This is a genomic window from Paenibacillus sp. FSL R5-0473, from assembly GCF_038004565.1.
In the GTDB taxonomy this organism is placed as follows: domain Bacteria; phylum Bacillota; class Bacilli; order Paenibacillales; family Paenibacillaceae; genus Paenibacillus; species Paenibacillus amylolyticus.
Map to the genome: position 1 here is coordinate 4325354 of NZ_JBBORL010000001.1, position 461373 is coordinate 4786726.

Sequence of the window (461373 nt, forward strand, 5' to 3'; positions counted from 1 at the left end):
TCATTGGATGCTGTCATGACTCACTCACCTTCCTCTACGTCCAAACACAATATGTACCCATACGATGTATTCATATGGATGTGTTAGACGAATTCATTATGTAATCGTTAGAAACAGACGTTCCCCGTGACAGGCACGCCAAAACATCACGTCAAGCCGGCCCTGGATAACCAAGACCGGCGTTATATGCATATTTCAGGCATTCATGAGACGTAAGGCCTTATCTTTCATTACCACGTTATGAATAGCAATGAAACGGATGTTCTACCCTAAAATAAGGATACATGTTACAAGACAGAGTGAAAACAAACCTGAGACCCGATTTCAGGCAGACTTCAGGGTAAATGTGCATCCTCCATTCGGGACTATTGAAGGAGGAAAATATCTTTTTTGTCGTCCATTTGAACGATATCAGCCTACCACACGTATAATCTCCAAACTCAGATCGGACGGTGAATATACATGATCGAAGTACGTAACATATCCAAGCAATTCAAGGTGCATCAAGCACTGCATGATGTCAGTATCACAGTTAAACAAGGCAGTGTCACCGGGTTGATTGGACCCAACGGTTCGGGCAAAACTACACTGATCCGTATCATGAATGGGGTTTTGGGCGCTTCCAGTGGACAGGTAACCATTAACGGATTGGACGCCGCTTGTGAGGCAGAGAAAGTACTGGCCATGTGTGGCACTCTTACCGAGCAAAGTGGATTATATGAAAATATGAGCGGGCGTGACAATCTGACTTTCTTCGCAGATGTTTTTGGCCTGAATCATGCCAAGAAACGAATCGACGAGCTTGTAAATCTGTTCGAGTTGCAGGATTATCAGCATCGAAAAGTCGGCACCTATAGCACAGGCATGAAGAAACGCTTGGGCCTTGCACGAGTACTCTTGCACCGTCCTTCCATCCTGTTTCTGGATGAGCCCACCAATGGCCTGGATCCGGATGGAATTCAGATGGTGCTACGCATTATCCGTCAGTTAAATAAGGAAGAAAAGATGACAATCCTGGTCTCATCCCATGTGCTGTCCCAACTGTCAGCCGTCTGTGATCATTATATTTTCATGGAAAAGGGGCGCATCGTGGAGGAAGGCACGGAACAGGAGATTGTTAACCGGTACCTGTCCACTCCGAAGCTCGAAGTAGAAGCCGACATGCCAGAAGGATGGCACACGGCAACCGACTTTACACCTGAAATAATCTCCGCACATCAAGCAGTATTTCAGCTTACATCGCGTGAAGATATTCCATTACTGCTAAGACAATTAACGCAGCATGGTCAAGTCTATCAGGCCCGCATCACGGGCAGTGATCTGGAAAGTATCTATTTTGCCATAAGGGAGGCACACCACTATGAATAACCGCCAAGCCATACGTGCACTGGTACGTAAAGATATCCGGTCCGTCACAGCCAGCATTCAGCTCTGGTTGCCCATGTTGATCGTTCCACTGATTATTGGAATCATCATGCCCTCCGCCCTTCTGTGGGCGGCCTCCAGAATGGAACTTCGTTCTCTGGGCAACATCAGCTTTCTACTCGAATCATTGGATGCGTTAACCCATGGTGGACAGATTCCTCAGCTTGCTTCCATGCCTACAGATAATCATCGTATTGTCTATTACTTGGCCATGTATATGTTCGCTCCCTTGTTTCTCATCATTCCGGTAATGGCCTCCAGTATTCTGACGGCCAATAGTTTCGCTGGTGAGAAGGAACGTAAGACGCTGGAAGGATTGTTGTTCACACCGATAAGTATGGACACTCTTTTTAAAGGCAAAGTGCTAGCTGCCCTGATCCCTTCCATTCTATTATCCTGGGTTACTTTCCTGATCTATGGAATCATTGCCAATATTCTGATGTACCCCATGTTTGGAACGTTGATGTTTCCCAATCTGAACTGGATCATACTTGTCGTGTGGGTTGTTCCCGCTTGCAGTCTTATGGTCATTTTATTAAACGTCCTGATCTCGGCCAAGGTCCGTGGGTTCCAGGAAGCCTATCAACTCGGCGGATTAATTGTCCTTCCCCTCATCGCCTTAGTCGCTGGTCAAGCCAGTGGCATGCTGCTGATTGGTCCTTGGATGTTAGTCATGATTGGAGCAGTGCTCCTGCTCATAAGTGTGGTTCTTCTTCGTCTGGTCACGTCGTGGAATAGTCGTCAGCAACTGGCGGAAAGTCAGATCTGAGTTGTGCGATTGAGAAATAAATATACGCAGGTTATGATGTGGAGATATATGCTATGGGATGATTTTAGAGAGGAATGGAACAACTGTATGGAATCCAAACTACTTCAAAAATTAAAATATGCTTCACAATTAACGGCACAGGAGAAACATATTGTGGACTATATCCTGAATAATCCCGAAGTTGTATTTGATTCTACAGCCCATGAACTAGCTCAGCAGACCTATACAAGCTCATCCACCATTGTTCGTCTATGCAAAAAGCTGGGTACCAAGGGGTACCCAGACTTTCAGCTCAAGCTTGCTCTTGAATACCAACAGATACCTTCCACGTTGCAGACGCAGGATCATGCAATTGCAGAACAAGGCAACGTGCTGGCTGCCATTGACTCGGTTCCTTACTTGTACCAGCAGGCGCTGGATGATACCCGCCGGATGTTAAACGCTCCTGTTTTGCTACGAATCGCGAACTGGGTCAAAGAATCCGTACGCATTGATGTCTATGGCAGTGATATGAATTATTATCTGGCTCAACAGGCTTGTGCCAAGTGGAATGAACTCGGCATATCTGCGATTGCTCATAATAGTCCGAACATGCATTATTTGAACACGATGAATCCCAACAGCCTGACGCTGTCTTTTGTTATCTCACACACAGGCGAGAACCAATCCATGATTGAAGCTGCCAAAGTGCTGAGCAACAAACAGATGAAAGTCATCGCGGTCACGGGCAACAACCATTCAACCCTGTCCAGACATTGTGATGAAACGCTGCTGGCTTACGGATACAATGAACAATTAAGGCTATCCAAAATGTCTTCGATGGTCTCGGTACTCTACATTTTCGACATGTTATACATGGGGAGCATTAGCGATACGTATTAACGATTACCGTTGATCTGCTGCGAATTGAATTCCGGCATCCTTACGTGCACTCATGAGTACGCTCATCACAGACTGGCTGTGTTCGAGTAGTTCGTAACACCGTTTGTAATCCCCATTTGCATGCATGTCCCTGAACGCTTCCCACTCATAGTACAGCCAATTGGATTTGGTCTGCGCATTATATGCCTCAGCAGGCTCATTCCCGATCTGAAGCTTGATCTCCCGGCAACCGTTAGCTCCTCCTACAACCTGAAGATAACCTTTCTCTCCCTGAATAAGCACAAAGTTCATGCTGTTTGTGTCTTTGGCACCTACACATTCCGCAATAAACCCCGGATACTTAAGAACCACTACACCTGACGTATCAATGCCGTTTGCATGCTGGTTCGCGGTATACGATACGGTATTCGGATTGCCGAACAGATTTATGACCAGATGCAGATTATAAATATTGATATCCATCAGCGCTCCACCAGAGAAATGTGGATTGAATACGTTTGGCGTTCCCCCTGCAAGCAGATCATTGTATTTGCGCGAGTATTGACTGTAGTTACACTGGATGAGTTTGATCGGACCAAGCTTTGGTAGTTGCTCCTGTATGACTTTAATATTGGGCAGATGAATGTTGGAGATGGCTTCAAACAACAACAGATTCTTTTCTTTTGCAAGTGCAATCAGCGTTTCTGCTTCCTGAAGCGTGGACGTGAACGGTTTTTCGCAGACAACATGTTTGCCATGTTGAAGTGCCTGATAGGCCTGTTCGTAATGCATGCTGTTTGGTGAAGCAATATATACGAGATCTACATTTGTATCTGAAAATAGGGATTCCAGGTCCGTATAGATGGTACCGACCCCATACTTACCCGCAAGCTCCTGTGCTGTCTCTCTCTTCCGGGAGTACATCGCTGTACACGTAACATCTTCCAGTTCATTTATAGCAGATAAAATGGCATCCACAATGGACCCTGTACCAATCGTTGCTATATTCATCATATCGTTTCGCTCCTGTCGTTGGTTGTTTGTCAGTTGGCTCTCTTCGCTGCTTCGATTCCGTCATGTAAAATATCCAATACATATAAAACCTCTTCATCCTTGACCGGTTTATCACCGTTATGTCGAATGGCTTGAAGCAGTTGATCATATAAAATGCCATAGTCTGTTGCTTCCGAAGGAACTTTCTCCGTATGTGATGTTCCCTCATCGTCCACATAACTAATCGTACCCCAGTTATCCTCCGGTTCAGCTTCAATGGATACCCTGGTTCGCCCATCTCCATTTTTCGTTTGATGCCCACTGCTATATTTAACAAAGCTCCCTCGTTCCCCGTGGACAATGAATTTTGGATGCTCGATCTTCACAAGCAGGCTGCACTTAATCGTGGCCTTCATTCTTCCATATCGAAAATCAATATCGATGTAATCATCAGATTCACCCGGCGCGATCAAACTCCGAACATCATAATCAATACGGTCAGCTACGCCATAGATGGAGATTAACTGATCGATCGTATGCACGGCCAAGCCATGCAGCAATCCAAATCCACTTCTGGTGTACTGTGGGTGAAAATAATCATAGTGGGACTGGATTTCAACAATATTCCCCAGTTTGCCGCTCTCAATCACTTTCTTCAATGTCAGGAAATCACCATCAAATCTGCGATTTTGATTCGCCATAGCGATGAGATTTTTACGATTGGCTAGTTCAAAGATATCTTTGGCTTCCGCAGAAGTGGAGGCAAAAGGTTTCTCCACGAGCACATGTTTCCCGTGTTCCAATGCCAGCTTGGCGTACTCTACATGGCTATCCACATGGGTGGCAACAACAATCAATTCAATCTCATTATCCTGCAATATGTCTTCGATATTCGTCGTAAAAGTAATCTCGGGATAAAGTGATTCACGCTCTGTGTCGCCAACCCGATCTTCCTCGCGACGGTATATCGTCTTCACCTTGATGTTTTCTTTTTTGTCCAGATAAGGCAAATGATAATTCACCACTGCATTCCCAAATCCGATGATCGCCACATTCATTACCATGATCGCTCACTCCTCTGCTCTGGTTGAGTGTAATGTTATCACGATCAAGTCAGGCGGAGAATGCTTTGGGACGGGATTGGCAGCATCATGCGCAATTCGATTTCAGGTTTGAATGACTATGAAATTCAATTTCATTCTCTTCTTTTTTTCATGTTTGAGATCTAACATATCTTCCATAGTTTACCGATATAACATAAGGAATTAACGACATACATATAGAAGAACGAAGGGGACGATGAACGAATGAAAACAGGGTATACATACTTACAACGCACCATCTGTACATTGCTGTTATTTACACTCATTGCAGCAGTGACATTGGGAGGTGGAACCGCAGCCCAGGCAGCTTCACTTAGCCAATCCACAGTGTATTATGAGTCCGACGGAGTTTTGTACAAAGTATCCGCGGATGGCAGCAATACAACAGAAGTATTAATTGATTTCCAAGGTGTAGACTTGCTCGCGGCAGGCTCTCACCTCTACTACACGCAGACTGCTTCTTCCACAACCTTGCTTCGGGTTCCAAATGACGGGTCCAGCGATGCGGCAGAGACATTTGCTACAGATGTACTCAGCTATTATACGGATAACGGATTCATCTATTATCTGGATACTACAGGTACCATTTATCGCGCGAATGGCAATAGTGACGCTTCAGCTGTCACCAAGATTGCTGACAAGGCTGATACCGACTTCCCATTCCTCCTGGTAACCAAAGGGCGTGCCTACTATAATGCGTTGGTTAATGGAAACACGTGGATCGTGTCCAAAACGTCCAACGGTGCTGGAGCTGTGCAGCGGATTGCCGCAGGCGCAGTGGAAGGACGTTATTTTACAAATCAAGCCAAAAACGAACTGCAACTGATGGTAAATACAGACCCCTACGAGGAGTTTTACTCCACCAATGCTGTTGTCCTGTATAAGGTGAAATACAACACTGGCAAAGCAACTGCGGTTAATCCCAAAGCCAAACTGGATGTGAATGCTGTATATTCCGGTGGTTGGGGAAACAATCTTTACGTGTATAACAAAGGAATCGTTCTCGACAGCAATAAGGATTACAATTATGCCAAAGGCAAAGCGTTTGCGTTAACCACTTCAGCCAAAACACTTCAGCTTCATAACAAAAGCGTTCGTGAAATAAGTGCCTTAGGAACAGACAAGGTTGTCATTATTGATGCAGACAAAAAGGCTTATGCCAAAACGGTCTCGGGCAACAAAGTGACCAAGTCTGCCAACCTGAACCTGAACAATGTAACGTATGTGGCGAATCAATTGACCAATGGTACATCTACGGCTGCATACATCTCGGGCAACAATGGACTCTATTCGATTAATACAGCTCTCAAGGTAACGAAACTTACCGGGGACGAATGGGATGCATTCCATATCAGAGATGATGTTGAAGGCCTCTTCTACATCAATGCCAAAGATCAATATCGCTTGTATCACGTGCAAACGGGTGGAACAGGGAAAAAAGTTATGAGTGACGTTTTCCTCGACAATATTCTATTGGTGACACCGTACTAACATATCATGTTGATTCAGGCGTATAGCCCATTCAACGGACATGTCCAAAACAAAAAGGATTACCATGCAGCCATAACGGCTCTTGGTAGTCCTTTTTTGGTTGTCGAAAACTATTTTTCAAAAACATCTTCCATATGAGAATGATAATTGTTATCATTAAGAAAATAAGACAAAAGGATGGTCCGTATGACTGAACAGTTTCCCTTCATTGCTGAAACCTCATCTCTACCGCTCCTCTCCTCCATGTGCCGTGTGCGTCGTGGGGAGAATTTCCGTGTGCAAGGCAAGACGGTGTCACGGCCCATGCTCTGTCTTATTTTGCAAGGAGACGGTGTTCTGGTCCTGAATGATACAGTCTACACGGCTCAAGCGGGCAGCTTGTTTGTACTGAAGCCAGGAACAACCATCGAGGCCGCTGCACGCTCGAATATGACCGAATGTATATTACTAAGCATGGATACGGTTTGTTTGCAGCAAGTGCGCGGTGAATGGAAAATGACCTCATCACCTGCCTTCCCGCTGGATTGGGAGACAGGCAGGTTGCTGGTTCGTCACGAGCAGCAGGCTAAATTACATTTCGAACAACTCTATGAAACCTATCGCGGTCTTCAACCGGATCACTTTATCAGCATACATAGCCAGCTGCATGAGCTGTTGCAATTTCTCTCAGAGAACAGGCTGGAAGCCAATCATGAGAAAGTGGACCCTGCCTTGGAACGCAGCATTATGTATATGCGACGTTACATGAGTGAAGGAATCAGCATGGATCAGCTTGCCAAGATTGCTGGACTCACCCCCAGCTCTTATTCACGCAGTTTCAAGAAGGCCAAAGGCATGTCACCGACCGATTACCTGAATCGTTTACGTATAAACGAAGCAAAAAAACAGCTGACAGAGGAACCCTGTATCCTCAAAGACGTCGCGGTATCTGTCGGGTATGGTAATGAGTATTATTTTAGCCGCAAATTCAAACAAACCTTGGGGATTGCTCCCAGCGTATATATGAAAAGAGATCAACTTCGCGTAGCTACGGCATCCATTATGGGATTCCATGAGAACTTGGCCTCGCTTGGACTGCGCCCGGTAGCTGTGCTGGAAGGTGAAGGAGTGTTCGACCGAGAATCGGATGAATATGAACAAGAACGCCGATTAACCAGACAATTCGATCAACTTCGGCAGGCGAAGCCAGACTTGATCATCGGTGACTTTTACCACAAGCCCTATTATGATCGCCTGAAAAGTATTGCACCCACCATCATCTTGGAGTCCACTGATGACTGGAAAGAGAACCATATTCGCATAGCCGAACTGGTCGGACGTGAGAAACAAGCGTTGCTGAATTTCAAAGAACTTGAGTTTCGCAAGCTTGAAGCAAGCCTGAACCTGCAACCCTATTTCGGACAAAAACGGTTGGCTCTGATGGAGGTTACGAATCAATCCATTCGCTTACAAGGGACTGGCGAGCATCCATTAAATCACTTGTTGTATGCTGAATTGGGACTTCAGCCTGCTCAGCTTGTATCTCCCGAAAGTTCCAGAAATGAGTATGCAGCGGATAGTATCCCTGTGCTGGACACGGATTACCTGTTGATCCATCGTGCTTCGCTTCAGCCTGTCAGTGAAAAGGTGTTCCGACGCATGAAACAAACGGCATCATGGAATCGATCTCCTGCTGTATTGTATGGTAACGTTCACGATATTTCGAACTGGCAACGGTTATGCTGGACCCCGGGTGGCCGGTTGCAGATTCTGAACGAACTGGAACAGATTACTCAGCAGTCTGTAGTCTTTCCTCAGGCAGGTCTGATCGGACATTAGATGTGAACATAGGTCGATACGATGGGCAAGATTATCTTTTACATCGTGTTCCTTCATTAATAATTCAGTAAGATATTGCACAGGCCAAAGGGCCCTCTCCAATAACGGAAAGGGCCCTTTGCATGTAATTATGAATGTTCCTTGATCTCTTCCTTCGGAACCAGCTTGTATATCTCTTCATTTTCCATGGTATCAATCAACCGATCCAACCATTTGTAATATGCTTCCGCTTGCAAAACTTTGTGTTTGTCTTCCATCAGAATGTGGATAAGTTCAGCGTCTGCCTGCTCATCCAGACCTTCGACTAACCGATTCAGTTCTTCAATTGATTTGCGTAGAATCTGAAGGTTACTCTCCACGGCTTTTCTCCATTTAATCGCAAAATAATCCGTAAACGTCTGATGCCAGTCGTATTCTACTTCATATAGGTCTTTTCTGGAGCCCTTGCTCCACACTTTATTTACCATTTTCAAATCCAGCAGTGTTCGTACACCTGTACTCATACTCGTTTTGCTCATTTCCATTTCCCGTCCCATATCGTCAAGGGTCATTGGTTTGTCTGCAAAAAATAGCAATCCATATAAGTGTCCCGTCGACAGCGTAACGCCGTAAAGATCCATATTACGTCCAATGGCTTCAATGACGCGCTTACGAATCTTCAGCACGGTTGCCTGCTGTTCCTCTTGTAAATGGTCCAAGCCCATGCTTGCAACCTCCATTCTGAACATTCCACAGTCTTTGGCGAAATAATTGCAACACTTTAAAAGTCCTGCTTACATGGGAAAGCACTCGGCCGGACATCATATATGCCAGAGGGCTTTCATTCACCCAATGTATGAAAATGGGAACTTTACCAGGCTACAATTGCCTATGACTATCTTTTAACCAAAAAATTCAGCTTCAATTCAGCTCATTTTCTATTGTAGGAAAAGCAATGTCAAATGTAAAGCTGCCTTATTAGCCAGAATAAGGAGAATGACGGAGTATTTGGACGAAAAACTTTGTACAGTTTTTACTGTACAAACATTATGTACTGTTTATTCGGTTGATATACTGGTTAAGTATTGTTAGACTTAAAAACGTTACCCAGAAAGACGGGAAGCGAAGCAACAATTACCGGATTTCGTGGCTGGGCGCATAAGTGTATGGGCTTATGGATGCTGAAAGCCGTTCGAAGTGCACAACACATCAGAAGGGGTGAAAACATGACCATACTTGAAGTGAAAAACGTAAGTAAATTGTTTGGACCCCAAACCGAGCAAGGTCTGCAATTACTGGAGCAAGGTTGGGGTAAAGAAAAGTTGGCCAAAGAAAAACAGATAACGGTTGGTGTCAACCGGGTCAACATGGACATTAAGGAAGGCGAGATTTTCGTTATTATGGGACTGTCCGGGAGTGGTAAATCCACACTGGTTCGGATGTTCAATCGTCTGATTGAACCAACATCCGGAGAAATTCTGGTCCATGGTAAGGATCTACGCAAGATGAACAAAGAACAATTGCGCGAAGTGCGCCGGAAAACGATTAGCATGGTCTTCCAGAAGTTTGCGTTGTTCCCGCACCGTACCGTTCTTGATAATGTGGAGTATGGATTGGAAATACAAAAAGTAGATAAGGAAGTACGCCGGGAGAAGGCAAAAACCTCACTTGAGCTGGTTGGCCTTAAGGGCTGGGAAGACAAAATGCCAGATGAACTCAGTGGCGGGATGCAGCAACGTGTCGGCTTGGCGCGTGCACTTGCCAATGACCCGGAAGTACTACTGATGGATGAAGCCTTCAGTGCACTTGATCCATTGATTCGCCGTGATATGCAAGACGAGTTGATCGAGCTTCAGGATAAAATGAAAAAGACCATCATTTTCATTACCCATGACTTGGACGAAGCGCTGCGCATCGGCGATCGTATTGCCCTCATGAAAGACGGCGCAGTTGTGCAGATCGGTACACCGGAAGAAATCATGATTCAACCGGCCAACTCATATGTGGCCCGCTTCGTCGAAGACGTGGATCTGTCCAAGGTCCTCACTGCCGCTCACGTCATGCGTCGCCCTGAGACAATCACACTTGACCGCGGTCCTCGGGTAGCCCTCGAACTCATGCGCGAAAATGGTGTCTCTAATCTGTTTGTCATTGACCGTTCGAAGAAGCTACTTGGTGTCATTACTGCAGAAGATGCAACCCGTGCAATGCGCGAAAATAAAGTATTAAATGACATTCTGATCACGGACGGGCCGACAGTGTCGCCTGAGACCCTGATTCATGAATTGTTTGAAATTGTAAGTTCTGCCCATGTGCCGCTCGCTGTTGTTGGTGAGAATGGCCGTCTGCAAGGTGTTATCGTCCGCGGTGCCCTGCTGGGTGCACTTAGCGGTGAAGTTGCAGTAAAGGAGGAACTTGAGAATGATTCCCAAAATACCACTAGCATCGTGGATTGAATCCATCGTTGACTGGATGAGCTCCTCGCTCTCCGGATTGTTTAATGTAATCTCTATTGTTATTCAGGCAGTAGTTGGATTCTTCTCCGGGCTGTTCATGCTGCCCCATCCACTCCTGTTCATTGCCATATTGGGTGTTCTTGCGTTCCTCGTAGGACGACTCCCACTGACACTATTTACGGTTATCGGATTCTTGCTCGTAGATAACTTGGGATACTGGTCCCAATCGATGGACACACTCGGTCTGGTTATCACTTCAGGATTGGTTTCGATCCTGCTTGGTGTACCTGTCGGAATCTGGCTCGCATACAGCAAAACTGCGGCGCGGATCATTACACCGCTCCTTGACTTCATGCAGACGATGCCTGCATTTGTCTACTTGCTGCCTGCGGTCACATTCTTTAGTCTAGGTGTCGTTCCAGGTGTTATCGCTTCTGTTATATTTGCGATCCCGCCAACGATTCGTCTGACTCACCTGGGTATCAGACAGGTATCTGGCGAATTGGTTGAAGCAGCTGATGCATTCGGCTCAACTTCCATGCAAAAATTGTTCAAAGTACAGCTTCCACTCGCTTTGCCTACCGTGATGTCCGGTATTAACCAGACCATCATGCTGTCACTGTCCATGGTTGTTATTGCATCCATGATCGGTGCACAAGGTATTGGTGCGGAAGTCTATCGTGCTGTAACACAGCTGCAAATCGGTAAAGGTTTCGAAGCCGGTCTGGCCGTTGTTGTACTCGCGATTGTTCTGGACCGTTTTACACAAAATGTGTTTATGCCAGGTCGTAAAAAGACTTCACGCATTACAGCCAAGCAAAAAGCATGGATCACTGCTGCGGCAACATTCCTTGTGCTTGTAGCTGGTTTCTCACAATACTTCGTTGGTGGCACAACTTCGGCTGGTGGCAACAATTCAGCAGCCAATGCTGTAGGTCAAGAAGTGAATTATCAGATTATTGGTATCGATCCAGGGGCTGGTATCATGAAGTCTGCTGCAAAAGCGATCGAAGACTATAAACTGACTGACTGGACTCTGATTGAAGGCTCTGGTGCAGCCATGACGGCCACGCTGGACAAAGCCATCAAAAATGAAGATCCAATCATCATTACAGGTTGGACTCCGCACTGGATGTTCAACAAATATGATCTGAAATATCTGGAAGATCCAGAGAAATCTTTCGGTGATGCTGAAGAAATTCACACCATCGCCCGTAAAGGTTTGAAAGAAGATCACCCTGTTGCGTTTGAATTCCTGTCCCGTTTCCAATGGACATCGGATGACATGGGTGAAATGATGACTGCTATCCAGGATGGCACATCCGCAGAAGAAGCAGCTAAAGCTTATGCTGAGAAACATGCCGATCAGATTGCTGAGTGGACCAAAGGTCTGACTCCAGTGAACGGTGATGCATTCAAACTCAGCTATGTGGCTTGGGATTCCGAAATCGCAAGTACAAACTTGCTGAAATATGTGATGGAAAACGAATTGGGTTATAAAGTTAACGCTCTGCAAGTGGAAGCCGGACCAATGTGGACGGGTGTTGCCTCAGGCGACGTAGATGCCTCTCCAGCAGCTTGGCTGCCATTGACACACGCAGACTACTGGGAACGTTACAAAGACCAGGTAGACGATCTGGGGGCTAATATGACAGGTGTACGTACAGGCCTCGTGGTTCCTAAGTACATGACTGAAGTAAACTCGATTGCAGATCTGGAGACAGGTGCCGCTTCTTCCACTCCATCGGCAAGTGCTAATGTGGGCGAAGAGGTTAATCACCAGATCGTTGGTATTGATCCAGGTGCAGGTCTGATGAAGGCCACAGCAAACGCCATTAAACATTATGAATTGTCTAACTGGAATCTGATTGAAGGTTCTGGAGCAGCAATGACTGCATCATTGGACAAAGCTTATAAAAATGAAGAACCCATCATCGTTACGGGTTGGACTCCGCACTGGATGTTCAATCAGTATGATCTGAAGTATTTGGATGATCCCGACTTAATTTTCGGCGATGCAGAGGAAGTTCACACGGTTGGACGTAAGGGAATCAAAGAAGATCATCCCGTTGCCTATGAGTTCTTCTCTCGTTTTAATTGGACTGCAGATCAAATGAGTGAAATCATGGTAGACATTCAAAAGGGCGTTTCGCCTGAAGAAGCTGCCAAGACTTATGCGGAAAAACATCCGGACCAAATTGAAGAATGGACCAAGGGGTTAACCCCGGTTAAAGGTGACAATTTACGTCTCGGTTATGTTGCATGGGACTCTGAAATTGCGAGTACCAACCTGATGAAGTATGTGCTTGAGACGGATCTGGGTTACACAGTCAAAGCACTGCAAGTCGAAGCTGGTCCCATGTGGGCAGGCTTGGCAGCAGGTGATATCGATGCTTCTCCAGCCGTTTGGCTCCCGCTTACACATGGGGACTACTGGAAGACATATGGAGACAAGATTGAAGATATCGCTGTCAGCATGACAGGAGTTAAACAAGGTCTGGTTGTTCCAACGTACATGGATATCAACTCTGTTGAAGACTTAAAAGATAATTAAACCAGATTGAGATGGATAAACCTGAATTTGGTAAAAAGACCACCGAAATTTTTCGGTGGTCTTTTTGAGTGTAACTGTTACTTGGGAATGGGAATGTCTTCAAACCTAATGAAAGCCCGAATTTACCTGAAGTGCCGTTTCCTTTTAATGAAAAGCTTCGCTCTGGATAGGATAGGATCAGGAGTCAGATACTCACTCACGGTTAGAGCAGAGCAAATACAAGCGCTAACGAATCGGAGACGCCTTATTCAAGGATATGAAGTGATTCCAGAAATCTAAAGAATCTGAGACACGCTATATCAGAATAAAACAGTCGTTTGCTGTGTTTTTGCAAGGAATTCCAGTAAATAACGTGCCTGATGTTCCTTACTTTGTAAAAAGAAGAGCTAAAGGCGAAATAAGGCGTCCTGAGTTCCTTAGAAAATGGTACCCCTTTCCCAGGGTATGAAGGCTTGGGCTTCAAGACATTTTAAAATGCTAATCTCCACACCCTAACTAACTTCGAAAATCTCAAGCATAAAGCTAAACGTACTAATCGTTACCTTCTACATTAAAGGCTGTGAAACTGAATTATGTACTCAGGTTCTGTAAATTTTCCCCTTTTATATTCCTACACTTTACCAATCAGCAACAATAGTACACCAATGGCAATCATGACAACACCGAGAATACCATATACCACTCTTGCACCCTGACGTCCAATGGTCTTCACAAAAATCCCTGCTCTAAAACTCTTCATAAACCAGTCCCAATTGTTGATACCACCGAGCAAACTAAAAATTCCTGCCGCTATGGCAAATAGTGCGATTAAAACGGGTTGTTCTTGCATTACGTCAACACTCCTTCAATATAATCCTGTCTACTATACCTCCACTTGGTGAAAATTAACAGGCATTAATTAGAAAAAAAACAGCTTGCAGATGGGAGTCTGCAAGCTGTTTTAAACCGTCTATATCATGCGTTTTATTGTTTTTGCAACTCGCTTGCTGACAATAACAAGGTTACCACTTCAGCACGTGTTGCTTCAGCGAGGGGGTTAAACATATTTTTCCCTGTTCCCTTCACCAGTCCTGCATCATATACAGCAGCGATATATGGAACAGCCCACGCCGGTACTTTATCTGCGTCTGCGAAAGTCAGTGCCGGATTCGACTGTACCGGGAGGCCGAGTGCTCTGACAAGCATAACTGTCATCTCTACCCGTGATACTTTGCCCGATGAACGGAACGTATCATCCGTATACCCACTAATGATGCCTAGATCCACTGCCTGAGCAATAAAGGATTGTGCCCATGCAGGTATCCCGGCAGCATCCTTAAACGTCAATGCCTTGTTGCTGGCTGGAAGTTCAAATGCTCTGCCCAACATCACAATGAATTCTGCGCGTGTGGCTGGTGCATTCGGACGGAAATTACCATCCTGATACCCCTTCACAATTCCCCGGGAAATGGCCTGTTCAATGGCAACTGCTGCCCAGTGATTCCCGACGTCCTTCAGGTCTACAACCGGAGTGGTTGGATTAGTACCTTCCCCACTACCCGGAACAGTTGGCGTAGTTGGGTTTGTAGGATTGGTTGGTGTGGTTGGAGTTACAGGCGGAGTAGGTGTTGTAGACCCTCCACCACTGTTACCACTGCCCGGATTACTTCCATTATTGCCGCCACCATTACCAGGATTGCTTCCATTTCCGTCCCCCGGAAGTTGCGTACCTTTCAGATCCGTGCTGCGTCCTTCCGTCACTTGATTCACATTACCTACACGGTCTAGATGTTCATGGAAGATTTCATAATCGACCAGATTTAATTCGTAGAATCGATTATCATCTTTCGCTGTTCTCATAGCACGATAGAAGTCTCCGCCGTTAGCCATGAATGAATTGGTAGCGACGATATAGTACCCGTTCGGATCGATATCCGAGTACGTACCATCTGTATTCTTAATCTGAACTTTGACCACACGTTGACCCACTTGGGTCACGGTATTGGTCGTTGCATCAATTTTCTCGCCTGGTTTCGTGGAATCGTAGTAGAAACGCATGCCTGCCACTTGTGGGAAGCGCCCTTCTCCCGTTTCCACACCACTAACGCCATTTTCCAGCGCGGCTGTGATTTCCTTGCCTGTCATTTTCAACGCAGACAGATTATTAGCGAATGGCATCACAGTAAGGAGATTACCCAGCGTAATATCACCTGTCTGGAATGAAGCACGAATGCCACCGCCGTTCTGGATCGCGACGTATCCTTTGACGTCGTTTTCCTGCACAATGGATTTCACTTTCTCCAGCATGCCATCTGTCATCAGATTTCCTAGATTGGTTTCCTGTTTCCGCACAGTGCCCCGTTCTCCATCCAGGAAGACATTTGTTTTACCGATAACCGTTTTCTTGAACTGTTCCAGCTGAGGCGCATATTCTTTCAGCTTGTTTGCGGCTTCCACATCATCGGCATAGACGAATTGGCCGTTAGCATCTTTGGCATCCAGACTCAATAATTTGCCGTTCCACTTCTTCAATACGCCTGCTTCATCAAACGTAACATCCAATTGACCAAGAGAAACGTCATATTCCCCAGTCTGCACAACCAAAGTTTGGTCCGCATGGGCATCCACCAAAACTGGTGCGTTCAGAATGGTGTGTGAATGACCACCTACCACAATGTCGATTCCTTCTACGGCTTCAGCTAATTTCAGATCCTCAGAGTAGCCAAGGTGAGTCAAAGCAATGATTTTATTAATACCTTCATTTTGCAGCATTTGTACAGTTGCTTGTGCATTTGCCTTGTAATCCGCAAACTTCAAGTCATCTCCTGGTGAAGAAAGAGATACCGTATCAGGTGTTGTCAGTCCGAAAATACCGACTCGCTTACCATTCACTTCCGTAATAATCGCCGGATAGATTTCAGCTTTCTCACCCGGATCACCGATGCTATTGTTGTACAAACCACTCAAGCTCGCATCCTTTGAATAATCAATATTAGCACTTACAAACGGGAACTCTGCTTTTTCAATAAATGCTTTCAGTACGCTTGGACCTTTATCAAACTCATGGTTACCAAAGGTCATGGCATCATATCCGATCATGTTCATGAACTCCAGATCAGCCAGACCATTAAACAGATTGAAGTACAATGTACCAGAGAATACGTCCCCTGCATCCAGCACCAGGGTATTATCATTGCGCGCTTCCTTAATTGCCGTTACTCGGCGTGGGATGTTATCCAGATGCGCATGCGTGTCGTTTGTGTGCAGTACGCGCAGGTTGAAGTCCCCTTCTTCCACTGGATCTCCAATACTCAATTGTGCAAGCAATGGATCATGGTCGCTCACTCGTCCATCTGCTGTCTCAAAATCGGCATTCACATGTACCACTTCGATGGCTGCCGTCTCAGTCAGATTTTTACTCACCAAAATGTGATCCAGTGTCTGGGAGTTTCCATCATAGATGTAGGAATACCGCTGATTTTCTGGCAGTTCGTTTACCAGATTGTCCAGTTCATTACCTTCAACAATGTTCAAAGTATTCGAGAATTGGAAATCATTAAAATCACCAAGAACAGCGACATTTACCTCATGGTCTTTGTTCAGTAACTCTTTCACAAACCCATTCACCAATGCAGCTTGCTTCGCACGTTGAACTTCACTGCTTCGAGTGGCAGGTTGTATACTTCCAAAAGGTTTCAGGTCTCCACCTTTCGAATTGAAGTGATTGGCAATCACCACTACACGTTCACCATTGAATTCGAATTCAGCAGCGAGCGGTTTGCGGGAGCTGGCGAACGCCTCGTCCCCTGGTGCAATACGACCCGGATTATTGGAGAGACTGCCGTCAGCTTTGACTGTGATCGCTGTCGTAGCATTTCCTTTTCCGATACCGTTAGCCAACGATACACGGTTCGGCTGATAAAGGAACCCTACACGAATATTGGCACCAGGTGCCCCGCCATCCTTGTTATTTTCCGGAGAAATCTCACTATATCGATATGTTGGTCCGTTGTTCGTTTTGATTGCATCAATTAGCGTCTGAAAACTCTCATTGGACGCTGTTGTGCCCGTGTCGGCATCGCCATCGTTATCCTGAACTTCCATGATGCCAATGATGTCTGGCGTGTTCAGATTATCCACGATGATTTTACCGATTTTATTGGCTCGTGTTGAATCTTTTTTGCTGAAGTTCTCCACATTAAACGTAGCAATGGTCAGTTTATCTGCCGCTTGTTCAATGGAAGTAGTCGCTTGTTTCGTTTCTCCAGGGATAACTGCTGGTAAATTCCCTTCAGGACTCACCTTGAAATTTCCACTAGAGTAGGTCATTACTCCGACTACATTCCCATCCAACTTATCGCCTGTTTTTACTGCTTTGGAAGGTTTCTTGCCGATAAATAGACGCTGCGGATTGAGATCACTCTCATTCATATCTTTCTTGTTATCGGTCAGAATAACACCACCGTTAGGTGTGCGAAGTGGATTATTCTCACCATTATCCACAACAACGGCCAGACCCGGTTGACTGGAGTAAGGACCTATAATTTCAGGCTTTTCCAGTTCAACACGCATGCCTTCCAAACTTTCAAAAAAGTCTATAGCATCCATCTCGGGATTAAATTCTGCAAAAGAGTCTGAGTCAATGACGGTTGGAATTACACGTCCATTGACACCCAACTTCACAGGTGCAGGTAGATCTACCTTATTTATTACTTTTACAATGGCACTCGCCGTAATCTGCGTGGTGGTTAATTCGTTAACCGCCCCATATTCCGTAACTTTCCCAGATACCTTCACCTGATTGCCAACGATAACTCCATGACTTGGTTTATAAACCTGAATGGCTTCGGATGTCCGGTTATCATCGTCCATCTCGCCCGGAAGCTCTTGCATGTAAAAACTGCTTGTACTGACAGAGGTAACAATACCTTCAATATCCTTAACATCGTATCCGTTAAAAACAGAAGTATGTCCTGCGCCCTGAATATCATGGATACGCACGTTTTCTTTATCAGGAAGTATTTGATACGTAAAGGTGTACACTGCACTGGATTGTCCATTAAGAATGGCAACAGCCTTGATTACCATGTCTTGATCAATCACTATTGGACTACTATACACGGCGGAAGAAGAAGTAGGCTCTGTATTATCCGTCGTGTAATGTACAACTGCACTCTTGGCTGGAGAGGTTAATGTGACTTCATTGTTCCGGGGAATCCCGCCAGATGGAACACTTGCCATCACAGACAGGCTATTTTCTACAACATCTGCGGCTGTTCTAGGCAAAATCTCTAATCCGTAATTACTGTTGAATGTCAGAACACCCTGCACATATTCGTAGGTTTTGCCAACAGTTAGCGCGGTAGGAGAGTTTTTGGCATAAATCGTCATCTCAGCACCATGACTATCCGTAGCGTAAAACGTCGAACTACTGCCCCGTGTTACCTGAATATCTCTTACTTCGACAAACATTCCCTCATACTTTTCGCCCGGACCTTTGTTACTTTGGTCTGCTGGTCTGACAAAGTCTGTGGACACCATATTTTTGGGTCCGGGGAGTGTTACATTTTGCTCAGTTACCTTCATGTATCCTTCGGTAAAACCTGACTTATCCTTCTCGATCTGGACGAGTCCGCTGTAGTGGGTAATTGGACCATACACTTCAATGCGATCCCCCACGTCAACTTGATTTTTCGCTCGGACTACAATGCCAGCTTCTTCGTCTTGAATATAATAATTCGTGAATTCTCCGGAGAGTTCACTGTACGTTACGACACCTGAAACGGCTACATTTGTATTTGGTGCAAGGACTCTCGCATCAGCAATGGATATGATTCCAGTCTCGTCTGCTTCCTGTACTTCTGAGTTATCCGTCTCAGCTGGTTCTTCACTTTCAGTTCCATCAAAATCACCATCTTCGTTAGTTGGTGACTCTGTCCCCTCCAGGTCTGACGATTCTTCAGTTGGGACAGTATTCGGTATGGAAGTCTCCTGATCACTTGTGTGCGGCTCTTCCGTTACTACACTTTCCTCATCAGCATATGCGGTGCTACTTAATCCACCTATTGGTGCCGCACCTGTAACGACAAGAACGAAAACCAGAAACCCTTGTGCCCAACGTTTCACTTGCTTGTTGTTCATTCGTCCTACCCCCATGTTTTCAACTTGGCAATCATTTGTTCAGCCAGCTTGTACATTAGTTCAAATATAAGATAACTGAATAACAGACTTGTGTAAACAATATTTCTTCGTTATGAAAGAAAACAGAACACTCATATCACATTTTCTAAACTAACCTCATAATAATGAATAAATAGTACTAACTTTTAACTAAAAACACGTTATTAAGCCTATTAAAGTTATATAAATGTTAGATATACGGTTACTTAACGTCAATTAAATTGACATTTATACTGAATATATATACGAATTCGACATTTAGTAACAGTACTCATTTCTTTAAACCCACTAAAACCTGAGTCTTGAGACATGCATTTTCACATGATAAAACGATATGTACGGATCACTTTAGATCACAACATTAACTGAGTATAAAAGAGAACTATTAAGCGCAAAATCAGTATGAGTTAATAGAATGTTAAAAAAAAACCACAAGAACATCTCCAATTACTCTCAGAGACTTTCTTGTGGGATAATACAAAATATGAAAAATGATACTAATTTCACTTTTTCGAAATGTTACAGACGGTTTTCAATACACTTCTGTGTCTGGTGTCAAAGTAATATTACTTCCATAGGGTTCAATTAATCCTTGTTGCTCCAAGTATTGGTCAACGTATCGATCTGCATTCAGTGAAGTTGACCCGATCCAGTCTGAATATGTTTTTCCAAACATTTTATATAGTATGTCACTAGTATATTCATTACTTAATTCCCCAAAAACAGTATACAACTGTTTTACCGTATTTGTGTGTTTTTTCCCCTCTAAATCGGTCCATGTTACTTTTTTATTCAGATCTACCTTCCTTATATCCTTAGTATATATTTGTACATTTGACCCATTGATTTTGAAGTACACACGGATGCTTTTTTCGTAAGGATGACCCTTGAGAATGCTCCACCCTTTCATATCTCCAGTAGCTGGCACAGCATAAAGTTTCCCTTTTGTTGGAGTTGTTCCTGTTACACTGTTTTGTTTTTGAGGTTGTTCAATATTAATAGTCATTTTACCTTTACCAATGGATACTTGCATCTGCTTAGCTTTAGAGTTATAAGTCACAGTTCCATCCAGAGCATCTGAGAGAACAGAAGCAGGAAACAAAGTTACGCCATTTTGAACAAGCAACGGGGACTTGAGAGTTAATCGCTCTCCATTTAACGTTGCTTTTGTTCCCGTTTTCGGGAGAGTTAGTTTGGTAGAACCAACTTTAATCTCGAAGGCGTCCTGTTGAGCAATGTAACTAACACTCCCTCCCAGTGCCTTAAATACCTCTTTCATCGGAACAAGAGTCACACCATTTTTTATGTATCCTCCATCAATTGCTTCATCCAAACTACCTGAAATAGTAACTGATCTTTCAACATTTTCGACTTTAACAGTAATTGTTGAAGAACCTACACCTATTACCTTTACCATCCCAGTGCTCAGCACTTGAAGTATATGAGGTTCACTTATCGTATAATCTGTTTTTGTAAGACCTGTATTTCTTCTGTAGTATGGATCGTTATCGCTATGTATTGAATTTTCGTCATCATACACAACAACTATATTAAGATTAATCTTACCACCGACCGAAACTGAAGTATTAGGGATGAGTTCAATATCTTTAACTTTAAGTTCCTCCGCATAAACACTTGAAACAAACAACAACATAAATGCCATCATTAGAACCGTTACTCTTTTCATTCACTTGTACTCCTTCTTATTTTTAATATTGTCCATTGCTTTTCATGAATCCATGTATTGGGATACCCCTTTCAGCTTCCTATTCTATTTTCGGAATCATTAACAAAAAATGTTAGTCTTTCTCTTTAGTAAAACAAAAAAATTGAATGCAGCTTAATCACTGCATTCAACATGGATATGAATTAAATTATTTCTTCACCGTGCTGTTATATTGTGCAATCTTGTCTGTAATTTGTTTAGCTGCTGCATCCAGTGCTTCCTGTGGTGTACCTTGTCCATTCAGGACCGTTTCAATCGCTCCTTCGACAAGTTGTCTGGCTTCCGGGAATACACCCATTAATGCCCCTGATGTTGCTGTCGAATCGGCGGAAGCGTGCAATTGATCGACTGCTGTCTGGAATTGCGGGTACTTCGCCATATTATCCTTTAATACTTGCTCATTGTAGGCTGCTGTCGTAATAGGGAAGTATCCTGTCGCAACACTCCAGTTCGCTTGTACCTCTGGTGTAGCCAAGTACTTGATGAATTCCCACGCCGCTTGCTGTTGCGCTTCCGATTTGTTATTCATGATGTACAAGCTCGCTCCACCCACTACAACGCCGCCTTCTTTGGCATCCGCTGGACGAGGCAGGAAGCCTGTTCCCAGTTCAAACTTGCCACCTGAACCTTCTACGATTTTACGCAGGCCAGCTGTGGAATCAAGAGTCATACCGATTTGCTGAGCGGTAAATGCTGCTGTTGTATCGTCTGTGCTACGTCCCAGATTGGAGAGGGTCTTCTCATCAATCATCTTTTTCCACCACGTTAAAGTCTTCACTCCAGCTTCGGAGTTCAGCAGAGACTCTGTAGCTGCTTCATTTCTTCCGTTTCCATTGTTTACATAATCTGCATTCTGGTTTGCAAAGAACTGTTCCATGAACCAGCCGTAGATCGCCATGGATGCACCTGGCTTACCGTCTTTCGCCAGTGCTTTTGCTGCTTGCTCAAACTCTTCATACGTCTTCGGCGGGTTCTCCGGGTCCAGACCTGCTGCTTTGAACATATCCTTGTTGTAATACAAGATCGGGTTGGATGTGTTAAACGGCATGGCGTTCAATTTGCCATCGATGGTGTAGTATCGGATGATGTTTGGCTCCAGTTGGGACAGGTCGAACTGATCCTTGTCGATGAACTGTTGTACTGGCGTAATCATGCCCGAATCGATCATGAACTTGCTACCAATCTCATAGACTTGGATAATGTCTGGACCGCTGTCTGAGCCCATGGATGCTTTGAGTTTGTTCAGACTTTCATCGTACTTCCCTTGATAGATGGGTTTCACCTGAATGTCGGGATGGCTAGCGTTAAAATCGGAAGCGAGTTGGTTAATGGCTTTCTCCCCAGCGCCAGACATGGAATGCCACCACGTCAATTGTGTCGTTTCAGCTGCGGCCGCTTCTGCTTGTGCTCCACTTGCCGGGCTACTTGTTTCAGCTTTTGTTCCGCAAGCGGAAATGACCAACATGAGTGCAGCCAGCATTAATGCGAATGTTCCTCTTTTTTTCAAACGAAATCGCTCTCCTTTTATATGGCTCGCGTACAATAAAATCTTGGGGATGACGCGGTGTGGCCGTTACGGTTACGAATCGTTCTTTTGATCGCTGTTATCCCCGGATTTCTTTTCATTCCCTTTCAAAGGGGGAAATCCGGGGATAAAGGCGAACGCTTTGCTTCTTCAGAATCGATTTCGTCCCCTCCACTACTACCGTCGTTCATTTCAACATCTTATTTGAAGCACGAGCCTCATTTTATTCGCTCTTGGTATCCAGACCTTAAGACCTGATACATGGTTTAATTCAAAACCTCTAAATTAAAATCTTTAGATCAAAACCTTCAGAGTTTCCACTTCAATTCAACTAAATAGTTGTAAAACTTTCATTGCCTACCCTTTCAGCGCGCCTGCGGCCATTCCGCGGACAAGCTGTTTCAACCCGAAGATCAATAACAGTAAGGATGGTAGAATGACCATGGCTGTTCCGGCAAATACAAGATTCCACGCTGTGGATTCCTGGAACTCCAGCATCGAGATTCCGATCTGTGCGGTTCTCATTTCCGGTGTGTTTGTCACCAGCAGCGGCCAGAGATACGAATTGTACATGCTAAGGAATGAATAGATTGCCAGTGTTCCAAGTGCCGGACGGGACAAAGGCAAGACATGCGATATGAAATAGCGAATATGACCACAACCGTCGATCCTCGCCGCCTCGAACAATTCCTTGGGTAGCTGCATGAAGAACTGTCTTAGCAGGAATGTACCAAACGCCGTTGCCAGAAACGGCACGGTAAGCCCCTGGTAACTATCTAGCCAGCCCCAACTGCGAACCGTCAGGTAGTTGGGGATCATCGTCACTTCCCATGGAATCATCATCGTTGCGACAAACATGCTGAAGATGACGTTTTTGCCTTTGAACTGCATTTTTGCAAAAGCATAGGCTGCCATACTCGCTGTAATCAATTGACCAAGCGTTGTCAGTCCTGCGACAAGAAAGGTATTGCCGATAAATCGACCGATCGGAACAATATCAAATACTTCGCTAAAGTTGGACAGATCGATTGAATTTGGAATGATATGCGGCGGATAAGCACTCGCATCTTCCGGCGTCATGACGGCCATGAAAAAGGTGTACATCACCGGATACAACACAAGTGCTGCACAGATCGTCAGTAATACATACAACAGCGTTTTGGTCCATGTCGCACTCATTGGTAATGCACTTTCCTTTCTACCCATTTGAACTGGATCAGGGTCAGCAGCATAATCACCACGAACAGAATCAGTGCCTGCGCACTACCTGTTCCAAAGCGGAAATTAACAAAGGCTTCCTGATAGATGGAATATACAAAAACATTTGTACTGTCCATCGGGCCACCCCGGGTTAGAATGTTGATCTGACCGAACGATTGAAAAGCACCAATGATCGATACGACCGTGACAAAGAATAACGTTGGTGACAGTAGCGGCATCGAAATTTTGCGAAACGTCAGCAATGGTCCTGCACCGTCAATCTTGGCGCTCTCGTAGATCTCATCCGGGATGCCCGCCAAACCACTGGATAGAATAATGTAGTTGAATCCAAGGTTCATCCAGATTGTCATGATGGAAATTGAGATCAATGCCCAATCCGGGCTGGTAAGCCAGGGAATTGGATCCATACCTACTTTGCCAAGCAGATAATTCAGCATGCCCAGGGTCGGATGGAATAGAAACTTCCAGATCACCGCTGACGAACCAACGGATAACACCACGGGCAGAGAGAATACAAATTGGAACACACGCATTCCCTTGAACCGGTTGTGGGTCAGTGCAGCCAGAATCAGAGCAGCCAACATACCTGTGGGGACTGTAAACAGCACAAATAGTAACGTCACTTTCATACCTTGCATAAACAGTCCTGATTGAAACACGGCCTTGAAGTTATCCAGTCCTACATAAGCCGCAATCTGCCCCGTCGGATCTGTGGAATGCAGACTCAGGTACACGGACTTAAACATCGGGTAAAACAGAAACACTGCAAACAAAAGCAGCGATGGTGCCAGGAAACCATAGGCCAGCAGATTCTCCCGCATTCGCTGCACACGCAGCGAGGCTGTCCGGCGCGCACTCGTACCGGATACGCGCCGTTTGGCGGCGGGCAAGCTGATCCGGTTATCAAGCTCACTCATCGGATTTTCTTCCCCCTTGTTTCACGCATTCAGTGTGTGTGAAATGTTAGATCAACTTCAGCACCACGTTATCTAGTGTAAGAGTCGAATGTCACAGCAAAATTCATTCTGAATCAACGTAACGTTAATCATGGACAAGGGACTTTACGGAAATGTGCATCCATTCGAAAGCGGTATCCAAACCGGATTTCATGACAAAAAACCGCAAGAACTCCCCTGTTTGGAGATGTCCCTGCGGTTTGATGTGTAAATGGAATATGAACGTTTGTCTATTAATAAAAGCGACTCATTTTACAATAATCTGTAAATCTTCCAAACGAGGTGAAGCGATTAACCGTTCGAGTTAACGATTAAGATGATATGGCACCGTGGTGACAATCACGTCTTTGTAATTAATCAGATAAGCCCGGATCATGAAGCTGGTCTGGTTGTGCAGTACATTTTGCCACCAGTGCTTAGTGATGAATTGCGGAATCAGAATGGTGATGTGATCGGTCTCAGCCGTTTTCCACTCTACTGTATCAATGAATTTCTTCAGCGGCCCCATAATGCTACGGTATCTCGATTTGATCACGACCAGACGAACACCTGGATTCCATTCTTCCCACTTCTGCTCCATCTTGCGTATCGCCTCATCATCGAAGCCAATGTACAGCGCGACCACATGATCCGACATCGTCTGGGCGTAACTGATCGTATTCATAACGACCCGGGTAATGCCCGCAACAGGAATGACTATCGTATTGCCTTTTTTGGCTGGCTTATCGACCTGAATATCAATACGTAGCTCATCGGCGATGTTGCAATAATGACGGTGAATACGCATGAACACATAAACAACGAGCGGCAAAAAGATAAAGATGACCCATGTCTGTGTGAACTTGGTGAAAATAAAGATCAGGGTAATCGATAATGTAGTCAGCATACCGACGGTATTGACCAGCAACTTCATCTGCCAGCCAGACGGCTTGACTTTGATCCAGCGAATCATCATACCGAGCTGTGACAGGGTAAATGGAATGAACACCCCAACCGCGTAGAGCGGAATCAGGCTTTCCGTATTCCCTTTGAACCCGACCACCAGCAGCGCAGACATCACACTGAGGAAAATGATCCCGTTTGAGAAACCAAGGCGGTCTCCTCTGACCATAAATGCATGCGGCATGTATTTATCCTTTGCCATCATGAAGGATAACAGCGGAAAAGCCGAATAAGCTGTGTTGGCTGCGAGGAACAAGATCAGTGCCGTTACACCTTGGATGATAAAATACATCGTGCCCCTGCCAAACGTCGCTTCAGCAATCTGGGAAATGACCGTTGCTTTGGGATCAGGCTTCACTCCGTACCCATAAGCCAATAAGGTGATGCCGATGAACATGGCTCCCAATATACAACCCATGAGCAGTAATGTACCCGCGGCATTTTTCTCGGCAGGCTGCTTGAAGTTCGGGATCGCGTTACTTACCGCTTCCACACCAGTCAAGGCCGAACAACCGGAGCTGAATGCTTTCAATAACAGAAACATACTCACATGGGATAGACTTGTTCCGAATTCAGGTGCAGCTGCTTCCATCCCCCCGGCAAGAAATTTGATTCCACCCGAGATAATCAGAACCGCAATCGAAAAGATAAATAGATAAATGGGGATCGCCAGCACAGACGCTGACTCCGTCACTCCCCGCAAATTCATAATGGTTAGAAAAACAATCATAATCAGAGCAATCACAACACTGTAGTCATGCAGCATAGGAAAAGCCGACGTAATCGCATCCGTCCCTGCCGACGAACTTACCGCAACGGTCAGAATATAATCGACCAGCAGAGATCCTCCGGCAATCAGACTGGATGTTGTACCCAGGTTATCCTTGGCTACGATATAAGCGCCGCCCCCTGTTGGATAAGCAAATATCGTCTGGCGATAGGAAAAAATTAAAATGACGAGTAATCCCAGCACGGCGATGGAAATCGGAACAGAGTACCACAGGGCGGCGAATCCGGCCGCAACGAGCACCAGCAAAATCTGTTCCGTACCGTAGGCAACGGACGATAGGGCATCCGAGGACAGGATGGCGAGTGCCTTCCATTTCCCCAATTTTTCTCCATCCAGTTCAGCCGATTTCATGGGCTTGCCTATTAAGATTCTCTTCATTTTGCCAAGCATGATCATAACTTCCTTCCGTCTCTCATCTGTGAAGCATTGTTATTATGCAAAATCGCAGAGCCGTTGACAATACGTCATTTCACCCGAATTTCGCCAGCGCGTGATAATGCATTCTACGATTCAATAATCGATAACAAAGCCATTCTTGTTCAGCAATTTGAACTTTTTTGAACCAAAATGACGATTGTTCGTCAAAAAAAAGGAAATGGCCTTTGGTTCAATGAACCCAAGACCACTTCCTTGATCTATGCGTTGACTATAAAACAATACAGCTTTCCTTAACTGCCCAGAATTCCGGGACGAGGAGTAACACCAAACGCTTGTGCCAGTGTGGTCAGCTGCTCATCCGTAATTCTCTGCCGGATCTCGTGACCGGCAACCAGCATAAACACCTGGGCTGCCTTCTCAATCGTCTCAATCAGACCAAATGCCTCGTCAATCGTTGTTCCTGTTCCAAAGATGCCATGTTGCGGCCAGATGACCGCGTGGTATTCTTTCATTTTCTCAGCCGTTTCGCGACCAATCTCGTTTGATCCAGGAATCATCCATGGAATAATGCCGATCCCATCCGGGAATACAACCACACACTCCGTGCACATCTGCCACAGCGTTTTCGTGAATTTTGCTTCATCCAATTCGTGGATAAACGTCATAGCCAATACATGAGTGGCATGGTTGTGCATGACAACCCGGTGGTTCGGGTCCAATTTCAAACGTTCGATATGGCTCATGAAATGTGTAGGCAACTCACTTGTTGGATTCGCCCCGGACTTCAATCCCCAGAGTACTTCCAGCTCCTGTCCATCCTGCGATACACGCAGCAACCCTAGATTACTCTCCGGATCAGCGAGTACATTTTTGAAATATTTGCCCGATGCGGTCACGATAAAATACTTGCCTGCCAGCTCATGCACCGAAAATGCCGGTTTGATCTTGCGAATCACATGATGGATATCGATATATTGGGCAACTTCCTCTTCCTCCAGCAGATAGCTGACATTACCGCCATTGCGCTCATCCCAGCCATTTTTCCACATATGTTGTGTAATCTCAGCCATCTCACGGACGAATGGGATATGGAAACCTGCAGCCTGCGTTGTTTCATTGGTAAGGGTCACGTTCATGATCAATCTCTCCTTATATTGAAAATAATATGGCTTGCCACGTACATAGTAAGTTCCTTTTTTCACATTCATTATACCTTTGTTTATCTTTGATAGTCAATAACAAACACAGAAATAACCTTTTATTTATATTTGTTTAGTTTTGTTTATTTGAAAATAAAACAAAAAAATACCCCACCGGCGCCCGGCGGGGTCAGTCACACATCTATTTAACACGAGAAGGGGTTTACAAGACTTATCTTACCTCTGCTACCTTAATAGAAGCTGAAAGTGAAATAAAAAAAGCATGAAAACATTTATCTCCTTGGGACAGAAGATTCAGTCCCTCCTTCTCATTCAGTACATATATCTCCTTGTCCAAACGCTTTTGTGGATTCTAACATATGCTATTCTAGCTTTTCTCAGAAAAAGTCATTCATAAAAAAGGAGTTGGACCTATGGCAGTCCTTTCTACAGGCCCGATCGAGAACAACCTCTCCGGTGGCAGCAGGCCTACACAACAGGTCACCATCAAAATGGTCAACACCGATTCCATCAATACGTCCAATGTACTCATTGAAGGTTATTTCCTGAATGGAACGAGGACCTTATATGTGCTGCAATCCGTTAATCTGACCCCCGGGCAAGTCTTCTCTCAAACCTACTATGCCAACCTGGATGGATACGAATATGTATTCACAACGGGTGGGGGCGCAGCTGCATTAACTGAAATTTCAGTGTGGGGAAAAGACAGCACTGGGCAAATCGTCACCGCACATCGTATTGTTTCGAATGAACTTGTTCTATAAAAAAGAGGAAACCAGATGCCCTCAATCCCTGTCCTTCATTGGTCGGGGGTTTCTTATTTTCGCAGCACATATGATGGATGCATCTTTCCTGTCGGTTCATAACGTTCATCACCAGTATACTCAAATCCCAGCTTAATCAAGATGTGACGTGACACTTCATTATCCGGATGATGCCCGGCAAACAGTGCCTTCACATTCATTGTGTCAAAGGCATAACCAATTACCGCCCGCGCCGCTTCCTGGGCATACCCTTTGCCCCAGTGATCCCGGGTTAGATGGAATCCCAGTTCATACATATCCTCTTCTGGAGAATACGGACGCAGGCCACAACAACCGACAAACACCTCCGACTCTTTCTCAAAAAGGGGCCAATATTGCACCCCCGCTTCCTTCTGCCTTTGAATCTCCTGTGTCAATCGCGCTTCTACTTCATCCTCGCTCAGAAATCCCTTGCTGCTAATCCATTTGGCAACCTCATGATCGCCCCACAATGCAAACGCCAGCGCACGATCTCCTTCGTTCCAAGTCGCACATTCCAACCGTTCCGTTTCAAATAAGATTGTTCTGTTCATCATCCACTAACCTCCTGTATGCCAACACCAATCTGCGTGCCGCCTATACCTTAAATTAATCGAATGACCGCCAAAGTAAACAAGCCTGTATAAAGGCGCTGTTAAAGTTTAAAGCATCGAATACAGATGTAATCGTAAACAAGCCACTTAATTAATTTAAATCTATGTATATCCATAAAAAAGAAAACCCCTGCCGACAAGATGTCCGACAGAGGCCGTTCCAATCCAGTTCACATCAATTACAAATCTGCTACGGCGAATTGAATTGTTCCGGAAGCTGCGCCTCCAAGGTTAGCTAACAAGGCAAACACCAGAACTCCACCTGCAGAAATGGTAAGGCTGCTGTTTACAGGAACAACGTAAGTGACTACTGGTGCATTAACACGTGTGATCACGAGAGATACCGGAAAAGGTCCAGCGTTGTTCACTGTAGCGCTGGCATTTGTGCCTCCTGCCAGGTTTTCGTAGTAGGACTTGCCTGCTCCGGCAGGAAGGTTGTAATTTTGTATCGGTAAAAGGATGGCCATTGAAATCACCTCCTTTTTGCTTTGATACGGTATTCTATGCTTGAAATCTATTAAAGCAACGGTGAATTACCAGGGTCATAATGTCCAATTTTGATAGACTCCATAGATTGATAGACGAATGTAGGCAAAAAAGCCCCACCGGACCATCCGGTGGAGCCAACTAAGCTTACTTTAATATTACAGGTTTAATTACGCATACAGCATGAAAAAGTTCAGTTCATGGCCCTGCTGCTTGAGATAGTTATACAGCTGCGAACGGTGATGGAATACATGCGTTACGGTTTCAATCTGCCATTGAACCTGCAAGTGACCATGTTCCATATAAAAAGCTTTTGTTGAACGATTCAAAAAGTCGTCTTCGCTCAATCCTTTGATATAAGCTTTGTAGGATTCGAAATTGCTCCATAATGTTGCTTCAAGCTTCTCGATATCCTCAATCCCCGACAGGCTATTCTCTACCAGCCCAACCTCAGCTTCACCTTTTTCCTGCATAATGGCAAGATCCGATGCGGTAATCTGGATAAAATGATGCACTAGCTCCACCAATGAACGCATATTCTCCTGTGGACGATACGACCAATCCTCCGAACGGATCAAGCGAATTAACGAAGCCCCCGTCCGTACGCCTGTTTCCAACTCATTCAACAAGTGATCCCGAATCTGCAATGTTCCATTCATATATGATGTCTCCCTTATCTTTTATTCTCACGACTTCAGTATAACCGAAGGTGCTACAGATCTATTGTACAAATCGGACAACATTCTGCCATGCTCCCTAGCTGCCGTCAACGGAGTCTCTCCATAAAACTTGCGAAATTGCCGAATCAGATGGGCTTGGTCAAAAAATCCATGATTCTGGGCAAGCATTGCCCAGTCTGCCGTGTTCCCTTGATGAATATCACTCAACACACGATGAAAACGAACCACCTCACTGAATCGTTTGGGACTGATTCCGACCCACTCAGAGAACTTGCGATGCAGCTGCCGCTCACTGATCACTTCACGCATCGCCAGCTCTTGGACACTCATACGTCCCCCATCGATAAAGATGCGGTGCAGCACGTTTTTCATCAAATTGTTCTCCGATGTGCTTGCCTGCACGGGCAACGGACTCAAGTACGCATTCATAACCTCTACTCGCTCTGCAAAACTTTTCGTTTCGGCCATCCGTTCCTGAAGCTCGTTTAGCTTCTCCGGCCAACATTCCTGAAGGGCAATTCGCTTATCCGTAAACCACTCCAGAGGCATGCCATGGAAGACATGCGCTCCACCCGGGAAGAACCGGACACCAAAGGTGTAGTCTCCAGCAGGGGAACCATCATCGGATGGCTCAGGTACAGCGAACGGCTGTGTATAATTGCCACAGTAAGCATAGGAGTGCTCTGAACAGACTGGGTCGTATGTAATCAGCATGTCCGTGCAACCATCCGGTAATACCCGGGCAGGTACCGTCATCATCGATCGCTCTGGACCTTCTCTCTTAGCAACATCCGCATGTGTGTTCGGAAGAGATCCTGATTCCCAATAACAGGCCACATAAGCCATCAGACCAGTAGCAGGTACTTTCTCAACATAATAACTGTTAGGGTACGTTCCATTCATCTGAATAGGCTTAAACAACGGGTGCAAACTGTGATCCACAATTCCATCCTCCGGTCACTAGAGTTGGTTACACATTATGTATTCATCTATCATACCACCAACCGCAGAAATGAAGAAAAAAAAGTGCCCTACCGGAGGACAATCCGATAGGGCCAGTCACACATCTATTTAACACGAGAAGGGGTTTACAAGACTTATCTTACCTTCCCAACCTTAATGGAAACTGAAATTGGGATGAAAAGAACATCAATTTTTCTTATAGTGCGTGTTCAAAAAGACCGTTTTTGACAACCTCTTAAAGTGTCTTGATCAGTATGGACGCAATTAACACGGATGCTGTTGTGACCGTTGTGAATCCACCTACCAGCATTGGCGTTAAAATCTCATCGAGGATGGCTTTGCGTTCACTTTCATCACGTCCAACTGAACGGCTTACTTCCTCACAGATAATGTAGTCCCCCGGAAAACCGAATAGTGCAGTCAGTGCCACAGGCAGACCTTTGAGCGGGTCCCATTTGAACAGCTTGGAGCCAACAAATCCACCGATCAGCACCCCGATTACACCGATTGCGATAATGAACAACACTGGAATAATGGAACTAACCACCGCATCAAAAGTGATCGACTCCATACTTGTCATAACGACTACGATCAGACCTATCATGGCAATTCCCGATGTACTTGCTTTATCCAGAATACGAGATGGGAACAGTCCGATCAGATGTCCGAGAACCCCCAGCAACAGAGCCCAGATACTGTAGCTAAGTCCGGTTACATTACCTAGATAAATGGAGAGACTACCCATAATGAACAAGAGCAACAGCAGAATAGGTGCGGTCTGGAATCGCTGCGGAAGGAATGTTTTAGCATTCGCTTCTTTAATGTTCACATGGCCTTCCCCTGCAACCTTGTTCTCAAAAGCGCCCTGCTTCTGCAGTTTCAACGCATATCTGCGCAACATATTGGTTGCAATCGGCATCCCCACGAGGGAATGAATACCCAGAATAACAGCCGGAATTGTAATCAGATGACCCAGATTCATCTCCTGCAACTTCGTGGTTGTGATCAGATAAGAGATAATGCCACCAACAACCGGACTTGATCCGGCAACAGCCGTAGGATAACCATAGAACGGTGATACGATTAACAGGATAAGACCTGTCGCCGTGAGTGATGCGAACAATGAGATCAGTATTGCTTTATATTGGGAACGTATTAATTTCAGCGGTATTAATGTCCCCATGTGTACAATCAGCGGAGCCACCATGAGAGCCCCGAACGCCGTCAGAGCAGAGCTGGATACCACTCCTTTAGGAAATAACCCCGCCCAGTTCAGCAGCAAATATCCGATCAGAATAACAAGCAAGGAAGGAATTCGCGCTTTGGACCAGATCGAAACCAGTTCCCCTATAGCTAAAATAACAAGCAATACTGTGGCGATATATATCGGTTGACTAAACATGGTGGCTTCTCCCCATTCTCTATGTTGTCAGTGCAGTTCAGTAAACGTAGAACCATTTTCTTATTTCAAGCGTTCACCTGATAAATAGACCTGTTCGATATTCTCTATGTTTTCGAGCAGTCCAATATCCGTCAACGGATTCACATTCAGTACCAGCAGATCAGCAGCTTTGCCAGGTTCAATCGTACCGATCTCCGCTTCCATCTGCATCGCTCTCGCCGCATCTCTTGTTGCGGCTACGATCGCTTCCATCGGCGTAAATCCAACATCATCAACAAGCAATCGAAGTTCTAGTGCATTCCCGCCATGCTCAACAGGTACACACGTGCAGAAGTCTGTCCCTACTGCAATGGTTACGCCTGCCTTACGCGCGATAATCATGTTCTCAATATGCTCCTGATATACACTTTTGGCTTTGCGGATACCAAATTCGGGAACACCGTATTTATGCCCTTCTTTGATGATCCGATGTACAATGGCCAGCGTTGGAACCAGAACCGCCTTTTGATCCAGCATCATGCCAATGCCTTCTTCATCAATGTAGATCCCGTGTTCAATGGTGCGTACGCCCGCTTCCAACGCATTTTTGATCCCCTGTGTACCTTGCGCATGTGCAGCCACATAAGACTGTACCGCTTCCGCTTCATACACGATCGCCTTCAGCTCATCCATGCGGAATTGCGACCAGCGAGGGTCATCTTTCTCCGAAAGTACCCCGCCTGTGGAGCACACTTTAATGAAATCCGCCCCTTCACGGAACTGCGTGCGTGTTGCCTTAATGACTTCCGGAACCCCGTCACACACGGTGAAGATATTCAGTTCCGTTGGAATCATATGGATATCTGCATGTCCACCCGTCTGAGAGAGCATATGACGGGAAGTTTTAATCCGCGGCCCCTTCACCACACCTTCCTTGATCAGATCGCGAATGTATACAGCAACATGGCTACCGACATCCCTGACGGTTGTGAATCCTGCGTTGATCAGCTTCGGCAGATCCTGAAGTGCTCTCCCCATCTGGAGTTCATTGGCCTCCAGCGCCACCGCAGCCATATTTAGATTTTTGGCCCCGTGTACATGGACATGGGCATCGATTAATCCTGGCATCACCGTTTTGCCTGTTACATCAACAAGCTCGGCATGTTCCGGAATTGGAACGGTTGCTTTTGCACCCGCTGCTATGAATTTCCCGTTCTCAACCAGGACCACACTATCGGAAACAGGTTCTCCACCTTGTCCATCAATCAACAATGCACCTACAAAAGCAGTAATTTGACTCATCTGTACTCCACCTCATTTTCAGACTTGGTTGTAAGTTCAACTAAAGAATATTTACACTGACCACTCCGATGACAGAATAACCTTCCGATCGCTGTTATCCCCAGATTTTTTTTGATTCCCTTCTCCAAAGGGAAAATCCGGGGATAAAGGCGAACGCTTTGCTTCTTCACGTTATTTCTGTCCTCTCCGTGCTCGTGTAAAAAGTTAAGTTGAACTTAAATATTACGTATATCTGTTCGATTTACAGCTCTACTGTTTTACTACGATGAAATTGTATCGTGTTAAAGTTAATGACATTATATAAGTTGCAAATGTATAATGTCATTGTTGATAGCAACAGCATTCTAATATTAATTATGGTGATATACACAATACAAAATATAAATCACACAGCATAGTGAAGATCATGTTATATATGTAAGCATTTTGCCATGTGAACACAAAAGGAGTACGTTTGCTATGATTCATGAAGCGGTTCGCTCATTTATGGTTCAAGTCTTTGGGTCTGTTCCGTACGGAATTTGGATCAAGGATGAATATGATTTCCAGTGGAATAACTGGCTGCGTGAAGGAGAGCTACCTGAATATACAGATCAAGAACAGATTGAGTCATCCTGGAAGATTCTCAGGTACACGTTTGTTTTTTTGTCTAACATCAACATTCGTGTGGTTATCGATACCCAGAAACAACTTACCCTGCTACAGAGTGAACGTCTGGAGGCTTTGATTCGGGAAGGACTGCTGAAGCAACAGATTGAGAAGGAACGTGCACACAATGATCGATGGTTGACCGGACTGCGGGAGCTGACCTGTTCCCTGGAGCTGAACGATTTGTTACTCAAAATTATGGAGAATGCGCTCCATGTCATCCCCTCCCTTTCCTGCGGGCTGTTCATGATGGTTGATCCGGACTCTGGCAAGGTGATTCCTAGAGCCAAGGTCGGTTTTCAGGATAGTGTGTATCAATATCAGGGCGAGCTGGATGAGGGCATTACGGGAAAAGTATACGAGGAAGGCATTGGCCGAATGTATAGCACACCGGATGATGCCTTTAAAGATATGGGCAATGTTAGTCAGGAGAATGCGGATATCATTGTAAGTTCACTGCCTGACGGTATTATGGCAAAAGGACTTATCGCCGTTCCCGTGACAATGAATACTCACAAAATCGGTGTAATGCTGGTATACCAATTTGAACAAAACAGACGATTTGCCCCACATGATCTGAATGTGATGCAGGGATTTGCGGATCAGGCAGCCATTGCCATCTCCAACGCCACCATGTATTCAGAACTGCTGGAGACGAACCGATATCTCGTTAGCCGAAATGAAATTCATAATCAATTCACGGCACTTTCCATTGAACATGTGAGCCTCGGACATATCATTGAGACGGTTGGGTCGATGCTGAAACTTCCCACCTATTATGTAGACATGGCGAGAAATGACTGGTACCCGCTCATCCCGGAAAGTGTCTTGCTAAGTGAGCTCGATATCTATACCGCTCTGGACAGTCAGTTTAACCCCATCACCTTATCCGGTGGAACGGATCATAGCGATTATTACCTCTATCCCATTGTGAACGCATCTCTGGTGCTTGGCTGTTTTGCCATCCAATTAGATCATCCGTTAGGTCAGTTGGATCATGTGATTTTGGAACAAGGCGGAGCTATTGTGATGCTGGAGATGGTGAATACCTACTCACTCACCGAGATGTCCTATCGGAAAAACCATGATTTCTTCAGCGATCTCGTGCAATATAGAGAACCACAGCAGTTGGAGGCACGACTTTCCAGCTTTCAGTTGCCAGCCCATCAGTCCTTGTTCGTCGCTCAATTGCAGCTCTATGGGGAACATCCCGACATGAAAACAACTGAAAATTGGGTGCGCAAGTTGATCGGATTTATCGAAAAGGAGCTGGGCACCCGCGAACATCTATTGTTCAGTGCACATCACAAAATTACGATTTTGGCTGCGGCACCCGAGCCCAAAGTCAGACACTGGATCATCAGCAGGCTGGAAACGGCTGTGGAGAAATGGACCACCTCCAAGACTCCTGCCCTATCTATCGGCATTGGTGGACTGTATCAAGGGCTTGAGTATGTGTCCAAAAGCAATGACGAGGCTACACGCTCATTGTCCTTTTTGCTGAAACAAAACAAAGCGGGCCTGATGCTCTACGAAGAAATCGGGATCAATCGGTTGTTTCTGAACCAGGAACCTTCCGATATCGAGAACTACATTCACGAAATTCTGTCCCCTCTTCAACAGCAAAAATCAGGAGAGCTTGAACTCACACTCAAAACCTACATTGCCGCGAATCGATCTGTGCAAGCCACAGCCGAACGTCTGCATATTCATACCAATACGTTGTACCTGCGCCTGCGCAAAATAGAGGAGATTCTAGGTGTTGATCTGAACGATTCCGAGGGTTGGATGAAGGTGTATCTGGCATGTCATTTAAGTGAAGTGTACTCTGGTGCTCCTACCGCAAGTGGAGCACTAAAATTGTAACTCCATCAATTCAGTCCGTGCAGTTTGCGAAAACGCTCTGGACTCATGCCTGTATGCCTTTTGAACATCGCACAGAAATAACTGGCGTTCTCGTAACCCACCCGATCAGCCACTTCATATATTCGAAGCTCTCTCTCACTGAACATGAGTTGTTTGCTTCGATTGATCCGTTCCTGGTTCACGTAAAATACAGGTCTGGTATGGAGTGCCCTCTGAAACAGCCTGCACAAATATTGAGGAGACACCACCGCCACATCGGCCAGTTCCTTCAGCGACAGTGAACGATCCAGATGCTCTGCGATATAACGCAGCACAGGCTTCAAGCGCTCCAGTTCATCATTATAATTGGCGGATGCGATGAGCAGTGGCTTCAGATCCAGCAGCAGGGCATATAATTGTTTGGAGCATTCCACATCGTAATCTGCGTAATCCGTAGTATCCCCATTCTCTCCTCTAACCAGAAGTTGCTCCAGGCCATGCAGCAGCGTGGCTGTCCTGAGTCTGCATACGCGTGAACCGGTTATCCCCGCATAAGATAATAACTGGCTAGCCTCTCTCCCCTGAAACGAGACCCAAGCCAGTTCCCAACGGTCACTGATGGGCATATATCGATGCGGAACATCGGGATACAGAAAGAAAACGTCACCCGGTCCGACGATATACTCGTCCTCTTGTATAATCAGTCTCCCCTGACCATGAATAATCTGGTGGATCTGATAATCCGGGAATCCCTCTGGACGCTCAGTTTCATATTGGTGTTCCCAGTAACCAACCGTGGTCATATAGATCGGCAGGCGAGCAGCTTCTTCTGTTTTACCAAAAAAAATCCGGGTATCCATCCAGTACACCACTTTCTTCATCGTTAGTTTCATATTGTGATATATATGGGCAATATTCTTTATTCTCTAAGTATCAATTCAATTCTATAATGACAATATTATAACATTTCAGAAGGAGTTGCTGTTATGCGAAAGAAACTGGTACACACCCCTCCGGCAAATGGATACCCGGAATGGAACAATAATCCCGAGACTTTTCAAGTAAACCGTCTACCTGCACATGCTTCTATGGTAGCGTTTCCATCTATAGCAGAAGCATTGTCCAATGATTCCAGCGCATCGCCATGGTACGAATCACTGAATGGTCAATGGAAGTTTGCCTTTGCGGAGACACCGGAGCAACGGATTACATCCTTTTATGAGAACAACTATGATGCCAGTGACTGGGACGAGATCGCCGTTCCTTCCAACTGGCAGCTGCAAGGTTACGATTATCCCCACTATACAAATATGACGTATCCGTGGGTCGAGCGTGAACCTGAATTGAAGCCACCATTTGCACCAACAACTTATAATCCCGTGGGTTCGTACATCCGCACGTTTACTGTTCCTGCTGACTGGAAAGACCGTCCTGTCCTGCTGCACTTCGAGGGCGTTGAATCTGCCTTTTATGTATGGGTGAACGGGGAGCTGGTCGGTTATAGCGAAGATACGTTCACGCCCGCAGAATTTGATATCACTTCGTATCTAACGGAAGGTGAGAACAAGCTCGCTGTGGAGGTATATCGCTGGTGTGATGCGAGCTGGCTGGAGAATCAGGATTTCTGGCGGTTAAGCGGCATCTTCCGTGGTGTATACCTGCATTCACCTTCACTGGTTCAGATCGCCGATTTCTTTGTTCGTACTGAACTGGATGACGCGTATCAGGATGCGGAGCTACTGCTGGATTTGAAATTATTTAATCATAATGCCTCGCAGACCCCTGCCGGATTGTCCGTTCAGGCGCAGCTCTATGATGCACAACAGCAGACAGTGCTGAAGCAACCACTTACTGCGGCCGTTACTTTCCAGGGTGAGGATGAACTTTCATTCCAGTTGTCAGCAGAGGTTATGAAGCCGCTACTATGGAGCGCTGAGTCCCCTAACCTGTATACACTTGTGCTGTCCATTCAGGACGAATCAGGCGAAACACTGGAAGCAGTCCGTAGCCGGATCGGATTCCGTAAGTTTGAACTGAAGGACGGCCTGATGCAAATCAATGGCAAACGCATTGTATTCAAAGGCGTCAATCGTCATGAATTTTCCCCGGATAAGGGTCGAGCCATTGGACGGGAAGACATGATCCGTGACATCGAGTTGATGAAGTCCTATAACGTTAACGCCGTGCGCACATCCCATTATCCAAATCAGTCTCTCTGGTACGAACTGTGTGATGAATATGGCCTTTATGTCATTGACGAAACGAATCTGGAAACTCACGGCACCTGGAAATATGGGCAAAAGGAAATGAACGAGAACAATATTCCCGCGAGCAAGCCGGAATGGCGTAATAACGTAATAGATCGCTGTAACTCGATGTTCCAGCGGGACAAAAACCATGCGTCCGTGATTATATGGTCTCTGGGTAATGAGTCCTTCGGCGGCGATAACTTCATCGCCATGTACGATTATCTGAAACAAGTCGATCCAACCCGTCTCGTTCATTACGAAGGTACCTTCCATTATCGCCCTTCTGATTCGGCAAGTGATATTGAATCGACAATGTATATCAGTCCACAAGATGTGGAGCAATACGCGCGCATGAAGGGTCCGAAGAAACCTTATATTATCTGCGAATACAGCCATGCCATGGGTAATTCTTGTGGAGGTCTGCATCTGTATTGGGATTTGTTCGATAAATATGATGTGTTGCAGGGTGCATTCATCTGGGACTGGGTTGATCAGTCCATTCGTACCACTACGGCAGACGGTGTAGAATATTTTGCTTATGGTGGCGATTTCGGTGAATCTCCTCATGATGGCAATTTCTGCGGGAACGGATTGATTCTGGCGGATAAGACGGTTACACCGAAGCTGGAAGAAGTGAAGAAATGTTATCAGAACGTTCGTATGGAAACCGTTGATGTCAAAGACGGCCTGCTGCGCATCAAAAACCAGTTCCTGTTCACGGATCTGAGCGAATATTCGCTCGTATGGACAGTAACACACGATGGCAAGTCCGTAGAGAACGGTACGTTGGATATCGCGGTACCTCCTGGCGAATCGGTTGAAGTCCGAATCCCTTATACGCCATCTTCCGATCTGTTCCAGGAAGCGGTGCTGACTGTATCTATGGTTACCAAAGTGGCAACCAAATGGGCAGGAGTAGGTCATGAGATTGCCTGGGATCAGTTCGTGGTATCTCCGAGATTGCGTCCAATCCAACCGATACGTCAAGGACAAGACAATGCGCCGCAGGTACAGGATCTGCAAGATGAATTGAAAGTGACTACAGGCCAAGTCACGTTGAGCTTCAATCCAGCCACTGGCGCGTTAACATCCTATCAGATTAACAATCAGGAGCAATTGCTCGCACCTGTCCGGCCGAATTACTGGAGAGCCATGACAGACAATGATATGGGGAACCGCCTGAATGAGCGTTCTGCCTTCTGGAGAGATGCTCACGCTACCAGCAGATTAATTCGCTTTGAGCACCATGCAGACGAGCAAGGTATTCTCGTAACGACCGATTATACGTGGGATCAACATCCGGGATGTACGCTGTCCATCACATACCGAATTGATGCGGATGGTGTATTGGAAATCAGTCAAAACCTTATTCCAGGCATAGGCTTACCTGATCTACCGGAATTTGGTATGCTGCTACAACTGAATAACCGCTTGGATACAATCTCTTGGTACGGCAGAGGCCCGCATGATAATTATGCAGACCGTCTGACCAGTGCACGTCTCGGTTATTACACAGGTGCGGTTCGAGATCAATTTGTTCCATATCTGAAACCACAAGAGTGTGGTAACAAAACGGATGTACGTTTTGCAGAAATTACGTCAGCGGATGGTCAGCTTGGCCTTCATGTTGAAGCCACCATACCCTTTGAAATTAATGCGTTGCTGTGGACACCGGAAGAACTGGAAGCAAACGACCATGTGTACAAATTACCTCAGAGCAAACAGACTGTCGCCCGCATCAATTACAAACAAATGGGTGTTGGCGGAGATGACAGCTGGAGCGCACGTACCCATGTCGAATACACCTTGCCAGCCAACCGCGCGTATCACTTCACCTTTACGGTAAGACCTGTATAACATCAAGCAAGTACTGCTGGCAGCATGCCGGCAGTGCTTTTTTTGTTGGGGCAGTGAATAGTGGGAGTTTGAACTTTGTCATCGGAACATTATAATGAATGAGGTGCAAGAAAGATTTGTACCAGCTATTACTCTATTACGAGGTGAGAATTTGCAATATCTGTTTACCACTCTCTTCATTCTTGGATTTATCGCTTTTTTGGGATTTGTTGTTGGGATGATCTTGTCTATTCGCAAAGGTAATAGGTTGCCAATCAGATTTATTTTTCTAACGACAGCCTGTTTTGCGATTGCTTCAATAGGTTTGTATGGGATGCTGAATTTATCTTCGAACTCTACTCAGTCTGAAATAGATCAGACCCCTTCATCCCAGATTAAACTTTCTGGCCTCCACATGACTACCGATGAATTTAAAAACAAGTTTAATGGCGCCGTGGGCAAATACCGACTGAATGGTTTGAGTATTACCCGCTTGAATATAAAAGACTCTTCCGAGCAGGGCACTGGCACTTTCGAGTATGTATTCAATGACGAATTACGCTTGGTTGGTGCAGTGAATGCAGATGAGAGCATACAGGAAGTCAGGTTGTACGGAACTGATGATACGCGTAAACCAACAGGTGGAATTTTTTTGACTGCTATCGCCACACTCATTCTCACAACCAATAGTGAGTACACGTATAACGATGCACAAGATGTCATCCAGGATATCAGTCTATTGGATCGTGATGTGAATCAGTCTGATTTTGATGGAGCGACTATTCGCAACGGATTAGAATATCGCTTCAGCGTACAGGATTCTGAGCACTCTACTTTTGAAATAACTGTTGCGAAATGAGATGCGATTGTGCAAAAAGGCCGCTCCATGAAGGAACGGCCTATCGTGTGATATGTACTTTTTTTGGATAATTCAGTAGTCACAGTTTCTGATCTAACATTTTCCTATTTTAAGGATTAGTAAGCCAAAAAATTAAAGTAATCACTATACAAAAAAGCGAGACAGGGTAAAGTATCCATTTACTGATCTTATCTTTGTAAGTAACAATCCAACAAACAATGCCTATCCAGGCGATTAATAGTTGCCATAAGTCCAATGATGAACACCTCCCGCATGCGAGAGTTACTCAAAAGTTACTATCTCGCTCTGATTGTTCCAACTCATTTTAAAGGTAATTGGATCTTTCGTTTTCTCCGCCTCAGTAGCCGTTCCCGACATACTGAACGGTACCCCTTGTTCCTCAAGCGCCTTCCCCTGTTGTTTTATATTATTGCCGGTAAGGTCAAACACAAAATCCTTTATGCGCTTTTCATCACCTATATAAGTAATACTATAGCTCCCTGTTGATCTCTGTAGAGAAACATCCCAGTTATCGCTCTTTCCGTGTAGTCTATCATCCGCACCACAAGCTGAGACAATAGATACAAGCACTATAACACAAAGAATCATTGGCAGTTTAAATAATTTCATAAAATCCCTCCTTTTAGGAATATACCCAAAAATGTGAGTTATGATATTCGCTAATCATTCCTGATATCTAATCTATATAAGTTGAACTAAAGTTATTTACACAGACACTACGATGACAGAATAACCTTCCAATCGCTGTTATCCCCAGATTTTTTTGATTCCTTTTCCGAAGGGGAAAATCCGGGGATAAAGGCGAACGCTTTGCTTTTTCAGGTTTTTTCTGTCCTCTCCGTTATCGTGTAAATGATTAGTTCAATTTATATAGTTTAATGTGACTTACCTTTGATATGACTAACGATTCTCTGAGCATCGTATTTGACCCATCCCAACAGTGCTGAACCCCGTGATGTCTGCCAAGGCAGTCCTACAAAGTAAAGTCCAGCAACCGGTGAGACACCTCTCTCGTGTATAATTACACCTTGGGCATCAAAAGCAGTATTGATATCGATCCAACTATCATTTCGCTTAAACCCAGTCGCCCAGATAATATTGTCTATTCGTGTCTCACTACCATCCTCATATAGGATGCGGTCATCTATTGCATTAATGGCACGTGGGCGCAGGTTAACTTTTCCCTGGGTCATCAATTCTTTTAACTCATAGCCATATACGTACTCAGGCTGATTTCTCAACCATTTTCCAACCATACGATCTGCACTTGCACGTAATATTCCGAGCTTTTCAAAATACCAGAATATACTTCGTCTCATAATATGCAAAGGCCTAAAGGTAATATTTCGAGCTATGGATATGTATACGGTTTGTTTATCATCTGATGTCAACTCTACGGCGATTTGGGCACCTGAATTCCCTCCGCCTACAACTACTGTTGATCCAGGAAGCAATTGAGAGATATTTTTATATTCTGATGAGTGAAGCTGAATCACATGCTCGGATAATGCTTTCGCAAAATGAGGAACATTTTTGGTCTGGAAAGGCCCCGTGGCAACGATAATATTGCGCGCTTCAATCGTTCCATCATTGGTTTCAGCATAGTACACCTCATCTTGCTTCGAGAGACGGGAGATTTTACAGTTTAACTTTATTGGAAGCTCCATTTGTTTAGCATAGTTTTCAAAATAATCTGCAATTTCATCTTTGCTTGGCAGGCTATTTTCATTTCCACTAAGAGGCATTCCCGGTAACCCATCATACATTCGTGGGGTAAAAAGATGTAAGGAATCGTACCGTTTACGCCAAGATTCCCCTACAGACGAGGCAGCATCAACGATTAAAAAGGTTAACCCCGACTGTTGAAGATAGTAACCTGCTGCCAAGCCTGCTTGCCCAGCTCCTATAACCAATAAATCGTACATATGTATCATCTCCAGTATCGTCTATATATTAATACATGAGTACTTATTCATATGTTTATTTTACTTAACAACTATCTGTTTAGCAATAGAAGAAAACATCACTACTTCCTTTTACAAGATCAGCCATTAAAAAGACTCCCTCACGGGAGCCTTTTAATCATTTCAGTGCAAGTTTCTTATAACTTCTCATGTATGCTACGTGCAAAGTATGATAGGTTGGTTGAATTCTACCTGGTGTATCTATCGATGTCATCGTTCGCAGACTGATGCTCTCTTCTATGGTAATCTTCATGCTGACGAACGTCGTTCTTTAATTTCACTAAGAAACCCCACCCCATAAAGGCAAGTATAAGCACAGTAATCAGTGCATAAGCAAAGCTATATAGATTCATAAAAAAGTTGATAAATATTGCAGCGAGCATCAAGCCCAGAATCCATAATGTCCACTTTGTACCCTTTCTCAAATCATTTCCTCCTCAAGTCGTTACTGATAAGCTCTCTATGTATCACAGTACATACGAAACCATAGGAACGAGGTTTCAATCACAGGGCTTCAAATCTACATTTAGAGCGAATTACCGAATCTTTAATTAACATCAGTTCCAAGAGAAACATCCAATATGCCCGACATCCCTTGCGCAGAAGAGGTACTTACATAATACGAGCCCGTCGACAATGCTTTGTCACTATAATATGTATGCTCTTTCCCATCTGCTGGAACACTGCCAGACGTTATCGCGGTTCCACTAGTAGATCCTTCATTGATCGTAAACGTGAAGTGTTTCGAACCCGTGTTTTTAAAACTCACTTTCACATAACTAAACCCTGTTGGAATATCAAACTGATGCGTATTTGTAGTGCCTGCGAAATCCTCATTATTAATTACTGTGAATGTAGTTAATGGAGTATCACTAGCTTCATTTACTTTTACAAATTTTCGTTCGGAATCAGAAGTGAAATTATAGATTAAGATGATAACAGCAGCAGACACTAAACCTGCCACTATCATTTTTCTAATATGTTTCATGATATATGCCCTCCATATCTCTTGATACTAACTTTGATTATACAAATACTCAACAACACAAAAACCACTCCTTAATTAAGAAGTGGTTTTTGTATTATTTATAATTTCTAGCAGTGGCCGCCTCACAAATTCTTGTCACATCGTAACGAGAATTCACTCTGCCAGGCACATGATGCTTTAAAGGTTTTTACACCTTTATTACATCATGCCGCCCATTCCACCCATACCGCCCATGTCAGGCATTCCGCCGCCAGCACCTGCTGGTTCTGGTTTGTCAGCGATAACTGCTTCAGTAGTCAAGAACATAGCTGCTACGGAAGCCGCGTTTTGCAATGCATAACGAGTTACTTTCGCAGGGTCAACGATACCAGCTTCGATCATGTTAACCCACTCGCCAGTTGCAGCGTTGAAGCCTACGCCTGTTTGTTCTTTTTTCAGACGTTCCACGATTACGGAACCTTCTTCGCCAGCGTTAGCTGCGATTGTGCGGATTGGTGCTTCCAGAGCACGCAGGACGATGTTTACGCCTGTTTGCTCGTCACCGGACAGAGCTACAGCCGCAACCGCGCTATATACGTTCATGAGCGCTGTACCACCACCGGATACGATACCTTCTTCAACCGCTGCGCGAGTTGCGTTCAGGGCATCTTCGATGCGAAGTTTGCGTTCTTTCAATTCTGTTTCAGTAGCCGCACCAACTTTGATTACTGCTACACCGCCGGACAATTTAGCCAGACGCTCTTGCAGTTTCTCTTTATCGAACTCGGAAGTTGTTTCTTCCAATTGTGTACGGATTTGGCTAACACGTGCATCGATATCGGATTTGTTACCCGCACCGTCAACGATGATTGTGTTTTCTTTTGTTACGCGGATTTGACGAGCTGTACCCAGTTGTTCCACAACAGCGGATTTCAGGTCCAGACCCAGTTCTTCCGTGATCAATTGGCCACCAGTGAGGGCAGCGATGTCTTGCAGCATTGCTTTACGGCGGTCACCGAATCCTGGAGCTTTAACAGCTACAGCATTGAATGTACCACGCAATTTGTTCACAACCAGCATAGCCAGTGCTTCGCCTTCGATATCTTCAGCGATCAATACCAGCGGTTTGCCTTGTTGAACGATTTTCTCAAGCAATGGCAAGATATCTTGCGTGCTGGAGATTTTTTTGTCTGTGATCAAGATGTACGGATTGTCCAAAACAGCTTCCATTTTGTCCGTATCTGTGATCATGTAAGGAGAGATGTATCCACGGTCGAATTGCATACCTTCAACCACTTCAAGTTCTGTAGCGAATCCTTTGGATTCCTCTACTGTGATTACGCCATCTTTACCTACTTTTTCCATAGCTTCAGCGATCAGTTCGCCTACTTCTTCGTCAGCTGCAGAGATTGCTGCAACTTGTGCGATGGATTGTTTGGAATCGATTGGTTTGGAGATGGATTGCAATTCAGCAACCGCAGCTTTAACCGCTTTGTCGATCCCTTTACGGATACCGATTGGGCTAGCGCCTGCAGTTACGTTTTTCAGACCTTCTGTGATCAGCGCTTGCGCCAATACAGTTGCTGTTGTAGTACCGTCACCGGCAACATCGTTGGTTTTTGTTGCTACTTCTTTAACCAGTTGTGCACCCATGTTCTCGAATGCATCTTCCAGTTCGATTTCTTTAGCAATGGTTACACCATCGTTTGTGATGAGCGGGCTTCCGAATTTTTTCTCCAGAACCACGTTACGGCCTTTAGGACCGAGTGTTACTTTTACTGCATTAGCCAATGCGTCCACACCACGAAGCATGGAGCGACGAGCGTCTTCACTGAATTTAATGTCTTTAGCCATGTTAAGAAAACCTCCCTAGTTTTTGTTGGAAAATGGTCGTGCTATATGGTTCGGTTATCCGATTAAATTTGAATTAGTCGAGAATCGCGTGAATATCGCTTTCTTTCATAATCAAATATTCTTTACCTTCGAATTTGATTTCTGTACCGGCATATTTGGAGAAAATAACGCGATCTCCTTCTTTCACTTCCAGAGCTACACGTACGCCGTCTTTCAATACTCCAGCACCAACTGCAATGATTCTACCCTCTTGCGGTTTTTCTTTGGCGGAGTCCGGGAGTACGATCCCGAAAGAAGTTGTTTGTTCTTGCTCCAGTGGTTCTACCAATACGCGTTCACCTAAAGGTCTGATCATGAAAAATAGCCTCCTTTTGAAATTATATAACGTTACATTGTAGGTTGTAGCCATATGTATTAGCACTCGACAGTGTTCAGTGCTAACAACCAACTTTATGATACTCAACTTGAAGCATGATTTCAAGTCCTTTTGACGAATTCCTGCGAGAATTTACGTTGAATTTACACAAACATAGCCAAATTACACCCGCTGTGCCTGGTTCTATGTTGCAATTCACTAATCTTATTCTACGAAATTGTTTAACCCTTCTGCAACGTTAACAGACAGTCCCTTCCCCATTGTATCCATTGTTGAACATAATATGCCTGCTTGTCCTGTCGTGTTGGTCGGCAGTCTACAGAAATAGCCCGGATAAGAACATACCGTCTTTTCCGGGCACATCACAGCTTATCCTCATTCAGCCCGCATGTTTCTTATCCTCGGCACGAACGTAGCGGGATTCGATCTCTTCATCGGCTGCAAGCTGCTTGCGATATACGATTGCGGATAATAACACACTGATCTCATATAACAAGAGCAAGGGAATCATCACCAGAAGATCAGATATAAAGTCTGGAGGTGTAATGACCACTGCAATGAAGATCAGAACAAAATAAGAGACTCTGCGCATCTTGCGAAGACGAATTGGATTCAGAATCCGCAGTCCTGTCAGAAACATAATAAGTAAAGGAAGTTCAAATAACAGGGACACAGGCAACACAATGCCAAACAGGAAGCTGAAATACTGTTTCATCCCATAGGTCTCCACAAGCCCCATCTTCTCCGTTATCGCTGTTGTGAAGGCAAGTGCCATCGGAAAAATAACATAATACGAGAAAGCCATACCTGTCAGAAATAAAAGAAATACATAGGGCACATACTTCAGCGTCGCTTTTCGTTCGCGCGGCTTTAGCCCTGGACTAACAAACTTCCAGATCTGATACACCGTAAACGGCAGTGTAATAATAAGTGAGAACAACCCTGCAATCTTCATATAGATGCCAATCCCGTCCCAGAACGAGAAGGCATGTAATACAAAACCTTTTGCCGACTCTGCCTTGGTCAGATATTGGTATACCGGGTCCGCCACAAAAAATCCTGCAATCAGTCCCAGCACAAAAATACTTAATACGTATATCAGCCGCTTCCGCAGCTCGCTCAGATGTTCCGTAATCGACATTTCTTCCATTTGCTGCGTCATGCCTGCCCCCCATTATTGCCAGCTTAAAATACAAAACCCTTCCGGCAGGAAGGGATTTCTCTTTCATTGCCGTCAAGATTATTCCGGCAGGCGTTTATCAGCAGGCTTGTCTGCAGGTGTGCTCTCAGCCGCCAGCGGTTTCGCCTTCTCCTGCTCTTTGCGATTAGACGAGTCATCCTCAGAGATAATCTCGCGAGCGCCCTCTTTGAATTCACGGAAGGTACGCCCAACTGCACGTCCCAGTTCCGGAAGTTTGTTGGGTCCAAACAACAACAATGCAATCACGGCCAGCAAAATAAAGCCCGTTGGTCCAATGGAACTAAACATTGATATTCCTCCTCGTCTCAAGCTTCGAAGATGCGCATACTCGGCCAGATGTTCATAGATGTCTCTGCTGCGTTCTTAATTTAAGCCCATCATACCATAGATGTAACCACTTACATAACCCGCAAAATTCACAAATAAGAGATGTCACTAGAACAATCTAACAACGGTCATGGCTAATCGGATATCTTGCCCCAGAGTCCGTGCTCGATTATTGCTTGAACTGACCCGTAACCATCAGCAGCGCTTCCGGAAGCTGATCCATAATGGCAGCCAGATGTTCATGCACACCCTTTGGTGTACCTGGCAGATTAACAATCAGCGTGCGCCCTCGAATGCCACATACCCCGCGGAACAGCATTGCAGAACGGTTTTTGCTCATTACACTGTACCGCATGGCCTCTGCCATCCCGGGAACTTCCCGCTCAATTACGCGCCGGGTCGCTTCCGGAGTAATATCACGAATGGCCAGCTCCGTGCCACCGGTAGTCAGCACCAGATCGGCGTGAAAATAATCCGTCATCTCAATCAAAGCCGCAATAATCTCATCGGGTTCATCCGGAACGATACGGTACTCCACGATTTGACCACCCAGCTCTTCTTCCACCAGCTCCCGAATGACTTGTGCACTCGTATCCTCACGTTCCCCGCGGGCTCCTTTGTCACTGGCTGTCAGGATTGCTGTTCTCCACACCATAAAGATCACCCTTCTCCTCTATGAAAATAAATATTGCCTTATCGGCTGTAATCACCGTTTTTGCCACCACTCTTGGAATTCAACATGGTTGGACCGATAATCATATCTTTTTGCATGGCCTTGCACATGTCATAGACCGTCAGTGCTGCAGCTGAGGCAGCCGTGAGCGCCTCCATCTCAACACCCGTTTTGCCTTCGGTTTTGACAGTAACTTCAATGTGTAATTCATCCACTCCGTTATCATGAAAACGAATATCCACACCCGTCAGTGCCAGCGGATGGCACATCGGAATCCAGTCCGACGTTTTCTTCGCGCCTTGAATCCCGGCAATCTGAGCCACAGCCAGAACATCACCTTTGCCGATTCGGCCCTCCCGAATCGCTTCCAGTGTATCTGGATTCATCGTCACTTTGGTTACAGCCACAGCCGTACGTACGGTAATTTCCTTACCTGAGATATCAACCATCCGGGCCCGCCCCTGTTCATTAAAATGGGTCAGTTTACCACCGGAAGCCTGGCCGTTGTTCACTTCTGAACTCAATCACATCACAACCCTTTATTCGATATGTAATATACCTTCGGTTGTTATCAACAGATCAATCCGCAGATCGAGCAGGTCCATCGGGATCTCCTCCTGTAGCTGACCCGGCAATACCATCGCAGCCATCAACGGTTTCTTGCCCGGCATCACACATGTTGCTGCAAGCGTCTCGGCAAAACGATCATAATAACCGCCACCATAACCAATACGCCCGCCATGGAGATCATAACCAAGCCCCGGTACCAATATGAGATCGATATCCGGCCAATTATCAGGCGTCAGGACTTCACAGGAATCCTTGGGTTCCGGTATCCCCCATATGCCTGGCTCCAGATCCTGTTCTCCGGTCACTCGCCGTAGCTCCATTCGGGGTGGATTCGCCAACACTTTAGGTGCAAACATCACATCTCCATGATTCCAGCCCTCTTGAAACCAAAAAGCTGTGGACGCTTCGCTTCCATAGGACAAATAACTGAATATAACGAGTGGTCGGTTCACGACCTTACTCTTGGCCTGTCTAAGGCGCTCCAGCTCCCGCTTCACTCCAGCGTTAATCTTAGTCATTGCCTGCTGACGCATGTTTGCATCCATCAGATCACGGCTCTGTCTCAGTCTGGATCGAAGCTGACTTTTCAGTTCCGCATGATCCTGCATATCCTTGAATAACCTCCTGTTGATAGGGAAGGTAGAAAAAAGCTCTCATTAAAAACAATTTATATGTTATGACCAGTTGTCATCTTGTTGAAATGGTTAAAATGATTCATTTTCTGCAAAATCCTCATGTAATAACATGCCTTCTTTCAGTTTATCATTGATTGATCAAAAAGACTACATGCCCCATGCGTTCCCAATCGGTGCAATTGCTCTGTATTTCATGTAAACTGGGATATAGTTGTCATATCAAGAACTGGACCTATGGAGGAACTTAATTTTATGCTGCTGCAAGTATCCGGAATTATCAAACGTTTTGGTGTCGATCCAATCCTGGACGGCGTGAACTTACAAATATTAGAACGCGAGCGCATCGGCCTCGTTGGTGTAAACGGTGCAGGGAAATCCACTTTGCTCAAAATTGTAGCCGGTGAAATGTCCTATGACGGAGGACAGATTTTCAAGTCCAAAGAAACGACGCTCGGTTACCTGGCTCAGAACAGCGGGCTACAATCCGACCGTAACATCTGGGAAGAAATGATGAACGTCTTCGCTCACCTGACACAGGCTGAAGCTGATTTGCGTCAGATGGAACGCGATATTGCCGACCCTGCCCAGATGGAAGACGAGAAAAAGTATGCTGACCTGCTGGAACGTTATGCGAAACGCTCCGACTGGTTCAAGGACCATGGCGGTTATGAGATGGAAACCCGCATTCGCAGCGTACTGCACGGGATGGGATTCGGCGAATTTTCGCCAGACACCCCCATTGCTACTCTGAGTGGCGGGCAGAAGACACGTCTTGCGCTAGCTCGTATTTTGCTTCAGGCACCCGATCTGCTCATGCTGGACGAGCCTACCAACTATCTCGATATCGCCACCCTTACTTGGTTGGAAGATTATCTGAGAGGTTATTCAGGCGCACTGCTCGTGGTATCCCATGACCGGTACTTCCTTGATCGACTCGTAACAACCATCGTTGAGATCGAACGTCATCGCTCCAAAAAATATACGGGCAATTACAGCCGTTATATGGAGCTCAAAGCTGCCGAGTATGAGACTCAGATGAAACAATATGAGAAACAACAGGGTGAAATCTCCAAGATGGAAGATTTTGTTCAGAAAAACATTGTACGTGCCTCGACAACCAAACGGGCGCAAAGTCGCCGCAAGGCTCTCGACAAAATGGAGCGGCTTGATAAACCGATGGGAGATCTGAAAAAAGCCCATTTTTCCTTCGAAACCGCCGTTATGTCAGGCAAGGAAGTGCTTCGAGTGGATCAGCTGTCTGTCGCTTATGACGAGGCTTCTCCATTGTTCCGCAACGTATCCTTCGATCTGCGACGCGGGGAAACGGTTGCTCTGATTGGACCAAACGGTATTGGTAAATCCACCATGCTGAAGTGTCTTACGGGAAGTTTACGTCCGGTAAGCGGGGATATCCAATGGGGAACAAAAGTGCAGATTGGCTATTATGATCAGGAACAGACTGGGCTCAATCCATCCAACACGGTTCTGGAAGAACTGTGGAGTGCCTATCCCGGGATGGAAGAAGCGCGCATTCGGACCGTACTGGGGAACTTTTTGTTCAGCGGTGACGATGTGCTCAAGAAAATTTCCTCCCTCAGCGGCGGTGAGAAGGCACGTGTCTCTCTCTCCAAGTTGATGCTGAAGGAAGCCAACATGCTCATTCTGGATGAGCCTACGAACCATCTCGACCTGTTTGCCAAAGAAGTGCTGGAAGCGGCATTAATGGATTATGAAGGCACCCTGCTGTTCATCTCCCATGACCGGTACTTCCTCAACAAAATGGCTGAACGCATTGTTGAACTTCATCCAGGCGGCACAGAGCAATATCTCGGTAATTACGATGATTATGTGGAGAAAAAACAGGAGCTTGAGGACATCGCACGTGAAGCTGCTGAGGCACGTCAGGCTTCGTCCAAGAACTCGTCCAAATCCGATCTGAACACAGCCACAACCGAAAAATCCGGAGCGGCTTCATTCGAAGCGGAAAAACAGGCGAAGCGTGAAGAGCGCAACCGACAACGCAAGCAGGAAGCTCTGGAACAACAGATTGCAGAGTTGGAAACAAAGATTACCGAACTTGAGGCACAGATGGCTCTGCCTGAAATCTATCAGGATTATATGAAGCTGCAAGAACTCCAGCAACAATCGGAGGAACACAAAGCAGAACTCACCAAAGCCTACGAGGACTGGGAAGAACTAGCTATGGAATAGTACGAATAGTACAGACTCAGGCCATGGCTTGATAGCGTCATACAATTATAGTTGTACCACCGGCTGATTCCTTATTGGGATCAGCTTTTTGTTTGTTGAGGATGCGTATTAAAGCTATGCACCTTATCTTCTTTATGTTCCTTGAGATTGAACTCTAACATACGGAGGTTAGGGGAGCTGTTTTGACTTTTGTCAAATTTACTCGAATGAAGAGAAATATTTTTACCCCCCTGTCCCTCCCACTTATCCACAAGAAAGCAAGATAGCAAGCACATTAATAAGCTTAATTATACAGCGGTAGAATAGCCTTTTGCACATAAAAACCATATTTATCCACCAAGTTATCCACTTTATCCACAACTTTGTGGATAGTAAGGAGTCATTCTATCCCCTAAACCCTTTTCGTTTCGAAAACTATGCTGGTTTGGCTTTGGGATAGTTACCCACAAATTACACTGGATATGTGGATAACTATAATAACACCTTGACAAATGCATCATTCCACTCCTCAATGTACCTCCATAATAAGACAAAAGCAGACCTTTGTCGTTCAAGGCCTGCCTGTCATTTATTTACTATATACCATGCATATTTACACCGAATTGCAATTGCTACTATTGCCGCTGTAGATGCGATCTGGCAAAAGATGTTTTACGCATGTGCTTCTTGTTCATGATGTTCGGAAGACTCGGCCTTCAGCCCAGCAGCATTACAAGCCGCTACATAAGCCAAACCGGCAGCCATGACGATATCATTATGTGTTGCTGTTCCCCGGAACTGACGTCCTGCACGCTCCACGGTAACTACAGCTTCTGCACTTGCACCCTCTCCACCACTCAAGGCATGCATCTCCATATCTACAAATGCAATATCATCGGAAATGCTCTGACCAATCGCACGGATGGTTGCATCCACGGGTCCACCGCCAACAGCAGAGTAAGATTGTTCTCCAGCGCTTGTGCGAATGCGAACGGCGGCCATTCGATCCGTCATGCTGCCGGCCGTCACCTGCAATTCAACCAGTTCATAATCCTGTGCAGGAATATTCATGGTCTGGCTAACCATCTGTAATAACTGGTCGTCACTGACCACTTTTTGCTGGTCTGCGGTTTCTTTGAACACCTCATACAATTGCTCCATCTGTTGCTCATCCGGCTCAAAACCGTATTTGCGAACCCGATCCTTCAGGGCGTGACGACCGGAGTGTTTGCCCAGAATAATCATGCTGCGTGGGATACCCAGCGCTTCTGGGTCCATAATCTCATAAGTGTTCCGATTCTTCAGCAGACCATCCTGATGGATTCCGGATTCATGCTGGAATGCATTACGTCCCACCACTGGTTTGTTGTACGCAATCGGGAAGTGCATCGCACGGCTAATCTGACGTGAAGTCTCATACAGCTGATTCAGCTTAATGTTCGTCGTTGCACCAATTGCGTCTCCCCGAGTCTCCAGCGCCATAATCAGCTCTTCCAGTGCACAGTTCCCTGTCCGTTCTCCGATACCATTAATGGTCACTTCAATCTGAGAAGCACCATTCGCAATCGCAGCCAAACTATTAGCTACGGCCAGGCCCAGATCATTGTGACAGTGAGCACTATAACGAACCTGATCGCCACCTCTTGCACCCTCACGCACCCGTCGGAACATCTCGCCATACTCATGTGGCAGGGCATATCCGACCGTATCCGGCAGATTAATAATGGTCGCTCCAGCTTCAATGGCGACTTCAACCATTTCAATCAGATCGTCCATCTTGGTACGGGCAGCGTCCATCGCTGTGAACTCTACGATGTCCGTGAACTGGCGTGCATAAGATACCATCTCACGAGCGGTAGCCACCACTTCACTGCGCGGACGGCGTAGTTGATGCTCAATATGAATATCCGAAGAAGAGATAAACAGGTGAATTCGGCGACGTGCTGCATCCGCTGTTGCTTGAACAGCTGCATCGATATCACCTTTGACCGCACGCGCGAATCCACAGATCTCCACGTTCTGCAACTGTCTCGAAATCGCCTGAACCGCCGCGAACTCACCTGGACTGGAGATCGGGAATCCAGGCTCAATGACGTCGATACCCAGAGAAGCCAGTTGGTGTGCCAGTTCAATCTTTTGCTCGGGCTGCAGACTTGCTCCCGGTGCCTGTTCTCCATCACGCAGCGTTGTATCAAAAATTTCAATCATGCGTTTGTTATTAGTTGTTGTCATATCCATCAACCTCCATCAAATTTTTATAAATATTTTCGTTACGATCCACGTGCCACAGAACACCCGCGGATCGCTGTCCCTGTTGTGTTATATGTTTTGTTTGTAAACGCGTATGTTGTTTGTAGCTTAGTCCTTGGTGATCAGTAATACCTGTTGAATGTTTCGTGCCTGTACTTGTTGTTCAATGTTCGTTACTCGTTCGTTGTATATCCTGCTTACCTTCATGACAGAGTGTACGTCGACTTACACCCTGACCTTCTGATTTTTTAATCTCCATATGGTTCTTCCCATGCCCACCCTGCTGCCGGCAGCAAACACAAATAACCCGCCATCTCATATAAGAGACGGCGGGTTATTATCCCCTCCGCGGTACCACTCTCGCTTGATGGGCCAGGCTTGCGCCGGACTCCATCCACCTCGTCGTCTCCGATTCGCTGGATGTACGTACACGCACGACACCACTGGAATTCGGAGAAACACCCTATAACGGGGGTTAACCGTTGCTGTGTAACACATGTTGTTGTCCATCAGGACAACTGGGCGATTGATATCGTCCCCACGCTTCCACAACTCCGTTCCCGGGCGAGATTCGAAGGATTCCAGCCACTGCGTCGCACCACCCCGCAGCTCTCTGAGCGCTTTCTCGTTCTACTGCTCCCGTTCATCACATTTATAATATGACCTAACTTCATTCATCCTTATTTTGAAAATCAAAAAAGCCTGCCACCTCATGCAATAATGCAAGAGACGACAGGCTGTTCACCTTCGCGGTACCACTCTTGTTGACTTCCTTCCTGTTCATTCAAGACAACCCCTGAATGCTTTCGCATATCCGGATCACTTGAAGCAGCCTGAAAACCCCCTCAGTTATCGTCAGTCGATCCTTGTAATAACGGTCCTACCGACAACGGCCCATTCACGGAGGCAACCCGTAACCATGTACTTTGGGCCATGATCGGCCTTCGGATTCTCCCGGGGAGTCACCGTGTTCCATCGTTCCGCTTCCAGGTGAGTTTCAGGTTTCCTTCGACTGCGTTGCACCATACCGCAGCTCTCTAATACCGGGAATGACCTTACTATTCCTGTTCATCGCGTTTATCAGTTCAGGAATCTGAATTCCTGTTTAAATTTGTAACTAAATATACATTCTTTACATCCCTGCTGTCAACTCTTAATCTCAAACTGCCTGTTTATATAAACTATAAGTGCGTGTTCAAAAAGATCGGTTTTCAGTACCGAGAAGATGGGATGAAGCTAGAAATGGAGTAGCGGAGCGTAGTCAAAACTACGTGAGCAACGGACATTTCGGCTGAATCCCATATTCGATGCTGATGATGCCGCTAGGCATCATTCGTAATCAAAAGCGGGCTTTTTGAACAACCTCTATAAGGACTGAACGGACCATTCCTCCAGAGAAAGTCCCGGATCTGCCTTCGCATCAAATTCAGCAATTTCTCCCCGCTGCCATTTCAGATACGCAGCTGCTCCTATCATGGCCGCATTATCCGTACAATATTCCATTGGCGGGATTAACAGTTCAAGCCCTTCCTTCGTGCATCGCTCCTGTAATGCCGAGCGTAACCCCCGGTTAGCTGCAACACCACCGCATAATAACAGTTGACGTGAACCATATTCACGAACTGCTCTAACGGCTTTCTCCACCAGTACTTCAACAACAGCTTCCTGGAAACCACGTGCAACCGCAGACGGCTCCAAGGTTTCTCCGCGCATTTTGGCCTGGTTGAGCACATTCAGTACAGCAGACTTCAGACCACTGAGACTGAAATCGTACGAACCTGCTTCCAGCCATACCCGTGGTAATGGCACTACATCCTCCGCTTCAGACGCCATCCGGTCCACATGCGGGCCTCCCGGATAAGGACAACCCAGTGCACGTGCTACTTTGTCATACGCTTCGCCTACGGCATCATCACGTGTACGACCAATCAGTTTGAACTTACCCTCGGATTCCATATGCACGAGTTCTGTATGTCCACCAGATACGACCAGTGCCATCGCTGGATATTGCAGTTCATGAGTAAGTCGGTTGGCATAGATATGCCCGGCAATATGATGTGTGCCAATGAGCGGTTTGCCCAGTGCCATCGCCATCGTTTTGGCCGCAACGATACCCACCAGCAGTGCTCCGACCAGCCCCGGACCTTGCGTCACGGCGATTGCACTTAGATCACGTGGACGAATGCCGGACTGTTCGATCGCCTGTTCCAGCATCAACGTAATGACTTCAACGTGTTTGCGTGAAGCCACTTCAGGTACAACACCACCAAATGCCTTATGGGTCTCGATCTGACTTGAGATCAGATTGGACAGCACTTCCCGTCCATCTTTGACTACTGCTACCGATGTTTCATCACAGCTTGTCTCCACCGCTAAAATATAGGATGGTGCAGAATTTATTTTTTCATTAAGTTCGTTCATGAATCCAGTACGCTTCCTTCCTCTTCGCCGCTCCGGCCTGCAGACGGCAAGTTCGCCCACATAATCATCGCATCTTCCCCATTATCGGAGTAATACCCTTTACGAAGACCCGCCGATTCAAACCCTTTTTTCTGATATAAACGCTGAGCAATGCTGTTCGAGACTCTGACCTCCAGCGTCATTCGTTCCATCCCGAGATAAGCCGCTGTGCTCATTAATTCATCCAGTAACTTTTCGCCAAGCTTGCGTCCACGGTACGCGCCTCTGACTGCAATATTGGTAATATGGGCTTCATCCATGATTGTCCACATACCTGCATAGCCGATGGCTTTTCCTTCTAATTCCATCACCATATATTTAGCAAAATGATTGTGTGTCAATTCATTTTGAAATGCTTCTTCCGTCCAGGGCAGGGTAAAGGCCTCATGTTCAATCTCCATCACATCGGGAATATCCGCGAGTGTCATGAACCTGAACTGAAGCGTTGCTTCCTGCTTATTATTCGCCACATTGTCCATCTGCTTCCCCTCCCCCTTCAGCCTTTGCGCAGCAGATTGGCTTCCGCTTCAGACAACTGGGTGTAGTTTGGCACCAGCGCATGCACGTCATCACGCTGACCTGCAAGCAGCGCGGCGGCGCCAAGGCGCCCAACCCAGCGGCCTTCCAGCTCATAAGGTACGAGCTGGAGCGCCGTTCCTGCGGGGCAGCGAAGCTCCGCCGCTGCCGCAGCATGAGGGCCCGTCTCGCCGACGATCCAGACGGCTGCGGGCCGCTCTTCCGGCGCCGCCTCCGCCATGCGGGCGGCGAGGGCTTCCAGCCATCCGTCCATCTTGCGGATGGCATCAGGCGCCAGACGCCGGGGCGCATCGCTCCCGGCGGAGGCAAACAGCGCGGTGCACGCTTGACCGCGCCGTGCATCCACAAGCGGAACGATCCAGTGGACAGGGGCAGCACCTGTGCTGCCCTGGTCCGCGGATGGCGTTCCGCCAGCCCCTGCTGCGGCATCTTCTGCCGCAGCTTCTGCCTTGGCGGCGAGGCCGCTGTGCCAGCCGCCCCAGGCGATGGCCTGAAGGCTGGACACCCCGGCTACGGGGATGTCCCACGCCCAGGCCAGTGTCTTCGCCGCGGTCACCGCAATGCGGATGCCCGTGTACGAGCCTGGGCCAACGCCAACGGCAATGCCGTCAAGTTGCCCAGGCTGTGTGTTGCTGGCGGCCAGCAGCTGCTCCATCACCGGTACGACGTGTACCGAATGGTTACGCTCAGCCCGTTCATTGCGTTCTTCCAGAAGCGCATGATCTTCCATCATCGCAGCTGCCATCACTGCGGTGGATGTATCCAACGCCAAAAACCGCTGACGCGGCTCTTTTTGTAAATCTTCCATCATCATTTGACTCCATTCTGTCTGAACTGTCGGCATATGGCTGCATAAGTCTCGCCGTACCCATCCAGTGTAATCGTTCGATCCTCCAGGCCCGTTGTTTCAATCTGCACATGCAAATGCTCTTGCGGCAGCAATTCGGGAATGATACTCGACCACTCCACCAGACTGACTCCGGCTCCATAGAAATATTCATCAAGTCCAAGCTCATCCGCTTCTTCCAGCGATATGCGATATACATCCATGTGATATAAAGGCAAACGCCCTTCGTACTCCTTAATTAGCGTGAATGTGGGACTGCTTACCACATCACGTACACCCAAATGCCAGGCAAATTTCTGTGAAAATGCCGTTTTTCCCGCGCCCAGATCACCATCCAAAGCAATCACCATGCCGGCGTTTGCCTGACTGGCGAGTGCGGAAGCGAGTGCTTCTGTATCTGCAATGCCATGGGATTGATACACCCACTGCTCGTGCGTCTGATTCAATATTCGCCCCACCTTTGGCGGTCCAGCCGCCTGAGTTCACTTTGAACCTTATTATATCGGTCCCTTTCTTCCCCCGCAACATCCAAGGAGGCGAGCGGAAATATAACGTGCATTATTAGACATGTCTCAAAACTCGCTTCCTTCGAAGTTTCAGACACCTATTAGGAAAAACCAAAAAACCGGCACCTCCCGGTACCGGCCGTGTTATACATATATTTCAGCTTTTATTCATTCTCGAATGCCTCAATAACGATATGCTACTTGTATCTACTCCTCCAAGCGATCCACACGAACCGTCTGGGTATTTCCCGGCCTGCTGCCAACCTGAACGGTTGCCATACCATTGGCTTCATCCACATTCTCGATCCAGACTGGATCTCCCTCCAGCGTAACGGCAATGGTATCCTTCGAATCATAGATCGCTTTGGCGCGCTTTGCATTCATCATCTTATTCATACTCCCCTTCCGGATCATCATGTGACTCTCGAACCATGCTATCTGTTGTACTTTCACCAATATAACCGTTATCTTCCGTAACCTGTCCCCCGCCTAACCCTTCATTCACCATCCGGTCAATGTCGAGCATGAACGACTCCCGATCAAGGGGCAATTCTTCCGAAGTGACCGCTTCCCAGTTTACAGCTGTAGCAGGTGTATAGAATTCTTCAGCACTTTCGGCTTTGGCAAGAGGATACGGAGAAAATGCATGCTTGTGTGCTTCTTCCTCATCACGTCTATTCTTCAATATTGCACCTCCCGGCATATGTGCTGCGAGAATAACTACCTAATCCCATGCTCGTCTTCCTGTCGGAATCCCAAGCATGTTTCTGTTATCATCCCCGAGTCTCGCCGAACCATACGAATTCGTTCGTCTACAAGACGATTATCCCTCGCGCCAGATGCCCATACTATTAAATATAAATCCGTGTTCAAAAAGTCCGGTGATTCGTAATCAAAAGCGGAAATTTTTGAACAACCTTTTGAAAGGAGCCGACCTATGCATACCGTCTGGAAAGGTGCAATCAGTTTTGGCCTTGTGCATGTCCCTGTCAAAATGTTCTCGGCTACCGAAGACAAAGACATCTCCATGCGCTATATCCATAAAGTCTGCGGCAGCCCGCTCGCTTATGTTCGTCAATGTCCCTCCTGTGAAGTGGACGTGAAGTGGGAAGAGATCACCAAAGGTTATGAATATGAAAAAGGAAAGTTTGTACTCTTCGAGAAAGATGAATTGGAAGCGTTAAATGATTCCTCCAGCAAAACCATTACCATACTGGATTTTGTCGACTTGACCGAGATTGACCCGATCTATTTCCAGAAAACATATTACCTATCGCCCGATCAGGCTGGTGGAAATGCCTACCAGCTCTTGATGAACGCCATGCGGGATACCGGCAAAATTGGCATCGCCAAAATCTCCATTCGCTCGAAGAGCAGCCTGGCTGCCATACGCGTGCTGGAAGATTGCCTCTCCATGGAGACGATTTTCTATCCGGACGAGATTCGTCCTGTCTCCCAGGTGCCCAACTTGCCGGAAGTGCAGAACGTGAATGAAAAGGAACTCACGATGGCAAAGTTGCTGATTGATCAATTGTCCACACCTTTTGAACCCGGTAAATACACCGATGACTATCGCAGTAAACTGCTGGATCTTATTCAGCACAAAGTAGCAGGCGAAGAAATCAAAATTGCTCCAGCCAAACCTGAAGCTAATGTGATGGATTTGATGGCTGCCTTGCAGGCAAGTATCGAGGCCGTGAAGCCTATTCCGGTTGACCCTGGGACAATAACGGCCAAGCCTAAGAAACGTGCACCGCGAAAAACGCCTGCTCAAGCGGTTGCCGGAGGAGAATCCGATACACCTGCTGCACCAGCCAAAAGAAAAAAGGCGACAACCAAACCAAAAGTTTGAATGTCGCTAAGGCAAGACCGATTCCGTTATATGCTTGTGTAATGCGTTCAACTCAAGTCCGGCTTTACAGTCGGATTTTTTTGTTTTACAGAACTATTGGAACAATTCATTCCACTAAAACTCCAGTTTTAATCGTAAAATACGATTGACGAAAGCTGATTTATATTTTATATTAACTTATGAAAAGTAACTTATTTATGAATATACAGTCACCCTGTAATTCTACTTCAACAGTATGCAATTAAATAATCCGTTTTCAACGCATATACACAATCAAACGAGAACCCATATTATCTATTAACAGGAGGAAACAATCATGAATACAACGTATCAAATCCCTGCCACAACCCATCTGGGTGAAGTGAGTCTGCGAATTATGAACCTAGACCGTTCAATTAAGTTCTATACCGAAGTGGTTGGATTAAAATTACTGGAGCGTAGTGGCAAAGTGGCCACGTTGACAGCCGACGGAAAACAGTCCCTGCTGCGATTGGAAGAGCTCACGGATGGAATTACCCTGCCGGAACGCTCACACGCTGGCTTGTATCATTTCGCCATCCTGCTGCCTGACCGCAAGTCCCTGGGTCTTGCTCTTCGTAATCTGGCTGCATCCGGCATCGATATCGGCCAAGGCGATCACTTGGTCAGCGAAGCCTTCTATATCTCCGATCCCGATCAGAACGGGATTGAGATCTATGCCGACCGTGCACGTGATACCTGGAAACGGGATAGCGACAATAACTACGTGATGGCAAGTGATCCTGTTGATGTGGAAAGCCTGTTTGCCATCTCGGAGAATGAACCTTGGCAGGGTCTGCCTACTGGCACCGTTATTGGTCATGTACATTTCCACGTCCGGAGCCTGGAAGAAGCACGCAACTATTACACCGGCATACTCGGTTTTGATATCGTGGGTAACTTCGCCAACATGTCAGCACTATTTGTATCCGCAGGTGGCTATCATCATCATCTGGGACTTAATATCTGGGCGGGAGTGAACGCACCTGTTAATCCAGATAACGCTACAGGAATTGACTACTTCACCATTGTGTACGCCACACAGGAACAATTGGATCAGGCACTTGAGCAATTGCGTCAATCCGGTGCAGTCGTTACCCAAGTGGAGGGTACCTGGTTTACGGTAGACCCACAAAATATTCGTATACGTCTGACAACTGCGAACTGATTTAGTTTAGGCGTTACAATATGTTTGCTTAACCTCATTTTAATAAGCCCGGGTAACTGATTTCTCTACATCACAGAGAGATCAGTTACCCGGGCTTTTTGAGTTGGCTTTTATAAAAGTGACACAATTGGTGCATTCTAACCAATACATAGACAAGATATGTTAAGGAGATACCTCATGATCGAAAAGGGACGTTTGACTGTTAGACAGCTCGCTTCACTCATGTTCCTGTGCACAATTGGGGAGCAGATTCTGGTCTTCCCTTCCATGATCACATCCTACGCTCATCAGGATGCCTGGTTATCAGCCTTATTGGGAGTCGCAGGGGGCTTGGGATTACTCTTCATTATGCTAGTTGCCTACAAACTGCATCCCCGGTTAAATCTGATTCAAAATGCCCTTCGAACTCTGGGACCCTGGATCGGAACCTTGTTTGGCTCTTTTTATCTCTTTTATTTCCTGATCAGTACCTCAACGTTCATTAGGGAGATTGGCGATTTTATGTCTACTCAGATCTTGCCGGAATCTCCATTACTGATTCTGCATTTGGTTTTTATGTGTGCGCTTGTCTGGGGACTTCTGTCGGGTCTGGAGAGCATTGGTAAAACTGCTGAGGTCTTTCTTCCTCTGATCGTGTTGTTTCTGCTTATTCTGACGGTGTGTCTAATCCCCCATGTACGTTTGGCCAACATCCAACCTGTGCTGGCACAAGGGTTTCTTGATCCATTCAAAGGTTTTGTTGCTGTACTCACCTATCCCTACTGTGAGCTATGCATCTTCATGATGTTTTTTCCCTACACTAAAAATGAGCCCCATCTGGAGAAGGACATTCTGTTAGCAGGGATGATTGGCGGATTGTTACTCACACTGACGCTAAGTATGTGTCTGCTCGTTATGGGACCATGGATGACCCAGCATCACTGGTTCGCTTCATTCAACCTTTCACAGAAGATCAATATCGGAAACTTTATGCAACGCATCGAAGCTTTCATAGCATCGGTCTGGATTATTGCAGTTTTCTTCAAAGCCGCTCTGTTCTTCTACGGTTTTGTCCTGGGCATCGCTCATCTGTTTCGCTTGTCCAGTCACCGTTCTCTGATCCTGCCGGGTGCCATGCTTATTCTCGCCATGTCAATTCTAATCTCTCCAAACGAGAACTTTTATCTCAAGGTCGTTATTCCCTATTGGATTGATTGGGATCTGACCTGTGGTATAGCACTTCCATTACTGCTCATTCTGGTGCATCATATGAAGTCCCGCTTCAAAAAATATAGTAAAATTCCCAATTAACCTGAGCTAATTGGTGTACGAGAGAGGAGTTCCCCATGTTCAAACCGCTGATTCCGTTCGAACCCATATCCAGAGATACTTTGCCCACAGGGCCGCAATGGATTGCCCAGGTCAAGTGGGATGGAGTCCGCATGCTTGCCTATGAGGATGGGCATGAGCTGCGCCTGGTGAATCGCAGATTACATGATCGAACCGCACAGTATCCCGAACTGGTAACACCACGCAATCTGTGTTCAGGCTCCTCCTATATCTTGGATGGAGAAGTTATTGCGCTGGACCCGGATACCGGAAAACCTTCGTTTTATCACGTTCTGCGGCGGGATCGGATGAGCAGACCCGAAGGTATCGCCCAAGCCATACATCAGATTCCGGTCACATATATGGTATTTGATATCCTGTTCTATGAGGGGAAATGGGTGACGGATCAGCCTTTGGCAGATCGACAGCGCCTGTTGCACGAGGTGCTTAACACCGCTCCCCATGTTCAGGAGGTCACCAATACACTTGATGCCGCTTCCCTGCTTACGGTCATGAGACAACATCAGATGGAAGGCATTGTCTGCAAGGATCTCACCAGCAGTTATGGCATACAGGGCAAGGACCAGCGCTGGCAGAAGGTCAAAATCATGCATGACGTATATGCCATGATCGGGGGAGTCACGTACCGGAGCGGTATTGTGAATGCCGTCGCGGTCGGTGTATATGATGGGCCTGATTTTGTCTATATTGGTCATGTCGGGACTGGCAAATTGAACTCCAATACGTGGCGGGAACTCACACATCAAGTCGAGCCTCTGATCAGGCAGGACAGACCGTTCCATAATGTACCCGAGCGCAGTGCAGAGACCACCTGGGTGGAACCGCGAATAGGAGTCAAAGTGCAATATATGGAGCTGACTCATCATAACACTCTACGCCATCCCAGTATTCAAACCTTCGCGGATGTAACCCGTGAGGATTGCCTGGCGAACCAGCTTCTTCCATGATGAAGAGTTCGCTGCACTCGTGTTTCGGCCCATGTTTCAATAATTCATTAAGCATATAGGAGGTGTTCCATATGGCCCCCAAGATCCAGGGAACCATCATAATAGAAGGCACTGAGCTGACGGTCACCAACCCGGACAAGCTCTTATGGCCGGAAGCGGGCGTTACCAAAGCCATCTATCTGCAAAAGCTGGCCGCTCTGGCTCCTTATCTGCTCACGTATACGAGCAATCGACTTCTCACCACGATAAGGTATCCCCACGGCGCTGGAGGAACATTTTTCTATCAAAAGAATGCCCCTGAGCCTGTACCCGATTATGTGCGCACTGAAGTTCACGACGGCATCCGCTATGTGGTCATGAATGGACTTCCCGAATTGTTATGGCTTGGTAATCTGGCTGCACTTGAATTTCATCCTTCTCTGCATACTGTGGGAAGCCATCTGCCCAGTGAATGGATGATTGATCTGGACCCTTCTCAGGAACATGAACCGCGGATCATGCAAGCTGCACTCATCGTTGGCGAAACCCTGACTTCCCTTGGTCTGAGGTCCATTCCCAAAACTTCTGGCGCAACAGGAGTTCAAATCATCGTTCCCATTGTGCAAGGTGTAACCTTTGATGAATTGAGAGAGGTTGGTTATTTTGTAGGCAAATATGTCACTCAGAAGCACCCGGATCTGTTCACACTGGAACGACTCAAAAAGGACCGTGGAGACCGCATTTATTTTGACTATCTCCAGCATTATGGAGGCAAGACCCTTGCCGCTCCCTATACACCACGTGCCAAATCTGGCGCTACTGTCTCTACACCCCTTACCTGGGATGAGGTCAGAAGTAACGTCTCCATCCAGGATTACCATCTGATGAACATTATTGAACGCTTGAACCAAACCGGTGATTTAATCGCAGCTGTTGAACCCCAACCGGTAGAGCTCATTCTCAAACATTTGAAGAAAAAATAGCCGACTCCCTCATCACAAGGGTGTCGGCTATTATCATTCATGTATATATCAATCGCTAATGGATACCTTTTTTCTTGAAACGTCCGCCCTTCACGTCATGAATGTTACCGATAGCCACAAAGGCTTGCGGGTCCCAATCTTCAACGATGGTCTTCAGCTTCGCTTCTTCTAAACGGGTAATCACGACAAAAATGATCTTTTTCTCGTCCCCGCTGAATCCGCCCTCTCCATCCAGGAAAGTTACACCACGACCAAGACGGTCTGTCAGGGCTGAACCGATATCACGATATTTCTCACTAATGATCCATACCGATTTGGACTGGTCAAGTCCTTCATTCACAATATCAATCATCTTCATCGCAATATAATATGCAATCATGGAATACAGGGCATTCGGCCAGCCGAATACAAATCCTGCACCTGCAAAAATAAACACGTTAATGAACAATACGATCTGTCCTACAGACAAAGGTGACTTCTCACTAAGCAAGATCGCCACAATCTCCGTACCATCCAGTGAACCGCCAGACCGAATGACAAGTCCAACACCCACACCCAGGATCAATCCGCCAAATACAGCTCCGAGCAAAGGCTCCCCTGGTGTTAATGCAGGCACATGGTGCAATAATGATGTCCCGATGGACATGACCACGATCCCCAGCAGCGTGGATAACGCAAATGTTTTACCAATCTGCTTGTAACCCAGAATCAGGAAAGGCAAGTTGAGCAAGGTCAGGAACACTCCGAGTGGCAGATGTGTAAGTTCTGACACCATAATTGAAATCCCCGTAATCCCACCATCAATAACACCATTCGGTACGAGAAACACTTCAAGCGATACAGCCATTAGTGCAGCACCGATCAGAATCATCACAATACGTTGCAGCAGCTTTAATGTAAACACCGAGCTTTTGACCCCGCGGTCAGCTTGCTTGGCTGTTAGTTCTTTCACCGTTACATTGGACATGGTATCCCCCCCGTTAAATCAGTGTGTGAATCCATTTTATAAATCATTTAAATACTCAGGGTGAATCTACATATGGAGAACAGCAAACTGCGTTCTATATGTGCCCCGGCTATACAGCGCAAGCATCTAAAGGCGATATAAAATGGATTCAAAATGTTATTCATCCCGGTTTGCACTTTCAAAAGAGAGCAAAAGGGAGCCTGTTTTCCCGCAGACTCCCCTCCTTCGCCAAGACATGATTTATATATCTATTATATCATAAAAGATCAAATTTGCGCAAAATACTTAGCAAAAAGAAGATAAATTCACAAAAAGTGAACTTATCTTCAGAAATCTGCCCTAAATCGGCTAAAGAAGCGGTGAAAGCATCCGAGAAAGCATTTCTGCGGCTTTTTGCCGTCGTGAACGCTTCTGAAATAACTCCCCATCGATCTGACTGCATTCCCCGAGATCACGTTCAAAGTCAGTGATCAAACGACGAATCGGAGAGGACTCGAACAGGACAGCCGTTAACTCAAAATTGCAAAAAAAACTGCGCATATCCATATTGGCCGTGCCTACCGTTGCAAGCAACTCATCCACAATCATCATTTTGGCATGTACAAAACCTTTGCGATATTGGAAGAACTCAACACCTGCTCGCAGAAGTTCCTCTACATATGAAAGGGATGCCAAATGAACAAGCTTTGAATCGGATTGATATGGAATGATAATTTTCACATCAACGCCACTGACAGCAGCTGTTTTGAGTGCCTCATACAGGGCAGGATCAGGGATAAAATAAGGTGTGGTAATGTATATCCGTTCACAAGCTACCGAAATGGCCCCAAAACACATTTCCTGAATGGCATCCCAGTCCTGATCCGGCCCACTGGCCAGAATCTGAATTCGTTCTTCCCCGCTACAGATATGGGGTGGAAATAATTCCGCAAGTTGGGGTTCGGTAATTCGCTCACCGGAAGCCAATTTCCAGTCGTTCAGGAATGTACTTTGCAGGAAATATACGGCATCTCCCTCAATCTGCACATGTGTATCCCGCCAAAAACCGATCTCCGGATATTGTCCAAGATAATCATCGCCTACATTGATGCCACCTACGAAACCAACCTGTCCATCCACAACAACAATTTTACGGTGATTCCGGTAGTTGACTCTTCGGTCAATCGTTGCAATCAGTGGCGGTAGAAAATAATGAAACTCCACACCTGCATCTTGCAGTTTGCGGATAAAACTCCAGCTCATCTTGTGACTGCCGAGACCGTCACAAATAAACCGAACCTTCACGCCCTCCTGTGCCTTGCGAATCATGACATCCTGAAACTTGGTGCTGATGACATCATCACGGAAAATGTAAAATTCCACATGCAGATGGTGCTTTGCTTTTTCCATTTCCCTCAGCATTGCCGCAAACGCCTCTTCACCATTTGTGAGCACCGTACTGTGGTTACAACCTGTAATTGGGCTCTCCGACAGATGGGATAACAGGTTAAACAATCGATGCTGGTGGCTGAAACGATCGCCAGGCATCTGTTCGACATCTCCAATGATGTGGGCTTGTTCCCAGATCGTTTCCTTCATTTCACGGAAGATGCGCGATCCACCCTTGCGGAGTTTTTTTCGTTTGTTATAGTCCTGCGCCACGAAATAGTACACCACAAAACCGATCAAAGGCACGCAGAACAAAATAAACAGCCAAGCCACAGCTTTAGCTGGATTACGAAATTCCAGCAAAAGAATTGTGGCTGCCTGGAAAATAAATACGAGTAATATAATGACCAGCCAGAACATTCGGCTTCCTCCTCAAGTGGCAAGCTTCATGGCCTTGCCTTTCTCTCACCTACACATCTTTGACGATTATGTATACAGCTAATCATAGATACCCAATGTACCCCCTATTCGTAACGTTTGCTTAGATAAAACTTTACATAAGCAGACGGAATACTTGATTCTGGAAATTCAAATTTGTACTTCGTTCATTGTATATTCTGACTGTGTTACCTTCTACATATCAGTTTAATGATGGAGCAGATTCGCATTGTGACGCCAATCTGCTCATTTCACCTTCCAGACTCTTCCTCATTTCTTTGTCTGGAGGTGGTCTTCTTACGTAAAATTAGATATAATAATCGTTAAAAACTTATTACCTAAAGGAGAAGAGCAGTGAATGGAAAGTGAGAGGTATGCGTTAAATTTAGTATTGGTTGCTTTTTTGATAGGACTTTCGGCGTTTTTTGTCGCAGTGGAATTCGCTCTGGTACGGGTTCGTCCGAGCCGGATCGATCAAATGATTGCAGAAGGAAACAAGCGTGCGCTGGCTGTTAAACAAGCCGTTGCCAATCTGGACGGATATTTGTCTGCCTGCCAGCTTGGAATCACGATCACATCTCTGGGACTGGGCTGGCTGGGTGAACCAACGGTAGAGAAGATTCTCCACCCTGTGTTTGAAAGCTTGCAAATTCCTGAGGCGGTTTCTTCATTCTTATCGTTTGTAATCGCGTTTGCTTCCATCACGTATCTGCATGTTGTGGTTGGTGAACTCGCTCCAAAAACGATTGCAATCCGGAAAGCCGAGACTGTTGCACTGCTGACGTCTACACCTATCATCTGGTTTAACCGAATTATGTATCCTTTTATCTGGCTGTTAAACGGCTCAGCGAACCAACTGGTGAAACTGTTCGGAATCAAACCTGCTTCTGAACATGAAGATGCACACTCCGAAGAAGAGTTGCAGATCATCATTAATGAAAGCTTTGAAAGTGGTAAAATCAACCAAGCTGAATTCGGTTATGTAAGCCGGATCTTTGCTTTTGATGAGATGTTAGCCAAAGAAATCATGGTACCCCGGACCGATATGGTCTGCCTTTATGTGAATAGAACAAACGAGGAAAACCTGGAGATCATTCGTGAAGAACAATATACACGTTTTCCAGTAGTGAATGAGAGTAAAGACGATATCATCGGTATCATTAATACGAAACAATTCTTCCTGGAACTTTACGGAAACGATGAACCTGTTGATCTATCCTCCCTGATTCAGCCTGTATCGGCTGTTCACGAAACAACTCCTGTGAAGGACTTGCTCAAGAAAATGCAGAAGGATGGCGTACATATCGCCGTACTTGTCGACGAATATGGAGGAACTTCCGGAATTGTAACCATCGAGGATGTGCTTGAGCAGATTGTTGGTGAGATTCGCGACGAGTTCGACGCAGACGAAGTGGAAGATATTCAAGTCATCAATGAGAACTATGTCATTATGGATGGCAAGGTTTCCTTATCGAAGGTGAACGACATGTTTATGTCCAGCCTGGATGCAGATGAGTGGGACACCATTGGTGGATGGCTCTACAGCCATCGTCCCGAGATGAACGAACAGGAAGAATATGAGTTCGAGAATCTAATCTTTGTTTTGCTGGAAAAAGACAAAAATCGGTTCTACAAAGTGGCCGTTGTTCCCAAGGAACCACTGACCATGTCTGATTATACCGATGAAGACGAGAAAGAGTCCAATTGGTCTAAATAAAGCAAATTTATAAATAAGAAGAGGAGCACTTGCCTATTTGGGTAAGTGCTCCTCTTCTTATTATATCTCACCCCATGTGTCACTTCTCCAAGTTATCATTCAACCCAAGAATGGAACTCCCGTTTTTAGTTTGATTTTAATACCCACTTCGCAATATCATCGATAATGGCTTTGGAGACATTAGATGGCTCAGCGTACTCTTGACCGATTGAAAGCCCATCATAGCTGGATAAAAGATGATTTACCTTTGGATAGCTATTGTACGTAACATTGGAATGATCTTGAAGAGACGATTTCCAGGTTTGGAATTGATTCATAGACACTTGTACATCGTTTTCGCCTTGTATAACAAGCATAGGTGTATTTTGTGTTTTAGCCAGTTCCGCAGGCACATAATCTCTCTGCTCAAACCACCAATAAGCAGGTTGAAGTGGAAATGCCTCAGGAAGATGATCTACAGAATATTTTGGATCTTTAACCATCGCAGCCACATTTTTATAAAAATCAGCTTGTCCTTGAATGACATCCGTGTCTAAACCAAGCTGCTTCATCCGCTCTACCAATTCGTCCTGCTGCTCGGTAAGCACATCCACAAAGCTACTACTTGGTGCAGCAAGTAAAATACTTCCTGCAATATCATGTTGTTTATCCTCAGCAATGATTAACGGCATTGCAAACCCGCCTTGACTATGTCCAGCTACAAAAATCGCTGTAGAATCAATATGTGTGTTCTTTTTAAGCAATTCCACTGCATCGTTTACCTGATCTACGCTCTCTTGTTTTAATGTGAATTTAGGCTGTGAAGCCACCTTATAGGTATGCTCATACGTGACCTTATCGTATCTTAATACAGCAACTCCTTGTGAAGCTAAACCTACCGCAAGATCGCGAAACGGCTTTGCACCACCAATGGCAACATCTTGATTACTAGGCCCAGATCCGTGTACCAGAATGACAACCGGGAAAGGTCCCTCTCCCTTGGGCAAAGTTAATGTCCCTGGCAAAGCTAAATCACCCTGACCAACCGTAATGTCTTGTTCTGTATAGGTAGATGGGTCGTCGTAGCTTGGTTTTTGATACACATCTGGCGTAGCGGCGGCAATATGCAAATCATCCACAAGTCCGTTATGATTCATTCTGACCGTAATATTTAAAGGAGTTAGCTCTGTTTTGAACGTATAGGTAACATTGCGATGCACTGTATTATTTTCTACATGCTTAGCTATGGCTTCACTTGTAATTTTGCCATTTTGTCCTTCTAAAGCTCCCCACAGCTGACTCAACAACGTGGGTGACAACACTCCACTCACAGAGGTATGAACATACTTGGCAGCCTCCTTGCCATCGCCCTCACTAATAAGGGAAATGAATATATCCTCAGGTGCTGCCTTCAGCGTCTCGGAAAGAAATGCCCCATCCATATAGGTAGTTCCTTTCGTTAACTGAACAGGATTGTCTAAGGATATGGCTTGCCCATTCACCATCGCCTGTTTCTCTCCTACCTTAACTACAATCGTAAGCTCACTTTTTCGTATTGTGATTTCTCCTGTCTTTTGTTGCCAAGATACCTCTGCCCCATTCTTTTCTGCAATCTCACGAATAGGAACAAGATTTTCACTACCAGCGGATTTTTCAGCAGCTTCTGAGATGGATGTTACCGGAAGGATGAGACCTACGAAAGTAAGAGAAAGTAATAGCTTTTTCCAATTGTTCATTGTAATAACTCCTCCTAATAATTAATTTCATCTATTATATGCATAGCATTATGAGCATTTATTGGCTCAGGACTATGCTTATAACAACAATAGCAATGATGAATAACAACAGGACCCAAGATAGTGGACGAGCGAAGTTAATTGTCCAGCCTATTCCATAACGCTTTTCTATGGTTAAAGAAGGATCATTGGCATTGAAGTAAATAAACCCAAGCTTCCAATGATCATCGTCATTCACAGGCTGCTCCTTAGATCGTTCGTGATCCTCTTGTTGATTACGAATTTTGCCACCGCCTTGTCTGCCTGTGAGAGACAGCCATACAACACCTAACACGATCACCACAGGAGTGATGAAGCTAATAGCTGTTAACAAGACCAGATTAGGGACGAACATATTGATCTGAATAAAGGCAAATAAGATGGTAAGAAGTAATCCTGTTACAAGCGTAAATAGGGACCATTTACGGCGGAATTGAATATTTTCAGTAGCAAATTGGCCCGGATTAGACGTAGTAAGCTGTTGTTTACTTGATTTAATACTCCAGTTAACCAACATCATAAGTGCAATGATTCCTAGCTGTACAAGATTAATAGCCAGTACCGAGAGGTAAGTTTTAGGCACACTGGAAGTGACATGGCCTTGAAGATCATATTTTATTGGAATGACGTTAGGTAGTGCCTTATAATTCAGGATCGAAATGATCGCAATGGCAACAATAATAGCAATGTGAATGAGAAACCAATAGTTGGAATAGGTGAGTTTATTTTGGCGGAAGGTGGTATCAATTTTAACTCTTTGAGGTGCTTCTACAGTTGTAAGTGTTCCTTTTATCTTTTTCATCTTGAAATGAAATAAGATGTGTAGCGCTGTCCAGTACACAATAAATATCATTGTGCTAACACCGGTAATCATTGCGGTAGCATCTTCATTAGCAGATCGGAGAAAATACAGACAGACAAGTATAATCATCCCGTTTCCGATCAGACTTACTGTAGCAAACGTACTTCTTAGCTTACGTAAGATGGGTGTGTAGTAATTATATTGACTTACCGTAACCCCAAAGCTAATGGTTTCCCTTGTCAGATATGGTGTAAAAGATAGAAGTAAGGCTAATGGAGCAAAGATTAAAATGATAGGTAATATACTAAATAGCTGCATACATAACACACTCCCTTGATTCTTTACTCTTTGTTGTGACCCATCTTCACATCATCATACATTTGGTCTAACACCGCAGATAATTCTTCTTTGGTCATTCCTCGACAGATCGCTTCCGCAATAATCGGTCTTAATTCTCTTTGCTGCTTTTTCAAAAAATCATCCGTTAAACCAGGCATTCCATCAGGGTTCACTACAACTCCCTTTTGTCTATGAACCAGAATGTATCCATCTTGCTTGAGTAGTGTATAAGCCTTATTGACGGTGTGAAGGTTAACACCGATATCTGCGGCCAAATTCCGAACCGAAGGTAACGCCTCACCTAGCTGTAACTCACCACTAGCAATACCTTCAATAATTTGATAAACAAGTTGCGAATAGATGGGAAGTTCGGATTGCATATCCAGTTGAATAATCAAGGGTTCACCTTCTTTTGTTGTCTGTTATATATCAAGTATAACAGGTATAACATGAGTGAGCAATATGTATGAAAAAAAGCCGCATACCAATGGCGAGGGCAAACTTACCTGCCCCTTCACCATTGATATGCGGCTTATCCTGTTGAGCTTATCGATGTGATTCAAGAACAAACATTAGTAGTGGCACATGATAGCGTTGTATTTCAAATTCCATTTAAGTTTCAGTCTTATCTTCGACAATCCGATAATGGATTTTGCGAACTATAATTTTCAAAATCATATATAGGGGAATCACGATGATCATACCCAAGATATTTCCCAGGTCAGCACCCACGAGCAAAAGGATAACGGTAGTCAGTGGATGAATATCGAGCTGTTTGCCATAGACATACGGTGAGATCAGGTTATCCTGAATTTGCTGTGCGATTACAATGATGACCAGTGACCAGATCGCCATCGAAGGTGATTCGATAAACGCAACAATGACAACCGGAATAGCTGCCAGCAAAGCACCCACATAAGGGATGAAGTTCAGAATAATGGATACAACCGTCAGCAACAATGCGTAAGGCAAACCTAAGATGAGAAAACCGATGTACATCAGAATCCCCAAGGCTACATTAACAATAACCCGGCCAACAATATAGTTACTTAGTGCTTCATCAATCTCATGGACGGTTTCTTCCCCATCCTTCCGATAATGTCTTGGCAACAATAAGGTCAGATTCGTTCCAAACTTGCTGCCTTCCTTGAGCATGTAATACAACATGATCGGGAACGTTGCCAGAATAATAACCAGATTGGATACCACGGAGAATAACCCGGAGACATAATTGGTTACCTGAGTGATCCCTTGACTCAGAACATCGGATAAACGTGAGAATAGATTGGAATCATCAGGCAGGTATCTGGATACAACATTGCTCTTTTCAAGTGCATTCAACTGATCGCTGAGTGAAGTAACCAACGCTGGAGCATTCTCTACGAAATTCATCAATTGTTCACGCAGGGAAGGCCATACAAGCACACTAAAACCTGCAAGTATTAGTGCAATTACGACATAAATAATCAGAACTGACAATGCACGTTTGATCTTATGCCTTTCCATATAATCGACGAGCGGGCGCAACAGATAATAGAAGAAACCAGCAATCAGCAGCGGAATGATGATGATGTGAATCAGTGAGGTCAGCGGGCTGAAAATAAAGTTCACTTTTTCCCCCAGATACACGATGAGCAGCAGCAGAATAATCGCTGTGCATATGCGGTAGAACTTGTTATTTATCAAGAAACGTGATCCCTCCATGCGCTGCTCTGCCAAAGTGACTGCGGCGTTCATATGTATATCTAGTCATTTACTTATGATACTAAGTACCCTTAAATGACAGTCATGCCACAGGCGATGCTGAATATACACTTATTTTCTTTCCAAAACAAACATTGGAGCAAAAAAAAGAAGCAGGCGTTAGCCTGCCACATCTCTTTTGCTGAATACAACCCAGGAAATCACCATGAAAATAACGTAATACACCGCCAGAACTGCAATGGAGAAACCCAGTGTCATTCCTGCACTCGGACCACCCATTAGCGCAAAATCTGCCCCGGAGGTCATGTATTTGCTAAGATCCATGTTGTTGAATAGAACATACTTGGCCCACTCATAACGGACCGGATTGAATATGAGTGAGAAGATACTCTGTGAGAACATAATGAACAGAGATAATCCAATCGCAAGTGCACCTGAACGAAATACGGAGGACACCATAAAGGCAATCGCAAGCGTAATGAACAGATCAACGTACAAATATCCCCATAACGTCAGAGCATTCGTAGCCGGACTACCGCTTCCTCCCGGAGCATCATGCGAGAAAAGGATATAAGACGTTAGCATGGCCATCGCGATGATCAGCAATGTACTGACAATACTGAAGCCAACGACGGTCAGATATTTGGAAGCAAGAACTTTGCTTCGTGACCATGGACGGATCAGCAACAGCTTAATGGTTCCCCAGGTAAATTCGCCCGCAACCGATTCCGCTGCAATCACGACACAGAAGATCGTGTTCAGGAAAAACGTAATCTGGATGGTCGTTACAGCCGCTTCCCAGTACAAAACTTCATTGGACCCCATCCCTTCTCGCAGTAACACTGGCATTAATAGCGAGATCAGCGCCAGAATTGATAACATGATCCAGGTACGGGGACGACGGAAAATTTTCATATTCTCGTTCAATATCAGATTACCAAAACTACCCAATGCCTCCACCCCCAGTGACTTGCAAGAATTGTTCTTCCAGGGTGTGAGTCACGTTACGAATACCGTATACCTGAAACCCTTCGCTAACTAGCTTGGCATTGATATCCGGAATCTGCTCACGAGACACTCGCACCACCAGGACATTGCCCTGTACGATAGCACCCTGAATCAGATCCGCAGCGCGGTCAGCATCATTCAGCTCAAAAGCAACTTCGATTAATGCATCCGAACCGGCTTCAGCCCGAAGGTTTCTTACATCAATCAACTTGCCGTTCTGGATGATGGCTACGGTATCACACATCAGCTCCATCTCCGACAATAAATGACTGGATACAAAGACCGTAATGCCTTCCTCTTGGGTGAGCTGACGCAAATAATCTCTCAGTTCCCGTATACCCTGTGGGTCCAAACCATTGGTCGGCTCATCCAGTACAAGCAGCTTCGGTTTATGTAATATCGCTTGCGCGACCCCCAGACGCTGGCGCATGCCAAGTGAATAGGTTTTGACCTTATCGTGAATACGGGCTGTGAGCCCCACACGCTCAATTGTTTCCGCAATACGTTCCTTCGTAACTCCCGGCGACATGCGGGCAAAGTGAACGAGATTTTGGTACCCGGTCAGAAACTTGTACATTTCCGGATTTTCCACAATAGCTCCTACCTGGGCTACCGCCTGCTCAAATTCATTTTTCACACTGTGTCCCGAGATGAAAATATCACCTTTACTGATGGACATCAGTCCAACCATCATTCGAATCGTCGTTGTTTTTCCCGCGCCATTAGGTCCTAAAAAACCAAAAACCTGCCCCGGAGAAATATCCAGAGTCAGGTCGCTGACCAATGATCGGGAGGATATGATCTTGCTGACGCCCTGAATCCGGACGACTGGCTCCTGCTGCATTCAATCCCCTCCTTCATGGACGAGCACATCATTCATGCCCGTTTCTCATATGCACATAGTGTATCATAATCTTTAGTATATTGTCCCGCAAACTGGGATTTCCCCTGACGTTTCGCTTCAACTACACACGCTTCACAGCATCCAAGCGGCATTTCACTCCGGTAGAATCCGGTGCGAAATACGTGATTGCCTCCATTGCCCTCTTCCTTCATTTCGACAGAGCTTCTAGTGACCGACACAATCATCCCACAACTGACACAGTAAAAGCGGCCCGTTTCGATCAATGATATTCCTTCCCCTCACAAGGAGCTTAGAAGTCCTTGTTATTTGTCGTTAGACGCTGAAAATTGATACATTTTGTATCTATCTCGTAATTTACTTGACACCGGGACTAATGTCAAGGCTTTAAAGCTATAAAAACAAGCAAAACACAAAAAAAGCTCCAAAAATGCGACAAAAGTCTCGCATTTATGGAGCCTCATGTTAGGTAAATGATACAATTCGGTTCAATGTATGGGTTAATACTATTTCCTGATCAGTCACTATTGTCGACCTGCGAGGTATCCTCGTTTTTCTGATTTGGATAATACCAAAGTAAGGTCCACTCATCGCCATCCTCTACCAGATAACAGGTCTGCACAATATCGAATTGGCCAAAGGTACCTGAGTACTTCTGGGTGACCCGGATTCTGTAGGCTTCAGAAAATGGCTTAACGCCATCGATCACGGTTACATCGAACTCGCGCTCCGGCTTTTCCATCTCCAGCTCAAACGTTTCCACGCCAAAGTGCTGCATAAATATATGTGCTCTGTTCTGTACGTAAGCACTCTTGGGAAACCGCTCTTTCATCAGGGGATGAAAGAGTTCCCATGAACTGCCGAAGTCACCCGTCTGCTCATATTTGTAAAACTCTTCGGCAACAGCAGCAGCTTCATCCGATGTATCTGCCTGAAACAAATACGGAATGGTTCTGGCAATCAACCACAGCAATAATACAATGATCGCGATGAAGCCGATCTTTTTGAGCAAAGCATTCCGGTTCCTTCTTCGCAGCATGTCCAGTCCTCCTTGTCCTACTCCATACTTATGATGGATAGCAGACAAGTAGAAGTTGAACGATACATCTAATTTCCTGGGAAATCACTCGCTGTGAATGGAAGTACGCTTTCCTTTTCTGATCCTTCGGATCATGGACTGAAGTCCTGCATATATGGCAATCCCACAGCATCCGCCGAGCAAGTCTACTCCAACATCACGTATCGAGCTTGTCCGGTCCGGGCTGAACTGCTGAATATACTCATCAATGGAGGCTATAACAAACACCAGAACCAGAGCAGAAACGATACTGGTCACAAGGGATGTTCTTCTGTACCGCAGCCCGCCGTACACAAGCACGGCGAGCACAGCGTATACAAATAAGTGAGCACTCTTGCGAAAGACGAACTCTGCAAAATCATACGGCCGCTGCTTCAGCGAATACTCATACTCCCCGTAAGTGAATTGCACATCAGGAAGTGTAAAACCGATGTGCAATTTTTGAGACCATTTATGAAGCCAAGGCTGAATGTCTTGCTGTTGAGAGGATTGCGTGGACATGGACCAGATAACCAGAATCCAGATCACAATCAACAGCAGAGCAATGAGAAATCCGTATGTTCTTCCTACATGCTTTTGTCTCGTGCGCCCGGAGCCCTCCTCCATCATTTTGATCTTCACCACTTTCATATCTCTCTCGTTATTCTATTGATCCAACATACATGCCTCTGCCATTTGTACCTACATATACCTGACCATAGATTTGACGGTCTGCCGCCATAATTTGCGGTTCATTGCCCAGCCCGATTCCATTACCTAAAGGACCTATATTGTTCCAGGTTATCCCCATATCATCGGAACGGAAGAATCCATTCACGTTATTTACGGTGCCATATACATAGACAGCTGGAACCAATCTGCCGGGCTGAGCTTTACCAAAGGCAAATAATTTAGAATTCTGCACACCCTGGATCTTGGAAAATGTATTTCCCGAATTCGTTGATGCATATAATCCATCGGTTCCCAGACTCACCCATACATTATTCGCCACGCCAGGTGCAGCCTCGACTTTAATGAAGCTTGTATTGATATCCGTATTAATCGGAAGGCGAACCGTATTCGCTTTGGACCAGTTGGCACCTGCATCCGTAGACCGATACAGATAACCAGCAGCATACATATAAAATTTATATCCATTGATGCGATCCGCAGCCAGTGGATGATTATAGGCAAAGACCATATTCCCCCCGATGGCCTGAAAAGGGGCACCATTCATATTTTGCCATGTTGCACCACGATTCGTGCTTCTGACCGGATTACCGGTCTGGGGGTAATAAACAATTACATTTGGATTAATGGCTGAATAGGCGACCCTCCCCAGTTTGGAGCCAGCCGGAACATTCATTGGAGTTACTGTAACTCCGTTATTGGAAGAGACAAATAAACGTGTGGTGGTACCATACCAGTCACTGCTTCCCAGAAATATCATGTAATTCGGATTTGCCTCGTGATAGTCAATACTCACAATTTCTCGCATACCTGCGAGCGGGATTTTATTAAGAGGAACATCGGTTACATTTTCATGTCTAAATCCGACTTGATCCGTTAAACCACTAAAGAATGAAACACCCTGAGGTGGTGTGGATGCCGTAAGTGCGACGACTTCTTCATGACCATCGGTAATGGCTTCCCAAGTACTCGCTGTATTGCCAGTCAATCCAGTGGTACCATTGATATTTTCCGTCTTGTACACGCCAAACCAGTCTGTAGCGTATACGGTGCCCGGATTATGTGGATCAAACTTGATACTGGATGTCGCTGAGAAAAACATGTTGGGTGTCCACCATGACGGTTTGGATACCAGCGTTTTGCTCACTGTGGTCCAACTCTGTCCGCCATTAACGGAACGATACAGTGGCAGATTATCCCCGCCTGTTCGAACGGCTGCCAGGATGTGATTATCATTATTGGGATCAATCGTGATTCCATAATAAGATGAGTAACTGGAGCTGGGTGTTATATTTGTCCACTGCACACCATTGAACTTGTAGACGCCCTGATTATCCGTGGTCACATACAACGTCCCGTTCTTCGCCACAGTCATACGTGCAGGATATTCGGGACTTCTCCCGGTAAGTTGCCAAGTGGTCTGCCCATTGCTTCTTGGTGCTTTGCTGTACACACCAATGCCGCGAACCCCCGCATACACAACTTGACCTTGCTTCGTCACGGGATTCAATCCATAAGCTACACTCCGAATTCCCTCACCGGACAGTCCGCTAGGTACATCCCATACCTTGTTCCATGTGGCTGCACCATCACTGGAAGTGTACAATCCATCATATCGTGTACCCACATGCAGGTAATTGGAGTTCGTGGGATTAACCGCGATGCTCTCTCCCATGGCTCGATGGATATTTCCATTTGATTCATTCCGAAGATTAAGTCCGGTTCGAGTCCAGGTCTCTCCCCGATCTGTGGATTTCAGAATATCACTCGGCCCCACGTTCCCGTACTTCCCAGCAGCGATATACACGACATTAGGGTTTTGCTGATCCAGCGCAATTCCATCCACGCCGTACAGATTGCTGTCCTCATCTCCAAAATGATCCAGTAGTGGAACCCAATCTCCTGAAGCTGTATCCAACCGATATACTCCTCCAACGTCAGTTCGAGCGTAAACCAGATCAGGCTCAGTCGGATGAATTACCACCCCTGTAACGTACCCCCCACCACCAATAGGTATATTATTCCATTGATAGTTTTGAGCTGATTGAACATAATTTGTACTTGCCGGTATCATGAGCATATACATTAGTAGCACAATCAGGGACAATTTCATTAGCCTGGAGATACGCATCTGGTTCACCGCCCTATCCGATCATTTTGAATGTTCTTCAATCATCTGATGTATCCTATCTCGTTCCGATTGTTCCACGATATAGTAATACACTCCGTCTATTTTCTTGCCCGTGCCTTTAATCTCAACGGATTCAATATGATCCAGTACCGAACGATAATTGGAGAACATCTGCTTCATCTCATCAAAGGTAACGTCGGTTCTGACGTGAGCACTGACTTCGTCCAGCAACGTCTCCAGTTGCAATACGTTGGATACCTGGACCGTATTCTTCAGCACTTGTTTGATGATCTCCCGCTGGCGGTCATTCCGCCCGAGATCTCCCTTCGGATCATCATAACGCATCCGCGAAAATCCCAAAGCAGCTTCACCATCCAGATGAATATTCCCTTGCTCGAACTGGTAACCCTCATAGTCAAATGCAAACGGGTTATTCACATCCACTCCACCCACCATGTCGATGACTTGTGCAAAGCCCTCCATATTCACTTTCATGTAGTAATGTATGGGAACGTTGAGCAATTGTTCCACGGTCTGCACAGACATGTTAATGCCCCCAAAAGCATAGGCATGGTTGATCTTATCCTCCGTGCCGTGACCAACAATATTCGTTCTGGTATCTCGGGGAATGTTAAACATAAGTGCGGATTTTTTCGCAGGATTAACACTTAATACAATCATGGTGTCGGAGCGCCCCCGATCATTGGAACGTTCATCCACACCCAGAATCAAAGCATTAAAAGGTTCTTCATTCTCCATATCCACAGGGAAATATCCCCCACCCCGCTGGTCTACAATGGATACCTGCTTGATGGGTTCCCGGGGTTCATACATTTGATCCGCCGCTGATTTAACATGCGAATACAGATACACAGAATATCCAATCATGACAACTGCAACAAGGGAAATGGCACCTAATGTTATTTTGATCCCGCGTCTCATGTTATGGCCTCCGTTAGATGACTGCCGTTTTTCTACCATCGATATTGGTTAGACCTGGACGACCAACGGAGTAGTATTGGAAGGACGTATCTTTAATCTGATCTTCTCCGTAGATGTTTCTTCCATCAATCAGGATGGGTTGATTCATATGCGCTGCCAAATCAGTCAGATTAACCTCCATAAACTCTTTCCATTCCGTCAGAACACAGAGTGCATCAGCACCTTCCGCCGCTTTCATGGCACGCTCTTCCCACGTAATGGATGGGGAATCCACCTCTTTGCGGAAGTTCTCGGTAGCGATGGGGTCATATGCCCGAATCACTGCTCCCTGCTCAAGCAAACGTTGAATGATCTCAATCGCCGGAGCATCACGAACGTCATCGGTATCCGGTTTGAAAGCGAGCCCCCAGATGGCAATCTCCTTCCCTTCGAGTGAGCCTAGTGCGTCTTCCAGTTTACGAATGACGTTGAAGCGTTGATCTTTGTTCACTTCCACCACGGACTTCAGCAGTTTGAAGTCATAATCCACATTACCTGCAATTTGAATCAGAGCTTGTGTATCCTTAGGGAAACAGGAACCTCCGTAACCAATGCCTGCCTTGAGGAAGGAGGCACCGATTCGTCTGTCATAGCCCATGCCTTCGGCAACACGGCTGACATCTGCTCCTACTTTTTCACAGATGTTAGAGATTTCGTTGATAAATGAGATCTTGGTTGCCAGGAAAGCGTTGGATGCATATTTAATCATTTCGGCCGAGCGAATATCCGTAACAATAATCTGATCGGTTAATGGCTGATGCAGCTCTTTCAACGTGGCGACTGCTCGCTCACTATGTGTCCCAATGACTATCCGGTCAGGATAGAGCGTATCCTGGACAGCGGTACCTTCTCGCAGGAACTCCGGTACCGATGCCATGTCGAATGGATGATTCGTCAAACTGCTGATCCATTCCTGAATACGATCGTTAGTTCCGACAGGAACAGTGCTTTTAGTCATTATTATTTTATAATTATCCATATAAGAACCTATTTCTCGCGCGACAAGCTCAATAAAGCTCAGATTTGCTTCGCCATTAGGCAGGGATGGCGTACCCACCGCGATAATGATGATATCCGAACGACTGATAGCATCCTGAATGTTGGTGGTGAAGGACAGCCTTCCTGCTTTCATATTGGCATTCATGATATCCTTCAGACCCGGTTCATAGATCGGAACATGACCGTCCATTAACATATTCACTTTTTCCACATTGTTGTCGACACAGATCACGTTATTTCCCAGTTCCGAAAAACATACGCCCGATACCAAACCCACATACCCTGTGCCAATCACCGTAATATTCATTCCATAATCTCCCCCATGTTCTAATGTGTTGGTTACGCGTGCTTCACATATGTCTGAACAATGTCCTGCCATTCGGTAGACACTCTAACGATATCTTCCTCAATCAGCTGACTGCCGATCTGTACTTCAATGATCTCCAGTTCCGTAACGGCTCTGACGGAATGAAGCATACTCCGGTCAATGATCACCGTATCTCCTTGCCCAATCATTCGGCTCTGCCCATTCAGAATCAATTCCCCAGTTCCCGATACAACCGTCCATACCTCATTGCGAAGCAAATGGTATTGATAACTCAGGTTTTTCCCGGCACTGATGCAGATTCGTTTGGTGAGAACCTCGCCGCCAGCTTCGTTTCTTGTGTAATCCAGAACCCGGTAGCAACCCCACCTGCGCTCCTCATACATGGGGCGTTGATCCTCGTTCTTCAAGATTTCCTTGATCCGTGGGCTGGCTTCTTTGTCACTGACCAGAATGCCATCCGGACTCACGGCGACCACCACATCCGACAAGCCCAATATGGCAACCGGAATGTTCAATTCATTGACCAGGTGGGTATTCAGGGAATCTCCCGTAATCCACCCTTTTCCTACAACCGAGCTTCCCATCTCTTCCGTGAGTGTGTTCCACGTGCCTAGATCTTTCCAGAAGCCGTTATACGGAATAGCAATAATCTGATTTGCCTTCTCGACAACCTGGTAATCAAAACTAATCTTGTTCAATCTTCCGTATTGCTTCAGCATCTCGTCATACTGGATCGGCAGTTCCATCTCAATGAGCAGATTAATCAAATAACCAAGTTTAAAAGCAAAAACCCCGCAATTCCATAATGCGGCCTGCTCAATCATGAGGACCGCATCGGATTCGCAGGGTTTCTCCTGAAACTTCGCTACATTCACGTATTCATTGTTATTTTCACTGGAAGATTGGGATTGCGGAATGATGTATCCGTACTTCTCTGACGGGTATGTGGGCACAACTCCCATTAAGGCCAGATCAGCACCAGACTTATCAAGCATCTCCGGTAAGGTTGCCAGCACTTCGAAGAATTCTTTCTCAACAAAGGGATCTACAGGCAACACTGCAATCGTCTCATTCAGACTCACACTCTCTACGGAATACAGATAGGAGGCTGCCAGCGCAATCGCAGGAAACGTATCTCTGCGCTCGGGCTCCACAACCAGTCTCACATCGTCTCCCAGCTGAGAAGTCAGAATCTCCACCTGTGGCAAACTGGTCGCAATAAGCGCCTCTGATGCAAGTCCGGCATGATTCAGCTGTCCCCATACCCGCTGTACCATGGATTCCGGATTTCCCTCTGGCCCATGAAGAACTTTAAGAAATTGCTTGGATCTGGAATCGTTGGATAACGGCCAGAGACGCTTGCCAGAACCGCCGGATAACAGAATACTTCTCATAGGGCTGCACCATCCGATAACACAACCGTACTTGCTCCCTTGCCGGTCTCGGTTGGTTTGTTATATGTGCTGGTCTGATTGGATTCCAGTCTGCCTGCCGGATTGCTCTTGGTCCAAGCTGCATAATAATTCGAGTTCTTGCCGTATGAATTATCCAGCAGGATGTTCGGTTGATCCAGGAGACAGGCCAGAATATGTCCATGCAGACGGGATGTCGTGATGGTTTGGTATTGATTGAATTCCTTAATGGCCGTATGTACCATCCGATCAGAGTATTTGTACCACAACCAGCGGGCAAAAGAGCTGCCTTTCCCTGACTTTAACCGGGATGTAATCATCCGAATGATCTTCCGGTCTACCCGGTTGTACAATGTCTCCCAGTCTTTAAACGTGGCCTTAGATCCACTGACGGATTCGTAATGCACCTGATTCTGAGTTTTCTCAATGTCTTTACGAAAGAAATACAACATCTCTGCAGTAGGCTTGCTCTTGGACTTAAGAGGCCATAACTGATGCGCCATATCCGGAGATAGATACACATTGGTTTGTTGAAATTCTTTACTGGCTATCTCATAAGATAAGGTATCCCGGACAAAAAAGTGTACATCCTTATGACGATTGAATACTTGGGCTGTCTTTTTCAATTCAATATCACTCTTGTAAAACATCGTCTGAGGCAGAATGACAATCCGGTGATTCGGATGCTGGGCAATCATGCGCTCTCTCAATTTCTGATGGGCAGGGTACAGATCACCAAAGTTACCTCCCCCGTGCAACACAATCGTTATACCTTCCGGTACCTTGAGGGACAAAGGGCAATCCAGAATGCTGTATCTGGCACGTACATGAATATCATTGTCCCGGAAGAAAGCCTCAGTACCTTTCATAATCAACAAGTCGCCACCATTGCTATGCACCGGGTAATCCAAATAATAGATTTCGGTACGCGGTGGAATGACCTTCAAAATCTGACGTAAATGTCCCTTCAACTCTTCCATTGGATGAATATTGTTAGTGCCCAGCATCTCCATCTCCTCCTTGGGTGACTCTTCTTCTTTTTTTATTTAACCGTTCATAGAGAAACGTCAGATCTTCCTTGTCATAGAACATGGCGGCAAACTTCACCTTAAATACAATCTTCATCGCAGCCACAGTAACCACCATTCGTACAATGGACCCGATCAATAAAGCAATCGCAATTCCGTTGAGCCCCCACAGCGGGGTGAATACAAAGAACAAAGCCACCGTCACCGAGAGTGCAATGAGCTGTCTGATCATCACAAGTCCAGGCCGACCAAGTGCATTAAATGCGGATGCCAGAATCCAGGAGCCACCACCAATAATGCATTCCACAGCCAAAATATAAAATGCTACGCTCGCTTCCAAAAATTCGGAGCCAAACAGAAGACCCATCAGGTAGTTCCCCACAAACATGGTGGGTATTACAATGATCATCATGACCATGAGCGAGATGCGGAAGGCTCTGCCAACTGTTCGAATAATCTGCTCTTGGGGCAATCCAGTCACTTTTGGAAAAACAACATTGCTAATCGCCGTCTGAACCGCATTGTAGATTCGGGATAACGCAAATACGACGGAATACAGTCCAAAATCACGCGGGGTGAGCAAAGCCAAAATAATGATTTTATCAAACTGGGTATACAGCGTTCCTAACAATTCAACACCATACACCCTGCTGCCATAACCAAAAAGCTTCTTGGCCGAACTCTGATCCACCCGATCCTTGAACCATCTCAGTTTTAATTCATTACGGTTGGCATAGATAGCCCACGCCACCACTGAGAAGCTGGTTACAAAATAGATCGCAGCCGCGAGCTGAATGCTCAGCATGCCCAGGCCCCATAACACAAAAAGCCCGCCTACATTAAACAGGGGGATCATTAACCGGATACCATTATATACAGCGAATTTCTCCCGACTCTGCGAGAGAGCTGATATGAGATTGATGACAATAAGTACAGGAACGGTAGCAATCGTATACCATCTGGATATCTGCACGACCTCCAGCGGAAAGCTGGAGAGCCAGAAAGGCAATCCAAACCAGGCAACAATGCCAATGATAATGCACACCGGAACTTGAAAAAGAAAGCTTAACCGAACATACTGTGCACTCTTCTCGGTTGCGCTCTGTTTGATGTTATAAATGATAGAAGTTGGTAGTCCAAATCCGACCAATCCGGTTAAGAGCGCTGGCCAGAACAGGATGGCCGAGAATGCACCCTTTCCCTCTACGCCGAACATGCGTGACGTCAAAATGGAAGACAACATCGTCAGTGTCATGACCAGCAGATTGGTTCCACTTGTCTGAAATATGGCACTCATTAAGCCGTTTCCTCTGAATACTTTGCGAAGTGCAACTTGCGCCATAGCGATCCTCATCCCTTACTGTTTTGACGAAGCGACCCAACAATCATGCCGTTTCGGTAACATACTTTGGCAAGCTGACGTGTGAACCGATCTGCATTATAAATGTAGATCAGTGAGGTTGTGATCCCCTGTGCAAGCTTGATGCCATGTTTGGCCGTACGCACAACACCACGATCCTGATCACGAATAGCATCACTCACACCTTGCCAATAGATTCGGCGCAGAAACCAGTTCTTTGTCGTTCGCTCTTTGGCTACTTTATGTTGTACCGCGCCGTACGGCGTGTAATATACCTTGAACTTTGTCCGTATTCTTGCAATTAACTCACTCTCTTCACTGGAGAGAAGATTATTCCCCACTCTTCCAAGATCTTCACGGAAGGGAGCCAGTTGATCAAAGACAGATAAACGAAAAGCCACATTTGCACCAAATGGAATATAAGGACTTTTCATTTCAGTGACTTCATCTGCAAAATCCAGAATGGTGAATAGCGACCTGTTCTCCGGTGGAATCCACATTGGCTCAGGTACTTCCCAGATCGGATCAATCTTGCCACCAACACAACCGATATTTTCATTCATCTCAAACACACTAACGATCTGGTGAATCCAGTCCCTGCAAGCAAAGGCATCATCGTCAAGGAAAAGGATATACTCGCCGCGCGCCTCGTGAATGGCCCGGTTACGGGCAACAGACAAGCCTTGCTTTTCTTCCAACACATAACGGATCGAATGGTTCTCATGCTGCAAGATGGTTTGAAGCACGACTTCCCGTGTATTGTCTTTTGAATTGTTATCAATGAGTATGATCTCATAGTCGCTGCTTGCGTAATTCTGTTGTATTGCACTTCGTATGGCCTCTACCGCATCCTGTGCACGGTTATACGTACAGATCGCGACGGTTACCTTCATCATTTCATCCCCATATTTTTCAATTAGGTCCACCCGTTCATCTGCACTAACTGGAGTACAGGGTAAGTGTCCTTTGGGCAATCACTGGCCAATCCAGCCGCTCCAACGCTTTGACAAAACTACTGCCTTCCTGAAACTCCGATTGTTTTAACCGGATCATATTCATCGCTTTAAGCAATCCATCCGGATCGGAAGGTTCGTAGAGCACGGCACAATCTTCAGGCAGATATTCCTCCAACAATCCAATCCGTGGTGCCACCACCGGTTTACAGAAGGTCAATGCCAGAATTGCACTGCCTGAAGTCGCAATTTGCTTGTATGGAAGAATGATCGAATCGACTGCATCAAAATAATCCGAATATTCATCATCTTCGATGAAATGAAAATGAGTATGAATATGTCCACTCTTGAGAAATTCATCTCCAAGGTCATAATCCTTTACCTTTTTACCGGCAATCAACAGATGGGCTTGTTCGGAATCCAGATCCTTGAATGCCTCCAGCAAATCATCCACGCCCTTGTACGGCGACACCTGACCGAAGAACGCATACACATAACTATCCTCCGGGATGCCAAACCGGGAGCGGATATTCACCCCTTTTCCCTGATACACTCCCTTGTAATGTCCATGTGGTATAACCTCGATCCGGCTGGAATCAATCCCAAACGTCGAACAGATTTCCGAGATCAAGGGTTTACCCATGACAATCAGCTTGGAGCAATTTTGGACCAGTATTTTTCTCATCCAATAATCGAATCGCGTCTTGCCGCTGTTGTGTGGCCAGATGTTGTGCACCGTCCAGAACAATTTGGCCCCGCGCAAGCGTGCAAAACAAATCATCAATACATATAGAATCGATTTGATCACTGTTGTCAGCACGGAAGAACCCCTGTAATAGAAGCTAGGCCAATGAAAATGCAGCACATCATTTTTTTTCAGTTTGATTAGATCTCTTTTGGTAAACTGTTTCACTTCCCATCCCTTGTTCTCAATGGAATCGGATAACAGCTCATTGAATTTATTGTTCTCAATCATCTTGGGCAGCATATACACCGTCGGATTTTCCATCCAGGCACCTCTTACTTTAGTTTCATTCGCACAGGTTCCTCTGTATACGTTCCAACTGCGCGCCTTGCATGAAATCTCATTAGAAATCCTTGCATCATAATTTTGGTATTACGCTTGAGCAGCACCCAATCTTTCCACCAAGGGTACAGCGACAGTGCTTTTTTCAAATAAACGTTATTGCGAACTGTATTTCTCGACCATTCGAGCATTCGATAATGGTGTAACTGACGGCGCTTCTGTTCCTTGGACATGTCATTGTAGTATTTCAAAATAATCTTGCGTTGGCCCTTGTACTTGGCCGTTGTAGAGGTTGAAATTCGTGGACCACTATGGATGTTAATATCCACCAGCGGTTCTTTCACATTCACGGCGATGTAGCCTCGTTTCAATATACGCAGATAAAAATCATAATCCTGAGCGGATGTCAGATTTTCATCAAATCGAACTTCACGGGCCAGTGAGGTAAGTACCATGATTTTGGACGTTTCCCCGATCCAGTTGAATGTAAGTAGATCCTCATACCGAATAACATCGCGAGGTTCCACCGACAATTTCCGTTTGACCACCTGATGCTGCTCATTCGTGTATGCGAGATACTTGCTGCAAAAGGTGAATGATTCCTGTGTACGCTCCAGCACTTCCGCCTGGGTTTTTATTTTGTCAGGCATCCATTCATCATCATCATCCAGGAAGGCAATGTACTTGCCATTGGCTTGGGATATCCCTACATTCCGTGCATGGTTGGCTCCTTTGGGATATGGAACCCGGATGTACCGAATCCGTGAATCTTCCCGGGTCCAAGCCTGACAGATCTCTGGCGTCTGATCTTCTGAACCATCATCCACAATGAAAATCTCCAGATACGGATGTGTTTGCTCACGTACACTTCTCAACGCATTTTTCAATAAATCGGCCCGGTTATGGGTCGTAATGATGCAAGATACCAAGGGGTTCATTTCATCACCTTTTCCTGTTCACTAGGATACCTTCACTTGAAGTGCATCATATATTCCTGATAATCTGCCCACGAGAAGATTCATATCGAACTTATCCGATATAATCTCTCTGTTATGTGAACCCATTCTTGCTCTAACCTCTTCATCCGTGATGAGATATTCCAGCGCTGATGTCAGCCCGTGCACATCTCCCGGCTCGATTAACAGCCCATTATGACCGGATGTAATCACTTCGGGGATGCCTCCGACGGTGGTCGATATAATGGGCAAGCCACAATTCATTGCTTCAAGTATGGCCATAGGTAATCCCTCATGATAAGAAGGCAGGACCAGTAGATCCGCTTCCCGCATCAGCTTTTCCTTTTGCTCTCCGTTAATCCAGCCGAGTACATTGACACGATCCTCTATTCCATACTGCTGCACGATTGCTTTGACTTCTTCGACTTCGCCATCCCCTGCCAGATTAAAGGTAGCTGTAACGCCCAGCGCCTTCAATTGCTGAATGGACTGAAGCAGATCGTAGACTCCTTTTCGCTCACCCAGTCTGCCCATGAAGAGAGCATTAACGGCTGTTTGTTGTTCTCTTACAAACGGTTCTTTGACAAAGACCCCGTTATAAAGAACCTCAATGGCTGTCTCCGGCACAATCGTAGCAAAGTATTCTTTCCACGTCTGGGACAAGACAATCAACTTGTCTGCCTGATTCAGAATGTAGTGACAATACTTGCGCTGCAGAGCAAATTGATTGTAGAAATCATCAAAGCTGGCCGCATGAATATGCAGAATAACTGACTTTCGAAACAACTTTCGTGCGGTTAGCAGAAATATAGACTTCCGATAAAAGCTCCCGTTGTTTGCCATATGAATATGAACGATATCCGGCTTAAACGTGTACAGCTTCATCCAGAATTGCATGAATCCCCGTATAAAAATAAGCAGCCGTGATAACACGCTGCCCGTGATATACGTTTCGACCCGCTGCATGGCATACATTTCCGAGATGGAGGAATCCTCAATGTTTTTGATGACACTCACAATTCCGCCCATATCCTTCAAGGATGATCCAACAACCAATACTTTTGGTTTCATGATAGACTCCTTTTTTTCATGGTTAATCTTCATACCTCTTACAGACTATTCACGTACTTTTTAATGGATGAGATCAGATCAGACTGTTTTCTCACATAAGGCTGGAACGTCAGCTCCTCTATACAAGGAACCAACTTTTGCAATTCAGCCCGACTCTCCGCGACGGCCACATAGCCGTTATCTTGAAAAACTTTGGAGATTTCAAGCTGATGGTCGTCCACATGCTCACCCCATTCTTTCCGGCGTGGAATGACAATAACGGGCTTGCCGCGTTCAAGACAATTTGTAATGGAGCCAACACCCGCATGAGAAATAATGCATCTGCTGCGCTCCACATATTCATTCATCTCTTCCTGCGTGAGGAAAGGAATCATAGTGAAATTTCGCGGCTGATACTCGGTATATCCGGATTGGGCAACAACCTCTTCTTCAATAATTCCTGCCTCAATCGCCTCATCAATAAGCTCAAACATCCGATTGAAGGGAAAACGCTGGGTTCCAACGATAGCAAATATCAAAATAAAGCCCCCCTGTACTTCGCATTGGGATAGCTATCCTGCAACGTTTCCCATTGGATGAAGAACTCATCCGAGATTTTGTACATCAATCTCCCGGTTGCGCTGGAGGAATAGATTTTGGCATAACTTTCGATGTAGATCAGCTTGGCGCCGAAGATTTTACCGATAAGGCAAAAAGGATATGTGGCTCCCGCCCCTGTTGTAATGATCACCTTTGGACGCTCACGCAGATATAGAAAGAACGATTTGATAATATTAGCCACAAAGATTAGCAAGAACATCGCATTTTTACGCTCTTGCTGCATTAAGAAGTATACTTTGCCCTGAGACGATTCTACTTTTCTGCTTTTATTCTTCTCGGTAATCAGGAAATAATCATGTTCTTCAACCGCAGGAATAATTTTGGTTAATTCATCAAAATGACCGCCTGTAGAACTGATCAAACAGACCTTCATGTTCTAATCTCCTTTGAAAAGGATACGTCCTTGGCTCGCTGTATCTGTATATCCAATTCTGCTTCAGCCCCTGACTTGGAATGAACTCCATTTCCCGTAGCATATAACGCGTTCAGGAAGATACAGAATGGAGCAATCAGATGAACCGTGGACAGGGTATTGTCAAAAAAGGAATAGGTCAGGAAACCGATAATCATACCGGCAAAATACAACCGTATCATGCCGCCCAATCGGAAGTAAACAGCCCGAAACACCAGCAGCAGCGATAGAAACAACAGGATGGCTCCAACTAACCCGCCATCATAATAAAAACGAATGTATTCATTATGCGGAACAACGAAGCCGGAAAAGATACTTCCATCATTCGCTACAAGAGTTGAGCCGAGTCCACGTCCAAATATCGGATACTCATTTGCTTTGCCAATAAAATAATTCCAGGCTACATCCCTTCCCGACAAGCCTTTGCTCTCTGACCTCATCTCATAATTGTCCCACTGCGCAATCACCATATAGGCCACAGCGACAACAAACAGAATGAGAGGAATAATGGCACTGACTCTGCCTTTGATGAAGGCTTTTAGTTGATCAAAAAGATAGACCAGAATAATCGGTATAAGCGCAATAAGTGGCCCCCTTGTTCCCGTCTGGACCAGAATGACCAGATGTGTCAAGGTAAGCATGTAATACAGAACAACCTGATGCCCTTGCTTGATCTGAATCAGACAGACGCAGATAGAGATAAAACACAACATGGCCAGATGCGCGGCGATGTTAGCTCCCTGTAACCGGGTTACTCCCGACATCTCCAGGTTAGTAATGGACAATATGCCGGCGAGTTGCAGAATATAACCACCAGCAAGACTGAACAGCGGCAACCATGCGAGTACACGTATAATTCGTTGACTGATCTCTCTTGAAAAATGGGGCATCAGCAACAAAAAAGGAACAATGACTCCCAGAAAGGCTTTGAATGGATCGAGCGGACTAACCTTACTGGGCAGATCAGATAGAAAATAACTCTCCACAAATAAAAAACCAATCGCCAGTGCAGGATATATCAACTCTTTGCGAATACCAAAGCGTAGAAAAAGAGAGACGACAAAACCCAGAATCGCCAGCTTGTAGAAGGACAGCGAATCCAGTCCTGCCAGATGAATGCTAAATATTTTATCAATGGATAATGAAAAACTTACGATGAGAATCATAAAAATCCAGCTGGGCTGTTTAATATAAACGCCCAGCAGAATCACAGCTATGAGTGCAACAACCGAGACTAGCGGAAGATAGATTGCTGCGAAGACAATTACCAGCGAAAAAAGAATGATATTAAACGACTTCATATTTAATGCAGCAAGTATACCGGTCTTTTGCATATCTGCTATGCCACCTCAAAGCCAGAATCGTGTTTCAAAACGCATCCTTCGAACCTACCAGCACCTTGAACGTTCTGAAGATAATTTTGATATCCACCATCATGCTGCGCTCACGGGCATACGTCAGATCCAGCTCCACCATTTCCTCAAAACCAACACTATTTCGTCCGCTGACTTGCCATAATCCCGTACATCCCGGGATCATCTGAAGACGTTGTCTGTCATAGGAAGTGTAGTTCTTCACTTCTCTGGGCAGAGCCGGTCTGGGTCCAACGAGACTCATCTCTCCTCTGAACACATTCCACAACTGTGGCAGCTCATCCAGACTGGTTTTCCGAATGAACTTGCCAATCCGGGTAATCCGGGGATCATTCTTCATTTTGAACATATTCCCGTTCACTTCATTCTGATCAATCAGTTGTTCCAGCAGATCTTCTGCATTCGCAACCATGGACCTGAATTTGTACATATGAAACTCTTTTCCATTCTGTCCGACCCGTACCTGACGAAAAAAAACAGACCCCTGCGGGGCCTCAATTTTGATCAGTAATCCGATGACCGCAAACAAGGGGCACAAAATGATCAAACCTATGAAAGAACCCAGCAAATCGAGCATTCTTTTCATAAATAGATACACTTTATCCGCATTTTGTCCTGACATCGTTGATGCATTGTACCCCAGACTTGGGTCCATAACGATCTCCGCTTCCTTCGTTTGGGGAGATGGACTCATTCAAACTCCCCCCCGGCTACATGTTCTACCGACTCTTTTTCCAGAATCTGTTGCAGAGCTTGCAGCATTGGAATTCTAAGTTCCTGTTTTTGCAGAGCGAAGTCGATGGTTGTCAAAATGAATCCCAGTTTCTCGCCCACGTCATAACGTACTCCCTCGAAATCGTAAGCATACACTCCTTGTGTCTCATTTAAGCGCTGAATCGCATCTGTTAATTGAATCTCTCCCCCTTGACCAATCTCTTGTTGCTCCAGATGTTCGAAAATCTCTGGACTCAGTACGTATCTCCCCATAATCGCCAGGTTGGAAGGCGCTGTGCCTTGGGCAGGTTTCTCTACGAACCTGAGAACCTCTGTCAAACGGCCATCCGATTGAAGCGGGTCTACAATGCCGTATCTGTCTGTTTGTTCAGCAAGTACGGTTTGTACGCCAACAATGGAATGTTGAACCTGATCATATTGATCAATCAATTGTTTGGTGCATGGAACTTCCGATACGACGATGTCATCTCCGAGCAACACGGCAAAAGGTTCGTCACCGATAAAGTTACGTGCACACCAGACAGCATGACCAAGTCCTTTGGCCTCTTTTTGTCTTATGTAGTGGATATCCACGTTAGAAGATTTGCGGACCTCTTCAAGCAAGCCCAGTTTCCCTTTTTCCAGCAAGTTATGTTCCAATTCAAAAGCGTTGTCGAAATGATCTTCAATTGCCCGCTTCCCTTTACCCGTTACGATGATGATGTCTTCAATTCCAGAGGCAATGGCTTCCTCAACGATATACTGTATGGTTGGTTTGTCCACAATAGGGAGCATTTCTTTGGGCATCGCTTTTGTGGCTGGCAAAAATCGTGTACCTAGTCCAGCTGCAGGAATGATTGCTTTTCTCACTTTTTTCATAAATACCACCCTATCCTCTTTTTTTTTAGTTTGATAAAAGTTGAACCAGGGCATCTAACCCGTCCTCACGTCATACCTTCGACGATTAACGTCTAAGGTTCATTGAACCCACAGCATGACCGAGTGCCTACAGTGATAAAGGTGCAGTAGACATTACCTGTTTACTTGGGAGCATTGGATGGAAGGTTTACTTCTCTCCGTAGCCCACCGGAACTGCAGCGTTTTTGATATTGTTCAGGATTGCGCCCAGAATTCGTGCATTCACATGCTCCAGAGCAGCCTTGGTCTTCTTCACCAGTTCCTTCTTGACCTTGCCCGAGTTCACGACCAGTAGCACACCATCACACAGCGAACTCACAATGAGTGCATCCGTTACCGCGAGCACCGGCGGTGTATCAAACATGATGACATCATATTGATCCTCTAACTTCTCAATCAGCCTTTTCATCCGGTTGGAACCAATCATCTCGGAAGGGTTCGGCGGAATTGGGCCAGAAGTGAATAATTGGAGATTGTCGATATAACTCTCTCTAAGCACATCTTCCACACTGTACTGATTAGACAGCACACTACTAAGACCGATATGATTCGGTACGGAAAACACCTGGTGCAAGGAAGGATTACGCAGATCCGCATCGATCAGCAGAACTTTTTTCCCTTCCTGGGCATAGGTTACCGCCAGGTTGCTAATGGTTGTGGTCTTGCCTTCGCCGGATTCAGCGGAAGCCACCATGATTTTTTTGATATGACTGTCGATTGAGGAGAACTGGATGTTCGTCCGTAATTTACGGTATCCCTCCGAGATCTGAGATTTGGAGTTAAAATAGGTCACCAGACTGTTATTTTCATTGGTTAGCCGCGACATATTTGCCATCCCCCACTTTCTGTTGAGATACGTAATTTTTCGTATTTTTCAGATCGTCTTTTTTCATTTTGGATATCACGGTAAGCACAGGCAGGCCCAGCTCTTTTTCAAGTTCAGTTTCGGATTTGAATGTGTCATCCAGATAATCCATCAGGAATACAAGTGCAATGGCGAGCACAAGACCTGCGAACAGACTGACAATGATGCTTAATGTGGTTTTCATATTGATTGGAGATGCGTTACTATCCACTTTTGCTTCACTGAGGATAGCCACATTATCGATTTTCATGATTAGGGGGATTTGAGATTGGAACACGTTGGAGATGGCATTGACCGTTTTTGCGGCTTTTTCGTAGGTAGTTCCTTGTACAGTTATGCTCATCACTTGGGATTCGCTGGCTGTAGAGACGGAGGTGCTATTCATGAGCTGTGCAGAGGTTAAGCCTAGGTCCGGATACGTGGTAGCGACTTTATCCATAATGGCGGAAGATTTAATAATTTCTCTGTATGAGTTAATGAGTTTGATATTGGTTTGAATCATGCTGAAGTCCATCATCGCTTGGCCTTGAACGTTAGAGGTCTGGTTCACGATCAGTTTGGAACTTGCCTCATAGATGGGCTGGGTGAAGAAAATGCTTTTGACCCCTGCACCCACACCGGCTATCAAAGCAATTGCAACAATCAACCACAGTTTCTTTTGTAAGAGTCGAAAATATCCTTTCAGTTCCACTTTCATTCCTCCTATACGTTGTGATCTATCCTATGTAACTACCAGATGGACAGTAGCCATTTGCGAGGTTTCCAGCGTTCTGTGACCAGACACGAATTCGATAGAATGTGCGACGCATTCTCTGCCAGCCTCTTAACGGCTTCAGCTCCAAATCGACGCTCAATGGCCCGCTCTCCTTCACTTATGGCAAATGTCCTTTTGCACGTATCATGTGCATCTGATGAAATGAAATGAAACCCGTTTTCTTTGCAAAAATGAAAACACCACTGCCGAACTTTCCGTCCGAAAAGCCCAGTGAAAGATTGAGCGGTAAGCTGACATAGTCCGCCTTGACTCAAGTAATCAGCCAACAACTTTGGCTTCTTCAAAATGACACGATTGCGTTCCGGATGAGCAATAATAGGGGTAATTCCCGCTATTCGTAATTCATGCAGTATCCTGGGGAACTGTGAGGGAATATGACCAAAGGGTAGTTCCAGCAACATGTAACGACTTCCGGCGAGTGTGCAGCACTTTCCTGCATATAAGTCTCCAATCAGGTTGTCATGCACCCTGATCTCCTGTCCGGGACGGATCTCCAGGCGAATGTTGCGTTTGCGAAGTTCTGCATGAAGCAGGTTCACGGCCTGATTGACCACCATCGGTTCATTGTTGTATTGCCCGTTCAGGTGATGCGGAGTAGCAATAATGGAGGTAATTCCTGAGGCTGCCGCCTTCTCAGCCATCGCAACGGACTGCTCCATTCGAACAGGACCATCATCTAGGCCGGATAATATGTGGCAGTGCATTTCAACCATATCCAAACTTCCTGAAATAGTATGAGCCCCCTCGCCCCTTTATTCATTGCGCAAATGCTTTTGGTGTTAAAGAACTAATGCATAACGCTATGAAATATAGTAAAATGGCGTTAAGTACATGTTTTGTTCAGAAAATGTTAAGAATCGACTTGGAATTATATGGTGAAATCAATGTAATGATAGGGTTCTTGCAGAGCCTTTTGTTCTGTTGCCTTTTCATACTGAAAACGGGAAACCGTGGGAAACTGAACTTCAGTAAGCATTGTGTTTAACTGTCCAGTTATATATAGTTTCTGTTCGTGCTGAATATGCAAGTTTGAATGATACATTGTGAGCTCTCCGAAGGGCTGTTTCCATTGCAACCTTGCGCGAAGTCGTACACATACATGATGATCTTCAACATCCAAACCAATGAGCATTTCTGATGATACCGGCAAGTTCAGGTCGCTCAGGAAGGTGATTGCTTGAGTGTCCATTCCAAGTAACAGAACAGGGCGTCTTTTGCGGTCTACCATTTTCCCGTGAAACTCCCGAATGTACATATGGACATTTAATTTCATATCAGCCCATTCCTGAATTATTGAATACATGGTTTCATTCCTTTAGAATGGATTAGCCTACATGGACTGCCTCCACTTCCTTCTCACAGGTATATGGTCCAGGCAACCAGGAGATACTTAAAATATTCCAAATGATACATTTTGTAACTCCATACGTCCAATTTACGATACAATACGTATCATGTCAAGCGGTATTTGGACATGGTTCTTTTGATTTACGACAATTTGAGATGTCCTTAGACAGACCTATTTACAAATGGAAATGGGTTAAAGGAAACACATGAGGAGTTACTCTTTTGCAGGAAAGCTGCCCTGATCAAACACTTGGCTCAGGATTGTTTCAATATATATTTGATGTCGTTCAGGGGGAAATAGCTTATGAGCTACGGAAATCGCATTGCGGAATTACGGGAACAGCGGGGACTTACTCAAGAAGAACTTGCGAGCTCCATTCATATTACAAGAGCTGCTCTCTCCCACTACGAGAAGAATCGACGTAAACCGGATTTCGAAGTGTTAACGAGACTTGCTGACATCTTTGATGTGTCTATTGATTATCTTATAGGACGTACAAAGCAAAGTGATGTCGTGATGGATGAAGACGTACGTGAATTCGTGGATACCTTGGAGTTATCGGACAAAGAAGTGTTAGAACGCTTTGATCTGATGATTGATGGGAAGTCTTTAACAGAAGAAGAGGCACGTCGTTTTATTGCATTTGTCCGAATGGAACGCAGCATGGACTAAACCCGAAAAGAGGACCCAGTTCCCGAGAGACAACCTCTCTGGCTTCTGGGCTTTTTTTGTGTCTTAATTCTTTTTCATTCCATGCTTGTCTATTGTGTCAAGGACGCTTGTTGTTGACGGAGGATACGAAATGGTTCCAACGCTCCGGGTCGATTCCGCATTGCAGTAACACCTTCATGATGTCCATCTGGGTTGCTTCGACTTGTTTACCTGTCGGCCTACGATCGTCCCTGTTTGGATGCTTCATATTCATTCCGCTAACCTCTCTTATCTTTATACTTTCCCTGCCCTCCAAAACTAGCCTTATTATACTTGAGAAAGTTCCTCGATGTTGTCGTCTCATGGCGATAACGTTTTTTGATGGGGTTCTAATTTTGTCGAAAGCAAAATAGGAGCAATATGGTGCCGGAATGGCAACCATATTGCTCCTATTATTCTTAATACAACCTGTTCATGCAACTCCACCTTGGAACAAGGAAGTTATTAACCTCCAGCACGTGCAAGTTCACGCATATTCGCTTCAAACGCTGCAAGCAGCGCTGCTTCTCCCGTCAAACCTGTTGCCTGAATCCGTTCGATCTGTTCTGTCATACGTTTGAAGTCCTTCGGAATAACCCGAACGAACTGATTCAGCGCATCTTGCCAGTTATCCAGAACGCGCTGACCGACAGCACTTCCTGTATTGGCAACATGACGTTGAATCATGCCTCGCAGATCTGCACTTTCGGCCACATCTTCGATACGCTCCAAAAGAACCATTTCCAGATTACAACGTCTCAGGAATGTGCCTTCCGGATCATACACATAGGCAATACCTCCGGACATCCCTGCTGCAAAGTTACGACCTGTATCGCCCAGTACAACGACACGTCCACCTGTCATATACTCACAACCATGGTCGCCTACACCTTCAACGACTACTTTGGCGCCCGAGTTACGTACAGCAAATCTCTCACCCGCAATACCACGGATATACGCTTCGCCGCTTGTTGCTCCGTAGAGAGCCGTGTTACCGATAATGATGTTATCTTCCGCCTCAAACGTTGCTTTCGGAGAAGGCATCACGATCAGTTTACCTCCGGACAATCCTTTACCTACGTAGTCATTGGAATCACCTTCAACGGTCAAGGTCATACCTTTAGGTACAAAGGCCCCAAAGCTTTGTCCGGCAGAGCCGACAAATTTGAATTTAACCGTATCTTCCGGCAATCCTGCGAGTCCATATTTGCGTGTGATCTCACTACCCAAAATGGTACCTACTGCACGGTTAACGTTTGTAATTGGAAGCACCGCTTCAACCGGTTGACTGGATTCAATAGCAGACTGTGCCAGTGGCAACAATTGTTGCATATCCAGCGTTTCTTCCAATTGGTGATTCTGATGCTGTGTACGGTAACGTGCAGAGCCTTCCGGCATTTCAGGCACGTGCAGCAATACAGACAGATCCACACCTTTTTTCTTCCAGTGATCTACGGCTTCTACCGTTTCGAGGCAATCTGTACGTCCGACCATCTCCTGAATAGTACGGAAACCAAGATCAGCCATGATCTCACGCACATCTTCAGCAACAAATCGCATGAAGTTAACCACATGAGCTGGATCACCCATATAATTTTTACGCAATTCCGGATTCTGTGTCGCTACACCAACCGGACAGGTATCCATCTGACAGACACGCATCATGATACAGCCTAGTGCAACGAGCGGTGCCGTAGAGAATCCATACTCTTCTGCTCCAAGCAAGGCAGCAATCGCCAAGTCACGGCCGTTAAGCATTTTGCCGTCTGTTTCGAGGACAACACGATCACGCAGATTGTTCAGCATCAACGTTTGATGTGTCTCTGCAAGACCTAGTTCCCAAGGCATACCTGCGTGGCGAATCGAACCTTGCGGTGATGCACCTGTACCACCGTCATAACCGCTGACGAGGATAATATCGGCACGGCCTTTGGCTACACCAGCTGCGATGGTACCCACGCCCACTTCCGATACAAGCTTCACGTTAATCTCAGCACGCGGATTGGCATTTTTCAAGTCATAGATCAACTCTGCCAGATCTTCGATCGAGTAGATATCGTGATGCGGTGGTGGCGAGATCAGACCTACACCCGGTGTTGATCCACGAACTTCAGCAACCCAAGGATACACTTTACGTCCTGGCAGCTGTCCGCCTTCACCTGGTTTAGCTCCCTGTGCCATTTTAATCTGAATCTCATCGGCATTAACCAAATAGTTGGATGTAACACCAAAACGTCCGGATGCTACCTGTTTAATCGCACTACGACGGGAATCCCCGTTGCTATCTTTAATGAAGCGAGCCGGGTCTTCTCCACCTTCACCGGTATTGGATTTACCTCCAACACGGTTCATAGCGATGGCAAGATCTTCATGCGCCTCTTTACTGATCGAACCGAAGGACATTGCACCTGTTTTGAAACGACGCATGATATCTTCTACGGATTCAACTTCTTCGAGTGGAATGGAAGCTCCCACCGGTTTCAGCTTCAGCATGGAGCGAATGGTCAACAATTGATCATTCTCACCTTGCACGAGCTTGGAATATTTTTTATACAGCTTGTAATCCCCAGTGCGTACCGCATGTTGCAGGGTATGAATGGTTTGCGGATTGAACAGATGCTCTTCTCCATCGTTACGCCATTGATAATCCCCACCGGAATCCAATACTTTATCGTTACCGTCTTTTTCCGTAAAGGCACGGTTATGATGTGTCAACGCTTCGGCTGCCACTTCTTCCAACCCAATTCCACCGATACGGGAAGGTGTCCAGGTAAAGTAACGGTCAACGAAGTCTGATTTCAGACCCACCGCTTCGAAGATTTGAGCTCCACGATACGATTGAATCGTAGAAATCCCCATTTTGGACAACACTTTAGTAACGCCTTTGGTAGCTGCTTTAATGTAGTTTTTCACTGCTTTCTCATGCGAGATACCACGCAGCAATCCTTGCTGAATCATGTCATCCAGCGTTTCAAAGGCCAGATAAGGGTTCACCGCACTTACACCATAACCCAGCAACAACGCGTAGTGGTGAATATCACGCGGTTCTGCCGATTCAAGCATAATGCTGACTTTGGTTCTGGTTCCTTGGCGAATCAGATGGTGATGTAGACCTGCTACAGCAAGCAATGCAGGAATGGCAGCATTCTCTGCGTCCACACCGCGGTCAGACAGGATCAGAATGTTATGACCTTTGTCAATGACACGATCCGCAGCTTCGAAGAGCAAATCCATCGCTTTGCGAAGTCCTTCTGCCCCTTCCGCAGCGGTGAAGAAGATTGGAATCGTCATGGAGCGGAAGCCTGGGCGACGCACATGGCGAATCTTCGCAAAGTCTTCATTGGACAATACCGGTGTATCCAGACGGATCTGGCGACAGCTCTCCGGTTCCGGATTCAGCAAGTTACGCTCAGGACCAATGGTTGTTGCCGTAGACGTTACAATCTCTTCACGGATTGCATCGATTGGCGGGTTGGTTACCTGGGCGAACATCTGTTTAAAGTAGTTGTACAGACGCTGCGGACGATCCGACAGCACAGCCAGTGGTGCATCATACCCCATCGAACCCGTAGCTTCCATACCTGTTGTTGCCATGGGCTCCAGGATTTTACGCAGTTCTTCAAATGTATAACCATATGCCAGCTGAAGCTGGGTCACGTTATCATGTTTTGGATCAGGAAGTTCCGGTGCTTCCGGCAACTCGCTCAGATCCATCAAATGCTCATCAAGCCAATCCTGATACGGATTCTCGGCTGCAATGATTGCTTTTACTTCCTCATCCGCGATGATGCGGCCTTCTTGTGTATCCACAAGCAACATCCGACCTGGACGCAGACGATCTTTGTACAGGATCTCTTCCGGCGCGATATCAAGTACCCCAACTTCGGAGGACAGGATAATACGGTCATCCTTGGTTACATAATAACGAGCTGGACGCAAACCGTTACGGTCAAGTGTTGCACCAATTTGCAAACCATCTGTGAAGGCCATTGCTGCTGGTCCATCCCAAGGTTCCATCATTGTGCTGTGATACTCATAAAATGCCTTTTTGGCAGGGTCCATTCCCTCATCCGTGCTCCAAGGTTCAGGAACCATCATCATCGCCACGTGTGGCAGGGAACGACCACTCAGATACAGGAACTCCAGCGTGTTATCAAACATGGCTGTATCCGAACCGTCCGGATTGATAACCGGTTTTACTTTCGCGATGTCGTTACCAAACAACTCGCTCTCGAACAAGGATTGCCGTGCATGCATCCAGTTCACGTTACCACGCATCGTATTGATCTCACCGTTGTGGATCATGAAGCGATACGGGTGGGCACGTTCCCAGCTGGGGAAGGTGTTGGTACTGAAACGGGAATGCACAAGTCCAATGGCCGATTCCACGAGTTCTTCCTGCAGATCCAGATAGAACCCGCCAACTTGTTCAGTTGTCAGCATGCCTTTATATACAATTTTGCGGCAAGACATGCTCGGAAGGTAGAACGAACCACCTTCTGCTTCATCTGCCGAATAACGAATAGCCAGCTCAGCGCGTCTGCGAATAACATACAGCTTACGCTCGAATCCAAGCTCATCCTTCACATCTGCGGATCTTCCAATAAACACCTGACGTACATAAGGTTTTGCTGCAAGCGCAGAACGGCCAAGCATTTCATCAAAAGTAGGAACATCCCGGAAACCCAGGAACGTCTGACCTTCTTCTTCAATAATCTTCTTAAGGCTCTCTTCATGCGCACTGCGAATGGCAGGGTCCTGGGAAAGGAACAACATCCCTACGCCATAGAATCCCTGTTCAGGCAATGCAAAACCAAGGCGTTTCGCTTCCTCTGCAAAAAAGCGATGTGGAATCTGAATCAGGATACCTGCTCCGTCACCGGAATTCGGCTCACTTCCCTGTCCTCCACGGTGTTCCATGTTACTAAGCATGGTCAGTGCCTGACTAACGATATCGTGTGAAGGTACTCCTTTGATGTTGGCAACAAAACCCATTCCGCATGCGTCTTTTTCGAACTGCGGGTCATACAGACCCTGTTTTGGAGGTAATCCGATGTGTCTCATGGAACGCAACCTTTCTATAATGAAGTATTTCGGAAAGATCAAGAACATAGGCAACAGGCAACAATGAAACGGGAGGAGCTGGCCTTTCGCTTGCGATAGAGCCTGCTAGATAGAAGAGGTGACAGCATGAGACTGTCAAAAATAATGCCTGCTATTGGGCAGAAGCCATTAAATGAGATGAGCTGATCCGGACGATCCGGCAAACAGCCTCTATAAATCAACACGCAGCCGCTGGCACGGCTACTGAAATGGAGCGACGTTTTTTTGATATAGTTCTATTATTTTAACACCGACCTAACATCAGCGCAATTTAAACTTTTTAATACCTCTGATAAGAAATGTTTTGCAGTACAGCTTTACAGTAGTGACGTTTAAATTCATCTCTTTTTCGAATAATTATACACTTTTTAAGCCAGAGTACAACTGAATTAAATTGCTGACAGAAGAAAATCGTTCCATGTGCCGCCTACGTTTATCCATAATTCCACCAAATTTTCACTGCTTAAGCCAGCGAAACTTTACTTCTCTATGCATTTGTATACAAAATAGCCTGCAACCCCTTTTTGGGGTCACAGGCTATTTGCACTATTTGACTACTATATTGCATAATTTCACTACAAGAAAATAAAGTTTTTTTTCAAAAATATGACCCTGCTGAAGATCAGGTTCGACTTATGCCGTCACAACTTGACCAGAATCAGCCTGTTCGACTTCTTTTTTCGGACGTCTGCCATTCCAGAGGAAGTAAGCAAGCGTCAGCAGAATGGATACACCTGCATAGATGCTAAGAATACCTGCCTGATGCCACATCACATCCAGATTACCACTCGATACCACGGCTTTGAAGCCCATAATGCTGTGTGTCATTGGCAACCAAGGGCTAAATGCCTGAAGCCATGATGGAATCAGTTCTACCGGGAAGGTTCCTGCACTAGCCGCAAGCTGGAAGACCAGAAGCAGAATGACAACATAACGTCCAGGCAGATCCAGCCAGGTTACAAGTGCCTGAACAATCAACATGAAGGTCAGCCCCGTAATAATGGTAAACAGATAGAACAGCCCTACGCTGTGCGTCTCCAGTCCAAGACCATATAACATGAAACTTGCCACGATAACTGATTGGAAAATACTTACGGACCCAAATACCAGTGTCCGGCTGACAAAACGATTCCAGCCTGTTGCACCAGGTACGGACGTTTCCCGCATTTTCAATACAATCGTGGAAATCAACGATCCCACAAACAGACCGATCGACAGGAAGAACGGTGTCAACCCTGTACCATAATTGCTCACGTTCTCTGCTGTGTTCTCCGAGGAGTTTACAGGTTCAGCGAACATGTTCACTACATCATCCGTTTTCTTAACTTCGGATGTTTTCTGTGCGGCATCATTCAGCTTGGTTTCCAATTCACTCGAGCCATCTTTTAGCTCAGTAAGGCCGTCAGCCAGTTTGCCCGCGCCATCACCCAATTGCTTGGAACCATCGGTTAGTGAATTAACGCCGCCACTTAGTTTACCTACACCCGTTTGCAAAGCTGTTGTTCCTGAGCCCAGCTGCTTGGCACCATCTGCAAGCAATGTACCGCCACTTGCAGCATCACCCAATTTGCCGCTGAACTGCTTCAGGCCATCGGATAGCTTAGCGCCTCCTTGACTGAGCTGCCCTGCACCAGCCAGCAATTGCTTCTGACCATCCACCAGTTGGTTCGCACCAGCCAGAAGTTGCTCCTGACCTCCATGAAGCTCGGCTGCACCCGCAGCCAGTTGCTGGTTACCCTGATGCAGCTGATCTGCACCTTGTGCCAGCTTCTGCTCGCTCTCATGCAATTGTGCACTGCCGCCAGCAACAGCCTCACTTGCCACAAGCAGCTTCTGTACATCCGCATTTTCAGCCAGTTCGGGGTTCGATGCAGCAAGCTGTTTCAATCCGGCGGCTACGCCCTGTGCACCATCAGCAACCTTGGAACTGCCATCTACAGCCGATTGCAGGCCTGTTGCCAGTGTACCGCTGCCCTGAACTGCACTTTGCAGACCATCCGCCAGCTTCGCACTGCCCTGTTCTGAAGATTTCAGGCCAGCCTGCAACTTACTTGTGCCATCCAGTGAAGACTGGAGTCCAGTTTCCAACTTGGCGCTACCATCCTTCAACTGATCTGCTCCGCTCTGAAGCTGGCTCGAAGCAGCTGCCTGAAGCTGTTGCAGACCGGATACAAGATTTGATGTTCCACTTTCAAGTTTGGTTGCCCCTGTGTGCAGCGCGTTAACACCATCACTTAATGGAGAAAGTCCTTCCTGAAGTTCAAGCGTTCCGGATGCAAGCTTCGCCAGGTTATCCTTGAGCTTAACAGCACCATCATCCAGTTTGCCTGCGCCGGTATTCAGTTCACCCGCCCCATCTCCTGCTTCAGCCAAGCCATCCGATACTTCGGAGAACTTGTCGAGCAATGTTTCTGCATAGGATTCCGTTACTTTGGCTGAGACTTTTGCTTTCAGGTCCTTAATAGCGGTCTTACCGATCTGTGCACCAACAAAACTGTAATTGCCATTCGGTTCATAGATCAGATCAGCCGGCTCCGGCTTGTCATCCAGCAATGTTGTTGCCTGAGATGAGAAGTTCTCCGGAATCGTAATTTGCATATAATATTTGTCATTACTCATGCCTTCTTTGGCTTGACTGGCACTGACAAAATCCCATTTAAAATCGGCATTTTTCTTCAGCTCATCCACCAGATCACTACCTACATGGAGGGATTTGCCCTCCAGCTCAGCACCTTTATCCAGATTAACAACGGCAACCGGCATCTCATCCACATGACCATACGGGTCCCAATAGGCTGCCAGATAGATGCCACTATACAGGATCGGTATAAACATAATTGCAATAACAGGGATCAACACCTTCGGGTTTCTCACGGCCGATCCCACATCCTTGAAAAACACGGATAAAGATTTCATGTCATTTTCTCCCCTTAATCTCTCTGCTCCATGAGCAGGAATAACCATAATGAAATACAATGTCGCATTCCAGAAAACATACTGAAACACGAAGTGACCACTTTCCTCAAACGGTCACTTTAGGACAAAAAAACAACCTGTCTTCCGACAAGCCTCCCTGCTTGATACGCGTGAAAATCCTTATATTATAGTAGATTAAATTCGGATTACGTTACAGCAGCAATTCCTTCCATTAAGAAAAGGCGAAAGTAAGTCTTAATTTCCTCTTTGCTCAGCGGTTGATGTTGTTTGCTCCAGTCTGAGGTGAGTGCAATATACAGGCGAATCATCATAAATGCGACGACTTGCGGATCACAATCTCGAATCTCTCCATTGTCTTTTGCTTTCTCAAGCTCCTTAGCCAGAAAGTCGGAGATTACTTTCTCCACCTTGTCCAAGCCTTCCTTGGCCTGCAGTGTTCCAAAGTCCTTCAGCTCCTGAGATAACTTAACGAGCAGATCGTGATCACGACGAAACTCTAACAAGGCATCCAGTACCCGAAACAGATTATCGAAAAATGCACTTTCCTGATGTACTTCACGATGCGCGATGTTCTTCATTTCCTGAATCACTTCTACCAGGATCTGATCAAACAATTGTTCCTTATTGGTGAAAAACGTATAGATCGTTCCTTTGCCAACGTTCGCAATCTTGGCGACCTGATCCATCGTCGTTGCTTTGTATCCAAACATGGCAAACGACTGGGCTGCTGCATGAATAACCTGCTGTCTCCTGTCAATCGGAGCCATCTAATCCCTCCTTTAATCACATTCATTGTTCAATCGCTCTACATAAATGACCAGAAATACAATTCAGTCATTCGGTCAAAAACTACAATACCACCTTCGAAAACAGATTGCAACCCTAACATTTTAAAAATTGTGTTAATATTTTTTAACCTAAATGCAGTGGAAACTCCTTCTGTCGTCGTCTATAGTGTAAGATGACTCAGATAATACGTGTATATAATGAAGTTTAAGTTGTCTCATTGTATGATATATGGTGTAAATATTCATAGAAGAAACATGATTTTGTGCTTCAATGTATATTCATGTAGTAACGCATTCCATAGCTAGAATAAACAATGAATATCTTCATTTTGAATTAAAACTTATGAATAAAGGTGAACTCATGCGAAAACCAAGAGTGCTCTTATTATCGGAAGGTTTCGGTACCGGTCACACTCAGGCCGCTCATGCGCTGGCACATGGCATCAAAAAAGTCAGTCCACATGTTCACAGTCGTGTCATTGAACTAGGCAAATTTTTGAACCCAACGGTAGCTCCACTAATTTTCTCTGCATATCGAAAGACACTATCGGTTCAACCCAAACTGGTCAGCCTGTTGTACCGCACACAGTACAATAAATCATTAAATGGTTTTACCAAGCTGGCGTTGCACCGAATTTTCTATACACAGACGGCACAGGTCGTATCCCAACTGAAACCCGATGCGGTGATCTGTACCCATCCTTTTCCGAATGCTGTCATCTCCCGGCTCAAACGCCAGGGTCTGAATATCCCGCTCTATACGGTCGTGACGGATTATGACGTGCACGGAACATGGATTAATCCGGAAGTGAACAAATATCTGGTCTCTACCCCTCAGGTCAAAGCATTGCTTGAAATCCGGGGTGTAGATCCCTCCCATATTCAGATCACGGGAATCCCTGTGCATCCAGACTTCTGGGAAGCTGGAGATAAAGTGAAGCTACGGGAAGAGATGGGGCTTCAGAACATGCCTACAGCGCTACTTATGGGTGGTGGATGGGGACTTTCGTTTGATGAGGATCATATGAAAGCTCTCACGTCTTGGGCAGATCGTGTTCAATTGGTCTTCTGTCTAGGAAGCAATGAAAAAATGATCGCAAAAATGAAGGAAATGCCTTGCTTCCAGCACCCGAATATTCGTATTCTGGGATATACACGGGAAGTAAGCAAACTGATGGATGTATCCGATGTGCTGATTACGAAGCCAGGTGGCATGACATGCACTGAAGCGTTGGCCAAGGGTCTACCGATGTTGTTCATTCCTCCGATTGCAGGTCAAGAGGAAGAGAACTGTGAATACTTTGTACAAGCCGGATACGGCCACGTCATTCACTCTGCCGACGTGATCACCAATCGTTTCAGACAACTAGTGGAGCAGGCATCTACTCAAACTGAAAGCCCGCTGAACGTAGCGCATCATTCAGGTAACCATTCGGTCTATGATCCGAAGTGCTGTGCTCAAGCTGTTCATGACTTATTGTTTCCGACGACAGCCGAAGTCACAACAACCTCCTTGGAGCGCTTCACAGCCGGAATTACTGCCACGTCCTTGTCAGGTACCAGAATACCATTCTGACGCCTCTACGGACCTATAGAACAGCTCTCACGAGGTGTTATAGGGGACAAGACAATTGCTCACGATATACAAAGAAGGTTCCCTTCCGAATTTTTGGAAGGGAACCTTCTTTTATTTTCACTAATTCCACCGTATGATTTGGCAGAAAAAAGGGTAATTTAGAGTATAACGATATTTTTTAATAACGAAATAAAACTACGATTCAGGCTTTTTCAAGGGCCGTGTGAAGCACACACAGTTAACTACCCTGCCTGTTTGCAGAATTTACGGGTCGATTACTTGTAAAAAGTATGATGACCGATCGTTTTTACTTTTTTCTGCGAGCGAGCAACTGTCAGATCGTCGGCAAGCGTCAATGATAAAAAATAATACGTATCATCGGCAACTTCCTTCTTCCCATTCAACGCAGCATTCACTGCTTTGATGCTGTCCTCGTTGGGAACCACACGTTTCATACGTCCGTTCGCTACAGGACTAAACTGGGATTTCTGATAGATGACCTTGTAAATGGTATCGGGAAAATTGGCTGACCGTAGCCGGTTTAAGACAACATTGGCAACTGCCACTTTGCCTTCGTACGGTTCACCTTCCGCTTCTGCCATGACAATTTTTTGCAGCAGATGCAGTTCTTTATCGGACACACTGTATGACCAGGTTGCAAGTTTCGAGTCTTCCTGGTTCAGAAGTTTGGTCCGTGTAAAGTATAGTTTTTGGGGGGGAGTTGTTACAGCAGCGACTTCTTTGGCACGTTTCACTTTGGCCAATTTCAGTGCAGCTTCTTTTTTGGCTTTGGCCGCAGCTACCGCTCTAGCTTTGTTCTTGGCCTTGGCTTCTTGCAGTTCCTGCTCTTCTTGAGCAGTCGTAAGCCAGTTCTTCGCTGGCAGAGATTCAGTCCACGCTACGGTTTGGGCAGACAGATTAGAGGACAGACTTGTCCCATCTTCCATCATGCGCCTCTCTTCTTGCGTAGATGTTTGGTTATTTTGCACAGAAGCCGTAAGTTCGGTCATCTGTTTACTATCACTAGCTTCATTCCACTTCCCCGTCGCCTGAACGACATTTACCCCCACTATACATACAAGCAGCACTGATAACATCGGTGCTACCCAACGATTTTTGCTTATAATGTTCATTCGAAGATTCCTCCTGTCGAAACAATTCCCTTAACTAAGTAACCCAAAAAAAAGAATTTGAATAACGATGGCTAATATTACATAGGGATAAACGTTATGTCAATGTGATTTTATGGCATAAAAATGATTATCAGGAAAAAGTGAACGTATCCACGACCTCATACATTGGCGATTGTCCCAGCCTTGTCACATAAAGTACAATGTCCTCTACCATCCATGAATTAACACCTGTGGAATGTTCCGGAAGCACTCCAGATATCCCTTTATTTTCATTACCTGGAAGCTGCCCCAGATATTTTCTGGCGACGGTAATGTGGGGAGCATAAGGTCTTAATTCAGCTTCATACCCCAGGGGCGAAGTCGCCTGCACGATTTGTTTTTGCAATGAAAACAAGTGCTCTATCTCTCCGCTAACACCTCTCCAAAGCACCTTAGGTGCTTCTTCAAGTCCAAATGTGCCCCAGTCGGAAAGCTGAAGTTCAAACGGCTGTAATCCGCTTGTTGCTGAGCGCAATGCTTTTCGCAGGTGCCCGATGTCACTAACTAATGTATCCCCCAGAAATTGCAAGGTAATATGATAATCTCTATGATCTGTCCATTTACGAAAATCTAGCTTGTTCTGTACAAGCCTCGAATCCATCTGAAGAGACTGCTGAACAGCAACAGGAAGACGAATTGCTACAAACAATCTTTCCCGTCGGGATGAATGATCCTGATGTGATTGGTTATTCATTGCATACACCTCTCTAAAGTTCGCTCTATTATTTCATAACTATACATATCGTTTCAAGTTGGTTAAGTATAGAGTGACACAAATATAACCATTTGCAAATAAGGCTAGATTCCTGCATTTCCCACCTTAATGCACATTCAACACCAAATCTGATACACTTTAATCATCAAACTCATCAAACTATTTATCTCAGGAGGACCACACATTATGGGTAAAATTGTATGTTTTCCATCTCTATCCGAAGAACAGCAACAACGCATTCAGAAAGCTGCACCGGGACACACCCTGAAATTCGGAAAAGCCAAGGAATTGGACCCCGCTGAGTTGAAAGAAGCTGAGATTATTCTCGGCTGGTCCCCACTCGTCACAGAACATGCATTGAAACAGGACGGCCTGTTGAAGTGGGTTCAGGTCTGGTCTGCTGGTGTGGACAATCTCCCCTTCGCAGATTTGCAACAAAAGAACGTTCAGGTCACCAGTGCAAATGGAGTTCACGCGATTCCAATCACCGAAATTATTCTGGGCATGATGTTATCCCACAGTCGCTGGCTGAGACAAGCTATGCTGCATCAACAGCAGGCCGAATGGAAAGCTCCTGCCAAACCACTGCCGGAACTGCATGGCAAAACAGCGGTCATCGTTGGTGTAGGTGAGATTGGCACGGAAACAGCCCGTATTCTCAAAGCCCTCGGCATGCGTACGATCGGAGTTCGCCGCTCAGGTAAGGATGTCCCCAATGTGGACCAAATGTACGACATGACCGGTTTACATGAAGCCTTGAGCCAGGGCGATTATGTAATTAACATTTTACCGCTAACCGATGAAACCAAACATATATATGATCAAACTGCATTTGAGCAGTTCCGATCCGGTGCCTGCTTCGTCAATGTGGGCCGTGGCCCCAGTGTGAAAACGGAAGCGTTGCTGAATGCACTCCAAAACGGCCAAGTTGCCTTCGCCGCACTCGATGTGTTCGAAGAAGAACCTCTTCCTGCAGACCACCCGCTATGGGGCATGGAGAACGTGTTAATTACGCCTCATATCGCAGGAAGTACAGAGCAATACGCGGATCGAGCAGTCGATATTTTCGTCAAAAATCTGGAAGCTTACGTCGCTGGCGATACCCTGCCGGTGAACCTTGTGGATTATAGTCATAAATATTAACACAAACACCCGTTCCCATGCAATATTGTGCAAATCAGATCAACGATATCAATGGAACTAAAGAATACTTACACTTGCAACTTCGATGACAGAACAACCTTCCGATCACTGTTATTCCCAGATTTTTTTAATTCACTTTTATAAGGTGAAAATCTGTGCATAAAGGCGAAGAGTATGCTTCCGATGCAGCTTTCTTACAGAAAGCTTTTAGCTCCACTTCTTCAGGTTATTTCTGTCCTCTACGTTCTCGTGTAAACGGTTAGTACAATTGAAATGTACACAGTAAAAAACTCTACCTCTGGAAATTTCCTCAGAGGTAGAGTTTTTGTTTTTATGCTTACATACACAGCCAAATATGACGTATAAACGTGCCTTTGTGTACTGTTCGGTACTCTTTTACAGTCCATCCCGCTTCCAACAAGTGCTCTTCTACCCACTCTGTGGAAACAATCACCGCCCGTTTTGCCAATCTGCGCAAACTCTCCAGCATGGCTCGTTGCTCAGCATCCGGAAGTACAGAGCAGAGATTATAGGGCATGTCCAGAATTGCCGCATCATACAAATCATGCAGTTCATTCATATCCCCCAGTGTGATTCGATCTGAATCATATCCATAATGCGGCAAATTGATACGTGCACCTCGGACAGCCAGAGGATTGAGATCGTTACCTTTTGCATCAATTCCCATGGATAAAGCCTCAATCACAACCGTTCCCATACCACAGCATGGATCAAGCAATCGATGATTATCTACTCTCGGAACAGCAATATTAACCAGCGCTCTCGCAAGCGTGATGCCAAATCCAGTTGAGTAATTTTGCGGCTTCTGCCGATGAATCTGCCATGATCGATCCGCTTCTGTCCACTGGCCCAAGATCCATTTTTCTCCTGTTCGGATTAGGCCGAAAGTCACCTTAGGTTGTTTCATCTGTGCCTTGCCTTTAATGCACATGCCAACTTCTTTTTCCAGTTGACGAGACTGTGCATAATCAGGGGCTTGATCCCCTTCTTTTAGACAAACTACCTTGAATGTCTCATCTGGCAACAGGTGAATATTTTTGGCAAGAGGAAGCAGATCCATCACAGTCTCCCCTTCGCCGATCACGTCCAGTCTGCCATGGATAAAAGGACTGCGTCCAGGTGGAATACATCGTTCAGACCACACATACGACCCCATATCCATAGGGATCTCCGAACTCGGTTCAAGCAGCGTATTCAGCTCCAGCATGCATAATTCTTGCTCGTTCTCGTGGCAAGCAAAGGTATAGAGGTGTTTCCCAGAAGTAGCGTACATACCAAGTGTTTCATCAGGCAAAATTCCCCTCTCCTTCCTTCATTAATCATGTTTCTTCTATATAAATAGTAAGCTCATTGAAGACATATCAAATACGACTCATACGTTTGCTTCAGGTAGTCATTGTATACAATGTTAGACTGCTAGACAACTACCCATTTCCTTGCACGTATCTATTTGGACAGAAAAAAAATAAGGTGTTCCCATTGTTGAGGAACGCCTTACTTTATTTTGAGATTATAACATTGGAAATCCAATCATTCTTGCCAGTAAACGTTATAGGCCAACAGCTCATATATGATACTGATTTCTCACCATTAGCCGCCTGCGTGATTCCAGCTTCTTCTATTATAAGAAGGTTATATTTTTAATTTTTCAATGGATGTAAGCAAATCTTCCGATAATTCTTTCAGACTTTGAATGTTGCCGCTAATCGTTTCCATGGAACTTACTTGCTCTTCCGCCGATGCAGAAACTTCTTCCACACTCGCTGCCGATTGTTCCGAAACAGCGGAAATCTGTTGACTGAAATCGTTCATTCGTCCGCTTGCTTCCTGCATGCCTGCGAGACCATCTGTCATAGTGCCGATGACACCAACCATGCCTTCCACCGATTCATTAATTGTACGGAAGAGTTGACCTGAAGTAAGCACATGTTCCTGACCCAGTTCGGTCTCCTGAACGTTCGTACGTAATTCCGCAACCACCCCTTGTGACTCCTGCTGAATATCCTCGGTAATCGCCGTGATCTCTTCAACCGAAGTCTGCACAGCCTCAGATAACTTCCTCACTTCTGATGCCACTACGGCGAATCCGCGTCCACTCTCTCCCGCACGCGCTGCCTCAATGGAGGCATTTAATGCCAGCAGATTGGTTTGGCGTGCAATGTCATGAATGACCTGAACCAGCTTGGAAATATCTTCATTTTTACGATTCAATCGTTCCATCTTGTTCATGGAAGCAGAGACCGAACCGGAAATCTGTTGCATCTGCTGCACGGATTGTTCCATCACCTTGCGACCATTCAACCCCTGCTCCAGTACAAGATCCGACATGACGCGCAACTGGCTGCCTTGTTCCGTATGATTCTGAATGTGATCATTCAAAGCTTCAACCGTACGGGCTGATTCCACGGCTGTCTCTGCCTGGCTCTCTGCGGCCTTGGCTGACTCTTCCATGGTCACAGCAATCTGGCGACTACCAATCTTAACCTCTTCTGAGGATATTGCCAGTTCCCCACTTTGTAGATTAACAGCTTCCGCAATTCGTCTGACGCTCAGAACCATGGAAGTCAGGTTACCTTTCATGTCATTCACCGCTTTGGCCAGAACACCAACTTCATCCTCATGTTTGGTATGTATGTCCTGAACATTCAATTGTCCTTCTGCAATCAGTTTCACCGCACTAATGACACGTAGCAGTGGTTTCACGACCTGTGAACGAATAATCGGAATGCTGATCGCTGTAATGGCAATCATGACCAGAACACCGATAATGATGAATAATCTACCATCCTGTACCGATCTGATCGTTTGGGCCGCCGCAAGATTGGACTGTTCCTGATTATATTCCACGAGATAATCAAGATCGACTTGCATGGTGTCAAAGGAATCAGCACCTTTATCAGCGACTTCCTTCGCCAGCTGTGTCTGACCCTCATCACTCAGCTTGATCGATTGCGTATTAATCTTGAGATACGCTTCCCATTTGTTCTTGAACGCATTCCAGTGTTCGAGCTCTTCCGCAGACTTCTCCTGCTGATCATAGATTTTAATCGCCTGCGTCGTCTCACGAATATACTTGGTACGCTCTTCTGACAAAAATGCCTTGTCTGTTTCATCCGCGTCAAAGTGACGATAACTTAGTGACAGAACATGTTCTGTGGTATAATTTAACCGGTTAATTTGCTGAATTGATGGCATCCAATTGTTCGTAATTTCATTAGTGTTGGTTTCAATTGAATTCATCCGGGTGACAATCGTGACACTCAAAATAATTAAACAGAGGATTAACAAGTAGAACGCGATGCTGATACGCAGACCGATACTCTTGATCTTGAATCTGCTGAACATATGATTTCCCCCTTGACCTCTTCGGTCATCCCGAATTCAGGTGCTTATGTCATTGTTTTCCCCTTCTTTTGACCTCTTGTCAAAAGAACTTCTCTATATTATATCGATAGGAAAATAGACGTAACGTATTATAACATTATTTTGTCATTTAGATGCTTGGTTTTGTAAAAGATTGTTGAATCTTGACAAAGTCCAAACCGAAGAGCTGCAGCATACGGTAAAGTCCCGATCTGCAGCTCTTCGGTTTGTTCGGATTTCAACGGCTAACATCATAAAATGATCAGCCTAGTTCAGTATTGCCGTCTTATGCTCAGCCAGCAATCGATATGAATCCAACCTGCGCTTATAATCTGGTCCTGCCGTAACCAGAAGCAACCTCTCCGTATCCAGCCTGCGACTCACCTGTTGCAATCGCGCCCATACCTGCTCAGCTGTACCTGCATAGTGCCGCACCGATTCATTTTGATCACTAACGGCTTCATCATTCGTGTTAGAGACCGCGATACCACTTGAATTCGACTCGGTTGAACGTTCTTTTCCATCTAGCTTGCGCCTCTCCGCCATGTCACGACTCCAGGCCATAGCATCCGTCTCTGACTCGGCACACAATACGCTGACTGCCACCATAACCTCAGGTTCCTTCATCGTTGCACTAGGCATAAATCCTTCTCGGTATCGCCTTACAGCCTCTGTACCATCGGCATCACTCATGAATTGACCAAAGACATATCCCATGCCAAACCGTGCCGCAAACTCTGCACTCTTCACGTTAGTTCCCAACATCCAGAGTGATAACGGAAGCTTGGGAATCGGACGAGCTGTCACGGGATGATCCTCGTACAGGTAGCGGTCTTCTAGTAGTTCTGTGAGTGCTGCGAGCGATTCAGGCAGCTTGGACACATGCTGCAAGTAATTGCCACTGAGTGCCATCGTGGCATGAGGTCCACCGCCAGGAGCACGTCCGAGCCCAAGCTCGATGCGCCCAGGATAGAGCGCAGCCAGCAGGCGGAATGACTCCGCAACCTTGAGTGGGCTATAGTGTGGCAACAAGACCGCACCAGAGCCAAGTTGGATCGTTGTTGTCCTTGCTCCGATGTGCGATAACAGTACTTCGGGAGAGGCCGATGCCAGTTCAGCCATATCATGATGCTCTGACGTCCAGTATCGGGCGTATCCCCAAGCCTCGGCATGTTGCGCAAGTGTCACCGATTGGTGAAGCGCCTGTTCCGCTGTGGCATCGTTTAACCTTGGCACAAGGTCAAGTACGCCCAGACTGAACGTCTCACTCATTCGCTTAGCCACGCGTCTCATCTCCCTTTATATCGGTTAATTTTAATCCAAATCGTAGATCGAACCCACCTTCAGACCGTAGAGTTCATTATATATTTTCTCGGCAAATGCATCCGTCATTCCTGCGATATAATCGATCACCATGTGTTCCCAAGTCCAGATCGGCTGGGCTTTGGCTTGATCCTTCTCATACCGCTGCAGCCAGTCGGATGGAATAATGGATTTGGACGTTTCCGGATCGAGGAATGCATCCCATAATCGCTTAATCATCCACTCACTTCGCTTCTGTAGCCGCTGCACACGCAGGTCACGAATCATGGTCACCCAGGCAAAACTCTTGAGCACACTCACCGTACGCAGCATGTCGAGGTCTTCAGCCCCTTCACGGACAAAGGTTACCTTCTTCCAGTCACCGTCGTCAATAACACCCAGGCTGCCTACAAAAAAGCTCACCCAATAGGCTTTCACTTCACGACGGGTACGCGAGTAATCATGTTCGCAGAACGGCATCTTTTCATTCCAGATGCGCAGGAACGAAGCGAGTACCTCTTCTACCTTTTGCCCAATCGATTCTCGGGTCCATCCGTTCCAGAACAGATCCTCCAGCGTTGTAATCTTATCCACAATCAGTCGATTCACATGCGGATCTTGCAGGAAATGCTCATGTACCTCAATCTTGCCTGCTTTGATGCCATCCTCCAAGTCATGCGAGGAGTACGCAATATCGTCGCAAAGGTCCATCAACTGTGCTTCCAGCGTCTTCTTGCCTGCCGGCACGTTCCAGCGATCACGGATCTCCCGAATATATTGCCACTCATGATGATACATGCCTTTTTTGCTCTCTGTCCCAGGATACGGATACTTGTTGATTCCTAGTAATACCGCATCAGACAGGTTCAGTCCGTCGATATCTTCACGCTTCTCCAAGTGCATAATGAGACGGAAGTTGTGCGCATTGCCTTCAAAATGCTCGTATTTCCGTTTTAACTCAGCACGTACCTCGGACTCGACCTTGGGAACTTTGGCGTTGCGGCTTTTTTTCATGATTTTCTTAGCCTCGGTGTTGATGAGGTCATCCAGAATACCATCTAATACTTCTTCACCTTTATGTCCAAACGGCGGGTGACCAAAATCATGTGCGATTGCAGCGCACTCCACCACTTCTGAATCAATAATAAGGCCGGGGTTGTCCGCGCGGTCCCAGTCTACCTCTGGAAAACGGCGAATCAGACTTCGGGCAGCCTCTCGTGCAATCTGTGCCACCTCCAGGGAATGGGTCAAACGAGTACGATAATAATCACCCGTTCCTGCGCCAAACACCTGCGATTTGCCCTGTAACCGACGGAAGGTCGGTGAATGAATGAGTCTCGAATAGTCCCGCTCATACGCTGCACGAGATCCATCCAATTTGGTTAATTCAGGATATTGTCTATGTTCTCTCAGATCGTTCCATTGCATGGGGATCACTCCTAGCCGACTGTCTCTATTTTGAGTGATTATACACAACATCTGTGGTTTCGAAAAGTAAAACCTGTCTGCGATTGTCATCTCTTCTTACATCAACTTGTAATGAACAGTCATCTTCTCTTATTATACCCTGCCAGACTATCATCCGTGCATCTAAATGACAATGATTAATATTGAGTTTTACACTATCGTGACTAATGATGAAAAAAGTGACTTATACAGTTTGCGTGGCCGTTCCGGTTACGGATCGTTCTTATGATCGCTGTTATTCCCAAATTTCTTTGATTCCCATTAAAAAGGGAGAAATTCGGGAATAAAGGCGAACGCTTCGCTTCTTCAGAATCGATTCCGTCCCCTTCACTACTTTTTGCTGTTTTCACACCAAATCTAAATGACATCACAATCCCTATAAGGGGGAATTCTTCAAAACTTTGAAAAGCTAAAGAATTTCATTACGATGTTCATCCATCGCTGCAATGATAGTCTGCCTCCCCCGCCCCCTGCCCGTTGTGGGTAAAAACAAAAAAACCGACAGGACTGAAACGCCCTGTCGGGGTGGATATCGTAAATTAAAAGGTATTTTATAGTTTCCAGGCTATATAAGCTCTGAGCCTTTCACCCGGAAACCGCATGGAACATTCCATCACTTTGATTCAGTGCATCGTCCTTACATCACTGCGATATCACAGAAGTTTACACCATAACCTTACAGATATCGTTGGTGAACTCTACTGGATCTTGAATTGGCAGTCCTTCGATTAACAATGCCTGATGGTACAACAGGCTTGTGTAAAGGTTTAGTTTTTCCTGATCCTGCGCGAAAGCGTCTTTCAACGATTTGAAGACATCGTGATTCACGTTGATTTCAAGTACTTTGTCGGCTTGTACGTTTTCGCTGTTCGGCATAGCTTTTAGGATTTTCTCCATTTCAATCGTCAGCTCACCTTCGGTGGACAAACATACCGGGTGGCTTCTGAGGCGTTTGGAAGCTTTAACCGCTTTGACTTTACCCGCCAATTGAGCTTGCATTGCTTCAAACAACTCTTTGTTGTCGTTGTCCTGCGCGTCCGTTTCGTCTTTGTCTGCGCTATCTTCGATGCCCAGGTCACCACTGGAGATGGATTTGAATTCTTTCTCCTTGTAGTTCGTGATCATCTTGATTGCAAACTCGTCGATGTCATCAGTAAAGTACAATACTTCGTACCCTTTCTCAAGAACACCCTCGATCTGTGGCAGCTTCTCAATACGGCTAATGGACTCACCAGATGCATAGTAGATGTACTTCTGATCTTCAGGCATTCTGGAGACGTATTCGTCCAGGCTCACGAGTTTGCTCTCTTTGGAAGACGTGAACAACAGCAGATCCTGCAATGTATCCTTATTCACACCATAGTCACTGTATACACCATATTTTAATTGACGACCAAACGCTTGGTAGAACTTCTCGTAGTTCTCACGCTCGTCCTTCAGCAGGCTTTGCAGTTGACTCTTGATTTTGTTCTTAATGTTCTTCGCGATCAGGCTAAGCTGACGGTCATGTTGCAACATCTCACGAGAGATGTTCAGGGACAGATCTTCGGAATCCACCATACCTTTAACAAATCCAAAGTAATCTGGCAACAGATCCCCGCATTTATCCATGATCAATACACCGTTGGAGTAGAGTTCAAGGCCTTTTTCATACTCTTTCGTGTAGTAGTCAAACGGCGTATTCTCCGGGATAAACAGGATCGCATTGTATACCACTGCGCCATCTGCGCTAATATGCAAGTGTTTGAGCGGTTTGTCAAAACCGTAGCGTTTTTCCATATAGAAGTTCGTGTAGTCTTCTTCGGTCAGTTCGCTTTTATTTTTACGCCAGATCGGCACCATGCTGTTCACGGTTTGTTCTTCTTGGTATTCCTCGAACTCGTTCTCCGTGCCCTCTTTCGGACGTTGACCCGTTACATCCATCTTGATCGGGTAGCGAATGAAATCGGAGTATTTCTTGATGATGGATCTCAGGCGATACTCTTCCAAAAATTCGTCATACGAATCTTCTTCGGTATTTTCTTTGATCGTCAGAACGATCTCTGTACCTACGGAATCTTTCTCAGCTGGTGTGATCGTGTAACCATCCGCGCCTTCGGACTCCCATTTCCAAGCCTCGTCGCTGCCCAGCGTTTTACTTGTTACGGTCAGCTTGTCCGCCACCATAAATGCCGAGTAGAAACCTACCCCGAATTGTCCAATGATGTTGTGGCCGTCTTTAGCCTCATTTTCCTTCTTGAACGCCAGGGAACCACTCTTCGCGATAACCCCCAGATTATTCTCTAGCTCTTCCTGCGTCATACCAATACCGGTATCTGTCAGTGTGAGCGTGCGGTTTTCTTTGTCAATCGTAAGCTTGATGAAGTAGTCCTCTTTGTTGAAAACGAGCGAATCGTCCGTAAGTGCTCTGTAATAAATTTTATCAATGGCGTCACTGGAGTTGGAGATCAATTCTCTCAAAAAGATTTCTCTTTGGGTGTAAATGGAGTTGATCATCATATCCAGCAAACGTTTGGATTCTGCCTGGAATTCTTTTTTAGCCATGAGTGGTTGGACTCCTTTCAAATTGGGATATCGAATGATTTGATTGAAAATAGAAAGTAACTCCTTGAGTTTCTCATACGAAACTTACGGGTGCCAGAAAATTATTCGAAGCTTAAACGCTTGATCATCAGATCCAATAGATTGGCTAATCTTCAAAATGTATGACGTCCTGCAATGTAGCCGTTCCGGTTACGAATCGTTTTTCGGATCGCTGTTATCCCCAGATTTCTTTGATTCCTTTTTTTAAAAGGAAGAAATCCGGTGATAGCATATGCTTCCGTAGCAGCTTTCTTTCAGAAAGCTTTTAGGCGAACGCTCTGCTTCCTCCAAATCGATTTCGTCCCCTGCACTACTTTTGCATCTGATCAGCGACTGATTTTTTAGGATAAAGGACATCAATGAAGTGATATCTCTTAAACGTGGAATCTTGCTTCAAGTCTGTTGCATACCTTGGCTTCGCATGTTCTACTCAGGTTCAATATCTATTTTCAAAAACAGAATCATTCCATATGTAAGCTTATAGTAAAAACATCATCTGTTAGCACTCTGATGATCGGAGTGCTAAACCCTTCCTTTTATATAACATATGGGAAAATTGGGTGTCAATACGTAGGCGGTTATTTTAACTAAAAGATCGAATAACTCTTTAACTTTTGCACATCACCAATCATTTTACCGTAATCCCGCAGGTAAAACAAAAGCCGACTCGAACCAGAGTTCGAACCGGCATAGTGAAAGATTGTAATGTGTCTGTTGATATAGTAGATAGCGTTAAAACATATTTCATCTAATGTACCTTGGAGTATCTTCGACCTTACTGTGTTGAGACTGATGTATGTTGTATGGGTACTTTGGTAGGTATGTTGGTATCTTGGTATTGTGGTTGCTTGAATGTCTTGAGCAGCATGACAGTTGGACCTATGTCAAAAAAGTAGACACTACGCTGCGGATTTGTCCGTAAATTTCATCGCAAAACGAGCAGGGGAAAGATACCCTAGCGCGCCATGCATTCGCTTGCGGTTGTAATAGAACTCAATGTACTGGTAGATGGCAGTATAAGCCTCTTCCGGCGTCTTAAAACGAGGGTTGCAGTAAATGAGTTCCTTCTTTAAAATACTGTGCCATGACTCAATACAGGCGTTATCATAACAGTTTCCTCGGCGGCTCATGCTTGATTCCATTCCGTATGATTTTAGTTGCTCCACGTATTCTTTTGACGTGTATTGAGAGCCGCGATCCGAGTGATGGAGTAATCCCGGAGCGGGGCGTTTGGCCTTATAAGCTTCCTCCAGTGCACCCATCACCAAACTGGTTTCCATATGGTTATATAGACGCCAGCCTACAATTTCACGTGTGCACAAATCCAGAACGCTGGCGAGATATAGACGACCTCCTCGGCAAGGAATGTAGGTGATGTCGGTAACCCATACCTTATTCGGTTTGGACGTTTTAAATTGCTGATTCAGCGTATTTGGCGCAAGGGGATGGTCGTGTTTGGAATCCGTCGTCTGAACGCGATATTTGGGCATGACCACAGAACGTAGATTCATTTGACGCATGTATATACTGACGGTACGTGAAGAGATTCGCAACCCTTCTAAATGGAGCAGATACGTAATTTTAGGACTTCCACACCGCATCTGGTGGTCGTAAAAATGATAGCGAATACGCTTCATGACCTCGCCTTTGCGGTCCTGCCGCTTGCTGGTTCGGTCCATTCGCCATTTGTAATATCCGCTCCGTGATACTTGAAAGGTTCTGCACATCTTCTCCAAAGAAAACTCGGAGCGATGGTCTTCCACAAACTGAAATCTTAGCTCTTTGGTTTGCTGAAGATGTGCACTGCTTTTTTTACAATCGCCAGTTCTTCTTGTGTATCCGCAAGCGTGTGATCTTTCTCTTGAAGCAACCGGCGCATCTCTTGAAGCTCTGCTTCCAGTTCCTTCACTCGATCTACACTGGCAACAGGCTCATGTTTTAGTTCGCGGTACTTACTCATCCATTGGTGCAACGTACTTTTTGGAATGTTGAGTTCTTCTGCCAAATCTCCAAGTGTCTTTGTCTGCTCTTGAATAAATTTGACCGTTTGTTTCTTGAATTCTTCGTTATATCGTTGCCGCTGTTCTCCCATGTGGACACCTCCGTTAGTCTTATTATCCTTCCGTCCGTTAACGGGTGTCCACTTTTTATTCTAGCTCCAAGTCACGCGCTAACGAATCTCAGAGGCGTTAATTGGCCTTTTTGGGATAGCTTCATAATCTAACGAATCGTAATCACGCTATTTCTCGACTTTAGCCAACCTTTTGAGACTTTTGGCAGGTTTTTCACAAAATAGCGCGTGTGAGGTTCGTTAGACTGGGAAATTGGCTGGAAATCGTACAATAAGGTCCCCCGAGTTCGTTAGAGTTGAAGCAAAAGATGGCGTTACGGTTTGAGATAGGATTGTGATAAAAATTAGTGCTTACGGTTAGTGTTAACGTTGCCTTTGGCACGCATGCTGCGTTACAGAAAAAGTTAGGCTTGCAGAGTTAGGGTTTCAATCAAAATTGCAGTTTGAGTTCGAGCCTGGGTTACAAGTTATGGTTACGGTTACGGTTACAATTTGAGTTTGAGTTTGAGTTTGAGTTTGAGTTTGAGTTTGAGTTTGAGTTTGAGTTTGAGTTTGAAAATTTTACTTTTTCACCATTTTCGGATCAAGGGTGTCGCGCAGGCCGTCGCCCATTAGGTTGAAGCCGAGAACGGTCAACATAATGGAAACGCCGGGGAAGATCAGTGTCCACGGTGCTTTTTGTATAAACTGACGGGAGTCCGACAGCATTTTACCCCATTCGGGGTCGGGTGGTTGTGCACCCATGCCTAGAAATCCGAGTGCAGCAGCTTCGATGATCGCAGTCCCAATTCCGAGTGTACCTTGCACGATCAGAGGAGTAAGGCTGTTGGGCAAGATGTGGCGAAACAAGATTCGCCCATTGCCCGCTCCAAGTGTCCGTGCCGACGTAATGAATTCCTCCTGTCTCAAGCTGAGTACCCGTGAACGCACCAATCTTCCGTAGGTTGGAATGTTCACGATGGCAATGGCGAGCAGTGCATTTTGCAAAGACGGGCCCAATATCGCCACAATGGCGATGGCTAGCAATATCCCCGGAAAGGCGAGCAAAATATCAAATAGACGCGAGATAAGCATGTCCGCCCATTTTCCATAAAATCCGGCAATCAGCCCCAGCAGCGTGCCCGCAATAATGGAACCAATGACGGAGAAAAAGCCCACCCACAAGGAAATACGCGCCCCATGCAGCACTCTGGAAAACACGTCACGCCCCAGATCATCGGTACCAAACCAATGCTCTGCCGAAGGGGCCTGAAGCCGATCCACCAACACCTGTTCCTTGTAATCGTAAGGTGCGATGTATGGCGCGAGGAAGGCCAACAGGATAAAAAATACGATAATAATCAGACCTGCAAGCGCAAGCCGATTTCTCCGAAACGTTCTCCACGCTTCCCGCCATGGACCGGATATGCTCGCCGACGCAGCGTCAATGGATGGTCCGGTATTGGTCGATAATTTGGCCATGCGGTGTCTCCTTTCTTGAATATAAATATAACAAAAGATCAACGCGTTCTATTACACTCAAGCACTACGATTGTAGTATCATCTTCTGATTGCTGTTATCCCCAGATTATATTGATCACCTTTTCAAAGGTGAAAATCCGGATAAAATGCGCAGCCTATGCTTCCGATGTAGCTTTCTTTTAGAAAGCTTTTAGCTTCGATTCTGCAGATTGGTTCTTGATGGAGTTCCTATTTATAACTAATACGAGGATCAAACACGGCGTAGAGCAAGTCCACAATCAGGTTAATCACCACGAAAAAGAACGCCACGATCAGAATGCCACTCTGGATCACCGGATAGTCCCGCGAACTAATCGCTTCATATATATAACGTCCCACGCCCGGCCAAGCAAAGATCGTTTCGGTCAACACCGCACCCCCGAGCAACGATCCGGTCTGGATGCCGATAACCGTGAGGACGGGAATAAACGCATTTTTGAGCGCATGTCCATATACGACAAAAAACGGACCCAATCCCTTCGCCTTTGCTGTACGAATGTAATCGGAACTCATCACTTCCAGCATGCTGGAACGGGTCATCCGGGCAATAACGGCCATCGGGATCGTACCAAGCGCAACACTTGGCAGGATCAAATGTTTCGTTACGGTCCACAACTGATTCCATTGTCCAGCAATCATCGTATCCAGCACATACAAGCCCGTAATGGCTTCCACCGGATCACGCGCATTCATGCGTCCAATGGATGGCAGCCACTGCAACTTGTTCGCGAACAACCATTGTTCCATCAGACCGAGCCAGAAAATCGGCATCGATACACCCACTAGAGCAATGACCATACAGCAATAATCAAACCAGGAGTTGTGCTTCCATGCACTGACAATACCGGCATTCACCCCAATAATGACAGCAAATAACATACTCGCCATCGTTAATTCAAGGGTTGCTGTCAGATAAGGCACAATTTCCTGGGCAATAGGCACCTTGGTGCGGATAGACGTTCCCAGGTCACCTTTGAGCAAATCGCCCAAGTAGGCGAAATATTGCTGGAACCAGGGTTTATCCAGACCTAGCTGGTCACGAAGGGCCTGCTTGGATTGTTCGGTTGCCTTTTGCCCAAGTATGGTCTCGGCCGGGTCACCCGGAATCGCGTGGATGATGGAAAAGACAATCAGGGTCATGCCCAGCAGTACGGGCAGCAACACAAGCACACGTTTGACAATATAGCTGTTCAATCCTGTTCACCTGCCTTCGACATATCGTGCAAAAATAAAAAGCGCCGGCAGAAACGCATGCTTTGGATAGTTACGTCCGGATGTGGGTTCTGCCAAGCATTGCGTCTAACCAGCGCTTTGTAAGAAAGAATTAAAACGTAATCACTCCGAACTGTAGTGCCATCTTCAGATCACAGTTATCCTGAAATCGATAAGTTCAACTTACAGCTTACTCAAAATAAGCACCGGCATAGGATTCTGTGCCCAGTGGAGAAGGAACGAAACCTTTCAGGTTCGATTTACCCGCCAGAATTGGCGTGGTGTGCACGAGTGGAATCCACGGTGCGTCTTCCTTAATAATTGCCTGCGCTTGTTTGTAAAGCTCCGCACGTTTCTCCTGATCTGTTTCTTTCTGCGCATCCATCAGCAACACATGCAACTCTTCGTTTACATAATAACTGCGGTTGTTGCTTGGAATGGCATCTTTATCCAGCAGTGTATACAGGAAGTTATCTGGGTCACCATTGTCACCTGTCCATCCGAGCATGTAAATGTCGTCCTTCTCCCCGGCCTTTGTATCTTCGAGATACGTTGCCCACTCCGGTGATTCGATGGTGACGGTCACTCCGATTTTCTCAAAATCAGCCTGGATTGCTTCCGCTACCTTCTTGCCATCAGGCATATACGGGCGAGATACTGGCATTGCATAAAAGGTTACCGGATCAGGCAAACCGTCAGGGAAGCCGGCTTCGGCAAGTAGAGCTTTTGCTTTTTCCAAATCATATGGGTAATCCTCAATGGTATCGTTGTATCCCCACAGCGTTGGCGGCATCGGGTTGACAGCAGGCTCAGCTTGTCCAGCAAAGAATGCATCAATAAGGGCCTGCTTGTTTACCGCATGATTGAGGGCTTGTCTTACTTTGACATTATCAAATGGTTTCTTCTTGAAGTTAAAACCGATATACGCCACGTTGAATGGTGGCCGCTCGATCTTCTGTAACTCGCTGTTGCCTTCAAGAATGGACAGATCGTCCGGGTTCAGGTCTTCCATTACATCAATCTCGCCGTTTTGCAGGGCATTGAAGCGAGCGGTATTATCCGGAATCGAACGGACGATTACTTTGTTCAGCTTCGGTAGTCCTTCTTTCCAGTAGTCCGCGTTTTTCTCCAGGGTGATGGAGTCGTTACGCTTCCATTCTTTGAATACAAATGGGCCGGTGCCCACAGGCTCGCTCTTGAAGTTCTCTTTTTTCTCCTGAATCGCGGTTGGGCTGGCAATGCCAAATGGCGTCATCGCAATATTTTGCAGGAAAGGCGCTTGTGGCTGGTTCAATGTGAACTCCACCGTAGTTTCGTCCGTCGCCGTCACTTCCTTGATCACACGTCCGTCCTCTGGACCAAACATGGAGTCGTAATAATCGAAGGAATCTCCCTCGAATTTATATTCACTCGCCGGATCACCCCAGCGCTTGAAGTTGAACACAACAGCCTCTGCGTTGAAGTCAGTTCCATCATGGAATTTCACACCGGACTTCAGCTTAAACACATACTTCAGCCCATCCGCCGAAATCTCCCAGCTCTCTGCTAGTCCAGGAATGACCTCTGTTCCGCCTTCCTTGTAGTCCAGCAATGAATCAAACACCTGATGCCCAATCTTCAGCGACTCCCCATCGGTTACAATCGCCGGGTCGAGTGCTACGGAATCACCACCACGCCCCATAATCATCGTATCCTGCGCTACCGTTTCGGTTGGAGGGTCGATTCCTTCTGCCGGAGCAGGCGTAGTCTCTCCACTCTCGTTACTGGAACAACCGGACAACACCAATACGGTACTTAAGGCCATCGTTAGAACACCGGACATCCATTTTTTTCTCATTCGCATACGTACAACACCCTTCCCTGTCTCATAATGTGTGTGATGCTGGCATGAAAGATCTCCAATGTTGGCAATCGGTTTGGTGCTATGTATCATATAAAAGGCTTTAAATGCCTGCGATACCTGAATTAATGTTCTGGGAAAAGTAAGGCATGTGTATGAAATGTAAAAACAGCATGGGATACATATGGAATACAGGTAAATGTCAGACAAACGTGCAGAGGATTAAGGACGTCGGTTGATTACTTTTATAGAAAAAGAAAAAGGTTCTACAACGGATCTTGTGAGATGAATCTATGAAATTGAATGAAATTGTTGCGTTTTATTTGAACTAAGGTCAATAAGCAACAGTGAATAGTTATGGACTGGTAAGAGCAAGTTTAAGTTGGTAGATTAAAAATACTGATGGGCATATGGATACTACGCTGCTGGCTACGCAATAAAGTCTGTTCCTTGAGCGTGTCGTGTTGAGCATGGAGTGTGGAGACCGGATTAGGTATCGTTATCGTTCGTTAGCAATACGGATGAAAGAAACTCAACATAGGCTAGGTTGTTTGGATGTGTAAGTTGTTTATTACGGTGGTTTTCTCTTGCAAATTGGATGTGTAAAATGTATGAACGATTCATCTTGAGATGTTGGATTGTACAACAGGGAGACATTACAATAACTTCATGTGTTATGGTTTTGTCATGATGAGGAGGATTGTGTAAATAAACTGTGGTGAAAAACAATTTCGTGTAACTTACTTTACATCACATTAATCAATTAGACAAGAGATTTACAGACATAAGTCTTCAACTTTATTATATGCGTTAATATTACTTACACCAAACACAAAAAAGGAACACAGTTCGACAAAAAGCGTCTTGTGTCCCTTCTCCATTCAATCCATATTCAGATAAGATCAACATTTTAATTTGCTAAGAATCAGCTCACTTTTTAAACAAACCTCTGCGATGCATCACGGTAATAAAACGGTAAAAATCATAACTCGCCCCATTATCGATGCTGAACAATGGATTTTTGGTGTCATATGCCAGTGCTGCATCCACAGCTGCTTTTGCCCATACTGGAACTTCCATTTGCTGACGCGCCTGCAGTTTGTCGACCTGGGATTTGAGTGCATCAAACGCTGCTTTCTCTTCGGCTGTCATCGGTTCGCCCCCTTTCGGTGGTTCGGTTGGTGGATTCGGATGACTTGGATTCGTTGGATTGGATGGCTCCGGTGGTTTCGGAGTGGCTGCTGCGTATCTTGCTCTGAGCTGTGCCGCTGTTCCCTCGAATTCATTCATATCCACGTTGCCACTAATGCCATTCACCTTGCCTGAATCCGTATACTGCCAGAATGTCCAACGCTTCCATGCCAGCTGGTCGTCCGGTACACGGGTGTTGCTGTAACGCGCGATCCACAGATCGTATGAGCTGAGTGATGTGTCAAAATTACCGGCAAATGAATTGCCCGTGTATATGATCGGTTTTACACCTGTCAGACGTTGTAATTCAGTTAAAAAAGCTTTGGCAACCGTATTCATCTGCGCTTTGCTCAGGTTGCCGGGATTGTTCTCGTAGTCCATGACGGGTGGCAGTTGTAACGCTTTGGCCCCTCCAACTTTGTTAAGTGTATTGGCATAATGTGCCGCTTCTGCCTTGGCAACATCGGTAGAGGTCGCGCGGAAGAAGTGATACGTTCCGACCAGCATACCCGCCGCCAGTGCGCCTGTTACGTTTTTCTGATAATTCGGATCGGTATACGTCTGTCCCTCAGTCGCCTTGATGAACACAAATGTCATGCCACTCGCCTTCACCTTTGCCCAGTCAATATTGCCCTGGTATCGGGAGACGTCAATGCCCTGTGTGTTGCCCGAACTTCTCGTTTGCATGTTTCTCACACCCTTTATGCGGCAAATTGCCGTTTGTATCAGCATTTTACATCATTCGATTCAAGCGTTCCCGGGTACAAGTATAGACAGATTAGAGCATTCTGATCTATACATTGCTGATTGGATGTCACTCTCTGGATTGATGCAAAATGCTCCTATAGTTAATGCGGTTGGATTAGGGGTTGCTTGTGTGCGTGTCCCTAATGTGTTGGAAATGAACTGAGCCTTGTTCACACGGACACTCCGATGACAGAATAACCTTCCAATCGCTGTTATCCCCGGATTTTTTGATTCTCTTTATAAAGGGGAAAATCCGGGGGTAAAGGCGAGATTATGCTTACGAAGTAGCTTTCTTTCAGAAAGCTTTTAGCTTCGCTTTTTCAGGTTTTTTCTGTCCTCTCCGTTATTGTGTGAAAATGTTAAGTTCAATCTGTATAGATGTATATAGTTCAAAAAAACTACACTTGCGATGTTCAGCAACGGTATAGTAAAGAAGACACTAAAAATATTTCAAACTATTTAACGTTATCTTGAGTTTCAGAAGGTTCAACATCCTCTGTTTCTAGATTGGAGAAAGAATCTTTGCCCTTCGGGGAGAAGTTACCGGGAAGTTCCCCGGTTCCCCCTTTGCCCTTGAGCACTTCAATAGCTTGCCGAATCACTGGCGGAATAGGTGCGCCCAACTTTCCCCCGTTTTCGATGATGGACAACAACTCATTTGCGATATAAAAAAAGGCGACCGCATCCCTGAACAAATGTCCGTCTCCCAGAACACCGTCCACCAGATGAGCCACCGATACCATTGCAAATATAAATACCTTTCGTGCGATGCCGAACATACCTACGTTACTTTCTAACTTGCCACTCATACCCGCCGCCGCGATGCCGGTTAGGTAGTCGAGGATGACAAACACGAGTAGTACACCGAGCACGCCTGACCAGCCACCGAAAAAGTAGGTTACTGAGCTGCTCATAAGCGCGATTCCCCATTTCCATAGGTTGTCCCATCGTTCCATGGTTTCACCTCCTCTTATTTTATAATAGAATTCTTGAATTGTAGGATGTTTAATTTCACCTTGAAAGTAAACAAAAGCCATGACTAAAAGGTTTACACTATTGCTATAACAGTCTCATAATTTGTTTTATTTCATTTTGTTTACCATCTTCAACTGCATACCCTATACCCATTTCGTCACCTTTCATATCAGAGACGCTTCTCAATAACGATACCTTACTATTGGTATTAATGCGATCAAATTGTTCAATAGTTCGTCTATTACCATCTAATAAATATATATATTTACCATCAGGGCTAAATTTCACATCATGAATGTAACGTGCATGAATATCTGGTATGTTAATGTATGAAACGATAGAAGCACCATCATCAAAAATACTCATTAGGTACGAGTTGTTAAACGTTACCCCCCAGTCAGTGAAGGCAATTATTTTTCCATCCGGTGACATGTGAGCACTGTAGTATATGTCGGAAGGTACTGACAGCCCCTTCGCGTATTTAACCTTGCCAGTTGGAGTGAAAGTATCATCCCCATTAATTTTCCAAACAAGCGGACCACTCTTAAGGGAAAGACTTGAAAATACAATATACCTTGAGTCGGGGGTGATACACATTTCGCGCTGCTGTATTGATAACGGTTCAAATGTTGCTGATAGTTTAGTGAATATTTCTCCGCTAATTTTAAATACAGAGACTCCTGCTGTCGTCACCGTTGGCATAAATACATACTTGCCGTCGGGGGTAAACGCAACATGCACATCTGTAGATTCTCTGGGTATTCCTGTAAAATTGTTAAGTTTAGTGAATGTATCTCCGCTACGTCTATACACCAACCATGACGTTGCCTGCTGAGTGACAACTAGGAATTTTCCGTCTGGAGAAAACGTCACACCATGTACGATAGTTGATGGTTTTATTTGCGGATCTGGTAATCTATTAAATGATATTCCATCCCATTTAAAAATACGAAGAAAAGAACCACTAGCACTTGTACCTATCGCAATGAAATCACCATATATCGACACGGAAAGTATACTCTCACTACCTGAAGCTACGGAGATTAGTTGTTTAAAAGCTGGAGTTCCATTGGAATTGATCAAATAAATTGTTGCTCTATTACCACCATACCCCACCAAGAATCTACCATCTTGACTGATTTCAATATGCGAACCAACTGCGATTTCAGTTACCTCGACAAACCGCATGTAATCAACAATTGAGACCATTTCACCTTTAGATATGTTCTCTGTAAATAATGCTGTAGACTTAATTGATCCTTTTATCACCTCCCGTTCCCCACTAACTGCTAAAAAATCTGATCCTACACGTCTAAAACTGTAAGGCTTCCCAGCCAAAAGATCACCTGCAGAGTATGCTGTACCATCTTGTTTTTTTAGCGGTATAGCACCTAATCCATTCACATTTAGCGTAGGAGCAACTCCATTTGTTACATGTGGTACAATGGTGATGCCAAACCCATCAGCAAAATTTGCAGGAATAGGGATTAGCTTTGCCGCATAAGCTGAGCTCGTACCAGTTGTCCTAGCGTAACCTGGTTGGCGTACATAATTTGATATTATCTCCATACTAACATCCCTTACCGCCTTCTCCGTCGCAGCCACTGTTTCGGACAATCCGTCCGTCTTACTAGACAATTGTACCTTCCCCTTCTGCGTCAAAGACGCATCGGGAACATCTATCTCACCCACCGCTTCAAGAAGTTCCTCTAAATCTTGCTTAGTCGCTACACCCTCATCAACCTTCTCCCAGTTCTGATCCAAATACTTATCCAGATCAAAATAGGTTGTCGATGGTGAGGAACGATCAATCTTATTCAACCCCAAATTTTGTGTTTTTGGTTCATTCATTTAAGCTCCACCTCCTGCAAATTTATCCTGCCGAGTCTGTTCAATCTCATCCCGCGTCATGCTTTCAACCTCCGCAATCGTCAAATACCGTAGACGGTAGTCCACGGTCATATGTGCCGGTTTTATATCCTCAATCGCGGCCTTCAGATCGTCCAGATTGGGCGGTAAGCCCCATGTGTCGATAAAGCGAATTCGGATCAAGTATTCCTCAGGTGACACGGATACATCAATCCCGCCACTTTCGTACGCCTGCGCCACGTTCTTGAGCATCGAACCGGAAACCTTACCACTTCCGCGCATTTTGGAAATGATTACGGATCTCCGCTGGTCATCCGGCTTGGCTTGATTGGTAGGAATCTGCAAATCCCGCTCATAACGTTCCAATGCCCAGGTCGCAGACTCCGGGTAGAATTGGTCCAGTACACTTTCCAAACCTAACGTAAGCTTGTCCAGCTCAACACCTTCGGACTCTGTAAGAAGCTGCATCTCAAGCACATTTTCATACAATGGGGGCAAAAGAGTCATTAACACCTCTGCTTTACTCATGTCACCTTCACCGTCCCAAGAACAGCTACTGCGCCGGGGGCGATCTCCAGATTGGACATACCACCATTCACTAGCAGATCGCTATAATCGATCACGGGCGGGATATCCAGAATGACATTGGCAATACGTGTCCAACGAACCAACGGATCGGCAAAAGCCAGTTCTTTCAGATACGTCGTAACTCCCGTTTCAATCAGTGTCTTCACGCCGTCGTACGTTGAACCGGAAGCAAGCGTGACCTGCACCTCCACATCAATAGGTACTTCTTCTGCTCCCACCACCGTAACCACAGGTCCGATTGGAGCAGCACCTTCGCCCATTCCATCCTGGGTTGGATCGATATACTCCTGCACCGCCTCAATAACCGCCTCAGCGGGTGTTTGCATTTCATTATTCAACAACGCCACTTTGACTGTACCGGGGCCGTCCCACAGTGGAAAAGCCTTCGCTTTGCCCACACCGGAGTTTTCCCGTGCCCATAACTCATACTGATATTTGTTGGCACTCGTAACCGGACGGGAAACTTTGTCCTGATAACGATCATATAAGGCCTGATCCGTTTCCTCGTCTTCGCCAGGAACCAGCAACTGTGTTAGTTCAGCTGTCGTCAGGCCAGCAATATAATCGATGGGCAGCAGGGCCCCCGTATATTCATTACCTTCCGCTCCCGCGACTTCACATTCCAACACATATCGCCCTGCTGCGATGCGCTCCACTATAACGTACACCCGATCCCCCGTGGAAAAACGACTCTCCAAAGGAACCTCAACAGGCTTACCTTCGTTATCCCGAAAACTCCCAACCCAACGTGCCTTCGTGGCCGCTTTCCGACTAATGCCAGACCAAGCCACCGCACGATCCAGATACTCTCCAGATGCTGTATCCGCAAACTTCAGATTGGCGTTCACATCCAATTCGATATACATCTGAGCCATTTCCACAGCCGCTGGCGCAAGCGCATCATAGATAATGCTGCCTTCACGTTTATCCACACCATCTGGCACCCTGTCCAGCATTCGGTTTATAATAACTTCAAACGTCTGCTCTTCATACATCCATGTTCACCTCCGTCTCTTCCCTGAAGCTGCCAAAATCCGTTTCCACGGTAAAAGAAACACGTACCCCGTCAGCCTTGTGGACAAACTCGAACTCGGTTACATCCGAAATGCGATCATCCGGAAGCAACGCTTCGCGAATCCAGCGTTCCAGTTCCGATTCAACCATGGATCTCCCGGCCATTCCTTCCCAGGACCATTCCATGCCGTAATCCGAGGAATAGATTAGATGCTCGTAGCGGCGTGTAGACAACGCTTTGTACACCGCCTGTTTTACCGCATCTTTTCCATCCAGTTGCAGTCTTCCAATTCGCTGTCCAGAAGCTTGAAACACATACGTCAGACTTGGAAGCACAGCAGCTTCTTCCTGATCTTCTGCGCTAATCTGCGCACCCTTTGGAATCATGGATTCACCAGCCGATCCAGCACAACAAAGCTGTCTCCACCTTGAACACGTAACAACAAGACATGGTCACCCTCGGTCCAAGCTTTGTTCACTACGGATTCCGGCAGTACCAGAAAAGGTTCAGCCAATGCCAGCCGTTGTTCAACGGTGATCTCCAGAGGCTGGGTGTTTGTCACGCTTCCGTACATTACCTGAACGGGAGACTTGGCATCTACAGCGGCCACCGCCGCCTTTTTAATCACGTCCAGCATCATTTATCGTTACACCACCTTCAAATCCAGTGACATCGTATGCACGCCCCCCTGTACCTTATGCGTACATTCGTCTACCAGAAAATATTGATTAATCTTGAGTTCATTGATCTGGATGTTGACAAAACTGCCTGCCCTCACCTTGAAATCACCAAGCGCATCCACTTTCAACGTCTGCGTCTCGCGGTTACGGAGGGTCATCAGGGTCTTCAGCATGGCATCAATCTGCCCTTCATTCAGGCCGTCATCCGCTTTTTGGTACAAAAAAAGCAGCCCCCATTGACGGATGCTGCCTGAGTCCTGATGAACAAACGTTTCTCTTTTTCCCGTATCCTTGTTATCCCGATACAGCTTGATCTTGTTATACGTCTGGTCGTCAATCGACCTTGTATAACTGTAATCCGTGAGCAGACTGTTATCCCCAATAACAAAGCCGTAAGGCATCTCTTCCACATCCCGAAGCACAAGCTTGCCGAAATCATCGTAGAAGATGTAGTTTTTACCGCCATAAATCAACGTTCGGTCGAGCGCCTCACAGATCATGTCAATCAGCTTTTTGTTATCAAATAACATGCGTGGAATCACATATTTCGGCTGAATCAGATCATCCGTTTTCAACAGGAAATCCTTTGCAATTCGTTTAATTACATCCGCAGCAGTGGCATTAACGAACTTGTACGTCTGATTCGCGGTTAGATAACGAGTCTGGTCGTATGCCTTGATTTTGACACTTTCGTCCTTGCCACTATCCACCGAGAAGATATATCCGTAAAATATGCCTACCTCGTTGCTGATATATTTCACGACATATCCATTCTCATAGGTAAATTTCTTATTTTGGTACAGACTGCCCTTGATCAACGTGAATTCCAGAGAGGAAGGCTTGCCGATACGGGAGGTTTTGTACGTAATGTCACCGGCAATTTCGCTAATGTCCCAGATGTTGCCCTGCTTGTCATCCAGCAATAACCGTTCCTTCATGTTTGCCAGCTTATCATCCAGCCTGATCTGCTCTTGCATATTCCCTCTCCTTTCACGGAAGCTTGATTACAAGTCCAATCGGCAGCTTCTTCAGTTGTGCATCTTTGATGCCATTCAGCTTTTGCAGCTCTTTCCAGCGAGATCCATCTCCCAAATGGGCTTTGGCTACAGACCACAAGGAGTCTCCGGCTTTGAGTGTGACGGTCTTGGGCTGGATTTTTTCATTGGGCCGGGAGGCTTTGGTTTTTGTTTTCGAAGCAGCCGTATCCTTGCTGTCCTTGAGTGGCACTACTTTTTTGGCGGCATAAAAAATGAACTGCTTCAGCTTGATATCATACTGAATATCCCCCACCGTACCCGCTGTCTCCTTCCAGTCGAAACTCTCAATGGAAACCGCCATATTAATAGTGTACCTTGCACTGGAAAAGAACAGTCTGACGGGTCTGCCCGTCTGCATCCAGCGGATGATCTTTTTCACATATTCATAGGGATCACGGTAAAACTGCTTCTGAATTGCCGGATGTCGCGCATCGTAATTCAGATGATACGGGCTGTAGTCTGCCGGAAAAATCCCGCTGAAACTGACTTCACGCAACTTCGGCGACTTAATCACGTTAATTTCACCCAAAGCGCTAACATTAAACGTACTGCCGTCTCCCGAATCCGAAAACTCAATGCTCTCTGGTGTCACCGGGAAAAACATGTATTCGGAGCGATTATTGAAGCTTAGTTGAATATAATATTCCACTTATCCATACACCCCCTGAGCACTGGAGACGATCTGACTGTTCAGTCCATCGGTGATTTTGCTGATGATGCTGTCCACGTCATGTCCGCTGTTGATATCCCCTGTGGTGACCTGAACGGTTGGAGTAAGGCTGACAAATCGCTGAATCGCCTGCATCTCTGCAAGCTCACGCATCAATTTCAAGTCCTCGCTGGTTACATCGACTGTTCCATCCACGTCACCGATCTTGTCCACCTGTCCGATATTGTTGATTTTGTTGATGTTACTCATGTTGCTATTGGGAACAACGGTGGGAGCAGGTGCAGTTGGCATCGATGGTATGGGAGGTGTTTTGGGAGTTGAACCGCCGAATTTCCCGGGTAATTTATCAGAGCCGTTGGGAAATAGGCCTTTGGTGGTATCCATCAAATCATTCCCCTGGCCAAATCCCTTATCAAATGCATCCTTATAATCCGCAGAAGCATCCATTCTCCACAGACTAACAACGTCCTTTTGGCTCTCAGGAGCACTCGCTTCAAGGTCACTCATTAAACCCTGTATCTTACCACTCATTGAATGAATGTTAGCATCATCCACTAGTTTAATACCGCCCCAATTGGTACCGAAAATTTTATTCAGATAGGGTATTAATTTGTTTATACCACCGATCATCCAGTTGATCTGATCTTTGAAACCACCTGCGAAATCCTCAATTCCCTTTGTAATGTTGAACAGAATTTGGAGTACAATGAGTCCCATGTCAACAAACAACTTTTGGAATGCATATGCTGGATCTCTGAATACATTGATGACAAATTCAGCCCAAGACATGAAATAATTCAGAATGGATGCAAAAATTGATTTCATATGCTCGTAAACCATATAAAAATAACCTATAATCGCTCCCACCATATCCCCAGCTGTAACTCCACATAATTGCAAAATAAAGATGAGTCCTGCAATGGCAACAATTACAAGCAAGATAGGCCAGTTAGCTACCAACCATGCCGCTGCCAGTAAATAAACCTGCGCGATTACAACTCCGAGCGTAATAATTATATTGGCTAGGAGCACTAAAGCAATGGCTGTTAATATAGGTCCGATGATAGCCCAATTTTCTTGCACAACTGTAGCAAAATTGATGAACCCATCCACGATAAATGCCACCACTTGAGCAATAATTGCGAAGGCCCCACCAATCCATTCGATGAAAACACTGAACTGACCTGAGCTTATGGCTTCGTTTAATCGGTCAAGTACAGGAGATAAAACTTCCAAAGCTCTTGTCCCGATTTCAGATAGTATTCCATTGAACTGATTCACGAGAGCCGTCCATTTTTGCAATGGAGAATCCAGCATCGTATCAAAGGCTTCTTGTGTGTAACCTTGCATTTCAAGAACCGTCTGCAAACCTTGTATAAAACCGTCAAGGTCTTTAGTCTGTATAAATTCACCCAATCCAGCCCCGGTCAATGCACTTTCCGGTATGTTGAATTGACTCGCCAAATCAGTATTCTTTCCATTCATGGCACTAACAATAGCCTTGGATGCATCTGACAGACTTTTATTATCCGGTGATAACATACTCAATCTTTGAGTCATTTCATTTAACTGATCTACCTGCCCTGTATTTTGTGCCAACGGCAAGAAGCCTAGAGAAGATTTAAGCGAATCATTAACATCCTGACCACTCTTGGAGGCTTGATCTCGATACTTATTATAGATGCTTTCCCCGAGTACCGGATCTTCTGCGGCAACCATGTAACGATATTTGAAGTCTTCTTGTTCAGCAGCAGCTTTTAACACAACACTTCCAGCGGACTTTACCATTTGCACCCACTTGGAGAGTTTGCTCAGATTATCACCCAAAGCATTGCTTGTATCATCAGCCGTATCCTCCAACTTTTCCATCAGATTAATCGTTACATTCAGTTGTTGATTTACTTCATTAAAATGGTTGGATATATTCGTCTGGTTGAATTGGTTCAGATTAATCCGGTTAATCTGGTTGAAATTATTAAGGATCTCGGTTGTTCTTACTTGAACCAGATTTAGATTATTGATCAGGGTATTCATGGACGGAGGATTAATTACATCGATACTTGTATCGGACATCTATTTCTCCCTCCTTTCCTTTTTATTTCTTCCGGGCGCGATTTTTGGACCGTTCTTTCTTCTCTTCCTCCACCCGGATGGAGATCATCGCATAGATCGCTGCTCGTTCTCGCATGGAGAAAGCCATTAATTCATGCGGCAAAATGTTTAATTCGTGGAGAGCGTAATAAGCCAGATTGGCTTCGGAATCGCCCTCTTTAATTAGTTTTTTACGTCATCCACCAGTTCGTTCATATCCTGATTGAAGCCGTTCAGCTTCTGAACTTGTTCACCGAGCGAAGCAAATTCCCCAGGCAGCAGCATTTTCCGCAAAAGCGATTCCGCCCCCATCACGCCATATGAACGCTGGAGTTCTGCGTTTTTCAGATCGGGGTACACGACACTTGCGCTCATCAGGCGAGCCATGTAATCATTCGCATCGATGTCGGGTGTGTAGACACCGTTCTTGCCCTTGATTTTGCGAGTAGCTGCCTTGCGGCATTCCTGATTTTCGTCCTCGGTCATGCTACGCAGTTTCCAAGCAACCGGCTCGCCTTTCTCATCTTTAAATCGGGGGGATACGGTAAACTCCTCCGTTGTATCTGTTGCTGCATTTTGGGCAAAAAACATACTCAATCCACTCATGTATTGTTCCTCCTCTAAAGTTAGGTCCCCCGCCGCACGAAGCGGCGAAGAACAGTATTTTGACACGCGAAATAGCCCGTAACACAGGCAAGTTGAACAGGTTTCTTTTACAAACCCGCTGCTAAGTTAAACTCTTAATAAATCTCAAATCATTATGCTTTTCACGCTACATTACTTCGGTAAATTGAACGATACAGGCATATCGACATCTTCAAAGGTAAAGCTCACTTCTTCCTCCAACGCCTCAGCCTCGGTATCCAGAGATGCCATAATTACACTGTCGAGGTTGACGCCTTTGAGCGTCACGGTCTGTTTGCCAATTGTAGACGAAGGATCTTCGTTGGTCACTTCAATGTCGAAGTACGTATCTACACCATTCTGCATGTACTGGAGCATCAGCTCGCGGAAACGGGAAGTGGTATAAAAGATTGTCATGGAACCCGATCCAGACCAACCGGTTGCTTTGTGCTGTACGCCGCGGCGACCCAACGTTTTGACCTCTGCTTTTTGTTTCTCCACTGTTGCTTCCAGCGTCTTCACGTAGAACATTTCTTCCGTCTGTCCGTTAATCGTTGCGTATGCGCGGCCTTCCTGGCCGGAGATTGTGTCACTTGCTTTCAAAAATGCCATCTTAAACCACCTTCACTTTCATATATACTTTTTCAACGGAATCCACAGGTTGGACCTGAATCTCGATCAGAATGCTGTCGGTTTCATTGCCCGGAGCAACAGTAATATCTGTTTTGGAATCAAAATTTTGAATGGCACCAATATCCTGAAGTTGCTTCAGATAAGTGACACATTGGGAACGGAACAGGCTGCGCCCATCTTCGTTATTGTTCACTTTGCCGATGTAATAGGACTCGAAAATGCGTTTCATATCGTTAGCGATACCATCGAGAACACGGACAACACGGTTTTTGGCAAAATGACGTGCTTTATCCGGTGTAATGGAACGGAATGTATTCACATCCTGCTCTACCACTGCACGGTTGCTGCTCGCGGTAAAGACAAACTCGCCATTACGCAATGCTGCTTCTGTCTCGCTATGTGTCAATCTGCCATTCACATCCACGGAATCGTCATACGCACGGAACGTCAGGGATTCATTCAGGTTAGCTCCCGCTGTTGCACCGGCAGTCCATGCTACGGTTTGTTTTGGTGACAGGACCGTACCATCTGCGAGCACAACACCATTTTTGATACTGATAATGCCTTCATGATCTGCAGCAGGATAATCGGACAGAACGAGTTGCACTTTCTTGCCCTCGGTATCACGCAAACGCTTGATGTAAGCTGTGTAGACTGACTTGAGTGTGGCATCGTCTGAGACTAGACCGACCGTGTTAAAATCCAGCACCTCTAGCTTGGTCAGAAAATCGGCATGCTCTTGGTTGGTTGCTGTACCATCCAATCCACCTGTTAGTGGAAGTGAAGCTGTAGCTGTGAGTGCACCTTCACCAGTAAATGTGACGTATGCGTTGGATTCCAAAGCTTCGATGGTAGACGCGGTTTGTTTGTCCACTTCTTTACCAGCAAGCAAAGTGGAGACATCCAATTGTTCTGGTTCATTGATATTTGCGGAGATTACAACAGACAGATCATTACCACGTACACCACCGTGATGGGCTGTCACTGTCAGTTTGTCCAAGGTTGCCTTGGCTTTGGTCCCAGCATTGAGTCGGTAAAGAAGTAAGGTCTGCGCCCGTTTCAATGCCTCGCGGATCAGTAGTAATTGCGGTGCTGTCCAGTCATAGCCCAATTTGGCTTGTACATCTTCACCTGCTTGTACGGTCAAGATGGTGCCAGCTTGTCCCCATGACAATGGCAATGCCAAAGCCACCGTTCCTCGCTCCCCTACCGTACCCGGCAATGAGCCCTCTGATGCAAAATTCATATATACGCCGGGGCGTACCTTGTTTTGTGTCGTCCATGTTCCTCCAGCCATTATTGTGCCTCCCCATTCATGAATTGTTGGATGTGTTGCTGTGCTTCTTGTAAGGTGTATGTTTCTTGTTCCAGCAGAACTGCTGCCAAAATATCTTTCTCTATCCGGCTAAGTTGCCGGGATTCGGCGAACTGTGCTTTGCTGTATTTTTGCTTGTTTTTCTGTTGAGCTTCCGGGTTTTTAGGGTCCGATTCTTTTTTTGTAAACATTGCCAATGCGCCTCCTATTCCTTTCATGCTGATCCCCTCATTTAATTATTTAAGTTCAACCAAAGAATAATTACATTTGCCACTCCGATGACAGAACAACCTTCCGATCGCTGTTATCCCCAGATTTTTTTGACTCCCTTTTTAAAGGGGAAAATCCAGGGATAAAGGCGCACGCTCCGCTTCTTCAGGTTATTTCTGTCCTCTCCGTTTTCGTGTAAATGTTAGTTCAATTTATATAGTTATTCTTTAGCAGCTTTAAGTGCAGTAGAACGCTGTTCCAGTTGTTGCATGGTAGCGGCGGACTCCGACACTTTGGTGGTTCGCATGGTGTAGTACACCAGCATTCGCGGAGTATCGTTCTCCGTCTCCCAACGTAGCTCTGTTGCGCGATATGGCGTTCCCTCCACGTTGATGGTCTCCAATGCTTCAAACAGTTCGTCCGGTAGAGTTGCAGGGATGTCGTTTGGATCGAGCCACCGGATTTCAAAAGCGTGAGATTGCACGAAGCGATCGCTTCGTTCGCGGGTGAGTTGAGCGGATAACAGGCGATAGGAGATGCCTTTGGTATCTGGATTGGAGATGGTGCTGTCAGTTGCCGGATGGATCGGGATGTTGGGGAAATAATGAGTTAGCTTGTTTGCGATGGCCATAGTTAGTTGGTTTGTGGTCATGGTTCACCTCCTTTTGAAAAGAGAGACAAGATTAAAAAAGTTGAATTTTTTCTTTCTCTGAACACCTTTGAATCGTTCTAGTACATGCCTACTTGCTTTAGTATTAAACTTGAAGCAAACATTTTCGTCTAACCCAATTTTATAATTTGGACAATCATTACATACTTTTTAAAGTCCCATTTACTTTGACCCACATCCAGTCAATTTGTCTCAAAGCCCCATTGATTCTGACAGATCCGATTTCCGCTGTCCGAATAGACCCATTGATCCTAAGACCCAATTCAGGGAATGCGAGCCCCTTCCTTACATACCAGTATCCATTTTTTATTCCGTTAGTTGGGTAAGTCTCATCCAAAACAATACCACTCTGAACTAATGCACCCCTCGATTGTGAACTTTTTCGGTACATTGTTGTAGTTCTATAACGAGTACTACCATCCTTGCCACCTTCTAATACCGAATTGAAAAATTTCACATAATCGCCAAGAGGATGAACATAATATTTAGCCCAGACTTCTACGGGTGGACGTTCCCCAAGATTTCCTTCTCCAATGTATCTTAACAATGTAGAATCCCATCGGAAATTATTCCAGACCAGGGTTTGACCTGTCACCCACTCACTAGCCTCTGTCCAGCTGGGGTCTGGATAATAACTGACCAACACATTATATTTATCGTAGTAATAATTAGTCATGTCACACCTACTTGTACTTGATCCAGATGTCACCATCTTGCATCGCAGTTACATCTGGATTAGCTGTTGAAAGGATCATATTGTGGATTTGCCTTATGGTATAAGACGTATTGCTCTGAGCTGTAACAATTCCAGTGAAATTCCCACCTGACTTTGACATAGAAGCATCCTTCGCATTTTGCAAAGCATCCCTTACCGCCTTCTCCGTCGCCGCCACCGTCTCAGACGGGCCATCCGTCTTACTGGACAACTGCACCTTCCCTTTCTGAGTCAAAGACGCATCGGGAATATCCATCTGACTCACCGTTTTACGAAGCGCATCCAAATCCGCTTGCGTCGCAACTCCTGCATCAATCTTTTCAAAAATTCCATTAATACTCTCCCGAGTCACATTCTCATTCCCCAAGGGAAGAGGTAATTTTAGTCGATCTGTTTCTTTTGGCATTACGCCCACACCTCCAGTTCATTCCACGTCAAGGACGCGGCATCGAGTTCGTCCCATGTCATCTGTTTGTCGTCCAGATCGTCCCAAATCATATAACGATATTTATATTCCACGGCCATGTGGGCCGGCTTCAATTCTTCAATCGCACGTTTGAGATCATCGATATTGGGCGGGGTGCCCATCGTATCCACAAAGCTCACCGTAAAACTCCACACTTCCGGCTGAAATGTTACATCCACTTTTCCCCCGGCATAGGCTTCAGCCACATTCACAACTTGTCTCCCCGAAAACTTTCCGGCACCACGCAGCTTCGACTCCACTACGGCACGCCTCTGTTCCACGGGTTTGAGACGATCCGTCTCAATCCCAAGCTCTTCTTCCCAGAAGTCCAGCCCCCACGTCGCCGTGCGGACAAAAAACTGCTCCAGCGTCTCATCCAGCGCCTTGTACAGCAGATCCATTTCACTGCCTTTGGCCTGCATATCGGCCTGCATGACACGCGAAGTCTCGTAATACCTTGGCAAAAACGAGAACAACTCCCGCCCTTTCTCACTCGTCAGTCCAACATCTACAGTAGAAAGAGCACTCATGCCCTGTCCCCTCCCTTCCTTGCACATCCACATGGAGCATCTCTCTCACCAGTTCTAACTCAGATCGGCGTATTTCTCCCAATCTTCCTTGGTCTCCACACTCCAAAACTACTTCCTCATCCACCATCTGCCCAACACTACTCATGCACATCCACCGTCCCCAGCACCGCCACCTGACTCGAGGTCATCTCAATATTCTGGTCACTTACACCGTTCACGGTAAGTTCCGAATAGTCGATAATGGGCGGAATGTCCAGCAGGATCGCAGCAATGCGAGTGTAACGAACGAGTGGATCGGCAAAAGCCAACTGTTTCAAATACGCGGTCACCCCGCGTTCGATCAATGCCCGCACATCAGCGAGTGTCGCATCACTTGCCAGCGTCAGCTTCACCTGAATGTTCATCGGCACTTCTTCGGCTGGCATCACGGACACCACTGGCCCCGCCGGTGCAACGCCTTCACCCTGTCCATCTTGCGTGGGGTCAACGTACTCCTGTACCCCCGCAACCAGATCGGTACCCGCAGCACGTTTGTCCGTGTCCAGCAAATATAGTCCTACCGTGCCTGGTCCCTGCCATAACGGAATAACCCGCGTTGCACCAACACCTGGTACTTCACTGGCCCATTGCACATATTGCGATTTATTACCGCTTGTCCCTTGGTTGCGGACTTTGGCATAAAAGCGTTCCAACAGCGCCGTATCGGCCTCAATATCCGCACCGCCTTTGATCACCTCAACGTTCGTGACAGAAGTCACGCCACTTACAGGTGTAGACAGCACAGTTACCGTGCCCGCAGGCACATTGCTTTCTTTTCCGGCAACAAGCGCTCGTACGCCTACCACCCCGGAGCCCTCTGCATCCAGTTCCACACGCCCCACCGTCTCATATTCGAGCGAAGCTTCAGCAGATACTTCATCCGCGAGTGTAGCCACGACCGTGCCCACAGGCACAACTTTCCCCGGCGTACCCATGAACCTCACTGCACCTTGTGCCGCCACAGCAGCCCGCCGCGTGATGCCGTGCTCTCCTGCCCGCAGATCCAGCTCTTCCGAACGAAAATTCGGATCACTGCTCGCCGCAGTACTAGCAAACCCTCGCCGAAGTAATTCCTGCGCCCACAATGCCGCTTCAGACAGCATAAACGCAACCGGAGCCTCCGCATCCCACAGAAACGATCCTTCCGACTTATCCAGATCCGCGGGCAGACGATCCAGCATACGCTGCATAATCTGTTCCTCCGTCTGGTCCTCCAAATAACGCGGAATCTCAGCCATCCCGTCAGATCACCTCACTTTCCAGAATAAACATCTCTTCCTGCACACTCGCCACCCGACACGAGAACATGCACTGCTCCCGATTCCAATCAAACGTGAACTGGTCTACCGAATCCGTGCGTGGATCAGCCAGCAACGTCTCCGTCACCATCCGGGTAATCTCACTTTCCATCACACCCCGGCTATCACCCTGCCCTACCAGATCTTCCAGCTCCGAACCATAGTTCCGGGAGTAAATCACATGTCTGTACCGTGGCGTTTTCACTGCCTTAATACACCACTGCACCCAGGCTTCATGCGCACCCGCCGCAGCTACTTTGCCACTCGGGGTCAATACAAAATCCCCTGCATCGTAATCGAATCGCCAGCTCCGTCCAAAGCGTACCTCTTCCGAATCCGCCCCCGACAGATCTTCCTCATCTCCCCATACCACACCCGTTTCCGGGAACAAACTAGGCATGAGCGCTCACCACCTTACACAGCACCACAATGTCGTTACCGCCATTCACCCGCATCGCCAGTACGCGATCTCCCGCTTTCAGACCTTTGCCAAGAGACAACACCGTTTCTTCCACTTCCTCTTCTTGCAAAAGAAACCGTCCCGTGCCCGTCGTTCCGCCGTTTGCCACGTCAGGTATACCGGAAATCGCGCCAGCAGCCTCGCGCTCCGGCAGTCCAAGCGTGCCCGGCAACTCGGCCACGAGATAGTCCTGCACTTCGTGCTTGAAATCATCCAGCTTCACGCCGGACGATGTCATCGTACCCAGTACCGCGCCCAGCCCGCTCACGGCCTGACGAGAATGTGTACTCATCGCACCCCGCATGACGTCGGCAAAATGCCCATACGGATCATCTTTATTCAAGGTAATACCTCCTTTTCACCAGCTCGGCTGTCCCCAGTTCCAACGTCATCATTCCAGGTCCGGCAGACAGATCACGGCTGACCGACATGACGATTAGCTTCAGTCCTTTCAACAACACTGCGTCCCCGGCGCGAATCGTATTGATATCCGGTGCCGATATCGTAAAGGTCTCCTGAATACCCGTCAGATGACTTTTCGCCAGTTTTTTCGCGGCAGTTGTCGATTTCACCTGATCGTCCTCTACCAGCTTTTGCAATGTGCCCAGTTCTTCCACACCATTCTGCTCAATTGCAAGCACTTTGGAAGGAACTTCTTTGCCACTCGGTGACTCCGACGCTGCCATCACTTTAACTTTGGTAACCGCCCCTTCGAGCGTACGCATCTGGGTCAGATCAATTAGTCGATCAAGTTCATACACCTTTGCATTACTTCCGATCTTGAATAGCTGCAGCCCACCAGGTGTCATCCGTGGATGGTACATTTCCCCGCCGGACTTCGCCGTTTCTTTCAGATCGGCAAACATCATCGAGAAGATCGTCTGTGACCGATACACGGCTTTTCCCAGCTTTGTCTTGGTTTCTGGCAATGTAGCGTATGGAATCTTCCACTCTTTGGCGTAGGTTTTAAGTCGCTGCGTAGCCGTCTGATCCTTCGGCAGCAGGAACTCGTCCTCCGATTTTTCCAGATATATCATTCGGTCGTACACCGTGAGAGACAGCCGCTTGGTGCCGCTGTTCGAGCTTTCCACCTCCCAGATGACCGCAGGATGCAGCAGATGAACCATATATTTTTCGCCAAAAGGAACCCCGCTAATCCGCACTATCATGCCCGGTGAGATCGAAGGCAGACCGGAAGATGCAGACACCGCCAGCCGGATGTTGGCCTGATAGGCAATCTGGTCCAGCGAGTCCTTCAGCGTAATCGTCTCCACCAACTTGGTGATGTCGTATTTGTCGTCGACAATGACCTTGTAGGTCATGGCATCACCAGCTTTTGTCCGGGCTTGATCCGGTTCGGATCACTCCCGATGATCTTTGCGTTGAGCTTGTAGATCTCGTTCCATTTGGAACTGCTACCCAGCTCAAGCTTTGCTATTTTGGACAGGGAGTCGCCAGATTTGACGGTGTAGGTCTTGCTACTCTTTTTCAAATCGGTACGAGAACCTGACTTGCCCCCGGATGCCGCAGAACCGACCTTCTCCACCTTGGAATCACGCCATGTGCGCAGGGTCAGGTCGAAGTAAATATCTCCTGTCTCCCCCCCACGAAAGCTCGAATTAAGCGAAACAATAAAAACAGGCACGTTCACGCCCGTCTCTGAAATGATGAAACGCAGCGGCTTTTTGGAGATCAGAAAGGTGTTCAGCACATTCATCGCCACACGTGGATCTAGAAAAGATTTTTCATCCATGCAATAGGACGGATCAAATCTTTTGGGAAAAAAAGAAGAGAAAGTGATCTCCTTCACCTTCTCCCCTTGTGCAAAATCAAACTCGCCATGCTCCAACATATTGACCGTTTCATATCCCTTAGACCTAGAAATATTAACTTCTTCAGGGTTCACTGGGAATTGAAATGGAGTGTTGCCGTCCTTCAACGTAAATGACATTTTGTTAGGACCAACTTTATCTTCAAGTACTGACATATCTGCGGCCTCCTTTCTGCTTAGGCCATAATTGTTTTGCGATTTTGCATCGCACGGCGGAACTCGTTAGAGATCCGTTGCCCCACCTGGTGAGAAACTGCGTCATAATCAATAGCGTTCTCCCGAACGGTCACTTGTACCGTACCCGGTGCAATATTCACAGCAATCTGGTTCGTCGTTTCCGTTTTGAAATCCTTAAGGTAACCTGCCAGACTGCTCATCTGTTCTTCGGAAATACGCACTGTGAGCGGCGAAGCTTTCTCATTGGGTTGACCCGCGTTATTCATTGCTACCGCTTGGGATTGCATCACACTTGTTCCCATAAGACCCGCAGCCGTCGGTGAACCAAATCGATTGTTCATGTAGGCTTCTGGACCGGTGATCGATAGAACTGCCGGCCTGTATGGAGGCGGCATCTGAGGTGCTATCGGTGGAGGGGGTGGTGTCTGCGTTGCTACAGGTGTTGAGGGTGACGTTATGACCGCTGCGGCTGGGGCGGTCTGCTCTTCCTTTTTAGAACCGAAACCAAAAAAACCTGCAACCCCATTGAACAAATTCGTCGTTTTCTCCGCCACGTAACTCGCTCCCTCAGAAGCAAATTTTGCTACTTTTGAGATGTCTTCCGCGTTGTTTTTTAGGAATCCACCTACCTTGTCACCCAGCCAACCGCCTGCCTTTTCACCCAGCCAACCGCCTATTGAACCGCCCAGCATGTTCCCAACCACCGGAATTGGAATTACACTGCCAAGTACGGTACCAATAGCTGTTCCTACTGCATTACCAGCAACCGAACCCACCGCACGAGCACGATCCTCAGGTGGGGCGCTTGCAAGTTCTTTAATATTGTTATACATACGGAGTGGTGCGAACAATTTTCCCGCTCCTTTAACGAGGTTGCCACCAAGCTTGCTTATGATGCCAGACCCGCCACTGCCTCCTGCCCCACTTCCGCTTCCACCTCCACCAAAGAGACCTTTTACATCGCCCCACAATCCATCGAATCCACCGATCAAATCGGACCCTGCGGACGAGAAATCATTCACAAACTTTGCCCCACGTTTTGTAACCTTGAACGCCTTTTTAAATTTATTCCCCGGTGTGGCAGGTGTTGTGATTTCTTTCCATAGCTTCTTCCCACTATTTCTTGCATCAAAGACTTTCCCCACACCAGATGAGATTGATTTCCCACGATCAAACATACCTTTCATCTTCTGCAAAAAAGTTTTAGGTTTCGCTTCGGCCGCTGGTGCCGCTCCAATATTGATAGAGTCTAGCTTGGTACTCAGCATATTAATAGATTGGGTATTTGTATTCAAAGCATCGATCAGTGGCTGTGAATTCACATTAACGGATACATCTGAAATCTGGTGGCTGACTTTGAGCTGCACACTAGCTGTAGCATTCAACATCTTAGATCGGATTTGCTTCATTTTTCTCAACAAACCATTTAATGCCGGAGTAGCACGGTCAACCAGATCAACCGTCGGTGTAATACGCAGCCTGCTGATTCGCACAGCCATACTATATATACTTTCCAACCTGCGCCCAGTCGTTCTCAGCTCATTGTTTACCTTGATCAGACTCTGATATCGAACTCTGCCCAGACGTTCCGTTGAGCGTTGGATCTGATCCAAGTATCGAAGGGTTGTCCGCATTTCCGCATTGGATTTAGATAAACCTACAATCATTTCTGCCATTTTTTCACCTCCTGCCTCATATCGTTATCGATTCATTTGCGAAGTTATCGCTGACATTTCCTCTTCCGAGAACGCAATCAACAGCGAGCGCTCCCCGCGTGGCAAAGACCAGAACTCTCCGGGCCGGAGATGATGACGTACCCACATGTGATACAGGAACGTGGTCATTCCGCCGGAGTGAATCAGTTTTTTAGGTCTTCAATCTCCACACCGAAGCCGGACAGCTCCAGCACTTTATCACCTACGGCATCCAATTCACCAGCGAGCAACATACGACGTACCGCCTGTTCGCCACCGGACAACTTCATGCGGCCTGTAATGCGGGTGTCTCCCCAGCCGGACAACTCCAGGCTGCGGACTTTCAATTTCACCGTTGCTTCAGAAATGAGCAGCGCGTTAAACGTTTCGGTGTCCACCTTTTCCTCGGTGCGGCCTTTGGTCGTTTTTCGAATCGTACAGCGTTCGCGAATGTGATCCACTTTGGAGGAAGTCAGCCCACGCAAGGTCAACAGCAGATCCAGACGCTGAATGCGTACATTCTCCTCTGGCAAACGTTCTGCTGCTTCAAACAACTGATCCAAAATCTGTTCTTCGGACATATTTTCATTCATACTCATCGGGGTTAATCTCCTTCTCATTTCACAAATGGGTTTATCTATGCCAGCTTACAAGCCTGTAGAGACAACAAAGAGACCGAGATCATCTCGGCCTGCATTGGTGTCCATATGATATGAAGTAACTATGCAATCATGATTGAGCAAACTAGCTCAATCACTTGCCTATTTCAAAGTTTAGTTCGCCACAATCGGATTCAGCAACTCAAATCCTTCAAACGTAAAGCCCGTTTCCTCTGGTACTTCTTCGCCGGCTGTCCAGTTGGCTAGCTGGATTTTGTCCACCATGCAACCTCTCAGCAATACACTCTCATGTCCATACGATTCAGGGTCGTTCAGCTTGGAAATAATCTCGAATTTGGTGAAGCCGCGCTGGATCATATCGGAAGTGACTTTGTAGCCGGTCATCGTGCCTGTTCCTTTTTTTGCGCCGTTTTTGTGCACCTTCCAGTCGTTACCGACCAGATTCAGCTCACGCTTTTCAATCTCCACACTCGCTTCCAACTTGTTAATGTTTGTCTGCCACACACCATCGATATGCAGCTGACCATGGGTACCGAGAATTACTCTTGACGCATCCAACATATATTTTCCTCCTTGGGTTGGTTGAACTAATAAATATTACACGGTATAACTCCGCAGTCAGAACAATCTTCCGATTGCTGTTATCCCCAGATTTTTTTGATTCCTTTTCAAAAAGGGAAAATCCGGTGGATAAAGGCGAGCGCTTCGCTTCTTCAGATTTTTTCTGCCCTCTCCGTTATCGTGTAAACCATCAGTTCAACGTGTAGTAATTATTCTAGAAAACGGTTCTTTCCTTTCACACAACCTTATTGCACGTAAAATGTACCAAACAACTGCTCCATTACATCCGTCAGCTTCACATTCCATTGCAGGAATACCTGATCTGCCTCCGGTTTGAGAACTGGTGCAGCACCGTAATACGCCGGGTCAAGAATGACATCATAACCGTCGGCTTCAATCACATTACTCTGTGCGAGCAACGCCAAATAGGCCTTCATGGCACTAATCAGTGCCTGACGACCCTCTTCGGTATTGTTCACTTTACCGATATACGTATCTTCCGCGGATCGTTGCAAATCCGTGTTGATAGCGTCTAACACACGAATGGAACGGATTTTTTTCCATGCATTATTCTGTCCAGCGGCCGGAGTTACCAGTGTGTTTACACCACGAAGTGCTTTCACCTGACGTCCATCATGGAAGAAAATAAATACGCCATTCTGTACTGCCTGCTCCTGTTCTGCACGCGTCCAGCGACGTGTCACATCATCGAACGGAGTAGCTGCATAGGTTGTGGATTGGTTCAGACGTTGTCCGGCAATCAGTCCCGCAACATAGGCGGACGTTTCCGCCGAGCTGTAGAATGTATCTCCAAGGCGAACGCCTGTACCGACATTAATCACACCTTCATGGTTGAGCGTAAGCGAACGTGTTGCCGCTTTTTGTGCTGCTGTAGCAGAAGTGTCATCCGCTGCGGAACCGCCAAATACAGCCACCACCGGTTTTCCTTCACTACGCACACGTTTCACCCATGCCGCAAAACTCGCAAGCAGGGGTGCATCAGCCGCCTGATCCAAAGCCAAGACGTCGAATTGCTCCCCTTCCAGCGCACCCTGTACTGCAATGTACTCCGCATTGGTCAGGTCATCGTTGCCACTTACGCCGCCTTTGAATGCCGCACCCGCAATTGTTGCAACTACACCTGCACCATCGCCAATCGCCTGCGCCGTTACCCAGACATTTTGCTCATCCGCGTTAATCTCTTTTGCCAGAGAAGCTGCTGTAATATCCGCTGTCAGGAGCGCATACAACATCCGGTTGCCTTCGAAGAGACGCACTTCATGTTTCGTATTATCAATCACACCTGGCTGGATGGTGACGTAGAATCCATTTGCACGATCCCCCGGATACTTCGCATCCAGTTGCAGCACATTGGCGTCACTGCTGTCCTTCAAAGTAAGCGTAGCAACTTTAGCCGCAGCACTTGCTACACGATAAGCGAGCAACTTCTTCGGCCCACCCAACAGGGCGAGCTTCAAGGACGTATAAGCCGTACCGTTGTCCAGCACATTCGCCGCATAGATACGTTCAATCGCCGCTTCGCTCCCTACTTCAACAAAAGTCCCCACAGGACCCCAGTTTGCCTTGACTGGCACAACGACGGTTCCCCGCGTACCCGCTTGAATGGCCGAAGATGCTGCCGCCTGAAAATTCATATATAAGCCCGGAAGGACCGGACGATTCGTTTGCTCCCAATTTCCGCCTGCCATTATCCCTTCACCTTCGCTTTCATAAATTGGTTAATTCGTTCTTGCGTTTCTTCAATGGAAAACGTCTCTTGCGCCGCTTCGTACAGCGCACCGTACAGCACCTCTGCCTTAACGGCAAAGAGGGCTTCTGCATGATTCATCAATTCTGCCCGTGTATACCGCGGGGCTGTCTGTTTACTTTTTTTCACTGAGCTTGCCATTGCCATCTCACCTCATTTGTTGGACTACTAATTTCGTGAAACGATGATCTTTAAGCTTGATCTATGAATTTTTGATCCTATGAACCTATGAATTTGTAGCTATAATGTTGAAGCTAAACCAATCTACTCAAAGCTATAATCTGGAACCACTCTTAAAAGTGCATGTTCAAAAAGATCGGTTTTCAGTACCGAGAAGATGGGATGAAGTTAGAAATGGAGTAGCAGAGCGTAGGGAAAACTACGTGAGCAACTACAATGTTTCGAAGGGAACATACTTCGAAAGCTTATGCTTATTCGGCTGAATTCCATATTTGATGCTGATGATGCCGTTAGGCATCCTTTGTAATCAAAAGCGGGCTTTTTGAACAACCTCTAATAGAAGGTTCCTCTCGACTAACGTTTACTCCATACCTTTGCTATGGTGAATCTCACGAATGAAAGATACATTCGTACCCGGACGACGAATCCGCTGTTGCAACGTCAGGCGAATCTGACCATTCAAATACGCATCCGTCTGTAAATCTGCCGTGACTTCATCCACTGTGATATATCGCGTGTTACCTTCGTGCTCTTCGCCATCCGTTTCAGTGATGGCAAGACGAGATTGCACTGCAAGTTGCTCCACCAACCGAGTAACGGTCTGGCGTGTTAGCACCGAATGATCGGTTAGCACATGCCCAATCCACTGTTGTCGAACCTCCAATGCCGAAGTGCCCGCCACAGACGTGCTACATCCAGCCAATCTCCACAAAACAGACGGCTTCTCGTACCCACCAGGCCAGATATCCCCATATACGGACCAGTTAGAGCCAAGTTCCTGCTGGGTCCAGCCTTGAAGCGCAGCTAACCACGCGTCGCCTGTTTCAGCGAGGACAGCTCCCGAGCCTTCGGGAACATACACTCCGAACCGCAGACTGCGCGTAAGCATTCCAGACCCTGCATCCACCCGGTCACTATCTGAAGAACCCAAATAGATGCAAGTGAAGGCCTCACCTGCTTCATCCACCAGTCTTACCTGGTGTAACCCATCAATTAGAAGGGATGACCAAACTTCCACTTGTTCAGCGCCACCATCTTCTGGACGAGCGTATGGTGAGATTTTAATAATCCTTCTATATCCCGCCCAAGCAGACTTCGGCACCTCTTCGGCAAACGCAACGACTGCACAAGGCCCAGCCAACACTTCGCCTGGCCCAGGGACATCCAGCACACGACCGTCCCAATCTGGAACAAGTACCGCAAGCTTCTGTTTCAGCGTTCTTTTAATGAGCGTACTCATTTTACTGGTGCTCATGGCAGTGCTAATTTCATTTCTCATAGACACATTCATTTCGCCCCCTTTGGCTGCAAGTTTGAGATCTGCCCACACGATGCAGCGACAGTGCAGCAGCAGTAGACTCCCCCTTTTAACTCAGAGTCTGTATTGCTATCGAACCAGTAACGGGACTACATTCACCGCATCAAAAAGACCGGCCACCTGGCCGGTCTGTACATTAGCGTATGTGCTTTCGGTGCGTCCCTTGTTATTGATCCGATAATACAATTTTACAGCCTTTCATTCCTAGCGCGGTTGGTGTTCCGTATGACTTCGGTGCGATTAAGGGAGACGTTCGGGTGGAAAAAAGACGACACCTGTTCTAATTTCCCAACACACCAATCACTTTTATATCGATATCAAAACAATGTTATTTATTTACATTTTATTGCAGGTGTAATATCCTTCGTATATAGGCTGTACGTAATTAGACGAAGTGTGAAGCATTAAGAAAGGCGTTTGTGGTGCGCTAAAAGTTAACTATCCCATGTAGAGAGTGAGATATTGATCATGAAAAAAGAACTTATTATGCATTCACCTGTAATTCAAGGTTATCCGATTCATGCTAATATGCACTCTATTCTTCCCAATCACCCTTCCTACCATGAATGGTTATTTACGAATCACATGCAACTAAGGTTTGATTTCTACCAACCGGATACTTTCCACTTGGAGTTCTACCAGCCATTAATGAGAGAGTACCATCCGTTGTTAAATATTCACAGTATGCAAAAAGAAATGATCCAATTGCTCAAGTTAAATGTTACCGATTTCTTCATAGAGTCAATTAATAATGGTAACTACATTTATGTTCTTATCGATAAACAACATATTAAAGCCTATAGAACTGAAGAAAGTGCACCTCATGATTTATTCATATACGGTTATGATCGGGATAATCAAGAATTTAATATCGCAGATTTTTTTCCTGACCCATTGCCCAAATATAAGAAAACAAAGGGATCCTTTTATGAGATTGAGCAAGCAGTCAATGAACATATCAACTATAAAGAGGAATGCTGGGATAATGTATTTGGTATACAACTTATCTCCATGAATTCGTTCAAGTCCTATCGTTTCAATTTGGAGTTTTTCAAAATCTCACTGAAACATTATCTTAATTCTACGAATAGTGCTGCATACTTTGAAGTCATTGAAGGCATTCCAGCAGAAGAGCAATGTCTGCACGGCAGTCTGGACCCTGTATTTGGTATCCACATTTATAGCAAATTAATTGAATCTGTTCGTGCCGATCATCAATATATAAGAGCATTACATATGTTATCTGAGCATAAGACGTTAATGACCAAGCGAATTCATTATTTACATAAACTTGGATTAATTGATGGCAGTCTGTTTTACAACCTATTTAAGGATATTGAACTAAAGGCTCGTTCTCTTCGAAACAATACGCTTAAACAAATGATAATCAACGAACACTCACTCAATATACCCAAACTGACTTCAATGATTGAAGAGCTTTCGAATAAGGAGTACATTGCACTTGATAAGTTAGCTAGTGCAATAGGGTAGCGTTGAAAGTTAACCGTAATGTTAAGGGGATCGTAATGATCAACTGATCCGATCCCCTTAACTGGTTCCGATCCATTCCACACCATACCTTATTCCAGTGCTGGCCTAAGCCAACGTTTAAAGGAAGCGGTCATGGCTTATAGGCTGCATATCTGAGGCAATCTTTTACACAATATTAAAATTAACCTGCGGGTTCAACGTAATCTCAAATGCACGGCCCCAGATGAAATCGGGATTTCCATATTCCAGCAGCGCACTGCCATACGTCGCATAGGACAATTCGTCATTACAGATCTGCTTAATCGCCACATTACCTGTCTGGAAGGCTGTTTTATTCGCAAGCGCCGTGGTATAAGTCTGCATCAAGTCACGAAGCAATGTTTGCAAATGGGCATAGTCTTCCTCTGAGTTGAACAGCAACATATTTTGATCCGAAAGGGTAGCCACGTTGGTATACAGCGCATGGGCTCGGGAATACGTGCGGATGTCCGCAATCGCTACCGCTTTGTAGTAGTAATCCTTCAGGAAACGCTTAAACAACAACGAGCCATGCGCGTTCATCGCATCTCGCAACTTATGCTCATGCTTCTCTGTTGTAATCAACGCGTACCTCGACTGCCCCATACCTACAGCAATACCGATCTTGTTACCTGGTGTATTCCATGCACTATAACCCAGAACCCGTCCGGTATATGGACTGTTGAGCAATGCTTCGGCAACATCAACATTGGCTGGTCCTTTACCCACAAAATCAATCAACACCGAAGGCAGACCTTGCTCACTATTCAGCGTCAATTGCTCCAACGCAGCCTGCACCTGATCCAGAGCCGTAATGGCGATAATCTCAATGTCGATGCCCGTGTTCTCCCCGGAATTACCTGGGTGACCCTTCGTCATACGATCCAGTTCGGAGGTCATGTCAAACGGGACAACTTGATCGGCTGCTACAGCCACTAGCTGTTCATTTTCCAAGCCAGCACCCACATCCGTCACCACCTCCGGTTCAGGATATGCCGAATCCGCTACAAGCACACCACCTACAATATCCACATGACGAACCACATTCTCGTGTACATCCATGTATTCATACGTGTTAATGATGGTATTGCCGTGAGGACCAAAATATTTCACTGCGTAACGTGTCCTCGCCCCGCCTCGGAACAACTGGTTAGCCATACGAGCGACCAAAGCGTGCCCCAGACCATCTGCATCCGGCAAGACGATAGCACGATCCGGATTTTGCCCATTGGTTCCACCCAGCCATTCATTGATTCGCGCTTCTACATATTTGATTTCATTGATCTGAACACCCTGCGTGTTGGCATCGTCGACTCCAACCGCGAGGAAATCGATATAACCTGTGCGAGCCAGCTGATCCAGAATGTACAGATTTGTTTTGAATTTATGCTGTCTTGTATTGTAATACTGTTCTTTATCAAAATAGGTCGTTGTCCCATATTCCACTCCATCCGGGGACAGGTTATAACCTTCGATAATATCCTCAAACTCAGTGTATGTCTGACGTGGCTGCTGCATCAATGCACGGGACTCATTATACGCATCAAGCGCCAAGCCATCTGCAAACGAGGTTGTAGCCAAACGCATGATGGTATCCATTACGAATACAGGTTTGCGTGGGTATTTCTGCTTGATCACGCGGATCACATCCAGCAAACGCGTCGTCTCATCATCGTACTCAGGATAGGCGCCTCCTCCATCTTCGCGGAGCTGACGACTGCCAATCAGACCGCCATAGGCGAGCATATCGGATGAGATAATGAATCCGTCGACCTTGGCAGCATGTTTCAGAATAAAGCTGTGAATCTTGGACGGTTTGCCATAAACCGGCGTGGAGGTGCCGAGCAGCGTTGTGCCATCTACGGTTTTCTCCGAGTCCAGACGATTCTTAATATCACTCAGGTTCGGTGTAACGATATGGATACCGGCTGCTTTCCCTTGCACAATCACATCATCCAGATTCGCTGGACGATCATCCAGTGGAACATACAATACTGTTTTCATATCACGTAGCCTCCTGTTATCTGTTTAGTCTTTAATACCCGATCAGGGCAAGGATGCAATCACCGATTTAAAAAACCGGCCCCCTGGCCGGCTGTACGTTAGCGTATGAGCTGTCGGTATGTCTTCCTTGCTGCTGATCCGATAATACCATTTTACTGCCTTTTCCCACTCGCGCTGATGGTAATCGGGATGAAATACGCATGAATGTAGTCGTGTCCGGGGCGGACAATTGTCGGTTTTAATCTGCATAAAACTAATGTGGTGCATTTCAATTCAAACAAGCTATACGATGATGGATTTTTGAATTATGGGTGCCCGTGTCCAAAAAGCTTGAAGTCCCAGCCCGCTAATTCTGGCGAATGGATAGAGGATTTTCTAAGGAACACAGGACGTCTTATTTGTCATTCAGGTACTCTTTTTAAATGATAAGGAACATCAGACACCCTATTTTCTAAAAAACCTGACATTAACGCTGAAAATGGCTGTTTATTCTAATATAACGTGTCTCAGGTTCCTTAGATTTCTACAGACGCTTCAAATCCTTGAATAAGACGCCTACGATTCGTTAGCTCTCAAGCTCTGCTCCAACCGCAAACCGGAGGGGAGACCTCGAATCCATCTGGAGCAGTGCTCTGCATGAGAAGGGAGACAATCCGCCTTTTACGACATCACGAGCGTTTCTCGCACATGAAGGACATGGGCTCGTAAATGAAGGGTGCGTTCTCGAACATGCAGCGAATGGTCTCGCAGATTCTGGATACAGTGCGCTTGCAGACTCCGGATACATTCGGATCCGCTTCGGCTTTCAGTAGCTTGGAATATTAACGCTAGAACACTATAAAGCACCTGCCAGCTTTGGCAAGTGCTCTTCATTTTGATTCTATATCGTTGGTTCCATATCCTTCGTTCTATATCGTTTGTTCCATATAGTTGGCTACATCTCACGCGATGATATAACGAAAGTTCTCCCACGTTTCCGGTACGGGCTCCCCGTTCTTCGCATGATGATAGAAACTGAACGGGAATTTGAATACATGACCTCCGTTCCAGTCACGGGAACGTCTGTCGGTGAGCCAATATTCCAGTTCATGAGGGAGCGCCACTGATCGTTCCGCCCGTTCTAGTGGCAGCAGGTCTACGGGTGATTGCAATGTCGGCATCTCCTGTTCAATATCCACATCTCGGCTTAAGCGTAGTGCCTTCACCATGGTAAGGAAAGGCGGAATGCCTTTGTGGAATAATGCAGGATAACCCAGTTCATATAATATGTTAAGCGCATGTCCGTAGGTGAGCATATGACCGATTAGATCATGATGCGCTTCCGCGTGATAGATAGTCTGGAACGCACCAAGCTCATCCAGAATCAGGCGTGACAACTGAACTGGATTTTCAATCTCGGGGAAACCATCGCTTTTTTCCGGCTTCAGACTGCGAATTTCTTTCATCGTTGTGTTCATCCAAGATCTTCCCGGAATGGTTCGATCGAATGAATCGATCAGTTCAACCAGCCGACCAATATCCTCCGCAGTGCCCCATCCATCCAGTTCGCGAATAGCTTTCAGACTGATTGCCCCGTAGATGGCCTGGTGTCCAACCCAGTGCAGTTCTCCAATCGTTCGATCCAATGCGTCCGTAATACACGCCTCGGCATCTTCCCTGGGCATCATTTCACCAATCGGAGAGGTCTGGCCAGGGCTGATTCCATGCTGGCGAAGCATGGCTTTTGCTTCGGCCGTAACACTGCCGGCGGCAAGGGCAGTGAGACGATTTTCCCGCAACCAAAAATATGCCGCAATCGCACCCGCCCCATAATGGGCGTGCCACAGATCCCCTGTACGTTCCCGACTGGAAACGATAATCGCTAGTCCATCTTCCAACAAACGTCGATCCAAGCTTGCCACCACCCTTCATTATCTGTAAACCCATCAGAGAAACTATATAAGTTGAACTAAGATCTGTCCTCTCCGTTATCGTGTAAATTTAGTTCAACTTATATATTCTAATTAATAAATAAAGCGTTTACTTCTATAACATGATGGAAATGCTCCACATATGCCCGTTTTGCCCCGGAATGCAAAGTTTAGCCAATTCGAAGCTTGCCCACGCCAAGGATGGATACTTCCAACGGATAGATCTGTGCTTTTTGCTTGGAGAAAAACCATGTCCGATCCTTCCTCACCACAATAAACAGACCGTGCACATCTCCTACAGGAGCAAAGGTATCACTAACCTCACCCCAGCTCGTGAGTCCAATCTGCTGAAGCTCATTCACCGTAGACAGAACATCCTCCGTCACCAGTCCAACTTCACACACCTGTAATATATCTTGAGTCGAGAAGTCATGGTCACTCTCGTTCTGAATACGATGATGAGCAATCAGCTCGATAATATTGCCTGCTGGATCTTCGAAATAGAGAGAATGAGAGTCCCAATTAGCAGAGTATGTCTCATCCCGATTTTCCTCCCTGCTTAAAACAACACGTGATGCAGCCCACTGCTTCGCTTCCTTGAACCGATTCGTCGGAATCGACCAGGCCACATGATAAAAGGGCTCACGATCTGTTTCACACGGTTTGAAAATCATCTTTGTCCTTCCAACCTGCAGGTTGAAGGCCTGATCCGTCGCATTGGACACCTCCATTCCCAACGTATCACGATAAAAATGCTTGAGGTCCTCCATCCGTGTTGTATATAACTGTAATTCTTCAATCATCATACGGTCTTCTCCTGCATCTCCTCCCACTGACTCCACGGCACCATGCCGAGTTCAGGCTTCGCTTCATCCGGGAGCATGGCGATGAATTCAAGCAAATGACCATCTGGATCCTTAAAATATACAGATACCGCAGGCATCCAGCCGAAGACGTACAGTTCACCGATATCATCATTCAGGAAGTTCTGTGTCTCGATCCCTTTGTTCTCCAAGTGAGCCACCGCGTGTTTCATATCCTCCAGAGATACATGAAAAGCAAAGTGCTGACGTTTCACCTCGGAAGATTCCTTTTGCCACAATCCCAGCATGGCTTTGCCTTTTCCACCAATCCAGTAGAAGGAGTTCCCACGTTCTTTCTGCCCGTAGGCATGAGGTAAACCAAGGACCGTTTCATAGAAATGATGGGATCTCTCCAGATCCGTCACGTTTAGATGTGTTTCAAATATGCCTGTAATCATAATGCTCAACCTCTTTTCCTTTTCCGATTTTTCATCTTCCTTGGTTCTCAACTCATGGTTGAATTCCGCGCATTCGTTAACGTCTGTGCCAGATTTAAAAACGATCCAATAACCCGCTGCACCCGGTCCTCTATATCCTGACTGCCTTCGTACTCTTCATATCCGTCAAATGTCGCTTCGAATCGTCTGCGCTGCGCACCACCAATGGATATCCACTCATGGTCATTGATGCCATGCAGATTGCGAACAATCGCTTGCAGTTGTAAAAGCGAACTTACCCCCACCGCTCCGCCAGAGGAGCTGATGGACAGGACGGTCTTGCCGCTGAAATGAGCCTGACTCAGGTGATCCAGTGCATTTTTGAGCACACCGCTAATACTGCCATGATACTCTGGTGTAGACAGGATGATCGCATCGGCCGCGAGCATACGTGTATTCAGGTCTGCCAGATGTTCATGATCCGCTTGTTTTTCATCTGGTGCGTAGAATGGAAGTGGTGTCTGATACAGATCAAACAGGCTGGCCTGATGTCCCTGGCCGCGAATAATCTCCACAGCATACTCTCCCAGACGTGTACTGGTTGCATTGTTCCGATTGCTTCCTGCCAAAATAACAATATTCATTCATGTCACTCTCCTTGGTTTTTTAATAATTCAAACTCTCATGTTTCAACCGATCTGTTATTTCTACTCTTATCTTACCTTTCTTTTGCATCCAAATCGTCAGCAGATAGACTTAACTTGAAATACCAAAAAACTCAACCTTTAGGTTGAGTTTATACGACTTAAGTATGAACATATGTCGGAATTGGTCACACGACCCAGCCATTTCTTACGGCATGAAGAGCCGCTTGCGTCCGATCTGCTAGTCCCAGTTTGTCGAGCAGATGACTGACATGGGTTTTGACCGTTTTTTCGGTGATGACCAATTGAACTGCAATTTCCTTGTTGCTCAATCCTTGAGCAATCAGCCCCAAGACTTCTTGTTCACGGCGAGTGAGCATATCCAGTCCGCCAAGAGACGCTTCAGTTGATTTCCCCTTCTGCTTTGGCTCCTGATGTTGACTGTCTGCTGACTGATCTGTCGGTATATGCTGTGGTTGCTGTTCATTTATAGACCAATCGGATGAAGCCATCACATGCATCAATTGACCTGCTGCGGCAGGATGCAATTCCACCTGACCTGCATGCACATTGCGAATGGCTACAGCCAGATCCTCCGGTTCAATATCCTTGAGTAGATATCCTTTAACTCCTGCGCGAACAGCAGGAACGACATGATCCTGATCCGAAAACGAGGTGAGCACAATGATTCGCGTTGCTGGCAATAACGTGCGCAGCCTTCTGGCTGTTTCGATTCCGTCCATGACCGGCATATGCAGATCCATTAATACCACGTCAGGTTTTAACGCTTCCGCCTGAGCCAGTGCTTCCTGTCCGTTCGATGCTTCGCCCACAACCTTCATGTCTTGCTGTGTCGTCAAAAAAACGTGCAGCCCCCGTCTCACCATCGCATGATCATCTGCGAGCAAAATCGTAATCGGCATCTCTTCTTCCCCCTGACTTTATACAGATTCGAACGGAAGTGGAATGACTGCCGTTACTGTCGTTCCCTTACGGGAAGAACTCACTATTTCTAAGTTGCCTCCGAGCGATTGAGCCCGTTCCTTCATAATGGACAGGCCAAGGGAGCTTCCAGACGACGCTTTTGGCCTGTTCGCACCACCTTTTCCCTGATCTGTGACAGTGAGCACCACTTCATGATTACTTAACTTGAGGGTGACCTCAGCAGAAGGAACATCCGCGTGTTTCCGTACATTATTCAGCGCTTCCTGTCCGATTCGCCACAATGCTTCTTCTATATTACGTGGTAAAGACCGCATTCCCGTCCGATTCGTCACCACTTGAAGCCCCTGGCTTGTGCCGTATTCCTGTAGTGCATGGAGCAGCCCTGCTTCCAGTCCCGCGGGACGGAGCTGCATAATCAATGCGCGCATTTCCTTGAGAGCCTCCTGAGACAAAGCCCGAATATCCTTCAACGCTTCCGTTGCCGGGAGCAACTGCTCGGAGCCGGATAACATACTTTCCGCGCCTTTAGCCGTTAACGATAGTGAAAATAAAATCTGATTAACCGAATCATGCAGATCGCGAGCCAACCGGTTTCTCTCTTCCATTCGTGCAAGTTCGCGGCGATTCTCCGCCAGCTTCAGACTCTCCCATGAGGCCGCAATATGTTCGGCCAATGCCTCCAGCACTTCACGGTCCGCCTGCGCAGGACCTGATGTTCCTATTCCGATCACCAGAATTCCCGTTTCCCCTGTCGTATGGTATGGAAGGGGAGCAGCAATTCCCGAGGCAATGGAATTCGTAGTCTGGTCAGGCTTGCACAGGGTAAATATTTCAGCGATCTCTGTCCCAGACAGAGATGTTACACGATGACTATTGATTAAATGGTTAATGTGGCTCGTCACTTCGGAAGATAACGGAGTACTTGATAACGTTCGAACCGTATCATTTGCATAGGCTGCCTGCAAAACGAACATTCCGCTTTTCTGCTGAATAATGGTAGCAAAAGGCCAATCATAATGCTGCCCAAGCAGCTGTACAACTTTTAAACAAAAAGCCTCAGAATTGGTGCATTCGTTCACTGCAAGACCCAAGGCCGTGCTGAACTCCCCCAGCTTGGCATACAGATCAGCTCGTCGCTGCTCCGTGCGATACAATCTCATCCGCTCTACCGCACTACCAATCTGGTACGCCACGCCCTGTAACAGCGCCAGTTCACTGTCGCTGAAATGTTCCTTGGCTGGCGCAGCCACGTTGAGCAGGCCAAGCATCTTCTCACCTGACCTTAACGGGACGGTTGCATGGTGGGTAATATCATGGGTATCTCCCCATTGGAATTCCACCGCATCCTCCAGCCGTTTACAGTTAATGATGTTGACCGCATGATTGAGTTGACCGTCCTTAAAGCGGTTCACACACCAGCAGGTACCCGTTCGCATGGGCTCTTTATCTTCACGCAGTAATGCCGGGGGCAGATTGTAATCCGAAACACAGGTATAGTCTCCACGTTCATTAATCAGAAACATCCAGCCTGCCGTTAATCCGGTCAACTCCAGTAATTTGCCGACCACGGTATCCAGCATTAAGTTCAGATTATTGGACGTATTGAGCGTTTCCGCGATTGTCTTCAACGTGATCATTTCCTGCATTCCGACTTCTTCCGACATCGCAGACTTCTCTCCTTTGGCTGTGCCAACTGTGGTTTGTTCAACTATTGTAACCAATCCACCTTGGATATTAAAGGATCAACTTCTTCACTCGCTCACTCAGCCCAGCTTCTGTCGCTCTTTGCGGGACACAGACAAAGGCTCCATATTAATCAGACCTCGATCTGACAGAGCCAGCGCCATTTTGTAGAAAGCACGTGTACGAATCTTCGTATACGTATCCTTGCTGACAGGTGGATCAAACACATGGTTATACACTTTATAGTCAAACACATCATCGTCTTTCAGATATCGTTCACAGACGAGTACACGTTCCTTTTCACTCAGCCGGGACACAACAAAATCAATCGTATCGCAATATGCCTGACGCGCGCGCTGCACGTCCACATTGTAGATCGCCGTTCTCGCCGTGGAATCCCCCGTCACATTGGTTGCACCGTGGAAACGCTCGGCATAACTTGCCGTAACCATAACCTCTCGTTCTTCAAATGCAATGGTTTTATAGATTCGGTATTTTTCCAGCGCAGCTTCAACAGCTGTTTGCGTTTTGCGTCGGTCCAATTCGGGCAGCATCAATTCCATATTTATCTTCCTCCTCTAATATTTTTTACTCCATTCATATCTCTCACTCTATCGTTCACGTCATGTTGTTTTGCCATCATTCTTTGCACGATGGAAAAACGCTCTTATTCATAGAGTTGTCCAGTTTCCTACATAAATAACGACATGTCTTCAATTTCCCGCTGTTGCCTTTTGGAATCACTCCAAATCGGTATAATCCGGGGAATTACCTTCTTCAAAGAGTCATTTCTAAAATCCAACCTGTGTCATTGTTACATTTCGTTCGTATAGTGTTCGTATTTCTATTTGAGGATACCACTTTCTGGAGATCGGAGTAAACCTCCATTTTGGTTCGTTTTAACGATAAAATAAAACCTTCGCTCTCATTTCCTATGCCTTTTGGCATAATTGTTTCATATCTCTTTACCTAATGGTATATATACGTTATAGTACTGTTTAATTAATGAACTTCCGTACAAGTCATTTGATTTTTATAAAGAAGCCACCGAGATTTTTAGGGAAGGGACCTAGGTGTGTATCACGCGCATACGCAGTGAAGGAGACGGAATCGATTCTGAAGAAGCGAAGCGTTCGCCTAAAAGCTTTCTGCAAGAAAGCTACATCGGAAGCATACGCTATCCCCGGATTTCTCCCTTTAGAGAGGGAAATAGGAAATCTGGGGATAACAGCGATCAAAAGAACGATCCGAATCCGAAACGGGCATTGAACACACACCTACCTCCCCCATCCAACTGTCTTTTTTATAACTCAAGTACTTGTACGAATCGAAGGAGTTGGCATAATTGTGGAGCACGCTTTTGGTCCTTATATGAAACAACTGCGCGAGCAACAGGGATACAGCATCAATCAGCTCGCCGAAGCAGCTGGAATAAGCAACTCACAAATTTCACGTATTGAGAATGGGGTCCGGGGTGTGCCAAAACCAGCGACCATCCGCAAGATTTCAGATGCACTCTCGGTGCCCTATACAGAGATGATGAAGCAGGCCGGTTATATTGAACCAGGGAGTGCTGCTGAACTTCAGGACGTACCGGAATGGGCTACATACAAAGACCGTCGTGATTTCAAAAAGATGCTGGAGGACGATGATGATCTGATGTTTGACGGTATTCCACTCGATGAAGAGGACAAGAAACGAATCAAGGATGTGCTGACAGGTCTGTTCTGGGAAGCCAAACAGATGAACAAACGCAAAAAGACAGACGAATCGGACAATCGCCCATGAGGCATGACCCACTGAATTTAATAAGGCAGCAGGTGAGATCATATGGATGACATCGTAACAAAGCTGATTCGAAAACACCGGACCAACTGCCCGTTCAGTATTGCCCGCGCGGTTGGAATACAGATTCGTTTCACCAATTTGGGGAAGTCCACCAAGGGACTGTACTTTCGCAAGCTCCGGCGCAGGTTTATCGTCATACACAATGATTTGCCGCCGGAGTGGCAACGGTTCGTGTGCGCCCATGAGCTTGGACACGACCGACTTCATAAAGGGATTAATCGATTCTTTCTGGAGGAACATTCCTATTTTGCTCCAGGCAAGCTGGAAAGACAGGCCAATCGTTTTGCCATTCAATTGCTGACCTCCGGAGTGATGCCTGAACCGGATGAATCTTTGGAGAAATTTTGTTTACGTACCGGACTGCCGCGTGAAGCGCAGCATTTTTTTTACACTATTTAAGAACATACGTTCTTTCCGAAGATTATATTTTCCAACAGCAGATTTACATGTCACTTTCAGGTTACTTATTTTTACGTAATTCGCGAGATTTCCTAATAATAGTCTGTTAAAATACTATTTGAGCTGTGTAAATGCTCAAGTAGATTATTATTTTGGGAGGTTTCGGAATCATATGAAAATCTGGAAGAATTACGTTTCACTTCTGCTAACGGTCTGTTTGCTGTTTGGCAGTGTAGGTATTGCCGCAGCTGCAACGGATACCACTCCGGGCACAGGTAAACACATTACCATTCTACATACGAATGATACGCATGCCCGTGCAGTTGAATCTTCACCTGCTATGGGTTTTGCCAAAGTAGCTGGAATCGCTGACAAATATCGTAGCGAAAACCCGAACACACTCTTGCTCGATGCTGGAGATGCTGTGCATGGTACAACATTTGCCACTCTTGTGAATGGTGAGAGCATCGTGAAAGTCATGAATGAAATGGGATACCAAGCCATCGTACCGGGTAACCACGAATTCAACTATGGTTCAGATCGTCTGATCGAACTGGCAGACATGATGAACTTCCCCATGCTGAGTGCCAATGTGAAGAAAAAAGACGGAACGCGTCTCTTCGATCCTTATCTCATTAAAGAAGTAGATGGCGTGAAGATTGGTATCATCGCTTTGACTACACCGGAAACGTTGTACAAAACGAATCCAAAAAACGTAGAAGGTCTTGATATTACAGATCCATCTGCGGAAGCCAAAGTTCTGGTAAACGAAATCCGCAGCAAAGTAGATGTTGTTGTTGTACTGGGACACCTTGGACAAGACGCGTCCAGCACCGATACTAGCTTTAAAGTTGTTAAAGAAGTTCCTGGCATCGACGTATTCATCGATGGTCACAGTCACACTGTACTGCAAGATGGCCTTGTATCCGATAACGGAACATTGATTGCAAGTGCAGGAGAATACACCAACTATGTAGGTGTCATCGATCTATGGGTAGACGGTGGTAAAGTAACAAAGAAACAAGCAACATTAATTGATGAAACGGAAGCAAAAGACATCAAACCAAATGAGAAAGTCGCGACTCTCGTGAACTCCATTCAAAAAGAACAAGAACCTATTTTGAAAGAAGAAGTAGCCAATACAGCTATTCTGCTGGATGGTAAACGTGAACAGGTACGTGCAGGTGAAACTAACCTGGGTGACCTGCTTGCAGATGCCATTCGTGATGTCAGCAAAGCCGATATTGCACTGACTAACGGTGGTGGTATCCGTGCTTCCATCGAAAAAGGGATCGTAACCAAAGGTGATATCATCACAGTGCTTCCTTTTGGTAATCAAGTGGTAACTCTTGAAGTGAAAGGGTCCGATATTCTGGCAGCCCTTGAAGTCGGTGTAGCTTCCTACCCGGAACCAAGCGGTGGATTCCCGCAAGTATCTGGTATCAAGTTCAAAATCGATACTTCCGCTGCAGAAGGTAGCCGTGTACATTCCGTAACCGTGGGCGATAAAGCCCTTGATCCGGAAGCAACGTATACACTGGCAACCAATGATTTCACAGCTGTTGGTGGTGACGAATACACCATGTTTGCCAAATATCCGACTACGGGTATGTACGGCGCGCTGGACGAGGCATTGATCAATTACATGCAGAAGCTTGGCGCTGTAGACATCAAAACAGATGGTCGGATCAGTGAAGCTGTAAAACCTGCAGTAGAGCCGGAAACTCCGGCAACAGAAACACCAGCTCCAACCAAGCCAAAACCAGAAACACCAAAACCGGAAAAACCGTCCAAACCAACACCAAGCAAACCAGCTCCAGCCAAACTGCATGTTGTGAAATCCGGAGATTCCCTGTACTCCATCTCCAAACAATACGGCACAACGTGGCAGGCATTGCAAAAGCTGAATAATATCAAAAATCCACACTGGATTTATCCAGGTCAACAATTGAAATTGCCTGCAGCTTCTTAAGCTCAACAAAGCAAAGTGCATACAGGCATGATCGCTTATAAGGCGCAACAACATAACGAATCTATCTTGTCATAACCAAAAGGGTGTCCCCAAAGCCAGATTACTGGTTAAGGGGACACCCTTTTGTATCTCTGTTCTTTAACATCAATCCACATCAGATAATTGAACATTTCCTGTGGACATATCCTGCTGATCCTGACAATCATCTGAGGCAAAAATAAATCCCAGCCTGGCCTTTACGGACCAACTTCATCATGTGCCTTCCACACCGAACTATATAAAAACTCTCCGGAATGACCGTGTTCATGCGGTTATTGTACTTTTATTTCGACATCTCTATCTTCTCAACATTGCATACTTGCACATAAATCCGCCTGGGTATGATCATCTTCAAATCCTTAATCATAAAATCATTTGTATACTAAATACAACTATCCAAATATAGTTATTTCGTATGATATCACTCATAAAATCCTACCAAATTTTATGCCTATAGCCCTCTTTTTCATGCTCACATTGAAATTTTAGCAATCAAAATCAGCTACCGCATCAAATTCGGTACTATTATATGAACTCATATAATTAGCGATTCCCCTGAATTTAGGAAGTGAGCTGTTCCTTCACATAAAGCACAGCTTCCTGTGCAGTCAACCCGATTCGTTTCGATTCACCTGTTGCTGCAAGTGCGTGTGATCCCAGTTCGACCTGTCCTTCGGCTGCTCCTCGGCCAATAACGATCTGCACAGGCAATCCAATCAGCTCCGCATCCTTGAATTTCACACCTGGACGTTCATCCCGGTCATCAACCAATACCGTGTAACCGCCATCGATCAATTGTTGCTCCAGTTTCAGGGTAAGCTGACGCTGCTGCTCATCCTTCCAACTTACTGTAATCAGATGCACATCATATGGCGCCACAGCAGCCGGCCAACGAATGCCGTCATCTCCTGCATATTGTTCAGCTATAGCGGCCATCAGGCGGGATACGCCAATGCCGTAACACCCCATGACTGGCGCACACTGGCGACCATTACGATCCAGGAATGAAGCACCCATGGCATCACTATATTTCGTCCCCAATTTGAAAATGTGTCCAACCTCAATACCTTTGGTAAACACAAGTGGTGATCCACATGTTGGACAAGCATCCCCCTCCGCAGCAAAGCGGATTCGTTCTACTCGCTCCAATGCAAAATCAATCCCTGGGCGTACACCGGAAACATGCACATCCACTTCATTGGCTCCTGTAATTGCACTCTTCATCACTGCCACGTCAGCGTCCACCACCATCGGCAGATTTAGTCCAATCGGACCCAGGAATCCTACCTTCAGATTTGGATGAGCCGCAATGGCTGCATCGTCTGCAAGGATCAGTTCCTCTGCCCCCAACACCTGCTTCAATGCGATGTCATTCAGTTCATGATCTCCACGCACAAGCGCAGCGACGAGCTGACCATCCGCCACATAAAGCAGCGTTTTGATCATATGTTCAGCACCTTTGCCCACAAAAGTGGTTAACTCTGCGATCGTACGAACGCCAGGTGTCGAGATACGTACTACGTTTTTCACTCCTGAATGTTGATCCGTTTGAAGCGCGGAGTCTGCACTCGCAGAATCAGCTGGAACTTCCAAGCTTCCTTCTTTTTTCTCCATATCTCCAGAAGTCTGATAACCCGCCTTCTCCAGATTTGCAGCATATCCACAATGTTTGCAGGTTACAATTGTGTCCTCACCCACATCAGCAAGAGCCATGAACTCATGTGTTTCCCCTTGACCGCCAATCGTTCCCGCGTCCGCCTCAACACGGATATAGTCCAGACCACAACGCTCTAGAATGCGACTATACGCCGTGTTCATCGCCTGATAAGTCCGATCAAGCTCTTCCCAGTCCGAAGCAAAAGAGTACGCATCCTTCATGATGAACTCACGACCGCGCAGCAATCCAAATCGAGGACGGCGCTCATCCCGGAACTTGGTTCCGATCTGGTACAGGGTGAATGGCAACTTACGATACGAGCTCACCTCGTCCCGCGCTAAAGCGGTTACGACTTCCTCATGTGTTGGTCCAAGAGCAAATTCCCGTGCATGACGATCCTTCAGACGCATCAATTCAGGACCATACTGTGTGTATCTTCCGGATTCTTCCCACAACTCCGCAGGCTGCATAATCGGCAGTAACACTTCCTGACATCCAGCACGATCCATCTCTTCACGAACGATCCGTTCAACATTTAACAATATACGCCGTCCAAGGGGCAGGTAACTGTATATCCCTGCTGCCAGTTGGCGAATCATGCCGGAACGCAGTAACCAGCGATGTCCCGCTGCATCTGCCTCCGCTGGCGCTTCACGTAATGTTGGGACAAGCATTTCACTTTGACGCATCATAACACACTCCTAATCTTCCTTTTTTTGTTATCAAATACAGCGCATAAACAGCAAAAAGACACATCCGTCAAGGGACGAATGTGTCGTGGTACCACCCTTATTTAACTGCAAATTAATCCGTTCGCAACCTATGCGATCTGTAACATGCAGTCCTACGGGGCATAACGGGCCCTGCCGGCGGAGGTTGCAACCCTGTATGGGCATTCTCTTCCGCAGCTCGCGAGGTAGGAATTTATGAAGCAGCTACAGGAACCTTGCACCACACTGTTCCCTCTCTGTTGAAGCTGGCTTGCACAATCATGTCCTCGTTATAACGCTGTTATCATTTTTGACCACATTAGTTCATTTACAAGTAATTGTCAACCAATTAGTCGAATACAACTCCAGAATAATACTCCACTACATCACGAATGAGCATAAACGCATCCCCATTGGTAAGATTGTTCTTGTCAGCAATGCCAGCAAGCGTGTCGGCACTTATAAAGTTTTGTGTTTGCAAATGAGCAAGTGCCTGTTCAAGTGAAGTTTCCGTTTCTGAAGATCCCATTGCCAGACATAACATATACGCAGCCTGATCCAACGTTAAAGGTAGGGTTACGGCATTCTCCATATTTGCTAGAGCTTGGTCAGCACTACCTGTGTAGGCTTCTGGAAACATCGCTTGCATTCTTTTCAATTTACTTAAAAATCGTTCTGGATTCATTCCTTTATCCAGTTCCCAACCATCGTTATTATAATTGCCTGAAGTCATATACATACTCGCTGCAGCCAGCAATCCCTTGTAATCCTTATGCTCCATATAATCAGGCTGTTCGAAACGATGTACTTTCAGATCCATCCCCTGATTCTCCAGCATCTTACGTAGTTCAGATGCTCGCTCTTCGGAAGTTGAGAGTTCGCGGAAGGACTCCTTATGGATATATGCCAGCTTGACCGCCGCTCCTGCTGCTTCTCCCTCTGCCATTCCCAGTGGGACAACTCTTGCACTACCGTGTGGGATTGTATCAAAACTTGCTGCACGTCCAACGACGAGCAAACCATCAACCTTTAGCGGTACAAGCGAGCGAAAAGGTACACCATATTGAATCGGACTCAACATAATCGTGCCGGGATTTCCAACACTCGTGCTCTGAATATCAATATCGTATGAGCCGTATCCAATAGCATCCCAATGATCACGATTTTCCATGACATCAGCTAATGTTAATCGGTACTCGCCATAGATATGACGTGATTCTCTCACGTAAAGCTCGTCTGCTGTTCCAGCATATTTTAGCCCTGCAAATTCATCATAATTTTTCTTCAGAAAATCAACAATTAGTGGGGCTTCTTTACGCCCGATTTCCAGACCTTTTTTCACAGATATCGGATCTAACGGATCTACCCCAAAGATTTGCATCGTATTAATCAAGATTGTATCATCATTTTGTCTTCCGATATTCAGACTTCGAATCTTAATATGTTGTGGATTGGAGGATTCATATTTTCTAGCATCACCGTACCCCCAAGCACTCATCTTATCAACCCCGGTTCCCTCTCTTTCCCTAAACTTTTGCCATACCTCATCAGTAACACCGCTTAACTTGAATACAAGCGTAGAGACCATTTTGGATTTACCATCTCCAATATCTTGTCTACCTATGGAGTATGGAACTCCTGCAGCGGCTGCAATATCCGCATCTTGCGTTGCATCAATGATGGAGCGGGTTGAAATCTGAACAGTTGTTCCATCTTCTTTAGTTATGCTCATACCCATTATTGTCGTGTGATCTCCCGTAGATTGTTCAGTAAGGGGGACTAATTCCTTAACATTCATCAACAGGTCAATATTAGGTTCAGAACGAACCATCCGATAGAAAATGTTAGCCGCTGTGTTGGTATCAAATGAACTACCCTCGATCTGGTCAAACCATTCCTGGAAGATACCTTTGTTCAAAAAGTCAGGCTGCCGCAAACTACTCAATAACTGCGGTTGTTCAGGGGAATAATTTAGATCCAGTGTATTAAGGCCTCCCTCGGTCAACAATCCTCCCAACATGTTGCGATCTCTTGCTTCCACCAGCAATACACGCATCCCATTACGGGCAGCTGATAAGGCAGCAGTAATACCTTCCGGATCCGTTCCAGCTACAATAACGTTATAGGAATCTTTCAGGTTTAGTGTAGATTGCACGTCCTCCAAAGGCTGCCATACATAATTATTATTAAATTTATAATTCTTGTTCCAAATATAGAATGCACCATATGCAGCGCTCATTAAAACAATAAACACACTGGCTATAATTGCTGTTATTTTCAATTTTCTACTAATCAAAGAAACAAACCTCCATATGTACTTTAAATCCAATAATACTAACTCGTGAAGTAGTTTTATTACTGTTATACCAACAACCGACTAACTTTTCCTCCTTTCCTACATGAGTATGCTATAAATAACAAAAAACTCCCCAACACTTCAAACCGTGTTAGGAAGTTTTGATAATAAGACGGAAAATTCTACTTTTAAGTTGCCATAAATACAAACAAAACACAGGAAAGTCCCTAACTTTCCTCATTATAACGACCACTTTTGGCGAAGTAAAGACTTACCAAAACCGGAAATGCATTAGAAAGATCATTAAACACTCAGACTGTTCGTTCATCCTGACTACAATGAATTCTCTGGCGATGGCTGACATGGCAGCACGTTCCCTGTAATATAGAGAAATAGAAATCTATCACAGGTATTAATCGATAAAGGAGCTTGTCCTATGCCATATATCATATATGATCTTGAATTCACGGTAAGTCGCAATACTCGCTATTCTTCTGAAATTATTGATATCGGTGCCGTCAAAGTTACGGAAAGTTCAGATGGATTGGTCGTAACGGATACGTTCCATACGTATGTTCGTCCTTCCAACAAGTCCGTTCTGTCCACTGACACGATTCAGTTTACAGGTATCACACAGAAAGATATTGATGCAGCCCCCCTTTTTCCGGCAGCACTGAACCAATTCATTGCCTGGATGGGAAGTGACCCCTATTACATGTGTTCCTGGGGACCCGATGACCGCAGCAAACTGATCTCTCATTGTCGCACCCATCAACTTGATGTGGCCTGGATCACCAATCATAACGATCTCCAGCAACAATGGTCCCGCACCGTTCGTAAAGAAGGCAAGTTCCGTCAACTCGGACTCGCTCAGGCTCTTGAAATCTGCGGAATTGAATTTGATGGTACCCAGCATCGTGCCTTGGATGATGCCATCAATACAGCCAAGGTGTTTATGCATCAATTTGACCGTTTCACTCTGGAAAACAACTGTGCAGCCGATGATGAGGGCATTACATCCAAGGTTGTTTATTCCAGCTCCACAGAAGATGAAGAAAAAGAATCTCCATTTGGCAATCTGGCAAGCCTTTTCAAAACCAAAGAGTAACCGTCCACAGCACAATACTTAATCGTGTTTTGGCTTAGGATAGGTGGCATTCTAATCTCAACTTTTATTGTACATTTGTTGCCAATAGTTTAGACGTTCTTTCATCTTGATGCGGCAGATCTCCGGTTCGAGAATTTCCGCATCAGGTCCATATTTAGATATCCATACAAGAAATTCGTCAACATCACTTAATATGGCTTCAAATAACAGGCTACCTTCCGGTTCAATGGTTAGGATGGGTCGCATAAAAAATTGCTCCTGCATCACACGCTCCACAGTATGGGGTGCAAATCGAATTTTGAACGCAGTCCACTCCGTACTTCCCTCGTATGCCCAAGGAATGCGGAAGTGCGATTGCATCAGATAATCCTCTTTGCGAAACGTGCGTGGCAATATTCGTATCTTTTGCAGCCGGCTCACCTGAAATATTCGAAGTTTCTCCGACAGGTGACAATACCCTAACAGCTCAAATCTGTATTCACGAGGGATAAGACAGTAAGGATCTATACGTATGATCCCTTTTTTACCTTGAGACAGATACTCCCCTTCAATGGTGTTCTGTGAAATGCCAGCCTGAAGCAGGGTAATCATGGATTGATTCTGCGAATCGTTGTTTTCATTTTGCCATGCGGGCAATCCCGCTTTGAACAATCCACTAATTTGCTCCGACCATTCCACTCGTTCTGTTTTGTTTTTCTGACTCGCAGCAACCACTTTCTCATAAGCGCTCTCAAAAGCAGGTTTCAGCAAAGGACGAATATTCTCCATAACTTCAGCAAGATGCATGAAAGCTTGGGCTTCTTCATCAGACCAATTTAGCGGATACATGGCAAATTGGCTGATAAACATGTACCCTTGCCCGTGTCCCATATTGGCGATCGGGATATGCATTGCACTGAGGGCCTCCATGTCGCGGTATATCGTCCTTTCCGTCGTCTCGCATCGCTGGGCGAGTTCACGTGCCAGTATGCCTGGCTTCGCCTGCACCAGCGTTATAATGCGCATTAATCGGATTAGTCGGTCTGTCATTTTGCCGGACCCTCCACGATGTTGTTTCAATAAATTTGATACAACTCCATCCATTGTTTAATATGATATTGATACATACATTCGACCTTCTCCTAAACTTCACCTTCAAATATGTAGACTCTCTCTATACCGTTAACATCTGAAATCAACCCTATTCCCCTAATATCTTTTTTTCACGATCATGATATCCTGTTGTAAACGTGATCTCATAGTGATAACGCAACTTTTCAACGATCTCGGCTTCCGCGTAATAGTCCAGATCTTGCTTCCGCGCAGCTTCAATTAACAAGGCATCAGCATGACGACGTAACATATTACTTCCCTCTTGAACCCGGCCTCTTTCGTAGGCGCGCAGGGCTTGTTTGATCAGGGGCACGGTTTCACTTAATTTGATCGTCTTCTCCACCTTGGGATCTTCCGGCTGTCGCAGCATGCCCAGATGACTGGTGTACTGAATATACAACTGTTCTCTTCGTAACAATACACGTTGACTTTGCTTCAACTTCCTTGTGCTCCAGTAGGCTGAACATACGGCAGCTTTTCCTGATACACGGGGTCCCATGACGAATTCAAGCAAAATTTGTTTACTTTCTCCCTTGTACATATCCCCAAGCCTCAATAACCAGCCAATATCCGTTTCCTTGGAACGACATCCATAAATGCCTTTTAGCTGTACTCCATATTCCGGTTTGAGCAAAAGTTCCAAATCTCTTGATACAATTTTGGGTGCTATTTTCCTAAGTCTTTTGGCAGGGGCACCGTTACGCCACTCTACCATCATATATACGGGGTCGGCTCCCCCTGTCGGTATGGCCTCTTTATTCCACGAATAAGATACTTCAAAGACTGAGTTCACTGGTAGTCTCTCCCCCGATTTATGTGTATTATCTTCTAAGTTATCAGGGTGAATGGACACTATATTGTCACGGAACACATGTTCTCATTAAATTTTTCCAATATATTAGTTTTATATCCCTAAATCCGTCTCAATACGACAATAAACGACGAAAAAGCCTGGCACTAGGCCAAGCTTATCAATCACTTATCTATGACAAGTCCCAAATTAAACAGTAGGATGATCGATTCCCATTTTATGTAAATATTGTACACCATCTGCTTCGTTTACCGGTGCATAGGTGACACTGTCAATGACCAGCTTACGCCCTACTGGCTCTCCATTAACAGTGATCATAATCGTTTTGGTTGATGTGTTCTGATCTGTTGTGTACATATGTTTCTACTCCTTCATGTTCACGATCTTATATTCAATCGGATATATTGGTATCGTTCATTAAATTGCGTATTTGTGAATAGCATGCACCCGGAACTGAAGTAAAAGATCTGTAAAACGGTCCGGTATGCTTGCCTATCGTTCTATTACCCCGCAGATTTGTAAGCTAAACAGCCCTGTTCCTAAAAAATTTTATATATTTCGGGTAATAAAACGATATCATCTTGAACCCATCGTCCCGGTTTTGACGTATAATGTAAGAGCCGTATTTCAACAATAGACGACGAATTCGGCGATTGATCTATCTAACCGAAGAAAGAGGTGTTAACGATGCCAAAATCCATTCAGGGTTATTTCATTCGGGTGTTATTCACCACATGCATTCTATTTACCGTTTCGATCGCTTCGACAGTAAGTGCAGCCAGTGCCAATATTTTTACGGATATATACAGCGGATGGGAGCGAGTCTCCGAATTGCCCGGAGAAGTGAACGCTCTGCAGGAAAGTTATAAGCAAACGATGGAGCAATTAAATCAAACGTCTGCTCAGTTGGGACAAGCCCAGGCCAATGTCGAAGCATTTAAGACCCAGAACGAACAACTGCTGGCTCAGAACCAGAAACTCACTGAAATGGTAAGTAAATTACAGGACGACCAGAATGCCAAAGCAGCTACCACCAAACGAATTCAGACGACGATCATCACTGTCGTTTCTCTCATATTGGGTTACTTTGTTCTGATTCGTGTGATGCGCTGGGGAATGCGTCGCCGTTCGGGCCGAGTATAAAAGAACAGGAGCAACTGCATGAACATACACCTGAACAATGCTGAAGCAGGCGGAGCAGGACAAGTCGTCACATTTTCACTGATTAAAGATGACCGCCTTCATATTTTGCATCCGCAGCAAATTGTGGCCTTCCGCGGTCCAAGTGGGAGTCGCAATGATAAATTCATGAATATCACGGGCATATATCGCAAAAAAAAGCTGATTAAATCCGAAATCACCGGACCTTGCCAATTTGTGGCTGCCCTGCCTCCCGGATTCACGATGAAGGAAGTGGAGCTCACGGAGGACAGTGATCTGCTCTATGACTTCCGCCACCTGTTCTTCTACTCTGATGGTGTAACCATGCATACCAAAATTCAGAAAATCAAAAACATGCTGATCACCCGTGATGCAGTGAAAATGAAATTTTCCGGCAAAGGCAAAATCGGATTGCTCACTCAAGGTCAGGTCTGCCAACAGGAACTTCACCCAACAGCGCCACTCTATGTGGATGCTGGCAGTATTATTGCCTATCCTGAAAATGCACATCTGGAACTCACCGTATATGGTAACAATCTTGCCAGTCAGCATATGAATTATCATTGGAAGATGACAGGACATGGATCTGTACTCTTTCAGGCTGGACGTGAGAATCACCGCTTGGAACAGGATCTCAACGATGAGGGACTATTCAAACGAATTCTGAAAGAAGTGATCCCTTTCGGCAATGTATTGATCAAATAAACTGATCAAATAAGCTGTTAGTTTGTGGAGCCGACCGATTAGCTGCCACTATGCTCCAGTGGGGTGGTCACCACACCGTTTCATGTTATAATGGTTCAGACAATTGAAGAAGAAAATCCATGCCTGTGGCATGGGAGAGGTTCGCGAACTCCCTCTATAAGACTTGACCATGTGATGGTCAGTATAAGTCTTGCGTACACGTTGCGGTCACCATGCAATCATGTACGTAAAAAACTAAGGACACTTACTCTTGCCTGCTTTTTTGAAGCGGTTATCGAGAAGGTGTGTTTTTTGATGGATGCCAGTTCATGAACTTCTCTGTTCTTCCGACACTCTATGCCTATGTGCATGGTTTGATCTCAAGAAGATAGAGAGGTTTTTTTATGTTGAACGAAGAAAAAGCAGTCGTTGTATTCAGCGGCGGTCAGGATAGTACCACGTGTCTGTTCTGGGCCAAACAACAGTTTGCCGAAGTCGAGGTTGTTACGTTTGATTATGGTCAGCGCCACAAGCTGGAGATTGAATGTGCAGCCGAGATCGCTCGTGATCTGGGCGTACAGCAAACGGTACTCGATATGAGCCTGTTAAATCAGCTTGCCCCCAATGCGCTCACTCGCACGGATGTGGAGATTACACATGAAGAAGGCGAACTGCCAAGCACATTTGTAGATGGACGGAATCTGCTGTTCCTCAGTTTTGCGGCCATTATGGCCAAGCAAAAAGGAGCACGTCACCTGGTTACAGGTGTATGTGAGACGGATTTCAGCGGATACCCGGATTGCCGGGATTCATTTGTGAAATCGATGAATGTGACGCTTAACCTGTCGATGGACTATCCATTTGTCATCCACACCCCGCTCATGTGGCTGGACAAAGCCCAAACGTGGAAGATGGCCGATGATCTCGGTGCCTTTGATTATGTCCGTGAGCGTACTCTGACCTGTTATAACGGTGTGATCGGCGATGGATGCGGAGATTGCCCCGCATGCAAACTGCGCAAAGCTGGACTGGATCGCTATGTACAGCAACGTACTGCTGCTGAATCGGCGGGAGTGGATGTACGATGAGAGAGCCAGGAACATTCCGTATTGTAGAGCATCTGCAACGCATCGGAGAAGATATTCTACCCACCCAGCTGCGCTATCACCGCAAACGTGTGCTTGTAAGTAAAGAATTCACCTTTGACGCAGCACATCACCTGCATTGTTATGAAGGCAAGTGCAAGAACCTGCACGGTCATACGTATAAAGTTATTTTTGGTATCAGCGGTTATCCGGGTGAAACCGGGCTGACAGTTGATTTTGGACATATCAAGGATATATGGAAAACTCAGATTGAGGGATATCTGGATCATCAGTACCTCAACGAGACACTTCCTTTAATGAATACCACGGCTGAAAATATGGTCGTTTGGCTGTTCGAACAGATGGAACATGCGCTCCAGACGGAACCCTACGCCGGGCTGACCGATGGTGGGCGGACGGAGTTTGTCCGACTTTTCGAGACACCCACCAGTTACGCGGAAGCGAGACGGGAGTGGATGATCGATGAGTAGTGTGACACAGCAGGTGAATGAGACGGGATCTCGCAAAGAGGCTCGTATTCCCGTGATGGAGATTTTTGGTCCGACGGTTCAAGGCGAAGGCATGGTCATCGGACAAAAAACGATGTTTGTTCGTACCGCCGGCTGCGATTATCGCTGCTCCTGGTGCGACTCGGCCTTTACCTGGGACGGCAGTGGCAAGGACCTGATTCGAATGATTACGCCAGAGGATGTATGGGAAGAATTGCGCCGCGTTGGCGGCACCCGTTTCTCCCATGTTACTATCTCTGGCGGTAATCCCGCCCTGCTCGCTTCGCTGGGCGGGTTGGTTGCCCTGCTGCGGGAGAACGGCATCCGCACAGCGGTGGAGACGCAGGGCTCCCGCTGGCAGCCTTGGCTGGCGGACATTGACGAAGTCACTGTCTCGCCTAAGCCACCCAGCTCCGGCATGGACACCGATTGGGCCGTGCTGGATGATCTGATCGGACGGCTGGCCGCTGGCCCGGTAGAACGAAGTCACAGTCTGAAGATCGTGATCTTCGATGAGACAGACTTGGACTATGCCCGCCGTGTGCATGCACGGTATCCGGGCACGGATTTATTTTTACAAACCGGGAACCCGGATGTGACTTCCGCCGATACGCCAGATCTGGCGTCCTCACTGCTTGCTCGTTATGAGTGGCTGATCGACCAAGTCAGTGCCTCCGATGACCTGAATGATGTTCGTGTGCTTCCACAGCTTCATACGTTGGTATGGGGCAACAAACGCGGCGTGTGATGGGCAGTATGGGTGGAATGGGCGGCATGATGTAAGGATGAGGGCGAAAGGTCCTTAGAAAATAAGAGAATTCAACAGGCAAAAAAATGCCTATTCATATATACCGCGAGGCTTCGGCTTTGACGGAAACAAGGAGCGTTTAATAACCGATGAGACAACCTGATGAAATGCAAGATGTGACGTTGCTGGGCAACCAGAACGTTAAATATACGTTTGAATATGATCCAGGAATCTTGGAGAACTTTGATAACAAACATCCGTACCGTGATTATTTTGTGAAATTCAACTGCCCGGAGTTCACCAGTCTGTGCCCGATTACGGGTCAGCCGGACTTTGCAACCATCTATATCAGCTACATTCCCGATGTGAAAATGGTCGAGAGTAAATCACTCAAGCTGTACCTGTTCAGCTTCCGTAACCATGGTGATTTCCACGAGGATTGCGTGAATATTATCATGAACGACCTGATCAAGCTGATGGACCCCCGCTACATCGAAGTATGGGGTAAATTCACACCGCGCGGCGGCATCTCCATTGACCCGTATACGAACTATGGTAAGCCGGGAACAAAGTACGAGCAGATGGCCGACCACCGCATGATGAATCATGATATGTATCCGGAGACGATTGATAATCGTTAAATCGTTAGGTTCATCTATTCTGTATAAGATAGAATCATAGAGTGCCAAAAGCCGAACTCTGCTATATAAGTTGAACTAAAGATTATTTACACTGAACACTACGATGACAGAACAACCTTCCAATCGCTGTTATCCCCAGATTTTTTTACATTCCCTTTTCTAAAAGGGAAAATCCGGGGATAAAGGCGAACGCTTCGCTTTTTCAGGTTTTTTCTGCCCTCTCCGTTATCGTGTAAATGATTAATTCAGCTTATATAGCTTAAGAAGTTCGGCTTTTTAGTATAAACCTTTAGAAACTCAGTCTCTCAATACAATGGGATCGCAGCGCATTCAAGTAGACTAATCCTCCTTTAGTGCTTTGATTTTTTTAATGTAATGTCTCAACATCATCACACCAATCGATTGAAAAATGATAAATATGACGATAGCCACAGACAAAGATGCTGGGGAAACATATATAGCCTGAAACGTTATTACAGCCATATACAAAATAGTCATCACCAACTCACGTTTGGCGGATTCATAAGGTGATAAGGATTTCATATCCATCCCTCCTCTATCCTTCTTACACATAAATATGGGTCTTCTTACAGTAGATGCTAAAGTAATACGTTTATTTTGTAAATGTAATGCTATTAATAAACACCTCGGAAATAGAGTTCAATTCATCAACGTTTTCCCTTGTTCCCCTTGTCGGTCCAATCAATCTATCCTATTATGTAACAATATGCTTACACGCATATATTACAACATCAGGCGCTGATCCCTCGTGACCGCGACCAAAGGAGAATTGTACATGTCTACTCAATCCACTTTAACCAAGGACGCCACAGCGCGTTCGAAAGCCCCACCCGGATCGGATGCCCAAAGCACCGTTTACCGGATACTCATTGCCATCAGTTTGGTTCATCTCTTCAATGATTCGATCCAGTCGGTTATTCCAGCCATTTTTCCGATTTTGAAAGATTCCATGCATCTCACGTATACTCAGATCGGATGGATCTCATTTGCTATTAACTTTACCGCATCCATTATGCAGCCTGTCGTAGGCTGGTTTGCTGATAAAAAACCGACACCATCTATCCTGCCCATTGGCATGGGTTTTACATTTACCGGCATGTTGCTGTTGGCTTTCGCTGACAGTTATATGGCTGTCCTGATCTCCGTTATCTTTGTCGGTCTAGGTTCCGCCGCTTTCCATCCGGAAGGTTCACGGGTATCCCATATGGCTGCTGGTCAACGCCGTGGACTGGCACAGTCCATCTTCCAGGTTGGTGGTAACGCTGGGCAATCCCTTGCCCCATTGCTTACACGCTGGATCTTTATCCCGTTTGGACTGTTCGGTGCCATTGGATTTACAGGCATTGCTGCCATGGGAATTGCAGTTCAGATCTACATTGCCCGTTGGTATGGACGTATGCTGCAATCGGGAGGATACCTGCGTAGACAGGCTGCTGCCCGTCGTGCACCCAATCCTGCTTTGCGCAAAAAGATTACTGCCGCCATTACGCTATTGATCTTGCTCGTCTTTGTTCGTTCCTGGTATATCGCTTCCATTGGCAGCTTCTATGCGTTTAATCTGAAAGATACTTTTGGATTGTCCACAGAAGACGCGCAGATCTATATCTTCTTGTTCCTGGCTGCTGGAGCACTGGGTACGTTCTTCGGAGGCCCCTTGGCGGACCGATTCGGCAAACGTAACCTGATCTTCCTGTCCATGGCTGGAGCTGCTCCACTGGCTCTGTTGCTGCCCTATGCGAATCTGTTCTGGACAGGCGTACTGCTAACCATTATTGGCTTTATCATGTTATCCAGCTTCTCGGTTACGGTTGTATACGCACAAATGCTGATTCCAGGCAAAATCGGAACGGTTTCCGGTCTAATTACTGGTCTGGCATTTGGTATGGGAGGCCTGGGCGCACTCGTGCTGGGGAACTGGATTGATGTCTTCGCCGTATCACCAGTAATGCAGATGTGCAGCTTCCTACCACTGCTCGGGATTTTCACATTCCTGCTTCCATCCGATAAATTACTCAATATCTGGGCGAAAGAAAATGGTAGTGAGGAATAAAGAATACATCAACAGGTGTCCACTTTTTATTCTATATTAGATCCAATCCTTACGTGGCAGCATCGCCTTATAAGACGTTATCTTGCGCTAACGAACCTGACAGCACTTATTTGAACGAATACTGCTGGTTTCGCAATCTAAAGAATCTAAGCAACGTTATTCCAGAGAAAAAGGCCGAAAACCTTGGAATGTGCGTGTGAAATGTAGAAATAACGTGTCTGAGATTCTTTAGAAATCGGGATTAGTGAAATATCGCCCAATAGCGTCTGCTGAGTTCGTTAGATTTCACTTTAGTCACCTACATTTGCAGTATGAATAAAATGTTTGAACCATAACAAAAAGGTTCCCGCCATCTCTGTATATACAGAACGGCAGGAACCTTTTTGTTGTATATGTTTTCCTCGTATTTAGCATCAAACGTATTATTCAACGTCACACATGACAACGCTGCTGCCCTGAGCTGTAATCAGTTCCTTCACATCTTCAAATTCAAGAAATACCGTCGCCGTATTTTCCATGGGATGAATTCCAATTTTCTGACCATCTAAATCCTTGTCAAAAACTACGGTCACGTTTTTCTGTATATTATTAAACACTCCCATTGGATTTACATGGCCCTTTTCCAATCCGAGGAATTCCAACAAATCCTTTTCACTGGCAAAACTTAATTTGCGGCTAGGTATCTTTTCGCTTAAACTTCTCAAATCAACGGACTTTGTCCCAGCAATCGTCACCAGATAATAGTTGCGCTTCTTGTCATCACGCAGAAACAGATTTTTAACGATACGTTCTGTATGTGGAATCTGATAAGAGAATATTTCCTCCATCGTGTATACTGCGGAATGTTCAATACTTTCGTAAACGATATTATTGCGATCTAAAAGATCATAGAAACCCTGTTTGTTTAACATATCAAATTCATCTCTTTCAATATAAATATTCTTCTGTAATATGACTTCTTCTGTAATATTACTTCAAACGCTGAAGGATCAGCCGTTTTTTGTACAACATTTTGCCTGCTTCGGCTACATCTCGAATTGTATTTTTGTTGCTCACCGAACCAAACACCATGCCTGCAATCGGCACGAGTTGGAACAGCTTCTTCCAGCCAAAAGATTCACTGTAGGAGTTAAACACTTCCCGCCACCCCTGCATCTGCGATACCACTTCAATTGGCTTGTCCGGATCGTCGTAAACGGCCAGTTCTTCAATGATCGCTTTCTTGCCTACAATATCAGCGGAAGAGAATTGCAGACATTTGACAATAAAGATACGCTCCAGCGGTTCATCGGGATCATAACCGTAACACAGAGCCATCTCTTGCAGTACCTTCAAGGAAAGCCCCATCACCATCGGAATATCTGCTGCAATGGTTACAATGCCACCAAACCCTGTAGCTGCTCCCTGTGCCGCGGCAAACTTCGTTCGACTGTCAGTAATGTTATCCGCCACCTGGTCCAGCACCTGAAGTGGCAGATTCTCTACACTATGAATCTTCGCTGTCCCCTCCGCTTCAGCATCTTGCTCCAGACGATAGGTCGTATCCATCATGGAATAACCGGACCTCTCGGCTTCCTCTTGCAGCAGCTTGGCTACTTTTTTCTTTTGTACGAGGAACTTTCCTCCATTCTGCACATACTGACCCACATCGTTCAGGGAATCTCCGATCTTCTGTTTCAGCGCTTTAGGCATCACTTTATCCAACATCGCAAAGGGCAAACGCCCGATTTTATCCCAAATAAACAAGTCCTTCTGTTGTTTTTCCCACTTCAAAATCTGTTCAAGTTCCTTGTCCAACGTCTCGCGTGAATCCATCTGTGATCCTCCTAATAGGTTCTGCATCGTAATCTGTATCTTTCTCATACGCAGAAATCATCGTTGTGGTTGCTTTGTTTTGTGTCCAGGACACATATGTTCAGGCACTCTATCTTATCGTTCACATACAGAAGAGCCCTTAATCAGCATCACTCGCTAACTAAGGACTCTCGTATTTAAGGTTTCATTACCTCTTATTTTGCTTCAGCTACTGCGCTGCCATCTGGAACAGGAACACCGAAATCAGGTGTGCCATCTTCACGCCAATGAATCACTTGAGCACGGGCGTGACGGTTCGGATCATACAAGGGATCACCCTCGATGTCTTTGTAATTACGCGCATGATAAATCAGAATATCGGTCTTGCCATCCGGTGACACCGTAAAGCTATTATGACCCGGGCCGTATTGGCCGTTCGCTTCACAAGTCTGGAATACCGGCTCGGGTGATTTCACCCAGCTAGCCGGATCAAGCAAGTCGGCATTTTCATCTGCGGTGAGCAGACCCATACAATAATTGTAATCGGTCGCGCTGGCCGAGTAGCCGATGAACAAACGCCCATTCCGATGCATCACAGCGGCTCCTTCGTTGACCTTAAAGCCGATGATCTCCCAATCATACTCTGGCGTAGAGATCATAACCTGCTCGCCGCGTAGCGTCCATGGGTTCTCCATCTCGGCAATGTACAGGTTGGAGTTGCCCACAATATCGGGATCTTTCTGTGCCCAGACCAGATAGCGGATCCCCTTATGTTCAAAGGTCGTTGCATCCAGCGCAAATGATTCCCACCGTGTGTAAATCTGCCCTTTCTCTACCCACTCTCCTTCGAGTGGATTCGCAGAATCGTTCTCCAGGACATACATCCGATGATCGAACAGACCTTCGTTGGTCTCACTGGTGTGAGCCGCAGCGTAGTGTATGTACCATTTTCCATCGATAAAATGAATCTCCGGTGCCCAGATGTTGGCACTCATCGGCCCCGTGTCACGCTTGGTCCAAGCCGTTACTGGCTCGGCATCTCTTAACTCTTCCAACGTCTCTGCTCGCCGGATTTCGATCCGGTCAAAAGCTGGCACGGAAGCGGAGAAATAATAGTAACCGTCTGTATGACGGTACACCCACGGATCAGCACGCTGCTCCAGGATAGGATTAGTAAATGTAATGGAATCAGTCATGGGAATGCTCCCCTTTCAAATGTTGTTTGGCTCGAAGTTTAGGGATGTAACCCAATTGCGAAAAAGCGAAAACCCTTTTGGGGTGGTGCACAGCGGACGTTCGAGGGTGGTAGGGCCTTGGTGCTCTCTTGTCCTCCGATTTCTCTTTCCACCACTCTTGGCGGTTAAAATCGGATGCCAAACTCGCTCCTGCGGCTCCTTCCTCCCCCTCACTGCTTGTGCACCCTCGGAGCGGTAGCTCGCTCTCACCGCGCTCGCCGGGTTACAACCTCACTTCGAGCCTTTTTTGTTGGCTCGATCTTATGGGGTCGACCGCTTCGCAGGGTCAACTCTCCCCATGTAATGCTGGGCTGGCCGCAGAGCTATAGGCCAGCTTTGTCATGCACAGCGGACGTTCGGGTGTGGTAGGGCCTTGGCGCTCTCTTGTCCTCCGATTTCTCTTTCCACCGCTCTTGGCGGTTGAAATCGGATGCCAAACTCGCTCCTGCGACTCCTTCCTCCCCCTCACTGCTTGTGCACCTTTGGCGCAGCCACTCGCTCTTAATGCGCTCGCAGCTCGTCCCCTTACTCATCCGCTCCGCTGATCTGCTTGCCCCAGACCGCCACGCCGTGGTCATCGAGGCCTGTTACCACCAGCGTGGGCTGGCTTCGCTCCCAGTCCCAGGACGGGAGCAGCTTCAGCTCTTCTGTGGAAGCTCCGCCCCATGGGCTTTCTTTCCACTTCAGTGTCAGTGTTTGTTTGTCATCAAAGGTCCAGGTCCCTGAACCTTTTTCACTTTTAATCTTACCGTTGCTTGTTAGGGTATAAGGCACGGCTTGAATCTGCCCGTCTACGGATGGATCAAGCGCCATGCCTTCCCACTCCCCGGCAATCATGGACTTTGGAATGTCCTGTGCTTTCTCACCGGCGTAACGCTCCGGTGAAACCACAGGCCAGCCGTCCTTGGTCCATAACATTTTGCGTACATGCAGATAGGGCCAGTTTTTATCCGTCTCGCCCCGTGCATGATGCACGATGTAATAATCGTCTCCGTCCTTCAAAATGGAGTTATGTCCGGGAGCAACCCAGCCCTCGCCTTCTGTGAAACGATAACCGCCGAGAATTTTGGTGCCGATCTCATATTGCGGCAGATAATCTGTATCCAGCATGTTATTGCCGTTTATGTCTGTGTACGGTCCTGTGATTGAATCAGCACGCGCAACCCGCACGTTATAATCTTCGAACAAGGAATCATACGAGACGAACAAATAATACTTTTTGAACTCCGGGTTATACACAATGTATGGACCTTCCACTGCGCCCTCTTCAGTTGCACGATCCCGAGCAGCAATGCGAGTACCGTAACCCTCGTCCTTGAATTTCCCGGTGTCGGGATCAAGTGGCGCAATGTAGATTCCGTCAAAGAATGAACCGTATACCATCCACGAATTACCCTCGGCATCCACAATGGGATTGGCATCAATGGCATTTAATTTGTCTTGTTCATTCGCAGAGGTTTTCACAACGAGTCCTTCATCTGTCCATGGACCTTCGGGAGATGAGGATGTCTGAAGACCAATAGCCGACTGGGTACTGCCAAAAGAAGAAGCCGAATAATACATCCGATAGGTATCACCAGCCTGAATCACATCCGGTGCCCACAGATTGACTGCACCTGTCCAATCCAGCGCTTCTTGCGGAATCCCGGGCAGAGCCTGACCTACCCATGTCCAGTGGATCAGATCATCTGATTTGCGTACCATGACGCCGGGTTTCGCTTCTCCTGCTACACGAACGTCTGTGGAATAGACGTAGTATCCCTGGTCTGTTTTGATAATGGCCGGATCATGCGCATTGTTAACCGTCCAGCGTGATTCATCGTCCAAAATGGAAGTGTCGTACAACTGAGTATCTTGAGGAGCTTCAGGAAAGACGGGACGGGACACCGTTTCTCCTGCTCCTGCTCCAGAACAACCCGTAGCTCCAACAATCAACAATAACAACATGGAAGCAACCACTCCTTTTCCTGAATTCGACCACCGTCGGAATTTCTTCCGCTGGTTCATCCCTTCACTCCCGAAATCGCAACCGACTCAATAATCTGTTTCTGGAAGATCAGGAAGATGATTAATACAGGTAACAGGGCTACAATCGACGCCGCCATAATAAGCGGGTAATCGGTTTGAATCGCATACGTGGCATTAAAGTTTGCTATAACGAGCTGTAACGTCTGCTTCTCCGGTGAATTCAGATAAATAATCGGTGCCAGATAGTCGTTCCAGATGCCCATGAACCAGAGAATCAGCTGTGCAGCAATCGCTGGTTTGATAAGCGGGAACGTAATACTGGAGTACAACCGGAAGTAGGAACTACCATCAATCTTGGCCGCCTCAATAATCGCATCAGGTACACTAAGCAGGTATTGGCGCAGGAAAAAGATCATGATTACGTTACCGAACAGGCCTGGAACAATCAGTGGCAACAGCGTATCCACCCAGCCCAGCTTTGCAAACATGATGAATTGCGGGATCATGACTGTTGGATAAGGAATCATCATGGATGCCAGCAACGCGAGAAACAGTTTGTTTTTGTGCGGGAATCTTAACTTGGCAAAAGCAAAGGCTGCGATACTGGACGTAAACGTACCCACCACCGTTACACTCACCGCAACGATGAGGCTGTTTTTGATCCCGCTGAGCAGCGGTCCTGCTTCCCAGATTTCTTTATACTTTCCAAATTGGAACACTTCAGGTATCCATACAGGCGGAAGCGCGAACACATCCTGCTTCTCCTTCAATGACGTGGACAACATCCAGATCAGTGGTGCAATCATCGCAATCGCCCCAATCGCGAGTACGATAAAGATGATCGAGTTTGTTAATTTCCTCTTTTGACTGTAAGACATCTCCGGTTCACTCCTTTCCTTGACAATCAATCCCCATCATAGGCTGATTTTTCGTTCATTTTGAATTGCACCAGGGTAATGACAAAAATGAAAATACCAAGAATCATGGCCATCGCTGAGGCATAACCCATCTGCAAGTTACTGAAGGCTTTCTGCCAGATGTAGAAAACGATTGATGCCGAAGAATATTCAGGACCACCCGTAGGTGTCATAATGTTCATCTCGGTGAAGATCTGGGAACCGCCAATGATATTTGTAACAATGAGGAAAAAGGTAACTGGCTTCACCATAGGCCAGGTGATATTGCGGAAGATTTGGAACCCGTTCGCTCCATCCAGCTCAGCCGCCTCGTAGTATGTACGTGATACACTTTGCAGTGCTGCCAGGTACAACAACATCGTGTATCCCAAGCCTTTCCACACCGTCATAATAATCAAAGCCGGTTTAACCGTGTCTTTGTTCGCTAGCCAGTTAGGACCTTTAATCCCAAACAGGTCAAGGAACTGGTTCACCAGACCGTAATCCCCGTTGTACGCCCAGTTCCACATGATGGACACCGCAGCGAGGGAAGAAATGACCGGGATGTAATAGATTACTCGGAATGTCGTGGTGCCGGGAATTTTACGATTCAGACCCATCGCCAGCAATAATGCGAGCAACAAACCAATCGGAATACCGAGCATCAGGAAAAATGTATTAAACATCGCTTTGTAGAAGAGGTCATCCGTGAGCAAATCCTTGAAGTTGGCCAAACCGATAAAGTTCATCTGTCCCAGTCCGTCCCAATCCGTAAAGGAACCATAAAGGGAGTAGAGGAACGGGAACATGACAAAGATCAGCAATCCAAGAATCGGAGGTAAAATAAACAGATATCCGTACAGCATCTCTTTGCGATACAAACTCGATTTCGTAATCACGGCGTTCACCCCTGTTTCTAGTATCAGCATGTGGCATTCTTCGATTGAACCTTGTCGATCAACGAATGCCACATGCCCGTATGGAATCCAATAAGTTCCAATACGAATGATGCCAGCAGCATGATTGCAGGCTGCCGGCATCACCCTTTCCTATCTACTATTTCTGAGATTTCTTTTCTTGTTCTACCGCTTTGTCGAGCAGTTTTTGCATTTTCGGTTGTTGCTGCTTCACATAGTCTGCGGCTGTAATCTTGCCATCCAATACCGGCTGGATGTCCGTGAAGAACAGGTCATACCATTCCGCATTGTACGTGTAGTTACCTGGCAGAGCCCTGCCGTAATCTTCAACGATATCAATGAATTCCTGTTTGTTGGCTGGTTTCGTGGATGTATCTTTGGCCCACTCGTCTGCCATATCAAGCAAGTTCGGAATTTGTACCTTGGCATCTACCAGTTGTTGCATGCCTTCCTTCGAAGCCGTAAGGTAGTTCACCAATGCTGCTGCTTCTTCTGGATGTTTCGTTTTGGCAGATACTCCGATTCCCAGAGACCCGATCCACGTTGCCGATTTGCCAGTTGATCCCGCAGGGAATGGCAGCAAATCATAATCGAAAGGCAATTTCTCAAATGTACTCATATCCCATGGGCCTACAGGGAAGAAAGCCATTTCACCTTTCATCCAGCGTTGATACGTATCCAATGTTTGCGCTTCCTCAATGGAAGGTGTAATTTTGTATACATTCTGCATATCCGCGAAGAACTGCAGGGCTTCAGCGAATTTCGGATCATCAATCGTTACCTTTGTTTTGGTCTCATCCAACCAATCCCCACCGTTGCTCCATACAAAGGATTGCAGGGCCCACTGTACGTTGAATCCAGTACCGTATACATCCGGTTTACCATCTCCATTGGTATCCTTGGTCGCTTGCTGGTTCACCTTGATGAACTCTTCCCATGTGTATGGTTTATCCTTGTCAGGGAGTGGGATGCCCTCTTTTTCAAACAACGTTTTGTTGTAGCCCAGTGCAAATGGCCCCAGATCCTTCGGCATACCGTAGATATCACCTTGACCTGCCATTTGGCCGTCATAACGATACAGGTCCACGCCGTATTTCCAGATATTATCGAGATCCACATCCGGATTGTTTTCAATATACGAAGTGAGGTTCATCAGCACATTGCTGTTCACATACGCTTTCACGTCACCCGGATTGATATAAAATACGTCAGGCAAGCTGTTGCCTGTAATTGCCGCTCTTAGCTTGGTTGCATATTGATCCGCAGCCGTTACGATAATTTTGACTTTCACACCCGGATGATCTTCTTCGAATTTCTTGACCACCGCTTGGTATGCTTTCTGCTCATCAGTACCCCCGCGGAACATAAACGTTAACTCCTTGTCCCCACTTGCACCGCTGCTTCCTCCGCAACCTGCGAGTACCAGCGCACTTACCAGCATAAGAAGCATAAATGTGACCCAATTCTTTTTCTTTACCATCTGAACCCCTCCTGATCTGGACTTGTAACCGTATTCAATTGGATGAAATAAGATTTCTGTTGTTAAATTTATCAAATCCAGATCACTTTAGTCAACACTTTTATAAAACATTTTACATTTATATAAAATAAATCAGTATTTCGGCCAGCCACTCGAGTCCCAAAGCAAGTCATTAATCAGCAATTTCGGATTGCCATTATCCTCTGCATCATAGGCATGTCTTGCGATGACATTGCCGTTGTACACGTCCTGACCACCTGGACCTTTCCACTTCACATTGCCTGTATCCAATATCGTTCCGCCACCATTCAGCATATTAACTCCGTTTTTGTCTACATAAGGGCCTGTTATACTGGTCGAACGTCCATAGACCATTTTGTAGGTACTGTTCACCCCTTGGCAGCAAGAATCGATGGAAGCAAACAGGTAATAGTAGCCGCCACGATATACAATACTTGGTCCTTCAATAGCACCTCCGTTATTCGGGCGCGCAGCAATGGAAGTTATACTTCCCGTCGGTTTCATCGTGTTTTTGTCCAGCTTGACAATCTTCAGGCCACTCCAGAAAGAACCAAAGGCCAGCCATGGATTGCCTGAAGCATCAATGACCAGATTTGGATCAATGGCATTATAATTATTGGCGGTCGTGGTTTGAAGCACCAATCCTTCGTCCTTCCACTGCCCTGCTCCAATGCTATTCGCAGAAGCAAGACCAATCGCAGACCGATTGGAGCCAAAGGTGGAGATTGAATAATAGAGCCATACTTTTCCGTTATACTGCTCTACATCCGGTGCCCATACATCCAATCCGCTTTGTCCCGGAACTGCAGAGGCCCACCAGGATGGTTTACTTAAGAAGATTTGTGGAACACGATACCAGGACGAACCATTATCGGATTTCAATACTTGAATGCCCGGGCCGGTTGAAAAGGTGTACCAGGAACTGCCCTCTTTGATAATCGATGGATCATGAACAGCGGTATCTCCGGTCAGATTCCAGAATGCCGCCAAAGCTTTTGACTGACCTGCCAGCAATAATACCATCACAAGTAATGCTGGTAACGCCAACCGTTTCCACTTAAACCTCTTCACATTGCTTAACTTTTCCAAACCAAACTCCACCTTTCCTGTTCAAATGGTTAATTAGGTTCATGAAGTATTGAATCAATTTAGGTATAATAGGATTATAAAAGCGGTTACATGACATTTCAATGGTATATTTCAAATATATGTGAACTGATTAACACTTATTTTAACCGGAATAGTGGAGAAAATATAGGTTATATTCTCGTATTTGCGCTATATACAAGGGTTTTGGCTTCTATTTCTCCACCCTTCCCTTCCATGAGGGAATGATTTATAATTATCTGAAATAAAACATATAAATGTGCAAATGTCTGTGTCGAAGACTTTGTTCAGAACGGGGAAAGGAAATCCACCTATGATTTATATTAAAGATCTGATGTCGGGTGTGAATATCTTCAAAGCGCTCAGTTCGGAAATCCGGATTCAGATCATCGAGCTGCTGGCCAAGAACCAAAGCCTTAATCTCAATGATCTTGCAACCAAGCTGGGACTGAGCAATGGCGCCATCACGATGCATATCAAGAAGCTTGAAGAGAGCGGATTGATCGAGATCAACACCGCCGTTGGCAAACATGGAATTCAGAAGATATGTTATCTCAATGAGGAAAAATTGATGGTTGATCTGCGTTCACAAGAGATTAACAATCGTTATGAGGTGGAAATTCAGGTCGGTCATTATAGCGATTATCAGGCCGCACCTACATGTGGTCTCGCTACCCGGGACAGCATTGTTGGAGAGTTCGATGATCCGCGGTACTTTGCTGATCCACTGCGAATTGATGCGGAGATGATCTGGCTGGCTGAAGGTTATCTGGAATATCGGATTCCAAACTATCTCAAACCCAATCAGTCCTTTAGCGAAATTCAGTTGTCGATGGAACTGGGATCGGAGGCCCCTGGCTTTTGTGACAATTACCCTTCGGATATTTACTTCTATGTCAATGGGATTGAGATTGGCTGCTGGACAAGTCCGGGGGATTTTGGCAATACACGCGGTACCTTTAATCCGGAATGGTGGCCTCCGCACTTGAATCAGTACGGCATGCTGAAGCTGATCCGGATTACACAGGAAGGCAGCTATATCGACGGATGCCGCATCTCGGACGTGACGTTGGACCAGATTAGGCTGGATTACAAAAGCGATATTCACTTCCGCATTGCGGTTACGGACGAACCTTTGAACAAACGGGGCTTAACGATCTTTGGTAAAAACTTCGGAAACTATGGACAGAATCTGCTCGCTCGGGTTCTCTATAACGTGCAAGAAGAGTAGAGCCGGCTCTGACTATTCACTCGATATGAAGTTCGACCGATCTGCTAACGTAACTGTTCAACACAACAACAATCATGTTTCTTCGAAAGAGTGCTATCCAGCACTCTTTTTTTGTTTCATCACACCGAAGAACTTGTCCAATCATGTTGGAACAAAACTTACTGCATGATATGACCTCCTATAGACCCTCTGTAATCCTCCATGTTGTTTACCCTGGCGTGATATAATAATGGCCTGTAATGACAAAATGGAATAACGGGCGGGGATACCTTTTGAAATTGGAGCGATTAATCTCAATCATATACAAACTGCTGAACCACGAAGTATTGTCTGCTTCCACCTTGGCGGAAGAGTTTCAGGTGTCCCCAAGAACGATCTATCGGGATATTGATGTAATCTGTGCCGCCGGCTTCCCGGTCGTCTCCCATCAGGGACTCAAAGGCGGCTACGGCATGATGGACGGATACAAGATGGATAAAAGCTTGCTCGGTTCTTATGATGTGGATTCCCTGATCACGGTCCTGAGCAGTCTATCCACAGTATTCGAAGATGCACGTGCACAAGGCACGATTGAACGTCTGCAAACGATTGGACCGGAGCATCAAACCTCAAGTCTATCGGTGGATCTGGAGACTCGCCGAACAGAACCTGATGCCCTTCCTCATCTGCGTAAAGGGATTACGGATCATCAGGTTGTCCGTTTTGACTACATCAATACAAAAAATGAACACACACCCCGCCATCTGGAACCGGTAAGACTCCATTTTAAATATCGTAATTGGTATGTATATGGATTTTGCCAGACACGGCAGGATTATCGCGAGTTCCGACTGTCCCGGATGATGAACGTGCAACTGACATCGGAACACTTCCAACCCCACCTTGAGCTTCCCCAAGAGACGGTTGTGTCAGATCCGTCATGGCAAGATCAGGTAAGTGATGTGGTATTTCGGGTGAACCCGGAAGCGCTCGCGGAAGCCATGGATCATTTTCAACAGGCAGATAAGCAATTTCACGAGGATGGAAGTATGACGATGCGTATCCCGGTTCATCAACCGTTACAAGCCAAGTGGTTATGGTCGTTTCTACTTAGTTTAGGCAGTGGTGCCGAGGTACTTGAACCGATTGAATTAAGAGACATTCTGAAAGAACAACTTCGAAACGCACTTAAGCTCTATGAAGAAGTATGACACGCTGTTGTCATACTTCTTTTTTTATAATCATCTCAGTAAGTTCATCTAATCCATCGCCAAATTAAAGGAGACGATCATCAATGAATCATCCGGAACAAATGTATAACTACCACGCATGGGCCAACCAAACCATCCTGGGCAGAATCAAGGAACTGCCCTCTTCTGTCCTGAGTCAGGAAGTGAACAGTTCATATCCAACTATTGCTCACGCACTCAGCCATATCTATACAGTGGATAAGATGTGGTATCTGGTGTTAACTGGCACCGGGATGCCCGAGGCACTGCAAGCATGCATACCACTCAATAGTGAAATTCACGGTTCTGTGGATGAGTACATCCAATGTTTTACCGACCTGTCGGCACAATACAGTGAGTGGTTACGAGGCCAAGCAGATCTGGAGCAAACCATTCTACTCGATAATCCATTTGCCGGAGTTCGCAAAACCAGCTTATCGGAAATCGTATTCCATGCGGTTAACCACGGAACCTATCATCGTGGCAATGTTTCTACCATGCTGCGTCAATTGGGGCACGCCTCCATCATGAATGACTATTCTCTCTTCTGGTATCAGGAACCGGCTCAAGTATAGTTGACAATCGGATGGAAAATGTACATTGTATCCCCGTGACGTCGAGGGATGAATTGAGAAATTGGTTGCAGACGCATGGAAAAGTCGAGAAATCTTGCTGGGTAATGATAAGCATAAAACCCGTGCCAAATACCCTGCTGTATTTGGACGTGGTTGAGGAGTCGCTGTGCTTTGGCTGGATCGATGGATTCAAAAAGAAAATATCCGAGACTCAATTAGCACAGCGATTATCGCCTAGAAGGAAACGTAGCTCATGGACTGAATTGAACAAGGAACGTGTCCGTCGTCTTGAAAAGTTGGGCTTCATGCATGACGAGGGGAGAAAGGTTCTTCCTGTTATGGACCCGAGTGCTTTCATTATTGATGGTGTGATCGAACAAAGGCTGAAAGAAGACCATCAGGTTTATGCAAATTTTATGGCCTTTCCTACCCTGTATCAGAACGTTCGGATCGATACGATCCAAAGTGTGAAGAATCAGCCAGCACTATTCCAGAGCAGATTGGATAAGTTCATAACCAACACAAAGGAAAATAAAATGTACGGTCAGTGGCATGACAACAGACGGCTCTTGAACCATTGAATTTTCCCTGAGACAGCAGACAGGACCTCCATATGAGGAGGCCCTGTTTTGGTGTTTTATATTCGATCAGGTATTAATGAGTCTGCCTGTATGTTTTGGGAGACTTGCCAAAAGCTTTCTTAAACTGGCGGGTGAAATAATTACTGTCGTTAAATCCACATTCATACGAAATTTCCGTGATGGACAGATTCCCGTTTTTCAACAAATGACATGCCTTCTCCAGACGCAACTTTTGCAGATAAGAGATCGGGGTCATCTGATAATAGGATCGAAAAATCCGATTCAGATGCCTTATTGAGATATTCGACTTCCCCGCGATATCCTCTAGCGACAGTGGCTCCAGATAATGATCTTCAATAAATGAAATAGCATTTGCCAGATGCATCAGATTATTACCTTCGATCCCTTTCTCCTGCGTATCATATTGCCTCGACAAATAAACAACCATCTCCGTAAGACGTGAGATCAACATCGTCTGATACCCTTGCTGTTTACTCTGATACTCCTCAATCATGAACGATATCAGTGATTCTACATACTCCAGACTGGAAATGGATAACGCCAATTTACTCGGAAAGGAGTGAATATTACGATAAAACGGTTCCAAAACAAACAGCGCCTGGAAGCCGTTAGATTTTCTCAGATCGGGCCCAGCCGAAGCAAGCATCTCGGGACTGAACATAATGTTACAGATCCTAAAATCATGAGGGTCTTTATACGCATGATGGGTGTCGCCATTAATCACAAATGCGTTCCCTTTTTTAATAAAAAATTCCTCGGTGTTCACCACATGGGTTGCATGACCATTCAGAACAATCACAAGTTCCGTAAAATCCATATGATTATGAAGCTCCATGTCCTCAACATGTCCACCGTACTGGATAAAAAACGGAAATTGTTGATGGTCCGAGGTAAACCATCTCAAATATGCATTACTCAAAAGCATTCCCCTCCGCGAACATAGTTGGGTTGAATGTCTATATCATGCTATTCCAAGACCGAAAAATCAAGGTTCCATATACTTATAAGCGTTATAATTCGCCTTGTAGCAGGGATTTTCAATGTGTCCAGATTCATACTAAACTCTCGAAATGAATAGGAGCATAAATGATGAAATATACCAATCCGGTCATTCCGGGGTTTTATCCAGATCCAAGTATCTGCCGTGTAGATGAAGACTATTATCTGGTAACCAGTACCTTTGAATATTTCCCTGGTGTGCCCATCTTCCACAGCAAAGACCTTGTGAACTGGCGACAGATCGGCCATGTCCTCACAACAACTGAGCAACTCCCTTTAGCGAACGCAGGCAGCTCTGGCGGTATTTTTGCCCCAACACTCCGGCACCATGATGGCTGGTTCTATATGACAACAACCAATGTCAGCGGCGGCGGAAATTTTTATGTACGTAGCATCCAACCTGAGGGACCATGGTCTGCTCCAATTTTTGTTGATCAGGGTGGCATTGATCCCTCTTTTCTCTTTGATGATGATGGACATGTGTATTTTCAAACGGCCTGTAACGGCGATGAAGGCGAAGGCATCTATCAGTGCGAGATAGACACCACGACCGGAGCCAGACTAACCGATAGTCGATTGATCTGGACTGGAACCGGAGGAGCAGCCCCCGAAGCTCCCCACATGTATAAAATAAACGGCCTCTATTATCTGATGATCGCCGAAGGTGGAACCGAGTATGGTCATATGGAGACCATCGCTCGGAGCACAGAGCCATACGGACCATTTGATCCGTGTCCTCATAATCCGATTCTGTCCAATCGGAGCATGAAATCCAGCATTCACGCAACCGGTCATGCAGACCTTGTCCAGATCCAGGATGGAAGCTGGTGGGCCGTATCTCTTGGTATTCGTCCAGCTGGTTACCCTATGCGACACCATCTGGGACGTGAAACGTTCCTGGCCCCTGTCACTTGGACGGACACTGGTTGGCCGATAATCGGTGTGGACGGACATATTGAACCAGAGATGACCGGACCTTCATTGCCTGAGCATCCTTGGTCACCTCGGGCTATACGGGATCATTTTGACGAACCAACTTTGGACATGAACTGGATCTTCTTACGGAACCCGGCTCCGAATAGTTGGACACTCACAGAAAATCCCGGGCAACTCATCCTGCGGGGTCAGCCGGTTTCACTCGATGATGGACAAAATCCAGCCTTTGTTGGGCGTCGATTGAGCCATTTCTTATGCAATATGGCCACCGAGCTGTGTTATGAGCCATTTGCGAGCGGTGAGGAAGCCGGATTAACCTTATTTATGAATGATAAATATCATTACGACTTGGCTGTAACACAGATCGACGGTCAGAAGAAAATCGTATTGCGGCGAACCGTCGGCTCTCTGCGAACCGAACAGGTGCTTGACTGTGACACGGGGCCGGTTGTATTACAAATCAAGGCTGACCGTAATCACTTCACGTTCCTCTATCAGCAAGGTTCATCCGATGCCATCGAAGTGGGTTCAGGAGAAACACATCTGTTATCTACCGAAGTAGCAAGTGGTTTCACAGGTGTGATGATCGCCATGTACGCTTATGCTCCATCAGGGGAGTGTACACCCGCAAGTTTCGATTGGTTTGACTATGAACCTCTGGAAGAATAATCAAACCGCTAGATCCAATACCTTTCGATCAGGTTCGTACTATGTAACCTCTCACTAATTTACCTTTCGCAGAAGCGTCGTGAATCTGGAAAGTCTAACGAACCCAGCACACGTTATTCGACGCTATTTCACTGATTGGGATTTTTAACGAATCGTAGAAGCATTATTCCTGACTTTTATATGCTTTCTCTGTTGTTTCCAGTCTTATTTGCGGGAATAACGCGTCTCAAGTTCGTTAGAATTGCATAACCACTATAAACGTCCAAATAAGGTGCGCTGAGTTCGTTAGCATATCTCACCTTGCATCAGTTGGATCTTGGTTATTGGTGTCGTCCTCTCCATCAACGAAAACCCACCCTCCATGTACGCATGAAGAGTGGGTTTTTAAGTTAAGCTATATTCTGTTCATTGACGTTGTGCTTAGCGCAAGTTTGATATCTCAAAGAATAATTTACTTACCAGAAGGTTGAGCTTCTGCTGTATAGCCTGTTGGGATATCCGTTTCTGCAGTCACATTGGTGATAACCATTGGATACATCATGTCCGGATCAGGTTGAATAATGGAATAGAGCACGATAGCGCGTCCATCCTTCTCCAATTTCACATCATCAATCTTCAATCCATAACCAGGATGCGGCATTTCAGCACTGAGTTTAACTTTGGTTGTTTTGTCATCAACCTTTGTCGTTGTTACTTCAGGTACAATCGCTTGTTGGCCTTCACCTGGATTGGTTGGAGTTGGCTCTGCTGAGCCGCCATTGCCGTGTTTATCCACAAATTCGAGTGCATTAAAGATCATGCTTGCAGCCTCCATACGGGTAAGCGACTGATCTGGACGGAAATTCCCGTCCTTATCCAGTTCAATGATGTTCATGTTCAGCAGGTTCTGGACTGCAGATATGGCGTCCTTACCGATTTTATTTTCGTCCTTAACAAGATTATACTTCATGATGACCGGATAATTCCCGGTTGTGTTAATCCCTTCATTCAGCAAAATGACAAACAGTTCACGCGTCATCTTGCCCTGCGGGTTCACTTCCACCGGAATGGACAGTCCATTCTGAGTAGCGGCCTGCACCGCATCGGCATACCACGTATCCGGACTGATTTTATTCTGAGCGGATGCTTCCGCAAATTCATTTTTCAGACCAAATGCATTCACAATCAGTTGAACACCCTGTGGCTCGGACAATGCAAGATCTGGACGGAACAGATCCGCTGTTACTCCGTTAACAATGCCTTTTGATTTCAATGAATCCACAACCGACTTCTGACCTTCATCCTTCACATCTGTGAAAGCAAATACCGATGCACCTCCTGCTGTCAAAGAAACGCAGAGCGCAAGTGTTGCAGCCAATCCTTTTTTATGTTTCATTTCCTGGCACCTCCATATGATTAGTAAAGCCTATTTTTTACCTCTTCATTCCTACAGACGGGGCATCCTTAGAAAATGTTTCAGTAATTTCGACATCTGGTGAATACAACACGGGAACATGGCATAGAACTCTTCTCCAACGCCGATAATCTAAATCACCTGCTTTTTGCTAAGTGGCTTCGTTGACATCCCATCGGATTAGCGCAAAAATAAGAATAGAGAAATCTATCGGATGACGGATAAACAACGAACTAGATCGCATACAGTAAGAGGGCACGACGCGCTAATAACAGGTGTCGGCCCTTTTCTTGACTCCACCTGCCTGAACTGACTTCACCTATAACAAAAGGAGAACAACGCTTATGTCCAAGAAAGGATTACTTCGCGGTTATGTTGTGTCGAACTGGCCTGTTTATCTGGTTGCTGTTCTTCTGATCATCGCCTCCAATGTCGGGCAAGCATCCCTGCCCCGCATACTCGGCAGCTTCACGGATCAGTTGATGCAGAACTCTCTTCAGATGCAGACGGTCGTAAGGTACAGCCTGTCCCTTCTAGCTATTGCCATCGGGTATAATCTGCTGTTCGGTACCGGGCAATTCATGATTATGAAGCTCGGTCGACGCTTCGAATTCATGACGCGTGAGCGTATATTCAGTAAGTTTTCCGAACTTAGCGAACATTATTTCTCCAAACAGGGGAACGGAAAGCTGCTCAGTTATGTCATGAATGACGTTACTTCCGTACGTGAAGCGATATCCAATGGTGTGACACTCATGACCAATGCCACCTTCCTGCTGTTGTCCTGCATTGTCATGATGCTGCTTAGCGGGATTCCGTTGACGCTCATTCTAATCAGTGTTGTCCCTTTGCTGGCGATTCCATTTCTGGTGGTGTTTTTTGGTCCGCGGATTCGCAAGCGCTCTCGCGACGTTCAGGAAGCTCTTGCTACCATGACGGAATCGGCAGAAGAACAGTTGGGCGGCATTCGCGTCACCAAGACATTTGCAATCGAAGACAGTGCTCGTGCACGCTTTGGAACCACCGTCGATGAGATCAAGAGCAAACAGCTTCGACTCGTTCGTCTGTCTTCGTTGTTTCAAGCATTGCTCCCGCTGCTGGGAGCCATCTCATTGGTCGTTTCTCTGCTTGTCGGAGGTATTATGACCATGCAGAATTCTATTACACTCGGGAGTTTTGTCGCCTTAACCTTATATCTGCGCATTATTATGGGACCGCTTCAACAGATCGGCAATGTTATTAATACCGTTCAGCGCTCAGGCGCATCACTGGAGCGGGTGAATGACCTGCTCAGCGAAGTAGCAGATGTACGTGAACTTCCTGAAGCCACAGCGCTCCAAACCGTACAAGATATCACCATGGAGAATCTAACCTTCTCCTATCCCGGCAGTTCATCTCCTGCTCTCCAAAACATTCAACTCAATATCCGTGCCGGGCGAACGGTCGGTATTGTAGGCAAGACCGGCTCAGGTAAAAGTACCCTCGTTAAGCTATTGCTGCGTACATATGAACCACCTGAAGGAACCATTCGCATCAATGGTACCGATATTCGGCAGTTGTCGCTGGAAAGTCTAAGATCGCGCATCGCCTATGTCCCTCAGGATGGATTCCTGTTTAGTACCACCATCCGAGATAACATCGCATTTAGCGACCGGGAAGTATCGCTGGATACAGTGGAACATAGTGCACGGCAAGCCATGATCTATGATAATATTGTCCTTTTTCCTGATCGCTTTGATACACTGCTTGGCGAACGTGGACTCACCTTGTCTGGTGGACAGCGTCAGCGAACCAGTCTTGCAAGAGGACTGATCAAACAAGCACAGTTACTTATTCTGGATGACAGCATGAGCGCGGTTGATGCTGTCACCGAGAGTGGTATTCTGCGTAGCCTGCGTGAGATCGGCAAGGGCAAGACTACATTAATCATCTCTCATCGCATCAGCGCGGTCCGTCATGCGGACGATATTATCGTTCTGGATGAAGGGCGAGTCGCTGAACAGGGAACACATGCGCAGTTGATGGCTGCCAAGGGGTTATATGCGGCCACTTACCGTTTGCAGGAGGAGGGATTACATCATGTCTAACGCTAACCCTGAACTTCGCCCAGACGCAGAAGACGATCAGAGTAAACGAACTTCGTTTAAAGCGATGATGGCATACGCCAAACCGCATAAATGGGCTTTTGCCGGTATCTTCTTCTGTTCACTGCTTGGCATATCGGCAGATCTGCTGCAACCCTATCTAGTGAAGATCGCCATCGATGATCATCTGGCCGTGGGCCAGACCAGTGTGGGCTTTCTCGTTCAGCTCGCAGCCATCTTTCTTGGGCTGGCTGTCATCAGTTTTATTTTTACCTATATCCAGAATAATCTCTTGCAGCATGTGGGACAGAACATTGTATCCCGGATCAGAAAGGACCTGTTCAAGCATATCTCCCAAATGTCCATGTCCTTCTTTGACCGTTTTCATATCGGCAGTCTGGTCACAAACGTATCCAGTGATACGGAGACCATCAGCAGCTTCTTCACCCAAGTACTGCTCAGTCTGATTCGAGATGGCATGATGCTGGTGCTCATTATCGTCTTTATGTTCCAACTTGATCCTGTGCTGGCGAGTTACTCACTGATCGTGCTACCTGTCATTGCGGTGGTTGCGGTATTATTCCGTAGTCGACTGCGGAAAGCTTATCAAAATGCTCGTACCCGGCTTTCCCGTCTGATCGCATTTACGGCGGAGAACTTGTCCGGCATGTTCCTGATTCAAGCTTTTCACCAGGAGGAAGAACAGAAGAAACGTTTCTCGGAACAGAATGCGCTCCATCTAAAAGCCAACATTGCGCAAGCTCGTTCCAATGTCATATTCAACCGGACGTTTGATATCCTGGGCAATGCGGCACTGGTCATGATGGTCTGGCTTGGAGGTCGCGCCGTACTGGGTGAGTCCCTGCAAGTCGGGGTATTATATGCGTTTATCAGCTATATTCGTCAGTTCTTTCAACCGATTAACCAGATTACGATGCAATGGAATACATTCCAGTCCACGACCGTATCAATGGATCGCATCTGGAACATTCTGAATACACGGCCTGAAGTTGCTGATCCCAAACCCGTGATGGCCTCCTCTCTGGAACCACAAAATGTGATGGGCCAGATTGATTTTAACGATGTATCGTTTGGTTATCGGGCAGACCGGCCCTTGATCCAACAGATGAACCTGCACCTCTATCCGGGTGAAATGGTAGGTATTGTAGGCACAACAGGCGCTGGCAAAAGCACACTGATCTCCCTGCTCAATCGCTTCTATGATGTAGACAAGGGCAGTATCGAGATTGACGGTACCGATATTCGGCACCTGCCGCAGGCTAAGCTTCATCGGATCGTGGGTCTTATTCAACAGGAACCCTTCCTGTTCTCCGGTTCCATTATTGATAATGTGAGGATGTTTCGTGAGGATATTACGCGAGAGCAGGCGATTGAGGCCTGCCGATTTGTCGGAGCACATACGATGATTTCACGTTTGCCTCAAGGATATGATACACATCTATCCGAACGCGGAAGCGGACTATCCGCCGGGGAGCGGCAGTTGATTTCATTTGCCCGGATCGTGGTGTTCCAGCCCCGAGTGCTCATCCTGGATGAGGCAACCGCCAATCTGGACTCACACACGGAACAGCTTGTGCAGCAAGCGCTGGAATCGGTATCCCAGGGACGCACCACCATTGTCATTGCTCATCGCCTGTCCACAGTGATGCATGCCGATCGAATTCTGGTGATGGAGAATGGGGAGATTGTGGAGGAAGGACCGCACCAGGAACTAATCGCAGCCAAAGGTGTATATGCAGACTTGTACACCCATGCGCGTGATGCAGGTAAAAATTCAGCTATATCAGGGTAATGAACCTGAGTTATAGTAAATATAGAACGTTGAATATGCCGCTCTGCTCATGCAGGCGGCACGTTTGGCATATCGATCAGCATTGTTAATTAGGAGGAACATCTATGCAACAACCCGAAACACCCAAGCGTGACCATCAGCAGATTCGTTACAAACGCAGCACAGCTCTATGGAAGGGAAGTTTATGCTTCCTTTTCCTTCTCTTGTGCGTGAGCTTATTATGGATCATCGTGGACGGACAAGCCCAAAGACTGGAGACCATATACTATTCCATTGCAGCCGTGCTGGGTATGTGGTTAATCGGACCGCTGTTCTTCATGTTTGTGTCACGACTAACCAAAACCCCTGCCGTGTTGTTATCCTGGGATGATGATGCGTTAAGCACGGGCAAACGTAAGATTGCTTGGAGCCAGATTCGCAAAGTCGAACTCGCCTCACCTGCCCGCAGCAAGTGGCTCCTGTCCGCTTCTCCCATGTTTGTCCTGTACTTAAAGGACGGCACACGGTCTCATATTCAGACAGATCATCTGCTGAGCAAAAAAGAGCTGAACCAGACTGTGTCCTTACTTCAGGAGACTTTGCTGGAACAGAAACAGGATCGTTGAGTACCGGGATGGATGAGGACAAGCTCCCCACTCATCACTGTGATTTCTCTACACCTATGGACAGGCTGACTTTGTAATTGCCGTAGGGCAGTAATGCTTCAAGCAGTTGGCCAAGCTGCTCTGTGGTGCCTGTCTGCACTCTCATCAGATAACAGCCTTCTCCGCTGACGCGATGGACTTCAACGATGTCCTCACGTTCAGCAATGAATGTACGAAAGGCGGCATGTCTGTCGCCGGAGTTCAAGAAAACTGTGACAAAGGCCTGTAGACCAAGGCCAAGGCGTTCCGGGTTCCATTTTACCGTATACCCTTCAATCACACCCAGATCTTGCAGCTTGCGCACTCTTGCACCAACGGCCTGTCCCGTGAGATGAACCTCTTCACCGATCTCTTTGTGAGAACGTTTGGCATCCTGAATCAGAATCTGCAAAATACGTATATCCGTGTCATCTATCATTTCATTCATCTTGCTTCAGCAATCCTTTCACGGTGAAATTAGCGTGGCCTAATTCCATTCATCATGTTATGTACGCCGTTAAACGGGTTGTATACCATATAGGGTAATACTATTAAACAACTCGAAGGAGTGCAAATATAATGAAAATTCAATTGATTCGCAATGCTACACTGTGGCTGGAATACGGAGGGCTGAACATTCTCGTTGATCCGATGTTGATGGACGCCGAAGTCATGCCTGCTTTTCCAAACACACCGAATGAGCTACGTAATCCAAGAGTGAGTTTGCCCGAAACCGAAACGGATTATCTGAATCCGGATCTGTTGATTGTGACACACACCCATGTGGACCACTGGGATGAAGCCGCGGCAAAACAACTTGGCAAAGACATTCCCCTGATCTGCCAGCCTGGGGACGAGAATGTATTTCTGGGTGCCGGATTCACGAATGTAACAGCTGTAGATGAAAAACATGAGCATCACTCTGTCCGATTCGCCCGCACATCCGGGCATCATGGCACAGGTGAAATCGGCGAACGTATGGGCAACGTGTCCGGTTTCGTACTTGAAGCAGATGGAGAACCTGTCACCTATATTGCGGGGGATACCATCTGGTGTGAAGAACCTGCTGAGGCCATCCGCCAATATACGCCTGAAGTCATTGTCGTGAATGCCGGAGGTGCACGCTTCGTGGAAGGTGATCCCATTACGATGGACGGGCCTGACGTTGTCGCCGTGAAGCGCCATGCGCCATCTGCTCATGTCATCGCTGTGCACATGGATGCGATTAACCATTGTGTGATGTCTCGTACGGATCTTGCGACTTATCTGGCATCCGAGCAGATGGATGGTCAGGTGCTCATCCCACGTGACGGTGAAAGTTTTGAGTTTTGAATTGTAGCGGAAGCTACGCTGAATCAAAGCGGAAGAGAAATAACCTTTTCACACAGGTGGGTCGATTGTAACGAACTCAGCACACGTTATTAGTCTGTTTTTGGATACTCTAATATTCTCACGAATCCTAGACACGTTATTTCCGCTCTGGGCATGCTTTTACCGAGATTTATCCGTCTTTTTGCCAAGATAACGTGTCTCCGATTCGTTAAATTTTTACTATAATGATAGTCGGCACAATAAGGTGTCCTAGGTTCGTTAGCGCGTATGCGTATGACAGGACCATGTACTTCATTTTCAACACACGCCATTACCTAATTTATATGCTACCTTGTCTGCCACTTCATCACTCATGTCCCCCATGCCTTTCCTTTCCCTATAAAATACAACGGAAAAAGCTGGATGCGATGAACTCGCACCCAGCTTTTTTGATTGAAGGAACACGCTAATCCGCTGTTCGCTGGCTTCCCTCTCAGGCATCAAGCCTGCCATTGCGCTCTCACGTGTCCCATCCCTTTATGCTATCTCTTACTGGACTTTCAAACGGATTACGTTCCATGATGCTTTTGCCAAGCTCGCCGTAATCAGAGTATCAGATACAACTGCACCCCCGCGATTATGAGGAGCAACGCGGTTTGGTTGTGCTGCCGTATTAGATGCTTTGAGATCGTCACTTTCCAGCACGATATGCTCGATCACGGTACACTTCCCGAAGCTGCGCAGGTCCACTTCGAGCGGAAGGGATTCTTCCAGATGACGGTTGACTGCAAATACAGTCACTTCACCCTGCTCTTCGTTATGAACCGCAATAGCTTCCAGATAAGGAACATCTGTGATTTGTTTTGTATCGTATTTTGGAGACTGGATCAATGGTACCAATGCTGTTCCACGTCCGAAGAGGGACGTATGCATGAATGGATAGAAGATTGTCTGTCTCCATGAACCACCACCCGTATCTGTCATGATCGGCGCAATCACGTTAACGAGTTGTGCCAGACAAGCCATTTTAACCCGATCCGCATGTTTGAGCATACTGATCAACATACAACCAACGAGCAGTGCATCCTCATGATTGTAGATATCCTCCAGCTGTGGCGGAGCAATCTGCCAAGGGTCCATCTTCGAATCATTTTCATTGGAGTGATACCATACATTCCACTCATCAAAGGACAGATACATCGTCTTTTTGCTACGTTTCTTGGCTTTGATATAATCACAAGTTGCCTTCACGGTATCGATAAAACGATCCATTTCAAGCGAGCGTGCCAGGAACGTTGGCGTATCTTGCTCTTGATTGCCGTAGTATTGATGCAAGGACAGATACTCCACGTGATCATACGTATGATCCAGCACCGTTGCTTCCCATTCCGGGAACGATGGCATATTCAGATTCGAACTTCCGCAGGCTACCAGCTCAATCGTCGGGTCCGTCCACTTCATGACTTTTGCCGCTTCAACAGCTAACCGTCCATACTCATCTGCCGTTTTGTGACCAATCTGCCAAGGACCATCCATCTCGTTGCCCAGACACCATGTTTTGATCGCATGCGGCTGCTTGTATCCATGCTTGATGCGAAGATCACTATAGTACGAACCTTCCGGATGGTTGCTGTACTCTACAATGTTGCGAGCTGCATCCGTACCCCGTGTTCCCAGATTGACCGCCATCATCACTTCAGAATTAGCCTGTTTTGCCCAGTCCACGAATTCGTTGAAGCCAAATTCATTGGTCTCAATCGTTCTCCAGGCCAGTTCCAGTCTGCGTTTGCGTTCTGACACAGGTCCAACCGAATCTTCCCAATTGTAACCGGATACAAAATTACCTCCAGGATAACGTACAATCGGTACATTCAACTCTTTGACCATCTCCAGCACATCAGTGCGGAAACCCTGTTCATTCGCTGATGGATGCCCCGGCTCGTAAATCCCGCCATAGACTGCACGTCCCAAATGCTCAACAAATGATCCGTACAATCGCTTATCCACTACACCAATAGTAAAATCTTTATCTACCGTCATTTTTGCTTTTTCCATAATGAATTTCAACTCCCTAAGATTAATATAAAAATTAATTGATATTCTATGGATCAACGTTCATATTTATATTAAAATCGATTATAGCCTTAATTTCAACCTGAATTTTGCAAAATGTTATTCTTTTTACTGAATTTATGTTTAACTTAATTCTATACAGATAAAATGGAGGAACAACTGTGATCAGAGCAAATACCGATGCCGAATGGCTACCCCTATATGAAGCACTTGCCAGTGAAGTCCGTCTACAGATCATCCGCCTTGTTGCAGAGACTCCGATGAATGTGAAAGACCTTGCTGCTTCACTGGGTCTGAGTAGTGCCATCGTGACCATGCATGTCCGCAAACTTCAGGATGTGGGCATTATTCAGTCCAAAATGATACGCAAAGACGGCGGCACACATAAAATGAACAGCCTTGCTGTAGACTGGATCGGCATCTCCATGCCCCAAGAAAGCGGGACAGCCCGCAAACTGCATGAGGTTTCCGTCCCTGTGGGACACTACACCCACTTTGACGTCTATCCGACATGTGGTCTGGCTACATCCACTCAGGTCATTGGACAGTACGATGACCCTCGTTATTTTCTCGACCCCGAGCGGATGCATGCACATATTCTGTGGTTTGGCCGTGGGTTTGTGGAGTACAAAATTCCAAACTATATTTTATCCGGACAACAGATCAATGCGATTGAATTGGCCCTTGAGATCGGATCAGAAGCACCTTCGGTTAATCCGAATTGGCCCTCGGATATTACATTCATGCTGAATGGCATCCGATTGGGGGAATGGACAAGTCCTGGAGATTCAGGCAACGGACGTGGCATGTTCACCCCGGAATGGTGGAGTGACAGTGTCAATCAGTACGGCATGCTCAAGGTACTGCGAATTACCAATGAGGGTACGTTTATTGATGGACAACATCTATCCGACATTACACTCGCAGATATCCCGGTCGAACGCAACCAATGGACTCTTCGTCTTTCGGTGGAGGAAGATGCTCAGCATGTGGGCGGGCTTACCTTATATGGCGAGGGATTCGGCAACTACAATCAGGATATCCTGTTCCGGCTGTACTATCACGATTGAGTTCTTCAAAATAATAAATAACACCAAAACACCTCCCAGTCGCCTGTCAAAGGCAGAATGGGAGGTGTTTTGTATGCATATGAACATGCGTAGATTATTTAAGAAAGTTCTTGTTCTAACTTACAGCGCACTGCCACCAAACAGGAAGCGATACTCCCAGTGTTTGCCGGAGATATCACTAGTTGTTACACCACCGCCAGCGTTGGAATACGTATGTAATACCTTGCCGTTGCCCAGGTAAATCCCTGTGTGCGTAATGGTTGCGCTAGATTTATTCACGCCCGAATACGATGATGCAGAGCTGCCTTTATACGACATGAAATACATCAGATCGCCGCGTTTCAGGTTTTTCCAGTTCGTCTGAACTGTACCCTTGGCTTTTACATAGTCTCCCTGTTTGCGGGAATCCGCTGGAAGCTTGATGCCCAGTGCATCAATGAAGGCCTGGCGTACAAAGCTGGAACAGTCAAAAGTAGCTGTGCTGTTACGACTGGCTCCGAACTCATAAGGTGTTCCCAAATATTTCATTCCCGCTGCAATCACTTTTTCTACAGATGCATTGCCGGTCACCGATGTACCACTATTCGAACCCGATCCGCTTGTGCCGCCACTAATCGCTTGTGTGTATTTGGATGAAGAAGATATGTAACCTGTCCGGTTAGCAGAATCCTTAATCTTATACCAATCCGAACCGGATTGCTGAAGCACCGTTACCGTTTCCCCTTTAGCGACCAAGCGAACAATCTTCGCAGAAGAAGAAGGTGTTGTGCGTAGGTTTACGCCCCAAATTACTTTTACTTGTGAATTGTTAACAGCAGTTGCCGATACCTGTGCCGTTAGTGCTCCTGTCGTCAGACTTCCCATCAGCATCGTTGCTGTGACACTTGCCGTAATAATCGTTTTTTTCCAGTTCATGATGTCGAGTTCCCCCTGATGTTACAGAATTTTAACCTGGCTTGGTTCTCCCGGGCTTGCCCCATTGTAAACGGGCTATCCATAACGTTCATCAGTCGAAAGTCCTGTATTGATATAGGCGAACTTGAGCACTAAGTATCAGGATGTGTCCATAATCTACTGGAAAAATTCACTGCTGATCCCTTCTTTTTGAAAGGTTAAATTATTGTAACTATTTGATATACTTCATTTTACCGCGATAAAAGAGTTAGGTCGTTTCTCATTCAGGGCATATGCCATATGACCTAGATTTTAATGTTTAAAATCGCAAATATGGTAAACATTACTATGATTCATTTGCCGATTACCGTTCACCGAATTCACATTTTTGCCTCCAGCCCCAATACGGATCGATTTATCAGCAGTGTCCGTTTGATTATTTCGTATTTCATTTTTGCTTTTCCATAAAAAAAGAAAAGCCAGGGATTTCTCCCCGGCTTAACCTGTATGATGAGTAACATCACTCTACAATCGGTCGATCAACTCATTTAAGGTTCAATTCCCCATACCTTGGCGCCATCCTGATAAGCTGTCACTTTTGTCCAGGCACTGAAGGCCGTTTGGGTGGAATCAAAGGAATAATCATTCGTTTGATCAAAATTCGTCCAGTTGTTTTTCGAGAAACGTCCCTGGATGATTCCGGTTTCGGCACCCGCGGCCAAACTGCCGGCACCTGCTTTGAATTCAATCTCCAGATACGTATCTGCCGTGCCCTTGGCCGGATCTATCGAGACAAAATGCCCTTCCACGTTACCACTGCCAATCTGTGCATAATCACACCAGAAACTCAGATCAGCGGCACTATCCTTGGTGAAATAATACCGGACCTTCACTTTGCTCAAGTCCACAGCAGTTGTACCTGTATTCTTCACATTGAACTGCGGAGTAATCGCATTGACCGAAGCCCCTGAACTACCATTACGGTATTGTACTTCAAGCGTTCCCGTTGTAACTGGAGGTGCCAATGGGGTCAACACCAATACATTTGAATTCGTCTGACCACTCGTATTAATGGCTACGACTCTATAATTATAAGCCGTACCATTCACCGCTGTAGCGTCGGTATACGTCAGTGCGGTCAAACCTGTTGCCAGATCAGCATATGCCCCGGTGCCTACCGAACGTTGTACCTTATAACTCGCTGCTCCAGTTGATGCAGTCCATGTCAGTACCGCCTGGGCATTGCCAGCCGTTCCAGTAAGGTTGAATACGCCTGGCACAACGGTACCTGCGAGTGGTGTTGCAGATGCCTGTGTCGACGGTGCAGACTCACCTACGGCATTCACCGCAGTGATGACATAATAATACGTTGTGCCGTTGGTCAAGCCTGTATCCGTGAATGTCGATCCTGTGACCCCTGTCGCTACAGACGTATAAGGACCACCATTCACTTCTGCACGTTTCACGTTATACGAGGCTGCACCAGCGGCTGCGTTCCAATTCAGAACCACTTGCTCACTTCCTCCAGTTGCTGTTACGCCAGCAGGAGCAGCGGGTACTTCCACTTCCGGACTATCCGAATCTCCGAGGAGACGATCATACTCGCCGTACGCTGTAGCCATATCCACCTGTGACCAGAACCGGTGATACGTAAAGGTAGGTGCACCATTTTCCCACTGTTTCGTGGTTGTGTTATATGACGTTTTGTACAGATTATCCAGGTATGCCCATGCCGGATCTTGCTTGATGGCCGGACGCAAGTCGGAGTATCCAATGTATACGCCATTGCCACCTTTTGCCGGATCTGAAGGTACACCTGCTGTACCTGGAATCGTATTGCCTTGACCAAAGGTTCCAGACCAGTTCGCCGGGATGTAGATCTCTTTGGCAAAGAAGCGGAAGTAGTCTTTACGTTCTTCTTCCGTAACAATACCCACACCATCATTGTAATCCCAAGCTGTATCCAACAGAGCCTCAGCCAGATCCTTGGCTTCTTGGCCTTCCGCACTAAGTGTGCCGTTCTCTGCCTGAGTTCCCGCTGCGAAGAAGGTCAGAGCTTTAACGTAACTTCCCAGAACCCCTGTATCCTGCACTGGATCTTTGGTCGTTACACGGAAGTTCGGATTTTCCGTAAACGAACTGAATCCATTCCATTTGTCCGGTTGACCCTGCCATTCCTGACCACCCGGAATCCAGAACTCTCCCGGAGCCGGCGTTGTTGCTACCTGAACATTAGTTCCACCCAAAATGCGCTGTCCAGCCGCATTCAGATAATAGCCTTGCGCATCCGTCACCGGACGTTCACCTACAAATACATAATCCTTACTCCAGTCGATCCACTTCGTGATTACCTTCTTGGCCATCTGGAAGTTCTCAGAGGTCAAGTCCCCGCTCTCCGCAAGAATATAGTACATCTCGGCTACACGCTCCAGCGGCCATGCCTGGAATCCAAACCAGGTGTTGGAATCCGGATCACGATATACAGGCGCCTCCTGATATGCCATGTCATAGAATGTACTTACCCCTGCTGGATAAGCTTTGTATGAACCATCCAGACTGTTCGTTGCTCCCCCGCCGATGGCTCCTTCATGGGATTGTAGCCAAGTGTAGAATTCCAACTGACGTTTCAACGTCGCATTCCAATCTGCCTTCGCTGTAGCTGATTCCGGAATCAAGCCGCCAGCCGGGTCAGACAAGGCATACGCTGCAACCGGGTTTTGATAAGCCTGATGGGTATGGCTCGCTCCAATGCGCCAAGCCCAATCCCCACCTTGACCCAAGCCACCTCCCCAAGACGTATACCAAGCCATGAGATACATGTTGGAATCCTTGCCTGTACCCGGTGTTGGTGTACCGCTCTTTGCACTCCCAATTTTCTGGAAGTATTTATCATACATGCCGTAGCGCAGATAGTCCCCCATCTTCTTCGCTTTATCCAGATAATCCGGATTGTTGTATCCCATCTCCTTCGCCCAATACAGCACCTGTACAGCACGCGCATCGGCATCCGTGGCGTTAGTGTAACGCCATTGCGCTGACGGTACCTGAGTTTCCTTTGTGAACAAGCTCATGAAGCCTTCGTTTGCCTTACCAAAAGATTTATCATCCTGAGATGGATGCGGAATGGCTTCCCACACAGACTCCTGCTCCCCACGCTGGAACGTGTTCACATAGGTAGCCGTATGTGATGGATTCAACAGGTTTCCATATCCATACCAGTCATCCACATCGACCAGCCAGTGCATGAGATAGGTCTGATTGTTACCATAGGTCGCCTTAAGTTCAGCATCAATCGGGTCTTTACCCGCTGCATATTGACCATTAAGTGGCGATGGATATTGATCAGGAAAAGGTTTTTCCGCTGCATACGTAGCAGGGCTGTTCGGGTTGTATGAGCTCATCGTAGGCTGCTCTTCCTTGCCGTCACCTTCGTTGACCGGGATAATGTATTTCTCCATACTGTCCCAAGCTGCTTCCAGTTGGGACCAGTCTCCAGTGTAGTGACCATACATGGTTTCCAACCACAGCCAGTAACTGTATGCCTCTGACGTCGTCATATGACCATAATCCGGGGCCTCACTGAGCAGGGTCTCAATGGAATGATACGGTAGACCCTCTGGCGAAAAATATCCGTTCGCCGGATCTTTCAACTGATCATATAATTGCAAAAACCGGGCTTCATTAATGCCGTCTGCCTGAATCTCGATGGCCTGATCTGCGGCATGTGCTGTTTGCGGCCCTGCCCAGAGTCCGGTGTATCCGGTCAACATGACGGTTCCCGCCAGCATGGCTGTTAAACTTTTTTTCGCAGCTGATTTCAACATTAATATATACCTCCCTGGAATAGTGGAAATTGAATATAAGTGCTGTTGGTCTGCCCATGCTGCTATTCGGCCAATGATCTTGAGCTAGTTACGGCTCCAAGCCCCATACTTTGGTGTTTCCCTGATACCCTGTTACCTTGTTCCATACGGCAAAAGCCGTCTTGGAAGCATCATAGGAATAATCATTACTTTGATCGAAATTACTCCAGTTATTTTTGGAAAAGCGTGCTTGAATCACGCCGGTCTCTGCTCCAGCGGCCAAACTGCCTGCTCCAGGCTTAAAGCTAATCTCCAGATACGTATCTGCGGTACCCTTCGCCGGATTCACTGCGACAAATGTACCTTCAACATTGGCCGTGCCCATCTCGGCATAATCACACCAGAAGGTCATTTGATCCGCACCATCCTTGGTGAAATAATATCGGATCTTCACGGTACTGAGATCAATCGCCTGTGTTCCGGTATTCTTCACGTTGAACTGCGGAGTCGCCGCATTACTTGAATTCCCAGACCCTCCGCTGCGGTACTGCACTTCGAGTGTACCCGTCGTCACCGGAGGTGCAGAAGGCGTCAGTGCCAGGACATTGGACAGTGTCTGTCCGTTCGCATTCACAGCTACAATCCGGTAATTGTACGTGGTGCCATTCAGCGCTGTTGTGTCGGTGTAAGTCAACACGGACAATCCGGTTGCCACATCTGCATATGTCCCGCCTGCCACCGAACGTTGTACCTTATAGCTAGTAGCGCCCGAGGCTGCTGTCCAGGTCAGGACCGACTGCGCATCACCAGCTGTCCCACTTAAAGTCAGTGCTCCCGGCACCGTCGAAGCTACTTGCGGGGTAGCCGACACCTGCACAGAACCCGATGATTCCCCTGCTGAATTCACAGCAGTCACTACATAATAATAAGCCGTCCCGTTGGTCAGTCCCGTGTTTGTGTAGGTCAATCCATTAACCCCTGTCGCAACAGTTATATATGGTCCTCCACTCACCTCGGAACGCTTCACCGTATACGATTCGGCCCCGGATACAGCGGCCCAGGTCAGGTTAACCTGACTACTTCCCGCTACAGCCTGCACGCCAGCAGGTGCGCCTGGAACCGTGACTGGTGTAACACCAGGCTCCTGTCCATACACCTTCCCCCCCGCATCATAGACTGGAAGGTATATGCTCTTCACAGGAGTGCCTGTGGTCAGCGTCTGGAACGAATGATCATTGCTGGCATTCCATGCACCCTGTGGGCCTGTAATGCGGAACTGTACTTCTTTACGATAATTTCCTTCCCCACCTGGATAGATCTTGGTATTACCGAAGTTCGCCGTAATGGCATAGATATGCTGGGTTGCATTCACCACAACGGGTTGGGATACCGTCGCCCCCTCCGTATAGGAGGTTGTCACTTGCACGTCCGATACCGTACGCCCGGCAGCATATACTTCACTCAGATCCAGGAAATACTTAAAAGAAAGTTGATCTCCCATTCGGGCAGGCCAAGCGGAACGATTATTAAGCTGTGCTCTGATTTCCGTATAATTGGCACCTGATGATTTGATCGCAGCCTCCACAAAGAACTCATCTCCCTTCACCTCAGGTGCAGGGAAGTTCGCCAGGGGCTGATGATTCTGACCAAACAGCAAATTCATCTTTGCCAGTGCGCCGGTAAAACCAGCATTGTAATCGGTTGCGACCTCATTACTCACGTAATCCCCGATATCATCGGTATATCCATCCGATGCATCCGGGCCACCGACCATGGCACCATACAGAATGTGGCGATGGTTAGCCGGGATATCTTCGTTATTCAGCCATGAACTGTGAGCGGTCCGATGATGCGGATGTTGAGGTGCATTTTGCCCATATCCGACCACATAACTGCTCTGACGCGGATTATCGCCCAGAATATAATTCATCTGTGAGACAGCAAAATCCTGATATCTTGACTTTTTCACAGGATCACTGACCCAGTCGGAGTATACAAAAGAAATAAAGGATGCATTCGCTGCATATCGGAGCGATCCCCACTGATCCAGCCACGCCAGACCTCCCGGCGTATACTTGACTCGTGTCCCATTGACTCCAACCGTCCAATAATCCAGATTGCGCTCAGTCGACTGAATAAATCTTGTCGCCTCCGGCATGTTCAAACTGGACGTAATACGGGCAAGCAGGATCTGGGCACCATAATGTTTACTGTCCCAACCTTGTGTCCAGGTATAGGGCCAATTGGCTGAGCCTCCACTAGAAGACCACCGGTCCGTAGCTGCAATGGCTTTGGACAAGTAAGCGCTATCATTAGTAGCTAAATAAAGCCATGCTCCACCCCATGCCAACTCGTCTTCGTATCCTGTCCACGAATTATAAAACGCTGCAGCATCAGTGATACAATCGGTGTATTCCCCCCGATATGTATCTGCGAAGTTGTACAGCTCTTTCGCATGTTGAAGCAGTCTGGCCGAATATACCGGATCATCATCTGCAAATACAATCGATGACGCTGCCAGCGCTGCAGCCGTTTCTGCCGCCAGATCACTGCCCGGGCATGAAGCATCTATCTTGAACGAAGGACGGTTCATCTGCATGACTTCTGCAGGACCCCACCAAGCATGGTCGGTATTACCTGCCCCCACTTGTCCCCATAATTCATTTGGTTTCGTATGCGCTTTCATAAAGTAGTCGGTCGCCCATCGGATATTATTCTTGATCTCCTCCAGTTGTCCGGCCTGTTCATATCCGTCGCTGTATTCCACGACAGACCAGGCGAGCATCGTTGCGGAAGCAGCCATCGGAAATCCAAACTTCACGTGATCTCCGGCATCATACCATCCTCCGGTCAGATCAACGCCTACATCAGCTCCATCCTGCATGCCCGAATTACCACGCCATTCGACCCGATTACTCGCTGGCAACGGACCCGAGCGCTGTGCCTCATAGAAGTAAATGGCCTTTTGCAGTGCTTCAGCATAGTTCTGATTTCCGGCGGCCGCATCCGCCTTACGAATTCCTGTGCCCATCGATAAACTCCCTGCCAGTAATCCTGCCGATAACGCGATCATAGCGACTCGTCTCCACCAGCTCCCCTTCATGTTCAACTATTCATCTCCTCTTCATCAATATTCCGTATGCATTACTCTGGACTGCAAGTTTATATCGCTCCTCCCCATGGTGTATTTCAGTGTAAGTTCCACCATTAATTACCATTATAGCCGTTTGTTTCACCAGCTATATAAGCGTTGGTGACTTCTGAAATAACATTGTTGTGACCTGCTCTGCGTCATGTGACAAAAAAAGCTGTTTCTCTAACGCATATGCGCGTTAGAGAAACAGCTTCTCGCCCTTGGTATCTTCAACAGTACAAATCGAATGGCATTCTGACCATCCGCCAGTATGTTTCTCTACACCTTAGGTATCAGAACATCTCATTGGTTACACTTTGAACTTGTTAATCTGCTCCTGCAGTTCTTCGGCCATTTTGGATAATGAACCTGCGGATGATGCAATCTCTTCCATCGAAGCCAACTGCTGCTGAGTTGCGGCAGATACATTATGAACCCCGCCCGCTGCCTCTCCAGCAATGTTGGAGATTTGACTTACATATCCTACAACCTCAGTTGTACTCGCCGACATTTCCTCTGAACCTGCAGATACTTCCTGGATTTCACCCGCTACTTTGTTGACCACATCCGAGATCTGCTCGAAGGCTTGTCCTGCCGCAGTAACCATCTCGATTCCTGCTTCTGTCTCACTGCTGTTCACTTTCACTGCCTGAACAGCATGATCCGTATCTTTCTGAATCAATTGAACGAGGTCCGTAATTCGTTGCGCAGATGTAGAAGATTCCTCAGCCAACTTACGCACTTCTCCCGCAACTACGGCGAAACCACGTCCGTGCTCTCCTGCTCGTGCGGCTTCAATGGCTGCATTCAGTGCAAGCAGATTGGTCTGCCGGGCAATGTTGTTGATTACCTCGGTAATGGTTCCAATCTCTGCTGAACGTTCCCCCAGCCCTGTAACCAATTCGGTAAGCGAAGCAATGGAATTTCGAACAGAACCCATCTGTTCAACCGCTTGCTGAATAATCATATTTCCTTCGGAAGATTGATTCGCCGCATCCACAGCAGATACGGATACACTCTGAGCTAGCTCAGCAATCTGCTCCGATCCGAGAGCCATCTCATTCATCGCCTGTGAAGAGCGTTTTACAATATCAACTTGATCCGACGTACCTACGGCCAGTTCCTCAACCGTTTCGGAAATCTGTTCCGAGGCTTGAGTATTCTGCTCCGCACTTGCAAGAAGCTCCTCCGATGAAGCAGCTACCTGTTCGGAAGTCATCGACACCGATTCAATCATGGAGCGCAGATTACCACTCATGGTATTGAAGGAAGCCGCGAGCGTTCCCAATTCGTCTTTGTTCTTGAGCACAATCGTCTCACCCGTCAGATCACCATTGGCAATAGCCAAGGCCGCTTCATTCATCTTTTTGATTGGACGTGAAATAATGCTTGCAATGAAGAATGCAATGAATATCGCGACCAGGAATGCAAAAATTGTCACTGCCAAAATCACATTAAATGTATTCTCAGCCAACTCGACAGAATCACCCGTTGCGGCTTGCGATCCTTCATTGCCTAAAGTGATTAACTTGGTGATAGAGTCGTTTGCTGTGTACCACATTGGATAGGCTTCAGTGTGCAGTCTACTTGCTTCTTCATAGTTATTTGCAATACCGAATTCTATGAATGCAGGCATTTTCTCCAGATACGCATCATAATTCGTACTGAAATCATTGTAGAGCTTCATCGATTCATCATTGCTCTCAATGTATGTAAGCAACTGTTTACGCTCATCCTCAATCTTGGTGAGGAGCAACTTTAACGCTTCATTCACCTTGACATTTTCTTCTTCGTCTTGTTCAACGATAATTGCCAGCGCCAACCGCTCTACATCCGAAACATCGCCATTCATCAAGCCAAGGAGGCTTACACTCGGCATCCAGGTCTGATCCACATCATTGGCTTTACCAGACATATTATGGATCTGTATTAACGCATAAACGCTTACAACAACCAGCAGAGCCACGACGATAAGAAAACCTGTCAGTAACTTGCCTCGAATCGTGAACTTCAATATCCCCAACTTATTCCCCCGCGTGTCTTCCATGTGTCCCACTCCTCAAAATAATACATATTTATAATATATCGTCACCTATCGTCATGAATTGTAGATGTTAGAATTCAATTTCTATAAATTTCAGGTAACTTCGAACATAACACAAAAAAAGTCTCCCATCTTTGGCAGAACCAGAGATAAGAGACTTCTTTCAATAAACTAAACTACCAAAACTTCACTAGACATTGCTTTCAAAAGCTAACGAAAAACACGTCGGTGTATGTTAATGAAGAAGTCGGGAATCGACTTGGTATAATTGCGGGTTGTAATCAGAACCACACTAAGCAGACTTCCGAGAATGAATCCTCCCAGAATATCTCCTGGATAATGCACACCAACATATACACGCGACACCCCTGTCAACACAGCGAGTAACAACATCCATAACCCGAAGCGACGTCCAATAAAGAATGAAGCAGCCGCTAGAGCAAATACAAAGGAAGCATGTTTACTTGGAAAAGAAGGATCAGGTACATGGGCAACCAGCTGATGCACAGTCCCTTCTACAAAAGGTCTTGGGTGACCGACTGCTGGTGAAATCCCCCATTTGGCCAGAACCAGCGCTACAATGGAAGCCACACAGGCATAGAAAACAATTCGTTGTTTCGATGGATCGCCGAGAAACCATACAATAACGAGCAGTGCAATCATGACCCAAACCGCATACTCGGATGATGTGATCATAAACCAGTCCAGAAACGGTATTTGGTCTGCAAACTGATTAATCCAATTAAATAGTGATTGATTCATAACTGGCTTTTAATACCCCCATTACACAAAACAAGATTATTTTTTACATATTAAATATACACTAACTATTTGTCAAACAATCCTCACATTGACCAAAGTTACGAAATCAAAGAGGACTTTTTGCTTTCTTTTTGTTAAACTAGTTTGGGTTACATATCAGTTCAATCATAGAAAGGTGAAGATTATGCTTAAAAAATGGTTATGGGGTACAGCCCTGACCCTGGCACTTGCGATTACAGGTGTCGTTGTATATTACGGATATTCGATTGTTCATTTTGCCAATAGCATCTCCACGGCTTCCGGGACTTCATCCAACTCGTCCTCTTCCGGCACAGACAACGATTCAGACACACCAACAACAACGATTCCCAGATGGGAGGGCCAGGAACGGGTGAACATTCTGCTCCTTGGTGGAGACTCAAGAGGCGATGATTCAGGACGCTCAGACTCGGTCATGGTCGCTTCCATTGATCCGGTCACCAAGAAAGCCCATCTATTCTCCGTACTGCGTGATACCTATGTTGCCATTCCCGGGCATGGCAAAAGCCGACTTAATGCAGCCTTTTCCTACGGGGGTGCGGAGCTGACCAAACAAACCGTCAGTGATCTGCTCGGTATTCCCATTCAGCATTATGTCTACACAGACTTTACAGGTTTCATGGCACTTGTTGATGCGGTAGGCGGCATTGAGATCAATGTGGAGAAAGACATGTATTACACCAGTAAAGCAGATAAACATATGTACGACATTGACTTGAAAAAAGGATTGCAACATATGGACGGCAAAACCGCCCTGCAATATGTTCGGTTCCGGCATGATGCCACCTCGGATTTTACCCGTACCGAACGGCAGCGGATCTTCATGACCGAGCTGGCCAAGAAAATGCAGAGCACTACGTCGCTTTTCAAAATCCCGGATATCCTGGAAGCCATCGCTCCCTACATTGAGACAGACCTCAGTCCAACCCAGATGTTAAAACTCGCATCACTCGGCTTCGATATTCATGTGAACGATATCGATCAGCAGCAGATTCCACCGAACAAACTACTCACCAATGAACTGGTCGGCTCAGCTCAGGTACTGGGTGTTGATGTGACCAAACTCCAGTCCTACATTCAGAAACTGTTTGAAGAAGATGCCGCGTCCTCAGAGACTCCATCATCAGAGGAACAGAACTAAAACAAGCATGAGATATATCAATAGAAAAGACGGCCAAAGCCGTCTTTTTTGTACCTATTTTCTCCATTTAATGCAGTCTTAATGTTTAACGGGTACCCTTATATGATGAACTCCGGTTCCTGGAGGGAGGATTACAATGTGAAAAAACCGCGAATAGCGGAATGGACCGAACTGCGGGGCATTGCCTTTCTGGCAATCGTCATGCAGCATAGTATCGCTGAGTATATCTATCGCGCTGATATTGAACAACCGGATTCCATTATGCTGACCATGATTTATCATCTGACCCGATTTGGTACGCCAACGTTTGTATTTCTATCGGGTGTAATGTTGTTTTACCATCATCGTAACACCAAACCGGACTATCCTCACTTCATTCGAAAGCGATTTGGCGATATCTATATGCCGTTTGTCGTATGGACACTGATCTACTGGCTTTCTGTCCGTATCTTCACCCCCGCGTTCTGGCTTGCAGGCATACCGGATTTTCGCAGTCTGATTCGTGAACTGTTTATACCACAGACGGGGTATCATCTCTGGTTTGTTATTATGGTGTTTCAGTTCTATATTCTGTTCCCCCTGTTCTGGACAGGAGCAAAAGCCATTCAGAGACGTATCCAGAACACCTCACGTTTCACGCCCATGCAAGTCATTATCGGACTAATTCTCTTTGCAGCAGTACTATATGCCCTGCTTATGCAATGGTCCTACTATAATATGGGGGGCTGGACAGAATCCATGTCTGAGCCTTGGTCAACATTGCTGCAATATCGCTCCTATTCATGGGTGATGTACTGGTTTTACTTTTTACTGGGTGCCGTATGTGCCTGGTCAGTGGATAGCTGGAGGAGTTGGACCACGAAGATCCTGCCTTGGACGATCTGTCTGTTTATAGGGATGTATATATGGCTTGGTTACGATGTCCTGCGTGGGTCCGGGGATGTTGTTAATCTGAATATCTCCACCTATCTGAAACCAACCACATTCCTGATCATTATGGCTCAGATGTTTATGATGTATGGTTTCCTTGTACTGATGCGGGGCAAAGATACATGGTTTCAGCGCCTCTTAGCCTGGATTGGCCGTTATTCATTTGGTGGATATCTGGTTCATGCACTGGTGATCTACGCGATCGCTTATGTAACCAGACCGCTTCAACTCAGTGGATGGCATCTGCCTGTAACGTTGCTATCGTTCCTTGTAACCGTTGGTATTGCTCTTGCAATCAGTTGGGCGCTGTCCAAGCTTCCTGGCTCACGTTTCACCGTAGGGTTAATGCGCAAACCACGTTTAACTCCCAATCCATCAGCTGCTGTGGACAAAAGAAATTCACCTGAGCGAACTCCGTCACCCGGCTCAACTCGCAATCCGGGAACAAGTGAGCCGTTTTAGAATAAAGAAGAGCGTCCCCTCACGGAGACGCTCTTCTTTAATTTACTTCGCTCGAAGTTGATCGTCCAGGAACAGGTTCCTGGGGACCCGGGGCTGGATGCACGTTGCCCTTCTGATTCACAAATATCTTCAAATCACCCGTTAATTGTTCCTTCAGCTTGTCCACCAGCTGCGTTTCGCTAATGCCTTTTGCCTGAGCAATCTCAGCCAGGGATTTCCCTCCCTGAAGCTGCTCGTGCAGTTGAGCAGGGGTCACTCCAATAAACCGGGCAATTTCGCCCTTATCTACCATGGAACGTTTGCCATGGTGGGCAAATTCACGCCGCAAATCACGCAGCGGTGTATTAATGACCTTTTTCAACTTGGTATCCATGTCTGCCTTCGTGGCTGCAGCTTGTTCCTTGGTGAGACAACCTTCTTCCACAGCTTGATCCAAACGCTGTGCCAGTGTAGGCTTCAACTTCTGCAATAACTGCTCCTCACTAAGTCCCTTACGCTCTTTCGCAATCTGGGACAACGTCTTGCCAAGTTCCATCTGTTCTTTCAGATCCCGAAGTCCAATCCCTAGCAAGTCTGCCGTCTCACCAATCATGAACAGACCATGTCCTGCCTGCATGCATGGCTTCGCTGGTTTGCCGGAGGAAGAAGCTTTTGACGCATCATCATGCTCCTCAGCACGAACGGCTGGATCAGCAAATGCCACATGTCCTGTTGCTGCTGTTATAACTACGGCTGCCAATCCGGCTGCCATCCATGTTTTCCATTTCAAATTCATTTTTCTGCCGCCTTTCCGATGTCGAAATCCTGTGCCTTCCTAGTTTGAGCCTAAAATCCACTTTTTTATGCCATAAAATACAAAAAGTCATCATTTTTCTCACAATTGATCACAAAAAATCCTATTTTTTTCAGTTTATTTCCGCTATACTGAAAGTAACTTCATGATCTAGTCAAACAGTCCTGAATCACCTTATCGCAGGAAGGACGATATGTAATAATGCGGAAAGATTGGTTAGATCCGTTTAGATCCGATCTGGAGGTCGTGTTTGCTTCAGCGGAGCAACTCGTACGGGAATATCCCGAACCCTTGTCAGGACATGCATTAGAGCAGCTTCGTACGGTTAATCCGCTGTTACGAGATTCGGGACACAGCTACATCGGGTACATCACTCCACTTTGGATTCAACACTCAGATAAACTACCCCCAGAGAAAGCACACCAATTAAGTACAGCCTGTCTCATCCATATGTTATATTTTCTGAATCAGGACGACGTGATGGATGAACAACCGGAGAATGCCACATTGCAGTTATCCCTGGGTAATCTATATTACATGGATGCACTTCAATCTTACTCGGCATTATTCAATCCTTCCTCCACGTTCTGGGTCTATTTCAGACAATATGTAGTGGATTGGGCCGTGAGTGTTACGGGTGAGCATTCCATTGATTATTTCCAACAGAATCCCTTGTTGATTGCGCAAAAGGCTGCCCCTCTCCTTATTGGAGCTACTGGTGCACTGCTTCTGCTGAATCAGTCCGACCGGATCATCCCGGTGTGTTCTGCCATCAACATCACACTCATGACACTCCAGATGACCGATGACTTCACAGACACGCAACAAGATGCTGTGCATGGAAACTACAACAGCTACCTCTCCCACATATCCGCAGCACTGAATCACAACTATCCAGTTCATCCTCTAAGCGAACGTATACATGACAATGTATACAATACACAACTCATGAACTCTTACGTAGACATTGCTTATCACTATAATCGCACACTAACATCGTCTAACTTAGGAATATCGCATCTTGAGGCGTTTAATTCTTACTTATGCAGCACTTTAGTACAAGCTGTTCAGGACATTACACAACGGAAGAAACAGCTCCTCCAAGGCGGGTTTCATCACTGGATTAGCGAGCAACAGTTGGGATTCTGAACATAAGGACTAAGCTGATTCAGTTTAATTTTAAATATGAAGGGAATGTTGACGATGATGGTATCAGAGAAAACGTTGCATGAGGATATTATTGAAAAGGCTTGGACTGACGAGCACTTCAGACAACAATTGCACTCCAATCCGAAGCAGGCGCTTCGTGAAGCGTTTGGCATCGTAATTCCGGAGAACATTCAGGTACGCACTGTTGAGGAGCAGCAGAATGACTATGTGCTTGTCATACCTCCCAACCCTTCCAAAGTAAATTATGATGTGAATTGTGGGCCTTGGAGAAGTTAATTCGGGTGAGCTAATCTTGTAGTGTAAGAAATTAGGGGTAGGAACAAAAAAAGCCGCTGTATCCTTCTGTGAGTTCGTCAATCGACGAACTCGACAAAAGATACAACCGCTTCTGTTCCTACCCCTTTGGTGCTTGTAAAGCTGATCTGTCCTTGCATCGCTTCAACAATTCGGAATGTCACCATCATGCCGAGGCCTGTGCCTTTGATTTTATTGGAGAAATAAGGCTCACCTAACCGGGAGAGTGCTTCCTCGTCCATTCCTTCTCCGTTATCCCTGACATGCACCTTAATCATTCCATCCTGCTTGTACGCCCAGATATCAATCTGGCCTTGTCCCTGCAGAGCTTCAATACTGTTCTTAATAATATTGATAAAAGCCTGCTTGAACTTCGAGGAATTGCCTCGAATATATAGATCTGGCGGAATGTCGGTGGTGATTTTACCACCTTCCAGATTAGCCATCGGTACAAGAATGCCTTCAATATGATTGAACTCATCCGAGATATTGAGCGAGATAATATGGTCAAACTCAGGTTTGGCAAAGGTAAGAAAATCCGTTATGATGCCCGAAGCCCGATCAAGTTCTTCCAGTGCAATTCGCACGTACCCCTTGTTTTTGTTGTCTTCCTGTTCCGTCATAAGTTGCAGGAACCCTCTTGTCACCTGAAGTGGATTACGTACTTCATGGGCAACGGAAGCGGCCAATTCACTAATAATCTCCATCTTTTCTGATCGCTGCAACTCATTGTTGAACAGCTCCAGTTCCTTGGAATACTCTAGAACTTTAGTATGTTTTTCGGCAAAGCGACTTCCGAGAATGGCAATCAACGAGATCACAAATGCAACCATGGACCATTTCCACCATAACAGATGATACGTCCCACTCCGCTGATAATACCACAACAGTTCAGCCACACTGATCAAGGCAAATGTACCGAATCCCGTTGCAAGCAGCATAGCTTCCCGATTTCGTTGCAGCGCTTTGGCGATGGTACCAACCAACAGGATTGTCAGCAGAATGACCAGCACAATGCCAACCACACGCTGTACGAGCAGATTGTAGAGGATCTCCCATTGCCCACCTGAAGTAACATAGATAAATAGAGAGAACACAGCGATAACTGAATATATGAATAGTATTTTTCGCAGTTTGGTGAAGATTCCATGCAGTCCTGGCCCGATTATCTGTTCAAAAAAATAACATAGCGCTGGCATACCCAGCAGCATCGCCAGATCAAAGACTACGGAATACAGGTCACCATATACCTGATAGAACGTATACAAAAATTGCGAGTACGTGATGATCATCGTTCCGATGGAACCCATCACGATGCATAGCGAGATCCATAATCCCTTATGGAATTTGCCAAGGAAGAACGTACAACTCAGCATCGTAATCGCTGTGAACACAAAGGTCGCGCCCAAAATTACATCAATAAGTCCGTTATGAATATATTTCTCCTGTAACGCGGCATAAGGTCCAACCTGAACAGTACCTTGTATCCCCAGACGGCCTTTTTCATTTTGCGACCATACATAGAGCGTGTCACCTGAATTTTCGCTGGATAAGGGCAGCAACACCGCATTATTATCATAATTGTAATGGTAGTTCTCGTAGACCTTGCGGTCTTCCAGATAAACAACAATATGATTGCCTTTAATGTTCTCAAATCGAATGGCTGAACTTTCCTCACTCAACTCAGGGATGGTCAGGCGAGTCCATAAAGAATTCGATCGATCCGTATTGCTATACTCTAACTTATCGCTGCCCTGCTTTTCCCATATTTCGTCTGCTCCCTTAACCTCACTGATGAACCCTTGGTCGTCAACGTTCCCCCATTTTACTTCCCATCCTGTAATGGATACAGGTTGCTGAACCGCTCCTGTAGTTGCAAAGACTATCCCATGTGGCATGCCTAGAATAATCAATACACTCATCCATAAGATGACGATAGCTTTGGGCACATTTTTCATTCACAGCACCTCAAAGTTCTAATTTTCCCTATCTTAGATTCTCTCATTTATCATTCGCCACCGTTTGTCACGTCACCTTCTTGAGATAAAATGAAATTTCACATTTAAGTCGATTTATAGTCTTATTTCCATTTTATTGTTAAAGTTATTCGATTAATCACGCAGGTCTTCGAACTGGTTCACTATCATTTCCCGTTCTTTCTGTTCAACTTGACTGCGAAATTCAAGCCACTGCTCTGTCTCCTCATCATCATAGATGGTCCATATGTCGGAAAAAAGGAAATCCCGTAACTGGACCACTTGCCCGGACCATATACCGCCTACCCAAAACAAACCATCCGGACGACGGATGACGGTACGGGAGAACCCGGGTGTGGACGCCTTTTGCCCGATACGGATGCGTGTGATCATATTACCCAGTGTATACCAGTCCACATGAATCCCTCCCTTACATATTCAAGCTTCATCATAACATAGGCAAAACAGGAAAAGCTGTAAAAACGGTGGCTGCGATTCAATCCTTTGCTCCGGGTGTAATTGTTTCTCAAAGCAAACAAACACGCTAAGGAGATGATTACAATGAATGAGCCCCATCGTACGGTTGAGGTAGAACATAAGGATGTTCAGCATAAATCGGATTCAAGTATGGTCGCTTCCACATTTATTAAATATGCCGCATATATCATTATCTTTTTCGGATTCTTATACTTCTTGGTTAAATATGTATTCCCCAAATTCTAAGGCATTCATATCGTAGTGAACACCCGGAGATAATAACCTGTGCAAGATTACAACACTAGCGCTTTGGGTAACTACGGGGTAAGAAGCATTTGGACAACCGACAATGAAAGGAAGTGTTACTCATGTCTGACAAACCAATTAGTAACGAAGAGAGCGACCGCTATTATGACCGTTATCAGAGGTCCCGCGATATTCCGCCAGAGACGGAAGTCCCGGAAGGCGATATGGATACCTTTGATGAAGTTTCCGGCAGACGGATTGTAACGGAAGATTCGGATCTGGCACCCGTAGCCGCAACCGCTGTGGATGAGCCGGAATTGGATTCACGTTTGGCAGAGACACCGCTGGAATCTGTACCGGATGCAGATCTTCTGCAACCAAACAGTCCGGTTGATCCTGCTGCACCCGATCCGGATGCGCTGCATGGTACCGATCTGCTTAATGGTGCTGGTGCGGATGCCAAACCAGAGAACGACATTCCACCGCGACATTAACAGCTGTTATGACATCCTGAATGAGGAGGTGCATACACGATGAAGGAAGATCGCCAAAAGCATGTGCATGAACCGGATAATCTCGTGACCGAACGGGATATTGACCCGGACTTCGGACTGTTCACTGAGGACTCCTTTCCCGAAGCACTTGAGGATGAGGATCAACGTGATGCGGTCGAGCATGCCATTCCCAAAGAGAAGGCTTCTCGTAAGCCCTCTTCGGATGACTAACTTATATAGATCCGTAGTAGACTTAAAAAAGATGACGTCTGTAATTTTCACAGCGTCATCTTTTTTGTTACCTGTAAGTTCACTTTCTCTTTGCAATTCAGCATCATCGTTTAGCGGAAACCTTACTTACCACGGGCAGTTTGTGATCCAATCCTGACCACTTGGCTACAATCGCAGTGATGATCAATGCCACACCATTAATAATAAATATCCAGCGTATCGGCAGCCAGCCCCCAAGTACACCACCAATAATCGGTCCCGCCATCGTCCCGATCTGGGCAGCGGATTGATTCAGACTAAAAGCCCTGCCCCGGAAACTCGATGCGGTAGCCTGCACAATCATGGCGTTAATTGCCGGAAATACAGCGGCAAAGAATAAACCATACACAAATCGTAAAATGCCGAATGCGATATAACCTGTTGTAAAGAACTGCAGAAGATTCCCTACAGCCCCACCAACAAGTCCAATGATCAACACTTTACCGTATCCAATCCTTGAACCAATCTTGCCCCAACGCGGCGCCATAATAACTGTTGCTACCCCCACCGCTGAGAAAATAATACCCGAGCTGAGTGAGGCACGATCCGGCTGAACGCCCATCTCCATCACATAGACCGTCAATAGTGGCTCCAGAATCATAACGGAGAATGTACATATGCCCATCATGCCAAGCACCGTCATAAACAAACGATTCGCTCTTGCTTCACGAATATCATCCATGACGTGGGAACGAGCTTTGTTCCGGTTGAAGTTCTCTTCTTTTACCCAGAAGGTTGCGATGATTGCTGAGACTAACACAACAATAGCCGAAAATAAAAATGCATTCCGGTTGCCATAATAATGACTCACCACGCCACCAATTAACGGTCCAATAATTCCACCAGTGGCTCCTGCAGTGGACATAATACCAAGTGCATAACCAGTCTTCTCTTCAGGTGTATTTGTGCCTACCAGAGCAATCGCTGCTGGAACAAACCCTGCAAGCAGACCCTGAAACAATCGAACAACAATCAGCGAATACGGGTCCTGCACGAAATAATTGATTAAATACAAGACGGCAAGGCTGTATCCCGACCGAATCAGCATGGGTTTGCGTCCGTATTTATCAGCCAGTGATCCCCAGAACGGAGACACGAGTGCACTCGCGAGAAACGTAATGCCAAATGCCAGTCCTGACCATAACTCCAGGTGATCACGAACCCCCAAGTCAGCACTTAGAAACAGGGGCAGAAATGGAATCGAGATCGAATAGGCGGTGCTGCAAAAAAATACACCAATCCACAATATGACCAGATTGCGCTTCCACGAGAAGTTCATATACCCGCACGCCCTTTCCGTTACTGACGCCGGGACTGCCGTGTATTGGAGCGGACGGAACAGACCCGTACGTCCCCGATGCGGAAGCATTTTCCTTATTTTACACCCATCATTCCATGAAGGCCATCCCTTGTTCACCACAAACACATGTATTACATTGCCATCCTGTCCACAAAAACGGTATGATAGTTGGGTAAATATCCAAATATGATTTGGAGAAAATATATAATGCAGAGATGCAAGGAGGAACGTTTTCATGTCTTTACGATGGAAAAAAACAACCGCAGTATCGCTCGTTCTTGCGATGCTGCTTATCGTCATTAGTGGTTGTGGACGCCCTTCAACCAGTGCCGAACAAACGCCGGTCCCGGCCGCACCTGAAGGTCCAAACCCGGTAGCTACCATTGAGATGCAGGATGGTCAAAAGATCGTTATTGAGCTCTACCCCGAGATTGCGCCCAACACGGTGTATAATTTCATCTCCCTTGCGAATAAAGGGTTCTATGACGGCCTGATCTTTCACCGGGTCATTCCCGGCTTCATGATTCAGGGTGGAGATCCCAATGGCAACGGTTCAGGCGGCCCAGGTTATACGATCAAAGGGGAATTTACATCCAATGGCCACAAGAATCACCTAAATCATACTCGGGGAATTATTTCGATGGCACGTAAATCGGATAATCTTGATTCAGCAGGCTCCCAATTCTTCATCATGTTAGCAGATGCTGATTATTTGGATAACTCATACGCTACCTTCGGTAAGGTAACAGAAGGTATGGAAGTTGTTGATGGTATTGCTGCTCAGGAAATAGGTGAAGGTGACAAACCGGTTTCCGATCAAGTTATGAAAAAAGTTACGGTAGACACCCACGGTCTGGAATATCCAGAGCCGGTAAAAATGCCTTAATGAATTTCCTTGCCAAACGGATGATAATCCATGGTTATGACTTGTTAATGAACTCTAAACAAACAAAAGCTCTGTCCTTTGCGAATCTCGCAAGGCAGAGCTTTATTTTTTGATTTTAATGATAGCGGTTACATCTATGACTTTATAAAAAATGACCTCTTCCGGCATCATCCTCAATACATCCATCCCATCAAACGTAACCAGCCGATAATCGCAATCCATAACGGGCAGCTAAAGGCAACGCCCCATGCAAGCCCTTTCAGTAAACCACGGTTTACTTCCACGAACAACGACTCCTTTCTCCAGGGAATAGTCGCAGTATCGGTAATAGTATATGATTTTATACCCGTTTTCATTCGTCACGCAACCCTCGTTTTCCTGCTTTTGTTCCGCAGATTCATGGAATGCTTTACGGGAACCTGATATACTATGACTACTGTACGATAAATGGAACCTGATTCATGTTTGGAAAGGAGATTTTCCTATGGCAAAATCCAAAAAACGCACTCCTGCTCCCAAAGCAGCAGTAGCACAGGATAAACCCACAACACTGAAGGATCTGCTCAGCAGTGATGTGCTGGAGAAGCTGAAAGCTCAGGCGGATGAAGCCAAGGCTGCCGAGGCGGCTCTTAAAGAGCAGGAACGTCAGCAGGCAGAAGAAGCCCGCCAAGCGGAGCAGAAGCGCCGGGATAACGATTTCGAATATTTGCTCAATAACAGCGCTATGGACTGGAAAAAACATAAGTAAACCAAGGCATGACCTAAGGGTGTCTCCTATCACACATGCCAAAATAATATTACAGCAGACAGATGATGAAGTTGATCTGTTCCAGAACAGGGCCGCGTTGCGGTCCTGTTCTTTTTGATATATACACATATGATTCACGCGTCTTGAGCCGGGTATGTTAGAAGTAGAGCGTACAACGATAATCTAACTCATGGAGGGATCAGAGATGACAGAACAACGTTTGGAAGGCAAAGTGGCGATTGTAACCGGAGGTGGATCGGGTATTGGTCAGGCTACTGCTATTCGATTCGCCGAACATGGGGCCAAAGTGTACATGCTGGATCGCACACCCGAAAATGCGGAGGAAACCAAGCAGACGATCGAAAAGGCTGGCGGAGAAGCGTATGTGATCGAATGTGATATCTCCAAACCGGATAATGTGCAGAAGGCAATCAATCAGGCTGCGGCTGAAGCGGGTAAACTGGATATCATATTTGCGAATGCCGGCATTAACGGAACGATGGCCCCGATTGAAACGATGGAAATTGAGGACTGGGACCAGACGATGGAGATCAATATGCGCGGAACCTTCGCAACCGTCAAATATGCTATTCCTCATCTGAAAGAACATGGCGGCAGCATCATTATCACTAGTTCCATCAACGGTAACCGGGTCTTCTCAGGGATTGGTTTCTCTGCATACGCTTCCAGCAAAGCGGGACAAACTGCATTTACCAAGATGGCTGCACTGGAGCTGGCTCGTTATAAGATCCGTGTAAATGCCGTTTGCCCGGGAGCCATCGATACCAACATTGATGATAACACCTACCCGTCGGATGATCTGAAAGAAGTACAGATTCCTGTTGAATTCCCTGAGGGTCACGAACATCCGCTCAAGGGCGAACCTGGAACGTCGAAGCAAGTGGCGAACCTCGTTCTGTTCCTCGCTTCCGATGAAGCCTCTCATGTTACAGGTACACGAATCTACGTGGATGGTGCGGAATCTCTGCTCCGTGGATAAACATATAAAAGCTGGCCCCATTCAGGGACAACGCCCAAACATCCCGCAAGCGACCTGATCCAGTCAGGTTACTGCGGGATATTTTATTTATAAAGAGTTTATAATGCGGCGCAGGCGCAACTACTAGGATTATCCCTATACCGCGGAGCTTTTACCTTTTTTCACACGATGCTTCAACCGATCTGGAATGGCAAAGAGCAAAATGTACATCAGCGAGAACAAGACTAATGCAAGGATCTCTTCCCCAAGGATGTACATGGGATACGGACCTAGCACATCCAGCACCGAGGGTGTACTCGGTTTGTGTCTCAAAAACATATAATTCGCGTCAAGCATGACATCTACAATGTATACGATTAGTGCTGCCACATTCACAAATATCATCGAACCTGCTACAGATCTCCAGCTAGGTCGCAGCTGTTCCACCCAGGTCATATATAGTAAAGCCAGAATGATACAGGCATGAGCAACGATAAATTGAATGAATCGAAAATGTGCATAACCATAACCCAGATTAGGAGTCAGGATCGCCATAAGGGCTCCAGCAATGCCTGCAAACAGCAGTGCAGAATGTAACAGTCGACTGCGTGTCAGTAGTAACAACGCCGATAATAGCAGAGACAGACTGCATAGTTCGAGTGGCAGTGAAGTCTGCAGGCTCCATATCCCTCCATACACATACCAGAGTTGCAGCACGATTTCGCAGGCAAACATGATGCAGGCCAGAACAATCCGCAGTATGCGGCGTGCCCTCTCTGACCATGATCGAAGATGGTGTCGAAGCAAAAACATCAGTACAATCATTGCTGTAATTACGCTAATTGAAACGATATGTGAAGTGGAGAACAGGATAAACGGCTCTGCATCATAAGGGTCCAGCCATGTTGGATACGCCATGCATCTCTTCTCTCCTTTACAAGGATCTCACCAACAGTATCTCTCTTTAATGTTAACTTTTTCATTTTGCCATTGAATGAAAGAGCTGTCCAGTTGGAATTCTAAATAAGCATTGTAATTTAAATATCTTTATGTTAAGATAAATTCAGAAACAAAACAAACGAAAAGTTAGTAACTTTCTTAATCGAAATAAAATATACCGTACTTAACAAACGTTCAACTGAACATTTACACTATCCCATTTCATCTAGGAGGAAATATTATGCAAATCAAAGGACTTCACCACGTATCCGCTCTAACAGCACATGCCGATCAGAACTATCGTTTCTACACCAACATCCTGGGTTTGCGCCTCATTAAAAAAACGGTCAATCAGGACGACGTGTCCGTCTACCATCTCTTCTATGGCGATGAAAAAGGCAATCCGGGTACCGAACTTACCTTCTTCGAGATTCCGATGGCCGGACAGACACGTGAAGGTGTGAACAGTATATCTGGCACGTCACTGCGCGTTCCAAGTGATGCAGCACTGACTTACTGGCAGCAGCGTTTTGACGAATTCGAAGTCCCACATGGAGAGATTGTTGAACGGGGTGGTCGTGCCACGCTTTCGTTCACAGACTTTGAAGGACAACGTCTGATTCTGGTCTCGGATGAAAACAACACAGGTGTCGCTGGTGGTAAACCATGGGATCAGAGTCCTGTGCCTGCCGAGTATGGCATTGTAGGTCTTGGCCCTATCCATCTTACGGTAAAAGATGCTTCCCTTACCGCTCCGGTTCTTACAGAATTGCTCGGTTTCAGAGCTAAAGGAAGTTACCCTGCCTTTACTCCAGGTCAACCTGATGTACTCGTTTTTGAATCCGGTGAAGGTGGCAGCGGCTCCGAGGTGCATGTTGAGGAACGGAATGACCTTGCCCAAGAGCGTCCTGGACGTGGCAGCGTACACCATGTTGCATTCCGTGTGGATAACGAAGAAGAACTCAAACAATGGGTGGAACGGGTTCGTAACTTCCAATTCCCTAACTCCGGTTTTGTAGATCGCTTCTACTTCCGCTCCCTGTACTTCCGTGAAGCAAACGGTATTCTGTTCGAACTTGCAACTGATGGTCCGGGATTTGATACAGACGAAGAATTGGAGCATCTGGGTGAATCGCTTGCTTTGCCTCCATTCCTTGAAGGTCGCCGCGCCGAGATTGAAGCCAATCTCAAACCGCTGGATACCGTCATTCGTTAATATTCGTAACAAAAAGAAAATAAAAACGATGTTCACCAGGCAACTCTGAATACCGGATACGGTTCAGGAATCGCCTAGTGAATCATCGTTTTTTTATGTTTATGCTTGTCTTGCCCCTTCTGTAAGGTCGCAAACTTGCAGATTGTGTTTTACTTCGTCAGATACGATGTTGTGAGCGGTACAAACAGAGCCGAACCCGGATCTTCAGATACAATCTCTACATAGACAGCGTCTGTACCTTTAACATCCACATCTAGACTCATCATACCGCTTTCTGGAGTGATATTGAACTTTTTGAGTGTCGCGAGATCCTGATCATAGATATGAATCTCCTGATTTCCTTTCAGCGCGGCAAGTTCCAAGTGCAGAGAAGAATACTTTTTACCCGTATTAATCTGGATATCATCCCCCTGTTTCGTAGGATCATTATGCAGATAAACATCCTTGTAATCCTTGCCTTTATATGTGGTATCCTTAGGATCTTTGGTGTGCCAAGCGGTAGATCCCAGTACGGATGTTCCAAGTGCACTCAGCGTTACTTTTCCGTTGGTTACGGGCTCAGATCCATTCTTTCCGCCAATCAGGACGGATGAAGTTGCACTGTCATAAGTGATCTCTGTCCCAAGCAAAGATCCCACAGCACGCACAGGCAAATAAGTCGTTCCGTTGTAAGTGATAGGCAACACTGTTTTACCATTGGCATCTTTGGCTGTCACCGTGGCACCATCCATTTTTAGCGTAATCTTGCTGTTTAGATAGGCTTTAATCTGCTCCAACCCTGTTGCTGCGAGTGCACCTGTTCCGATCCCAAGCGTTAGTGTACCTACCATCAAACCCAGTACAACTTTTTTCTTCATCAAAATCCCTCCTGAATGTTAAAATGATTTGTCCTTTATACATTTAAACGACTAAAGTGATAATGTCAATTGTTTACTGCATTTTTAGTACACATTGCCTATTTCCGGGCAGCACAAAACGAGGCTGTATGTCCCCATTTTTTTCAGCCTCGCCCTGTTTCCCATTGTCCGTATACGGAGAAAGGAAGATATTCTTGTCAGTTGTTCACTTAACTCCACAATCGAGACTTTTAATTCCCACTGCACTATGATATCAACAGGATGATATCAATCAAAAGATTCATAATATTCTTCTTCATACACTTCCATGCTGTACTTCAAATCTACGGCCTTCCACTCGCCATCTTGATACTCATAAGCAAATGTCAGATCACCCGCATACAAAGCCGCACCGTAAGATCCTGCTGCTGATACGACAAGCTGGCCATCCTCTACACTGTAATAGGTAACTCCACCGAACCCCAACTCTTCGTTATATACGCCGCCACTCGTATCTTCCTCGATCCGTAAAGGTTCTGCTTGAACGCCATCAACGGCGACATCAACATCCACACGGTCTGATCTAACCGTAACTTTTGACTTCACATGTTGTTTCGCAATCTCATCCAGAGATTGCATCTTCATCTCTTCCAGCGTTACCGGATTAATGATACGTGCTTGTCCCAAATAAATACCTGTTCCATGACCTTCCGTGTACAAAACGATAATTTCTTTCTGGCCGTCTCCATTCAGATCCAACTCGTGCACTTCGGGTTTGTAAGACCCGCCTTCTCCCTGCCAATCACTAAATTCTCGCGTTTTGCCGTCCACTTCCAAAATCATTCCGTTATATATATATCCTGAACCCTCAACTTTCATAGGGTATAATCTGACCTTCTCATTCTCTGGAGCTACCGAAACGTATTCCTCTTTCACGGGAATCGATTCCTGTGTTGTCTTCGCTGTGTCATGCAGTTTATCTATATTGGAAGCCTCGCCCACTGCGGTCTGGCTGGATTGATCATCTATGTTAAGCTGTTTTTGCGATTCATTCATGGTTCTGGCAGCCGAAGTTGTACTAATCGTAGCTACCGCCAAAATAATCATCAGCAGGATACCTGTCCAAGTTTTCAATATACTGGGCTCCTTTATCTGTTGTGATAATCCTATTATATCTTCATTTATCGCCCGCAAGTTGCGAATTTGTTAATCTTTCATAAAATAATCTTTACAAATTTTCGTTTTCACGAAAGAACGTTCGGCTTTAACCAGAATAAGCAAATTATCATGCCAAAACTGTGCTCCAAAAACAAAAAAAATCCCGAACACAGCTTAAGGCTGCATCCGGAATGCTTTGGTTTTGTCCAATAACCGATCGGTTAATTGTCTCAGTTCTTCAGCCGAGGATGAAATCTCCTCCATGATGGCTGTCTCTTCGTGTGCGGCATCCATAATTCGTCTCGCCTCATCCGAGAACGATCCGGCTTTCCCCTGGATCTTCTTCACATGACCGTGCGTTTGCTCCACGCGACCGGTCTGTTCTGCAATCTTGGAACCGATATCATGCGCACCCTTCATAAATACTTCCACTGTTCCTGTCAGTTCATGCAACGTCTGATCCACAGAGACGGTCCGCTCCGATTCATTAACCACGAGACCATGCTGCTCATGAGACAGTTGGGCTGTCTCCCTGATCCGCTGCTGCACACGACTAATCAGCTCATTAATACGGTGTACCGATTCCTTACTTTCGTCTGCCAGCTTGCGGATCTGCTGCGCCACGACTGCAAAACCAGAACCTTCTTCGCCAGCTCGTGCAGCCTCAATGGATGCATTCAGGGCAAGTAACCCTGTTTCCTCTGCGATGTTTTTGACAGACTGGGTAATTACCTCGATATCGGAGGCTTCCTTCTCCAGCAACAACATAATGTCGCGGGAACGATTGTGGGACTCGGCCAGCTCGTCCATCCCTTTCATCAACGATGAGAAAGTCTGTTTTGTATGATCCACCGATCGTTCCATCTGACCCGACATCTCTGTCATGTCCATAGACTGGCTATGCATACGCTGAAAATCGTTCAGCATCTCATCCGCAGTGATCAGAGATTGATGGGAAGTGACCTTCTGCTCTTCTACGCCTACTGCAATATGATCCACCGCATCCGACATCATCTCGATCTGTTCAGCGGCCTGGGTAATCGCTTCACTCAGAGACTGTGCGTTCTGTGAAGTCGTTCTTGTACTGTCTGCAATATCATTTACAATGCTTCGAAGGTTAGAAACCATTGCGCGAAAAGCATCATATAATACAGTAAGTTCATCCTGCGTGCGTCGCTGCGGAATCTCGGTTGTCAGATCTCCCGCTGAAACCTGCTGTGCAGCCCGGGACAGATGAACGATTGGACGAGTCAGCCAGCGTGAGGCAAACCATCCCAGAATCCCGTTCCAGCATACTCCCATGATCAGGATAATCGATATGTATACCCAATTCGGAATATCTAACGTAACCCAGTCTTTGACAAAAAATATAAAAAAGCCGCTAGTTCCGTAGGTAATAATCGAAATCAGTACCAGACCTGCGACAGTCTTTGCTCCTAAAGTCCATTTCATGTGCACACCCCGTAGTCCTTTTTTCCTATTTTACCAATCAAGTACCAAATTTCATGTGATATACATCACTGAAAACGTTCTATTTCCCCTCATACTTGCCGTTCATGCATGACTTCTCTACCATATAGCGCATAATGTATAAGACAAGCTTGGCCACTCCTCCCTTTCTTAAAAATTGAATAATATTCCATTTAATATCCCTAATTTTATTTATTATCGGCACAAGAGGCCAAATGATTTAGATTGGCATCCATTTTGCTTAAATGATATACTGAGTGCGCTTCAGCAACGCTGAAGCCGAACTATTTTTATTGATGCCACTGGAGGCGAACGAGATGTCTACTATGTCCACACGGACGGAGAAAGATTTTATCGGTGAAAAAGAAATCCCGGCTTATGCTTATTACGGAATTCAGACGGTACGGGCCGTGGAAAACTTCCCGATTACCGGCGTTCCGGTACACCGTGAGCTGATCACGGCTCTGGCTGCGGTGAAGAAGGCAGCAGCGATTACCAACATGGAGTTGAAGATGCTGCCGAGCAAGATTGGCGATGTGATCGTCATGGCGGCTGAAGAAATGATGAAAGGCCATCATCTGGATCATTTTATTGTAGACTCCATTCAGGGCGGTGCAGGCACCTCCATGAATATGAATATGAACGAAATTTTGGCCAATCGCGGGCTGGAACTGTTAACCAAAAGCAAGGGAGACTACTTCCATTGCAATCCCAATAATCATGTGAACATGTCCCAATCTACTAATGACGTGGTTCCTACAGCACTGCGCATTGCGGCGTACCAACTGTCGGAGACGTTACTCGCTACCATGAGAAGACTACAGGATGCGTTCCGTAAAAAAGAAGTGGAATTTAACGATGTGGTCAAGGTTGGCCGTACCCATCTTCAGGATGCCGTACCTATTCGCCTTGGACAAGAATTCGGAGCTTATGCCCGTGTCATCGGACGGGATATTGAGCGTCTTGAATTCGCCAATCGCCGCTTGCTTACCATTAACATGGGTGCAACTGCGGTAGGTACAGGACTCAATGCCAAACCCGAATATATCGTCAAGGTTACAGAGCACCTGTCAGCTGTTACCGGACTACCACTACAAACAGCTGAGGATCTCGTGGATGCAACGCAGAACACGGATGCCTATCTGGAACTTTCAGCGGCGCTGAAGGTATGTGCGGTTAGCCTTTCCAAAATCTGTAATGACATTCGATTGATGGCTTCAGGCCCGCGTGCAGGATTCAATGAATTGCGCCTGCCACCGCGTCAGCCAGGTTCGTCCATTATGCCAGGCAAAGTCAACCCCGTTATGGCGGAAGTCATTAACCAGGTATCCTTCCAGGTGATGGGGAACGACCATACGATCTGTATGGCGTGTGAAGCTGGTCAATTCGAGCTGAATGTCATGGGCCCAGTTATTGCGTTCAACTTGCTGCAATCGCTGAAAATCATGAATAACGGCATCGATGTTTTCACGCGTTATGCCGTTGAAGAGATGGAAGCTAACCGTGAGCGCTGCGAATTAATCATGAATCAAAGTTTCAGTATGGTTACGGCGTTGAACCCACACTTGGGTTATAATGTGGCAGCTTCCATCGTGAAGGAAGCGCTCAAGACTGGACTTTCCTTGCAAGAGATTATTCTCGAACGCGGATTGCTGACACCGGAAGAACTGGAAGAGATTCTTCATCCGGAACAGATGACTACACCAGGGATTGCCGGAGAACACTTCCTGCGTAATATGGAACGTTTGTAGGTAATCAGGAAAACTGATGCAGCAACCCAAACACAAATAATTAACAAGAACCCTCGCAGACCGTTCATCCGGTTTGCGGGGGTTCTTATATTCAGAGATGATAAGACGCCAGCTATTCGATTAAGCCCACCTTTTACGCTCAAGGGAAGGCAGAATCTGAAGTTCCTCCCTGTACTTGGCAACCGTTCTGCGGGAGATGACAATCCCCTCCTCGGCGAGCAATGTGGCCAAATGACTATCCGAGTATGGACGCTGAGTCTGTTCCGTGCGAATGATTTCTTTTAATCTTCGTTTTACCGCTGATGCTGATGTTTTATCTCCTGACGTTGTACTGATTCCCGAGGCAAAAAAAGCCCTGAGTTCATACACACCATGTGGTGTCTCAATGTATTTACCGTTCACCGCACGACTTACCGTTGATTCATGTATGCCAATCTTCTCTGCAATAACAGCCAGATTAAGCGGTTTTAGCGCGGATGGGCCTTTGACCAAAAAGTGCTTCTGCTCTTCCATCACTGCCGCCAGCACACGCACTAAAGTTCTGCGCCGCAAGTGTACACTCCGAATGATAGCCCTCGCCTCTGCCACGCGGGTAGACCAGGTTGCGTCGGGAGCCTCTTCCCTGATCCAGCGGAAGCACGCTTCATTCATCGATACCCGAGGGTTACCTGCTGCATGCAAACTATAATGGACCTCACCGTTACGCAACCCGACAATGGCATCCGGAATAATGTAATGTGGCCGTTCCGTACATCCGATCGATCGACAGGGCTTGGGATCGAGACGTGTAATATAGTCATAGGCAATCTGAGCTTCCTGCGAAGTCATGCCTAATCGTCTCCCTGTTCTACCTGGGTGAAAAGGAACCAGTGCTTCCAATCCCGCTTCCACCATCCACTCTGCATTCAGCGCTGCTGATGGATCACGTCTAATCTGGAGCAACAGACATTCTTGCAGATTCCGCGCCCCTACACCAGCAGGTTCCAGCGATTGGAGAAGCTCCAGTCCCGCTGCAATTTTGCTCATCGGAAGCCCAAGTGTTGCTTGCACCTCTGCCAGTTCAACCGTCAGATAACCATCATCATTAACGCACCCTGCCAAATATACGGCCATATTTTCCAATTCGTCTGGAATTGTCATCACTCGAATTTGCGCAATCAGCAATTGTTCCAGAGTAGGTTCGGCACCTTTGGCCTTAAGCAACGGATCATAGGAATCATACCTGCGCTGATCCATTCGCCGCGGAATCCGGGCGAGGGGCGCAGCTTGTTCTTCCAGTTCAAGTACAGGATTTTCCTCCGCTGCGTCCAGCAAGTAACGAGTCAGATCCTGGCCAGACATGGTTAGCAAATGAAAGGATTGTTTCATCTCCGGCGTGATGGACAGCCGAATACGTTGTTCCTGTACCAACTGAACACCTAACATCCGTTACCCTCCTTATGCCTTCGGCAATAAGCATCTGTGTTTCTTATACGAACAAAAGGATTTGCAGGGATAATAGCATACTATTCAAGCGAATGTAAGAAGTTTTTAGTTGGATTATGAGTTTCTGTCTAGTATTTCTCCGACACCAGCTTCGCCTGGGTAAACAACAGCAGATAGTCTCTTCCACCTGCCTTGGAATCCGTGCCTGACATGTTAAATCCGCCAAATGGATGTGTGCCTACCAGTGCTCCGGTACATTTCCGGTTGAAATACAGATTACCCGCAAAGTATTCGCGTCTTGCCTGTTCCAGATGTTCACGATTACGTGAGATCACCGCGCCGGTCAGACCATAGTCTGTATTATTGGCGATATCCAATGCATCCTGGAAAGATTCTGCTTTGATGAACGCAAGCACAGGTCCAAAAATTTCATCCTGAGCAATCCGGGCTTTTGGGTCCACATCGGCAATTATGGTTGGTTCAATGAAATAACCTTCAACGTTCCCTGTACCGCCACCGTGCACAAGACGCCCCTCACCCTTGCCGATTTCAATATATTCCGTGATCTTTGCATATGCCTTGTCATCGATAACCGGCCCAACTTGACTGCCAACTTCAAGAGGACTACCCATCGTCAGTTTCTGTGTCCGTTCAATCACTTTTTGCAATACTTCATCATATACATCCTTATGAATAATGGCACGGGAACACGCCGAACATTTCTGGCCTGAGAAACCAAATGCCGAAGCGGTAATGGACTCTGCCGCGAGTTCCAGATCACTGTCACTGTCTACTACGATAGAATCCTTGCCGCCCATCTCTGCAATAACCCGTTTGATCCACTTCTGACCTGGAGCTGTTCGTGCTGCACGTTCATTAATTCGCAGTCCCACATCTCGGGAACCGGTGAAGCTGATAAACCGGGTGAGCGCATGATCCACGAGATAATCACCCACTTCACTGCCTGGTCCTGGTAAAAAGTTCACAACGCCATCCGGCAGACCAACTTCTGCGAGCAGCTCCATAAACTTGGCGGCAATCACCGGAGTTGTACTTGCTGGCTTTAACACCACCGTGTTGCCGGAGACCAGTGCAGCAGAGGTCATACCTGCCATAATCGCCAGCGGGAAGTTCCAAGGTGGAATAACAACACCAACGCCCAGCGGTATATAACTCAGTTCATTATCTTCCCCTGCAATCCGCACGAGAGGCTGCGGTTCACTCAGTCGCTGCATATCCCGTGCATAGAATTCCATAAAATCAATGGCTTCCGATGTATCCGCATCCGCTTCAGGCCAAGTCTTGCCAGCTTCATAGACCATCCATGCGGAGAATTCATGCTTGCGACGGCGCATAATGGCAGCTGCTTTGTATAGATAACGAGCCCGTTCATTCGGATCAGTATGTTTCCATGTGTGGAATGTCTCCGCCGCTGTCTGAATGGCCTTTTCGGCCAATTCCTGGTCTGCCTGATGGATCGTTCCAACAACTTGATTCTTGGCTGCGGGGTTCACGGAAGTTAACGTGCGGCTGCTTGTTATTTTTTGCCCACCAATAATAATCGGGTACTCCTGCCCAAGTTCAGCTTCTACCTGACGAAGTGCGTCTTCAAATGCTTCCTGGTTCGCCTGTACTACAAAGGGTGTGAATGGTTCGTTAACAAAAGGGATATTCATCAATGATTCCTCCTTCAGGATGTGGGATTCGCTGGCTGCTCGCCTGAATTATTTTGCATGTTACTCATCACCAAATATATGTAGCAAAATCCGTGCCAACTCCGGTTGAGACTGAAATATTTTTCTCGTTAAATTAACTATAGAAAATTCACACGGGCCGCTCCGATGACAGAATAACCTTCCAATCGCTGTTATCCCCAGATTTTTTTGATTCCTTTTTTTAGAGGGAAAATCCGGGGATAAAGGCGAGCGCTCCGCTTCTTCAGGTTCTTTCTGTCCTCTCCGTTTTGTGTAAATGTTTAGTTCAATTTAAATAGATAATTTTCATGAAAAATAGTAGACCATCGCCAAATCTGGCACGTTTCTTGCTTGAATTAAGGATGCACAATGCTGAAGGAGGAAACGAAAATGAGTGTAGGAACGGAAATATATCGCAAAACCTTATTAACCGTGGCAGGCAACAAAGCTGTAGAGAACCTGTCCATTAGATATGGTAAGAAGCTGGCAGGCAAATTTATTGCAGGAAACACCTTGGAAGAAGCTCTCGAAGAGATCCGCATACTCAATAATAAAGGCATTATGGCTACGCTCGATCATCTTGGAGAAGGCATCACCCGACTGAGCGAAGCGGCATTGTACAGGGATGAGTATGTACGACTGGTAGAAGGCATTGCACGTGAAGGGGCAGACTCCAACGTCTCGCTGAAACCGACACAAATGGGCCTCGCACTCGACCCGGAAGAGGGCTATCGAAATATCCGTACCGTTGCCGCACAAGCCAAATTGCATGATCTATTTGTCCGAATTGATATGGAGGATAGTCCATTTACTCAAGCAACGCTGGATATTGTCCGAAGACTGCACTCGGAAGGACTGCATAATACAGGCACAGTATTGCAAGCCTACCTGCATCGCACCGAAGAAGATACACGTGATATGATTCGGGAAGGCATCCGGCTTCGTCTGGTTAAAGGTGCTTACAAAGAACCCGGATCAGTCGCCTATCAGAATACTTCTGAAGTCATTCATCAATTCAAAACGATGATTCGTAATCACCTCGATCAGGGTGTGTACACTGCGGTTGCCTCGCATGATGATCACATTATTAACTGGACGAAACAATACGCCAAGGATCGGGGAATCTCGCCGGATGCCTTTGAATTCCAGATGTTATATGGTCTGCGTATGAGCGAACAGGAACGTCTCGCCAAAGAAGGTTATCGCATTCGCTGTTACGTACCTTATGGCACCATGTGGTATCCGTACTATACCCGCCGTTTGGCCGAAAAACCGGCTAATCTCTGGATGGTCGTTAAGAATATGTTCCGATAGTTATTCGCCAGCTGGATCAATATATATGAAAAAAGACAAAAGAAAACCATGTTTCCTCTTTTTTTTCTGGGCACATGGTTTTTTCTGTACGAACACTTTACGAGAGCATCCAACTTGACGAATGGTCTAAACAAAAGTTGACAACTATATAGTTAGGCACCATACTATATGTATGGACAATCAAAACAAATCAACAACTGATATGTACCTCATCCCTTCGTTAGTACAAACCAAGCGTCAGGTTGATCGCTATCAATTAGACGTGGATGCACAAGCCGTGCTTGTCGCATCCAGACTGATGGTAGCAGGAGCCAAACTTGGGCATGCTGCGGAAATCCATTTCTCCAGATTCGGTTTATCGACAGGTCGATATCGTCTGTTGGCAGATCTTGAAGATCATGAAGGAGAAGAACTGCCCTCCCAACTGGCGGAAAATCTGGGTGTAACCCGTGCTACCGTAACTGGTCTAATCGAGATTTTAGAACGTGACGGACTGGTTGCTCGTCGGACGAGTTCCGTTGATGGTCGTCAGAAGTCAGTCATTTTGACCGCCAAAGGTGCGAAGAAACTAACGGATATGGCTGCTGAACATTTTGCTAGACTGGAAGCGATGGTCGGATTACTTACGATCGAGGAAAGGAGTGTGTTTCTCAACCTGCTGGGGCGTGTAACACAAGGTATTGCTGCACTTACAGATGAGTCACACGACTTGTCCGAACCAAAATCCTAGGAGCATAACGAAGAAAGGTAAACCGGGCTAGTTCAACTAGCCCATTTTCATCCCCATATAGTTAGGCTCCTAATTATATATAAATGAAAGCAAATCAGTGATTTCTAAACAAAAAAGGAGTAGTGATATGGTTAACCTTAATGACCCCATTCATTCCGAGGAAGCTTATCCAAACCGAGCCGCTAATCCTCCCCCAAAACCTTTTGTGCTGTGGCGTGAATTAATCCCGGCCTACTTGTCTCCTGCCATCATGGCAAGCATCGGGGGAATCGTTACCGCTGATAAAGTCCTTCAGTTACGAGCTTTAACAACGATTGGAGGGGCGTCTCTACTTATGGCTCTATGGGCCGGACTCTGGCTTCGTAACCGTAAGAACCGCACACAGTGGGTGGCGAAAGCACCCCGAATCGTTGTCGTGGGCTGCTTGGCACTTGCAGGCGCAGGGTTTGGCTTGGTGGCGGCGTGGGGGATTTCTAATGTATTGCAGATCGTAAACCCGAGTTCTTCATGGGCTTGGTTGGATCATATTGGGTTCGATTTTCCATTGTCCGGTGCAATAGCTTGTACGATCATGACATGGCGCTGGCGAGCTTACATTATCAAATAAACAAGTTCATTATAAGGAGAGATTGAAACATGATTACTATTATTGGAGCAACAGGCATGATTGGAAATGCACTTTTGAGACGTTTGATGAAAAGAGATATTCCCGTTCGGGCAGTAAGTAGAAAGCCGGATAAGCTTCGTCAACAAATGGCGGACTTGTCGTTGTCCGGGATTGAAATCTGTGCTGCCGATGCAAATGATTCCGAATCGATGCGCAGAGCTTTGGAGGGTACCAGTCAACTATTTCTAGCGTTATCCAACACCCCTAAACAAGTGGAACTAGAGACATCCATTATTCAGATGGCTGTGCAAGAGGGAGTGAAACATGTCGTCAAAATATCCAGCCCAGCATATGACGAACGTTCACCAGTAGCTGTAGCAGGCTGGCATGAACAAATCGAGCAAGCTCTAGTGAAATCCGGGATGACATATACGATGCTGCGGCCCTATGCTTTTATGCAAAATCTGCTCCGACTTGCACCAACCATTACAACCCGAGATGTATTCTTCGGCTGCATTGGAGATTCCCCGTGCAACTTCATCGATTGCCGAGACATCGCAGATATTGCTACAGAAGTTCTGACTAGAGACAAACCAGTGAACCGCATCTATACGCTTACCGGTTCCGAAGCATTCACTTATGCACAGATTGCAGATAAAATGTCCACCCTGTTCAATCGACCGATCGGATTCCTCAACCTCAAACCCGAGGAGCTTCGAACGGATCTGATCGAACATGGACAGATGCCTCCTTGGCTTGCAGACCACGTTGTGGAAATTCAGACGATGTCTACCGTTGTGCCAGAGAAGCCGACGGATATGGTTCAACGCTTGCTTGGCAGAGCACCGCGCTCACTTGATGCATTCCTGAGAGAACATCGAGATGCATTTAAACCAAGGCTGTAGCAGAGTTATACAATAACGAAAAGGGGCTCTCTGGCTCCAAGCGCTAACGCCCCCACCGCATATTAAAGCGATAAACAAAAATGCAAAGTTTAACGAACTTCAGCGTTCTAGAGGATGATTATGAGATCTACAGGAATCATAGGCGGTAATAATGTTTTTAATGAGAGAACTTAACTATTAATTAAGCTAAAGTCTAGCCTCTCTTTTTGAGTGGCTAGACTTTATATTATGACTCTTTTAATGCGAAAATTATTAAAGTGAGAACTTCCCATGATTTGCGCCCGAAGACTGTCAACCACTAATTATGAGATAGAACCACAATTTTAAATGTCTATTTTTCTGGACACACCCATTTATTATTTAAAAGTTAACCACTTAATTGTTGAATAAGGATAGAGGCATTGGCATTGATCTGTGATCCGCCCACCAGGGTTTGCAGATCAACAGCGGATGCACTGGAATGATTCCGCAATGTCAGCACATCACCGGGAGCAGCCGTAATAATGACCATGCCTGGATTCGGTTGAGTCCCAGCTCCTGAACCATAGACACTGCCACCTACAGGGGCTCCGTTTTGATAAAGGGTGAATTGGTTTGCCTGCACACCTGCAACGTTGAAAAACACCGCATAGTCCCCGGCATTACCAATAATAATCGCAGCGGTATTGGGCGCATGAGTAATATTAGTAAGATTTTGGTTGCTGTCGAAGATTACATCCGCTTCAATAGCTACAGTTTGAGCTGAAGTATTAAAAATATAGGCATAAGAGGACAACCCTTGCCCTGCTGTACCGGTTGCTCCAGTGGCTCCTGTTACTCCGGTAGCCCCGGTACTTCCCGTTGCTCCTGTAACACCAGTCGCTCCTGTCACTCCAGTAGCTCCAGTGCTTCCCGTTACTCCAGAAATGCCCGTGGCTCCTGTCACTCCGGTAGCCCCGATACTTCCCGTTGCTCCTGTAACACCAGTCGCTCCTGTCACTCCTGTCACTCCAGTAGCTCCAGTGCTTCCCGTTACTCCCGTAATACCCGTGGCTCCTGTTATTCCGGTGGCCCCTGTAACGCCCGTTGCTCCTGTCACTCCAGTAGCCCCGGTGCTTCCCGTTGCTCCCGTAACACCAGTGGCTCCTGTCACTCCAGTAGCCCCGGTGCTTCCCGTTGCTCCCGTAACGCCCGTCGCTCCTGTTACTCCGGTGACCCCGGTGCTTCCCGTTACTCCCGTAACGCCCGTGGCTCCTGTTACTCCGGTGGTCCCAGTGCCTCCCGTTACTCCCGTAGCTCCTGTCACTCCAGTAGCTCCGGTGCCTCCTGTTACTCCCGTAATACCCGTGGCTCCAGTGGCTCCAGTTACACCCGTTGTGCTCAGCGTTTCTCCCAATAACTCCTGGGATACCAATCGGTGAGCCGCGACTAATTCGCCTGCGGCATTTTTACCCCATACGGATATTTGTGCTTCTGGAGCAGCCGTGTCTGAGGTTGAAAATACAAACTCAAAAGCATCAAAATTCCCATTATAAACTTTGGTTATGACCTGATTAGGTGATACATTGAGCAGTTCTTCTACATATAATGTTCTGACTCCATTAAGGTAATAGCCCCGAAGAAGCACTGTGAACACATCTGTCGCATTCCGGTTATCGATTTTGACCGTAACGGATTGAGTTGGTCGGATCCCCGTTATTCCTGAAATATTATTCTCAATGGGCCCAGTTGATAGAATCGCCATTTCATCACCCTCCTTCGATTGAATTCATTCATTTCAGTCCTTGGTATAGTATTATTCAGACGATACTTAATGGTGTGGACAAATTGAGAGTCAACATATAGAATCACTTAACCTGCCCAGTGAATGTGTTGAGATTAACGAACTGATACTGTCATGTTCATGAATGCTTCACTTTCGCTTCAGATTGAGAGCGTATTCTAGTTGTACAAAACAAAATTAACCACTATTTCCGATTGTCTTATGTATGATTCATGTCAAAAAATCTATACACACTTCACTTTGAAAGCTATAATATGGATAACTATCTCACTCAAATATTTCCATTTACTCCGATCATAAAAGTTCCTTGTAACAGGTACAGTTCTGAAAGTTATGCCCTAACTGAGGTGATATCGATGAAACATTTACTTCCAGAATTAATGTCTTTATTGCGTACGGATATGGATGTTCTGGATACAGACCTCCCCACACTTACCATTCCGTCATCAACATCGTTGGTAGATGCCTTCTGCTTATTCGACACATCTTCTTATTTATTCATTCAGGATGATGGCCCTCTATTGGGATATATCGCCGTATCCGATGTTTTACATGCCATGATGCATGCGCATCGCCTAATAGAAGCTTATTTTGAGACCACACTGGAGACAGCGGGTTCAGCTCTGACATTAATTAATGAAGATGCCAAAGTGGCCTACTGGACAACTGGCGCGGAGCATGTTTTTTCGATCAGCAAAAATGATATTATCGGACAACCCGCGGCGGACTTTTTCCCTCCAGATCGGCTACAGTCTCTCAAAACGTTGTATACCGGTGAAACGGTCTACCGCAAACAGCATCAGCCACGGCCCGACCTCTTCGCCCTGATTAATGCTCGTCCTGTCCAACTGGATGGACATATTGTGGGTGCAGTTGCTGCCGAAGTGGATATAACAACCGAAATCCGATTACATCAGGAACTATTACATATGACCTCCAAAGTCCAGCACCTGGAGAAAGCCGTTGCTCGGCTACGTCCCGAATTAGATCCATTTGCCAGAATCAAGGGCAGCAGCCCGGTCATCAAACAGTGCATGGAGACCATTCGCAAGATCAGTACCACCTCAGCAACCGTACTTATTCTCGGGGAGAGCGGCACAGGCAAGGAGTTATTCGCCAAAGCCATTCATGATCTCCGTGAATTGCAGACTGCACCGTTCATCGCTATTAACTGTGGGGCAATCCCTGCTTCCTTGTTTGAAAGTGAGTTGTTCGGCTACGAAAAAGGTGCCTTCTCCGGAGCAGATCCCAAAGGAAAAAAGGGCAAGATTGAGCTTGCCGAAGGGGGTACTCTTTTTCTGGATGAGATCGGTGAGATGCCATTGGAATTGCAAGTGAAACTGCTTCGGGTGTTGCAGGAGAAAAGTTACTTTCCTGTGGGGGGAACGCGTATGAAACAGGCCGACTGCCGGATTATCGCAGCAACCAACCAGAATCTAATGAGTATGATTGCCCGTAATCAATTCCGAGAAGATCTCTACTATCGGCTGAATGTCATTAACCTAGTCATCCCTCCTCTGCGTATGCGCAAGGAAGATATATATGAATTAACCCAGACGTTCCTTCAAGAATTCTCATTGCTCTATAACCGTCATATTGAGTTGGTTCCACCTGAAGTGTTCAAGTTGCTGTTCCAATATGATTGGCCAGGCAATGTGCGTGAATTACGAAATGTGATCGAACGCCTGACCATTCTGACGACAGATGGTGAGGTGAAGCAGGAATATCTGCCCGATACCCTCACTTCCCTCATCATGCAAGAACAGTCCGAAGTTCAACTGACATCCGGAATTCATTCATATGCCAACAACGAAAATCAGCAACGTCAGGATTCGGCGGGAGCAGAACCAGAAAAAGAACCTCGATCCGTTGCAAATGTGGACGAATTAGATCCCTCGGATGATTCCGAACTTGTCTCAGGTGTTACCTACCAGCAAAAATTGGAAACCTATGAGGCGCAGCTTCTAATTCAATATCTGAAAGCAGCAGGTGGCAACAAACGAACACTGGCCAAGCAACTTGGCATCTCCAGGGCAACGCTCTATAATCGCATGAAGAGGCTTGGTCTATGACCAGCCTCTTCTTGTCGTTATTATCCGTATGATGAGTGAATAGAACCCTACAAAATCCGCGCCAAGCGAGTCAGCGCTGTTCTGAGATGGCGATAGAATGTCGCCCGACTCATGGAACACGTCTGGGCTGCGGCAGTTGGATTGCCAGCATGCGTCCAGTAGGCCGCGTATAACAGCATCTGATCCTGTGGAGATAGACCATGTACTCTGCCTTCCAGCAGATCCATGACATACAGCTGTAATTGGATCCCATCCCTGGCTCCTGCAACCCTGCCAGCATATTCATGCAATTCTCCTGGAGAACGAAGGTGCCCTAGCATCTTGCGAACCTCCTGTTCCGACCAGGATGTCCGCTCCCGCACCGTTGTTCCTGGCTGTATCCGATCATCTTGCCATTCAGGATCAAGCAGGGACATAACCCACGCTCCGAATTGCCCACTACGCAAATCCAAATCAAGCACATCTGCCGGGTCCTCATATCTGTCACAAGCACGGGTTCGGGTTCTCCGCATCTGAAAGCCAATACTCAGCAGGAACAACTTCAGATGAGGATTCGTTGCAATCAATATCACTCTCGCACCATCACCCAACAGAGACAGTCGGTCCAGTGCCATATACCCCACCAGTTCTTCTCGTGTGTAACCAGGCACGTCATCTCTTGCCGCAGCCAGCAAAGCAAAGTGAGTATCACTTTGATCCGGATCATTGCCAAGCTCCTGTGGTGTGAAGCATTCATTCATCTCATTTGGAAAATGCTTCAGTAGCAGCCCGCTACTTTCCCTATGTACTAGCACTGTAATGAACATGGCGATCGGCTCTCCAAGCTGGTCACGCATCAATACGATCCCTTCGGGATAACGGTGCGCCAGCTCATCCAGGAACGGGCCATAGAACACGGCCTGATCTGGTGCCACGCTGTATTCACACCATTGTTGTAACAGCCTGTGCAGCGAAGGCAGATCCTCTTGTTTCATCGTTTCAAGAGGGGAGAACAAGGAATCACGGGACACATCCGCGTACTTGCGGAATTGAAGCATGGACTCCTGACAGAGCAACAACATCTTCCGGGCAATCTGGCGGCGCTCATGCGAACCTGCCTGTTCATGTAGCGGTTTAAGCAACTTCGCGATTTGGATACGCATCGTCTGCAACCGATGCGGCTCACGTTGGCGCAAATCCCGTAGCAGATGCACCCTGCCCATGTCATGCAGGGCAAGACCATCCGGGCCGGAACGAATAAACGACATCTGTCTCAGCATGTGGTACTCTTCTTGGGTCACAGTTATATCCAGTACAGATGATAACAATTCCTGATTTGCTGTTCCAAGCAGGGTTAACACCTCCACCATGGGATGCAGACGAGGAATCGTCAGTTCCAACAGCAATCGGGCACTAATCATATGCGACAGTTCAGCCCATTCGGCATGGGGAAGATTCCGTCTCTGATCCGCAGCTTCCACAGCAAGCGCCAAACCCAGCGGATGTCCATCGGTCATTCTCGTAATAGTACCTGCCATCCCCTGATTCAGAGAGCCCGCAACCGAGATATACTCCGAAATCTCTTCGACGGTAAAATGTTGAAGCTGCATCTGTACAAACCGCTGATGCAATCGGGGATGTGTCCGCCAGGCGGATGCAAGTTCTGGGCGTGATGCCAGAATGACAAGTATCCCTCTTAACGGAAGTTTGGATATGAAGACTTCCATGAACCAACTTTCCAGCAGTGCGAGTTCTTCATAATTATCCACTGCCAGGACCAATCGCTTCTCGACCGAAGTGTCTTTCAGCAAGCTCAGTGGTCGCGGATATCCGTCATTATCCAGTGTTTCCAACTCCAACGTAGAGGACAAATATTCCATAAAAACGGAAGGCGTTGCGCCGCATGATCGGCCATCCATCCATATTGCCGTCGCACCTTGATCACGAGATACGGATAACATCTCTGAAAGCAAAGAAGATTTACCGATGCCTCCCATACCCGTAATTGAAAATATGGTCAGTGGCGCTTCCGGATGATTGAACCACCGCTCCAGTGTCGTCAGTTCCTTGGTTCGACCAATGAAACGTTTGCCATCCTCAACATATTTGTCGTATTGAGCCTCACTACTGTTTCCCATATATGTCCTCCGTACTAGATACTGGTACTTTTAATATACTTTTTTCTCTCACAAAATTGAGACTATATTGAGACGCGCAATTGCATGTGAAGTGATAGAATCTTGTTAAAAGCCAATTTATAGTAAATATTCAAAACAGCGGACATGGAAACGTTCTTACAAGGTATACATAGACCCCTCCGCGCTACTTCTTAACATAATGGATCATTCCGCCAATCAAGCACAGCCAACATGTACATGAGCATTTACCGATCTCGAATTCATGCTTCCCTTTCATACCCTACTACCAGCCCGATATTCCAGGAAAGGCGGATTTGTGTGAGAATAAACCTCGATATCTGTAATCTGAGCGGACAACTTGGAATCAATCCTAAACGACTTAATGAATGGCTGCACCAAAGTGGCATTTCAATGGAGGACAATGAAGCAGGACAGGAAGGACGTCCCGACCGGTCGTCACCCCCGTATCGGCTGGCTGCTCCTTCTTCATTATCACTGGCACCTTCCTCCGGTCAAACGAAGCTTTATCGGGGCCGACGCTCCACTTCCACTCTGCAACGCCTGCCTACTTCATTACGACACACCCGGCGGATTAGTAAAAACTGCTAGACTGTGCTCAAGGTAGTGTAAGGTCGATGCACAGTCTGTGTTGCATCCCTTTCACCTCATCAAGAGGATTGCCACTGTCCATTCTCAATCATCACGTGCGCGAGCAGCGCCATCTCCAGACAGATTCTTCTCCCTTGATCCATGTAACCTGGACCCATCAGTTCTTCCAGCTTCTCCAGTCTGTTGTACAACGTTTGCCGATGAATAAATAACTGGGCGGCCGCATCCCGTTTGGAACCAAAGTTCTGCAAGTAGGCATCCAACGTCTCTACCAATCGCAGGTGATGCGTTTGGTCATGTTCAATCAACATACCCAGGTGATCCTGGACAAAGGGTTGCAGGAAGGATTGGGGTAATGCCTTTAACATTTGATATATACCCATACGTTCGTAAAAGTGAACATGTTCCATCGAATCTACCGATCTCGAAACTTCGATCACCTGATAGGCCTCCTGAAGGCTCTCCGGCAGACTGGTCAAACGGCTGCGAAACTTGCCAAATCCTACATGAATCATAACCTGGTTCAAGTTGCGGCTGGCAAACCGCTTCACATCCAGGGCGATTCCTTCCAGCAATCGCAGCAGTTGATGACGTGCAGCGGCCGTAACCGCTTCCTTCGCACAGCACAGATATACCTGGTTGTTCTTCAGCATAATCAGGCTAGGCAGATTGTTCTTCTTGAGCAGGGAACGAAGCAGGACAAGAACATCCTGATGATTCGCTTCCATCCTCTCCCGGCCCGTACCCTTCAATCGATGCTCAATCTCGATGACCCCTCCCGCAAACCAGTACTGTCCCTTCACCAGCAAACGAAGTCCCATTCGGGTCTGGGCCTGCTCCTCCTGATGGATGTTGCCATTCATCAGATCCTGGATCAGCTCGTTCTGATTGCGGACCATCTTCTCTTCAAGAAACTGGGAGCGAAGCGTGAGCGCTGCCGCTGCCTTCGCTGAATAGTCGAGCAACAGCTTGAGATATTCGACTGGAGCTGCGGGATGCACAATCATGCCTACAGCCGAAAATACCTGGCCAAAACAGACGACCGGATGACACAACAGAGCCTTCTCTTCGTCTATGTGGAACCATAATTCGGTATCTGAATCATTCAAATCCAGATGTTCTACCTCCTGCTCATACCAGGTATAGATGGCCTGTTCCATCTCCGGAACAAGTTCGGGCACAAAACTGCCCGGCTCCATGGACGAAATGTACACCACCGGTTTGGCAGCATACTCATGCAGCAGGTTCAGCACAGCAGACATATCCGTACTCTGTAATGTACGCTGCTGAAGCTGGCGGGAGTAGGCTTCCAGACTTTTCAGCAGTTGGTGCTGATGATTAATGAGTAGAGAGTGAATATCCTGTGTAATCTCGACAAAACGGACCGGTTGCTCAAATACGATTAGCGGAAACTGGTGTCTGTCCGCCAGTTCAATCAGTTCTTCCGGGATTCCGAATATGCTGGTACCAAACTCCACACACAGCCCGGCTGCCTCACTGCCAATGAGCTGAAGCAGATACTCTTCGCGCCCTTCTTCCGATTGAAGCCAAAGTCCAGTGGATAAAATAAGATCATGGGGGCTTACGAATGGAGATACATTGGTAATCTCCAATACATGAACCCAGCCAACCTGACGGTTCACTCCATCCTTCCCTGCCGCTAGTCGTGCTCGGCCAAATACCGGACGTGCAAGGATATCTTTGATCGTAAACACACGGTCATTTCGCAATGGCGATCCCTCTTCGTGTTATTTTTTCTTACATTATAATCCATGGACAAATGTCCTGAACAGTCTTTTTCGACAATATGTTGAGTTCAATTTCTAAAGATTAGACATCAAGTAAGGTGCAAAACGATTATCCAAGTCATAAACTTGTAGTATAAGCTAACAACCAATAAATGGACGAGGTGCATGGTGATGAGAATCGGAATTCCCAAAGAAATCAAGAATAATGAGAATCGTGTAGCAATGACTCCGGCCGGGGCTGCTGATTTCATCAGAGCCGGTCACCAGGTACTGATTGAACAAGGCGCGGGGATCGGCAGTGGATTCACGGATCATGAATATCAAACTGTGGGCGCCGAGATTCGGATGGATGCCAAGTCCGTGTGGACCGAAGCCGATATGATCATCAAGGTGAAAGAACCACTTGCCAGTGAATATGGATATTTTCGTCCGGGACTGATTCTGTTCACCTACCTGCACCTCGCAGCGGAACCGGAGCTTGCCAAAGCCCTTATAAAGAGTCGGGTAACGGCTATTGCGTATGAGACGTTGGAGGTCAACAGCGCTCTCCCCCTGCTCACCCCTATGAGTGAAGTTGCAGGCCGCATGGCCTCCCAGATCGGAGCACAGCTACTGGAGAAAACAGAAGGTGGCAAGGGCATTCTGTTGTCAGGTGTACCCGGCGTCAGTCGGGGGAAAGTAATCATTATTGGTGGCGGAACGGTGGGAACAAATGCAGCCAAAATTGCTATTGGTCTTGGCGCCGATGTGACCATCCTTGACCTGAATCTGAATCGACTGCGCCAATTGGATGATATCTTCGGCAATCAGATCCACACGCTGGTATCCAGCCCGTCCAACATCGCAACAGCTGTTGCGGCGGCAGATCTGTTGATCTGTGCGGTGCTGATTCCGGGCGCCAAGGCGCCAACGCTTGTCAGCGAGCAGGTGGTGAAGACGATGGCACCGGGTTCGGTCATAGTGGATGTCGCGATTGATCAGGGCGGGATCGTTGAGACCATTGATCATATCACAACCCACGATGAACCGACCTATGTGAAACATGGCGTCGTGCACTACGCGGTGGCGAACATGCCGGGCGCCGTGCCGCGTACGTCCACGGTGGCGCTGACCAACGCCACCATGCCTTATGCGCTGCAACTGGCGAACCACGGTGCAGCCGCCGCGATTCGCGGCAGTTCGTCCATTCGCAGCGCGGTTAACGTGCTGAATGGACACATCACGTATGAGGCGGTTGCCCGGGATCTCGGGCATGCCTATGTTCCTGCGGGTCAGGCGCTGGAGAATACCGCCGCTGTCCAGTAATCTTGATATGATCGTTCCATCCGGCGCCTAGTCGCCAGGCCTGTGGGACGCAATAGAAGCGCAAGTCGGGCAGGTAATGTTCCCGGCTTGCGCTTCTTGATTTTTTTCACATATAGGATAACCCGTTGGTTGGTATAAGGCCTTTTGGTTCCTCCGGTTTTGGTGCTTCAAACCGCTCGCTCACTGCACACTTCGCGGAAGTTGCAATCCCGGCAGGACCGGTGCGATGGCATCGCTGTGAAGTAGGTGACGTCCTTGGGACGGTTATGATACTCATCCTCCACGCAGGATCGCATCTCCTCAATGTAACGCCCCACGCTCTCCTCCACCTTCCGGATATCATCTTCTGTGGCTGTAAACTCCCGGTGTTTTCCGGTTAACAAGTACTCCACACGAAGCTCAATCTGCTCCAAAGGAATTCGGTAGTGCTCCCTTACATAGGACGCGTACAGCATTAGCTGATCGGAGAAGTCATCTTCTTTGCCCGTCTTCCAGTCCACAATAACAATATTGCCGTTACTGCGTCGATACAATAAGTCCATCTTCACATACACACGTGTATCGTGCAGCATCATGGTATCCCATTTCTCGATCTCCAGAATGTCCGTACTTGCTCGGGACAAGTCCTCCCACGTAAGCGTCTGGTACAGGTTACCGACACAGGCCGAAGCCCGTTCCTTAATCGTGGCGATCCGGTCATTCAACGTATCATCCCCGTAATAGATCTCGGACAACATCGTGCGATTCTTGGGGTTCCGTCGCCACTGATCCGCGTCCATGGATTCCACATACGCCTGATTCAGCAACTTGCGTATCGTCTGTTCCAGGAAGTGTTCACGCGGTTTATCTTTGCCCTCTTCCCTGCTACGTACCGCCGACTCACACATCCGATGCGCGAGATCCCCGAAGACAAGATACAGATTGCTGAGCTGCTTCAGACGGTACAGACGAACCTGCATCTCATCAGCAGAGTCTGTCTTCCAACCGTTATGGGCACCGTAATAATGATAATAATATTTGCGCAGGCACTCATCGAACATACTCGCCCGCGACTGCGAATAAGACCACTGCGGGTATTGTGCCATAAGTAATCTGCCTTTCTGTATGCCGGATCTGCATGAGATCCCTTAATGCTCACAGTATAAAGCCCGGGCAACATTGCCGCAAGCGTGCTTCCGTTATTTTCTTCTGACGCAACCGTTTCCGATTCGATCCGTATCGTTTATATAGTAACATCACCAAAAGATGAAATTGCGGAGCAGAACGCATAATATACTCTATAGAGGGCACGAATCCGGGACCTGGATGCTAGTACGGGTCTAGCCCGGGGACAGTGCGGGCCCAGTGCAGGCCCGGCGCTAACGAATCTCACACACCTTATCACGTGGATCATGAGGTTTTACGGAACTTAACGAACCCCAGACAAGCTAATTAGTCTTATTTCGGTTGGAGAACATGTTTACTGCGAGCAAATGAGCCAATAGCGCGTCTCTGATTCGTTACATTTTCAGATCTGCCGATTTACGTGAAATAAGACTTACTCGGTTCGTTAGAAAATGATTATATGAAAAAAAATTGTACAGGCATATCCTAAAAGGAGGCACCACCCATGAATCGACCGGATTGGTTCCAGGCGGAAGAAGCATTACAACAGATCCAAGTCATCGGAAGCGACCGGAATGAGCTCGTGAACATCATCGGCGATGTAGAAGGATTGAATTGCATTGGCACAGGTACGGATGCGGCTGTATTTACGTATGACGGCTTGCCGCAGTATGCCTTCAAGATGTACTCGGATCATGCCTTGGACAAACTCGAAAATGAAAAACAGGTATACGAACAGCTCAAAGGTCTGCCATACTTCCCTACCTATTACGGCAGCGGCCGGAATGTACTCGTGATCAGTTTTGAACCCGGGGATACCTTGCTGGAATGTTTGGAAAAAGGAATCCCTGTCCCCGAGCAGGTAATGCTCGATGTGGACGCAGCGCGAGAAGCCGTTCGCAGCCGCGGGTTGAACCCTCGCGACATTCATCTGAAAAATGTAATACTTCAGGATGGACGCGGGAAAGTGATTGACGTATCCGAGTATATCCAGGACGGCAATGACAATCGCTGGGAGCATCTTGTCTGGGCTTATCACAACATCTATCCACGGATCAAAGGAACGCCCATATCTCCACGCATGCTGCAAACGATCAAATGGGGATACAATCAGTTCGATCATGCCAACGTCAAAATGGACGACCTCGCCAAGAAAGCCAATCGTCTGTTCTCCAGATTTATGAAATGAGTATCCAAATTCACTTCACTTTAACCTAAATTCAGATGTTGCAGCTTATCCGGGTTACGCAAGATATAGATCCGCTCAACACAATCGTTTCTAAAAGCTAGGCTGACCACAGTCGGGAATGCCTCAGAGGGGCTGCTTAATACAAATCCTAGTTGTCCATTGACCTTGACCAGACGTACAATACCAGCGCTGTCCCCTTTGGATAAGAGCCCTTGAATGAACGCTAGCACCCGCTGGCTTGATGTAACGGGTTTAATTGCTGCCACAACTTTACCACCACCATCACTGTACAAGGCGACATCGTGGGAAAGCATTTTTAATAGTCCTCCCATGTCTCCACTCGACGTGGCTTGGAGGAAACGAAGCGCAAGCTGCTCGGACTGAACGCTGGGAGTCAACTCGACTTCCGGCTCGTCCTGGATTTTACGTTTAAGACGACTGTATATTTTCCGGCAGCCGACCTCCGTCTTGTTCAAGAAGTCTGCTATATCGCCATAATCAAATTCAAAAGCTTCTCGCAGAATAAATACCGCGCGCTCAATTGGGGTTAGCCGATCAAGCATGACCAGGAAGGCGTACGAAATCGTATCTTCCAGTTCAATCGTTTGAAGTGGATCATGTTCCACCGCTGAAACGGATTCTCGAGAAGCCTTATAATTTTGCACCAGAGGTTCCGGCAGCCATGTCCCGACGTATAGTTCCCTTTTTTTACGTGTTGATTTCAAGTAATCGAGACAACGGTTAGTTACCATTTTGCATAAGTATGCTTTCAGGTTCCGAACAGAGCTACCCTCTTTATGAATACCTTGCTGCTGTACTGTTACAAATGCGTCCTGAACCACATCCTCAGCATGAATGACAGATCCCAGCATACGATATGCGATAGAAAGAAGAAGGGGTCTATATGTCCTGTATACCAATTCAATCTCCATAATGTATTCCTTCCTTATCTATTCCTCTACCTTCTATTATCATTTGAGCAGCCCGTTTTGCGCTCGCCAGAGAGGCATTAATCAGCATCCCTTCATCCCCTACCCAATCGCCAGCAACATAGAGCCCCGGTCTTCCTGTGATCTCAGATCCAGGTCTACCCGAGAGACCTCCGTTCTCAGCTGTGACACTGCCATGTGAGACAAGCATTCGTGGAAGAAACCGCTGCTTAATGATATGCTCGCGCCACCCCGGCTGAATCAAATCGAGAAAGCCCTTTAGTTCGTCTTCATCCTGCCTTGGATCCGATTTTGATGATTCCGACAAATACTTCATCACATGCACAACTTCATATACAGGGTTCTCTGATAAGGAGGCCGCAGCGGAATGGTTGGAGTAGTACCAAGGATGATTTACGCCTAAAACAAATTTTGTTTTCGGTTGAGGCATCCCGGACACGACGAGATCCAGACATGCGGCTCGAACAGGAGTTAACTTGTGATACAGTTTGGCTTCAATGGGTGAAAGAGCAGGATTAAGCAGAGCTAAAGTATCCAATGGGCCAGCCGTTGATAAGACGTGGCGAGTCGTCAACTGTGAACCATCTTTTAAGGAAACCATCATCTGAGGATACCTTCCGGCAATTTCTCGTACGACCGAGCTTGTGCGGATGGATACACCCGCCTGCTGAGCTTGTTCTGTGAGCCGACTAACGAGGAATTGCCAACCTCCATCTATATACAATACTTGGTTCTGTTTGAGTTGTTCAATGACGGCCCCAGCACTTACCTGATCAGGAGCATCGCAATAGGTGCTCAAACGAACAAGCGCAAATACGACACTACGTACACGTGGACTGGATACCAGGGTTTCCAGGTAAGTCTGCAAACTAACGTTATGCAAAACGGATGTATCTACCTTTCGGAGAGAACTGTAGAACCGAAGAAGCTGGCACTTCTCTCTCCATTTCAAATACGATCCGAGCAAGAGCTGTGCTAGGGAAATTGTCTTATTCCCGCCGTTTGTTCCTTCAAACACCAATGTATCTGGCGGTTTCGGTACTGATCCGATAGGTGTGACGCCTACCTCATGGAGAATGGGCAACGCTGCTTTACTGAGAGCATGAGCCCCCAAGTTCACGCGTGCTCCCTCAATCTCATTTGAGATAGCGCGTCCTCCGAGCTTTACCCCTTTGTCGAGCAACAGTACAGTCTTTCCTGCACGGGCCAGATAAATCGAGGCGGTTAAACCGGCAATGCCTGCTCCAATGATGATAACATCCCATACTGGCTCATTATGATGCTCTGTCATGTACATCAATCCCCTCCGCTTAATGCATACATGACGATGAGCAGCGGACTTTTGTGACTCAGACTTGCTTCTTCATTCGCCCCCCAGAAGGAGTTACTCCCTTGTACTGTTTGTATAACTTCGTAAAATAGTTGGCATTGTCGCAGCCGACTCTGGCGGCGATCTCTGTAATGGTCAGACTACTGCCTTGCAGCAGCTGCTCTGCCTCACTCATCCTGCACCCGTTCACGTATTCCACAAAGGTACGTCCGGTCAGCTTTTTGAACATTTTGCAGAAGTGATACGCATTTAATCCCACATGACTTGCCGCTTCCGTAACAGACATCTTACCTGTGGGGTCCGCTTCAATCTGTGCAATCAACTGTTTGAAACGTTCGCGGTTTGGAAAATACGATCCGACCGTTTTATCCGGTAGCTGCTGCGGCATAAAGGTTCGCGCAAGCAGGGTGAACAAGGCATGCAGCTTGGATTTCACCACGAGCTGATAAGCCGGGGGCTGTAACGCCATTTCCTCCACAGCTTCATTTAACAAAGAATAATAGCCTGTGCAGGCTGTGTTTTCCTCTGCCGGTTTGACCGGAAACCTCACCCTTCCTTCCAAGTACGGCGCGACATATTGCTCATGCACAGGATCATGAGTGAAATCATGGAACAGTGCACGGTTGACCACAACGGAATCATAATGCACATCCCCCTCATCCAGAGCATATCCGACATGCAATGTACCTCCAGGAATGATGATGACCTCACCTGCTCGAACCACATAAGGTTTGCTATCAATATGAAACAGCGCACTGCCCTTGCGCATGATAATCAGCTCAAAATGTTCATGCCAATGCAAATACAAAATGCATTCTTCAGCTTTCATATCTGAACACCGATTTTGGAACAGCTGAAATGGATGTGATTTATGGTCAATTCGGGTATTTTCGTGAAGCGCTTTCAGATCCAGCACGACTTCTTCCCCCTCTTCACAAGATCCGACTATTATTACACAAGATTGTTTAGAGCCATCCCGTTAATCCACGGCTATAATGAGTGTGTCACGAAGTACTATAAGCCAATATTGGAGTGAAATACAACCATGAATAAATCATTACGCATCGGTACCCTTGTAGGCGGGCAGGACGCCGTCCGCGTTATCCCGCAGATCATGCAACACGGCTTCGAATCATTTAACCTGACCTTCTGGCAAACGACTGGTGATCTGGACTTGGCAGAGACAGCCAAACGTGTCCGTGAAATTGTGGACGAACAAGGTATCGTCATTTCCGCGGTAAGTATATTTGGTAACCCGCTCACCGGAGCCGGAGACAACGCCGATACATTGGCGAGCTGGGAGCGAGTGATCGATAATGCACAGCTCTTTGGTGCAGATATCGTCTCCGGGTTCACCGGACGTCTGACCGATCAACCCATTAATGAGTCCATCCCCCGGTTCAAGCAAGTATTTGGTGAACTGGCACGCCGGGCAGCAGACCGGGGTGTACGGATTGCTTTTGAAAACTGTGATATGGGAGGCACCTGGCAGACAGGTGACTGGAACATTGCCCATAACCCAACGGCCTGGGAGATGATGTTTGATGCTGTTCCGGATGAAAATGTAGGTTTGGAGTGGGAGCCTTGCCATCAAATGTCCAGCCTGATCGATCCTATTCCACAGCTACGCAAATGGGCTCATAAAGTCTTCCACGTACATGGCAAAGATGCCACGATTGCCTGGGATATTGTCAAGGAATATGGTGTGCATGGCCCACGTGAATTTGTCTGGCACCGCACACCCGGCTTCGGGGATAACAACTGGTCAGACATTATCACCATTCTGCGTCAGAACGGTTATCAGGGCACGATTGATATTGAAGGCTGGCATGATCCCGTCTACAAAGACGAACTTGAAATGACCGGACAGGTGCATGCATTACGATATTTGAAACAATGCCGCGGTGGCGATTTTGTGCCCAATCCGGTATAGAAAACAATGCGAGCTGTATAACACAATCCATGCGAAGGAGATGAGAACATGACTCATCCTTATCGGGTAATTATTGCTGGCTGCGGTGCCATGGCAAACACGTGGGCGGACTATGCCTTGCAAAGGCCAGATACAGAAATCGTCGGACTGGTCGATCTGTATGAACAGACTGCCCTTGCTTTTGCTACAAGACATGGCCTCACCTGCCCCACGTTCACCGATATTCGTGAAGCCATTCAAACGACTGGTGCAAATATCGTATTTGATGTCACAATTCCGGCGAGTCATTACGGCATTGCCATGACGGCGCTGAAGGAAGGATGTCACGTATTTGGCGAGAAACCACTGGCAGAGTCCTTCTCCGACTGCACAGATATTGTGCAAACCGCTCGCAGCACAGGACACATTCAAGCCGTCATGCAGAATCGCCGTTTTGATCCGCGTATCCGCGCCTACCAGCACCTCATTTCCGGCGGAGCTATAGGGCAGGTAGGTTACGCAGGAGCCGACTTTTTCCTCGGGCCACACTTCGGCGGATTCCGTGATCTGATGGATAGTCCGCTGCTGCTCGATATGGCGATACATACGTTTGATCAGGCACGGTATATTCTCGGAGCCAACCCAGTATCGGTGTACTGCCATGAGTTCAATCCTCCAGGTTCCTGGTATCAGGGCAATGCGATGGCGTTATGTATATTTGAGATGTCTGACGGGTCCGTATTCAACTATCGCGGATCCTGGTGCGCAGAAGGTGTACCCACATCATGGGAAGCAAGCTGGCGCGTAATCGGTGAAAAAGGAACCGCCATTTGGGATGGTCATGATGACATCTATGCTGAGGTGCTTGCTGCGCAAAGCCTCGATGCTGACGGCAAACCATCCTTTTTCCAACCAAGTGAGCGGATTGAAGCGGAACTGCCTGTCATGGACAAAACAGGTCATCACGGCTGCCTCGAAGACATGTTCGCCGCACTGGAATCCGGACGATTGCCTGAGACCGATTGCAGTGATAACCAGTTCAGCATGGCCATGGTTCTCGCTTCTCTGGAAAGCGCCCGCACAGGACAGAAAGTGTTCATCGCCGATCTACTGAAAAACACATAGCAAAGCGCCTGTGTATCTCATCATAAACAAAGCCCAAACTGCAAAGTTCAGCAGTTTGGGCTTTGTTGTTTTTTTACCTACTCTCCTATTCTAAAAATGATGTCGTACAAAAACAATGGCGCTCGATAGTAAAAGTAGTGCAGGGAACGAAATCGATTCTGAAGAAGCAAAGCGTTCGCCCAAAAGCTTTCTTTCAGAAAGCTGCATCGGAAGCATACGCTTATCACCGGATTTCGACTTTACAAAAGTCGATCAGGAAATCCGGGGATAACAGCGATCAAAAGAACGATTCGTAACCGGAACGGACACTTTGCAGGCAGTTTTTTTGGACTTTCATCATTTTATTGAATTCCTTTTTTCATTGCCTTGTACACCAACTGCGAGAACAGGCTGTTGGACCAAGCAAACCATGGTCTAGTGAACGTGTTGGGATCATCGACGTGGAAACCCTCATGCATATATCCAGTACCCGCATCCGTATTTTCCAGCAATTCAATCATCGCCAGTATTTCCTCGTCATTGTCTGCGGTCAGACCCTGCATGGATAGCGCCATGTGCCAGATATATCCCGGAGGGGTATGGGGGCTACCAATACCTTTGGCTACCCGCCCTTCATAATAAAACGGATTTTCCTTACTTAAAATGAATCGCCGTGTGTTCTGATACACTCTGTCTTCAATCGAAGCATACTCCATATACGGTATGGACATCAGTCCAGGTGTACCCGCATCATCCATTAGACAAAAGTTGCCGTAACCGTCCGTCTCATAGGCATATATCTGTCCATACTCCGGATGACGGTAAGTACCGTACAGGGAAATGCCATGTCGTATTTCTTCTTCCAAACGAGCCATTTGACTCACCAGCTGCTCATCCCGGAACACCCACTTCGCGATCTCCCCCATCTGGCGCAAGGTTACCGCAGCGAACATGTTCGCCGGAATATTATAATGAAAATCACAGGCATCATCACTCGGACGAAATCCGGACCAAATCATCCCCGTATAATTCACCGGCATACCCAATCCTTCATTACGCAGCGTATCATGGGCTGGACAATTACGGCGCATGAACCGGTAAGGTGAACGCTCTGCGTGATGCTGTTCTGTCTCCCACAGGTGTACGATATTCTCCATCACTTTCTTGAAGCGCTCGTCAAATATATCCGTAAGTTCAGTCTCCCGCCAATATGTATAAGCCAGCTTCATGGAGAAACAGAGGGAATCCAGTTCAAACTTCCGTTCCCACACCCAAGGTGACATCTCCGTCTCATCATTGGCATCCCAATGCCACCCATTCGCCGTTTCATTGAACGCATTGGCATAGATATCCATATCAGCGTAGAACGTATGGCGTTTGATCAGGCCTCCTATAATACGTTGCAACTTCTCGTCATCCTTCGCAAGCGGAACATAATGCATGACCTGCTCTACCGAATCCCTTAACCACATCGCGGGAATATCCCCTGTAATCACAAAGGTTGTCCCATCCTCCAGTAGCTTCGTGGTCGTTTCCAGCGTATTGGGAAAACAATTGCGAAATTGAGCCAGCAACCTCGGTCGATGTTGCAAACGCTCGTCCGCTTCAGTCAGAATATCCTGCACAGCTTGCGGTAATTCCAGATGCGGCATAGGGATTTTCGGTAATCTGAACTGTTCCATGGATGTTGTCTCCTTTGAATTGAAGTTTAGCAAATTAGTTTAGATTAAGCCTAACACTCTCACACTATTGTTATTTTTGTTATGATAAATTATAATAACATTATTATTTGTAAGTGTACTGTGTCAGAAGATGATCGTCAATTCATAAAGGTCATCTCATTCAAAATTCAATTCACTATTTACATCTGCAATTTGCATTCATTCAATCAATTCGCTCATTGGATTTATGCAAACCGCTCACATACGAAGGAGTAATGATATGTCACGCAAAGTATCCATTCAGACGCTGGCTGACCAGCTCGGATTATCCAAATATGCCGTCTCCCGTGCACTTAGTGGCAAGACGGGCGTCAGTGAAGCAACACGCGCACGGGTTCTTGAACTTGCTCGGGCACTGGGATATCGCCAAAGTACTCCGGGTGCTACCAACAGTCCTGCTGCTGCAAACCATGTGGATCCTTCCGATCCCCCGTTTGTTCTCATATGCATGAATCAGCTCAACCGCGGTGAACCCCACTACTGGCAACGTGTTCTGTCAGGCATGATCTCCGCCTGTAATGAGCGTGGTTGGCATCATGCCATTGTTTCTCCCTCACTCGGAGTGACGGACGAGAACACCTCTCCCGAAAAAGCGATTGCTCCTCATTTGGACTGGGAACGTTGTGCCGGGATTATTGTTATGGGTGCTTTTCCTCATACGGTACTGCAAAGACTCTCTCAGACGGGTCGGCCTATTATTCTCGTTGATCATCAGGAACCCCTGCTGAATTGTGATACGATCAGCCACGATAATCTGGAAGCTGGCATCACCGTCGCGAGATATCTACTGTCTATGAATTGCCGACGGATCGGCCTCATCACAGATGATGGTCGTGCTGCCAGCTTCGCGCAGCGGAAGATCGGGATTGAGTTGGCTCTGAACCATTTCCATGTGGATACCAGTCATACGACCAGCTTCAGAGAATGGAACATTCCGTATGAGAACGGCGAATGGGTTAACCAATTGGCTACCACCATTCAAAACATGCCAGATGACAAACGTCCCGATGCCTGGATTGGTGTTAATGATGATATTGCTTTGCAATGGATGCACAAATTACAGGAGATGGGTATCTCTACACCTAAAGATTGCCTTGTCATCGGTATTGACAATGTACATTCTGCTGTTACGTCCTCCCCGCCACTGACCACGGTTAACCTGTGCAAAGAGGAACTTGGACAGCGCGCGGTCGAGGCTTTACAACGCCGGATCGAACGCCCGGGGACGCCAAAAGAAACCGTTATGTTATCGACTACGTTGATTCCAAGGGAATCGGCATAATTCGGAAAGGGTACTGCTCTTTTCTGAAAATGAATTCTTTAGGTACTTGCTGTCCCCGTAAGTCTGGTGCAAACGAAAGAGGCCCCGCATATTATGCAGGGCCTTTTTCGTATATCAGGCTTATATCCTTATATTCCTGTACATTCACACTTAAATCTGATGATCCATCTATCCATCCTTATATCATCCATTCGAAGCTTCATTTACTTCATGTCTAAGAATTGTACTAGTGGTTATTTCAGCCAAGGCAGGCTACTGTACGACGGAAGATCCACTTCCCAATTCACATCGCGATACTCTCTATTGACTACAGTTCTTTTCAAAGTGAATTTTGTACCCTTTTCTTCGTTAAACCCCCGAATTTTTAATTGCAGATCATCTTCAACGTATTCACCGTTATTATTAGGTTGATCCGGATAACCGTTCACTTCAACAGGATACTCTTTTCCATCCGAATCTACTGCAACCCAGCGATCACCCATGAAAGCATTTCGGAACGTCCCACTTCCCTTTAGAACTAGTGAATACCCTTTCTTTACATCAATCTTCGGAGGATCATACGATTCCATCACCGGCTCGTAATCAAAATCATAGATTAATATTTTATCGCCAAGCTGTTCAAATGCTACGAATGTATAAAATTTGTTATCGTCCTTACGTCTTTTTTCCAGATCAACTTCCACTGATTTCTCTTCCTTCACCGGGAGGGTGTAACCATCCAAAACAAAGCGAATGTTCTTCGCATCTACCGTAACAAATGCAGGGTCCCATGTCTCCGACAACTTCAACGGCCCACCATTTCTTAAGTCACTCAGATCTTGGAGTCGAAACTTGGCTTGACGCGAATCTGGTCTTATCCCATTGAAAATTCGGTATTCATTTGTTTCAGGAATTTCAAGATGGTAGATGATGCTCATATAGTTCGCCCAATCCTCATTAACTTTGGCACGAAGTTCATCATCCAGACTCACATTCAGGTCAAGCCGGGTTCCGTTTGGCGTGCGTACAAGCTGTGTCATATCAAGCTTTAGTCCTTCTGGCGTCGTATATGTGTTATCCATAGAATTTTCAACAGCCAATGATTTGGCTTTGGTCATATCGATATTGAATTGGAAGCTCCAATCCACCGTAACATCTCTATCTTCGTAGGATTTCTTCTCGTAATCATAATATCTGCCCACATTTAGATTACGCAGTTCACCCCGCACGACCACCTGATCCGGAATTTCATCATGAAACTGGAATAACAATCGTTCAGTTACGGAACCCTTAGTTCTGGTATCTCTTGCAAGAGTGGCAATCTGTCGTCCCTCTTCATCCGTAACATGAATTCTCCCCATCGCAGACAGTGACCGTGATAACCCTAATCCATCAGGTGTTGTTTGTTGCATGGTCATTACCATATGAGATCGGTCTACAAGCACGTCTTCAATTTTAAGCGTGTAGCCCTGGTCATTGATATTGATATCCGGATTAAACACAAGTCCGAGAGGTTTAAGACGTTTGTAATCATCTGCAAAATAGGAATATTTCAATTCTTCAGGCACAGGGATGTTCTGTAGTGGCGGGCGATCCACAGCACTCACTGAGGGGTAGGGCGGCTCTGCTGTTCGGTCAAAAGCCAACCAGGCCCCTCCCGCAAGGATCACAACTGCCGCGGCGGCGATTCCAGTCCGGCGCATCCAATGCGATCTCATGGATTTTTTCACGAATGGATACTGATCTTCCACACTTTCCATGGACACGCCATCCAGCTTCTGCATGATTTTAAGCGTAAAATCTGCGTCCGGCTCCTCACGGTACAGGTGCTCCTCCCATAACCGATCCTCATCCTTTGAAATAGGCTTCATACGTAGCTAAACCTCCTTTGCGTTCCATTTGCTTCCTCAGCGTTTTTTTCCCGCGATAAAGGGCGTTACGCACTTTGGTTGAACTCATGCCTGTAATGTCTGCAATCTCTTCATAGCTCAACTCGTTTGTGTACTTCAGTAATAACACCAGGCGATACGATTCAGGTAACTGTTCGAGTTGGCGATATATTTCACGTTGCATCTCTTTATGCAGCACACGCTTTTCCGGTGTTTCATTACTGACAGGTTCGATCCCCTGATCGACTGGAGACATGACGGGTTTCTTTTCCCGTATAAAATCCCGCATCCGATTCACCGCAATGGTGTACACCCAAGAGGAGAAGCTGCTTCCTTCCCGCCGCGACGGGAGATAACGATAGATACGAATAAATGTATCCTGAGCGAGATCCTGTGCATCCGGATGACTTGCGCCCATTCCGCGCATGATGCCGTAGACTTTATTTTTATATCGATCCACAAGCACGGAGAACAACTGCTTATCCCCTGCAACAATGCGCTGAATAAGCTCCTCCTCCGGTATCTGTTGAGTCATGTAATCCCCCTTCTCTACAGCTTCCATGCATGGTTCTGTACTATATAGACGGAAGCCGTTCCCGAAACCTCTCACTTTATCCAAAAAAAAGAATTCGCCCTTATCGGCAAAGCCGACTGGGTGAACTCTGCATACCTACATTCTGTGATTGCCGCTGCACATTCTCTGCAGGTTTCGTGAGTAATTTTCTGGAACCCCGAATCCACATTCCGTGGCAGTATATTCTTGCTATCTTTCTCTCTCCTGCCTTACTTGCCTCTTAATCTTCCCCGTTCTTCTCCGCAACAAAATCAGCAAGCTGTGAATAGATCGCCACAATCTCATCCATCGACATGCGCACGAGTCCACTGGACGACGGAGCGACGAACTCCTGAATCTCCTTGACGACTGGGTCGTCCTGGAATCCCCATTGCACTTTGGCACGTTTGCTGTACTGGGTGTATACCCCTTTCCCGACAAAACAGGCGATGTCCGGTCGGTATTCCTCCAGCTTTTGCCGTAAAATCTGTCGTCCTTCAGCGTACTCTTCCTTCGTAATATCCTCCATACCTCTGGTGGGACGGGCCACAATATTCGTGAATCCGTACCCCAGCTTCAGCAACTCTCCATCCTCTTGTGCATCATATAAACGCGGGGTTATTCCCGACCGTTCAAGGATGCGCCAGAACCGGTTTCCTTTGTAAGCATAATGATGACCCGTCTCTCCAGACGTAATGCTCGGATTGAAACCAATAAACAATATCGATAAACCAACATCCAGATGATCTGGAATCATGATCGGAAGCCCCCTTATCTTTTTTAGCTAATTACATCTTTCGTGTGTGTATAAAATGATATAATAAGCAAAGTATTTTCGAAATCGGATTGAAATTTTCATGAAAAAGGAAGCTGAACTAATGATTGCAGACATCATGCTTGAAGTCGTCCTGCCCGTCTTTCTCCTGATCGCCGTCGGGTCCTGGATGCAAAAGGTGTTCAAGCTGGACTTGTACACACTCGCCAAAATCAATTTCTATTGTATTACCCCCGCAGCCGTCTTTATGAGCATGTACCACTCGGATATGTCGGGCGAACTGCTTGGGACCGTGACACTCTTTTACGCGATATATGTATTGATTCTCTATATTGTAGGTTCTGTATTTGCGCGTTCGCTTCGGATGAATAAAGGCATGAAGGCTGCTTTCAACAACAGTATTATGCTGGATAACGCAGGCAACTATGGACTGCCCATCAATGCACTGGTATTCCGCGGCGATCCACTCGCCTCTTCCATTCAGGCACTGGTCATGTCTTTGCAGGCATTACTGACATTCACCTATGGCGTGTTGTCCATTCAGGGCGCGAAGCTCAAAGGTAATTACCGTGCTGTGATTATTGGATTTCTTAAAATGCCTGTTCCATATGCGCTCTTGCTGGGGATTCTGTTACACATGTGGAAGGTTCCCTTGCCTACGTTCCTGTCCATGCCACTGACCTATGCGCAGCAAAGTATGGTTGCCGTGGCGCTTCTGACACTCGGGGCACAGATTGTAAAATATCCAATTCAACTGTATCGCCTTGATGTGTATATTAGCACATTTTTGCGTCTTCTGATTGGCCCGGCTATCGGGATTTCAATTGTGCTACTGCTTGGGTTGGAAGGTATCGCTGCACAGGCACTTATTATCGCTTCCGGTATGCCGACGGGTGTCAACGCATCCATTCTCGCAGAAGAATACGATAACGAACCAGATTTTGCAGCCCAGACGGTGCTGATCTCAACGTTGCTTAATATCATCACAATTACGGCACTGATCTCTTATGCCAAAACGTTCTGAAACGAAAAATAAGTCCATGACCCATGAGCAGGGTTGTGGACTTATTTTTGCGGTGCTAAAACTATGTTTCAAACGTCGTTCGTTCCGGGAACTTGCCGCCTTCCCTGAATAAACATCGTACCAGTCGCTGCGCGGCTCGGTTAAAGAAAAAACTCGGGCTTACCCCATCCACCTGGACAGGTTCCAGTTCCCTCACACTTTCCTTAATCTTATTCATCTCAATGAGCCCCATCTTTCGCTCATTCGGTCCGAAGCGATAAATAACCTTCTCATCGTCCTCCGTCTGTTTCACCAGCAGAATCACAGATGCCATACAGGTTACCCCCTATCGTTACGTTATGAGATTCCATTAATCACTTGCCTACTATAATTATTACCCAGATTCTAGTGGAAGGATATAGGACTTAAGTTAGTTATACCTAAATTAAATATCCTGATATAAAGATTCTCTGAAATGAGTCGTTAGGCTCACAAACACCGTGTTTACACTATCCCAATGGATAGTCACTGTCATGAAAGTGCGTACTGCCCAAGTCGTTTTTCTCCGTTTATACTAACCTTATCTTGAATTCCCAAAGGAGAGAAATATATGTCTACAGCTCAAATATATAGCCACGGGGTCCCGTGGGAAGAGGCATTCAGCGTTGCTCAGGGATACAGCATTAACGGTACGATCTACATTGCAGGTCAATTTTCGCATGATATGCAGGGGACGTTTATTGGTGTCGATGATATTGAAGCACAGGTTCGCCAGACATTGAATAACTTGGATCGCGTGCTCGCAGGATTTAACGTGACCAAGTCGAACATTGCTGAACTGGAGATTTTTTTGGTTCACCCGCAGGAGCATCTTGAGCCATGTGTTGCTGTGTATAAAGAGTATATTGGTACTCATCGTCCGGCTGTTACAATGGTTGGGACATCGGGTCTGGCCTTCCCTCATCAACTGATTGAGATTCGCGCCGTTGCTCATACCAACTGATTCGGAAAATCCCTAACGCTCCGCACTAAGAAAAACGACCTGATAAATTACTCACTATAACGAAGTTCATACACACAAAAAAAAGCAGGTCGGATAAACTCCGAACCTGCTTCTTTATGAATTCTTATTCTTATTATTTGACTTTCACCGTCAGCGTATTACCAGATGAAGTGAGGGATGCCCCAAGCCCTTCTACCAAAACTCTGAGGGGAATGTACGTCGTTCCCTTAATTTCTTTGGGTGCTGCCTGTAGGGTGACTTCTTTCCCGTTAACCTTCACCTTTTTACTGCCCAAGGTAAAGATTAGCTTGTACTTGTCTTTGGTAACGGTAATGGTCTGAGTCTTACTGTCCCAATACGTTTTGGCTTTCATTGCTTTGGCCATCTCACGCAGAGGTACGAGATTTGTGTTATTCATTATAATTGGAGACTCGGTGAAAATAACCTTGGAACCATTTACCTTCACCTGAACAGCAGACTTAATATATTCTGGTTTAGGAGTGGCTTTCTTTTGGGTTGCCGTTGAAGACTTGTTACTTTTCTTGGTACTTCCTGAACTGGATGAACTTGAAGAGGAAGATTTGGAACTCGAAGAAGAACCTCCGTTGTGATAATGATATTCCCCTTGTTTCAGCCCCCATTTTGCACAGTTGGTTCGACAGGTATGTCCCCCATTTGCATCTGTTCTTCCCGGATGGGCAGATGCAACAGTAGCATAAATCATAAAAATGGCAACCAAACTGCTTATTACTTTGATACGCATACGGATAACCTCCAGCAATTAGTTTAGCCAGAGTATCATACCATAATTACCCATACAATATAGGTTAATAACATAATTTATTTTCACATAACAGTTTACAAACGCGGGTCTACTCGCTCTGACTCCAGCGAAAGCGTCGCCAGCACACAACTTTCTTCCTCTTATTCCCCTTCGCCCCACACCTCTTGCAATGCAAAACGGAAAATCCGGTCCAATTCTTCAAATTGAATAATCTGCTCGTTCTCCATCTGGCCAGCCAGTCGTTCAAAATGCTCGATCTTCTCCGCCAAAAAAGTCTGTATTGCTGGCAACTGTGGCTCCAGATCCAGTTCCTCGCCCGCCTTTTTCCGGCGTAGTAACTCATGAATCTCCGTATATAGCGGTGTAGTCGCAGGTACAAGTTCTTGAACCAGTTCTTCAAATGCCATCGGTGGCATCGCAACATGACGTTCGATCCAGCCACAAGCGAGTAAGGGACGTAACACATAGAAATACTTTTTAATCCTCACCTGCTCACCTTGTAAATAATCGCGGAAGTTCCCCTTTGCCATATTCAGATAATGATACATACAGGACTTGGGCGAGAAGGTCAAAGGCGACAGTGCACGGATATGCTGTGCCACACTATACTGTTCATCATACTGAATGGGGGATTGCAGCCACTCCAGTAACGGTGGATTTGATTTGCGAAACAGCTTCAACGCCTTGCGCAGATCCCAACCATTGATATCGAGCTGGTCACTGATTGGGCGTTCGATCACATCCCTTTTATCCTCAATCGACAAGTACCACTCCAGCGGTCTTACATACAAGAAACGAACATCATAATCACTATCCTGTGAAGGAAACCCCCACGCCCGACTGCCAGATTCACAGGCATAGATGATCCTTACCTGCTCCTCCTGTTCAATCTGCTTCAGCTGTTGTCTAATCGTATCTCTCATTTCTTCATGAACGTAGGTCATGGTCCGTCCCCTCCAAATTCCCCAATTTAAATCTCTATCTCTCTCACCCGGTTCGCGAGTGTATCATATCCTGCCACAGTCTCGGCAATATACGTCAATACCGTTTCACTCCAACCGTAGATGTAAAAGGTTTTGCCATCCCGTGGCGGTACCATTGCCTGCTGATAAGGTGCTATATCCACAATAAATGCCTTCAACTCCTGATTCATCATCCGGCGATATCGCTCAAGCTCAGCATATAACGGGCTGCCTTCATTCTGCTGTTCATCGGTGATCATAATGATCTGATCCACTTTTTCTCCGATATCCCGAAGTTCCCGCACCGGTCGACCGGTGTCTGTTCCACCTTGTGCGCGAATACGGTGAGCTTGGGAAAGGATGCTCTCATCCATCTTGGGACGAGCATCCTCAACCATATGGTCGAATAACCAGAACAGTGCGTTACCTCTTGTTTGTTTATAAAGCGCCAGTGCCAGCACCGAACCAATCCGCAAATAATCCCCTTGCATGGAACCGGAACGATCCAGGAAAATAGCCGTTCTTCCCGGCAGTGTTGGCAGGTTGCCAATGGATATCTCTACCGCTTGTCGCAAAACATCCCGCAGCTCTTCCCTCGCAATCATTTCATATGCACTGGCGAATCGGAATGGTAAGATGCGCGACTTACGCAGGGCTTCTGCATCCGTTAGGCGACCTGTTACGTAATCGATATTTTTCGATTTTTCAAAGACTCCCGCACGATCCATTGCATTCAGATGGCGCAGCAACGCAAAAGTCGGCATCTGTGACATTAACGCCTCCCACACCGTACGTGTCGGTTGCATGATCGAGGTGACCACCGAATACGGCAGTTTACCTTTCTCGATCAGATGCATCCGGCTTGCCGGGTTTGGAGTAGCTTTCAGCTTTTCAAGCGCCTGCAACTGCGGTAGTTCCGTAAGATCCACCTCATGCCCGCGCAAATAACGGAATAAGGCTTTTTGCTTCAGATCTATCGGCTTGGGATGTGCTGTAGCGATCATATCACCCAGACTGTATCCACGCCCACGCCCGTTGTATTTGATCGCCCAATATTCAGTAATGCCGTTCAAAAATTGACTCACCTGACGCTTAACTGCTCGCCCGCCCTGTCCCCGACCAGTTCCTCTTAGAATCGTCAGAAAATCGGCCAAGTCAGCCGGTGTCTGTACCACCTTGGAGAATACCTTCGCAAACTGATCCGGGTCCACTTTTGACAGCAGTGCTAGCCCGTATAGAGGCTGTAACCGCATCAAACCTTCATTACGAGCATAGACCAGCGCCCGCGCCATAAACCCTACATCGACCTCAGCCATCTCCTGATGACTGACCATCGCATCGTCCATCAGTTGCTGGGTATCTGCATAGAACGTATTGTTCAATGTATTGGTCATCAACATCTGTATATATTGTTCCTCCACCAATCGCTCATAGGCTCCATAGCCCCCATGATTACGTGTCGTTGGCTGAGGTTGATTGAATAATTGTTTCGCTCTGCTCATCACTCATGACCTCCCGGTGTGAGTCTATTTGCTGATCTTTCCTAATAAAATGTTCCGAGGAAAAAGGTGGGAAGGTATAATACCCGCTCTACCGCTGAGCTACACCGCCATGAACGGCGGCGATTGGATTCGAACCAACGACCTGGTCGATTAACAGTCGAAGTAACCCTCCCTGGCGCCTCGGAACCTTGATCCGCAGAGTTTGTTGCTGCCCCGCTTCACAACCTCATTATGCCTCACACATCTACACGCGAACATGGCGAAAGTATGGCGACGAATCATTTTCTGAAATGGAGTCAATCTTCATAAGTTTAAAATGAAACCTTCCGCTCATCCTGCTACAATGAAGGGATAACAAGGAGTGAATGTTCATGGCAAGAGAGAGTTTTGACAAAGAAATTCAGTTCTTACGCATGTTATCCCTAACAAGCGGTGCATATAACCGCAAACAATATGCCGAGCGGCTTGGCATATCCGTACATACCTTTGATAAAACCAATCGCAGATTAAAAGAAATCATGCAGACCGTCGCCGACCAACGCCCAGGTGCCGAAGCAGGCCGGGAAATGGCAGATCTCGTCCGCTTCCAATACGGGGAGTCAGAGCCTATGTTGCTCTTCCTCTTCCGCGCCAAGTCGATGAAAGAGACTGAAGTTCAGCGGCTTTCTGTCCTTTTGCATACCTTACAACATAAAACCCTGACCGCGATGGAACTGCTGGACGCCTGCTGTGCTGATCTGCCGGAGGATCTGGCGTTACCTGACGAGAAAACCATTCGTTCCGATCTGAAGTATCTGGAAGAGGTTGGGGTTATCCGAAAAGAGCCGGGTGGCAGACCGTATCGATATGCTTTACAACAGGACGTCCTTACCGAATTGACAGTGGAGGAACAGCTGGAGTTGTATGATTTTGTGGATATGATGGCGAACACCCAGGTTCCTTCCGTACAGGGGTACTTATTGCGGGACAGTTTAAAAAAAGCCATTACGGCAAGTTTTCCGCAAGAAGAAGCAACCGAACCCTATATCTATAAGTATCACTATTATTCTCGTATCTTGGACGAAGCTCATCTCTACACGCTGCTTAGTGCGATTCGTCAGCGTAAACGTGTGCAGTTCCTATACTATTCACCGAAAAAACCATCCAGCTACAGTTCACAGAATACGAATCCACGCTTTGAACGGGAAGCAGGTGGTCGATCCAACCGGATCGTGCCCCTTGAAGTGATCTATGACCATCAGTATGGTCGTTGGTATGTAATTGGATATCAGGGCCGGCGCGGCTTTGTGAAATTCCGCATGGAAGGCATAACCCAACTGGAGGAACAGGATTCAGTAGAAGAGCAATACATGCTCAAACTGAAGCAGCAGTGGACCGACATTAGTCGCTACAGTTGGCTCGTGGATACGGGAAATACCGTGACGGTTCAAGCTCGCTTTTTCCACCCGGAGCGTGGTCAGCGCAACTTTATTCTGGATCGGGTTCATCTGCAAGGTCAATGGGGCAAAATTATACCCGAAACGGATCATACCTTTCTCTACGAAATCCAGGTCAACGGTACCACCGAGATCAAACCGTGGTTGCGGAGTTTTGGCTCAAGCTGTGAAGTAATCGCGCCTCAGAGACTACGCCAAGAGATGATCAAGGAATGGAAGGAGATTGCGGAGTATTATGAACCTGTTCGAGAAGATGTTCAATTACCAGATGATGACACGACTGAATGAAACCGGACTGTTCACCTGGACCTCACAGGAACGGGCCTGGCTTCGCATGATGCTGAATCACCCTGCTGCGAGAGAAGCGCTGAGCGCTGTAACGTTGGATAAAATGTACAACATGCTGAATGGTGAGCAGGACCTGAACCTTCAAGATTACCTGACCGAAAAAGCCAAAAGCGAAGAAAACAATGTCTCTCACCCACTGCTTAGACAGTTACGGCTAATCATTCTGCATCATCAGGGATTTCGCATGACGGGTCGCGTCCGCAATGGACGCACGAGCCATGATGAATTCGGCTTCCCGTACAAACTGGAGTATTCCATGGTCAAAAAAGAATGGTACGTGCTCTGGTATGCTCCTCGCTTCGACAAACTCATGTCGACCAAGCTGCACAGCATCGTTACCGTGGAAGCCCAACCGGTTGAACCGGATACCGCCTCGGGTTACACTGCCCGAATTGCTGCGATAACAGAGAAGCGTAAAACGACCATCACCATCGAGGTACTGCCCGAGTTCAATCAGGAGCTGTCCCGAATCCTCTATGCCTTCTCCTGCTTCGAGAAACAGGTCGAGTACCTGGAAGCCAAGCAGACATATCGGATCGAGCTGACCGTTCCGCGCAATGAGATGGATTATGTCTTATCCAAAATGCGTTTTCTCGGCAAACGGGTTCGAATCGCTGACCACACAGTGCTACGGGAGCGGATGTCCGAAACAGCTGCGAAGGCACTGGCACGTTATGCGGAAAAAGGGCCTGATATGCATTCCGAACACTCCAATGAAGTTCAGCACCGCCAACGTGAGGAAGGCTCTCTTGCGAAAGCCGATGGTCAATGATTTTGTTAGATTGGGTTAACCATAACTATTGCTCAAAAGCCAAATCCATATCTATATCCATATACGAAAAAAAGGTCTGGAGAATCTCATCCAAACCTTTTTGGTATACATGCGCCTAAACTACGTTCCACCACTGCTAGCTGCCGAGTTCCGTCTTTTGTTAATCGCGTGCACGCCCATGACCACTGCAATTAATTCATACGTGTCCAGTTGTTCCGACTGGTTATCTAATACAAATGCCCCTGAACTAAACCAGCCGCTGGTACGACGGAAACTGGCCACGATGCGGCCACCACTGCCACTTATATCATATTCCTGCGAAAATGCTGGAGCAGACACATCATATGTACCGCGTGATACTGCGTCATATTCATACTTTTTACTAAAAAAACTGAATCTCGCCCGCAACACACCCAGATGTCTCCCATCTGCTGCAGTGATATCCCAACGATTCGTTAACATGCGAAATTTGCCGCTACAGACCAATCCCGTGTTATCCGATACATCGAGCGAAGAACCAAAGACACTTTTCAAATCCAGATGCCCTGCCTGTTCCTGGTTCGGATTCATAATCTCGGTGTAACCTGCGTTAAAAAAGTTATCCCTGAAGTATAATTTCATAACGCTTCCTCCTTTCGCTTACATATCCTTTTGTTCTCTTTAAACTAATCTCGCATCGAGCACACAATATATTTATATATACGTATAATTAATGGTAATGGATTCAAAAAGTGGATTATTACTGGATGTAAAAAAACGAGCAACCCTGGTTGCTCGCATCACGTTCAAGTTATCCTGTTATCAGACTTCCACTTTTTTGTTGTTCAGGTAAATGGTAGCCCACACCAAGATGACCGCCACAATGACTTCAAATACAATGCTTCCCCACATGCCGTCCGACCATAATACGCCATTGGCTGTGATCGAGATCCCTGTACTTTCTTCCGTGTACCGGAACATTTCATTTGGACTAAAACGTCCTGTCGTAATGATATTTTCCAACCAGCCAAGCAGATTAACGAGGACAAAGAATGCAACGATTCCAATCCATGGCCCCGTTCTCCAACGGAAGCTGCCTGCAATCGAGATCGAAAGGAAGATAATGACGGTCATGAATACCATAACCCATGCGCTAAACAGCAACAAACTAATATAATCCGAGACATGCAGACCCGAAAGATCAATATTGGTAGCCATGTTCATTCGTAGCTTCATTGAGATATAGATGTAGGCATGAGTCGCGAATATAATGACTAACCCCAACCCGCAAAGGGCTCCAAAGATCAAGGGAGACAACACATGTGACAGGCCCGTTACGGGTAAAAGGCGGCGATTATAAGAGCGGATATTGGACGTGTATGTTTTGATCATTTTCACATAAATAGCCACACCAACTCCAACATAACCCATAATGCCAAGCACAATCCCTGTGACCTCAGACACGAAAAGGGAAAGCCCCACTTGAGCGATAATCAAAATAACTAGCCCAGCCAGCAGTGTATTCCAGTTCCTTCTAAAGTCATACTTCAATAATGTCATCATTCCGCATAGACCTCCTTGAACATCTCATCCACACTTTTCCCATATTTCAGACGGAGCGTTTCCACTTCTTCCCGCATCACCAGCTCACCCTCGCGAATAAAGACAACTTCATCAAAAATCCGTTCGATATCATTCACAAGATGCGTGGAGATAATCAGACTGCTGTCTTCATCATAGAACTTGACGATCGCATCCAGAATCTTGCCTCGCGCAACCGGATCTACTCCGCCAATCGGTTCATCCAGCAAATACAGACGAGCCTTACGAGAAAGTGCCAGTGTTAGTTGTAGTCGTTCATTCATCCCTTTCGACAGATGCCTTACCCGGTCACTCTCGACAAGGTTCATGAAGTCCAGCATCTCCCGCGCCTTCTCCTCATCAAAATCAGCATAGAAATCGCGATAGTACGCAATCGCATCCCGCACTCTCATCCACTTTTCGGTTAATGGACGATCCGGCATAAATGAAACCAACGCCTTCGTCTCCAGCCCAACAGGCTTACCTGTGACTTGAATCGTTCCGCTGCTCGGATGCAACAAACCTGCAACCAGCTTCATGAGCGTACTTTTTCCACTACCGTTGCTACCCAGCAGACCTACGATTCGTCCCGGTGCAATATCCAAAGTAATATTACTGAGCGCTTTCTTATTGCCATATGTTTTATTGATCTGGTTCAGTTCAAGGATGTTACTCATGCGTTGTCCCTCCCTTTCCTTCCGCAACGGCATCGGCTACGATGGATAAGATATCCTGCTCTTCGATCCCCAGTTCCTGCATTCCGGTCAGAAAACGTTCCAGCAATTCACCGGCCATCTCTTTTTTGATCGTCATAATCTTCCGCTCCTCACTGGTCACGTATCTGCCCAAGCCCCGTTTGGTTTCGACCACTTCTTCCCGCTCAAGCTCCTGAAATGTCCGTTGTACTGTATTTGGATTGATCTGTAGTTCAGCCGCCAGTTCACGAACCGAAGGAATTTTGTCACCTGCCTGAAGTGTCCCGGTTACAATCTGTCTCTTGATGTACTGCATGATCTGCAGATAGATTGGTAAATTGTTATCAAATTCTATAGTCACAAAGCTCTCGCCCCTCTCTGTACTTGTGTGTTAGTTAAATAGTACACTAGTGAAATAGTGTTGTAAAGCCCATTTGTTAAAATATATATTCGCTCAATTGATGGGCAAACTTCTGCTATCGATATCCATACAAAAAAAAGAGCAGATCGTGAAGATCTGCTCTGCATAACTTTATTAATCGTATTGTTATCTATTTTACACGATATCTAGAGGTACTTTGCCTTTAGGTGCAGGGAATGCCTCATCCAAACGGGTGAGTTCCTCTTGTGTCAAAACGATATTCACTGCTGTTGCATTGTCTGCCACATGATTCAGCTGTACCGCCTTCGGAATCGCCAGTACATCTCCATCCCTGATCACCCAGGCTAATGCGATCTGCGAAGTCGTAACTCCTCGATCCTGCGCAATCTTCTGAATGACGGGATGCTCCAACAATTCACTTCGAAGTCTGCCACCCTGTGCCAGTGGACAATACGCCATTACAGGAACGCTCCGTTCCCGCATCCAGGGAAGCAGATCATGTTCAATACCACGCGAAGCTGCATGGTAGAGCACCTGATTCACCATGCACTGAGACCCCTCCGGCAGACTCCATAACTCCTGCATATCCCTTGTATCCAGGTTTGATACACCCCAGCGAATGATTTTACCGGATTGCTTCAATTGTTCCAAAGCCTCAACCGTCTCTTCGAGCGGTACTCCTCCACGCCAGTGAAGCAAATACAGATCCAGACGATCTGTACCAAGACGCGTGAGACTACGCTCACAAGCGGTAATCATCTGTTTGTGATCCGCATGATGGGGATACACTTTGGATACGAGAAAAACTTCATCACGATAGCCCGCGATGGCCTTTCCCGTAACAACTTCTGCCCCACCTTCTGCATACATCTCCGCCGTATCAATCACGGTCATTCCCAGTTCAATACCGGAACGCAGTGCGCGTACTTCTTCTTGCTGGCTGGATTGCTTCTCTCCCATGTTCCATGTGCCTTGTCCTATCGCAGGCAGGGCAGTTCCATCCGGAAGTAGAATCGTGCGTGTTTGATTACCATGCATCATCTATATTCCTCCATTCTGAAGACTCTATGGACATTGTGACCTCTCTAACGACGACTATACGAATCATAAATCATATTATCACTCACATGTCTCCAGTGGCTCATCATCATGATATACAATTGATCCAGTGGCACTGTGAGGCTACTTTGGGCAACGCTGATGGTCGCATCGACCATATTGCTGTTGACCGTCATCAATTTGCGTTTCATCCCGTTCTGGCGATCCAGAAAGGCTTTCTCGTCCCGCAACTTGACCCCGATCATTTTCTGTCCCATCAATTCATACATAAAAATATTCTCAACGTCGTTCCAAGCCACGGCTCCTCCTGCGGTATAAGAAGATGCATCCACAAACCCATCCTCATCGATTACAAAAGAAGGTTCCTTCTTAATCATCTTTACCAGACTGTAACAGAAACATAGCCCGAAAAACAAAATGGATAGAAGTCCAATCACATCCGAAAGGATGGAATCATTCGTAACTGAAGAACGATCAAAAATCAAAAAAAATCCGGCTGCCACAAAAAGTGCTGCCCCTGCCGTGAGCCACGCCATTCGTTTCCGGTTTGGATATTCCACATGTTGCTCATGGGATGTGCTCAACGTGACGTTCCTCCTCCATTGCGACTGAATCATACGAGTTCTATATAAACGAATGGCTATGAACCAAATACCTGAAATGTAGAACAGGAATTGCATTGTACATTAAACCAAATTAACCAATGTTAAACATTGAATTACGACCATTTTTCGTCATTTCTGCGCTTATTCAACATTAGGATTCGTCATCCTTCGAGCAAATCCTTTAACACACCTATATGAATTGAACTAAGAATATTTGCACTTGCCACTCCGATGACAGAACAACCTTCCGATCGCTGTTATCCCCAGATTTTTCGATTCCACTTTTTCAAAGTGAAAATCCGGGGATAGCCTATGCTTCCGATGTAGCTTTCTTTCAGAAAGCTTTTAGGCGAACGCTCCGCTTCTTCAGGTTATTTCTGTCCTCTACGTTACGTGCAAATATTTAATTCAATGAATATACATTGTTAAATGTCTTCCCCCTCCTTCATTACCCTTATTGTCCTGTCCCTTGCTTTCCGTTAATATAAATGGAAAGGTTAGGAAATTAACCAATTCTAATTCATGGTGGGAGGACAAACAATGATGAGTCAGCGCGGCATAACATCGGAAGATCTTTATCAGATTACATGGGTTAATGATCCAACTCCGTCCCCTCAAGGCGGACAACTGGTATATGTAAGCCGGAAAACGAATGAAGCACGTGACGGTTATTGTTCTCACCTAAGACTGCTGCATCTGGGGAGTCAGAAGGACAGGCCCTTTACCTCTGGTGAGAAGGATCATTCCCCTGCCTGGTCGCCCGATGGGTCTCAGCTTGCCTTTTTAAGAGAGGTTGATGGGAAATCCCAAGTGTGGATTATCGCATCAGATGGCGGAGAAGCACAGCAAATCAGTCACCTGAAACATGGCGTCAGTTCTCTGCTCTGGTCACCGGATGGTCATACCATACTTGCGAAATCATCCGTGGATATGAGCGGAAATGAAGAATCAGAACATACAGATCCTATAGACGATAAACCCAAACTGCTGCAAGAACATGTCGTAGACCGGATTCGCATGAAGTCAGATGCCAGTGGATTGTGGAACGGTCGACGTTCCCACCTTTTCGCTCTCGCACCGATCGATGCGGAAGCAATTCCTGTAACTACAGGTCATTATGACGTCGGAGACTACGCCTGGTCCCCGGACGGAACATCCATCGCTTGGATTGCGCAGATGCCTGAAGAAGGCGAGGACCATAATGATTACACCCTGACTAATCATGTGTACCTTGCCAAAGCAGACGGATCGGATGTGAAGCAGTTGACCCCGGAAGGATATACGTTCAGCCGACTGGCCTTTGCGCCGGATGGACAATCTCTTGCACTGCTCGCCAGTGACCGTTCCTATGGAAATGCCACGCTTGTGAAGTTGTACACCCTTCAGATATCAGGTGGTGAACTCGTATGTCTGAGCACGGATTGGGACGTACAGTTGAATCACAGCATTGTTGGCGACATGCGTTCACATCTGACAACCACGGGGCCTGTATTCAGCAGAGATGGTTCTTCAATCTTCTGTCTGGCGACCATCCATGGTAGTGTACGCATCGCCAAATTCGCTCGAGACGGCAGCAGTGCCGACTATATATGGCCTGACGAACGGGAGATTTATCAATTTGCCGAGTTGGAAAACGGGCAGATCGTTGCCGCTGTAGCCGATACACTAAATCCTGGTGATCTCTATATATATGAACAAGCGGAAAATCCCGGGGTAGAACCGATTCAGCTCACCCGCAGCAATCCACAGCTTGAGGATGAGATCCATCTAAGTACACCTGAGACCTTCTGGTTCAATTCCTCAGATGGCCTACGGCTGCAAGGATGGATCATGAAACCTCCTGGCATGGTCGACGGGGTCAAAATTCCGACCATTCTGGAGATTCATGGCGGCCCGCACATGATGTATGGTTTTACATTTATGCACGAGTTCCAGATTCTCGCCGCACAAGGCTACGCTGTTGTGTATATCAATCCACGCGGTGGCCTCGGATACGGGCAGCAGTTTGTAGACGCCTGTCGCGGAGATTATGGCGGTGGAGATTATCGCGATCTCATGGAGAGTGTGGATTATGCCCTGTCCCAGTATAAGTTTATCGATGAATCCAGATTGGGCGTAACCGGGGGCAGTTATGGTGGCTTCATGACCAACTGGATTGTTGGACACACGGACCGCTTTAAGGCGGCTGTTACCCAGCGTTCCATCTCCAATTGGCTATCCTTCTACGGTGTAAGTGACATTGGATATTTCTTCACGGAAGACCAGATTGGCGGTAACGCGTGGGATGACACGGAAAAACTATGGAAACATTCCCCGCTCGCTTATGTTGGAAACGTCAGTACTCCGCTGCTCATTTTGCATGGCGAACAGGATCTGCGGTGTCCAATTGAACAAGCCGAGCAGTTGTTCATTGCATTGAAACGGCGCAAGCAGACCACAAGACTTGTTCGTTTCCCAAGTGCCAACCACGAGTTGTCCCGTGGAGGTCACCCTCACTTGAGGGTACGCCGTTTGGAGCATATTGCCGGATGGTTCAACGAGTACCTGTAACGGACTAATATTTAGACTATTAATTCAGAGTATACAACCAGATATGGATTCAACCCTAAAAGCCGTCCAATGAAATCTGTTATGATTTCAACGGGCGGCTTTTGCTGTTCACCTTTTATAGAAGGAAGGATTACTCTTCGCCCCACACTACGGTGATTTCATTCAGATCCTTGTTGGTTGCAGACACCGAACCTGTGATGGTCACGGCATATTTGCCATCTTCACGACCCACGATGCTGAAGCCGTCTGCCTGGATATCCTGAGTGTTCTGACTCAAATTTTTGGTCTGGTAGTAGTCTTTGTAGGATGTTCCAACGGTTAGCAACGTTTCTTTGGTTGTGTACGTGAGCACTACTTTTTTGTCACCATCCATTATGTTCTCAATGAGACTTGTTGCCTTCGCATCCTTCGGTAATGGGAAATCTGCTGGCAGATACTTGGACTTCACACCTGCCGCCTGTGAGTTCGTACCTGTAGATGGTGATGTCGTTCCGCTGTTGCCTGTGGATGTTGACCCACCAGAAGAGCTTGAAGAGCCGATGCTTACTTTATTGTTTTGGGAATCATACTTCACTTCGGTCTTCAACGCATCTGCAATCGAACGAACGGGGAGATATGTACTGCCTTGATATGTAATTGGCGCAAGCTTTTTGCCCTGGTCACCTGTCGGTGTAAATTTCTGTCCGTTCACTTCGATGGCGAGCCCATGGTTCAGATAAGCTTTGATTGTCTCCAGTTGTGTACCTGCATATACACCTGCGGATCCGGTTAACACCATGCCAAACACACCCGCAGCAATCAACCACTTTTTGCTTTTCATCCCTAAATGCCTCCTGAGTTCAAATGTCAGCCTTATGCATAATACGATTCAAGCGATCGCTCGATGTACGCGAAAGACTCATGTAGTTATGCTCATCATGTATGGGTACGAGCTTATTCGGATAACAGCCCGTTGTTCCACCAAATGTTAGCAATATAATAGCATCTGACAAGAGGTTGTAAATAATATATGAACAAAACAGGACCAAGGGCGTACAAAAATAGTCTTTGTCGTATTCCCGCTGTACTCTCGCTCGTTAAGTTGTTCTTATATGAATAAAGTCCTGAATTCCGGACCATACATATGAAGCTAATCATACATGCACAACAGTTGCCAAATTAACCAATGTATTAGATAATTATTTGTCGATTTGTGGTCGAAGGAACGGAACTCAAGGGGGATTAAATACGATGAATAACAATACTAGTACATTTGATCAGTCTATTAACCGGATCTCTACCGGATCAGAAAAATGGGATGCGCTTGAGGATATATTCGGTGCTGCTGATGCGCTTCCGATGTGGGTGGCCGATATGGATTTCGCTGCTCCACCATCCGTCATTCAGGCCCTGCAAACACGGATGGAGCACGGGGTTTTTGGTTATACAGTGCGGACTGAGGCGTATCATGCAGCTGTTGCAGGGTGGATGGAACGGCGTCACAACTGGAAAATTAACGATGACTGGATCGTATTCACTCCAGGTATTGTGCCCGCACTCAGCATTGCTGTACAACGATTCACCGATCCTGGAGATGCTGTAGTCATCCAAACCCCGGTGTATGCTCCCTTCTATGAAGTAGTACGTGGTCAGGGCCGTGAACTGATCACCAATCCTTTGGTAGAGAATAACGGTCATTATACGATGGATCTGGAACAACTGGAATTCAGCTTACAGACCGGTCGGGTCAAAATGCTGATTCTGTGCAGTCCTCATAACCCGGTTGGACGGGTATGGACTCGTGAAGAGCTTGAAGGGCTTACGTCATTGTGTCTGCAATACAACGTACTGATGGTTTCAGATGAAATCCATGCCGATCTTATTCATCAGCGCGGAACTCATACACCACTGACCCTGATCTCGGACGCCGTCTCTGATCTAAGTATCATCTGTACGGCTCCAAGCAAAACGTTCAACATTCCTGGCCTCTGCACATCCAACATCATTATCCCCAATGCTAAGTTACGGGAATCGTTCGCGCAGGGTGTAAAAACGATGGGACTTGCCAATATCAGCACACTGGGGGCTGTCGCAACCGAAACTGCTTACAATGATGCCGAGGAATGGCTGGATGAGTGCCTTGCCTATATCCGTGGAAATATGGAGTATGTACAGCAATATGTTGCGGAACATATGCCTCAGATTAAGATGCATCTGCCCGAAGCGACCTATCTGTTATGGATGGATTTCCGGGAGCTGAATATCCCACATGCACAACTATGCAATATGCTTCTTCATGAAGCAGGGCTTGCTTTCAATGACGGGAGCTTCTTTGGAACAGAGGGCTCAGGGTTCATGCGCATTAATGTAGCCTGTCCACGTTCCACGGTTGAAGAGGCGATGCGCAGGTTATCTGTGTTGTTAAGCAATGTGTCGGGCAAATAAGCTGTCAGTTACATCTATGTACGTTGCGAACAAAACGTGTACTGTTCGTTAAATGGTGGATATTTGTCAAAATAGAAAAAGGGGTGCCCCGTAGTCAAGTCCATGACTCATATTCATGGTCAATGACTTCACAAGGGGCACCCCTTTGTATTCGATCATTTTATTTATTCAAAACATAATTAAAATTACAGTCACATCGATATCGGCATCGGTGTAATTCTGTCGCACAACCTGTTCAGCAAATCCCGATCATGGCTTATGATCAGTAATCCCAGATCACGCTGGCGAGCCACTTCCATCACGGTATGCCAGATCTGTGCCTGAGTGATGGCATCCAGCATCGTTGTCATCTCATCTGCGATCACGTAACGTGTCGCTGTACCAAGTGCCCGCGCCACACAGAAACGTTGCAGTTCTCCACCGGATAATTCACTCGGCCTACGGTCCAACCAGGCTTGCTGAATACCCAATGCTTCGAGCAACTGTTCATCCTGCACAGACGCCTCCTGCAACACGCGGCGCATTCGCCAGCGTGGATTCACAGCTTTCTCCGGATGCTGGAATACCAGTTGAACCGGAAATACTCCTGTACGTGGGAGTGGTTTCCCATCCAAAAGGACTTGTCCTGCCACAGGTTCGGCATATCCTGCAAGGATGCGTCCAAGGCTTGTTTTTCCACAGCCACTTGGTCCCCACAAGCCAACGACTTCGCCTTGTTTCACCTGCATATTCATCTGCTGGAACACCCACGATTTCGGATCATAACGGTAACTCACGTCCCGTGCTTCAAGTGACATGGAAACACCTCACTTCTCCGCCTCGTACCTTACGAAGTTCTGGACGTTCGCGGGTACATACAGTGGTTAATGCATTACATCGGGGAGCAAATGAACATCCTGTCGTGATCTCTTGACCTGCCAACGGCTGGGAGCCTGGGAGTGGCTGAAATCCGTTCTGCGGCAACGCATTCCAGAGCGCTTTTGTATATGGATGACGCAGACGTTCTCCATTCCCTTTAAAATCATCCACCTGCGCCGCCTCTACATTGGTCCCCGCATAAAATACAGCGATACGATCGGCTGCCATCAGGGCTGTCGTGACATCATGGGTGATCCACAGGATACCTACGCCTTCATTTGCAAGCTCGCGAAATTGCTTCATCGTCTCGGCCAGCACTTCGGGATGAATGCCTGGTGTCGGCTCATCTGCAATGATCAGCTTGGGCTGACCTGAGGTCGCTGTAGCCATCAATACCCGCCTTGCCATACCTCCAGACAACTCAAACGGGTATTTCCCGGCTGTTCCTTGAGGAAGATGATAACGATCCGTCAGCTCCTGCTCCGTCTTTTTCATATGGGATCGAGCTATGAAGCGGCTCTTCCTTCCCAAATCCAGGGTTACCGGCTGAACTTGTCTTCCCACCTTCATCAGCGGGTCCAAATAACTGACGGATTGTGGAATCAACACCAGTTCATCTCCACGCAGATGAAGCTGCCGCTCTGGGGTTAAAGGCTCGCTATTATAGCTAATACGTCCCTCTAACCTGGCATTGGCAGGCAGAATGCCCATGATAGCCTGCGCCAGCACACTTTTACCCGATCCACTTGCGCCTACAACAGCCACGATCTCGCCCTCGTTTATGGAAAGATCCAGATTCTGAATGACATAAGTCTGTTCGTGCCCAAACCAACCACGAGCGCGCCGAAATGACACCGACACTCCCTCAATATCAAGCAGAGCCATATTTACCTCACCTCCCTTGAACTACCTGTACCCGTCAATGTCTTCAGACTGTTTCCCAATACATCAAACGCACGAACAACCAGCAACAATGCCAGTCCCGGGAAAAAGGCGAGCCACCACATGCCAGCAGATAAATATCTCATCGACTCTGACAAAATAATTCCAATTGCCGGTTGTTGCGGGGACAACCCCAGCCCCAGAAACGTGATGGCTGCCTCGTGCAGAATCGCATGGGGAAAGATTAGCAGTACGCCCACGAACAGTTGTGGAACCAGATGTGGCAGCATATGCTGCACCGCAATCTGTAACCGTGTTTGACCCAACTTATGTGAAATCTGAATATATTCTGCGGATTTCAGTTGAATCATCTCCGCTCGTACAATCCGGGCAAGATTCGGCCAGTGCGTCAGCGCAATCGCTGCCGCCACTCCTGCCAAACCTCCACCGAATACAAAGGCCAGCATAACTAGCGATACCAGATGAGGTACACTCAAGAACAGGTCGATAATCCATGAGATTACCCGGTCAGCAGCCTTGCTTGAAGCGGCAGCCAAACCGAACAGCAGTGCGATCAATCCGCCACCACATGCAGCAAGCAATCCCACTTGAATGCTGGTTGCCAATCCTTTTAACGTACGCATGAACATATCTCTTCCGAGCCAATCTGTGCCAAATGGATGCGCCCAGGTTGGAGCCAAATTTCGATCCATTAGTGAAGTCAGCGTAGAACCAGCGGGAAGCAGTCTTCCCGTCAACCATATGATGACAATCCACATCACCGCGAGGCTCCCCCAGATCAAAGCCCTTTTGCGAGGATTGCGGAAATTTTGGTCTCTGGCAGCTGTATAATCTTTTCTCGTTGGGCGTGTTGTTCTTGTTCCTTTTCCAGTCTCAGCTTGTAGAGACCCGGTATTAATGTTGTACCGTACCTCTTGATGCGCAGTTTTCAATTTCTGTATTTTGGCTGTTTCTGCCGTCTGCTCGGAGGAGCGTTCTACCGTCTGTTTCATGACATCAGCTCCTCCTTCATCCGTGGATCAATCAAGCGATACAGAATGTCGGCAACCATATTACCTGTGAAAACAAAAATCGCACTGCACATCACAAGTCCAAGCAGCAGTGGAACATCTCCACGCAACCCCGCCTGAACCGTCGCCTGACCAAGGCCGGGGTATGAAAATACCTGTTCTGCAAGCACAGCCCCACCAAACAGTTCACTGAACGAAGCAAACTGCAGCGTGATGGCTGGCAAAACAACATGTCTGAACCCATGTCGACGGAACAGCTGAAATCCACGCTCACCTCGCGCTCTCGCAAACAGAATATAATCTGACTCGAGCACATCTGTGAGCTTCTGCCGGGTATGCAAAGCAATAGAGGCTACCCCGGTCAGGCTGAGAGTCAACGCTGGCAAAATCATATGAATAACCCGATCTCCCCATGTAACCTGATCAGCTGACATCCCGGCGGGTACTCCAAGCCCAACCGGAAGCCATCCAAGCCACACACCAAATACCATCAGCAGCAACAGCGCAATCCAGAATACTGGCGTGGAAGCCAGCGTATAACAATACCAACAGATCAGGCGATCCAGCTTCGAATCCCGTCTCATGGCGGCAACTACACCAAGAGTGAAACCAATGATGCCGGATAATATCCAAGCTACAGCCATAAGTGCGACAGAATTCATGAATCGTTCCTGGATAATATCCGCTACAGGTTGTCTGTAGATCATTGATGTCCCCAGATCTCCCTGAATCAGCGTTTGTCCCCAGGTTAGTAATCGTTCCACGGGAGATTCATTCAATCCCCAACGTTCTTCGATTAAACTGCGCTGTTCGGCGCTTACCCTGATCATGTCTCCACCAATGTAGGCTTCGATTGGATCAACAGGAGAGAATTGCATTAATATAAAAGACAACACACTGACTCCAACCAATAGAGATACAAGTCGCAACATTTTAAAACCAACAAATCTCGCCCATCCATTCCTGCCTGTCATCCAATCTCTCCCCAATTCAGGCTAAAGCTACTGTTATGCTTCTTATTTCGCGCTGTTATCCCAGGACCACTCCTCCAGATTGGTTGTCACCGGCCAGCCGTGACCATGAGGATGGATCTGCTGCTCACCAATGTTCAGTCCATTCGTAACCAGATACAGATGATCTATATTTACGAGCCATGCCCATGGCGCATCACCCTGATAACTGAAACCTGTTGTTCCATCCCATTCTGCTTTCTGCCAGAACGGCAATGCCTCTTCCTCACTTGTGGCCTGAAGAGCCTTCTCCATCCATGAATCCACGACAGGATTACTGTACAGTCCTACATTGTAATATCCTTCTCCCTTGTGGGTACTGCTATAGAGGTTATACGTCTCCAGTGGATCATGACTGCCCCAACCAAATAATACTGCGTTGGAGTAAGCCATCTTTTTCGTCTCTTCACGGCTTTTGCCTTCAACATTGATTTTAATTCCCGCCTGGGCAACCATATCCGCAGTAGCTAACGCCAGAGATTGTCTTGTTAAATCACCTGCAAAATAAAGCAGATTGAACTCGGCCTTAACGCCGTTTTTCTCAACGATACCATCACCATCCGCATCCACCCAGCCACCAGATGCCAGAATGCGCTTCGCTTCTTCGAGACTGGCATCTGTAAATACAGCTTCTGCATTGCTCCAAGGCAGATCATCACTGACGGAATACGCTGGACGACCGTACCCTTCCAGTACACCCTCAACCAAAGCCTCACGATCAATCACAACATTCACCGCTTGGCGAATCGCCAGATCAGATGTCACATCATTCCCTGCGGGAAGACCCTCGCCCGACTTGGCACCAACAGGTTGCATAGGGAACATGATGCCACGGTTATCTACGGTTTTCACGGCCTCTAATGTCATGCCATTCACCTGTTGTTTGCTAAACGCTGCCGGGATAGCAGCGATATCCACCGTACCTGCCTGCGCAGCGGCGTAGGCCGCATCTTCATCCAGATAGAGGAAGGTGAGTTTGTGGAATGCAGACTTGTTACCGTAATATTCTTCATTGGCCTCAACGATAGCCTGTTGTCCTTTGTCCCACTGAACCAGCTTGTACGGTCCTGATCCGACCGGATGTTCTGCATAATCAGCCCCATAGGCGTGTTCAGGCACAATGCCAAGTGTCGTCAGCAGACTGATGAATGTAGACTGCGGCGACTTCAATGTGAATACAACCGTGCTATCATCAGGTGCCTGTACATCAGCCATATTGGTCAGATCAATCACGGACCCACTCTTGGCAGCTGTTTCAAACGTAAATTTTACATCCTCAGCCGTCAGGGGTTCCCCATCAGAGAATTTCACACCGTTCCGAAGCGTAACCGTCCAGGACAGCCCATCTTTACTAACTGAATATGCGGTAGCCAGATCGTTAACCAGTTGTAACTTGGCATCCCTCTTCAGCAAGGTACTCTGGAAAAGTGGTGACCCATATTGCCCCCATCCGGTTGTTGGATCAAACCCACCTTCCGGCTCGGTGCCCACAGCCAGCACCAATTCGTCTTTGGTTGGGGTAGTTCCCGGTTGTCCATTTTCTGTTGATGACGCTGCTGGTGCTGTCCCCTGCGCACAACCGGTTAATCCAATAGAACACACAAGCAGGATCCCTAATCTTGTTCTAACTTTTCGCGTTCCCCATCTCCATGGAAATCTGCCCATTCTGGTCGTTCCCCCTCTAAATATGTGCTGCACTCCCTTTTTTCGTGTTACTTTTTAGAGAAATTGTAGCACAAAATACAAATCATATGTCAACAAAGTTAACTCCGTAATCCATATTTTTTCATATTTCAGAATTAATAAATAAAAAATTGTATAACTGAGCATTTGTAGCGCTCTATAAAGTCAGGTATTATAACAAACAAAAAAAACAGACGGTTGGCATCTAACCAATAGTCTGTTTTTTTAGATTTGCTATATTTTCATAGAAATTACACCTGTATTTGTCTTACTCCGCAGAGCGATGATGATGACTGTGACCATGCTGACCCGCACCTTGATTGTGATGATCCAGACTTTGATCCGGATTGCCATCCTGATGACTCTGAGCATGAGCCAGTTTGTTGAGTTCATCTACATAAGTCACAGACAGCTCCGCATACAAAACACCTTTTTGTACCTGGATCTGTTGATGCAAATGATGCAATCGTCCCAGATTCCCTCGTACGGCAATAACCTCCAGGCATTGGTCATGGTTCAGGTGCACGTGCATATTGGAAATGATGTCATGATGCGCCTCGTGCTGCAGCTCCATCAAACGAATGGGAAGATCACTGATATGGTGATCGTAGACCATCACAATGGTGCCTGCCACATCCTGGTCGGATTGTAATGCAGAAGGTTGAAGTAATGTTTTGCGAACAAGATCACGGAAAGCCTCAGATCGGTTTTTATATCCCTGTTCCTCAATATACTGGTCAAACTGCTCAATTAGAGGTGTAGGAAACGCCACCCCGAACCGGGTCAAATCTTCTTTATCTGCCATACTTCTCCTCCTGCGCCCTCATTTGCTTCGAGTGTACCACAGACTTGTCTGCTCATCGACTATACTGTTGCATGAATCGTACTGTCGAATGTATCGCCTGTTGTCCAGCGTCACTCTCCAGATAAAATTGATAATCATGTCCCAGCTTCTCTGATGAGTTTGAGAAAAACAAGGTTTCCACCTCAACATCAAGGCGCTTCAATACTTGTGCCAGCTCAATCGATTGACTGGTCAACGGGTCATCATTGCCTGAGGTAATAAATGCAGGTGGATACTCAGCTGTGGCCTGAAGCACGGTCGACATTTCATGCAGACGTGGATAGTCTTCAAATGTTTTGACTCCCGTATATGACCAGAGAAATGTCCGTATGAGTGGAAAGCCTGTATTGGCTACCGTGCTTAGATTGTATGGACCACAGAATAGAAGAACCCCACGCAACTCTTCCGGCTGGGCGGCAGGCGTTATATTCATCAGCTTGGCAAGAGATGGATTGGTCACCACTGCCGCAGTCTGACTTGCAATCTGGGCACCTGCCGAATTGCCTGCGAGAAATATGTTTTCCGGGTCACCGTGATACTCACTGACATGGTTCTTCACGTAAGTCAAAGCCTGATTCGTCTGGATCACGGGAATGGGATATTTCGTATCCGGTGCGAGCGCATAATTCATACTGACCACAACGTAACCCTGTTTGGCTAATTGTACGGCATAATCTGCGATATCCTTTTTGTCACCCAAGACCCATCCACCACCATGAACCCACAACACGACAGGCAAAGGTTCCGATGTTACGGAAGGATAATAGATATCCAGCGTACTGTCATTACGCCCTTCGTCTGCATAGGGTACATCCGCAACACGAGTTATCCCATCCGAGAACGTAGTGTCCTTGCTATTTGTGTCTGGATTAGCAGTTTCAATTAATGATTTTAATAAAAATACCGTTATTTTGGGTGTCCATTGTGTACCAATCCCAATAAAACCTATGATCAAAATTAGTACAACGCTGGGAATCCAGTAACGTTTACGTTTAAAACCTTTTGCCCCCGTACGTTTCGTTTCCAACTTGGACTGCAATAGCTCCACCTCGTTCCATCATCATCGAAGCGTCTTTACATCTAAAGTTGTGTACGTTGCAGAGAGGACCGGGTTTCCTCTTATTTGGGTCTCTTGGCGATTTCCTGTCTGACTTTCACATATGTAGTGGATACGTTTTGCTCCAGTGTATGAATACTTTGTTTTGTTCCTGCCCACTTCTCTGCTACAGACGCCAAGGTGTTCAATGAGCTGAGTACACGTGACGTTTGGCTTTGTTTTGTACTCTGTTTGAACTGTTGTAGAGCTTTGGAATATCGTTCTTTTGCCAGACTTGCCTGTTTTTTAGCCGTTTGAATCTGTTTCTTCGCGGAGTCGGCCCCTGCTAGCATAGCTCGTAAACGTTTTACTTCCGTCGTCTTCCGTTTACGCGCTTCGGCAAGTTCCTTTTTCTTGATCCGGATGTCTTCTCTGGCAAGTTTCACAACGGGTCTCAACGTCTCTGCCTGAGTGCGGATCGCTGCACTCCATTCCTTATTTTTGATGGCTTTGGCTGCATCCAACTGTCTATTGACTGAACTATAGAGGGCGAATAGTGGTTCATATCGGGCTTGGGTTTGCTTTACCTTTTCAGCTAGAGCTGCGACCTTCGCATCATCGGTTTGTCTTATTTCTACACGTAATCGCTCCAATTCGGCGGTATTGGCGGCATGAAGTGTCTTTATCTTTTGCTCCCAAGCCTGCTCTTGTGTCTTCCAGTTCCCCACTTTCTCGTACGCTTGCTTCAACGTTAACTTGGTTTGTGCGTCGGCTTTATTCAAAACGGAATCCCAGGCTTTCTGCGCTGTTACGCCAAGATCTATGCCCGCAGCCTCCACTGAAGAAGCAAAATAGATCGTGCCTGCGCTGAAAAGAATTACAAGCCCTATAAGCAGGCGTGATCTGAAAATAAGATGAGTCATCGATGGCAATTGACGACGCCGGACGTTACTTTGTTCCATCATGTGACTATGGCTACCTGCTATTGGAGAAGGGAATAGAATGTCTCTCATCTCCATTGAAGCTATATCTTCTGTAGCTGTATCTTCGCTATGCTGTCGCCCCTTCTTTTCTTCTAATAAACCATAGTGATCTATGAAGTTATGAGAGCTTGATCGTTCCAATAGGGAACAACATGCCATGGCCTCCTGTTCATTTATCGTTTCCTTCCATGCTTCTGTTTGCATGCGTCTCTACACCCTTTCTTCTAAAATATTTAGCAGAATAGCCAACGAAATCAGCGAACGACAAAAAAGCACCCGCAAGTCAGGCATTTGCCTGCTCTTACGGGTGCTTCCCTCATAAGCCGTTCCATATGAGATTCGATTGAACGAGTCACTCGAACCTTTCCTTTTTCTAATATATTCCATTCACTGTGTCTGGTCAAGTAAATCTGGTTTCACTGGTTGAATAGAACTTTCAATCAACGGGAGAACCCTTCCCGCTTATAGTTAACAACTGATACAGCTCAGCTTATTGATTGACCAAAATAGCTTTCATTTCCTCGGTCAGATCCTCTTCTTTCAACATCATATAGATGTTCGACCCCCTTACCGAGTTAAGCTTAATTTGGTAGACCGTATCCTGATCGGTGTAAAAACCGGTTCTTTGTCGCAGTAGCAGATCGCTGATTATTTTTTTATTTTTGGTAGCGACCTGTCTGTTACCATCGATATTTACATCCACAAAATTAGGCTCAGGATACACCATTCTATATTTACCTGGATTATCAATCTCCTGTTTAACAAATTGGGCAGAAGCCATATCCTCAGCCGATACCGTAAGTTGATCATAGAGATTGTTCTGTTTGAGCCATTCCATCAAGCGGCCATAGCTTGCCTTGAACTGATAACTCACACTGTGGCTCGGTCGATCCAGCTTTTCTTTGGAAGATGCTTCATCAAGATAATCCTGATAGATTTCTATCGAAGCGAACGATTCCCATGAGGATAGCTGGTCCTCATATGTCTGATTGAGTATTTCAGACTTCAAAAGTTTCTTGAATTCACGAATCAGCTTAGGATCGCTAATGAATACTTTACGCTCCGAGTTGAGACTGGATCGAATACCAATACTGCGAACATCTTCATCCAGTGCATAGGTGTCATAAGTCGTTGATTTATAATCTTCCCACTGTTTCACCTCTGCTAATTCCTGCCTGAATTCTTCTTCGGGAATCTGATACCTACGTGTCATCGTTTTCCCATTATTGAGTTGGTAGTCGATCAATACATATTCATCGTTGCTTCTGTTCTGACCGCTGTTCTGATTACGTACTCTTTCGAGCAAGGGCAGATCGGAGTGCACAATTTTCTGATGCAGTGCAAGCACAGCATCCACATAACCCGGAGTATCTGAATAAAATGGGCTATCATCCAGTTTTACACTTTTATCATTCACATAGATGTAATGGTCTCCTCCTAGTCGTACCATTTGTACATTTTCCTTTGAGGGCACATTATTAGCGTAACCGTTCCAATCGGCTACAGGGATATACAAAATTAATCCTGCCACGATACCATATACTGCAAACCGGGGGAGTAACCTGCTGCTCCAGATGAGCCATGTTTTACGTATAATCATCTCAGCACCAATATAACCAACCACACCACCTAGCAGATAACCAAAGATACCCCATACACCTGATCCTTCAGGAGCAATTCTGGTAAAGTAGGCACCTCCTAATAATACCAATGTGAACATGAATCCAAAACGGAAGATGGGTTTGACGATCCTGAACGTAATTGCTTGTGTCGCCGACTCTACATGTCTTCTCGCATACAGCACATAACACAACACGAAGAGTATACAAGTTATAGCTGCATAAATTCCCAATTCCCCCCATTCTGGAGGATAATAACCCATAGAGCTCATTCGGAAGAGCAGGGATGTTTTTTCCATGTTAAATTTACTCGAATTATTGTACGTAAAGCCAAGCAAATAACGTTGTAAATGAAGCTCATAAACTCCCCAAAAGATCACCGGAATTAATATTAGACCAAAAACTGTAAGTCCTTGCAGAATAGATTGGCCTATACACATTCCCACGGCAACCGTCAGGGTAAACATAAACAATGAGAAGATGCTCATCGTCACGCCCCACATCCAGATATCATGACCACTGAAAATATAGGATGGTTGATCGAGCACCGCCCATACCCACCCGGTAATCCCGGTGGTTATCCAGATCGGAAGCAGAATCATGACATATCCGGTCAACAGATTCATCGTTAACAGATGTTTACGCTGTAAGGGCAGACTGTGGTATAAGTCCGCAGGCGCACCAGTCTGAATATAGCGGAAGAGAAGCAGCGCTATGGCGACAGGAAAGGTCAGCGCAAATACCAGATGAATTTCATTAGCCTGAAACAGACTGGTGATTTCCAGAGGTACTTCTATATATTGTGTTCCAATATATAACGGAAGTGAGAACAACAATGTGATGAGAAATAAAATGCCTATCCATCCATGCTGTCTGAAATTTTGGATCAGGATGCCCCGGTTACAGAACAATCGGTTGAATATCATACCCTGCGTCCTCCATTTCGTAAATAAAGATTTCTTCTAGCGTCAAAGGCAGTACATCCAGCAGATACGGATCATGTATACGGAATTGATCCGTTACCTGTTGTCGGTTACCTTTGACAATGTACAGGGATACACTTCCCCGTTTCTCTTCATGTAAAATATCAATCTGCTCATCCATGGCTTTCGCATGGTCCGGGTGGCGGAAAGCAACCTGGATTTTATGCGTATCGGCCTTCAGATCATCGAGATCTTTCTCTACAATAATTCGGCCTTTGTGCATAATCGCCACATGGTCACACAGATCTTCGATCTCACGCAAGTTGTGGGACGAGATGACAATAGTTACTTGACGCTCAGCTGCTTCCTGGAACAGCAAGTTTTTGATCTGCTGACGCATGACCGGGTCAAGGCCATCAATCGGCTCATCCATCAGCAGCACTTCAGGCATACAGCTAAGTCCCAGCCATACGGCTGCCTGACGGCGCATGCCTTTGGACATGCGATGCAGCTTGCGTTTTACATCCAGTTTGAACACGGTAGCCAGTTGCTTGAACCGTTCCTCATTCCAGCGCGGATATACCGAACGATAAAATGCAGCCATCTGAGTTATTGAAGATTGCGGAAAAAAGTACGGCGAATCGGCCATAAAAATTGTGCGGCCTTTGAGATCCATATTTTCATAAATCTCATTATCTTCGATACGAACAGTCCCGCTGTCCTGACGGTAAATGCCAGCCATCATTTTGAGCAGCGATGTCTTGCCTGCCCCGTTGGAACCGAGCAAACCATAGATCGACCCCTTATGTATGTGCATCGTTACGCCATCCACTGCCTTTTCCTGTTCAAATGCTTTGACGACTTGATTCAGCTCAATCATGAGGCTCCTCCTTCTCTATACGGGCCATCGCTTCCTCAAACAAAAGCGTCATATCCGCTTTGGTCAAACCGGAATACGAAGCTTCTGCAATCAACTTCACCAGAGACTCTCTGATCTCATCTCTCATGGCTTCATTCGGATGTTCCACTGACGATGATACGAAGCTCCCTTTTCCCTGCAAAGAATAAATGTAACCTTCACGTTCAAGCTCACGATACGCTTTCTGAATCGTATTTGGATTCACGGTCAGCTGCGTGGATAACGCACGAACGGAAGGAAGCTGCTCGTCGGGTTTTAGAATACCGTATACGATCATTTCTTTGACTTTGTCCACTAGTTGCTCGTAGATCGCCTTACGGCTGCGTACATCTAATTCGAACATCCCGCACCTCCTTTCTGTAAATGTGTGAATAACCTATGGGTTTAAATGACTGTATCTGAGGTGTATGTGTAGTTATCTGGCTGTAAAAAGGCATTACCTAAGCTGTACAGCTGTACGTATTCAACTCTTAGGTGTATTAACTGTACTACTATTATTAATACAGTTAAAACGAATTGTCAACCGTTGACTTTGACTTCTTGTTTTATTGGGAGTACGTTAATAAAGATAGGTTATATGGTTTAAATGACATATATAATTTGGGGAAGCAGGTTCATTCTGGCTTACGACGGGGCTCGATCAGGGTGGCGTTCACATGGGGTGAGGCAAAACGGCTATCTGAAGCGATGTGGCTAGATGTGGCTACTCGAAGTGAGACGGCTACCCGCAACCTTTGCTTGACCGCTTTTGACAGAATTACATGCAAATGTTGTTCAGGTCTTTCCCCTTCCGTTATGATGGAGATGAAGTGTTCGACAATCAGTGTATCTTGATTACTATTTTGTGCGCGTTTAATCTGATTGGTTGTTCGTTCTGTTATGCGTTAGATGTGTTGTGTTGCGTTATTGATCTATTGTCTGCACAAACGGTAGGCCGTAAAGTGGGCGGCTATATCAGAGTTAGCAAAACTGTTCATTCGCTTTAAATTCGGGTTTGCACAAATGAGCTACTATATTGGGATCGGGTGTAGACCCGGCCAGTTTTTCATTTGGATTGTTGGTCTAAAATCCTAAGGCTATATATGATTCGCGTTGGATGGGTCGGGGGCAGACTCCAGCCTTTTCAATCGTTTATCTGTTCGTTTGGAGGGCCAACTCGAGCTGTCCGCACTGAGCATACATATTGTAGATATGTCTTTCAAAGGGTGAACACGGACATGAGAAAGCACTTCGGAATTGATATTCTACATATAGATCATTTTTAGTTTTATATCTAAAAACATCTATATGTAGTGTTTTATATTCATGGATGGATATAGTATCTTTTTAGAAAAAGTGTCCACTCTTTGAAAGACAAAATCAAGATAAATGTCCTTTTGTAGTGGACAAATATATGCCCGAATTCCATTTATATAAGCTGAACTATACATTTACACGAAAATATAGAAGTAAGTAGTAACCCTAAGAAGTGTACTTAAAACTTGCTGTAAGAAAGATACTATGGAGGCATATGTTACACTTCTAATACCTCATAAGGAGAATCCGAGATGAATGAACATAGACAGGACAAAGATCAGAATAATAAAGCGAACGCCTCATTCGAGACTAGTGACCAACAGGGAGAATTAAGCGGGGCAACAACGACTTCAGTTACTAGTCCGGTACAAGCAAATTCATCACAACGTGTGTTAATTGTAACCGCGGTTGATGCGGAGAAAGATGCGGTCCTCCGTGGTTTGGGAGACATGGCCGCGGAACGATTTGACGTCATCGCTGCGGGCGTTGGCCCAGCCTCGGCCGCAGCAGGAACAGCCGCAATATTGGCATATGCCGTAGCGGCTGCGAGCACTAGGGCGTTGGCGCAGGGTTCCACCGCGCCAAGCCCATCCGATGTGGCACAGGCATCTGCCACATCGGATGGGCCGGGGCCCCTTGCCGGAGCCGGATCACCAGCCTACATGCTGGTGATCAGTGCCGGCATCGGCGGCGGGTTCCCCGGCCGGGCAGACGTCGGCTCCCTCGTAGTAGCCGACGCCATGGTTGCTGCCGATCTGGGCTCACAGACGCCAGACGGCTTCCTTAGTGTGGACGAGCTTGGATTCGGCTCGTCCATTGTGGCGGCGGACGCGGAGCTTGCCGCTCGCCTGCGCCATGAGCTGCAGCGGGCTGGGCTCGCTGTCAGCGGAGGCACTGCGGTCACCGTGTCCACGGCGACCGGAACAGCGGAGACGGCCGCGGAGCTATTGCGCCGCGTGCCGGATGCCGCCGCCGAAGGTATGGAAGGCTTCGGCGTGGCAACAGCTGCCCAGCAGTTCGGCGTGCCAGCACTTGAACTGCGGGCCATATCCAACGCGGTCGGTCCACGCGACCGCGACGCTTGGCGCATCAAGGACGCCCTCGATGCGCTCCAGGCCGCAAGTTCCATTTTACGGGAGGTTATTACATCATGAAAATTGCATTTTCCCCTTGTCCAAACGATACATTTATCTTTCACGCGTGGGTGCACGGGTTAATCCCGGGCGCACCTAAGCTGGATGTCCGTTATGCTGATATTGATATTACCAATGGTCTGGCAGCAAATCCGGATGGACCCGACACACCTGAAGTGATGAAAATATCTTATGCAGCACTGCCATACGTGTTATCTGACTATGCTCTGCTTCCTGCTGGAGGCGCACTTGGCAGAGGCTGTGGTCCTTTGGTTCTGACCGCAAACGGCACAACCGATCCAGCATATCTGTCTGGACGACGGGTTGCTGTACCAAGCGAGCGCTCGACAGCATATATGTTATTCCGTCTGTGGGCAGCGCAAAATGTTCCTGGCGGCGTAGGCGAAATTGTTGTCATGCCATTCGACCAGATCATGCCTGCTGTTCGTGACGGCAAGATCGATGCCGGACTTGTCATCCATGAAGCACGCTTCACGTACCAGAATTATGATCTCAAACTAATGACAGATCTCGGGAACTGGTGGGAAAGCGACACAGGCCTACCAATTCCACTTGGGGCGATCATCGCACGTCGCGACATGGATGCTCACGCCCTCGCCGGATGGGCACGCGCCTCCGTTGAATATGCATGGGCGCACCCGGATGAGTCGAGAGCATACGTTATGGAACATGCGCAAGAAATGGACCCTGATGTAGCTGCACAACATATCGGCCTGTACGTTAACGAGTTCAGCGCCAACCTGGGTGATGATGGTTACGGTGCAATCACTGCACTGCTTGGCCGCGCCATGAAAGAAGGACTCGTTCCTGAGTTCGATCTTGATCTGTTGCGAATCTAACTTTGATTTAATTTGATTTAGTTTCTCTTCGCTCTATATCTAAAGAACACAGCACATCTTATTTAGCCGAATAACGTGGTATGAGAATTCTAAAGAATCTCAGACACCGTATTCGGCTAGAATTCGTTCATATCGTCGACCAACTCGCTTAATTTCGCACAATAACACTTCTACGATTCGTTAAAAATTGATATGTGCGGATTTCCAGCGAATAGCGTGCGCTCGATTCGTTAGAGTCTGTCCCAAGGCATTTTGAGGAGCAATCTTCGTAGAAGCCTATCCTAGGTATTCGAACTTTAAATGGTTTGTAAAAGTAGACTTAGGGTGCTACAAATTCGCAGGTTTTTCTCTTACGAACCCAGCGAACCTTATTTAGCCAAATATCATGCTACGAAAATTCTAACGAATCCCAGACACTCTATTCAGTTAGAAATCGGTCATATCACCAACAAATTCGCTTCATTCCACCCAATAACGATCCTACGATTCGTTAGAAATTGGTGTGTGCGGATTCTCGGCGAATAGCGTGTGCTCGATTCGTTTGAGTCCGTTCCAAGGTGTTCTGAGGAGTAAGCTTCGGAGAAGTCTATTCGTGGTTTTCGTGGATACAAACCACTTACCTAGCCAGGATGATGGCGGTGTCCTTGCGTCTTGTTTTGTAAGAGCTTAGTTACTTAGGGTTAGTATAGGTTGTATTCAGAAGCTTAGAAGGCTCACGAATCGGAGTCTATCCTTAAACTCCCCCGCAACTATTTCGCTGAATCCCTACTCTCCAGCAAAAGTTATATAAGCCTTACCGGGTTTCGGGTTTCGGGTTTGCGGTTTGTGGTTCTTGATTTGTTGTTTTTCGGTTTGCTGTTTTAGAGTCTAATTTTTAACTAGGCGAGATACTTGCAACAAGATACTTGCTGCAAACTAGTGACCTCACTAACCATGTTGGACTACACTACACATGACACAACAAATAGAAAGAGCTGTCCCCTAACGTCAGACTTAAGACGATGGGACAGCTCTTTTTTCACTCTATGTTCAACTTCATATCTATCACTCTACTCAACCCCAGATCGAAGCGGAAGGAAACCCATGCAACTCCAAGCTCTCCACGTCATGTTGAACCCTACTGTACTCCATCATCCATCCCACTGCTCTCCCTCTCACAACTGCGGTCTACGAATCTAACCCTCGCCTACGTTCTCCTGCAACCGCAGCCGAACGATCGCAACCATTCCCTACGAATCAGCCACAACCGTGTGGATCATGATCCGCAGCGCATCCAGCATCATGGGAATAGGCAGCGAAGGGACGGAAGGCTGCAACACCGCCATCTCTGTTGAGGCGGGAAAGTGTACAAATCCGGCACGGATCGGGAGTTGCCCTACTCGAATGTGATCCAGTACCCGGTACATCGTGTTGTTACATATATACGTACCTGCTGTATTGGACGCGGTAGCTGGAATACCCGCTGCGGACATGTCATTCACCATGGCACGTATGGGCAACGTGGAGAACAAACCGTCCGGGCTGCCGTCTACAATTGGCTCGTCCACAGGACGCTGTCCTTGGTTATCCGCGTAGGAGCCTGGCGGAATATCTTTGACATTCACGGCGATCCGCTCCGGTGTGATGGATGTTCTGCCCTTGGCCAGCCCACAGGCGATGACGACATCTGGCCGATAGGCTTCCATCTCTGCGATTAGCAGGTCTGCACATTCATCAAAGTGCACGGGCAACAGTACTGTTTTTAGCTCAGCACCCTCGATCACTTCGTTTGCAAGAGCATCCATTAATGCCCCCGTCGGATTCACCGCATCCCCGCCAAAAGGTTCAAACCCGGATATCAGAATCTTCACCATCACACGTCAGCTCCTGTCTGTTTACTCCGATTTGTAACGTAATCCCCACTGGCCCCGAATCGTGTCCATCAGCTTCATGATTTCCAAGGATTCGTCCAGTTTAATGGTGTTGCTCTCCGTCCGACCTTCGAGGATACAACGTCCCGCTTCTTCTGCCTCAAAAGCATAACCAATACATGTTCGATCATCCGTGAACTTCTCCGGCTCGTCCTGACCATTCACATGCAGATAGGCTTCTTTACCCGCCAAGAATAAAGGAAGACGAATCTTGCCTTCCGTACCGTATATGACCGCTTCATTGCTAAGGTTCAGACGAATGGCAGCACTCAGTGATGCAGAACGTCCCTCGGAATAGGACAACAACACGGAAAATTGCTCGTCCACACCCGTCTCACCGATATTGGCCGTACTCCATACATGCTGGGGCTGTTCACCAAAGATCATCGATGCAAAGGAGATCGGGTACACCCCTGCATCCAACAATGCGCCTCCACCCAGATCCGGATTAAGCAACCTTCCTTCCGGCTCCCAGCCGACACGGAATCCAAAGTCTGCCTGGAGCAAACGTACTTCACCAATTCGTCCTTCTGCAATCCATGCTCTGGCTTGAGCGATCGGTGGCAAAAAGCGTGTCCACATCCCTTCCATCAGGAAAAGGTTACGCTCCCGTGCCGTCTCCACCAGTTGCTCCAACTGACGCGCGTTCATCGTAAACGGCTTTTCACATAGCACCGCCTTGCCTGCCTCCAGACAAGCCATTACATTTTCCTTATGCACAGGGTGAGGTGTTGCCACATAGATAATATCTACCTCAGGATCTTGCAGCATTTCATCATAAGAACCGTAAGCGCGTGCAAAACCATATTCAGCTGCAAACTTCTCCGCACTTCCCGCTGTCCGTGAACCTACCGCTGCTTTCACAGCGTTTCCCGCATGCTCCAAATCCCTTGCAAACTGGGATGCAATCCATCCCGTGCCCATAATGCCCCAGCGTACTTTGTCCCGTCCCACTACTTCTGTCATATTAAAGCCTCCCTACTGCAATTTGAGTTGAAAAGGTTCATGATTCAGATCAGGCCAACATGTTATCCCCTTTATTTTACCAAAAAGAAACGCTTACGTCAGAAAACGATTTCGATTATGTGCTTTCAATAGACTTCAAGCTCATCAGGGCCTCGAACATATCTGTGTACATTTCAATTCTCCAGTAGATTTGCTAAGATTATCAGCAGACTAGGGCCAAGAAGTCTTGTCCGTAAACATACTTGTAACTAGCGACAATCTGGTTAAACTATCGATCACATCTGATAACGGGATCATATACCCTGTGCTATTCATAAAACATCTGGCTATACTGCAAACGTGCTTTTGACAAGGCAGCCAGTATTCACTACATCATGCCAAACACATCAATAGACGTTTAAGAAAGACCTTCAGGTCCGAGAAAATATGGTACGTTCCAGATTCAATTATTACCTAAATTGTTCATAAGAGAGGAGGTTGCATAGCACCATGACTACCATCCCCGATACTGCCCACAGCGGCATGAATCCACACACGTTGCATCAGCAGACAAGTCCCAACGCAGAAAAGGAATCCTCAACCCGGGCAGGCCTGGATGCCTTCCTGAATGATACCCTGATCGAACTTCGTCAGGCAGAACATATAATAACCCGTGGGAAATGGCGCTGGTCCACAGCTGAGCTAGCTCATCATACCTTCATATACATGCACAAATTCACAGGCCAACTGATCATGAATGGAATCAAATCTCACGTGGTTCGCAAATCAGCTTGTCTGTCCCTACCAGGAACTGCGATTGAACTGATCGGAGATGAAGACCATGATATTGAACTGTATATCATTCACTTTGATCTGTATCGGGCTACGGAGAAGACAAAAGCCAGACGAATCTACGAACGTGAGCTCAGTTCACCTGTTACAGGCTGGATTCAGGGCCCATTTTACGGTATACAGCGCATTGCCGCACAGCTTACACAATTAAGCAATGAAGGTTTGGAAAGGGGCTTGAAAGCACAGCTCTTCCTGACGGAACTGTTACATATGCTCTGGCCTCAAGAAGACCAGACTGACGTGGGGGCTGGGCAGGATGAACCCGAACAGTGGCTCAGGTCCACCCTGCAATACATGCGCGAAAACTATATGCACGAGATCAAGCTGGAGAAACTGGCTGAACTGGCTGACATGCACCCGTCCTATTACTCGCAGCTATTCAAGAGCCGCATGCAGAAAAATCCGATTGAGTACATCACTCATCTGCGTATGAACCGAGCCAAGGAATTGCTGCTTACTTCAGATCTGCGTATCCGTGATGTAGCTCGTGAAGTGGGTTACCGTGACGAATTTTATTTCAGCCGACGTTTCCGAAACCATGCCGGTTATGCGCCAACTTCCTATTCGAAGCAGGTCCACCGAAATATCGTGTCGCTCTCCTATCCATACACGGACCACCTGATGACACTTGGTATCACGCCATGCGCAGCTCAGATCCAAGGCCATCTTCCTCATATGCCCAAATCGCTGACGTTGCCCTTCCACGCCTATGAACCTTGGGAACAGGGACGTCAGGCTTTCCTTGATGTGAATCCTGAATTGATTCTGACCAAGGACAATGCAGCTGCCAAAGCGATGGAGCATATTGGCGATGTCGCGCCCATCATTACGATTGCCTGGAACCAGACAGACGTCTTTGGTCATCTGCATCAGATTGCATCCATTGTGGATCGTACCCAAGCAGCCACAGATTGGCTGGATCGACATGAACGCAAGGCAGAGCGTGCACGCAAAAAAATCAAGGAATTCGTCGGGGACATCACCGTTGCCGTTGGCACGTTAACGCCTAAAGGTCCACGGATGTACAGCCATCGGAACTTTGGACATGTCTTTTATCGAACCTTGCAATTGGCCGCTCCTCAGCGCATTCAGACCGAACTGGTTGGCAAATCTCCCGGCGTTGGATTCAACTGGCTGCCCTTCACACCAGGAGAATGGGACGGACTGGAGGCAGATGTGCTGGTACTGGCGATTAATTCTATGCATGAAAAGGCAACACTGTTGAAAGAGATGGCTTCGAATCCACTGTGGAACAGCCATCCTGCGGTAAAAAACGGACGTGTACATCTCATCGACTGGAACTCATGGGTCGTATATGCTCCATATTCCATCAACATCCAGCTCGATGAAGCGCTCTCTATGTTGACGAACAAACCTTCACTTTTGTAATCTAAAAAATGTCCATCTCCAAAATCTTAATTTATGCCATGTACGGGCCTGAATTAAGATTCTATAATGATCACTAATTGATAATGATAATCAATAACAATGAAATACGTTGTTGGTACCAAAGGAGTGACCCGTATTCAACATCCGGGACTGCCACATCGTCCGTCTAATTCAAGAAAATCTGCAGTGACCGTTGGGCTGACGTTTTTGTCTGCCATAGCCATACTGCTGCTAAGTATGTTTGTCGCAATCTCTTTAGGTGCCAAAGGGTTAACTCTGGAAACCGTATGGGCTGCCATATTTCAGTACAACTCAGCTTTGACGCCACATCAGATTATTCATGAGCTGCGGCTGCCTCGTGTCCTTGCCGCGGTTATTATCGGTGCTGCCTTTGCGGTTGCCGGAGCTTTAATGCAGGGAATTACACGTAATCCGCTGGCAGACACCGGCATTCTGGGCATCAATGCAGGAGCCACTTTTGTCGTGGCACTGAGCTTTGCCTTTTGGCCCGGACTGCCGTATGGCTGGATTATGTTTTTATCATTCGTGGGGGCTGTTCTGGGCACACTGCTTATCTTCCTGCTTGGAATGGCAGCACCTGGTGGTCTGAATTCCATCAGACTGACCGTTGCCGGAGCGGTTATTGCAGCCATGTTAACCTCGCTCAGCACAGGTGTTGCCATTTATTTTGACCTGAGTCAGGATCTGGCCTTCTGGTATGCGGGAGGTTTTGGCGGAATTGAATGGCGGCATCTGAAGTTAATTCTTCCCGTGCTGCTCGTGACGCTGGTGCTGATTATGCCACTCGCCCGGCGTGTATCCCTTATGTCACTCGGTGAAGAAGTGGCGATTAATCTCGGGATCAACCTGCGTTGGACGAGGTTTCTCGCCCTCGCAGCGGTTGTTGTGCTGGCTGGTGTGTCCGTCTCGGCAGTAGGCTCGATTGGATTTGTCGGACTTGTCATCCCTCATATCTCCCGCAAACTGGTGGGTGTGGATTATCGACTCATCATTCCGATGTCTTCTCTACTTGGAGCGATATTACTGGTGCTCGCCGATCTGGGCTCACGCATCGTGAACCCGCCCGAGGAGCTCGCGGTAGGCATTATGGTCGCTTTTGTCGGTGTACCTTTCTTCCTCTATCTGGCCCGTAAAGAAAGGAGGGCCTTGTAGCGATGAATTTTAATACACCTTCACGAGGTAAACGTTCGATAGTCGTCAGTATCACGCTGCTCTGCATCGCCATTGCCGTTATTGTGATCAGCCTGAACACGGGAACCATTCGTCTCTCCCCAGCGGCTGTGTTACAGACTTTGTTTGGTAATGGCAGTTCGGATGATCAGATTGTACTGTTTGATTACCGACTGCCTCGCATCCTGGTAACTGTACTGGCCGGAGCGGGACTTGGTATTGCCGGAGCAGCCTTGCAAGGGATCACCCGCAATCCATTGGCGGACCCGGGCATTCTGGGATTACATGCAGGGGCTGCATTTGGACTAATGGTGTTTGTTAGTCTCTCCTTTACGATGGATGGCTCTGTGGCCTTGCTGATCCCGTTGTTTGCTTTTGCAGGCAGTGTTGCCGCCGCCCTGATCATCATGCTGTTATCTTATGATCGCCATAACGGCGTATCACCCATTAAGCTGATTCTGGTGGGAATCGCGGTAGCGGCCGGGTTCCATGCGTTGACACTCTACCTATCCCTGCGTCTGGATGAAGACACCTATTCGTTTGCCGCTCGCTGGTTGGCAGGAAGCGTCTGGGGTCGGGATTGGATTCATGTGCAAGCATTGCTTCCTTGGGTCGTGTTATGTATCTCGTACATTTGGAGTCGATCCAAAACGCTTGATGCCTTCAACCTTGGTGATGCTGCCGCAACCAGTATCGGGACACCTGTTCGATCCCAGCGTGTTATTTTGCTGCTCTGCGCCGTGGCCTTGTCTGCCGTCAGTGTATCGATGGCTGGTGGGATCGGCTTTATCGGTCTGGCGGCACCACATCTGGCGCGCAGGCTTGTCGGTCCGATGCATCGGCATCTGATCCCTGCTGCCGGGCTCATCGGGATGGTTATTCTGGTGACCGCCGATACGATCGGGCGAACGATCTTTCAGCCTAATGCCATTCCGGCAGGCGTGGTGGTTGCTGCGATTGGTGCACCTTACTTTTTGTACCTGTTAGTACGAAGCAAGTGATCTTTTTGGAAAAAACAATAACGACATCCAAGAGATGTTCAAGGAGAATGTGACTACCCATGTTAAAGAAAAATCTTATGCTTGTCATGAGTATCTGTCTGGTGCTTGTGCTTGCAGCCTGTGGAACGACCAATAATTCATCATCTGCTTCTGGTGGTTCTTCTACGGATACTTCAACCAAGAATCAAGACAACAGTGCAAGTTCGGGAGAGCAACGTATTGCCTCCATGTCGATCCATCTGACCAATGATCTGCTGTCTCTTGGCATTACTCCGGTTGGTTCCGTTATCGGTGGCGAAGCCAAAGGTTTCCTGTCCCATGTTGCTGATCAACTTCAAAATACAACGCCACTTGGTCCGGTTAAAGACCCGGATATGGAAGCTTTGCTTGCCCTGAAACCGGATGTGATCTATCTGGACGAAGAATTTTCCGGTGGTGATCTTGCCAAATTTGAAAAAATTGCTCCGGTGCATGTCTTCAATCTGGATGACGGTACATGGCGCGACCATCTGAAAGACATTGGCAAACTCGTGAGTCGCGAGAAGGAAGCCGAGCAATACATTCAGGACTACGCAACCGAAACGGAAGAAGTGAAATCTCTGATTCATGATACGATTGGTGATGGTACTGTGATGGCGATTCGTGTTACTGCCAAAGAATTGCGTGTATTCAGTACACGCCGTCCCATGGGTCCCATTTTGTATGAGGATCTCGGTCTGACTCCTGCCAAAGGGATCACAGATATCGATTCGACTAAACCGTATCAAGTCGTCTCCCGTGAAATATTGCCGGACTATGATGCAGATGCGATCTTTGTAGTTGTGAATTCGGATGATGAAGCCCAGACCATGTTCAAGGAACTGCAAAACAATCCGATCTGGCAAGGCCTGAAAGCAGTCAAAGCCGGCCATGTCTACCCGATTGGTGCACAGCCTTGGCTGGATTACTCATCGATCGGTAATAAAATGGCCATGGATGAAGCCAAAGAAATGTTCTCCAAAAAATGATTTTCCTTACACTCCACACTTAACGTGTCACAATACCAAAAAACCTCTCTTAGAGACCGGAACAGAGTTAGTTATCATACTCTCTTCCGCTCAAAGCAGCGGTTTTTGTTTTTTTCTTATCTATTTTACTTGTTTACTTTCCTCCCAATCGACCTGGAAATACCTTTAATCCAAAATTAACGACTTGTATTCACTTGACGATATGTCAAATTGAACTTAAAATTTAGTTAGTCGACTAACTAAAAGGATATGAACGGAGTAGATGATATGAACCCAGTCCAAAATGATCGGTTAATGGGACAGCTATCCGAACTCGTGAAACTGAAACGCTACAAGGTTCATGAGAAACTTGTGAACCACCCCGAGTTATACCCGGGGCAGCCCCCTTTGCTGTTCCAGCTTGAACGGGAAGATGGTCAATCCCAGAAAAACCTGGCCGAACAACTTCAGCGCAGTCCCGCAACGGTAACCGTGATGCTCAAGCGCATGGAATCATCCGGTTATGTGAGACGTGAAGCAAACCCGAAAGATATGCGCAGTCTGCGGGTATACCTGACGGATCAGGGGCGCTCTGCGCTACAAGAATTGAGAGAAGTGATTCAGGAGTTGGAACAGCAGGCCCAGAAAGATTTTACACCGGAAGAATCCGAGATCATGTCTGCACTTGCACAGCGTATGCTCCAAAACCTGCGTGAATCCTGAGGTGATGCAGATTCGCGATTGAAGCAGCTAAAGGTATTATGAAATTGATTCACTTATGCTATGAAGATTGAGGTGATTCTCTATTGTGGACGTTAAAACGATTCTTGACACCGTACAAGTCGGCGGCGATCGTCGCCCCGCTGCTCATGGTACTTGAGGTTACCATGGACCTGCTCCAGCCCAAGCTGATGTCCAGCATCGTGGATGATGGTGTACTTGCAGGGAATCTGCCCCATATCGTGACTACAGGTCTGATCATGCTACTTGTTGCGTTAATCGGCTGGGTTGGCGGCGCAGGCTGTACACTCTATTCAAGCAAAGCTGCCGTTGGATACGGCACGGATCTGCGCCAGGAGTTGTTTGACCATATTCAAACCTTCTCTTTCCGCAATCTGGATACGTTTCAGGAAGGGTCTCTGATCACTCGTCTGACCAGTGACATTACCCAGATGCAGACCTTTGTACAGATGCTGCTGCGGATGTTTATCCGTTCGCCAATGCTGATCATCGGTAGTATCATCATGGCGTTTACGATCAGTGTGAAACTGGCTTTGATTCTTATTGCCACTGTGCCGGTACTGTTTATTATTTTATTTATTCTGATAAAAGCTTCCTATCCGCTGTTCGCCAGTGTGCAGAGCAAGCTTGATCAGGTCAACGCTGTGCTTCAGGAGAATCTTGCCGGCATTCGTGTCGTCAAAGCATTTGCACGTGCACGTCTGGAGAAAAAACGGTTCAAGCAATCCAACGAAGATTACACTACAACCGCCGTCAAAGCCTGGCGTATTGTAACGCTGAACGCACCCGTGCTCAGCCTGATGCTGAATGCTACCATTGTAGCGGTGCTGTGGTTCGGAGGTTTCCAGGTAGTCGGAGGCGATATTGCTGCCGGAGATCTGATTGCTTTTATCAACTATGTCACGGTTGTACTCTCGTCCCTCACGTCGATCGGCATGATGATGATGAGTTTCTCCCGCGCCAAGGTATCAGTTGCACGGATCAACGAGGTGTTACATACACAGCCGGATATTCAATCGGGAACCGATAACTCCGGGAATGTACAGTCATCCCCGTCTACTCGTGATCAGTCCCGAAACCAAACGTCTTCTCTTCCCTCCCACACAGGCGGTCAAGTGGAGTTCAGAGACGTATCTTTCCGTTATGACGGAGACCATGCACTCACTGACATTAACCTGAAGGCTCGCCCGGGTGAGAAAGTGGCCCTGATCGGTTCAACAGGTTCAGGCAAAACCTCGCTGGTGCAGCTGATTCCCCGTCTATACGATGCTTCGCAGGGTGAAGTGCTCGTGAATGGAGTGAACGTTCGCCACTGGGATCTTCAGGATCTTCGCAGTCGTGTGTCCATTGTGCTACAGGAATCCATCCTGTTCAGCGGCAGCATCCGGGATAACATTTGTTTCGGCCGGCCCGGTGCAACGGATGCTGAATTGCGTGCTGCGGCACAAGCTGCGGCAGCGGATGATTTTATTATGAAACTGAAAGATGGGTATGACACGGAGCTGGGTCAACGCGGGGTCAATCTGTCCGGTGGACAGAAACAGCGGATATCCATTGCACGCGCCCTGCTCATGCGACCGGAAGTACTGATTCTGGATGATAGCACCAGTGCTGTTGATCTGCGTACGGAAGCGAGCATTCAGAAGGCTTTGCAGTCCTTGATGAAAGACAGCACGACCTTTTTGATTGCACAACGGATCTCCTCCGTGAAGGATGCAGACTGTATATATGTTATTGATGAAGGACAGATCGTTGCCAGAGGCACACATGATGACCTTATGGCTCATTCATCACAATATCAAGCCATTTATTATTCGCAGCAACGGAAGGAGGATGTTCAATTTGGCTAAACCTGCATCTTCCTCCATACAACAAATGGTCGTGCCTCCCATCGGAAGACCCGGACCAGCAGGCAGAGGACCTGTTCCCAAAGTCAGAGCCAAAAATGCTCGCCATGCCCTGATCCGGGTATGGTCGTACATGGGACGTCATCGCAAAGGAATCATTGCTGCATTAGTGCTGACGGCTCTCGGAACACTGCTTAATCTAGCAGGACCTTACCTTCTCGGCCGTGCCGTTAACGAACATATCGTGCCCAAAGTAACAGCGGGTTTGCTGAAGGAATGTCTTCTTTTGCTGAGTGTGTATGTCCTTGGCTCACTCCTGATGTGGGCTCAATCCTATGTCATGATTGGTGTGTCCCAACTGACCGTTAAGGATCTGCGACATGCGTTGTTCTCCCGACTGCAAGAGCTGCCTGTCAGCTTTTTTGATAAAAATCAAAGCGGGGATCTGATGAGCCGGGCGACCAATGATATCGATAACGTATCTACAACCCTGAATCAAAGCGTAACCCAATTGATGTCCAGTGCCATCCTGCTCGTTGGTTCCTTGTCGATCATGTTTGCACTCGATGTACGGCTTACCCTGCTCAGTCTGGTGACTGTACCGTTGATTACCATCGCCACTCGCCTGATCGCGTCAAGAACACGTAAACACTTCACCGCCCAGCAGAAATTGCTTGGTGAGCTTAATGGGTATGCTCAGGAAACCATTGCTGGACAAAAAGTCGTAGCGGCTTATAACCGTCAGGATCAGGCACATCAACATTTTGAAAACCTGAACGAGAAACTGCGCACATCCAGCACACAGGCCCAGACCGTTTCGGGTTTGGTTGGACCTACGATGAACGTGATGAATAATATCGGGTTTGCCATACTCGCTTCTGTAGGTGGATGGATGGCTTATCATGAAATGACGTCCATCGGACTGATCGTCAGCTTTCTCGCTTACTCCCGCCAGATTGAGCGGCCGCTCAACGATCTGGCCAATCAGTACAATCTGATTCAGGCTGCAATCGCAGGTGCTGAACGTGTGTTCCACATTATGGATACACCTAGCGAATACGTAGAGGAACAGAAGAAACAACTGGACCAGATTCAAGGTAAAGTGGTATTTGAAGACGTCTCTTTCGGATACAGTGCGGAGCGAGACATTCTTAAGAAGGTCAGTTTTACTGCAAAACCTGGTGAGATGATTGCACTTGTTGGACCCACCGGCGCAGGCAAAACGACCATTATCAACCTGTTACCCCGTTTCTACGAGATTACAGGCGGACGGATTACCATCGATGGATGTAACATCTCGGAACTGGAGAAGGATCAACTCCGTCGGCAACTCGGCATTGTACTTCAGGATGCCTACCTGTTCTCGGGTACCATTCGCGACAATCTCGCCTACGGCAAGCCCGACGCAACCGATGAACAGATCAGGCAATCGGCGGAGCTGGCGAATGCACATTCGTTCATCCGCAAACTGCCACAGGGTTACGATACCCCCATCATTTCCGGGGGAAGTAACCTGAGTCAGGGACAACGACAACTGCTGACCATTGCCCGGGCAATTCTGGCTGATCCGGCCATTCTTATTCTGGATGAAGCAACGAGCAGCATTGATACCCGTACAGAGATGAAGATCCAGGAAGCGATGCGCACTTTAATGAAAGACCGCACCAGCTTTGTCATCGCCCACAGACTGAGCACGATTCGTGAAGCCGATCAGATTCTCGTCATTGATGATGGACAGATCGCTGAACGGGGCAACCATGACGAGTTGATGCAGCAACAAGGTTTCTACTATCAGTTACATCAGGGACAGCCCAATAAGTCGAACTAAAGTGTGTCTGCAAAGCTACTGCATGCCGAAGCGGACCTTAGCGCGTATGGAGCAAGTAATTGCGCTGTATCCTGAATGTGGGAGAACATGTCCTTCGCGTGCGAACAAGCGATCAATACGCCACAAAAGTGGATTTTCTCCTTTCCAAATAAAAAACTCCACTCCGTACCGGGCGGGCTTTTAGGACATCGTCCAGCTCACGGTTGGAGCAGAGCAAGAGCGTAAGCTAACGAATCTGAGGCGTCTTATTGTTACTTTTAAAGCTCCCTCAGAAATCTAAAGAACCTGAGACACGTTATATCCAAACAAACAGCTATTTTCAGCGTTTTTTCATGGGATGTTGGGAAATAACGCGTCTGAAGTTTCTTACAAATTAAAGTAAGGACTTGAAGGCCAAATAAGACGTCCTATGTTCCTTAGAAAATCGACTACCCATTCGCCAAGGATCAACCGGCTTGAACTTCAGACTTTTATACGCTGACCTCCATCATCATATCGCTTACTTGAATTTGCAGACACACTCTTATATAGCTAAAATGATCTGAACCGATGTGGACTCCACACATCAACTTATTAATCGAAATATTAAACGCCGCATGGGGTTCTTCTGGACCCATGCGGCGTTTTTATGTTTTTGTCTAATGACTACTTAATTGCTATCTCTGGTAAGTTATATGATTCACGTCTCCATTGGCAGATGAAGCGTGAAGGTGGAACCAACCCCCATTTCACTATGGACGGTAATTTTACCATTGTGATCCTGAACGATTTTCTGGCAGAGTGCAAGTCCCAGTCCCGTACCTTCTTCTTTGGTTGTATAAAATGGATTAAAGATGGTGGATAGCGAATTTTCCGGAATGCCGCTTCCTGTATCTGTAATTGAAATGAGCACTGCGTCTCCGTCCTGCAACAAATCCATATGGACCTCACCAGGGTCTGTCATTGCTTCAAAAGCGTTACGAATCAGATTGATCAATACCTGCACAATTTTATCTCGATCCATGATGATCACAACTGGCTCATTAGTCATTTCAAGCGTAATTTGATGCCCTCGGGATGCCGCATCTGACTCGGTCAAAGACATCACTCGTTCAAGGCAGTGACCCAAATGTTCAGGCTTCATGTGATTGGCATGTGGTTTGGAAAACTGCAAAAATTCAGCTGTCAGATCGGTTACTCTCGTCACTTCACCCATAATCACTTCATACCATGGCGCGATATTAAATGCTTGTCCACGGGACAGCTGCAGGAATCCCCGAATTGCGGTAAGCGGGTTCCGAATTTCGTGAGCCATACCCGCGGCCAGTTCACCTACAGCCCTTAGTCTCTCGGAACGAAATACTTCTTCTTCATTTTTCAGCCATTTGCTGCGCTGTTGTTGAAGCAGCCTATCCTCGGCTACCGTCATAAAGTGTTGCAACGAATCCGACATTTCCGGGTACAGGGAGATGCTGTAGCTTACCTGGAGTCCTTGAAGCTGCACGGATAGTAGTGACGACATTCGTTCTTCCACATCCTGTATCTCTGGCAAAACGACCGCAAATCGGTCTCCTGCATACCGGGATATGCCATAGGCCTCGGTGAAATGATTGCTGATCATCTGGCCTGTACCTGTGATTACCGTACACCAAGGATCTTCTGACTCTTTTTTAAAGCCGCTAAAGTTATTGACGTTCAAAAGGACAAGCAAAAAAGACCGTTGCTCTTCTACTGTCTTATGTAACACCTCCATGTAACCTTCGTAATTCAACAGTCCGGTAAGCGGATCATGCAGGGTCAGGAACCGATTTTTTTCCCGAAGCCTGCGCTTCTCGACCTCACTGTTGATTAAGGTATGATACAAAAAAATGATAACAACCGAGGTTAACAGGTCAAATAACGAAACCAGCAAAGCATATGTATCTACAGGCACATACGAAAGCCGAATCAACGTATATTGCAACATAAGCAGCAACGAAATCGGCAAGGTCTGCGCCAACCTTGGTTTGTCCTGGATCATTGAAATAATGAGCATATAATACAGCATGTTGCACCAGTTCAGTTCACTGAAATAGTGGAATATCCCGAGAAAAATCCACTGAAATTTTCGCAGCACAGGATATCGTCTCTCCCCATAAATACTTGCTACCAATAATGTCGCCGAAAGTGACATTATTGCCATATGAGGGGTAAGCCTGAGAACATAAGAGGACAGAATGACAAGCAGACAACCTAGCGGGAATATCACCATTTTCATCGTGTAACTAAGCAAACAGCCTCGCCCCCTTTGACATAAAACTCACATCAAATAACTTATGTACATGTATTATATCGATTATGATTAGCTGATGTTGTCGATTAGTGGAGGCTCGCCAAATTCGCACGAATGTATAAATTATGAAGGCAATAGGACATATGATGTAATTGTAATCAACAAAAGTGAAACAATTCCTCTTCGCATAAATCATTATTGTGGTACAATACATTAATGGATTAATTTAGGATAAATACTTTCTTATGGAGGATATCACATGACAACACAACGAAAACCTTTCGGTCTGGGTACTCTATCTCTACTCGTACTATTGATGGGTCTCGCCTTTAATTTCCAATGGGGCAAAACAAATTTTATGATCAGTCATTATCTTTTTAACTTAATAAACATACCGATTTATAGCAACGGAACTCAAGGACTTCACATTCCTTTTGTAGTAGCAGCCCTCTTCTGGATTCCTGCCTTCTTGATCGCCAAAAAAAATCGTTCGCATTATGGCACAAGTGTATCTTATAACGTCGCCGGATTCATGTTGCTCTTATGCATCATTGGACCAGTTATCCCCGTTATCGATTGGATGGTCAATGGTTAAACAATTAAAGCCAGCTCTCTATATCCCGAGGGCTGGCTTCTTTGCTGCTTTTCCATATAAGATGAACAAATTGTTTACACGATAACGTAGAGGACAGAAATAACCTGAAGAAGCGGAGCGTTCGCCTAAAAGCTTTCTGAAAGAAAGCTGCATCGGAAGCATATGCTATACCCGGATTTTCACTTCTTTAGAAGGGAATCAAAAAATCTGGGGATAACAGCGATCAGAAGGTTGTTCTGTCATCGGAGTGACTGGTGTAACCTTTTCACGTTAATCTTATTTCTTCGCCATATACTTACGGATATCAAAAGCCACCGCAGCAACAATGATCAATCCTTTGATAATCAACTGCCAGTATGGACTTACACCGATAAACGTCAGACCATAGTTAATGACCCCGAAGATCAGCACACCCGCCATAACCCCGGGTACCGTTCCAATACCTCCTGCCGTTGATACGCCGCCTACCACACATGCAGCAATCGCATCCAGCTCATACATGTTACCGTAATTGTTTGTTGCTCCACCTGTGCGTGCTGCCTCAAGCACACCACCCAAACCATACAGTGCACCCGCAATGGCATACAGCGTCACCAGGTTGCGAGCCACATGAATCCCGGATACATGCGCTGCCTGAATGTTGCCACCGATCGCGTACATGTTTTTGCCGAGACGTGTTTTGTTAAAGATCACCCAGCAGACTAATGCCACCGCAATAGCAATGAGGACAATATACGGGATGGAATAACCCCCGCCCAGATCAATGTATCCAGAGCCAATAACCGTAAAATCGGGTCTCAATCCTCCGATCGGCTGTGACTGGTTGGGTTCCGTATCAAAATAAATGGAGTTCAGTCCGTACACGGCAACCATCGTACCCAACGTTGCGATAAAAGGTGGCACATGTAATTTGGCGACAATGAGTCCATTTACCAATCCCACGAATAGACCCGCGGTAATCCCGACAAGGATCGGCAGACCCACCCACAACTGGGGCAGATCGGGGAAGAAGCGATTGGTATACTCGTCAATTTGTAACATCGATGCCGATACAACCGCCGTCAGACCAACCACCCGTCCAGCGGACAGATCGACCCCGCCCGTGACAAGGATGAAGGCTGCACCAAGTGCAATAATGGCTCTTGTGGAGGACTGTTGTAATATATCTCGTAGTGTGGAGAATGCAAGGAAGTTCGGATCAGCGATGGCAATACCAATAATGAGCAGGATCAATACGATAAAGATGGCGCGTTGTGTTACATATTGTTTTACTTGATTGATCATCTGTGTGTTCATCTGTTTCCCTCCTGACTAAGCCATCCGCTGCTGCGCGGCCAGCCTCATAATATCCTGCTCTGTTGCCTCGGCTCCGTCCACGATTCCGGTGAGACGCCCTTCGCTCATCACCATAATGCGATCCGACATACCCAGCAGTTCGGGCATCTCCGAGCTAATCATGATAATGCTTTTGCCCTGACGAGCCAGTTCCGTAATAATGGTGTAAATCTCAAACTTGGCCCCTACATCGATTCCACGTGTCGGTTCATCCAGCAGCAGAATCTCCGGGTCGGTCAATAACCAACGGGCCAGCAGAACTTTCTGCTGATTGCCGCCAGACAGGTTTCGAATCAGCGTGTTAACTGAAGGCGTTTTGGTTCTAAACTTCTGCGTCTGCTCACGTGCCTCTTCGCGGCCCTTTTTCTCGTCCAGCAAGCCCACACGATTTCGGTAGCGCCCCAGACTGGCAATGATCGTGTTCTCATACACCGACAACACCGGGAAGATTCCTGTAACCCTTCTTTCTTCCGTGAGCAACGCAATGTTATGACGCTTCGCTGCTGCGGGGGAATTAATCTTCACCTTGCGCCCATGAATCGAAATCGTACCTGAAGCGAGTCCACGCAGTCCAAACAAGGACTCAATTAGTTCTGTCCGCTGTGCTCCAACCAAGCCGCCAATGCCAAGCACTTCACCTTTTCGCAGCTCAAAGGATACATCACGAAACGATTTGGACTGGCTTGATGTCAGACCCTCGGCTTTTAATATCACTTCACCGGGTACGTTCGTCCGTTCCGGGAAACGTTCGTCCAGATCACGGCCAACCATACGTGTAATGATCAGATCTGTTGTTAAATCCGCAGCATCCCATGTCCCGACAACAAAGCCATCACGCATGATTGTCACTTCATCCGAGATCGTTAGGATCTCCTCCATCTTGTGTGAAATATAGATAATGGATACGCCGCGACTGCGCAGTTCATTAATAATGGTAAAGAGCTGATCCACTTCCTTGCCTGTCAGGGAAGAAGTTGGCTCATCCATGACGATGACTTTGGATTGAAAAGAGACCGCCTTGGCAATTTCCATGGATTGAATCTTGGAGACAGACAGTGTTCCCGCCTGAGCCTTCGGATCAATATCCAGGTTCAAGTCCTTGAACAGGGCCAGCGTATCGGTATACATCCGTTTCTCGTCCACCAGTATTCCCCTCATCGGAAAACGACCCAGCCATATATTCTCCATCACCGGACGATGCGGGACCGGATTCAGCTCCTGATGAATCATGGATATGCCTTGCTGAAGTGCCGCTTTGGAATTCGGAATATCCACATCCTTTCCTTCGATGCGTATCGTTCCTTCATCTGGACGATACATGCCGAACAGACATTTCATAAGTGTGGATTTCCCCGCTCCATTCTCTCCCATCAAGGCGTGAACCGTCCCCGGCTTCACTTTCAATGTGACCTGACTTAGTGCCTGCACACCCGGAAATGCTTTGGAAACTCCATTCATCTCCAGCAGGTAAGGTGACTCCATCTTGGTTCCTCCCTTCCATATGACCGGCAAAAAAGGGACGCTACCCGAATGTCGGACGTCCCTGTCTCGTGCTGTTATTGGGCGTCGGCGATGTTGTCTTTGGTAATCTTTTTGTATGCAATCCAGACGTATTTACCATCTGTAATGTCGTATTTGGTATTTTCCTTTGTTGGTGTCTCACCTTTGGCAAGTACGGAAGCCAGTGCCACTGTGGCTGCACCCTGATTCTTGGCATCATTAAGCACCGTGCCCAGCATTGTACCATCCTGGAGAGCCTGAATGGCTGGAGCTGTTGCATCCACACCTACAACCGGCATGGATTTGCCGTCCTTGAAGTATCCGGCTGCTTTCAATGCCTCAATGGCTCCCAAGGCCATGTCATCATTGTTTGCGAGAACGGCCTCAATCTTGTCACCATGGGAAGCCAGGAACGCCTGCATTTTCTCCTGACCTTTTACCCGATCCCACATCGCCGTGTCTTCCGCCAGTGCTTCCACTTCGATACCGGCATCCTGGATCGCCTGAACCGAATATTTGGTCCGAAGCTCTGCATCCTGGTGACCCGGTTCCCCTTTCAGCATGACGTATTGCAGTTTGCCATCGCCGTTTTTGTCCGCTTCCGGATGTGCTTTCCAGTAATCCACAATCAGCTGACCGGAGATCGTACCGGACTCCTCCGCTTTTGCTCCTACATAGTACACTTTATCCCATTTGTTCATATCTTCAGCTACTGGCTCACGGTTGAGGAATACCACTGGAATGTTCGCTGCCTTAGCCTTGTCAATGATGACACCTGCCGCCGTCCGGTCCACCGGGTTCACGGCCATTGCATTGTATTTCTTGGACACAAACAGATCCACTTTCTCATTCTGGGTCGGCTGTGCATTCTGGCTATCTACGATATCCAGGGTCGCAATGCCTTCCGCTGCTGCGGTCATCGCATTACGTACACCCGTCATGAATGTATCATCAAATTTGTAGATGGCAACACCAATCTTGGGCGTTTCCGTACCGGCTGCTGTCTGGCCTCCTGTATCTGTTCCCGTACTTCCACCTGCGCTGTCTCCGCCGCTACTACACCCCGCCGCCACAACCATACATGCCGTAATCAACAGTGTCATCCATGTTTTCTTCATATCCTAATGACCTCCCCCAAGTTCATTCGGCTTCACCGATGTCTTTATTATGAAAGGGTTTACATTAAATTCGAATACAATATCTTCACCTGTTCTATCGAAATCTTCCTCAAGTTAACAAACACCTTAATTTCTTCGTTCAGCATTCGTTCCGGCACTCGTTCCAGCATTGGTTCATTGTACAAAAGGAAACAACAGCTTCTGGTTATCCATCCAGAACATATTGTCTGTACTAACCAGCTTGGTCTCAAGTAACACTCTCGCTTGCACCTGTTGATTGTTCAGCCGCGCAACGGCTTGATTCAACCCCAGATAACCTGCACTGTATCCATTCTGGACGATGAGATGATCAAAGACCCCTTCTTGCAATTGCTCCAGTTGCTGTTGTTCACTGCCAAATCCAACAATCCTTACCTTTTCCGCAGATTTGCGTCGATTCAGTTCATCGGCTGCTCCCAGAGAAGCAAGTTCCTGAAGAGTAATGAAGCCATCCACCTCCTGCTGGTCCAGCAATTGCTTCGCAGTCTGCCAACATCCATCCCGTGTATTACATATCGATTTGGGTTCCACTTGAATATTAGGATACTGTACCAAGGCTTCCATAATTCCCTGCTCTCTCTGAGTAAGACCAGAATTAAGAGGATCGGGGCCTAATAAAGCCACATGACCTTTCCCTTCCAGAAGCTCCGCCATAGCCTGGCCGGCCTGTCTTCCCGCCTCAACATTATCCATCGAGATGAAACTGGTGATGCCTTTCACGGGAAATTCATCGTTAAGCACAATGACAGGAACAATGGTTCCATCGGAATTTGTTGTCTGTGCCTCCTGAATGATGTCACTAAGGGCCTTCTCACTTAGGGGATCAACCAATAGAGCTGATGCCCCCTGCTTCAGAGCCGATGCGGCGGCCTCCACTTGAGCCTGCTCTCGCCCACTGCGAGACAACGTATGGCTGTTGATATTTGCCTGTTTGACCTGCATCTGACTTCCAGCAGAGTCCAGAATGGCAGGCATGTACACATCACCATCGGAAGGGTATGCTTCCACGGTAATCAGTTCGGCTCCGTTCTCTTTGGCAGCCGCTTCGGCACCAAGCCGGATAGCTTCCGCAAGTTCCCCTGTCCCAGCTGGCGTAATCAGCGCGATACGTGGCGGTACTGCCATAGCATCGGGACTAGATAAGCCACAGGCGCTGCATATGAGCAGACAGCAGCTTGCAGCTGTCTGGGTTACTAACCGACGTTTCCGGATTCCAGGAAAGATCGCAGCAACCTTTTTCCAAAACGTACGAATGTATGACCCTACAACTCTGTGGCTGTGGATATCGCCCCTATTCTCCTTATTGTCTGTCATTAGGCTCGCCCTCCTTCTGCTGCGATTGAATGGGAATCCGAACCCAGACCGTGGTGCCTTCTTCCAACTCACTTGCAAATTCAAGTCCGAAGCCCTCCCCATAATAGAGCCGGATTCGGTCATGCACATTGCGCACCGCCACGCCGGAGCCTGCACCACTTTTGACCACAGGACGACCACTTAATAATCCCGACATCTGTTCTTCCGTCATGCCGACCCCATTATCTGTAATGCGAAACACCAGCTTGTTGTCCTCACGATAAACATCGACCTCAATACTTCCTTCGTCCATGTGGTACTCGATGCCATGAACAATGGCGTTCTCAATCAGGGGTTGCAGCACTAGCTTTAATGTGAGGCATTCCAGGAGCGTCTCATCTGCATGGATGGTAAAGTTGAATTTGCGCTTGAACCTCATCTGTTGAATCGTCAAATAATGCTGCGCATGTTCCAGCTCTTCCCTGATCGTGATAATCGTTTTACCTTGACTAAGACTGATGCGGAACAGGCGAGAGAGAGACGTGATCATCGTGATCACTTCCTCATTGCGGCTCATGCCTACCATGCGCACCACGGAATTCAGCGTATTGTACAAAAAATGCGGATTAATCTGGGCCTGCAAAGCTTCCAGCTCCAGACGCCGCTTCTGTTCCTGTTCATGAATGATCTCATCCATCAGGGTGCGAATTTTATTGACCATCAGGTTGAAGCGACGGGATAGTCGTTCCACCTCCAGTGGCCCTTCAATCGGCAACTCCACGTTGAAATCCCCGCGCTCTACGGCCTTCATTTTACGTTCCATTCGCCGAATCGGACGAGTCAGACTGGAGGATAAGAACAGCGAGACAAGAATGACCAGTACCAGTACAACGACCAATACACGAATGAGATATCCGTTCACTTCCTGACGCGTTGTCATAATCTCATCCAGATAAGCAACACCGACGATTTTCCACCCGATATTGGCAACGGACTTTACGGTATTCAGCCTTTTCTGCCCATCTGCTTCATCTTCGTAACTGCCGGAAGCCACCAAAGCCTGTTCGATATTCTCGCTTTTGAGTCCCATATACATCAATTGTTGCTGCGGATGGTACACGATATTGCCCGCACTCTCATCGATGATATACACGTATCCTCGTTGCCCCAGACTGACCCGACGGCTCAGTTCATCCATCTGTTTGAAATTGATATCGACCAGCAAAATAACCTGCCGATCCTGACCATTTTGCCGTATCGTTATGCCTTTGCTCATGGAAACGACCCATTTATATGGGCCTGTGTACATGTTCTGAATATGAGGTAACGAGAAACTCAGGTGATCCGGCACACGAAGCGCAGACTGAAACCACCCTTGCTGTGTCACATGGGCGCTGGTTTTTAATTCGGCTGTAGGTCGGTTTTTGAGCAATTTCCCCGTGGAATCAAGCAGAGTAATCGAGATGATATCTTCACGACTGCTGAGCAGTGTGTCAAGCTGTTTGTCCACCAGTTCCCCTTCCCATGTCCCGTCACGCAGCATGTGTTCCTCAATGGCACGGTACAGATGAGACATACTACGGACGTAATCCTCCAGGTTATAACTGACCTGATCCACAATCTGTCTCGTCGTCAGTTCTGCACTTCGCTCGGCAGCCTGCGTGAACTTGTCATGCAGAAGCATCGCCATGATGGTTAGCACCAAAACGATGAAGACGGAAAAGGACCATGTAATAATAAACCGGATACTGCTGACTCTGGACGAACGCAGACGAGAGCGTAATTGAGGTCCCGTGGACTTCACCCATCTGGACAAGAACTTCATCGGATCGAACCTTCACTTGCCGCCTGGGAAGCCTGTTTACGATATTCTTTGGGTGAGACGCCAATATGTTTTTTGAAACAAAAACTGAAGTAATTGGGTTCGGCAAAGCCAACCTGCTCCGCAATCTCAAACGACTTCAGCTCGGTCGAGCGAAGCAGCTCACGCGCTGCCTCCATTCGGATCTGCATCAGGTACTGCAGGAAGGTAAGTTGTACTTCTTTTTTGAAAATGCCACAAAAATAACCGGAGCTGATATGCAAATGTCCGCACACCTTCTGAATGGACAGGTCCGGGTCGGCATAATGCTCTTTCGTGAAGACTAACGCCTGCTCGACAATATCTTTGTATACATGCTGGCGTCCGCTCGCAATGCGATGTTGCACGAGTAGACAGACCTCCTGTACCTTCTTCTGTGCCTCAGTGAGTCCCGGCAGTCGGAACAAATCCGCATACAACTGGAACCCTGCACCAAAGATGTCTTCCATCGCTTCCCCTGATGCCTGTGCTGCCTTCCATACTGTTGTTAACACTTCAATTAAATAGAGCTGAATATCACTTCGCCCGTGTTCCACTGTAATTTCCCGGAAAATGATCGCCAGTGCTTCCTCCAGCTCTGCTTGTGTACCTGCCTTCAGGCATCGTGTCAACGTCTGCTGCTTCAACTCGTCGAACCGCAACTTGCCCGCCGTCTGTCGCTCCACGTCCGCAATGTATATGATTGAATCTGTCCCCGGCACAAGCCGATAATCCAATGCCAGCAGGGCATCTTCATAGGCATGATTCACATCCGCGAGTGTATCCACAATCTGACCAGAGCCCACCGTAGCCGGGATACGTAAATAGTGGTTGATGCTGCGCATCACATTTTCCAATGCCTTCTGTTGCCGCTTCACTCCATCTGTACCGCCCGTACGATCCACATAGAGCAGGACAATCGTCTCCTGATGCATAAAGGCATGACCAGCCCCATGCTCCGCCCAAACTTCTGCCGCAATGTTAAGTGCCGCAAAGCGTTTCAGCTCAGCATCCTCAGATTGACGCAAGGAACCTCCGGGAATGAATATCTCAGACTGATCCGCTACCTCGGATGTTGTTTTGTTATGTCGTTGTGGGGGCTCGCTGAATACTCCCTCAGACTTCTCCTTCTGTACATCTCCATCCATATGCAGTGTCAATACGGACACCCCATAACGTTCTCCTGTCAGATCCAATCCGCATTGTTTGGCTTTACTATGAATATATGTTGAGGATTTCTGTCGATGGAGCAAGGTCGCCATCAGATCTGCCTGTAATAAAGGCAAACTGGTATGATAGTGCTCACGCAGCTGCTGTACATCTTCACGCTCAGCCACTTCAGCCGCCATCTGAGCGCGCAGTCTTGTGAGCAGTTCGGTGAGATGTCCTGCCGAGAACGGCTTCAGTAGATATTCGTCCACACTTAACGAGATGGCTTGCCTCGCATAATCAAATTCATCATATCCAGTCAAAATGACCACCTTTACGAGTGGATTACGTTTCCTCAATCTTTGAGCGAGTTCCAGACCATTCATGAATGGCATGCTGATATCCGTCACCACAATGTCCGGCTCCACCCGCTCCGACATCTCCAATGCTTCACGCCCATTCTCAGCCAAACCGACAATCCGCAGATCGAGCGCTTCCCAATCGACCTCTACAACAAGTCCTTCACGCACATCTTCTTCATCATCCACCAGCAGTACCCGGTACACGTTTGGATTCCTCCCTTTTGATGCCGGCCTTATGCCCTATCAACGAATATATATGTAGCATTGTGAATCCATTTGATTTTTTATTGCCCACCTAATTGAAGCAAAGGCTCATGTTGATCTGTTCCAAGGTTGCCATCATAATATACAATATTATCAGGGATGTGTAATCGCTTTCTTTATTGGAGGTAAGGCAACCCTGTCGGGCAGTGCCTAAGTGAAATGTGAAGGATCGTATATGAATGCTAAAGGTAGGTTAAAGTAATACAAACACGGGAAATTTCGAAGTACTTCTAATAAGAGGTGTTTTCATTCTGACTATAATTCAGACTTCATTCTTGTTCTTTACGATGATTCGTACTTAATGCTTTAAAATAAATCATTGTTGTATCTGGGTTGGTGTGTCCCATTATCTCGGCCAAACGGTGCAGTGGCGTATGCTCAGCCATGGCGTAGCCAAAACGATGACGCAGGTCGTGTGAACTCAGTCCTTCCAGCCCTGCTGTTATCATTACTTTTTTAATCAGGTGGCGCAGTGCTCTCTCCGTTAAACGATCATTTGTCTTCTCTGAAGGAAAAAGGTAAGCACCATCGGTAGCAAGATCAGATAAGTACTGATTCAACATGACAACACACTGTATATTCAAAGGGATCTTACGTTGCACGTTGCGTTTATCGGCGCTCACTGTCAGGTGACCGCTTCGTCTACCAAGTTCGATATCATGAGGTTTGAGGTTGCATACCTCCATCGTTCGCAAGCCTGTGTGAAACATAAGGGTCAGGATCGTTTGATCACGAAGGGAATTACCATACTCCACTGCCGCAAGGAATGCCTGCTCTTCTTCCAATCTCATTCGGCGTGGACTTACTTTGTCTTCTGGAATGAATTTTAATGGTTTGGAAGGGTCATGACTGAGCCTGGATTCCAAGACAGCCCATTTGAAAAAACGCTTCAGCGTAATCAATCTCCGGTTAATGGTGGCTGGTTTCAATAACATAACTTTGTGAGCATCTTCACGATAACTGACTAAAGTGGATGTATCCACATCTTCAATTCGCAGTGAAAACTCTTCGCTGAGCATGGTGCTTTCCTTGTACCATTCGATAAAGTGCTTCAGATCACTTGTATATTCCTTCACGGTTTTGGGATGCAATTCTCCCTCTTTAGCAAGCATATGTATGAATTCCTCTACTGTCGGTTCCCGCTGCACCGAAACCCCTGATGACTGATTCATTAGAAAATACCTCCAAATCTTGACTTATATTAGCGGACATGGTATTATCATATTAATCGATACATTAGCGGACATCAAGTTCGTGGTTTAAATGCACCAGGTGAGTGTCAATTTTAAATTATACTCGTCATAATGATCGGCTAAAAACTTATTTTTTGGAGGAATCACATGCAAACAGGTACAGTGAAATGGTTCAACGCGGATAAAGGATTCGGCTTTATCGAAACTGAAGAAGGAACAGATGTATTCGTTCATTTCAGTGCAATTCAAGGTGAAGGTTACAAATCTTTGGACGAAGGTCAACGCGTTCAATTTGAAGTAACTCAAGGTAACCGTGGACCACAAGCTGAGAACGTTACTAAACTTTAATTATATGAAAGCTGCCTTATTAATAAGGCAGCTTTTTATTTACACATATGTGTCACAGCAAAGTTTCCACATCCCAAGAATGAAAGCGAGGTATTCCCCATGGATAAAGAACAATTGATCACAGAAGTAGCCAAGGCTGGCGGTTTCTCCAAGAAGAATGCTGAAAAAGCTGTAACCGTTGTATTGGATTCGATTCTCGAAGCTCTCAAAGAAGGCAAAGAAGTTCAACTGGTCGGATTCGGGAAATTTGAAGTGCAGAAGCGTGAGGCAAGAACGGGAAGAAGTCGGAAAACAGGCAAAGAAATTCAACTACCTGCAGGTAAAGTTCCTGTATTCACAGCAGGCTTAAGCATGAAAGAAGCTTTAAATTAAACAACGCAACAACTTATTGAAAAGAGGTTTTTATTCAAACACACAATGATAATATGGATTTAAATGTCGTGTTTACTACCGTTGATGATATCATTAACTTTTATTCAGGCAAACAGACAAACTCGGATCATACAGAAAATCACACTCATTTGAAGCCCCCATCAACAAAGTCTGATTGTACCCTACGACCACCCACCCGTTAAATTAACATTTCATCTTGGACAACAAGAGGCCCTGATCCGCTCAAAACGGTCCAGGGCCTGATTTGCTTGGAAGCCGGCTCTGTCAGGAACCAGCTTTTTTTGTCTTTTATGCACAACCATCCTATTTGCTGTTCAGAAGTTCGCGCAAGATCTGTAGCTCATATGTAGAGACAAGACGTTCCAAATGCGTATCCAGCCATTCCTCATCCTGATCCCACCACTTCAATTCCAGTAGCAGTGCAATCGTCTCTTCGTCAAAACGCTTTTTAACAGTCTTGGCTGGATTACCACCAACAATCGTATAGGGTTCAATGTCCTTAACAACGGTTGAATTGGAGGCAACGATTGCCCCGTCTCCAATCGTGATACCAGGCATGATCGTTACATTTTGTCCAAGCCATACATCGTTCCCCAGTACCGTGTCACCCTTATATGGAAGTTGTTCCAGTGTAGGTGTCACACGCTCCCATCCTCCACCAAAGATGTTGAACGGATACGTGGTCATACCCTCCATCCGATGATTCGCGCCATTCATAATGAATGTCACACCTTCCGCAATTGCACAGAAATTGCCAATGACCAGGCGATCACCAATAAAGTCATAATGATGCTGTATCCGGTCATAGAATTGCTCTGGCGGATTTGTGTTGTCACTATAATACGTATAATCACCGATGTCCACGTTGGAACGCGGCGGCAGGTTTTGAATGTAACATACCGTACGGATATTCTCATTCGGGAAAAGTTTTGTTTTATCAGGGGCCATATTGTAGTCCCTCCTTTTCCCTATTGTAACAGATCTTAAATCTTAAACGGACTAAGTGAGGTCTGCAGCTCTGTCGACACATCGGACAAAATAGCCGCAGATGCCTTGATCTGCTCTACCGACTTGAGCTGTTCATGGACAGAATCGGCAGCCTGTTGTGAATTGGTACTAGCCGTTTGCGCATGGCGAGCGATCTCATGCACAGAAGCTACGATCTGTTCCACGCCTGCGGACATCTCTTCACTTGTCGCAGCCATGTCCTCAATCTCTGTAGCAATACGTAGGTTTGTATCCCGGATCAGGCTGAAGTTTTGCTCCGTTTCCCGGGTCAAGCGCAGTCCTTCCTGTACTTCGTCCTTCACTCTAGACATGGCCGATAGCGATTGCTGCATATCTTGTTCCATGGCTTCGACCAGTTCTTCAATACGATCTGAAGAGTCTCCGGCTTGTTCAGCCAGTTTACGAACCTCGGTAGATACGACGGCAAATCCTCTGCCATGCTCCCCTGCTCTTGCTGCTTCAATGGATGCATTGAGGGCAAGCAGATTCGTTTGATTTGCAATCTCATGAATGGCGGAAACCATCTGGCTAATCTGTGCCGACTTCCCTTCCAGCATACGAATGACTTCATCCGTTGTGGTAACGGAAGATTCAATGGTAGACATCTGCTGAACGGTAAGTTGCACCGCTTCACCTCCGGTTTCAGCCTGTTTGCGTGAATACAAAGCAGAATCCGAGATGCTGGAGGCCTTGTCCGCCATGCGTTGTACGGCTATCGCCACTTCTTCCATGGCCTGCAGATTTTCTTCTGTACTAATTGTCTGACTCTCGGCTCCTTGTGCGACTTGTTCAACGGAGGATGCAATCTGCGCCGATTCTTTGGACGTTTGGTCCGCAATCTTCAGTAGCAGCCCAGTCGATTGCTCTGCTTTCTCCGCAGCTTGAAGTCCTCCTTGAATGATGACCTGGAGATTACTTCTCATCTCATTGTATCCCATGCCCAGCATGCCAATCTCGTCTTGGACGTTGTCCACAACTGGCTGTGTGAAATCGCCCGTACCCGCACGTTTAATCGCTACGGATACCCGTTCGATTCTTACTCTCACCCTGCGAACGTACAACAGGATCAGGGTAATTGCGACCAACATTGCAAGCAGGAATACAATCAGGAATGTCTTGAGGAACGAGGAGATAATCACATCAATTAACGATTGAGAAGCGCCAACATAGAAAATTCCGATAATCTCTCCGGATGCGTTCTTGATTGGTTCATAGGCCGTCTGATATTTCTGGCCCACAACCACGGCTTCACCGAAGTATTTTTCCCCTTGCTGCAAAACAGTCTGAGCGACCTCGTCAGATACCTTCGTGCCAACAGCACGTTTTCCGTCCACCATGACATTTGTTGCGACACGTTCGTCACCTCGGAAGATCGTCACTGTGTCCCCAGAAGCTTCTCCAATCTCATCCACCAGTTCAAAGTTGCCTTCCAGCGCGGTATCTCCCTTGAATAATTGTCCATCCTTAATGGCCCAATCTCCTGGATGCTTATATGTAATGATACTATTCGCCATCTCCAAATCTCGCTTTGCCTTCTCTGTAGCAAATGTCGTGATCCCCTGCTTCATCTCCAGGATTACACTTACCGCCACGGCTGAAGAGAAGACGATAAATATACTGATAACGATCAAACTGATTTTGGTACCGATGCTCATGCTTCGCATGTGTGTGAGCCACCCTTTTCCCTATGTAATTGTGGGGATATTCAAGCCAATTTCGATTCCGTTTCGAATATCACTATAGTCTTATCGGTAGGAGTGATCACAATATTTATAATATTTCAGTGACTTTTATCACAGTAATCGAAATTAAAAATCTAATATTTTACGCATTATCCGTAATCATGTAAGAATGTTCTGCTGTCTGGAAATTTAGAGGAGCTGTATAAGTTGAACTAAAGAATATATACCTGATACTCCGATGACAGAACAACCTTCCGATCGCTGTTATCCCCAGATTTTTCGATTCCTTTTATAAAGGGGTAGATCCGGGGATAACATATGCTTCCGATGCAGCTTGCTCAGAAAGCTTTTAGGCGAACGTTCCGCTTCTTCAGGTTCTTTCTGTCCTCTACGTTTCATGTAGAAGTGTTTAGTTCAATTTATGTTGCCAACCACATATTCAAGTGTTATATTTATGTTGCCGACAACACAATTAAGAAAGTTGAGGTACATGATGACAGCCAAAGATGATTTCAAAAAGCCTGATAATCTCCAGGAATTAAATAATGAGGAATTCAGTGCAGTAGCGCAGTATCCCATCAGCTTTAGCATTTTTGCTCTGGCACGCTCCCACAAGGGTCTTGCTGCGCAGTTGATTCGGGATACCGGGCTTTTTCCCGGTCAAGAGATTATGCTGATGCAGTTATATGCACAAGACCATCAATCCCAAAACTCATTGGGTCGCACCCTTCGCCTGGACCACTCAACCGTAGCCAAGTCTGTTCGCCGTCTGGAAGATGCCGGTCTCGTTACTCGGAGTCGGTCCAAAACAGATGGACGGGTGACCATTGTATCCCTAACAGAAGCCGGACGCGCACTGGAGGATCAAGTGAATAACGCCTGGCGCCAAGTGGAGCAGATCACCACAGCTGGCCTCTCCGAGGAAGAAAAGAACTTACTGTTATCTCTTTCACAGAAAATTGCTGCACAGATTGATTCATCCCTATCCTAAATTTGCTTAACGAATGGAGCGTGTGCACAATGCATACATCTAAAATGAAAGCTATTCAGATTCATCAATACGGAGGACCCGATACATTACAGTTCGAACAGGAAGTCCATAAGCCCCAGCCAGCTGCCGGCGAAGTTCTGGTACGCATTCAGTATGCTGGAGCCATTCCACTGGACTGGAAGATTCGTAACGGCTGGTTGCAGGACGTGTTTGTCAAAGAGCTGCCTTATACACCCGGAACGGCCATGTCAGGCATCGTTGAATCCGTGGGAGAAGGCGTCGATACCTTCAAGCCGGGAGATCGCGTTTTTGGTAATGTGAACGGAAGTTATGCCGAGTATGGTATGGCTCCTGCTACGGATTTGGTGCATATGCCAGACAACCTGAGTTTTGAGGATGCTGCGACCATTAAAGGCGGAGCTGAAGCGGCATGGAAAGCACTGTTCACCGAAGGTGAGTTGGAAGCTGGGCAAACCGTTCTGATCCACGCTGCTGCGGGCGGTGTCGGACAATTCGCAGTGCAACTGGCAAAATGGAAAGGCGCTCATGTTATTGCTACCGCGTCTGGTGCCAATGTTGATTTTGTTACTTCATTGGGTGCCGATCAAGTGATTGATTACAAGACAACCTTGTTTGAAGAGCTGGTAAGCAATGTAGATCTGGTTGTTGAATCGGTCGGTGGAGAGATCGAAGATCGCTCATGGGGTGTTCTGAAACCTGGGGGCAACCTGGTATCGTTAACTCAACTGCCTTCTGCCGAAAAAGCAGCGCAGTATGGCGTTACAGCCAAGTTTAATTCCAAATTCCCGACATCAGAGGATCTGTACACAATCGCTCAGCTAATCGCTAACGGTTCCCTCCGCTCAGAGATTGATTCCATCTTCCCTTTAAGTGAAGCGAATCAAGCGCATGCCAAAAGTGAGGCTAGACATGGACGAGGCCGGATTTTGCTGGATATTCGCTCCGTCTAACCTGACAATAAGAACAAAAAGGGATTCGATCTGACCATCGAATCCCTTTCTTATTCTCCATACAACAACGGTGATCTGCAGGTAATATTTTCTTATTTGGATGTAAGGCTTACTTGTGCAGCGGTTTGATCCCAGTCCACGGTAAGTCCCAGACCTTCTGAGATGAAGCGTACAGGCACGAGTGTGCGACTGTTTTGAATGATCGCTGGTGCATCAATTTCAAGTGTCTCTCCATTTACGGTTGCGGTGCTGCTTCCGATCTTGAGCACAAGGGTCTGGTCATTCAGAACAGCTGTTACCGACTTCGCCGTTTTGTCCCAAGTCACTTCTGCACCTAGTGCTTCGAGAATTGCGTTCACAGGTACCATCACTCGGCCACTTTGCAGCAGCGGGTCCTGATCCGGGAATGTGATCAATTTACCATCGAGTGTTACGGTAATGGTTTTGTCAGTTGTTCCGGATGAAGTGTTCGAACCTGTCTCTTCCGAAGTCTCAGGCAAAGACGTTACTTCACGTCCAAGTTGCTCTTGCAGATTCGCAAGACGGTTCAGTGCAAATGTCGTCAGTGACCCAGCTGCCATGGAGCCCATGCCTCCGCCCCCACCGCCAAAGTTACCACCAGGGCGTGTCTGCGTATTATCTGTACCCGTTGTTGCATCTGTTGTACCGTTTCCAGTTGCAGTACCCGGCTGAGTTGGAGGTGTTGTTCCATCTGGAGGTGTCATTCCTTCGAAACCTGCAGGCGGCGTCATACCTTCCATGCCTTCAAATCCTTCTGGTGGTGTACCGCCCATACCACCTGCTGCGTCTGCATTTGCAGAATAAGCGATGTTGGATTCGAACTGTTCTGTCGTATAAAATTTCGTGGGATCTGCTTCCACATAAGGACGAATCTCATCGGCAAGGCCAGTGATACGATCCTGAATGCCTTCAATGTAGTCCGTCAGTTCATTGACGTAGCTCAAATATTTTTCCTTATACTCTGGCACAGCAAGCAGGTTGTTAATCATCGGTACATTTTCCATGTTAATGCCCAGTACCGGCTCGTCCACAGATACGTTCGTTGCGTTGGTGTTGGTCGTGGTTGATCCGGTTGTTGTGCCACGTCCACCTCCACCCGAGTACCCGTTGAAGGACATGTTGAAGTCCCAAGGAACAACGGTGAACTTGCCCGCGGCATCACTGTAAAGCATGTAGTTGTGTCCTTTGTCGCCGTTATAGCTGTCATAGTTGCCAAAAACCATGTTGCCTGCAATATATTGAAGCGCTGAATCCACGTCCAGTACACTTTCAATATCACCTTTTTCACCTTCTGGCATCTCGTTAAGCGTTTGGATGAAGGTTTTGAGTTTGGCTTTGTCCTTATCCGTACCCAAATCTTTGGTGATTGTACTGTAGTCACTGTCCTCTTCATATTGAAGATAAGTCTTCTCATCCGTATCATAGAGGACACCTTCTTCGTAATCCTCACCGTAGTTGCGCTCCAGATAGCTATCATCCACCGCTTCAACGCCAGTATAGAAACCAACAAGCTCGCCGTTAACGTACAGATTAACATAGTTCGTCATCGGTACATCCATGCCAATGCTCCGCAGTGCTTCGTAGTGAAGTACCTCACGCATATACGATGGATCGGCGTAGTTATTGTTCAGTACCATTTTGTCCAGTCCAAGTAGGGTTTGTGTTTTGTCGTATTTATCAAACTTCAGTCTGAAGCTGTAACGGTCCGAATCTTCCATTGAGGCTACAGCTTTCAGGGTCAGATTGCCCTTGGTGGAGAAACCGACATTGTCCAGCTTGTTGCCGTCCACTTCCACACTAACATTCTTATAATCCTTATCCAGCGGACTTTCGAGCATGCTCTTCCAGTCTGCATCATCAATCGTTACATTCACATCAATAACGTTATCCGTCTGGAACAACGATTCATAAGCTTGCGTCACACCTGCACTCGTGGTTGTCGCTGTACTCTCTGCTGCAAATGCCGCATTCGGACTTGCAATCAGACCAAAAGATGTCGTTACCATCGTCACGGACAATGCCATTACTGCAGCTTTGCGTAATAAAATATTCAAATGATGAATCCTCCTTCTTGGTTTCTCTGTTAAGCAACTGAGGCTTATGTAACCATGGTAGGGGACGAACCTTTAGTGAATCTTAAACGCGATCAAAAATGATATGTATCACTATGAAATTTTCATGGATATACAAGAAATATAATGAAAAAAAGCGCAATTATAACCTTGGAACCGGTTCATAAGTCCTATTTTGTTGCAAATATCTAATATTAATATGCCTATATAACGATATATCTGAAGAGTAGAACTTACCTGGAGTTCATATACGTGAATAGCAAAACCCATTACGAAAAGCTTTTAGAAACAAAAGAGAATTTGATCAGACAGGATATTAAGGGACGATTTCACAGTTTTTAAGTCAACAATTACATAGCGTGTACAACACCCAGGGTAAGTCCTTCGTCACAATCGTAGAAGGAGTGAACCATCTTGTTTAATAAGCTTCGCTGGAGTACCATGCCTTTCTTTATCAAAAATTTGGTGATTTCATTCGGCAGCATCATGTTGATCGGTGTAATCCTGATTACTGCCGCGTATCAATTGCAAAAAAATATCTTGGTTGAACAGTTGCACGACCAGGCTACCGTCATTACCCAGAAATGGTACGATGATCTCGACACTGCCAAAGTGGCAGAAGCGGCTAAGGAAAAAAGCTACTCCGGTCCTGTACAGCTGGAAATGAAAGCTTATCTCGATTCCATCCATGAATTCTATCCAAACATCGCGCAAGCGTACATTTTTGGTTCAGAACTTGAGCAAGGAAACGGAACGTCCATCATCGCGATTCCAACGAACCTGTTGGAACCATTCGAGGAAGGTAACCTGCCCGCAGGTGCCATGTACCCGTTGCCTCAGAATAACGTCGTAGTGCTGGAACAGATGAAAAAGGACGGAAAACCTGCCTTCAGTGATTTCTACACGGATGAGTACGGAACCTGGACCACTCTGATCTATCCGATTAATAATGCAGACGGCTCCATGTATGCTGCTCTTTACTTCGATGTAGATGCAAGTGCCGTTCCAAAAGGCCTGAATAAACTGCTTACGTACGGTTTGATGTTCCTGATCGGTTTCCTGATCCTGTTCATGGTGTTGCAATTCATTTTGCTGAAAAGAACGTTGCTTCCGATCCGCAATCTGATGAAAGGGATCGAAGAAGTCAGCACGGGTAATCTGGACGTAACCATCGATACCGGGCGAGATGATCTGGGTATCATCAACGAGAAGTTTAATGCGATGATCCATCGCTTCAATACAACCATCTATAAAGTACAGAATGCTTCACATCACCTCTCGGAATCTTCCAAACAACTACTGGGCATTTCCGAGAAAAATAATGTGAACATTCAATCCATCAGCACCAATATTCGAGAAATATCTACTGGACTGGTGTCACAAGACAAAGCCACTGTGGAGAACGCACGCGCCATGACAGAGATGTCAACGGTAGTGCAGACGATCGCCAGCAGCTCAGCCGATGTGGCAGATGAAGCACTCAGCATGGAGCAGCGCTCCAGCACAGGTAATGTGGTGATGCAACAAGTCATTGAGCAGATGCGCCTGATCTCCGGTGCAGTGCAAAATACGTCAAACTCGATTCAGTCTTTGGAGAATAACTCGAACCAGATTAGCAACATTGTTAACGTGATTACGGAGATTGCTGGACAAACCAACTTGCTTGCACTTAACGCTTCAATCGAGGCAGCCCGCGCAGGTGAAGAAGGAAGAGGTTTTGCCGTGGTTGCAGGTGAGGTACGTAATTTGGCAGAGCAATCTCAGGAATCAGCGAAGCAAATTCGACAGTTAATTGAAGAAATTCAACGGGACATCATGCAGTCTTCCGAAGCGATGCAGTTGGGTTCCAAGGAAGTTACCAAAGGCTTGGAAGTTACCCAAGAGACTGGTGTATTCTTCGAGAATATTCTGACTGCTACGAATAAAGTTGCAAACCAGATTCAGGATATCTCCAGTTCTACTGAAGAAATCTCGGCAAGCACACAGGAAATGTCTGCCACGGCCGATGAACTGTCTGCCAATGTCAGCAAGGCAGCAAGCAGCAGTAAACAAATTGAGCAGTCAATTGATGAGCAGGAAGCCTCCATGGCAGCCATTGTGAGTGCCTCCGATGAGCTCTCGGTTGTATCCGAACAACTGCAAGAACTGATCTCATTCTTTAAAGTACGTGCAGAATAGAATTAATAGGATATAGATAACAAGAATACGACACAGTAAAAACCAAGGTTCATGAGTGACTACACTCAAAGCCTTGGTTTTTTGTTGTTACCAGGGTAGGTGGGTAGGTTCTAGTTCTATACTTCCCGGTATCATTTAACAGACAATATTTCTTCTGCTCTTATCATCATCTTTTTCTCATCATTGTAGCCGGATTGTTCGGATCGAAATCCAGCATTAAGAATAAGATCGGCCTCACTATTCGATATATATTGAACCTGCTCCGGTGTAAGGGTTATTTCAACTTTTTCTGAATACCAGCTATCTTTCGTTAATTTCGTTACCAATTCTTCACTGGTACTCGACCTCGGCGGGAGAAGCGTCTTGCCATCCATTTGCAGATCGATATCAAAAAGCTGTTTCGAATGGAAAATCTCGTGGTTGACATCTTGTCCTCTATACCTTATTCCCGGTTGAAAAGTGAAGTCGTGATCACCAGATTGTTGGACACTTAATCGGAGTTCATAATCACCCAATTGTCTGGTTGCCGTCATCGTCTGTCCCTCTCTTTGAATCCGGTCTGCTGTATCGTTGCTTTCCAATGATGAATCGGAACAACCGAGTAGGACAAGACACATCATCAGGATGTAGGAGAAATATTTCAAGGTAGACCTCCTCTCATTCTAATATATAATTTGGCTCTTAGATTTTGGACGCAGGGTAAGAGTTGAAAGTTTCAATTTCTATAAATTCAATTTATTTTTATTTATGGAAATAATGATATATTTTAAAACTTTACTATGATATAGTTACTCTACATTTAGCAAATAAAACCAGAAAAGAGGATATCATGAAAAAGACATTTTTGCTCAGTTTAGCTATGTTCCTACTACTTCTCCCTTTTTCCTCAACAACATTTGCGTTCCAAGAAAGACTTACGGTTTCTGAGAACATGACCTTTACAACAAGGTTATTATCAGACAATTCTAGATATTTATTCAATTTCAATGTGCAAGGTGACGTTGAGTTGAGAAATGTTAAGAAAAAAACTTTGATTTGGAGCACCAATCTCAAGGAACGCAGAGTTGTTATGCTTGTTATAGATCAATATAACGGAAGACTGAAATTGACGGACTATAGCAATACTCCCTACTGGACATCCGACAATCAGGCATGGGCCAATGCGTGGTATGGCCCGGGAAATGTACCTGAAAATCTTGTGGGCGACCTGCTAATCATGCAAAATGATGGAAATCTAGTTCTCTATAATACAAAGAATATAGCTAAAGGATGGTATCCTGTCTGGGCCACTAACACAGGTGGAGGAATACACGATTAATCCATCCTATTTGAGCCGTGAACATTAAAGATCACAAGACATCTAACATATCTGTATGTCCACCAAGGCATGTGTGATGACCAATAATATGGTTATCACACATGCCTTTTATTTTTAACAATTTATTTTGAGAAATAATCCCTTGCCCTCTTGACCCGCTTACCATCCCCCATTCATACCATGACAATGATCACATCCATCTCCCCTGTTCAAGTGCTACAGTTGTTAACGACCAACTGACCATAATAGTAAAATAGTCAATACAGGACTTACCTTACCATTATCCTTTCAACCTACAAGGAGGTGTATATGCGATGAAAACGATAGATCGAAGGCAACAGGTGATGGATTCTGCCGAGAAATCCTTTGCCTTGTTTGGCTACAAAGCCACTACGATGGAGCAGGTTGCGAGACTTGCCAATGTGGGCAAGGGAACGATCTATACTTTTTTCAATAATAAAGAAGAACTGTTTAGCGAGATTCTGCGCTCAATCATTGCGGATATGAGACAGATTACAGAGCAGACGGTGAAGGAAGAGAACTCCTTTCTGGATAACGTGCATATGAGTATGGATTCTTTGCTGGAGTATCGGGAGGAACATGAGCTGTTGATCAAACTCTTTCAGGAGGTCAACGAGTTCGGTACGCCACAGGCCAAGGAAGGTTTGCAGAAAGTGGAGACAGCCATTCTTGAATATCTGGAGCGTCAGGTGAGCCGTGCCATGGAATTAGAGCAGATTCGCAGAGACGATCCCAAGCTGGTTTCTTTTGTCCTGTTGAAGCTGTATGTCACATTAACCTCGGATTGGAACAAAACGCATCCTACGCTGCATAAGGATCAGATCAAGGATTTTGTGGCCCTCTTTCTCAAGAGTGGCTTATCCCCCATCTAGAGAAAGGTATGCCCCTAGTTTCAACACATAATAGAGATAGAACAAACGGATTAGCGTATGGATAGGGAGAGAACATGATGAAATCATTCCACGTGTTTGGGCAGGATCTGAAGTCCGCCTTTAAAAAACCAAAAGTATTTATTCCGATTCTCGTTGTACTGTTCATTCCGGTGCTGTATAGTGGCCTGTTCCTGAACGCATTCTGGGACCCCTATGGCAAAATGAATGAATTACCTGTAGCCGTGGTCAACACGGATCAGGGTGCAGTCTACAATGACAAATCACTCGAGGTCGGTCAGAATCTGGTCGATGAATTGAAAAAAAGTGATGATTTCGACTGGCAATTCGTGACTCGTGAACAAGCAGAACAAGGTATGCAAGACAACACGTATTATATGACGATTGTGATTCCGGAGGACTTTTCCACCAAAGCAACAACCCTGATGGATGAGCACCCTGAGCCGGCAGACCTGATCTATGAACCCAATGAAGGATATAACTTCCTCGCGGGTCAGATTGGCGGCACGGCGGTCAAACAAATTCGTTCCAAAGTCGCTGCCAAAGTCACAGAATCGTACACTGAAACGCTATTGGATCAGGTCGAAGAAATCTCTGGTGGTTTGGCAGATGCCGGGGATGGAGCAGGTCAGATTCATGATGGTGCGATCACGCTGGATAAGGGTGCTGCTACATTAAAAGAGAACCTGTCCAAACTGGCCGCAGGAACCGATAAGCTCGAAACGGGCGTAGTTACATTAAAAGAAGGTACGTCCACTCTCGCCCAAGGCACAGATGATCTTCATACTGGCGCGAGTGCCCTGTCCAATGGATTGTCCCAATTGGCGGCAGCAGGCACGAAGCTTGGTAACGGTGCATTGCAGGCTGAAGCGGGTGGAAAACAGTTACAGGCTGGCCTTCAATCTGTTCAGGAAGGCACAGCTAAGCTGGATGCAGGACTGGCGGCTTCCGAGGAAGGCAGTGCAAAGCTGACTGCTGGGCTGCAAAGTTCTGTTGAGGGCAGTGGCAAAGTTAGCGAGGGTGCCAAAGCGGTTGCGCAAGGTCTTGCCCAATTAGCCGAAGCGAGTCCGGAACTTGCCGCAAGTCCTGCTGTGCAGCAACTCCTGGCAGCCAGCCAAGCCGTAGCTACGGGCAGCGAACAGGTGTATCAGGGCGGGCAGCAATTGGTTGCAGGCAGTCAAAACCTGTACGCTGCACAACAGCAACTGCATCAAGGCAGCAGTCAGTTGGTACAGGGTCAACAACAACTGGTACAAGGAGCTGCGCAGTTATCCGCCGGACAAGAAAAGCTTGCGACTGGTCTACAACAGTTCAATTCCAAATTATCCGAAGCAACCGCTGGAGGAGCCAAACTTGCGGATGGTTCAGGTCAATTGAATGCTGGTGCAGGCAAGTTGGTTGCGGGTGTAAGCCAGTTCTCAGACGGCATCTCAACCCTTGCAGATGGCTCACATAAGCTCGATAACGGTGCTGGTCAATTAAAAGAAGGTACGCTTAAGTTAACAGATGGCTCTGGTGAACTTGCCACCAAGTTGAATGAAGCGGCTGAGCAGACGGGCAGTGTGAAAAAGACGGATGAGCTGGTAACCATGTATGCAGAGCCTGTTCAGGTCGATGAACATAAATATAATGAGGTACCTAACTACGGTACAGGATTCTCGCCATACTTCCTGTCACTCGGGCTATTTGTCGGCGCATTGATTGCCACACTGGTTGTACCCACACGTGGCAGCACAGTTAGCCAAGCAAGTGGCTGGAATCGTTTTGTGAGTAAAACGCTGGCTTTCACACTCATGAGTGCAGCGCAGTCCCTGCTTGCTTCATGGCTGGTCTTATACGGCTTGGGTCTGGATGTTCAGAGCGTTCCATTGTTCCTCTTGTTCAGCTTTGTTACCAGTCTAAGCTTCATGTACATCATTCAGGCACTGGTGACTTGGCTGGAGAATCCGGGACGATTCCTCGCGATTCTGATGCTGATCTTCCAGCTCACCACCAGCGCAGGCACCTTCCCGCTCGAACTGATTCCAAATTGGCTGAAAGTGTTTAATCCATGGCTGCCTATGACCTATTCGGTAACAGGTTATAAAGCAGTTATCTCAAGTGGACAGTTCGGTGTGGCTTGGGATCAGATTGGTATTCTGTGCATCTTCGCCGTGATTGGCCTGGGAGGAACCTTAACGTATTTCCTGATGACTCATACCACGGAGAACGCAAACGTCAGCAGTGAAGTCTCACTTCACCTGTAAAAAGTAAAATAAAAAGCAAAGGCATGTACCTAAGCCCCACCCTCTTCTGGACAACAAGAGGTGTGAGTTAAAATACGCCTTTGCTTTTTTAGTTTGAGATAAAATCTAAGTTTGCTAACTTCATATTTCTAGTATGTAGAGTAAATTTCAGAACTTGAGATAGCGAAACTAAACAATAGCACGAGCAAAATAAGTAATACATACATCGCTGTACCGATGATTCCACAAACAAGTCCAGCAATGGCCAATCCTCTGCCTTGCTCCATGCGAACTCTGATCTCTTTGAAGGCTAAAGATGCAAATATAATCGCGACGATTCCGATTAAAATTCCCACGTAAGGAATCGTGACGGACAGAATCCCCAAAACTAGTGATACAATCGACTTGCTATTGGTCTTTGGTACTACATAAGGCGGTGGTGGCAATGTGTCGTTATAATAACGATCTACATCATTTTCGTGATGTTCCAAGGTAAATCCTCCCTGTTCTTTAAGTATGTTCATTATAATCGATTATTAGGAAAAATAATATCCATATTATGTTAATTATGAATTGCTTTTAGATTTATTTTATCCCCATCATCCGGTCAAATATCTAAATTCATAAGCTTATAGATTGTACTTCAAGGATATGAATTTAAGAACTGTTTATCCGTGTGATGATACAAATCAAGAATACCTCTAACATATAGATATTATTATGGTAGTACTTTTCTAGATTACATTGGGGGATTAACTCAGATGAAAATCGATAAAGTAATGAACATACTTATGATTGTGATGCTTCTACCTATTGCTCTTTATCGAAATAATGTAGCTGTACTATGTTTTAGTATTGTTTTGTTTGGAATCATGAGTTACACCACTTATCGAATTCGAACACGTTGGAATGTAGTAACTTATATCGTGTTGACCCTGGTATTGATTATCTGGAACATATACCTTTGGACATAAGCTATTATTTTAAAAAGCAAAAAGAACGCAATCCCTTATTACTCATAGGATTGCGTCCTTTTGACATTTCTTAGATTTGGAATACCTTCTATCCTTCCACTTTCACCCGCTGTAAAAACGTCCGGGTACGTGCAAGCCTCGGATTGCCGAAGATCTGTTCTGGTGGACCTGCCTCGGCAATCTCCCCGTTATCCATGAAAAATACACGATCCGCAACGTCACGGGCGAAGCCCATCTCATGCGTGACAATCATCATCGTCATGTTTTCCTGTGCCAGTTGTTTGATGACACGTAACACTTCCCCTGTCAGCTCCGGATCGAGTGCCGATGTCGGCTCATCAAACAGGAGGATGTCCGGTTGCATCATCAGTGCGCGGGCAATAGCTACACGCTGTTTCTGTCCACCGGACAGATTACCAGGGTAGACATCGGCCTTGTCCGACAACCCTACTTTTCCAAGTAATTCAAGACTGCGATGCCTGATGACGCTTGAACTTTCTTTTTTCAAAGTCTTCGGTGCAAGTTCCAGATTATCTTGTACAGTCAGGTGCGGGAACAAGTTGAAATGCTGGAACACCATACCCATACGATCCGTCATCTTGCGAATATCTGCGGCACCCGCGTAACGGCCATTATCAACCAACGTCTGGTCCTGAATGCGAATCGTTCCGCCCGAAATATCCTCCAGATGAATCAGGCTGCGCAGCATCGTACTTTTCCCCGAACCCGAAGGCCCGATCACGGCAATCACTTCGCCTGGTTCCACGTTGAAGGATACCTGTTTCAGTACATCAAGTGCACCGAATGATTTTCTCAACTGATTTACTTCTATTATATGTGTCATATGCAGACAGTCCTTTGATTAATCAGATTTAATTTATTCAAATGAAAACCGCTTCTCCAGTGCCTTGAACAGCACGGTGAGTACGAGTGTCATGAGCAGATACATAATCGCTGCCACAAAGAAAGGGATCAGCTGCAAATCGCGATTTACCGCCGCTTGGGCGTAATACAACAGCTCAGGTACAGCCACGGCATAGAGCAGTGCCGTATCCTTGATGAGCGTAATGGACTCATTGGCCGTTGCAGGCAATACTACACGAATCATCTGAGGAATAATGACTTTGGTCATCGTCTGCCACTTTGTCAATCCAAGGACCTTCGCTGCTTCATGTTGCCCCTTATCAATGGAAAGCAGTCCGCCCCTGAAGATTTCAGCGAAGTACGCCGCATAGTTTAGGATGAATGCAATCCCCGCTGCAACAAAACGATCAAACACCAGATACTCTCCAATCACCGGAAGCAACGGTAAACCGAAGCAGAAGAATAGAATTTGGAGCAGTAGCGGTGTTCCTCGCATCACGTATACATACGTATGGGCAATCCACGCCAGCAGTTTAATCTGGCTTCTCATCGCAAGCGTGACCGCAAATCCAAGCGGTACAGATAACACGATCGCTAGCAAGAACATAAAAATGGTGGTCTGCGCACCCTCTAGCATCGGTTTTAAAATGGTCGATAGATAATCCCAACTCATTGTTTTGTCTCCTCTAATCTGTTAACCCCGCATTCCTCTGGGGCATAAATCGCTCCAGCATGGAATACGGGGTCCGTTTTGTTTCTAACTATATATCAGGTGTGTAACCTGCCTATTTCAAAACCTTATCTTCACCCAACCATTGGGTGGAGATTTTAGCCGCTGTTCCGTCTGCATTCAGCTCATCCAACGCTTTTTGCAGCTGATTCAGAAGCTCTTCATTGCCTTTTTTGATACCAATGCCATATTGTTCCGGTGCAAGAGATTCATCCAGCAGTTTGAATGTTCCCTCTTCTTTGGACATGTAGTATCTCGCTACCACTTCATCAATGATGACCGCATCCAGACGTTTTGTCTTCAGATCCGTCAGTGCAAGCACGTTATCCTTAAATTCAGAAGCTTTCACTTTATCCTTCAGTGGACTTGCTGCTAGTGCATCTGCCGCGGAGGATAGTGCCTGCAATCCCACATTTTTACCATCGAGTTCATCCAGCTTTGTGATTGGCGAGTCTGCCAAGGTAATAGCTACCTGACTGTTTTCCAGATACGGCTTCGTAAAGAGCACTTTCTCTTTACGCTCATCCGTAATGGTGTACCCGTTCCAGATGATATCGATCCGGCCACTGTTCAGCTCTGATTCTTTGGAAGACCAGTCGATTGGCTGGAATGTGATTTCTTTACCCATTTTCTCCGCTGCAGCTCTTGCGTAATCAATATCAAAACCAACAATTTCATTCTGCTCGTCCCGGAAACCCATTGGAGCAAACTTATCATCAATTCCTACAACAATCGTGTTATCGTCTTTGCTTGCGGAACTGGAACAACCAGCCACAATCAATACACATATACTAATGAATAATAGTAGAATCGCTTTTTTTCTCATCTCTCGAACCCCTCCATGTCTATAACCAAAACCCAAACGCTTTAGTTCGTTACCACGTTATCAGAGATTTATAATAACATAGCATGGGAGAAGAGTCGAGTCTCTTGCCTATTTCCTTCTATTTCATGCAGCTTAATTGTCAACAATCTGTGAAAAAACCTCTTTCACTTGTGCCGGTTCCACCAGCTTCTCGCGTACAGTCGAATTCCATAGCTCCGGGTTCTGAAGCTCCTTTAATTCCGTACCTGTCCATTGTTGGGCAGATTCACGACGTAAGGTATGGCTGGTATTCTCAAACTGGTAGACGATCTGCTCCAGATTATCGATCATAACAAAGTTCGCAACCGCATTATATACGAGTATCCGCTCAAGTTCCTCTGCATCCATCTCACGCGTATCCAAACTATAATTCACTTGGACCGTGAACGTCTCGGGGTACAGTTGGTAACCATTCAATCTTTCACATAAAGGTAAAGCCTGATTCAGATGACTAAGGTTTGAATGATCACCCATGTAGGGACTGCGATATTTGGCTAAAGCGGCAAAATCATGTGTCAGCGGATTCTGCTGCTCTTCCTCGTACTGAGCCTGTTTCGCCTCGATCTTCGGATTAACGAAGCCTTCAACAATCACTAAGCCAATGATGCCCAACACAACAAGTGTTATAATCCATATGTTTCTAATTCTCATAACACATCACTCACTTCATACTTGCTAACGATCCGATACGCCCGATGCACTACCAAAGGAATGATAACACTCAGTAATGGGATGGCAAAGGCAATGACGATCACAGCAAACTGGTAGGGTCCATCCACCTGAATGGGTCGATTAAACCAGATGTTGCTTCCGAATCGCAACGCTGCCTGCGTCCCCCATAGTACGAGTATTAATGCCGCCCACAACCACCATATTCTGCGATTCCACTGCACTAATGCAGGGATTCGAATAACCGTGGTTTTCACGGAAGTTGCAGAATCATTCGACTTGTTGATCAACAGATACAATACATACATGCCACCAACTATGAGACTCACGATCATAAGCAGGTTGTTTATGGCGGAGCCTTGCATCAGCACTCTCATTGGAATGGTAATGATCCAGGCTATGAGGCTATAAATTAGAGCAGACTGCAACAGCGCTGTCCAGTAAGGAACACGTTGTACCCTTCGATGGTCACTCATCACTTCATCCATACCAGCGATGTGCTGGATGGCGGTCTGGAACGCCTTCTCTTCACTCATCCCCTGCGAGATATAATCGTCAATCCGCGCAGCGAGATTGCTGTGAATCTCTTCTTTTAATTCTCGATTGTCCAATGTATCTGGTGCGTGAGCGAACAGACGATTCACATGACGGGTGATGCGAGCATCCAATCTCATAGGTCTTCATCTCCTTTTTCTCCAGTGACAATCATACAATCAATCAGTGCCTTGGCTGCCTGCCAAGCTTGAACCTGCTCTCTATAGGCTTCGAGGCCTTGCACTGTAATTCGGTAATATTTGCGTCGTCCTCCCTGTGTCTCTTCCCCCCAGTAGGACTCCACATATCCACTCTTCTCCAGCCTCTTCAAACTGGAATAAAGCGTAGGTTCCTTCAATTCAAACTGCTCTCCGCTCTTACGATAGATCTCCTTAATAATGCTGTAGCCATAGTTATCTGCGGGTATAAGTACACTCAGAATGATGGGGTCAATATTGCCCCGAATCAGATCACTGTTAATCACTTGCACATCCATCTACGAGTTTCACCGACTTTCTTCCGTCCTGTGTATACTATAAGACACATTACTATGTCTGTAAAGGTAATATGTATCACATGGTAAATATACATCGCAAGAGTAACACTAGCAACATTCCTCTCTTGCAAATAAAATTCTTCAATCCGATAAGAACATTGACCCCATTGTTATTTCTTTCAACTTTGCTTATATTATCCGGCTGTAATCCTACTCCAAGTCATGGTACAAACAAAACTGCCTCACCCTCAACTCTTTGCGAGAAGGTTCATTCCAGTTAGCGCAGGAAAAAGGTACTCATTATTATGGAGCCTTTGCCCGCTGGACTTCCCCTCAAAATTCCCAGGTTTCCTTGGGTGATACCTCTTTTGCCATTGTTATCCGTGGTGTGGAAAAAAATAAAAACAAACAGGGCCCCTCCAATTTTGGAGAGGCCCTTACGCATTTTTATCTATTGCTGCACTTTCTCGCGATCTTTCCCTTTATCGGATTCCCCCGCGTTTTTGTTCGCGGCATCGCGATCCTGCTGCATCTCTTCCACTGTTTTCACCTTAAGACGTGCTGCACCTTCATATTCCTTTGTTGGAATCAAGTCACCTGCAGCAAGTCTTGCTTCTGCAGCTGCAATCGCATCTCCGTACTGCGGCAACCACTCGGCCTGTGCAACGAGCATCTCGTCGACCATCTGCCAAATTTCTTTTGGATTACACACGGCACCCACCAGCGGGTCCATCATAAACGCCTGACGAAGTAATTTGTCATCTCCGTTGACCGCTGCTTCAACCGCGAGGCGTTGCACGGAAATACTCACATTACATACCGCAGCCGGACCGAGTGGCAGATCGCCTACACGTGGCATGGAGATGCCGTTGCGGTCCACATATCCCGGTGCTTCAATAATCGCATCATCCGGCAGGTTGGAGATGACTCCATTATTAACGGTATTGAAATGTCCACGATAGACACGTCCCGTCTCAAGCCCTTCAATAATGTACGAACCGTGCTCCTCGCCCCGTTTTTCCGGAATGAATTGCATCGGTTCGTCCTTCATCCAGTTAGGAAAATCAGTCTCAAACCAGTTGCGCCCCTCGGTACACACCCGCAAATATCCACCCGTCTCTCCGTTGATCCAGTTGCCCAGGTCGATCCATTCGTTAATCTCTTCCGGACGTTTGCGGTACCACGGCACATATTCACTCAGATGACCATTTGATTCCGTGCTGTAGTAACCGAAGCGGCGCAGCATATCGATCCGCACTTTCTCGGTGCGGCTGTACTCGGGATGTTTTTCGAAGGCTTCGAGCAGATCACCTGTAAGATCCTTACCTTCATGAGAAGCCTGGATATACCAGGTCTGATGGTTGATGCCGGCACAGACAATATCCACTTCACTCTTTTTCAATCCAAAAGCTTCCGCAATCTGATGATGACCATGCTGTACACCATGACACAGTCCGATCGTCCGCACACCGCCGTACTTGTTGCAAGCCCATGTCAGCATCGCCATCGGATTGGAATAGTTCAAGAGCAGTACGTCGGGTGCACTCTGTTCACGAATATTTTTACAGATGTCCAGCATCTCGGCGATTCCGCGTTGTCCATACATAATGCCGCCTGCACACAGCGTATCGCCGACACATTGATCAACACCATATTTCAGTGGAATATCCACATCGGTTGCAAATGCTTCCAGTCCCCCAACACGAATCGTACACAGTACATACTTTGCATCTTTCAACGCTTCTTTCCGATCCGTTGTTGGCTGAATCTGAATCTTCAATCCATTCTCACGGATATCCCGCTGACACAGCTCAGTCACCATGTCCAGATTGTGTTGGTTAATATCGCAGAACGCAATCTCGATGTTGTTAAACTCGGGTACCGTGAGCAAATCCCTTAACAATCCCCGTGTAAATCCGATACTTCCTGCCCCGATAAACGCCACTTTAAACGACATCCCTATGTCCTCCCCTAATCCGAATCTTTCGCTTCGGTTAATGACTCTCTTCATGAAATCATTGTACCAACCGCATATAGGGAAGCGTTATCAAAATCATGACCTGTTCAAGATCTTGTTGTCAAAAATCCTAACTTTTATGCGCCATATCCACTAATCAATATGTATTCGAAACAACTGCAATCGGCTCATTCATCGGACGGGTACTGACTGACATGTCGTTCCATAGAGGAGCGAAATTCAACCGGCGTACGACCTGTATATTTTTTGAACAACATATGAAAATACTGACGACTGCCTACTCCAACATAGTCAGAGATTTCCGAAATCGGAATATTGGTCTGCTGAAGTAGCATCTTGGCCTTTTCCATTCGAAGCATCGTCAGGTAGTCGGTAGGTGTGCGCTGCGTGTGCTGACGAAAAATACGATGTAAATAGCCTGGATGCAGATTAACTGCTGCCGCAATATCCTTCATCTGAATGTTGCGATCCATATTGTGATGCATGAATTCAATGGTTCGTTTGACGTACAGTTCCGCCTGATCTGGCGCACTCCGGCTCATTTCTCCGCGCAGACGTGCAACACGGACCAGCAACTGCACGAACAGCGTACGCACCAGCATACCCTGTTCGTGGGACGAGAGATTCCGGGCTTCCCGGTGATGCGACCTTTCCTCTAGTGGAATGATCTTCATCGGCACAGTTGATCTTCCTTGCTCCAGTAGACCACGCTGATCGAGTTCCAGTACCAGACTTTTCATAATATGATACACTTCTTCCGGGTCAGGCAGTACCAGATATGGAGAAGCATTAGTGAGTAGAGTGTGGACTTCTTCCTCTTCCAGCGCAAGCTGACGGATAGATAACTGTCCAGGAGGCGAGTCTGAGAATCCAAACTCCACATTGAGCATCCGGCAAGGGACACCATCTTCCACCAGTAAACGGTGCGGGACACCTGCGTCCAGCATAATGAATTGCCCTTTTTTCAAAACGGCCTGCTCCGAACTCCCCTCCGGCATCTGCACATCCACCCGGCACATTCCCGAAATAATATACATGATCTCTGTGGAATCATGATAGTGATAAGACATACGATAGTTGTCCCATTGCTTGTAATAGTACGCGTAAAAACGCGGCCCGCAATCCTCTGTTCGCAATGCCTCTTGATACAGGCTTCCTGTCCAAGGCTTTGTGATACTCATATCCATACCTCCATTCCTGCAACGATCGATCCTCACTTTTCTCCATTGTAACAATTCTGTCGGGTGGATATAAACTGTCTTGGTTAAAAGCCTTATTGTATTATTTAATTAGATAAATATATAATTAGTATACTATCTAATCCTTTATGTAAACTGTCTATACTTAAGGAGGTTTCCACTCATGAGTACCACCTTTCATTTGGTACGACACGGTCTCAAAGAACGACGAATCGGGGATGTCCCCCTCACTTCCGAAGGGGTTTTACAAGCCGAAGCCACAGCACTTCATTTTGCCAAAGCCACCTCTCTCATTACTAAGATCCTGACCAGCCCACTTCGACGAGCCCAAGAAACCGCAAATATGATTGCCCGCCACACCCATTCCCATATAACCGAAGATCCTCGCCTGCGCGAACGTGCCAATTGGGGCCGATTGCCCGGATCAGTCATTTGAAGAATTCATTGCGATGTGGGATCGATGTACGTCTGAGCCAGATTACATTCCACCCGTGGGAGACTCGGCCAAACAGGCTGGTGAACGTCTGGCCTCCCTCCTAACCGAATTAGCTAATGAAGAGCCAGAGAACAGTAACATTATTGTGGTTACACATGGTGGACTTATTACTGATTTTCTGGTGCAAACCTTTACCGAGCGCGAGCTTAACGTCTGGCATTCCGATTTTATAGCTATGCAGAACCAATTGATCCCCGAGTGCTCCATCACCACATTGATCCATGATCAAGGTAAATGCACCATTGAAGCGTTTGCTTCTACCGTGCATCTAGACTCTAACGATGTAAAAGAATAATGTAACATGGATGGCTGGGAACGCGCCAAGCTCTACCCGCAGATTCCAATGTAAAAAAGCTCTGAACCCCCCATGTGCGAGACACATTGGGATTCCAGAGCTTTTAAGCTTCGATGCCAATTCTTAAAAATGCCAACGCTGCTTTACGTTACAGGCTCAGATGTTGTAGTGCTATCGCTAGGCAGTGCTCATCCGGTCTGCTTACTTTCCGCCCTTACCTGGCGTGTAGAACTTAGGTAGCGTTACTTTCGACCAGTCCATATCCGATGCCATGTAGAAGGACGGATAGGACGGCTGATTGTATCCACTGTTCTGTCCGGCAATGCCCACACGATACATCGCATCATGCATGAGCGTGTACAACTTGCGGTCCGTTTTCTCGGTACTCAGATAGATACGAATCGCGGAACTGTCCGTGGTTCTCACCAGCATCTCTTCCCGCCAATCCCCGAAGATATCAGCTACAAGAGAAGGTGTACCTTTGGTGTGATTGTTAGTCAATGTGCCTGTTGCCGTCAGCAACGTGCCACGATTCCAGTCTTTGATGGTTGGTGTAACATCAATCGCACCATCTACGATCTGTGTCGTCATATCTCCAGCCCAGCGGATATTCATATTCGTGCCCGGTGCCTGATCACTGATTTTCTCACCCTTAGCTGTCCACAAACCTACAGCCCATGTCTCCAGCCCACGGCGAGTCGGATCAACATCACCCACCATGCCGCGACCGGTATCTTTCCCCGTGTACCCACCATAGATTACTTCTCCGGTCTTCGCATCACGCAGGGAATAGCCGTATGGCGCCCACGGACCACCCTCGTGAACCATGAAAATTTCAAGTCCCGGACGATCCGGGTCGATATCTGCCACATGAAGTGCGTCCCCATGACCCAGACGGGCAATGGTTCCCGGTGTAGCACTTTCGGCAGGCATCAGGTCTGTGGAGCTGTACAGCACGCTACCGTCATGATCAATTGTAGCGGAGCCATAGATAATCTCCTGTTTGCCGTCTCCATCCACATCCGCCACACTGAAATAGTGTGCACCTTGAGTGGTGATGGAACCATACTGCGGATCTGTGCCATCCACACCATGCGGTCCGTCATTGAATGGGTTCTTCATTGGCGTCCAGCCGCTGTCCACTTTCCATTCCTTTTTCAGCTTCTTGCCGTCCCAATTGTAGGCAACCATCGTTGAACGTGTATAGTATCCGCGTGCAAAGATTGCAGACGGTTTCTTGCCGTCCAGATACGCCACGCCTGCCAGGAAACGGTCCACCCGATTCCCCGGTTCAATCCGTGCCATGGCATAATCGCCCCACATCAGACCATCATCATGACGCTCGGGTTCATATGGAATGGTCTCCAGCTCTTTGCCTGATTTACCTTCAAATACCGTAACATACTCCGGTCCATCCACAATAAAACCTTCAAACTTGCGCAGCTCATTGCGGTTACTGCGTTCTACTGCGTACACATCAATGAAGTAGTCGGCCAGACTCTCGGCATCTTGCTGAGATAATGGGTAGTTATATTTTTTCTCAATTCCAAAAGCTTCTTCCAATGTCGCAGGCCAGTTCCCCTTCACAACCTCATCGTGTTTATGCCAGTTTCTGAACATATCCACCACGTGATCGTAGTAACCATCCGCACTTAAACGATAATCATCTTCGTTCGAGTACCCTGCCTTGCGATCCTGCTTCGGAAGCGTGATGTACTTCTCGGAGGTTACTTTTCCTTTTTTGTTATATTTGATAATCTTCGTACCCGGAGCGGTCTTGAACATCATCTCAGCCTTGCCATCCCCGTCAAAATCATAAACGAGCATCTGTGTATAATGAGCACCTGCACGGATGTTGACCCCAAGATCGATCCGGTACAACAACTGACCGTCCAAGGTGTAAGCATCAATATAGGTTTTACCGGTGTATCCTTTCTGCGATACGTCCTTGGCATTGGAAGGGTCCCATTTAACGAAAAACTCATACTGGCCATCCCCGTCCACATCCCCCACGCTCATGTCATTGGCGGAATACGTATAAGCTTCTCCCGCAGGTGTCACGCCATCGGCTGGTTTTTGCAGTGGAATGTCCACATAGCCGTTCGCCCAAGGTTTGACTAATGCACTGCGTTTGCTTTCCTTGCCCTTCTTGTTCACCGCCGCCACTTCATAACGGGAAGACGATTTACCCGCGGCATCTACATAGTTGGTGCTGTCGGTGACGGTAGCGATCTTTTTGCCATCACGATAGACGTTAAAGTCCGTACCTGTCAGCCCTTTGTCGCTATACCCTGTGGCCTCGTCACCAAGCAATCTCCAACTGAGAAAAACACCTTCAGATGTCGATGCAGCCACCAGTCCCCGATCCAGATATTCCAGTTGAATCTCTTTCACGTGACTGCCCCCCTTATGTGATTGCAGGCCAGCCTCCGTCGCCCCATTACCGTTCGAAGCTTCCGCTCCGGTAATCCCAGCGGTTCCTCCAATGAGCAAAGCTACGCTGAGTGCCGAAGAGAGCACCTTGGCTGCAAGTGGCATACGAGCCTTCCTGCGACCGGATTGCCGACCTGACACCGATCCCTTATGTACCGGCGCTGTTGTTTCTGAGTTCATCCACCTTCACGCTCCTTGAGACAGAATGGGTAACGCTTGTACACATCGATGATGATTAGACGTTCGATAATTCATAGAGGCCTTCTTCGAAAGAAGGTTTCAACCCACAATGATTACGCTTACAAAATTAAAAAAAGAGAAATCAGCTTGCCCGACTACCAGAGTGCGGTCCCCCTTCCATTCTCTTTCCAATCCGAGCGAGGTGATCCCGCCCATCGGGTTCTATTATAGACATCCTGTCTGCCAGACCCTAGGCAAATATCCGTCCAAAACGATTAATAATCAGTGTTTTTAGGAGTCATTTGGAAAATCAACCCGATGACGCTTCAGTCGGAAGGATGATTTAAGCTCACCGCCAAGTTTTTCTAACGAATCTCAAACACCCTATTGGGGCGTTATACTCCAACAACGAATCCTAACGAATCTCAGCAATCTTATTTGGACCAAAACGGGTCTAAGGGGATCAAAATCCACCCAAATTAACTGAATAGCGTGTCTACGATTCGTTAGAATTTTCAAATGCATCAATTCAACTAAATAGCGTGCCCTCTGTTCGTTAGAACAGAAATAGGGCTGCCCCCTGATCATTTTCATAACCAGAGGACAGCCCAGCCTGATACATCCGTTCTCACATCCTAATTACGGATCTCCAAGCGATTCTAAATATATTTTGATGTGAGAACTTCAATCTAGAATGACTCTTTTGACACTCCCACCCCTAAAGGGGCAAGATCACTAAAGTGATTGGGATTCTTAGCTAAGCTTAACGTCCTCATTTCATTTCTGCTTTGGACAGATGCTAAGATTAGGGTATGCCATTACCCCTCCTAAGACAGTGCATATAGCATCTTAGGCTGATTGACTGTTACCGCCAATCACAGTTGCGTAGCGAATATTCATCGCCCCAACGATATCACGATGTCTCTTGAATCCACATGGGCACGTATATCTTCTATCTTGCGCCTTGTTCTTTTTTGAACACTCTGGACAGGTTTGACTTGAATATGCAGGGTTCACATATTCCACTTTGATCCCTGCCATGTTTGCTTTGTATTCAATGAATTGTGCCAAACGGTAGAATGACCATGTGTGTAGATTCTTTTCGTTTTTACGACTTGTTCTTGTCGTCTGCCTAATATTCGTTAGTTGCTCTAAGCGAATGACAGAAGTCTTATTTTCGACTGCGAAATTAACGATTTCACGACTGACTTTGTGGTCTTTGTCTTTCATCCATCGTTGTTCTTTATCATCTAACTTGCGAATAGCGTTCACTTTCTTTTGTTTTCCTAGTTTTTGACGAACACTACGAAACTTCCGTTTCTTGTATTTGTTTTCTCGCCCATTCCCAAAGAATCGAGCGTGATCATTATCTGTGATGGCTACGGCAGGGACTTTCAGCCCTAAATCAATGCCCAAAATCCGCATACCCGTTTTTTCAGTTATTGGCATGGTGACAGCAATTTGGGCTATCCACTTACCTGAGCTTTTCGTGACACGGAGCGTACCAAGTTTATGCTTCAAAAGGTCAACGTTTCGATGGTCCTTGTCGATGAACAATGCACGAATTTTTAAACGCTTAGATTTTCCCTCTACCATGAATGGAATGGAAATGTGCGTGAAGTCAAGAGAATAGTTTTGGTTATTCCATACGCAAATCGGTTTCTTTAGGATCGGTATGATTGCGTATTTACTTTTCTTAACTTTGTTAGAGAAGACACTATTCGCATCTTTAATCGCTTGATTTTTTACTGCACTTGGTAGATTAGCAGGAATGTCTTTTGTTGTCTTCTTCAACCTTTTCTTTTCTTCTACCATCTCGGCCACGAGTGTATTAACAACTCGGATATATTCATGACTACTTTGTTGCAATAGTTGGATCTGCTCTTTAGTCGGCAGCAGCTTTACCTTAACCGTTAGGGTCTGAGACAGTTACTTCACCCCCTTGTCTTTTGTTGTTCAACATAACGCTTGATGGTCTCACTTGATACATTTCCAGCGGTAGAAACAAAATAGGAACGTGTCCACAAACTGGGCAAATGCAGAAGGTGTGGAAACTCTTCTCGTAGTTTTTTTGATGTGACTCCTTTTATTTTTGCCATGATATCAGCAGGGCTTAATGTTGGAAGTGCATTGAGAAACATATGTGTATGGTCTTTGTCGCACTCCATGGCAACAATCACAATTTCAAGCTCTTCACATACCTCATGCACCAGTTCCTTGAAGCGCTGTTCTACCTCTAATTTGAGAAATATCTTTCTTCTGTATCGTGGGCAGAACACAAAATGATAGTTCAACAAAGATACGGTTGTGTTTGTTCTTCTATATTCATTCATATCTATATTGTATCAGTTTAATAGATGAATTGAAACAAACTAAAAAAATTAAGAAGGCAGACATTTCGGATACTTGAAGCATCACAATAGTGATACTCCGTATCCGACCTCACTTTCATCCCACATCTAAAGAATTGGGCTTTCTCGTTCGGGGATTCTGTAATGCATAGCAAAAAACCGCGATCCTCTAACACACAGAGGATTGCGGTTAAGTCAGTTACAAATAAAGTTTAAGGCTCAATACCCCATACCAGGTTTCCACCTTGGTGGAGTGTTACCTTATTCCAATCCTGGTAGGATGTTTTCGTTGGATCGAAAGAGTAGTCATTCGTCTCGTCAAAGTTGGACCAGTCTGTTTTGTACATGCGAAGCTGGATGTCTCCAGTCTGTCCACCAGCCTGAATGCTGCCAGCTGCAGATGTGAAGCTCAGCTCCACATACGAGTCTGTGAAGGTCCGCTGGATATTGGCTCCGCCAACTTGAGCGTAATCGATGGCAGAATCCATCGCAGCTGAGCCTTCTTTGGAGAAGTAATAACGGATCTTCAGATCACTCAGATTCACAGCAGTACTACCCAGATTTTTGATGTTGAAATACGGTTTGATCTGGCTATCTTGAGCATTGGTATCTCCAGCACGATATTGCACGACAAGATCACTCGTTGGTACAACGACACTTTGAGGTGTCGCGGAAGCTACAGCAGAATTGGCACTTTGCCCTGCTGCATTCACTGCACTTACCACATAATGATACGTTGTGCCGTTCGTCAGGGCAGTGTTGGTGTAGGACGTACCACTCACATTCGCCGCGATCGTTGTGAACGGACCTGTTGCACTCAGCGCGCGTTTCACATCATAACTTGTTGCACCTGTAGAAGCGGTCCACGTTAGGCTCACCTGTGCATTGCCTGCAGTTGCTGTGAGAGCAGTCGGTGCAGCTGGCGCCGTTACACCTGCAACAGGTGTAGCTGTTGCTGTTGCAGAGTTAACACTTTCACCTACTGCATTTGTTGCCGTTACCACATAATAATAGGTTGTACCATTGATCAGACCGGTGTTGCTGTAAGATGTTCCACTTACATTAGCTGCAACTGTTGTGAATGGACCTGATGCACTCAGTGCCCGCTTCACACTATAACTTGTAGCCCCTGTAGAAGCAGTCCACGTCAAGGAGACCTGAGCGTTACCGGCAGAAGCTGTCAATGCTGCTGGTGCTGCCGGAGCTGTTGTTCCGCCCGGAGGATTGCCTCCACCGTTACTTGCAGGAAGTACAGGGAATGCGTTTTTCACCAGTGCCACGAATTGATCATGGAACCAGTGACCCGATACCGGAGCATTAGGCAATGCACCTGTTAATACACCATCCCGAGTTGTGAAGGTTGGATCACACATCCGGTCGAAACCTTTGCCTTCGTTATTCGGAATTTCGGAGCTGGAGCCATCGGATTCACCCGGAGGTTTCACCCATACATAAGCATCCAGATGCGCTGGTCCTGGTGCAGCCTTAGGTGCTTCACCAATACCTGCACCACTGGCATTACACCAGTTCCCCCGATGCTCCCGACGATCTACACGTCCAGAATTCACATAATCGTTGATGTTGCTGCCCGTAGCAGATGCTGGACGGTCTACCCCGCCCCACCCATTCCGGCTAGTATCAATCAGGAAACCTGTGCTGCTTGGCCAGCCAGCTTGTACGAAATCGGCATACAGGGCAGCGGTGAAATCGGTTTCGTCAAAATAAGGATTCCACTCATAAAACTTGGCAGATTTAATCGGTTGTCCACCGATATTGAGATCAGGGTTAGACAGGTTCGGCTCCCCCAGCGGTGTAGTGTTTGCTGTATTTGTAATGAAGCCATCTGCACTGCTCAGACCTGCGGCTGTCCCTTGCACAACACTTGTATACAGCGCAACTGCTGCAGAACGGTTGTTATCCCATCCAAGCCAGCCGGAGTGGCCGATATCCAGATAGTTGTACACATTTGGAATGGCGTGCAGCTTGTCCAATGCATACTTCACACCCGCCTCATAGATACCTGTTGAGCTGGCTTGACCACAAGCTGGGGTACTCAGGTTGGTCACGAGGTTAGGCAGACTGTCCGGTTCAATGACAGCAATAATACGAATATCCTGATACTTCGGATCTGCGAAGATATCTGCGAGCACATCAATATAATCCGTTTTATATGTCTGCAGTGCTGCCTGTGTTAGTGGAAGTTCACCATTCGATGCGAGTGCATGACAATCCCGTCCAGGCAAGTTATAGATAACAAATGAAGCCGTTATAGGCGTACCCGGTTTCTTTTGAGCGAGAACGGCATCAAGATGTTGCTCTACACTTTTGCGACCAGCGTTGTCCGTCCCGCCATAGATTGCAGCAATCCGGTCAACCCATACTGCGGTTGGATACGATTTGACCGTCTCCATCTTGGCCTTCAACGACGCATCGTTGGTCAATGCAATGGACGTATCCACGAGAGCTGAATAGTCCTCGTTCAGATACGCGGTTGCCCCTACAAATGGATTATCCACATGTGCTTCAGCCGCCTGAGCCAAGCCTGGAGACAGTCCAGGGAAAATCCCCGCCGCGAGCAGCGTTGCTGCAAGCATTTGTTTTACACCTTTGCGCAGGATCTTCTTACCTCTCGATTTGGTTTTCAATTTAGTCTTCATAGTTCCACCTTTCCTTTAGTTAGATTGGGTTGTACTCATGTCTGATCCTCTGTGTCATTATGATGCTTAGCACGAAGAGAACGTTCGGATGAGTTGGTTGTATCACCTCCAAAAGAAATGGTTGTATCACTGGAATCTTGAGCAAACAAATGGTGTGTGAGGGCGAATCATGTGAATGAGTATAATATGGTGGGTGTGGTTGAACGTGTGTTAGACATGAAGAAGTTTGAAAAAAGACTTGTGGGATGTCTAAATCCTAAATTGGGTAAGCGCTTTCTTCAAGCGGTTAAAAAAAAGGTCTTCGCCTATCCATCTACAAACATGATGTTCGGTGTCACCTCCTTATGTTCTGATTATACGACATGTAAATTTTACTGTAAATTGAATTATATAAATTTAATTATATTTTTTTCCATAATTCAGGCAGGAATCTGGACATCCCTTGCTCCAAAAGACACACGAGGTCCATCCTGGCATTCTGCCACAATGAACCTCGTGTTTTCCAATGCCGAATTAACCGTTCGTCTAGCTAGTCATTACATATAATGCCTTGTTCTTATATTCCTACATCTAAGGCAAAACGACAATGTCTCCCGGTTTCAAGCCACTAACCACTTCCGTCTTGTCCCCCGATTCCATTCCAGCCTGGATCGTCAGCGGCTCAGTCTGTCCATTGCCTTTGTCTAACAGTACGTAAGGCTCGGTCTGATCCCGCATGATCGCGAGACTGGACACTACCGTCACTTTATCCTTCCGCATCGTCTCGATATCGCCTTCCAGACTCACGCCTCCATACATTCTGGCGTCCGGCTTCAGATCAATGACCACGTCAAACTGTGAAGCTTGCTTGAGGTCCGTATCGGTACTCTTGCGGGCGAATTTGGACACCTTACTCACCTTCCCGGTGAATTGCAGGTCTTTCTGCGCTGTCATTCGCACCTTAACTGGCATCCCCACCTTGAGCCTGAACATTTCTTCCTCACCAACAATCGTCATAAATTTTAGCTTGCTGATGTTTGTAATAGACCCGATCAGCTGTCCTTCCGTCACCGCACGTGTCTTGCTATCCTCTTCATTCATCTGAAATATACCGGAAGCGGAAGCATACACAACAGACTTACTTATAACTGCCTGCTTTTTCTGTATCTCCTTCTCCTTGAGGACCAATGCTTTTTGGTTCAATTCATTCGTCAGGCGTTTACCTTCCCGATCTGCAAATGCCTTCTTGCGCTCCTCTTCCGTCACGCCAAGGGACTCACTCATATTCGCCTGATCCAGGGTAACCTGATTCATCTTGTTTTCCAGCTGAGCTTTCTCCAGATCACTCTGCAACTGTTCTACTTCCGTTTGTAACGTGGAAGTATCGAGGCTAAACAGGATATCACCTTTGCTCACCTGCTCACCACTTTTCACATGCCACTGCTTGATGTTGGAAGCATACGGAGCAAAGATATCCGTCTGATCGGTGTATACGGATTTCCCCTTCACCTGTATCGTTTGCGTCATCGTTTCCTGTGTCACATCAAAGGTAATCGGGGGCGGAATCTCTATAGGTGCCTCCGGTTTTGGCTTGTACTTTTCATACAGCCAGTATCCTGCACCTGCCAAAAGTACAACAGTGATGATGATTTTAATCCATTTCTTCATGTGCCCAATTTCCCTTTCGCTGATAAAATTACATTGATTTGATCACAGTTAATGCATTGGTCCGAGATGCGCTGATTGCCGGATATATACCTGATACAATGCCAACCAGAATAGCAAAAACGATGCCAAGTGGCAGAGCCGACTGCTGAATAACGACGGTCATCGGACCATTCATCTGATCTGCCATCTGACTCGCCAGCAGACTGTTCACCCCGCCGAGGGCAGCAAAGGCAATCCCCACACCAGCCACGCCGCCCATTAATCCAAGCATCGCTGCTTCCGTAATAAACATCTGACGGATCTGCCACAGATTTGCGCCCAGCACCTTCATCACACCAATCTGTTTACGACGCTGATGCGTAGACATAATCATCGCTACAATAATGGATAATGAGGCCAGCAGCATGATAAAACCACCGATCCCCAATGCCGCTTTTTGGTACATCGCCAATTGACCTGCCATCGCTTCCTCTTGGAACAGATTACTCTGTGTGTTTAACGTCAGCTTTTTAATCTGTTCTTCCACCTGGGATACATAACGTTTATCCTCAACCTTGACCAGAGCTGAGTTAAGATGCTTGGCCGCACTGCTGTCGGCCTGCTGTAATCCAAGCTCATCCTGCAATGCACGAGCTGTATCGAGCGGCAGATATACTTTTTTATCGTTTTGAGCACTCATATCATCCATGTTGGAAGGCTTCATCAGTTCGCCAGACACGCGTATAGAACCACTCATTTTGGTTTTACTCGCATTCGCATAATCTTCATATCGAAACTGAATACGCTGCTGCACCAACTGATCCTGCTTCGCAGACATTTCCGTAAACTGCTCCAAAAGCTCATTGTTATATGGATCAGCATTCAACTGCTCGAATAACTTCTGAGTTACTTTGGGGTCCACGAGTCCAAATGCAGCCCCATAACTGGTTACCGCCATACGACCATCCTCTGCCCCACGTCCCTCAGCATACTTGTATCCAAACCCGCCCAGGGTCTCCAGCTGGGTACCAATGACCTCAACATACGTGCTGCGACCATCCGGAAGCACCATTTCCAGCGAATCCAGCTTTAACATGGGAGCCACGGCAACAACATGGGGTAGTCTTTGGATAATCTGAATCTTTTCCAACGTCAAAGCTCCCCGTTCAAACTTCGATGTCTGACCATTCCCCTTACCGTTCCCAGTACGTATGCCTTCATTGGGCGTAATCGTGATTTCATCCATCTTGTAATTGTCGTTCAATGTTTTCTCGCTATAGGTCTGTACGGACTGCCCCACGCTAAGTGCAATGATCATGGCGGCAGAACCGATGGACAGCCCCATCATGCACAGTAGTGTGACCATTTTTCTGCGAATGATCTGTCCCCAGGCCATACGTGCTACATCCCGTATTCTCACATTTCCTCTCCTTTTGCCTCAAACTTCCCTTACAGCCTCTTCGACCAGTATTCCATGTTGCAGGGTAAGCACAACTTGCATCTGCTCCGCGACCTCTGCTTCATGTGTCACAATGACAAAGGTTGTATTCATATCCCGGTTAAGCTGCTGCAAAATCGCAATAATCTCTTCCTCCGTCTCGGTATCCAAATTTCCCGTCGGTTCATCTGCAAAGATCACCGAGGGTTCAGTAATGAGCGAACGTGCAATACTGACACGTTGTTGTTGACCGCCCGACAACTGGGACGGGAACAATTTTGTTTTTTCACCCAATCCAACCTGTTCCAACAGCTTCAATGCTTTTGCTTTGCGTTTCGAAGGGCTTATCCCCATAAACACCAAGGGTAATTCTACATTTTCCCGGATCGTAAGATTGGACAGCAGTTCATAGGATTGAAAAATAAACCCGATATGACTGCGCCTGAACTCAGCCAGGCGATTCTCACTGAAACGTACAATATCTTGTCCCGCAATTAGAATCTTGCCCTGATCCGGTTTCATCAGCCCCGCCATCAGATTCAACAGTGTGGATTTACCCGAACCAGAACTGCCCAACAGGGCTACCATCTTGCCTTCTCCAATCGTCAGGTTGATATCCTGAAGCACCGGCACAGTTCCCTGGCCATTGCGGAACGAGTGGGATAATTGTTCAACTTGAAGCATTACTGCATTTCTTCCTTTCTACTTGCTAAATATGTACAGAGGTTGTTCAAAAAGATTCGCGTAGCACATTCCCTCTTCATTATAGGGTGGAGATGTATCCGGGCTGGCCCGAGTTGTATCCAACTTGTAACATGTCATAACAAAAAGACCTTGTCCACAGAGCAGATATCGCCAGCTCCATCAGACCAAGGTCTCTAATATTCGTATGCTTTCCGCAGCTTACCAGGCTCTGAAACTAAAGCGGTACATTTCACTTTTATCCACTGAGCTGCTTACAGCAAATAATTCATCGTCATTCCATTTCAGACTGATGAAGTTATCAATATTGCGATAGATCACCGTATCCGACGAAATCTTGCTGTCATTCAGGTAGGCAACATGCAATTCATTTTTCTGATTCTGACTGTCCATCGGGAAAAAGTAAGCTATTCGGGATTCATCTGCATCCAGATCGAAGCTCCAGATCGAACCTTGTAATAACAGATCATACTGCCCCTCTGCTGCATGATACCGATACAGCCCCTGTACCTTATTCATCGTTCCCTGGATGAGCATGTCACCATTTTTCAGCAACTTGTACTGTTGAATGTCTTCCATTGCAGCATACGCCTTCACTTCATGCTCATCCTCAAGCGATACACGATAGATGGCATACTTGTCTTTCAGCATCACCAGTATATAAAACTGCTGGTGATCCTCACTGACCTGCAACACATCCATCACGATAAACGTATCACTCGAACCTTTCCCTTGTTTTGGTCCTGTGAACATGCTCATCAGCTCTTCATACGTGTAGATGACATGACTCGTCCCCTGGCTCAGATCAACTTGTTTAAATAACAGATCATCCTGACCGATGTAGGAGTCGTTCCCTACAAACACTCGATAATACGAGTTGTCGTACGGAAGCTTGCGACGTTCCCCGCTCTGTATCATATACTCATACGTTGTCTTCTGCGTCTGACCTGCCCGATACTGGGAGTAAATGATTTTCTTGTGATCCGGGCTGATCGTTACACCGTAATCCGTATTAGCCGCAATGTTTTTCACTTCCTTATCATCCAGATGCAGAAGAGACAGCTTGAGCCCTGAATAGGAAAATTCCGGCTGATTAAATATAATCGTATTCCGGTCTAACACTTCAAAATCAAAGATCGCAAAATCATTTGGAATCTTGGTAGCCGACTCGATCTGAATCGTACTGCTCGGTGGTGGTGCCAGACGGCTGTTGAACTGCTCACTTGGCAAAATCACCGTTCTTGGTTTGAGATTTCCGAGACTGAATAGGCTCCCAATCCCGAAAATCCCGCTGACAAATGCGATCAACAACCCTGACAGCATCAATCTGTCACGGTTTTTACGCCAAAATCCAGGATGTCTCATGCGTTCATTTCCCCCGGAAGACTGATATTCACTTGTGTCCCTTCCCGCATGATGCTCTTCATCTCCACTGTTCCTCCATGACGCTCAACGATGTTCTTCACAATAGACAAACCCAGCCCGGCACTGCCTTTCTCGGCCCTGTTGATTCCTTTATCCTGGTAAAAGGGTTCAAATACATGCTGGAGCGCTTCAGCACCGATTCCTTCCCCCTGATCACGGATCACAATAGCGATAGAATCACCTAACTGGAAGGATTGCACTTCGATAATGGAGTTCACATCACTGTACTTGACCGAATTATCCAGGATGTTGAGGAAGACCTCTTTCAACTTATCCCGATCTCCCTGTAAATACTGATGTTCCTCCAGCTCATAGTGAATGCCTATATTGTACTTGCTCGCCTTAATCGACATGTCCTCACAAGCTTCACGAATAATATCTGATATATCGATACGTTCGAACCGGTATGCCTGAATGACCGCAGAAGAGACCGACACCTCCAGAATATCCGCAACCATCGTGTTGAGACGCTGGCTTTCCTTGATGATATAATTCATGCCCTTTTCAAAAAAGTCCTGGTCGGTAAATCCGTTATCCCGTAAAATCTGGGCGTACCCCAGAATCGTTGTTAAGGGTGTCTTCAATTCATGCGTCACATTGTCAAAAAAGACTTTGCTTCTCGCCTGTACTTGCTTCACTTCGTCCCGCTCTCGCTCAATCACATCAATCTGCTCCCGAACCCGATCAATCATGACGGTAAAGCTTGAAGCCAGTTCACCGATCTCATCCTTGGTTGTAATCTGAATGTCCGCATTCAAACTTCCTTGGGCCACTTCCGCAGAACGTTTTGTCAGTACACGGATGGGTTGTGTAATTTTCCGGGAAATAAAGATGGATGCGATAAATACAAATACGAAAATAACCGCTGCAAACAGCTTGATCGTATTCTGGAACCGGAGATTGCGTTTGTACAAGTCGGTGTAATCCTTCTCCAACTGCACAATTCCAATCAGTTGTTGATCCATCTGAAGCGGGAAGGACAGACTTGCTGTGACCCGACCTTTATCCACAACTGTGGTATAAGCGATCCGGGATTGTATGGCTTCCTCCACATCAGGATGGTCAGAGCGCTTAGCAACGTTAACCTTGCTACCAGCAGATCCGTAGGGCGAAGCATCGGGACGGTATACCGTAATCTCCCCACCAACGGCTGATCCAATCTGCTCCGCGAGCTCGCGACTCCCTGCTTCGAGCGAGTCTCTGCTCATGCGTTTATTATGTATCAGAAAGTACTGATTCAGCGCGATGTCCAGATTTCTTTTGGATTGCACCATATCCTCATGCACTTCCCGGTACATATTCTCCTGGGCTACCTTATTGGACAGAATCAACAGGACGGAGAATCCGATAAATACAATGACCGAGAATAGCACCACCATTTTGAACTGGATCGTCCACTTCATGTCTGTACCTGAATATTCAGCTTGTACCCCACACCGAATACCGTTTCAATCATCGAAATGCCTTGCACACCACTATCCAGTTTCTTGCGAATCCGTTGTACATGAATGTCCACCGTTCGGGTATCCCCTGCAAAATCAAATCCCCATACCTTGTCCAGCAGTTCAGAACGTGTATGCACCTTGCGATGATGGGTCACGAGAAATAACAACAGATCATATTCCTTATTCGTGAGTCCGGCCCGTTCCCCGTCTTTCCATACTTCCCGTTCATCCTTGCGAATCTCAATATGCTTGCCTAGCCTTACCACCTCATAGGACTGATTCTCCAGTGTCTCGCTGATCAGATCAATCCGGCGAAAAATCGCCCGAATGCGCGCAACCACCTCACGGATATCAAAAGGCTTCGTGATATAATCATCCGCCCCAAGCTCCATGCCAAGTACCTTGTCCAGCATGTCCGACTTCGCAGTGATCATGATGACAGGTATCTTGGAGTTCACAGATAGTTGCCTGCACACATCAAAACCGCTCATATCTGGCAGCATCAGATCCAGCAGGATCAGATCCGGCTTCGAATCCCGAAGCAGATCCAGACCCTCTTTTCCCGTAGCTGCTTCCTTGATCTCAAATCCTTCCTTACGTAACGAATAGGACAAAATATCGCGTATGGACTCCTCGTCCTCAATAATTAAAATCTCTTTTTGTCTCATGATACTTTCGTAATCTCCCTGCTCTATGAATTTCCTTCATCTGCCTTTATTTTGTATCCCAAGCCGTATGCTTGAATAGAGGGAAGCACGAAATGTTACAACTCCGATACAACTCTGAACCTTTTGGAAACAACCACCCGATATACTTGGATCATAAAGAGACTCATACCAGACCGGACCCAAGCCTGATCTGTATCCAAGGGGGATTCACATCATATGAACAGCACTCAAATTAATGATGCTTATATCAACTATAAATCAGAAATCACAAGGTATCTATCCCATATCGTCAAACAACCGCAAGATGCAGAAGATCTGGCACAGGATTGTTTCATTCGACTAATGAACGTTACCGTGGATATCCCTGAAGATCGCATTCTCTATTATCTCAAACGCATTGCCCGTAACCTGGCGATGGACAGCTTCCGCAGGCGGACCCGTACACTCAGACGAGACAGCCGTCTGGAGGTACCTACCCATCACGTCGATACATCCCACCTTGAAATTAGCGAAGGTGTTCATGATCTTGTTTCCCATATCAACAACACCGAACATCGTAAAATATTAGAACTTCGCCTCATCCATGGATACTCCATTAAGGAAACGGCAGAGCTGGTGAATCGCAGTGAAGGCATGATTAAATCCTCTGTCTTCCATGCCGTCAATCGAATTCGGGCCAAAGTCATCTCATAAGAGATGGCTTTTTATTTGCGTAAAATCAATATGCACGCAGAATTGGATGGATTATGACGGGACCGAAATACCTATGGATATGTCAAAAGACCCAATTTTACAAATATCGAGTTAATTTTTACAAATTGTTATGACTATGTGAGATTTTCATGTGGTAGAATATGGACGAACTCATGAATCAACTAATATTTGGGAGGGATTTGGTTGGGTAAATTAACAGGTATGCGAGGAGTATTTTTAAAATCACTCCTGGCATTGTCCATGGCTTTGCCGCTTCAGGTCGGATTATGGAACGGAGATGCATCGGTTCATGCGGAAGGACCGACAGACCCGGCACCGTTCATCCAGGCAAAGGTTGTGAACCAAAATGCAGGTAAAAAAGTATTGTTCGACAACTCTCACGGCCAAACGGCTGGAGCTGCAGACTGGGTCATTGATGGAGGTTTCTCCGACTTCGGGAATGCACTCGCGAATGATGGTTACTATGTCAAAGAACTTCGCAAGACAACTCCATTTACCTATGATGATCTGAAAGAGTATAACGTATTCGTTATTGCAGAGCCTCAAATTCCTTTCAAAACATCCGAACAAGCAGCACTGAAACAATATGTTGAAACGGGCGGTAGCATCTTCTTTGTTGGAGATCACTATAATGCAGACCGTAATAAAAACCGCTGGGATGGCTCTGAAGTCATCAACGGCTATCGTCGGGGAGCATTCGAAGATCCGGCCAAAGGTATGAGCACCGATGAGCGTAATTCTGAAGCGATGCAAAATGTAACCGGCTCGGACTGGTTGTCCGATAACTTTGGCGTACGATTCCGCTATAACGCACTTGGCGATATCAACGCCAATATCGTTGTACCGGCAGATCAAGCCTTCGGCATCACAGAAGGCGTATCGGCTGTAGCCATGCACGCCGGTTCAACACTTGCAATCACCGATCCGGAAAAGGCAAAAGGTATTGTGTACCTGCCAAAAACCAACGCAAAATGGAATAACGCGGTAGACCAAGGTGTCTACAACGGCGGCGGGATTGAAGAAGGTCCTTACGTGGCTGTATCCAAGCTGGGCGCAGGTAAAGCTGCCTTCATCGGTGACTCCTCTCCAGTAGAAGATGCATCACCAAAATACTTGCGTGAAGAGACAGGCACACGCAAAACAACTTATGACGGTTTTAAAGAAGCCGATGATGCCGTGTTGCTCGTGAACACCGTAAACTGGCTTGCTACACAAGAGAACTACACAAGCCTAACTGAAGTGAACGGACTTGAACTGGACACAGCTACAGCGCTGTTGCCATTCGAAGAGCCGGCTGCTTCCACAGAACCACAGGCTGAACCTTGGTCCGCACCTGCTGCCGGATATAAGTGGTACGATCGTTCCACGTTCAAGGCTGGTTCTTATGGTGGCCCTGCATCCAGTGCGAACGCTGCATACAGCTTCGTGAAACAGGATACTCTTCCAAATGCAGAAGACTTCCAGATTCGTGTAGTTGTGGAGAACATGGCTCCGAACACAACCGTATCCGGTTATAGTGCCGGTATCTATCTGACTGGCGGAACACAGGTCGCCATGATCCAGAATGAAAGTGGTACTTGGCCAACTTCGTACGGGTATAGCTCCACATTCAGTGTAACCTCGGACAGCCAAGGTCGCGGGATCAAAGATCTGAACGTCCGGATCAAACCAGGTACAACTGGCGCTGCCAGCTTGCGTCTGCGTCTGAATGGCAGCAACCTGATCACCAATGCCGTGACTGTTGGCAATGTGCCAGCAGAACAGCTTCCGGAAGAAGAAGGACCGATTCCAGCAGCGATCACCGTTGCTGAAGCACGCACCAAAGCTGCTGGCACTACCGTAACCATCGAAGGTGTTGTGACGACAGAGCCAGGTGCATTTGGTGGACAAGCCTTCTATCTTCAAGATGAAACTGCTGGAATCTACGTATTCCAGCATACTAGCGGCTTCCATGCAGGTGACAAGGTGAAAGTAACGGCAGCAACAACCATCTATAACAGCGAGTTCGAGCTTACCGATATCGTTGCGATTGAGAAAACAGGTACGGCTTCCGTACCTGCTCCAATCGAGGTTACTGCAATTACAGATGCGAACCAAGGTCAACTGGTTCAATTGAAAAATGTAACGATTGAGAATATCATCAGTGCTACACCAGTTGGATCTTTTGAATTCGACGCGGTAACAGCAGATGGAACGAGCACACACATCCGTGTAGACACCCGTACAGGTGTGACGGAGACTTCCTTCCCTTATGCTGCTGGTGACAAAATCGATATCACAGGCGTTTCCGCTATTTTCAAAGATGTATATCAATTGAAACCTAGAAGTTTGAATGATTTTGTACCTGCTGAAGAGCAAGGTGGCGGCGAAGTGCCTTCCACTCCAGCTGCAGGAGCACCGGGTAAACCGGTGCTTTCTTCTGATAATGGATATACCACTGGCCTGTTCGAAGGTTCGTACAACGTAAGCATGAACCTCTGGTGGGGTGAAAACGGTTCTGAGTACAAACTGTATGAGAACGGCGTTCTAATCGATACGCAGAAGTTGACTGCGGCTTCACCATCGGCTCAGTCCTCCAAAACCGCCATTACAGGCAAAGCCAACGGCACGTATACTTATGTAGCTGAGCTGACCAATGACAAAGGCACAACACGCAGTGACGTGCTGACGGTACAAGTAACCAATGCCGCTCCAGGCAAAGCTACGTTGTCCCAAAACAACTGGGATGGTGACGGCAACTATAACGTATCCATGAACCTCTGGTGGGGTACAAATGCAACCGAATACCGTCTCTATGAGAATGATGTATTAATTGATACACAAGCGTTGAACGCGGCAACACCAGCTTCCCAAAGTGCTACAACTGAATTGTCGGGTCGCGCTAACGGAACGTACACGTACCGTGCTGAGCTGATCAACGCTGCAGGCGTAACCAGCACCGAGACAATTACGGTTCAAGTGACTAAAGCATTGCCTTTGGCTAGTTAAGTCTCAGTAAAGAAGCCTAACGTTTAACCAAGCAACTAAAAAAAACCGAAACCAACATTGCCTGATTCACAGGGCAACATGGTTTCGGTTTTTTTTATTCATTTCAAACGTTCAGGCTCATAGCCATTTCTAACAAATAGAATGCTGTTCCATACAGCACAATAAACGGCCACGGCGATGACACTAATGACAAAAATCAAGTTCATCTGTGCAAACATATAACCACTTCCCGTGAAAATGATCAGGATTGCACTGAGCCCCATATTTTCTTTGTTATGTTTTTTAAACTTCTGAAAGATCATTCTGTACAGTAATAGGAGTACCATAAACCCAATCCATATATATTGAAATAATTCCATAGGTCACCTTCCTTTTGAAAACTCACTTCTTGTATTGGTATCTAGCAGGAGTAATAATTAATATCCTTAATTCCCTTTATATAGAAACCTATTAATATTACATGGATTTGGAAAATAATTCAATCATTCTTATAAATATTCTTGGAATCCTCTTATTCCTCAACGGTTAGCTGAGCAACAAGAACGCACCGTTGTTTATTTGCAGACACAAAAAAAGACTATCCCTGCCCATATTCCGGCACCGAATAGCCCTCTCTTCTTCCTCTATCAACTTATCTTAATTTATCATCTAGTATATTCGTAGCGCCACATTAACCCTTACACCAGCTTCTTACGAATATACCCCGAGATCAAGTCAATAATCGTGATCATCACGATAATACCCAGCAGGATTATACCTACTCGCGGCCAGTTCCGAGTACTTAACGCAAAGATCAGCGGTGTACCGATACCCCCTGCTCCAATTACACCCAGTATAGTCGCGGAACGTACATTGATCTCAAAACGATACAATGTATAGTTCAGGAAGCCAGGCATAACCTGTGGCAGGATGGCAAACCACAACTGCTGCATACGATTGGCTCCGGAGGCAAGTAGCGCCTCGGATGGGCCGTAGTCGATATTTTCAACTTCATCCGCGTACAATTTGCCTAACATGCCGATGGAGTGCAACCCAAGGGCGAGTACCCCTGCGAACGATCCGGGGCCTACTGCCTTGATGAACAACAAGGCCATGATAATCTCAGGGAACGTGCGAATAAAGCTGAGTACCATTTTGCCTGCACCCGAGATGGAACGATGCCCACTCATGTTACGGGCAGACCAGAAGGCAAACGGGATACAGAGCACGGCCGAGATTACAGTACCTAGTACGGAGATTGCCAACGTGTCTAGAAGTCCGCGCAGCAGGTCTTCTCCCTCAGGCAAATATACAAACTCCCAGTCCGGTGAGAAAATTCCGGCTACAATGGCTTTCATAATCTGATCGGCAGTTTCCTTGAAACCAGTAAACGGTACACCGGCAAGCGCCCAGACATACACAAGGATTAACAGTAACACAATGACCCAGCGTAGCGGGTTCTTCCGTGGTTTAGGCCGGATGCGGCTTATTTCATTTTTCATCATAGCAATTTCTCCCGCAGCTTAGTACTTACATAATCAATGACCAGAACGATGACGAGGGTAAACAGAATGATTACGCTGGTCTTGTCATACTCCAGGAATCCAAGTGTAGCCTCATAGTAAAGTCCAATCCCTCCGGCTCCCACCAGTCCCAGAATGGCAGCAGCACGTATATTAATTTCGAAGGCATACAGCACATAGGATGTGAACTGGGCAGCCAGTTGCGGCACCACGCCATATACAATGAGCTGAATCCGGTTCATACCAACAGCCGTCATCGCTTCCAGCGGCCCCTGATCAATGGTTTCCAGCGTCTCATACGTCAGCTTCGCGATCAGACCTATCGAGAACACAGCCAGTGCCAAGATTCCGGGGATTGGCCCCAAACCAAACACAGCAACGAACAAAGCAGCAAGCAACAGATCCGGCACGGTCCGAATCAGGTTCAACAGAAAGCGCGCCGGATAGTAGATCCAGCGACTTGGCATCAGGTTACCGGCACAGATAATCGAGACTGGAATTGCAATAATCGCACCAATGGTTGTCCCAATCAGGGCCATTCGAATCGTTTCAAGCATGCCTTGCACGATATTATCAAAGTAACTCCACCGGGGCGGGAACATCTCCTTCAGCAGATCCAGCATGTTGGGAAAACCTTCAAACAACTCCGTGAAGCTGGCATCCGTCTGCTTGGCACTGGCCCACAGAAGGAGCAGAATGATCACTAAGGTGAGCAAATGTTTCGTACGCCCAGGCGGTTTTGGGCGATTCACAACCTGAGCCGGGCTGGAACCTGGTTCCTTCCCCACTCCGCCTGAATTCTGAATTGGAACGTTGGACTGCCCCTTCATACCACAACTTCTCCCTGCTCATGCACAGCCTGCTTGTCCAACAATTCGTCAGCCAGAATCGGTCTGCCGTATATTTCTGCAAAGCGCTCATCCGTTGCCTCTTCCACCGGACCATCGAATACGACCTCGCCTGCTCGCAATCCGACAATACGGGTCGCATACTCTCTCGCCAGATCAATAAAGTGAAGATTGACGATGGTCGTAATCCCAAGGTCTTGATTGATGCGTTTCAGGTCATCCATGACCTGTTTTGTTGTAAGTGGGTCAAGTGAAGCAACCGGTTCGTCGGCCAGAATGATTTTTGCTTCCTGTGCCAATACACGGGCAATAGCCACACGCTGTTGTTGTCCACCAGACAACTGATCTGCACGGGAATAAGCTTTCTCCGAGATATTCACACGATCCAGCGCAGTGAATGCCAGCTCAATATCCTCTTTTGGAAAACGACCCATAATGGTACGCATGGTGGAATGGTATCCAACCCGTCCAGCGAGTACGTTACGTAGTACACTGGACCGTTTCACCAGATTGAAACTCTGGAAGATCATGCCGATGTCACGTCTGATCATACGCAGCCGTTTGCCTTGTGCCTTCGTGATGGAACTTCCGTTAATCAGAATCTCGCCCTCACTAATGTCGTGCAGTCGGTTAATGGAGCGTAAGAGCGTTGATTTACCTGCACCGGACAGACCCACAACAGCAATAAATTCACCCTGCTCAAATTTCAGATTAATATTATCCAGGCCCTTGGTGCCGTTAGCGTAAGTTTTGGTAACGTTATGAAGCTCAATCATGACAATATCCTTCTTTCATTCATAATGATCAACCATACATGAGTCCTTGCTATAATGGCACAAGCCAGCGCAGCGTAGATCACGCTGAACTGGCCTGTCCATTGCTACGATTAAGCTGTTCCCATCCAAGAAAGCTACAACAAAGTGAACAGATCCCGAACTACTTTTGGATCAGAATTATTCACCTTTCACTTTTTCGCCATACTGACGAACGATCTCAAACTTGCTATCATCGGACTCTACATAACCTTCATGCGTATAGATTTCTTTGATGATCTGGTGACCTTCAGTATCTTTACCGATATCGATGAAGGCTTGTTTGATCTTCGCAGTCCAATCTGCATTCATGTCTGTACGAACGGCAATGGTATCGTTAGGAATAGGCTCAGTGAACGCCAGTACTCGTGTATCTTCAAATACAGTCGGATAGTCTTTGGCTACCGTGTTGCGGGCATCTTGGAAAATAGCTGCTGCATCAACGTCACCGTTTAATACAGCGATAACACCTTGGTCATGACCTTTCAACGTTACAGGTGTTACATCTTTTAATGGATCAATGCCTCTGTCCAGCAACAGACCTGCTGGCCATACATAACCTGCGGAAGACGTTACGTTTTGGTAAGCGACTTTTTTACCTTTAAGATCTTCGATGGATTGAATCGGCGAATCTTTTTTTACAATGAACATGGATTTATAGGAATCCGCCAACTCTTCGGTTGGAGCACCTGTCTCATCATTTACACCGAAACGTTGTGCTTGCAAGATAACCTGCGCAGCGCCTTTTTCTTTAGCCAGTACATAAGCTGTCGGAGGCAAGAAACCTACGTCTACTTTGTTGGAAGCCATTGCTTCAATAATTGTGTTGTAGTCGGTGGATACGCTGACTTTTACCGGAATGCCCAGTTTGTCACCAAGCAACTTCTCCAGCGGTTTCGCTTTGGCTTCAAGCGTATCTGCGTTCTGGGAAGGAACAAATTGAACCGTCAGTTCAGTTGGCACATAACCTTCGACAGCTTTCTCTGTCTCTGCCGTAGACGTACCGGATGCATTCGAACTCGAATTATCCCCGTTAGCCGAACCTGTTGTACTACTGCTAGACCCACAAGCACTCAGAAACAGAACCAAAATCAACAATGGTAAAAATAAAGCAGACTTCTTCAAACGAACACCCTCCAAAGAGTTTCTATTTTTCAGTACTTATCTACTATAGTTGCCAAATATTAGCGCGATGTGAAACGAAATTTGGAGTTTTGTAAAGTTTCCTGTCAGGCTGTCAGCGCGACTTGTATCTGTTAGAATAGGCTCATTATGGTTGAAGATATAGGAAGAACATCGGAGATAACGGCGCATACTTCGGTTCTTCAAGCTATTCATTCTTCTCCGTTTTATAGTAATTCCATATATCTGAACTTATATATTAGAGGAGATTGTAAAATGACATCCACAAACCATACGGCAAGCTTCGATATTCTGTATACCAGTGATCTGCACGGGGCGATCCGTCCCATTCATTACAATACCAATGCCTACCGCCCGGCTGGGCTTGCCCTGCTGGCTTCCCTGATTCGTAAGGAACGTGAACGTTCACCTGAATTGATGCTGGTGGATAACGGGGATCTGCTACAAGGATCACCCTTGGCCTCCTATGCAGCTTCACAGGTTTCCAAAAACGAGGTACATCCATTCATAACGGTACTGAATGAACTCGGTTATGATGCTGCGGTGATGGGCAATCACGAGTTTAACTATGGTCAGAATCTGTTGCGCGGAGCAGTTGAAGCTTCCAATTTCCCTTGGCTGTCTGCCAATATTGTAAAAGATGAGCAACCAGGTATACCTGCCTTCGGTCCTCCGTATCTAATCAAAACCTTGTCTACGGGTGTTAAAATTGCCCTCTTGGGCGCAACTACGCACTACATACCGAACTGGGAGCACCCGAAAAATATTGAGGGTTTACAGTTCCTTGATGCCTTGGAGACGATTCGTGCATGGGTTAGCTATATCCATGAGCATGAACAACCAGATGTAATGGTTGTCAGTTATCACGGTGGATTTGAGAGTGATCTGGAGACAGGCGAGCCCACCGAACGGTTAGCTGGAGAAAATCAAGGCTATGCCATCTGCCGAGACATCGAAGGCATCGATGTGTTGCTTACTGGACATCAGCATCGTCAGCTTACCGCTAATATTCATGGTGTAACCGTCATTCAGCCGGGCTTCAGTGGAAATGGTGCGGGGCATGTATCCATTCAGTTGGAACAATCATCAGGTGGGAAATGGCAGATTACAGATAAGCAGGCTCGGTTGTTACTTCTGGATGAACATCATGAGGTTGAACCTGATGCAACCGTCATGAAACTGACGGAAGAGCTGGAAACTGAGGCACAAGCATGGCTTGATCAACCCATTGGCGAGGTGGCTGGGGATTTATCCATCACCAATGCTACGGCTCTGCGACTCAAGGCACATCCATTCATTGCTTTTGTACATCAAGTGCAGATGGAAGCGACTGGAGCGCAGCTCTCCAATACCGCCATGCTGAGTGAAGAAGCTCGCGGTTTCGGGAGTCACATCACCGTTCGGGACGTGTTATCCAACTTCATCTATCCTAATACTCTGACGGTGCTGGAGTTGAGTGGTCAGGATATCCGGGAGGCACTGGAACAAACGGCACGTTACTTTGAAGTGAATGCTTCTGGTGAGGTGGCAGTTAATCCGGCTTATATGGAACCCAAACCTCAACATTATAATTACGATATGTGGGCTGGCATGGAATACGAGCTAGATATCTCCCAACCTGTTGGCAGTCGAGTTGTGAAGTTGGAACATGAAGTTCAGCCAATGGACATGAATGGCATGTACTCTGTGGTGATGAACAGCTACCGCGCTGCTGGCGGCGGGGATTATGCAATGTATCCGGGCAAAAAGGTACTGCACGAAGGTGCCACGGACATGGCCGCACTGGTGGAAGATTACATCCGCAGACACCAGCCGTTAACGGTGGAGCAGGCTAATAACTGGAAAGTTATCGGAAGTTAAATGAGAAAGAGCAGGTCCTGTGATCAGGATCTGCTCTTTTGTTTTCAACCTATTGCTTACTTGTTCTTGTTGAATTATGCCGTCCTGTCACGTCCCGTTATCCGATATATTGAAGGATTAACTGATATAATGCTATTGAAAATCCTAAGATACTCGCTTTCATTTTAGATGGATGATATCTTTCGCTACGAATCAAATAAATGAAAACCAAAATAAACCCTGCCGGGATCCATAGTTCAAAGACACCATTTGTTGTACTTTGAGAATAAATTGGAGTAATGAACGTACTAATCAAAAAGTAAAAGAAAACCGTAAAACGTCTTGTTTCTAATTGCTTGCTCCACCTTACTAGAATGAAAATAATAATGATTGCGATAATCGTAATGTGTAAAGGGGGAAAAAGAAGAGCAGCATTCCCAAATTTAAATTCCATTCCGCATTGCCCTCCTCTCTTTTAATGCATCACATGACTGACTACAGGCATACGTGTATAAATTCATTTTCATGCTTCAAACCGCTGGCAACCTTCAAAAAACGGACCTATTCCAATATATCCTTATTTTAACATACAATCACAGTTCCGTTTTCCATTTTCCTTCAAGGGAATATGCAAAAAGAGCAGAAGTGAGGAGCACCGTGCCCTCATCCCTGCTCATTTTACATACCTACAAGTTTTCTAATACATGTCACATATTATCCATAATGTCTACTGCGCCTTTTTACGCAGCTGACTGTAATACAGCTCGCTGTAGAAACCGCCTTGTTCCAGCAATGCATCATGCGAGCCTTGCTCCAGTAGTTGCCCATCCTTCAGCACCAGAATCCGGTCGGCCTGACGGATCGTGTTCAGCCTGTGGGCAATAACAAAGCTGGTACGGCCTTGCATCAGGCGTTGCAGCCCTTCCTGGATTTTAATCTCCGTAACAGTATCAATACTGCTCGTCGCTTCGTCCAGTACGAGTATCGATGGATCTGCCAAGATTGCCCGGGCAATGGCGAGTAGTTGCTTCTGCCCCTGACTAATGCCGCTCCCGTCGGCCTGGAGCACTTTGTCGTATCCATCCTTCATTCGCACAATGAAGGAGTGGGCATTCGCCAGCCGAGAGGCTGCTTCCACCTCTTCATCCGTCGCGTCCAGACGGCCAAACCGAATATTTTCCCGAATCGTACCCTGAAACAAAAATGAATCCTGTAATACAAATGCCATATGTGACCGCAGATTCTCACGCCGAATGGTGGTCATATCGCGTCCATCTACCGTTAATGTGCCACCTGTTGGATCATAGAAACGGGATAACAGCTGAATTAATGTTGTTTTCCCCGCTCCGGTCGGACCCACAAGGGCAATCATCTCCCCCGGTTTGGCTTCAAAGCTGATCTCATGCAAAATGTTACGTCCTTCATCGTATCCAAAGGATACTTTGTCGAAACGAACGGCTCCCTCTACCTTGTCCAGAGATATCGCTGCACCTTCATCCTTCGCTTCCTCATCTTCGTCCAGCACCTCGAATACGCGCTCAGCCCCCGCAATCGCGGACAATAACGTATTCCACTGGTTTGCCAGATCATTCAGCGGACGGGTGAATTGACGGGCATATTCCACAAAGATAATAATCACCCCGACTGTAACCGAACCCTGAATCGCCAGTATACCACCGATGCCCGCCACAATCGCAAAGCTCAGGTTGTTCAATCCATTCATCAGTTTCGGGATAAAACCAGAGATCGTCTGTGCCCAGAAACCGGAAATCCGGATGCGGGTATTTCGTTCCTCAAAACCGCGAATGACTCGCTCCTCTTGGGAGAATGCCTTAATGATCCGCTGCCCGGATAATGTCTCTTCGATATAACCGTTAAGTTCACCCAGATTACGTTGCCGCTCCTTGAAGAGCGGCCCCGTTCTGCGCGTAATCCAACGCATACCGATGGCCATCAAAGGCACAACGATAAAGGTCAGCAGGGTCAGCAGCGGGCTGAGCCAGAGCATAACCCCAAACGTTCCGAGCAGCGTTAATACACTTGAAAAAATCTGGATCGCCGAGCTGTTCAACGTACCGCTGACATTCTCGATATCATTGGTCACCCGGCTCATAATCTCACCCTGCTGGCGTTTACCGAAGAATGGAATCGGCAGCTTGTGCAGATGGGAGAACAGATCATACCGCATGCGGAACACAGTTTCCTGTGCAATTTCGATCATCCATATATTTTGTAACCAAGACGTAAGAGAGAACAAAACGTACACTGCGGTTAATCCAATCAGAAACCGAGTCCAGCTTGCCCCGGCTTCCCCCGCGATGAAATCATCCACGGCCACCCCTACCATGTAAGGGCCAAGCAAAGCGAGTGCGGAACTGGCAAACACCATCAACAGTACCATGGACAGCTTAACCTTGCGACGTGCCAGATAGGTCCAGATACGACCTAGCGTACCTGACCAGTTCTTCGCCCGTGCCTTGGGTTTACGACCACCACCTGATCGTAACGTCTCCGGATCAATCGGAGGCGGTGGCTGACGGAAAGGCTCAATGAATGCTTTGAACATGCTGTGCACCCTCCCCGTATTGTGATTCATGAATTCGACGATACAGCTCTGACGACTCCATCAGGTCTTCATGTTTTCCTTGCCCAATGAGTTGTCCATCATCAAGCAGCAGAATAAGGTCCGCCGAAGTGGTTGAACTGATCTTCTGGGTGATGATAAACGTGGTACACGACAATTCCTCCAGCGCATCGAGTAGTCTGCCTTCTGTAGCTACATCCAGCGCACTTGTGCTATCGTCCAGAATCAGAATTCTTGGTCTGCGTACCAGTGCTCGTGCAATGGAAAGTCGCTGCTTCTGTCCACCGGAGAGATTCACTCCCCGTTGACCCAGCAATGTATCATAACCGTTTGGTAAATTCTCAATCGTTTCATGGATCTGCGCACGCTTTGCGGCTTCCACGATCTCATCCAAGGTAGCATCTTCCTGACCCCAGGCAATATTCTCCTGTATGGAACCGGTAAACAGGACAACCTCTTGAGGCACATAACCAATCGCACCACGCAGCATGGACAGATCCAGCTCTGATGCATCGGCACCATCAATCCGTACCTTTCCTTGATCCTCTGTGTATAAACGCGGAATAAGCTGTACCAGCGAAGATTTGCCTGAGCCTGTTGCTCCCATAATGGCAATACGCTCCCCCGCTTTTGCCGTAAATGTGATGTTATCCAGTACTGTAATTTCACTATTGGGATAACTGAAGCCTACACTGCGGAATTCAACCGCTCCCTGCACAGCGCGCTGTTTCTTCGCTGGGTATACAGATTGCGGAAAATGTGAAGATTTCATAGATCCAGCAGATGGTGCAGACGTTGATAACGACTTCGTCTGTTCAGTCTCCGACGTGTCCTCCGTATTAAACACTTCATTCAGTCGTTGCGCCGAAGCGCTTGCTCTGGAGAAGGTTACCAGAATCCATGACAACGCAGACATGGCACCAATTGTGCGAAGCAGGTAGTTAATGACGGCGACCACTTCACCCACGGTTGCATTACCGGAGGCAATGTCGACTCGTCCAAACCATAACACGGCGATGATACAAACGTTCATCATAAGCAGCATGAACGGCATCGTGGTCTCCGTCAAGCGCAGCGCGGAAATGGTGCCTTTCATCAGCTTGCCGCTGAATCCGGCAAAGCGTTCAATCTCATGGCCCATCCGTACGAAAACACGGATCAGCCGAATGCCTGTCAGATTCTCCTGGATGACTCCATTGACGGCATCCAGTCTGCGCTGCACATTGCGGAACAGCAGCGCTGCCTTTTTGATCATCCACACTACAACAATGAGCAGTACAGGCACCATGACAACCAGCAGCAGACCCAACCTCGGGTTCACGATCACTGCCATAATCATGCTACCAATCACCACCAGGGGCACACGCGTCATGAAGCGCAGACTCATGAAGACGGTGTCCTGAACCTGGGTCACATCCCCCGTTAATCGGGTAATCAGGGACGATGTCGCGAACCGGTTAAAGACGGCATAAGAGAACGTTTGCACTTTCTCATACAACTTCTCCCGCAGATCGTATCCAAACCCCAGACTTGCATGGGATGCAAAGAACGAACTCGCAATCCCGGCAGCAAAAGCCACAACAGCACTGCCGACCAGCACTCCACCCCATAACCAGACGACAGATAAGTCTCCCTGCTGAATCCCATTATCAATGATCTTGGAGATCAGATAAGGCTGAGCCAGCTCCACCGCAAGCTCAATTAACATCATGACCAGGGCTGCAATCGCGGCAACTCGGTACTTCTTCAAGTAGTACAACAGCTTGATCATAAGCATTCCTCCGGCTCGGAGCACCCTAAACCGATAACACGTTCCAGCTCAGAGCCTCCATTAGACATGTTGTTTTCTCCACAGCGTCCAATATGTAATCATTTCTATGTACACATATGGTTATTATAGCGTATTTTACAATGCCGCTTCTATTCTTATTACCCTACTTTTCCCAATACAATAAACTTCTCTTCATTTTGGCAGTAAAAAAAGGAAGGTCTCCCTTCCTCACACTAGTTAAGTGCTTACAGCTGACGTAGTTTTTCACTTAGATACTCCCGACGTTTCAGCACATATTCGCGAATTCTTTCCGGTTCACCTGCAAATACATCCATGGGCCATTTCATGTAAGGATCTTTGTTGACATCTTCACGAATCCCATTGTGCAATCGATGGACTAGAGGCATAATTCGCTTCTCTGTAAAAGCTTTCATCAGATGCTGCCGCATCAGCTTTTTATATTGTTGACGGAGACTGCGGAATGCCAGCAATCGTCCTGTAAGTCTGTTATACCCCTGAATACGAACAAGATTGGGGTCAACTCGTGTTCCATAACAGTTCCTCCCCCAAGTACCCTCATAATCCCAAGGCAGGATGCCATATTTTCCGCTTTTGATTTTCTCATACCATGTGTAATTCTGATGAAATCCGTCGAAATTCCCTGTAAGCACAGCTCCACTTAACCAGCGTAAATAATTGTCTGTATCCACCCTCGACTGTAAAAAACGAAACAATTCCAGTCTGGACTTTGTGTTCAACTGCTGAATAAAGTTACGTAGCCTTGTGCGATCCACATCTTTGCCACGAATTAAGCTGTATCCGGACAATAGATCGGTACTTGTTGAAGAGGAATCCGAATTCATCGTAAAACCAGCATGATCATTCACCGCATAGAAGATACTGCGCACAGGGATTTTCCTTTGGCGAAAAAAGTAGGATTTCACCCCTTCGATCCTCAGGTATACACCCAGAAGCTGCCCGTTCAGATAGAGTACGCAGTGTTGTGTAGACGGTGCGGGTACACGAATCGACTCAAAAAAACGAAAAGAAAGTGCATTACGCAACAACGAAGGATCATCATACTCCGCATTAAAATGATACGTCCGGCTGGATGTACGAATCTCAAATGATTTTTTGGGATAACCGCGTGTATGTCCTCCACGGTATCGAAGCCGGATCGGAAACGGCTTGCCGTCCATCTGCATCGTGCTGTTCACAAACGTCTCTGACCATATATTGGACGTTAACTGTTGATATTCGGTTGGAGACAAGCTGATATGGTAGACAGGTAGAGCCATTTCCATCCGCCTTTCGAATACCTGTAAGATTCGCCCGTAGGCTCTTACATCATCCTATGCAGATGCACAGAAAGTCGTACGGGCGAATGCACAGTCCTGATACTTATCACATCCAAATTCACTTGTCATAATGCGGAATAACCGAGTTATTAATCTATAAATTTACATCATTTTCATAGATTATAGCCGAAATGGTATAAATATAGTTAACTGGCTAGTCCCTCCAAGAAGCATGTCACATATGCTTAAACTACAGACAGACACGAATGACGAATGGAAGGGATCATAATTACATCCACCATTTCTGTCCATCTGAACTTATATCATGGAAGGGGTCAAACACAATGTCTATGAATGGTCAAGGAATAAGAGGTTTGTTGGGAAGAGAGATTAAGATTAACCGGGGAGGACCTGATTCAATACAAGGTACACTTACGGACGTACGCATGGACTACATGGCAATGAACTGCAAAGAAGGGATTGTCTACGTTAATGAATCACATGTCAAAAGCATAACAGATACAGGCCGTTCCGGTGGTAACCGAAATGCAACCATTGGGAACCCTATTCCTTCCAACACGTTTTTGGGCGTTATGCAAGCACTCCGCTTCCGCCATGTTCAGATTAACCGGGGAGGACCTGAAAAAGTGGAAGGCATCCTGGCCGATGCCAACCAGAACCAATTGATCATGACTTTGAAAAATCAGGAGATTGTTCGTATTCCGATGCAACATGTGAAATCTGTATCCCTCGTACGTGGTGGTGGGAACAACAACAACAACAATAGCAGTAATAATAAAAGTCAAGGAAACCAAGCAGCCCAAGGTAATCAGGCGGCTCAAGGCAACAAGTCGCGTGGCAATCGTTCTCAAGGGAACCAAGCAGCTCAAGGCAACCAAGCAGCTCAAGGCAACCAAGCTCAGGGGAATAAGTCCGGCGGCAACAAGTCGCGGAGCAGTCAAGGCAATCGTTCTCAGGGGCAACGAGTTCAAGGCAATCAATCCCAAGGCAATAAATCAGGTGGCAACAAGTCGCGAGGCAATCAAGGTTGCCAAGGTTGCCAAGGCAATCAATCCCGTGGCAACAAATCCGGCGGTAAAAAGAAGTAAATAAAATAAACTGACAACTTAAGTTATCTACCAGCTTAAAGGGGGGAATTATCATGTTGATCTTCGTTGCATTAGTCTTGATTGGTGTGCCTTTTTACTGGATCGTTACACCCGGAAGGCCCACTCCATCCCATGAACATCTGCTTCAGGCTTCGTCAGGACTTCTCCCCCTGGGAGGTGAATCACAGTAAATGCCTGACTACCAGTTGTGGTTAACCTTCGGGGTCTTTATCATCACTGTCATTTTCCTGATGTGGCGTCCTGGCGGATTGAATGAATCTATACCCACCTCGCTTGGCGCCCTTCTTCTTATTTTAACTGGAGTGAGCAGCTATGCTCACATTGTTGGAATCTTCGGGATCGTATCTGGTGCAGCCGTAACAATCCTCTCTACCATTGTCATGTCGATTATTTTAGATAGCATCGGTTTTTTTCGCTGGATCGCTTTGAATATGATTGAGAAAGCAAGAGGTTCCGGCTTTCGATTGTTCTGGCTAATTCTATTACTTTGTTTTCTCATGACCATCTTCTTCAACAATGATGGCAGTATTCTGATCACAACTCCGATAATTATTCGAATCTGTTCTATACTTCGTCTGAAAATGCATCAACAGTTACCCTACCTGATCTCCGGTGCGCTAATCGCTACGGCTTCCAGTGCGCCAATTGGACTTAGTAATCTGGCAAATCTGATTGCTTTGCAAATGGTTGGCTTAAATCTGAATACTTATACTCAGATGATGTTTGTGCCATCCATGCTTGCGATCATGGTGATGACCGTACTGCTGTTCTATTATTTTCGTAGAAGTATTCCCAAAGTTATTCATCATTTCCCTGTATCCCTGCAGTCTTCATCCGGTTCAGGATATCATCCGCTACAGACGGCTGAATCCGAGAATAAAGTAGACTGGTGGCTGTTCCGTGTCTGTATAGGCATCGTTGTATTTATCCGTGCAGGATATTTTCTAGCTGAGCAAGTTGGTATACCCATGGAGGTAGTTGCAATCACTGGTGTTATTCTCATGCTCGCTGTGCGTTGGTATCGCACCCGGACTGGACTCAAAGATGTGATAACACAAACGCCTTGGCATATTTTACTCTTCGCCTTCAGCATCTATGTTATTGTAGATAGTCTTCACCGAGCAGGCATGACCGCATGGATCATTCAGTGGATGAAACCGATAATAGAAGGAGGAAATGCCAGCATCATTGCTGTGTCGGGGTTAATGCTCACTCTGCTTTCCAATCTGTTCAACAATTTGCCCTCCGTGATGATTGGGACCTTTGCTGTTACAGACCTTCCACTAAGTGAATCCCAACTGCATCTTGCGTATCTTGCTAACATTCTGGGAAGTGATATCGGAGCCTTGCTGACGCCTATTGGCACCTTAGCAACGTTAATTTGGATGTATATATTAAAGACCCATCATATTCGAATCTCCTGGAAACAGTATATGAAAGTTACCTTTATTGTGATACCGATAAGTCTAATTGTTAGCCTAATTTCACTATATATTTGGACATCTATAATCTACTGAGAGGAGGTATACTGTGGAACTTCTTACGCATTGGCTGGGTAAATCCGTCGAATTAGAGCTGTCTGGCTGTAAACTACCGATCCAGGGTGAGATCATTGATGTAGGCCAGGATCTGATTGTAGTCTACGGAAACCAGCGATTTGTTTATATTCCACTTCATCATGTTCAATCCATGCATGTCAATACGGCAGATGATTCAAGTATAGTTTTGCCAACACCTGACCCCGAGATGGATCACACCAATATCTCTTACCGCAAAATGCTGATGAACGCCCGTGGACGTTTCAGTGAAATCTCCATCGGAGGGAAAACATTGCATGGTTATATTACAAATATTATGAATGACTACTTTATGTTCTACTCTCCGTTATACCATTCTATCTATGTTTCCATTAATCATCTGAAGTATATTATTCCTTCCCCTACTAACAGCACACCCTACTCCCTTAGTAAGCAACATTTCCCTATGCAACCTTCGTCCATGTCACTCTCCCGTACACTCGATCAGCAACTTCATAAAATGATAGGTGAACTTGTTGTACTCAACCTCGGTTGCAAGCCCTACAGAGCAGGGTTATTGAAGAGTGCAGACAGCCACTTGCTTGCGTTGGTAGAAGCGGATGGGACTTCTTTAATTATGCATACCGATCATATCCAAACCATTCATCTCCCTTGAATATCAGAAGAACAAAAAGGTTCATCTGCCTATGGCTGATGAACCTTTTTTTCACCTTTACATCCTACCATCTTCTGCGTCCACGATCACCCCTATTATGATCATTCAACTCACCAAGACGATCGTATGTCTCTTTATATATCCGAATCACGGCCTGAACTTTGATGAAATCAGCATCTTCCGGTCCAAGCCCCTCCATAAACATTCTCTGAATGATCTGTTGGAAGAATTGCACTCTGGCCTCAATCTGTTCTTGCTCAAGCTGTAATATGTCTTCGAAACTGTGGTTCCCTATGTAATCCATCAACTCATCATCAGGACTGGAATAATCTGCGTTTCTCCGATCTGCTACCCATTCATCCGGCTCATTGGACTGGAGGTTAACACTGGTGCGTAATTGGGATAAGATGATTTTCTCTTTAGCCAACATGACATGAAAATCTTTGTTACGGAGTAGCTCCGATACAATCAGACTGCACATTTCACGATTTTGGATCAGTATGCCGTCAAAAGGATGTAGTGTCCAATTCCCGTTCGCATAATACAGGTTAAAGTTAAAGAACTCACTGCCATATTTGTATTGAATATTAATCTTGGTCTCATCAATAATCTCAAATGAAAAGTCCAGCATGTTCAGCAAGCTCCTTTGCACAACCCCAGATTTTAGCTTTATTCTATCAAATAAATGAAACAAAGAGACGCACTCAGCGTCCCTCGTAGAAAATAAAACCATGTAGTGATGTCCATGCCATATGCAGGGAGTCTTAGCCTAATCCAGGAAAGATCCTAATGCACTGGAATCCGGTTTGTTTTTCTCCGGAATGGCAGCAGCCTTCGGCCCTTCCAGACCCAATCGATCGCTCATTTTGGCGTTAAGTGTTGTCATCTTGTTGGTATAGTCGTTACAGCTCTCGATGATCCGGCGATTGGACTGCTCGGACAGATCCAGCGCAGACATCAGATCACCCATTGCTTGATTGACCGCTTCAAGGGACATAGCCGGTTTGGACAACAGTTCATTTGTTTTCTCAGTCGTTGTCTTCAGCAATCTGGCGTTTTCCTTGAATTGATCTTCAATCGTCTTGTTCGTAGCTTCCACAGCGGAAATAACCTTCTCCTGATCATTAAGTGCCATCGCAATCATGGCCGAAACGGTGATCAGATTCGCTGTTTTATCAATGGCATTATTAACGGAATCAATCAGCTTGTCATTGTTATCATTAATGATGTCGGTAGCTGCAATCGCCTGATTGTACAGCATGATCATCTCTGTCATGGATTGGGTACGTGTTACCACTTTGCGCAACCCACGCTCCAGATGTGCTTTACGATTCTCGTTCTCAGGCTTGGCGATCTCGGTTTCGAACAATGCTTTCAATTGATTACCAAAAGAGATTTTGGTCTGCAGATTGTAGATCTCCTGAATGGAGGAACGTTTCAATTGGCGCATATTTACGATGCTTTCTTCCAGGTTGTCCTTGCCGTCCCGCAACCCGTTAATGATCGCATCAATGTTCGTGCGAACAGATTGATAACGGTATACATAGTTTTTCAGCGGGCTTTTACGTAACAACTTCCCGACAAAACTCACATTTTTACTCTGCTGCAAACTCTCACATTCATCACGGAGCTTCAGGATCATGTTGGATACCTCTACCCGGTTCCCGGACATCAATTCATTGACTGGGCGATCAAGCAACTTGAGAGTCTGTCCTGCTCTCTCTTGTGTTTTCACGCCCAACTTGCCGATATCATCCATTAAGGTATCCAGATGAGCCGGATCACTTTGGGACACTTTCTGAATAAGCTGTGTTGCTTCCTGGTTAATTCGTTGCTCATCTTCCTGCTTCAACTGAGCCCATTCCGTTGCCATGCCAATCCCTCCTATAATTCAGAGCTGTTATACCGTTGATGTATTAGTTCCGCTTTGTTCTGGAGCTCCATTAAGTCTTTATGTTCAATCGTTGATACAATATCCGATATCTTGGAATCCACGTCTCGAAGACCATTCAGCAGCATACGCCGATTGTTGCGTTTGGCTTCTCCACTTAAACGTAAAAATGGATTAATAAAACCGTTCAGGTCTTTCAAAATAAGTCTGCGCACCGTATGGTTGATATCTCCGTTATTTAGTTCCTGAAGGGAAGGAATCACACGCTGCAAACGGGCAAACAACGCCAATGATTTCTCCACGATCTCATTATCCAGCTCGTTCTTCTGACCTTCGGAGATGATCATATCCTCCAGAACTTCCAGGTATTCAATCACCGGATCAAATACAGGATCTGGTTCAGTCCGGGAAGGCTTCGCTTGTTCTGTGCTTGCATGCTGTGCGGGAGTGGAACTCGGTTGGGGCTCTGCCAGAGAAGCTTCTCGCGCCCCTGTTGGCACTGTGCTCGGTGCTTGTCCACCATTCAAGCGGGATGGTTCATTTCCGATATCTGTAATGGGTACAGGGGCTGATGACGAACCCTGGACCTGTGTACGTGGCGTGGAACGTGAAGGAATCAATCCTCCGACCACAGTTGCCAGTGCCGGAATTGCCCACGTGATGACATCCGGTAGAAAGGGACTCGTGATCGCCGCGATACCATAACCGACCAATGCGCCTATACCTATCTTCGTTTTCCGTAACATTACTTGTCCTCCTGCCTTAACAACACATATCCGTATTGTAAAAAAACCATCCAGAAGGTGTCAATGTTGAGGGAAATTCTCAGCTAGACGTGGTGTACTCCGCTTACCTTCTGAACGTCGATTATAAATGGCTGTTCGATATGACTTCCCAGTATGCCAAACTTCGGATGAAGTGGTCCAATATCATGGCCAAGTGCAGACTTGACCGCCAGATACGGGAAGTTCACGCCCGACAGACAAGACATGTGCAACCCACCCGACATACGCGGATTGATCTCCAGCAGCTTCGGTGTATCCTTGCGATATTTCATCTGTATATTAAAATTATAAGGAATCCGATATACTTCTGCCACATTGCGGGCAATCGCCAGCAATTCCTCGTTTTCTTCAAGCAAACGCAAACGTCCTCTTTCTTTTCTACGCGGAATGGCCGTTATAAGTTTCCCATTGCGATCCGAAAGACAATCAATGCTGTATTCATATCCTTCCAGTACCTCCATCACCATGACATTTTGAAAGGACGGAGCAGAAGAGAACGCACGCAGGGCATCTTCATATGAAATCGAGTTCAGCGCATACCCAAACAACTCCTGCAACGGATCACGCTCATTGTTGATCACCCGGAATCCCATACCGCCCTCACCATTACATGGTTTGAAGCATACATCATGTCCACGTGCACGCAGCGCCTCATAGGCATGCTGGAATTGTACAGCATTACTGACCGTGAAATAATCCGGAATCTCCATAATGCCTTTCTCACGCACCGATTCATAGAACCGGTCTTTCTCCATCAATTGTTCCAGCAATTCCGTGTCCGAGCATACGATAACCCGTGTACCGATCTCTTCGAACAGGGAGATATGTCTGCTGATGTCCAGCATGTTCCAGCGTGGAATAAACACATCAATCTGATGACGACGGCAAAAGTCGAGGCAAAAATCAACATATTCCCGGCCCGTTACACGCGGTTCAACTTCTGCAACATCACAGCCCTGTAATGCCATGTGTCCCGGATCAGGATGAGTACCGTAGATCTCAAATTCCATACCGTCCTCATTGTCCCGAATCGCATTCATATAATGATACGTTACAGAGAACCAACGGTTGAAGTAAATCTTCATTTTTTTCATTTATACGGTCTCCCTTATCTCGGCATGGTCTATCTGGGTCTGTTGATCGTTATGAATACGGTGAACGTAATCGAGAATCTCATCTGCTGCAAAAGCACCGAATTGTTCCGTAAATTGATACGGTACCTGCTCAGGTACACGCTGTCTCTCCACATGTAACTCTCCGTGAGACGGAGCAATGGCGTAGTGCGCAAAGTCTAGCAAACAACGATCCAGCAAGGAATCACCCGAAGCAATCACAGGCACATCGCCAATGCGTTGCCTAACATGCTCCACTGCAGCTCGTTTGTTCACGGCCGAAGGCACCAGATAGAGCTTCCGCCCCTGAATCGAACTCTCCCATCCCAGCGTCTCTAACACCCGAATCTTTTCCGCAATATGCTCCATTGGAAGCTTGTCACGTTCGATTAGCAATGCAAAGAACAGCTCATCACACAATCGCTGATTAATTACCCACTCCGGGCTCAGCACATCGTCAAATAAATTCAGGATCTCTTCGGGAGTAGCTGCCTGCTGACGAAGCAAAGAACGAATATGCAGATTCCATTCATCGTCTACCTGACCGTCAACAATGATGTTGCCACCATTACTCGTCACCGCATATTTCGGAATACATTCGCTCTGAAAAATGTGAATGCGCCGATACTGCTCAACTGTACGTGTAGTCACAGGCATGAATACAATGTCTTGTGGCAAAGACTGCAACCGCTCCAGTGCATATGCTGACATAAAAGCGGACAACTTGCCGTTAATCCACTCTGCGGGAACAAGTCCCGGTGTATCTTCGGGAATACGGAGCGCACGACGGGAGTACACCAGCGTCTGGTCCAGATCACTTGCGTAGATCATCATTCTCCTCCACCTCCCAGGGATTGAATAATGCCGCAACAGGAATAGGTTAGTCCCGGATATACCTCAACCGGCACATTTCTGTCTCTGGCGAGCATCATGATATGTTGCAAATCCGGATTATCAAGTCGATCGACAAGAATTTTCCAGGGGACCCGACGCAATAACACCCGGGTTGTTTCTCCGATTCCAGGTTTGATCAGATTAATGTTCGCAATGCCAAAGGATTGCTGGATGGACTCGATATCCTGCCAACCTTTCCAGGTGATTTCCGAAGTACCAGTAGCATGGTCATCCGAGCGAATCTCCGCTTGGTTCATCATCTGCGGAAAATGCTGAGCGATGGTATCCACGTAGTGGGTCGACACATCCGCAGAGGACCATTCACGATACCATTTGGCTCCGTGAAAATCTGCCGGCCCAATCAGATCATCGCGAAGTACTGTACGGCTCACGAGTCCCGATACCGTTGAATTCAGACAAGCGCTAGGAATAAGATAATCTTCCCTTGTCCCAAAAGTTCCTGAACATTGCCCCGGATCAGCCAATACAGCAAGATCATCATCAAGACTTACGCCATAAGTCCGTTCCATTTGGTCACAGGACTCTTTCAGCACTTTGCGAATAGCCCCTTTGCCTGTCCAACCGTCTACAAACTGAATAGCTGTTTCCAGACCATGCTGCTGTAAAATATATAAAATTGCGTTCTCGTCCATACCCTTGCCACGAATAATCGAAATGCTATAATGCGGAATCGTCACCTTGTATTTCAATTCAATATAACGTTTGATCAGGATGCCCACAGGTGTTCCGGCTCGAGCCAGAGATACCAGCACCAGATTCAGTCCCCTGCGCTCTACAATCTTCTCAGCCACAATGGCGGTATGACGTGCGATTCTTGCAGCGGATTGTTCCAGCGTCTGATGGAACAGCTCGATGTATTCTGCTGTAGGCTGATATTCCACAGGCAGCATCTCCGAATAATGAACCCCGGATTGGATCGCATGCTCCCGTTCACCCGTTCCCTTTTCCAGATCCACATGGCTGATATCCTTCAGTAGGAAAACAACGTCCGATGCAGCATAACTGCCCATCGGTTCGGGAGACGGAATCTCACGTTGTCTGATTAGCTCCAGTGTAGTTAAGTTCATTGCTCGTTGTCCCCTGTCTTCTCTGGCAAGCCGCAATATACGATATGAATGTATCCGCATCCCAACTGCCCCAGTACCTTCAACATCGGTTCCATTCGTTCTTCGGACATCTGTCTCTCCAGCAGAACAAAAATCTCATCATATTGTCCTGGAGCGATGTTATAGATAAAGTTTCGAACAGATGCGTCTTCCGGTGAGGCATATCCGGCACCACTACGAACAGCATATGCTGGAGCCGGATGTGTATGGATTGGACTGCGGGTAGTCGATTGATACAACACGCCTTCTCCCATCTCGGCAGCAACACGCATTGGAATGTACATGAACTCCCCTGTTCCCATCACCAAAGTCCGTTCTCCCGTACGCTGCGTCCGAAGCCGTTCTGCAATCCGACTAATCTCCTGGCGCAATTCGCCATTATGACGGGATTGCATACCAAACCTGCCCGTATGCTGGACATAGCTCGCTGTGCTGCGTTTACCTTCACCATCCTCCGAAGTGGCATGTAGCTGTTCGAAGTCATCGGCAACGGTAGAAGTCTGAAGCGTTACGGCAGGATGAAATAGCTGCTCATCTTGCTGTGTTGGTTCCAACTGTGGAGTACCCACTACTTCAATGCGACCCTTCAACAGGCTTAACGGTGTAATGGTAATCCCCAGTTCAGCTTCCAGTTCGGCAAACCGAAGTTCGTCCGCTTCCGTACGCCAGTCCAACAGTGAAGCAATCACATATCGCTTCCGGGGGTATCTGGCCTGAATATCCCGAATGATATTCAACGTCGTTTTGCCCGTCGTAATCTCGTCGTCCACCAGAACAATCGGACCCTCTCCTGCAAAGGCTTCATGATCCAACGCATAACAACGATGAGCCATCGCATGGGAATGTTCTTCTTCAAATTGAATATCTGGATGCATCGCTGGAACATATTCGCGAGTGGTGTGAATATAGGAAGCTTGATCAGCAAACATCTCGTACATGCTGTGACCCAACGCTGTAGCGGTCTCGGCAAAACCAACAAAACGAATCGTTTCCGGCAAACTCAAGCTTTCTTGCAACAGCATGTTGTACACTTGCCGGGCTTGTTGGGGATCAATCAGCCCCTCGACCATTTCCCGTTTCCACTCGGTGATCTGAACTTTCGTCTCTTCCGTCTTTTCAGTCAGGTGCTCATATAACAGAACAGCCAATGCCGCGCCACTCAGAAGCGAGGTATACGGGTTAACCGGGATGTGCTTGCCCAGCAGTTTGCTTACAAACAGAAATGAACGTTTCTTATTGATGCGTGCAGCCATGGAAAATAGAGATTCTAGTGGAAGTTGCAGCGGGTTATGTGTAACCTGAACGTTCAGACTGAATTGATCAAGAATTGGGAACGTAGTTATGTTGTTGTTCGTGCTTGGGCAAGAGCCCGACAAAATGCTGCTGTTCATGTAACACCCCATATATTTGTGATCGGATTAGAATTCGATTCGCCCAGCTCAAGTGTGGTTTAATCTCATTCATTTTGTTATAGTAATTACTTTTGAACACACCCAGGCTACCGTCATTACGGGCGATGATGTCTTGGGCATCGGAATATTCCTCATGTGTAACAACGTACATCGCTTGTACGGGCTTAATATGAGAAGGATGAATGATCGTTTTGCCTACAATTCCATTTTCCTTGTCCATCATGACTTCACGCATCAATCCATCCATTGTGTTCGTAATATATTTCATTCTCAGATGCAGCCCTGACTTGCCAAGGGTTTCTTCGAATGGAGTCTGTCGTAATTGAGGTTTGAACACGCGCTCCCGCTGACTGAAATATTCCCAGACAGGACCTGAGATCACATACGGCTTGTCCATCCGTCCAAACAGATTGATAATATCCGAGATACAGTCACGGATCGTGGCGATATCGTATATGGTCAATTCCGGGCTTCGGCGTAGTCCAAAAAGGCTGGAGAAATCGGTCGCACCAATTCGTACATTGAGCACATATTCAACATTTTCATCGAGGATGTTTCGAAGGCCCAGTAAGGTCTCCCAACGTGTCTCCCGATATATAATTGAAGCAGTCTCCAATATGGGCATACCATAGAGAACGGGATAATGTTCCGGTTTCTGTTGATTATACTTGCGGATCTGGTCAAAATAGGCTCTTCCATTGCCCACGCAAAACTTGGGCAAAGCCACGCCTGTCAGCATGGACACCAGTTCTCCCAACGTATCAATGAGACGTTCCAACTGTTGTGGTGAACGTACACGAGCAAACAGAAGAGGCATTTGATCCTGACTCAGCATGCCTGTCTCCATATAAGTCATCAGTTGAGTTAGATGCTGTACCAGACACTGCTCGGCAAACTCTACTTGGTCGTCACCCACAGCGTCCTCCAGATCAATAATAATAGTCGTCAGACCTTCATGTTTACCATTCATAATGTCGTCCGCGATATGTGTGCGCGTCGCGGGCATATATAGAGCAGCCCCAACAGCATATGCCAGTAGATCTTTGGAAGTCCGGTGATTGAACGAGACGGGTGAAGAGAAAAATAAAGTATCTTCTTCTTCCAGACTCAAAAAGTTAAAATATTTCAGGGGTGTCTCCTCCTCGCACCTTTGGCAATAGCCAATCTGCAATAGTTGATTCCAGCTGTCGGGGCATAAAAACCAATCCCTCCTAATCTGGAGGGATTGATGGTCTATTATCGAGGATAACGTTGGTCAACAGTATCCTTGCAATGGTGCTGACCGATACAGCGTTTATATATTGAATAAATACAAATGATTACTTTCTTCCCGCAACCCACTGCATTCCCCAATCATGAGCCTCGTCCAACGCCTGATGCCCATTATAGAACTGCACGATTCGTTCAATACTGAATGTCTCATTGTTCACATTGCGTAACATCGCGATGCCACACATGCCAAGCGGGCTCCCGTATTCATTCATTCGGACAATGATATCCGGGCCGTCCTTCTGTTGGATGGTTACCACACCGTCTACTTGAGACCAGTTGGCCACACCACCATAAATATAGGTGAATACCAAGATGCGCTCAATTTCCGAGATACGGGCACCATTAATCCGCAGATTCTCTCCCGTCTTAACCGATCCCGTCCGGTCATCCCCATCCAGTGCAATATAAGGGAAACGATTCAGTGAACCAAACGTCTGTCCCAATGCCTGAATCACATCTCGTGTACCATCCTTCATCTCGAACAGGCAGCCCAAGTCCAGATCCACACTCTTGCTGCGACCAAATAACCCTTTGCTACCCTGTTGATTCCAGTTCAGGTTAATCAGGATTTCACCAAGTCCCCCCGCATTTTTCTTGAGGTTAATGGTGTCGCCCTTCTTCTTCAATTCAATTTTGCTGAAATTGATCGAATTCACAGGAGCAGGCGTCGGTTCTGGTGCGGGCGCCGGTGGTCGTGGAGTCGGTACAGCTGTCGGAGGAACGGTTGAAGTCGTTGGTGCAGGGTCCGATCCACCATCCACATCCACACCAAAGTTAGCGCAGAGTGCATTCAAACCACCTGCAAAACCTGATCCTATCGCATTGAACTTCCATTCTCCGTTATGGCGATACAATTCACCGATGACAATCGCGGTCTCCACTGTAAAACCGCTTCCCAGATCATATCTCATCACTTCCTGACCTGTAGCTGCATTGGCAAACCGTAGAAAACCATGCTGAACCTGTCCAAAATGATGGCGTCGTGCTTCACCGTCATGAATCGTCAGGCTGAAGGCGATTTTCTCAATTCGGGCAGGGATTTTGCCAAGATCAATAGCGAATTGTTTCTTCTCGCCACCAACCTGTCCACCATCCATGTACGTGATGAATGAGGTAGAGGGCTGATTATAAAAGATAAAATCCTCATCTCCAGCCACTTTATTGTCTGAACCCAGAAGGAATGCTGATGTGTCCAGCTCTACACCCGAGGCTGCCTCCCAACCGATGCCTACCGTTAGACGGGACAAGCCCGGATTGGTTTTAGTCAGATCACTCTTCTGGCCTTTCACGACAGAAATCGCCATAGCAGATTCACCTTTCTATGCCAAGTTATTGTGCATCCAGTCCGTAATTTTTGCATAAAGCAGATAGTCCACCTGTGAAGCCACTGCCTACCGCCTGGAATTTCCAGTCTGCACCTGCACGGTAGAACTCACAGAACACCACAGCTGTTTCTGTGGAATAGTCCTCTCCGAGGTCGAAACGAAGCACTTCCCGATCACTTGCAGCATCTACAACACGAACAAAAGCATTGGAGACTTGTCCAAAATTCTGCCCTCGTCCATCTCCATCATAGATGGTTACCGTAATACCGATCCGGTGAATGTGCGCAGGGATTTTGCTGAAGTCAACAACAACTTGTTCATCATCGCCGTCACCCTCACCCGTACGATTGTCACCGGTATGTGTCACTGAACCCGCACCGCCGCTTGGATTGTTGTAAAAAACAAAGTCATCCGTACCTTTGGCTTTTCCATCTTCGTACAACAAAAAAGCCGAGGCGTCCAGGTCAAAGTCGACTCCACCACTATATTTGTTTGTATCCCAACCCAAACCAACCACCACACGGGTAAGGCCCGGATTCGTCTTAGTCAGGTCAATACGTTGTCCTTTGGCAAGACTGATTGTCATTTGTTTTTCCACCTTTCCAAAATATGTGATTAAATGAAAAGGAGAACCGTCCAGGAGACGGTTCTTCCCATCCTGTAAGTCGTACTGTACGTCCTATTGCAAACCGTAGTCGCGTGTCAATCCAACCAATCCATCTTGGTAACCACTACCGATGGCACTGAACTTCCACTCGCCGCTATGACGATACAATTCACCAACAACTACACCTGTTTCGATGGAGAAGTCTTCTCCCAGGTCGAAACGAATCAGTTCTTCGCTGTTTGCTTCGTTGACGATTCGTACATAAGCACGGGAGACTTGTCCGAAGTTCTGGCTACGTTCTGTAGCTTCGTAGATCGTAATAGAGAATGCAATTTTCTCTACATTTGCGGGTACGTTAGGCAGGTCGATATTGATCTGCTCGTCATCACCATCGCCATCTCCTGTACGGTTGTCACCGGTGTGAACAACAGAACCATTTTCATTTTGTGGATTGTTGAAGAAGATGAAGTTTTTCTCGCCTTCTACTTTACCGTTTGCATTGGCACAGAATACCGATACATCCAGGTCAAAGTCTTTTCCGCCATCATACTTATTGGTATCCCAGCCCAAGCCTACTGTGATTTTTGTCAAACCTGGGTTCGTTTTAGTCAGATCGATTTTTTGACCTTTAGAGAGATTAATTGCCATCGTATGATCATCCTCGCTTATTTAAGTGTATTGTAGTTATCGTGACATATGAATATCAGGATTATTGTCGATTTAGGTTAAATCTTATACTTAGGAGTACCTGCGAGCGAGTTCGTTGATATGTACCGCATGGGAACCCTCTCCAATTGCCGAGAATTTCCATTCGCCTCCATGACGATACAATTCTCCACAGATCAACGCTGTTGAACCTGTGTAGTTATCGGATAGATTGAACTTCACGAGCTCACTGGAATTTTTACCATCCAGAATACGAATATAAGCCTTCTCTATCATGCCAAAATCTTGCTTGCGATTGACACAATCGTAGATATTAACAACGATTAATACTTTATGAACATCAGCAGGAATACGGGACAGATCCATTTTGATCTGTTCATCGTCACCGTCTCCCTGTCCTGTTAAATTGTCACCTGAGTGGATAACCGAACCACATGCACTTTGCTTGTTGTGGAAGCAAACCAGGTTGGAGTCCTTAACCAACTTGCCTTCTTCATTCAACATGATCGCCGATGCATCACAATCGATATCCGCTTGTTTTTTTCTTCCGAAGAACCCTTTGGCAGTTACCGGGTCCCAACCGAGACCAGCAATCACCTGCGTAAGTCCTGCATTGCCTTTGGTTAAATCAATCTTCTGTCCTTTGACCAAATTAATGCTTGCCACTGATTTTCACCTCCCTTCACATGTAAAATATCTACTCTACTTAGAGATTGAATTCACCAGGGTTCAGTCCAAGTACATTGCAGATCTCGGCAACGACTCTTTTCTCCTGATCATCAAAGTTGCCGTCCGCTGAACCAATTGCACTGCATACGCCCACAATAACGCGTCCTACATCTGGCTTACCTTTGAATTTCCCAATGGCCTTCAGCGCTTCCTGCTTCCCGATCTCTGGAGAGAACTCAAAGTTCGCGACATAGTGATTAAAGCGTGTAATCACTTCAGCCATATCGAATACTTTCAATTCCTGACTCAGGTTGATATAACCGGCCATCTTGTTCTTTTCCGCTTCGTCAATGGAACCATCTGCAAAAGCAACCAGTGCACAGCCTGCAACCACGGCATCCATAAAATCTTTATTTTTAAACTTTTTGACTTGCTCTTCAAGTCCTTGTTTTGTTGAATTTAACCAGCTTTTAAATGAACTCATACTCAACCTCCAATAGTTTCAACCTGATGTTCCATACATTCTTTTCAAGATTTTTCAGTAACTTTCATGTCTACATCATGTTGAATATAAGTTAAATTATTCCTTAACTATACTCTGAAATACGGCAATTTTCTACATTAAAAAACAATTAATACCTTATGATACGCATCGTTCTGGATATAGTTTCAAGCGAGATGCGAGAACTTTCTATTCACTTCATTTTTCAGGCAAATATTCCCCTATTTGAAGCCCAAACATAAAAAGGCTCTGATCAGGGGATCAGAGCGCTTATTTCTACCAACACCAAAATTATAAATTTTATGAATGATTTGAATCCTTGAATTCACTCTGCTTTTTCAAAATCAGCCTGTTGTTGTTCATAGATTTCATAGAAGTCGTCCCAGACTAGTACATTATCCTTTTCCTTGCTCCACCAGTTTTTGTACCATGCTTCAATCTCCGGACCACCGCCTTGCTCCCACTTCTGTTGTGCTTCCGTTGCAGCCTGTTCGATCGTATATTTGCTTCCGCCAATGATGGAACGGGTAAAGATATCGTTGATCGCTGTTGTCACATTGGTCAACTTCACCTGAAGCTCCTTGGGTAGCTGCGGCATATGTTCTGAATGGGTAACACCCTCTCCTACCGGAAGATCCGTCATGTATACCTCACGCGCTTCCTTGAATAGTCGAAGTCCTTCCTTCTGCGACGGGATCTCTTCGCTGAACAGCATTTCTGTGTACCCGCATTTGCCTTCCTCCAGACGGCTGTACAACATGGCGTAATCGCCTGCCCAGCTGATCTCCTGCTTATATTTCTCCTGATCCGAGATTCGCGGACAGCCTTGATCGTTCAGCGTATAATGCGTGTTTTCAAATCCATTTTTGAAGGTTCGACCTGACTCTATTTTGGTCAGAAAATCGATATATTGCATAACTGCTTCCGGATTTTTGGCTCGTGCATTCACAGCTGCAGTCATCTGAACCGGGTTATTCCACACCATCGTGTGCTGTCCTACGGACGTGGTTGGCAGAGCGATGACCTTTAATTTGGCTTCAGGAACATTCTGCATCAGTGTATCCAGTTCCTTCGCTGCAAACCCGGTATAATCCGAAGTCATGGCTGCGTACATACCGATTTTGCCATTCAGGAAATCCTGCTTCGCCTTGGCCCCATCCTTGTCGGTCAATAAGTCCTTATCCACCACTCCTGCTTCATATAATGCACGTTTGAATGCCGTGGCTTCTTTCATGTTGTTGGGACCAACCACCATCTCCCCGTCCTCCACATTCACCCAGTTGGCGTTGTACATATAGCGGAACAGCCCCGCTGTATCGCCGAACTGGAATCCACCGATGCCGTATGTATCCTTAGCTCCGTTTCCATCGGGATCATTCTCCGTGAAGGCCTTGGCTACCGCCAGCATCTCTTCCTCATTAGTCGGTACCTCCAGATTCAACTTTTCCAACCAGTCTTCCCGAATGAAAAAGCTCGTTAGTGGAAACACCTCGTTCATACGTCCCACTTCATAGAGCTTACCATCGCTTTTGATGCCAGCCTTCTTGAGCTGGGGATATTTCTCCATCAAGGCTTTGTATTCCACACTCGAGTTCTCGATCAACTCATCCAGTGGCATCAGCTGTTTTTGATTAAACAGTGTGTTACGGATGGGCGTACCGAATTCAAAAATGATATCCGGTGCACTGCCAGAAGCGAATAATACGTTAAGTTTCGACTGGGATTCCCAGCGGGGAACTGCAGTATATTTTACATTAGCCGGGCCATTCTCGTTAATCCACTTGGACCACATATTATCTTCGATCGTACCCATGCCGCTTGGGACCGCGCCCCGATCATAGATCGTTGACGTGATGTTCCCTCTGTTGCCTTCGCCTTCCGCCTGTTCGCTACCGTTACCTCCTGTACATCCCGCCAGCAAACCACCGATCAAGCCCAGCACGAGACCCGACTTCATCCATGCCTTCATCGTTAACGCCATAGATAAGACCCTCTTTCTCTCCTGTAATATGAACCCATGCGGGTTAACCCACAGCCTGCTTTAACCCTTAATTGACCCAAGCATGACCCCTTTAACGAAGTACTTCTGCAAGAACGGATACACTGCCAAAATGGGTATGACCATCACAATGACAGCTGCTGCCCGGATGCCTTCCGGGGTCAGATTCGATATCATCGTTGGATCGGTAAAATCCTGTACATTCAGATTGGACATAATCATATTTTGGACGAGCACGGTCATGTTGTATTTGGACGTATCATTGATATAAATCATCACACTCATGAACGAATTCCAGTAACCCACGCCGTAAAAGAGAGCAATAGTCGCCAGCAAAGGTTTGGATAATGGCAACACGATTCGGAACAAAAGCCCCAGTTCACCACAACCATCGATGCGCGCAGCCTCGTCCACTTCCCCCGGCAGATTTTCAAAATAAGATCGCATAATCAGCATGTTGTACGTGCTCACCAGGCCCGGTAGCCAAAGCGCGCCGTAACTGTTCACAAGACCGAGATTTTGCACGACCAAATAAGTCGGGATGAGTCCACCGTTAAAAATCATCGTGAACACCATCGCCATCGTAAAGAAGCGCCGGTGATAAAAATGTCTACGTGACAGCGGATATGCCGCCATAATCGTCACCGCCATGCTGAGCCCTGTACCGATCAATGTGATCTCCACACTGTTCCAGAATGCATTCAGAATCGGTGTTCCCGTAATTAGGCTGTGATAGGAGAACCAGGTGAAATCGACGGGCCATAACCCCACTTGACCTGAAACAACCGCTCTTGCATCACTAAATGACAAGGCAACAATGTTCAGTAAGGGCAGGATACAGCTGACGGCAACCAATGACAACAATACATAATTGATTAGATAAAAGACTTTTTCTCCTTTGGTTTTTCTCATGCTGTTCTCCCTCCCTACCACAAACCTTCGTTAAATCGACGCGCGATATAATTTGCACTGAAAATGAGGATAAATGCAACCAGTGATTCGAACAATCCCATCGCCGTTGTCAGGCTGAACTGTGCTCCCTGAAGACCGGTGCGGTAGATATACGTACTGATTACATCCGCTATCTCATTGACATTGGAATTCTGAAGCATATACACCTGGTCGAATCCGACCTCCATCACCCGCCCCATCGACAGAATAAGCAGGAGAATAATGGTGGAGCGTATACCCGGAAGGGTGACATGCCAGATCTGGCGCATTTTGCTGGCCCCATCCATCTGTGCAGCCTCGTATTGGCTCGGATCAATGGTCGTTAGTGCCGCAAGAAAAATGATGGCATTGAAGCCCATATCCTTCCAGATCCCTGAGCCAACAAACACCGCAACCCACGAACCCTTGTTGTACATGAACGGATAAGGTGCTCCCGTCCAGGCCTCGACCCAGCGGTTGACGATCCCATTTTCCAAAGAGAAAACCGTCATGATCATCATCGCAATGATGACCCAGGAAAAGAAGTGTGGCATATAGACCACCGTCTGCACCGTTCGCTTAAAGGCCATGTTTCGCACTTCATTCAGCATAATGGCCAGAATGATCGGAATGGGAAACCCGATAATGATGCTTAACAGACTGAGGAACAAGGTGTTGCGAATAATCTCCACCGTGCGCGGATCACTGAACAGCGTCTGAAAATGCTGAAAGCCCACCCATGGACTGTTCCACAGCCCATCATAGAAGTTGTAATCCTTAAAGGCCATGACCAGCCCTCCGATGGGTGCATAACGAAAGGTAAGGTAGAACATAATCACCGGAACAAACATCAAGATTAACGGTATATTCATCTTGAATCGTCGAAGCCGCTGCTGCCGAATCCGATGCTTCATTTCACTGTCCGGCGGTTGTAATCCAGACGGCGGACCTGCGGTCAGTTCCCCCTTCACATCCATCACTCCTCTCTGCTGTTGATGTACTATAGTTGTATTTTAGATAAAAATGTAAGCGTAAACATTTGTTATTTAACGATCCTTTTATAATTTTCTACGCAAAAATAACCCCACATGGTGGGGTTGCCCTTGGAAACGAACAGATATTAAGAAAAGGCTTCTATTTAATTGTGACAGTGCAGAAGTTCAAGGGGGATTGCTACCGGGCACTTCACTTGGCTACTTGCTTGCGATATTCGCGGGGCGATACCCCCGTCATCTGTTTGAATACGGTTGTAAAATAACTGGAGTTATCGAACCCGGTCAGTTCCGCGATATCTGCCATGCTCTGCCGAGTGCTGTGCAGCAGCAGCTTCGCCTTATCAATTCGACGCTTGCTGACATATTGGCTGAAGCCTTGTCCTGTTTCTTTTTTGAACAAATGGCTCAAGTAGTTGGGTGTCACATGAACATGGGCAGCCACGGCCTGCAACGTGCATGTGCTGGAATAGTTCATTTCAATATACTGTATAACACGTGTAACGACATGATCCTGCTGTTCCTGAGTTAGCCGCATCAGCATATCCACCCACTCTTCGCTCTTGCATCTGGCCCAAGCGATGACTTCAGGTATGGTATGAATCCAGAGTAGTGGATCTGGGGCAGTTGAGTCCATACCACCGGATTCCTGAGGCTGAAGCTGTTGTACCAGTAAGTCCATCATGACCTTCATAAGCATATGAATCTCCGCTTTGCCTTGTGACAAGCTCATCCCGGACGCTTCTTCTAGCAACATCTCGATCCGATTCATTATCGATCCGAATTGATGGTGGAGCAGCAACAAAGTCAGTTCCTCTCGCAGTCTCTCGGTACGGTCCACCTGGCTGTATTGTTCCCTGATCCGAATGTCGGACTGTTTTCGGCGATATCGTTCATGTGCCTTTTGTAACACCTGACATGCTTCATCGAGCGAGAACGGCTTTAACAAAAATTCAATTGCTCCATATCGGATGGCACGCTGTGCATATTCGAACTCACGATAACCTGTCAAAATGATAATCATAATGTCCAGTCCACTCTCGTGTATGCGTTCAGCCAAATCTAGACCATCCATCACAGGCATGTTGATGTCCGTAATGATCAGATCAGGTGTGTAGCTGTGTACAGCCTGTATCGCTTCTTCTCCATCGGCCGCTTCCCCAACGACCTCCCAACCGAGGGGGTTATTGCGAACCAGATGAATCAGACCCTGACGAAATAATGCTTCATCATCCACTACAAGCATACGTCCATTCAACAGAACCTACTCCTCTCAGTCACCTGAATTTCCCGGCATGAGTCCTCACCGATCTGATAAGGCAAACGAAGACGTACTAGCGTACCCTCTCCCACAGTCGACTCGATCTGTACACCGTAGGGTTCACCGTGAATCAACTCAATTCTTCGAAGTACACTCCGCATGCCAATGTGCTGACGTTCCTCATCTGCATGTGCCACTGGCGTCATAATGCGTTCAATGACCGATGCGTGCATGCCGCATCCGTTATCTGAAATTTCAATGATGAGCAGATCCGGCTCTCCTTCATGCCCGGTATGCCGCGAGCCACGAATTTCCAGATGGCGGTTGTTCCTTTTGTCCGAGAAGGCATGAACAAAAACATTCTCCACGATGGGCTGAAGCAACAGCCGGATCACCTGACAGCGAAACAATTCAGCAGGAACGGCAATCTCAATCGACAAGGCTTCCTGATACCGGGCCTGCTGAATCTGCAGGTAGTGATCTATTTGCTTCATCTCATCCTGCACGGTCGTCAGTTGCTGCACAGGTTCCAGCGTATACTGCAGCATCTCGGACAAGGCAGTGACCAGGCGAGCCGATTTCTCATCACCAAGCATATAGAACTTCCAGAAAAACATGCTCAAGGTGTTATACAGAAAATGGGGATTCAGCTGGGCCTGAATAGCTTTGAGTTCAGCTTCTTTTTCACTGAGTTCGCGCTCGTACACTTCATGTATAAGCGTATCAATCCGGGAAGCCATTGCATTGAATCGTTCACCGATGAAACCGAGCTCATCCCGTGTCTCGATCCGTACCCGTGTATCGAACTGTCCATCACGCACTCTTTTCATCGCGTTGACTAGACTCGCAAGTGGACGCAACAGTCTGCCGCTAATTACGGTAATGATGAACCAGGAGCATAATATGCTGGCTACCGCAGAGAACACAGCAACTTTTACAATAATCTTTCCCTTGTTCTGAATCTGAGCCAGTGAGACCTTGCTGACCAGGGTGAAGCCCGCTTTGTCTGACGTTTGCTTCGTATACAATTGGGTTGTTCCCTGCTCGTCCCTGATCTCCGTCGCCCCTAGGCTTAGCTCGGTAAGTGGTGGTGGATCCGCATCCTGATTATGAAAGGCATAAAGAAGCTCACCATTTGCGTCAAACAAGTAGACAGCAACTTCCTCATTCAGCCGTAGATCTTTGAGATACGATTCGAACAACGAGGTGTTAAACAGAATTAGCATGACACCATAGGTCTCCAGATCAACAGACCGCATTAATCGTCCCGCCAGAATCCAATTGGATTGTTCCTCCTGCAAGAAAGCATCCGGCCCCAAACGATTCCAACCATATTCGCCGCCCGTTCCTTCCAGTCTATGAACCATCTCTGCTAGATAGGAAGGATCCATCTGTTGAAATGAGCCCGCAAAGGCTCCGAGATTAAATATGTTATCCTTCAGGTCATATATGCGGAGTCCCATGATCTCCGGTGCATCCAGCCTTACCTGATACAACTGATCATCCAGTTCATCTTCCAGCTTCATCTGATCATAGGACGAGATGCCAGAGGTCTGTGCTTTGATGGCATTTTTTACGGAGGGATTCAGTGTGATATAATCGGTGACTTTATACATGTCGTGTACCCTCGAATCCAGACGTGCAAGAATCTGCTCTGCGGTAAGACTATACTGGCGACTGACCTCTTCATTGAACAGGTCGATATGGATGCGATAGGTGATCAACCCTGTGATTCCGGAGATTAAGACCGTTGCGGTAGATAAAAACAAGATTAGCTTCGTTTTAAATTTAAAGCGTTTACAAAAGTTCATCCACCACATCTTTCACACACCTCACCTATATTCCGTACATGTCTTACTCCTAAAAACATATCATACACCTCTTGGAAAAAACCAGAAAAACCCTGACCCCGCTTCAATCGGTAGTCAGAGTTTGAAGGCATGTGATCCAGACATGTTACCGGGATGATCCAGATTAACTCTGGATCACGGCATTTTTATTCCCCGTAAATCTCTTTGATCCGTTCTTCCTCATTGGTAGACAACAGAACATTAAGCAACCCTATGGCATTATTGGCATCAGTCCTCGTCGTCTTGTACATCTCGGCAAACGCCGCTTCATCCTGCTCCGGGTCCATCGCAGCAAGCTTGCCCCATGACGTGCGTGCTTTGTCGTATAGCGTACTCAACGTAATGTCACGCGGATGCTGTGCAACAGGTGCCATGGATTCAAATTTCGCTGTGACCCTGAAGAAATCCATCGAATCCTGGAATGATGTACTGCTATAATCCTTATTTTTCATCGCATCCTCAGTAATTAGCAGACCTTCACGGGCGATAAACAGTGTTTTCACCATGGCACGCTCCAGATTGGTTGCTTCTTCCCAAGTTATATAAGATTCATCAGGTGCTTGTACGGTTGTGAAAAATGGAAAGGCATCATCAATTAACCGCTGCGAATCGGAATGAATTGGAACCTCTGCATTCATGTCCACAACGGCATCACTATAGTTGGCCACATTAATATTTTTGGAACCTTCCTCACTAACCCGACGCACCGGATGATCATTCAGGGGAATACGGATATAACCGAGTTTATCCGCATACTGCTGCTTCAACTCTTCCAATGTGGAGTCCTTTCCAATCTTACCGTCGTCCGTTGAAGAAGATTCGTCTGTAGTTGAACCTGTCTCCTCACTCTCATTCGAACCGGTTGCTGCGGTTTCTGTTACAGCAGCATTCGAGCTGCTTGTTTCTGATGAAGCAACTTCTGTACCGGAAGCAGACTCCGGCGATGACGTCTCTTTCGCTCCGCCACCACAAGCTGTCAGAATCGCTGTCAAACCAAGCATAACTGTGAACGTCTTTATCGTATAATTCCATTTCATCGTATATCTTCCCCTATCGTATGTATATTCCTGAGAACCATTAACCTCTGCTCCAAGACTTGAACACCTGCTTACAAAAATATCCTTTCATATAACATGCTTGATTCACACAATTGGACATGGTCTACATTCTATCATAAGTTAAAAATCGGTTGTATACGACGATATACCTGTGTCTAAAGCCTTTTACTACTCGCACATTAACTACCACCGCAACACAAAACACTGCCGCCCGTATGGACAACAGTGTTCGTAAAGCGTAATTATTTGATCCCTTTAGCCTTCTCCATATGCTCTGACCGAATCTGAGGATCGGTGGAATTGACCGAAGATAACAGAGCGTAGATCGCCTGGATATCCTTCTCTTGAAATACGGTTTCGGGAACCTCTGTCTCAAGTCGTTCTGTCTTGCGTTGAATCGTTTCCACCAATTCATGATCATAGATGATTAGTTCATCCGAATTCACATATCTCACAGCAGGATCAACACTGATGCGGCAACGGTTCGTGAAGGTCACCATGGAGACGAGACGTACTCTTTTGTAGTCTCCGAGGTGTGCATGGATGGCTTCCACATGTGCACGATGCTGCATGAGTGGATTGTACATTTTGACCCGACTGCTGCTGACTGACCAATTGGCCTCTCTTCTTCCGCCGCGAATCTCACCTGTTGTCAGATTTCGGGTTTCGATCACGAAGATTGCCCGAGGACCGATTACGACATGATCAATCTGCGAATAACCGGAGCGTGACTTCGGATTGGTAACGAGCAGGTCGTTCAGCACTTTATATTGACTTGGAAGACCTATCAGCTGATCTGCTGTACTAGGCTCCTCCGGCTGGCGTGTCCAATCCCCTTCCGCCTTTTTCTTGCGCTTACTACGGACCATACGCGGGGGAATGGTTGTCGTTGATGGCAACGCTGAAGCGGAGGCTGTAATCTGGTTCGCAAGCTCTGGTTGTGTCTTGAACAGAGACAGGATTTTCTTGAACATGGGCAAGCTCCGTTCTATTATAGTGTGGGTTACGGGTGACCATTACAGGAGGAATAACATCCTTTGACACATTCATTATGTAAACTTCTATTACTTATGTCGGATAAAGCGGGGTAAAAATAAAGGGAAAACGATCAAAATCTCTCCAATACGCAAAGTACATATGAACATTTAACCAATTTCGTGACTTTAGACGCATAAACAAGCCGCAAAATTGAAAAAAAACAGCGCAACCCTTTCCTGAATAGAAAAAGAATACGCTGCTGTTCTCTTGGTTGTTAAGCCTGAAGATAATAGGTGTAGAGCACCTGAGTACCCTTCTCTTCCAGCCCATTATTCGCTATTTCCTGATACAGGGACTCGGCCAGGGCCAACCCAGGCGTTTTCATGCCCATCGCTTTTGCAGACTCCAGTGCAATTCCCATGTCTTTGATAAAATGTTTCACATAGAATCCAGGCTCATAATCGCCTGCGATCATGCGCGGACCGAGATTGCTGAGCGACCAGCTTCCGGCTGCACCGGTAGCAATGCTCTTCAGCACGGTCTCCGCGTCCAGACCAGACGTCTTGGCATAGGCAAGTGCTTCGCATACACCCATCATGCCAGAGGCAATGGCAATCTGGTTGCACATTTTGGTATGCTGCCCGGCTCCCGCCTTGCCTTGCAGCACAATGTTGGTGCCCATCTGCTCAAACAGCGGACGCACGGCTTCAAAGGCCTCCGAACTACCACCAACCATAATGGACAGCTTCGCGTTCTGCGCTCCGATATCACCGCCCGACACAGGCGCGTCCAGTGCATGCAGTCCTTTGGCTTCCGCAGCTTCAAAGATTCGTGCAGCCAGTAGCGGACTGGATGTTGTCATATCAATCAGATATGAACCCGGTTTGGCATTGGCTACGAGACCATCCTTACCGAGATAGATCTCCTCTACATCTTTCGGATACCCCACCATTGTGATGATGACATCACACGCAGCTGCCAGTTTGCCTGGTGTGTCATGCCATACGGCACCTTCTTTCACCAACGCTTCCGCTTTGGCAGCAGTTCGTGTGTACACATGCAGCGGATATCCCGCTTGCTGGATGTGCCCAGCCATGCTTTTACCCATCACGCCTGTACCAATAAAGCCAACTTTTGTCTCTCCAGGTGTCTTCGTCGTATTTGTCATCGCCGGTTTCCTCCCTATTTCTCTATACTTCGCTCAGTGCTTGTCTTCGGACATTGCTATATCTGTATGTTAAAGCTTTCTGTCTGGCTCGTCCATCTCGTTTGCCGCTTTCTGTGAAAAAATCTGAAAAAGGAATCAACTTCCTGTATGCTGTACAACCTAACGGAAACTTCCTTCATTGGAAAGGAGGATTCGCATGAGTCGTGAAAAAGGTCAAATTACCATCTGGTTATCCTTTTCCATCATTTTATTAAGTGCCGGACTAGTCTGCCATGTCTTGTCCATTCCAGCAATTCTCGAAGCTGGCGGCAGAGACGGATGGTTGTCTGTCGTGGCGGCTGCCCCTTTTTTCATGTTGTTTCTATGTATGATGTATATCATCATTCGGCGAGTACGTGGACAGCGATTAACAGATTGGATTACGCGAGAATTCGGGGCGGTCCCTTCCTGGATCTTCCGGATCTCCGCTTCTATTCTGCTATTCACGCTTGGCACGCATACGTTGTATGAGACAACCAACTGGACCGTATCCACGTATCTTCAATTCACACCTCCCTATGTTCTGGCAGGTGGCGGAGCACTGGTTGCTGCGTGGGCAGCGGCTAAAGGCATACGCTCCATTGCGATGACTTCCAGTCTGCTGCTGCCCTTTGTCATTTTGCTAGGTTATTTTGTAATGTCCGCCAATATGAAATATAAAGACTACAGTCTATTGTTCCCGATTATGGAGAACGGTATGGGTCCCGTGTGGCGGGGCATGATCTACTCTCTTGCCGGACTTATGGAAATCTGGATTCTTATGTTGTTCCAACATGAAGTCAAAGGCAAAATTCGTTGGTGGTATGTTCTAATCCTCGGCGTGTTTATGCTCAGTATGGCGATCGGACCAACCATCGGGGCCATCGTGGAATTCGGTCCTGAAGAAGCAGCCAAACAACGAAACAGTCCCTATGAACAATGGAAACTTGTGAATATCGGCAAGCTGCTGCAACACGTTGATTTTCTGTCCATCTATCAGTGGCTCAGTGGTTCCTTTGCAAGGGTCGCCATATCCATGTATCTCATCGTGGATCTGCTAAATTTCCGCAGACCGAAGAAACGATATATCGCGATTCTCACCATTACCGTCATCATGAGCTTCATGGCGATGCAATGGTGGCGCATTGATTACGTCGACTATTACGTGGATCATATTCAGTTCCCGGTCATGCTGGCCTATGTCTCAATCGTTACCGTGATATTAACCATTGCTGCATTAATCCATAAAAAGGACAAGGAGGCTCCCGATCATGCCGATCTCAACCCAGCCCAAGAATAATCCTGACGTTGAACCGTTCCGAATGAACGAGCATAACCTGAATACCTTTTTTGCCGGATCTGATGATGTCATCATCAATAGTCATATGATCGGAGAACCTCCGATGCAACTTCTTATGACCTATTGCAGCGGTATGGTAGATAGTGAAGCGATCTACGATATTATTCTCCCGGAACTCAAACGAACATATGAAAATACACACTTTATCCGTACATCCGACATTGAAAAGTGCATCAGCCTGGATTGGACCCGAATGGATCTGCAAGATCCGGCATTTGGAACTGAACTGATGTCTCTCCGTGTTTTTGAAGGCCATATGTTGATCTGTATTCCTTCCCTGCAAACCATGTGGAGTATTGATATATCTAACATCCCTACTCGAACACCGGAGGAATCGACCACCGAAGTTTCGATCCGCGGGGCAAGAGATGGATTCATTGAACCACTCGCCGTAAATGTTGCCTTGATACGCACCCGTCTGCGTACGAACCAACTGGCCTGCAATATCGAACTGATCGGTACACGTTCTGCAACCAAGGTGGCATTGATGTATATCAAGAATATCGCCAATCCGGAGCTGATCGAAGACGTCCAGGATCGGTTGCGTAAGATTGAGACGGAACGCATCTTGACCGCCAATGAACTGGAAGAATTGCTGTCGCCTTCGAAGATTACTTTGTTTCCCGTCACCCATTATACGGGCAGGCCTGACTTTGCTGCAGAATGTCTCCTGAATGGACGTTTTATCCTCATTGTAGACGGTAATCCCAGCGCCATTATTGGGCCAGTCAATCTGTTTCTTTTGCTCAAATCACCGGAGGATGCAAGCTTTCCCTTCTTGCCTGTGAACGTAGGACGGATGCTGCGCTTTCTTGGCCTGATGATCACCGTATTCCTGCCTGGCTTTTATATTGCGCTGACATCCTTTCATATGGATCAGATCCCCTTTCCTCTAGTCGCGACGATATCGGTTGGACGCATGGGACTTCCAATGGAATCGGGAGTGGAGATGTTTCTCATTATGCTGCTAATGGAGCTGTTCCGAGAGGCGGGGGTACGTTTACCAAGTGCCATCGGCCAGACATTAACGGTCGTTGGCGGTTTGATCATCGGGGATTCCGCCATTCGAGCCGGCATGGTCTCTCCCCTCATGATTGTCATCATTGCAGTTACCGTCGTAGCTGGTGCAACCATTGTGAATCAGGTCATGACCAGTTCTGTGCTGATCCTGCGGTTCCTTTGTTTTGTCCTGGGGGCATCCCTCGGCATCTATGGGTTCATCCTGTCGTTGATTCTGTTCCTCATCTACCTGACCGATCTCAAATCATTTGGCATTCCGTATCTCACGCCGTTAACACCGCTTCATTTCAAACAAGCGATAGCTTCATTATTCAAACTGCCTAAGGGGTTAGGTAAACGAAGACCCGTCTATCTTGAGACTCAAGAACCGCGTAAGAAAGGAAACGGACGATGAAACACTTGTTACAGCGATGTTTGCTGGGTCTGTTAAGCCTATCGATGTGCGTGATGACAAGTGGATGCTGGAGTGCCTTTGAGATTCAACAGGTGGACTACGCCAAAGCCTTTGGCATTGATTATAAGGACGGCATGTATCACCTGTATGTACAAACACTAGATTTTGCGAGTGTCGCGAAGAGTGAGAGTTCAACCAAAAGTGCAGATACACCGCCTGTATGGGTCGGACATGCCGAAGGGAAAACCATGAGTCTGGCGCTGAACGAACTGTTCCGTACAGCTCAATTACACATGGCTTGGGGGCATGTGACAGCCATCGTTATGGCCGAAGGTGTGCTGACTAGCAAACACATCAAAGAAGTGTTCGACATGCTGGGACGATTTCCAGAATCCCGTTATACAACCTGGGTGTATGGAACACGAGAGCCTCTGGAGAAAATCCTGAGTGCAACGTCCATCTATAATATGTCGCCACTGGACAGCATTCTTCACAATCCGCTCCCCACATACATGGAAGAATCGTTGTACCCGCCTGTGCTCAGCTTTAAACTCATTGCAACACATAATGATCCCGCTACCACGACGTATCTGCCGAGTCTTGCATTGAATGATACCCAGTGGGCTGAGAATGAGAAGAAACATGATTTGTTTCTGGTGGAAGGGGCCTTTTTCGAGAAGACTGGCTATGACTTTGAATACTTTCCACGCAGTCAGCTTCCCGGTTATCACTGGCTAATTAAAGACATGCGGCGGGCCCCTCTACTTGTCCAGAAGGATGGAACGATCTACGGGGCGCTCAGTGTAGGATTACCAAAGATCAAAATTAAACCTGTCATTCAGGGTGAAGACGTTACGTTCAACATTGATGCCCACTACCTCACTGCCCTGTACGAATACCTGGTGCCCACCTCGTATGAAGAGATGATCCAGATTAGTGAAGTGAAGTTGCGGGAGCAGATCATGCAGACCTATCGTCACGGCCTTGAGCGTGGTGTGGATATTTACGGTCTTCAGGAGAAGCTGTATCGCAAAAATCCAAAGCTCTGGCGTAAGTTATCCAACAACGGGAGCAAGATGATGCTTACGGAAGACTCGATTAAGGATCTGAAAATCCACCTCACGATCCCGTATACTGGGAAATATAAACGGAAAGTGTAGCAAGAATGTGAAACACCCCTTGTCCGGTTTAGAGCCGGATAAGGGGTGTTTGTGTAGATGGAGGTAGTTCGTTTGCAATTCGAATCATGCGGAACTATGACTGCGAATTTTCCATTCCATAAGCCAGCCTGCTTCCTAATCCTCACTATCGAGAGATGAGTAGATGACGTGCCCTTCGTCGTTCAATCCTTTTATGTCCCATATCATCTCGTGAATCGGCTGCTGGATTACCGCATACCACAACCTGCCGTTGGATTGATTGGAAGACGATTTCACGATTTCCGCTTCCAACCGTGAAGATGCCAGATTTGGTTTGTAGCGAATATGCACCTGGGTAATGTCAGCATCGTGGAGATACCCGTATACAATATAGATCATTTTGCCTTTAGACTCCTCGTATCCTGATATATGAGAAGAAAGCGGCTCGACCGGATTATCCTGCAGACCACCGCCTATTCTGGCCAGTTCGGAGAACCACATCTTTTGCTGGATCAAAGCAGGAGTCAGGTTATTCGTAGTGAGATCCTGATATAAAACCAATTGTGTTCGCGGTTCAAAAGTTGTAACTAGCTTTACCTGTTCTGGGGAAATACCTTTTTCGCTTAAGATTGTGTCGATGTCCTGCGGACCACAAGAGCGTATCAAAAACAGAGCGACCAATACAAAGAACAACACGTACGCTACGCGTTTACGGTTGCTTGTCTTGGGCATAGATTAACCTCTCCTTAAAATTGAATCTCTATAAACAATTAATTATCGTAGAAATGGTATGGCAGATAGTGCTGCCCCGAAGTAATTTACCAGCATCCATGCAGCGATCCATAACAATGGCAACTGCATGATCCAGTAAGGAAAGATGTATCTTTTCTCATGGTAAGAAACCCATCCCGAAACCAAGGCCGCAATAACACAGAGTGGGTATGACATCAGTATATTGCCCTCCAAACGACTTGCCACCTGATACTCAGAAGGAGTGGGTGCAGCGAGCGACATTCCCATGGAAAATGCGATCAACGGCCAGATCAGTAATGTCAGACCATATATTAAGGTGAAAATCATGATATATAAAAAACTTCTTTCTTTACTTCTTGTTATATCTTTGCTCAACAATTGAACTCTCTCCCATGCGTTCATTTTATTTTAAAAAAACGGCCAACGGCCGCCTATTCTCTACTAACTTTCACTTCTTATAATAATGCATCACCCGCAACCGAGTAGTCAGGATTAAGGTCTGAGGAATGAGCACAAAGACAATATACATAAGTACAATTAACCATAGATGTGCCGCAAAATGTTCTGCACCGAACGATGGTTTCGGACGTTCAATCCAATACCACCAACACGGGATGGCAATAATCCATGTCAATCCTGTCGAGAGGAACAAGTCTTTCACATCGCTCCACAGAAAGCAGAACACCGCGACGAACAAAATAGGACCTGTCCAAGAATCCAATATCGGTCCCCAGCTCTGGAAGACAAAGATAATGGCAGGATATAGAAGATTGATGGTCCAGCGCCATATGTTATTAGTATACAGATTCATTATTTTCCACCTCGCTACGTACCGTTGCAATTTCACGTGAAAATACAGGCTACAAAAATTTGCGAAGATATGTACTCTCGATTTTAAAAGGTTATTCAACTACATACTGGGAATGAAATGAAAAGAAGAAGCATGATTTTGGATATTATTGCTCATACTACCTTCAGGAAATTATCGAAGGAGTGACAGCATGAGGTTAAAAAGTATCATCGCCGTTGGAGCCGTGTTAACCTGCTCATCTCTGTTATGGGGCTGTGGCAATGGCACTGCGAATAATGCATCACAGCAAAAGAATAACACCGTTCGATCGGAGAGTTGGAGCGATCCCAAACGACTGGAAGCTTCCCATCTTGAGGCGCTTGAACGTATGGAGAAAGACCATATTCACCGAATGGTCTCGCTTAGCGCAAGTACAGATGGAGACAAAGTGATGACCACACTTGAACGGTCGAGTCAAAAGTTGGAGGAAATGAGACCGCTCGCCGAAATGCTCCAGCATGAGGGACATCCGGCATTATTACAGCGAATCCAGGACATGTCCGGTGATATCCAAGGTTCCAAATCCGTCATTGCTGAGATGAAAAGTTTGCCTCAGGACGGCAAAATTAAGATTCAGTCCGAGAATTCTGATTCCTTGCATCACATCAGCAGCTTCAGTGATTACCACCAGTACATTCAGGGACAAGTGCAATCCTTAGACGGTAAATCTACGCAAATGTCCCACTAACCCTAAAGATAGCTCAGAGAATCGTTACAGTCGGAATACGATAATCCGATGGTTAACGGTTCTTTTTATTAACTTCATATTGTTATCCCTCTTCTCTACAGCTTCATTCCACCCACAACGATACCCAGATGAACATGCTAAACAGCAAGACTGGTGCAAGTGCGCCTGTGGCTAAGATGATCCAAAGTGTCGCGGGTTTGATCCTTTGGCAGTATGCATCGACTTTGCGCATCCGATCTTTACGCCATTTGGCGAACCTGAGCTGTCTGACCATCCGACTCAGAACTATTTGCCGCTGCTCGCCCTCGTCGAATTCATCGATCGCACGCCGCAACTCCTCGTATAATTGAGCCTCATCCTGACCAGCCACTGTAGGTGTAATCATCTGACCCTTCCTCCCATATGAACAATATTGAGATATAGCCTCTCACCTATTCAGACCATCATCAGTACGCCTGTATTCTAGGTAAATACCCACCTAACTAAACCACTATATAAATAACACATTACGGACCTTCAAAGTTTGAATTTTTTTAAAAAAATGGACAATCTAAAAAGCCCGGGCATAGCCCGGACTTCGTTGAATCATGCTAGAACTATTGATCTGACTGCGTTTAGCCCGCGTTAGCGATCAATGCATTCAGACACACTGCACCCTGTGCACGCACATTAACGACGATAATCGGCGTTTCCAGCATGTCGTGCATCCATGACATATACTCTTCTACTTTTTCGTTCGGAAGGATCGTCAGAATAACCCCTGCGAATCCACCACCATGAATACGACAAGCGCCATCACCCAGGTTTTGCAGATAATTCTCGGTCAGTGCCAGCGCGATGCCAATCTCCTGTTCCTTCACAGCACCACTCTGATATACATTCTGCAACCACTTCCATGACGAGTTACCGGACGCCGTGATCAGTTTCAAGAAATCAGCAAAACGTCCATCACGCAATGCCTGAACTTGACCATCGACACGATTGTTTTCTTCCAGGAAATGAAGCGCACGCAACACGGCACGATCGCCAGCAGCTTCACGAACCTTCTTGAGGTTGGCGTAGATTGCGTCAGCTGTAATTTCCCGAACATACTCACTGCCGAGCGCCTGAGCAACCGCTCTCATCTCATATGGCACAGCAGCGTAATCTTCCGTCAGATCGGCGTGGTTACCGCCCGTATTCACAATGACCAATGAGTAGCCGTTTTGTTGGAAATCCCACTGAACAGGCTCGATAACAGGCTGTGCAGGATTTTCAAAATCAATAGCAATGAGTCCGCCGTACGCACAAGCCATCTGATCCAGCAGACCCGAAGGTTTGTTCCAATAGTGATTCTCCGCATACTGACCGATTTTGGCCAAGGTCACAACATCCAGTGCTCCATCGTTATAGAAATGATTCAAAATCGTACAGATCAGCATCTCAAATGACGCCGAGGAACTCACCCCAGATGCTGAGAACACGTTACTGGAGAGGTACGCCTGGAAGCCGCCTACCTTATATCCGAATTCTCCAAATCCTGCAGCCATACCGCGAATCAATGCTGTTGTGCCATCGTCTTCCGTATTTGGTTTAAGATTCGTGAGATCGATTACATATTTCTTGTCATAGCCTTCTGAGTAAAACGTAATAACGGAATCCGCAGTTGGTGCAGCCACTGCAATCGTATCCAGCGTGATGCTGCCCGCCAGCACTTTACCATGGTTATGATCCGTGTGGTTGCCGCCAATCTCGCTGCGTCCTGATGCGCTGAACAACTTGCTTCCTTCTTGCGCGCCAAAGTACTCTTCGAACGTTGCGTTCAGCTTTGTGTAACGTGCAGTCTGTACCTCTACTTGTGATTGTCCATACATTTGGGCAAGCAACGCTTGGCCCTCCGTGGATTGGATCAGATTCAATGGTTGTGTCGTCATTCATAATCCTCCTATGGATATGCAGCTTTTATTTTTGACTGTTGGTGAACATGGTTGTCGCGTCTGTTTCATACCTTCTTCCTCTCCCATTATCTCAGCTTCGTAGCGGAAAAGGTAGGGTAGAATTGAAAGTTTGTAAGCGTTTTGTGAAGTTATTAGTTGTAAAAATAGGATTGAAAACCATTTTAGAATAACTTAAATTTGGTTTAAGTGAAAACACATTATTTTCCAACCTCAATGTTACTATGCTATACATCTTATTGGCGGAGGGAACGATGAAAATCAAGTCGAATTATACCAAGTTATTTGGTGCATTTTCTCTTACATTTTTGGGTGATGGACTTACGCTTGCTGCGGTTCCTTGGCTCATATCAACACTAACGAGCGATACGCTCTATGCCTCTGTCACCATGACGGCACTTCGTTTACCCTGGCTGCTATTCAGTCTGCCCGTGGGTGTTCTCATCGACCGATACTCACGCAAACATATGCTGATTGGGGCAGGCTTTACGCGAATGATCCTTCTGCTTGTCCTGACGGTATGTATCTGGGGAGGATGGGTGAGCATTCCGATTCTGGCACTGTTCATGTTTGGGATTGGCCTGAGCCGAGTTGTATTCGACAGTACAGTGCAGACGGTCATCCCTCAACTAGTAGATGAAAGTAAATTGGAAAAAGCCAATGGGCAGTTCACCGCCGGACAGTTAATCACAAGTGATATTCTGGGCGTTGCTCTGGGAGGGTTTATCATAACCCTGCATATTGTTTTTCCTTTTGCCATAGACGCTGTAACGGCTGTTATTGCTCTGCTCTTTTTGATCAGTTTGAAAGGAAACTTCTACCCCAGAGATACGGAAACAACCAAGAAGGAAGTTCGCCCGATGAAGAATTGGAAACGTGAGATGTGGTCCGGTATTCAATATGTCTATCATGATCGTTTTCTCCGCGGACTAGCCATTCTATCCGTCACCGTTACGCTGATGTATTCGATCATTCTGGCTACTCAGATTTTCTTTGTACGAGATGTGCTTCAGTTGGATGCTTTTGCATTTGGTATCCTCATCTCCATTGCAACAATCGGCAGCATTGTAGGGAGCCAGGCTGTTGCTTATATGCGTAAGAAATGGAGTACAAAACAATTGATTATCTCCTCCATTTTGTGCATGGGAATCATCTACGGTGTGGTGGGTCTAACTACAAATGCATATATGGTAGGCGGACTGTACTTCTGTGCTGCATTTTTCATTATTGTCTACAATGTTACCCGTTCCTCCATCCTGCAACGTTCCGTTCCTAATGAGATGCTTGGCCGGGTCGGAAGTGTGTTTCGCTTTTTGTCCTTTGGCATCAGTGCCATTGGTACGCTTCTCGGCGGATTATTGGTGCGGGTTAGTGAATCGACATTTGATCGTGTATTCTCGCTGCAACTCCCTTATCTCTTGTTAAGCCTGATCTATATCCTGTCTGCTCTGATATTCGCAATGAAGATGCAGAATCATTCAGAGAGCCAGCAGCGTAACATCAACGCTTGACTGTTACGTTAGGTCATACTTGATAATGATCTCAAGCTTACATGAAGGAGAGATTAAGGATGAAGATTACCGCGTTACGTTCAGATCAAATCTATGAGGAGATCATCCAGGCTGCACCCGATGAGAAATTGGAGTTATACCGCGAGCGAATGATGAGTCCATTCATGAACAAATGGAACATTCAACAGATCCCGTTTCGCTCTCAAGAACCTCACGGCTTTGACGTGATCATGATGAATAACTTTATGAATATCGCTCCAGCAGATATTACACCTGAGATTAACGAATCGTTAGCAACGATTTCGTCTGAAGCATTTTGGCAACAGTGTCATGAAGCTGTCCGTACGAGTCTATCCACCTTTACAGATCACGGGATTGAGCTATCGGTCTTCGAATATCTATATACGATTTTATTAGGCGACAAGAACAGTCCTTCACTCACCATGAACGAAGGCATCAGCGGAGATGGTGGAATCCCGGGTTATATTATTGCGAACCTGATCCCCAATAGATATACTCTACCTCGTATGCAATCCGTGTTAGCCCATGAATGCAATCATAACGTAAGGTATCAATATATCCAGTGGAATCCACAGATTACGCTTGGGGAAATGGTTGTTAGTGAGGGGTTGGCCGAGAGCTTTGCGACATCCCTGTATGGAGAAGAGTTGCTAGGCCCCTGGGTAGCTAAAACGGATATGGAGACTTTGAATAAAGTAATTAAACCAAAGATAAAAGATCAGCTGTATGTCACCGGTTTTGACCAAATTAATCCGTATCTATACGGCGATGAACTTGCCATCATGCAAAACTTCACGCCCGTAGGTATGCCCTATGCGGCTGGCTATTCTTGCGGTTATCACTTAATTCAATATTATCTGAACAAAACAGGTACACCGATTACCGAAGCAACCATCACTCCGGCAAGTGTCATCCTTGCTGAAACAAAGGAATTTTGGAATGAAGACACCCTATTTCACCGTTAAAGATATCATTCAGATTACTGGCATCACCAAACGCGCATTACATTATTATGATAAAACGGATCTATTGAAACCGAGCAAAGTCGAGGACAACGGCTATCGCTATTACGATCAAGAGGCACTCGGGAATCTGCAGATGATTCTGTTGTTCAAAGAAATGAATTTCTCATTAAAAGACATTGCGGCCATGATGCAACTTTCCAAAGAAGAACAAAAAGATATCCTAAGAGAGCACCGCAGCACACTCGTTCAACGCAAACAAAAGCTCGAAACCATCATCCATCAATTGGATGAGTATGTAGATGGGAAAGATATCTCTCATCTTCATCTGTTTGACGACTCTTCCATTCTGCCCATCCAAGAACAATATGAATCCGAGGCGAAGTTTGTATATGGAGATACCGAGAAATATCAGGAATTCGAAGCTAATGTGAGCCAGCTGTCTGTGGAAGAACAAGAAAAAGCCTACCAGCAGTTCTCGGTCAACATGGAGCAGGTATTTCGGGAGTTGGCGAAACATCAGGATCTGTCCCCTGCTTCTCGTGAGGTCCAAGCGTTAGTGCGTAAATGGAAGAGTTGTCTGGAACAGTTTATGGTCTGTGATGATGAGATTCTGAGATGTATCGCGGAGACCTATACGACGGATCGTCGCTATGCGGGTTATTTTGATCAGTTTGGTGATGAGGATTTTTTGAGGTTTTTGTATCAAGCGATTATGGTTTATGTGGAGGGTGGGGAAAGGTGATTTTGTGTGAAGTGAGAAAACATCACTAAAAGATTTAAATGTATGAACTAGGCTCAGGAGGTAACTCGATGCAAATGTTTCTTCATATGGCTATACACTTGATTACGGGCGGAACGATTCTATTACTTTTTCTAAATAAGCGGTTATCTCTTACTAAAGACTATATAATTACTATTGTTTTGGGATCTATTATTGCTATCACTCCTGACATCACTAAGTACTTTGGTGATATATTGTTACATTCTCTTGCTATGGTTCCCTTAATTGGAGCTGCATATGGCTGGATCATCTATAAAACCTTAAACGTTCGGTTCTTCTGGGCGTGGATAAGTACGATGGCCACATTATTCATCGGGCATCTTCTTATAGACCTTCTTGGTAATGGAATTAATTTGTTCTATCCTTTTACGAACCAAGAACAGAATTTCGCGATCTTGGGATCAAATAATGAACTCATCATTTCTGCTTTGTTAGCCCTTGCCACTACGATCACATTAATTTATAAAAAAGTTAAACCAATTGCAATTGTTTCATTAGTACTAGCGGCATCATTTGTTGTAAGCTTAGGAATTTCTAATGCAATAATAAGTTATTCTTTGCAACAAACTTATTCGTATAAAGATCCTCAATATATTATCGTCTATCCAGATAACACCCCTATCACTGGAACTATTACGTAAGAATTGATGAACTCACTATTATTTCCGGCAAGGGGAGTTATTTCACAGTGACAAAATAACTAAAACAATTATTATTATTGAAAATCTCAAGACTCAATTTGAATGGCTAAATGTAATCAAAAAAAGCTGTAGCGGTCCAAATTGGAATCGCCGCAGCTTCTTCTCTACTTCCCTGTCCCCCGCTCAAAATACGCATGCAAACGATACTGACAAATCTCCTTCGTCCAGCGATATAACACCGCCTGTTCCTCCGCATCCTTCACCTGCACATTCAGCGAGAACACGCCATCTTCGAATCGCGTCATGCTGCCCTTCGCCCCACTCCACTTGGACATGGGCATTTCAATTATCAACTTCTCAATCTCCGTTGCCGTCTTCTCATTCCATTCCCAGATCGAAAGTTTGCCTTTGTCCGAAAAGTCTTTCCGTTTCCGGTATTCCTTCTCCGTCAGGTACGTATGGAAGAACCTTGCTATCTCCCCCGGCGTGATTGGGTCCATCCAGTGGACTTCATCTCGCTCCAGCATGTACAGCAGCACGATCATTTTGTAGCTTTTGTTCATGAGTGTCTTCTCCACATCACGCAGCCACGCCTCATGGCGGACGTACACCTCTCCCTCAGTCGGGGACAGCAGCTCCGCCCAATAGAGAAATCCAACATAGGAACCGAATTCGCTCCGATACCCGATACTCTTCGAACGCCCCATCAGGTGCAGCTCCAGATACGTCGGAATACGCCCCAGTTCTCGCTTCACATCCAGAAAATCCTGATGCAGCTTCTCGCGGCGTGGCAGCCGTTTGCGGCTTAGCTCTTGGAGTAGATTAACCACCCGGGTCTCCAGATGAATTCCACAATTGGCTGGAACTTCAGGCACACCCGAATCCATCGCTTTCCCGCTTCGTTCCTCGTCTCCACGCACATCCAACAGACTCAGCTTCACATCCGCATTGCGGTAATTCCCGATCAGGTCGATAATGACACAATGCGATTTGCCCTCTGCCAGCCTTAGACCACGCCCCACCTGCTGGGTGAATACCGTAAGCGACTCGGTTGGACGCACGAACAACAGCGTATCCACACGCGGAATATCTGTCCCCTCATTGAACAGATCCACCGTCAGTATAACCTCCAGCTCACCCTCATCAAGCTGCCGGATCGCTTCCTCCCGAGACATCTCCGATGTGCGCGAATGTAGACTGAGCACCTTCACCCCCTGACTACGAAAATACGCAGCCAAATAGTCCGCCTGCCGGATCGATGAGCAAAATCCAATCGTTTTCGTCTGCTTGTGCCGCAGCCAGGCCGCATAGATCGTCTCCACATGCTCCTCTTGCAACTGAACAGCCATGAGCTGTTCTTCATCATACTTCGTGCCGATCCAACGAATCTGCGAATAATCCGTATCGTCGAATACTCCGTAATATTGAAATGGCGCCAGCCAACCTCGCCGGATCGCTTCAATAAAATGCATCTGGTAAGCCACATTCCCATCACAGAGCGCATACACATCCTTGCCATCCAGTCGATCCGGGGTCGCTGTAATGCCCAGCAAGAACTTAGGTTGGAAATGCTCAATCACCGACATATATGTCTTCGCCGCCGCATGATGGAATTCGTCCACCACGATCAGATCAAATGCATCCATCGCAAAACCATCCCGGTGCTTCTGCATACTCAGCGTAAAGATCGAAGCGTAAACACAGTCCGCTGCCCCATCCTTATAATGCCCGTTATAGATCCCATGACTGCGCTCCGGCATGATCCGTTGAAAAGACCTCTTCGCCTGGAACAGAATCTCTTCCCGGTGCGCCACAAACAACACCCGCTGGAACCGCTGGGCGAAGAAACCCGCCAGATACGTTTTGCCGAGCCCGGTCGCCATAACGACCATCGCCTTATCATACTGCTCCTCCATCGTGCCATGAAGTGCTTCGAGGGCATTCAACTGAGCATAGCGCGGTTGAATCGGCACCAGTGACAGCTCGGCGAACTCTTCCTCTTTGTCCTCTGGCAGACCTGTGCCAAATTCCGCTTCTTCCATCTCCGTGATGCGCTGGATCATCTCCGGGTTCTTCTGGTGATATTTGCGGTACTCTTCCTCATACAGTTCAATCGAATCCGGGTTCACCGGCAAGGTTGTCTCGTGGTAGAAGCTCTGCATGAACTTATCCAAAGCCATCTGGAACGTATATGGCTCCGCCTCCGCATTCATCGCGAGATTCCACTCATACCCCGTCTTCAGTGCTGTGAAGGAAAAGTTCGAAGAGCCGACAATTAGTAGTCCTTCGCCGTTGTCATGATCAAACAGATACGCTTTCGGGTGAAAAGAAGTCCCCATACTTCGCCACAGCCGAGCTTCAATTCGTGGATCGACCTCACACAATGCCCGCAAGCCCTCCGGCTGCGTGATATACAGATAGTCTCCCGCGAGCATCCGCACCTCGGCTCCACGTTCTGCTGCCCGTTTCAAATGCGGCGCAAGCAGCTTCACACCAGACTGCATAATAAAGGACGTCATAATATAAATCCCGGACGCATGCTGCATCCGGGAAATGAGTTCGTCTGCCAGGTTATCTGTAATGAGTTTAACGTTAAGCTTCGTCGACATCGATCAGATACACCCGTTCCTGGAATCCACCGCGTGCCTCAGCCTTGTCCGCCCGTAGCTTATCCAACTGCGCCGCATTCGCTCCATGCACCTCCGCCAGCGCCCGGATTACTTCGAGCATGTCAGCCAGTTCTTCCAGCGCTTCCTGATCACTTACAGCACTCATGTATTCTTCCGATTCTTCTTGCAGCTTTGTTCTTAGTTCTTGCTTATATTCCTCCGGGTCCAGAATGCGTGTGCGGCATTCCTTGCCACTGGATGTGATAATATGCGGAATCTTGTCCCGCACCAATTTGTTGTATGTAGGCATGTGGTATAACATCCTTTCTGCTGTGAGAGCCTTCGAGCCTCGCGCCAGAATCTCCCTTTTTGCCATTATACCATTTGCTATGGGGAGGGATGGGTTGATTTTGTAAAGTGGTTGGGATGGAATGAGGAGATAAAAATAACCCATGACTACTCGTATTCGAGTTGAAATGGGCTTTTAAGTATACGTAATGTCCAATTGTTTGCATCCAACTGTGGATCAGAAGAATTCTATCCCAATAGTTTTGCAACGATCGAATTCGTATCCATTGTTTCTTTATTAATTTCGACCAAGCAAGTGTCATCATCCATAGCTGGTTCATATCCGATTCTAACCTTCTCAATTGCATACTTCTTCTTAATATCAAGAATATACTCTATTAACTTCTGAGCTTTTAACGTTGTCTCTGAATTTTCTCCGCTGAACAATTCCTCTTCAGGAAAATTAATTACAATATCTCCAAATTCCTCATCGAATGAAAATACAATCATCACGTCGTTAAGGGTATGACCCAAGCTAAGCTCAGACAATAAAAGATTCCCTGATCCCTTAGGAGAAAGAATCTTTTCAAAGCTCTCTATTTGCTGAAATTCAATATCGCTCTCACTATGGTTATCATAAAAATGAGAACTTTTGATCCGTTTAGCCTGAATGTTCAAATCATTCTTAATGAATCGATCCAGATTGTTTTTGTTAAAATCAATTAAAATCATTTCCATGCAGTCCATAGCCAAACCTTCTTACATCATATAATCTTTTCATGTAATCCCAATGTGACAATAATTCGGTATTGTAGATGGATATATCAGCCGGCTCAATAACTAAATTTTGATTTTTGGTTATAGGACTTACATGGATCGTCCATCCACCACTCCTATTATGATGCGAAGTAATTACTGGCAATTTCGGTTAAATCATCATTCCCTAGCTCGATGTTGGTCAGGTAGTACACAAAGAAGTCGTTAATATCTTCCTCTTGAAATAAACTCAAATATTTGAATGCAGTCCATAAAATATCATCTTCTGAATAAAGATCATCACCCAGCTTTGTTTTTGCAAACCGAATTACTTCCTTCGTATAAGTTCCACATTTAGCTTTTATTAATGCATTCAGGACAAAATGAATCTCATCTTGATTGTCACTCTCCAGAATATTTGTTATCTCTGAAGCTTCTAATTCTTCTAAGTATACTCTGGATTTGACTTGCTTGAATGCACGTAGCGCTTTGGGTTCATCATTGTAGAAATCTTCCCAAAAGGTTAAATACGCAATCTCCTCGGGCAGTCTAGTAGATGATTGATTAGGCTTATTTAATACAGTCCAATCATTATTCAGTTTGTCTGAGACCACATTAAATAGTGTCGCATCATAAGGAAGAATCCGATTAGCATCATTTTCAATTCTATAATACGTCTCTCCAGACACGGTAGACTCTATTTCAAATACGGTATATTTTTTATCAATAGATATATCTATTTGCATCTCCGATTTATCTTTAAATTGTACTCTCATCATCTCACTCCAGTTATGTTAAAGTTACCATCTAGATCAATGATCCAAAACAAGTCATCTTCGTTCTCTCTAAGCTTCCTAGGTTTGGATACTTTCAACTTCAAGTCAAAAGTGCTTAGCTCTCCAGTTTTTTGATTTTGGTAGAAGTGGATTTCTCCTTTTCCATAGGGAGTCTCATATTGTTGCTTTGATGTCATTTTCGCCCAATCCTCTATTCTACTACCATTGCTTGTTAACATTTTTCTAGCCTTTTCATCCCATAGATTCTCGCCTCTAATGATAACTTCCGAATTGGACATCACATCTTTTTTTAGAAGAGTTTGTTTGTATTGAGTATACTGGTGCACATCTTGTGCTCCCCATTTCCCTCCGTTAGAACTCTTCATGACGTTACCAGAAGTTGAGGGATAACCTCCAGATGGCACTTCAGGTTTAGACTTCGAGAACTTCAATCCACCATTTGGAACCTTATAGCCCCTATTATACGTTCCTGTAAAAGCCAACACGAGCTTAGCAGTCTGTAAACCTCCAATAGAAACTGCTGCTTGCCATGCAGGTATGGATTCTCCAGTTACGGGATGATGACCTTCCTTAAATGCGCTGATCTGTTCATCATATATATCCCCCCCACTAGACACCGGTTGCTTAGGCCCAGCCCTCATTTCCTCATAGGTACCACCCTGTTCCCAATACTTAACAAACTCCTTTTGCCCTGGCATCCCATCCTCTGCTTCACTGGCAGGCATGTTAACTCCAAACAAAGGGTTATATATCATTCGTCGTTGTTCTTCTGTGTTACTTATATTATGGTTCATCATTGTATGGACAGCAATCTGTCCAGCAACGGCTCCCAAGCTCACCTGTTCCTGATCTGCTTGTTCGAATCTCTCAGCAATCGCGAACAGATCTTGGGATGACTTAACCATACTTTCCAGTGCTCGATCAAGTACTGAACGTGACTGCTGAAAATCATAGAAAAATCGTTCTTGTGTTGCTCCCGCCCACTGAGACTGGATGAATCCGATCCGTGCGGTCAGGTCATTACGTATACCCTCCAACTGCTGCCTACCCTGCTCGATCTGTCTGGATACATACAACAGTTGCTCTGGTGTCACTTTAATTGTACTCATATCATTCTCCGCGTTTGAAATAGGATTTTACCATGTTAGCAGAAGCTTGATGTATATACATCCTTCTAACATCCTGATTTTTCCTTTCTCACCATAACAATATTTCCAACAACGTACTTCATAGGTCCTAATTCAAAGGAAATCTTCTTAATCTCTTGATTTAATAGAAAATAATTAACAAACACACCAACGGGCACGCCGTTAACAATGCCGCTGTAAAACTGATCTGTGCCGCGACTCGTCCTCCGGTAAACTCTTGCCGTGAAAAGAACATCCAGATCGAGAGGTACGTAGCGCCTAGTGGGAATGAAATTATCCCTCTAAACGTACTCGGTTCCATGTATCCAGTCATCATGCTTTTACCAATTAGGATTAATGTAACCAATTCCAATATAGATAATATAAAAAACGCGATAGCAATCACTCTTTTCAAAATGTACACCTACTTTCCAGACTCAAAGCAAAGAGCATCCTTTGTATTCTCTGCATCATATATCCTTTATTTGGATGATGTCATCTTGTAAGCGTAACACAGATAAATCAAACATTTAACCCAAATGATCAATTAAAAAAACATCTTACTCTGATGAATCATCCTCCAATCGAGTGGCTAACTCGTCCAATATCTCTTCTGTTCGTTGAAGAAGCTTTTCGATGTTGTCCAGTTCTATTGGCTGGTCATGTGGGTAATCCGCTAGGGATGACATATGTTGTATCGTGCCGACAAACAAGGCAATATCCAATCCGGGTTCAGTGTCCGTATGCACTAGAGGCAAGATTTCGTTCATGGTGAGTTCCTTGGGTGGATGCGTTGAATGATACTTATGGATATAAAGCGCCTTAATCATGGAGGCTAGAGCCCAATTACATAGAATTAGGCATGCTTTAAACTGATTGTGATTACACATCATGGCGGCAAGTTGGAGATGATACTTAGCATGTTGGTGATAGCCCATTATTGTGGTACGTAGCATATGGTAAGCAGGAATATGTTTGGACCTAGATTGTGTGGAGATATCATGGTCTTGCAAACGTCGGGTAAAATCTACTTGGTGATTACAATGTGCTTCGGTTATGGACCAATTTCTTGCCATTGTCATCCCTCCAAAGAGTTAATACCAGTATTATACATAAAAATGATACATATAGTAATCAAATAAATTATTTGTATTCTTCGTTTGGTGTTTACCTTGAGGAAACTTGTCTACACTTTTGAACATAGAGAGGTGAATACCATGAACGAGGACAGAGAAGTTTTGAAGCTAGTCGGAGCCAGAATTCGCGCACTACGCAAAGAAAGAGGGTATTCACAGGAATCCCTCGGAGAAAAAGGTGGATTTCATTTTTCATACATAGGACAGATTGAACGTGGAGAAAAGAATGTTTCTTTGGTGAACTTGGCGAAGATCGCTGAATCTTTGGATGTTAATTTGATTCAATTATTTGCTTATATAGAAGAAGAGTTTGAGGTAACTGAAGATGAGAAACAAATCAAAGAAATTGTACAACTGCTAAGAGATTCTTCTCCTGATAATATTCGTGTAGCCAAAAATGTTATTAAAGGAATATTGATGTGAAAACACAAACCCTATCCGTCCATTTATGGATTGATAGGGTTTCTCTCTACTTTGCACAGTCCATGGTACACATCATTTTGAATTTGCTCTGCTACATAAATAATTCATCAATTCCTGAAATCATTCCCTATAATTACGCCTACATAATCAAACTCAAGACCTTAAGATGTATGAACACATCCAATCTGGTCTATACCACTCTCATGGATAGCCCAAGTACTTGATATTGAACGAGCATTCCAAGCAAAACCTGCCAACATCCTTGCCTTATACCCCTGATCGTTTTTACTTTTGATTAGATCGTATACTTCGTTCGGCGTGTCTACTAACTTGAATTCTAAAGAATCTTGATCCCAACCATCGAAGTTAGCTGTAGGATGAATATGTTGAAAATCATCTTTGAAAAACACATTCACTTTAGATGCCTTAATGATATCTTCGATCTGATTCTCCCCAAAGTATTGATATTCTCCTTTACCTTTTAATCGATGCGCCTCATCCACAACAAGTACGTCGTACATATCCGCTGGCTCTTTGTAAAACTGACTTGATCCCGTAAATAACATCTTTGTCCTAGTCTTGTTTCTTGCTTGTCGCTGAGTCAAGGTCTCTACCATAACATTCCGAAATGAAGCATTCGGGGCAATAAATTTAATATTCAACTTTTTTAAGTAATCCACCAAGTGCATTCATAGATATAACTGATTTACCTGTTCCAGGCCCACCTTGCACAATGATTGTGCGTTTTATATCTGTTTGCTTGGCAAGTCTCATAATGGCCTCGTATGCAACCTTCTGCTCATCAAGTAAAACAAAATCAGAGTTCCCTCTGTACTGTAGTTTCATTTTTTTCCTAATCTCAAAGCATTAGAAGTAAGAGTAGCTATCCCAGCCGCGAATAAGATCAATTCCAGCAATTTGTTTTGGATGTAATGAAGAAATTGAAGTATTTTCATATAAGAGTTGTTCATTATTGAGTTTTGCATATTTATATAAAATTCAGTTGTAGGCATAGGAACAGAAAAATGTAAGCAAAAAGTGTAGTAAAAAGCTTTTCTATAATAAAACATCATACCTCCTACATCATATTTATTTGCGTAATCAAGAAACTTATACGATTCACTGGTCTCAGCAAATGATAGGTAAAGATGTGAAAATACCATATCAGGAAATATTAAAGCAAATAAAGCGAAAAGAAGTATAAATACAATTTGATACCGTGATTCACTATTCAATATTCTAGTCTTTACAAGTTTAAACAGAGATTCAATAACGTAGAATGCAATTATCAATGTAAAGACAGCTACTAGAAAAGTCTGTAGCATTTCCCAAGTTAAATACTTTGACAAAAACACCAAAAAGTTATTGCTCGGATACAGGTTAATTGCTCGTATAACGAACGCATAATAGGTAAAGAAAAGTGTACAAAAAGTAAGTAAAGTAAATATGAGCATTATGGAGACTGAGATATTGATACCTAAGTTTAATTTGCTATTTATAAATGAATGTACTGTAACAAGAATATATACAGGAATAAAAAAAATTATCACTGTGCTTAAAACAAAAAATAATTCTACTGTCCACAAATGAATGAGCACTAGTGGAATTGAAGTTAAGACACAATATGCATACCAAGATTTAATTTTCTCATGTATTTGAAAACTCAGTAATATAATTGTTGACCAAATAACTACAGTTTTCATATTTAAATCTTTTGAAAACACGAATATTAAAAAATTTAATATATGAGGAGTTAATACCATAATTAAATATGATTATTTATCTCCTATCTCACATCAAACAATACACTTATTCGCTACCGCTACCATTTTCGCAGGCATCTCTTCCCGCAGTCGCCATACAAAGCTCATCGGTTTATTCCCCTCGTGACTCACATAATCCGCTTCCCCCAAGAAAACAAATGGAGACGTATAGCCATGCTCCTCCTTATATTCCCGCACGAACAACGCGATCCGATTGCCCGTCTCTCGGTGATGAATATACCGTTGCGCCGTAGCCGTATGCTCCGACACCCGGCTCTGAGTCTGCCAATGGAAGAGACGCTCATTAATTGCATAGTCCTCATACAGCGTGGAGGGTGAGAAGTCTTTGTCCGATTTGTTCAACGTAATGAAGAAAATATCAGTCTGCTCATTGGCAAAATACTTCACGCCTTCACGGAAGGCGGGTGATTGCTCAGCGTTCCAGTAGCCAAAGGCGGCAAGCACTTGGTCTATTGAGTACATACAGTGGATATCCAGTGGACAAGTGTACGGAAACGAATTTCTTTTATCCACAAATCGTAGATGAGCCAGATTATATTTGAAAATATCCACAAGCTCTGCTCGGAATGCCTCAGAAGAAAGCACACGCTGCACACCCTCTTCGATGCTGCTCAGTCCTAGCTTCTCGGGCGCAGCCCGATGGAAGGTGTAATAGAACATGATCAACATGCGCCGTTCATCGGCGGTGGTTGCTTCTTTGCCTTTTTCAACAAAGTCGATCAGGAACGTCAGCCAGCTTCGGGAGTTGATCGTTAACACAGATGGCAATCTGCGGATGTACTCTTCGTGTTCATCTTCTATAGGTGCTGTTAATCCGACTTCGGCCAACATGCCACGGAAATACCTTTTGCCCGTGCGTCCACCATACAATTCATATAGTGTCATCCCGTGATGCTCTACAAAATGAGTCAAGGTCAGCGGGAGCCCGGTGTCTTGTTGGAACGTTTGCAGCTTCTGGATCAACGCTCTGCGATTACGACTCATCTGCTTGAGATTGCGCATGACGTATTCCTTCGCTTGTTTCTCTAATTGAATGAACGTGCCGCGTGGCAGGTTCGAGAAGCCGTTCTCGACGTAGTATGAGATGGAATGTTTGGTGGCGCCGATCAGGGCGCGGAATTTATCTTGGAACCTGTACTCCTGGTGCGCTTGCCCGATGAAGTCGAGCACGGTCAGGCACTCTTTGCCCTCCGCCATCCGTAGTCCACGTCCCAACTGTTGCAGGAATACGGTCAGACTCTCGGTAGGACGCAGGAACAGGATGGTGTTCACCTCAGGGATATCCACGCCCTCATTGTACAGATCAACGACAAAGATCATGCGCAGTTCCCCGTTCACCAGCTGTCCTTTCGCAGAATGACGCTCCTGTTCGTTCGACCCGCCATGCAGGGCCATGGATGGAATGCCGGCATCGTTAAATATTTTTGCCATATACATTGCATGATCCACCCCTACGCAGAAACCAAGTCCCTTCACATCGTCCAGATCGGTTACGTATTTGTTCAGACTTTGGATGATCTGGTTGGCACGAATTTTGTTATGAGTGTAGAGCTTTTCCAGTTCGTTCAGATCGTAGCCTTTACGCGACCATTTCACCTGAGATAGATCGACAGTATCGGTGACGCCAAAATATTGAAAAGGACTCAGTAGCTTCCGGTCAATTGCATCGGTTAGACGGATCTCGGCGGCAATCGTATGATCGAAGTAGGCGGTAATGTCTTTGCCATCCATCCGTTCAGGCGTCGCGGTGAGTCCCAGCAAAATCTTCGGTTCGTAATGGGACAACAGCTTCTGGTATGAAGGTGCAGCCGCATGATGGAATTCATCCACAATGATGTAATCGTAATAGTCTGGGCTGGTGATCTCCGTCAGCTTCATGGAGTTAAGACTCTGAATACTAACAAACAAGTGATCCAGCGTCTCTGCTCGGTAATTCCCGACATGCAGCTCACCAAAGTTCATATCCTTCAGGATATACCGGAACGTGTCCCGACTTTGCTTCAAGATTTCTTCCCGATGGGCGACAAAAAGAAGCTTAGCTCCCGCATGGCTTGCCCGGAATCGCTTGTAGTCGAAGGCAGAGATGACTGTTTTGCCAACACCTGTGGCGGCGACGATCAGGTTGCGGTTTCGTCCATACAGCGTACGCTCGGCGTCCAGCTGTTCCAGCACTTCTTTTTGATAATCGTAAGGCTGGATGTCGAGGTGAAAGTGGTTGGACTGATCTTTTTTACGATTCAGAGCCGCCTTCAACTGTGCCTCATGCCCTTCATCCTCAGCCTGATACCGCGTAAATTCACGGTCATTCCAGTAACTCTCGAAGGTCGCTTCAATCTTGCGCAGCACGTCGAGTGAATCCTTCTCCGTCACCTTGAGGTTCCACTCCATACCACTGGTCAGCGCCGGGTTGGACAGGTTAGAGGAGCCGACATAGGCTGTAGTGAATCCAGTGTCACGATGGAAAATGTACGTTTTGGCGTGCAGCCGAGTCACTTTGGTATCATAGGAAATCTGGATTTCCGTGTTGGGCAGTTTACTAAGTTCAGTGATGGCCTTCAGGTCGGTTGCTTCCATGTATGTAGTTGTGATGATCCGCAGCTTGCCACCGCTCGCTGTGAATTGTTGGAGCTGTTCCAGAAGTAGGCGAAGCCCGCTGAATTTGATAAACGAAACCAGCCAATCGATCCGATCGGCGGTCACGATCTCCTTTTGCAGCTCCAGTAACATACTCGGCTCGGACTTCGCACCTGTGAACAAAGAGCTTTGGGAGATAGGCGTATCTGGACGAACGATCTTGGTATCCCGGACCGCACGAATGCTGTTCAGCTTGGAATACACATGGGTCAACACTTCCCCCTGCTCATCCAGTTGCAATTCATTGTACTCTTCTTCCCCCAGCGTACCTTTCAAGGTAGCAATAATCTCATTACACGTTCGAATCTGCGCCAATACTGCCGTTTTATCTTCCGTCTGTTCCCGCACAATCCTGAGCGCTCGCCGGGTTACCGCCGCCAAATACGTGGACAGCAGCTTGCGCGCTTCCTCTGCATCCAACTTCTCGGTGCCAATGTGATACACATCCGGGTCCAGCTCCGAAATCTCCTGCCTCGTGATTGTGTTGATAAGCTGTTCATATATGCCTTGTTTCATGAATGTACCTCGTGTGGGTGTAGGATGGTTGTGTATATGTAGGTGATTTCATTACATGCTTGGTATTGGTAAATATGGTCTCTACTCTATTATCGTCCAGCATGGGAAAAAATTCATTAGTTGTTTGTATATAAGAGAAAGGAGCACTCTCTATCGCCTCTGAACGGCAGGAGTACTCCACTTTTAGTGTGAGCTATTATGAAATTAACATTATCAAACTGCTTCCTGCCCAAAGTAAGTACCCAACTTGAATCGTGACATACATGATGTATTCTATAACCGTTAATTTCCTTTGCCTTTTGATTTTACGTAGCTCTAGAAAGTAAAAGAAGGTACCAATGAGTAAAAGAATCACTGCAAATTCATTAAATATTTCTAGGATGGATATACTCCTCATCTCCTTTCATACCGTAGAACCACTTAAATTTATTAGTCATCAAGCATACTCATAAGTATCATTCGTACCTTGGATTGAATGCGTCTCTCCAAACATCATCATCAACGAAATCTACATTATTCTCTTGAAAATAATTTCGGCTCTCTTTCTCCAGATCATTCAAGACTTTGGGCCAATCATTCTCGTTAGTTTCCTTGGATTCAAAATCCCCAACAATGTTCAGCCATCGCTGGTTTAACTGCTGATACTCCTCGATCCTGGCTTTAAGTTCGGGTGTTACAGGATAACTGGTTATGTCCAGTCTCTCGAATGTCATTCGTATGCGGTGAAGTGTAGGTGGCATTACATCATCTTGACCTAGATCGTTTGTGAATAAAGATGCGGGTTTTACCAGCCAATTGGCTTCTTCACTGAAAGTTAGATTCATCATGTTATATTTATTAATAATCTGCGTCATATCTGTAAAGTTGTAATAGAGCTGGCTGGCTTGTTCTCCATCCTCAACCATCTCGTTTGTTATTTTCACATTCTTAAGTATTCGCTCAAACAAAATATCATTATTTATAATCGCACTTTTCATATCAACCATATCTTGTCGTACATTCATCGTTAGGTACTGTTCATACATTCTTTTTTCTTTATATAGACTATAGGTTAGAACAAGTAAAAATACAAAGCCAATGCAGCATCCGATTATTAAAGTTCGTTTTTTTAGTATCATAGCGAACCGTTCTCCTAGGATTTTATAGTAAGAAGCACCTCTACGTTTGCCTGGTAGAAGTGCCTTTGAGTAGTATCATTATTTCATTACCTGCTGCTTTTTTTAACTTGATAATTCCTTTTCAATATAAGGACGGTCAAGTAAAAGAAGAAGGCTTGGAGTTAGGTATTTAGTTTGATATTCATCCAACCGATTATTAACCACCAACAGACCATTCTCCATTCTAAGTAGTTGAGTAGAACCATCTTCTAGGAATAAAAGATTTCCCTCAGTATGTTTTATTAGCTTACTAATAATGCTGAAAATATGCTCTATACCTTCAGAAAAAGTACTGCCAAACAATTGAGTTCTAATGCATACATTCACATCTAAGTTATAATGCTGTCGAACAAAAGTGATATCAGAAATATCCTCAATTTCAAGATGCAACGTAAAAAATCTACTGCCAATTACTATTTCCTCTGCATTACTTTGGAATGAAGCTTTCTCAACAACCGATTCAGTGACATATTGCTCGATCAGTTTCCCCAAAGAATTACGATCGAGCTTACTTTGTAAAAATATTTCATAGTCCATCTATTAATCCTCCCCAAACACCCGTGTTATGTTACCATCCTTAACGAATAAAATCTCTTTCAGATTTTTCAAATCTCCGGTTGGATTTGCTTTTCTGATAATTCCTTGACTAAGTTCACTAACTTTTTCAGTGGGAAACTCATCTAGGTTAACAACGATTCTTTCCGCTTGCGTTTTAGTTTTCGTTGCTATGTTTCGAAGAATATTATCTACGTTTGCATCTTCCTTAGGCGAGTAACAGTCAAAAACCTTACCGTGAATTAAAAAGTCAGGATTAGAAGTTGCCTTGATTCCATAGCCATTTCCGCCATTTATTTCGTCTAACATTTTGATTTCATAACCTTGTTCAGCTAAGAAGTCAGCAGTTTCATTTTGTTTCTTTATCCCATGAGAATCACCTACTCCATAATTTCCCGTTGGTTTGCTTCCCGAGGGTAGGGTAGGCTCAGTCATATCTCTATTACCTGTCCCGCCTTTCCCCTTCTCCGACTCCGGCTTTCCTCCGCCCGACCCAATGTCGTCCTTCGAACGTAAAGCTTTGCCAAACAAAACATACGCCAAAGCCTGCCCAGTCATCGCTCCACCGTAATACCCTGCACCACTCTTATCGATCTGTTTCTTCTGCTCTTCTACAAATTGCTCTATATCTGACCTCGCTGTTCCTGTACCCCAAGCGGTATCCCATGCAAACTGAATACCTCGCCCAACGTCTACAACTTTGCCCACTGTCATGGCATATGCCACACTGCCTATTGTACTGAACGGGTTATCGAAGAAAGCTTCTGCCGTCTGCCCCATTCCCGTTATTGTTTCTCCTACTGATTTATCAAGCAGCCCTACAGCGAAATTGCGCTTCAGCTCTTCTGGAATGTACAGCGCGACCTCACCTGAGCCGTCCGTTGTTCTAAAGTTCATGGCGATAAACGTTAACTCTTTCTGGATTTCGTCCAACAGCCCGAGTGTAGTCGGGAACACTTCTTTCACCTGCATAAAATCCCAAAAGAATCGCTCTCCTGTCACACCCGACCAATCGGATTGCAACATATAAATGGATTTCTCCAGTTCCCAGACCATTCGCTCCAGTTCCTGTTTCTTCTGCTGGACCAACCGGGCCTTTTCCTCCAATAGATCGGGATGTACCTCGATTCTCTGCATTTCCTTATCACCCGCCAACCTGACCGTAGTTTATGTACCTAAATTTTAACAAGTGAGAAGGAGGATTGGAATCAAACGGAAGGATCATTTCCTCAGAGGTTATCCGGTAGTTGGGCAACAACCTGGGTAACTATTTTTGCACATTAATGCATGGATGAATGCTGTTGAGTCGACTGGATATCTTGTACAAAAAGAAAGACTTCTATCACAGATAGAAGTCGCACAAGATAACGATACAGTAGGATTAAATCTTCTTTAAGACACTACAAATTGTACGACAATTGGAGTCCCATCATTTAATGCATCTCCACCGGGAATTGTAATTGTAGTCGTCGTAGCCGAGGACGTATCTGCTGTTTGCATAAGGCCATTAATATAAAGATTGTAGTAGTTGTAGGTGCCTGGAAATGCGGTTGCAGCTACACCAGCGTCGTTTGTAAAGGCAGTCGCAGCAATGGCAAACGTTACCCCAGTGCCGGTCCCATCACCAATGGTTGCAGCAAATCTTAAACTGTTCTGAAATGGTGTCACAAGTGGCATGTTTCTCACCTCCTACCTAACATAGTATATGTGGTAGGTTTGGGAGTAGTGAAGGCAAAGGAACCAGCAACTAAAACCAATTTTAACCATTTATGATATTGGCTGTTATTATAATCATCTCTATAGTGATAGGTGTCCCTGCAAAGATCACACCGTTTTGTGACGAAAAAAACAACCTCTCCGCACTTACACTGTATGAGTTTCCTGGTTGGACGATCCCGTTTATATAAAGATTGTTGAAACTAGTAAGTCCACCCCCGGCAAATTCGGTTATGCTGTCGCCATCGTCATTTGTGAATTCTGTGGCAGAAATTATAACCGAGTTCGACAAATCCAGATCGGTGTCCGGAAAATAGAAGTAACGGTTTGCCCTAGGAATGATTTCAATTCCGGGTACGCTGCCCGGCGGACCTTGCTCACCTTGGGGACCCGTTGGTCCTTGGACTCCGGGAGTTCCCGGTTGACCTGGCTCACCCTGAGGACCTGCGGGACCCTGCGCTCCGGGAAGTCCTGCTTGACCCGGTTCACCCTGAGGACCAACAGGACCTTGCGCTCCCGGAATTCCCGGTTGACCCGGCTCAGCTTGAGGGCCTGCCGGACCCTGTGCTCCGGGAAGCCCCGCTTGACCCGGCTCACCCTGAGGACCTGCAGGGCCTTGCGCTCCGGGAAGCCCTGGTTGACCCAGCCCGCCGTGAGGACCAACAGGACCCTGTGCTCCGGGAAGCCCCACTTGACCCGGTTCACCTTGAGGGCCTGCGGGACCCTGCGCTCCGGGAACCCCTTGTTGACCCGGCCCGCCGTGAGGGCCTGCGGGGCCTTGGGCACCGGGCACACCTTTCGTTCCAGGGAAGCTCACAGTCTCCAATTCACGTTGTCTCAACGGAGCGAGCAGGGGGGTAGGCTCACAACATACCGGGTTGCTGCCTCCCCCTCTCGGTAATGCAATGATTTTTTTGTCACGGGCCATTTTCTGTGATTTTAATGGACGCTTCAGTGAGCAGCGCTTTCTCCGATTAGATCTACGGATAATATGGCATCTCTTTCGTTTTCCCAAGTGTTTGTTTCTGCATTTCGGCGTAGAACGACTGGGCCTTAATTTGTTGAGGGTGGCTGTCCTCTTGTTCAGATACTTCAAAATGGTCATCTCCTTAGGCCAAGGCACACAGTATATATGCCCTATACTATGTCCTTAGCACATTCGGAGAGTGTGCGAATAACTATGGGGGAAGCCCAATAAAAAAGACAAGAGTCCTACTACAGTTGTCCTTTGTCTTGCCAGCATGGCTTCATTGTCTCCCCAGTAGGACCTCACAGATCACATTTTATGTTTAACTTAGCCGATCCATCGGGATCAAACTTCTTTTCAGTAGACTCTTACCTCTCCTTAAAATGCTGAACGATCTCTTCCGGTTCCTGCGTCTCCAGTGTAATCTCGCCTTTCTCGAACAGGATCATGTACGGATATGATTTCAGACCAAAAATCTCCTCATAATTAAACTTATTTTCATCACGGACATTATAAAAGGTTACGTTAGTTATTGGGCCTTCTGCCCTCAAATTCTCGTTATTTACTTCATTTAATTGCGTCTGTAATTCAACAATAAATGGTCGCTCCGAAGGTCGGTCGGTAAATACAATGAGTGATGCATCATTTCTTTGATTTTGCGTTAGATAATCAATGGCTTTCTCTCTATTGTTCTGACCACACCCTGTCACTAAAAGTATCAAAATACATAACACCCAAAGCCTCTTCATTTATATCATCACCCAAAATATGATATAATTGGTTATTAACCACTAAATTCACTTCATTAAAAATCTATTCGCTGAAAGGAAGATGCACATTGAGCAAAAGGAATATCATCATCGCTATCATTATTGCTCTTATAATATTGATACTTCAACTTGTGCTTTATTTTTCTGTAACTAATAAAGAAGAATCCGAACTTCCCGATTCAAACATCCCATTTCAAACCAAAACAGTAGATGAGCTTACCATCACAATGCATAATGCAACCTATACAGATCATGAAGTGCAGTTGGATTATGAGATTCAGGGCGATGGACAGTCTGAGAATGATTTGACATATGCGTTGTATAATAAAGAGTCCAATGCTTTGTACAGATAAAATCTCGATTTTTCACCTTTCAAATAGAAACAAAAACCTGCATACCAGCCTCGGCTTCACAGTTTTTATTAAGAATTTGCATGTGGATACATCTCATTTACAACTTAGGCATCCAAAAGGGGTTCTCTTCCTTCTCACACCCGGTTAACACTTAAAAAATATGTCCCTGCTCACTCTTCATTGTCCCGATCCCTTTGCAGGTGTCAGTCTTCATTCCCTGTTTGGAGCCGTAGGCATCCCTTGAGTTATCGTAAGTCGATTGAATAGCTGTACCATCATAGATCAATTCTTGGATAATGGGCCCACCTTCAATGGTATACATCGTTACACGAACCTGATCCTGATGTTTTTTCTCCACATTCTTCATAAATGTGTTCCACTTATCTTCGTTCCGTATGCCTCCATGAAGCACAACCACATCCCCGCTTTGCTCCGCTTGCTCTGGATTATGCGGCTCAATTATTTCTGGAAAAGCCTGCGTATTTCCGGAAGCAATCGTTGTTGGTTCATTTGCCTGACAGGCAGTTAACAGCATTAAAGCTAACAATAAGATAAGCATACTTTTTCTCATTCCATCACCTCATGTATGAAACGGTTCAATACTATCCTTTGTTGCATGATTATGCTTAATTTGTCATTTATCTGTAACTCTCTCGTTGTCCCAAACGTTTAGAATCATAGAAATGTATAGTTAACAGCAACGGAAATTTTAGTGATTTATCATTCAGCAAGGGGTTAATTTAATGACGTTAAAAACAATGCTCGGTGTAGCACTGGCTCTATCTGTACTCATATCCACCCATTCGGCCAATACAGCGACTCTAGCTTCAACGAACGAACGGCAGTCAAAGGGATTAGCCCATGAAATGGATCGCTCCTTCCCAACATCTACATCTGTTCTGCTCATCGCCCCAACTCAACATGAAGGTCGTTCCGCATACAACGGCAGCTTCACAATGGTTGCTTCGAATGGGACACATGCCAACATATCGATTGAAAACAACAGCAACCACACGGTATATGTGAAAATGTATGTAGATGAAGTAAGTGAACCTATGGAAACATCTATCAATAGAAATAATGATAAAACGATAAACCTGCTTGCATTACAAGACACGGATATTAAGTTGTACATTTATAGCAGAATAGGTCATCACTTAGATCTCTCAGTTGAAGCAGAGCAGTTTCATTGATGTTTTCTCTCACACCTACATACAAGAAAAACCCTTCACGCAAGCGATTCAGATCCACGTTCCCATGAACCGATGCCTGCTTGAAGGGGTTTTATATTTCCATCATATTTATTTCTCGAATCGGAACCAGCCAAAGTCAAACTGACTGCCTGGCAGGAAGATAAAGCTTACTTTCTGCACACCTGTCACTTGCTCAAGCTCAAACACCCGCTCCTCATATCCACCTGACTGCGTGAACTCAACCAGCTGGTTGCTCTGTCCGTCCGCACCTGCGAAGCGAATATGAATCGTATTTTTATCGATCGGTGAATGGCCGTAGATCACGAGCTTGGATGTGCCTTCTGCCGTAAAGTCCATATTTTCAAACTCCAGCGACACATTGTTCCCGATACCTTCTACTCGATCACCCTCGATTTTGAACGTATCTCCATAAAGATGGTCACAGGATGCAGCCGCATTCTGTTCAAAGGCCCGACTCTGACGTTCGAAGGAGAACCCTTTAATATGAATCTTCTGCTTCAGCACAAAACAGATCGACGTTATCCCGCTAAGGCGTTTGGACAATTGGTACGTCTCTTCCTGGTATACATTCCAGATGGACTCTTTGTCATACACCACATCTGCGATCATCGTGCTTCCCTCTTCATCCGGCATGCCTTCCCAGATCTGAATGAAGTAATCCTCAGTGGATAGCGTGAAAATAGGAATCGTTATGGTATCAGAGCCGTACGGTCCGAAGTCAATATTACGGAAACCTACGTGCGTCTCTCCGTCGCGACTTGTCGCTACCCCACGTTCGTTGCCGTTACCAACCTCACCTTTGGTGTAATCGTACAGTCCGCCCGTGATGAAGCCGTATGGATCTTTGTAGGCTGTGCCGAGACCGTCCGCCTTAAACTCCAGCTGGGAGATGAGTTTCGTTTTATCCGTACCGTTGGTACTGGTTGCGCGAAGCCGGAACTCCCCGTCACCTATAGCCGATACCTTCACCGCATGTTGATGCTCACCGTTGTCGCCCGCTTCTGCTTGAACAGCTTCCACTTTGGCAATATTGGACTCGATCCCCGCATCGTTAACAACAGCCCACTCGATATCTCGGTAGGAAGTGTTCTCCGGATACAGCTTGGCGGTTACAGTAAGCTCCGGGTTGGACGGATCAAGCAACTGTCCTGCATTACTGATAATCTCAATCTTCCGCAAAGGAATCTCCTGAGCATTCCCCGTTAGCACCGGACGTTCTTCATTGTTCATGAAGACAGATTGCACTTGTTTCTCATCATTAAGTTCAGCTGCCACAATTAGAGATTCAAATTCAGCTGTAGCTCCTTCCAACCCTTCAGAAGAAACTTCAATCCGCACCGTTCCAGGTTCATTTGTCGCTCCGATGATGGCCATCAGTTTGCCACTGAACAGTCTTCTGCTCAACCCTTTGTATGGATCGTAGTCGGTGCTGTCCCCATTATCCAGACCCAGCAATCGTCCTGCACCCGTCACTTGAACTTGCACACGGTTGTTTGCATTGTGCACCGGATTACCCGCTTCATCTTCCACATCAATTTCTACAAAAATCAGGTCTGTGCCACTGGCCTGCAACTGCTCCCGATCCGCTTGCAGACGAATTTTCTTCGCATCCGTATAGGATCTTTGCACATCAGTCGCAATGATCTGGCCCTTCTCATCGTAAGCAATGGCTTTCAGCTCGCCCTCTTCGTACGGCACTTTCCACCAGCCGGATAGCTGTGTTCCGTTGGCATGATCGATATCGTACGTGCCAATGGTTTTACCGTTGAGTTGCAACTCAATCTTCGGTGCGTTGCTGCACACGCGTACATCAATAATCTGACCCGGGCTGAAATCCCAGTAAGGGAACAGGTGAACCATCGGACTTTTCTTATAATCCGTCCAAGCCGCTTGGTAGATGTAATAAGAGTCTTTCGGGAACGTTGCTGTATCCAGCTGTCCAAAATACGAATTCTTCGTATGATACGGTGTCGGCTCTCCGATATAATCGAATCCGGTCCACAGGAACTGACCCAGCGAATACGGTGTATCCCGCTCTGCCAGAATGCAGTATTCTGCCGACTTCGCGCCCCAACTGGTCGTACTGTTACCCAAAGCCGAGCACTGCTCATCATCATCTGCCAGAATCGGCTGTTCGAATGGGAAATGATATATCCCACGACTCTGCACCACCGAAGACGTCTCACTACCATAGATAATCCAGTCAGGATGCTCTTCATGATGTTTGTCGTAATATTTTTCCGCGTAGTTGTACCCTGCCAGCTTCACGATATCTGCACATTTTTGTGCATTTTCCCAAGGCATGTAGTTCGAACCAATTGTCACGCCAGCATTACCTTTTGGATCAAATTCCAGCACATAATCCATCAGCATCCGAGTTACTTCCTGTCCACGCTCATCCGCATGGGTATCATAGATTTCGTTCCCAATACTCCACATGATCAGACTGGCATGGTTACGGTCACGCTTCACCCAACTCTTCACATCCGTATGCACCCACTCCGGGAAAAATCTCGCATAATCGTATGGCGTTTTGGCACGTTCCCACATATCAAAAGCTTCAGACACAATCAGCATACCCATCTCATCTGCAAGTTCCATGAACTCTTTGGCAGGCATATTATGCGCGGTACGGATGGCGTTAACGCCCATTTCTTTGAGCAAAACGAATCTTCTACGCAATGCCGTCAGGTTAAAAGCAGCTCCCAGTGCCCCGAGATCATGGTGTTCACACACGCCGTTCAGCTTCATCTTGACTCCGTTCAGGTGGAATCCTTCATTGGCATCCAGTTTGATATCCCGGAATCCAATACGCTGTGATACCGACTCAACTGTCCGATCTTCCTGATCATCCGAGATCAATCGCAGCTCTGTCACCAGTTCATACAGATGCGGTGCATCCGGGCTCCACAAGTTTGGACTCTCCACAATGATCTGTTGGCTATCTGCCGATGCGGCCGCATTCTCACCCACCGAAGACGTAACATTCGCTTGGCTGGATGCCACCACCTGACCTTCATACCGGATCGTATGCACCAGCTCTGCCTGCTGATTCTGATCCAGGTTCAGCTCCGTATCCACTTCCACCTGCCAGCCATTCGGCTGCTGATTAATGGATACATAGATCCCATCCGTAACAATATGGTTGCGGTCTCTCGTTTTCAGCCACACATGGCGATAGATTCCGGCCCCGGAATACCATCTGCTGTTCGGGCTCTGATGGACCACTTTGACCACAATCTCATTGTCGCCTTCCACCAGTGCATTCGTGATCTCATGTTCAAAAGCAGAATAGCCATACTTCCACTCCCCGACCAGATGCCCGTTCACATACACCGAAGAGTCCATGTATACGCCATCAAAACAAAGCAAAAGCTGCTGCTCATCCTTCGTGTAATGGAACGTCTTGCGGTACCATCCAATGCTGTCCTCATACAGTTCAAGCGTATTATATATCAGCCAATCATGGGGAAGCTCCACAGGTTCATACACCAGACCCTCAGGTTCCGTAACATCCAGCTTACTTTTCGCAAATTGCCATCCATCATTAAATAGTCTCTTCTGATTCATGTTAGTTTCTCACTTTCTTGAAGTAAATTATGATTGCGGTTACAACAGTAGATGTCTCTTTTTCCGAAAACCTTTTCGGTAATACACAAGTATGACTATAACACATAACCCGATTATACCATCAGTCTCTTTCCTATACCTCCATTTCATAAGATTTTTTAGCCATAATGATGAACGTTTTATTCCCTCCAAGCATTGTAACTTTCGATGACAACAAACCAAAAAGGCAACCCGTCAAGCGGGCCACCTTCTGCATTCTATCCCTTGTAAAAAGGGTTCCACCCTATGCCTTTGCCCGATGGCATCGCGCCAGGCACCCCATCCGCTTCAAGCAGCGGACGGACAACTAACTTCACGGGCCACTCCTTGCTCTCGAATATCGCATGAGCAAGCGCGGCCCGGTCGGATTCGGGAAGCTGCACATGTTGCAGCGCTTCCTTCCAAGCCTGCTCCGTGATCTCCCATAACTTCGTTTGCGGGATGTGATACACCTCGCTAAGTGCCTCCATGATCGCAGCCAGATTCACCTGCGTCCCCAAAGACTGCACATAGAAGATCAGCTTCTGGATCGTCTCGTTATACAGGCTGTTCGAGTAGCCTGGACGAATATGATAGGCAGGGTCTGCAATGCCATGTTTGTCCAGATAAGGCTGATGCAAACGCACGGAATCATGATCGCGGAACAAGAGACCTTTTACCTCGTTATCCTTCAACACCAGACAGCAGTTCTGACCATGAATCTCAGGCACAACGCCCACCTTGAACAGACGCATCACGATGTCATAAAACGTCGTAGCTATGCCGGCATAAAAGTCGAGAACATTCGTGCTGCTCAGATGATCCCCCAGAATGTCCTTTAATAGATGATGCCCTTCCAGATTCACACCCAGTGCGGCCATTGGAATGACTCTGTAGGCTTCATTAAGCAATTCAGTGGGATACACACGAATCTGTGCAGCCAGATGGCGGGGATGATCATCGAACAGTCCCATGGATTCCGGCATGAAGCCCCACCAGTTCTGCTCTTCACACATATACACCTTGTCCTTCAACGTCTCGTCACAAGCAACGGCCTGCCTTAACATGCGTTCTCCAGCAAGACCATTCAGAAGTTTGACTATCGGAAGATAACGAGCAGCTCCCAGAGACAGTACACTAACCGGTAGCTTGAGCATTAGGGTGGATTCGGTTGATGGAGCCATCGAGCGTAGAGAGGATGTTGCCTGTACGTCCCCAACTTCTACGTCCAATACGATAATGCTACCCTCTTCGATCTCTCCCGTGAAGCGAGGGAGAATCACGTGTTCCAATTGCCACGGATGAACAGGCATCGGCAGATATTCGTCCAACATGATCCCTTTTTTGGCAAACTCGGCTTCCACCACTCCGCGCTGAACATCGTCTAACACATCCAAAATGGACAATCCATCTTCACACCCTTGCTGCACGGCATCCAGCCGTATAGCCACCCAGCGCAGCAAAATCGCCTTCCCGAATTCTGCTGCATACCGAGTTACATCTTCTGCATTGAATCCCACCTTGGCTTTGGACGATGGGTGAAATGGACGATCCCGCAATGCCGCAACACGTTCACCTTTAATAAACCACTCATACGCAGAAGCCGGGACGTTAGCCGACAGATACTGGACTTGTTCCCAGCCCAAAGCATACTGCTCCACAGCTATGTCCAGACTAACCAGGAATTCCGCCACCCCAGGCTGCGCATAGGCCTTATCCGACAAAGCCCTCTGTAACACCGCACGTCCAACTTCTGTCGGAGTATCAAGGAGAACCCAGCTTCCATCAGTTTTCTCCTCGTAGATCGGTGAACCCTGAACCCACTGAGTCCCCTGTCTTACTCCTGTTTCAACCAGACACAGCACGCCTTGAGTGTGCAATCTATAGCGAGAAGCTACATTCTGATTATGCTCTTCGCTGTCATATCCCTTGTACAATCGACGGAACGGTGCAGGTGCTTCGGCAAAATCAATGAATGGGTGATCCTTCATTGGAAGCAATTGCTCCGCCAAGAAAGAATTCATCAGATCCGCCATAATCCGGCGTTCAGCGGCTTGCAGACTGGAACGCTTCATCATTGTTGACATGATTATTGTCCTCCGTTAGATAATGGAATGCCGGGTGCGGATGCCCCAGAAAATCATGATGCGAGATGGTCCAGCAATAAGCCCCTGACTTTTCAAACAAAACAATATCTCCCACGCGCAGCAGTGCTACCTCCGCATCAGAATGCATGCGATCCTTGGGTGTGCATAGCTCACCTACGATATGGACTCGACGATCTCTTACCTCTGGCCGGGCAAACGAGTGTTTCCAACGATCCGTTGCCATAATCTGAAACGGGTGGTTATGCCCCCATGAAGCAGGCAGACGATTGTGGTGCGTACCTCCCCTTAACACGGCAAAATACTGATCATGAGAAGTTTTGATATCCGTAACCTCTGCTGCGTAATACCCGTGGTCTGCCACCAGCAGTCGACCCGATTCAAAATACAGCTGGCCTCCGCGTGAAACAAGGCGCTGTCTGGCTTCACTTTGCTCCAACAGGGAAGTGAATAATGGCCAGTCAAATCCGGGGCTGCCATCATACGTAACACCGAACCCACCTCCTGCATTCACCACTTCCACAGGAAGATCATACTGTTGCTGCCACTGTTCCACCTTTTGCAAATACAACTCGATCATCTCGGCGTGCAGCCTTGCATCCATATTGTTGGACAAGGAGTGAAAATGGAACCCGCTTAACCGAACCACACCCGCGCCTTCCACACGAATGAGTTCAATGGCTTCTTCCACCACCTCTTCATCGATTCCAAAAGGACTCGGCCCACCGCCCATAACAATCTTCGTCCGAGGTAATGTACTGCTTCGCAGATTGATTCGGAGCAGAATGCGCACCTCCTGCGCTTGCTTCTGTTTTTGCTTCTGCTCTTTAATCAGTTCCTCGCCATACTCTTCCGCATTTCTCTGCTCCGGGTTCTGCTCCCATTCTTGCTTCTGCCTGCTCCCCTGCACCTGCTCCTGCTCCATCGCTCTCTCTTTCGCAATCGCGATAATGCGCCGCAGCTCCAGCAAACTTTCCACATGAATGTAACTCACGCCATGCTCGATGGCTAGCCTCAGTTCGCTCTCCTTTTTACCCGGACCTCCAAACAGAATCGGAACCTCGCGACTTACCGCTCTAACCTTGAGTAACTCTCCAATCGAAGCCACTTCAAAGCCCTTCACCAATGGAAGCAACGCCTCAATGATTCGGGGATCTGGATTCGCCTTAATGGCGTAGAACAATTGTGTGTTCCGGGGCATGCTGCCCAACATCTGACTCACCTGTTCCTGAATGCCAGCTAGATCATAGACGTACACGCATACCGGTTCTTCCATCCCTCGTTGCAGTTCATCTATTGCATGCCATACACCAGGTTTCATATCTGCCCACCCGCATTCCTGTAGTCATTCCGTTTTTGGGCATATGCCCGAAACGCCGTATTCCGATCATCACCAAGCACGTATATATGTACTCCCCGCTCAGCCCAGAGAGACATATCCTCCACACCTCTAGTGACCGTTGCATAAGGTACTTCGCACTGCCGAGCGGTAGCATGCAATTCATCCAGTGCACGTCTCACATCCGGGTGCTCTGTCTGCCATGGCACACCGAGAGATTGCGACAGATCAGCCGCACCTTCCAATACAAAGCTCACCTGAGGGTGAGACAGAATCTGTGAACTTTGCCGCACGCCCTCCGCACTTTCAATCATGGGGACAACCATCACCTGTTCGTTCGCTTCTTCAATGTATTCTGTGAGCGGATATTTCCCGAATACACCGGGACGACCGCTATTCAAGCTACGTGTACCAACCGGATGATAGTAGGCGTGACGAACCGCTTCCTCCACCTGCTCCAGTTGCTCGACATGCGGAATGACGATGCCTTGTGCACCACAGTCCAGCACTTTAAGAATCTCTGCTCGCTCCACCTTCGAGATACGTACCAACGGGGTTAGGCCGACCAGTTCCGCCGCCCTGATCAACTCTTCCACCGATTCCATCGATGTTGCGGCATGTTCCAGATCAATAATGACAAAATCATATTCCGCATGTCCGATCATCTCGATGATCACCGGGTGTGGGATCGATACAAAAAGGCCATAAACCGGCTGTTTGCGTGCAATCTTTTCCTTCAGCGTGTTAATCCTCATTCGACGATTCCCTTTAATTCGGGTGTCCTCTTTGATTCAAGTACATCCTTTGATATCTTAAGCGGATTGCTCGCTTTACGGAAATATAACTCTCCATCCCCATACAGACGGCGCTTGGTCATCTCTTCAATCAGTGCATCTTCGGCAAAAAGGTCAAATGCAACGAACCGTTCCGTGTACTCCGGGTGCTGCTTCTGATAATCCACAATTACACCTGCGCACAGCTGCCAGAACGCTTCTTCGGGCAACCCAAACTTCTCCAAAGCCAGCGCAATATCTGTCATGCAGATAAAAAAGAATGCATCATACGTATAGTCACGGACTTCCGACACATCTCCGGCATAGATGAAGGAATACCGATTGAACTTGCGATGGGTTTCCGGCTCGGGGTTCAGCTTCGGTGCCTTTTCCGGGTGTAACAGTTGATCTGGTACATAGCGAACGCCATCATGCAGATCCTTGATAATGATTCGTTTCGGCAGATCATCTTCCAGTACCAAAATGATATTCTGGGCATGTGATTCCAGCGCAATCCCGTGTGCATAGAGCAGATGAATAATCGGCAGTGTGACTGTGCGAACAAGGGCCTCACTCCACTTTTCCACACCATGTCGTTCTACAACATCCTGGATAAACGGAACACCATCCGGCTGCACCAACATCAGCGCATTCAGCGGCCACGCGGTCTCACCTTGCTTCAGGTGAACCGATACATTCTCCCGCCAGATCGCACCAAGTGTGCCGTAGGCCCGTCCATATTGAGTTACAGGCAACTGTTCATAACGGAACGACAGTCCCATGATTTCTTTCAAAATGGCAAACTGAGCCTGCTGCAACAGCTCATCTTCACGTACAAGTTCATCCAACCAATCGCTGATCAGCGGTGCGTTCTGGGTCGTATGTTGTGCCAGAATACGTGTGCTCGACGTGTTGGTGATGCTGAGGGCCAGCTTGATGTATGGGGCTTCCGGATTCACCCGATTCGACAGCGAACGGATCGACTGCTGCGCACGATAGGGCGAAGACGATGGACCAAGATACACGATGTCTCCATCCATCAGTTGACGGGCATATACCGACTCCAACTGATGCTCCCACTGCCACGGATGAACCGGAATGAATACATATCGATCACCAATGTCAGAACCTATTCCTATGCCAACCTTGCCGTCTTCCCTACCCGAGCTACGGACTGTTTCGCCTTTTTCACGAACTCCCCCATGAAGCTTCGCTTGGATTGTCTCTCCAACGCTCTCACCAACCTCGGCACTGCTCCCAAGCTGATCTACACTCGCCACATATGCGTTGGCGTTCTCGCCCATGTCCGTTCGAACTTGTTGTTGCAGGATCTGTTGAAATCGCTGCATATCCTCTGCGGTCAGATGTTGCCCTACCAATTCTTCAGAGCTATACCCTACGGATACAGCGGTCTGAGCCAAATCTTTTTTCACAGCAACCCAGACTAATGAAACCTCCGAGTTAAATTCAGGGCCATAGGCCAGATTGTCTTTCAAAGAAAATCCCAACCTCGACTTATAACTCGGATGGTACAGATGACCGTCGGTCATGTGACTTTCAAGCGCATCATAATGCCGATCTTCATTCGGAATGTTCAAGGGCAATATAGCTTGGCACTGGCTGTCCTTTGCCATCGTTTCGAGTAGTTCCTGGATAAAAGCCGTCACATTTGCACCCTTCAACGCGTTCAGCATGATTTCCTCCAAAAACAGATCCAGATCGGTGCAAGGTACGCCTTCTCTTTGGATCGAACCCTTCTTCACCTTCACCCGGCCAAATGAAAACTTCCGTTCGGCTTCACATGTGTACGCCACAGAATGACCGGAAGATGTAAGTCCCTCGGTTCGCCATTCGCTCCCACTTACATGACTGTCCAGAATGCCTTCGAACCACATTGCCTCCAGTGTCTGCCGCATGATCCGTTCCTGTACACCCACGTAGACTGCTTCTGTCCTGCCGCCTGCTTCAGCCCTGTATCCCACGACTCCCACGCACTTCACTCCCTATTCGTTTCATTACATTGCTCACCGGCACGTAATCCGGGGTCTGGCTAATCCCTCTTACACAACTCACCAAGTTTTGTTTGGCCAGAAATGCATCCGTCATCAGCAGATGTTGCACATATGCATTGCCCGTTCGTTCCAGTTCCTCCACAAGTACCCCACGTACCTGCTTCCAGAAATGCTCCTCCGGGACGTTCACATCTCGCGCCATGGCATGAATCAGAGACCCCAGATGATTGACGATAAAATAGTACGATGTCCGCGCCCAAGCTTTCTCTCGCGAATAAAATAATAAATCGGACGTTGCACGATCCTGCTCACTTATAAGTTCCTCATCCACACTGACCCCTTCCAGATCGCGGACGATAAAAGCCACAGGCATCCCATCCTTCAATATTACAAGGGTATTCTGCAAATGAGCTTCAAAATGAATACCTTTCTCTCCCGCCGCCCGTACAATCGGCAGCAGAGAACATTTCAGATAACGTTCCAGCCAACGCTCGGCAATGTCACGTCCACCACCCAGCATCGTCATCAGTCTCGACCGCATCCCAGGAAGCGGCGCTTCAACCAGACTGGATAAGACATACGTATTCTCGACATCAAACTCAATGGGCCGATAAGCTATCGTAAACAGACTGGTTAACTCTTCATCTTCAAAAGCACAAGTCGCTACGCCTGTCTCATACGCAATATGCGTGTTCGGTTCAGCACCGAAGCAGTCATGCTGCCTGACGTACTTGGAGGCATCCAGTGTTCTGCGCATCTGCTCAGCACTGTTAGTGCGAATCATGTTGGTGATCTGCATGTTCAGTGACAGCTTGATATTGCAGTTCCATTCGGGAACATAAACTGTACGGACCGAAGAAGTTGGATAGACGATAGGCCCCGCACTACCGAGTAGAATTAATTTTTCATCTCGAAAATAGGACTGTACCTCGGACAATCGTGATATGTACGCGTATTGCCATGGATGGACAGGCAGCAGCCCATACATTTCACTCTTTTCTTTTAAAATAGGCTCCACATGGCTCCACAGTAAGTCTTGCAAATCCATTGCCGCCTCGTCATCGACCCATTCCTGCACGTAGACATCCTGCCTCACGGCGATATAACAGAGTTGAAATGATGTCCGTAACTCCGGACTGTACTTCTGCACATCCTGCTCGCTGAAGCCTTTGGAGTTCTTCGGAAACGGATGGAACGGATGACCATACAACAGTGACTGTTCCGATGTGCGATAATCGTGGATGTCGAGACCGGCTGCTTGTTCGATATACAACGTAAGGTTGCCCACACTGTTATCAACCTTTTGTGCAAAATCTCTGGCATACGCCAGCTCTACACGATTCATATTCTCACCCAATGGATGTACATTCTCCAGCTCAAGTGAACGCTTCATTTCCATCACACTTTTCATCATTCCATGTTGATCCGAACTCGCTCCCTGTTCCCCATTCCCGCTTAGCTCAGATGTGATCCAGCGAACCAGGTCGCGATAATGAACGGTTTCCCCGCCAGATTCCATGCTGAGGTATTCATGCTCCCCCATGGCAGAGTAATAAGACAAGCGTCCTGTCACCTTCACCCTACTAGCTTGAAAAGTAACAGTGTACGACAGCGTGTTCGGATTGATCCGAATATCTCTTTCCTTCTCTAGCGCAAGCTCACGGATGTAACAGTTCAACAGCAGTTTGCACGAATGTTCATGGGCCTGCTGCTCAGCCTCAGACCGGAGCTTGTTTTCCATCTCGAACAATGATGCCAACCTTCTTTCGGGTTATAAGTAAGACCAGGGGAAGTGTAAGCAGTATGGCGCAGCCAAGTCCGATACAGATCTCTTTGAGTGCTCCCCATTTTGCCATCTCCATGGACGTTCCTGCCCCGGCAAGCCATTGCCAACGCATATCGTAATACAGGGTCAAGCCCATCACCGCAAACGAAGAAGCCAGACGCTCAATCGTGGTTGATAACACCGACCCTTCGTGCATGTCTTCGTCTGCTAATGCTTGCAGACCAATCGCAGAGATGCTCATACCTGACAGGCCAACGCCAATTCCCCGGCATGCCATGAGCATCCCTATGATCCAGATCGATGCTCCCAGGGGCAGAACCGCAAACGACAAGATCGATATCGACACCAGCAACGTCCCCCATGCGATAAAATGTATGGACCGACCGCGATCCAGCAAGCTGCCGCCAATCCACATGAACAGACTTGTACAGATCGATAAGGGAATGAACAGTGCACCGGACAGGGCCGGTGACAGGTGGAAGACGTCCTGGAACAATAGTGGCAATGCAAAGATCACGCCAAACATGACACAATCCTGAATGGTCGAGATCAGCACGGTCAGCGGAAAGACGGCATTACGCCGCAGCAACTGGTACCGGATCAGCGGTTCCTTGCGACCGTTCTCTGTCTGGACAAAACGAATGAGCAGCACCACACCGAGCGCAATCAGCATCCAAGGTACCCATACTGCCACGACAGGACTTGCGTACAACTGTACCCCCAGACTAAGGGCACCTACAGCGCAGATCAGCATTATGACACTGGATGGATGCCATTTTTTCCTACGGGCAGGGATATAGGTTTGAATGACTCGACCGCAGCCGATCAACGAGAACACAGCTAACGGCACATTGAGCCAGAACAACATTTCAAGCCGTCCATACTGAATGATGAAGCCCCCCAGTGTTGGTCCGGCAGCCGGAGCGAGCATAAGCAGCAAGCCCCACGCTCCGGTAATTCGCCCTCGTACCTCCGGTCCGTATACATCAAACAACAGCACAAGTGATAACGGAATCATCAGCCCCGCGGCAACGCCATGCATGAAACGAACCAGCAAGAGTACTTCAATAGAGTGATAAAACAACGCACCTGCTACCGAGAACAGTCCATAGATACTGATGCCCAACATATACGTCTGCTTACGCCCTAGTCGGTCCACAATCAGGGAAGCCAGCGGCATCGTTAACGTCATAGCCAGCATGTACAGCGCGATAATCCACCCGCCTGCTGTCGTAGAGATCTGATAATATTGCACAAAATAAGGCAGCAGCAGGTTAAATGCACTGTTGGTCAGTACCAGCGAAAAGGCACCGATTAGAATCGCGAGTAATACTGCATGCCTCTTCATCAGGGATAGCTTCAACATGTAGCCGTTGATAAAGCAATCGCTTCAGCTACCGATTTCTCAAAGATCGCAAGGATTGCACTCGTTTCTTGCTCCGTAATATTCAGCGGCGGCAGAAAACGAACAACCGCTGAATGACGCCCGCCCAGTTCCACAATTAATCCATTCTTGAAACATTCACGCTGAATAGACTCTGCCAGCGCACCATTAGGCAGATAATGTCCCAGACGATCCTTGCGTCCCATTGGATCAACCACCTCAACGCCAATCATCAGTCCTCTGCCTCGCACATCACCAATCTCTGCATACCGCTCTTTCAATGAATTCAGTTGATTCATGAACTGCTCACTGCGCAGATGCACGTTGTGTAGAACATCCTGTTCCTGAATATAACGAAGTGTAGCAAGTCCCGCAGCCATGGCCAGCTGATTGCCACGGAACGTACCTGTGTGTGCACCAGGCTGCCATTGGTCCAGCTCTTCTTTGTAGATGACAACAGACATCGGCAGACTTCCGCCAACTGCTTTGGAGCAGATGATTACATCAGGTACAATCCCGGCATGTTCAAACGAAAACATTCGCCCTGTACGTCCAATGCCTGTCTGCACTTCGTCGATAATAAGCGGAATGCTTCGCTCTGCTGTGATTCGGCGCAACTCCCTCAACCATTCAATGTCTGCCGGAATCGCCCCGCCTTCGCCCTGAACCGTCTCCACAATGACTCCGCACGGTGCGGCAATCCCACTCTCGCAATCATCGAGCAAGTTCTCGATATACTGTGCACTTAACCGGGCCGTCATGCCTTCACCAACACCAAATGGGCAGCGGTATTCATAAGGAAACGGCAGGAAATGTACATCGGGCAGCAGGCTTTGCAGATGTTGTTTCTTGCTCAGGTTGCCACTCATCGACATCGTCGCTTGGGTCGAACCGTGATAACCTCCCTGAAAGGCAAGAATAGACTTGCCGCCTGTAGCATGTTTGACCAGCTTAATGGCTGCTTCTACGGCATCCGCTCCGGTTGGACCACAGAACTGGATTTTGGCTTTATCTCGCATCTCTGCCGGAAGAATGGAGAATAGTTCTTGCATATATGAAAGCTTCAGCGGCGTTGCCAGATCCAGTGTATGAAGCGGAATCTGCTGATCCAGAACATCGCGAATGGCGTTGATCACCGTGTCATGGTTATGCCCCAATGCCAATGTTCCTGCCCCAGCCAGGCAGTCGTAGAATACGCGGCCTTCCGTATCGGTAATCTTCACCCCATGGGCCTTGTTAATGACAAGTGGGAAATGTCTGGGGTACGATCTTGCATTGGATTCCTTCTCATTTTGCATCTTCAGATATTCCGTCTGCAGCTCTACTGACATAGCCCTCTAACGCTCCTTATAATCGATTCAGGCTGAACCTGCTGCCTGTGATTCTTGTTCTACATTTTGCATATGACCTGGTATTGGTTCAAAATCATGGTGAGGTCCGAATTAAATGATGGTATCCGTTATCCGTCATATATTGTCATCTATACGTTGTTATAAGCTATATTTATTTATATTCAAGTTGCTCCTGACACAGGTATTCCAGGTATAACCGAACCACATCACGAGTTGTTCCACCATGGGGAAAGACATGGTGTGTCAGATCTGGCAAGGCGTTCACTTCCAGGATGCCTCCCAGATCTCTGGAGATCGGGGTGCGGATATCACGACAACGAACATCAACTCCTGCTACATCGATCTGAAGAGTCTTTGCCGCCTGAATAATCATCCGGGCATTTTCGGGATGAATGATTTCGGTACAATCCTTGTAGAATTCACTGATTTTTCCGGCGGCAGAATTGCGGAGATTGTATAACTCGATTTCTTTTCCCGCGGCAGGAACTTCATCCAGTGTTGTCCCTTGTGCATGTAATACCTCCAGCAGTCGTTCCGTTTCTGCATTAACCTCGGGAAACGCTTCATACTCGCCAATGGGTGTCATCTCGATTCGTTCCTGATTCAACTGCTCAATTAACGCCCGAACGGTTGAAGTTCCGTCTCCCTCAACATAGACAGGCCGATACTGGTTCACAGCCGCCACTTCACCGTTAATGATCAGCACTCTGTAATCAATCCCGGTCACATATTGCTGTAACATAATGCTGCTGCCGTGGACACTCGCAAGCTGAATGGCTGTCTCCAGTTCTTCTTCAGTACGCACATCCAGCGTCACGCCCATGCTGCTGCTCGCATCCAGTGGTTTCACTACAATAGAGCCGTATCTATTCAGAAAAGCTACTGCTTCACTCCCCATCTCCGGGATCACGATAAATGACGGTACAGGCATTCCCTGTTCATGCAATAACATATTACATGCCTGCTTGTTCTTGGCGAGCAGTCCAGCGATTAACGGCAGACGATGAGATCTGGTTTTGTTAATGATGATCTCTTTGTCCCCTACAGACAGCTTCAGAAAATCTTCGCATCCCTCAAGAAGTGGCTCACAGGTGATGCCCATTTCTCTCGCTTTGCTTATAATGAGTCGGTTTTGCAGATTATGAATCCCTTTCGGAAACACTGAAAATCCTCCTCGATCGAATGAAGGTACTCGCTCCTATATAAGTTGAATTAAAGATTATTTACGCTGACACTACAATGACAGAACAACCTTCCAATCGCTGTTATCCCCAGATTTTTTTTAATTCCTTATACAAAGGGAAAATCCGGTGATAGCGTATGCTTTCGAAGCAGCTTTCTTTTAGAAAGCTTGTAGGCGCAGCTTATGCTTCCGATGCAGCTTTCTTGCAGAAAACTTGTAGCTCCGCTTCTTCAGATCTGTTCTGCTCCCTCCGTTAACGTGTGAAATTTGAATTCAACTTATATTGCTCATACGTTCATCAATTTTTATTGTAATTCAATATTGATAATGATTATCAATATCATATAAAATCTATTTTATGGCAATTCGAGTTATATTGTCAATAATAAACTTTTAAGGAAAAATAAGATTTGATTTAGTGTAAGTTTGAGTCAATGCAGGTATGCTTTTATCGAATAATAGGCACAACAAACCGGGCAAGCCTGGGACTTGGTTTTACCAATGGCTTGCCTAATTTGTCATCTGCATGATCATACAATGGAGTTGATGTGGAGTTTTGAATAACTATTAAACGAATCAAAAACCAACTTTTTGATCCTCAAGCCAGTTGTGTATAACGCTGTTCTCCCTTCAGCTTCCTTCCCCTTCCATGCGGGATACAGGTTGGTGTGCCGAACAGTGGATCAACCGAAATCTCACACTCCATCTGGAAGACTTTACGGACCATCTCCTGTGTAACAATATCTTCCGGTTTACCTTCTGCGTAGATGGACTTGTTGTGAACAGCCACAATGTGATGCGCATAACGACATGCCAGATTCAGATCATGAAGTACCATAACAATCGTGCGTCCTTCCCGTTCGTTCAACTCAAACAACAGATCGAGGATATCAATCTGATGTGTCATATCCAGATAGGTTGTAGGTTCATCCAATAGCAGCGTTTCGGTACCCTGCGCAAGTGTCATCGCAATCCAGGCACGCTGACGCTGTCCACCGGACAATGCATCCACAGGTCGATCCGCGAGTTCTGTCAGATGTGTGGACTCCAGTGCCAGCTTGACCATACGCTCATCCTCTCGTGACCATTGCTTCAGCCATGTTTGATGTGGATAACGTCCTTGCTTGACCAGTTGGTTCACTGTCAATCCTTCTGGAGCGGTCGGACCCTGCGGCAAGATGGACATGCGCCTTGAAATCTCCTTGGTCGGCAGCTTTGCAATCTCTTCGCCATCCAGCAGCACCGAACCGGAGCTGGATTTCAGCAACCGGGCCATCGTACGCAGCAGCGTAGATTTACCACAGCCGTTGCTGCCAATGAGGACGGTAATCTTTCCCTTGGGAATGGTCAGGTTTAAATTTTCAATAATGGGATCTGCTCCATAGGAGATCGTAAGCTCCTTGGCTTCCAGAATACTCACAGCTCTCTCCTCCTCAAAACTGATTTCGATTCTTGAACAACAAATACAGGAAAAATGGTGCGCCTACGCCTGCGGTGAATACCCCTGCGGGAACATCCAGCGGTAGAAAGGCAGTGCGGGCAATCAGATCTGCCGCAAATACAAGCAGAGCACCAACCAGTCCAGACACAATCAGCATACTGCCAAACATCCGTCCAACCAGCTTTCGGGCAATATGTGGAGCGATAAGGCCTACAAAACCAATGGTTCCGGCAACCGCAACGGCGATTCCCGCCAGCAGTACACTGCATAACAACAACGCTGAACGATGCCGCTGTACAGTTACACCCAGCCCTGTGGCCAGATCATCCCCGAACTCCTGTGCATTTAGGCTGCGAGCGAACCAGATCGCCAGCGGTATAACAATTACGATAACCGGTAAAATCGTTCGGACATCGGTCCACGATGCTCCGTATACACTTCCTGTCAGCCAGATATAGGCTTGACCTGCCGTGTAGAATGGACTCAGGATCAGCATAAAGGTCGTCCCGGCTCCGGTAATGGCCGATACCCCAATGCCGATCAGCACCAGACGGATCGGACTGACTCCCTTTTTCCAGGCAAGCACATAGATGATCAAAGCCGTCACAATTGCGCCAGCGATGGCGAACAATGGCAACAACTTGATACTTACCGCTCCACCTAACAGCGTAACAAAACCTACAGCTGCAACGGCCGCGCCGCCGGTGATGCCGATGACATCCGGTGAGGCCAGCGGATTACGGATAATGCCTTGCAGAAGCGCGCCTGACATACCGAGGGCTGCTCCTACGAGCAGAGATAATAACACCCGTGGCAGTCTTAAGGTCAGCACGACGAAGTCATGCTCTCCTGCATTCAGACCAAATATCGTTCTGAGCACATCCAGCGGAGAAATAAAGTCACTGCCTACACTGGTACCGACCACTCCTGCCATCAGGAACAAGAGGATACATACACCGATGACAACCAGTGATTTTCGTTCCAATTGCACTGAGACAGTGTCTTTTTTGTTGCGGAAAGTCAACAGCTTCCTCATATCTTCGTCACCCCCTTGCGGGCAATATACACGAAGAAGGGTCCGCCAATCAGTGCAGTCATGACACCGAGTGGAACTTCCTGCGGCATGATCACCAACCTTGCAACCACATCCGCGGACAGCAGCAGAATCGCTCCCCCTACAATAGAGTAAGGAACGAGCCAGCGGTAATCATTGCCCACCAGTGCACGCATGATATGCGGGACAACCAGACCGACAAGACCGATTGAACCGGCTACGGCAACCGAACCACCCGCGAGCAACACCGTAACAATTCCCATGAGCACCTTGACTAGAAGTACATTCTGTCCCATGCCTTTGGCGATATCGTCACCCGTCAACAGCAGATTGATGGCTCTACCCATGAACAAAGAGACAATCGCTGCGGCTGTCATGTACGGCAGAACAGGATATAACATATCCAACGTCCGTCCACTTACTGAACCGGCAAGCCAGAACAGTACATCCTGCAATCCGGTTCCATCGAGCACCAGAATGGCCTGTGTGAACGAGGCAAATAACGCGGAGATTGCCGTCCCCGCCAGTACAATTTTGATCGGTGTCAGGCCATCACGACCGAGGGAACTTAGCCCATATACAATTGCCGCGGCTACAGCAGCCCCTGCAAAACCAAACCACATCATGGTGGTTAGCGAGGATACGGACAATACAACAATGGCAATAACAATAAAAAAGATCGCACCTGCATTGATCCCGAACACACTTGGTGATGCCAGCGGGTTACGTGTCAATGCCTGCATCAGCCCACCCGCCACGGCCAAACTTGCTCCCACAACAGCAGCAATAACCGTACGTGGCAACCGTTCCGTCAGCAGAACCACATGTTCCACAGAACTCTCGTCATAGAATTGCAGTGCTTCCCATGCCATCTGAAACGTGATATGCGTACGTCCCAGAATCATACTGGCTAGGCAAGCAAGTAGAAGTATTATGAATAAACCAACCAGTCCATAGATCTTGGCACTTGCCTTTGTAAAAAGGGGAAACATACTCTCACTCTTTCATCTGTAAAATGATAAAAGACCTGCCAGCCCATACACTTCGTTAACGAATGTTCTGGTGCATGGCAGGTCCTGCTCCTGTTAGTTAGTTCAGGTTGAACTGCTTATATAGATCGTCCAGCATCATGTTGGCCGATGTGTATCCACCTGCCATGTTCCAGGCCACTTCATCGACCTGAACCAGTTGGTTGTTTTTAACTGCATCAAGGTTTTTCCACAGTGGACTGCTGGTCCAATCATCATAATTTTTCTGAATGGCATCTGTTTCTGTGCCTGAATTGAAGTTGAAGATCATGTCTGCATTCATATCTGGAATGTTTTCTTTGGAAGTCAATTCAACTCCCCATGTGTCTGCATCATGTCCGGCAGGTCTGGTGAACCCAAGTTCATTCAGAATCTTACCTGCATATCCCATGTAGAAAATACGAACTTGATCGGCTCTAAAGTTCGTGATGGTTGCTTCAATTGGCAGACGATCCCCCATTTTCTCTTTGAAATCAGCTACACGGCCATCCCAATCAGACAACAATTTATCCGATTGCTCAACCCTATTCATCGCTTCCCCAACAGTTTTCACCGTTTCTTTCCAGTCAAAAAGCGTCTCCGTCACTACCGTTGGTGCGATCTGCGACAGTTGCTCATAGATCTCTTCATGTCTGATCTTCGTAGCAATAATCAAGTCGGGTTTCAACTTGTTGATCTCTTCCAGATTGGGTTGCGATTCCTGTCCTACTTGTGGAACTCCGTCCAGATCTGCTCTCAGATATTCATAGACTGGCTGCTGAACCCAGGATTCCACCACGCCTGTCGGTTTCACGCCAAGTGCAACAACGACATCATTCGCACCCTGGAACAGTGTCACGATCTTTTGCGGGGTTCCCTTGATTGTGGTTTCGCCCATGGCATGTTTGATCACTCGGGTCTGATCTTCAGTCGTACTGACAGTTGTATCACTTTCATTATTGCTCTCATTGCTGCTTGCAGCTTGGCTGGACGTATTCGTTGTCTCGGCACTTCCACCAGAAGCACAACCAGCAAGTAATGAAATCATCAGAATAAGTGCTGCATAAATGTATAGCTTTTTCTTTACTTTATACATGAAATCCGTCTCCCCTTTTTTATCTAAATGATATTGAATCTCATTATCAATTGTATTGTAATGGAGATGAAATCATTATACAAGCATTTTATTTGGAAAAACTTCTCACTCCCTGTCGAACTCTGTAACTTCATAAAACAACATTAAATAAAGATAAATTAACTAAACCAATACAATATATATCGATACAATACGCCTCCACACAAACCATATATGTAATTTTTTTCTTACCTACGAAATATACAAATCTCTCTTTTTACTTTTAGTTTCATCTAATACATGTCCTTTTTGCTGGTGAATCATTATTCATTCATATGTGCCTGACTGATGAATTTACTGTAAAACAATTCCTGTAATTTCTTGTCGTACTATGTTAGATTATCCATTGGAATAAAATCACATCTATAGATAGGGGATATTAACACGTGAAGAAATCATGGGTACTATCAATCATTATGAGTTTTGTCTTGCTCGGCGGGGTGTTCGCACCTGTAGGGTCCTATGCCGCTGCTGCGGATGACTCAACCACTACATATTCGGAAGACGAATACTATGAAGAAATTGACACGTCAGAACAAGAACCGATCCCTACAGTCGAAGAAGAAGATTTCCTGGGCTACCTTGATCAGTTGGATATGGCATCGGTATATGAGGAGAGAGCCTTCAATGCTTTGGGAGGTGGATTTTACATCACATCATCCAATCGTAAGTCCGTATTCCTGAAACTGACCAATACAGCGATTCCTAACTACACCAAATATGTATCCAAGCTGAAGTTGATTAAACCGCAAAATGCGGAATTGCAAAAAATCCATGCCAACTTGATCAAAGGTAGCTATACACAGCTGGAAGGATTCCAACTCGCTAAAAAAGCGGTCTCCAAAACAACGGTAAACAGTGCTGTCCTGAAACAATCCAATGCCAAAATTGCTGCCGGGAAGAAAAATATCGAGAAATTTCACAAAGAATTCTCTGCATACGCCAATAAACTTGGATTTGATTTATAAAAAACAGTAATTGCAGATATGCGTCCTACATTTCGAATAAAACAATTTGAAATTTAAGGAAAAAAAGTGTTTTCTTTTGCTGAGTTAGTTCGTATAATAGCACTATAATCAAAAGGCTATGCTGCCGAAAGGTACAACCTCGTGAACAATTGAGGTTGTGCCTTTTTTGCGTTTAATGGCCACTTTTATCTGAATTTCATCATCTGACGAGGAGTGATTCACGTGATTCTTGAAGCCATTTACCACCGCCCCAAACTCAATTGGTCTTATGCTTATGACCGCTCGACCATGCACCTCCGACTTCGGTCCAAACGCGGGGACCTGGATGCAGTGCTTGCCATTACGGGAGACAAATATGCCTGGGATCGGACGATCACACACATCCCTATGCACATCTTTGCCCGGGATGAAATGTTCGATTATTGGGAAGCCGAGACTTCACCTCCCTATCGCAGATTACGGTATGGTTTCCAACTGATTCAGGGAGAGGAATCGGTCTGGATGACGGAGCGCGGATTCGAGCAGGCGCTGCCTGATCATCCACTCGAATTCTTTGATTTTCCATTTATGAATCCGATCGACATTTTTGAACCACCTGCCTGGGTTAAGGACGCTGTGTTTTATCAGATTTTCCCTGAACGTTATGCCAATGGCGATCCATCCCTCAGTCCCAAAAATGCTGAACCCTGGGGAGGAGAACCTACACCGGTGAACTTCTTCGGCGGCGATCTCCAAGGTGTGCTGGATCATCTGGATCATATAAGTCAGCTTGGCATCAATGCCATCTACTTCTGTCCGCTGTTCGAAGCCACGACGAATCACAAATACAATACGGGCGATTACATGAAAGTTGATCCTCACTTTGGAACCAATGAACAGTTCAAGGCGTTCGTGGATGCCTGTCATCAGCGCGGCATACGCGTTGTTCTGGATGCGGTATTCAATCATTCCGGCAGAGAGTTCCCTCCTTTTGTCGATGTCATGAAGAATGGAGCCTCTTCCATCTACGCAGATTGGTTCTATATCAAAGACTGGCCGCCACGTGTGGAGGATGGCATACCGACTTATGACACTTTTGCCTTTGAACCGCTCATGCCGAAGCTGAATACGGAACACCCTGAAGTGAAGGCATACCTGCTAGAGGTAGGTCGTTTCTGGATAGAGGAGATGGACATTGACGGCTGGAGGCTCGATGTAGCCAACGAGGTGGATCATCAGTTCTGGCGCGAATTCCGTCAGACGGTAAAAGCCATTAAACCTGACGCCTATCTGCTCGGTGAGATCTGGCATGATTCGCTCATGTGGCTTCAGGGAGACCAGTTCGATGCCGTGATGAATTATCCGTTTACCAATTCGGTATTGGACTATACGGTGCATGGCAAGCTCGATGGACTTGGATTCGCAAATGAGATCGGCAAACTGCTTGCAGCCTATTCACAGCCTGTAACGGAAGCGGCCTTCAATCTGCTCGGAAGCCATGATACCCCCAGACTGCTGACCTTATGTGATGGAGACGAGCGCAAGATGAAACTTGCCGTTACGTTGTTGCTTATGTATCCAGGTGTACCATGTATCTATTATGGAGACGAAGTGGGACTTGATGGGGGATATGATCCGGGTTGCCGCAAGTGTATGGAATGGGATGAGACCAAGCAGAATCGCGAGCTTCTGGAATTTTTCACCCGTACCATTGCCCTTCGTAAACAGCACCCTGCCCTGCGCAGCACTGAACTGAAGATTGTATATGCAAAAGCCGGAGACCCTTGTCTTGCCATCGAACGATTGGATTCGCAGACGGGAGAGCGCATGCTTCTTGTGCTGAATGCGGGTGATGAGCCGTGTACCCTTGAACTCCCTTTGGGAGATCGTAACGTCTGGCGAAATCTGTTCACATCAAACACCGTGGAAGCTCGGCAAAATAAACTGACCCTCGATCTGGAAGCATACGGATTCTCCCTGATGCAACTTGAGGTGAAACAGCCAGCTGAGGCCTGAGATAAATACAGCTAACAAGGGAAAATAACTTCAAAAAGGCTGTCCTCCAGGTGATATGCTCCCCATAAAGTAGACAGGTAAAATAATAAAATCCTGTTACTGTATGGGTAACATATCAGACCAAGGACAGCCTCTTTTGTATCTTATACGTCATATCCTAACGAACCCAGCACACCTTATTCGCTTCATTATACGGGGTTAAATGCCTAACGAATCAGAGAGACCTTATTTCGTCCAATACGTCGATTTTTGAGACCAGAGTCCGTATTTTTGAAGCAATAACGTTACTGAGATTCGTTAGGTTTTACTTTTCTTGTTTATCCCCTCAATACGATGTTTGAGGTTCGTTAGCGATACCGATTCAAGCAAGGTGAAACTCTTCGAGGCAGCGACCTATTTCCCAGACGAGGCGAAGGGTATCGAAGTCATCGGTTTTCGTATTTTCTTCATTCTTGAGCTTACAAGCGCTCCCTGTGTAATTACGATTTTCTGCGGAATCTTGTATGAAGGTAACTTGTCCCGACAATATTCCCAGATGGATCGCCGCAGATCGGTGAGAGTACACTCTGTAGCCAGCCGGATAGTCACCTTCACCCTCTGACCCGTGATACCACTCTGTTCTCCCGAAACTACGGCCGCTTCGATACATTCCATCTCTTCCAGAACACCCTCGACCTCGGCAGGATACACTTTCCGTCCCCCTACGTTAATGATCTCGGAACGACGTCCCAGAATACGAATGTAACCCTGCTCCAGCACAGCTTCATCGCCAGTTCGCAGCCACCCATCCTCTGTAAAGGGTGATGGAGCATTCAGATATCCAATCATCGCGGTTTCCGTGTGAATCTGCAATTCTCCTTCCACCACCCGGTACTTGACCCCTTCATCTTGAATGGAAAACAGCAGCGAGCCTGGCTCTTTGGAGCGGGTTGGCAGAATGCCAAGTTCAGACATGCCATAGGCTTGTATCGTCCTTAGTTGTGGATATCTCCGGTTCCAGGCTGCCAGTACGGATTCAGGCATCACTTCCGATCCGTATGACACAACCTCGAGACTCGACAGATCATACCCCTCATCATTTCTACCCAGCAGCAACAGATTCATGAATGTTGGGGAGACAGGCAGCGCCTGCACACGAAACTTCTCAATCGTTCGGCACACTTCTTCGGGAGATCGATCCGCAATGATACAGAGACAGCCCCCACTGGACAGGGATTGCAGCATGGTATTCACACCGCCGATATGATCAAACATCATGAATGGAATCGTTCGCAAAGGCCGAACCTGCCGCCGAAAACCATGTAACAGCCGATCTGCACGATGCACAGTCGCTTTACTCACTCCGGTTGATCCGGATGAAAAGAGTACAAGTCCGCCTACGCCTTCTTGTGCCAGCGAGGATAACAACACGGGAACCTCTCCAGAAGATTCACACGTTTGCCGAATGCACAACTTGCCTTCTTCAACGCTCAAACGCCATTTCACCTGTGCCAGCTGGATGTATTCCTCTCGTTTCGCTTCAACTAGATATCGATCCATGGGAAGCACGATACACCCTTGTCCAAGCAAAGCAACCAATGCCGCCGCTGCATAGGGGGAATAATCTTCCTCCAGCGTTACAAGTTGCCCAGCCAGCCCTTCTGCTGTAATCCACTGACTCATGATGCCAACCTGTTCCAGCAGCCACCGATAGCTGTACTCCTGATCTTTCCAGATCAGCGCAGGTTGCTGTCCCTGCTCCGCGAATCGTTCAAGCAAGAATTGGTTCAACATCTTGCATCCTCCTCACCGGCAGGCGCCCATTGCTGTGCGAGATAATCAACAAGTGAACCCACGGTCTGATATGGGCTTTCAGGCATGGAAGCAGCAGCCATCTCCGCCAGTGCGGCTCCCATACCCGTTCCCCATCGATCTTCGATTCCCTGCTCTACCACTGCAAGCAATGACACGAGTTCCAGCGAATCCAGTTGCCCACTTCGTCCGTACAGTGGAGCGTTACCACCCTCACCAAGTGGAATCGTTGTATTATGGTACGCGTTTAACTC

The 461373-nt window shown here is 46.5% G+C and carries 400 protein-coding genes and 1 other annotated feature (2 of these 401 only partly in view); of the genes, 113 read left to right on the forward strand and 287 right to left on the reverse strand.

Going from position 1 to position 461373, the window contains the following annotated elements; all coding sequences use genetic code 11:
- Positions 1–17, reverse strand: partial view of an HSP90 family protein gene (locus MKY28_RS19085; protein WP_340936654.1) — the beginning only. Its footprint begins 1819 nt before the window's first position; the window shows 17 of its 1836 coding nt (coding positions 1–17); it begins with the start codon at positions 15–17; its stop codon lies beyond the left edge, outside the window.
- A gap of 445 nt (positions 18–462) precedes the next feature.
- Between MKY28_RS19085 and MKY28_RS19090 the strand changes: the two genes are divergently transcribed.
- The 3 genes from MKY28_RS19090 (at position 463) to MKY28_RS19100 (ending at position 3076) form a co-directional block, all read left to right on the forward strand.
- Positions 463–1368, forward strand: coding sequence for an ABC transporter ATP-binding protein (locus MKY28_RS19090; RefSeq protein WP_340936656.1), 906 nt, complete (start codon positions 463–465; stop codon positions 1366–1368).
- On the forward strand, positions 1361–2194 hold the full coding sequence (locus tag MKY28_RS19095) for an ABC transporter permease subunit (protein ID WP_047842007.1): 834 nt from the start codon (positions 1361–1363) through the stop codon (positions 2192–2194). The genes MKY28_RS19090 and MKY28_RS19095 overlap by 8 nt, the downstream gene beginning before the upstream one ends.
- A gap of 87 nt (positions 2195–2281) precedes the next feature.
- Positions 2282–3076: a MurR/RpiR family transcriptional regulator gene (locus MKY28_RS19100; protein WP_340936657.1), complete on the forward strand. Its 795-nt coding sequence runs from the start codon at positions 2282–2284 to the stop codon at positions 3074–3076.
- A gap of 3 nt (positions 3077–3079) precedes the next feature.
- On the opposite strand, the gene MKY28_RS19105 is transcribed toward MKY28_RS19100, so the two are convergent.
- Positions 3080–4066 carry a Gfo/Idh/MocA family protein gene (locus MKY28_RS19105; protein ID WP_340937978.1) on the reverse strand — a complete coding sequence of 329 codons (987 nt, stop codon included), beginning with the start codon at positions 4064–4066 and terminating at the stop codon, positions 3080–3082.
- A gap of 32 nt (positions 4067–4098) precedes the next feature.
- Complete coding sequence (locus MKY28_RS19110; protein WP_340936658.1) at positions 4099–5112, reverse strand: Gfo/Idh/MocA family oxidoreductase; 1014 nt, start codon at positions 5110–5112, stop codon at positions 4099–4101.
- Between the two features lie 243 nt (positions 5113–5355).
- Between MKY28_RS19110 and MKY28_RS19115 the strand changes: the two genes are divergently transcribed.
- A complete protein-coding gene (locus MKY28_RS19115; RefSeq protein ID WP_340936659.1) occupies positions 5356–6642 on the forward strand; it encodes a DUF5050 domain-containing protein in 1287 nt (428 codons plus the stop codon).
- Between the two features lie 186 nt (positions 6643–6828).
- Positions 6829–8460 carry a helix-turn-helix domain-containing protein gene (locus MKY28_RS19120; protein ID WP_340936660.1) on the forward strand — a complete coding sequence of 544 codons (1632 nt, stop codon included), beginning with the start codon at positions 6829–6831 and terminating at the stop codon, positions 8458–8460.
- Positions 8461–8588: 128 nt separating this feature from the next.
- Here MKY28_RS19120 and MKY28_RS19125 read toward each other — a convergent pair whose 3' ends face one another.
- Entirely contained in the window at positions 8589–9164 is a 576-nt protein-coding gene (locus MKY28_RS19125) for a GbsR/MarR family transcriptional regulator (RefSeq protein WP_036611216.1), read from the reverse strand.
- Positions 9165–9665: 501 nt separating this feature from the next.
- Here MKY28_RS19125 and MKY28_RS19130 point away from each other — a divergent pair.
- A complete protein-coding gene (locus MKY28_RS19130; protein ID WP_036611218.1) occupies positions 9666–10895 on the forward strand; it encodes a quaternary amine ABC transporter ATP-binding protein in 1230 nt (409 codons plus the stop codon).
- Complete coding sequence (locus MKY28_RS19135; RefSeq protein ID WP_340936661.1) at positions 10861–13449, forward strand: glycine betaine ABC transporter substrate-binding protein; 2589 nt, start codon at positions 10861–10863, stop codon at positions 13447–13449. Before MKY28_RS19130 ends, MKY28_RS19135 begins: the two co-directional genes overlap by 35 nt.
- Before the next feature lie 610 nt (positions 13450–14059).
- On the opposite strand, the gene MKY28_RS19140 is transcribed toward MKY28_RS19135, so the two are convergent.
- From MKY28_RS19140 to rhaD, 8 genes are all read right to left on the reverse strand, one after another.
- The gene (locus MKY28_RS19140; RefSeq protein WP_100529965.1) at positions 14060–14278 is read right to left on the reverse strand and encodes an immunity 17 family protein; all 219 of its coding nucleotides are present in this window, start codon (positions 14276–14278) and stop codon (positions 14060–14062) included.
- Between the two features lie 134 nt (positions 14279–14412).
- On the reverse strand, positions 14413–19569 hold the full coding sequence (locus tag MKY28_RS19145; RefSeq protein WP_340936663.1) for an S-layer homology domain-containing protein: 5157 nt from the start codon (positions 19567–19569) through the stop codon (positions 14413–14415).
- Positions 19570–20140: 571 nt separating this feature from the next.
- A complete protein-coding gene (locus MKY28_RS19150; protein WP_076251502.1) occupies positions 20141–21295 on the reverse strand; it encodes a copper amine oxidase N-terminal domain-containing protein in 1155 nt (384 codons plus the stop codon).
- Positions 21296–21482: 187 nt separating this feature from the next.
- Positions 21483–22841 carry an ABC transporter substrate-binding protein gene (locus tag MKY28_RS19155; RefSeq protein ID WP_143781084.1) on the reverse strand — a complete coding sequence of 453 codons (1359 nt, stop codon included), beginning with the start codon at positions 22839–22841 and terminating at the stop codon, positions 21483–21485.
- A 375-nt stretch (positions 22842–23216) separates the two neighbouring features.
- The gene (locus MKY28_RS19160; RefSeq protein ID WP_036669010.1) at positions 23217–24038 is read right to left on the reverse strand and encodes a carbohydrate ABC transporter permease; all 822 of its coding nucleotides are present in this window, start codon (positions 24036–24038) and stop codon (positions 23217–23219) included.
- The gene (locus MKY28_RS19165; RefSeq protein WP_370511427.1) at positions 24035–24901 is read right to left on the reverse strand and encodes a carbohydrate ABC transporter permease; all 867 of its coding nucleotides are present in this window, start codon (positions 24899–24901) and stop codon (positions 24035–24037) included. The genes MKY28_RS19160 and MKY28_RS19165 overlap by 4 nt, the downstream gene beginning before the upstream one ends.
- A 439-nt stretch (positions 24902–25340) precedes the next feature.
- Positions 25341–27158 carry an APC family permease gene (locus MKY28_RS19170; protein ID WP_036669004.1) on the reverse strand — a complete coding sequence of 606 codons (1818 nt, stop codon included), beginning with the start codon at positions 27156–27158 and terminating at the stop codon, positions 25341–25343.
- A 278-nt stretch (positions 27159–27436) separates the two neighbouring features.
- Positions 27437–28282 carry a rhamnulose-1-phosphate aldolase gene (gene rhaD / locus MKY28_RS19175; protein ID WP_076251500.1) on the reverse strand — a complete coding sequence of 282 codons (846 nt, stop codon included), beginning with the start codon at positions 28280–28282 and terminating at the stop codon, positions 27437–27439.
- 437 nt (positions 28283–28719) lie between these two features.
- Here rhaD and MKY28_RS19180 point away from each other — a divergent pair, with 437 nt between their 5' ends.
- Positions 28720–29070 (forward strand): hypothetical protein, encoded by a 351-nt coding sequence (locus tag MKY28_RS19180; RefSeq protein WP_076251498.1) that lies wholly within the window; start codon positions 28720–28722, stop codon positions 29068–29070.
- 53 nt (positions 29071–29123) lie between these two features.
- Here MKY28_RS19180 and MKY28_RS19185 read toward each other — a convergent pair whose 3' ends face one another.
- From MKY28_RS19185 to MKY28_RS19210, 6 genes are all read right to left on the reverse strand, one after another.
- Positions 29124–29642 carry a GNAT family N-acetyltransferase gene (locus MKY28_RS19185; RefSeq protein ID WP_076251729.1) on the reverse strand — a complete coding sequence of 173 codons (519 nt, stop codon included), beginning with the start codon at positions 29640–29642 and terminating at the stop codon, positions 29124–29126.
- Between the two features lie 239 nt (positions 29643–29881).
- Complete coding sequence (locus MKY28_RS19190; protein ID WP_076251496.1) at positions 29882–30169, reverse strand: hypothetical protein; 288 nt, start codon at positions 30167–30169, stop codon at positions 29882–29884.
- A 189-nt stretch (positions 30170–30358) separates the two neighbouring features.
- Positions 30359–30847 (reverse strand): DinB family protein, encoded by a 489-nt coding sequence (locus MKY28_RS19195; RefSeq protein ID WP_036668991.1) that lies wholly within the window; start codon positions 30845–30847, stop codon positions 30359–30361.
- Positions 30848–30874: 27 nt separating this feature from the next.
- A complete protein-coding gene (locus MKY28_RS19200) occupies positions 30875–31810 on the reverse strand; it encodes a helix-turn-helix domain-containing protein (RefSeq protein ID WP_340936664.1) in 936 nt (311 codons plus the stop codon).
- Between the two features lie 256 nt (positions 31811–32066).
- Positions 32067–33233 carry a hypothetical protein gene (locus tag MKY28_RS19205; RefSeq protein WP_340019567.1) on the reverse strand — a complete coding sequence of 389 codons (1167 nt, stop codon included), beginning with the start codon at positions 33231–33233 and terminating at the stop codon, positions 32067–32069.
- 60 nt (positions 33234–33293) lie between these two features.
- Positions 33294–34514, reverse strand: coding sequence for a metal-dependent hydrolase family protein (locus MKY28_RS19210; RefSeq protein ID WP_340936665.1), 1221 nt, complete (start codon positions 34512–34514; stop codon positions 33294–33296).
- A gap of 459 nt (positions 34515–34973) precedes the next feature.
- Between MKY28_RS19210 and MKY28_RS19215 the strand changes: the two genes are divergently transcribed.
- Positions 34974–37028, forward strand: a complete 2055-nt coding sequence (locus tag MKY28_RS19215; protein WP_340936667.1) for a helix-turn-helix domain-containing protein — start codon at positions 34974–34976, stop codon at positions 37026–37028.
- A 5-nt stretch (positions 37029–37033) separates the two neighbouring features.
- Here MKY28_RS19215 and MKY28_RS19220 read toward each other — a convergent pair whose 3' ends face one another.
- Positions 37034–37900: an AraC family transcriptional regulator gene (locus MKY28_RS19220; RefSeq protein ID WP_340936668.1), complete on the reverse strand. Its 867-nt coding sequence runs from the start codon at positions 37898–37900 to the stop codon at positions 37034–37036.
- 93 nt (positions 37901–37993) lie between these two features.
- Between MKY28_RS19220 and MKY28_RS19225 the strand changes: the two genes are divergently transcribed.
- Positions 37994–41113, forward strand: coding sequence for a glycoside hydrolase family 2 TIM barrel-domain containing protein (locus tag MKY28_RS19225; RefSeq protein WP_340936669.1), 3120 nt, complete (start codon positions 37994–37996; stop codon positions 41111–41113).
- Positions 41114–41207: 94 nt separating this feature from the next.
- Entirely contained in the window at positions 41208–41951 is a 744-nt protein-coding gene (locus tag MKY28_RS19230; protein WP_340936670.1) for a hypothetical protein, read from the forward strand.
- Positions 41952–42233: 282 nt separating this feature from the next.
- Here MKY28_RS19230 and MKY28_RS19235 read toward each other — a convergent pair whose 3' ends face one another.
- The 11 genes from MKY28_RS19235 to MKY28_RS19285 all read right to left on the reverse strand — a co-directional run bounded on the left by MKY28_RS19235 (position 42234) and on the right by MKY28_RS19285 (position 50512).
- Positions 42234–42581: a hypothetical protein gene (locus MKY28_RS19235; RefSeq protein WP_340019564.1), complete on the reverse strand. Its 348-nt coding sequence runs from the start codon at positions 42579–42581 to the stop codon at positions 42234–42236.
- Positions 42582–42847: 266 nt separating this feature from the next.
- Positions 42848–43906: a flavin-containing monooxygenase gene (locus MKY28_RS19240; protein WP_340936671.1), complete on the reverse strand. Its 1059-nt coding sequence runs from the start codon at positions 43904–43906 to the stop codon at positions 42848–42850.
- Positions 43907–44124: 218 nt separating this feature from the next.
- The gene (locus MKY28_RS19245; protein WP_315371343.1) at positions 44125–44361 is read right to left on the reverse strand and encodes a hypothetical protein; all 237 of its coding nucleotides are present in this window, start codon (positions 44359–44361) and stop codon (positions 44125–44127) included.
- A gap of 122 nt (positions 44362–44483) precedes the next feature.
- Entirely contained in the window at positions 44484–44924 is a 441-nt protein-coding gene (locus MKY28_RS19250; RefSeq protein ID WP_340936672.1) for a hypothetical protein, read from the reverse strand.
- 198 nt (positions 44925–45122) lie between these two features.
- Positions 45123–46757 (reverse strand): chaperonin GroEL, encoded by a 1635-nt coding sequence (groL, locus tag MKY28_RS19255; protein ID WP_017690076.1) that lies wholly within the window; start codon positions 46755–46757, stop codon positions 45123–45125.
- Between the two features lie 73 nt (positions 46758–46830).
- On the reverse strand, positions 46831–47112 hold the full coding sequence (groES, locus tag MKY28_RS19260) for a co-chaperone GroES (RefSeq protein WP_017690077.1): 282 nt from the start codon (positions 47110–47112) through the stop codon (positions 46831–46833).
- Positions 47113–47512: 400 nt separating this feature from the next.
- Entirely contained in the window at positions 47513–48295 is a 783-nt protein-coding gene (gene tatC / locus MKY28_RS19265; protein WP_017690078.1) for a twin-arginine translocase subunit TatC, read from the reverse strand.
- A gap of 78 nt (positions 48296–48373) precedes the next feature.
- A complete protein-coding gene (gene tatA / locus MKY28_RS19270) occupies positions 48374–48622 on the reverse strand; it encodes a twin-arginine translocase TatA/TatE family subunit (RefSeq protein ID WP_036668966.1) in 249 nt (82 codons plus the stop codon).
- Between the two features lie 208 nt (positions 48623–48830).
- Positions 48831–49316, reverse strand: coding sequence for a MogA/MoaB family molybdenum cofactor biosynthesis protein (locus tag MKY28_RS19275; protein ID WP_017690080.1), 486 nt, complete (start codon positions 49314–49316; stop codon positions 48831–48833).
- A 38-nt stretch (positions 49317–49354) separates the two neighbouring features.
- On the reverse strand, positions 49355–49846 hold the full coding sequence (gene moaC, locus MKY28_RS19280; RefSeq protein ID WP_306068493.1) for a cyclic pyranopterin monophosphate synthase MoaC: 492 nt from the start codon (positions 49844–49846) through the stop codon (positions 49355–49357).
- Between the two features lie 27 nt (positions 49847–49873).
- A complete protein-coding gene (locus MKY28_RS19285; protein ID WP_340936674.1) occupies positions 49874–50512 on the reverse strand; it encodes a 5-formyltetrahydrofolate cyclo-ligase in 639 nt (212 codons plus the stop codon).
- A gap of 279 nt (positions 50513–50791) precedes the next feature.
- Here MKY28_RS19285 and MKY28_RS19290 point away from each other — a divergent pair, with 279 nt between their 5' ends.
- Complete coding sequence (locus MKY28_RS19290) at positions 50792–52750, forward strand: ABC-F family ATP-binding cassette domain-containing protein (protein ID WP_340936675.1); 1959 nt, start codon at positions 50792–50794, stop codon at positions 52748–52750.
- A 651-nt stretch (positions 52751–53401) separates the two neighbouring features.
- On the opposite strand, the gene MKY28_RS19295 is transcribed toward MKY28_RS19290, so the two are convergent.
- From MKY28_RS19295 to MKY28_RS19325, 7 genes are all read right to left on the reverse strand, one after another.
- The gene (locus MKY28_RS19295) at positions 53402–54961 is read right to left on the reverse strand and encodes a 2-isopropylmalate synthase (protein WP_340936676.1); all 1560 of its coding nucleotides are present in this window, start codon (positions 54959–54961) and stop codon (positions 53402–53404) included.
- Between the two features lie 337 nt (positions 54962–55298).
- Positions 55299–55635, reverse strand: a binding site (T-box leader).
- 709 nt (positions 55636–56344) lie between these two features.
- On the reverse strand, positions 56345–57400 hold the full coding sequence (gene tsaD / locus MKY28_RS19300; RefSeq protein ID WP_036611272.1) for a tRNA (adenosine(37)-N6)-threonylcarbamoyltransferase complex transferase subunit TsaD: 1056 nt from the start codon (positions 57398–57400) through the stop codon (positions 56345–56347).
- A complete protein-coding gene (gene rimI, locus MKY28_RS19305; protein WP_036668955.1) occupies positions 57397–57918 on the reverse strand; it encodes a ribosomal protein S18-alanine N-acetyltransferase in 522 nt (173 codons plus the stop codon). The genes tsaD and rimI overlap by 4 nt, the downstream gene beginning before the upstream one ends.
- Before the next feature lie 17 nt (positions 57919–57935).
- Entirely contained in the window at positions 57936–58784 is an 849-nt protein-coding gene (gene tsaB / locus MKY28_RS19310) for a tRNA (adenosine(37)-N6)-threonylcarbamoyltransferase complex dimerization subunit type 1 TsaB (protein ID WP_047844159.1), read from the reverse strand.
- A gap of 2 nt (positions 58785–58786) precedes the next feature.
- Positions 58787–59269, reverse strand: coding sequence for a tRNA (adenosine(37)-N6)-threonylcarbamoyltransferase complex ATPase subunit type 1 TsaE (tsaE, locus tag MKY28_RS19315; protein WP_340936678.1), 483 nt, complete (start codon positions 59267–59269; stop codon positions 58787–58789).
- Positions 59270–59536: 267 nt separating this feature from the next.
- Entirely contained in the window at positions 59537–59713 is a 177-nt protein-coding gene (locus MKY28_RS19320; RefSeq protein ID WP_340937980.1) for an H-type small acid-soluble spore protein, read from the reverse strand.
- Positions 59714–59717: 4 nt separating this feature from the next.
- Positions 59718–60014 carry a hypothetical protein gene (locus MKY28_RS19325; RefSeq protein WP_076209630.1) on the reverse strand — a complete coding sequence of 99 codons (297 nt, stop codon included), beginning with the start codon at positions 60012–60014 and terminating at the stop codon, positions 59718–59720.
- Positions 60015–60266: 252 nt separating this feature from the next.
- Between MKY28_RS19325 and ku the strand changes: the two genes are divergently transcribed.
- From ku to ligD, 5 genes are all read left to right on the forward strand, one after another.
- Entirely contained in the window at positions 60267–61181 is a 915-nt protein-coding gene (ku, locus tag MKY28_RS19330) for a non-homologous end joining protein Ku (protein ID WP_340936679.1), read from the forward strand.
- Between the two features lie 316 nt (positions 61182–61497).
- Positions 61498–62367 (forward strand): VOC family protein, encoded by an 870-nt coding sequence (locus MKY28_RS19335; protein WP_339189162.1) that lies wholly within the window; start codon positions 61498–61500, stop codon positions 62365–62367.
- 177 nt (positions 62368–62544) lie between these two features.
- Entirely contained in the window at positions 62545–63657 is a 1113-nt protein-coding gene (locus MKY28_RS19340) for a GerAB/ArcD/ProY family transporter (protein ID WP_340936680.1), read from the forward strand.
- 35 nt (positions 63658–63692) lie between these two features.
- The gene (locus MKY28_RS19345; RefSeq protein ID WP_249911535.1) at positions 63693–64643 is read left to right on the forward strand and encodes an ATP-dependent DNA ligase; all 951 of its coding nucleotides are present in this window, start codon (positions 63693–63695) and stop codon (positions 64641–64643) included.
- 71 nt (positions 64644–64714) lie between these two features.
- Entirely contained in the window at positions 64715–65605 is an 891-nt protein-coding gene (gene ligD, locus MKY28_RS19350) for a non-homologous end-joining DNA ligase (protein ID WP_076251456.1), read from the forward strand.
- Positions 65606–65660: 55 nt separating this feature from the next.
- Here ligD and MKY28_RS19355 read toward each other — a convergent pair whose 3' ends face one another.
- Both MKY28_RS19355 and cls read right to left on the reverse strand, forming a co-directional pair.
- Positions 65661–66572: a YitT family protein gene (locus tag MKY28_RS19355; RefSeq protein WP_036668942.1), complete on the reverse strand. Its 912-nt coding sequence runs from the start codon at positions 66570–66572 to the stop codon at positions 65661–65663.
- 348 nt (positions 66573–66920) lie between these two features.
- Positions 66921–68360, reverse strand: coding sequence for a cardiolipin synthase (cls, locus tag MKY28_RS19360; RefSeq protein ID WP_340936681.1), 1440 nt, complete (start codon positions 68358–68360; stop codon positions 66921–66923).
- Positions 68361–68736: 376 nt separating this feature from the next.
- Between cls and MKY28_RS19365 the strand changes: the two genes are divergently transcribed.
- Positions 68737–70095 (forward strand): hemolysin family protein, encoded by a 1359-nt coding sequence (locus MKY28_RS19365; protein WP_036668939.1) that lies wholly within the window; start codon positions 68737–68739, stop codon positions 70093–70095.
- A 125-nt stretch (positions 70096–70220) separates the two neighbouring features.
- Here MKY28_RS19365 and MKY28_RS19370 read toward each other — a convergent pair whose 3' ends face one another.
- The 28 genes from MKY28_RS19370 to MKY28_RS19505 all read right to left on the reverse strand — a co-directional run bounded on the left by MKY28_RS19370 (position 70221) and on the right by MKY28_RS19505 (position 97487).
- Positions 70221–71810: an alpha/beta hydrolase family protein gene (locus MKY28_RS19370; RefSeq protein WP_340936682.1), complete on the reverse strand. Its 1590-nt coding sequence runs from the start codon at positions 71808–71810 to the stop codon at positions 70221–70223.
- Between the two features lie 58 nt (positions 71811–71868).
- Positions 71869–72969, reverse strand: a complete 1101-nt coding sequence (locus MKY28_RS19375; protein ID WP_036668935.1) for a DUF1648 domain-containing protein — start codon at positions 72967–72969, stop codon at positions 71869–71871.
- Between the two features lie 23 nt (positions 72970–72992).
- Positions 72993–73388 (reverse strand): GntR family transcriptional regulator, encoded by a 396-nt coding sequence (locus MKY28_RS19380; protein ID WP_036611299.1) that lies wholly within the window; start codon positions 73386–73388, stop codon positions 72993–72995.
- Positions 73389–73602: 214 nt separating this feature from the next.
- Entirely contained in the window at positions 73603–74676 is a 1074-nt protein-coding gene (locus tag MKY28_RS19385) for an AI-2E family transporter (RefSeq protein ID WP_081745953.1), read from the reverse strand.
- Between the two features lie 177 nt (positions 74677–74853).
- On the reverse strand, positions 74854–75645 hold the full coding sequence (locus MKY28_RS19390) for an ABC transporter permease (protein ID WP_036611300.1): 792 nt from the start codon (positions 75643–75645) through the stop codon (positions 74854–74856).
- A complete protein-coding gene (locus tag MKY28_RS19395; RefSeq protein WP_036668930.1) occupies positions 75638–76546 on the reverse strand; it encodes an ABC transporter ATP-binding protein in 909 nt (302 codons plus the stop codon). Before MKY28_RS19395 ends, MKY28_RS19390 begins: the two co-directional genes overlap by 8 nt.
- A 32-nt stretch (positions 76547–76578) precedes the next feature.
- A complete protein-coding gene (locus tag MKY28_RS19400) occupies positions 76579–76758 on the reverse strand; it encodes a hypothetical protein (protein WP_036668929.1) in 180 nt (59 codons plus the stop codon).
- A gap of 323 nt (positions 76759–77081) precedes the next feature.
- Positions 77082–77603, reverse strand: coding sequence for a hypothetical protein (locus tag MKY28_RS19405; protein WP_036611303.1), 522 nt, complete (start codon positions 77601–77603; stop codon positions 77082–77084).
- 84 nt (positions 77604–77687) lie between these two features.
- The gene (locus MKY28_RS19410; protein WP_340936684.1) at positions 77688–78272 is read right to left on the reverse strand and encodes a VanZ family protein; all 585 of its coding nucleotides are present in this window, start codon (positions 78270–78272) and stop codon (positions 77688–77690) included.
- 10 nt (positions 78273–78282) lie between these two features.
- Positions 78283–80424 carry a WD40/YVTN/BNR-like repeat-containing protein gene (locus tag MKY28_RS19415; protein WP_340936685.1) on the reverse strand — a complete coding sequence of 714 codons (2142 nt, stop codon included), beginning with the start codon at positions 80422–80424 and terminating at the stop codon, positions 78283–78285.
- A 39-nt stretch (positions 80425–80463) separates the two neighbouring features.
- Positions 80464–81384: an LCP family glycopolymer transferase gene (locus MKY28_RS19420; RefSeq protein WP_340936687.1), complete on the reverse strand. Its 921-nt coding sequence runs from the start codon at positions 81382–81384 to the stop codon at positions 80464–80466.
- Between the two features lie 13 nt (positions 81385–81397).
- The gene (locus MKY28_RS19425; protein ID WP_047841972.1) at positions 81398–82729 is read right to left on the reverse strand and encodes a UDP-glucose dehydrogenase family protein; all 1332 of its coding nucleotides are present in this window, start codon (positions 82727–82729) and stop codon (positions 81398–81400) included.
- 32 nt (positions 82730–82761) lie between these two features.
- Positions 82762–84144 (reverse strand): sugar phosphate nucleotidyltransferase, encoded by a 1383-nt coding sequence (locus MKY28_RS19430; RefSeq protein WP_047841971.1) that lies wholly within the window; start codon positions 84142–84144, stop codon positions 82762–82764.
- Positions 84141–85169 (reverse strand): polysaccharide pyruvyl transferase family protein, encoded by a 1029-nt coding sequence (locus MKY28_RS19435; RefSeq protein ID WP_047841970.1) that lies wholly within the window; start codon positions 85167–85169, stop codon positions 84141–84143. The genes MKY28_RS19430 and MKY28_RS19435 overlap by 4 nt, the downstream gene beginning before the upstream one ends.
- Entirely contained in the window at positions 85156–86532 is a 1377-nt protein-coding gene (locus MKY28_RS19440; RefSeq protein ID WP_340936688.1) for a lipopolysaccharide biosynthesis protein, read from the reverse strand. Before MKY28_RS19440 ends, MKY28_RS19435 begins: the two co-directional genes overlap by 14 nt.
- Positions 86533–86540: 8 nt before the next feature.
- A complete protein-coding gene (locus tag MKY28_RS19445) occupies positions 86541–87446 on the reverse strand; it encodes a glycosyltransferase (protein ID WP_235431526.1) in 906 nt (301 codons plus the stop codon).
- Positions 87447–87489: 43 nt separating this feature from the next.
- Entirely contained in the window at positions 87490–88512 is a 1023-nt protein-coding gene (locus MKY28_RS19450) for a glycosyltransferase (RefSeq protein WP_340936690.1), read from the reverse strand.
- A gap of 11 nt (positions 88513–88523) precedes the next feature.
- Positions 88524–89468: a glycosyltransferase family 2 protein gene (locus tag MKY28_RS19455; protein WP_051449615.1), complete on the reverse strand. Its 945-nt coding sequence runs from the start codon at positions 89466–89468 to the stop codon at positions 88524–88526.
- A gap of 21 nt (positions 89469–89489) precedes the next feature.
- Positions 89490–90557 (reverse strand): glycosyltransferase family 4 protein, encoded by a 1068-nt coding sequence (locus tag MKY28_RS19460; protein WP_340936691.1) that lies wholly within the window; start codon positions 90555–90557, stop codon positions 89490–89492.
- 38 nt (positions 90558–90595) lie between these two features.
- Positions 90596–91075, reverse strand: a complete 480-nt coding sequence (gene pssE, locus MKY28_RS19465) for a PssE/Cps14G family polysaccharide biosynthesis glycosyltransferase (RefSeq protein WP_340936692.1) — start codon at positions 91073–91075, stop codon at positions 90596–90598.
- Complete coding sequence (gene pssD / locus MKY28_RS19470) at positions 91072–91530, reverse strand: PssD/Cps14F family polysaccharide biosynthesis glycosyltransferase (protein WP_036668906.1); 459 nt, start codon at positions 91528–91530, stop codon at positions 91072–91074. Before pssD ends, pssE begins: the two co-directional genes overlap by 4 nt.
- The gene (locus MKY28_RS19475; protein WP_340936693.1) at positions 91527–92903 is read right to left on the reverse strand and encodes an O-antigen ligase family protein; all 1377 of its coding nucleotides are present in this window, start codon (positions 92901–92903) and stop codon (positions 91527–91529) included. The genes pssD and MKY28_RS19475 overlap by 4 nt, the downstream gene beginning before the upstream one ends.
- Before the next feature lie 34 nt (positions 92904–92937).
- Positions 92938–93636, reverse strand: a complete 699-nt coding sequence (locus MKY28_RS19480; RefSeq protein WP_036668903.1) for a sugar transferase — start codon at positions 93634–93636, stop codon at positions 92938–92940.
- Complete coding sequence (gene galU, locus MKY28_RS19485; protein WP_036611572.1) at positions 93633–94535, reverse strand: UTP--glucose-1-phosphate uridylyltransferase GalU; 903 nt, start codon at positions 94533–94535, stop codon at positions 93633–93635. Before galU ends, MKY28_RS19480 begins: the two co-directional genes overlap by 4 nt.
- A 187-nt stretch (positions 94536–94722) precedes the next feature.
- Entirely contained in the window at positions 94723–95400 is a 678-nt protein-coding gene (locus MKY28_RS19490) for a CpsD/CapB family tyrosine-protein kinase (protein WP_036611333.1), read from the reverse strand.
- On the reverse strand, positions 95381–96130 hold the full coding sequence (locus MKY28_RS19495) for a YveK family protein (RefSeq protein ID WP_036611336.1): 750 nt from the start codon (positions 96128–96130) through the stop codon (positions 95381–95383). Before MKY28_RS19495 ends, MKY28_RS19490 begins: the two co-directional genes overlap by 20 nt.
- Positions 96131–96168: 38 nt before the next feature.
- Positions 96169–96927 (reverse strand): tyrosine-protein phosphatase, encoded by a 759-nt coding sequence (locus tag MKY28_RS19500; protein ID WP_036611338.1) that lies wholly within the window; start codon positions 96925–96927, stop codon positions 96169–96171.
- A gap of 155 nt (positions 96928–97082) precedes the next feature.
- Positions 97083–97487, reverse strand: coding sequence for a hypothetical protein (locus tag MKY28_RS19505; protein WP_338707983.1), 405 nt, complete (start codon positions 97485–97487; stop codon positions 97083–97085).
- A gap of 378 nt (positions 97488–97865) precedes the next feature.
- Here MKY28_RS19505 and MKY28_RS19510 point away from each other — a divergent pair, with 378 nt between their 5' ends.
- Positions 97866–98234, forward strand: coding sequence for a helix-turn-helix domain-containing protein (locus MKY28_RS19510; protein ID WP_047841965.1), 369 nt, complete (start codon positions 97866–97868; stop codon positions 98232–98234).
- A 97-nt stretch (positions 98235–98331) separates the two neighbouring features.
- Here MKY28_RS19510 and MKY28_RS19515 read toward each other — a convergent pair whose 3' ends face one another.
- From MKY28_RS19515 to MKY28_RS19530, 4 genes are all read right to left on the reverse strand, one after another.
- On the reverse strand, positions 98332–98487 hold the full coding sequence (locus tag MKY28_RS19515; RefSeq protein ID WP_017690128.1) for a hypothetical protein: 156 nt from the start codon (positions 98485–98487) through the stop codon (positions 98332–98334).
- Between the two features lie 230 nt (positions 98488–98717).
- Positions 98718–103316, reverse strand: coding sequence for a glutamate synthase large subunit (gene gltB, locus MKY28_RS19520; protein ID WP_340936694.1), 4599 nt, complete (start codon positions 103314–103316; stop codon positions 98718–98720).
- Positions 103317–103988: 672 nt separating this feature from the next.
- A complete protein-coding gene (locus tag MKY28_RS19525; protein ID WP_036669208.1) occupies positions 103989–106271 on the reverse strand; it encodes a YhgE/Pip domain-containing protein in 2283 nt (760 codons plus the stop codon).
- A 206-nt stretch (positions 106272–106477) separates the two neighbouring features.
- Positions 106478–107059, reverse strand: a complete 582-nt coding sequence (locus tag MKY28_RS19530) for a TetR/AcrR family transcriptional regulator (protein ID WP_036611349.1) — start codon at positions 107057–107059, stop codon at positions 106478–106480.
- A 382-nt stretch (positions 107060–107441) separates the two neighbouring features.
- Here MKY28_RS19530 and MKY28_RS19535 point away from each other — a divergent pair, with 382 nt between their 5' ends.
- Positions 107442–108656 (forward strand): UDP-N-acetylglucosamine--LPS N-acetylglucosamine transferase, encoded by a 1215-nt coding sequence (locus MKY28_RS19535; RefSeq protein WP_047841963.1) that lies wholly within the window; start codon positions 107442–107444, stop codon positions 108654–108656.
- Between the two features lie 275 nt (positions 108657–108931).
- Here the strand turns inward: MKY28_RS19535 and MKY28_RS19540 are convergent, their stop codons facing one another.
- Positions 108932–109789, reverse strand: coding sequence for a cell wall hydrolase (locus MKY28_RS19540; RefSeq protein ID WP_036611353.1), 858 nt, complete (start codon positions 109787–109789; stop codon positions 108932–108934).
- 130 nt (positions 109790–109919) lie between these two features.
- Positions 109920–110522, reverse strand: a complete 603-nt coding sequence (thpR, locus tag MKY28_RS19545) for an RNA 2',3'-cyclic phosphodiesterase (RefSeq protein WP_340936696.1) — start codon at positions 110520–110522, stop codon at positions 109920–109922.
- 207 nt (positions 110523–110729) lie between these two features.
- Here thpR and MKY28_RS19550 point away from each other — a divergent pair, with 207 nt between their 5' ends.
- A complete protein-coding gene (locus tag MKY28_RS19550; RefSeq protein WP_340936697.1) occupies positions 110730–111686 on the forward strand; it encodes a D-2-hydroxyacid dehydrogenase in 957 nt (318 codons plus the stop codon).
- Between the two features lie 337 nt (positions 111687–112023).
- Here MKY28_RS19550 and MKY28_RS19555 read toward each other — a convergent pair whose 3' ends face one another.
- From MKY28_RS19555 to MKY28_RS19745, 39 genes are all read right to left on the reverse strand, one after another.
- A complete protein-coding gene (locus MKY28_RS19555; RefSeq protein WP_340936698.1) occupies positions 112024–113001 on the reverse strand; it encodes a TRM11 family SAM-dependent methyltransferase in 978 nt (325 codons plus the stop codon).
- A gap of 338 nt (positions 113002–113339) precedes the next feature.
- The gene (locus MKY28_RS19560; RefSeq protein ID WP_340936699.1) at positions 113340–115052 is read right to left on the reverse strand and encodes a methyl-accepting chemotaxis protein; all 1713 of its coding nucleotides are present in this window, start codon (positions 115050–115052) and stop codon (positions 113340–113342) included.
- Between the two features lie 285 nt (positions 115053–115337).
- Positions 115338–116363: an MsnO8 family LLM class oxidoreductase gene (locus MKY28_RS19565; protein ID WP_445670902.1), complete on the reverse strand. Its 1026-nt coding sequence runs from the start codon at positions 116361–116363 to the stop codon at positions 115338–115340.
- 21 nt (positions 116364–116384) lie between these two features.
- Positions 116385–117800 carry a deoxyguanosinetriphosphate triphosphohydrolase family protein gene (locus tag MKY28_RS19570; RefSeq protein ID WP_340936700.1) on the reverse strand — a complete coding sequence of 472 codons (1416 nt, stop codon included), beginning with the start codon at positions 117798–117800 and terminating at the stop codon, positions 116385–116387.
- A gap of 702 nt (positions 117801–118502) precedes the next feature.
- On the reverse strand, positions 118503–120383 hold the full coding sequence (htpG, locus tag MKY28_RS19575) for a molecular chaperone HtpG (RefSeq protein WP_340936701.1): 1881 nt from the start codon (positions 120381–120383) through the stop codon (positions 118503–118505).
- Positions 120384–121321: 938 nt separating this feature from the next.
- Complete coding sequence (locus tag MKY28_RS19580) at positions 121322–122185, reverse strand: IS3 family transposase (protein WP_340936703.1); 864 nt, start codon at positions 122183–122185, stop codon at positions 121322–121324.
- Positions 122186–122196: 11 nt separating this feature from the next.
- A complete protein-coding gene (locus tag MKY28_RS19585) occupies positions 122197–122514 on the reverse strand; it encodes a transposase (RefSeq protein WP_074094933.1) in 318 nt (105 codons plus the stop codon).
- A 540-nt stretch (positions 122515–123054) separates the two neighbouring features.
- Positions 123055–123954 carry a nickel transporter permease gene (nikC, locus tag MKY28_RS19590; RefSeq protein WP_340936705.1) on the reverse strand — a complete coding sequence of 300 codons (900 nt, stop codon included), beginning with the start codon at positions 123952–123954 and terminating at the stop codon, positions 123055–123057.
- Positions 123955–124182: 228 nt separating this feature from the next.
- Entirely contained in the window at positions 124183–125187 is a 1005-nt protein-coding gene (locus MKY28_RS19595) for an ABC transporter permease (protein WP_017690144.1), read from the reverse strand.
- 208 nt (positions 125188–125395) lie between these two features.
- Positions 125396–127042 (reverse strand): ABC transporter substrate-binding protein, encoded by a 1647-nt coding sequence (locus MKY28_RS19600; protein ID WP_340936706.1) that lies wholly within the window; start codon positions 127040–127042, stop codon positions 125396–125398.
- A 933-nt stretch (positions 127043–127975) separates the two neighbouring features.
- A complete protein-coding gene (locus tag MKY28_RS19605) occupies positions 127976–128923 on the reverse strand; it encodes a glycoside hydrolase family 25 protein (RefSeq protein WP_340936707.1) in 948 nt (315 codons plus the stop codon).
- Positions 128924–129438: 515 nt separating this feature from the next.
- The gene (locus tag MKY28_RS19610) at positions 129439–129939 is read right to left on the reverse strand and encodes a phage holin family protein (RefSeq protein WP_036668873.1); all 501 of its coding nucleotides are present in this window, start codon (positions 129937–129939) and stop codon (positions 129439–129441) included.
- A gap of 103 nt (positions 129940–130042) precedes the next feature.
- Positions 130043–131809 carry a tail fiber protein gene (locus tag MKY28_RS19615; RefSeq protein ID WP_036668872.1) on the reverse strand — a complete coding sequence of 589 codons (1767 nt, stop codon included), beginning with the start codon at positions 131807–131809 and terminating at the stop codon, positions 130043–130045.
- Positions 131810–132355, reverse strand: coding sequence for a putative phage tail protein (locus MKY28_RS19620; RefSeq protein WP_036668870.1), 546 nt, complete (start codon positions 132353–132355; stop codon positions 131810–131812).
- Positions 132352–133410, reverse strand: coding sequence for a baseplate J/gp47 family protein (locus tag MKY28_RS19625; RefSeq protein ID WP_340936710.1), 1059 nt, complete (start codon positions 133408–133410; stop codon positions 132352–132354). Before MKY28_RS19625 ends, MKY28_RS19620 begins: the two co-directional genes overlap by 4 nt.
- Complete coding sequence (locus MKY28_RS19630) at positions 133403–133816, reverse strand: DUF2634 domain-containing protein (RefSeq protein ID WP_340936712.1); 414 nt, start codon at positions 133814–133816, stop codon at positions 133403–133405. The genes MKY28_RS19625 and MKY28_RS19630 overlap by 8 nt, the downstream gene beginning before the upstream one ends.
- Positions 133813–134067 (reverse strand): DUF2577 family protein, encoded by a 255-nt coding sequence (locus MKY28_RS19635; protein ID WP_340936714.1) that lies wholly within the window; start codon positions 134065–134067, stop codon positions 133813–133815. The genes MKY28_RS19630 and MKY28_RS19635 overlap by 4 nt, the downstream gene beginning before the upstream one ends.
- 9 nt (positions 134068–134076) lie before the next feature.
- The gene (locus MKY28_RS19640) at positions 134077–135087 is read right to left on the reverse strand and encodes an XkdQ/YqbQ family protein (RefSeq protein WP_340936715.1); all 1011 of its coding nucleotides are present in this window, start codon (positions 135085–135087) and stop codon (positions 134077–134079) included.
- A 13-nt stretch (positions 135088–135100) separates the two neighbouring features.
- The gene (locus MKY28_RS19645) at positions 135101–135796 is read right to left on the reverse strand and encodes a LysM peptidoglycan-binding domain-containing protein (RefSeq protein WP_074093888.1); all 696 of its coding nucleotides are present in this window, start codon (positions 135794–135796) and stop codon (positions 135101–135103) included.
- Positions 135797–137890: a hypothetical protein gene (locus MKY28_RS19650; RefSeq protein WP_036668860.1), complete on the reverse strand. Its 2094-nt coding sequence runs from the start codon at positions 137888–137890 to the stop codon at positions 135797–135799.
- A 201-nt stretch (positions 137891–138091) separates the two neighbouring features.
- Complete coding sequence (locus tag MKY28_RS19655) at positions 138092–138514, reverse strand: phage tail assembly chaperone (protein ID WP_036668857.1); 423 nt, start codon at positions 138512–138514, stop codon at positions 138092–138094.
- Positions 138515–138685: 171 nt separating this feature from the next.
- Complete coding sequence (locus tag MKY28_RS19660) at positions 138686–139144, reverse strand: phage tail tube protein (RefSeq protein WP_017690162.1); 459 nt, start codon at positions 139142–139144, stop codon at positions 138686–138688.
- A gap of 1 nt (position 139145) precedes the next feature.
- The gene (locus MKY28_RS19665; protein WP_340936717.1) at positions 139146–140462 is read right to left on the reverse strand and encodes a phage tail sheath family protein; all 1317 of its coding nucleotides are present in this window, start codon (positions 140460–140462) and stop codon (positions 139146–139148) included.
- Positions 140462–140671 carry a hypothetical protein gene (locus MKY28_RS19670; protein ID WP_340936718.1) on the reverse strand — a complete coding sequence of 70 codons (210 nt, stop codon included), beginning with the start codon at positions 140669–140671 and terminating at the stop codon, positions 140462–140464. Before MKY28_RS19670 ends, MKY28_RS19665 begins: the two co-directional genes overlap by 1 nt.
- A 239-nt stretch (positions 140672–140910) precedes the next feature.
- Positions 140911–141342 carry a phage tail terminator family protein gene (locus tag MKY28_RS19675; RefSeq protein WP_340936719.1) on the reverse strand — a complete coding sequence of 144 codons (432 nt, stop codon included), beginning with the start codon at positions 141340–141342 and terminating at the stop codon, positions 140911–140913.
- Between the two features lie 157 nt (positions 141343–141499).
- On the reverse strand, positions 141500–142036 hold the full coding sequence (locus tag MKY28_RS19680; protein ID WP_340936720.1) for a hypothetical protein: 537 nt from the start codon (positions 142034–142036) through the stop codon (positions 141500–141502).
- A gap of 7 nt (positions 142037–142043) precedes the next feature.
- The gene (locus MKY28_RS19685; protein WP_340936721.1) at positions 142044–142481 is read right to left on the reverse strand and encodes a phage tail protein; all 438 of its coding nucleotides are present in this window, start codon (positions 142479–142481) and stop codon (positions 142044–142046) included.
- A complete protein-coding gene (locus tag MKY28_RS19690; protein WP_340936723.1) occupies positions 142481–143071 on the reverse strand; it encodes a YmfQ family protein in 591 nt (196 codons plus the stop codon). Before MKY28_RS19690 ends, MKY28_RS19685 begins: the two co-directional genes overlap by 1 nt.
- A gap of 137 nt (positions 143072–143208) precedes the next feature.
- Complete coding sequence (locus MKY28_RS19695; protein WP_340936724.1) at positions 143209–144348, reverse strand: baseplate J/gp47 family protein; 1140 nt, start codon at positions 144346–144348, stop codon at positions 143209–143211.
- A gap of 4 nt (positions 144349–144352) precedes the next feature.
- Complete coding sequence (locus MKY28_RS19700; protein ID WP_101314145.1) at positions 144353–144808, reverse strand: DUF2634 domain-containing protein; 456 nt, start codon at positions 144806–144808, stop codon at positions 144353–144355.
- On the reverse strand, positions 144801–145211 hold the full coding sequence (locus MKY28_RS19705; protein WP_036668841.1) for a hypothetical protein: 411 nt from the start codon (positions 145209–145211) through the stop codon (positions 144801–144803). The genes MKY28_RS19700 and MKY28_RS19705 overlap by 8 nt, the downstream gene beginning before the upstream one ends.
- Positions 145204–146190 carry an XkdQ/YqbQ family protein gene (locus tag MKY28_RS19710; RefSeq protein WP_101314146.1) on the reverse strand — a complete coding sequence of 329 codons (987 nt, stop codon included), beginning with the start codon at positions 146188–146190 and terminating at the stop codon, positions 145204–145206. The genes MKY28_RS19705 and MKY28_RS19710 overlap by 8 nt, the downstream gene beginning before the upstream one ends.
- Positions 146187–146819, reverse strand: coding sequence for a LysM peptidoglycan-binding domain-containing protein (locus MKY28_RS19715; protein WP_101314200.1), 633 nt, complete (start codon positions 146817–146819; stop codon positions 146187–146189). Before MKY28_RS19715 ends, MKY28_RS19710 begins: the two co-directional genes overlap by 4 nt.
- A gap of 56 nt (positions 146820–146875) precedes the next feature.
- The gene (locus MKY28_RS19720; protein WP_340936725.1) at positions 146876–148552 is read right to left on the reverse strand and encodes a hypothetical protein; all 1677 of its coding nucleotides are present in this window, start codon (positions 148550–148552) and stop codon (positions 146876–146878) included.
- A 182-nt stretch (positions 148553–148734) separates the two neighbouring features.
- Positions 148735–149169 carry a phage tail assembly chaperone gene (locus MKY28_RS19725; RefSeq protein ID WP_017690174.1) on the reverse strand — a complete coding sequence of 145 codons (435 nt, stop codon included), beginning with the start codon at positions 149167–149169 and terminating at the stop codon, positions 148735–148737.
- Between the two features lie 174 nt (positions 149170–149343).
- Positions 149344–149751 (reverse strand): phage tail tube protein, encoded by a 408-nt coding sequence (locus MKY28_RS19730; protein ID WP_036611426.1) that lies wholly within the window; start codon positions 149749–149751, stop codon positions 149344–149346.
- 245 nt (positions 149752–149996) lie between these two features.
- Positions 149997–151460, reverse strand: coding sequence for a phage tail sheath subtilisin-like domain-containing protein (locus MKY28_RS19735; protein WP_340936726.1), 1464 nt, complete (start codon positions 151458–151460; stop codon positions 149997–149999).
- Positions 151460–151648: a hypothetical protein gene (locus MKY28_RS19740; protein ID WP_249911568.1), complete on the reverse strand. Its 189-nt coding sequence runs from the start codon at positions 151646–151648 to the stop codon at positions 151460–151462. The genes MKY28_RS19735 and MKY28_RS19740 overlap by 1 nt, the downstream gene beginning before the upstream one ends.
- Positions 151649–152060: 412 nt before the next feature.
- Complete coding sequence (locus MKY28_RS19745; protein WP_340936727.1) at positions 152061–152954, reverse strand: hypothetical protein; 894 nt, start codon at positions 152952–152954, stop codon at positions 152061–152063.
- Between the two features lie 531 nt (positions 152955–153485).
- Between MKY28_RS19745 and MKY28_RS19750 the strand changes: the two genes are divergently transcribed.
- On the forward strand, positions 153486–154508 hold the full coding sequence (locus MKY28_RS19750; protein ID WP_340936728.1) for a hypothetical protein: 1023 nt from the start codon (positions 153486–153488) through the stop codon (positions 154506–154508).
- A gap of 165 nt (positions 154509–154673) precedes the next feature.
- Here MKY28_RS19750 and MKY28_RS19755 read toward each other — a convergent pair whose 3' ends face one another.
- The 8 genes from MKY28_RS19755 to MKY28_RS19790 form a co-directional block, all read right to left on the reverse strand.
- Positions 154674–156530, reverse strand: coding sequence for a DUF4127 family protein (locus MKY28_RS19755; RefSeq protein WP_340936729.1), 1857 nt, complete (start codon positions 156528–156530; stop codon positions 154674–154676).
- A 941-nt stretch (positions 156531–157471) separates the two neighbouring features.
- Entirely contained in the window at positions 157472–158431 is a 960-nt protein-coding gene (locus MKY28_RS19760) for a hypothetical protein (RefSeq protein WP_445670903.1), read from the reverse strand.
- 179 nt (positions 158432–158610) lie between these two features.
- A complete protein-coding gene (locus tag MKY28_RS19765; RefSeq protein WP_340936731.1) occupies positions 158611–159246 on the reverse strand; it encodes a VOC family protein in 636 nt (211 codons plus the stop codon).
- Positions 159243–159701, reverse strand: a complete 459-nt coding sequence (locus tag MKY28_RS19770) for a VOC family protein (protein WP_340936732.1) — start codon at positions 159699–159701, stop codon at positions 159243–159245. Before MKY28_RS19770 ends, MKY28_RS19765 begins: the two co-directional genes overlap by 4 nt.
- 47 nt (positions 159702–159748) lie before the next feature.
- Complete coding sequence (locus tag MKY28_RS19775) at positions 159749–160324, reverse strand: NADPH-dependent FMN reductase (protein WP_340936734.1); 576 nt, start codon at positions 160322–160324, stop codon at positions 159749–159751.
- A gap of 188 nt (positions 160325–160512) precedes the next feature.
- Positions 160513–161247: a response regulator transcription factor gene (locus MKY28_RS19780; protein ID WP_315372118.1), complete on the reverse strand. Its 735-nt coding sequence runs from the start codon at positions 161245–161247 to the stop codon at positions 160513–160515.
- An 18-nt stretch (positions 161248–161265) separates the two neighbouring features.
- Positions 161266–162990 carry a GAF domain-containing sensor histidine kinase gene (locus MKY28_RS19785; RefSeq protein WP_340936735.1) on the reverse strand — a complete coding sequence of 575 codons (1725 nt, stop codon included), beginning with the start codon at positions 162988–162990 and terminating at the stop codon, positions 161266–161268.
- A gap of 42 nt (positions 162991–163032) precedes the next feature.
- Positions 163033–163515 (reverse strand): ArpU family phage packaging/lysis transcriptional regulator, encoded by a 483-nt coding sequence (locus MKY28_RS19790; protein WP_017690187.1) that lies wholly within the window; start codon positions 163513–163515, stop codon positions 163033–163035.
- A gap of 781 nt (positions 163516–164296) precedes the next feature.
- Here MKY28_RS19790 and MKY28_RS19795 point away from each other — a divergent pair.
- The 3 genes from MKY28_RS19795 to MKY28_RS19805 all read left to right on the forward strand — a co-directional run bounded on the left by MKY28_RS19795 (position 164297) and on the right by MKY28_RS19805 (position 167171).
- On the forward strand, positions 164297–164740 hold the full coding sequence (locus tag MKY28_RS19795) for a helix-turn-helix domain-containing protein (RefSeq protein WP_082219000.1): 444 nt from the start codon (positions 164297–164299) through the stop codon (positions 164738–164740).
- A gap of 42 nt (positions 164741–164782) precedes the next feature.
- Entirely contained in the window at positions 164783–165199 is a 417-nt protein-coding gene (locus MKY28_RS19800; protein ID WP_101314157.1) for an ImmA/IrrE family metallo-endopeptidase, read from the forward strand.
- Positions 165200–165371: 172 nt separating this feature from the next.
- Positions 165372–167171 (forward strand): 5'-nucleotidase C-terminal domain-containing protein, encoded by a 1800-nt coding sequence (locus MKY28_RS19805; protein ID WP_036611451.1) that lies wholly within the window; start codon positions 165372–165374, stop codon positions 167169–167171.
- Positions 167172–167771: 600 nt separating this feature from the next.
- On the opposite strand, the gene MKY28_RS19810 is transcribed toward MKY28_RS19805, so the two are convergent.
- Entirely contained in the window at positions 167772–169556 is a 1785-nt protein-coding gene (locus MKY28_RS19810; protein ID WP_340936736.1) for a proline--tRNA ligase, read from the reverse strand.
- A gap of 370 nt (positions 169557–169926) precedes the next feature.
- A complete protein-coding gene (locus MKY28_RS19815; RefSeq protein WP_340936738.1) occupies positions 169927–171873 on the reverse strand; it encodes an FAD-dependent oxidoreductase in 1947 nt (648 codons plus the stop codon).
- A 436-nt stretch (positions 171874–172309) separates the two neighbouring features.
- Here MKY28_RS19815 and MKY28_RS19820 point away from each other — a divergent pair, with 436 nt between their 5' ends.
- Entirely contained in the window at positions 172310–172981 is a 672-nt protein-coding gene (locus MKY28_RS19820; RefSeq protein ID WP_076319046.1) for a 3'-5' exonuclease, read from the forward strand.
- Positions 172982–173038: 57 nt separating this feature from the next.
- Here MKY28_RS19820 and MKY28_RS19825 read toward each other — a convergent pair whose 3' ends face one another.
- The 3 genes from MKY28_RS19825 to MKY28_RS19835 form a co-directional block, all read right to left on the reverse strand.
- A complete protein-coding gene (locus tag MKY28_RS19825; RefSeq protein ID WP_340936739.1) occupies positions 173039–174040 on the reverse strand; it encodes a helix-turn-helix transcriptional regulator in 1002 nt (333 codons plus the stop codon).
- A 121-nt stretch (positions 174041–174161) separates the two neighbouring features.
- Positions 174162–174866, reverse strand: coding sequence for a hypothetical protein (locus tag MKY28_RS19830; protein ID WP_017690195.1), 705 nt, complete (start codon positions 174864–174866; stop codon positions 174162–174164).
- Positions 174867–175073: 207 nt separating this feature from the next.
- A complete protein-coding gene (locus MKY28_RS19835) occupies positions 175074–175241 on the reverse strand; it encodes a hypothetical protein (RefSeq protein ID WP_017690196.1) in 168 nt (55 codons plus the stop codon).
- A 330-nt stretch (positions 175242–175571) separates the two neighbouring features.
- Here MKY28_RS19835 and MKY28_RS19840 point away from each other — a divergent pair, with 330 nt between their 5' ends.
- From MKY28_RS19840 to queF, 6 genes are all read left to right on the forward strand, one after another.
- Positions 175572–176027 carry a hypothetical protein gene (locus MKY28_RS19840; protein WP_036611459.1) on the forward strand — a complete coding sequence of 152 codons (456 nt, stop codon included), beginning with the start codon at positions 175572–175574 and terminating at the stop codon, positions 176025–176027.
- A gap of 18 nt (positions 176028–176045) precedes the next feature.
- Entirely contained in the window at positions 176046–176750 is a 705-nt protein-coding gene (locus MKY28_RS19845; protein ID WP_036668803.1) for an AIM24 family protein, read from the forward strand.
- Between the two features lie 386 nt (positions 176751–177136).
- A complete protein-coding gene (queC, locus tag MKY28_RS19850) occupies positions 177137–177817 on the forward strand; it encodes a 7-cyano-7-deazaguanine synthase QueC (protein ID WP_076209865.1) in 681 nt (226 codons plus the stop codon).
- A complete protein-coding gene (gene queD, locus MKY28_RS19855) occupies positions 177814–178305 on the forward strand; it encodes a 6-carboxytetrahydropterin synthase QueD (RefSeq protein WP_036611465.1) in 492 nt (163 codons plus the stop codon). Before queC ends, queD begins: the two co-directional genes overlap by 4 nt.
- Positions 178298–179071 carry a 7-carboxy-7-deazaguanine synthase QueE gene (gene queE, locus MKY28_RS19860; RefSeq protein ID WP_340936740.1) on the forward strand — a complete coding sequence of 258 codons (774 nt, stop codon included), beginning with the start codon at positions 178298–178300 and terminating at the stop codon, positions 179069–179071. The genes queD and queE overlap by 8 nt, the downstream gene beginning before the upstream one ends.
- Before the next feature lie 149 nt (positions 179072–179220).
- Entirely contained in the window at positions 179221–179712 is a 492-nt protein-coding gene (queF, locus tag MKY28_RS19865) for a preQ(1) synthase (protein ID WP_036668798.1), read from the forward strand.
- Between the two features lie 339 nt (positions 179713–180051).
- Here queF and MKY28_RS19870 read toward each other — a convergent pair whose 3' ends face one another.
- Complete coding sequence (locus MKY28_RS19870; RefSeq protein WP_340936741.1) at positions 180052–180255, reverse strand: hypothetical protein; 204 nt, start codon at positions 180253–180255, stop codon at positions 180052–180054.
- Between the two features lie 253 nt (positions 180256–180508).
- Between MKY28_RS19870 and MKY28_RS19875 the strand changes: the two genes are divergently transcribed.
- Positions 180509–181783: an MFS transporter gene (locus MKY28_RS19875; RefSeq protein ID WP_340936742.1), complete on the forward strand. Its 1275-nt coding sequence runs from the start codon at positions 180509–180511 to the stop codon at positions 181781–181783.
- 422 nt (positions 181784–182205) lie between these two features.
- Here the strand turns inward: MKY28_RS19875 and MKY28_RS19880 are convergent, their stop codons facing one another.
- From MKY28_RS19880 to MKY28_RS19920, 9 genes are all read right to left on the reverse strand, one after another.
- On the reverse strand, positions 182206–182694 hold the full coding sequence (locus MKY28_RS19880; RefSeq protein ID WP_340936743.1) for a prolyl-tRNA synthetase associated domain-containing protein: 489 nt from the start codon (positions 182692–182694) through the stop codon (positions 182206–182208).
- Between the two features lie 58 nt (positions 182695–182752).
- Positions 182753–183598: an EcsC family protein gene (locus tag MKY28_RS19885; RefSeq protein WP_340936744.1), complete on the reverse strand. Its 846-nt coding sequence runs from the start codon at positions 183596–183598 to the stop codon at positions 182753–182755.
- Between the two features lie 194 nt (positions 183599–183792).
- On the reverse strand, positions 183793–184773 hold the full coding sequence (locus MKY28_RS19890) for a glycoside hydrolase family 43 protein (protein ID WP_338591768.1): 981 nt from the start codon (positions 184771–184773) through the stop codon (positions 183793–183795).
- A gap of 362 nt (positions 184774–185135) precedes the next feature.
- The gene (locus MKY28_RS19895) at positions 185136–185345 is read right to left on the reverse strand and encodes a hypothetical protein (RefSeq protein ID WP_340936745.1); all 210 of its coding nucleotides are present in this window, start codon (positions 185343–185345) and stop codon (positions 185136–185138) included.
- Positions 185338–186759: an arabinan endo-1,5-alpha-L-arabinosidase gene (locus MKY28_RS19900; RefSeq protein WP_340937985.1), complete on the reverse strand. Its 1422-nt coding sequence runs from the start codon at positions 186757–186759 to the stop codon at positions 185338–185340. The genes MKY28_RS19895 and MKY28_RS19900 overlap by 8 nt, the downstream gene beginning before the upstream one ends.
- A gap of 56 nt (positions 186760–186815) precedes the next feature.
- Positions 186816–187658: a carbohydrate ABC transporter permease gene (locus MKY28_RS19905; RefSeq protein WP_036611483.1), complete on the reverse strand. Its 843-nt coding sequence runs from the start codon at positions 187656–187658 to the stop codon at positions 186816–186818.
- A 26-nt stretch (positions 187659–187684) separates the two neighbouring features.
- On the reverse strand, positions 187685–188575 hold the full coding sequence (locus tag MKY28_RS19910) for a carbohydrate ABC transporter permease (RefSeq protein ID WP_036611613.1): 891 nt from the start codon (positions 188573–188575) through the stop codon (positions 187685–187687).
- Between the two features lie 157 nt (positions 188576–188732).
- Positions 188733–190073, reverse strand: a complete 1341-nt coding sequence (locus MKY28_RS19915; protein ID WP_036611486.1) for an ABC transporter substrate-binding protein — start codon at positions 190071–190073, stop codon at positions 188733–188735.
- A gap of 132 nt (positions 190074–190205) precedes the next feature.
- Positions 190206–191117, reverse strand: a complete 912-nt coding sequence (locus MKY28_RS19920; RefSeq protein WP_051154000.1) for a glycoside hydrolase family 43 protein — start codon at positions 191115–191117, stop codon at positions 190206–190208.
- Positions 191118–191514: 397 nt separating this feature from the next.
- Between MKY28_RS19920 and MKY28_RS19925 the strand changes: the two genes are divergently transcribed.
- The 4 genes from MKY28_RS19925 to MKY28_RS19940 all read left to right on the forward strand — a co-directional run bounded on the left by MKY28_RS19925 (position 191515) and on the right by MKY28_RS19940 (position 194796).
- Entirely contained in the window at positions 191515–192432 is a 918-nt protein-coding gene (locus MKY28_RS19925) for an ArsR/SmtB family transcription factor (RefSeq protein WP_076251357.1), read from the forward strand.
- 272 nt (positions 192433–192704) lie between these two features.
- Positions 192705–193622 carry a helix-turn-helix transcriptional regulator gene (locus MKY28_RS19930; RefSeq protein WP_340032128.1) on the forward strand — a complete coding sequence of 306 codons (918 nt, stop codon included), beginning with the start codon at positions 192705–192707 and terminating at the stop codon, positions 193620–193622.
- Positions 193623–193705: 83 nt separating this feature from the next.
- On the forward strand, positions 193706–194215 hold the full coding sequence (locus MKY28_RS19935; RefSeq protein ID WP_340936746.1) for a DinB family protein: 510 nt from the start codon (positions 193706–193708) through the stop codon (positions 194213–194215).
- 11 nt (positions 194216–194226) lie between these two features.
- Positions 194227–194796 carry a YdeI/OmpD-associated family protein gene (locus MKY28_RS19940; RefSeq protein ID WP_340936748.1) on the forward strand — a complete coding sequence of 190 codons (570 nt, stop codon included), beginning with the start codon at positions 194227–194229 and terminating at the stop codon, positions 194794–194796.
- A gap of 73 nt (positions 194797–194869) precedes the next feature.
- Here MKY28_RS19940 and MKY28_RS19945 read toward each other — a convergent pair whose 3' ends face one another.
- Positions 194870–195736, reverse strand: a complete 867-nt coding sequence (locus tag MKY28_RS19945) for a helix-turn-helix domain-containing protein (protein WP_036611501.1) — start codon at positions 195734–195736, stop codon at positions 194870–194872.
- 170 nt (positions 195737–195906) lie between these two features.
- Between MKY28_RS19945 and MKY28_RS19950 the strand changes: the two genes are divergently transcribed.
- Positions 195907–197421: a glycoside hydrolase family 43 protein gene (locus MKY28_RS19950; RefSeq protein ID WP_340936750.1), complete on the forward strand. Its 1515-nt coding sequence runs from the start codon at positions 195907–195909 to the stop codon at positions 197419–197421.
- Between the two features lie 451 nt (positions 197422–197872).
- On the opposite strand, the gene MKY28_RS19955 is transcribed toward MKY28_RS19950, so the two are convergent.
- Complete coding sequence (locus MKY28_RS19955) at positions 197873–198796, reverse strand: S-layer homology domain-containing protein (protein WP_047841909.1); 924 nt, start codon at positions 198794–198796, stop codon at positions 197873–197875.
- A gap of 362 nt (positions 198797–199158) precedes the next feature.
- Between MKY28_RS19955 and MKY28_RS19960 the strand changes: the two genes are divergently transcribed.
- The 3 genes from MKY28_RS19960 to MKY28_RS19970 all read left to right on the forward strand — a co-directional run bounded on the left by MKY28_RS19960 (position 199159) and on the right by MKY28_RS19970 (position 203316).
- Complete coding sequence (locus MKY28_RS19960) at positions 199159–200901, forward strand: ABC transporter ATP-binding protein (protein WP_340936751.1); 1743 nt, start codon at positions 199159–199161, stop codon at positions 200899–200901.
- Entirely contained in the window at positions 200894–202711 is a 1818-nt protein-coding gene (locus MKY28_RS19965) for an ABC transporter ATP-binding protein (protein WP_340936752.1), read from the forward strand. Before MKY28_RS19960 ends, MKY28_RS19965 begins: the two co-directional genes overlap by 8 nt.
- Positions 202712–202815: 104 nt before the next feature.
- The gene (locus MKY28_RS19970; protein WP_340936753.1) at positions 202816–203316 is read left to right on the forward strand and encodes a hypothetical protein; all 501 of its coding nucleotides are present in this window, start codon (positions 202816–202818) and stop codon (positions 203314–203316) included.
- 34 nt (positions 203317–203350) lie between these two features.
- Here MKY28_RS19970 and MKY28_RS19975 read toward each other — a convergent pair whose 3' ends face one another.
- Positions 203351–203782 (reverse strand): Lrp/AsnC family transcriptional regulator, encoded by a 432-nt coding sequence (locus MKY28_RS19975; protein WP_036611514.1) that lies wholly within the window; start codon positions 203780–203782, stop codon positions 203351–203353.
- Positions 203783–203913: 131 nt separating this feature from the next.
- On the opposite strand from MKY28_RS19975, the gene MKY28_RS19980 reads away from it, so the two are divergent.
- Positions 203914–204666 carry an MBL fold metallo-hydrolase gene (locus MKY28_RS19980; RefSeq protein WP_340936754.1) on the forward strand — a complete coding sequence of 251 codons (753 nt, stop codon included), beginning with the start codon at positions 203914–203916 and terminating at the stop codon, positions 204664–204666.
- Between the two features lie 297 nt (positions 204667–204963).
- On the opposite strand, the gene MKY28_RS19985 is transcribed toward MKY28_RS19980, so the two are convergent.
- Together MKY28_RS19985 and arfA are read right to left on the reverse strand one after the other, a co-directional pair.
- Positions 204964–205158, reverse strand: a complete 195-nt coding sequence (locus tag MKY28_RS19985; RefSeq protein WP_340936755.1) for a hypothetical protein — start codon at positions 205156–205158, stop codon at positions 204964–204966.
- A 36-nt stretch (positions 205159–205194) separates the two neighbouring features.
- The gene (gene arfA / locus MKY28_RS19990; RefSeq protein ID WP_340936756.1) at positions 205195–206700 is read right to left on the reverse strand and encodes an arabinosylfuranosidase ArfA; all 1506 of its coding nucleotides are present in this window, start codon (positions 206698–206700) and stop codon (positions 205195–205197) included.
- A 182-nt stretch (positions 206701–206882) separates the two neighbouring features.
- Here arfA and MKY28_RS19995 point away from each other — a divergent pair, with 182 nt between their 5' ends.
- The gene (locus MKY28_RS19995) at positions 206883–207788 is read left to right on the forward strand and encodes an ArsR/SmtB family transcription factor (protein ID WP_445670927.1); all 906 of its coding nucleotides are present in this window, start codon (positions 206883–206885) and stop codon (positions 207786–207788) included.
- Between the two features lie 120 nt (positions 207789–207908).
- On the opposite strand, the gene MKY28_RS20000 is transcribed toward MKY28_RS19995, so the two are convergent.
- The 5 genes from MKY28_RS20000 to MKY28_RS20020 form a co-directional block, all read right to left on the reverse strand.
- Positions 207909–208703, reverse strand: a complete 795-nt coding sequence (locus MKY28_RS20000) for a C40 family peptidase (protein ID WP_340936758.1) — start codon at positions 208701–208703, stop codon at positions 207909–207911.
- 527 nt (positions 208704–209230) lie between these two features.
- The gene (locus tag MKY28_RS20005; protein ID WP_340936759.1) at positions 209231–212506 is read right to left on the reverse strand and encodes a glycoside hydrolase family 48 protein; all 3276 of its coding nucleotides are present in this window, start codon (positions 212504–212506) and stop codon (positions 209231–209233) included.
- An 88-nt stretch (positions 212507–212594) separates the two neighbouring features.
- Positions 212595–215588, reverse strand: a complete 2994-nt coding sequence (locus tag MKY28_RS20010; RefSeq protein WP_340937987.1) for a glycoside hydrolase family 9 protein — start codon at positions 215586–215588, stop codon at positions 212595–212597.
- Between the two features lie 340 nt (positions 215589–215928).
- Entirely contained in the window at positions 215929–217665 is a 1737-nt protein-coding gene (locus MKY28_RS20015) for a methyl-accepting chemotaxis protein (RefSeq protein ID WP_340936760.1), read from the reverse strand.
- A gap of 207 nt (positions 217666–217872) precedes the next feature.
- Complete coding sequence (locus tag MKY28_RS20020; protein ID WP_051449605.1) at positions 217873–218424, reverse strand: undecaprenyl-diphosphatase; 552 nt, start codon at positions 218422–218424, stop codon at positions 217873–217875.
- Positions 218425–218608: 184 nt separating this feature from the next.
- Here MKY28_RS20020 and MKY28_RS20025 point away from each other — a divergent pair, with 184 nt between their 5' ends.
- Both MKY28_RS20025 and MKY28_RS20030 read left to right on the forward strand, forming a co-directional pair.
- Positions 218609–219604, forward strand: coding sequence for an LCP family protein (locus tag MKY28_RS20025; protein WP_340936761.1), 996 nt, complete (start codon positions 218609–218611; stop codon positions 219602–219604).
- 138 nt (positions 219605–219742) lie between these two features.
- Positions 219743–220996 (forward strand): acyltransferase, encoded by a 1254-nt coding sequence (locus tag MKY28_RS20030; RefSeq protein ID WP_340936762.1) that lies wholly within the window; start codon positions 219743–219745, stop codon positions 220994–220996.
- A gap of 37 nt (positions 220997–221033) precedes the next feature.
- Here the strand turns inward: MKY28_RS20030 and MKY28_RS20035 are convergent, their stop codons facing one another.
- Positions 221034–221771, reverse strand: coding sequence for a hypothetical protein (locus MKY28_RS20035; RefSeq protein ID WP_340936763.1), 738 nt, complete (start codon positions 221769–221771; stop codon positions 221034–221036).
- A 219-nt stretch (positions 221772–221990) separates the two neighbouring features.
- On the opposite strand from MKY28_RS20035, the gene MKY28_RS20040 reads away from it, so the two are divergent.
- Both MKY28_RS20040 and MKY28_RS20045 read left to right on the forward strand, forming a co-directional pair.
- A complete protein-coding gene (locus MKY28_RS20040) occupies positions 221991–222938 on the forward strand; it encodes a hypothetical protein (RefSeq protein ID WP_340936764.1) in 948 nt (315 codons plus the stop codon).
- A gap of 54 nt (positions 222939–222992) precedes the next feature.
- The gene (locus MKY28_RS20045; RefSeq protein ID WP_084174472.1) at positions 222993–223235 is read left to right on the forward strand and encodes an NHLP leader peptide family RiPP precursor; all 243 of its coding nucleotides are present in this window, start codon (positions 222993–222995) and stop codon (positions 223233–223235) included.
- A 77-nt stretch (positions 223236–223312) separates the two neighbouring features.
- On the opposite strand, the gene MKY28_RS20050 is transcribed toward MKY28_RS20045, so the two are convergent.
- Both MKY28_RS20050 and MKY28_RS20055 read right to left on the reverse strand, forming a co-directional pair.
- Positions 223313–225211: a sensor histidine kinase gene (locus MKY28_RS20050; RefSeq protein WP_036668747.1), complete on the reverse strand. Its 1899-nt coding sequence runs from the start codon at positions 225209–225211 to the stop codon at positions 223313–223315.
- 153 nt (positions 225212–225364) lie between these two features.
- Positions 225365–225646 carry a hypothetical protein gene (locus tag MKY28_RS20055; RefSeq protein ID WP_036611533.1) on the reverse strand — a complete coding sequence of 94 codons (282 nt, stop codon included), beginning with the start codon at positions 225644–225646 and terminating at the stop codon, positions 225365–225367.
- Between the two features lie 144 nt (positions 225647–225790).
- Between MKY28_RS20055 and MKY28_RS20060 the strand changes: the two genes are divergently transcribed.
- The 3 genes from MKY28_RS20060 (at position 225791) to MKY28_RS20070 (ending at position 226677) form a co-directional block, all read left to right on the forward strand.
- Positions 225791–225952, forward strand: coding sequence for a hypothetical protein (locus MKY28_RS20060; RefSeq protein ID WP_017690239.1), 162 nt, complete (start codon positions 225791–225793; stop codon positions 225950–225952).
- A gap of 122 nt (positions 225953–226074) precedes the next feature.
- Positions 226075–226446 carry a hypothetical protein gene (locus MKY28_RS20065; RefSeq protein WP_036611534.1) on the forward strand — a complete coding sequence of 124 codons (372 nt, stop codon included), beginning with the start codon at positions 226075–226077 and terminating at the stop codon, positions 226444–226446.
- Positions 226447–226485: 39 nt separating this feature from the next.
- Positions 226486–226677, forward strand: coding sequence for a hypothetical protein (locus MKY28_RS20070; RefSeq protein ID WP_036611535.1), 192 nt, complete (start codon positions 226486–226488; stop codon positions 226675–226677).
- Between the two features lie 103 nt (positions 226678–226780).
- Here MKY28_RS20070 and MKY28_RS20075 read toward each other — a convergent pair whose 3' ends face one another.
- Complete coding sequence (locus tag MKY28_RS20075; protein WP_340937989.1) at positions 226781–227995, reverse strand: MFS transporter; 1215 nt, start codon at positions 227993–227995, stop codon at positions 226781–226783.
- A gap of 256 nt (positions 227996–228251) precedes the next feature.
- On the opposite strand from MKY28_RS20075, the gene MKY28_RS20080 reads away from it, so the two are divergent.
- The 3 genes from MKY28_RS20080 (at position 228252) to MKY28_RS20090 (ending at position 230650) form a co-directional block, all read left to right on the forward strand.
- The gene (locus MKY28_RS20080) at positions 228252–228902 is read left to right on the forward strand and encodes a peptidylprolyl isomerase (RefSeq protein WP_340936765.1); all 651 of its coding nucleotides are present in this window, start codon (positions 228252–228254) and stop codon (positions 228900–228902) included.
- Positions 228903–229386: 484 nt separating this feature from the next.
- Positions 229387–229650 carry a YqkE family protein gene (locus MKY28_RS20085; RefSeq protein ID WP_036612099.1) on the forward strand — a complete coding sequence of 88 codons (264 nt, stop codon included), beginning with the start codon at positions 229387–229389 and terminating at the stop codon, positions 229648–229650.
- Between the two features lie 205 nt (positions 229651–229855).
- A complete protein-coding gene (locus tag MKY28_RS20090) occupies positions 229856–230650 on the forward strand; it encodes an SDR family oxidoreductase (protein WP_036612094.1) in 795 nt (264 codons plus the stop codon).
- Between the two features lie 135 nt (positions 230651–230785).
- On the opposite strand, the gene MKY28_RS20095 is transcribed toward MKY28_RS20090, so the two are convergent.
- A complete protein-coding gene (locus MKY28_RS20095) occupies positions 230786–231547 on the reverse strand; it encodes a YwaF family protein (protein ID WP_100526913.1) in 762 nt (253 codons plus the stop codon).
- A gap of 262 nt (positions 231548–231809) precedes the next feature.
- On the opposite strand from MKY28_RS20095, the gene MKY28_RS20100 reads away from it, so the two are divergent.
- Positions 231810–232784: a ring-cleaving dioxygenase gene (locus tag MKY28_RS20100; RefSeq protein ID WP_100526912.1), complete on the forward strand. Its 975-nt coding sequence runs from the start codon at positions 231810–231812 to the stop codon at positions 232782–232784.
- A gap of 149 nt (positions 232785–232933) precedes the next feature.
- Here MKY28_RS20100 and MKY28_RS20105 read toward each other — a convergent pair whose 3' ends face one another.
- From MKY28_RS20105 to MKY28_RS20115, 3 genes are all read right to left on the reverse strand, one after another.
- Positions 232934–233641 carry a stalk domain-containing protein gene (locus MKY28_RS20105; protein ID WP_100526911.1) on the reverse strand — a complete coding sequence of 236 codons (708 nt, stop codon included), beginning with the start codon at positions 233639–233641 and terminating at the stop codon, positions 232934–232936.
- A 267-nt stretch (positions 233642–233908) separates the two neighbouring features.
- Entirely contained in the window at positions 233909–234754 is an 846-nt protein-coding gene (locus tag MKY28_RS20110) for a hypothetical protein (RefSeq protein WP_100526910.1), read from the reverse strand.
- A gap of 198 nt (positions 234755–234952) precedes the next feature.
- The gene (locus MKY28_RS20115; protein ID WP_100526909.1) at positions 234953–236230 is read right to left on the reverse strand and encodes a methyl-accepting chemotaxis protein; all 1278 of its coding nucleotides are present in this window, start codon (positions 236228–236230) and stop codon (positions 234953–234955) included.
- 335 nt (positions 236231–236565) lie between these two features.
- Here MKY28_RS20115 and MKY28_RS20120 point away from each other — a divergent pair, with 335 nt between their 5' ends.
- Positions 236566–237999 carry an aspartate ammonia-lyase gene (locus tag MKY28_RS20120; protein WP_047841890.1) on the forward strand — a complete coding sequence of 478 codons (1434 nt, stop codon included), beginning with the start codon at positions 236566–236568 and terminating at the stop codon, positions 237997–237999.
- Positions 238000–238119: 120 nt separating this feature from the next.
- Here the strand turns inward: MKY28_RS20120 and rpoN are convergent, their stop codons facing one another.
- Together rpoN and pruA are read right to left on the reverse strand one after the other, a co-directional pair.
- A complete protein-coding gene (gene rpoN / locus MKY28_RS20125; RefSeq protein WP_340936766.1) occupies positions 238120–239424 on the reverse strand; it encodes an RNA polymerase factor sigma-54 in 1305 nt (434 codons plus the stop codon).
- A 128-nt stretch (positions 239425–239552) separates the two neighbouring features.
- Entirely contained in the window at positions 239553–241100 is a 1548-nt protein-coding gene (gene pruA, locus MKY28_RS20130) for an L-glutamate gamma-semialdehyde dehydrogenase (protein WP_340936768.1), read from the reverse strand.
- Between the two features lie 408 nt (positions 241101–241508).
- Here pruA and MKY28_RS20135 point away from each other — a divergent pair, with 408 nt between their 5' ends.
- The 4 genes from MKY28_RS20135 to MKY28_RS20150 all read left to right on the forward strand — a co-directional run bounded on the left by MKY28_RS20135 (position 241509) and on the right by MKY28_RS20150 (position 244674).
- Positions 241509–242432: a proline dehydrogenase family protein gene (locus tag MKY28_RS20135; protein ID WP_340936769.1), complete on the forward strand. Its 924-nt coding sequence runs from the start codon at positions 241509–241511 to the stop codon at positions 242430–242432.
- 172 nt (positions 242433–242604) lie between these two features.
- On the forward strand, positions 242605–243162 hold the full coding sequence (locus tag MKY28_RS20140) for a MarR family winged helix-turn-helix transcriptional regulator (RefSeq protein ID WP_051449834.1): 558 nt from the start codon (positions 242605–242607) through the stop codon (positions 243160–243162).
- A 127-nt stretch (positions 243163–243289) separates the two neighbouring features.
- Positions 243290–243769 carry a hypothetical protein gene (locus MKY28_RS20145; protein WP_036672385.1) on the forward strand — a complete coding sequence of 160 codons (480 nt, stop codon included), beginning with the start codon at positions 243290–243292 and terminating at the stop codon, positions 243767–243769.
- Between the two features lie 29 nt (positions 243770–243798).
- On the forward strand, positions 243799–244674 hold the full coding sequence (locus MKY28_RS20150; protein ID WP_100526904.1) for an SDR family oxidoreductase: 876 nt from the start codon (positions 243799–243801) through the stop codon (positions 244672–244674).
- Between the two features lie 367 nt (positions 244675–245041).
- Here the strand turns inward: MKY28_RS20150 and MKY28_RS20155 are convergent, their stop codons facing one another.
- Positions 245042–246397, reverse strand: a complete 1356-nt coding sequence (locus MKY28_RS20155; RefSeq protein WP_100526903.1) for a collagen-like protein — start codon at positions 246395–246397, stop codon at positions 245042–245044.
- A 395-nt stretch (positions 246398–246792) separates the two neighbouring features.
- Between MKY28_RS20155 and MKY28_RS20160 the strand changes: the two genes are divergently transcribed.
- Complete coding sequence (locus MKY28_RS20160; protein WP_100526902.1) at positions 246793–248508, forward strand: sigma-54 interaction domain-containing protein; 1716 nt, start codon at positions 246793–246795, stop codon at positions 248506–248508.
- A 47-nt stretch (positions 248509–248555) separates the two neighbouring features.
- Here the strand turns inward: MKY28_RS20160 and MKY28_RS20165 are convergent, their stop codons facing one another.
- Complete coding sequence (locus MKY28_RS20165) at positions 248556–250625, reverse strand: nSTAND1 domain-containing NTPase (protein WP_100526901.1); 2070 nt, start codon at positions 250623–250625, stop codon at positions 248556–248558.
- A 318-nt stretch (positions 250626–250943) separates the two neighbouring features.
- On the opposite strand from MKY28_RS20165, the gene MKY28_RS20170 reads away from it, so the two are divergent.
- The gene (locus MKY28_RS20170; protein WP_133120414.1) at positions 250944–251234 is read left to right on the forward strand and encodes a hypothetical protein; all 291 of its coding nucleotides are present in this window, start codon (positions 250944–250946) and stop codon (positions 251232–251234) included.
- Between the two features lie 59 nt (positions 251235–251293).
- On the opposite strand, the gene MKY28_RS20175 is transcribed toward MKY28_RS20170, so the two are convergent.
- A complete protein-coding gene (locus MKY28_RS20175) occupies positions 251294–252964 on the reverse strand; it encodes a PucR family transcriptional regulator (RefSeq protein ID WP_100526900.1) in 1671 nt (556 codons plus the stop codon).
- A 189-nt stretch (positions 252965–253153) separates the two neighbouring features.
- Between MKY28_RS20175 and ald the strand changes: the two genes are divergently transcribed.
- Positions 253154–254287, forward strand: a complete 1134-nt coding sequence (gene ald / locus MKY28_RS20180; protein WP_100526899.1) for an alanine dehydrogenase — start codon at positions 253154–253156, stop codon at positions 254285–254287.
- A gap of 167 nt (positions 254288–254454) precedes the next feature.
- On the opposite strand, the gene MKY28_RS20185 is transcribed toward ald, so the two are convergent.
- On the reverse strand, positions 254455–255372 hold the full coding sequence (locus MKY28_RS20185; RefSeq protein ID WP_340936772.1) for a PD-(D/E)XK nuclease family protein: 918 nt from the start codon (positions 255370–255372) through the stop codon (positions 254455–254457).
- Positions 255373–255896: 524 nt separating this feature from the next.
- On the opposite strand from MKY28_RS20185, the gene MKY28_RS20190 reads away from it, so the two are divergent.
- Positions 255897–256580, forward strand: a complete 684-nt coding sequence (locus MKY28_RS20190; protein WP_076329467.1) for a serine/threonine protein kinase — start codon at positions 255897–255899, stop codon at positions 256578–256580.
- 20 nt (positions 256581–256600) lie between these two features.
- Here MKY28_RS20190 and sigJ read toward each other — a convergent pair whose 3' ends face one another.
- Genes sigJ through MKY28_RS20205 form a run of 3 tightly spaced genes read right to left on the reverse strand, consistent with a single transcriptional unit; the run spans position 256601 to position 259776 of the window.
- Complete coding sequence (gene sigJ / locus MKY28_RS20195) at positions 256601–257512, reverse strand: RNA polymerase sigma factor SigJ (RefSeq protein WP_076329466.1); 912 nt, start codon at positions 257510–257512, stop codon at positions 256601–256603.
- Positions 257502–258821: a phytoene desaturase family protein gene (locus MKY28_RS20200; RefSeq protein ID WP_340936775.1), complete on the reverse strand. Its 1320-nt coding sequence runs from the start codon at positions 258819–258821 to the stop codon at positions 257502–257504. The genes sigJ and MKY28_RS20200 overlap by 11 nt, the downstream gene beginning before the upstream one ends.
- 58 nt (positions 258822–258879) lie before the next feature.
- Positions 258880–259776, reverse strand: a complete 897-nt coding sequence (locus MKY28_RS20205; protein ID WP_127547151.1) for a helix-turn-helix transcriptional regulator — start codon at positions 259774–259776, stop codon at positions 258880–258882.
- Between the two features lie 129 nt (positions 259777–259905).
- On the opposite strand from MKY28_RS20205, the gene MKY28_RS20210 reads away from it, so the two are divergent.
- Positions 259906–260793 (forward strand): sugar phosphate isomerase/epimerase family protein, encoded by an 888-nt coding sequence (locus MKY28_RS20210; protein WP_340936777.1) that lies wholly within the window; start codon positions 259906–259908, stop codon positions 260791–260793.
- Positions 260794–260841: 48 nt separating this feature from the next.
- Positions 260842–261897 (forward strand): Gfo/Idh/MocA family protein, encoded by a 1056-nt coding sequence (locus MKY28_RS20215; protein ID WP_340936778.1) that lies wholly within the window; start codon positions 260842–260844, stop codon positions 261895–261897.
- Between the two features lie 341 nt (positions 261898–262238).
- Here MKY28_RS20215 and MKY28_RS20220 read toward each other — a convergent pair whose 3' ends face one another.
- Positions 262239–263558, reverse strand: a complete 1320-nt coding sequence (locus MKY28_RS20220; RefSeq protein WP_340936779.1) for a glycoside hydrolase family 125 protein — start codon at positions 263556–263558, stop codon at positions 262239–262241.
- Between the two features lie 259 nt (positions 263559–263817).
- Here MKY28_RS20220 and MKY28_RS20225 point away from each other — a divergent pair, with 259 nt between their 5' ends.
- Positions 263818–264879: a LacI family DNA-binding transcriptional regulator gene (locus MKY28_RS20225; RefSeq protein WP_340936780.1), complete on the forward strand. Its 1062-nt coding sequence runs from the start codon at positions 263818–263820 to the stop codon at positions 264877–264879.
- A gap of 233 nt (positions 264880–265112) precedes the next feature.
- Here the strand turns inward: MKY28_RS20225 and MKY28_RS20230 are convergent, their stop codons facing one another.
- From MKY28_RS20230 to MKY28_RS20240, 3 genes are all read right to left on the reverse strand, one after another.
- The gene (locus MKY28_RS20230; RefSeq protein ID WP_340936781.1) at positions 265113–266729 is read right to left on the reverse strand and encodes a hypothetical protein; all 1617 of its coding nucleotides are present in this window, start codon (positions 266727–266729) and stop codon (positions 265113–265115) included.
- On the reverse strand, positions 266707–267282 hold the full coding sequence (locus tag MKY28_RS20235) for an RNA polymerase sigma factor (protein ID WP_062832928.1): 576 nt from the start codon (positions 267280–267282) through the stop codon (positions 266707–266709). The genes MKY28_RS20230 and MKY28_RS20235 overlap by 23 nt, the downstream gene beginning before the upstream one ends.
- Before the next feature lie 259 nt (positions 267283–267541).
- On the reverse strand, positions 267542–268057 hold the full coding sequence (locus MKY28_RS20240; RefSeq protein ID WP_340936782.1) for a mismatch-specific DNA-glycosylase: 516 nt from the start codon (positions 268055–268057) through the stop codon (positions 267542–267544).
- 121 nt (positions 268058–268178) lie between these two features.
- On the opposite strand from MKY28_RS20240, the gene MKY28_RS20245 reads away from it, so the two are divergent.
- Positions 268179–269099: an AEC family transporter gene (locus MKY28_RS20245; RefSeq protein WP_017690279.1), complete on the forward strand. Its 921-nt coding sequence runs from the start codon at positions 268179–268181 to the stop codon at positions 269097–269099.
- Between the two features lie 61 nt (positions 269100–269160).
- Here MKY28_RS20245 and MKY28_RS20250 read toward each other — a convergent pair whose 3' ends face one another.
- Entirely contained in the window at positions 269161–269412 is a 252-nt protein-coding gene (locus MKY28_RS20250) for a hypothetical protein (protein ID WP_091015650.1), read from the reverse strand.
- A 276-nt stretch (positions 269413–269688) separates the two neighbouring features.
- Here MKY28_RS20250 and MKY28_RS20255 point away from each other — a divergent pair, with 276 nt between their 5' ends.
- Entirely contained in the window at positions 269689–270081 is a 393-nt protein-coding gene (locus tag MKY28_RS20255) for a RidA family protein (protein WP_340936783.1), read from the forward strand.
- 133 nt (positions 270082–270214) lie between these two features.
- Here MKY28_RS20255 and MKY28_RS20260 read toward each other — a convergent pair whose 3' ends face one another.
- The 3 genes from MKY28_RS20260 to MKY28_RS20270 form a co-directional block, all read right to left on the reverse strand.
- On the reverse strand, positions 270215–270844 hold the full coding sequence (locus tag MKY28_RS20260; RefSeq protein ID WP_340936784.1) for a copper amine oxidase N-terminal domain-containing protein: 630 nt from the start codon (positions 270842–270844) through the stop codon (positions 270215–270217).
- 161 nt (positions 270845–271005) lie between these two features.
- Entirely contained in the window at positions 271006–271809 is an 804-nt protein-coding gene (locus tag MKY28_RS20265) for a nucleotidyltransferase domain-containing protein (protein WP_340936785.1), read from the reverse strand.
- A gap of 26 nt (positions 271810–271835) precedes the next feature.
- Positions 271836–273329, reverse strand: a complete 1494-nt coding sequence (locus MKY28_RS20270) for a TROVE domain-containing protein (RefSeq protein WP_340936786.1) — start codon at positions 273327–273329, stop codon at positions 271836–271838.
- A gap of 371 nt (positions 273330–273700) precedes the next feature.
- Here MKY28_RS20270 and MKY28_RS20275 point away from each other — a divergent pair, with 371 nt between their 5' ends.
- Both MKY28_RS20275 and MKY28_RS20280 read left to right on the forward strand, forming a co-directional pair.
- Positions 273701–275053, forward strand: a complete 1353-nt coding sequence (locus tag MKY28_RS20275; RefSeq protein WP_340936787.1) for a helix-turn-helix transcriptional regulator — start codon at positions 273701–273703, stop codon at positions 275051–275053.
- A complete protein-coding gene (locus MKY28_RS20280; RefSeq protein ID WP_340936788.1) occupies positions 275001–275885 on the forward strand; it encodes a WYL domain-containing protein in 885 nt (294 codons plus the stop codon). Before MKY28_RS20275 ends, MKY28_RS20280 begins: the two co-directional genes overlap by 53 nt.
- Positions 275886–276005: 120 nt before the next feature.
- Here the strand turns inward: MKY28_RS20280 and MKY28_RS20285 are convergent, their stop codons facing one another.
- The 6 genes from MKY28_RS20285 to MKY28_RS20310 all read right to left on the reverse strand — a co-directional run bounded on the left by MKY28_RS20285 (position 276006) and on the right by MKY28_RS20310 (position 280165).
- Positions 276006–276506, reverse strand: a complete 501-nt coding sequence (locus MKY28_RS20285) for a hypothetical protein (RefSeq protein ID WP_340936789.1) — start codon at positions 276504–276506, stop codon at positions 276006–276008.
- A 180-nt stretch (positions 276507–276686) separates the two neighbouring features.
- Positions 276687–277427, reverse strand: coding sequence for a hypothetical protein (locus MKY28_RS20290; RefSeq protein WP_036606429.1), 741 nt, complete (start codon positions 277425–277427; stop codon positions 276687–276689).
- Positions 277424–278122, reverse strand: coding sequence for an ABC transporter ATP-binding protein (locus tag MKY28_RS20295; protein ID WP_017690291.1), 699 nt, complete (start codon positions 278120–278122; stop codon positions 277424–277426). The genes MKY28_RS20290 and MKY28_RS20295 overlap by 4 nt, the downstream gene beginning before the upstream one ends.
- Entirely contained in the window at positions 278115–278501 is a 387-nt protein-coding gene (locus MKY28_RS20300; RefSeq protein WP_036606428.1) for a GntR family transcriptional regulator, read from the reverse strand. The genes MKY28_RS20295 and MKY28_RS20300 overlap by 8 nt, the downstream gene beginning before the upstream one ends.
- 195 nt (positions 278502–278696) lie before the next feature.
- The gene (locus MKY28_RS20305) at positions 278697–279560 is read right to left on the reverse strand and encodes an aldo/keto reductase (RefSeq protein ID WP_445670928.1); all 864 of its coding nucleotides are present in this window, start codon (positions 279558–279560) and stop codon (positions 278697–278699) included.
- Between the two features lie 47 nt (positions 279561–279607).
- Positions 279608–280165, reverse strand: coding sequence for an STM3941 family protein (locus MKY28_RS20310; RefSeq protein WP_340936791.1), 558 nt, complete (start codon positions 280163–280165; stop codon positions 279608–279610).
- A 561-nt stretch (positions 280166–280726) separates the two neighbouring features.
- Between MKY28_RS20310 and MKY28_RS20315 the strand changes: the two genes are divergently transcribed.
- Positions 280727–282736 (forward strand): S9 family peptidase, encoded by a 2010-nt coding sequence (locus tag MKY28_RS20315; protein ID WP_340936792.1) that lies wholly within the window; start codon positions 280727–280729, stop codon positions 282734–282736.
- Positions 282737–282866: 130 nt separating this feature from the next.
- Here MKY28_RS20315 and MKY28_RS20320 read toward each other — a convergent pair whose 3' ends face one another.
- Positions 282867–283556, reverse strand: a complete 690-nt coding sequence (locus MKY28_RS20320) for a stalk domain-containing protein (protein ID WP_076251256.1) — start codon at positions 283554–283556, stop codon at positions 282867–282869.
- 410 nt (positions 283557–283966) lie between these two features.
- Here MKY28_RS20320 and MKY28_RS20325 point away from each other — a divergent pair, with 410 nt between their 5' ends.
- Positions 283967–285160, forward strand: a complete 1194-nt coding sequence (locus MKY28_RS20325; RefSeq protein WP_340936793.1) for a MalY/PatB family protein — start codon at positions 283967–283969, stop codon at positions 285158–285160.
- A gap of 191 nt (positions 285161–285351) precedes the next feature.
- On the opposite strand, the gene MKY28_RS20330 is transcribed toward MKY28_RS20325, so the two are convergent.
- From MKY28_RS20330 to MKY28_RS20380, 11 genes are all read right to left on the reverse strand, one after another.
- Positions 285352–285957 carry an ABC transporter ATP-binding protein gene (locus MKY28_RS20330; RefSeq protein WP_340936794.1) on the reverse strand — a complete coding sequence of 202 codons (606 nt, stop codon included), beginning with the start codon at positions 285955–285957 and terminating at the stop codon, positions 285352–285354.
- On the reverse strand, positions 285947–286903 hold the full coding sequence (locus MKY28_RS20335) for an ABC transporter ATP-binding protein (protein WP_340936795.1): 957 nt from the start codon (positions 286901–286903) through the stop codon (positions 285947–285949). The genes MKY28_RS20330 and MKY28_RS20335 overlap by 11 nt, the downstream gene beginning before the upstream one ends.
- Before the next feature lie 2 nt (positions 286904–286905).
- Entirely contained in the window at positions 286906–287913 is a 1008-nt protein-coding gene (locus tag MKY28_RS20340; protein WP_340936796.1) for an ABC transporter permease, read from the reverse strand.
- A complete protein-coding gene (locus MKY28_RS20345) occupies positions 287910–288905 on the reverse strand; it encodes an ABC transporter permease (RefSeq protein ID WP_047841855.1) in 996 nt (331 codons plus the stop codon). Before MKY28_RS20345 ends, MKY28_RS20340 begins: the two co-directional genes overlap by 4 nt.
- A gap of 42 nt (positions 288906–288947) precedes the next feature.
- The gene (locus MKY28_RS20350) at positions 288948–290606 is read right to left on the reverse strand and encodes an ABC transporter substrate-binding protein (protein WP_340936797.1); all 1659 of its coding nucleotides are present in this window, start codon (positions 290604–290606) and stop codon (positions 288948–288950) included.
- 286 nt (positions 290607–290892) lie between these two features.
- On the reverse strand, positions 290893–291429 hold the full coding sequence (gene nikR / locus MKY28_RS20355) for a nickel-responsive transcriptional regulator NikR (RefSeq protein ID WP_338707909.1): 537 nt from the start codon (positions 291427–291429) through the stop codon (positions 290893–290895).
- Between the two features lie 52 nt (positions 291430–291481).
- Positions 291482–292495 (reverse strand): alpha/beta hydrolase, encoded by a 1014-nt coding sequence (locus tag MKY28_RS20360; RefSeq protein ID WP_340936799.1) that lies wholly within the window; start codon positions 292493–292495, stop codon positions 291482–291484.
- Positions 292496–292587: 92 nt separating this feature from the next.
- The gene (locus tag MKY28_RS20365) at positions 292588–293691 is read right to left on the reverse strand and encodes a hypothetical protein (protein WP_340936801.1); all 1104 of its coding nucleotides are present in this window, start codon (positions 293689–293691) and stop codon (positions 292588–292590) included.
- Positions 293692–293977: 286 nt separating this feature from the next.
- A complete protein-coding gene (locus MKY28_RS20370) occupies positions 293978–296032 on the reverse strand; it encodes a hypothetical protein (protein ID WP_340936803.1) in 2055 nt (684 codons plus the stop codon).
- Complete coding sequence (locus tag MKY28_RS20375; protein WP_036606401.1) at positions 296007–296909, reverse strand: ABC transporter ATP-binding protein; 903 nt, start codon at positions 296907–296909, stop codon at positions 296007–296009. Before MKY28_RS20375 ends, MKY28_RS20370 begins: the two co-directional genes overlap by 26 nt.
- Complete coding sequence (locus tag MKY28_RS20380) at positions 296902–297291, reverse strand: GntR family transcriptional regulator (protein ID WP_036606399.1); 390 nt, start codon at positions 297289–297291, stop codon at positions 296902–296904. Before MKY28_RS20380 ends, MKY28_RS20375 begins: the two co-directional genes overlap by 8 nt.
- Before the next feature lie 487 nt (positions 297292–297778).
- Here MKY28_RS20380 and MKY28_RS20385 point away from each other — a divergent pair, with 487 nt between their 5' ends.
- The 3 genes from MKY28_RS20385 (at position 297779) to MKY28_RS20395 (ending at position 300237) form a co-directional block, all read left to right on the forward strand.
- The gene (locus tag MKY28_RS20385) at positions 297779–297934 is read left to right on the forward strand and encodes a hypothetical protein (RefSeq protein WP_340936804.1); all 156 of its coding nucleotides are present in this window, start codon (positions 297779–297781) and stop codon (positions 297932–297934) included.
- Positions 297935–298495: 561 nt separating this feature from the next.
- Complete coding sequence (locus tag MKY28_RS20390; RefSeq protein ID WP_445670904.1) at positions 298496–299398, forward strand: futalosine hydrolase; 903 nt, start codon at positions 298496–298498, stop codon at positions 299396–299398.
- On the forward strand, positions 299395–300237 hold the full coding sequence (locus tag MKY28_RS20395) for a 1,4-dihydroxy-6-naphthoate synthase (protein ID WP_340936805.1): 843 nt from the start codon (positions 299395–299397) through the stop codon (positions 300235–300237). The genes MKY28_RS20390 and MKY28_RS20395 overlap by 4 nt, the downstream gene beginning before the upstream one ends.
- Positions 300238–301466: 1229 nt before the next feature.
- Here the strand turns inward: MKY28_RS20395 and MKY28_RS20400 are convergent.
- Complete coding sequence (locus MKY28_RS20400; RefSeq protein ID WP_340936806.1) at positions 301467–302090, reverse strand: pyroglutamyl-peptidase I; 624 nt, start codon at positions 302088–302090, stop codon at positions 301467–301469.
- Between the two features lie 21 nt (positions 302091–302111).
- Positions 302112–303113 (reverse strand): Gfo/Idh/MocA family protein, encoded by a 1002-nt coding sequence (locus MKY28_RS20405; protein WP_036672452.1) that lies wholly within the window; start codon positions 303111–303113, stop codon positions 302112–302114.
- Between the two features lie 489 nt (positions 303114–303602).
- On the opposite strand from MKY28_RS20405, the gene MKY28_RS20410 reads away from it, so the two are divergent.
- The 7 genes from MKY28_RS20410 to MKY28_RS20440 all read left to right on the forward strand — a co-directional run bounded on the left by MKY28_RS20410 (position 303603) and on the right by MKY28_RS20440 (position 312927).
- Positions 303603–305333: an AraC family transcriptional regulator gene (locus tag MKY28_RS20410; protein WP_340936807.1), complete on the forward strand. Its 1731-nt coding sequence runs from the start codon at positions 303603–303605 to the stop codon at positions 305331–305333.
- A gap of 99 nt (positions 305334–305432) precedes the next feature.
- Entirely contained in the window at positions 305433–306506 is a 1074-nt protein-coding gene (locus MKY28_RS20415) for a FecCD family ABC transporter permease (RefSeq protein WP_301291331.1), read from the forward strand.
- 2 nt (positions 306507–306508) lie between these two features.
- Entirely contained in the window at positions 306509–307525 is a 1017-nt protein-coding gene (locus MKY28_RS20420; protein WP_036606388.1) for a FecCD family ABC transporter permease, read from the forward strand.
- 59 nt (positions 307526–307584) lie between these two features.
- A complete protein-coding gene (locus MKY28_RS20425) occupies positions 307585–308532 on the forward strand; it encodes an iron-hydroxamate ABC transporter substrate-binding protein (protein ID WP_340936809.1) in 948 nt (315 codons plus the stop codon).
- Positions 308533–308799: 267 nt separating this feature from the next.
- A complete protein-coding gene (locus MKY28_RS20430) occupies positions 308800–309234 on the forward strand; it encodes a MarR family winged helix-turn-helix transcriptional regulator (RefSeq protein ID WP_340936810.1) in 435 nt (144 codons plus the stop codon).
- A gap of 83 nt (positions 309235–309317) precedes the next feature.
- The gene (locus MKY28_RS20435) at positions 309318–311102 is read left to right on the forward strand and encodes an ABC transporter ATP-binding protein (protein ID WP_340936812.1); all 1785 of its coding nucleotides are present in this window, start codon (positions 309318–309320) and stop codon (positions 311100–311102) included.
- Positions 311086–312927: an ABC transporter ATP-binding protein gene (locus MKY28_RS20440; protein WP_445670929.1), complete on the forward strand. Its 1842-nt coding sequence runs from the start codon at positions 311086–311088 to the stop codon at positions 312925–312927. Before MKY28_RS20435 ends, MKY28_RS20440 begins: the two co-directional genes overlap by 17 nt.
- A gap of 679 nt (positions 312928–313606) precedes the next feature.
- Here the strand turns inward: MKY28_RS20440 and MKY28_RS20445 are convergent.
- On the reverse strand, positions 313607–315163 hold the full coding sequence (locus tag MKY28_RS20445) for an ATP-binding protein (RefSeq protein ID WP_340936813.1): 1557 nt from the start codon (positions 315161–315163) through the stop codon (positions 313607–313609).
- A 274-nt stretch (positions 315164–315437) separates the two neighbouring features.
- Here MKY28_RS20445 and MKY28_RS20450 point away from each other — a divergent pair, with 274 nt between their 5' ends.
- On the forward strand, positions 315438–315773 hold the full coding sequence (locus MKY28_RS20450; RefSeq protein WP_338707904.1) for a hypothetical protein: 336 nt from the start codon (positions 315438–315440) through the stop codon (positions 315771–315773).
- A gap of 276 nt (positions 315774–316049) precedes the next feature.
- On the opposite strand, the gene mglC is transcribed toward MKY28_RS20450, so the two are convergent.
- The 7 genes from mglC to MKY28_RS20485 all read right to left on the reverse strand — a co-directional run bounded on the left by mglC (position 316050) and on the right by MKY28_RS20485 (position 325845).
- Positions 316050–317069, reverse strand: a complete 1020-nt coding sequence (mglC, locus tag MKY28_RS20455) for a galactose/methyl galactoside ABC transporter permease MglC (RefSeq protein ID WP_340936814.1) — start codon at positions 317067–317069, stop codon at positions 316050–316052.
- Between the two features lie 15 nt (positions 317070–317084).
- Complete coding sequence (locus tag MKY28_RS20460; RefSeq protein WP_340936815.1) at positions 317085–318590, reverse strand: sugar ABC transporter ATP-binding protein; 1506 nt, start codon at positions 318588–318590, stop codon at positions 317085–317087.
- Between the two features lie 74 nt (positions 318591–318664).
- A complete protein-coding gene (locus MKY28_RS20465) occupies positions 318665–319726 on the reverse strand; it encodes a galactose ABC transporter substrate-binding protein (RefSeq protein ID WP_036672480.1) in 1062 nt (353 codons plus the stop codon).
- 174 nt (positions 319727–319900) lie between these two features.
- Positions 319901–321079, reverse strand: coding sequence for a substrate-binding domain-containing protein (locus MKY28_RS20470; protein ID WP_340936816.1), 1179 nt, complete (start codon positions 321077–321079; stop codon positions 319901–319903).
- A complete protein-coding gene (locus MKY28_RS20475; protein ID WP_340936818.1) occupies positions 321066–322883 on the reverse strand; it encodes a sensor histidine kinase in 1818 nt (605 codons plus the stop codon). Before MKY28_RS20475 ends, MKY28_RS20470 begins: the two co-directional genes overlap by 14 nt.
- Positions 322880–324613, reverse strand: coding sequence for a response regulator transcription factor (locus tag MKY28_RS20480; protein WP_340936819.1), 1734 nt, complete (start codon positions 324611–324613; stop codon positions 322880–322882). Before MKY28_RS20480 ends, MKY28_RS20475 begins: the two co-directional genes overlap by 4 nt.
- A gap of 329 nt (positions 324614–324942) precedes the next feature.
- Positions 324943–325845 (reverse strand): tyrosine-type recombinase/integrase, encoded by a 903-nt coding sequence (locus MKY28_RS20485; protein WP_340936820.1) that lies wholly within the window; start codon positions 325843–325845, stop codon positions 324943–324945.
- A gap of 168 nt (positions 325846–326013) precedes the next feature.
- Between MKY28_RS20485 and MKY28_RS20490 the strand changes: the two genes are divergently transcribed.
- Positions 326014–326214 (forward strand): cold-shock protein, encoded by a 201-nt coding sequence (locus tag MKY28_RS20490; protein WP_017690333.1) that lies wholly within the window; start codon positions 326014–326016, stop codon positions 326212–326214.
- A gap of 99 nt (positions 326215–326313) precedes the next feature.
- Positions 326314–326586 carry an HU family DNA-binding protein gene (locus MKY28_RS20495; protein WP_036606368.1) on the forward strand — a complete coding sequence of 91 codons (273 nt, stop codon included), beginning with the start codon at positions 326314–326316 and terminating at the stop codon, positions 326584–326586.
- A gap of 324 nt (positions 326587–326910) precedes the next feature.
- On the opposite strand, the gene MKY28_RS20500 is transcribed toward MKY28_RS20495, so the two are convergent.
- Together MKY28_RS20500 and MKY28_RS20505 are read right to left on the reverse strand one after the other, a co-directional pair.
- Positions 326911–327555, reverse strand: a complete 645-nt coding sequence (locus MKY28_RS20500) for a Vat family streptogramin A O-acetyltransferase (protein ID WP_340936822.1) — start codon at positions 327553–327555, stop codon at positions 326911–326913.
- A gap of 35 nt (positions 327556–327590) precedes the next feature.
- Positions 327591–329270, reverse strand: coding sequence for a methyl-accepting chemotaxis protein (locus MKY28_RS20505; protein ID WP_340936823.1), 1680 nt, complete (start codon positions 329268–329270; stop codon positions 327591–327593).
- A 517-nt stretch (positions 329271–329787) separates the two neighbouring features.
- On the opposite strand from MKY28_RS20505, the gene MKY28_RS20510 reads away from it, so the two are divergent.
- Positions 329788–330288, forward strand: coding sequence for a MarR family winged helix-turn-helix transcriptional regulator (locus tag MKY28_RS20510; protein WP_235431522.1), 501 nt, complete (start codon positions 329788–329790; stop codon positions 330286–330288).
- 44 nt (positions 330289–330332) lie between these two features.
- A complete protein-coding gene (locus tag MKY28_RS20515; RefSeq protein WP_340936824.1) occupies positions 330333–331259 on the forward strand; it encodes an NADP-dependent oxidoreductase in 927 nt (308 codons plus the stop codon).
- Positions 331260–331351: 92 nt separating this feature from the next.
- Here the strand turns inward: MKY28_RS20515 and MKY28_RS20520 are convergent, their stop codons facing one another.
- Complete coding sequence (locus MKY28_RS20520) at positions 331352–333334, reverse strand: CotH kinase family protein (protein WP_340936826.1); 1983 nt, start codon at positions 333332–333334, stop codon at positions 331352–331354.
- Positions 333335–333793: 459 nt separating this feature from the next.
- Between MKY28_RS20520 and MKY28_RS20525 the strand changes: the two genes are divergently transcribed.
- Entirely contained in the window at positions 333794–335530 is a 1737-nt protein-coding gene (locus MKY28_RS20525; RefSeq protein WP_076329480.1) for a methyl-accepting chemotaxis protein, read from the forward strand.
- A 131-nt stretch (positions 335531–335661) separates the two neighbouring features.
- Here MKY28_RS20525 and MKY28_RS20530 read toward each other — a convergent pair whose 3' ends face one another.
- On the reverse strand, positions 335662–336174 hold the full coding sequence (locus MKY28_RS20530) for a hypothetical protein (RefSeq protein ID WP_076253360.1): 513 nt from the start codon (positions 336172–336174) through the stop codon (positions 335662–335664).
- A 185-nt stretch (positions 336175–336359) separates the two neighbouring features.
- On the opposite strand from MKY28_RS20530, the gene MKY28_RS20535 reads away from it, so the two are divergent.
- The 3 genes from MKY28_RS20535 (at position 336360) to MKY28_RS20545 (ending at position 340005) form a co-directional block, all read left to right on the forward strand.
- Positions 336360–336848 (forward strand): hypothetical protein, encoded by a 489-nt coding sequence (locus tag MKY28_RS20535; RefSeq protein ID WP_076319415.1) that lies wholly within the window; start codon positions 336360–336362, stop codon positions 336846–336848.
- A gap of 314 nt (positions 336849–337162) precedes the next feature.
- Positions 337163–337741, forward strand: coding sequence for a TetR/AcrR family transcriptional regulator (locus MKY28_RS20540; RefSeq protein WP_076319414.1), 579 nt, complete (start codon positions 337163–337165; stop codon positions 337739–337741).
- Positions 337742–337818: 77 nt separating this feature from the next.
- Complete coding sequence (locus MKY28_RS20545) at positions 337819–340005, forward strand: YhgE/Pip domain-containing protein (RefSeq protein ID WP_340936827.1); 2187 nt, start codon at positions 337819–337821, stop codon at positions 340003–340005.
- A 128-nt stretch (positions 340006–340133) separates the two neighbouring features.
- Here MKY28_RS20545 and MKY28_RS20550 read toward each other — a convergent pair whose 3' ends face one another.
- The 9 genes from MKY28_RS20550 to MKY28_RS20590 form a co-directional block, all read right to left on the reverse strand.
- On the reverse strand, positions 340134–340475 hold the full coding sequence (locus MKY28_RS20550; protein ID WP_237176756.1) for a DUF4190 domain-containing protein: 342 nt from the start codon (positions 340473–340475) through the stop codon (positions 340134–340136).
- A gap of 571 nt (positions 340476–341046) precedes the next feature.
- On the reverse strand, positions 341047–341802 hold the full coding sequence (locus tag MKY28_RS20555; protein WP_340936828.1) for an amino acid ABC transporter ATP-binding protein: 756 nt from the start codon (positions 341800–341802) through the stop codon (positions 341047–341049).
- Between the two features lie 33 nt (positions 341803–341835).
- Positions 341836–342495 carry an amino acid ABC transporter permease gene (locus MKY28_RS20560; RefSeq protein WP_340936829.1) on the reverse strand — a complete coding sequence of 220 codons (660 nt, stop codon included), beginning with the start codon at positions 342493–342495 and terminating at the stop codon, positions 341836–341838.
- Between the two features lie 112 nt (positions 342496–342607).
- Positions 342608–343378 (reverse strand): amino acid ABC transporter substrate-binding protein, encoded by a 771-nt coding sequence (locus tag MKY28_RS20565; protein WP_340936830.1) that lies wholly within the window; start codon positions 343376–343378, stop codon positions 342608–342610.
- A 132-nt stretch (positions 343379–343510) separates the two neighbouring features.
- Positions 343511–344068, reverse strand: coding sequence for a DUF4825 domain-containing protein (locus MKY28_RS20570; RefSeq protein ID WP_340936831.1), 558 nt, complete (start codon positions 344066–344068; stop codon positions 343511–343513).
- Positions 344065–344760 carry a permease prefix domain 1-containing protein gene (locus MKY28_RS20575; RefSeq protein ID WP_340936832.1) on the reverse strand — a complete coding sequence of 232 codons (696 nt, stop codon included), beginning with the start codon at positions 344758–344760 and terminating at the stop codon, positions 344065–344067. The genes MKY28_RS20570 and MKY28_RS20575 overlap by 4 nt, the downstream gene beginning before the upstream one ends.
- Entirely contained in the window at positions 344757–345116 is a 360-nt protein-coding gene (locus tag MKY28_RS20580) for a PadR family transcriptional regulator (RefSeq protein ID WP_315937999.1), read from the reverse strand. Before MKY28_RS20580 ends, MKY28_RS20575 begins: the two co-directional genes overlap by 4 nt.
- Before the next feature lie 451 nt (positions 345117–345567).
- Positions 345568–347073, reverse strand: a complete 1506-nt coding sequence (locus MKY28_RS20585; RefSeq protein WP_340936833.1) for an alpha-glucosidase/alpha-galactosidase — start codon at positions 347071–347073, stop codon at positions 345568–345570.
- Between the two features lie 188 nt (positions 347074–347261).
- Positions 347262–348275 carry an AraC family transcriptional regulator gene (locus MKY28_RS20590; RefSeq protein ID WP_340936835.1) on the reverse strand — a complete coding sequence of 338 codons (1014 nt, stop codon included), beginning with the start codon at positions 348273–348275 and terminating at the stop codon, positions 347262–347264.
- A 181-nt stretch (positions 348276–348456) separates the two neighbouring features.
- Between MKY28_RS20590 and MKY28_RS20595 the strand changes: the two genes are divergently transcribed.
- Together MKY28_RS20595 and MKY28_RS20600 are read left to right on the forward strand one after the other, a co-directional pair.
- Positions 348457–348729 carry a histidine phosphatase family protein gene (locus MKY28_RS20595; RefSeq protein WP_340936837.1) on the forward strand — a complete coding sequence of 91 codons (273 nt, stop codon included), beginning with the start codon at positions 348457–348459 and terminating at the stop codon, positions 348727–348729.
- 13 nt (positions 348730–348742) lie between these two features.
- Positions 348743–349084: a histidine phosphatase family protein gene (locus MKY28_RS20600; protein ID WP_340936839.1), complete on the forward strand. Its 342-nt coding sequence runs from the start codon at positions 348743–348745 to the stop codon at positions 349082–349084.
- Between the two features lie 201 nt (positions 349085–349285).
- On the opposite strand, the gene MKY28_RS20605 is transcribed toward MKY28_RS20600, so the two are convergent.
- The 10 genes from MKY28_RS20605 to MKY28_RS20650 all read right to left on the reverse strand — a co-directional run bounded on the left by MKY28_RS20605 (position 349286) and on the right by MKY28_RS20650 (position 364009).
- Positions 349286–351622, reverse strand: coding sequence for a rhamnogalacturonan lyase (locus tag MKY28_RS20605; RefSeq protein ID WP_340938000.1), 2337 nt, complete (start codon positions 351620–351622; stop codon positions 349286–349288).
- Between the two features lie 924 nt (positions 351623–352546).
- Positions 352547–353626 (reverse strand): RNA-guided endonuclease InsQ/TnpB family protein, encoded by a 1080-nt coding sequence (locus tag MKY28_RS20610; RefSeq protein WP_047840511.1) that lies wholly within the window; start codon positions 353624–353626, stop codon positions 352547–352549.
- A gap of 5 nt (positions 353627–353631) precedes the next feature.
- Positions 353632–354030 carry an IS200/IS605 family transposase gene (gene tnpA / locus MKY28_RS20615; RefSeq protein ID WP_340936840.1) on the reverse strand — a complete coding sequence of 133 codons (399 nt, stop codon included), beginning with the start codon at positions 354028–354030 and terminating at the stop codon, positions 353632–353634.
- 230 nt (positions 354031–354260) lie between these two features.
- Positions 354261–356705 (reverse strand): glycoside hydrolase family 6 protein, encoded by a 2445-nt coding sequence (locus tag MKY28_RS20620; protein WP_340936841.1) that lies wholly within the window; start codon positions 356703–356705, stop codon positions 354261–354263.
- A gap of 570 nt (positions 356706–357275) precedes the next feature.
- A complete protein-coding gene (locus tag MKY28_RS20625; RefSeq protein WP_036606321.1) occupies positions 357276–358352 on the reverse strand; it encodes an efflux RND transporter periplasmic adaptor subunit in 1077 nt (358 codons plus the stop codon).
- A 28-nt stretch (positions 358353–358380) separates the two neighbouring features.
- Positions 358381–359751, reverse strand: coding sequence for an ABC transporter permease (locus MKY28_RS20630; protein WP_143781292.1), 1371 nt, complete (start codon positions 359749–359751; stop codon positions 358381–358383).
- A gap of 18 nt (positions 359752–359769) precedes the next feature.
- On the reverse strand, positions 359770–360453 hold the full coding sequence (locus tag MKY28_RS20635; protein ID WP_036606319.1) for an ABC transporter ATP-binding protein: 684 nt from the start codon (positions 360451–360453) through the stop codon (positions 359770–359772).
- Positions 360454–360672: 219 nt separating this feature from the next.
- Positions 360673–361836 (reverse strand): hypothetical protein, encoded by a 1164-nt coding sequence (locus MKY28_RS20640; RefSeq protein WP_340936842.1) that lies wholly within the window; start codon positions 361834–361836, stop codon positions 360673–360675.
- Positions 361833–363299 carry a sensor histidine kinase gene (locus MKY28_RS20645; RefSeq protein WP_340936843.1) on the reverse strand — a complete coding sequence of 489 codons (1467 nt, stop codon included), beginning with the start codon at positions 363297–363299 and terminating at the stop codon, positions 361833–361835. The genes MKY28_RS20640 and MKY28_RS20645 overlap by 4 nt, the downstream gene beginning before the upstream one ends.
- Positions 363296–364009, reverse strand: a complete 714-nt coding sequence (locus MKY28_RS20650) for a response regulator transcription factor (RefSeq protein ID WP_036606313.1) — start codon at positions 364007–364009, stop codon at positions 363296–363298. Before MKY28_RS20650 ends, MKY28_RS20645 begins: the two co-directional genes overlap by 4 nt.
- A gap of 216 nt (positions 364010–364225) precedes the next feature.
- Between MKY28_RS20650 and MKY28_RS20655 the strand changes: the two genes are divergently transcribed.
- Both MKY28_RS20655 and MKY28_RS20660 read left to right on the forward strand, forming a co-directional pair.
- Positions 364226–364702 (forward strand): RNA polymerase sigma factor, encoded by a 477-nt coding sequence (locus tag MKY28_RS20655; protein WP_036606312.1) that lies wholly within the window; start codon positions 364226–364228, stop codon positions 364700–364702.
- 222 nt (positions 364703–364924) lie between these two features.
- The gene (locus tag MKY28_RS20660; protein WP_445670930.1) at positions 364925–367711 is read left to right on the forward strand and encodes a DUF5689 domain-containing protein; all 2787 of its coding nucleotides are present in this window, start codon (positions 364925–364927) and stop codon (positions 367709–367711) included.
- Between the two features lie 98 nt (positions 367712–367809).
- Here MKY28_RS20660 and MKY28_RS20665 read toward each other — a convergent pair whose 3' ends face one another.
- The 5 genes from MKY28_RS20665 to MKY28_RS20685 all read right to left on the reverse strand — a co-directional run bounded on the left by MKY28_RS20665 (position 367810) and on the right by MKY28_RS20685 (position 372013).
- On the reverse strand, positions 367810–368070 hold the full coding sequence (locus MKY28_RS20665) for a hypothetical protein (RefSeq protein WP_340936844.1): 261 nt from the start codon (positions 368068–368070) through the stop codon (positions 367810–367812).
- Between the two features lie 318 nt (positions 368071–368388).
- Positions 368389–369195, reverse strand: a complete 807-nt coding sequence (gene phnE, locus MKY28_RS20670; RefSeq protein WP_340936845.1) for a phosphonate ABC transporter, permease protein PhnE — start codon at positions 369193–369195, stop codon at positions 368389–368391.
- Positions 369192–370043, reverse strand: a complete 852-nt coding sequence (gene phnE, locus MKY28_RS20675; protein ID WP_340389254.1) for a phosphonate ABC transporter, permease protein PhnE — start codon at positions 370041–370043, stop codon at positions 369192–369194. The genes phnE (MKY28_RS20670) and phnE (MKY28_RS20675) overlap by 4 nt, the downstream gene beginning before the upstream one ends.
- On the reverse strand, positions 370040–370837 hold the full coding sequence (gene phnC, locus MKY28_RS20680; protein ID WP_036606306.1) for a phosphonate ABC transporter ATP-binding protein: 798 nt from the start codon (positions 370835–370837) through the stop codon (positions 370040–370042). Before phnC ends, phnE (MKY28_RS20675) begins: the two co-directional genes overlap by 4 nt.
- A gap of 177 nt (positions 370838–371014) precedes the next feature.
- On the reverse strand, positions 371015–372013 hold the full coding sequence (locus MKY28_RS20685) for a phosphate/phosphite/phosphonate ABC transporter substrate-binding protein (protein ID WP_373865020.1): 999 nt from the start codon (positions 372011–372013) through the stop codon (positions 371015–371017).
- 258 nt (positions 372014–372271) lie between these two features.
- Between MKY28_RS20685 and MKY28_RS20690 the strand changes: the two genes are divergently transcribed.
- Positions 372272–373876 (forward strand): bifunctional metallophosphatase/5'-nucleotidase, encoded by a 1605-nt coding sequence (locus MKY28_RS20690; protein WP_340936847.1) that lies wholly within the window; start codon positions 372272–372274, stop codon positions 373874–373876.
- Between the two features lie 97 nt (positions 373877–373973).
- Here the strand turns inward: MKY28_RS20690 and MKY28_RS20695 are convergent, their stop codons facing one another.
- The 4 genes from MKY28_RS20695 to MKY28_RS20710 form a co-directional block, all read right to left on the reverse strand.
- Positions 373974–374309, reverse strand: a complete 336-nt coding sequence (locus MKY28_RS20695; protein ID WP_340936848.1) for a hypothetical protein — start codon at positions 374307–374309, stop codon at positions 373974–373976.
- Between the two features lie 273 nt (positions 374310–374582).
- Positions 374583–376421, reverse strand: a complete 1839-nt coding sequence (locus MKY28_RS20700; protein ID WP_074093724.1) for an ABC transporter ATP-binding protein — start codon at positions 376419–376421, stop codon at positions 374583–374585.
- Positions 376402–378210, reverse strand: coding sequence for an ABC transporter ATP-binding protein (locus tag MKY28_RS20705; RefSeq protein ID WP_340936850.1), 1809 nt, complete (start codon positions 378208–378210; stop codon positions 376402–376404). The genes MKY28_RS20700 and MKY28_RS20705 overlap by 20 nt, the downstream gene beginning before the upstream one ends.
- Positions 378211–378455: 245 nt before the next feature.
- Positions 378456–379508, reverse strand: coding sequence for a CotH kinase family protein (locus MKY28_RS20710; protein WP_340936851.1), 1053 nt, complete (start codon positions 379506–379508; stop codon positions 378456–378458).
- Positions 379509–379852: 344 nt separating this feature from the next.
- On the opposite strand from MKY28_RS20710, the gene MKY28_RS20715 reads away from it, so the two are divergent.
- Genes MKY28_RS20715 through MKY28_RS20730 form a run of 4 tightly spaced genes read left to right on the forward strand, consistent with a single transcriptional unit; the run spans position 379853 to position 382831 of the window.
- Complete coding sequence (locus tag MKY28_RS20715; protein ID WP_340936852.1) at positions 379853–380617, forward strand: hypothetical protein; 765 nt, start codon at positions 379853–379855, stop codon at positions 380615–380617.
- Positions 380618–380670: 53 nt separating this feature from the next.
- Complete coding sequence (locus MKY28_RS20720; protein WP_155985018.1) at positions 380671–380808, forward strand: hypothetical protein; 138 nt, start codon at positions 380671–380673, stop codon at positions 380806–380808.
- Positions 380809–382155, forward strand: a complete 1347-nt coding sequence (locus MKY28_RS20725) for an arsenic transporter (protein ID WP_340936853.1) — start codon at positions 380809–380811, stop codon at positions 382153–382155.
- A gap of 13 nt (positions 382156–382168) precedes the next feature.
- Complete coding sequence (locus MKY28_RS20730; protein WP_127547311.1) at positions 382169–382831, forward strand: DUF2642 domain-containing protein; 663 nt, start codon at positions 382169–382171, stop codon at positions 382829–382831.
- Between the two features lie 64 nt (positions 382832–382895).
- Here the strand turns inward: MKY28_RS20730 and MKY28_RS20735 are convergent, their stop codons facing one another.
- From MKY28_RS20735 to MKY28_RS20835, 21 genes are all read right to left on the reverse strand, one after another.
- Positions 382896–383462, reverse strand: a complete 567-nt coding sequence (locus MKY28_RS20735) for a hypothetical protein (protein ID WP_340936854.1) — start codon at positions 383460–383462, stop codon at positions 382896–382898.
- Positions 383463–383600: 138 nt separating this feature from the next.
- Positions 383601–384704 carry a toxic anion resistance protein gene (locus MKY28_RS20740; RefSeq protein ID WP_340936855.1) on the reverse strand — a complete coding sequence of 368 codons (1104 nt, stop codon included), beginning with the start codon at positions 384702–384704 and terminating at the stop codon, positions 383601–383603.
- Positions 384705–384715: 11 nt separating this feature from the next.
- Positions 384716–385468, reverse strand: coding sequence for a hypothetical protein (locus MKY28_RS20745; protein ID WP_340936856.1), 753 nt, complete (start codon positions 385466–385468; stop codon positions 384716–384718).
- Between the two features lie 83 nt (positions 385469–385551).
- Positions 385552–386601 (reverse strand): ATP-grasp domain-containing protein, encoded by a 1050-nt coding sequence (locus tag MKY28_RS20750; RefSeq protein ID WP_340936857.1) that lies wholly within the window; start codon positions 386599–386601, stop codon positions 385552–385554.
- Positions 386602–387450, reverse strand: a complete 849-nt coding sequence (locus MKY28_RS20755; protein WP_340907626.1) for a hydrolase — start codon at positions 387448–387450, stop codon at positions 386602–386604. It lies immediately after the preceding gene.
- Positions 387450–388601, reverse strand: a complete 1152-nt coding sequence (locus tag MKY28_RS20760) for a cysteine protease StiP family protein (protein WP_340936858.1) — start codon at positions 388599–388601, stop codon at positions 387450–387452. The genes MKY28_RS20755 and MKY28_RS20760 overlap by 1 nt, the downstream gene beginning before the upstream one ends.
- Positions 388598–390031 (reverse strand): phosphoribosyltransferase family protein, encoded by a 1434-nt coding sequence (locus MKY28_RS20765; protein WP_340936859.1) that lies wholly within the window; start codon positions 390029–390031, stop codon positions 388598–388600. The genes MKY28_RS20760 and MKY28_RS20765 overlap by 4 nt, the downstream gene beginning before the upstream one ends.
- Positions 389961–391163 (reverse strand): HpcH/HpaI aldolase/citrate lyase family protein, encoded by a 1203-nt coding sequence (locus MKY28_RS20770; protein WP_340936860.1) that lies wholly within the window; start codon positions 391161–391163, stop codon positions 389961–389963. Before MKY28_RS20770 ends, MKY28_RS20765 begins: the two co-directional genes overlap by 71 nt.
- A 208-nt stretch (positions 391164–391371) precedes the next feature.
- Complete coding sequence (locus MKY28_RS20775) at positions 391372–392628, reverse strand: TerD family protein (protein ID WP_340936861.1); 1257 nt, start codon at positions 392626–392628, stop codon at positions 391372–391374.
- Positions 392629–392653: 25 nt separating this feature from the next.
- Complete coding sequence (locus MKY28_RS20780; RefSeq protein ID WP_036606267.1) at positions 392654–393235, reverse strand: TerD family protein; 582 nt, start codon at positions 393233–393235, stop codon at positions 392654–392656.
- Between the two features lie 93 nt (positions 393236–393328).
- Entirely contained in the window at positions 393329–393904 is a 576-nt protein-coding gene (locus MKY28_RS20785; RefSeq protein WP_036606264.1) for a TerD family protein, read from the reverse strand.
- Positions 393905–393994: 90 nt separating this feature from the next.
- On the reverse strand, positions 393995–394588 hold the full coding sequence (locus MKY28_RS20790; protein ID WP_091015803.1) for a TerD family protein: 594 nt from the start codon (positions 394586–394588) through the stop codon (positions 393995–393997).
- Between the two features lie 40 nt (positions 394589–394628).
- A complete protein-coding gene (locus MKY28_RS20795; protein WP_091015805.1) occupies positions 394629–395075 on the reverse strand; it encodes a tellurite resistance TerB family protein in 447 nt (148 codons plus the stop codon).
- Between the two features lie 343 nt (positions 395076–395418).
- The gene (locus MKY28_RS20800) at positions 395419–397062 is read right to left on the reverse strand and encodes an extracellular solute-binding protein (RefSeq protein ID WP_340936862.1); all 1644 of its coding nucleotides are present in this window, start codon (positions 397060–397062) and stop codon (positions 395419–395421) included.
- A 72-nt stretch (positions 397063–397134) separates the two neighbouring features.
- The gene (locus tag MKY28_RS20805; protein WP_036606256.1) at positions 397135–398004 is read right to left on the reverse strand and encodes a carbohydrate ABC transporter permease; all 870 of its coding nucleotides are present in this window, start codon (positions 398002–398004) and stop codon (positions 397135–397137) included.
- 14 nt (positions 398005–398018) lie between these two features.
- The gene (locus tag MKY28_RS20810; RefSeq protein WP_047844113.1) at positions 398019–398936 is read right to left on the reverse strand and encodes an ABC transporter permease; all 918 of its coding nucleotides are present in this window, start codon (positions 398934–398936) and stop codon (positions 398019–398021) included.
- A 271-nt stretch (positions 398937–399207) separates the two neighbouring features.
- Complete coding sequence (locus MKY28_RS20815; protein WP_340936863.1) at positions 399208–400272, reverse strand: response regulator transcription factor; 1065 nt, start codon at positions 400270–400272, stop codon at positions 399208–399210.
- Positions 400269–402044: a cache domain-containing sensor histidine kinase gene (locus tag MKY28_RS20820; RefSeq protein ID WP_340936864.1), complete on the reverse strand. Its 1776-nt coding sequence runs from the start codon at positions 402042–402044 to the stop codon at positions 400269–400271. The genes MKY28_RS20815 and MKY28_RS20820 overlap by 4 nt, the downstream gene beginning before the upstream one ends.
- Positions 402045–402271: 227 nt before the next feature.
- The gene (locus MKY28_RS20825) at positions 402272–403162 is read right to left on the reverse strand and encodes a hypothetical protein (protein ID WP_339197423.1); all 891 of its coding nucleotides are present in this window, start codon (positions 403160–403162) and stop codon (positions 402272–402274) included.
- Between the two features lie 263 nt (positions 403163–403425).
- Positions 403426–404157: a nuclease-related domain-containing protein gene (locus MKY28_RS20830; RefSeq protein ID WP_017690394.1), complete on the reverse strand. Its 732-nt coding sequence runs from the start codon at positions 404155–404157 to the stop codon at positions 403426–403428.
- Positions 404158–404435: 278 nt separating this feature from the next.
- Complete coding sequence (locus MKY28_RS20835; protein WP_100526557.1) at positions 404436–405329, reverse strand: NAD(P)-dependent oxidoreductase; 894 nt, start codon at positions 405327–405329, stop codon at positions 404436–404438.
- 196 nt (positions 405330–405525) lie between these two features.
- On the opposite strand from MKY28_RS20835, the gene MKY28_RS20840 reads away from it, so the two are divergent.
- From MKY28_RS20840 to MKY28_RS20850, 3 genes are read left to right on the forward strand one after another with little or no spacing between them, the layout of a single operon-like run.
- The gene (locus MKY28_RS20840) at positions 405526–406647 is read left to right on the forward strand and encodes a GerAB/ArcD/ProY family transporter (protein ID WP_339197420.1); all 1122 of its coding nucleotides are present in this window, start codon (positions 405526–405528) and stop codon (positions 406645–406647) included.
- A complete protein-coding gene (locus MKY28_RS20845; RefSeq protein WP_091034427.1) occupies positions 406619–408121 on the forward strand; it encodes a spore germination protein in 1503 nt (500 codons plus the stop codon). The genes MKY28_RS20840 and MKY28_RS20845 overlap by 29 nt, the downstream gene beginning before the upstream one ends.
- Complete coding sequence (locus tag MKY28_RS20850) at positions 408118–409281, forward strand: Ger(x)C family spore germination protein (protein WP_339197414.1); 1164 nt, start codon at positions 408118–408120, stop codon at positions 409279–409281. The genes MKY28_RS20845 and MKY28_RS20850 overlap by 4 nt, the downstream gene beginning before the upstream one ends.
- A 135-nt stretch (positions 409282–409416) precedes the next feature.
- Here the strand turns inward: MKY28_RS20850 and MKY28_RS20855 are convergent, their stop codons facing one another.
- The 3 genes from MKY28_RS20855 to MKY28_RS20865 all read right to left on the reverse strand — a co-directional run bounded on the left by MKY28_RS20855 (position 409417) and on the right by MKY28_RS20865 (position 410824).
- A complete protein-coding gene (locus MKY28_RS20855) occupies positions 409417–409992 on the reverse strand; it encodes a hypothetical protein (protein WP_339197411.1) in 576 nt (191 codons plus the stop codon).
- Between the two features lie 42 nt (positions 409993–410034).
- A complete protein-coding gene (locus MKY28_RS20860; RefSeq protein ID WP_339197408.1) occupies positions 410035–410340 on the reverse strand; it encodes a hypothetical protein in 306 nt (101 codons plus the stop codon).
- A gap of 121 nt (positions 410341–410461) precedes the next feature.
- Positions 410462–410824, reverse strand: a complete 363-nt coding sequence (locus MKY28_RS20865) for a hypothetical protein (RefSeq protein WP_047841793.1) — start codon at positions 410822–410824, stop codon at positions 410462–410464.
- A 190-nt stretch (positions 410825–411014) separates the two neighbouring features.
- Here MKY28_RS20865 and MKY28_RS20870 point away from each other — a divergent pair, with 190 nt between their 5' ends.
- Entirely contained in the window at positions 411015–411551 is a 537-nt protein-coding gene (locus tag MKY28_RS20870; protein WP_340936866.1) for a hypothetical protein, read from the forward strand.
- A 103-nt stretch (positions 411552–411654) separates the two neighbouring features.
- Here MKY28_RS20870 and MKY28_RS20875 read toward each other — a convergent pair whose 3' ends face one another.
- A complete protein-coding gene (locus tag MKY28_RS20875) occupies positions 411655–411936 on the reverse strand; it encodes a hypothetical protein (protein WP_339197401.1) in 282 nt (93 codons plus the stop codon).
- A gap of 229 nt (positions 411937–412165) precedes the next feature.
- Entirely contained in the window at positions 412166–413464 is a 1299-nt protein-coding gene (locus MKY28_RS20880) for a galactokinase (protein WP_339197399.1), read from the reverse strand.
- A 275-nt stretch (positions 413465–413739) separates the two neighbouring features.
- Between MKY28_RS20880 and MKY28_RS20885 the strand changes: the two genes are divergently transcribed.
- From MKY28_RS20885 to MKY28_RS20900, 4 genes are all read left to right on the forward strand, one after another.
- Positions 413740–414996 carry an MFS transporter gene (locus tag MKY28_RS20885; protein ID WP_340936867.1) on the forward strand — a complete coding sequence of 419 codons (1257 nt, stop codon included), beginning with the start codon at positions 413740–413742 and terminating at the stop codon, positions 414994–414996.
- Between the two features lie 59 nt (positions 414997–415055).
- Positions 415056–415982, forward strand: a complete 927-nt coding sequence (locus MKY28_RS20890) for a DUF2268 domain-containing protein (RefSeq protein WP_340936869.1) — start codon at positions 415056–415058, stop codon at positions 415980–415982.
- A complete protein-coding gene (locus MKY28_RS20895) occupies positions 415957–416724 on the forward strand; it encodes a MerR family transcriptional regulator (protein ID WP_340936871.1) in 768 nt (255 codons plus the stop codon). Before MKY28_RS20890 ends, MKY28_RS20895 begins: the two co-directional genes overlap by 26 nt.
- 68 nt (positions 416725–416792) lie before the next feature.
- The gene (locus MKY28_RS20900; RefSeq protein ID WP_340936872.1) at positions 416793–417404 is read left to right on the forward strand and encodes a metal-dependent hydrolase; all 612 of its coding nucleotides are present in this window, start codon (positions 416793–416795) and stop codon (positions 417402–417404) included.
- Between the two features lie 164 nt (positions 417405–417568).
- Here MKY28_RS20900 and MKY28_RS20905 read toward each other — a convergent pair whose 3' ends face one another.
- The 6 genes from MKY28_RS20905 to MKY28_RS20930 form a co-directional block, all read right to left on the reverse strand.
- Positions 417569–420013, reverse strand: a complete 2445-nt coding sequence (locus tag MKY28_RS20905; RefSeq protein ID WP_340936873.1) for a DEAD/DEAH box helicase family protein — start codon at positions 420011–420013, stop codon at positions 417569–417571.
- The gene (locus MKY28_RS20910) at positions 419997–420323 is read right to left on the reverse strand and encodes a nucleoside triphosphate pyrophosphohydrolase (protein WP_076213402.1); all 327 of its coding nucleotides are present in this window, start codon (positions 420321–420323) and stop codon (positions 419997–419999) included. The genes MKY28_RS20905 and MKY28_RS20910 overlap by 17 nt, the downstream gene beginning before the upstream one ends.
- Before the next feature lie 227 nt (positions 420324–420550).
- Complete coding sequence (locus tag MKY28_RS20915; RefSeq protein ID WP_340936874.1) at positions 420551–421048, reverse strand: hypothetical protein; 498 nt, start codon at positions 421046–421048, stop codon at positions 420551–420553.
- A gap of 149 nt (positions 421049–421197) precedes the next feature.
- Positions 421198–421833, reverse strand: coding sequence for a hypothetical protein (locus MKY28_RS20920; RefSeq protein ID WP_340936875.1), 636 nt, complete (start codon positions 421831–421833; stop codon positions 421198–421200).
- Positions 421833–422963, reverse strand: coding sequence for a WXG100 family type VII secretion target (locus MKY28_RS20925; protein ID WP_340936876.1), 1131 nt, complete (start codon positions 422961–422963; stop codon positions 421833–421835). The genes MKY28_RS20920 and MKY28_RS20925 overlap by 1 nt, the downstream gene beginning before the upstream one ends.
- A 578-nt stretch (positions 422964–423541) precedes the next feature.
- Entirely contained in the window at positions 423542–424063 is a 522-nt protein-coding gene (locus tag MKY28_RS20930; RefSeq protein ID WP_340936877.1) for a HEPN domain-containing protein, read from the reverse strand.
- Positions 424064–424198: 135 nt separating this feature from the next.
- On the opposite strand from MKY28_RS20930, the gene MKY28_RS20935 reads away from it, so the two are divergent.
- Positions 424199–424540, forward strand: coding sequence for a helix-turn-helix domain-containing protein (locus MKY28_RS20935; RefSeq protein ID WP_036606225.1), 342 nt, complete (start codon positions 424199–424201; stop codon positions 424538–424540).
- A gap of 161 nt (positions 424541–424701) precedes the next feature.
- On the opposite strand, the gene MKY28_RS20940 is transcribed toward MKY28_RS20935, so the two are convergent.
- The 9 genes from MKY28_RS20940 to MKY28_RS20980 all read right to left on the reverse strand — a co-directional run bounded on the left by MKY28_RS20940 (position 424702) and on the right by MKY28_RS20980 (position 434591).
- On the reverse strand, positions 424702–425202 hold the full coding sequence (locus tag MKY28_RS20940) for a DNA/RNA helicase domain-containing protein (RefSeq protein ID WP_340936878.1): 501 nt from the start codon (positions 425200–425202) through the stop codon (positions 424702–424704).
- Positions 425192–425314 (reverse strand): DNA/RNA helicase domain-containing protein, encoded by a 123-nt coding sequence (locus MKY28_RS20945; protein WP_340936879.1) that lies wholly within the window; start codon positions 425312–425314, stop codon positions 425192–425194. Before MKY28_RS20945 ends, MKY28_RS20940 begins: the two co-directional genes overlap by 11 nt.
- Positions 425315–426336: 1022 nt before the next feature.
- Positions 426337–429474 (reverse strand): DUF3427 domain-containing protein, encoded by a 3138-nt coding sequence (locus MKY28_RS20950; protein ID WP_340936880.1) that lies wholly within the window; start codon positions 429472–429474, stop codon positions 426337–426339.
- A 455-nt stretch (positions 429475–429929) separates the two neighbouring features.
- On the reverse strand, positions 429930–430592 hold the full coding sequence (locus tag MKY28_RS20955; protein ID WP_340032014.1) for a hypothetical protein: 663 nt from the start codon (positions 430590–430592) through the stop codon (positions 429930–429932).
- A 102-nt stretch (positions 430593–430694) separates the two neighbouring features.
- The gene (locus MKY28_RS20960) at positions 430695–431168 is read right to left on the reverse strand and encodes a hypothetical protein (RefSeq protein ID WP_047841772.1); all 474 of its coding nucleotides are present in this window, start codon (positions 431166–431168) and stop codon (positions 430695–430697) included.
- Positions 431169–431171: 3 nt separating this feature from the next.
- Positions 431172–432323 (reverse strand): WXG100 family type VII secretion target, encoded by a 1152-nt coding sequence (locus tag MKY28_RS20965; RefSeq protein ID WP_100526531.1) that lies wholly within the window; start codon positions 432321–432323, stop codon positions 431172–431174.
- A gap of 255 nt (positions 432324–432578) precedes the next feature.
- Positions 432579–432863, reverse strand: a complete 285-nt coding sequence (locus MKY28_RS20970) for a DUF4183 domain-containing protein (RefSeq protein WP_100526530.1) — start codon at positions 432861–432863, stop codon at positions 432579–432581.
- Positions 432864–432945: 82 nt separating this feature from the next.
- Positions 432946–433830, reverse strand: coding sequence for a DUF4183 domain-containing protein (locus tag MKY28_RS20975; protein WP_340936881.1), 885 nt, complete (start codon positions 433828–433830; stop codon positions 432946–432948).
- Between the two features lie 407 nt (positions 433831–434237).
- A complete protein-coding gene (locus MKY28_RS20980; protein WP_133120404.1) occupies positions 434238–434591 on the reverse strand; it encodes a hypothetical protein in 354 nt (117 codons plus the stop codon).
- A gap of 116 nt (positions 434592–434707) precedes the next feature.
- On the opposite strand from MKY28_RS20980, the gene MKY28_RS20985 reads away from it, so the two are divergent.
- Entirely contained in the window at positions 434708–434992 is a 285-nt protein-coding gene (locus MKY28_RS20985; protein WP_315370575.1) for a hypothetical protein, read from the forward strand.
- Between the two features lie 151 nt (positions 434993–435143).
- Here MKY28_RS20985 and MKY28_RS20990 read toward each other — a convergent pair whose 3' ends face one another.
- On the reverse strand, positions 435144–435563 hold the full coding sequence (locus MKY28_RS20990) for a DUF4362 domain-containing protein (RefSeq protein ID WP_340936882.1): 420 nt from the start codon (positions 435561–435563) through the stop codon (positions 435144–435146).
- A 172-nt stretch (positions 435564–435735) separates the two neighbouring features.
- On the opposite strand from MKY28_RS20990, the gene MKY28_RS20995 reads away from it, so the two are divergent.
- Positions 435736–436185, forward strand: a complete 450-nt coding sequence (locus tag MKY28_RS20995) for a hypothetical protein (protein ID WP_340936883.1) — start codon at positions 435736–435738, stop codon at positions 436183–436185.
- Between the two features lie 108 nt (positions 436186–436293).
- Here MKY28_RS20995 and MKY28_RS21000 read toward each other — a convergent pair whose 3' ends face one another.
- From MKY28_RS21000 to MKY28_RS21060, 13 genes are all read right to left on the reverse strand, one after another.
- Complete coding sequence (locus MKY28_RS21000) at positions 436294–439776, reverse strand: glycoside hydrolase family 2 TIM barrel-domain containing protein (RefSeq protein ID WP_340936884.1); 3483 nt, start codon at positions 439774–439776, stop codon at positions 436294–436296.
- Positions 439777–440033: 257 nt separating this feature from the next.
- Positions 440034–441881: an IucA/IucC family protein gene (locus MKY28_RS21005; protein WP_340936885.1), complete on the reverse strand. Its 1848-nt coding sequence runs from the start codon at positions 441879–441881 to the stop codon at positions 440034–440036.
- The gene (locus MKY28_RS21010) at positions 441841–443220 is read right to left on the reverse strand and encodes a type III PLP-dependent enzyme (protein WP_340936886.1); all 1380 of its coding nucleotides are present in this window, start codon (positions 443218–443220) and stop codon (positions 441841–441843) included. Before MKY28_RS21010 ends, MKY28_RS21005 begins: the two co-directional genes overlap by 41 nt.
- Positions 443217–443993, reverse strand: coding sequence for an HpcH/HpaI aldolase family protein (locus tag MKY28_RS21015; protein ID WP_340936887.1), 777 nt, complete (start codon positions 443991–443993; stop codon positions 443217–443219). Before MKY28_RS21015 ends, MKY28_RS21010 begins: the two co-directional genes overlap by 4 nt.
- Positions 443990–446002, reverse strand: a complete 2013-nt coding sequence (locus MKY28_RS21020) for an IucA/IucC family protein (protein WP_340936888.1) — start codon at positions 446000–446002, stop codon at positions 443990–443992. The genes MKY28_RS21015 and MKY28_RS21020 overlap by 4 nt, the downstream gene beginning before the upstream one ends.
- Entirely contained in the window at positions 445977–447764 is a 1788-nt protein-coding gene (locus MKY28_RS21025) for an IucA/IucC family protein (RefSeq protein WP_340938005.1), read from the reverse strand. Before MKY28_RS21025 ends, MKY28_RS21020 begins: the two co-directional genes overlap by 26 nt.
- Positions 447742–449175 (reverse strand): MFS transporter, encoded by a 1434-nt coding sequence (locus MKY28_RS21030; RefSeq protein WP_340936889.1) that lies wholly within the window; start codon positions 449173–449175, stop codon positions 447742–447744. The genes MKY28_RS21025 and MKY28_RS21030 overlap by 23 nt, the downstream gene beginning before the upstream one ends.
- Positions 449169–450524 (reverse strand): diaminobutyrate--2-oxoglutarate transaminase, encoded by a 1356-nt coding sequence (locus MKY28_RS21035; RefSeq protein WP_340936890.1) that lies wholly within the window; start codon positions 450522–450524, stop codon positions 449169–449171. Before MKY28_RS21035 ends, MKY28_RS21030 begins: the two co-directional genes overlap by 7 nt.
- 172 nt (positions 450525–450696) lie before the next feature.
- Complete coding sequence (locus MKY28_RS21040; protein WP_340936891.1) at positions 450697–451707, reverse strand: hypothetical protein; 1011 nt, start codon at positions 451705–451707, stop codon at positions 450697–450699.
- A 619-nt stretch (positions 451708–452326) separates the two neighbouring features.
- The gene (locus MKY28_RS21045) at positions 452327–453148 is read right to left on the reverse strand and encodes an ABC transporter ATP-binding protein (RefSeq protein WP_340936892.1); all 822 of its coding nucleotides are present in this window, start codon (positions 453146–453148) and stop codon (positions 452327–452329) included.
- A 13-nt stretch (positions 453149–453161) separates the two neighbouring features.
- Positions 453162–454205 (reverse strand): FecCD family ABC transporter permease, encoded by a 1044-nt coding sequence (locus MKY28_RS21050; protein WP_340936893.1) that lies wholly within the window; start codon positions 454203–454205, stop codon positions 453162–453164.
- Positions 454202–455215: a FecCD family ABC transporter permease gene (locus MKY28_RS21055; protein ID WP_340936894.1), complete on the reverse strand. Its 1014-nt coding sequence runs from the start codon at positions 455213–455215 to the stop codon at positions 454202–454204. The genes MKY28_RS21050 and MKY28_RS21055 overlap by 4 nt, the downstream gene beginning before the upstream one ends.
- A 97-nt stretch (positions 455216–455312) precedes the next feature.
- Complete coding sequence (locus tag MKY28_RS21060; protein WP_338707855.1) at positions 455313–456326, reverse strand: ABC transporter substrate-binding protein; 1014 nt, start codon at positions 456324–456326, stop codon at positions 455313–455315.
- A gap of 425 nt (positions 456327–456751) precedes the next feature.
- Between MKY28_RS21060 and MKY28_RS21065 the strand changes: the two genes are divergently transcribed.
- Complete coding sequence (locus MKY28_RS21065; protein WP_340936895.1) at positions 456752–457333, forward strand: hypothetical protein; 582 nt, start codon at positions 456752–456754, stop codon at positions 457331–457333.
- A 222-nt stretch (positions 457334–457555) separates the two neighbouring features.
- Positions 457556–459328, forward strand: coding sequence for an alpha-glycosidase (locus MKY28_RS21070; RefSeq protein ID WP_340936896.1), 1773 nt, complete (start codon positions 457556–457558; stop codon positions 459326–459328).
- A 393-nt stretch (positions 459329–459721) separates the two neighbouring features.
- On the opposite strand, the gene MKY28_RS21075 is transcribed toward MKY28_RS21070, so the two are convergent.
- Both MKY28_RS21075 and MKY28_RS21080 read right to left on the reverse strand, forming a co-directional pair.
- The gene (locus tag MKY28_RS21075; RefSeq protein ID WP_340936897.1) at positions 459722–461101 is read right to left on the reverse strand and encodes an ANL family adenylate-forming protein; all 1380 of its coding nucleotides are present in this window, start codon (positions 461099–461101) and stop codon (positions 459722–459724) included.
- Positions 461095–461373, reverse strand: partial view of a hypothetical protein gene (locus tag MKY28_RS21080; protein WP_340936898.1) — the final stretch only. 1140 nt of this gene lie beyond the right edge of the window; only the last 279 of its 1419 coding nucleotides appear in the window; its start codon lies off the right edge, out of view; it ends in the stop codon at positions 461095–461097. The genes MKY28_RS21075 and MKY28_RS21080 overlap by 7 nt, the downstream gene beginning before the upstream one ends.

Bases quoted from the DNA above. Each gene is read 5' to 3' on its own strand.
- MKY28_RS20585 (WP_340936833.1), bottom strand. From the start codon at position 347,073: ATGTCGTTTAAAGTGGCGTTTATCGGGGCAGGAAGTATCGGATTTACA.
- MKY28_RS19640 (WP_340936715.1), bottom strand. From the start codon at position 135,087: ATGCAAGAGCAGATCAGGCTGGATGATAAGCTGGCAAACATGAAGGAA.
- MKY28_RS19970 (WP_340936753.1), top strand. From the start codon at position 202,816: ATGCAACAACCCGAAACACCCAAGCGTGACCATCAGCAGATTCGTTAC.
- MKY28_RS19725 (WP_017690174.1), bottom strand. From the start codon at position 149,169: ATGAGTATGAATGAAAATATGTCCGAAGAACAGATTTTGGATCAGTTG.
- MKY28_RS20825 (WP_339197423.1), bottom strand. From the start codon at position 403,162: ATGAAATGGAATTATACGATAAAGACGTTCACAGTTATGCTTGGTTTG.
- MKY28_RS20485 (WP_340936820.1), bottom strand. From the start codon at position 325,845: ATGAATCAGTCATCAGGGGTTTCGGTGCAGCGGGAACCGACAGTAGAG.
- MKY28_RS20370 (WP_340936803.1), bottom strand. From the start codon at position 296,032: ATGATATTCAACCGATTGTTCTGTAACCGGGGCATCCTGATCCAAAAT.
- MKY28_RS20265 (WP_340936785.1), bottom strand. From the start codon at position 271,809: ATGACCTACGTTCATGAAGAAATGAGAGATACGATTAGACAACAGCTG.
- rimI (WP_036668955.1), bottom strand. From the start codon at position 57,918: ATGGACAATGTGGCGAATAATAAGCAGGAAGCAACGCTTCAGTTCAGG.
- MKY28_RS19885 (WP_340936744.1), bottom strand. From the start codon at position 183,598: ATGGATTCACGCGAGACGTTGGACAAGGAACTTGAACAGATTTTGAAG.
- MKY28_RS20190 (WP_076329467.1), top strand. From the start codon at position 255,897: ATGAATCGACCGGATTGGTTCCAGGCGGAAGAAGCATTACAACAGATC.
- MKY28_RS19780 (WP_315372118.1), bottom strand. From the start codon at position 161,247: ATGCCGATTACGATTTTGCTCGCAGATGATCATGCGATGGTGAGACGG.
- MKY28_RS20535 (WP_076319415.1), top strand. From the start codon at position 336,360: ATGAAAAAGACATTTTTGCTCAGTTTAGCTATGTTCCTACTACTTCTC.
- MKY28_RS20930 (WP_340936877.1), bottom strand. From the start codon at position 424,063: ATGACAATGGCAAGAAATTGGTCCATAACCGAAGCACATTGTAATCAC.
- MKY28_RS20850 (WP_339197414.1), top strand. From the start codon at position 408,118: ATGAAACACTTGTTACAGCGATGTTTGCTGGGTCTGTTAAGCCTATCG.
- MKY28_RS19770 (WP_340936732.1), bottom strand. From the start codon at position 159,701: ATGATTACAGGCATATTTGAAACACATCTAAACGTGACGGATCTGGAG.
- MKY28_RS20405 (WP_036672452.1), bottom strand. From the start codon at position 303,113: ATGACAGAAGTAGTGGGACGGGACAAAGTACGCTGGGGCATTATGGGC.
- MKY28_RS19900 (WP_340937985.1), bottom strand. From the start codon at position 186,759: ATGTTGTTATTGTTGATTGTTGGAGCTACGGGTTGTTCTGGAGCAGGA.
- ku (WP_340936679.1), top strand. From the start codon at position 60,267: ATGCATACCGTCTGGAAAGGTGCAATCAGTTTTGGCCTTGTGCATGTC.
- MKY28_RS19375 (WP_036668935.1), bottom strand. From the start codon at position 72,969: ATGCAGCTATTTAGTATATTACCTATCATTTTAATCTTTGCTCCATTA.
- gltB (WP_340936694.1), bottom strand. From the start codon at position 103,316: ATGAGACACATCGGATTACCTCCAAAACAGGGTCTGTATGACCCGCAG.
- MKY28_RS20395 (WP_340936805.1), top strand. From the start codon at position 299,395: ATGAAAATTGCATTTTCCCCTTGTCCAAACGATACATTTATCTTTCAC.
- MKY28_RS20145 (WP_036672385.1), top strand. From the start codon at position 243,290: ATGGTTAACCTTAATGACCCCATTCATTCCGAGGAAGCTTATCCAAAC.
- MKY28_RS19890 (WP_338591768.1), bottom strand. From the start codon at position 184,773: ATGACTGATTCCATTACATTTACTAATCCTATCCTGGAGCAGCGTGCT.
- MKY28_RS19415 (WP_340936685.1), bottom strand. From the start codon at position 80,424: ATGAAATTGTCCCTGATTGTGCTACTAATGTATATGCTCATGATACCG.
- tsaB (WP_047844159.1), bottom strand. From the start codon at position 58,784: ATGGAAGATTTACAAAAAGAGCCGCGTCAGCGGTTTTTGGCGTTGGAT.
- MKY28_RS20500 (WP_340936822.1), bottom strand. From the start codon at position 327,555: ATGGCCCCTGATAAAACAAAACTTTTCCCGAATGAGAATATCCGTACG.
- MKY28_RS21005 (WP_340936885.1), bottom strand. From the start codon at position 441,881: ATGTCAACAATGATGAAGCGTTCCAGTCTGCAAGCCGCTGAACGCCGG.
- MKY28_RS19765 (WP_340936731.1), bottom strand. From the start codon at position 159,246: ATGATGATTGAAGAATTACAGTTATATACAACACGGATGGAGGACCTC.
- MKY28_RS20135 (WP_340936769.1), top strand. From the start codon at position 241,509: ATGAGTGTAGGAACGGAAATATATCGCAAAACCTTATTAACCGTGGCA.
- MKY28_RS20745 (WP_340936856.1), bottom strand. From the start codon at position 385,468: ATGTTACGGAAAACGAAGATAGGTATAGGCGCATTGGTCGGTTATGGT.
- MKY28_RS20800 (WP_340936862.1), bottom strand. From the start codon at position 397,062: ATGAAGGCATGGATGAAGTCGGGTCTCGTGCTGGGCTTGATCGGTGGT.
- MKY28_RS19650 (WP_036668860.1), bottom strand. From the start codon at position 137,890: ATGTCCGATACAAGTATCGATGTAATTAATCCTCCGTCCATGAATACC.
- MKY28_RS21030 (WP_340936889.1), bottom strand. From the start codon at position 449,175: ATGTTGAAGCTATCCCTGATGAAGAGGCATGCAGTATTACTCGCGATT.
- MKY28_RS20325 (WP_340936793.1), top strand. From the start codon at position 283,967: ATGAATAACAATACTAGTACATTTGATCAGTCTATTAACCGGATCTCT.
- MKY28_RS19975 (WP_036611514.1), bottom strand. From the start codon at position 203,782: ATGAATGAAATGATAGATGACACGGATATACGTATTTTGCAGATTCTG.
- MKY28_RS19615 (WP_036668872.1), bottom strand. From the start codon at position 131,809: ATGAATGAACCAAAAACACAAAATTTGGGGTTGAATAAGATTGATCGT.
- MKY28_RS19635 (WP_340936714.1), bottom strand. From the start codon at position 134,067: ATGCTGGACGTGATTAAAAAGGCGGCGGTGGCCGCTGTAGATGCCAAG.
- MKY28_RS20915 (WP_340936874.1), bottom strand. From the start codon at position 421,048: ATGGACTGCATGGAAATGATTTTAATTGATTTTAACAAAAACAATCTG.
- MKY28_RS19460 (WP_340936691.1), bottom strand. From the start codon at position 90,557: ATGAAACCAAAAGTATTGGTTGTTGGATCATCCTTGAAGGATATGGGC.
- queD (WP_036611465.1), top strand. From the start codon at position 177,814: ATGAGAGAGCCAGGAACATTCCGTATTGTAGAGCATCTGCAACGCATC.
- MKY28_RS19565 (WP_445670902.1), bottom strand. From the start codon at position 116,363: ATGAGACGCGTGGCTAAGCGAATGAGTGAGACGTTCAGTCTGGGCGTA.
- MKY28_RS20060 (WP_017690239.1), top strand. From the start codon at position 225,791: ATGAATGAGCCCCATCGTACGGTTGAGGTAGAACATAAGGATGTTCAG.
- MKY28_RS19925 (WP_076251357.1), top strand. From the start codon at position 191,515: ATGATTTATATTAAAGATCTGATGTCGGGTGTGAATATCTTCAAAGCG.
- MKY28_RS20400 (WP_340936806.1), bottom strand. From the start codon at position 302,090: ATGGTGAAGATTCTGATATCCGGGTTTGAACCTTTTGGCGGGGATGCG.
- MKY28_RS20905 (WP_340936873.1), bottom strand. From the start codon at position 420,013: ATGTCGACGAAGCTTAACGTTAAACTCATTACAGATAACCTGGCAGAC.
- MKY28_RS20165 (WP_100526901.1), bottom strand. From the start codon at position 250,625: ATGGGAAACAGTAGTGAGGCTCAATACGACAAATATGTTGAGGATGGC.
- MKY28_RS20345 (WP_047841855.1), bottom strand. From the start codon at position 288,905: ATGACAGGCAGGAATGGATGGGCGAGATTTGTTGGTTTTAAAATGTTG.
- MKY28_RS19340 (WP_340936680.1), top strand. From the start codon at position 62,545: ATGATCGAAAAGGGACGTTTGACTGTTAGACAGCTCGCTTCACTCATG.
- MKY28_RS19755 (WP_340936729.1), bottom strand. From the start codon at position 156,530: ATGAAAACAGTATTGTATGTTCCACTGGATGATCGTCCAGCGAATCTG.
- MKY28_RS20700 (WP_074093724.1), bottom strand. From the start codon at position 376,421: ATGTTCAAAGCATTCATTGAGCCTTTCCGTCAGCCACCGCCTCCGATT.
- MKY28_RS20965 (WP_100526531.1), bottom strand. From the start codon at position 432,323: ATGCAGAGAATCGAGGTACATCCCGATCTATTGGAGGAAAAGGCCCGG.
- MKY28_RS21010 (WP_340936886.1), bottom strand. From the start codon at position 443,220: ATGAAACCTGGTGTATGGCATGCAATAGATGAACTGCAACGAGGGATG.
- MKY28_RS20750 (WP_340936857.1), bottom strand. From the start codon at position 386,601: ATGAAAAAAATGAAGATTTACTTCAACCGTTGGTTCTCTGTAACGTAT.
- MKY28_RS20450 (WP_338707904.1), top strand. From the start codon at position 315,438: ATGACAACACAACGAAAACCTTTCGGTCTGGGTACTCTATCTCTACTC.
- MKY28_RS19165 (WP_370511427.1), bottom strand. From the start codon at position 24,901: ATGCGGGAGAATCTGCTGGCCTATGGTTTCCTGGCACCATCGCTGCTT.
- MKY28_RS21075 (WP_340936897.1), bottom strand. From the start codon at position 461,101: ATGTTGAACCAATTCTTGCTTGAACGATTCGCGGAGCAGGGACAGCAA.
- MKY28_RS19875 (WP_340936742.1), top strand. From the start codon at position 180,509: ATGTCTACTCAATCCACTTTAACCAAGGACGCCACAGCGCGTTCGAAA.
- MKY28_RS20645 (WP_340936843.1), bottom strand. From the start codon at position 363,299: ATGAAGTGGACGATCCAGTTCAAAATGGTGGTGCTATTCTCGGTCATT.
- MKY28_RS20525 (WP_076329480.1), top strand. From the start codon at position 333,794: ATGCCTTTCTTTATCAAAAATTTGGTGATTTCATTCGGCAGCATCATG.
- MKY28_RS19605 (WP_340936707.1), bottom strand. From the start codon at position 128,923: ATGCAAACGAGAAGTTCGGGCAACACACAGGGCATTGACGTCTCCCGA.
- MKY28_RS19370 (WP_340936682.1), bottom strand. From the start codon at position 71,810: ATGAACAATTGGAAAAAGCTATTACTTTCTCTTACTTTCGTAGGTCTC.
- MKY28_RS19290 (WP_340936675.1), top strand. From the start codon at position 50,792: ATGCTGCTGCAAGTATCCGGAATTATCAAACGTTTTGGTGTCGATCCA.
- ald (WP_100526899.1), top strand. From the start codon at position 253,154: ATGAGAATCGGAATTCCCAAAGAAATCAAGAATAATGAGAATCGTGTA.
- MKY28_RS21000 (WP_340936884.1), bottom strand. From the start codon at position 439,776: ATGAATCAGAAGAGACTATTTAATGATGGATGGCAATTTGCGAAAAGT.
- MKY28_RS20510 (WP_235431522.1), top strand. From the start codon at position 329,788: ATGATGACAGCCAAAGATGATTTCAAAAAGCCTGATAATCTCCAGGAA.
- MKY28_RS20285 (WP_340936789.1), bottom strand. From the start codon at position 276,506: ATGAAATTATACTTCAGGGATAACTTTTTTAACGCAGGTTACACCGAG.
- MKY28_RS20875 (WP_339197401.1), bottom strand. From the start codon at position 411,936: ATGATTACACCTACAGTGGCTGGTCAGGATGAGGCTCAATTATACGAG.
- MKY28_RS20470 (WP_340936816.1), bottom strand. From the start codon at position 321,079: ATGACAGACAATAAGGAGAATAGGGGCGATATCCACAGCCACAGAGTT.
- groL (WP_017690076.1), bottom strand. From the start codon at position 46,757: ATGGCTAAAGACATTAAATTCAGTGAAGACGCTCGTCGCTCCATGCTT.
- MKY28_RS19690 (WP_340936723.1), bottom strand. From the start codon at position 143,071: ATGAGTGCTCTTTCTACTGTAGATGTTGGACTGACGAGTGAGAAAGGG.
- MKY28_RS19620 (WP_036668870.1), bottom strand. From the start codon at position 132,355: ATGAGTAAAGCAGAGGTGTTAATGACTCTTTTGCCCCCATTGTATGAA.
- MKY28_RS20970 (WP_100526530.1), bottom strand. From the start codon at position 432,863: ATGCCACTTGTGACACCATTTCAGAACAGTTTAAGATTTGCTGCAACC.
- MKY28_RS20805 (WP_036606256.1), bottom strand. From the start codon at position 398,004: ATGAGAAAAACCAAAGGAGAAAAAGTCTTTTATCTAATCAATTATGTA.
- MKY28_RS20605 (WP_340938000.1), bottom strand. From the start codon at position 351,622: ATGCCACTTGCAGCCAAGGTGCTCTCTTCGGCACTCAGCGTAGCTTTG.
- MKY28_RS19410 (WP_340936684.1), bottom strand. From the start codon at position 78,272: ATGAAAGTGGTGAAGATCAAAATGATGGAGGAGGGCTCCGGGCGCACG.
- MKY28_RS19455 (WP_051449615.1), bottom strand. From the start codon at position 89,468: ATGAACCCCTTGGTATCTTGCATCATTACGACCCATAACCGGGCCGAT.
- MKY28_RS20775 (WP_340936861.1), bottom strand. From the start codon at position 392,628: ATGGCGATTTCTGTCGTGAAAGGCCAGAAGAGTGATCTGACTAAAACC.
- MKY28_RS19235 (WP_340019564.1), bottom strand. From the start codon at position 42,581: ATGAAATTATTTAAACTGCCAATGATTCTTTGTGTTATAGTGCTTGTA.
- MKY28_RS20075 (WP_340937989.1), bottom strand. From the start codon at position 227,995: ATGAACTTCTCGTGGAAGCGCAATCTGGTCATATTGTGGATTGGTGTA.
- MKY28_RS20025 (WP_340936761.1), top strand. From the start codon at position 218,609: ATGCTTAAAAAATGGTTATGGGGTACAGCCCTGACCCTGGCACTTGCG.
- MKY28_RS19920 (WP_051154000.1), bottom strand. From the start codon at position 191,117: ATGGTATTATTGCTGGCAGGTCAGTCAAAAGCTTTGGCGGCATTCTGG.
- MKY28_RS20640 (WP_340936842.1), bottom strand. From the start codon at position 361,836: ATGAGACATCCTGGATTTTGGCGTAAAAACCGTGACAGATTGATGCTG.
- MKY28_RS19525 (WP_036669208.1), bottom strand. From the start codon at position 106,271: ATGAAATCTTTATCCGTGTTTTTCAAGGATGTGGGATCGGCCGTGAGA.
- MKY28_RS20545 (WP_340936827.1), top strand. From the start codon at position 337,819: ATGAAATCATTCCACGTGTTTGGGCAGGATCTGAAGTCCGCCTTTAAA.
- MKY28_RS20270 (WP_340936786.1), bottom strand. From the start codon at position 273,329: ATGAGCAGAGCGAAACAATTATTCAATCAACCTCAGCCAACGACACGT.
- MKY28_RS19150 (WP_076251502.1), bottom strand. From the start codon at position 21,295: ATGAAAAGAGTAACGGTTCTAATGATGGCATTTATGTTGTTGTTTGTT.
- MKY28_RS20255 (WP_340936783.1), top strand. From the start codon at position 269,689: ATGTCTACAGCTCAAATATATAGCCACGGGGTCCCGTGGGAAGAGGCA.
- MKY28_RS20090 (WP_036612094.1), top strand. From the start codon at position 229,856: ATGACAGAACAACGTTTGGAAGGCAAAGTGGCGATTGTAACCGGAGGT.
- MKY28_RS19695 (WP_340936724.1), bottom strand. From the start codon at position 144,348: ATGGCTGAGATTCCGCGTTATTTGGAGGACCAGACGGAGGAACAGATT.
- MKY28_RS20070 (WP_036611535.1), top strand. From the start codon at position 226,486: ATGAAGGAAGATCGCCAAAAGCATGTGCATGAACCGGATAATCTCGTG.
- MKY28_RS19425 (WP_047841972.1), bottom strand. From the start codon at position 82,729: ATGAATATTACGGTGATTGGCACAGGGTATGTGGGTTTGGTATCGGGC.
- MKY28_RS21050 (WP_340936893.1), bottom strand. From the start codon at position 454,205: ATGAGGAAGCTGTTGACTTTCCGCAACAAAAAAGACACTGTCTCAGTG.
- MKY28_RS20225 (WP_340936780.1), top strand. From the start codon at position 263,818: ATGTCACGCAAAGTATCCATTCAGACGCTGGCTGACCAGCTCGGATTA.
- MKY28_RS19510 (WP_047841965.1), top strand. From the start codon at position 97,866: ATGAGCTACGGAAATCGCATTGCGGAATTACGGGAACAGCGGGGACTT.
- MKY28_RS19490 (WP_036611333.1), bottom strand. From the start codon at position 95,400: ATGTCGCGGCTAACCAATGAAAATAACAGTCTGGTGACCTATTTTAAC.
- MKY28_RS20860 (WP_339197408.1), bottom strand. From the start codon at position 410,340: ATGATTTTCACCTTAATATATGGTCTGACATTACTGATCTGGCCGTTG.
- MKY28_RS19220 (WP_340936668.1), bottom strand. From the start codon at position 37,900: ATGAAACTAACGATGAAGAAAGTGGTGTACTGGATGGATACCCGGATT.
- MKY28_RS19895 (WP_340936745.1), bottom strand. From the start codon at position 185,345: ATGAGTAAGGGGACGAGCTGCGAGCGCATTAAGAGCGAGTGGCTGCGC.
- MKY28_RS19105 (WP_340937978.1), bottom strand. From the start codon at position 4,066: ATGAATATAGCAACGATTGGTACAGGGTCCATTGTGGATGCCATTTTA.
- MKY28_RS20365 (WP_340936801.1), bottom strand. From the start codon at position 293,691: ATGCAAACAGAAGCATGGAAGGAAACGATAAATGAACAGGAGGCCATG.
- MKY28_RS19730 (WP_036611426.1), bottom strand. From the start codon at position 149,751: ATGTTGGATGCGTCAAGAGTAATTCTCGGTACCCATGGTCAGCTGCAT.
- MKY28_RS19965 (WP_340936752.1), top strand. From the start codon at position 200,894: ATGTCTAACGCTAACCCTGAACTTCGCCCAGACGCAGAAGACGATCAG.
- MKY28_RS20020 (WP_051449605.1), bottom strand. From the start codon at position 218,424: ATGAATCAATCACTATTTAATTGGATTAATCAGTTTGCAGACCAAATA.
- MKY28_RS19935 (WP_340936746.1), top strand. From the start codon at position 193,706: ATGAATCATCCGGAACAAATGTATAACTACCACGCATGGGCCAACCAA.
- MKY28_RS19335 (WP_339189162.1), top strand. From the start codon at position 61,498: ATGAATACAACGTATCAAATCCCTGCCACAACCCATCTGGGTGAAGTG.
- MKY28_RS19405 (WP_036611303.1), bottom strand. From the start codon at position 77,603: ATGCTGCGAAGAAGGAACCGGAATGCTTTGCTCAAAAAGATCGGCTTC.
- MKY28_RS20215 (WP_340936778.1), top strand. From the start codon at position 260,842: ATGACTCATCCTTATCGGGTAATTATTGCTGGCTGCGGTGCCATGGCA.
- MKY28_RS19540 (WP_036611353.1), bottom strand. From the start codon at position 109,789: ATGAACATTATAAGCAAAAATCGTTGGGTAGCACCGATGTTATCAGTG.
- MKY28_RS20625 (WP_036606321.1), bottom strand. From the start codon at position 358,352: ATGAAGAAATGGATTAAAATCATCATCACTGTTGTACTTTTGGCAGGT.
- MKY28_RS19680 (WP_340936720.1), bottom strand. From the start codon at position 142,036: ATGACTAATTATTACTACGATAAATATAATGTGTTGGTCAGTTATTAT.
- MKY28_RS20600 (WP_340936839.1), top strand. From the start codon at position 348,743: ATGTGGGATCGATGTACGTCTGAGCCAGATTACATTCCACCCGTGGGA.
- MKY28_RS20275 (WP_340936787.1), top strand. From the start codon at position 273,701: ATGGCAAGAGAGAGTTTTGACAAAGAAATTCAGTTCTTACGCATGTTA.
- MKY28_RS19665 (WP_340936717.1), bottom strand. From the start codon at position 140,462: ATGGCTGGAGGAACATGGACGACACAAAACAAGGTACGCCCCGGCGTA.
- MKY28_RS20390 (WP_445670904.1), top strand. From the start codon at position 298,496: ATGAATGAACATAGACAGGACAAAGATCAGAATAATAAAGCGAACGCC.
- MKY28_RS19675 (WP_340936719.1), bottom strand. From the start codon at position 141,342: ATGACCACAAACCAACTAACTATGGCCATCGCAAACAAGCTAACTCAT.
- MKY28_RS20065 (WP_036611534.1), top strand. From the start codon at position 226,075: ATGTCTGACAAACCAATTAGTAACGAAGAGAGCGACCGCTATTATGAC.
- MKY28_RS20035 (WP_340936763.1), bottom strand. From the start codon at position 221,771: ATGAATTTGAAATGGAAAACATGGATGGCAGCCGGATTGGCAGCCGTA.
- MKY28_RS20655 (WP_036606312.1), top strand. From the start codon at position 364,226: ATGAACAGCACTCAAATTAATGATGCTTATATCAACTATAAATCAGAA.
- MKY28_RS20695 (WP_340936848.1), bottom strand. From the start codon at position 374,309: ATGGAATTTAAATTTGGGAATGCTGCTCTTCTTTTTCCCCCTTTACAC.
- MKY28_RS19820 (WP_076319046.1), top strand. From the start codon at position 172,310: ATGCCATATATCATATATGATCTTGAATTCACGGTAAGTCGCAATACT.
- MKY28_RS20000 (WP_340936758.1), bottom strand. From the start codon at position 208,703: ATGAACTGGAAAAAAACGATTATTACGGCAAGTGTCACAGCAACGATG.
- MKY28_RS20475 (WP_340936818.1), bottom strand. From the start codon at position 322,883: ATGAAGTTCTTGTCCAGATGGGTGAAGTCCACGGGACCTCAATTACGC.
- MKY28_RS20375 (WP_036606401.1), bottom strand. From the start codon at position 296,909: ATGATTGAGCTGAATCAAGTCGTCAAAGCATTTGAACAGGAAAAGGCA.
- MKY28_RS19250 (WP_340936672.1), bottom strand. From the start codon at position 44,924: ATGAAACATATTAGAAAAATGATAGTGGCAGGTTTAGTGTCTGCTGCT.
- groES (WP_017690077.1), bottom strand. From the start codon at position 47,112: ATGATCAGACCTTTAGGTGAACGCGTATTGGTAGAACCACTGGAGCAA.
- MKY28_RS19365 (WP_036668939.1), top strand. From the start codon at position 68,737: ATGGAAAGTGAGAGGTATGCGTTAAATTTAGTATTGGTTGCTTTTTTG.
- MKY28_RS21025 (WP_340938005.1), bottom strand. From the start codon at position 447,764: ATGGAAAACAAGCTCCGGTCTGAGGCTGAGCAGCAGGCCCATGAACAT.
- MKY28_RS19515 (WP_017690128.1), bottom strand. From the start codon at position 98,487: ATGAATATGAAGCATCCAAACAGGGACGATCGTAGGCCGACAGGTAAA.
- MKY28_RS19610 (WP_036668873.1), bottom strand. From the start codon at position 129,939: ATGGAACGATGGGACAACCTATGGAAATGGGGAATCGCGCTTATGAGC.
- MKY28_RS19905 (WP_036611483.1), bottom strand. From the start codon at position 187,658: ATGTCTTACAGTCAAAAGAGGAAATTAACAAACTCGATCATCTTTATC.
- MKY28_RS20330 (WP_340936794.1), bottom strand. From the start codon at position 285,957: ATGTCACTTGAAGCACGGGACGTGAGTTACCGTTATGATCCGAAATCG.
- MKY28_RS20975 (WP_340936881.1), bottom strand. From the start codon at position 433,830: ATGGCCCGTGACAAAAAAATCATTGCATTACCGAGAGGGGGAGGCAGC.
- MKY28_RS20305 (WP_445670928.1), bottom strand. From the start codon at position 279,560: ATGCATGGTAATCAAACACGCACGATTCTACTTCCGGATGGAACTGCC.
- thpR (WP_340936696.1), bottom strand. From the start codon at position 110,522: ATGAATAACCAATCACATCAGGATCATTCATCCCGACGGGAAAGATTG.
- MKY28_RS19570 (WP_340936700.1), bottom strand. From the start codon at position 117,800: ATGCAATGGAACGATCTGAGAGAACATAGACAATATCCTGAATTAACC.
- MKY28_RS19880 (WP_340936743.1), bottom strand. From the start codon at position 182,694: ATGTTAAACAAACAGGGTTTCTATGATCTTTTAGATCGCAATAATATC.
- MKY28_RS20295 (WP_017690291.1), bottom strand. From the start codon at position 278,122: ATGAGTAACATCCTTGAACTGAACCAGATCAATAAAACATATGGCAAT.
- MKY28_RS20235 (WP_062832928.1), bottom strand. From the start codon at position 267,282: ATGACTCAACAGATACCGGAGGAGGAGCTTATTCAGCGCATTGTTGCA.
- MKY28_RS19585 (WP_074094933.1), bottom strand. From the start codon at position 122,514: ATGGGAGAACAGCGGCAACGATATAACGAAGAATTCAAGAAACAAACG.
- MKY28_RS20210 (WP_340936777.1), top strand. From the start codon at position 259,906: ATGAATAAATCATTACGCATCGGTACCCTTGTAGGCGGGCAGGACGCC.
- MKY28_RS20660 (WP_445670930.1), top strand. From the start codon at position 364,925: ATGCGAGGAGTATTTTTAAAATCACTCCTGGCATTGTCCATGGCTTTG.
- MKY28_RS20705 (WP_340936850.1), bottom strand. From the start codon at position 378,210: ATGATCAAGCTGTTGTACTACTTGAAGAAGTACCGAGTTGCCGCGATT.
- MKY28_RS20085 (WP_036612099.1), top strand. From the start codon at position 229,387: ATGGCAAAATCCAAAAAACGCACTCCTGCTCCCAAAGCAGCAGTAGCA.
- MKY28_RS20945 (WP_340936879.1), bottom strand. From the start codon at position 425,314: ATGAGACTTGCCAAGCAAACAGATATAAAACGCACAATCATTGTGCAA.
- MKY28_RS19115 (WP_340936659.1), top strand. From the start codon at position 5,356: ATGAAAACAGGGTATACATACTTACAACGCACCATCTGTACATTGCTG.
- MKY28_RS20765 (WP_340936859.1), bottom strand. From the start codon at position 390,031: ATGAACAGCAGCATTTTGTCGGGCTCTTGCCCAAGCACGAACAACAAC.
- queF (WP_036668798.1), top strand. From the start codon at position 179,221: ATGAGACAACCTGATGAAATGCAAGATGTGACGTTGCTGGGCAACCAG.
- pruA (WP_340936768.1), bottom strand. From the start codon at position 241,100: ATGAATATCCCTTTTGTTAACGAACCATTCACACCCTTTGTAGTACAG.
- pssD (WP_036668906.1), bottom strand. From the start codon at position 91,530: ATGAAGGTCTGTTTGATCAGTTCTACAGGCGGTCATTTTGATGAATTA.
- MKY28_RS20900 (WP_340936872.1), top strand. From the start codon at position 416,793: ATGCAAATGTTTCTTCATATGGCTATACACTTGATTACGGGCGGAACG.
- MKY28_RS20120 (WP_047841890.1), top strand. From the start codon at position 236,566: ATGTCTACTATGTCCACACGGACGGAGAAAGATTTTATCGGTGAAAAA.
- MKY28_RS19135 (WP_340936661.1), top strand. From the start codon at position 10,861: ATGATTCCCAAAATACCACTAGCATCGTGGATTGAATCCATCGTTGAC.
- MKY28_RS19535 (WP_047841963.1), top strand. From the start codon at position 107,442: ATGCGAAAACCAAGAGTGCTCTTATTATCGGAAGGTTTCGGTACCGGT.
- MKY28_RS19240 (WP_340936671.1), bottom strand. From the start codon at position 43,906: ATGATACATATGTACGATTTATTGGTTATAGGAGCTGGGCAAGCAGGC.
- MKY28_RS19630 (WP_340936712.1), bottom strand. From the start codon at position 133,816: ATGATTCCAAAGGGTGCGCAGATTAGCGCAGAAGATCAGGAAGAAGCT.
- phnC (WP_036606306.1), bottom strand. From the start codon at position 370,837: ATGATTGAGCTTCATAACGTTACCAAAACTTACGCTAACGGCACCAAG.
- phnE (WP_340936845.1), bottom strand. From the start codon at position 369,195: ATGATGAAAAATGAAATAAGCCGCATCCGGCCTAAACCACGGAAGAAC.
- MKY28_RS21015 (WP_340936887.1), bottom strand. From the start codon at position 443,993: ATGAGGATTAACACGCTGAAGGAAAAGATTGCACGCAAACAGCCGGTT.
- MKY28_RS20445 (WP_340936813.1), bottom strand. From the start codon at position 315,163: ATGAAAATGGTGATATTCCCGCTAGGTTGTCTGCTTGTCATTCTGTCC.
- MKY28_RS19800 (WP_101314157.1), top strand. From the start codon at position 164,783: ATGGATGACATCGTAACAAAGCTGATTCGAAAACACCGGACCAACTGC.
- MKY28_RS20565 (WP_340936830.1), bottom strand. From the start codon at position 343,378: ATGAGAAAAAAAGCGATTCTACTATTATTCATTAGTATATGTGTATTG.
- MKY28_RS20595 (WP_340936837.1), top strand. From the start codon at position 348,457: ATGAGTACCACCTTTCATTTGGTACGACACGGTCTCAAAGAACGACGA.
- MKY28_RS20115 (WP_100526909.1), bottom strand. From the start codon at position 236,230: ATGAAATGGACTTTAGGAGCAAAGACTGTCGCAGGTCTGGTACTGATT.
- MKY28_RS19355 (WP_036668942.1), bottom strand. From the start codon at position 66,572: ATGTCCAATGTAACGGTGAAAGAACTAACAGCCAAGCAAGCTGACCGC.
- MKY28_RS19700 (WP_101314145.1), bottom strand. From the start codon at position 144,808: ATGCCTAGTTTGTTCCCGGAAACGGGTGTGGTATGGGGAGATGAGGAA.
- MKY28_RS20460 (WP_340936815.1), bottom strand. From the start codon at position 318,590: ATGGAGTCACCTTACCTGCTGGAGATGAATGGAGTTTCCAAAGCATTT.
- MKY28_RS19960 (WP_340936751.1), top strand. From the start codon at position 199,159: ATGTCCAAGAAAGGATTACTTCGCGGTTATGTTGTGTCGAACTGGCCT.
- sigJ (WP_076329466.1), bottom strand. From the start codon at position 257,512: ATGGAGATTGAATTGGTATACAGGACATATAGACCCCTTCTTCTTTCT.
- MKY28_RS19205 (WP_340019567.1), bottom strand. From the start codon at position 33,233: ATGTTTAGTCAACCGATATATATCGCCACAGTATTGCTTGTTATTTTA.
- MKY28_RS20465 (WP_036672480.1), bottom strand. From the start codon at position 319,726: ATGAAGAAAACATGGATGACACTGTTGATTACGGCATGTATGGTTGTG.
- MKY28_RS19750 (WP_340936728.1), top strand. From the start codon at position 153,486: ATGAAAAAAGAACTTATTATGCATTCACCTGTAATTCAAGGTTATCCG.
- MKY28_RS19295 (WP_340936676.1), bottom strand. From the start codon at position 54,961: ATGACAACAACTAATAACAAACGCATGATTGAAATTTTTGATACAACG.
- MKY28_RS20785 (WP_036606264.1), bottom strand. From the start codon at position 393,904: ATGGCAATTAATCTCTCTAAAGGTCAAAAAATCGATCTGACTAAAACG.
- MKY28_RS20260 (WP_340936784.1), bottom strand. From the start codon at position 270,844: ATGCGTATCAAAGTAATAAGCAGTTTGGTTGCCATTTTTATGATTTAT.
- MKY28_RS20795 (WP_091015805.1), bottom strand. From the start codon at position 395,075: ATGAGTTCATTTAAAAGCTGGTTAAATTCAACAAAACAAGGACTTGAA.
- MKY28_RS20415 (WP_301291331.1), top strand. From the start codon at position 305,433: ATGAAATACGTTGTTGGTACCAAAGGAGTGACCCGTATTCAACATCCG.
- mglC (WP_340936814.1), bottom strand. From the start codon at position 317,069: ATGAACACACAGATGATCAATCAAGTAAAACAATATGTAACACAACGC.
- MKY28_RS20095 (WP_100526913.1), bottom strand. From the start codon at position 231,547: ATGGCGTATCCAACATGGCTGGACCCTTATGATGCAGAGCCGTTTATC.
- MKY28_RS19440 (WP_340936688.1), bottom strand. From the start codon at position 86,532: ATGGCGCAAGTTGCACTTCGCAAAGTATTCAGAGGAAACGGCTTAATG.
- MKY28_RS20220 (WP_340936779.1), bottom strand. From the start codon at position 263,558: ATGGAACAGTTCAGATTACCGAAAATCCCTATGCCGCATCTGGAATTA.
- MKY28_RS20320 (WP_076251256.1), bottom strand. From the start codon at position 283,556: ATGAAAAGCAAAAAGTGGTTGATTGCTGCGGGTGTGTTTGGCATGGTG.
- MKY28_RS20935 (WP_036606225.1), top strand. From the start codon at position 424,199: ATGAACGAGGACAGAGAAGTTTTGAAGCTAGTCGGAGCCAGAATTCGC.
- MKY28_RS19955 (WP_047841909.1), bottom strand. From the start codon at position 198,796: ATGAAACATAAAAAAGGATTGGCTGCAACACTTGCGCTCTGCGTTTCT.
- MKY28_RS20100 (WP_100526912.1), top strand. From the start codon at position 231,810: ATGCAAATCAAAGGACTTCACCACGTATCCGCTCTAACAGCACATGCC.
- MKY28_RS19685 (WP_340936721.1), bottom strand. From the start codon at position 142,481: ATGCCAAAAGAAACAGATCGACTAAAATTACCTCTTCCCTTGGGGAAT.
- MKY28_RS20080 (WP_340936765.1), top strand. From the start codon at position 228,252: ATGTCTTTACGATGGAAAAAAACAACCGCAGTATCGCTCGTTCTTGCG.
- MKY28_RS20150 (WP_100526904.1), top strand. From the start codon at position 243,799: ATGATTACTATTATTGGAGCAACAGGCATGATTGGAAATGCACTTTTG.
- MKY28_RS19160 (WP_036669010.1), bottom strand. From the start codon at position 24,038: ATGAGTGCGACATGGACCAAAACGCTGTTGTATGTATTACTGACGATC.
- MKY28_RS20245 (WP_017690279.1), top strand. From the start codon at position 268,179: ATGATTGCAGACATCATGCTTGAAGTCGTCCTGCCCGTCTTTCTCCTG.
- MKY28_RS19845 (WP_036668803.1), top strand. From the start codon at position 176,046: ATGAACATACACCTGAACAATGCTGAAGCAGGCGGAGCAGGACAAGTC.
- MKY28_RS20560 (WP_340936829.1), bottom strand. From the start codon at position 342,495: ATGAGTTGGGATTATCTATCGACCATTTTAAAACCGATGCTAGAGGGT.
- MKY28_RS19445 (WP_235431526.1), bottom strand. From the start codon at position 87,446: ATGATGAAGGTAACCGTCGCGATCTGTACGTATAACCGTGCACAGGAT.
- MKY28_RS20050 (WP_036668747.1), bottom strand. From the start codon at position 225,211: ATGAAAAATGTGCCCAAAGCTATCGTCATCTTATGGATGAGTGTATTG.
- MKY28_RS20230 (WP_340936781.1), bottom strand. From the start codon at position 266,729: ATGAAGCCTATTTCAAAGGATGAGGATCGGTTATGGGAGGAGCACCTG.
- MKY28_RS20015 (WP_340936760.1), bottom strand. From the start codon at position 217,665: ATGGAAGACACGCGGGGGAATAAGTTGGGGATATTGAAGTTCACGATT.
- MKY28_RS19140 (WP_100529965.1), bottom strand. From the start codon at position 14,278: ATGCAAGAACAACCCGTTTTAATCGCACTATTTGCCATAGCGGCAGGA.
- MKY28_RS20495 (WP_036606368.1), top strand. From the start codon at position 326,314: ATGGATAAAGAACAATTGATCACAGAAGTAGCCAAGGCTGGCGGTTTC.
- MKY28_RS20740 (WP_340936855.1), bottom strand. From the start codon at position 384,704: ATGGCAACGGAATGGGCTCAGTTGAAGCAGGAAGATGAGCAACGAATT.
- MKY28_RS20045 (WP_084174472.1), top strand. From the start codon at position 222,993: ATGATGGTATCAGAGAAAACGTTGCATGAGGATATTATTGAAAAGGCT.
- MKY28_RS20780 (WP_036606267.1), bottom strand. From the start codon at position 393,235: ATGACAATCAGTCTTGCCAAAGGACAACGTATTGACCTGACTAAGACG.
- MKY28_RS20185 (WP_340936772.1), bottom strand. From the start codon at position 255,372: ATGGCACAATACCCGCAGTGGTCTTATTCGCAGTCGCGGGCGAGTATG.
- MKY28_RS20380 (WP_036606399.1), bottom strand. From the start codon at position 297,291: ATGTTCGAATTAGATGTACGCAGCCGTAAGGCGATCTACGAGCAACTA.
- MKY28_RS19840 (WP_036611459.1), top strand. From the start codon at position 175,572: ATGCCAAAATCCATTCAGGGTTATTTCATTCGGGTGTTATTCACCACA.
- MKY28_RS19170 (WP_036669004.1), bottom strand. From the start codon at position 27,158: ATGCTTGGCAAAATGAAGAGAATCTTAATAGGCAAGCCCATGAAATCG.
- MKY28_RS19480 (WP_036668903.1), bottom strand. From the start codon at position 93,636: ATGAGTCCATCTCCCCAAACGAAGGAAGCGGAGATCGTTATGGACCCA.
- MKY28_RS20840 (WP_339197420.1), top strand. From the start codon at position 405,526: ATGAGTCGTGAAAAAGGTCAAATTACCATCTGGTTATCCTTTTCCATC.
- MKY28_RS20725 (WP_340936853.1), top strand. From the start codon at position 380,809: ATGCCTGACTACCAGTTGTGGTTAACCTTCGGGGTCTTTATCATCACT.
- MKY28_RS20505 (WP_340936823.1), bottom strand. From the start codon at position 329,270: ATGAGCATCGGTACCAAAATCAGTTTGATCGTTATCAGTATATTTATC.
- MKY28_RS19400 (WP_036668929.1), bottom strand. From the start codon at position 76,758: ATGAAGGAAGAGGGCAATGGAGGCAATCACGTATTTCGCACCGGATTC.
- MKY28_RS20880 (WP_339197399.1), bottom strand. From the start codon at position 413,464: ATGACGACACAACCATTGAATCTGATCCAATCCACGGAGGGCCAAGCG.
- MKY28_RS19735 (WP_340936726.1), bottom strand. From the start codon at position 151,460: ATGGCAGGCGGAAATTGGGAGCAAACGAATCGTCCGGTCCTTCCGGGC.
- MKY28_RS19600 (WP_340936706.1), bottom strand. From the start codon at position 127,042: ATGAGAAAAAAATGGATGTCCGGTGTTCTAACGATGGCCTTAAGTACC.
- MKY28_RS20315 (WP_340936792.1), top strand. From the start codon at position 280,727: ATGATGAGTCAGCGCGGCATAACATCGGAAGATCTTTATCAGATTACA.
- MKY28_RS21035 (WP_340936890.1), bottom strand. From the start codon at position 450,524: ATGTCAGTAGAGCTGCAGACGGAATATCTGAAGATGCAAAATGAGAAG.
- rhaD (WP_076251500.1), bottom strand. From the start codon at position 28,282: ATGAACGTGACCCTTACCAATGAAACAACGCAGGCTGCAGGTTTCCAT.
- MKY28_RS20620 (WP_340936841.1), bottom strand. From the start codon at position 356,705: ATGAAGACTAAATTGAAAACCAAATCGAGAGGTAAGAAGATCCTGCGC.
- cls (WP_340936681.1), bottom strand. From the start codon at position 68,360: ATGTTCTGGCTGGTCATTATATTACTCGTATTTATTTTCCAGGCAGCC.
- MKY28_RS19125 (WP_036611216.1), bottom strand. From the start codon at position 9,164: ATGGGCTTGGACCATTTACAAGAGGAACAGCAGGCAACCGTGCTGAAG.
- MKY28_RS20810 (WP_047844113.1), bottom strand. From the start codon at position 398,936: ATGAAGCATCGGATTCGGCAGCAGCGGCTTCGACGATTCAAGATGAAT.
- MKY28_RS19225 (WP_340936669.1), top strand. From the start codon at position 37,994: ATGCGAAAGAAACTGGTACACACCCCTCCGGCAAATGGATACCCGGAA.
- ligD (WP_076251456.1), top strand. From the start codon at position 64,715: ATGGCCCCCAAGATCCAGGGAACCATCATAATAGAAGGCACTGAGCTG.
- MKY28_RS20925 (WP_340936876.1), bottom strand. From the start codon at position 422,963: ATGAGTACAATTAAAGTGACACCAGAGCAACTGTTGTATGTATCCAGA.
- MKY28_RS20335 (WP_340936795.1), bottom strand. From the start codon at position 286,903: ATGGCTCTGCTTGATATTGAGGGAGTGTCGGTGTCATTTCGGCGCGCT.
- nikR (WP_338707909.1), bottom strand. From the start codon at position 291,429: ATGGCAGATAAAGAAGATTTGACCCGGTTCGGGGTGGCGTTTCCTACA.
- MKY28_RS20540 (WP_076319414.1), top strand. From the start codon at position 337,163: ATGAAAACGATAGATCGAAGGCAACAGGTGATGGATTCTGCCGAGAAA.
- MKY28_RS19275 (WP_017690080.1), bottom strand. From the start codon at position 49,316: ATGGTGTGGAGAACAGCAATCCTGACAGCCAGTGACAAAGGAGCCCGC.
- MKY28_RS20735 (WP_340936854.1), bottom strand. From the start codon at position 383,462: ATGCTGGACTTTTCATTTGAGATTATTGATGAGACCAAGATTAATATT.
- MKY28_RS19940 (WP_340936748.1), top strand. From the start codon at position 194,227: ATGGAAAATGTACATTGTATCCCCGTGACGTCGAGGGATGAATTGAGA.
- MKY28_RS19230 (WP_340936670.1), top strand. From the start codon at position 41,208: ATGAATGAGGTGCAAGAAAGATTTGTACCAGCTATTACTCTATTACGA.
- MKY28_RS19185 (WP_076251729.1), bottom strand. From the start codon at position 29,642: ATGAACAGAACAATCTTATTTGAAACGGAACGGTTGGAATGTGCGACT.
- MKY28_RS20160 (WP_100526902.1), top strand. From the start codon at position 246,793: ATGAAACATTTACTTCCAGAATTAATGTCTTTATTGCGTACGGATATG.
- MKY28_RS20005 (WP_340936759.1), bottom strand. From the start codon at position 212,506: ATGTTGAAATCAGCTGCGAAAAAAAGTTTAACAGCCATGCTGGCGGGA.
- MKY28_RS20420 (WP_036606388.1), top strand. From the start codon at position 306,509: ATGAATTTTAATACACCTTCACGAGGTAAACGTTCGATAGTCGTCAGT.
- MKY28_RS20590 (WP_340936835.1), bottom strand. From the start codon at position 348,275: ATGAGTATCACAAAGCCTTGGACAGGAAGCCTGTATCAAGAGGCATTG.
- MKY28_RS19285 (WP_340936674.1), bottom strand. From the start codon at position 50,512: ATGCAGGATCATGCGGAACTGAAAAGTCAGCTTCGATCCAGACTGAGA.
- MKY28_RS19450 (WP_340936690.1), bottom strand. From the start codon at position 88,512: ATGGAAAATCCGACGGTGTATATGCTGCCCAAGATGATTGAGAACAAT.
- MKY28_RS19870 (WP_340936741.1), bottom strand. From the start codon at position 180,255: ATGAAATCCTTATCACCTTATGAATCCGCCAAACGTGAGTTGGTGATG.
- MKY28_RS20580 (WP_315937999.1), bottom strand. From the start codon at position 345,116: ATGGATGTGCAAGTGATTAACAGTGATCTGATTCGGGGCAATATTGAC.
- MKY28_RS20650 (WP_036606313.1), bottom strand. From the start codon at position 364,009: ATGAGACAAAAAGAGATTTTAATTATTGAGGACGAGGAGTCCATACGC.
- MKY28_RS19790 (WP_017690187.1), bottom strand. From the start codon at position 163,515: ATGGAATTGATGCTGCCCGAATTGGACCGACGCAAAACGCAAACAGCT.
- MKY28_RS20440 (WP_445670929.1), top strand. From the start codon at position 311,086: ATGTTCAATTTGGCTAAACCTGCATCTTCCTCCATACAACAAATGGTC.
- MKY28_RS19420 (WP_340936687.1), bottom strand. From the start codon at position 81,384: ATGAGACGCGGGATCAAAATAACATTAGGTGCCATTTCCCTTGTTGCA.
- MKY28_RS19745 (WP_340936727.1), bottom strand. From the start codon at position 152,954: ATGAGCACCAGTAAAATGAGTACGCTCATTAAAAGAACGCTGAAACAG.
- MKY28_RS20140 (WP_051449834.1), top strand. From the start codon at position 242,605: ATGGACAATCAAAACAAATCAACAACTGATATGTACCTCATCCCTTCG.
- MKY28_RS21055 (WP_340936894.1), bottom strand. From the start codon at position 455,215: ATGTTTCCCCTTTTTACAAAGGCAAGTGCCAAGATCTATGGACTGGTT.
- MKY28_RS19345 (WP_249911535.1), top strand. From the start codon at position 63,693: ATGTTCAAACCGCTGATTCCGTTCGAACCCATATCCAGAGATACTTTG.
- MKY28_RS20895 (WP_340936871.1), top strand. From the start codon at position 415,957: ATGAAGACACCCTATTTCACCGTTAAAGATATCATTCAGATTACTGGC.
- phnE (WP_340389254.1), bottom strand. From the start codon at position 370,043: ATGAAGGGGCAGTCCAACGTTCCAATTCAGAATTCAGGCGGAGTGGGG.
- MKY28_RS20040 (WP_340936764.1), top strand. From the start codon at position 221,991: ATGCGGAAAGATTGGTTAGATCCGTTTAGATCCGATCTGGAGGTCGTG.
- MKY28_RS20995 (WP_340936883.1), top strand. From the start codon at position 435,736: ATGACGTTAAAAACAATGCTCGGTGTAGCACTGGCTCTATCTGTACTC.
- MKY28_RS19775 (WP_340936734.1), bottom strand. From the start codon at position 160,324: ATGAATATTGTTATTTTGGCAGGAAGCAATCGGAACAATGCAACCAGT.
- MKY28_RS20955 (WP_340032014.1), bottom strand. From the start codon at position 430,592: ATGATACTAAAAAAACGAACTTTAATAATCGGATGCTGCATTGGCTTT.
- MKY28_RS20960 (WP_047841772.1), bottom strand. From the start codon at position 431,168: ATGGACTATGAAATATTTTTACAAAGTAAGCTCGATCGTAATTCTTTG.
- MKY28_RS20865 (WP_047841793.1), bottom strand. From the start codon at position 410,824: ATGAATCTGTATACTAATAACATATGGCGCTGGACCATCAATCTTCTA.
- MKY28_RS20410 (WP_340936807.1), top strand. From the start codon at position 303,603: ATGACTACCATCCCCGATACTGCCCACAGCGGCATGAATCCACACACG.
- MKY28_RS20920 (WP_340936875.1), bottom strand. From the start codon at position 421,833: ATGAGAGTACAATTTAAAGATAAATCGGAGATGCAAATAGATATATCT.
- MKY28_RS20720 (WP_155985018.1), top strand. From the start codon at position 380,671: ATGTTGATCTTCGTTGCATTAGTCTTGATTGGTGTGCCTTTTTACTGG.
- MKY28_RS19100 (WP_340936657.1), top strand. From the start codon at position 2,282: ATGGAATCCAAACTACTTCAAAAATTAAAATATGCTTCACAATTAACG.
- arfA (WP_340936756.1), bottom strand. From the start codon at position 206,700: ATGGAAAAAGCAAAAATGACGGTAGATAAAGATTTTACTATTGGTGTA.
- MKY28_RS20240 (WP_340936782.1), bottom strand. From the start codon at position 268,057: ATGATTCCAGATCATCTGGATGTTGGTTTATCGATATTGTTTATTGGT.
- MKY28_RS20715 (WP_340936852.1), top strand. From the start codon at position 379,853: ATGTCTATGAATGGTCAAGGAATAAGAGGTTTGTTGGGAAGAGAGATT.
- MKY28_RS19985 (WP_340936755.1), bottom strand. From the start codon at position 205,158: ATGGCAGGCTTGATGCCTGAGAGGGAAGCCAGCGAACAGCGGATTAGC.
- MKY28_RS20755 (WP_340907626.1), bottom strand. From the start codon at position 387,450: ATGATCTACGCAAGTGATCTGGACCAGACGCTGGTGTACTCCCGTCGT.
- galU (WP_036611572.1), bottom strand. From the start codon at position 94,535: ATGAAAAAAGTGAGAAAAGCAATCATTCCTGCAGCTGGACTAGGTACA.
- MKY28_RS20575 (WP_340936832.1), bottom strand. From the start codon at position 344,760: ATGAGATTGGATGCTCGCATCACCCGTCATGTGAATCGTCTGTTCGCT.
- MKY28_RS20665 (WP_340936844.1), bottom strand. From the start codon at position 368,070: ATGGAATTATTTCAATATATATGGATTGGGTTTATGGTACTCCTATTA.
- tsaD (WP_036611272.1), bottom strand. From the start codon at position 57,400: ATGAACGAACTTAATGAAAAAATAAATTCTGCACCATCCTATATTTTA.
- MKY28_RS19435 (WP_047841970.1), bottom strand. From the start codon at position 85,169: ATGCTGGGCACTAACAATATTCATCCAATGGAAGAGTTGAAGGGACAT.
- MKY28_RS19320 (WP_340937980.1), bottom strand. From the start codon at position 59,713: ATGAATGCAAAGCGCGCCAAAGCGATCTATGATTCGAAGGATACCATT.
- MKY28_RS19090 (WP_340936656.1), top strand. From the start codon at position 463: ATGATCGAAGTACGTAACATATCCAAGCAATTCAAGGTGCATCAAGCA.
- MKY28_RS20870 (WP_340936866.1), top strand. From the start codon at position 411,015: ATGAGGTTAAAAAGTATCATCGCCGTTGGAGCCGTGTTAACCTGCTCA.
- MKY28_RS20830 (WP_017690394.1), bottom strand. From the start codon at position 404,157: ATGTTCAAGAAAATCCTGTCTCTGTTCAAGACACAACCAGAGCTTGCG.
- MKY28_RS19505 (WP_338707983.1), bottom strand. From the start codon at position 97,487: ATGAAATTAAATGTCCATATGTACATTCGGGAGTTTCACGGGAAAATG.
- MKY28_RS20635 (WP_036606319.1), bottom strand. From the start codon at position 360,453: ATGCTTCAAGTTGAACAATTATCCCACTCGTTCCGCAATGGCCAGGGA.
- MKY28_RS20760 (WP_340936858.1), bottom strand. From the start codon at position 388,601: ATGAACTTAACTACACTGGAGCTAATCAGACAACGTGAGATTCCGTCT.
- MKY28_RS20710 (WP_340936851.1), bottom strand. From the start codon at position 379,508: ATGGCTCTACCTGTCTACCATATCAGCTTGTCTCCAACCGAATATCAA.
- MKY28_RS19130 (WP_036611218.1), top strand. From the start codon at position 9,666: ATGACCATACTTGAAGTGAAAAACGTAAGTAAATTGTTTGGACCCCAA.
- queE (WP_340936740.1), top strand. From the start codon at position 178,298: ATGAGTAGTGTGACACAGCAGGTGAATGAGACGGGATCTCGCAAAGAG.
- MKY28_RS19660 (WP_017690162.1), bottom strand. From the start codon at position 139,144: ATGGCATTTTTGAAAGCAAGTGACACAATCTCCGGCCAGGAAGGCCGC.
- MKY28_RS19215 (WP_340936667.1), top strand. From the start codon at position 34,974: ATGATTCATGAAGCGGTTCGCTCATTTATGGTTCAAGTCTTTGGGTCT.
- MKY28_RS19670 (WP_340936718.1), bottom strand. From the start codon at position 140,671: ATGTTTACAAAAAAAGAATCGGACCCTAAAAACCCGGAAGCTCAACAG.
- MKY28_RS19980 (WP_340936754.1), top strand. From the start codon at position 203,914: ATGAAAATTCAATTGATTCGCAATGCTACACTGTGGCTGGAATACGGA.
- htpG (WP_340936701.1), bottom strand. From the start codon at position 120,383: ATGGCTAAAAAAGAATTCCAGGCAGAATCCAAACGTTTGCTGGATATG.
- MKY28_RS19720 (WP_340936725.1), bottom strand. From the start codon at position 148,552: ATGGCAGAAATGATTGTAGGTTTATCTAAATCCAATGCGGAAATGCGG.
- MKY28_RS19710 (WP_101314146.1), bottom strand. From the start codon at position 146,190: ATGACCTACAAGGTCATTGTCGACGACAAATACGACATCACCAAGTTG.
- MKY28_RS20855 (WP_339197411.1), bottom strand. From the start codon at position 409,992: ATGCCCAAGACAAGCAACCGTAAACGCGTAGCGTACGTGTTGTTCTTT.
- MKY28_RS20290 (WP_036606429.1), bottom strand. From the start codon at position 277,427: ATGATGACATTATTGAAGTATGACTTTAGAAGGAACTGGAATACACTG.
- MKY28_RS19915 (WP_036611486.1), bottom strand. From the start codon at position 190,073: ATGGTAAAGAAAAAGAATTGGGTCACATTTATGCTTCTTATGCTGGTA.
- MKY28_RS20425 (WP_340936809.1), top strand. From the start codon at position 307,585: ATGTTAAAGAAAAATCTTATGCTTGTCATGAGTATCTGTCTGGTGCTT.
- MKY28_RS19950 (WP_340936750.1), top strand. From the start codon at position 195,907: ATGAAATATACCAATCCGGTCATTCCGGGGTTTTATCCAGATCCAAGT.
- MKY28_RS19095 (WP_047842007.1), top strand. From the start codon at position 1,361: ATGAATAACCGCCAAGCCATACGTGCACTGGTACGTAAAGATATCCGG.
- MKY28_RS20950 (WP_340936880.1), bottom strand. From the start codon at position 429,474: ATGAAACAAGGCATATATGAACAGCTTATCAACACAATCACGAGGCAG.
- MKY28_RS19120 (WP_340936660.1), top strand. From the start codon at position 6,829: ATGACTGAACAGTTTCCCTTCATTGCTGAAACCTCATCTCTACCGCTC.
- MKY28_RS20910 (WP_076213402.1), bottom strand. From the start codon at position 420,323: ATGCCTACATACAACAAATTGGTGCGGGACAAGATTCCGCATATTATC.
- MKY28_RS19210 (WP_340936665.1), bottom strand. From the start codon at position 34,514: ATGAGTCAAATTACTGCTTTTGTAGGTGCATTGTTGATTGATGGACAA.
- MKY28_RS19195 (WP_036668991.1), bottom strand. From the start codon at position 30,847: ATGAATGGAACATTGCAGATTCGGGATCACTTGTTGAATGAGTTGGAA.
- tnpA (WP_340936840.1), bottom strand. From the start codon at position 354,030: ATGAATGAATATAGAAGAACAAACACAACCGTATCTTTGTTGAACTAT.
- MKY28_RS21060 (WP_338707855.1), bottom strand. From the start codon at position 456,326: ATGTATAAAGTAAAGAAAAAGCTATACATTTATGCAGCACTTATTCTG.
- MKY28_RS19395 (WP_036668930.1), bottom strand. From the start codon at position 76,546: ATGCAGCAGGAGCCAGTCGTCCGGATTCAGGGCGTCAGCAAGATCATA.
- MKY28_RS19810 (WP_340936736.1), bottom strand. From the start codon at position 169,556: ATGCGTCAAAGTGAAATGCTTGTCCCAACATTACGTGAAGCGCCAGCG.
- MKY28_RS19530 (WP_036611349.1), bottom strand. From the start codon at position 107,059: ATGGCTCCGATTGACAGGAGACAGCAGGTTATTCATGCAGCAGCCCAG.
- MKY28_RS19500 (WP_036611338.1), bottom strand. From the start codon at position 96,927: ATGGTTGAAATGCACTGCCACATATTATCCGGCCTAGATGATGGTCCT.
- MKY28_RS19430 (WP_047841971.1), bottom strand. From the start codon at position 84,144: ATGAGAAGTATTCTGTTATCCGGCGGTTCTGGCAAGCGTCTCTGGCCG.
- MKY28_RS19110 (WP_340936658.1), bottom strand. From the start codon at position 5,112: ATGGTAATGAATGTGGCGATCATCGGATTTGGGAATGCAGTGGTGAAT.
- MKY28_RS19560 (WP_340936699.1), bottom strand. From the start codon at position 115,052: ATGTTCAGCAGATTCAAGATCAAGAGTATCGGTCTGCGTATCAGCATC.
- MKY28_RS20835 (WP_100526557.1), bottom strand. From the start codon at position 405,329: ATGACAAATACGACGAAGACACCTGGAGAGACAAAAGTTGGCTTTATT.
- MKY28_RS20280 (WP_340936788.1), top strand. From the start codon at position 275,001: ATGAACCTGTTCGAGAAGATGTTCAATTACCAGATGATGACACGACTG.
- MKY28_RS20885 (WP_340936867.1), top strand. From the start codon at position 413,740: ATGAAAATCAAGTCGAATTATACCAAGTTATTTGGTGCATTTTCTCTT.
- MKY28_RS20690 (WP_340936847.1), top strand. From the start codon at position 372,272: ATGACATCCACAAACCATACGGCAAGCTTCGATATTCTGTATACCAGT.
- MKY28_RS19550 (WP_340936697.1), top strand. From the start codon at position 110,730: ATGGGTAAAATTGTATGTTTTCCATCTCTATCCGAAGAACAGCAACAA.
- nikC (WP_340936705.1), bottom strand. From the start codon at position 123,954: ATGGCCAAATTATCGACCAATACCGGACCATCCATTGACGCTGCGTCG.
- MKY28_RS20890 (WP_340936869.1), top strand. From the start codon at position 415,056: ATGAAGATTACCGCGTTACGTTCAGATCAAATCTATGAGGAGATCATC.
- MKY28_RS19715 (WP_101314200.1), bottom strand. From the start codon at position 146,819: ATGTCATTTACGTTGAAGGACGGCAACACTCCATTTCAATTCCCAGTG.
- MKY28_RS20200 (WP_340936775.1), bottom strand. From the start codon at position 258,821: ATGACAGAGCATCATAATGAGCCAGTATGGGATGTTATCATCATTGGA.
- MKY28_RS20555 (WP_340936828.1), bottom strand. From the start codon at position 341,802: ATGACACATATAATAGAAGTAAATCAGTTGAGAAAATCATTCGGTGCA.
- MKY28_RS20990 (WP_340936882.1), bottom strand. From the start codon at position 435,563: ATGAGAAAAAGTATGCTTATCTTATTGTTAGCTTTAATGCTGTTAACT.
- rpoN (WP_340936766.1), bottom strand. From the start codon at position 239,424: ATGTTAGGTGTTCAGTTGGTACAGGAACAACGTATTCGGCTGTCCATC.
- MKY28_RS19655 (WP_036668857.1), bottom strand. From the start codon at position 138,514: ATGAGTGGATTGAGTATGTTTTTTGCCCAAAATGCAGCAACAGATACA.
- MKY28_RS19190 (WP_076251496.1), bottom strand. From the start codon at position 30,169: ATGGCCATCCTTTTACCGATACAAAATTACAACCTTCCTGCCGGAGCA.
- MKY28_RS20845 (WP_091034427.1), top strand. From the start codon at position 406,619: ATGCCGATCTCAACCCAGCCCAAGAATAATCCTGACGTTGAACCGTTC.
- MKY28_RS20105 (WP_100526911.1), bottom strand. From the start codon at position 233,641: ATGAAGAAAAAAGTTGTACTGGGTTTGATGGTAGGTACACTAACGCTT.
- MKY28_RS20490 (WP_017690333.1), top strand. From the start codon at position 326,014: ATGCAAACAGGTACAGTGAAATGGTTCAACGCGGATAAAGGATTCGGC.
- MKY28_RS20010 (WP_340937987.1), bottom strand. From the start codon at position 215,588: ATGAAGGGGAGCTGGTGGAGACGAGTCGCTATGATCGCGTTATCGGCA.
- MKY28_RS19180 (WP_076251498.1), top strand. From the start codon at position 28,720: ATGGCAGTCCTTTCTACAGGCCCGATCGAGAACAACCTCTCCGGTGGC.
- MKY28_RS19835 (WP_017690196.1), bottom strand. From the start codon at position 175,241: ATGTACACAACAGATCAGAACACATCAACCAAAACGATTATGATCACT.
- MKY28_RS20430 (WP_340936810.1), top strand. From the start codon at position 308,800: ATGAACCCAGTCCAAAATGATCGGTTAATGGGACAGCTATCCGAACTC.
- MKY28_RS20570 (WP_340936831.1), bottom strand. From the start codon at position 344,068: ATGAGAATTAGAAACATATGGATTATAACACTTGTTGTGTTGGGCATC.
- MKY28_RS20340 (WP_340936796.1), bottom strand. From the start codon at position 287,913: ATGAAACAGACGGTAGAACGCTCCTCCGAGCAGACGGCAGAAACAGCC.
- tatC (WP_017690078.1), bottom strand. From the start codon at position 48,295: ATGACGCAGCAAATGGAAGAAATGTCGATTACGGAACATCTGAGCGAG.
- MKY28_RS20155 (WP_100526903.1), bottom strand. From the start codon at position 246,397: ATGGCGATTCTATCAACTGGGCCCATTGAGAATAATATTTCAGGAATA.
- MKY28_RS20350 (WP_340936797.1), bottom strand. From the start codon at position 290,606: ATGGGCAGATTTCCATGGAGATGGGGAACGCGAAAAGTTAGAACAAGA.
- MKY28_RS20250 (WP_091015650.1), bottom strand. From the start codon at position 269,412: ATGGCATCTGTGATTCTGCTGGTGAAACAGACGGAGGACGATGAGAAG.
- MKY28_RS19475 (WP_340936693.1), bottom strand. From the start codon at position 92,903: ATGCAAAAGACCGGTATACTTGCTGCATTAAATATGAAGTCGTTTAAT.
- MKY28_RS19145 (WP_340936663.1), bottom strand. From the start codon at position 19,569: ATGAACAACAAGCAAGTGAAACGTTGGGCACAAGGGTTTCTGGTTTTC.
- tatA (WP_036668966.1), bottom strand. From the start codon at position 48,622: ATGTTTAGTTCCATTGGACCAACGGGCTTTATTTTGCTGGCCGTGATT.
- MKY28_RS20515 (WP_340936824.1), top strand. From the start codon at position 330,333: ATGAAAGCTATTCAGATTCATCAATACGGAGGACCCGATACATTACAG.
- MKY28_RS19625 (WP_340936710.1), bottom strand. From the start codon at position 133,410: ATGTATGAAGAGCAGACGTTTGAAGTTATTATAAACCGAATGCTGGAC.
- MKY28_RS19805 (WP_036611451.1), top strand. From the start codon at position 165,372: ATGAAAATCTGGAAGAATTACGTTTCACTTCTGCTAACGGTCTGTTTG.